Raw genomic sequence first — 461,373 nt, 5'->3', positions numbered from 1 at the left:
TGGGCCTGTTGCTGGTTTTTGTCGCCGCCAACGCGACGGTACCGCTTTATATCCTCTGGCAACGGCAAATGGGTTTTCCCACCTCCGGCATCAGTTACATTTTTATCTGCTATAACCTTGGCGTGCTGTTATCGCTGCTGATTGCCGGCCGGCTGTCGGATATCCATGGCCGGCGCGCGGTGCTGGTGCCGGCGCTCTTCGTGGCCATCGCCGCCTGCGTCTGCTTCGCCTTTGCGCAGAATATGCTGTGGCTGGCGGCCGGGCGGTTATTGATCGGATTTGCCAGCGGGGCTTTCGCCAGCGCCGGCACCGCGGCGGTGATTGAAGCGGGGGTTCGGCGCGGCTACCGGTTCGCCCCGCTGGTGGCCAGCTTTACCACGGTCATGGCTTTCGGCGTCGGTCCCTTGCTGTCCGGCGCTTTCGCCCAGTTCGCCCCGCTGCCCACCAGCCTGATTTTCCTGCTGCTTATCCCCTGTCTGGCGGCGGTGTCGTTTTCGGTATTGCGCATCCCGCCGCCGGCGCCGGTAGCCGGGACCAGGAAACAATCCTGGTTTCAACTACCGCGGCTGCCCGAGCACAACCGGGGAATTATCCTGCTGGCAATCATGATATTCTCCGGCCCCTTTGCCCTGTCGGCCCTGTTTATCTCCCTCGGACCGAGCCTGCTGGCGAGCCTGTTGCACAATGATAGCCGTCTGCTGGCGGGCGCCTGCGCCTTTGTGGTATTCGGCGCCGGCGCCATGGCTCAGCTCACCCTGCGCCGCTGGCGCCTGTTCACTACCCTGCTGGTGAGCCAGCTGCTCGGTCTGCTGGCGGTGGCACTGGTGGTGAGCGCCGAATATCAGGCCTCCATCGGCTTGCTGCTGGCCGCGGCCCTGAGCGCCGGTTTCGCCCAAAGCCTGTCGCAGTTCGCCGGTATTACGCTTATCAAGCAGTACGCGCCGCCGGACGAACTGGCGGGAGTTACCGGCACGTTTTTTTTCGGCGGCTATATCACCGCCGGCATAACCGTCGGCGTCATGGGCTTTGCGGCGAATACCTGGGGACTGCAAATCGGCAGTGAACTGTTCGTTGCGCTGTGCATGCTGGTGATGTTCTCCGCCCTGGCCGGGACCCTTAAAGTCATGGGCAAATCTCTGCCGGCATAAAGCCCTACAAAAAAAAGGTGATAATAGTCTGAAAATTGAGCCCGGGAACCCCCTGTTTTGGCAAGGCCGACAAGAAGCGGGCTGAACCGGGCAATATCTCATCTTCCCAATGCCGTCATTCCATGCAAAACTACTTTTAGTAACTGATCATGCTAACTAATTATGCCGGCTTTCCTTTTTTTTTCTCTCAAGCATAACCAAACAGACCGGCGCAAACCCTGTGATCAATCGCGCCGAGCCTTGAGCGGAGCTAATGGCAAGACTTAGCGAATGAGTTGCAAAATTCTTTTCTCAATGGCGCCACCATGAAAACATCCAGCATTCAGGTTTTACTGGTTGAAGACGATGAATCTATGCGTTTGGAATTCGAGTCGATGGTGACAACCCATCCCAAGCTCAGTTTGGTCGGCAGTGTAGCCACACTGGCCGAAGCCAAAGTGTTGTTACACCACACCGTTCCCGATGTCGCCATTATTGACCTCGGACTGCACGACGGGGACGGTATCGAATTGATCAAAACCCTGCAGCAGCAGACCTTCCCCACCGCGGTGCTGGTAGCCACCGTTTTCGGCGATGAGGCCCATGTGATACGGGCCATCGAGGCCGGCGCACGGGGCTATCTCCTCAAGGACACGTCCATCGTGGATTTCGCCCGTGCGGTGGAATTGGTGCACGCCGGCGGTGCTCCCCTGTCGCCGCAGATTGCCCGCCATCTGCTTAAACGCTTCGAGCCCGCCGAAAAATCCGCCGTCCAGGCGGGACCGGATAGCCTTACCCTGCGAGAAATGGATATTCTCAAACATATTTCCCAGGGATTTACCGTGGCGGAATCGGCGCGCATGCTGAGTCTGTCCAGCCATACCGTGGCGACCCATATCAAGAATATCTACAGCAAATTAGCCGTCCACAACCGGGTAGAAGCCATCATCCAGGCCAGGAACAAAGGCTTGATATAATGAGGGTCGCCGCACCGGAAAAACAGGCGCGCCTTTATATCACCGGCATTCTGCTTATGCTGTTCCTCCTATTGCCGCCGGCATTCGGCGCGGTGCAGCTGCGACCCCATGAAATCGTCCGGTTTGATCAGGCCGAATTTATCGTCGGCGATATGCCGCAGCCGCCCGCGCAGCCGGGAGCCCTGGTCTCGTTGCCGGATAACTGGCGCATGCGCGCCCCGCGCTTCAGCGGCATCGCCTGGTATCGTCTGCCTTTTAACCTGGCCGAGATGCCGAAATGGCCTTTGGGCCTCTATCTGCCGCATCTTTCCGTCGCCGGGGAAATCTGGCTCAACGGTTCGCTGCTTAATCCCGGCGTACGCTTTGGCGCCCCCGGCGGGAAACAGGTGGAGGCGATGAGCGACCGGCCCGTTTTTATCGTGCTGCCCGCCGGTTTATTCCGGCCCGGCGATAATGTTTTGGCCGTCAGGCTGCTGGGGGACAGCTCGGTGCGCAGCGGGCTTTCAGCCATCACCATAGGCCCCGCCATGCACCTGCATCGCATTTATTTCCAGCGCTACCTGCTCCAGGTGGTTACCCCCTATGTGCTGCTCATCCTGGTTGCCGGCTCCCTCTGTTTTTTGCTGGCTTATACCTGGCAGCAGCGACGCATCTTCATCATCCAGTTTGCCTTGATACTGTCAGTGGCCAGCCTGCTGAGCTATATACTGGACGTTAGGATCTCCCTGGGGGCGCAGCAAGCCCTGCGGACGATAATCACCACCTTCATGTATTGGGCTTTATGCGTGGCGGGCTACCGGCTGGCCGACATCCGGCTGCGCGGGTTTCTCCCTTTGCTGCATAGCCTGACGGTCGCCACCCTGGCGGTTATCCTGGTCATCCTGCTGCTCGGCAAAGCAACGGACCGGGTTTGGCTGGTGACCTGGCCTCATGTGCTGATTCGCCTGGTGCCCATCGGCCTGCTTATCTATCGCGGCTGGCAAACCCGCGAGCTTAAGCTCATCGCTCTGGGGCTGACGGCACTGTTCTGGAACGCCACCGTCGCGCAATCCTATTTTATCATCATGGATTGGTTGCCCTGGGACAGCTTCCGTTTAAGCATCGCCGGCGCGCTGCCGTTCTGTCTGGTCATGATCTTTTATTTCGCCGAACGCTTCATCGCCAGCCGCGAGGGGAGCCGCCGCGAGCAGCGAGCGGCGATTATCGCCGAGCGCATGCGCATCCTGCAGGACATGCACGACGGCATGGGCGCGCAATTAATCACCGCGCTGCGCCTGGCGCGGCGGGAAGACACCGACCGCGAGGAACTGGCCCGCCATATTGAAGAATCCCTGCAGGATCTGAGATTGATTATCGACTCGCTGGATATGACCGAACACGACCTGCTGCCGCTGCTGGGTAACTTGCGCTTTCGTCTGGAACCGCGCCTGCAGGCGCTGGGCATTCGCCTGGCGTGGGATGTCTCACCCATACCGCCCCTCGCCTACCTAACGCCGGAATCCGCATTGTCCGTACTGCGTATCGTACAGGAAGCGGTAAATAACGCCTTACAGCATGCCCAGCCGACCCTGATTACCATTTCCGTGCAGCCCCGCGAAGGCGCCGTCGTCATCCGCGTGTCGGACAACGGCCACGGCGTCATACCGGGCGAGCGGCGGCCGGGATCCCGTGGTCTTAACGGCATGCAGACTCGAGCCGACAAGCTCGGAGTCCGGCTGTTGATCCAGGGCGGTCCGCGGGGCACCGAGGTAATATTATCCCTGCCTTTTTCAGCACAGGGCCTGCAGCCGCAAAAATGAGAATACGAATACCTTGAACAGGGTATGCGTGACTTAAGTGAAATGCGTATGCTTCGCATCATTGAAGTACTTGTATCCCCCACCGGGATTTTGGCAATGCCGGTCCGGCAGGATAGGACTGAAGATACCACCCAAAAACGACATACAGCATAGTAACAACCGCTCTTTATTTAATTAGGTGATAAAATGCAAATCATTTTACCGGTTATTGGATTAGTTTTGCTGGTTGCATTAATGGTGTTTTCATTATTAATGCATAACAGAAATAAAAATAAAACAAGATTGCCTAATAGATATACCGATCTGAGAAATAAGAAAAGGATGCGGCTGTTTCATTAATTACCCAAATGCAGCCCAGGGTAATTACCGCCACAGCCGTTGGCCGCTCACATTTTTTTCGGACACAGGCCGGCCCTCGGGCGGCCTTTTTGTCGTGTTCCGAACAGCCGGATATCGGCGGCGCCCCTTTCTCCCCTCCATTACCGGTCTCAACGCCACATACCTACAGGAAATGCTTTACTCGGCAGGGTAGCGTTCTCGCGCCAGTTTACTTAAGATGAAGCTGGCGGCCGGATAACGGCAACATCCTTCTGCAAAAAAGTTTGGCTCGCGTGGCTTCAGTGGCTGGGCACTGCCGGACGATTGAACATTTTGCTGTAAAAATTTCTTATAGGGCTCACATTAATGGAAACGATTCTCAGGCACCTCCCCGTCAACCAACGCGTAGGCATTGCCTTCTCCGGCGGTCTTGATACCAGCGCCGCGCTGCTCTGGATGCGTAAAAAAGGGGCGGTGCCTTATGCCTATACCGCCAATCTAGGGCAACCGGATGAAGATGACTACGACGCCATACCGCGCAAGGCGCTGGCGTATGGCGCGGAAAAGGCCAGGCTTATCGATTGCCGCGCGCAGCTGGTGGCGGAAGGTATCGCCGCCCTGCAGTGCGGCGCTTTCCACAATTCCACCGCCGGGGTGACCTATTTCAATACCACGCCGCTGGGCCGCGCCGTGACCGGCACCATGCTGGTGGCCGCCATGAAGGAAGACGGCGTCAACATCTGGGGCGACGGCAGCACCTATAAAGGTAATGATATCGAGCGTTTTTACCGCTACGGCCTGCTCACCAACGCCGAGCTGAAAATCTACAAACCCTGGCTCGACACCGATTTTATCGATGAACTGGGCGGACGGCAGGAAATGTCGGAATTCATGGCCCAGGCCGGTTTTGATTATAAAATGTCGGCGGAAAAAGCCTACTCCACCGATTCCAATATCCTGGGCGCTACCCACGAAGCGAAGGAGCTCGAGTTCCTGAACTCCAGCGTTAAAATCGTCAACCCGATCATGGGCGTGAAATTTTGGGATGACGCGGTACGGGTGCCCGCCGAGGAAGTAACGCTGCGTTTCGAACGCGGCCTGCCGGTGTCCATCAACGGCGCCAGCTTCGCAAGCCAGGTGGAGTTGATGCTGGAAGCGAACCGGGTCGGCGGACGCCACGGGCTGGGCATGAGCGATCAGATTGAAAACCGCATTATCGAAGCCAAAAGCCGCGGCATCTATGAAGCCCCGGGCATGGCATTGTTGCATATCGCTTATGAACGCCTGGTCACCGGCATCCACAACGAAGATACCATTGCGCAGTACCACGCCAACGGCCGCCAGCTGGGCCGTCTGTTGTATCAAGGCCGCTGGTTCGACCCCCAGGCCCTGATGCTGCGCGACTCTTCGCAGCGCTGGATTGCCAGTGAAATCACCGGTGAAGTGACGCTGGAGCTGCGCCGCGGCAACGATTATTCCATTCTCAATACCGTATCGGACAATTTGACCTACATGCCGCAACGTCTGACCATGGAAAAAGGGGATTCGGTATTCTCGCCGGAAGACCGCATCGGCCAGCTGACCATGCGTAATCTGGATATCGCCGATACGCGGGAAAAACTCATCAACTACATGAGCACCGGCCTGCTTTCAGCCGCCGACGACTCCGGCCTGCCCCGGCTGGACGATAAAAACGGCAAATAAGCCATGATTTTTACTGATAACCGGCGCGGCATTATCAGCGGCGGTTATCAGCCGCCGGCTGGAATCCACTCTCTTTATCCCCTGTAAATTCGCCGTTATTTTCAAATTTCGCTTATATTTTTCTTTTACCAGGAAAACATTTGACGTAGGTGAATATTTTTTCAAGAATCCATTCCTGTGATGAAAAAAGGGACAAATCATGGGAAAAATTTTAATCCAGAAGAACTTTCATAATTATAAAGAATCTATAAATGGAGAAAAAAATTATTCACTGACAAGTAACAATCCTCTCAGTAAATCGGCTCGTTTTTATAATAGCTTTTATAATGTCGTGAATTTGCCTATCAATCCATCAGTGAAGAGATCCAGGCCCAGTGATCCATGGAAACCTTCCCAAGGGTCATTAGCACAGTGGAAGGCAAAATCAACAATGGGCCCGGTAGCGAAAAACCTGCAAAGAGTCGACAAAACTGACAATAACTATGTCCCGCAACAGAACTCACGCTATTCATACGGCGAGGGGGGCACCGTGCCAGGCATAGCCGATAAAAAATTCAGCATTAAAGGAATCAAATCCGATTTTGTTTTACCCGGCAAGTCAACAGAATATACCGAAACCAATCAGCTTATTAAAGATGAAAATTACCGGCCCTCGGGGATTAAAATAGACACGGAAGGGCTGCCGGTGCCGGACCATCGCGACAAAAATTATTCCAAGCGCTTGGAATTTTACATTCTCAACACGCTCATAATCAAGGTCAACCAGCATGGTGAAGCCCCCTTTTGGCTGCGACCTCTGGCCGCCGTTGCGGCATGGTTTGGTTATTACGGCGTCGGTCAAACCAATTGCCTGTCCTGCGCCGCGTCGGTAGCGGATACTCTTAAGGAAGGGGTCTTGCATCAAGCCTTTTCGACGTTAAGCGACATCAGTCCCTCTAAGTTCAGCACCTTACAAAACCCGCTAAAAACCCATGAAGAATTGATTGACTCCATTGAAGATTTGGCCTCTTACTTGAACAATAGCCCCGTCAATCTTAATATCGTGCTGACCATCAAACGGCCCTCATCTTTCTGGCGGCGCCTGTTCAGCGCGGTGGACAGTCACGCCTGTAATATTATTAGAACGGGCAGTGATCTGCATTTGGTGGATGCGCAGAAACGGCGTTATACGCTGGTAAACATGACATCCGCCAACCGTTTATCCGAGGACTTGATAACCGTATTGCAAGAATTTATCGGCGCGGTTTCCCCGGAGAAACGCAGCCTGGTGCCTTATAATGTCGGCTGGATGATAAAAAAAGGCAAATAGGCCGTCTAACCCGCAACCGCCGCGGGCCCAGCCGGTTGTGGACATTCGCCCACAGTCAACGCGCTGCAATCAGCAAAATTCGCTCATTTTGTCATAATAAGCGATTTCATCATTTACCAATATAGCAACTCTCTGCAAGACTTGATTCTTGTGCACAATGGGAATCGAGTTATGGGAAATAATATAACCACACTTTACGCTTTTGAAAAACCTTCAAACCGGGATAACGATAATTTTAGGCCGGTATATGACCCTGTTAAAAAGCTGCTGAAGGTGCATAATTCAACGAATAGTGGTGGCTTGCCGCAAAGTAATTCCTGCCCTCACATCCCGGCCAGTCATTCCACCTCTTCTGATGATGACCAGGCATTTAATAAGACCAAGGGCGCCGATGCCAACACCCGCTTTTCGGCTATAACCGGTAACGCCTGTCTTGTCCGAGAAAGTTCCCCGGCATACCCCTTCGGTATTAATGACCAAAGGTCCAATATTCCTGGTGATACAGCGCGTTTCCCTGTAGATGACGAAAATTTCACATTAATTGATTTTGATATTGTTTCAAACCAGGCAGATCGTTTTCCTGGAGATAACAATAACTCAGCCGGACCCTCCGGGCTCATAGCCTCGGCCGACACCCTTGCCCCGCCCCGCTATGGTGCTTGCGATTATGCTGACAAACTGGGCGAGTATATCTCCCGGACGCTGATAGCCAAAGTCAACCAGCAGGGCAAAGCGCCCCTGTTGCTACGGCCGCTGGCCGCCATCGCCTCCTGGTTTGGTTATCACGGCTTCGGACAATCCAATTGCCTGTCATGCGCCGCTTCTGTCGCGGACACCCTAAAGCAAGGAAAAATGTATCAAGCCTTCCCTACCCAGCGCGGCGGCCGCCCCAGTGAATTTGCCACATTGCAAAACGCCGTCAATATCACGCGGTTGGACTCGGTGGAGCAGTTGGCGTCCCACTTGACAGTCTCCGGCGATCTTAACATCGTGCTGACTATCAAACGTCCTCCATCTCTCTGGCGCAGGATATTCCATTGGGTTGACGGACATGCCTGCAACATCATCAAAACCGGCGATACTCTTTTTTTAGTGGATGCGCAGAAAAAAAAATACACTCTGTGCAATATAAGCAGAGATGATGAGCTGTCAAACGAACGGGCGGATGTGTTGAGAGCCAAGCTGGCGACGGATATTAGGCCTGAACTTACCCGCTTTGTCGGCGCCGTGGATTTGGCGGACGGTTCCCTGCAGCTTTACAATGTCGGCTGGGAAAAACCCGACCCGAACTCATGATCCGGTCATGGGCAACCGTGGTGAAAGTCAGGCGTTAAAGTCTGGGGAATAATAAATAACCTTGCAAGACTGGAAATGATAAGTATTATCATTTCCAGTCTATTTTATTAAGGACACCGCGGATGAACCCATCGGACGTTACCCCGCCGCTCACCACAGATTGCTGTATCGTCGGCGGCGGTCCGGCCGGGTTAATGCTGGGCTATTTACTGGCCAGGGCCGGCGTCAACGTTATGGTGTTGGAAAAACACGCCGATTTCCTGCGGGATTTCCGCGGTGACACCATCCATCCTTCAACCCTGGATATACTGGATAACCTCGGTCTGCTGGAAGAGTTTCTTCAACTGCCCCATCAGCAGGTGGTGAAGTTGAAGGGTGAATTCCAGGGCGAGTCCGTCACGCTGGCGGACTTTTCCCGCCTGCCCACCCGCTGCAAATTCATGGCGTTTATGCCGCAGTGGGATTTTTTGAACTTTCTGGCGCAGCGGGCGGAAAAACTGCCGGGATTTACCCTGCTGCGATCCACCTGCGCCGATGAATTGTGGCGGGAGGACGGGCTTATATGCGGCGTCATGGCCCAAGGTCCCGGTGGTGAAACGCTGCCTATCCGCGCCGCCCTCGTGGTGGGTACCGATGGCCGGCAGTCCATGGTCCGGCGGGCCGCCCTCCTGCCGCGTCGGGAATTCGGCTCCCCCCGTGACGTGGTCTGGATTCGGGTGCCAAAGGAATCCGGCGATGCAGAGTGGGACAGCGGTCACGGCGGGCCGAAAAAGAATTTTATCATGCTCGACCGGGGGGAATACTGGCAGTGCGGTTACAGCATCGTCAAGGGCAGCTTCGATAGCCTGCGACAGGAAGGACTGGCGCCTTTTCTGCAACGGGTCGCGGCGGTTTCCCCCTTCGATTTCAATCGCCTGTCGCAGGCGACAGGGCATTGGTCCCAATTGAAACTGCTGGAAATCCGTATCGACCGGCTGGAGCGCTGGGCGGCGCCGGGGGTATTATGCATCGGCGACGCCGCCCACGCCATGTCGCCGATCGGCGGAGTCGGCGTCAACCTGGCCATACAGGACGCGGTGGCGGCGGCAAATATTCTCACCGCGCCGCTCCTGAAAGGAAATGTCAGCCTGCTGCAGCTCAAGCGGGTGCAGCGGCGCCGGTCTCTGCCCACCCGGCTTACGCAGAGGCTGCAGCTGATGATGACCGCCGGCGCCGATAAACCTCGGCAGCCGCCCCGAACGCCCTCGATTATTGAGCAGTGGCTGCGCCGTCGGTCCTGGCTGCCGCATATCGCCGGCCGCATCATCGGCCTGGGATTTCGCCGCGAGCTGCCCAGACTAGCCGGGCGCTAACGGTACCGCAGATGTACGAACCTGCCATCCGCACGCAACGAGACCATTGCCCGGCATCGATGCACATCTTTGCCGCCATTCATCGACAGACACCCGTGGCTCAAGCGTTATCCATGCCCGGTACCGGAGTCAGCACCGGCTGCCCGGCAAAATAACGGGTCAGATTCTCCAATACCCGCTGGAACACGGCCGCCCTGGCTTCCGGCGAACGCCCCGCCACATGGGGCGTCAGAATAACGTTATCCAGCTGCAGCAGAGCCTGCGGCACCTTCGGCTCATCCTCCAGCACATCCAGCGCGGCGCCGGCGATGGCTCGCTGCTGGAGGCTCTCAATCAGCGCATCGGTATCCACCACGCTGCCGCGGGAAATGTTGACCAAAAAGCCCTCCGGCCCCAGCGATGCCAGCACCTGCTTGTTAATGAGATGCCGCGTCTGTCCACCGCCGGGGGTGGCGACCACCAGGAAATCCGCCCACTGCGCCAATTCCTCCAACGAGCCGCAATAACGCAGGTCGCTGCCGGCCCGTGGCCGCCGGTTATGGTAAGCCACCTGCATGCCGAATCCCGCGGAGCAGCGTTCGGCGATTTTCAAACCGATATTTCCCAAGCCCAATACGCCCAGGCGCTTGCCGGTAAGCTGCGGTCGGATCTGCCTTAGTTGCTGCCATTCCCCGCGGCGCACCGCCTTATCGAGACTCACGATATTCCTGGCCACGGCGGCAATGAGCGCCACCCCATGATCCGCCACCGAGGTATCGTTGGTGCCGGTGCCATTGGTCACCATAATGCCTCTGGCGCGGGCGGCATCAAGATCGATTTTCTCGAATCCCGCGCCCTGGCAGCAGATTATCCGCAAATTGGGAAACGCATCCATATCCTCGGCTTGCAGACCAATGGAACCGATGGTCAGCAGTCCCTGAATCTCATCGGCATCTCCGTCAGGTAAAATCGGGCTGCGATCGTTTTCCCGCAGGGCCGGACGCAGGAGAAAACCGGCTTGCTCAAAACCGGCGCGAAAAGACATGGGAATGTCCACATGCAGTAACAAGGCGATAGGCATTTTTACCAGCATTTTTCGTAAAAGGTGAAGCAAACATAACCCGAAAAGATGACTTTTTGAAATAAGGTGATGCTATTTGATTATACTTCCATACACTTTGCTACAGTTTAGCCCTGCCCGGTACACGGACGCATACCGGTGCGGCATTCCATAGCGGACAGGAGCTATAACGGGAGAAGCAGATACCGGACCTGTGGCCCCGGTCAAGCCAGTGGAATGGACACGGATGGCGTAAAGATTTTGCGGTACGCGATCCATAGCTGAATAATGGCATTACCGGTTTTTTATAATGAAATTAGATCACCAATACACTTAAAGGCCGCTGCCGCTTTTAAATATATCTAGCACTACTTTTTTAATATAATTTATTATACCACCCTCTTATTGACCAATCGCCGGCGTTTTTGCAGAGCGCCGGCGATTGCCAAGGAATTTCATCTTTAAATCTACAGACGTTAATGAAAAGTATTTACGGGTATTCTTATCGGTAATATTTACCGATAAATATCAGCATTGCCTAACCAGGCACTGGAATTACCGGGGTTCGCTACCTCAATCACCCGATAATAAGGCGCGTTCTGTTCATCGGCTTTACGGGCCAACGCCCTCACGGCGTCGTCGGTAGAGCCCCGCACGCCTGAGACGGAGACGCTGCCTATCTGCTGATGCGCGGCAGCTTCCGCCTGGTCTATTTGCTGGGACGCCAGCGCGGCAAAAGACATGCCGCCCAATATTGCTGTGAAAAGGAAGGGTAACAATTTCATGGTTATTCTCCAACTTATCTACTACATATAATAGCTATGCTCTTGCTCAACGGCCCCAATTTAATAAGCCAGTGTCGTCAGGGCGAAGAAAACGTAGCGGTTGGGTAAATAATTAGCTCAAAATACGTAGTATAATAGCCCGTCTTTGTAAGCGGCTTTATCAAGGGAAATAGATAAATAAAACTGATAGGTCTTCTTTTTCTCCCCAATCCATGCAACGGTCCTCAAACCGCACCAAACCAAGGAAATTTATATCGTCATTGTTAATTTTAAATAGAGTGATTTTTAGCAAAAAATTACCGTTTTTTTAACAATAAAATCCATATGCCTTTTTTTCCTGACATGGTGGATGACAGGATGAAAGAGAATATGCAAAAAGTGGTTTTTTATTTACATTCTTTAGCCTTTAATAATACCAAAAACTAAAATCACACATTATTTTTTCGGCCTGATGATCCGCCGATAAATCGTACAATGATTATCCAACGTACAGTTATTTTTCATATTTAAACTATTATTAAAACATTCGCTGTAACATTTTCTCATCAACATCCATGATTGAAGATAGAGTCAAAACAATCGATACTGACCCCTACCGGCCAGGATATGGCCCGGAGGTATGAACAAACGTGAGGGGATGGAGAGATGAACACTGAATTACTGCTGCGTATTGCCCTGGCCGGCGCATTGGGAGCGTTGATCGGCGTGGAGCGACAGCTTCGGGCCAAAGAGGCGGGGTTACGTACCCATATATTGGTCTGTATCGGCAGTACGATGTTTATGATCGTCTCCAAATACGGTTTCGGCGATATCCTGGGGCAACATAACATAGCTCTCGACCCCAGCCGGATTGCCGCCCAGGTAGTGAGCGGCATCGGTTTTCTCGGCGCCGGCACCATCATGCTGAACAAGCAATTTGTCCGGGGCCTGACCACGGCGGCGGGCCTGTGGGTCACCGCGGCCATCGGACTGATTGTGGGCAGCGGCCTTTATGTCATCGGCATATTCGGCACCATTATGACGCTGCTGGTGCTGGAAGGCATTCGCCAGCTAAGCACCCGCCTGATGGGGCAGCGCTATATGCTGATGCTGTCGTTAACCCCCGCCAGCATGGATATGGCCATGCAAACCCTGCGTAAGCTTCGCATTCGGGTCATGCGTTCAAGCGTGACCCGCAATGAAAACGAAAACAAGGACTGTAAATTATCCATGGAAATCATGCTGCGTGCCAAATACAAACCCGCGGATATCTACAGCCAGCTCATGTCCATAGACGGCGTTCACAAAATCGAGATCCGCTAAGCGGGCCAGGGCGCCGTAATCAGGGGCACAGTCCAGCCGCCAGTTGGCTGTGCGGCCCACGGCCACGTTTATTAACGCAGCGGATAAAGCTTAATCATCTGATTTTTGCGGTGATTTTTGGTTTTTAAGAAAATAGGAATGACAATGCGGGCATATCATGACCTTGTCTTTCGAAATTTTATTGAAATCTTGTTTGGAGGATTGATGGCAAATAGGACATTCAATATTTGTCGGCATCTTTTGAATTTTTTGAAGCACATCAGAGAAGAATGACATCGTATTCAGCCTATTCGGTGCATAGACCTTATTGTAGCACGGATGGTACCGCTTGCCGCGGCGTTAAAAAAATATAATATTGTCGCTGGCAAGCTCATCCCGCCGGGCAGGTAACAGGCTGGCTGACCATGTGTGCTTCCTTTGTCCATAAGCCGCGATGGCCCCCTCGGAGAAGTTGTATCTCCGATGTTAAATATCTCTTTCATTTTGATTTGATTAAAAAATGAAAGAGAAATAGATTTTCGTTAAAAAATCATTTTCTCTTAATACGAACCTTATTTCTAATATTGCTATCAACACCTTAAATTAGCTATACAAAAAAGGTCTCAGAATGATAATCGTATGAAAAATCCAGTACTTTATAACCCCTTTTATTGTCAGTTAGCAAAGTTTGGGCGCCTGATTTCCATTGAAAGCACGTTGCCGGACATACATCAATTGTACATTTATTATATTTTCTAGTGAACAGAGTATGCGCGTGGCCACAGATGACGCTCTTGATTTCACTCCTGCTAACAAGGAGGTCTAGGAGGCTCTCGCTATTCAATAACTTACTGCTATCTACCAAGGGGATGCCCACCGGGATAGGATGATGGTGCATAAATAATCCGACTTTCTGGCTTTTCACTGCCGCGATTCTGTCCGCGATTGCATTTTTCTGTTCAATGGAAAGAAAGCCGCTGTCTTTACCCTGCTGAACGGTATCTACCTTGATAAAAATCCAATCCTCATAAGAAAATTCATTGGTTGCAAAAACAAGTTTGGATTTATTGAAAACCGATGCCATACATTCTTTATTATCATGGTTACCCGCCAAAAAATAGATCGGCAGGTTTAACCTTTGCACCTGACTCAAGGCAAGCACATAAGACTCAATAGATCTGTCTTCCGATATGTCACCCGTGATAAAAACCGCATCTGCCTTTAGATTTACATTCTGCAGAATTGCGTCTATGACAATTTTTAAACATTCATAGGTACAATAACCATGCATTGTCTTTTCTTGGTTTGAAAAAAGATGAAAGTCTGTTAATTGGATAAATTTCATTTTTCCTTCCTTTGGATTTATTTTAACACGTCAGTCCATTTTTCCTGCTGGAATCGAAATTATTAAATTAATTTCATTAAAAATAAATGTATGTTAATATTATTTTTTGCTCAAGCATAATCTATCTATTTTTTAAAGTCCTAAAGCCAGTATAACTTGGATGATAACCCTTGAATATAAATATTTGCAGCATAGGGAGGCATCGTTATTTTACTACGTTGAGACGGAATATCTTTCGCTTGCTATCTGAATCGACGTTATCAGTGGCGGTAAATTCAAAAGCGATTGTTCACTGGTGCTGACGCTTTTATCTATCACTTCGCTTACGGGGCATTGGTCGTTACCATTATAGCGAGTAAAATCCCTCCCTCCCTCCCGGGCCGATTTGCAGTATAATGATAGACAGGACGGTGGTTGCACAGACTGATGACGCGATTCGTTTTTAACATTCATGCCTGATATAACACCATTACCTTGCCTGTTTCAGCCTTAGCGCCATAGACTCGTCCCCATGAACCGCGCTATCAGGTTAACCTGATATAAGGCAGTCCCCTGTTGTTAAGGAGTGCGAGTGTTTAAACCTCATGTCACCGTCGCTTGCGTGGTACAGGCGGAAAATCATTTTCTGATTGTGGAAGAAACCATACACGGCAATCCCCGCTGGAATCAGCCGGCAGGCCATCTTGAAGCGGATGAAACCGTAATACAGGCGGCGGCCAGGGAGTTATGGGAAGAGGCGGGTATCCATGCCCAACCGCAATCATTATTGCGTATTCATCAATGGATGGCTCCCGACAAAACCCCCTTCATACGCTTTCTGTTCGCCATAGAGTTGCCAAAACGGCTCACCGCCATTCCCCAGGACGATGATATTGACCGCTGTTTGTGGCTTGAAGCGGATGAAATCCTGAACTCGCACCTATTACGTTCCCCCCTGGTGGCGGAAAGTATCCTTTGCTATCAGCAGGGCGTGCGTTACCCCCTGGATGTTCTTAACGCGTTCCAATGGCCGCTACCGCTATAATCTCCGCTCCGCCACCGGCAACAACCGACACTAAGGTGGCGGGGCCATGCCCGGTCGTGATAAAATCCAGCGTTTATCAGCTATAATGCGCCCTTGGCGGCGCGATTCCCGGTCGTGAGAAATCCATGTCAGAAAACAGCCAGCTCAAAGTGATCGTCGGTATGTCCGGCGGCGTCGATTCATCTGTATCCGCATACCTGCTGCAACAGCAGGGCTATCAGGTGGAGGGGCTGTTTATGAAAAATTGGGAGGAGGACGACAATGAGGAGTATTGCACCGCCGCCAGCGACCTGGCGGATGCGCAGGCGGTTTGCGACAAATTGGGCATCCCGCTGCACACGGTGAATTTCGCTGCGGAATATTGGGATAATGTATTTGAGCTGTTTTTGGCGGAATACAAGGCGGGCCGTACGCCAAATCCCGATGTGCTGTGCAATAAGGAGATAAAATTCAAGGCGTTTCTTGAATTCGCCGCCGAAGATCTGGGAGCGGATTTCATCGCCACCGGCCATTACGTCCGCCGGCAGGACGTTGACGGCAAAAGCCGTCTGCTGCGCGGCCTGGATGACAATAAAGATCAAAGCTACTTCTTGTACACCCTGAGCCACGGTCAGCTGGCGCAATGCCTGTTCCCGGTGGGAGAGCTGGAAAAACCCGAAGTACGGCGGATTGCCGGCGAACTGGGGCTGGTCACCGCCGGGAAAAAGGACTCCACCGGCATCTGTTTTATCGGCGAACGAAAATTTCGCGAGTTTCTGTCCCGCTACTTGCCGGCGCAGCCGGGTAAAATCATCACCACCGACGGACAGCCGGTCGGCGAACACCAGGGTTTGATGTATCATACCCTCGGACAGCGCAAGGGACTGGGCATCGGCGGCACCAAAGACGGCAATGAAGAGCCCTGGTACGTGGTGGACAAGCTGATGGACGATAATATCCTGGTGGTGGCCCAGGGCCATGAGCATCCCCGCCTGATGTCGGTGGGTTTGCTGGCCGGCCAGCTGAACTGGGTCGACAGGGTCCCGTTCACCGGCACGCTGCGTTGCGTGGTGAAAACCCGTTACCGCCAGCAGGATATACCCTGCCAGGTGCAATCCCAAACCGACGGCCGGGTCAAGGTCACCTTCGATCGGCCGGTGGCGGCGGTGACGCCCGGGCAGTCCGCGGTTTTTTATCTCGGCGAGCATTGTCTTGGCGGCGGAGTCATTGAATCCAGGCTGCCGCTGCCTACTCAGGGACGTGTATAGGAGCAACTTTGGCTAAGAATTTTTTTGACATTACGCTGGCATTGGCGGGCATCTGCCAAAGCGCCATGCTGGTGCAGCAGTTGGCCCATAAAGGACAGTGCGACGATGGGATGCTCGAGGTATCGCTGCGCAGTACGCTGGATCTCAATCCGGCCTCGACCCTGGCCGTTTACGGCAGCCAGCCGGCGAATCTCAAGCTCGGGCTGGAATCGATGCTGGGTATGCTGAATGCGTCGCGCACCGGGCCCGGCGCGGAATTGACGCGCTATACCCTCAGTCTGATGGTCCTCGAACGCAAGCTGAACGGTAATAAAAAATCCCTTGATGAACTGGCGAAGCGCATCACCCAGTTAGATCGTCAGCTAACTCATTTTGAATTATTATCAGAGACGTTAATCAGCGCCATGGCGGCGATCTACGTGGATATCATCAGCCCGCTTGGCCCCAGAATCCAGGTGACCGGCACGCCGGCCATGCTGCAAAACACACAGATACAGGCTAAGATACGCGCCGCGTTATTGGCCGGTATACGTTCCGCCGTGCTCTGGCAACAGGTGGGAGGCGGCCGTTTACAATTGATGTTCGGCCGTAACCGGCTGTTTAAACAGGCCCGGCAAATTCTTGCACAATGTTAACCTTCTCCAGGAGTCGCAAACGATGGAATTATCCTCACTGACCGCCGTTTCCCCCATAGACGGACGCTACGGCGATAAAGTCAGCGCCTTGCGCGGGATTTTCAGTGAATATGGCCTGCTGAAATTCCGCGTGCGGGTGGAAGTGCGCTGGTTGCAAAAACTGGCCGCTTGCGCTGAAATCAAAGAGGTTCCCCCGTTTGACCCGGAAGCAAACGCTTTCCTTGACGCTCTGGCGGCCAATTTCAGCGAAGAGGACGCCGCGCGGATTAAAACCATCGAGCGCACCACCAATCATGACGTCAAGGCGGTGGAATATTTTCTGAAAGAGCGCGTGGCATCGGTGCCGGCCCTTCATGCCGTTACCGAGTTCATTCATTTCGCCTGCACGTCGGAAGACATCAATAACCTGTCCCATGCGCTGATGCTGCAAAGCGCGCGCCAGGATGTCATCCTGCCTTACTGGCGAAAGATTATCGACGGCATCAAGACGCTGGCGGCCCAGTATCGCGATATCCCGCTGTTGTCACGCACCCACGGCCAGCCGGCCACGCCTTCCACCGTCGGCAAAGAGATGGCCAACGTGGCCTACCGCATGGAGCGCCAGTACAGGCAGCTGTCGCAGGTGGAGATCCTGGGGAAAATCAACGGCGCCGTAGGCAACTATAACGCCCACATGGTGGCCTATCCCGAGGTGGATTGGCACCGTTTCAGCGAATCCTTCGTCAACTCGCTGGGCATAGATTGGAATCCCTACACCACACAAATCGAACCTCATGACTATATCGCCGAACTGTTCGACTGCATGGCGCGCTTCAATACCATCCTTATCGATTTCGATCGCGATATCTGGGGTTATATCGCCCTGAATCATTTCAAACAGCGCACCATCGCGGGTGAAATCGGCTCCTCCACCATGCCCCATAAGGTCAATCCCATCGATTTTGAAAATTCGGAGGGCAACCTGGGCATGGCCAACGCCATTATGGGGCATCTGGCCGGGAAGCTGCCGGTGTCCCGCTGGCAGCGGGATCTCACCGATTCCACCGTCCTGCGCAATTTAGGGGTCGGTATCGGCTATGCCCTTATCGCTTACCAATCCACGCTAAAGGGCGTCAGCAAACTGGAAGTGAACCGCGATCGCCTGCTGGCGGAGCTGGATCAAAACTGGGAAGTCCTGGCCGAGCCGATTCAAACGGTTATGCGCCGTTACGGTATAGAAAAACCCTATGAGAAACTCAAGGAGCTGACCCGTGGTAAACGTGTGGATGCCGCGGGTTTCCAGGTATTTATCGACAGCCTGCCTTTGCCCGAAGAGGAAAAAAACCGGCTCAAGGCCCTGACCCCGGCCAATTATATCGGCCGCGCCGTTGGCTTGGTGGACGAGTTGAAATAATCAGCCAAATGCGGCTGGGACTTCACCTTTTTTACCCGCTCCGGTTAAAGCTCCGTTTAAGGACAGTTTAGCCATGCTCTGGGATACTCTCGTTAAAGACGTCCGGATTGCTCAGGGGATTGTTTTTACAAGTTTACAGAGGCGGGTCTTCAGTGTCCCGTTACTGGCGCTTTAACTTAGGAGTTGCGATGCGAGTTCTGGTTATAGAAGACAATTCTCTTCTTCGTCATCACCTGACGGTACAAATGCGTGAAATGGGACATCAGGTCGATGCCGCCGCCGATGCCAGAGAGGCGGACTATTTTTTACATGAACATCCGCCCGATATCGCCATTGTCGATCTCGGCCTGCCCGATGAAGACGGTCTGAGCTTGATTCGCCGCTGGCGCTCGCATCAGGTCAAAATCCCCATACTGGTTCTTACCGCCCGGGAAGGCTGGCAGGATAAGGTAACGGTGCTGGAAGCCGGCGCGGATGACTACGTGACGAAGCCATTTCACCTGGAGGAAGTGGTCGCCAGAATGCAGGCCCTGATGCGCCGCAATAGCGGCCTGGCATCGCAGGTCATTACGTTGCCGCCGTTCCAGATTGATCTTTCCCGGCGCGAGCTGATGATCAACAGCGAGCATATCAAGCTGACGGCTTTCGAATACACCATTATAGAAACGTTGATCCGAAATGCCGGTAAAGTCGTCAGCAAGGATTCGCTGATGCTGCAGCTATATCCCGACGCCGAACTGCGCGAGAGCCATACCATCGATGTACTCATGGGGCGTTTGCGGAAAAAAATGCAGGCCGATTATCCTTATGAGGTTATTACGACGGTTCGCGGGCAAGGCTATCGTTTTGATGTTAACTAAGTTTTATGACCCATTTCCCGTATTATCATAAAAAGCCTTTTTCGCTTCGTGTCCGATTTCTATTAGCCACAGCGTGCGTGGTGCTGGCGCTTTCGCTCTGTTATGGCATGGTGGCGGTCATCGGCTATAGCGTGAGCTTTGATAAAACATCTTTTCGTTTATTGCGCGGGGAAAGCAATCTCTTTTTCAGCCTGGCCCAGTGGAAAGACAGTCGCCTCACCATTGCCGTGCCGCCGAATATCGATATTAATTTCGCCGCCCTGGTACTGATTTACGATGAGAAGGGGCATATCCTCTGGCGTCAACGCTACGTGCCGGCGCTGGAATCCAGGCTGAAACCCGATTGGCTGCAGAAAACCGGCTATTTCGAGCTGGATACCGATACCCGCACCAGCAGCGCCGTTCTGGGAGACAATCCGAGCGCGCAGAATCGCCTGAAAGACTTTGACAGCAGCGACAGCAATGCGCTGACCCACTCCGTTGCGGTCAACCGCTATCCGGCTACCGAACGGCTGCCGCCGCTGACCATCGTGGTTGTGGATACCATACCCCATGAACTGCAGCGTACCGACCTGGTGTGGGAATGGTTCAGCTATGTGCTGCTGGCCAACCTGCTGCTGGTGGTGCCGCTGCTGTGGCTGGCGGCGCACTGGAGTTTACGGCCCATCAAGGATCTGGTGCAGCAGGTGCGGGAGCTGGAGGCGGGAGAACGGGATCGGCTGGATGAAAACCCGCCCCGCGAGCTGGGCATCCTGGTGCGCAACCTGAACATTCTATTGAATAACGAGCGTCAGCGTTATCAGAAGTACCGCTCCACCCTTTCCGATCTCACCCACAGCCTGAAGACCCCGCTGGCAGTGCTGCAAACCACCCTGCGATCGCTGCGCACCGGACGGGAGACCAATATCGAGCTGGTTGAGCCGATTATGCTCGAACAAATCAGCCGGATTTCGCAACAGATAGGCTATTACCTGCATCGTGCCAGCGTGCATTCGGATCACAACGTGCTGAGCCGCGAGCTGCACTCGGTTCCCGCTCTGCTTGACAGCCTGTGTTCGGCGCTGAACAAGGTTTATCAGCGCAAAGGGGTCTCGATTTCCCTGGATATTACCCCCGAGTTGACCTTTATCGGCGAGAAAAACGATTTCATGGAAGTGATGGGCAATATCCTCGACAATGCCTGCAAATATTGTCTGGAATTCGTCGAAGTGACCGCCCGCGCCAATGAAAACCAGCTGCATCTGGTCATCGAAGACGATGGCCCCGGCATTCCCGCGTCCAAACGTACCCTGATTTTTCAGCGGGGCCAGCGCGCCGATACCCTGCGGCCCGGGCAAGGCCTTGGATTATCCGTGGCGGCGGAGATCCTGGAGCAGTATGAGGGGGATATTATCGTCGGTGAAAGCGCCTTGGGCGGAGCCCTGGTGGAAGTGATATTCAAACGCCAGCAGGGGTATCAGGATGATTAAGCCCTCCCCCGCCGATAAGGAGTCTTATTGTGAAAAGTCCCGTCCATTGAGCATTCGAAATAAAAATCTTTTAAGGCTTTTATTAGCTAACGGATTATTTTATAGCGGATTTATGCACTCCATCAGATAAATTACCCACCTTATCCCGCCTGCTTCCGTTATAATCCATTCAGGGTCCCTTATGGTGGAATAGGCTATGGATTATCAACTCGATATTGACTGGAAAGACTTTTTACAGCGCTACTGGCAAAAACGGCCCGTCATTATTAAGCGTGCCTTTAAAAATTTTCACGATCCCCTTTCACCGGATGAATTGGCCGGGCTGGCGATGGAAACCGAGATCGATAGCCGCCTGGTCAGCCATGATGAAGGCCGCTGGCAGGTGAGCCATGGTCCGTTTGAAAGCTTCGATCACCTTGGCGAGACCAACTGGTCCCTGCTGGTGCAGGCAGTTGACCACTGGCATGAGCCTTCCGCCGCATTGTTGCGCCCTTTCAGGCAGCTTCCCGACTGGCGTATCGACGATCTGATGATCTCGTTTGCCGTTCCCGGCGGCGGCGTGGGCCCCCATCTTGATCAATACGATGTTTTTATCATTCAGGGCACCGGCCGCCGTCATTGGCGCGTGGGTGATAAAGGGGTCTTCAAGCAGCACTGCCCGCACCCCGATCTGCTTCAGATTGAACCTTTTGACGCCATTATCGATGAAGAAATGGAGCCTGGAGACGTACTGTATATTCCGCCGGGATTTCCCCATGAGGGTTATTCGCTGGAAAATGCGCTGAATTATTCGGTGGGTTTCCGCGCGCCGAGCGGGCGCGAGCTGGTGAGCGGCTTTGCGGATTACGTCTTGGCCCAGGAATTAGGCAGTGAGCGTTATAGCGATCCCGGCATCTCTTTGCGCGAAGACCCGGCGGCGGTATTGCCGGAAGAGATCGACGCGCTGCGGGCCATGATGACGGATCTGGTACAGCAGCCTGAGCAATTCAACCACTGGTTCGGCGAGTTTATTTCCCAATCCCGCCATGAACTGGATCTGGCGCCGCCCGAGCCCCCTTATCAGGCAGGGGAAATTTACGATCTGCTGCAACAGGGGGACAGCCTGCAACGGCTGGGAGGCCTGCGGGTATTAAAAGTCGGCACGGAATTTTTTGTTAACGGCGAACAGATTGTCACCACGCATCAAGCGGCGGTGGCCGCCCTGGCCCGCGATTATCAGGTGGCGGCAAGTCAATTGGGCGACGCGCTGGAAGATCCTTCTTTCCTGGCGCTGCTTACAGCGCTTATCAATAGCGGCTACTGGTATTTCAAAAACTAACCTTCATCTTTCGAGCCGCAGCTGTGTTGGCTGCGCTTGCTGCAACTCGAAAACTATTGGTTATCAATGCCTTCATCTTTCGAGCCGCGGCAGTGTAGGCCGCGGCTTGCTGCAACTCGATCTTACTTTTTTTGCCCGGTGCTTTTGGAGCGCAGCGCGCTCAGTTCCGCGATGCGCATGATCACCTGTACCGCTTTTTCCATGCCGTCCTGGGAAGCGAATTCATGTTTGCCGTGGTAGTTGTAACCGCCGGTAAACACATTCGGGCAGGGCAATCCGCGAAACGACAGCTGCGCGCCGTCGGTACCGCCGCGAATCGGCTTCATTACCGGTTCGAGTCCGCTGTCGCGTATCGCCTGCTGGGCCAGCTCGATAATATGCGGATATTTCGCCACCTGCTCATGCATATTGTAGTAACTGTCTTCGATGGTAAGCTCAATGTAGCAGTCCGGATGCAGTCCCTTCCCCACTTCCTCGGCGGTATCTATCATAAACTGCTTGCGAGCGGCAAAACTCTGCCTGTCGAAATCACGCAGGATATAGTGCATTTCCGCCCGATCCACCGAGCCCTTCAGGCTGTGAAGATGATAAAAACCTTGGTAGCCCTCGGTGGTTTCAGGGGTTTCATTCACCGGCATTTTTTGATGGAAACGGGTTGCCAGGGATAAGGCGTTCACCATAACGCCTTTGGCGGTACCGGGGTGTACGTTATTACCGACGATTTTAACCACTACCGACGCGGCATTGAAATTCTCGTACTCCAGTTCGCCGATGCCCCCGCCATCCATGGTGTATGCCCATTCGGCGCCGAACCGCTCAACATCGAAAAACTGCGCGCCTTTGCCCACTTCCTCGTCGGGCGTAAAGGCAATACGGATATCGCCGTGGGGAATCTGTTTGGTTTTGAGGCGGACCATAGCGGTGATGATTTCAGCAATACCGGCTTTGTCATCGGCCCCCAGCAGTGTTTTTCCGTCGGTGGTGACCAGGCTGTGCCCCAATAAATGGTGCAGCACCGGGAACATCACCGGCGAAAGAATTTCGTCTCCGTTCCCCAGGGCAATATCCCCGCCGCGATAGTTTTCAACGATCTGCGGATTGACATGCTTGGCGGTAAAATCCGGTGAGGTATCCATGTGGGAAATAAAACCGATGACGGGCACCGTCCAGGCGACATTAGACGGCAGCGTAGCCATCACGCAGCCGTGCTCGCTTAGCGACACATGGGAAAAACCCAGGACATTCAGTTCCTCTTCAAGGGCATGCGCCAGCTTCCACTGTCCGTCGGTACTGGGTACCTGCTTAACCCCCGGCTTGGATTGGGTATCAAAGGAAACATAATTTAAAAAACGATCGAGTAATTTATCCATTTTATCCGCCTGTCGCATCTACGACACCCATTATGGGTAGCGATGATTCTTCAAATATTGTGTCAGGTCATTTTTCACTGTTTTGGTCGCAAAAAAGCGCATAGCTTTAGCATAGCGTATTTCCACTTAACCTAAAGCTGCGTTTTTCTTAGCAAGAGACCGACTATGTAATGACATTTTGGTGAAATAACCGCTGTTTGCGCGAAGGGGAATGCTGGAGAGCGAATGGGAAATGGCAGGCAAAGCAGACCGGTCCGTCCCGGGCGGACGGACGCAAGTTAGCCCCGCTGTTCAACGAAGCCGCTGATGAATTTACTGACAAAGGCCGGAACGCATTGGCTGGCCGGACCGTACACATGTTCTTCAAACTGGCTTTCCACCTGGCTCGGTTCCAGATTGAGCTCTACGGTTCGGGCACCGTTCAAGCGGGCCTCATGGACAAAACCCGCCGCCGGATAAACATGGCCGGACGTGCCGATGGCCAGGAAATAATCCGCCCGACCCAGCGCGTCGTAAATATCTTCCATACCCAGCGGCATCTCGCCGAACCAGACCACGTGGGGACGTAATACCGCGGGAAACTGGCAGCAGTGGCAGCGATCCTGTTCGGTGATGTCGTCGGTCCACTCCACAATCTGCCCGCTTTGCACACAGCGCACCTTAAGCAGTTCGCCATGCATATGGATAATACGCCGGCTGCCGGCCCGTTCATGTAAATTATCGATATTTTGCGTTACCAGCAGAAAATTATCCCCCAGGATCTGTTCCAGCTCCGCCAGCGCCCGGTGCGCGGCATTGGGGGCGATATCAGGCTGCTGCAGCTGACGGCGGCGGGCATTATAAAACGCCTGCACCAATTGGGGGTTGCGCTGGAACCCTTCGGGGGTAGCCACATCCTCGACGTGGTGCTCTTCCCATAACCCGTCGGCGGCGCGGAACGTCCGGATGCCGGACTCCGCGGAGATTCCCGCCCCGGTCAAAACCACCACAAAAGGTTTTTTCATTTTAGTCACCGCCATGGTATCCCGATGAAAAATACGCGAACGCAATCGCTGCTGCCTGAGGCGTTTACTTTTACGAAACCGGATTAACCGGCGATGTATACGCATGCTGGTGGTTCCTTAATGCATGACTACTGACCGCTAAGTACCCGCGCCGGATCGATGCGGCTGGCGCGACGGGCCGGATACCAGCTTGCCACCAGGCTGAGCAGCAATGCCGTGCCCAGCACGCTGGCCACATCCAGCCAATGCAGCTCGGTGGGCAAAAAATCGATATAATAAATATCGCCGGAAAGCAGATTATGGCCCAGCAGCGATTCAATGCCCTTGACCAGTCCCGTCAGATTCAACGCCACCAATACCCCTACCACCACGCCGCTCACGCTTCCCGTCAGTCCTGCCAACAGACCGTACCAGATAAAAATAGCACGGGTGAGCCGGTCTTTGGCCCCCAGCGTTCGCAATATGGCAATATCTTCGCTTTTATCCTTAACCGCCATCACCAGCGTGGAGACAATATTAAAACAGGCTACGCCGATAACCAGCACCATGGCCAGATACATAATGGCGCGAATCATCTGGATATCCCGGTACATATAGCCGTAAGTACCCATCCAGCTGCGGATGTAGACATAGGAGCGGGTCACTTCGCCGGCATCCCGTACCAGCTTATTGGCGATAAAGGGATTGTTGACCTTGATGGCGATGCCGCTGACATCCTGCGCCATGTCCAGATATTGCTGGGCATCCGCCAGCGGCACCATGGCGAAGCTGTGATCCAGCTGGCCGCTCAGGGCCAGGATACCTTCCACCTGCAGGCGGATGCGCTTGGGCTCCAGCAGCTTCATTTGCGGATCGCTGTTGGGGATCATGATGGTCAGCCAGTCGCCCTGCTTGACGTTAAGAGCCTGCGCCACCCCCTGTCCGATAATGATCTGCTGTTTACCGGCGCTGAAATTCCGCCAGGCATCGCCCTGTACATACTGCGGCAGCGCGCTTAACCGGGCCTCCTGCGCGGTATCGACGCCCCTGACCTGAACGGCTTTCAGCTTGTCCTCCCGTTCAATCAGGCCGGTAAAGTTCACATAGGGCGCCGCGGCGGCGATGCCAGGCACCTTTTCGATACGGGTCAATATCGCCGGCCAATCGGTGAAGGGCGGATTTACCGGCTCGATTTCACCATGGGGCACTACCGCCAGAATGCGGTTGTTCAGCTCCCGTTCGAAACCGTTCATGGCGCTCAGGCCGATAATCAGCACCGCCACGCCCAGCGCAATGCCCAGGGTGGAGATGATGGAAATCAGCGAGACCATGCCCCCGCGCCGCCTTCCCCGGCTGAAACGCAGCGCAATCGTCAATGAAAGCGGGATACCTATCATTCCCGCACTCCCAGCAATTCGCCGTCCTGCCACAGCTGCCCGTCGCGCATTTCAAGCTGTCGATTCAACCGCCGGGCCAGATGCAGGTCATGGGTAACCACCAGGAACGCCGTGCCCTGGCGCATATTCAGTTCGCCCAGCAGTTCAAAAATACTGTCGGCGGTGCGCTGATCCAGATTCCCGGTAGGCTCATCCGCCAGCACCAGCGCCGGATGGTTCACCAGCGCGCGGGCAATGGCCACCCGCTGGCGCTCGCCGCCGGACAGCTCGGACGGCCGGTGCCGGCCTCGCTTCTCCAGCCCCACCGACGCCAGCATTTCACGCGCCGTGGCTCGCGCCTCTTGGGCAGAGGTGCCGCCAATCAGCAGCGGCATGGCGATGTTCTCCATAGCGGTGAAATCCGGCAGCAGATGATGAAACTGATAGATAAATCCCAGCCGGCGGTTACGGATCTCCGCCCGCGCCTGGGACGACAGGCTGTTCAACTGCCGCCCTTCGAAAATCACCTCGCCGGAGGTGGGTTCGTCCAATCCCCCCAGCATATGCAGCAAGGTGCTTTTGCCGGAACCGGAACTGCCCACGATGGCCATCATTTCTCCCGGCTGCAGGGAAAAGGTCACGTCGCGCAGCACATCGGTAAACAGCTTGCCTTCCTGATAACGCTTACTCAACTTGTTACACTGCAACAAAGGAGCACTATTCATAACGTAAAGCCTCGGCGGGATGAGCGGCGGCGGCGCGCCAGGAGGGATAAAGCGTGGACAGCAACGCCACCGCCATCGCCAGCACGGCGATGACGGCTACCTGCAGGGAATCGATATCCACCGGCAACTGCGCGCCGTCGAGGAAGGTGCCGATCACCGGCATCAGATTGTTAAGCTGGCTGGCCAGCAACAGCCCGAGCCCGGTCCCCAGCAGCGCACCGATGATACCGGCGCCGGCGCCCTGGACCATAAACACCAGCATCACCTGGCGACGGGTTAGGCCTAGGGTTTGCAATATCGCCACTTCGCCCTGTTTCTCCATCACCAGCAAGCCCAGGGAGGTGATGATATTAAACGCCGCCACCGCCACAATCAGGCTGAGCAGCAAACCCATCATGTTTTTTTCCATGCGCACCGCCTGGAACAGTTCTCCCTTGCGTTCGCGCCAATCCTTCCAGACCGTGCCCGGCGGCATCGCCTGGCGGCTGACGGCGTCCACGTCCAGCGGCTTGTTCAGCCACAGGCGCCAGCCGGTGATATTGCCGGCCGGATAGCGCATCAGGCGCGAGGCGTCCTGCTGATTGGTCAAGAGCTGGTAACCGTCCACTTCGCTATTGGCGTTAAAGGTGCCGGCAACGGTGAATAGACGCTGGCTGGGAATGCGGCCCATCGGCGTGAACTGGCTGGCGCCCGGCACCATCAGCCGCAGCCGATCGCCGCGTTTCACCCCGAGCTGGCCGGCCAGCTGTTCTCCCAGGATCACCTGGTAACCGCCGGGAGCAAGCGCATCCATCCGCACGTTCACCAGAAAGCGGGCCAGAGGTTCCGGGTCCGCGGGATTGACTCCCAGCATCACCCCCACCGCCACGCTGCGCGCGCTTTGCAGCACGACGTCGCCGGTCACGAGGGGAGCGATATGGCTTATACCCGCAAGTCTTTCTAGCGCTGAAGGCGGAATACGTTTAGGATCCAACGAGCCTTCGGCCGTGGTAATAAGCGCATGGGGCATCACGCCGAGAATATTGCCTTCGAGCTCGCGCTCAAAGCCGTTCATCACCGATAATACGGTGACCAGCGCCATAACGCCGAGGGTGATGCCGATAGTGGATAGCCAGGAGACAAAGCGCCCGAATCGGTCCGATGCCCGCCCGCGCATGTAGCGCAGGCCGATATATAATGCGACAGGTTGATACATTGAATTCCGTTTGGATGCGGTTGCCAAAGCAAAGTGATCAAGGATAATAAAGGGTCGTACCGTTTTATGGAACCATTAACCGCCGCCATAACCGGCTTTTATTCTTGTTAGGCAACTCAACATACGCCATCATGCTTACTGCATAACCGATTCGCCACAGGCCGTGCTGAAAAGGCCCCGTAACGCACCCCAAACGTAAAAGAAGAGATTTAGCCACTGTTTATGTCCGAACAATATCGTTATACCTTACCTGTACGCCCCGGTGAACAGCGTTTATTGGGTCAGCTCACCGGTGCGGCCTGCGCAGTGGAATGCGCCGCCATTGTCGATCGCTATCCCGGCCCGGTCATGCTGATAGCGCCGGATGTGCAAAACGCCCTGCGGCTGCGTGATGAAATCAGCCAGTTTACCGCCCAGAGGGTGATTACCCTGCCCGATTGGGAAACGCTGCCTTACGACAATTTTTCACCGCATCAGGAAATTATTTCCGACCGGCTATCGACATTATACCAACTGCCGTCGATGGAGCGGGGAATTATTATCCTGCCGATCAATACCCTGATGCAACGGGTATGTCCCCACTCCTTCCTGCACGGGCATGCGCTGGTGATGAAAAAGGGCCAGCGGCTGTCCCGCGACAGGCTGCGCGCCCAGCTGGAGCAGGCCGGCTACCGGGGAGTGGACCAGGTGATGGAGCACGGAGAGTTCGCCACCCGGGGCGCCCTGCTCGACCTCTATCCCATGGGCAGCGAAGAGCCCTATCGTATTGACTTTTTCGATGATGAAATCGACAGCCTGCGCATTTTCGACGTGGATAGCCAGCGGACCCTGCATGAGGTGGAGAGTATCAATCTGCTGCCGGCCCATGAATTTCCCACCGACAAAACCGCCATTGAGCTGTTTCGCAGCCAGTGGCGTGAACAATTCGAGGTACGGCGGGACGCCGAACATATTTACCAGCAGGTGAGCAAAGGTATGCTGCCCACCGGTATCGAATACTGGCAGCCGCTGTTTTTCAGCGAGCCGCTGCCGCCGCTGTTCAGTTATTTGCCGGCCAATACGCTGCTTATCAACACCGGCGATTTGGATACCGGCGCGAACCGTTTCTGGCAGGATGTGCAGTTGCGCTACGAAAACCGCGGCGTGGATCCCATGCGTCCGCTGGTGGCGCCGGAGTTATTATGGCTGCGGGTGGACAGTTTGTTCAGCGAACTGAAAAACTGGCCGCGGATACAGCTTATCAGCGACAAGCTGCCGGAGAAATCCGCCAATATCAATCTGGATTATCACCCCCTGCCCGACCTGGCGGTTGAGGCGCAGAACAAAGCCCCGCTGGATAAACTGCGCCGGTTTTGCGAGCAGTTCGACGGCCGGGTGATTTTTTCGGTGGAAAGCGAAGGGCGGCGGGAAACTCTGCAGGAACTGCTGGCCCGCATCAAACTCAATCCCCGCTTAATCCAGCGGCTGGATAATGCCGAGACGCCGGGGAATTACCTGATCATCGGCGCCAGCGAGCGCGGTTTTATCGATAATTACCACCGCCGCGCCCTGATTTGCGAAGGGGATCTGCTGGGGGAACGGGTCAGCCGGCGGCGCCAGGATAATCGCCGCACCATCAATGCCGATACGCTGATACGCAATCTGGCGGAACTGCACCCCGGCCAGCCGGTGGTTCATCTTGAACACGGCGTCGGCCGCTACGCCGGTATGACTACCCTTGAAGCCGGCGGCATCAAGGCGGAATACCTGATTCTGACTTATGCCGGCCATGACAAGCTCTACGTGCCGGTTTCGTCGCTGCATTTGATCAGCCGCTACGCGGGCGGTTCGGAAGAAAACGCCCCATTGCACAAACTGGGAGGCGATGCCTGGTCGCGCGCCCGGCAAAAAGCGGCGGAGCGGGTACGGGACGTGGCGGCCGAACTGCTGGATATTTACGCTCAGCGCGCGGCGAAAACCGGCTTTGCCTTTCGCCACAACCGTGAAAATTACCAGCTGTTCTGCGAAGGTTTCCCCTTTGAACCCACCCCCGACCAGGCGCAGGCCATTAATGCGGTGCTTAGCGACATGTGCCGCCCGCTGGCCATGGATCGCCTGGTGTGCGGCGATGTCGGCTTCGGCAAAACCGAAGTGGCCATGCGCGCCGCCTTCCTGGCCATCGAGAATCACAAACAGGTAGCCGTCCTGGTGCCCACTACCCTGCTGGCGCAGCAACATTTCGATAATTTCCGCGATCGCTTCGCCAACTGGCCGGTACGCATCGAGATGATCTCCCGCTTTCGCAGCGCCAAGGATCAGGCCCAGGTGCTGGAGCTGACCGCCGACGGCAAGGTGGATATTCTTATCGGCACCCATAAGCTGCTGCAAAGCGATATCAAATGGCGGGATTTGGGCCTGCTGATTGTGGATGAGGAGCACCGCTTCGGGGTGCGGCATAAGGAGCGCATCAAAGCGATGCGGGCCGATGTGGACATTTTGACCCTGACCGCCACCCCTATTCCCCGCACGCTGAATATGGCCATGAGCGGCATGCGCGATTTGTCCATTATCGCCACGCCGCCGGCGCGCCGCCTGGCGGTAAAAACGTTTGTCCGGGAGTATGACAGCCTGGTGGTGCGTGAGGCCATCCTGCGGGAAGTGCTGCGCGGCGGCCAGGTGTACTATCTCTATAATGATGTGGAAAATATCGAGAAAGCCACCCGGCGCCTGCAGGAGCTGGTGCCGGAAGCACGGATAGCCATCGGCCACGGGCAGATGCGGGAGCGCGATCTGGAGCGGGTGATGAACGATTTTCATCATCAGCGCTTTAATGTGCTGGTGTGTACCACCATCATTGAGACCGGCATCGATATTGCCAATGCCAATACCATTATTATCGAGCGGGCGGACAATTTCGGCCTGGCGCAGCTTCACCAGCTGCGCGGCCGGGTCGGGCGTTCCCATCATCAGGCTTATGCCTACCTGCTTACGCCGCCGCCGAAAGCCATGAGCCAGGACGCGCTGAAACGGCTGGAAGCCATCGCTTCACTGGAAGATTTGGGCGCCGGATTCGCTTTGGCAACCCATGATCTGGAGATCCGCGGCGCCGGGGAACTGTTGGGGGAAGATCAGAGCGGCCAACTGGAAACCATCGGCTTTTCGCTGTATATGGAATTGCTGGAAAGCGCGGTGGAGGCTTTGAAAGCCGGGCGGGAGCCGTCGCTGGAGGATCTTACCAGCGAATTGACCGACGTGGAGTTGCGTATGCCGGCTCTGTTGCCGGAAGAGTATATTCCCGACGTGAATACGCGGCTGTCCTTTTATAAGCGCATCGCCAGCGCGCCGGACAAGCAGGAGATTGAAGAGCTCAAGGTTGAACTTATAGACAGGTTCGGGCTGCTGCCCGATCCGGCCCGTCATTTGCTGGATATCGCCGTGCTGCGCCAGCGCGCCCGCAAGCTCGGGATTAAGCGTATCGAGGGCAATGACAAGGGCGGCTTTATTGAGTTCAGCGGGAAGAATTGCGTCGATCCGGGATATTTGATTGGCTTGTTGCAGCGCGACCCGAAGACCTTTCGGCTGGACGGCCCGACCCGGCTGAAGTTTATTAAGGAGCTGCCGGGTCGTCCGGCCCGGCTGGAGTATGTGCATCAACTGCTGGAAGGCTTGGATCAGCATCGGCTTCCGGCCTGAGCCGTTTCGACCCCATCGGCCCGGTTTCCCTTTAACACGCCGCTGCACGTCCGGTGATGGCGGGGCCTGGCGTGCCATATGGATCCGGCGGCTTAGGCCTTGTTATCGCTGTTGCTGCCGCTAAGATCCAGGCGTCCTTGTCTGTCCAAGGGTATCTTGGTGCCGGGATCGCGATCCATGCGGATTTTGCCCTCTTGATCGCCAATTTTGTAAGTCACATCGTAACCGAGCAGTTTCTGCGATTTGTCATACACCGTCTGGCACCGCTCCTGGTTGGTGGTGTAGGTGTCGTTATTCTGCAGGCTGCCCTGTACCTGGTTTCCGGCATAGCCGCCCGCCAGCGCGCCGGCAACCGTGGTCACGCTTCTGCCGTGACCGCCGCCGAACTGATGCCCGAGCACCCCGCCCGCTACCGCGCCGATGAGCGACCCGGCGATTTTATTTTCATCCTGCACCGGGCGCCGGTGGGTAACGGCAACGGTACGGCACTGCTGACGAGGAGTCCTGACGGTTTCATTGATAGGCGTCGCCGTAACCACCTGCGCATATTTTGGGCCGGAGGAGAATACGTCCAACCCGGCCACCGCTGCAATGCCGGAAGCCGCTATTACGCCTATGCCGACGCCGGCTAACATCGATTTATTCATGGAAAATTCTCCTTAAATCAACATTCGCGCATCACTGCGAAAGAGCAGCTTCACACAGCGGGGCGCCTGCGCCAGAGGATAATGTTTTGACGGCAACCCCAACCCGACCGAGACGACATGCGCGATTATTACCCCGGTTAGTGCGAAGTCTGCCCAAGCGAGTCAAGAGTGGCAATAAGACAGATGGCCGAAAATGGTGCATTTCTCCGTCATAAATCCAATTTTGAGAGAATTCTTAACACTTCCGATCGATTTATTAACACTTTATACTGAAAAATAAGACAAAGGCGTCATAGATTGCTTGACGGACAGCGGGTAGCCATCGCCGTAGGTATCGGGACGTTGCGAGGTGGTGTTGGCCCTGCCTGCGGCAGGGCCGGGACATTAATGCAGTTTCAAATGCGGCCGGATGACCCGGTTGATACGCCCCACCAGCATCATCAGGCCGGTTTTAAGCAGGCCGTGCAGTGCAATCTGATGCATGCGGTACAGCGAGATATAGACCGCCCGGGCGATGCGCCCTTCGATCATCATGGAACCGCGCATTAAATTACCCATCAGGCTGCCGACGGTGCTGAACCGGGAAAGCGATACCAGCGAGCCGTGATCTTTGTAAACGTAGGCCGTCAGGGGTTTTTCGTTCAATAACGCCAGAATATTGCCATAGGCCCGCGTCGCCATCTGGTGGGCCGCCTGGGCTCGCGGCGGTACAAGCCGGCCGGAATCCTGCGGACAGGAGGCGCAATCGCCGATGGCGAAAATCATCGGATCTCGGGTAGTTTGCAGCGTCGGCTGTACCACCAGCTGGTTGGCGCGATTGGTTTCCAGTCCGGCGATATCCTTCATAAAATCCGGCGCCTTGATGCCGGCCGCCCATACCATCAGCTCCGCCGGGATAAATTCGCCCTCTTTGGTGGTCAGTCCGTCCGCTGCGGCACGGGTCACCAGCGTGCCGGTGAGCACCCGTACGCCCATTTTCGTCAGCTCCTGATGGGCGGATGAAGAGATACGTACCGGCAGAGCCGGCAATATACGTTCCCCGGCTTCGACAAGGGTGACATTCAGCGCCTGGTTATCGACGCCCTCAAAACCGTAGCTGTGCAATTCCTGTACGGCATTGTGCAACTCCGCCGACAGTTCCACGCCGGTGGCGCCGCCGCCGACAATGGCGATATTGACCCGTTCATCGTCGTTGGAACGGGTTGAGTGCCGTAAAAACAAATTCAGCATCCGGTGATGGAAACGCTGAGCCTCCACCGGATTATCCAGGAAAATGCAATGTTCCTTCACGCCTTCGGTGCCGAAATCATTGGATACGCTGCCCAGCGCCATGACCAGAATGTCATAGGAGAGATGCCGCGCCGGCACCAGCAGTTCGCCGGCGCTGTCGCGGATAGCATCCAGCTGAACCTTTTTTTCGCCGCGGTCGATGTCGCTCAGGCTGCCCATCTGAAAATGAAAATGATGGTTATGGGCATGGGCCAGATAGCTGATGGCGTCGACGCCTTCATCCAGCGAACCGGTGGCCACCTCATGCAACAGGGGTTTCCATAAATGGCTGTGATTGCGATCCACCAGGGTAATCTGTGCCCGACGCTTGCGGCCAAGGGTATTACCCAGGCGGGTGGCCAGCTCCAGCCCGCCGGCGCCGCCGCCGATGATGACAATTTTCTTTAGGGTTGATGACAAAATGACCTCCAATTGTAAACCAACCGTTAATAAAGGCTTATGAATATCCTTATATAACACGTGGTTACGCTGAAATAATTTCTTACTGAAGTAAGATTATCATGTCAGGTCATTTGGTCATACCAAAATTGATATAAATCAATTTTCAGGGGACGGCATTTTGAGACGGGCGCCCTAACCCAGCGCCTTGAAAGCTTGGATCCTCAACAAATGGGGCGAAATGTTTTTGAATTTGTGGCTTTGCTTTTCGTCCCAGATTATCTCGTAGTAGGGCTTAAGCAGATCGGCGCTACGCTGGTTGTCGAGGGCTTCGTCATGTCGGGACAGCAAAACCAGACAGCGGTCGCGATTTTTATCGCGGAAGTTTTCCACGCATTTAGTGGCGATATCCACATACTCTTCCGGCCTGTCTATTTTGCCGGGCATATTCTCCGCGGGGAAAAGGTTGGGATTGACGATAACCTGGCGCATGTCGCACAGGAAACCGATCCGTTCCGCCCAAAAGCCGCCCAGCCCCACGCCGCAAATCAGCGGACGCTCGTCATCGGTCAACTGCTGCATCTTGTCCACTTCTTTAAGGAGATGCTGCATATCGTGACGCGGGTGGAGCGTGCTGTAACTTATCAGCCGGACATCGGGATCAATAAACTGCAGTTGCAGCACCTTTTCGTGATTACCGGGACTATTGGAATCAAAACCGTGCAAATAGATGATCATCGTTATCCTCGTCTTGCATAAGGTCGGTTGCCGATGCCTCAGCGTTCGGGGAACTCCTCCCGCCGCTGTTTCTCATCCGCCCATTGCTTCGATAGCAGAGTCAGCTGCCGATGGGTTTGCCGCCATCTGGCGGAACTCATTAGGGTTTTTCGAGGGCAGCTTCCCCGATGGTATAACGCGGCCGGCGCCTCGACATTGATCGCCGACAGATTATCCAATACCGATACCGCGCCGGCGCGATTGTTGCAAACCAATATCATATCGCAGCCGGCCGCCATGGAAGCCTGCGCCCGCTCGGTATAGCCCCCCATCACCGCCGCGCCTTCCATGGATAAATCATCGGAGAAAATAATGCCGTTGAACGACAGTTCTTGCCGCAACACCTGTTTTAACCAGAAAGGAGAGCCGCTGGCGGGAAGGGGATCGGCGTCAGGATAGATAACATGGGCGGGCATGATGGCATCCAGCGCGCCGCGCTGGATCAGGGTGGAGAAAACGCGCATATCCCGCCTGCGGATTTCCGTAAGCGTCCGGGAGTCCACCGGCGTTTCCTTATGGGAATCCGCTATTACCGCCCCATGGCCGGGAAAATGCTTGCCGGTGGCCTTCATGCCGGCTTCATGCATGCCGTCGATAAAGCTGGCCGCCAATTCAACCGCCGTTTCCGGCTGGTCATGAAAAGCCCGCTCGCCGATTGCCGCGCTGCCGTGGCCGATGTCTAATACCGGCGCAAAGCTGATATCGATATCCATGCTGATCATTTCAGAGGCCATTAACCAGCCGGCTTCACGGGCCATACGCAAGGCTTCCGGCATATCCAGCAACGCGGCATAGGACTGAGCCGCCGGTATCAGGGTAAATCCCTCGCGAAAGCGCTGTACCCGCCCGCCCTCCTGATCCACCGCCACCACCAGGCGCTCGCGGGAGGCTTTACGTATTTGTCTAATCAATGCCGCCAGCTGTTCAGGATCGTGATAATTCCGGGTAAAGATAATCACACCGCCCACCAGCGGGTGCTGTAATATTTCGCGTTCTTCGTTATCCAGCTCGTAGCCGGCGACATCTAACATCAGTGGACCCACAGCAACCTCAACATTTTGATATTCCCAGCATGCTTCAAACTGCAGGTGCATTGGCCTTCCTGCGATTCGAATTATTTAGGGTATATATTCTTGTTTATAATCCCTAATCGGACGTCATCCCGCCCGTGGCCGCGGCGGCCTTCAGACCGGTAGCCCCAAACGGAGCCGCGGCGGCCGGGCAAACTGCAAAAATTGACGCTGCCGGGTTTGGTGCCAGCGCACTTCGTACCACATCAGCATCAGGTAATCCACCCAGGGTAGCCAGGCGGAAATCTGCCGTGTTACGGCGGCCGGGGTAAATCCGCCGGAACAGGCCAGGTAGGCGGCCAAAAACACGGTCTGCTGCCGGATGTTCAGGCCATTGCCGCGAAACAGCGCCGCCAGCTCCAGGGCAAAGTCACCGTCGGCGGCATATTCCCAATCAATAAGAGAGATAGCCCCCTGCCGGTCACGAATAAGATTGTCGGCATGCACATCCATATGCATCGGTACCACTTTCAAGGGCGTAGGGGGTTTTTGCGCCATAAACCGCTGATGCAGCCGCAGCCAGGCCGGACAGCGCCGGGCGGGATCGGTCAATTGCCAATAGGTTTCATAGCGGCCTTGGAGCGCCAGCGGATAACCGTAGCGCGGCAGCCGGTGTAATTGCCCGATCCGCCGGGCGAGCGAGCCATTGTTTAGGCACTCCTGCCACTGTACCGCGGACAGGCTCTCACCCGGGGTCCAGTCCACCACTAACCCGCGGGGGATCAGCGCGACGGGCCTGGGCGCCAATCCGCTGGCGGAAAGCTGCCGCAAAATGCGATATTCGCGCACATTGTCGGCCCCTAGCATGCGTTTATGCGGCGTGACCTGCCGCGCCAGCCAGTCCCGTTCCCCGGCGCGCACACGCCGGCTTTCGCCGCTCAGCCCGCTCACCTTCTCTACCTGGCAGCCGGCTGATGCCGATGGGGGCAATAGCCGTCTTAACCACAAGGCGAGATCAAAATCAGGGTTGCACACTTCCTTTTCCCGACCAGATAATCTCCCCGGTCTGCACCAGCATCAGCTGCATCTCCAGGTCCGGCGCCTTGGCGTCACCGCCGGCATCGGTGTACAGAACGTATTGCGCATTAACGTAACGCGCCAGTCCCACCGCTTTGCTCCGCGACTCCAGGCTGTCATCCGTCGATAGGCCGAGGGTTTGCTTGGCCGCAGTAATTTGCGGCTGGGCGACGACGGTAAACTTACCATTGGACGCCAGGGCATTGTAGATGGCGTCGGTGGCCTTGGCGGTCTGTATAGTGCCGTTGGTATTGTTTTTGACCGTATTGACCACCAGCATGCTTCCCGGAGCGATATCCTTAACGGTGAGCATCTGTTGCACCAGCGGTGCGACGCTGCCCTGCCAGTCAAGCGTCCTGATGGTCGGCGGCGCCGGTACCGTCGCCGGCGGCGGCACGGACACCGGGGGTTGACTAGGCACAGGCTGCGCCGGTTCTATGGGAGCCGGCTGTTGCTGCTCTGGCGGACGTGTCAGACATCCGGTCAGGACCATGGCGGCCAGCACGACGAAGGTAAACTTTTTCATCTTTGCTCACTCAGGCGAAAATCAGATATAAAGATAAAGGCGGACCTGTCGCGCCTCAAGATTACCGCTGGTGGCATCCACCGTCACCGTAGCGCCCGGCGGGATTACCAGGGTCTGCACGCTGGCATAAGGCAGGATATCCAGACCCTGCCGGTCATACCAATAGAAACGATAATGAACAGTGACCGGATGGGACTGGTCATTGTGTATCACGGCCGCAGCCCGCTTTTGTCCCTGAACGTCGCCGATGGAGGGCGGCTGGGCGTTTATGCCCGCCGTCATTACCGACGGATCCATCACTAGGGATTGCTGATTGTTAATCATCAGCGTCTTATGGCCGCCGCTACTGCAACCCGCGGCCAGCAGCAGGCCCACTAACAATGACGGAGCAAAACGCGCAAAACGCATATATTTCCCCGATCAGTATGACACCAGCGGTCCGAGGGCTTTACCGCCCAAAAGATGCATATGCAGATGATAAACCTCTTGGCCGCCGTGGCGATTACAGTTGATTATCAACCGGAAACCGTCCTCGGCGATCCCTTCCTGCTCGGCGATTTTCGCCGCGGCGGTAAACATGCGTCCCAGCGCCGCTTCATGTTCGGCGGTGACATCATTTACCGTGGGGATCAGCACGTTCGGCACTATAACGATGTGGCTTGGGGCTTTGGGGGAGATATCGCGAAAAGCGGTAACCAGCTCATCCTGATAAACGATTTCCGAAGGGATTTCCCGGCGGATAATCTTGCTGAAAATGGTTTCTTCTGCCATGGCATCGTTCCTTGTAGCAAAAAGGATAGTGCAAGGAGTATGAGCGACTTACCCCTCTTTTTTCAACCTTGAACGCAATTTATTACGCGTAACCTGAAGGGAAACTTGATTGGAGGCTCGATCCGCGCGATAACGGCTACCATCCCCGAGTTGCCGGCGCGTTGGCTTCCCTCGCTCACCCCGGTCACCTATCTGAGTAAGCGCCTGGGGATGGATGAGCATCATCCCTGAGGTCCACCCTTCGGGTCAGCGCAAGCGCTGTTCAAATCTGCTCCTGACAGATTTGTCGCTGCGCTGCCGCCTTCCTGCAATTCGAATGATTTTGGGTATAGCGGGTTTATACCGAATCAGGCAAATTGACGTATATATTCATCCATGTCGGTTTTCAGATTATCCGAACGGGTGCCGAAGATGGCCTGCACCCCTGAGCCCGCCACCACGACGCCGGCGGCGCCCAGGCGTTTGAGCCCGGCCTGGTCCACCTTGGTAATATCCGCCACGCTGATGCGCAAACGGGTAATACAGGCATCCAGGTTGGTAATATTTTCCCTGCCGCCGAAGGCTTTCACCAGCGCGCCGGCCATTTCCGTACCGGCCTGTGCCAGCTGCTGCGTGCCGGTGACCTCGCGGCCCGGGGTTTTCAGGTCCAATTTTACAATCAGCACCCGGAACAGGGTGTAATAGATTATCCCGTAAATAATGCCCACCACCGGGAATAGCCAGATACGGCTGCTGTTGCCGCTGAGCACGATGAAATCAATCAGGCCGTGGGAAAAGCTGGTGCCGTCGCGCATGCCCAGCAGGATGCAAATGGGGAACGCCAGGCCGGCCAGGATCGCATGGATCACGTACAGGATGGGTGCGACAAAGATAAAGGAAAACTCAATGGGTTCGGTGATGCCGGTCAGAAAGGCGGTTAATGCCCCCGACAGCATGATTCCCCCCACCTTGGCGCGGTTTTCCGGTTTGGCGGAGTGCCAGATGGCAATAGCGGCGGCCGGCAGGCCGTACATCTTGAACAGGAAACCGCCGGACAATTTACCCGCCTCCGGGTCGCCCGCCATATAGCGGGGAATATCGCCATGGAAGACCTGGCCGGCGGCGTTGGTATAATCACCCACCTGCATCTGGAAAGGCACATTCCAGATGTGGTGCAGGCCGAACGGCACCAGCGCGCGCTCCACGACACCGTAGATACCGAAAGCCACCACCGGATTCTGGTACGCCGCCCACTTGGAAAAGATCTGAATCGCCGCCCCGATGGGCGGCCAGATAAAGGACAGCACCACGCCCAGCAGAATGGCGAATAAACCGGAAATAATGGGTACAAATCGTTTCCCGGAAAAGAATCCCAGGTATTCGGGCAGCCTGATGCGGTAAAAACGATTGAACATATAGGCGGCAATGGCGCCGGAAATAATGCCTCCCAGCACCCCGGTGTCCGCCAGATGTTTGGCGGCGATCTCGTCCGCGGGCAGATGCAGTACCAAAGGAGCAACCACCGCCATGGTTTTGACCATGATACCGTAGGCCACCACCGCCGCCAGCGCCGAGACGCCGTCGTTGTTGGTGAAACCCAGGGCCACGCCGATGGCGAAAATCAGCGGCATATTGGCGAAGACCGAACCGCCCGCTTCCGCCATGACGTGGGAAATAACCGCGGGAATCCAGCTGAACTCGGCCGACCCGACGCCCAGCAAAATGCCGGCGATGGGCAATACCGATACCGGCAGCATTAGCGATTTACCTACTTTTTGCAGGTCTGCAAATGCGTTGTTAAACATAAATTGTATGCTCCTGAGTCAATGCTGCTGATCTTTTCCCGCACAAGCGGGCGCAAAAGCCTCATAGGACTTTTGATCGTATGGAAACCGGGTTCCTTTATTTATTACGAAGGGTAAAATAAATCCGCGAAAATGTGTTTGATAGTAATCACGTTTCCGGAATTTCAGCGATTTCGTCCCTGTCGCCGCCCCCTGTTTATGCACTTTTAAGCCGCCGCGGAGATTGCACATCCCCGGACATTTGCGCGGCGGAAGAGTAGCGCTAAAAGCGGCCGAATACGAGTCGAAAAATCACATTTATCGCCGCAATATAAATCATTTACCCAATCGGCGGGGATCCACATGGAACAGACGGCCGAAATTGTCGGTGGTGGCGTCCGCCAGCTGTTCCACCGTCACCCCTTTCAGCGCCGCCATATACTCCGCCACATCCCGGACGTAAGCCGGCTGGTTTTCCTTGCCGCGGTAAGGTACCGGCGCAAGATAGGGGGAATCGGTTTCCACCAGCAGCCGGTCCAGCGGCACATATCGCGCCGCCTCACGCAGGGCGTCGGCTTTTTTGAAGGTGATCATGCCGGAAAAGGAAATATAAAACCCCAAATCCAACAGCGTTTTTGCCGTCTCGGTGTCCTCGGTAAAGCAATGCAGTACGCCGCCGCACTCCCCGGCCCGCTCCTCCCGCAGAATGGCCAGCGTATCCTCGCGGGCGGAACGGGTATGAATAATCACCGGTTTATCAAGCTCACGGCCGATACGGATATGCTCCCGCAGCGACGTCTGCTGCTCCGGTTTATTATCCTGCTGGTAATAATAATCCAGGCCGGTTTCACCCAGCGCCACCACCGCTTCGCCGGCCGCAAGGCGCCTGAGTTCGGCAAAATCATAGGGTTCGTCCAGATTCAGCGGATGTATGCCGCAGGAGAGCAGCACCTCGTCGCGGCGACCGATAAGTTCGGTCATTTTATGGAAACCCGGCAGCGACGTGGCCACTGCCAGCATCAGGCGCACATCCCTTGCCCCGGCCTTCGCCACGACGTCATTCACGTCACGGTGCACGGTTTCATAATTCAATCCGTCGAGATGACAGTGAGAATCGACCAAAAACATCTTCTTTTCCTCTAAAGGCTCCAGGGGTGGGCGCCGACATCCGCCGCCTCATCCCAGTTAAGCAACTGATTAGTGAGCAACAGCTCGCGATTGATGCCGCTGATAGTCTGCCATTGCCGGCGGCATTCCAGCCATTGATGCAGCTGGTGATGCAGGATACCGGACGGATAGCGGGTGCCGAGCTGCTCCACCAGCAACCGCTGATCCTGATTAACGGCAAAGGCGACCGCCCCCGCCTGCCATTTCAACGCATCGGTAAGCAGCGTGAGCAGCCAGTATAGCGGTTCGTCATCCTTGTCTTTATTCAGAAAGGGCAGCAGCGAGAGCAGATCCCGCCGGGCGAGGGCCTGCCGAATACCGTCGCATAGCCCCTGCCGTTCCGCCCATCTGGCGGGCTGCAGTATGTCCAGCGCCGCCAGGGGCGCGCCGTTATACAGCCGTAGCGCCGTGCGGGCCTGTTCCGCGTCGCGGATGCCCTGCTGCAACAGCCAGCCGGAACCGGTGGGTTCATCAGGCGCCGGCAGATGCCGGTAAAGGCAGCGGCTGCGCAGGGTGGGCAACAGATGCGACGGCTCGCGGCAGGCCAGCAGAAAATAGGTCCGGTCCGGCGGTTCTTCCAGTGTTTTCAGCAGGGCATTCGCCGCCTGTTCGGTGAGTGCTTCGGCATCCGGCAGCCACACCACCTTCGCTCCCCCCTGCTGCGCATGGTTATACAGCGGATCTATCACCTGCCGTATGCTGTCCACGCCCAGGCTGCTTCGCCCCTTTTCCGGCTCCGGCCGGTAAAAGTCAGGATGATTGCCCGCCATCATCAGTTGGCAACTGTGGCAATGGCCGCAGCTCTTCATTCCTTCCGGCTGGCGGCACATCAGCCAGCGGCTGATGGCGTAGCACAGCGAGTCAACGCCGGAGCCCTTGAGGGCATGAATCAATAAGGCATGGTGCCCCCGGCCGTCCTGATAGCGGGCAATAATTTGCCGATAAGGCGCGTTCAGCCAGGGATACCAGTTCATGGGCGCCGCTCCCGGGCGGTAAACCAGTTTTCCAGCAAGGCGCGCACGTCCTCGGCCACCTGTTCCAGCGAACGGCCAGCATCCAAGGTAACGATGGAGGGATCCTTCGCCGCCAGTTCCAGGTAGCGCTGCCGGGTACGTTCAAAAAAGGCCAGCGACTCCTGTTCAATGCGATCGAGTTCGCCCCGCGCCCGGGCCCGCTGCAAACCCAAGACCGGCGGCAAATCCAGGTATAGGGTTAAATCCGGACGAAAGTCCCCCAGCACCAGGTCGCGCAGCGTCTCCAGCAGTTGCGGATCCACGCCGCGGCCCCCGCCCTGATAAGCCTGGGACGAGAGATCGTGACGATCCCCCACCACCCATGCGCCGCGCGCCAGCGCCGGTTTAATCACCGTCTCCACCAATTGGGCCCGGGCCGCGTACAGCATCAGCAGTTCGGCTTTATCAGTGACCGCCTCATTGTCGGCGCCGTCTTTGATCAACCGACGCAATGCTTCCGCCAGCGGCGTTCCCCCCGGCTCTCGGGTAAAGACCACATCTTCAATGCCGTGGCGGCGTAGCGTCTCGACGATAACCTGAATCGCGCTGGTTTTGCCGGCGCCTTCCAGTCCCTCGATAACGATGAATTTACTGTCCATGGATTTCCTTGAGGCTTTCACGATATTGCTGCACGGCTTTATTATGGCTCGCCAGGTTATTGCTGAACACATGCCGGCCTTTGCCATCGGCGACAAAATAGAGATACGAGGTCTTTTCCGGATGTGCGGCGGCCAGGAGCGATGCGTGGCCCGGCATAGCGATCGGCGCCGGCGGCAGCCCGGTAATCACATAGGTATTATACGGCGTTGCTTCGCCGAGATCCTGTCGGCTGAGGGTGCCTTTATACCCTTCCCCCATGCCGTAAATGACCGTGGGATCGGTTTGCAAACGCATGCCCAGCCGCAGGCGGTTAATAAATACCGACGCCACTTTGGCCCGTTCTTCCGGCAGGCCGGTTTCTTTTTCAACGATGGACGCCATGGTCAGCAGGTCCGCGGGCTTTTTGTAAGGCAATCCGTCCGCTCTGCCCTGCCAGACGGTACCGAGAGTTTTATCCATGCGCTGCCAGGCCCGTTTCAACAGCGCGATATCGGTGGTCTGGGCGGTATAGAGATAGGTATCCGGATAGAAATGCCCTTCCAGGGGCTGCGCCGGATCCACGCCCAGGCGTTCGGCCAATTGATCCAGCGGCAGATTGGCCGCAGTGTGTTTAACATAAGGCGCTTTATCCAGGATAACCAGCCATTCTTTCAGGGTCGAGCCTTCGATAAAGCGAATAGAAAATTGGGCTTCTTTGCCGCTGGCCAATAATTCAAGCATTTCCCGAACGGTCATGCCGGGGGTAAACCGATAGGTCCCGGCCTTGAATGCGGCCAAACTCGGTTCCCATTGCCACAGCCAGGGCAGCCAGCGGGCATGCTTGATAATATGCTCCTGGCGCAGCGCGGTCTTTAGCCCTTCACGCCCTGTACCGGCCGGCAAGGTGAAGATTTTCTCCTGCGTGATGGTAAGGGGCGATGCGGCAAAATGCCTGATTTGCAACAGGCAATAAGCCGCCCCGCCGGCCAATAGCGCCAGAATGACGGCGAAAATAAGTATGTTTTTCTTCATGCAAGAACTCTGTTAACAGCTCGGTCTAAGATATTCAAATAATGTTCTGTCCTGATAGATGCGTTCATCAAAACGATTCACCGGCAAAACGGGCATCAAGGCATTGCAAATGATCACTTCGTCGGCCGCAAGCAATGCCGCCGGCAGGGCATCCACCAGATGCAGGGTAAAGGGCGATTCCGTGGACAGCGTCATGATATGCCGCCGCATCACACCCGCCACCCCCGACTGTTCCAGCGTCGGCGTGTAAACCTCGCTGCCGCGCCGCCAAAAAATATTCGCGGCGCAGCATTCGGTGACGTAACCCCGGGTATCCAGCACCACGGCCTCCTGCGCGCCGGCGGTCTGCTCCAGCCGGGTGCGAATCAATACCTGCTCCAGGCGGTTGAGATGCTTTATCCCGGCCAACAGGGGATTGCATGCCAGGGCAACGGGACTAAGAGTCAAATTCACACCCTGGCGGCGCCACAACGGGTAATGGGGCGGGGCCTCGCCATGGCTGAGAATCCGCAGCGGCATCCCGCAGCCGGCGGCGCTGTAGCCCCTGCCGCCGCTGCCGCGGCTGATAATGACTTTGAGCACTCCGTCCCGCCATTGTTCAGCCGCCTGTCGCATTTCCCGTTCCAGCACCGCCAGGTCCAGGGGGTCAAACAGCAGGCGGGCGGCTGACTGCGCCAATCTTTCCAAATGGTAGGACAAGAGATCTATGCGTCCCGTTCGGATGCGGGCGGTGGTAAAAAAGCCGTCGCCGAACTGAATGGCACGATCGGTCAAAGGCAGTTGCTGCCGAGGTTCTCCGTTGATCCAATACATATCTCACCTGCGCCGGGGCTGTGATGGGACGGGATAAAAAAATGGCCCGATTAACGGGCCATAAAGTACAACGCTGAGTCAGATCCTGCGGAATACCAGCGAGCCGTTGGTACCGCCGAAACCGAAAGAGTTACACAGCGTATATTGCATGTCGGTCACCCGGCGGGCTTCATGGGGCACAAAATCCAGATCGCATTCTTCGCCGGGATTATCCAGGTTGATGGTGGGCGGTATCGCCTGATCGCGCAGCGCCAGCACGCTGAATATGGCCTCAATCGCCCCGGCGGCCCCCAGCAGATGGCCGGTCATGGATTTGGTGGAGCTTATCATGACCTTATGCGCATCTTCCCGGAAGACTGACTTCACGGCATAGGTTTCCGCTTTATCACCCACCGGCGTTGACGTGCCGTGAGCGTTGATATAAAGCACCTGAGATGGGGTAATGTCCGCGTCGCGCAAGGCGTTTTCCATGGCCAGCGCCGCTCCGGCGCCATTTTCCGGCGGCGACGTCATATGGTAGGCGTCGCTGCTCATGCCGAAACCCACCAGTTCGGCGTATATTTTCGCGCCGCGTTTTTTTGCGTGTTCGTACTCTTCCAGCACCATGACGCCGGCACCGTCCCCCAGTACGAATCCGTCCCGATCGCGGTCCCAGGGACGGCTCGCCGCCTGGGGATCATCATTGCGCGTGGACAATGCGCGCGCGGCGCCAAAACCACCGACGCCCAAAGGAGTGCTGCCTTTTTCGGCGCCGCCGGCCAGCATCACATCCGCATCGTTATAAGCGATGATACGCGCGGCCTGGCCGATATTATGCACTCCGGTAGTACAGGCGGTAGCAATGCAAATGCTGGGGCCACGCAGTCCGCACATGATGGTCAGATGGCCGGCTATCATATTAACGATGGTGGAGGGCACAAAAAACGGGCTGATTTTACGCGGCCCGCCGTTAATAAGCGCGGTATGGTTGTCTTCAATCAGACCCAGACCGCCGATACCCGAACCAATCGCCGCGCCGATGCGGGTGGCGTTTTCTTCGGTAACTATCAGTCCCGAGTCCTGCATTGCCTGTATGCCGGCGGCAATGCCGTATTGGATGAAAATATCCATCTTGCGTGCTTCTTTACGCGATAGATAATCTTCACAATTAAAGTTTTTCACCAGGCCCGCAAAACGCGTTGCATAGGCTGAGGTATCAAAATGGTCGATCAGGCCGATGCCACTCTGTCCGGCAAGGAGCGCGCTCCACGTAGATTCTACGGTATTGCCGACAGGAGACAACATGCCGAGTCCGGTCACAACAACTCGACGCTTAGACACGCTTGTCCTCCAGGGAGGGAAAATATGATACTATGGGACGAAAAAAAACTTAGGCGGTCGAATGACCGCCTAGGGATGTTCGCTTACTGCTGGCTTGCCTGAATGAAATCAATCGCTGCCTGAACAGTAGTGATTTTCTCAGCTTCCTCGTCCGGAATTTCGGTATCAAATTCTTCTTCCAGCGCCATTACCAGCTCAACAGTGTCAAGGGAATCTGCGCCGAGGTCATCAACGAAAGAAGCATTGTTCACGACTTCTTCTTTCTTAACACCCAGTTGCTCAGCGATGATTGCCTTAACTTTTTCTTCGGTAGTGCTCATACTCTTAAATTTCCTATCAAAACTCGCTTTCGCGATGGTTTTCGTAGTGTATAAAATGTTGAAAAAGATGCAACTAAATCCCGGCTGGTCAAACCACGATTTTATGCTATTTTGCGGTTTTTACCACAAATAACGCAAATGATTTTCGTGCTTTTCACAGCATATACATGCCGCCATTGACATGTATCGTTTCACCGGTAATGTATGCCGCCTCGTCAGAAGCGAAAAAAGCAACAACACTGGCAATTTCCTGTGGATCGCCGAGACGGTTGGCCGGAATTCTGGTCAAAATTTCCGCTCGGTGTTCATCTGTCAACGCTTCGGTCATATCTGTAGCTATAAATCCGGGCGCCACCACGTTTACCGTGATGCCCCGCGAAGCGACTTCCCGCGCCAGGGATTTGCTAAAACCCACCAGGCCGGCTTTCGCCGCGGCATAATTTGCTTGCCCGGCATTACCCATTGAGCCGACGACAGAACCGATGGTAATGATTCTGCCGTAGCGCTTTTTCATCATCGCGCGCATTACCGCCTTGGACATGCGGAACACGGAGGTCAGGTTAGTATCTAGGATAGACTGCCATTCCTCTTCTTTCATGCGCATCAGTAGATTATCACGCGTGATGCCGGCATTATTCACTAAAATGTCGACTTCGCCAAATTCCGCACGTATTTTCTCCAAAAGCGACTCGATGGAGGCGCTGTCGGAGACGTCCAGACGCAGCCCTTTGCCTTTGCCGGCGAGATAAGCGCTGATGGCGTCGGCGCCCGGTTCGCTGGTGGCGGTGCCGATAACCGTCGCACCGCATGCCGCCAGTTTCTCGGCGATAGCGCGGCCAATACCTCGGCTGGCGCCCGTGACCAGGGCGATTTTACCTTCAAAACCCATTAAATTCCCCATTATTTTTGCTCAATCGCCGCAGCCAGCGAAGCGGGATCGTTCACCGCCTGGCCGGACAAGGTGTCAACGATGCGTTTGGTCAAACCGGTAAGGACTTTGCCGGGACCCGCCTCAATCAATACCTCGGCGCCTTGGGCGGCAAGATACTGAACCGTTTCCGTCCACCGTACCGGGTTGTAAAGCTGGCGCACCAGCGCGCTGCGGATGGCGTCGGGGTCGGTTTCAGCTTTTACGTCGACGTTATTCACCACCGGCACCTCAGGAATGGAGAAACGAACGTCCCGCAGGGCCAGCGCGAGTTTTTCCGCCGCCGGCTCCATCAGCGCGCAGTGGGAAGGCACGCTCACCGGCAAAGGAAGCGCGCGTTTCGCGCCGGCCGCTTTACAGGCCGCGCCGGCACGCTCAACCGCTTCTTTATGGCCGGCGATCACCACCTGGCCCGGCGAATTGAAGTTCACCGGCGCGACCACCTGTCCCTGCGCCGATTCTTCGCAGGCTCTGGCGATGGCGGCATTATCCAGGCCGATAATGGCCGACATTCCACCGACGCCGGCGGGAACCGCTTCCTGCATCAGCTTGCCGCGCAGTTCCACCAGCTTAACCGCCGCGGTGAATTCCAGCACGCCGGCGCACACCAGCGCGGAATATTCGCCCAGGCTATGTCCCGCCAGCCAGGCGGGAATTTTCCCGCCCTGCTGCCGCCAAACCCGCCAAATGGACACCGAAGCCGCCAGCAATGCCGGCTGGGTCTGCCAGGTTTTATTCAGTTCTTCCACCGGGCCTTGCTGCGTTAATGCCCATAAATCATATCCCAGTGCGGCGGAGGCTTCGCCAAAAGTGGTCTCAACCAGCGGATAAAGCGCGGCCAGTTCAGCCAGCATACCTACGGATTGCGAACCCTGCCCCGGGAAAACCATTGCCAGTTCTGTCATATTTTTATTACCTATTAGATTAAAATCTAATCAGAGCCGAACCCCAGGTAAAGCCGCCGCCGAAAGCTTCAAGCAAAATCAGCTGTCCCCGTTGAATCCGGCCGTCACGCACCGCTTCGTCCAGCGCCAACGGCACGGAGGCGGCGGAGGTATTGCCCTGACGATCCAGTGTGACTATCACTTTATCCATGCTCATATTGAGCCTCTTCGCCGTGGCGGCGATGATGCGCAGGTTCGCCTGATGGGGCACCAGCCAGTCAAGCTCGGACCGATCCAGCCGGTTGGCGGTCAGGGTTTCATCCACGATGTGCGCCAGCTCGGTGACCGCCACTTTAAACACTTCGTTGCCCGACATGGTCAGGAACGCCGGCGCCGTGGGATCGAGACGGTTATGGTACGGCAAGGTCAGCAGCTCGCCATAACGTCCGTCCGCATGCAGATGGGTGGACAAAATGCCCGGCTGTTCACTGCGGCCCAGCACTACGGCGCCCGCCCCGTCGCCGAAAAGAATCAGCGTGCCGCGGTCAGTGGGATCCAGAGTGCGGCTCAGCATATCCGAACCCACCACCAGCGCATACTCCACCGCGCCGCTTTTGATATATTGATCCGCCACGCTCAGCGCATAGGCGAAACCCGCGCAAGCCGCCGCGATATCAAAAGAAACGGTATCGCGAATGCCCAATTTAAGCTGGATTTCGCATGCCGAACTGGGAAAGGCATGGCTCGATGACGTGGTGGCGACAAGAATGAGCCCCACCTGATCCGGCCGGATGCCGGCCATGTCGAGAGCCTGTTGCGCGGCGGTAAAACCCATGGTGGACACCGTTTCGTGCACTCCGGCGATGCGCCGTTCACGAATACCGGTACGCGTCACAATCCATTCGTCGGAGGTATCCACCATTTTTTCCAGGTCCGCATTCGACCTTATTTGCACCGGCAGATAACTCCCGGTACCGAGAATCTTTGTATACATGTACGCTTAATCACTCTTGGGTAATACCGCATCCAGGCGCGCGGCGATCTTTTCGGGAATCTGCCGCTCCACCGCTTGCATTGCCTGTTCGATCGCGACGGCGAACGCGCGCTGATTCGCCGCGCCGTGACTTTTGATAACCGTACCACGTAAACCTAACAGACATGCGCCATTGTATTGGTCGGGATTGAGATGACCGAATTGGCGGGCGAGACGTTTTTTCACCCAACGTTTCGCGAACTTCATAAACCAACTCTGCCTGCCGCCGTCCCCTGAGGATTTAAGCAAAGACAGAAAAAGTCTTATCACCCCTTCCATGGTCTTTAACGTGACATTGCCGACAAACCCGTCACAAATCAAAACGTCGGTCTTTCCGGTCAGCAATTCATTGGCTTCAAGATACCCGATATAATTGATTGACGGAATACTTCGCAGTATGACAGCCGCCTGGTGAATATTATCGAGACCCTTGGTTTCTTCCTCGCCGATATTCAGCAGCGCCACCCGCGGGTTTTCAATGCCGATGATATCTTCCGCCACCACGGCGCCCATAATGGCGAATTGGGCCAGCATCTCCCCGTCGCATTCCACGTTGGCGCCCAGATCCAGCACCACGGTTTTTCCCTTCTGCTGGTGGGGCAATATAGTCATCAGCGCCGGGCGCTGGATGCCCTCCAGTGGTTTGATCAGCAGTTTGGCCAGTCCCATCAGCGCACCGGTGTTCCCGGCGCTGACGCAGGCCTGCGCCCGTCCTTCCTTGATCAGTTCCAGCATGACGCGCATGGAGGTGCCGCGACTGGCCCTGATGGCAACGGAAGGTTTAGCGTCACCGGCAATAACGGATTCAGCGGTAACCACCGTCAGACGCTCGCGCAGAACGGAATCTGTTTTTGACAGTAAAGGATTTATCGCGGCGGGATCGCCGACCAGCAGCAGCTCTAATTGAGGATGATAAGCCAGTGCCTGCAATGCAGCAGGCACCGTAACGGCGGGACCGAAATCACCGCCCATTGCATCTAACGCAAGGGTTAGACGTATCAATGTATCGCCTTTGTATTACTTGGCGATAACTTTACGACCGCGGTAGAAACCGTCGGCAGTGATATGGTGACGCAGATGAGTTTCACCGGAGGCTTTATCCACCGAGACGGCGGATGTGGTCAGCGCGTCGTGTGAACGGCGCATACCACGGGTGGAACGGGACGGTTTGGTTTGTTGTACGGCCATGGACCTTACTCCTTGATTACTTACGCTTTAAACTGGCTAATACGGAAAACGGGTTGGGTTTTTCAACCTCGGACGGCAATTTGCCGAATACCTGTTCCGTGTCGGACACTTCACAGTGTTCAGGATCATGCACCGGTGCGATGGGCAATGAAAGAATAATTTCATCTTCAATCATCGCCAGCAGGTCTACCTCGCCATATTCAGTGACATAGGCCGCCTCGTACGCTTCCGGCAATGCCTCAGCCTGTTCGTCGGTAACGACCGGGCTAAAACAAAATGTCGTGTGTACCTGATGCGCAAACGGCTGGTTGCAGCGCTGGCATGTGAGCGTGACCGCCACCTCCGCGCTGCCCCTGATAACCGCCAGGCGTTGATCATCGATATCGAACGATAACGCCGCCTGAACATCGCTATCCACACTTACCACGGATTCGGCAACACGACTCACCTGCTCAGAGCCATAGACACCAACATAATCCAGGCGTTTCTGAGCGGCGCGTACCGCATCAATGGTCAGGGGTAATTTTACCTTTTGCATAGGGCGCGCATATTAACTTTGTAACGGCATAGAGTCAAAGAAAAAGGCTAATTATGAGCGCCTTTTACCAATATTCGCTTCCAGAGCGGCGAACAGTTTAAAATGAGTCAGGGAAATACGCTACGGTCGGATTAAAATTTATGTGCAAAATCGTTCTCGCTTCTTCTTCGCCCTTTCGCCGGGCGCTATTGGAAAAACTCCGGCTGCCGTTTCTCACCTGTGCGCCGGATATAGATGAAGCCCCGCTGTCCGGGGAATCGCCGCGGGATATGGTACTGCGCCTGTCCGCCGGCAAGGCCGCCGCGCTGCGGATAAAATATGAGCGCCACCTGATTATCGGCTCCGATCAATGCTGCGTCCTGGGGGGCGAAATCACCGGCAAGCCCCTTAGCAGGGAGAACGCCGTCAGACAGCTTCGACGCGCCAGCGGTAAGAGGGTGACGTTCTATACCGGCCTGGTTTTGCTCAACAGCGCCACCGGACGGCTGCAGCAAACGGTGGAGACGTTCCAGGTGACGTTTCGCAGCCTGTCGGATCGGGAAATCGAGGGTTACGTAGACGCCGAGCAGCCTTTAAACTGCGCGGGTGCGTTCAAATGCGAGGGACTGGGCATCACCCTGTTCCAGTCCCTTGACGGCCGGGACCCGAACAGCTTGATAGGCCTGCCGCTCATCGCCCTGGCGGCCATGCTGCGTAACGAGGGGATTAATCCCCTTGACGGAGCGCAATGCCCCCGCTATTTGTGATTAAGCCGCATATAGGCCAGGCATTGGCGCAGTTCATTGTCCAGCGGCGCTTCGATACGCATGGTTTCGCCGGTGGCGGGATGATCGAAGCGCAAGGCGGCGGCATGGAGAAATAACCGGTGCAGGCCGGTTCCCTTCAGAAACCGGTCGAATTCGGCGTTGCCATACCGATCGTCAAAGGCGATGGGATGGCCGGCAAACTGCGCATGCACACGGATTTGGTGGGTGCGGCCGGTAACCGGACTGGCCTTCACCAGGGTGGCGCGGGTAAAACGCTCTTCCACTTTAAAGCGCGTCTCGGAGGGTTTACCCTCGATGCCGACCCGTACGATACGCTCTCCGCTGGCCAGGATATTTTTAATCAGCGGCGCGGACACCGCTTTGTTGTGGGACGGCCATTCGCCGCGCACCAGCGCCAGATAATCTTTTTGCATGCCCTTGAGGCGCAATTGCTCATGGAGCAGCCTCAGGGCCGAGCGTTTTTTGGCAATCAGCAGCACCCCGGAGGTATCGCGATCGAGCCGGTGCACCAATTCAAGAAAATGGGCCGCCGGGCGCAGCGCCCTCAATCCCTCGATAACGCCGAAGCTTAATCCACTGCCGCCGTGCACCGCCGTACCCGAGGGCTTGTTGAGAATCAGCAGATGATCGTCTTCATAGAGCACCGCATCCGCCAGGGCCGCCACCTTGTCCAGATGAACGGAAACCGGCGCCTGTTCAGGTTCCGATTGGCGTACCGGCGGAATACGCAGCTCATCGCCGTCTGCCAGTTTGTATTCCGGTTTGACTCTCTTTTTATTGACCCGCACTTCCCCTTTACGCACGATGCGATAAATCATGCTTTTCGGTACGCCCTTTAATCGGGTACGCAAAAAATTGTCGATTCGCTGGCCGGCCTGGTCAGCGGAAATGGTGATAAATTGTACGCCGGTATTATTTTCATTCATGGGAGGCGATTCTAAATATACCGTCGGCATAGCGCCACTCCTTTTTCTGTGCTTAACTGTGCTTTAATCGGTAAGAAAGTTTTGCGGGTTGTTTTCGCGCTCTCGGCAGACCCATGCCGGCGGAATATTTATCCAATAGCTTTCACGTTGCAGCCAACTCGGCTTCGGCTTGAAAGATGACGGGTATAACCGTAAGTCTGAATATTGTTGCCGAGAGGTAAAGTCGCCTTGCTATATGTGTGTCAGCGGTGGAATAATGTCTTTACTTTCCACGCTGCTTACGTAAAGGCGAAGAAACGTGGAATTTTTTAAATTTGCCTGATTAACCATACACGCGGCAATGGCGTAAGACGTATTGATTATTCAGGCAGTTAGCGGGCTGCGGATTGCAGCTTGGCCGGCAAAAGGAATTCGTTCTGGCGACAGACTTCAGACGTTATTCCCTCAATAAAAGCGCTGTTTTTCTCTCGGAAAACAGGCTACCGAAATAATGCGCCCCTCTGCTGACGACAACCGTGAGGTTGACGGTATTGCGACAAGACACGGGGCCGTCGGTGATTACCCGGTCTTGCGTTTTTTTTGCCCGCAGCTCTGATGCCAATGCATAAAAAAGAGTAAGTTGAAGATGAAGAGAATGTTAATAAACGCGACTCAGCAGGAAGAGTTGCGCGTAGCCCTGGTAGACGGCCAGCGGCTCTACGATCTGGATATTGAAAGCCCCGGTCATGAGCAGAAAAAAGCCAATATTTACAAGGGTAAAATCACCCGTATCGAACCCAGTCTTGAAGCGGCGTTTGTGGATTACGGCGCCGAACGCCACGGATTTCTTCCCCTGAAGGAAATCGCCCGCGAGTATTTTCCCGCGCAATATTCCTCCCACGGCCGGCCCAATATCAAGGACGTGCTGCGGGAAGGACAGGAAGTGATCGTCCAGGTTGATAAAGAGGAACGCGGTAACAAAGGCGCGGCCTTGACCACCTTTATCAGCCTGGCCGGCAGCTATCTGGTCCTGATGCCGAACAACCCTCGCGCCGGCGGGATCTCCCGTCGCATCGAAGGCGATGACCGCACCGAGCTCAAAGAGGCGCTATCTTCCCTGGAACTGCCTGAAGGCATGGGGCTTATCGTCCGTACCGCCGGGGTGGGCAAATCCGCCGATGCGCTGCAATGGGATCTGGCTTTCCGCCTCAAGCATTGGGAAGCGATTAAAAAAGCCGCCGAAGGCAGGCCGGCGCCGTTTCTGATTCATCAGGAGAGCAACGTGATCGTCCGGGCTTTCCGCGATTACCTGCGCCCCGATATCGGTGAAATCCTGATTGATAATCCCAACGTGCTGGAAAAGGCGAAGGAACACATCGCCTCTCTGGGCCGTCCGGATTTCAGCAGCAAGATCAAATTGTACAGCGGCGAGATTCCGTTGTTCAGCCATTATCAAATCGAATCGCAAATCGAATCCGCGTTCCAGCGTGAAGTCCGCCTGCCTTCGGGCGGTTCGATTGTTATTGACTCCACCGAGGCGCTGACCGCCATCGATATCAACTCCGCGCGCTCCACTCGCGGCGGCGATATTGAGGAAACCGCATTCAATACCAATCTGGAGGCAGCGGATGAAATCGCCCGCCAGCTTCGCCTGCGGGATCTCGGCGGCCTGATCGTCATCGATTTTATCGATATGACGCCGGTACGCCATCAGCGTGAAGTCGAAAACTGCCTGCGGGAATCCGTGCGCCAGGATCGCGCCAGGATACAAATCGGCCGCATCTCCCGCTTCGGTTTACTTGAGCTGTCCCGTCAGCGACTGAGCCCCTCATTGGGAGAATCCAGTCACCACGTCTGCCCGCGCTGTGGCGGCACCGGTACCATCCGCGATAACGAATCGCTGTCGCTTTCCATTTTGCGCCTGATTGAAGAAGAGGCGCTAAAAGAGAATACCCACGAAGTCCACGCCATCGTGCCGGTGCAAATCGCCTCTTACCTGCTCAACGAGAAACGCGATTCGGTGAATGCCATCGAGAAGCGCCAGGGCGGCGTACGCGCCGTGATTGTTCCCCACGATCAGATGCAGACGCCGCATTACGCCGTTTTGCGCGTCCGCAAGGGCGAAGAAGCGCCGACGTTAAGCTATTTGCTGCCGCAGCTGCACGAAGCGGAAATGGCTCAGCCGTCCGAAGAGCCCGCGGCCGAGCGCAAGCTGCCCGAGCAGCCGGCACTGGCCGCATTCGTCATGCCGGATTCCCCGCCCATCGCCAGCGACACGGCCATTAAGGAACCGGCCCCGGCCGCGGCGGATATCGTTGCCGCGCCCGCCCGCGCCGCGACCGCCGCGCCGGCCTCCGCCGGTTTGCTGAGCCGCGCCGTCAGCCGGATTAAAGGCTGGTTCAGCGCCCCGGCGGAAGAAGAAGTAAAACCCGCGGAGCCGGTGGAACAGGCCGTCGCCGAAGAGCCCGAGACTCCGCGCCGTCAGGGAGGCCGGGGGCAGCGTCGTCAGAACGTGCGCCGCGACCGTAACGGCGAACGCGAAGCCCGCGCGCCGCAGGAAGGACGGCAGCCTCGCGAACCTCGCGAGTCGCGGGAACCGCGGGATCGCCGTGATGAAGCGCGCAAAGGCAAACGTCAGAATGCTCCCGTCGAGACGGAGATCATTGATGAAATCGGGGAGCAGATTCCAACCGAGGCCCAGCCTGCGCCGCGTCGCGAGCCCCGAAGCGATCGCCCCCGCCGCCGCCAGGATGATAAACGCCAGGCGCCGCAGCAGGAAGCGAAGCCGCTGCCCGTTGAAGAGCCCGCTGACATCGTCGAGACGGTGAATGAGGACGACCAGCCGACGCCGGTCATGCCGCGCCGGCCCCGTCGTAACCTTACGCAAAAAATCCGTGTTACCGATCCCGCCGCTGAAAGCAGCGCACCAGAGGTCACCGAGGCGTCCTACGCCGCTCCGGTGCAGGAAAGCCATGAGACGCCGCTGCCCGTTCTGGCGGATGTTCAGGACAATTCATCCGCGGAAAATTACAGCGATAACGGTCGCAACAATAACGAAACGGGCCTGCCCCGCCGCTCCCGCCGATCGCCCCGTCATTTGCGGGTCAGCGGCCAACGCCGTCGCCGCTATCGTGACGAGCGCTATCTGGCTCAATCACCGGTCCCCCTGAGCAGTGCGGTGATGTCGCCGGAAATGGCGTCCGGTAAAGTCTGGATCAGTTATCCGGTAACGCCCGTGGAACGTTTCGAGCTTTCGCCCGTTGCGCCGCTGGAAGAGCTGGAACCCCTGACCGGGGATGACCGGAATGGCGTAATGCTGTCCGAACCTCTGTCGGCCCGGGAACGTCCTGCGACAACGGTGGTGCCGCAGCATGCCACCCCGGCGCAGCAAGCCGCCGTCGATGAAGTCCCCTCGGTAATCAAAGACGAGGATCATCCCGGATCATGGGCGATGTTATCCGCCGCCAAGCCGGCTGAGATCATGACCGACGAACCTTACGGCAGCGTAAAATCCGGCTCGTCCGCGGCGAATCGTTCCGATGAGGTCTCCTTTGACGACGAAGAGCCAGAGCATACCGATATCACTGCCTCGGTCCGGTCCGCTCCGGCGGCTGAAACCGGCGAAGCCGATATCGATGCGCCCGCACAGTCTGCTCCGGCGGTGGAAACCGGCGAAGCGGATATCAATGCGCCCGTACGGTCTGCTCCGGCGGCTGAAACCGGCGAAGCGGATATCGATGCGCCCGTACAGTCTGCTTCGGCGGCCGAAACCGGCGAAGCTGATATCATTGCGCCCGCACAGTCCGCTCCGGCGGCTGAAACCGGCAATTCGGATGCTTCTGCCCAGCCCGCTCCGGCGGCTGAATCCGGTGAATCCGACGCGAACACGTCCGCCCAACCGGCTCCCGCCGTTACCCAGCCGATTGTCACCGGTTCGGTTATTCCCGAAGCGGACGCCGATACATCGGCTCAGCCCGCGCCAGTGCCGGTGGTCAACCAGCCGATCGTTACCGGTTCGGTTATCCCTGAAAGAAGCAACGCTATTCCGGCTGCTGCAACGCCCGCCGCTCAACCTGAAGAGAACGCTCCCGCAGCGGATGTTATCGCCGCGAAGCCGCCGGTGGCTGTGCAATACCTTTCGGACGATACTATTGTCGCCAGCCAGCTCTCCCGTAAAACGACGGAGCCGGACCTGAATCCGGCGACACCGGTCCCGGCGGCCGAAGCGGCGGAACCCGCGTTAAGCAAGGTGGCCGACCTGCCGGCCGAACCGGCCGCTGGGAACGCCTCTGCGGAAACCCAAGGTACGCCTGGTAGTGATTCGCCCGCTGCCATTGCCGACGCACAGCCGCGTTTTAAGCATCACGTGAGCGCGCCTATGACCAAGGCTCCCGCACCGGTTTATGTGCCGCCGGCGGAAAAGCCCGGCGAGTGGCACCGCCCGGATTACCACTTTGAAGGACCGGGCGCGGCCGGCGGCCATGCCGCGGTAACGCATGCCGCCGCACCCGCGGCAAAACCTGCGCTGCCCGATGATAAAGAGTAACGCCTTACCGTAACGTTGCAAGACCCGCTCCGGCGGGTCTTTTTTTATACCGTCATCGACGCCAACTAATTAATGCATCTGCCGTCTATTCCGCTTATTCTTGTACCCCTTAATCTGACATTGATTTTTTATGCACCTACTTCAATAGCCGGAGTCTCTTCCCATGACCGCACAGCCCTCAATACTCCATATCCGCCGCCCTGATGACTGGCATCTGCATTTGCGTGATGACGAGATGCTGAGCACGGTACTGCCCTATACCAGCCGTATCTTCGGCCGGGCCATCGTCATGCCGAATCTGACGCCCCCCGTCACCTCCGTTTCCCAGGCCATCGCTTACCGTGAGCGGATTCTGGCGGCAGTCCCCGACGGCCATCATTTCCAGCCGTTAATGACCTGCTATCTCACTGATACGCAGGCGCCGGAGGAATTGATAGCGGGGTTCCGCCAGGGGGTGTTTACCGCCGCCAAACTCTATCCGGCCAACGCCACCACCAACTCAAGCCATGGCGTGACAAAAATCACCGGCATCTATCCCCTGTTCGAGGCCATGGAAGAAAACGGCATGCCGCTGCTGATTCACGGCGAAGTCACCGCGGCGGAAATCGATATATTCGATAGGGAAGCACGGTTTATCGAGACGGTATTGGAGCCGATACGGCGCCGCTTTCCCAGGCTGAAAATAGTCTGCGAGCATATCACCACCCGCGAAGCGGCCCAGTATGTACTGGCCGGCGATCGTTTTTTGGCGGCAACCGTCACCCCGCAGCATCTGATGTTTAACCGCAACCATATGCTGGTGGGAGGAATCCGTCCGCACCTCTATTGCCTGCCGATCCTCAAACGCAATACGCACCAGGAGGCGCTTCGCCAGGCGGTGGCAAGCGGTTGCGATCGCATTTTCCTCGGTACCGACTCGGCGCCCCATCTGCGTCAGCGAAAAGAAAACGACTGCGGCTGTGCCGGCGTATTCAACGCCCCCGCCGCGCTGGCCGCATATGCCACGGTATTTGAAGAGATTGGCGCGCTGGAGCATTTTGAAGCGTTTTGTTCCCTGAACGGTCCGCGGTTCTACGGATTGCCCGTCAATAGTGATTTTATCGAACTGCACCGCAGGCCGGAAACCCAGCCGGAACAAATCTCCCTGGGGGATATCATGCTGGTGCCTTTTCTTGCGGGCCAAAGCCTGAACTGGTCGGTTAAGTATTGAAATCTTTTTTTCCACGGCCGGGCGGTGCCCGCGCCGTGGCGAGCGAAACGAAAAATCTTTTATGCCTCTTGCTTTATCGTTATGGGAACTGTATATATAAACAGGCGTTAATACGATGAGACAAAAATATGCGTATTGAAATCACTCTGGCTAAAGCAACGCCGCTTCCCGCGGGCGCGCTTGAGGCCCTGACCCAGGAATTTACCACCCGGATTGATAAACATTTTAGCGATTCCCATGTACAGGTACGTTATGCCGGGGCCAACGGCATCAGCGTCATGGGCGGCAGTAAAGAAGATAAGGCGTTAATCACCGACATCCTGCAAGAAACGTGGGAAAGCGCCGATGACTGGTTCGATCCGCAATAAAGGCCATGTATGCCGGTGCCTCGCCGGGAGATGTTCCCGGCTATACTTTCCCCCGGCACCGCAGTTGCCGCCAGTTGATCTCTTCTCTCCCCCATCCCGCCTATTACCCGTCTTCCCTTACTGAAAATAATCCGCGCCACTCTTGGCAAATAGCTATTTCTGGTCTGTAATCAGCCAGGATATATGCGTTTTGTGGAATTTTCGGGGAGTGTGACCATGAATGTCAATAAACCAGAAGAAGCCATGACCTTCGGCGAACTGCTCGAGTTAATCAGCGAGCAGCAACGCCGGCTGAATGTGCTGGAAATCGCCTTTTCTTATCTCTCTTTCAGCCTGGATGAAAAAGCCAATCAGCTGCTGATAAATAATCTGCTGCTGGAAGCGCAGAATCAGAACCGCGATGCCGTCATGCAGAAATATTTTTCTCAATTGGCCGACGAAATGGCAAGACGAATCCGCCCGGCAGTTCCTCCCGTCGCCTCCTGACCTGATAGAGTCAGCGCTTTCCATGACAAACCACAAGACCAGGGAATGCGAATGCGTCCCGGCAAAACGCCGCTATAAAAAAAAGTCGCTTATATGGCAAAAAAGTGACAAAGACGGGTATACTTAAATTGCTCGCTAAAATGGAGCCGCATTTAACCTCGACGTTACTCTTTTTTTTAAACGAGTCAGAAAAGGGGTATTTATGGACAGAAAAAACGAGATTATCCATACCCATCCGTTGGTCGGCTGGGATATCAGCACCGTAGATGCCTATAATGCCATGATGATCCGCTTGCATTATATCAATTCAACCAACCAGGCTACCGAAGACGCAGAAGTGGACAGAACCCTGTGGTTGACCACCGATGTCGCTAAACAACTCATATCCATACTTGAAGCCGGCATTGCAAAAATTGAATCGACAGACTACCAGGATCTTGACCACCGAAAACATTAATCTCGATGTTGCCCCTCGGGCATCCGCTGCTTAGCACCGGATGCTTTTTTATTATCCCCCCGTGATTGTTTCCGCCAAATGACGATATACCCATCCTTCGCCGAAAGTCTATACTACGCAAAGCCCGGATTGCCTGACTCAAGGAGTTAACCACATGATTTATGATCTTATTATTGTCGGTAGCGGCTCGGTGGGTTCAGCGGCGGGTTTCTACGGAACCGAAGCCGGTTTGAATGTCCTGATGATTGATGCGGCGTTTCCCCCTCATCACGCCGGCAGCCATCACGGTGATACCCGCATCATCCGGCACGCTTACGGGGAGGGTGAAAAATACGTACCAATGGTCCTGCGGGCCCAGGCCCTGTGGGAGGAACTGGCGGTGCGCAGCGGCAATACCCTGTTTCATCGCAGCGGCGTGCTTAATCTGGGGCCGCGCCAGGCAGAATTTATTCAAAACGCCGCCGCCAGCGTCCAAGCCTTTCATTTGCCGTGCGAAACGCTGGATGCCGCCCAGATATCCGCCCGCTGGCCGGAATTTATCGTGCCGGATGATTATCTCGGCGTTTACGAACCGCAGGCCGGCTACCTTAAATCGGAGCTGTCCATCGCCTCCTATATACGGCTGGCGGAAAATGCCGGCTGTGGGCAGCTATTTAACTGCGGCGTCACACAAATCATTGCATTGCCCCGTGGATTCGAGGTGGTGACCATAGAGGGAAGCCGATACCAGTGCCATAAGCTGCTGGTGAGTGCCGGAACCTGGGTGAAAAAACTCCTCCCCATGCTGCCCATAACCCCGGTGCGTAAAGTCTTCGCCTGGCATCAGGCGGACGGCCGCTTTAGTGAAGATAATCATTTCCCGGCATTTACCGTGGAAACGCCTGACGGCGGGCAATATTACGGTTTTCCCGCCATTAACAATGAGTTGAAAGTGGGCAAGCATAACGGCGGGCAGCCTATTGACGAGCCGGAACAGCGCACGCCTTTCGGCAGCCATGGCACTGACGGCAGCGAGGTTTTCCGTTTCCTGCGGCAGTTTCTGCCCGGCGTCGGCGTTTGCCTCAACGGCGAAGCCTGCAGTTATGATCTCTCGCCGGACGAGGACTTTATCATCGATACCCTGCCGGGCAATTCGGATATGCTGATAGTCAGCGGACTAAGCGGCCATGGTTTCAAATTCGCCAGCGTATTGGGGGAAATAGCCGCCGGTTTTGCCGCCGGACGCGAGGCGGCGTTTGATTTGACGCCTTTCTCGTTGGCCCGTTTCGGCTAAAGCGGGCGCAGGCGCGCCCTGGCCCGTTTACCTTATTCTTCCGGATTACCGGGCTGGCGCCGCGGTAAATCCATGGCTAGACGCTGGCGGGATTTATTGAATATTTTCAGGCCGTTTTCGCGTCCCGCCCGGCGGGCACGCTGCTCCTGTACCGGCAAATCCTTTTCGTCGCGACAGATTTCGCTGCAACAGCCCTGATATTTTTCTCCGCAGGCCGGACACTGGATAAACAGTAAATGACACCCCTGGTTCAGGCAATTGACATGGGTATCGCAGGCCGCGCCGCATTGATGACAATGGGCTATCACATCCGGGGTGATTCGCTCGCCAAGCCGCTCGTCAAAGACAAAGTTTTTGCCGGTGAATTTCAATGGTAATCCCAGTGCCTTGGCCTGATGGGCATATTCAATGATCCCCCCCTCCACATGATAGACGTGCTCAAAACCATGATGCCGCATATAAGCACTGGCTTTTTCACAGCGGATTCCGCCGGTGCAATACATGACGATATTCTTATTTTTTACCGGTGCCAGCATCTCCACCGCCATCGGCAATTGCTCCCGAAACGTGTCGGAGGGGATCTCTATGGCATGCTCAAAGTGGCCGACTTCATATTCATAATGATTGCGCATATCCACGAATACCGTATCGGGATCGTCGGCCATGGCGTTAACCTGCTCCGCCCGCAGGTAATGTCCGGTACGGGTGGGATCAAACGTGGGGTCGGTAATGCCGTCGGCCACGATTCGCTCGCGGACCTTCATCCGTAACACCCAGAATGATTTACCATCATCATCTAACGCCAGGTTCAGCCGCACGCCGTCCAGGGCCGGATGTGCCGCATATAGCAGCGTCCTGAATGCCTCGAACCGATGTTGCGGTACGCTGATTTGGGCGTTAATCCCCTCCCCTGCGATATACACCCGGCCGAAAACCGCCAGTTCGCTCATGGAGAGGTATAATTCGTCGCGAAACGCCTGCGGGTTATCAATGCGGAAATATTTATAAAATGACAAGGTGGTGCGCGGCGCGGATTCCGCCAGCATGCGCCTTTTCAGTTCGTCGTTGGCTACCTGGTTGTGTAACACTGGCATGGTGTACGTTCCTGTAGTAACTAATGAATGTAATGAATGCTCGCTATGAATATCGTGATGACAATTTTATATAATAGCGGTGCATGATAAGCCGGTTTTGACCGACGGGCAGGGCGGCATCATACAATAAATCTTCCGGACCGGCAGCCCTGAATTTCCATACCAACCGGGTAAAAAAGCATTTAACGCCGAGGCAAAATTTTATTAAATTGCTAACGTTGGCTGATACGGCGTAACGGCTTGATGAATGAATTTTAACATCGATGCCTTCAGCGCTACGCCAATCCCCCCTTATGAGGCACAACCTATGAGTCTATTGTTTTCAAACTATACATTGGGAAACCTGGCGCTCTCAAATCGTATTGTTATCGCGCCCATGTGCCAGTACTCCGCCGACGAAGGCAAGGCGACTTCCTGGCATGAGATACATCTGGGCCATCTGGCCTTGTCCGGTGCGGGCCTGCTCATCGTCGAGGCAACGGCGGTGACGCCGGAAGGCCGCATCTCGCCGCAGGATTTGGGGTTATGGGATGACGCTACCGAACAGGCGCTGGCGGCGGTGGTCGCTACCGTCAAGACGCATTCCCCCATAGCCCTGGGCATCCAGCTCGCCCATGCGGGCCGTAAAGCCTCTACCCATGCGCCCTGGTTCGGGGGCGGTAATATCTCTCCCGAACGGGGGGGATGGCAAACATTGGCCCCTTCCGCCATTCCCTTTGCACAAACGGATACAAGGCCCCAGGCCATGACCCTAGCGCAAATTGAAGCATTGAAGGCGGATTTCGCCGCCGCGGCCAAACGGGCTGAGCGTATCGGCTTTAATCTCATTGAAATCCACGCGGCCCATGGCTACTTGCTGCACCAGTTCCTCTCGCCGCTGGCGAACCAGCGGCAGGATCAATATGGCGGCAGTCTGGAAAACCGCATGCGGCTGACCCTTGAAGTGGTCCAGGCGGTTCGGCAGGCGGTTTCCCCCGGCTTTCCGGTGGGTGTGCGCATCTCCGGCTCCGACTGGGTCGAAGGCGGCTGGGATATCGAACAATCGGTAAAACTGGCCCAGGCATTGAAATCCCTTGATTGTGACTATATACATGTATCCAGCGGCGGGCTGTCCACCCAGCAAAAAATTCCGGTGGGCCCCGGTTACCAGGTGTCATTCGCCCGGCGTATCAAGGCCGAAACCGGATTAAATACCATCGCCGTCGGCCTGATTACCGACGCCGAACAGGCGGAGACCATTGTGGCCGCCGGTGACGCGGATATGATTGCGCTGGCGCGCGCCGTGCTTTACGACCCGCGCTGGCCCTGGCACGCCGCGGCAAAACTGGGTGCGAAAATCAACGGCCCCAGGCAGTATTGGCGCAGTGAGCCGCATAATGTAAAAAATCTTTTCAACAAAGATTAACCTTGCCGGGCAAAACGTGCGTGAAAGGGTAACGAATACTTTCACGCGCCGCCGGCTTTCCCTTTTGAAAAAAAATGCCACACTGAATTCAGTGGGCGGACTAAAAATTATGTAATGAGTATTACCTTGACGCTTATGGTGACAAGAATAAATGACAACTATTCCAACGTTTAACCGTTCCTTGCTGCACCCGCGCTATTGGCCCACCTGGATCGGCATCGGCCTGTTATACCTTATGGTATTATTGCCCTACCCGCTGCTGTATCGGCTCGGCACCTCGCTCGGTCGCCTGTCCATGCGTTTTATGCCCCGACGCGTCCATATCGCCCGCCGCAACCTTGAACTCTGTTTCCCCGACAAGTCCAGCGCTGAAAGAGAGGCGCTGCTTATCAAAAATTTCGAATCCGTGGGCATGGGCCTGTTTGAAACCGGTATGGGCTGGTTCTGGCCCGACTGGCGGGTAAAACGATTGTTCAAGGTCTCCGGTTTGGAGAACATCAGTCTGGCGCATGCAAATAAGCAAGGCGTGCTGCTGATAGGGCTGCATTTTTTATCCCTGGAGCTGGGTGCGCGCATTTTCGGTATCCACAACCCCGGTATCGGCGTCTATCGACCTAATGACAACAAGCTGCTGGATTGGCTGCAAACCTGGGGACGTCTGCGTTCCAATAAATCCATGCTCGACCGGTCGGATATCAAAGGCATGATTCGCGCCCTCAAAAACGGTGAAATCATCTGGTATGCGCCGGATCACGACTACGGCCCGAAGAGCAGCGTTTTCGCCCCGCTGTTCGCCATGGAGCAGGCGGCCACCACCGCCGGCACGCATATGCTGGTGCGGCTCGGCAAACCGGCGGTAATCCCCTTCGTCCCACGCCGTTTACCCGGCGGTAAAGGCTATGAACTGATTATCATGCCCAATGAGGAGCATTTGCCGCTGGAGAGCGATGTCGCCACCGCCACCTACATGAACAAAGTGCTGGAACAGGCCATTTTGCTGGCGCCGGATCAATATATGTGGCTGCACCGCCGGTTCAAAACCCGGCCGCCGGGACAGCCCTCCCTCTATTGACGCCACATCATCAACGATAAACCCGCCATTCGGCGGGCCGCTGTCCGCTGCCGCCGGATAATGGCGGTTTGGTGCAATTGATGCCCCGCAAATTGCCCGTTGCCCCGTTTAGGCGCATACTTATCCCCTTCTGCGAAACCTCGGCGATAACGCCCTAGAGCCTTGTCACATTGTTTGACCGCCGTTGCCTATTTTACTGAGATGTCATGACGCCGGTGTCGGAACCCATAAACTGGAAACGTAATCTCTACATTGCCTGGGTCGGTTGCTTTCTCACCGGCGCGGCATTCAGCCTGATTATGCCCTTCCTGCCGCTTTACGTTGAAATGCTCGGCGTCACGGACCCGCGCGAACTGAATATGTGGTCGGGCGCGGTTTTCAGCATCACATTCCTGTTTTCGGCCATAGCCTCGCCCTTTTGGGGCGGCCTGGCGGATCGCCGGGGCCGTAAAATCATGCTGCTCCGCTCCGCCCTGGGCATGGCGATTGTCATGGCGCTGATGGGCCTGGCGCAAAATATCGGTCAGTTCCTGGTTCTGCGCGCCTTGCTGGGGCTGCTGGGGGGATTCGTGCCCAACGCCAATGCCTTGATAGCCACCCAGGTTCCCCGCAACAAAAGCGGCTGGGCGCTGGGAACCCTGTCCACGGGCGCGGTGGGCGGCGCATTGATCGGGCCGCTTATCGGCGGGCTGCTGGCGGACCATTACGGCTTGCGCCTGGTATTTTTCATTACCGCCCTGGTCCTGTTGATCTGTTTTATCATGACCTATATTTTCGTCGAAGAACGTTTCAAGCCGGTGCAAAAAAAGGACATGCTTTCCGCGCGGCAGGTCTTCGCCTCGCTGACCAAACCCCGGTTGGTATTAAGCCTGTTTATCACCACCATGATTATCCAGGTCGCCACCGGCTCGATTGCGCCGATATTGACGCTTTATGTGCGCCAGCTGGCCGGGAACATCCAGAATCTGGCGTTTGTCAGCGGCATGATCGCCGCCGTTCCCGGTATGGCGGCGTTGTTAAGCGCTCCGCGGCTGGGCAGGCTGGGAGATAAGATCGGACCGGAACGGATATTGATCTGCATGCTGGCGGTTTCGGTGCTGCTGCTGATTCCCATGGCCTTTGTCCAGACCCCCTGGCAACTGGGCACCCTGCGCTTTCTGCTGGGTGCCGCCGACGGCGCCCTGCTGCCGGCGGTACAGACCTTGCTTATCTATAACTGCACCAATCAGGTGGCCGGCCGGATTTTCAGCTATAACCAATCTTTTCGCGACGTGGGCAATGTCAGCGGCCCGCTGATCGGCGCCTTTGTTTCCGCCAGCTATGGGTTTCGCGCGGTATTTGGCGTTACCGCGCTGGTGGTGCTGTTTAATGTGTTCTATTCCTGGTGGAGCTTGCAGCACGGCCCGTCCCGCATCAGGCTGCCGAATGAATAAATCAGCCGCCGTTGGCCGGATGAGGCGTCTCGCCGCCATCCGGCGCGTTATCCCCGAAATGATTGGGGACCTTTACCACTGAAAGCCGCACTTCATAGTGACTGCCGGCGGCGGGAGCCGGCAGGATAGTGTTCAGCTTTTGTATCGTCTCGCCGGGATTATCGCTTTGCACTGATGCGCAAAAAACTTCGCCGCCGTGGCAGAAGCCCGGACCATGGCGCATCATCATGGGCCCGCCTGGATGGTGAAAGAACATCGGTCCGGGCTCCGGCCGAGGTTGATTCTGCCAACCGGCCGGCGCGGCCGGCGAAGTATCGGCGGGCGCTGCCGATGGAGTACCGGCAGGGGCTGCCGCCATGCCGGTGAAACTCAATGCACCCAGCGTGCAGGTGATGACTATCAGTGATTTTTTAAACAGGGTCATGATACGTTCTCCAGGTTGTCCACTTAGCTTACTGTAGCGCTTCTCCACCCCGCCGAAGGTTCCTTTGCGAAATTTTTACCAGATAACCACATGCCCTTTGCATTGATGAATGCGGGTAAAAAAATATTTTTTTACCTGACCGGGAATTTTTATCCCCGCTGGAAATCATTTTATTAATGATACTTGAAAGTTTTCAGACTCCGACAACAATTACATTGATGCCCGCCAAGGGCGCGGCAACGTCAGATCGATGCAGTGATCACAGGAGAGCCAAAATGAGCATGTACGCAACTCTGGAAGAAGCCATAGATACCGCACGTGAGGAATTTCTTGAAGCCTCCCGTGACAGCGGCAATGACGATCAGGACCCGGTAGTGAGTCAGTTCAGTTTACAAAAATATATTATGCAGGACGGTGAAATCATGTGGGAAGCGGAGTTCCTGGCCGATGAGAACGAGGCGGCGGATGCATTGCCTTTTCGAACCGGAGAAGCCGCCCAGGCCATTTTTGACGGTGATTTTGATGAAACCGAACTGCGTCTGGAATGGCAGGAGGAGAACACCTTGCATGAATGGGACGAAGGTGACTATCAATATGAGCCGCCGCTGGACACCGAAGAGGGGCAGACCGCGGCCGATGAGTGGGAAGAACTGTAAAACCGGCAGACCACGCCCCTGTCCGGGTTAAAGCACGCGCCCCTCTTGTCCAGGCATCCGCCGGAGTATCAACCCGTGGAGCTACATAAACCCCAGCGGGTTGATACTCTAGCGATACGGCCCGTGCCGCATATCCACCGGCAATAGAATCGTATCCACCACCATCGACAGCGGCAGATCTATCACGGTGATATATCGCCAGGGAGAGTCGCGTAAATCCCATTTTACGCCCGGATAATATTGATTGCCGTGCCCCTGTCCGGGAAACGTGCGGCTGATAATGCTGCCGCAGCCGGTCAGGCCCAACACGCATAACGCCGCCACCAGTATTCGCACCCTGTTCACCTTGCTTCGCATCCCAGATTCAGCCGGCCCTCCGGCCGGGCATATCGGCTCAGTCCGGGCGGCTCATGTTACGTTTATCCAGCATATAGAGCAGCGTGCCCAGCAGGCACAGAACATAACCGAACAGCTCGCCGCCTTCTTCCACGGCATTTTTCACCGTGCGGACATAGGCATCCTGTAATAACGCCTGCCACAGGCCGCCCATTCCCATCAGACGGGAGAACACTAGCACAGTTAGCAAGCCCGCGCACACCAGGCCATAACCCGGATGCCTGAAATAATCCGCCAGTCCCGCCAACGTACGCCGGTAATCCAGGGCCGCCACCGCGACACATAGCACACACACCGCCATCGCCACCCATAACCAGGACCCGTATTGGATGACATCAAAGGCAAAATCCATCTCGCGCACCAGCAAACAGGTAAAAAATCCCCCCACCAGCACATTGACGGCCCGATGTGCAGGCACCCGAATCAACCAGAGATGTAATACAACAATAGCGAATAAAATGATTTCCTGGCTGATTTCCGTGAGTGAAATCTCGTTGACCGAGTCATGCAGGAAGCGAACATCGATAAACAGCAATAATTGAAACGCCGAAACGATGGCGGCGAAAATCAAAAAAGCGCCCACCTTTTTGAGCACAAACAGTAAATCGTCTTGCACGGCAAAATCCATGGTTCTCTAAAAGATTCAAAATATTAACGGCAGCGTTTCTGTAGGAAGTGACATTAAATGCTGACGGCGGCATTTTGCGACGCCAAAGCCGGTAAGGCGTATTGCTCGGGCCGTATTCAATGGGGATTCGGTAAAGCGGGCCGGTAGCCGTTGATTAAAATCCGCTCCTCTGAAAAATGTTATTGATTTGTGATATCTCTCATCCCCACCTTCGTCTGACTGCCAGCTTCTCACGGGAATTGGCAATATAATAAAGGCGGCTGGGACAACAAGGTTTTAAAGTCGTGATCATCCTTCCATGAAGGTTTTGACTATGATTATCCCCTTGTCCTTGCAACACATCATTTCCCATTACCCGGGCTCTTCCGGGCAATGTGTTTGGCGATACTCCCATTCCCGATACGCTTAGTTTTTTTTAAAACCCTACATCTTGTTGTCATTACATTAATTAAGTGGAGTACAAACAATGAAATTAAAACAACTACTGACTTGTACCCTCATGGCTTCATGCCTGGCGCTGGCCGCCTCGGCCTCGGCCGAAGTCAAAATTGCCCTGGTGGCAAAATCGTTGGGCAACGGTTTCTTCGAAGCGGCAAATACCGGCGCGCAGCAGGCGGCCAAAGAATTGGGGGATGTTAAGGTTATTTATACCGGCCCCACCACCACCACCGCCGAAGCGCAGATTGAAGTCCTTAACGGCCTGATTGCCCAGGGGGTGGATGCCATCGCGGTGTCGGCGAACGATCCCGATGCCTTGGTGCCGGTGCTGAAAAAAGCCATGCAGCGCGGCATCAAAGTGGTGTCATGGGATTCCGGCGTCGCCAAGGCGGGCCGCCAGATCCATCTTAATCCGTCCAGTAATGACCTGATCGGCCAGATGAATGTCCAGCTGGCCGCCGATGCCATCAAGGCCCTAGGACTGCAAAAGGGCGATACGGCCATTTTAAGCGCCACGCCGACGTCCACCAACCAGAACATCTGGATTGAGGAAATGAAAAAGGTGCTGCCGAAATATCCGTCGGTGAATCTGGTTGCGGTTGCCTACGGCGATGACCTTTCCGATAAAAGCTACCGCGAAACCATCGGCCTGCTGAAATCCTACCCGAACCTGAAGGTGATCATTTCTCCCTCCTCGGTGGGTATTGTCGCCGCGGCGCAGGCGGTCAAAGACCAAGGCAAAATCGGCAAGGTCTATGTGACCGGCCTGGGGTTGCCTTCTGAAATGGCCGGCGCGGTGAAGTCCGGCGCCAGCAAAAGCTTCGCCATCTGGAATCCCATCGATCTGGGCTATGCGGCAACCTACATCGCCTATGATCTGGTGAAAGGCACGGCCACCGCCAAAGAGGCCAGCATGGGCCGTTTGGGAAAGGTTCAGCTTGATGCGGACGGCAACGGCGCCATGGGCAAACCCTTCATTTATGACGCCACTAACATTGATAAATTCGCCAAAGTGTTCTGATTCTTTCATCAGGCTCACCGGCCCAGGGTGAGCCTTCATGATTTGCCATAGAACGCGGAGGGTTGTGATGACCGACGCCATACCTTTATTATCATTGAAAGGGATCACGAAAGTATTTCCCGGCGTGCGGGCGCTGGAAAATGTCCATATCGATCTCTATCCGGGCAAAGTCACGGCGCTGGTAGGCGAGAATGGCGCCGGGAAATCAACGCTGGTCAAGGTGATGACCGGTATCTATCAGCCGGAAGAAGGCACGATAGAATATAAAAAAATCCCCATCAAACTGGTGAATCCGGAGGCCGCCCACAAAATCGGCATCACCGCCATCCATCAGGAAACCGTGCTGTTCGACGAGCTGACGGTAACGGAGAATATCTTTGCCGGGCACTATCTTTACAGCGGTTGGCTTAAACGCCTGAACTGGCCCGCCATGCACAAACAATCACGGGAAATTCTGGCGCGGTTGGAGGTGCAGATCGATCCCTACGCCGTTTTGAAAGAGCTGAGCATCGCCCAGCGACATATGGTGGCAATCGCCCGGGCGCTATCGTTCAACGCACAGGTGGTGATTCTCGACGAGCCGACCGCGGCGTTATCCCAGCATGAAATTACCGAGTTCTATCAGATAGTCGAACGTTTGAAGCAGGAAAATAAAGCCATCCTGTTTATTTCCCATAAGTTCGACGAAATTTTTGCCATCGCGGATTATTACACGGTACTGCGCGACGGCAGCTACGTGGGTTCGGGCCAAATGGGCGATATCACCGAGGCCAGGATGGTCACCATGATGGTCGGCCGCGAAATCAGCCAGGTTTATCCCAAAAAGTCCGGCCTGCCCGGTGATACCGTGCTTGCGGTGAAAAATCTGAGCCATCCCACCGAGTTTTCCGGCATTGATTTCTCGTTGCGCAAAGGAGAAATCCTCGGTTTTTACGGTCTGGTGGGGGCGGGACGGACGGAGCTGATGAAAGCCCTGTTCGGCGTAACCCAACCCAGCGGCGGGCAGATTATCGTCGGCGGCAGGGCCCGGCATTTTGCCAACCCCGCGGCGGCTATCCGTGCCGGAATCGTTTACGTGCCGGAAGAGCGCCAAAGCCAGGGCACCATTATTGATTTGCCCATTTATCAGAATATCAGCCTGCCGCAGCTGAGCCATCTCAATCCGCACGGCATCCTTAATGAGGAAAAGGAGTGGGCCCTGGCGGATAATTACGCCAACCGCCTGCAGGTAAAAGCCTTTAGCTGGCGCCAGCAGGTGGCTACATTGTCCGGCGGCAACCAGTAAAAGGTGGTCATCGGCAAATGGCTGGCGACTCAACCCCAGATCATTATTCTGGATGAACCTACCAAGGGCATCGATATCGGCTCCAAAGCGGCTGTACACCAATTCATGTCCGAACTGGTGGGACAGGGACTGGCGGTGATTATGGTGTCATCCGAGCTGCCCGAAGTGATGGGCATGTCCCATCGCATTATCGTTATGCATGAAGGGTTGATGGCGGCGGAATTCAACGCCGGCGCGGCAACGGCGGAAATGATTGTCAGCGCGGCCAGCGGCGCCGGCGCGGAGGTGGCATAAAGATGAAAACCTTACTCAAACACCGCGAAATTCTGCTGGGGCTGGTTATCATACTGATGGTGCTGGGGGTCGGCAGCCGCTCGCCGGAATTTATAGGCGTTGAAAACCTGCTGGAAACCTTTAACGATACCTCGATTCTCATCATCCTGGCCCTGGGCCAAATGATGGTGTTGCTGACCAAGGGCATTGATTTATCCATGGCCGCCAATCTGGCGCTGACCGGCATGATAGTGGCGCTGTTGAATTTCCATCATCCCGATCTCTCCATCGGGCTTTTGGTGGTCATCGCCACCGTCATGGGGTTGCTGATGGGCGCCATTAACGGTTTGCTGGTCTGGAAGATGGGCATCCCTTCTATCGTGGTAACCCTCGGCACCATGAGCATTTATCGCGGCATCATCTTTTTGCTGTCCCGCGGCGGCTGGATTAACGCCCATCAGATGAGCGCGCCATTCCTCGGCTTGCCGCGCAGCGAGTTTCTGCATTTACCGCTGCTGGGCTGGAGCGCCATCGCGGCGCTACTGGCGGTGGGTTATTTCATGCGCTACAGCCGCACCGGCCGGGCGCTTTATACCGCCGGCGGCAATGCCACCGCGGCTTATTACACCGGGATCAATGCCGGCAAGATGCAGTTTATCAGTTTCTGCCTGTCCGGAACGCTGGCGGGATTTTGCGGGTATCTATGGATTTCGCGGTTTGCGGTAGCCTACGTCGACGTCGCCAATGGTTTTGAATTGCAGATTATTGCTGCCTGCGTGATAGGCGGCATCAGTACCATGGGCGGGATCGGATCGGTGTCCGGCTGCCTGCTGGGCGCGTTGTTTTTAGGGGTTATCAATAATGCCCTGCCGGTGATTGAAGTATCGCCATTCTGGCAGATGGCGATATCCGGCGGTGTCATTGTTATTGCCGTCATCCTGAACGAACGCTCGAACAAACGTAAGGGCCGCCTGATTCTGCGTAATGCCGTCCTTGCCAATCAGCCCCGACAAAAGTGAGAGATTCACTATGAACAAGACGCTGCTTTCTCACTCGCATCCGGAGCCGGTTCCGCTGCATAACATCCCCTGGTCTCGGCGCCTGCTGTGCTGGGAAGGTTTTTTACTGGCGGTGACCGTGGTGGTGTTTGCCGTTAACGCCACGGCTTCGCCCTATTTTTTAAATCTTTGGAACCTGTCGGACGCGACCTTTAATTTCACCGAGAAGGCCATGATAGTGTTACCGATGGCGATGCTGATTATCGCCCGGGAAATAGACCTGTCAGTGGCTTCCACCATGGCGCTGAGCTCAACCATCATGGGCTTTTGCGCCCAGGCCGGGATGGGAACCCCGGTATTGGTCTGCGTCGGACTGGGGGTCGGCCTGCTGTGCGGCCTGATCAACGGCTTGCTGGTGACCCGGTTGAATTTATCGTCCATCGTGATCACCATCGGTACCATGAGCCTGTTCCGCGGCATCACCTATGTGCTGCTGGGGGATCAATCCATCAACCATTACCCGGCCAGCTTCGCCTTCTTCGGCCAGGGGTATGTCTTCGGCGCCCTGTCGTTCGAATTCGCCCTATTCATCCTATTGGCCGTCCTGTTTTACTTTTTGCTGCATAAAACCAATTTTGGCCGGCGGACCTACGCCATCGGCAACAATCCCGTCGCCGCCTATTATTCCGGCATCAACGTGAAACGCCATAACCTGATCTTGTTCATTATGGTGGGCGTCATGTCGGGTCTGGCGGCGGTATTGCTGACCTCGCGCCTGGGCAGCACCCGTCCCACCCTGGCGCTGGGCTGGGAACTCAGCGTGATAACCATGGTGGTTTTGGGCGGGGTGAATGTCCTGGGGGGATCCGGCAGCATGACCGGCGTGATTATCGCGGCGTTCCTTATGGGGTTGGTCACCTTTGGACTGAGCCTGCTGAACGTGCCGGGCATTGTGATGTCGATTATTGTCGGCGCGATGCTTATCACGGTGATATCGCTGCCCATACTGACGCAGCGTTTTCTGGCGCGCAAAAAGAGAGCATCCTGAGGGATGCCTCGCAATACACACCAATAAACAAAACCACCCTTGCGGGTGGTTCAGACTGCTGACAAAGGCACTCGAAGTCAATAAGGCCGGGCAGGTTGCCAGAAGAGTAAACCGTCCGCGCCAGGGATGGCGCGGATCGAGCCTACAGGGAGGTATTCACGGCGTGTTTACGATCTGGCAGCCTGCCCCGACCGAACACTTTATCAACAAGCTCAAACCACCTTTGCGGGTGGTTCAGACAGCCATCGGCTATTTTTTATCCCAGGCCGGCCAAGCCTGCGGCTGAGACCATAACCGCAGGTGCAGACGGGAGAGGATAACCGGATCGCTTAAAATAGATAGCCGGTCAGGAGGAGTCAGGCCACGCGGGCCGCGTTGCAGCGCCGCCTGAATGTGCTCTTCGCGATTGACCTCGATAGCCTGGCTGACACCGTGGCGCGCGGTGGCCATGCCGGTGGCCAGGGCATTATAGGCCGGATCCATAACCGCATGGCGGAACCCGTCCAACAGCGCCCGCGCCCGATTGCGCTGCAAATAGTTCTCCGTATCCACCAGCTCTTTCGGCGGTGAGTACTCTTCGGGAATCAAGAACAGGCTGACGCGTTTGCAGGCCAACCCGAGATTGGCACGGCTGGAGAAAACCGACACCATCGGCGAAAGGATTAACGAAAAGACGATAGGCGACAGCCACCACAGGAAACGCAGATCCAGCCAGGCCATGCCGCCGGCCCAGACCAGCCCCAGCAGCATTTGCGAACCGTGGCGCGTGAAAGATTCGCCCCAGGGCGTCGCGTCGTCATCCCGCTGCGGCGAATTCCATTGCACCGACCAGCCGAGAAACGCGCTGACCACGAAGATAGTGTGAAACAGCATGCGAACCGGCGCCAGCAGCACGGAAAACAGCATCTCCAGCAGCATTGAGCAGAACAGGATAACGACTCCGCCGTACTGTTTCGCCCCTTTGGCACAAATCAGGATCACGCTGAGCAACTTCGGCAAGAACAGCAATACCATGGTGGTGGAGAACAGCGCCACCGCCAGCTCCGGCCGCCATTGCGGCCAAACGGGGAAGAGCTGGCGGGGCTGCAGGAAGTACTGCGGCTCCATCAGGGTATGCACTACCTGCAGTGCGGTAGACAGGGCCAGGAACATAAACCACAGCGGCGCGGACAAATACGACATGACCCCCGTCAGGAATACCGCCCGATGCACCGGATGCATGCCTTTGACCAGAAACAGCCGGAAGTTCATTAAATTGCCCTGGCACCAGCGCCGGTCGCGCTTGAGCTCATCCAGCAGATTGGGGGGCAGCTCTTCGTAACTGCCCGGCAAATCATAGGCTATCCACACGCCCCATCCCGCCCGGCGCATTAATGCCGCCTCCACGAAATCATGGGATAAAATCGAGCCGGCAAATGAACCATCGCCGGGCAACGGCGCCAGGGCGCAGTGTTTGATAAAGGGATCGACCCGGATAATGGCGTTATGACCCCAGTAATGGGATTCCCCCAATTGCCAGTAATGCAGACCGGCGGTAAACAAGGGTCCGTAGACGCGGGTGGCGAACTGTTGGCAGCGGGCATAAAGCGTATCCATGCCGGAGGCCTTCGGCGCGCTCTGGATAATTCCGGCGGTGGGGTTGGCTTCCATGAGCCGGACCAGGTTGGTGAGGCAAAAGCCGCTCATGACGCTGTCGGCATCCAGGATCACCATATAACTGTACTGTTTACCCCAGCGGCGGCAGAAATCATCGATATTGCCGCTTTTACGTTTTACCCGGCGGCGGCGGCGGCGATAAAAAATTCTGCCGCATCCGCCGGTTTCCTGGCAGATCTCCATCCAGGCCTTTTGCTCGGCCACGGCGATATCGGCGTTATAGCTGTCGCTCAGGATGTAAAAGTCGAAATGTTCAATTTGCCCCGTGGCTTCCACCGATTCATAGGTGGCGCGCAGTCCGGCGAAAACCCGCTCAACGTCCTCATTGCATATGGGCATGATGAGCGCGGTGCGGTGCTGCGGATTCAGGGGTTCATCACCGGTGGTGCTGGCGGAGATGCTGTATTTATCATGGCCGATAAGCAACTGGAGAAAACCCATCAGGGCCGTCCAGAACCCGGCCGAAACCCAGCAAAACAGTATGGCGAACAGAATCAGGATGCCGCTTTGCAAAACATAGGGCAAGAGTTGCAAAACCGATTGCAGCCAGTCCTGATGCAGCATATCCATCGGGTCAATCAGCGCCCAGCCCTGGTATGGCAGGATGGTTTTCATATACCAGGTGGCAACGGCGGTTTGAAACAGCGTCAGAATCAACAAAACGTACCGGCGCATGGTTCCCACCCGGCGCCAGTTGCCGTCCTCGCGCGCGGCCGCTTCCCCCTTATGGCGCGGAGGGGGGGTATGACCGCGCAACGCATTCCAGAAACGGGAAACGGGGTTGGTCAGCCAGGGCTCCGGAAACATCGGCGTACGGGTAATGGTGGGCATCGCCTTGATGGCTGTACGGCCGAGGCCATCCTCCACCAGCAGCTCCTTGCAGGTTTCGGTGACCGGCCAGGCCATGTTCAACCGCGACTTCACCGAATCCAAGGCGGCATTGTCTTCATTGGGCGTCGTGCCGGGCGTGATGCTGCCGATATCGGCATGCAACGATGCAAGGGACGAACTGCCCTCCCCCGGCAACTTGGCGCGCAGCGAACTCTTCTGCTCGGGAGAGAGAGGTAAAGCCTCGATATAATCGAGGCTGGGTTCGGTTGATTTATTCATTGGCAGGTAGCAAATAGCTCCAGGTTTCAGTCAATGTCTTGTCGCCGCTGGTCAGCGCGGCGCGCATTTCGGTAGGCTGCTTTTCATCTTTCACGCGCAAACGCAGCGTCAGACGCCAGCCATGCGTTACCGGATTATAGCGGACATTGTTTTCCACCACGTCGGCATTATTGCCAACGCTCAACTGGGAAGCCACCGGCGTATTCTCGTCAAGCGCCTTCAGGGACGGTCCGACGAAATCCACCACGAAGGCGGTAGTGCCGTCCGGCTGGCGAATAAGATTGGACTGCTTTACATCTCCGGCGGAGCGCAATGTCTGCTGAACGTAGGCAAATTCCGGTGAATGTATTTTGTCTTCATCGCGGGTAAAGTGCAGCCGGTAAGCGAGGTCGAAAGGTTTACCGGTATCCGGGAGTTTTTCCGGCGTCCAGAACGCCACGATATTGTCGTTGGTTTCATCGGCGGTGGGTATCTCCACCAGTTCAACATGGCCTTTACCCCAATCGCCCTTGGGTTCAATCCAGGCGCTGGGCCTCAAATCATAGCGGTCGTCCAGATCCTGGTATTGGGAGAACGACCGGCCGCGCTGCAGCAAACCGAAACCGCGGGGGTTTTCCACCTGGAAGGTACTGACGGAAAGATGCTTGGGATTATTCAGCGGACGCCAAATCCACTCGCCGTTGCCGGCATGGATCGAAAGTCCGTCGGAATCATGCAGCGCCGGGCGGAAGTTCATGGTGGTGGAAGGCTGGTTAGGGCCGAACAAATACATGCTGGTTAATGGCGCCAGACCCAGTTTGCCCACTTTATCGCGCAGGAATACCCTGGCCTGCACGTCCACGCTGGTATCACGCCCCGGATAGATGACAAAGCGATAAGCGCCGGTGGCCCGCGGCGAGTCGAGCAGCGCATACAGCACCAGATGCTTGTCGTTCTGCTGCGGCCGCTCAATCCAGAATTCGCGAAAACGCGGGAACTCTTCTCCGGACGGCAGGGCGGTATCAATGGCCAGACCGCGTGCGGAAAGGCCGTATACCTGTCCCTTGCCAATCACCCGAAAATAACTGGCTCCCAGCATACTGACGATTTCGTCGCTCTTGTCAGCTTTATTGATGGGATAAAGGATTTTAAAACCGGCGAACCCGAGATTCTTGACCAAATCGGGATCGTGGTTGACCGAACCAAAAGTGAACAGATCCGGCGAATATTTGATTTCAGTCACGGCGGAGCTGGTGACTTCATTGATTCTCACCGGCGTGTCGAAATACATCCCCTGATGATAGAACTCCAGTTTGAAGGGGGTAGGCTGATCGTGCCAGTATGCCTTATCATGATTGAATTGAATTTGCTGATAATCGGCAAATTTCATTTCGCGAAATTGCGAAGGCAAATTGCTTTTGGGCGCCTCGTAACCTTTACCGGCCAGTTCCTGCGCTTGTTTAGCCACATCGTCAATAGAAAATGCCCATGAAGGCAAAGCGTATAACGATAACAATAACGTCGCTCCCAGCAAACGGAGACTCGCTTTGGGTAACTTGACGAAAAATTTATTAGTTGGCACATCCCCCCCTATGCGTGTGCTCTTGATCATTTAAAGCAATTTTAATTGATAAATCACTTTTCCGACAGCGTGATACAACGATGGTTCCTCACAATATTCTTACCGGCACAGTGTTTAATCAACGATCAGAAAACAAGCGCATCTACCGGTAAAAGATAGTCTAAAACAGCACATTCCAACAATCAGAACCGCCCGCTGATTTTACCTGAGCCATCCACGGGGGGTTAATCATTTTTAACATTAAGCAGGAAGTTATTATAAAAGCCGGGTTAAAAGACCCCGCGACGGCCATTTTGCCGTGCCACAGCCCGGCGGACCCGCCAGGACGGCCGAAACAAAACGTGCGCCAAAATTAATTAACGGCGATTATAGGAAAAATCTTATTACATTATAATCGTTCCCATCCTCCAGTCGGCAGGCCGATTTATAATAATCTCAGGCGCAAAAGAGTATGCGCGCAAATAAGCGCAGATTCAAAAATAGCGCCGCCGACATCCGGAAAAACCATGGTTGTCAATTATCCCCGGCGGCGATTTACATCGGTGGGACCATCACAACCTGGCTTGGTAGAGCCGGGCATTTTCCCGGTCAAAGCAGACAAAAATAACCCTTTCCGGCCAGCTGTACCGCGCCAGGAATTCACCCACCGCGGCGATAGCGATATCGGCGGCCAGCTCTTTGGGGAAACCGTAGACGCCGGTACTGATATTCGGGAAAGCCACCAGGTGCATTTGTTTATCGCGGGCGATGGCCAGGCTGCTGTGATAGGCCTGCCGCAGCAGCTCGGCTTCATTACTGCCGCCGCCTTGCCAGACCGGTCCGACGGTATGGATCACGGCCCCGGCGGGTAAATTTCCCCCGACGGTCAGTACCGCGGTGCCAACCGGGCATCCTCCCTGCCGCCGGCGAATTTCGGCGCAGGCCTGCGCCAGCACGGGCCCCGCCGCCCGATGTATCGCCCCGTCCACCCCACCGCCGCCCATCAGCGCGCTGTTGGCGGCATTAACGATAGCGTCGGCGGACAATTCGGTAATATCCCCCACCATAACGTCCATTCTTGCTGGCATCGTTATCCCCCTGTTTGTCCGCACGGATTTGTACACTTCGCCGGCAGCGGACAAAAGTTGACTCATCGGGCGTTTTGCGGTTCTCTGGTGAGCTAAGTTTGCAATAAAGATCGCAAAGCGCGCCATATCCGGAAACGTTTTAGCTGTCACCTGTCTAATCTTACATGATAAGCAGATTGACCCGGTCAGGCAAAACTGTCTCGGGAAGGGGGAAGCCCAATGCAAGATCAAATCGAACATGGGATATCACCCATGTACCATCCGACACTATTTCAAAGCTTTTTCCAGGGCGGATTCGCCTGCTCCACCGAAGTGCGCGGCGACGGTCGCCGGCTTGATCTGATCCACTCCAGCGGCCATGAAATGCTGGCGGGCAAGGATTACGCCCAGTTGGCGGAACAACAAATGGTTACCGTGCGGGACGGACTGCGCTGGCATCTGATTGAGGAAACCCCCGGCCAATACGACTGGTCCAGTTTCCTGCCCACGCTGCATGCCGCCCAGGCCAATAATGTCCAGGTCATCTGGGATCTATGCCATTACGGCTGGCCGGATCACCTCGATATCTGGCAACCGTCCTTCGTGGAGCATTTTGCGCGTTTCGCCGGCGCCGTGGCCGCAAAGGTGCGTAACGAGGGCATCCGCCGCCCCTGTTATACGCCGATAAATTCCATTTCCTTCCTGGCATGGGCCGGCGGCGAAATGGCGCATATCCAGCCCATGGCTTCAAATAAAGGCAAAGTGCTCAAGCAGCAGTTGGTACGCGCCACCCTTGCCGCCATGGACGCTATCCGCGCGGTGGACGACACCGCCCGGTTCGTGCAACCCGAACCCGTGGTGCATATCAACGCACCGGAAGACAAACCGGAGCTGGAGCCCGCCGCGGAAGAACTCCGCATGGCGCAGTTTGAAGTCTGGGATATGCTGAGCGGCCGGCTTTGCCCCGAGCTTGGCGGCGGCCCTCATTATCTTGATATTGTCGGAATCAGCTACCGTCCGGCCAACCAGTGGTTCTTCAGAGGGGAGGTCATCGCCGTGGATGACATCCATTACCGGCCCTTTGCGGCTATCCTGGAGGAAGTCCATAAGCGTTACCTGCGGCCGATCCTTATCGCCGAGACCGGTGCGGAAAACGATATGCGGGTTCCCTGGATGCGCTATATATTTGAGCAAACCGTTCTGGCAATGCAAACAAACATTGCCGTTGAAGGCATTTGTATCTATCCGGTGGCGGATTATCGCAGCTGGAGCGGCGATAAACATTTGCCGTTCGGTCTGCTCGGCATGCAGGACGTCAATGGGTGCCGTTCATTATTCGAGCCTCTGGCGCTGGAAATACACAGTCAGCAAATACGGCTCAAAGGGCTGCTGGAGGATCCCCTCCCTGACCAGCGCGCCATGCCGGCGTGAAAAGACGGGAAAGGCTTTTGCGAGAATGCCCGATACAGCATCCGCCCCTCCGGCACCCGTTGCCGGAGGGGCGGAAAGTCCAGGCTTCACTGCTTTATTTATAAATTCTGGACCCCGCCGGTTTTGCTATAACAAGCACCGGTATCAACGCTGTTGCTGTGCCGAATATCATAAAAATAGGCGATACCGAACAGCACCGATACGGTTATCAAGACTGATATTAACAAACCGATTATTGCAAGCAGTTTTGTATCATCAAGTTTGCTGTTTTCCATGTCCAATCCTTCCTTATTATCGACGTGATCATCACACAAACCACAGTGTCGCTAATATGATAAAACTGATGAGCGTCCCTGAGGCAATGGCAAGCACCGCTATCGCAAACTGCGCATCATTCAGGGTCTCACGGTAATCTTTTTCGCGACGGGATTGACGGCTTTTTATCACTAATATGCTTAAGAATTAACAGATTATAAGATATACATCGAAAGAATTCCCTGCCGGGAGGCAAAGAATCCGCTTATAAAATATGCGAATCGAGGGGGCTTTGCAAGGGGGCCCCCTCAGGTGGGCTAACAGACGCCGAAATCCCCATCTTCCTGGTATAAGGAGAGTTCTTCGGCTTTGAACTGTTTCGCGTTTTCCTCACCGGAATCCATCATGCCGCAATAGACGATACCGTTTTCAACTTTTATCACACTCATTGCCGGTCCGCCCTTCAAAGGCTGAACCACATCACCGGTTTCAAATGTCATGAATCACTCCCCATTTCCGCGTCGGGATAGGCCCGCTGCCAGTTGCTATTTTAAGCCTATAATCGTCGGGTACGCGCGTCAATAAAGGCTAACGTTTGATTTGAAAGCGCTCCAGGGTTTCTGTATCCAACTGGTAATACTCCCCTTTGAGCTCAGCGCAAAGCTTGCTCATAAAAGTCACCAGATAATCGATATTATAGGCTGCCATCTGGCGACCCATTTCGGTTTGCATGGTATCGGCAAGGGTCAAAAGCTTGGTTTGAAAATGATCAAAGGTGTATTTGAGATCATCCAGCGGCCGATGAAGAGCCAAGGGATCCTCCACATTGAACAGACCGCGGCCCAGTTGTCCCGAAACGTGAAATACCCTGGCCAGCCCTATGGCGCCTAAAGATTCCAGCCGGTCGGCATCCTGGACTATTTTCGCTTCCAGCGTCCGGGGCGGAATGCCGGCGCTAAAGCTGTGCGCTTCAATGGCATGAGCCACCGCGGGATATTTCGCCACCGGAAAATCCGCAAAACTCTCGGCCAGGATACTCTGTGTCTTTTTTGCCGCCTTGGCGGAGGCCAAATGACGTTCGGGATGGTTTTTCGGCAGGTTGACCACGTCATGAAAATAACAGGCTGTCAGCACGGTTAATTCATCGGCCCGGGTCAAATGCATAATTTTTTGAGCGGTATGCCAGACACGGCTGAAATGGGCGAGATCGTGCGCTTTGTCATCCTGGGGGAAATGCTGTTCCAAATAAGCTTTGAAGCGTGCTTCCCATTCCTCTAATCCCATATTTACCTCCTGCCTGCGATATATTTCTTATAATAGTATTCTTGCCGATAATTGTTAATTATTTGTTACACCCAACGTTTCCTTCCCTCGACTTACTAAGACACAACCCGCGCCGGTCTTCAAGCTTATTAACCGTTTCATTTTGCAACTGCGGCAAGCGTCCGGGAAATAAATTGTCCCGCCAGCGCCACGCCTTCAGCGGAAATTTCATGGCCCACACGGGGCAAGATGAAGGTGGTCGCCGCCACGCCCGTTTCTTGCAGGGCTTTCCCGGCATGCTCGGTTTCCCAGGCAGGGATAACCTGATCATCCGCGCCATGAATCAACAGTACCGGCGTGGCGGCGGCCGGCATCAAAGGCAGCGGCGATGATAACCGCCCGGAAAAGGCCACCACGGCGGCAACCGGCCAACGTCCCGAAGCGATGGCATCCAAAGCCATGATCGAACCTTGGGAAAACCCCACCAATACCACCCGTTCGGGATGGCCGGCCATGCCCTGCTCCGCCATTATCCGGGCAATGAGCCCGTCGAAGGCCAGCCTGGCGGCCAAAACCCGCTGCGTCCGGTTTTCCGGGGTCACGCCGTAAACGCTGAACCATTGATAAGCGGGTCCCATATCAAACGGCATCGGCGCGTTGGGGGCGGCAAATAGCGTATCCGGCAGGCTGTGTCGCCAAATCTCACCCAGCGGCGCCAGACTGTCGCCGTTGCTGCCGACGCCGTGCAAGAAAATAATCAGGCTTCGTTTCATTTATCCTCATTCTCCATCATGAACAATCCGCTCCCTTAGGGGCGCTCCGAACCGGCCTGCACCCTACCCTTCAGGTTCAGCGCGCCGTCATTCTCTTTCACTTTGCCCTGCCATTATCCGCTTGCCGGCGGCGGATTTTCAATGTCGGCTGTTTCGCGCCCGCCATATGGACAAATTATCATCCGAAAAAACATATAACCATTGCGTCAAACCCTAAGTTACACATATTATTTCCCACTTTGGCCGCTGTGCACATATAATGCCCATCCGGTCATCATCGATCTGGAATCGAAAACCTAATTACTGCTTGTGTGGCGATAACATCTGACAACTATGAAAATGAATATGCGTGCTATCTGTACGGCAATATTGGCCGTGGCTGCGTTCAGTCACTCCGCCTTTGCCGTGGTATACCCATTGCCTGCCGACAACAACAGCCGGCTGATTGGGCAAAATCTGGAAGTGGAAATTCCCCAGGACAGTAAATTGCCGCTGGAGCATTTTGCCGCACAGTATCAAATGGGCCTGAGCAATATGCTGGAGGCCAACCCCGGGGTCGACCCGTACCTGCCGACCCCCGGCAGCAAGCTGATTATACCTCATCAGTTGATCCTGCCCGATACGCCCCATGAAGGCATTGTGGTAAACAGCGCCGAGATGCGCCTGTACTATTACCCGAAGGGAACCAAGACCGTGGTGGTATTGCCCATCGGCATCGGACAACTGGGCAAGGATACCCCGGTGAACTGGCTGACCACGGTACAACGTAAACAGGCCGGGCCGACCTGGACCCCCACCAAGGCGATGCATGCGGAATATGCGGCTGAAGGCAAAAGCCTGCCAAGCGTATTTCCGGCGGGCCCGGATAATCCGATGGGACTGTATGCGATGTATGTCGGCCGGTTATTCGCCATTCACGGCACCAATGCCAATTTCGGTATTGGTTTACGGGTGAGCCACGGTTGCGTCCGTTTGCGCGCCGACGATATCAAGTATCTGTTTGATCACGTTCCGGTGGGCACCCGGGTACAGTTTATCGACGAACCGGTTAAAGCCACCATTGAGCCGGATGGTTCCCGTTATCTGGAAGTGCATAACCCGTTGTCCTCCACCGAAGAACAATTCACATCCAACGAGCCGGTACCAATTACGCTTCCGGCTAGCGTAAGTAAAATATTGGTGGATCAGATGGTTAACCAGAATGTGGTTAACATGGCGCTGCAGAACCGCTCCGGTATACCGGTAAATGTCACCGCGCCGGACAGCAACGCTCCGGCAGTCTTGCCGGCAAGCGCTCCGGCCAATGCACCGGCCGCCGCGCCGGATTCAACGCAGACCGCACCCCAGCCCGCGGGCGACGTACCACAACCGGCTCCAGCCGCCGACGGCACCGCGCAGCCGACGGCACCACAGGCGCCGGCTACTGACGGCGGGGCGCAGCCGGTACAGGCGCCTTCCGGCAGCTCCAATTAAGCTATAATGCCCAAAGGCGGGAATCCCATAAGGGTTTCCGCCTTTATCGCGGCAACCCTTGCTTATCGGTCCAGCACCCGCAAAAGGGTTTGATTGAACCGCTCCGGCTCTTCCATCTGCGGTGCATGTCCCAATCCCGCGAACTCTATTAATTCCCCGCCGGGAATTCGTTTCACCGTCTCTTTGCCGAGCCGGTCATAATGCCCCAGCGCCGCTTTTACCGACGCAGGCGCAATATCGCTGCCTATGGCGGTAGTATCCGCCGTACCGATTATCAAGGTCGTCGGCACCTGCAAATCCTTGAATTCATAAACCACCGGCTGGGTAAAAATCATGTCGTAAATCAGCGCCGAATTCCAGGCCACAAGTTTATGCCCCGGCCCCTGATTCAAGCCGGCCAACATATCCACCCAACGGTCATAGGCCGGTTTCCAGCGCCCGACATAATATGTGGTAAGTTCATATTGACGAATACCCGCGGCAGAGGTCTTGAGTTCACGCTCATACCATTGATCGGGGGTACGGTAAGGAACGCCCAGGGCTTTCCAATCCTCCAGTCCGATTGGATTCACCAGCACCAATCTTTGCACCTCGGCGGGGTACATCAACGCATAGCGCGTCGCCAGCATGCCGCCGGTAGAATGCCCCACCACCATTGCCTTGGCAATACCCAGGCTACGCAGCAAGGCATTGGTATTGGCGGCCAACTGCTGAAAACTGTATTGATAATGATCGGGCTTGCTGGAGGTACAAAAGCCAATCTGATCCGGGGCAATCACCCGGTAGCCCTGCTGGGTCAATGCCTTGATGGTATCCTCCCAGGTGGCCGCGCAAAAATTCTTTCCGTGCAACAGCACCGCGGTCTTACCGTTGGCGCCCCCCTGGGGCGCAACGTCCATATACCCCATCGCCAAGGGGGTACCTTGGGAAGTGAAAGAATAATGGTGCAACGGATACGGATAGGTAAATCCCTGTAGCTGCGGACCGTATAGCGGCGTTGCCGCCATGGCCGTTTGGAACGAACCTAAAAAACAGGTGATGGCGATAAGCAGGTATTTGACAAAACGAGACATGATTCGACCTTTCGAATTAACTGACCAGCCGCTAAAGAAAGGGCAACCGCTAGGACGCCCCGCTATCTCTTCACCCGCCGGCGAGAAAAAGCGGCTATCGTAATGAATGCCTAATAAGATTAAGGGTAAACGGATACCGGATCAAACCTTCATTTTTACTTTTTTCTGACGCGGCACCCCGCCAAGTTAATCAATGCGCCATTTTCACCGGCCCAATTAGCCATAAATACGGTAATAACTGCTCAAATAACACTCATAATAATCAGCTTTATTCATAAGAATCACGCCTACAAAACCCCATATCCTGACAGGGGCCAAAAGATACAATACTTCACATAAGTCATATGTTCATTTATAACATCAACAAGACTTATATAAGCTACCCTGCGCGTCAATATTTAATATTTTTACATGATACACTTTTTAGCAAAGAATATATTTTTTAATGTTAAATAATCTTCATTATCAGAGGGATAAATATTACCAAACTATTGAATAACCCTTATTAATCAATATGCGTGATACTGATTCCAAATATCAAACTATCTCCCCAGCAATAGCCAAAAATATAAACGCCATGATGAAATAACTACATTTATCACATTATCGCGCCCCTTCTTCTCTTAGAATGCCGAAGCGTTATAAATTTTGCGCAGCGAAACAATAATCCACCATCAACTCTAATATCATCGAGCTGTTAGAATTTATTCTAACCACTGGAGTAAATGATGTATAAAGACACATTGCCATCATCAGAACCTACGCGGCGCACTTTAATAAAGCGGGCAGCCGGACTCTCCATTTTAGGCATCGCCGGTGTCATGAGTGTCGGTATACCTTCCCTTTCTTATGCGGCGGCGATGACCAGAGAAGCCAGGGATAAGTTGACGCCCGATGAAATCATCGAGGGACTGAAGCAGGGAAACATCCGTTTTCATAGCGGCAAGGCTCATCAGCATAACTACCTGGCGCAAAAACGCAGCAGCGCCGCAGGCCAATTCCCCTCTGCCGTTATCCTGAGCTGCATCGACTCCCGCGCGCCCGCGGAGATCATTCTCGATACCGGCATAGGCGAGGCCTTTAACAGCCGCATTGCCGGCAATATCGCCAACGATGATATTCTCGGCAGCCTTGAGTTCGCCTGTGCCGCCGCGGGGGCCAAAGTTATCCTGGTTATGGGGCATACGGCCTGCGGCGCTGTCAAGGGAGCGATTGATAACGTTCAACTGGGACATCTAACCGGCTTGCTGGATAAAATCAAGCCGGCCATTGATAAAACGGAATATACCAAAGAAAGGACCAGCAGTAACGACGAGTTTGTCGACGCCGTCGCCAGGACCAATGTCAAATTAACCATGGATGAGATCAGGAAAAGCGATATTCTCAATAAACTGGAATCCGACGGCAAACTAAAAATTGTCGGTTCCATGTATGATCTGGCCGCGGGGAAAGTAGAGTTTTTTACTGAGTAAGCAAGCCCAGACATCTTATTCCGGCCGATTTTCCAAGTCATCAGCCCTTACGGGCTGTTGACTTTTCATCATTTTCAAGCCCAGGCAAACGTTAACCCTCCTGTTTAAAATAATTAAGGGTATGCTCCCGCCACTGGATCAATGACATCAATTCCGCTGCGTCCTGCTGGAACAGGTGCAGTTTCCACAAAGGCACGCTGCTTTTTTTTGCGCAACACTTCAGTTCCATTTCATTATGCCGATCCGCATCGGTAAATAACCGGCATTCAAGCTCATCGGCATGGGCCCGCAGCTGGCAATGCAAACCGATCAATTCAATGTAAATAAAACCGGTAAAAAAAATGGTGACCTTGGCGGTAACATCATGATTGCCGGGAATAGAGTAGAATTTTTCTAATTTCACTGATGCCATCCTATGAGGATAATCAGAAGAAGTGTCGGCTTTTTTTTATCAAAAATATAGCCACTGAATGTCTGTTTTTTAACAGGAACGGTAAAGGTCCGTAAAAGTCGATTGCATTTGCATATATCAGCGGAATGACGGGTTTGAATTAATCAAGGCGTTATAACCGATCGTTATGCTGGGTTAGCTACGTTTTTATTTGCCCGTTTCATGGCAGCTATCCACCGGCAGAACTTGAACAAGACATCTTTGATGTATCGGTAATCTCAGATGAAATAAATAATTCGAGTGCAATAATGTGCCAGCAATCATTAAACCCCGTACTCTTTCCTAATGACTGCGTACTCGTTTTTATATCGCTTACAGGCGTACCTGAGTGTCTTTTGAACAGACAGGCGTTCATCTCATAATTTTGTATGACAAATCATTTAAATGTGATGTTAATCACACTTTATGGAGGCAATTTCCCCATAAAATAGTGACCAATATCACAATATAGTTGAGGGAATTATCATGGAAAATGTAGCGAAAACTGATTTGATGTTGTTGAAATTTTGCTGGGCGTTAGCGTTTGCCGGCATTGTGTTCGGTTGCGTATTAGTCAAAATGTTTTGGTAATGTATTATTATTTAAGGCTTAACGTTTGATTTTATAATGGACTTCACACCTCTGGATTTAACTCTTATTTAACATAGCCGTCCATCAGACGTTAGAAAGGACGATCATAACGTCTTGGTAATGCAGGCTTGGTTGTCGCCGTGGGGTATTTCCGCCATGTTCGTAAAATGGCAATTAATGCCCGCGCTCATCACCAAAAGTCCATTGCCTGTATCGCTACCGTGCTCGCTTTTTGTAGCGAATGATTATCTGTATTGCCTGTGCCATTCACCCGTTTTTTACCATTCCTTTGCTATTCCTTTACGTTTCCCCCCTGAAGCGAAACATCAGCCTGCCGATAACATGTAAATACCTTCAAACAGGAGAGCGGCCTTGTCCAATACAATTTCCACATCCGTGCTACCGGTGTCTTCAGGCGGCGGCAGTAATGCCTCTTCCCAAATCAGTAATATCGAGAAGCAGATCGCCAAACTAACAAAGCAGTTGTCCACGTTGGCCGAATCCAGTCTGCCCGCCGATCAAAAACAGGAACAGGCGCAGCTTATCGAGGGACAAATCAAAATGCTGGAAGCCCAAGTGAGCGCCCTGCAGCAGCAAGCAGAGCAGAGCAACACCGCTCAGCCTGCTGCCTCCGTACAAAACAGCAGCACAAGCACAAGCAGCAGCAGCAGCAGCAGCAGCAGCAGCAATGACGGCAACAGCAGCAGCAATCAAATTGATATTTACGTTTAAACGTTTTTTGCCTATCCACTACCGCGCCGGCAAAGGAGTGCCGACATGATAACCAAACCTCCCCTCTTGTTTACCTGCAATCTGTATGGTCTCCCCCAGCTAAGATAACCACGGCGCTTTTTACCTAGGGCTCCCCTCAAATATCATTTCATTGAATATATCAAATCGCTTATCTCTCTACTCCAGTCGCTGCTCTGCTTATAGGTGCAAAAAAAAACATAACAAAATCTATAATAATCCAATAAGTAATGTTATAACATATCAATTAAACCAATCCCATAACATTACCCCATAAATCATGCATAGGTTACTATAATGAAATTAATAGATTTTTTTTCACAGCGCTCCATGTCCCGCGTCCATAATGCTTCCTTAAGCAGTCAACGAGCCTGCTCGGTTAAGAAAGACACCGGGAAAACCGCGTTAAAGGGGCTATGGACCGTGTTGCTTTTGTCCATGATACCTAGCGGCGGCGCCTTTGCCGCGATAACCGGGACCGTCAAGGCCATTGGCGTTGAAAATGAATATGCCGATGTCATTTCCCAGATTGGCGGCAAATACGCTCAGGTCACGGCGATCGAAACAGATCCCAATACCGATCCCCATACCTTTGAAGCCAGCCCCCAGATAGCGGCAAATATCGCCCATACCGATTTGATCGTCAAAAACGGCATCGGCTATGATTCGTGGACTGACAAAATCATCGCCGCCGCGCCAAATCCCGATAGAAAGGTTATTGATGTCCAGCAGCTTCTTGGCCTACCAGACAATACCCCCAATCCCCATTTATGGTACAACCCGACGACGATGCCGGCGGTGGCTAAAGCAATCGCCGCCGACCTCTCATCCCTGATGCCGACGCAGGCTGCCTATTTCCAGGCCAATCTGAAAAAATTTGATGCTTCGCTTACGCCATGGACAAACGCCGTTGCCGCGTTCAAAAAAGACCATGGAGATACCTCTGTCGCCGTCACCGAGCCGGTGGCAGATTATTTGCTCAAAGCGGCCGGCGCCAATATTGCGACGCCGTTCAATCTTGAGGCGGCTGTCATGAATGGCACCGATCCGTCGCCTCAGGACATCACGGCGCAAAACGCACTTTTCAATGACCATAAGGTTAAGGTATTCGTTTATAACCAGCAGGTTACGGATCCGTTAACCCAATCGTTCCTCTCTTTAGCCAAACAAAATAGTATTCCCGTTGTCGGTGTTTACGAAACCATGCCGACGCCGGGATATCACTACCAATCCTGGATGTTGGCCGAAATTAACGCCTTGAACAAAGCAGTAACCGACAATGTCTCAACCGAGGCTCTGAAGGCGGGCCAATAAAATGGCGGGCAAAGAGGGCGAATTGCTCGTGGTGAATAACGCGAGCGTTTCATTTTCCGGGCGTACGGTGCTTCAGCAGGTGTGCTTCTCCCTTAAAGCAGGTGAATTTTGCGGACTCATCGGCGCCAATGGTTCCGGTAAAACCACGCTGCTGCGGACTATCCTGGGCTTTCAAGCGCTTAACCAGGGAAGCATCATTATCAATGACGCCTCCGGTCGCTCCGGTCATACCTCGGTGGGCTATGTACCGCAAAAAATTCTGTTTGACCCTGAAGTTCCGCTGCGTGCGAGAGATCTGATTGCTCTTGGTCTTGATGGCCATCGGCTCGGTTTCCCCTTTTCGTCCAAAGAACGCAGCAATAAAGTGGATGAGATGCTCAACGCGGTCGGTGCGGCGAGTTTTGCCGACAAACGTGTCGGCAGCCTGTCGGGCGGCCAACAGCAACGCGTACTGATTGCCCATGCGTTGATACGACAGCCTCGTCTTTTATTATTGGATGAACCGCTGGCCAATCTCGATATGGGCAGCGTTGCCGAAATTGTGTCGCTGTTACGCCGGTTATCCGTCGAGCATAACGTGACGCTTTTACTTTCCGCCCATGACATGAATCCTTTGCTTTCAGTCATGGATCGCATCGTATACCTGGCCAATGGACGGGCCGTAAGCGGGAATACCGAAGACGTCGTACGAACGGAGGTGTTAAGTAAACTCTATGGCTACCACATTGATGTCATCCGGGTGAGCGGAAGGATTTTGGTCATCGCGGCCACAGCCGTTACTGACGGCCAACGTACCGTTGAATCGAATCTAATACATAACCCCGGGATCATCTAATCAATCATGTCTTCTCTTTTACATGCAGTTGTTGAAGCCGGTATCTTTTCAAGTGACCCCGTCCGTACGGCGGCGATCATCGGCGGCGGCGCCGCCGTGGTGTCAGGCGTGATTGGCGTATTTACCGTTATCCGCGGCCAGTCGTTCGCAGGCCATGCGCTTGCCGACATCAGCAGCGCGGGTGGATCGCTGTCCTTTCTGCTGGGGATCAATCCGCTTGCCGGATTCCTTGGCTTGGCGCTGCTAGCGGCGGCAGGAATAGAATTTATCGGCATTCGTCGGGCCCGGGAACGGGACCTGATAACCGGAATCATATTAGGCGCGGGACTTGGCCTATCAGCGCTATTTCTCTATTTTGACGTCATCACCCACAGCACAACCGGAGCGGCGGTCAGCGTCATGTTCGGATCGATGTTTACCATTCCCCCATCCATTATCCCTCTTGCCCTGATCATCGGTTTTGGCGCGTTGTTTATGGTCGCGCTACTTTATCGCCCGTTGCTTCTTTGTTCTCTGGATAGCGAACTTGCGCTTGTAAGCGGCATTCGGGTGCGTTTGATTGGTTTGCTTCATCTTCTGATATTGGCGCTGGCAGTGGCGCTTTCCGCTATGACGGTTGGTGCGGTTTTATCCACCGCGCTATTGATCGGTCCGGCGGCGATCGCCCTACGTCTGGTGAAGAGACCTGGCCAGGCACTGATACTCGCTGCATCGATAGGCCTTATAACCACCTGGGGCGGCATTTTCCTGGCATATGACAGCTTTTATTGGACCCCCGGCCACGGTTGGCCGGTGAGCTTTTTTATCGTTTTGCTCATTTTTGTATTGTATATCGTAACAGGGTGGATTCAGTGGCTAAGGGAGGCCGGCTCATGTTCTCAAGTATTATGATCAATACCTGGATTGTCGCCACTCTTGTGGCGGCAGTGGCCGGTTTTGTCGGCTTTTTTGTCGTGATACGAAGCTCCTCTTTCGCTGCTCATACCTTGCCCTTGGGTACATTTCCCGGAGCCGCGCTGGCAAGTCTGCTCGGGGTGAATACGCTCTTTGGCCTGATTGCATTTGCCGGACTCGGTGTCATCGGGATAAGCCAGCTCAGTCGTCTGGGTCGCCATGAGGTCGCAACGGCGCTTTCCCTGGTGATGCTGCTCGCCCTTGGAACGCTTTTTTTGAGCATGTGCAAACAGTATTCACAGCAAGTCTATGCCTTGCTGTTCGGCGAAGTCCTCGGCGTCAGCACAACCGAGATACTCCCCGTTGCGGCCATTGGCTCCCTTTCGGTTGCGATTGCCGCGGTATTTTTTCGCCCGTTATTACTCTGCTCTATATCCCCCGAGCTGGCTGAAGTCCAAGGGGTGAGTTCACGGCGCATGGAGCTCTGGTTCCTGACGATCTTGGCGCTTGCCACGGCGCTCTCATTGCCGGTAGTGGGTGCACTATTGGTATTCAGCCTGATGGTCGGGCCGGCTGCCGTCGCGCGGACCCTGACGGACAGTCCGTTGCGGGCAACCCTACTCTCGGTCGTCCTTTCGCTGGTCACCGTGTGGACCGCCATCGCCCTCTCCTATTTGACAAACTGGCCGGTTGGTTTTTTTGTCGGCGGTTTAGGTGCAATATTTTATGGTCTAGGCCGCGTCTGGAGGCATACCAACACCCAGTCGAGGAGACGTGCGGTAACTTGCGCAGATCGAACAGGAGCTTGTTGAACAACTCCATAACAACAGCATGGGAGTGCATCCGGCGACTAAAGCACAAATCGATGCGAAGCATTCTGGTAAACTTCGCTTACGTCTGTCAGTTATGGACGGCAACGCCTATATCGTTAACTATAAGGATTATCACTGATGACGATGTTCAATCCGCCGCACCCCGGTGAAATCGTTGCAGAGACCCTGGACGATTTGAATATCGGCATTCGTGAGTTATCCCGAGCATTGCATGTCGCCCCTTTTACAGTACAACGTTTGGTGGGCGGTCAGAATATATTAATGATTATGCGCGGTGCGGAAAACATCTTAGGATGCTTTCTTAGGAATGGCGAAAAACTGGCATAAAAAAACCGTCTCTCGACGGCATCAATGTTACTCCTATCACTTTGTTTTTATTATGAATTATTGGTTGGCACCGGGACGGGACTTGAACCCGTACAGCCATAAAGCCGAGGGATTTTAAAAACCCTCAGCACAATAACAAAATAAAATAATTGTGTAAAATCAGCCGTTTACAAATCATGATGGCGGGTTAATTGGTGCCTATGCGGTTGCGGTAGTCATCACCTTAGACTCTATCAACGGCCTCCCCAACGCATTGCAATCTGACAAAATGCCGTCTAAAATAACCTAAACGTTTAGGTTTATGTTGCCCATGCCAACAATTTTCAGATTTAAAGGATGGCGGGTGATGATTTACACCATGGATCATTTACCACCGCATGTACATGTTATCGGTGCCAACGGGCAGGTTGTTTTCGTTTTGCTAAAAGACAACATTGAGCTCAGAGAAATGATTGGCGTAAAACCTAAGGAACTGGCGGAGATCGAAAAGGAGCTTCTTAACCAACTGCCACAACTACAGTCAGCATGGGAGCAAATCCATGGCAACTAAATTACAAATTGATGCCGCTGTACAGCGCGGCCAGGAAACGATGAATAGCCCTTTACGGGCCATTGCGGCCCGCTACGATGCCAAATCGCAACGCGTCATCGTGACGTTGGCATCCGGTATCGAGCTGGCCATACCACCAGCCATCGTGCAGGGATTAAGCACTGCTAGTGCTGCGGAACTGGAAGACATAGAGATTACGCCGCTGGGCAATGGGCTCTACTTCCCCGCCATCGACGCCGATGTCTTTATCCCGGCGATAATGGATGGCTATACCGGAACCAGCAAATGGATGGCGCGCGAACTGGGCCGCAAAGGCGGTTCAGCAACCTCCGAGAGAAAAAGCGCTGCTTCAAAGGCGAATGGAAAATTAGGCGGCAGGCCTAGAAAAGCAAAAGTGGAAAGGATCGACTGCGGGTATTGATGCGAAGCAGTCCGGTAAACTCCGCCTACGTCTGGCGGTCCTCGATGCAGCGGAAGAGATCAAGGATATTGACCGACCGGGATATTCCCTCCATACGCTTACCGGGGATAGAAAAGGCCAATGGTCAATAACCGTCACGGGCAACTGGCGCATTACGTTTGAATTTATGGATGGCAATGCCTATATCGTTAACTATGAGGATTATCACTGATGACTATGTTCAATCCGCCGCACCCCGGTGAAATCATTGCAGAGACCCTGGACGATCTGAATATCGGCATTCGTGAATTATCCCGAGCATTGCATGTCGCCCCTTCTACAGTACAACGTCTGGTTAGCGGTCATTCTGCGGTTTCGCCAGAAATGGCCCTAAAACTTTCGGCGGTGCTTGGTAGTTCGGCAAAGTTTTGGCTCAATCTTCAAGATAATTACAGCCTTTGGGCGGCGCAAAAAGAAGTTGATATCTCAAAGCTGCACCGGTTGGTTGCAGTTGCCTGACGATCGCGACTCCACCAACGCCCCCCGCGCTTATGGCCGCGCAGGTAATGATGAAGGTGCAGAGCGGCAATAACGGGCCATAATGATGCCTCAAAAACCGCGCGCTACGATCAAAATAGCGATTGTACCGGTAGTGGGCGGTCAGAATAAATCAATGGTTATGCGCGGCGCGGAAAACATCTTAGAGTGCTGTCTTAGGAATGGTGAAAAACATACATAAAAAAACCGTCTCTCGACGGCATCAATTTTTCCCAGTAAGCATAGGAAACAAGTAAATCTTCTTCAAACGGTATTGTTTTATTGAACTATAGCTTGATAGCACATTTTTTGCTGTATAGCTCAAGACGAAGGGTGTTCGTGTATACTGAGGCTTTTATGCGCATAAGACCCCCTTTCCTTTGCATGCTTCATGCAAAAATTTGCATTGTGTTGACAAAGTGCCATTACCCCTCAAGAGACAATCGTGGCGCGCCATGTATCACAACCTAATGATGCATGGAAATCGTTATCTCAAGCGGGCAGGCGTGGCGGGGGAAGCATTGCGCAAACGCAAAGGTTATTGCAATAGATGGATTTCTTTGCGTGGAACAATATTTATTTATAAACTATCAAGATAAACATGTCATGGAATAACTTCATACGCTCTTATAACAAAATATGAGAATCAATATTTGTTTCACCAGTGTTTATCTTTAATTATAACAATGAGAACAGTTTATAAACAAAAGTTCATGTAAATTAAAGTAATTTTATCGACGCTTTATTTTGACCAAGGAATATAAATGCACGGGTTATACGATGTTTTTGAGAAGCTATATTTTAAGAGTTTTGAGGATAGAGAAAGGATAATTAGCCGTGTCCAAATAAATTTTACAATTTATATGGGCATGCTTACAGTAATTTTCTACATGCTTCGCATGCTTGATCATGATGAAAAAAAATTTCCGTTGATAATTTTTTTTACTGTTTTGATAAGCTGTTTAATATCTCTGCTCACATCAATTTACTTTACATATAAAACCCTTTGCGATAAATATAATTATCATTATTTCACTTCATTTTATGAGATGTCAAAATATCTAGCAAGATTGCATGAGTATCGCAATAATATGCATAAATATAATATAACTAATAACAATGAATTTTCATTAGAAGATATCAATTTCATTATCAAAAGCAATATTTTTGCCATCATTGGAAAATGTAGTGATGAAAACAATAGAATAAATAAAAATAGAATGTTTTTTGTAAGAAAATCAATGCTATGGCTATGGTTTTCAGGCGCATTATTCGTCATGACGTCAGCGATTTTCGCTGTAACCGATCTTGACGTTTCCTCACCAAGAAAGGATACTTTAGTTAAAGATCGCTCTGTTGCCGATGAGATTAAAAATTTTGGTAAACATGTCATAGATGAGATGAGGTCGATTATGCGTAATGATGAAAAAAATAAGCTAGATATGAGTAAAAACGCTCACGAAAAGGCCATTTCACAGCAAAGATATTTTGATTCAAGACCAACCTTACCAGTCCCTCCCACCTATCAAATTATCACTGAAAGCTATGATTTTAAAAAATGGACTGAAGATTAGAAATATTTAAATTTGGGCCTTCAATGCAGCCATGGTCTTGAAGGCTAAATATCCCTCTGCTCAAGTTTATATTGCGTAAACGTAATGCATTTCCCTAATCCCCATAAATTGAACTCCTCAATTCTTAGTTGCAGAGAAGACAACTTATTCCTCACGAAAACTTCAAAAGCCTTGACCACATCCCCAAACCCTCCGACATTATCCGAGATGATCCCCATCATCTGTGGTGGCACCCGGTCGATCAGTGTGGCCGCCTTACGCTCCGGTGAAATGCGCTTCATATCGTGTCCCCATCGCCTCATTCCCCCCCTATGTCAGTGTTGGAAAAGGAACTCAGACGTAAGGACAAAGCGCTGGCTGAAACGGCGGCATTGTTGGTGCTGCAAAAAAAGTTAGATGCCCTCTGGGAGGACGAAGAGGAAAATCAACCTCTTTCCCAGAGCGGCAAAAAATAGTGACCTGGATAGACGAAGCCGTGAGCGCGGGGGCCAGAAAAACGAAGGCGTGTCAAATTACGGGCATCAATATCCGGACATTACAGCGTTGGCATAACGGTAAAAAGCTGCGCACTGATGGTCGAACGCAGGTCAAACGCCCTGAACCGGCCAATCAGCTTACTGCATTTGAGCGTCAGTAAATTATCCGGTTTTGTACTGACGCAGAACTCGCTGATCGCCCACCGTCACTAATCGTACCGATTCTTGCCGATCGAGGAATCTATGTCGCATCCGAGTCCAGTTTTTACCGTGTGCTGAAGGCTGAAGGGCTGATACATCAGCGAGGGCGGGCAAAGCCCCTTGGTACGTACGCAAGACAGCAAAGTTACACGGCGACAGCGCCAAATCGACTCTGGAGCTGGGACATTAACCATTTACCGTCACAAGTTGTGGGAACCCATTTTTATCTGTACTTGATAATGGACGTGTTCAGCCGAAAGAGTGTGGGTGCAAAGTGTATGAAAAAGAATCGGGGCAGTATGCCTCCAGTGTATTGCAACGTGCGGTTTGGACCGTAAAATGCCGAAATGTTCAACTCGTGCTTCATGCTGACAACGGCGGACCGATGAAAAGCTTCACGATGCAAGCGAAACTGTATGAGTTGGGCATCACGCCATCTCACAGCCGCCCGCGAGTCAGTAATGATAATCCCTACTCGATATCGCTGTTTCGGACACTGAAATATTGCCCGCAATGGCCTCGGGACGGTTTTGCCAGCCTAACAGACGCAAGGGATTGGGTACACCGGTTCGTGGAATGGTATAACACGAAGCACCGGCACAGTGGGAGCAAGTATGTTACGCCTGAAGAAAAACATCAGCTGCGGGATATTGAGATCCTCATGCGACATAAAAAATTGTATGAGAAGGCGAAGGAAAAACATCCGGAGCGCTGGGCACAAGAAACTCGCAACTGGGAACCCATCACGTCGGTTTCCCTACACCCAGAAAACGAACGCAAAATAGCATAAAAAACGACAACTACCTTGAAAATTACCGCATAAAAACGCCTCGCAGACGGCGCGCTACGATCGCAAAACCGAAGTGGTTCCCGTCGTCGGCGCTCAGAAAAAATGAATAGTTATGCGACTCACAAAAATCATGTTAGGAAGTGATGTTAGGAATGCAGGAAAATAGGCATAAAAAAACCGTCTCTCGACGGCATCAATGTTACTCATACTACTTTGTTTTTATTACAAATTCGGTGTGGTACCCGGGACGGGACTTGAACCCGTACAGCCATAAAGCCGAGGGATTTTAAATCCCTTGTGTCTACCGATTCCACCACCCGGGCGTCGGGAAATTCAATACTTGGAGGCGCGTCCCGGAGTCGAACCGAGGTAGGCGGATTTGCAATCCGCTGCATGGCCACTCTGCCAACGCGCCTTTACTGCCTTATATCAAGGCTTCGTTGTACATCTGGAGCGGGAAACGAGGCTCGAACTCGCGACCCCAACCTTGGCAAGGTTGTGCTCTACCACTGAGCTATTCCCGCATCGATGAAAACCACTTGACAAACCAGCTATCAAACTCGCTGTTTTTACTATTATCTTTAAGCAATCAGTCGTTGCTTTCGATGCGTTGCATTCTACTGACCTGACGTTACGAGTCAACAGAATTATCGCGCCGTGATGCTCGTTTGTTGATTTTTACGGCGCTTATATCAGTGTTCAAACAAATCATGGCGAGCCGCGTTCAAATACTGGAACATTGACCAAAATGTCAACACTGCGGCGACGTACAGTGCCGCAATACCGACACCCGCTACCCATTGATCGGGGCGCCACAAAAGGGCCACCAATGCCAGCATTTGAGCGGTGGTTTTGACTTTACCAATCCAGGAGACCGCCACGCTGCTGCGTTTGCCTATTTCAGCCATCCACTCGCGAAGCGCGGAAATGATGATTTCCCGAGCGATCATGGTGGCGGCAGGCAAGGTTATCCACCACGAATGAAAATGCTCGGCCACCAATACCAGCGCTATAGCCACCATGACTTTATCAGCCACCGGATCCAGAAACGCCCCAAAACGGGTGGTCTGCTTCCAGCGTCGGGCAAGAAAGCCGTCAAACCAATCGGTTACCGCCGCCAGAATAAAAATCAAAGCACATACCAGCGGCGCCCAATAAAAAGGCAAATAAAACGCCAGTACAAAAAACGGTATCATTACGACACGTAACAATGTAAGCCAAGTCGGTATATTCAATTGCATAGCACTATAGGTAACTATCTGGCTGGAGTGGATTAATGAGTATGTTGCTACATTGCGGTTAGTGTTTCAATGCATTAAAAATTTTTTCTGCTAATGCATTAGAGATACCGGGCACCTTAGCAATTTCCTCAAGACTGGCGTTCCTTAAAGGCTGTAAACCGCCCATGTATTTTAACAGGGTTTGGCGACGTTTGGGGCCGACGCCTTCAATTAATTCCAATGCGCTGGTATTTTTCACTTTCGCACGTTTGTTGCGATGGCCGGTGATGGCATGATTATGCGAATCATCGCGGATATGCTGGATCACATGCAGCGCGGGGGAATCGGACGACAAGGAGATCCCTTCGCCATGAGGTTTCAAAAATAACGTCTCCAGACCTGCTTTCCGATCCGCCCCTTTCGCCACGCCAAGTAATATGACGCGCGATTTATCCCAGGGAACGTCCAGTTCATTGAAGACATCCAAGGCCATGCCCAATTGGCCTTTGCCGCCGTCGATAATCACCACATCGGGGATTTTATTCTCTTCCAGCGCCTTGCCGTAACGCCGGCGCAGGACCTGGGACATGGCGGCGTAGTCGTCACCGGGCGTTATGCCTTCGATATTGAATCGCCGGTATTCGGCGCGCACCGGCCCGTTGGAGTCAAACACCACACATGAAGCTATGGTCTGTTCGCCCATGGTATGGCTGATGTCAAAACACTCCATCCGGTTAATGGACTCTACACCTAGCAGTTCCCCCAAGGCCTTCAGCCGCTGGTGAATGGTCGACTGCTGGGAGAGCTTGGTCACCAAAGCGGTGGCGGCGTTGGTCCGGGACAGTTTCAGATACCGGGCGCGGTCACCCCGCGGATGCGCCTGGATATGAATTTTTCGCCCTGCCAGGCTGCTTAGGGACTCGGCTAACAAGTCGCTTTCCGATAAGGAAAAATCCAACAGGATTTCACCGGGCAAGGTTCTCATCTGGCTCCCCTGCAAATAAAACTGGCCGACGAAGGTCTGAACCACCTCTGAGAGTTCGGTACCCAATGGCACCTTGGGAAAATAACTGCGGCTGCCTAACACTTTGCCCTGCCGGATAAATAGCACATGCACACAGGCCATTCCCGCCTCAAATGCCACGCCGATAACATCCAGATCCTCATGATCTCCGGTAACGAACTGCTTTTCGGTAACACGCCTAACCGCTTGGATCTGATCGCGGGCACGCGCGGCATCTTCAAAATTCAATGCCCGGCTCGCCAGCTCCATCCGTTCCACCAGCTGATTCATGACCTGCTGGTCCTTGCCGGAGAGAAACAGGCGCACGTACTCCACCTGCTGCTGATACTCCTCGTCACTCACCAGTCCCTTCACACAGGGCCCGAGGCAACGACCAATCTGATATTGCAGGCAAGGACGGGAACGGTTGCGATAAACGCTATCCTCGCACTGTCGAATGGGGAAAAGCTTTTGCAGCAAAGCCAATGTTTCCCTGACGGCATAACCATTGGGAAACGGACCGAAATATTCGCCTTTGGCATGTTTAGCGCCGCGGTGGAAACCCAGGCGGGGGTGGGCATCGCTACTGAGAAAAATCAGCGGATAAGACTTATCATCCCGCAGCAGGACATTATAGCGAGGCTGATACAACTTTATATAGTTGTGCTCGAGCAACAACGCTTCCGTCTCGGTATGGGTAATGGTGACATCGATTTGCGCAATGCTTTTAACCAGGGCTTCGGTTTTGCGACTGCCGACCTGAAGACGAAAGTAACTCGTCAGACGTTTTTTCAGGTCCTTGGCCTTGCCGACATAGATGACAGTCTCAGCGGCATCATACATACGGTAGACGCCGGGCTGACTGGTGACGGTTTTGAGGAATTCTTTTGCGTTGAAGCTATCAGTCACTACTTAACAATGTCTCCGCGTTGAACAGCCCGTGACGAATCGCCAGGTGCGTTAACTCAACATCGCCGCCGATGTTAAGTTTACTGAACATCCTGTAACGGTAGCTATTTACCGTTTTGGGACTCAGATTGAGCTGTTCGGAAATTTCATTTACTTTCTGGCCTTTGGTAATCATCAGCATGATTTGCAATTCACGCTCCGACAGACACTCGAAAGGCGTCACGGCCTGGGGCTCAAGCTGACTCAATGCCATCTGCTGTGCAATGTCCGAAGCAATGTAACGCTTTCCCGCATTAACGGAACGTATCGCACAGATCACTTCCTGAGGCGCCGCAGCCTTGCTCAGGTAACCCGCTGCACCAGCCTGCATGACTTTGGCTGGTAGCGGATTCTCGGTGTGAATGGTAAGCATAATGACTTTAATGTCCGGAGAAAAGCGTATAATTTTTCGGGTCGCTTCAAGCCCGCCGATGCCGGGCATGTTCATATCCATCAACACAACGTTCACGCAGTTGGCCCGGCACCATTTCACCGCGTCTTCGCCACACTGGGCCTCGCCAACGACTTTAAAGCCTTTGATATCTTCAAGAATGCGTCGTATCCCTGCACGCACCAATTCGTGGTCATCAACAAGAAAAACGCTTATCAAAGAGAAAATCTCCAAAATGAGGGAGTGATGTAAAGCGAATCAAATATTTATGACTTAATATTACTACTTTTTAAGTAAATAATGAATAAAGTTTATCCGCTTGTACTATAAAATTCAGCATCGACGTCTGTTATCGCCCATTTTAGACAGATAGGTTCTCGCACCGCAAGAGAATTTCGTTAAAATCAGATAACCGGTGTACTTTACTACACGACCATGGCGGCCATAGACACGTCCGCCTTAAATAAGCAGAATAATTTTTGTTGAAAGACAAAAATTATTAATAGAAAATATATAATTAATACAATAGGTTATTGGCATGATAAAAATTTGAGGTTTATTATAAATTTTGTTTTCTCCTATCCGTTAATTTAATAACTCATTTTAATTAGTTATTACTTTTAATCTGATCATGAAATAATCTTCCAAACAATTTATTTGTCCGATCCCGATACCCCCGTCTCAACCATGTGAATTAGGGTCCGCATTGCCTTTTCAAAAAAGCTGCCGTTTCGCTGGTAAGTGCATCCTGTTTTGTTAAATTTCCCAAACAAATTCTGCTATAATCGCCGCTGAAATCAGGGGAGGATGGCCGGGGATTTCGCGCCATATCCAATACCGACAACATAGCAACGAGGCAACTCTATGGGTAACGTTGAGTTTTTAACCGATAACAATGCAAACACCTTGGCTCAGGAAGTGAACTGCCTAAAGGCCATGCTGACATTGATATTGAAAGCGATGGGACAGGCCGATGCGGGCAAGGTCATCATTAAAATGGAAAAATACATTGCGGAGCTTGAAGATCCCGCACAGGCTGAAGTATTCAATAATACCATAAAGCAGATCAAATACGCCTACCGCCAGTAACGCTACCGGCATGGATGCCGTGGCCTTGATAGGGTGTCTCCAGGTCACGGTATGCCCGAAGCGGATGGTAAGCCTGACATAGGCTATGTTACATTGCCCGTCAGCATGTACCGATAGGCTAAAAATAATGAACTTGATACTTAAGGCGTTAACTGGCGCCATTGTTGTACTTTTAATTGCTTTATTATCGAAAACGCGAAATTACTACCTGGCCGGCCTTCTTCCCCTCTTCCCCACCTTCGCCCTGATAGCCCACTATATCGTCGGCACCGAGCGCGGTGTTGAAGCATTGAGGGCGACGATCTTATTCGGCATTTGGGCCGTGATTCCCTATTTGGCTTATCTTGTTACCCTGTATTTTCTTATCGGGTCACTCCGGTTGCCCTATGCCCTGATAAGCGCCGTGCTCTGCTGGTCCATCGCCGCCTGGATACTCATCCTTTTTTGGCGTCGCTGGTATGGCCTGAATTAAATAATTATCACTCTAAATATTTATTTTTCCTATCATTTAAATGATATCATTAATTATGCTTGTTGACAAAATCACCTATAATCAAAAAAAACATCAGGAGTAGACTATGAAGAGGATATTATTTGTCGTCTGTCTAGCCTTATCGAGTTCTTTTCTTACCGGCTGCGTCGAACCTCGGCATACTTCAGCGCCGGTCCCGCAGGGCAGTCCTCAAAATGTGGGGGGATGCACCTGCACAAGCTTAGTTAATTGCTCCTGCGGATCGACCGCAGCACCTTGATTCTTTATTAGCGATAGGTTTTTGGTATGACGCTTGCCGCTGCCAGGGGGCGAGTGTTCAGTTACAGGTATAAAAATGCCTTAACCTAACGCTCTTTACCGCGAACCATTTCCGCTCAAATAGTATTCAAACGACCTTCCCGTTGAGAGCCTGAAAAGCAATCGCTATATTATAATGAACGCAGCCAGATCACCTGCGATCCGTTCATATTTTCCAAGGCCCATAATTCGTGATGTTCTTTTCTGGCGTGGTTAGGCGTCATGCCATAGGTAGACAGAAAAAGTCGGTTGAACGTGGCTGGTTCAAACTGCCAATAATAGGCAATTTCGGCAATTTTCCACTGACGATAATGTGGACTGAGCAGCATTCGGGTCGCCGCAACGATTCGTTTTTTGCGAATATGCGCAATAATACCGCCAAAGGGTTCAAAGAGCCGATACAAAGAGGACCGGGAAAGGCCGAACTTCTGGCATATCAGCTCTGAAGAGAGTGCGGGAAGACGCAGGTTTTCCTGAATAAAGTCACAAACCCTCGTGATAACATGTAGTCTTGCGTCCATCATTATGGGTTGAATAGGTGCGTGGGATGTCCTGATGGCGCTGATAATAAAATCTATCACCGGCCTGGCGACTTTGTTCACTTCATTATTGTTTAAATTAGCGCTGTGATTTATAAGCGCAATAATATTCGAAGCGATCAGGCGACTGAGAAACTCTTTCTGACGTATAATTTTACCGTGCAGCTCACAGCTGTTATCAATTTCAGATAATAATACTCGCGGGAATGCCACATAAAGAACATCAACAAAACTTGACTTCCGTCCAGTTTTAAATCCGAGTTTAATCGGTTGAAGCAAATCTAATATGATAATGTCGCCCGGCTCAAGTTGAATGGCTAATCGACCTGCTAATCCTTCGATTCCTCCATCAATCATTATCATCATGATGAAATGATCGTTTAGATTGTCATATTTATGCGGCAAATTGACCAATTTTTGCTCGCTAGACCTAATATGCCCGCAAATAAAAACATCAAAATGATGCGCTTCAACGCTCCAGCTAAAAGTCTCCGCTTCAGTGCGCGTAAAATCAGATTCCAGCAAGGCGGCATTCACACCGGAGCGCCAGCGTTCTACTTTGGAGGTTACACCTTCAGCGGGCAAAGATTGGTCATAAATGATACGATCGCTTTTATTAGTCATATGTTTACAAAATTGTCCCAAAGAGGTTCTATCCTCCATAATAAAGGCGGCACAATTAAACTTGTATGACATATATCTAAATTAGGATATTCCTGATTCCATTTCATTAAAATAACAAATAACCAACTGATTTTATTATAATTATTATTTTATATTTTTTTCTTACAACACCAAAAGCCTCATCGGACCGCATTAATGTCAAATCAGTAGATAATCCAATTTTTCCTTTTTAATTTGGAGTTATAAACCATTTTTTGCCTATTTTCCTTTTTAACATGTGCTAAACCTGATGGGAGGCCAAATCTTCCCTATGACATAATGTAAAACGTCCTTGACCCCACGCTGTTCATCGCAGCGAAACAGCAACCTTAGGGTGAACGCTGAGGTATTGCAAGCATAGCGAAATTTTCTATGGCAGGGGAAGGCGCCTGGGAAAGCGGTCACGGAGGCCAGCACAAATGACAACATCCTTAAGGGTTTCGGCTGGTATCAATTTTTTTCCGGAACTGACTCGTCGATTAAATGAATTAACGCTGGCCCTCTCTTGAAAATAAACCTCAATGACCAGTAAATCTCTGAGCAATTATATCATTAAGGATAAAAACTGCTCATAATTTATGCAGTAGCATAACTGAATGAAATATACGCATTGTGGAAAATATGTGCCAATTCATATATTCAAAAAAGCTGTTGCAATCGAGTTTTGTTAGCAGTTGTTTTAGCAAGGGGGATAATACAAAAATAATGCAGCGGAGGAAGTTGTTGGTGGGTCGTGCAGGGTTCGAACCTGCGACCAATTGATTAAGAGTCAACTGCTCTACCAACTGAGCTAACGACCCAACGCCGTGAATTATTCTCTAATCGAACCCTTATGTCAATACTCCCTGACGTTTTTACTAAAAAAATAAGATCATGCCCCACAGATTTTATATTTGATTGAATATTAACCAGCTTTAACTTTTCATTAACATAATTGATTACGGCTTAGGCTAGAGCAAGTCAAAGGTGCATTTTAGCTACGTTTAGCCGCAGCGCGGAATAGCGACGGACAAATCTGGAAGCGGCGGCGAAATAAAGCGGTGAAATGCGCATGATTGCTAAAGCCGCACTCAAGGGCAATATCAGCGACACGCATCGTGCTGGTTAAAAGCAACTCACCCCCCTTTTTCAGGCGCTTTTCCATGAGCCACTGTTTGACCGGCATGCCGTATTTTTGATAGAAGATCACATTCAATTTGTGGGTGGATATCCCCAACTCCTTGGCATATCGAGACACCGGCCATTGGTTGATGTAATTTTGCTCAAAAAACTCTAGTAACGTGTTGTTTATATTGACTCCAACAAACTGGCACAACAGGCTGGCGAAGTAGTATTTGTCTATACCCAAGCAATAAAGGTAGAGAAAACAGATAGGTAGACTTTTCTCCATGGTCATCAATTTTTCAGTACTCTCTATAACTGAATTATCGACCGGGACCGTTTTGTAAATATTTTTTTTAAAAGGCTTGCAACATGACAATATTGCAGCCTGAGAAATGAGATCTTGGTGCAAAGGTAATAGATTAACGGGGTAACAGGTAATAAAAACAAAGTCATCATTATTTTTCTTGACCGGTATCGCGTTTTCATCAGCTACAACAATATGGTTTTGTGGTATAGCATGAATTTTACCATCCAGGCTTAATGTTCCGTTTTTTTTAAACAGAATGAATTGTAATATATTCATTATTATTACCATATCCCTAATTTTTTTCTACAATGATATTGTACTCATTCATACCTTAGATCAATTCAACCGCAGCATAATCGAATCAACATGCATTCAAAATTCCTAAACATAAGCTATAATTTAATCCGTCATGACTGTTTTTTATCCGGACCTGCGACTTTGCATACATGTTCTGGCATTTCATTCATATGTACAAAAAAAAAGCTCGTTAAATGATCGATGGATTTTCGCCACCATCCATAGGGCCATAGGGCCATAGGGCCAGAATCTGACAAGGCGGCACACGTCAACTCCACTAGACCCTAGGCCACTTGGGATTCCGTCATTGGTACGGTTGAAAGAGGTAAAGGGTAATCATTGGTTTTTTACGACTCGGCCCTACCGCTGTAACTATGGTATGCCTGTCTAGAAAATTGATTATAAATTAATATTATTTTCAATGAGTTATTTAAATCTACAACATTTAATGGCGAAAACGAGCTGTTTAAATCTTCAACTATTTTTTCTAAACTCAATAAAATTTGATTAAAGTCATAAATCCATATCCCTCCCAATGATTTTATAACAACAGACCTTCTTCTGGTCTGTCAGTGATGCACTTCACGTTCATTCTGTCGACCACGAGAAAATTCATCATCGAGATTGGGGGAGTCAGTTCCATGTCCGTTATTCGCACCCGACTGAAGTTGTTCGGCGGTGACACCGTTGTCGTCCATTGTTCGGAAAAATGCAATATTCATCTGCTGTGTGAAAATCAGCAACAGGATGCTCAAAAATCGTTAGGTTTTGGCGATGTCATGGGTGTCAGTGGACGGGCAACCGCTTATCTGGGGGTTCCGTACAGCGGATTATGGAGCGTTGTGATCGATGCCAAAAGTGAAAGCCCGGAACACTCCGTAAGCTACTTACCGGCATAATCGAAGCCATTGCCTAGAGCGTAGATAGTATTTACAGAATCGCGATAAAGGTAATTATGAGGCCGCCGGATGTTGATCCGACGGCCAGGTGGTAAGGATGTAACAACAATCATTATTCACTACGTCAATCGGATAGGCGTACTGCTTACTGCTTACTGCTTACTGCTTACTGCTTACTGCTTACTGCTTACTGCTTACTGCTTACTGCTTACTGCTTACTGCTTACTGCTTACTGCTTACCAGCTTTCCGATAACGAGCGTTGAAAGGCAACAGTGAAGTTGTCTTTCGAACGTAAATAATGATCCATCCGAATCCACAAGCGAACCACTTGCTTGCGAAGCTTTACCTCCACATCATCCGCTATATGAATATAAGGGTCGGAAGGTTACATCCTTTACAGCGCTAAGAAGAGCTTCTGCGACCGCTGTTACTGCTACGGCCCCCCTTCTCACCCGCTTTGGACGCACGCTGCGGGTCGTTTTTGAAATTACCCCCGCTATGCTGACCACCTTTTCTACCTGCTTCTGATGCTCTTTCACGATCTTCCGCAAAGTTACCTGTACCGCCACGATGTTCGGTCATTGTTAACCTCCGAGTAAGGTTTAAGAGATCATCATATTGTTGAAACCTGCTTTAACCAGCCAGATTTCATCATGACGTTAGCGTCAATTCATAAACGACTTCCAATGCCAACGTCATGTTCTTAATTATAACGCACTCACGACACAGTAGGAAAATATTAATATATTGATACAAATTCCAGAGAGGAAGATAATTTTTGATTTCTGCTGGCAGTGAAAGCCATTGTTTTACTGCAGAAAATATAAACTATGAATTTTCGGGAGTATTTTTATAATGAAATATTTTTAATCATTCATCCCACAACATTTGATCTGGTCTGCGACAAAGTGCCCTTCTTCACCAACGTCATTTTGATTACAATAAATTTGCAGAGCCGTTGTGACCTATTATGGTTAATACATCCCGACCTCGATTTACGATAAATCATCCCGCCCTTCTGATTATCAACAAAGAGGAACAGCATTATGGCAAAGGTTCTCGTTCTCTATTACTCAATGTATGGACATATCGCCACCATGGCCCAGGCAGTAGCCGAAGGCGCTCGCAAGGTCAGCGGTGCCGAAGTGACGGTCAAACGCGTGCCGGAAACAATGCCGCCGGCGCTATTTGCCCAGGCCGGTGGTAAAGCCGACTTGTCGGTTCCCGAAGCCAAACCTCCTGAATTGGCAGATTATGACGCCATCATTATAGGAACCCCGACCCGTTTCGGTAACATGAGCGGGCAGATGAGAACCTTTCTCGATCAAACCGGCGCCTTATGGGCTGCCGGAGCATTGTACGGTAAAATCGGCAGCGTATTTACCTCCACCGGAACCGGGGGCGGGCAGGAACAGACTATTCTCTCAACCTGGACGACTCTGGCGCATCACGGCTTGATCTTGGTACCCATCGGTTACGGTGCCAAGCAGCTTTTTGATATATCCCAGGTGCGGGGAGGAACGCCTTATGGCGCCTCCACGCTGGCTGGCGGCGATGGTTCACGCCAACCTTCGGATCAAGAATTGGAAATTGCACGCTATCAGGGAGAATACGTCGCCGGTATCACATTAAAAATGCATCATTAAACCTGTATCGCGTGATTCATAACGGCTGCGGATTATCGCGCGCCGTTATACACCAAGGGTTTTCGTTGGCCGCGCAGGTTCACAATATTTGGTCTAGAATGACAATCAGATATTTATGGAATCACTGACGCGTATAATTGAAAACCCATTACGAGGAGATATTCATGGCTAAAGATATACAATCCTGGGCTGAGATTCGTGAAACTTCCATTGAAATTGCTGAAGCCATTTTTGAAATCGCTGATAACGATGAAGTCATGGCACAAAAAATCTGGGAAGAAGGCAGCGATGAAGCATTGGAAATCGCATTTGCCAAGACAGATCAAAATAAGCTGTTTTGGGGTGAAGAGACCGTGGAACGTAAAAACGTCTAGCATCAATCGATGCCCTTAAAATATCCCCGGTTTATAAGCATCCCTCCGGGGTGAAACAGTATTTTTTTGCAGCTTCGCAGCCTCAGGCTGTCATGGCTATTTGATAGGACCATGCCTTTGTGTAACCCTCCCGAAGATCAACTTCCTTAAACTTGCCTGCCAGGAAAATTAATCAAATTTTGTAAGCTTTTCAGGCAATCCTGTAAGTTTATTCACGCCATGTAATTAAAGCAGGTTATGTAAGTGGACCAACCTAAGCGAATCAAACTATTAAATAACGATGAAAGCGGTCGCTAACCAAACGATACTTGCTTATGACTTTTAAAGGGTTGATAGGACTTATCACGTAAAGGAAGAGGAATAATACAATTTTCCGCCCAGCTTCGCAAAAATGAGATTTTGACATTAAGCATTTTCAAATGCGCCTTCTAAATGGTATGCTATACAGCCTGTGGTATCGGTGTGCCGAATCAACGAGCGTATGCATTACTTAATCCGTTGTGGTGTGTAATTGATTTTGAATGTATTTTACGCAGGAAACCCAACGTTTACCGATGCGTTAGAAAAAAACTGAAGAGATGCGCTAATACAATCAGTTCAGCTGAGGTACTCTGTTTTATTATTCCGCCTGGCATCGTAATAATTTTGAAAGATGAGTTTCCTCCGACATTGAGGCAATTATAATCTCTAGTTAATGGTTTTTTATTACTTTAAAGTGGATGAATGTAAGTATATGGGCAAAGTGGATTTTTTGATGCGATTAAGACGATGCAGCACAATCGATACGCTGGAAAAAGTGATTGAGCATATGAAAGAGAGATTGCCGGCAGCGGAATTGGCAGACTTCTATGGAGCTGCGGATCATCGCTTGGCTGAACTTACCATGGGAAAGCTTTATGACAAAGTCCCTCCCACCGTCTGGCAATTTGTCAAATAGAAATAGCACGCTTAGGCAAAATTTCACACATAAAACATGAACTAATAGCGAGCAAAAGATTGATCAGTTAACTTTTTGTGCCCCTGTTTGTGCAATTAATTACCCGTGAGATGGCAGCTATCAGGAAGGCAGACTTTGCCGTTCAACCTACTTTTTGGTGGCGGTCAGAAAATCGAAGTCGTAAAAATTCCTGGCCTTTTTCTGTCACGCCCCCGGTCACTAAAACGCGGGAAAAAATCAATCTATCGGTAAAATCCGCGATACCAAACTGGCATTGTTCCAGCAACCCTTCACTGTCCGCATAGCTGATAGCTTTTGCAATCTTTTGAAATTTATCCAATGCTTCCTGAGTGCCTGATTCAGGAGTGAATAATTTCTTACCAGTACCAATTTCTTCCAAGACGCTTTCAAGGATAAACCCTAGTGTTTTCATGATGATTCGCCTACTAATGAAAAGCTAGAACGGTCATTAAGACCTCAAAAAGTAATTATACTCAGAATGAGTATATTCATTAGGGCAAGGAATGCTCGCTTAACCAAGCAATTAATGACAACTCTCTAAAAAAAATCCAATCCATAGTCATAAATATTTAATACTGCACATAGTTCAATGTATTATAGTCTTAATACTTATAGTTATAAGCAACTAACACTATGAGATTTTTTTTGTTACTTAAAGGGAATTATTGTATGAAAATTTATCGAATAAGATTTCGGCAATCACAGACGGGTTGTTGAAAAATGATTGATCAGTATTCAAATCAATTAGCCATGCTTAACATTCAAGAAATCAGTAACTAGCGCGTCCGCATAAATTAAAAAAAATAATAAATAAAATCAATTAATTATATTTAAATGAAAGAAATTTCTTTCTGCCGGAAAGCGACATTTTAACGTCTTTTAGCGACCGCTGTAATACGCGAGATATTACTGCTAAGCAACTCAATATCGGATTTGAACTCTATATCGTTCCGCTGACGCATTTCATCCAAAGCCACTTCTATGCTTTTAACAAGTTCATCGGTTTTTTTATGGCTTAACGATGCGATCAGCGCCGCCACTAAAATTTCCAACGACTCAACCATTGCATGCAGTTCCTTTTCAGCAGCCTCTTTTTGCGCCAGATTGATTAATAACTGTGAGAGTAAGCTGTTCATAAAGGCCTCCTAAAAAAAAGGTCGATTCCTTAAGATCTGGCTATCCCAGGATCCTGTCTACACGATCTGCATCATAATTGATAAACATAATTAATATCAAGATATAAACATTAATTGAAGAAATGAAGAAAAAAATCCTTCAATACCATGATTTATATCATAAAAAGCGGCACCCAGGTTACTGGGGTGCCGCCTTGTAGATAATGATAGGACGGGAAAGGTTAACTTGCCAATAATAACGCCTGTTTTTCATGCGCCGGCCGCGCCGATGTCGCCAGCGCCGTTAGAACATTTTTGACTGCTGTCGCTGAGGGGGATAACGGCAGGCGGGAAGACATATTCAGCGTTAGAGGCAAGGGAAGACCGGGACTGATGATACGGGACATCCAGGCATTAGCGGAATTAACCACGGCAGAAGCGGTGGACTCCGGCAATACCGCGGCCCCCATACCGCTCGCCACCGCAGCGGTCAATGTGGCAAGGGAGTCGATTTCACCGATGATTTTTGCGCTAAGTCGACGCAGGGAAAATGCTTCATCCACTCTCTTACGGATAGCGGAAAAATCACAGGGCAAAAACAGTTGTCTTGAAGCGACATCGCTTAATTCAATATTTTTACCGGGATTATTTTCTGTCCCGACGAGGTAAAGATCCTCTTTCAGCAACGGCAGACAGTTAATACCCGCATAAAGGGTTGGATCATAATGTATCGCCATATCAAGATGGCCACAGCTCACTTTTTCATTTAATGCAACGGAACTGTTTTCATGCAAATAAACCGTTAATTGAGGATATTGATCCCTCACGGATTGCAATAACGGCATAATCAACGGACAGGAAGAGGTTCCGGGCGCCAGGCCTATGGAGACTTGTCCTTCCAGGGTTTGATCAACATTGCAGACGGCTTTTTGGGCAAGTTCGCACTGTTGTAGAATGGCACGGGCATGGGAATACAGAATTTTGCCTGCTTCAGTGGGTGTAACCCCCCGTTTGGTTCTAACCAATAACTTTTGGTCGAGTTCACTTTCCAGAGTGGCAACCTGCTGACTTAACGCCGGTTGCGCAATATGCAGAACTTCCGCCGCCTGTGTCAGGCTACCGATATCGACGATTTTTACAAAGTATTTGAGTCGTCTTAAATTCATTTCTGCCTCCGTCGCAGCTTCACCATTATCATTGATAATGAGAATGCAAGAAGCAGACCAAAAAGTTGAAGTCGTTGCCCAATAGTGACAAATCATGAATTTTATAGTTAAATAAGAATAAGTTATGACTTATTTCCCTCCCGGGCTCATAGGGTATAAACAAAATATGTGCAATACCTTGGGCAGTAACTGCACCATTAAGACGCACCTCGATTGCAATAAGACCTTAACAATCCGTCACAATCGCGCAAAAGCTGCGGCAACCGGCCTATGTGGTGATATTGGATGTCGCGCTGGCGACGCCACAGACATCTTTTTCAACACACCATGATAAGAAGATGTTATCACCTGCCATTTATTTTCATGCAAAGCGACGGTATTCCGCCTGCCGGCAGGAACCGAATGCACTATGAATGTGCCGGGACTATTGCCCCATCATGGAGCTGAACAAGACCCCGAAGCCGGACGACACGATCATCGCCATGCTGCTCCAGAACATGATCCTGATGATTCCAGCAAGTATCGGCTCGCACCCTGCCATGCGGCAATAGCCAATCGGGTTCTCGCTATACTGTTTGATAAACAGGCCATCGCCCGAAAACAATAACTGAGAAGCAAATTTTTATTTGCATGGACGATTTGTGAACGAACGTAAATCCTTTGACAGATATGAACTATGAAATATAGGCCTGTCCTGAGAAGACAAAAAAATATTGAATAATGGCCAACGGGAAGAAAAGGGACAAGGTGTGAACTCCAGCAGGATATGCCGTGTCAGAGCTCAGGATACTTATGCTTTAAGGCGGTACTACATGGGAGATATATGGGAGATTTGAAAATTACGTGAATTAGACCTTTAGAATCATTAACAAGTGGCGGAGGAGGTGAGATTCGAACTCACGAACGCTTTCGCGTCGCCGGTTTTCAAGACCGGTGCCTTCAACCGCTCGGCCACTCCTCCGCAACGAGGCGAACTATAAACAGAGTCGTTTCTGTTGTAAAGGGAGAAATGTTCTAATCGCTTGAAATTTCACCGCTAGTCCTGCTGATGGATGATCCCTATACATTATAAGCCGATAAACCAGCCTTTCTATGCGTAAAGAAGGGTAAAACGATTAGGTGGGGCGTCATACGGCCATTAATCTGACAGCCACATACCGATGATTATTTTCCACCAAGAGGTAAAACCTATGGATCGTTTGGTCGCGACATCCACCCGCGAGCGCTCATTGCTAAGCACCCATAAAGTGCTGCGCAATACCTATTTTCTGCTCTCGCTGACCCTGGGCTTTTCCGCAGTAACGGCCACCGCCAGCACCCTGCTGCACCTGCCCGCGCCGGGACTGATTCTCATGATGGCCGGCTTTTACGGCCTGATGTTCCTGACATACCGTTTGGCCGACAGGCCGGCGGGCATTCTGGCGGCCTTTGCGTTCACCGGTTTTCTGGGATACAGCCTGGGACCGCTGCTGAGCATGTTGCTGGCCTCCGGGGCCGGTGAAATCATTATGCTGGCTCTGGGAGGAACCGCTCTGGTGTTTTTCTGCTGTTCCGCCTATGTTCTCACCACCCGTAAAGATATGTCGTTCCTGTCGGGTATGATGTTGGCCGGGTTCGTCGTTTTGCTGGTGGCGGTCATCGCCAATCTGTTCCTGCATATACCGGCCCTGTCAATGGCGGTAAGCGTCTTGTTTATCCTGTTTTCGTCGGGCGCCATTTTATGGGAAACCAGTAATATCATCCATGGCGGGGAAACCAATTATATCCGCGCTACCGTGGGTCTTTACGTTTCACTGTATAATATATTCGTCAGCCTGCTGAGCATTCTGGGCTTTATGCGCAACAATTGATTGGCGAGCTTTCAGGCTGCGCACAACGCATCGAGGGCCGTCGGCTATGAAGGCCCTTTTTGCTGTATGCCGTTTATCGGTACATTTGCTAACATAACCCGCCAGGTTGACGAGTTATGGGGAACAGGATGGAATTTAACGGCAAAGACATTGAAACCGATGCGCAGGGTTATCTGAAAAATATCGATGATTGGCACGAAGCGCTGGCAGAAGCCATTGCCGAACAGGAACAGATTAAACTGACGGAGGCGCATTGGCAGGTGATTCATTTTGTCCGGGATTTCTACCTGCAGTTCAATACTTCTCCCGCCATCCGTATGCTGGTTAAGGCCATGGGGCAAAAATACGGCGAGGAGAAAGGCAACAGCCGTTACCTCTATCGGTTATTTCCCCAAGGGCCGGCAAAACAGGCCACCAAAATCGCCGGTTTGCCAAAACCCGTGAAATGTATTTGATCTCAATAGCGGACCTTAAAGCCGTTGAATTCGCTTTCAACAACCGGTTTTGGTTCGCTTAGGATTTTTTCAATACGGGCGCTGCGGGGGCCACCTTGTTTTAGCCAGTCTTGAAATTTGTCCAGCTGCGCGCCCTCGCCGCAGGCCACCACTTCAACGCCGCCATCGTCGAGATTACGTACGTAGCCCACCAACCCCAAATCTTGAGCCCGATGCTGGGCGTGATAACGGAACCCCACCCCTTGCACTACGCCGTAAATATAGATTGAGGTACATACCTTGCTCATCATTCCCCCTGGTTAACGGCTAATGTTTGCAATTGTCCGCGCTTATTCGCAAAATGGCGCTCTTTCCCTTAATCAGTATAATTCAAGATGACAAAACGTTTATTTCTTGCCAAAGGCCGGGAAAAATCCTTGCTTCGCCGGCATCCCTGGGTCTTTTCCGGCGCCGTGCAGCGGGTGGAAGGCAAAACGCAATCCGGTGAGACCATCGACATTTGCGACGATAAGGGAAATTGGCTGGCCCGCGGCGCCTATTCTCCCCAGTCGCAAATCCGTGCCCGCGTCTGGACTTTCCAAGCCGACGAATCCATTGATACAGACTTCTTTGTCCGGCGGCTGACCACCGCGCAACGCTTACGGGATTTGTTGGCAAAACGCGATAATCTGGACGCCTACCGGGTGATTGCCGGTGAATCGGACGGTTTGCCGGGCATTACCATTGATCGCTACGGTAATTTCCTGGTATTGCAACTGCTCTCCGCCGGTGCGGAATACCATCGGGCCGCGCTGATTCTGGCTTTGCAGCAATGCTACCCGGCCTGTTCTATTTATGACCGATCAGACGTCGCGGTGCGAAAAAAGGAAGGCTTGGAGCTGACCTGCGGATTAATAACCGGCGAAACCCCTCCGGATTTGCTGGCGATACGCGAGCATGATATGTCTTTGCTGGTGGATATCACCCAGGGCCACAAAACCGGATTTTATCTGGATCAACGGGACAGCCGCCTGGCCGCGCGTAAATATGCCGCCGGACGCCGTGTCCTGAACTGCTTTTCCTATACCGGCGCCTTTAGCGTGGCAGCCTTGATGGGGGACTGCCTGCAGGTGACGAATGTGGATACCTCCCAGCATGTGCTGGATATCGCCAGGCAAAACGTTGAACGCAATCATCTGGACGTGGGCAAAGCCGAATTTGTACGGGAAGACGTTTTTCAACTGCTGAGGCAATACCGCGAACAGGGCCGGCTGTTCGACATGATAGTCATGGATCCGCCGAAATTTGTGGAAAACAAAAACCAGCTGGCCAGCGCCTGCCGCGGTTATAAAGATATTAATATGCTGGCGCTCCAACTGCTGGCGCCGGAGGGTATTTTGCTTACTTTCTCATGCTCCGGGCTGATGACCACCGATCTGTTCCAAAAGATAGTTGCCGATGCCGCCCTTGATGCCCACAGAAACATACAATTTATCGAGCAATTCCGCCAGGCGGCCGATCATCCCGTGTCGGCCCCCTACCCGGAAGGCCTTTATCTAAAGGGTTTCGCTTGCCGGGTAATTTAAAAAGACCGCCCTCCCTTGATATTGTCCGCGTATCCCCCATATTTAGGATAAGGCACTATTACGTACGCGGGAGCTCTTTATGATTGCCAGCAAATTTGGAATCGGACAACAGGTCCGCCACAAGCTACTGGGCTATTTGGGTGTCATCATCGATGTCGACCCCGAATACTCCCTGGAAAAGCCGTCAATTGACGAGATTGCGGCTGACGACAAGCTTCGCGCCGCCCCTTGGTACCATGTGGTGATGGAAGACGACGAAGGCAAGCCGGTGCACACCTATCTTGCCGAAGTCCAGTTGAACTATGAAACGGCGCCGGTGCATCCGGAACAACCGACCCTGGACGATTTGGCGGAGTCTATACGCCAGCAACTGCAGGCACCACGGCTGAGAAACTGATTAACTAGACGCGGGCGGCCCCGCCCGCGTAACTCTATATTCATTTCGCCAGCCCCAGCCGCCTGATCTCGATTTTCGGGCAGCGATCCATCACAACCTTCATACCGACATTTTTCGCCAACACCGCCGCCTGTTCGTTCACTACGCCCAACTGCGTCCATAATACCTTGGCATCAATGGTAATGGCCTCCTGGGTCAGGTCATACACCGCCTCTGAACGCCGAAAGATATCCACCATATCCACCTTAACCGGTATACTCGCCAGATCGGCGTAGACCCGTTGCCCCAGGATCTCACGCCCCGCCAGTATGGGATTAACCGGGAAAACCTGATAGCCCTGTTCAAGTAAATAAGCCATGACATCGTGGCTGGCCCGCGCAGGCTTTTCACTGGCCCCCACCAGGGCAATCGTCTTCACGGACGTCAAAATGTCGGCAATGTCGGTATCGGTCATGACGTTTCTCCGGTTTCATACTTGTTGATTAAGTGTATACCAGCGGTGAAAAAAGCAAGATAATTAAGGTTAATCAAATAATTTCAAAATAAAAATATTTGTGAATAAATGCTACAAAAATATTATTATGTACATTCTAAATATATAAGTAGTCAATGATATCCGGCGAGGGAACATAATGAATTTTTTGCGCGTCATTGTTATCGGGATAAGCCTCTTTACGGGCCTGCCCGCGTTAGCGACGACTCTGCAATTGCCGCAGGCCATGGAATTATTGATAGTCGACGGTACGCCGGTGAATAGCATACTGTTACGCGGCGCCGGCAGCCTTGAGTTAGCTCAGGGCGGGCACCAACTGGTATTCACCCTGAATCGCAGGGCTTACCATGACTATGATAGGCTGGGAATTTATCGACCGTTCTACCTGATTGTGCTGTTCGATACCTGGAATGCACATCGCTTGCGGTTCCGGCTGCCGCCGCTCACCACCCGCGATGAGATTGATCATTTTATCAGCCTGCCGGTGCTAACACTTTTGGATGAACATGATGCGGCGGTGAATGCGGCTTACAGCCGCTTGCCGGTGGGCAATGAGGGGGTGATGGCGGCTCTGCGGCATCACGAGAGAGAGTATGGCGCCACGTTGCCAATGCCGCCTCGGCTTCCCGCTCCCAATGAGAGCCCGGCCGCGGATGCATGGATTGCGTCTCCCCTTCAGAACAGCACCGCCGCCCATATCGAGCAAATGTTGCGTTTCTGGTTTTTGCCCTCCGGGTCAAGTACCCGTCCCCAGTGGCTGGACTGAGCGCGTGTCATTACCAGAGTCAGCATTAAATGGTTTGCAGTGAAATCGACTTTCGATAGTCTATAGACAGCGTAAATTTCATTAAAGGAAAGTATATGGAGTCAATCACCCGTACCATCGCCATACGCAAACATATTGCCTTGGTCGCTCACGATCACTGCAAACAATCGTTGCTCAACTGGGTCGAGATCAATAAGCCCGTTCTGGCGGAGCATACCCTTTACGCCACCGGGACTACCGGGAATCTGGTGCAGAGGAGTACCGGACTGCCGGTGCACAGTATGTTGAGCGGACCGATGGGCGGCGATCAGCAGGTGGGAGCACTGATATCGGAAGGCAAAATCGATGTATTGATTTTCTTCTGGGACCCATTGAATGCCGTACCGCACGATCCCGATGTAAAAGCGTTGCTGCGGCTGGCGACCGTGTGGAATATTCCCGTGGCCACCAATCGTTCAACCGCAGATTTATTAATAAGCTCCGCATTATTCAGCGGCGAGATTCAAATCGAAATCCCCGATTACCAGCGTTATCTCACCGACCGTTTGCAATAACCGGCTCCGGACGGTGATTGCAACCGTCCGGCTCATCAAGGTTTATGTACTTTAGGCACGCCCAACTGCGCTAATGTCTCGATAAATACCGACGGCTGCCCGGGATCGTGCAGCAACCATACCTGCTGCTTTGCCCTGGTGAGGGCGACATACAGCAGACGCCGCTCCTCGGCATCGGGGAAATCCTCCGGCTGCGGCAGCAAGACCCGTTCGAACACGGTTTCACGCGCCGCCGCGGGGAAGCCGTCCTTGCCCTCATTCATACCGATAATGATGACGTAATCCGCCTGTTGCCCTTTGCTGCCGTGCATGGTCATAAAATCGATATTCAGGGTTGGCCAGCGGGTTACCGCTTTATCCAGCAGGGACGGCCGCAGATAATGGTAGCGGGCCAGTATCAGGATCCGTTCCGCGGGCAGGGCGAAGCCGCTGAGCTTATTCAGTAGCGTCTCAAGTTGAGAGTCGGGCAGGATCAAAACGGATTTTTTGGTGCCTTTAGTCAAACTATTCAGGTCTTTTTTGAGCTGATAGGGATTTTGCAGCACAAACGCCGTGGCGATTTCACCGATACGCTGGTTGAAACGATAGGTGGTATCCAGGGCACACTGCGCTCCGGCGTCGAAACGTTCGGTAAAGCCGGTGGTCAGGGAGAGCTCGGCGCCGCTGAAACGATAAATGGCCTGCCAATCGTCGCCGACGGCAAACAGCGACGTTCGGCGATTCTGCCGGCATAGCGCTTCCAATAACTTTATGCGCTGGGGGGATATGTCCTGGTATTCATCCACCAGAATATGTTTCCAAGGGCTGATAAACCGGCCTTTTTGCAAGATATCCACCGCCTGGTGCATCAGTCCGGCAAAATCCACTGCGCCTTCCTCTTTAAGGGCCTGTTTCCAGGCTTTCAGCAATGGCGACAGCAGGCGGATACGTTTTTGAAAGACATCGTGTAAATCATCGGGTGCCAGCTGGATCATTTCCGCCTGGGTGCCGCCGTGCATGCGCATCAAGCCGATCCATCGCTCGATACGGGGCGCCAGACGCTGTGCCAGCCGTTCGTCCTGCCAATACTCCCCTTCCGGGACGTCCCATCCCAGTTCCTCGACGATCAGTTGCCGCCAGCCTTTTGCCTGGGGTTTTTTCTCACTACACTGCTGGCGCCATTGCGTTATCAATAATGCTCGCCGCGCCGGGCCATCACTCTCCAAAGCGCTTATGGCCGGCGCCTTTTTACTGCCTTGCCGGATAATAAACAGGGCCAGGGCATGGAAAGTCCAGGATCGGATGCCCTCCACCCGCAGGCGCAACCGGATACGCTCATCCATTTCCGCCGCCGCCTGCCGCCCGAAGGCCAGCATCAGTATTTGCTCCGGATCGGCTTCCCTGCGTCTCAACAGCCAGCCGGCGCGGGCCACCAGCACCGAGGTTTTGCCGCTGCCGGCGCCCGCCAGCACCAGCAGGGCGTTTTCACCGTTAACCACCGCGCGGCTTTGAGAAAGATTAAGGGGAGAACTTTCGACGGTATCAAAATAGTCTTTATGCTGTTCCAGCATGTTATTCGTCCACTGCTGGTTGCAGCGCAGCGCCATCGCCGGGCCCTGCTCGAGCCATTTCAGGCACAGGCGGTAGTTGTCGCGGCAGTGTTCAAACTCCTCCAGGCGCGCCAGCGGCAACGGCAAAGACGCAAACGCCTCGCGGATGCTGTCTTGCAGCGCCGCCAGCCGGCTCGCCTGGAACCATTGATCCCGGGCCGCGGCCTGTTCAATGGCTATCACCTGCTGGCGGAGCACATCGGCGCACACATCGCTCATATCACGGCTCCAATCGAGCCAGCTTTTTTGCAGGTGGTGATAAAACCGCTGCGTTTCCTGCCACTCCGTGCCGTGAAGACGAACTACCTTCGCCCCGGGCAATTCGAACTCCAGCTCGCCCCAAACAATTCCCCGCTTGCAGCGAATGGCCAGAATTTCATTAAAGGGAATGATGTAATGGTGCTTATCGCCGCTGACCTCGACGCCGGCGTGTAACAATTGCACCCGATTATAGGGATGCTGTGCCAGATGCTTGCCGAGGGAAGTCGATTTCAGTTCCATAGGGTTGCCGCGATTCCTTTTCGTTAAGACGCAAGGGGGTCTGCTACCCATATTAACTTGTTCTGCCCCGGCCTGGAAATCAGGGTAGAATAGTCTTCATTCTACTGTGGTAGCCTACCGAAACAACCTCCACACCTGCAAAAACAGACAATGGGAATAATGCGTACTTTACTTAATTTGCTCAATTTTATCTTAGGTGGTTTTTTTACCACCCTGGGGTGGCTGCTGGCCACTGTCGTAAGCCTGATACTCATCATCACCTGGCCCTTCACCCGTTCATGCTGGGAGATAACCAAATACTCACTGGTACCCTTTGGCAATACCACCGTTCATGTGGACATACTCTATCCTGAGAACCGCAATGTGGTCTTGTCATCCGGCGGCACGCTATTGAATCTGTTGTGGCTGGTGCTCTTCGGCTGGTGGCTGTGTCTATCGCATATCGTCACGGGCATCGGCCAATGCCTGACCATTATCGGTATTCCGCCGGGCATCGCTCATTTCAAACTGGCGGCCATCGCCCTCTGGCCGGTGGGCCAGCGGGTGGTACCGGTGGAGCTGGCTGAAGAATTGCATATCAATCCCGACCGACGCCGCTATCGTTAACGCCAATATAAGGACATGCAGTGGGAAGTGTAGCACCCGGATTTCGCCGCCTGGCTTTTGATAGCCGCTGGCGCTATAACGTACGGATTTTTATCGCCTTGGCCGGCGCGGCGCTTTTGCCCTGGTGGTTCAATATGGCAACCCTCACCATACCGTTGACGCTGGGGGTGGTGGCCGCGGCGTTAACGGATTTGGACGATCGGCTGAGCGGCAGATTGCGCAATTTGCTGATCACCTTGGTGAGTTTTTTCATTGCCGCGGTATCCATCGAACTGCTGTTTCCTTACCCATGGCTGTTCGGCATCGGCCTGGCGGTATCCACCTGCGGTTTCATTTTGCTGGGAGCGCTGGGCCAGCGATACGCCACCATCGCTTTCGGCGCACTGCTGATAGCGGTATATACCATGCTGGGCGCCGCCATGTACCAAACCTGGTATCTGCAGCCGGCGCTGCTGCTGGCGGGGGCTATCTGGTACAACGTGCTTACCCTGCTGGGTCATATGCTTTTTCCCATCCGTCCGCTGCAGGATAACCTTGCCCATGGTTACCACGCTCTGGCCCGTTACCTCGACGCCAAGGCCAATCTGTTCGATCCGGATCTGGAGGATGCCGATGACCGCGCCCTGATTGAAGTCGCCATGGCAAACAGCGACGTCGTGGAGGCGATGAACCAGATCAAGTCGTCGTTATTGACCCGTTTGCGCGGCGATCGCGGGCAACGCGGCACCCGACGCGCGCTGCATTATTATTTTGTCGCGCAGGATATTCACGAACGGGCCAGCTCATCCCATGTGCAGTACCAGCAACTTAGGGAACAACTGCGCTACAGCGATGTGCTGTTTCGTTTCCAGCGGCTGCTGGCTATGCAGGCCCGCGCCTGCGACACCCTTTCACAATCTATTTTGTTGCATCAGAAATATGAGCATGACCAGCGTTTCGAGCGCGCCTTCAGCCATCTGGACGCGGCAATCGATCGCGGGGCCGGGCCGGGGCAGGTCAAGGGGCTTAAAAATCTGCTGAATAATCTGCGCGCCATCGACGCTCAATTGGCCACCATCGAATCTGAACAGGCGATAGCCCGCAATAACCCGGAAGAAAATAATCTCGCGGACGATAAGCTGACCGGGTTCAGCGATATCCGATCGCGTATCGGCAGCCATCTCAGTCCGGAATCGGCGCTGTTCCGCCATGCGGTGCGAATGTCCCTGGTACTGTGCGTCGGTTACGCGTTTATCCAGCTAAGCGGACTGCATTATGGCTACTGGATTATGCTCACCAGCCTGTTTGTCTGCCAGCCCAACTACCAGGCCACCAGAAGACGGTTGGCGCTGAGGATTATCGGCACCCTCGGCGGCATCCTGCTGAGCCTGCCCATCCTCTATTTTGTTCCTTCAACCGAAGGGCAACTGGTCCTCATCGTGCTCAGCGGCACGTTATTCTTTGCCTTTCGCAACAGGCAGTACGCCCAGGCCACCATGTTTATTACCCTGCTGGTGATGCTATGCTTCAATTTGCTGGGGGAAGGGTTCGACGTGGCGCTGCCCAGGGTATTCGATACCTTTGTCGGCTGCGCCATAGCCTGGGCGGCGGTGAGTTTTATCTGGCCGGACTGGCGTTTTCGCCGTCTGCCCGCGGTAATGAATAACAGTCTTTTCGCCAATTGCCGTTATCTGGATGCCATCCTGGTGCAGTACCATCAGGGCAAGGATAATCGCCTGGACTACCGGATTGCCCGGCGAGACGCCCATAACAAGGACGCCGAGCTGGCCTCGGTGGTGTCAAATATGGCGGCGGAATCCAGAACGCCCGGTGCGGTGATGGACCTGGCGTTCCGGCTGCTTTGTCTGAATCATACCTTCCTGAGCTATATTTCCACCCTGGGAGCCCATCGCGAAAAAATGTCCTCGGCGGCGCTGCTGAAGGTGCTGGACGATGCCGCTTGTTATGTGGACGACGCCTTGCAATATCAGGATAAATTGTCCCTGCGGGTGAATCAGGAACGGGATCAATTGATTGATCGCATCCAGCATATCGCGCCGGAGCCGGAAGCCAGGGAACAGCTGGTACTACAGCAAATCGGCCTGTTGCTTGAACTGTTGCCTGAACTGATAGCGCGCAAACAGGATGTTGAAACCCGATTCAAACCGGCTTAGCTGCCGTCGCCGGAACGGCGGCGGACGGCGGCGCTAGCGGCAGGATTGCCGCTCAAACCATTCAAGCAATTCACTGCGCTGCATCGGGGGCAATGCGGCTGAGTGGTGGCCGGACAATGCGCCCTCCAGGGCGAACAGCACCTTGACGCTCAGGTTTTGTTTAATTGCGCGCAGTTTCAGGTAGCTGCTCTTGGCGCCATAGCAGCGCAGGGATTCGATATCCTGTATGCCGGCTTTCCATAACAGCCGCTCGATACCCTGGCCGATATTGGGCAAATCCTTCAGCCTGGGGCTGGAGGTTTTTTCACGCCGATCGTGTTTTGACTCATCAAGGGACTGGGCGGCCAGGACCAGCAGTCGATCGCCCTTTAGCCACAGCTCTTCGTTCACATGATAATAATTCAACGATACCGGAACGCCCCGTTTGGTATAGATGAGTTTTTGCATGCCTTCGGCGAGATAAACGTGTTCGCTTTGCCGGGTGCCGCGAAGATAAAGCTCGCCATCCAGTATCAGCCCGAACATCACCTTATCGGCGCAGATACTGTAGCCGCCGAATTGCGATCGGGTGGTGATAACGCCCAGCGGCGAGAAGAAAGGTACTGCCTGTGAAATCCGCTGTTTATATGCCGTTTCCATCAAATGCTCCGTGTTATTGTGTTGAGAGTCCCTACTCTTTATTCGTGCAACTACTTAAAAATACAGTATTTTCCATGTGGTTTTCAACTTAATCTGCCGCAGGCGCCCTGTCAGGAGGATTTTTGCGAGGCTGCTTAAAATTCCGGTTGATTTTCATCCCGAACCCGGATACTGTATTTATATACAGTTAACCAGGGGCGTACATTCCATGCACACTCAACTTCAAGCCGCACGTCATTTCGGCCAAACGATCCAGGAGGAAAACGTATCGGAGGATTCCTCGCTCTCCATGGCCAAAGGTATTATCAGCGAAGTGGTTTATTTTGAAGATCAGCCCATGGTGGGACATATCCTCCTGCCGTTGCTGCGGCAATTGGGAACCCAGTCACGCTGGCTGCTGTGGCTGACCTCGTCACGCAAATTGAGCCGCCCCTGGCTGATGCAGTCGGGCCTGCCGCTGGAAAAAATGGTGCAATTGCGTCAACCTACGGCTTTCGATACCGTTGCGGCGATGGAGAAAGCATTATTGACGGGAAATTACAGCGTAATCCTGGGCTGGTTTCCTGAAGAATTGACGGACAATGAGAAGCGTCGACTGCGCGATGCCGCGCAACAAGGGGGGTCTTACGGGTTCATTATGTATCCTCAAAACGAGACTAACCGGTCCTCTGGACAGTTTTCAGGGCTAAAAATTCATTCTTCGCGCTATCATTGACTCATTTTAAGATTTATCTCAATAAGGGTGTCAGCACGGAAGACAAAATCCCTTTAAATTTGCCTCACTCCAGTATATATGCGGGTCGCCAGCCATTCCAGTGCCGTGAGCGGCTATCACTTTGTCACGATTTCGGTCAATGAAACATACACGAAACGCTGTTTTTTATTAGCGGCTTACTACATCTTACTTGTAAGTTTCCCACTTCGTTGTAGACTTTAATTCGCCAGGGTTGCTCTATAACGCCTGTTGAATGGCGATGTTTAAACGCGGAGCACTGACTCTGGCAATGGATTTTTTAAATTAGCTTTAAGAGCTCATTGCCTATTTGGATGATAACGAGGCGCAAAGAATGAAAAAGACAGCTATCGCACTTGCAGTGGCATTGGCGGGTTTCGCAACCGTAGCGCAAGCCGCTCCCCAAGATAACACCTGGTACACCGGTGGTAAATTGGGCTGGTCCTCTTACCATGATACCGGTTTTTACGGTAATGGTTATGATAACCGTATCGGCAATGGTCCTACCCGTAACGAACAGTTAGGTGCCGGTGCTTTTCTCGGTTATCAGGCAAATCCGTATTTAGGGTTTGAACTGGGCTATGACTGGCTAGGCCGCATGGCTTACAAAGGCAGCGTGGACAACGGTGCGTTTAAGGCCCAAGGTATTTCGCTGGCAGCTAAACTCAGCTATCCGCTTACCGACGATTTGGATATTTACACCCGTTTGGGTGGCATGGTTTGGCGTGCTGATTCGAAAGCCAACTACGACAACGGTTCTGCCGGTCGCCTGAGCGATCACGATACCGGTGTTTCCCCGTTGGCCGCTATTGGTCTTGAATACGCTATCACCCAGGACTGGGCAACCCGTCTTGATTACCAGTGGGTCAACAATATCGGCGATGCCAGCACTGTCGGCGCGCGTCCTGATAATGGCTTGCTGAGCGTGGGCGTTTCTTACCGCTTCGGTCAGGGTACTCCGGCTCCGGTCGTGACTCCTGCGGCCCCGGCTCCGGCCCCGGTTGTACAAACCAAGCATTTCACACTGCGTTCAGACGTACTGTTTAACTTCAACAAGTCCACTCTGAAGCCGGAAGGTCAACAGGCCCTGGATCAACTGTATTCCCAGTTGAGCTCCTTGGATCCGAAAGACGGTTCCGTTGTAGTCCTGGGCTATACCGACCGTATCGGTTCAGAACAGTATAACCTGAAACTTTCTCAGGCTCGTGCGCAAAGCGTCGTGACTTACCTGATTTCCAAGGGTATCCCGTCCGACAAGATTTCCGCTCGCGGCATGGGTAAATCGAATCCTGTCACCGGCAACACCTGTGATAACGTGAAGGGCCGTGCTGCTTTGATTACTTGCCTGGCACCGGATCGTCGCGTAGAGATCGAAGTGAAGGGCTACAAAGAAGTGGTTACACAGCCGCAATCTTAAGTTCTTATGAAATTGCAAAAACCCCGCCATGGCGGGGTTTTTTTTTATACTGTAATTGCCTGCCGATACCGTTTCGCCGCCCTGCTCAAAGGCATCGGGCTTGAACTGCGGCGGCTTAGCGATCCTCGCCGAGGATAGCTTTCAAATCCTGTTTCAAAGAGGACATCTGGGTTGCGTATTTTTCTTTACGCTCGGCGTCTTCAAGCAGGTTTACTATGGTCTCCGACAGGGTATTGCCCCGCCGCTGCGCCAAAGCAGCCAGACGCTGCCAAACCAGATATTCAAGGTCAATGGATTTCTTGCGGGTATGCTGGTGTTCAGCGTTGAAGTGCCGCTTGCGGCGTGCCCGGATGGTTTGTTTCATCCGGTTTTCAAGAGCCGGATTCATATTCTCACGAATCCAGAGAAGAATATTGTCGGCTTGATGCTCGAAAAGCATCAGCGCTTCCACCGCTTCCTCCGCGGCGCTGTTTTCTTCATGCCGCGTAATGCGCTCGCCTTCACGGTGTTTTTTAACAAGATACGTCCACTTCCACCCGCTTTCCAGATTTTCGAGTTGCTGATATTTCATGGTACATGCACCCGTGACCGTGTAACGTTAGCTAGATAATAACAGTTTCCCCGCCTAATTCCCCTACGAACGTCATATTTTGACTGATTTTCAGACAAGTTAAACCCGGATCGCCTCAGAATATTCGTTCATTGAAAGATGCATGAAGCTCGTAGAGTGAAATTCTTGTATAATCACCGTTTCCCTGAATAGCGACGTTACCGAATACTTTGACCATTAAACAATTAGAATGGAAATATTTAGTTCCAGATCTTACGCCTTTTACGGCGGTATTTGCCCAGCCCTACCAGCCCTTGTCTGCACCCCTGGAATCGTTGCAGATGCGTTTGATGGACGGCCTTATTCAGTTCTGCCACCCTATGACGCCCAGCCGTTTTATGTTGCTGACCGCGCAGGAGGGCGAGGAGTATTTGCGGCTCATTTCCCGCATGGTGGACAATGCCCTGCCCGAGGATAAGCCTCTGGCGGGCAGTCGTTATATCATCGCGGGCAATGAAATAAAAATTCAAGCCGCCGTTGAGCCGGGGGATAATTTTGCCGGACGCGGCAAATGTATTTACCAGCCCTGGATTGAGAACGAGCAGCTGTTCGGCTGTGTCAGGAATTACCGCGACGTCATCGATTTGCAACCGGGTAAAATACACGAAGCCAATGGCGGAGTGCTGATGCTGGGCGCAAGCGCCCTGGTGAGCCAGCCGCTGATGTGGCTGCGTCTTAAACAGATGATTTTGCAGCAGCGTTTTGACTGGCTGGCGCTGGATGAAACCCGCCCGCTGCCGGTTTCGATCCCGTCGATGCCGCTGGACCTGCGGTTGATAGTCATCGGCGATCGTGAATCGCTGGCGGATTTGAACGATCTGGAACCCGGTTTGACCAAGCTGGCGCTGTATGGCGAGTTCGAGTCGGAGCTGAAGGTCACCCAAACGGAAGACATGCAAAACTGGTGCGATTATGTAAACAGTTTATTGCAAGCACAATCGATGCCGCCCCTGGCCGCGGAAGCCTGGCCGGAGTTGATCCGGCAGGCGGTTCGCTATAGCGGCGATCAGTATCAGCTGCCTTTGTGCCCTCAATGGCTGACCCGGCGCATCAGGGAGGCGGCCCAGTACGCCGAGCAGGATGTCATTAATGCCCAGGCGCTGTCCGACAGCAATCGTACCCGTATCTGGCGTGAAAGCTACCTGACAGAGCGCATGCAGGATGAGATTGCCGAAGGGCAGATCATGGTGGAAACCGACGGCGCGATGATAGGCCAGGTGAATGCATTGTCGGTCATGGATTTCCCCGGTCACCCCTTGCCGTTCGGTGAGCCGTCGCGTATCAGCTGCGTGGTGCATTTGGGCGACGGGGAAGTTAACGATGTGGAACGTAAAGCTGAACTGGGCGGAAATCTTCATGCTAAGGGCATGATGATCATGCAGGCATTTCTCATGGCGTCGCTGGAGCTGGATCAACAGCTGCCCTTCTCCGCGTCGCTGGTGTTTGAGCAGTCCTATGGTGAAGTGGATGGCGACAGCGCTTCGCTGGCGGAACTCAGCGCGTTGATAAGCGCCCTGTCCGGCAAGCCTATCGTGCAGCGGATCGCGGTTACCGGGTCGGTGGATCAATTCGGCCGGGTGCAGCCCATCGGCGGCGTCAACGAAAAGGTCGAAGGCTTTTTCGCCCTGTGCCGGAACCGCGGGCTCGATGGAACCCAGGGCGTGATTATGCCCGCCGCCAATGTGCGCCATTTATGCCTGCATGAAGAGTTGGTCGACGCGGTACGGGATGAACAATTCCATATCTGGCCGGTGGAGACTATTGATGAGGCGTTGGAATTGCTGACCGGGATACCTTACGATCACGAGCAGAAACCCAATTTGATTGCTTCAATACGCGAGCGTATCGCTTATATCAATCAGCACGAACGCCTACGCTTACCTTGGGGATTCCGCTGGCTGAACTGGTTTAACCAGAGTTAGCCGGGGTTGTGCCGGGTAAAACGGTGAGTTAACGTGCGTGATTCATTAATAAAGGTTTGAATAAACATGGTAGATAAACGCGAATCCTATACTAGAGAAGACCTGCTTGCCTCGAGTCGCGGAGAACTGTTCGGTAAAGAGGGCCCGCAGCTGCCCGCGCCGAATATGCTAATGATGGATCGGGTGGTTAAAATGACCGAAGACGGCGGTAGCCATAATAAGGGCTATGTGGAAGCCGAATTGGACATTCATCCGGATATGTGGTTTTTCGGTTGCCATTTTATCGGCGATCCGGTGATGCCGGGCTGCCTGGGATTAGATGCCATGTGGCAACTGGTGGGCTTCTATCTCGGCTGGCTTGGCGCAGAGGGCAAGGGCCGGGCGCTGGGTGTGGGTGAAGTGAAATTTACCGGACAAATCCTGCCTACGGCAAAAAAAGTGACCTATCGCATCCATTTCCGCCGCGTGGTAAACCGCCGTTTGGTGATGGGCCTGGCGGATGGCGAAGTGCTGTGCGACGGACATGTCATCTATACCGCCAGCGATCTGAAAGTCGGACTGTTCAAAGACACCACGTCATTTTGATACCCCTGAAATGAAACCTCCGCTGAATGCGGAGGTCAATCCCTTTGCTGACAGATCGATCATACTGTTACCGATCTATCCTCCATGGCCTTTCGCCAACCTCCCAACCAGTGAGACCGTGCATCCAGAGATTGATATGGACATAACTCGCTGGATCGTCCGGATAATCCTGCCTGATAACCACGCGAATGTGCACGTTCGAGGCGATCTCGTTTTTGTCTCTTCATGCCATGTTTTCCTCATCTTGTCTGGTGGAAAGAAAATGGTAAGAAAACGGTAACCACTGGGTGGTGATTACACTTTATCTTTAGCGATAAATCGGCTCGAGATCAATGCAACATTTCACATAAACGTCATGACAATTAGGCATAATGACGATATTTTTTGTCCGCCAAGCGAGGCGGCCGTCAGGGTAAACCACTGATTACCCACTAAAGCACCGCCCTTTTCACCCCATTTCCACGGGGCGCGGCAACGGTGCCGGCGCTTTAGAACGATTCGTTATTACCGCAAAGCGGATATTTGCTTTGCGATATTTTGACACACCTGTTGCCACCCTTGCCCCAGGGTCCTGACCAGGGCGTCATAGCCGTCCTGATCCTGTTTCAAGACCACATTGATGGGGAACCGGCTCACCGTGCCGTTATGGGTAAGCCGCCATTCGCCGCGGATAACCACTTTGCCGTCGTAACGGCCATGAAAGCCGGTGATATCCACTTCCAATTGATCCTGCTCACCGGAAATCTGACTGGCGGAGACCAGCGTGCCGGGCAAGGCATTGCTCAAATTAGCCACCATGGCTTGCTGCAACTGTTGCTGCAAGGGGCTGGCCCAGAGATTATTGCCGGCGGTAACATACTGAACGTCGCTGGTTTGGTAGACCACGCCGTTGCCCGCCAGGAAATCCGACAGGTTGATCCGTGAAAGCCACAGATGGCCTGTAGCCGTGCGGGATGACGACTGGAGGGGCTGGGCATCCGCCGCTGCCGGCAACTGATAATAGCGTTTGTCGCTGGCGCCGCTACAGGCCACCAGCAGCATCAGCGCCGCCAATAGAATACCTTTTCTCATTTTTTAGCCCTCTTAGGCGTTGGGTCGTTACCTTTATCGGCCCCGAAGACCAAGGCGTTGCTTTTATTGTCCAGCGTACGCAGCACCGGCTGCAGCTCACGCAGCACCTGATCCAGGCGCTGCATATTATCCACCATCTTGTTATAGGCCGGGGAACCGGGCTGGAAGCCCTTCATGCTGGTATTCAGCTCACGCAGCGTCTGCTGCATATCCTGCGGCAGCTGCTGCATCGCCGGGCTTTGGGTCAGGGTATTGACCGATTTCAACGTTTGCTGCAGTTCACGCAGTGTGGACTGGCTTTGCGCCAGGGTTTTGGTTGCCTCGTTTATCATGGGATTGAGGGGGAGGCCGTTGATTTTATCCAGGGTGGTCATCAGTTTTTGCTGAATTTGCGCTAATCCGGCGCTCGTGGTGGGTAAAACCGGATAGCCTTCAACTTCCTTAGGCCCTACCCAGGATTTCGACTGTGGATAAAAATCCAGATCCACGTAGAGCGAGCCGGTGAGCAGATTGGCGCTTTTGAGCGCGGCGCGCAAACCGCGCCCTTCCGCCTGCATCAGCCGGGCGTTGATATCAAAGCTCGCCCCCAGCTTGCTGGCGAACCGTTCCGGCTCGATGCGGATCATCACCGGCACCAGATAGTTGTCATTGATGGTCTGATTAACCGCGGTGGTGAAAAACGGCACTTGGGCTACGGTGCCCAAACGCAGGCCGCGGAATTCAACCGGCGCCCCCGGCTGCAGCCCGCGAATGGAATCGCTGAAGAACAGCACGTAGTCTTTATGTATGGTGTATAACGAATCCGCAATGGAGTTTTTGTTATCAAATAACTGGTACGCCTGATATTCGTGGGCTTTTTCGCCCAGCTCCCAGCCGGTGGGCACATCAAAACTGACGCCGCCGCTGAACAGCGTCGTCAGGGAGCCCATTTCCACCCGCATGCCCTGCGCCGACATATCAAACGTCACGCCGCTGTCTTTCCAGAAACGGACATTATTCGTCACCAGGCTGTCGTAGGGCGCATCGATAAACAGCTGATAGCGCATCTTGCGGCTTTGGGGATCAAAATAACTGGTTTGCACCGTGCCGACGCGAAAACCGCGGAACAGTACCGGATCGCCGGCATTTAGCTGTCCGGATTGCTGGCTGTCCAATTCCACCCGAATGCCTTTGGCATCCGGCGAGGCCAGCGGCGGAGCATCCAGCAGGGTGAAGGTTGTGGCATTCTCCGTGCCGTTGCCGGGCTGCAACTGGATATAGGCTCCTGATAACAACGTCCCCAGCCCCGAAACCCCTTCCCGCCCGATTTGGGGTTTAACCACCCAGAAAGCGGAGTCGCGGCGCAGCAGCTTTTCCATGCCGTTGTTAATGCGCGCTTTGATTTCAACCTGCTGCAGATTATCGCTCAGCACCACGCTCTCCACGATGCCCACGTCCACGCTGCGGCTTTTGATGGCGGTTTTTCCGGCTTCAATGCCTTCGGCGCTGGTGGTGACAAGCGTGATGACCTTACCTTGATGACTGAAATGGTAATAAAGGATCCAGGCACCGATAAGGATGGTCACAATGGGGATAATCCACACCGGCGACCATCGTTTGATTTTTTCGATATCGGCGACGTTATAATTATTTTCAGTCAACGGTAGACTCCTTTTGCATGTTTTTCTCCACACGGTCCCAAAGCAGACGCGGATCGAAGGTATGGGCGGCCACCATGGTAATCATCACCACCATGGCAAACAGCACGACCCCGATACCCGGCCTGATACTCATCAACTGGCCCATTCTCACCAGGCCCGACAGTACCGCTATGACAAAGACGTCAATCATTGACCAGCGTCCGACAAACTCAACCATTTCGTAAATCGTATGCATCCGCTCGCTATCGGCCTTGCCTTTTCCCTGGGTTTCCCAGCATAGCCAGCAAAGCGCAATCATTTTCAGTACCGGCACCATGATGCTGGCGATGAAAATCACCAGCGCCACCGGATAGGAACCGTCGTCCCACAGCAATATGACCCCGGCGATAATCGTGGAATTCAGCCGACTGCCTAAGCCTTCGGTTATCATAATGGGCAGAATATTGGCGGGAATATAGAGCAGCAGCGAGGTTATCAGTAGCGCCATGGTCCACTGCAGGCTGTGGCGCCGGCGCGGACGGCCGCGGGTACGGCAGCGCGGGCACACAGGCAGTCCGGCCGGAAGAATGAGCGTGCAGCAAGGACAGGCGCGGATATTCTGCGAAAGGCCGCTGGTGCCGATTTTAAAGGCGGTGACCGGCGAATCCATCGGCATGATATTGTCCCATAACCATCGCCGGTCGATGCATTGAAATGCCCGCTGCTGCAGGATGCAGAATAAACAGAACGGCAAAAAGCTGAGCCCGACGCCGATATCGCCATAGGCCATCAGCTTGACGAAGCTCACCAGTACCCCCGCCAGGAAAATTTCCGCCATGCCCCAGGCGCGCAGCGCAAAAAGCGTTTTCGCCAAAAATGCCCGCGTCCTGAATGACATATGGACCTGCAGGCATAATAAAATAATGCTTGCCATGCACAGGGCGGGGATAACCTGGACAAAAAGCAGGAACAAAAAAGCCAGGAAGGAGAAGTGATCCACCACCATGACCTGGGGAATGACCGGCAGGGAGATCTGGTTGCCGAGGCCTGAGACTTTCATGTTCACAAACGGAAACAGGTTAGCCAGTAGCAGCATAATCAAGGCGCTGATGGCAAATACCACCGGTTGCAGCCGGGGATTGTCCCAGCGGCTCATCAGTGTATTTTTACAGCGCGGGCAGATGCCCTTCTGCCCATCCTTCAGGACGGGCAGCGTAGTCAATAAATCACAGTGCGGGCAAAGTACGTATCGCGTTTTATGAACGGCAGAACACATGCATACCCCTTGGATGGCTTGTTCGATTTCACTCCCGGCTCGCGGCGCTTACTCCTTGCTGTTTTTCAGCGCCTCGAGTTCTTCCCAGCGGGCAAATGCCTGCTCCTGCGCCTGTTCAGCGGCGGCCATGGCGGCCAGTACCGCCTGGGTCGTTTCATGGGATTGGCTGAAAAAATCCGGACTGGCTATTTGTGCCTGCAAATCGCTCACTTCCTGTTCCAAACGCTCGATGTGCTGCGGCAACGCCTCAAGTTCGCGCTGCAGGTTGTAACTTAACTTGCTTACGCGTTTCGGCCCCTGGTTTTTCGGGGCCGAGGCCTGGGTTTTCTCCACCGCCGGCGCCGGAGCCGTACGCAGCGCGCGCCGGTTGCGGCGCTGTTCCTGCGCGTCGAAATAGCCGCCGACATAGCTGCTTATCACGCCGTCGCCTTCGAAAATCCAGCACTCGGTGACCGAATTGTCCACGAACTGCCTGTCATGGCTCACCAGTAAAACGGTGCCCTGATAGCCGTCAATCATTTCTTCCAGCAGTTCAAGGGTTTCCACATCCAGGTCATTGGTAGGTTCATCAAGAATCAGCAGATTGCTGGGGTTCAAAAAGAGTTTAGCCAGTAATAAGCGGTTACGCTCCCCCCCGGACAAGGCTTTTACCGGGGTCATCGCGCGTTTCGGATGAAAGAGGAAGTCCTGCAGGTAGCCCAGCACGTGGCGGGAACGGCCGTTAACCATCACTTCCTGTTTGCCTTCCGCCAGATTGTCCATGACCGTGCGTTCGGGATCCAGCTCGGCGCGATGCTGGTCGAAATAGGCCACTTCAAGCTTGGTGCCGCGCTGGATACGACCGCTGTCGGCTTCCAGCTGACCGAGCATCAGCTTGAGCAAGGTGGTTTTGCCGCAGCCGTTCGGACCGATCAGGGCAATCTTGTCCCCCCGCAATACCTGGGTGCTGAAATGACTGATCAGGACTTTATCCTGCAGCCGGTAGCTGACATCTTCCAGCTCGAAGATGATCTTACCGGAGCGGTTGGCTTCTTCCACCTGCATCTTCGCGGTGCCCTGCACTTCCCGCCGCTCGTTCCTCTCCTGACGCAAGGCCTTGAGCGCCCTGACGCGGCCTTCGTTGCGGGTACGGCGTGCCTTGATGCCCTGACGGATCCAGACCTCTTCCTGCGCCAGTTTGCGGTCGAATTCAGCATTCTGCAGTTCCTGCACCCGCAGCTCTTCCTCTTTTCCCGCCAGATACTTATCGTAGTTGCCCGGCCATGACACCAGCTTGCCGCGGTCCAGATCGACAATGCGCGTCGCCATGCTGCGAATAAAGGAACGGTCATGGGAGATGAAGATAATGCTGCCGGTGAAACTTTTCAGAAAGGTTTCCAGCCAATCGATGGTTTCGATATCCAGATGGTTGGTGGGCTCATCCAGCAGCAGGATTTGCGGATCGCACACCAGGGCCCTGCCCAGCGCCGCTTTACGCAGCCAGCCCCCGGAGAGCGCCGATAATTCGGTATCGGCGACCAGGCCCAGCTGTTCGAGCACCTCGGTGATGCGTTTGTCCAGATGCCACAGATTCTGATGATCCAGCATCTCTTGCAGCCGGCCCATCTCCATTAGATTTTTGTCGCTGGGATCCTGCTCCACCAGATGGGAAATGGTGTGATAGGCTTTGAGAATTTCCGCCTGTGCCTGCACCCCTTCGGCCACGAAATCATACACGGTGCCGGTGACATTGCGCGGCGGATCCTGTTGCAAGCGGGCAACCACCGTATCCTGTTCGAAAATAAGCTGTCCGTCGTCCAGCGGCACTTCGCGGCTGAGGATTTTCAGCAGGGTGGACTTGCCGGCGCCGTTGCGCCCCACCAGGCAGACACGTTCGTTGCGTTCAATATGAAGCTCGGTATTATCCAGCAGCGGTGCGTCGCTAAAGGACAACCAGGCGCCGGAAAGACTGATTAATGACATGGCGTTTATTGATCCCGATCGGCATGGCTTATCAGCCAGCAATTATGTATATGGCGATTCCGGGCAAAGTCCGGCGAACGCGTACGCTCGGTAATGGACTCCGCGGCCAGACCCAAAGCCTGTAAGCCCTCGGTATCCAATTGGAAACCGCGTTTGTTGTTGGAAAACATTATCGTACCGCCCGGCCTGAGCAATCTTTTCAGATCCTGCATCAGCAGCAGGTGGTCACGTTGCACGTCGAAGCTCTCCGACATGCGTTTTGAGTTGGAAAATGTCGGCGGATCGATAAAGATCACATCGAAGCTTTCCTGGGAAAGTTGCAGCCAGGAAAGACAATCCGCCTGGATAAGACGATGCTGCTTGCCCGTGAGGCCGTTGCCGCGCAGATTTTTCTCCGCCCACTCCAGATAGGTGCGGGACATATCCACCGAGGTGGTGCTGCGGGCGCCGCCGATACCGGCATGGACGCTGGCGGTGCCGGTGTAGGCGAACAGGTTGAGGAAATCCTTGCCGCGGCACATTTCGCCGAGCATTTTACGGGCGATGCGGTGGTCAAGAAAGACGCCGGTATCCAAATAGTCGGTAAGGTTCACCCACAGCCTGGCGTCATATTCATCCACCAGCAAGAACTCGCCTTTTTGCGCCAGCTTCTCATACTGGTTTTTGCCTTTCTGCCGTTCTCGGGCTTTCACCACGAGCTGGCTCGCGGGAATCCCGGTTACCGCAAGGGTAGCGGAGATGGCGTCGTACAACCGCGCCCGCGCGCGCTCCGGGTCGATGGTTTTCGGCGCCACGTACTCCTGAATCACCACCCAGGAACTGTAGCGGTCGATAGCCACGTTGTATTCCGGCAGATCGGCGTCGTACAGCCGATAGCAATCCAGATGCTCGCGGGCGGCCCATTTTTCCAGGCTGCGGATATTTTTACGCAGCCGGTTGGCAAAATCCTCCGCGATACCGCGGGAAGCCATGACGCTTGGGACTTCAGCCAGCAGGTAGTTTTTCTGCTCGCACTCCAGCGGCCCGTTCCTGGCTTTAAACGTCCGCTCGGCGCGTAACTGCAGCGCGCTGAGCAAGGCCGGCGAGGCGCTGAACAGCGAGAGGCGCCAGCCGCCGAAGTGGCTTTTCGCCGCCCGGCCAAGCTGGTTGTACAGGGCGATAAGCGCCGGCTCACTCTCCAGCCGCTCGCCATAGGGCGGATTGCTCACCAGGGTACCCACCGGACCTTCCGGCAGCGGGTTCACCAAATTGGCGACGTCGTTGACCGAAAACGAAATCAGCCCGGCGATACCGGCATGGCGGGCATTGGCGCGGGCCTTCTCAAGCACCCGGCCATCATTGTCCGATCCGAAAAATAACGGGACCGCCTGTGCCAGGCCGAGACGCGCGCGTTCCCGAGCCTCCTCCAGTACCGTCCGCCAGAGGATTTCATCGTGGCCGAGCCAGGCATCGAACCCCCACTGCCGGCGCAGCAGCCCCGGCGCGTGATCGGCCGCCATCAGGGCCGCCTCAATCAGCAACGTACCGGAACCGCACATGGGATCCACCAGCGGCGTACCGATTTGCCAGCCCGAACGCAGGACGATGGCGGCGGCCAAATTCTCTTTCAGCGGCGCCTGCCCGGCGCTGTCGCGATAACCGCGCTGATGCAGTCCCCCGCCGCTGAGCTCCAGCGATACGACGGCGCGATCCCGATGCAGGTAAACCTGTACCCGGATATCAGGCTGCTGTTTGGCCACATCCGGCCGGCGCTGCACCGCGTCGGTGAATTGGTCGACGATGGCGTCTTTGACTTTCAACGTGCCATACTGGCTGTTGCGGATAGCGTCGTTGGTGCCGCTGAAATGCACCGCAAAGCTTTTCTCCACCGGAAAAATCGCCGGCCAGTCAATTTCTTGTACCCCCCTGTAGAGGTCGCTGTCGCTTTTCACTTCAAATTCATTAAGCGGCAATAGAATGCGCGAAGCCAGACGGCTCCAAAGAAGGCTCCGATAAAGCAGCCGGTGGTCTGCGCGAAAATGCACGCCCCCGAGGGCGATTTTGCATTCCAGGGCACCCAGTGCTTCCAGCTCGCTTTTTAACAGTTCTTCCAAACCTTGTGCCGTACTGGCAAAGAGTGCATTCATCATGTCGCTTATCATCTGAAAAGAAATTCGTTGCGCATTATAGCTAATCCCGACCCGTTGTCATAAAGTTGGCCCAACTGAGTCGTCCGGCAGGGAGGCAAAAATGGTAAGTTTATCGCGATTATATATTCATCCGGTTAAATCTATGCGTGGTTTACAACTCTCTTACGCATTGGCCCGCGCTGAAGGACTGGCGGGGGACCGGACGTTCATGCTGACCGAAACCGACGGCACCTTTATTACCGCCCGGCAATATCCGCAAATGGTCCTGTTCACACCGGTGATAGTACAAAACGGGTTGCATATTAGCGCACCGGACGGGCAAAGCGCCATGGCCTGCTATCAGGATTTTACCGCCGACGCGCATCCAACGGAGGTCTGGGGCAATCATTTTACCGCCTATATCGCCCCCGAGGCCATCAATAACTGGCTAAGCGGCTATATAGGCCACCCGGTACAGCTACGCTGGACCGGCGCCCAAAGCCATCGCCGGGTGAAAGCCCATCCCCGCGTTCCGCTGTCGTTTGCCGACGGTTATCCTTACCTCTTGATAAACGAAGCCTCTTTCGGTGATTTACAGCGGCGCTGTCCCGCCGGCATCAAACTTACGCAATTCCGGCCGAACCTGGTGGTGGCCGGAGCCGAGCCCTATGCCGAAGACCGGTGGCGCACCCTCAGGATCGGCGAAGTGCCGTTTGAGGTGGTAAAACCCTGCGGACGCTGTGTATTGACCACCGTCAGCGTCGAACAGGGCCGCAGGCATCCTGCCGCCGAACCGCTGCGCACGTTAAAAAGCTACCGGACCGCCGAGAACGGCGATGTGGACTTCGGCCAGAATCTGTTGGCCCGCGGCAGCGGTATTATCCGGGTGGGCGCCGAGGTGGAGATACTCACCGAACAGACGCCCCGCCGTTACGGGGGCAGCCCGGCGGCGGAAGAAACCGGCGCGGCGCCGGCGGGTGATGAATACAGCGTGACCATTGACTATCGGGGGCAAACCTTCACCGGCAACAATCGGCAAGTTTTACTGGAGCAATTGGAACAGCAGAACATACGCATACCCTATTCCTGCCGGGCCGGTTTGTGCGGCACATGCAAGGTCCGGCTGCTGGCGGGAGAGGTCACCCCTTTGACCGCCAGCGCGATCGGCGAACCGGGCAAGATACTGACCTGCAGCTGCATGCCCAAAACCGATCTCCGCTTGGGATAGGGCCCTTTGGCGCAGGCGGGTTAAACCGCCGCGGCATAGCGGATTTCATCCTGCTGGGGATAAGGCATCAGCCGGTCATGCATGATCTTGATGACATCGCCCAATACCATCTGCCGCGACGCAACGCTCAGCTGCTGCTGCGCCAATACGCACAAACTGGCGTTATCCCCGGCTTCCGCCACCAGCATACGGGCGTATTCGCCGTTTTCCTGCAAGCGCACCAGGACATCATCACCGGTGACCGGCTGCCAGTCCGACGACGTTGACTGCGGCAGGAAATGCCAGCTCTTGGGCATGACGGGCTTAAGGAAGCGTAGCGCCGTCAGCGCGTTGAGAATCAATTCGGCGCGCTGCTCTTCTTTTAACGGCAGCCCGCGGCACTTTTCGGCGAAGGTATAGTACAAGGCGGCGTCATCCACGCAAAAAACCGACTCGCTGAAAGCATCGGGAATCAGCATTTTAGCGCAGAAGCGAGAACGGAATAACATACCGTCGGCGAGATCCAGCATCATCCGATCGTGTTCGGCATCGAAGAACCAACGCCAATTATCGCCGGGTGTGAATTTCATATTTAATCCTTTCACGTCGCAATCGCTTAAGCAATATCTGGTCTTCCTTTGGGGCCTGGAAATAAAATCCACCAAACCATGAACAGCAACCAGATAAAAGATAAACGAGCCTAAGGGATAAATAAACCCCAAAGGCCATTAAATTGCAAAAAAGTGTCAAATATGAGTAAGAATATCTTTAATCAGCTGCGGACCGTGAAAAATGAACCCGGAATATATTTGAATCAGCGATGCGCCCGCGGCTATTTTTTCCCGCGCCGCCACCAAAGAGTCAATGCCGCCCACGCCAATGATGGGTAATTTGCCGTTTAATTCCAGGGACAGACGCCGTATCACCTCCGTGCTGCGTGATTGCAGCGGGCGACCGCTCAAGCCGCCGGCTTGATTGCAATGTTCCAAACCCTGGACCAACTCCCGTCCGGTGGTGGTATTGGTGGCGATCACGCCGTCGATATTATGGCGCACCAGGCTATCGGCCACTTGGCACAGCTCCTCATCCGTCAGGTCGGGGGCTATTTTCACCGCAACGGGGACATATTTGTGGTGATACTGGTTCAATTCGGCCTGTTTATTTTTTATGGCCAGCAATAGTGAGTCCAGCGCCTCGCCGAATTGTAACGTCCGCAACCCGGGAGTGTTGGGTGAAGAAATATTTATCGCGATATATCCCGCGTAGGGATATATTCTTTCCATGCAATAGAGATAATCATCCTTGCCCTGCGCTACCGGCGTGGCTTTATTTTTGCCGATATTAATGCCCAATACGCCGTCATAATGAGATTTTTTAACGTTTTCAACCAGATAGTCAACACCCTTATTGTTAAACCCCATCCGATTAATCAACCCCTCGGCCGCCACCAGACGAAACAGGCGCGGTTTATCATTACCGGGCTGCGGACGCGGCGTCACCGTACCGACTTCGATAAACCCAAATCCCATGGCGCCGAGGGCATCGATGCACTCACCGTCTTTGTCCAGTCCGGCGGCCAGCCCTAGCGGGTTCTTGAAAGTTATGCCCATGCAGCTGACCGTTTTGACGGGTACCGACTGGCGCACCAGCCCCATAAAGGGTGTGCCGGTAATTCGGCGCAGCTGCTGAAAGGTGAATTCATGGGCGCGTTCCGGATCGAGCTGAAATAACGCCTGTTTAACGAGGGGATAAAACATAGGGTCTCCTGATATCCCGGTTGCAACCGGGGCGGTATTATCGGGCATCCCCTGCGGAAAAGAAATTGAACGGAGTAAAAAAAAGCAATTTACCCATACTTGGCTGTGTTGCGGCGTCCTTCGCCTTCTTTTGGTGCGGACAGCCCCATTTTTGCACTGCAAAAGCGCTTTCAGGGCGCCATGCCGGTCCATTGACAAAATAGAAATATGACATTTTCTTGATTTATATCAATAATTTTTTTTGGCATAGTTCCTGCTTAACTCATTATCAACGGCAGCCGTTAAGCGGACGGCGTGCTTTTCATGCAAACAAACAGAACCGGCAAAGATGCCCCACTAGCTCTCTGAGTTAGCGGGGCTTTTTTTTATCCTGACGGAATTGAACGCATTGCCGGGGCCATTGGACGCTGACATCACACGCCGAGTATTTTTAGATAATCCTGGAGTTCTACTATGAGCACTGAACCAATCCCCGTCGCGGCCATTCAGTTTGAGCCAAGGTTATTCCATAAAGAAGAGAATATCCGCCGCCTGCTGGACCTGGCGGAACAGGCCGCACGACAGGGCGCGCGTCTGGTGGTAATGCCGGAAATGGGCACCACCGGCTATTGCTGGCAGGATCGCGAAGAAGTGGCGCCCTATGTTGAATCCGTTCCCGGCGCCACTACCGGCCTTTTTGCCGAACTGGCCCGGCGCTACGATTGTTATCTGGTGATCGGATTACCGGAAGAGGACGCCGTTAACGGGCTTTATTACAATACAGCGGTACTTATCGGTCCTGAAGGGGTCATCGGCAAACATCGAAAAACTCACCCTTATATTTCCGAACCTAAGTGGGCCGCCAACGGCGATCTGGGTCATTCGGTATTCAGTACGCCCATCGGAAATATTGCGCTGCTGATCTGCATGGATATTCATTTTATTGAAACCGCCCGTTTGGCGGGAATCCACGGCGCGGATGTCATCTGCCATATCAGCAATTGGCTGGCCGAGCGTACCCCCGCACCTTACTGGATTAACCGAGCCTATGAGAACGGCTGTTATCTCATCGAGAGCAACCGCTGGGGCCTGGAACGGGGCGTGCAATTCAGCGGCGGCAGCTGCATCATCGAGCCGGACGGCCATATACAGGCTTGGCGCGACTGCGGCGACGGCCTGGTCAGCGGCACCATCAGGCGCGCATCCCGTCCGGGCGCGTTGATCCGGCAGCGCCGGCCGGCGCTGTACAAAGAGCTGATGAACAACAGCTATGCCTGGAACCCGCTGGACTTTTTCCGACTGTATGGCATGCGCCCCCTGCCGGCCGGTAAATGCTCGCGTATTGCCGTCGGTCAATTCGCGCCTGGCGATGACGTGGCCGGCAATCTGGCCGTTATCACCCGTCTGGCCGACCGCGCCAGCCGGCAAGGAGCAGAACTGCTGGTACTGCCCGAGCTGGCGCTGAGCGGTGAATATCGAGGCCCGCAGTCTGCCCTGACGTTGGACGGCGCAGCGGTGCTCGCGCTAATGCGTCTGGCGGTTAGCCACCGTTTAACCCTGGTAGCCGGGCTGGTGGAGGCCTCGCAAGAAGGGGCGTTTTACAACACCGCGCTGGCCGTCGGTCCGCAGGGCGTCATCGGCAGCTATCGCAAGATCCATTTAACCGCCAAAGACGCCGCCTGGGCCGCCGCGGGCAACGAGTGGGTTGCGATAGACCTGCCCTGCGGCCGGGTCGGACTGCTGTTGGGGCACGATCTTAATTTCCCTGAGGCCGGCCGCATACTGGCCCTGCGCGGCTGCGATATCATCGCCTGCCCCGCAGCGCTGAACGCCCCGGCAGCCGGAGCGCATACCGGCACCCGTATCCCGCATAACTACCCCATCGCCACCGGCGCCAGTCCCTATCATTGGCTGCTGCCCAGGGTCCGGGCCGGGGAAAATAATGTGTATCTGGCGTTCGCCAACGCCCAGGATAGCAGCGAGTCGCTGCCGGCGCTGCCCAGCGGTATCTTCGGACCGGACACCTTCCTCTGGCCGCGGCGCGAATCCCTGGTGGTGGGAGCCGGCGACGTGGTCACTGAAGATGTGGACACCCGTAATCTCGACAGTACTTATCCCACCAATGTCGTAAGGCGCAAGGACCTGGTGGCCATGCGCCAAACGCATTTTTATCCGGATTTAATCCGTTGCCAGCCCGGTGAAACCGCATAATAAAAGGAGACGCGATGCTCACTACGGCCATACATCCGCGGCCATACCGCGGCCGGCGGGAGTCACCGATTCCGGTCGGTATTCTTTATTCCGTCTCGGGCCAGTACGGCGTTATTGGACGGGAAATGCTTAACGGCATCCTGTTGGCCATTGAAGAGGTTAACGCCAATCCCGCCTTGCCATTTACCCTGGCGCCGGTGATTTTCGACCCGGCCTGCAACCTGGAAAACTATTATCACTATTGCCATGAATTGCTTTACCGGCACGGCGTCAGGCATATCGTCGGATGTTATACGTCGGCGTCGCGCAAGCAGATCCTGCCGCTGGTTGAGGGGGCCAACGCCCTGCTATGGCATACCGCGCGCTATGAGGGGTTCGAAAGCAGCAATAATGTAATCTACCTCGGCGCGGCGCCCAACCAGCATGTCCTGCCGATGATTCGATACGTCGCTGAGCACTACCAGCCGGATATCTATCATATCGGTTCCGATTATGTCTGGTCCTGGGAAATCGACAGAATCACGGGCGAAACCGTGGAGCCCCTGGGTGGACGCATGATCGCCAGCCGCCTCTTGCCGCTGGGGGAAACCGAGGTTGCGGCGATTATAGAGGATATCATCGTTAAAAAACCGCCGGTGGTGTTGGTTACCCTGGTAGGTATTTCCGCTTACCGCTTTTACCGCGTCTGGCATGACATGGCGGCCGACCACCCTTTTTTGCGCTCACACCCCATCGCGCGGCTTAGCCTGACCCTTTGTGAAGCGGAAGTGAATATGGTCGGCGCCGAAACGGTGGAAGGCTACCTGGTTTCCGCGGTGTATTTCCAATCGATAGATACGCCGGAAAATGCACAGTTCCTGGCGCGCTATCGCCGGCGTTTCGGCGAGGACTGCTCGCCGTCGGTAGATGCCGAGGCGGCATGGATTGGCGGCCATATGCTGGCGAATGCCATTACGCGCTGCGGCAGCGATGATGTGGCGCTGGTTCGCCAGGCGGCCTACGAGGATGTTTTCATGGCTCCCAACGGCGCAACCCGGATCGATGCGGATAACAATCATGCCTGGCTGACGCCCAAACTGGCGCGCTGCGGCGCGGACGGCAAATTCCATATTTTTTGGCAGGCGCCCGAACCGGTAAAGCCCGACCCCTATCTTACCTGGGTCGGAGCGCCCGAACCCGGTGCGAAAAGCTGACGCGATGAGGGATAACGTGAAAAATAACCGATTGGTGGTGCGCGGCTTGCGAATTGCGCTGTTAGGCTGCAACGCGCGTGATGAACAGCATTTATTGCAGCAGTTCCGCCGTCTGGGCATCATGGGCATTCCTTTTACCGAACCCGAACCCGATACTCTGAACGGCGGGCATGACATGGTTATTTTCGACAGCGACAATAATATCTTATTGCGGCAGTTGGAAGCGCAGCCCTGGCCGGAATGCCCGAAAATCGCGTTGCTGGGATCGGAAGCGCCGTCCCGTCTGCTGTGGATTATCAACCAGGATATCGACGGCTATTTGCGTAAACCCATGAAGTCAGAAGGGATATTCTCCACCATCCTGCTGGCGATGAACCAATATCGGCGCAAGCAGGATGATAAAACCACCATCGCAAAGCTGGAGATCCGGGTCAAGTCGCGAAAGTTTTTACTGTCGGCACAAATTTTGTTAATGAACACATTGCAGTGCGACGAACAGCAGTCCTATATTTTATTGCGCCGGTTCGCCACTGAGCGGCAAACAACCGTGGAAGAACTCAGCATTGAATTATTGGCCAGACCCCATGAGTGGTTGCAGAAAATTAAATCCCGCAGCTGTTTTGATCCCTGATAAAAATAACTTAGCGTGTTAATGATTTTTGCCACAGCAGGATGCCATTACAACTAACAAGGATAATTATGCACAAAAGTGGTGATATTTCACAAATAAATTGCACCTGGATGAGTCATATTTTCCCCGGTGCCAAGCGTAAAATTAATTATTTTTAAAACAATCTCATGTTTTATATAGATTTCTGATTAAAAAGCCGTTTTGGCATCCTAATTGCTTAGTTAATAGCAAAGAATGCCGTATGAGCGGCTGATAAGGGTAATGCTTAACGGTATTAAAGATGTGGCCGGAATATAAAATCACCGGCCGCTGAACAGCGCAGAATCGGCAAAGATGCCCCAACGACTCGTTTGAGTCGCTGGGGCTTTTTTTATCGCTTTACGCATAACCGCGACACCATGTTCTTAAAGCACATGCGTAAAAAATAACGTCACAACACAGGAGATCGTAATGAAAGACGTTTTTGAACCTACGACGCCGCCGTCGATTCCCACATTGCGAATCAAGGCCATTCAATCGCTATTAATTGAGAAAGGCTATCTGAAACCGGAAGCCATCGATGAAATCATCGATATCTTCGAGCACCGTTTCGCACCAAAAAACGGCGCCAAGGTTGTGGCAAAAGCCTGGGCGGATCCCGCTTATAAACAGCGGCTGCTCGCCGATGCAACCGCGGCCATTGCCGAACTGGGGTTTACCGGCCTGGAAGGCGCGCACATGTACGTCGCGGAAAACACCGACGCCGTGCACAACATGGTGGTTTGTACCCTGTGCTCATGCTATCCCTGGCCGACACTCGGCCTGCCGCCCACCTGGTACAAAGCGCCGCAGTATCGCTCGCGTGCGGTGATCGAGCCGCGCGCCGTGCTGGCCGAATTCGGGGTAACCCTTGATGATAGCGTCGAGGTCCGGGTCTGGGACAGCAATGCCGAAATCCGCTATCTGGTGCTGCCGCAGCGTCCTGCGGGCAGCGAGGACATGAGCGAAGAACAATTGGCGTCACTGGTGAGCCGTGACTCGATGATCGGAACCGACCTGCTGGCGCCGGTCACCCACCCCTGAAACTGGAGAATCTGCCATGAATTCAATTCACGATGTCGGCGGCATGCACAACCTGGGACCGATCAATCCTGATCACAACGAACCGGTGTTTAAAGCCGCCTGGGAAAAACAGGTTTTCTCCACCATCGGCCTCTATTTTGCCGGCGGCCTGTGCCCCATTGACGAGTTCCGCCACGCCATAGAAGTGATGGATCCCGCCGAGTACCTGAGCACGCCTTACTATGTCCATTGGTTCCATGCCATGGAAACCCTGGGCCTGGATAACGGCCTATTCACCGCCGAAGAACTTGCAGACAAAATCAAACAGCTCCAGGAGGCACGGCCATGATGGTATTGGAAAAAGATCAGGTATTGGCGGCGGTAAAAACCAATCCGGTATATGTACGTCCTACCGACCGTGCGCAGCGTTTCAACGCAGGGGATCGGGTGCAGGCGAAAAATATTCATCCCAAGGGACACACGCGCCTGCCCCGCTATGTGCGCGGCAAAACCGGCACCGTGTTCCGCCACCAGGGCGCCTTTGTGTTCCCCGACACCACCGCCCACGGGCAGGGGGAACGGCCACAGCATGTCTACAGCGTGCGTTTCGAGGCGCAGGCGCTTTGGGGCGCACAGACCGAAGGAAAGTCAGCCGTCTATCTCGATCTGTGGGATGACTACATCGACCCCGCACCGGCGGAGGGCTAATACATGACCAGGTTAACCCAGGAACAGCGGCCGATTCCCATTATGGACGAACCCGAGATGTCGTTTGGCGAACCCTGGCAGGCGGAGGCCTTCGCCACCGCGTTGCAGCTCTCCCACGGCGGGCTGTATAGCTGGACGGAGTGGGTACAGGCTTTCTCGGCCATTATCCGCGAACAGCCGCAGCGGGCAGATGAAAGCATCGGCGACGCCTACTACCGGCAATGGCTGGCGGCGCTGGAACGGTTGCTGGCGCACAAGGCGGTGCTGCGCGAAGAAGATGTGACCACGCGGCAGGCCTTATGGCATTTGGCTTATCTTCATACGCCACACGGCCAGCCGGTCTCGCTCAACCAGGTGGAGCAAATCGCCGATCCCTGCGCCGCGCTGGAGCGGGCGTCTCTCACGCCGGCGCCCCATGCTCATCATCACCATCATCATGCCCAGGGTCCGGCGGCCCCCACGCCCATCGCGGTATCGCCGGGCCGCGCAGCGACACGGTAAAAATAACGCCGCCGATTTATCTACCCGCGGCATCCGCCGGCCGCGGCCGGCGGACCTAACGTTAAGCAGTCTATTGACAGGTGAATACGATGAAAGATGTTCTGCAACAGTTTATTAAAGGCGACGAGCACACCCGTTTTCTCCGTTGGGCCATTGTGATTCTTAACGTCGTTGCCTGGGCATGGGCGCTGTTATTATTCCACGATCAACCCACGCTCCTGGGTACGTCACTGCTGGCCTACACCTTCGGCCTGCGCCACGCTGTGGATGCCGATCATATCGCAGCCATTGATAACGCCACACGAAAGCTGATGCAGGAAGGCAAAACGGCCAGCAGCGCCGGTTTTTTCTTCTCTCTCGGCCACGCGTCCGTGGTTATATTGGTGTGCGCCGGCGTGGTGGCGGCCTCGGTTGCCATCCAAAATTACATGGGCAATATGAAGGCCATCGGCGGCATTATCAGTACCATCGCCTCCGCATCTTTCCTGCTGTTTCTCGCCGCGATCAATTTTCTGATTTTCCTGTCGGTGTTTAAATCGTTCCGCGCCGTGCGCCGGGGCGAGGAAATCATTGAAGAAGACCTGGATTTACTTCTCAGCCGCCGGGGATTTTTTGCCAGGATATTTCGCCCGTTGTTTGCGCTGGTGTCAAAAAGCTGGCATTTATTCCCCATTGGCTTTCTGTTCGGAATCGGCTTTGATACCGCCACCGAGGTGGCGCTGTTCGGACTGTCTTCCACCCAGGCCCACGGCGGACTCTCCTTTCTGAGCATCATGGTAATGCCCGCATTGTTCACCGCCGGCATGCTGCTGATTGATACCCTGGACGGCATGCTGATGGTGGGCGCTTACCGCTGGGCCTTTGTTCGTCCCATCCGAAAAATCTACTACAACATGACCATCACTTTGCTGTCGGTAATGGTGGCGTTTTTTATCGGCGGTATCGAAGTGCTGGCGCTGCTATCCGACAAACTGTCCCTGCAAGGAAGCGCGTGGGACGTTATCCAGAACCTGACCGCCCATTTCAATCTATTGGGTTATATCGTCATCGCCTTGTTTATCGGCTGCTGGGGTATCTCAATGATGATCTACCGCCTGCGCAATTTCGACGACATCGATGTCAAGTTTGAACAAAGTTGAAGGACATGGCCTGGTTCACTTAATGAATCCCTAATTTCACAGGACATTTTCTCATGAGTCATCTATCGCACGGTATAGATACGCATACCGCGGGCGGCTTACGCCCTAAAGCCGGTCGCAAACCGCTGTTTCGCGGCGCTCTGTTGGCGATTTTGGTCTATCTGGTGATGTACGTGCTGTATGGGCTGGCCGAACCGGACGCGTTCAGCGCGTATTCCATAGCCAATCTTTTCAATAACGCCGCGCCGCTGGCGCTGGCCGCCGCCGGCCAAACGTTGGTGATCCTGAGCCGCGGATTCGATTTATCCCTGGCGGGGGTTATTTCCATAGCCAATGTGCTGACAGCGATCGCTCCCTTCGACGGGCCGCTGGGCGCGCTGTTCAGCCTGGCGCTGTCCATGGCGGCCGGGGCGGTGGTCGGGGCGGTAAACGGTTATCTGGTGGCCTATCGGGGTATCCAGACCATTGCGGCCACGCTCGGCACGATGATTATCAGCCAGGGTATTGCGCTGCTGCTATTGCCGGTGCCCGGCGGTTCGGTGGCCCCGTTTGTCAGCGATACCCTGACCGATATGCTCTGGAACACCGTGCCCGTTTCAGCGTTGATCGTCGGCTTTTTTGCCCTGCTGTGGCTGGGGCTGAAAAATACCGATACCGGTATTGCCTTTTACGCCGTCGGCGCGGATGACAATGCCGCCGCCCTGTCGGGCATACCGGTGAAATGGACCCGTTGCAAAGCTTTCATCCTGGCGGGCTGCTTTTACGGCGCTGCGGGTTTTATGCTGAGCGCCCAGACCGCCACCGGCGACCCTAATGCAGGCCTGCCTTTTTTATTGCTGTCGTTCGCCGCGGTCGCCCTCGGGGGCACCAGCCTCAGCGGCGGGCACGGCGGCGCCTTTGGCTCAATGGTGGGCGCGGCGGTGCTGCTCTTGATGCAGAAAATGCTGTTTGCTCTGGGCGTCGCGTCGTTTTATATCGGTTTTTTCCAAGGGGTATTACTGATTTTAGCCATTGTGTGCGGCCGGGTGATTAATCGCCCCCGCACAGGAGGTACGGCCAGATGAATACGTCTACACCGGTTAACCCGAGCGCCTCCCCACGGCGCGATCAACGGACAGGATCGCGCATCAATGGGGAGTATATTGCGCCGCTGATGCTGCTCCTGCTGACAGTGCTGATGATTTTCGCTTCCCGGTTGATCAGCCCGGCCCTAGGCTCATGGTCTCAGATGCTGATGATAGTAACCCTGAGCACATTTTTACTGTTGGTGTCGTTCGGCCAGGGATTGGTGATCCTGAGCGGCGGCATGGACCTGTCGGTGGCCTCGCTGTTTATGTTCGGCGGCGTCATGTCCGCCGGGGCCATCGGCGCAGACGGCGGCAATGTCGCCTACATGCTGCCGCTGATTTTGCTGGGTGCGGCGGCGATTGGCGCCTTTAGCGGCATCGGCATCGCCCTGCTCGGCATCCCGCCTTTTATCATGACGATGGGCACCGGCATTATCGTCGCCTCGCTGGCGCTGGGCGCCAGCGGCGGCAGTACCCTGGGCGCGTCGCCGCCGCTGTTGTCGGCGCTGGTAAAAGGATCCATAGCCGGCATGCCTTGCATCCTGGCGTTCTTTATCCTGTTTTGCCTGCTGGGTATATTTATCCAGAAGAGCACGGTGTTCGGCCGCAATCTGTATGCGATGGGCGGTAGCCTTGGAGCGGCGCGCGTCAGCGGCCTGCCCGTCACCAGCGTCACCATCGCCGCCTATGCGCTCAGCGGCCTGAGCGCCGCCGCCGGCGGAGCGCTTCTGACCGGCTATTCCGACGGGGCGACGTTGCGCATGGGCGATCCTTATCTGCTGCCGTCGATTGCCGCCGTGGTGGTGGGCGGTTCATCTATCCTGGGCGGTAAAGGCACTTTTGTCGGCACCATTGTCGGATGTCTATTCTTGGTCACCCTCGATTCGGTTATCGCCGCGACCGGGCTGAGCCAGGGCTGGCGACAAATAGTATCAGGTGTCGTAATAACCCTGGCGCTATTATTTCAATCCGGTTCGGATAATGCGTTGGCCGTCTGGCTGGAAAATTGCGCCAAATTATTCAAGAAATAACGGGTGAGTAATAAAACCAACATACCTGCAAATTGAAAGAGGCAGGGTATAAACCGTCAATAACTATTCAGGAGTTAATATGTCTTTAAATGGATATCTCAAGAGATATGCGTCTCTTGCCGCCTCGGCGTTGTTATTATGCGGCGTAATGAATTACGCCCTTGCCGCCGATACGCCGCCGCCCGCTAAAAAATACAAAATATTTCTTAGCCTGAGTTATAGCGGAAATAACTGGATGAGCGAAACAGCCAATATTATCAAATCGCTTGCAAAAACACCGCCCTACGACAAAATGGTCGATTTGGAGGAGGTCATCTCCGGTACCGACCCGCAGGCGCAAATATCGGCTTATGAAAGCATGATTGCCGCCAAGGCCGACGGCATTATCAGCTTTCCCATTTCTCCCACGGCGTTAAATCGGGTAGTCCGGCGCGGATGCAGCCAAGGCGTAAAGTTTTTTATGTTTGATTCTACCGTAACGGAAAAATGCGCTTATAACATCAGTTATATTACCGCCGGCGCCGGTGAGAATATGGCCCAATTTCTGGTTAATACGCTTGGCGGTAAAGGAAAGATATTTATGAATCGCGGCGTGCCCGGCACCTCGGTGGATAAACGGCATTATGACGGCGCAATGCATATATTTTCCCAATATCCGCATATCAAAGTGGTCTCTGAATATTACGGCTATTGGGACGATCGTATCAGCCAGCGTGAAACTGCCAAGGCGCTGGCGGCGCACCCGGACGTAGACGGTATTTGGTCGGAATTGGGTGAAGCCGGGGTATTAAACGCCGTCGCCGACCGTAAAGGCAAAATGATGCCGATTACCGGGGAAAATATGAACGGATTCCGTCTCGGATTTATCAACGACGACTATCGCAAACGCGGGCTGACCGGGGTTTCCGCCGGTTCACCGCCGGCAACGGCGGGCTACGCCTTTAAATTGATGATGGAAGTGCTGACCGGCAAACGCAAACTGGAACCGACCAACGTGGAATATCCGCTGCCCTGGGCGACGGCAGACCAGATTAAGCTGTGCAAAGGCAGCGCCATTGCCGACGGCTGTAACGTTTTTGCCGGTAATCTGGTACCCGAAGGATTCTCCACCGAGATTTATAACCCGACATTGTTACCGGAAGTGACGCTGGACTCGGCGCTCAAAGGCACTCCAACGCCGGGGATGACCATCCAGCCGCTGCCGGCAGCGATTGTCAAAGCCCCCGACGAACCGGGTATCAATTGCGAACACTGCCAGCCGCCGGTTGACCAATACAGGCTCACCAAAGTCACGGCGACGGTTCAACCTTAATCCACCGGCGCGCCGTCGGGGCTCTGGCGCCGGCGGCTTTTCAAAAGGCAAACGAAATGATGGTACAAAACCTATCCCAGGGCATGACCCTGACATCGGTATCGAAAGCCTACGGTGCCACCGTGGCGCTGGAAAGCGTCTCAATGACGCTTAATCCCGGCCAGGTACAGGCACTGTTAGGGGAGAATGGCGCGGGTAAATCCACGCTGGTGAAAATTCTGTCGGGGGTCGTCGCGCCCAATAACGGAACGATGACGCTGGACGAAAACGATTATGCCCCCCGTTCACCTTTACATGCCCGCCAGGCGGGGGTCTGCACCGCTTTCCAGGAACTGAGCCTGCTGCCCAACCTGTCGGTGGCGCAAAATTTCTTTTTGCCGCGCTCAGCCAAAGGCGCCGGAGGCCTTATCGCCCCCCGGCAGATGGCCCGCCTGGCGGATGCCATCCTGGCCGAACATGATGTCCATGATATCTCCCCCCGGGCCATGGTGGATGACCTGTCCATCGCCGCCCGCCAACGGGTGGAAATCGTCCGCGCCCTGCACCGCCGGCCCCGGTTATTGATACTGGACGAACCCACCGGCGCCCTGGCGGACGTGGACTGGCTGTTTACGCTGGTCCGTCGCCTGACGGCGCAGGGTGCGTCGGTCCTGTTTATTTCCCATCGTCTGGCCGAAATCCGTGAAATCGCTTCTCATGCCACGGTACTTCGCAGCGGGCGCTCCATCGCCACCGTCCGTTTGGAGGACGTGGGCGACGGGGATATTTTTGAAATGATGGTGGGCCGGCGAGCGCGGGGAGAACACCGGCCGCCGGCCGGCACGGATCCAGGCGCAAACTCCCAGCCGTTGCTGATGGCTAACGATCTGTGCGGGCAAAATTTTGATTCGGTCTCCTTTGAGCTGCGAGCCGGGGAAATCGTCGGCGTCGCCGGCCTGGAGGGACAGGGCCAGCGCGAACTTTTCCGCACCCTGGCCGGACTGATGCCGCCCAGCGGCGGGCAAATCGTGATGCAGGGCCAGGAAGTCAGGCTGCGTAATCCCCGCGATGCGCTGTTTAAATCCGGCGGCATCGCTTTTGTGCCGGAGGATCGTAAAAGCGAAGGCATTTTCCCCACGCTGTCCACCGCCGCCAATATTACCCAGTCGATTTTGCGCCGGTTCAGCGTGGCGGGCGGCATAAACCGCCGCGGTGAAAGACGTGCCGTCGCTAATGTGTCGCCGCAGGTGGAGCTGAGCGACCGTTATCTTAACTTTAAAATCACCAGTCTCTCCGGCGGTAATCAACAGAAGGCGCTTATTGCGCGCGCACTGATAACCGGGGCCAGAACGCTGCTGCTGTTCGATCCGACCCGCGGCGTGGATGTCGGCACCAAGGAGATCATTTATCAGGCTATCCATACCTACGCCGCCGCCGGCGGATCGGTACTGGTGTACTCCACCGATTTGGCCGAACTCTTTGTGCTGGTAGACAGGTGCCTGGTTATGTACCAGGGCGGCCTGGTGGCGGATATCCCGCGCCGGTCGCTGGACGAAGGCCACATGGTCGGGCTGATGACCGGCAACCTGGCGGCGTCCTGGCACAGCCCCGGTACCGGCTGCCGATGACCGCTCCTTTTCCGCCACGCAGGGTATCAGCTTTCGCGGCGCCCAACGGCATAATATGCCCTACGACTTTATGGTCCGGCACACTGGCGCGGTGCGGGACCGGCGCGTCGCTTAGGCCGGCCTGACGGCGACAGCGGTTACCTGCGGCCCGAATCTCATTGATAGAAAACGTTCCCGGTATAAATAATAGGCGGCATCACACACCTGAGTGGTGAAATAAACGTTGTAACCGCCGCCTACTACCGCACCGACAATCGGCACGGTTTGCGCCAGTTTGGCCTTGGTTAAACGGATACCTAGCGTTTTAGCTATTTCCTGGATAATTTTCACCAGGGCATGTTTTTCCAATTGGCGCCAAGTTCTTTTTTTGGCCGTATCCCGGGTTATGGCCGCCAGCTGCGCCATGGCGATATTTTTTGCGGCGTCGGAGGGGGAAGAAACCAGGCCCATAATTTGTAGGGCAAAGAGTTTTTCTTCCTGTTTATTGATATCGAAGCCGTAATAGGTGGCATATTCGCCGACGGCCCGCAAATTGAGCGTAATCAGCGACGGAATATCCAGCGCCAGCCCGGCGATGCCCGTAAGCCCCGCCCCCATGCCTTCCGCCAGCGCCAGTCCTTTATATTTGGCCGACAGGGATCCTACCGTTTTGTCAATGCCGGCCAGAGACAAGGCGCCGATATCACCAAGGGACGCCACGCCGCTCCACCCGTCACGGCGGAACTCCTCGAAGATGGCCTGTGGCCTGACGCTTAATTGCGCCAAATCATTGCAAATACCGGTAAGGGCGATGATCACGCCCTGCAAAATCCCGCCGATGCCTGGCGCCTGTAAAATGGCGTTCCCAAGAGAGTCCAGCGGCTTATTAATCACTTTAAATGCCCTGAGTGAACCGCCGGCCCGCGGATTTTTCCAATGCTGTATTTCAAGCATGGCCTGTCGTTCATAATGATCCGGGATCATCATGCTTCCCCCCATTTACGCAATGAAACTTTCCCCCGCCCTTGCACGCAAACATGTGCAATAAGCGAAATGCATAACGGGCCGGCCCCGTTTTTGTATCATGGGGGAAAGTAGCGCCGCGAGGCAAAAAGGGTTGCGGAATATCAGAGAGGCCGCGCAAAAAACACGGCCGGCCTATGCCGGCCTGAGCTTATTGACAAAGTGCCCGGTCGGAACAGGCTGCCAGATCGTAAACACGCCGTGAATACATCCTTGTAGGCTCGATCCGCGCCATCCATGGCGCGGACGGTTTACTCTTCTGGCAGCCTGTCCCGCCTTATTGACTCCGAGTGCGTTTGTCAGCAGTCTGCGGCCGGCCTATGCCGGCCTGCGTCTTATTGTTCCGTAGCCAGCGCCTTGGTGATTTTCTCGTAGAGATCGCCGGACAAGTTCGGCAAGGCCTGCAGCGTTGTCAGCGCCTGGCGCATTAGCGCCTGGCGCGAATCGTCGTAACGCTGCAAACGGATCAGCGGTTCGATAAGCCGGGAAGCCACCTGGGGATTGCGGGTATTGAGCTCAACGAGGATTTCCGCAAGGAAGCGGTAACCGCTGCCGTCGGCGGCATGGAACGCCGAGGGATTGCCGGCGGTGAAGGCGCCGATTAACGCGCGGATGCGATTGGGATTGTTCAGGCTGAATGAACGATGCGTCAAAAGAATCTTGACCTGGCTCAGGGCATCGGTGGCCGGGCTGGTGGCCTGTAGGGTAAACCACTTGTCCATTACCAGTCCGTCGTGATGCCAATGCTGGTCGAAATCCGCCAGCAGTGTCGCCTGGCAAGGCAGTTGAGCCGCTACGGCGGCGCCGAGGGCAGCCAGCATGTCGGTCATATTATCCGCCTGGTGATACTGTTGCGTGGTCAGCGCCACCGCCTGATCGTGTTCGCCGAACGCCAGATAGAACAGGCAGATATTACGCAAGGCGCGCTTGCCGATGTCCTGTTGCTCCACCCGGTATAGCGGCGTTTTGTTGGCATGGTAAACCGCCAGCAGTTCATCCCCGAGCTCCGTCGCCAGACAGCGAATCAAGGCCTCGTGCACCGCGTGGATGGCGGCGGGGTCGATTTTCTCAAACAGCTCCGCCATTTCGTTTTCACCGGGCAGGGTCAGGATTTGCGCGGCCAAGGCCGGATCAAGGCCGGGATCGAGCAATATGCCCCGGAAGGCATCGGCCACATGCAGGGGCAGCGTCAGGGGCTGTCCTTGGCGAAAGCGCGCCACGCTCAGGCGGATATAAATGGAAAGCAGGCTTTGCGCCGCGTCCCAACGGGAAAACTCGTCGGTGGCAAAACGCATCAGCGATACCAGTTGCTGATCGCCGTAAGGGTAATCAAGCTTAACCGGCGCCGAAAAGCCGCGCAACAGCGAAGGAATCGGCAATGACGGCACGTCGTCGAAAATAAAGGTCTGCACCGCTTCGGTAACGTTCAGAACATTATTCACCGGCCTGCCCTCCCGCTGCAGCGGAATAACCTGGCCTTCCACATCATACAATTCAATATTCAGGGGGATATGTAACGGCAGCTTCTCTTTTTGCCCGGCGGTGGGCGGCGTCATCTGGCTCACGTGCAGTTGATATTGACGCAGCTCGGGATTGTAATCGTCCCGGATCGTAAGTACCGGCGTGCCGGATTGACCGTACCACCGGCGGAACAACGTCAGATCAACGCCGGATGCCTGCTCCATGGCATTGACGAAATCATCGCAGGTGGCGGCGCTGCCGTCATGGCGTTTGACATAAAGCCGCATCCCCGCCTGGAATTTCTCCTCACCCAGCAGCGTATGCATCATGCGAATCACTTCCGCACCCTTCTCATATACGGTGAGGGTATAGAAGTTATTCATCTCGATAACCATATCAGGACGAATCGGATGAGCCATCGGGCTGGCGTCCTCGGCAAACTGGGAGCCGCGCATGACCCGGACATTGCCGATGCGATTCACCGCGCGCGAACCCAGATCGGCGCTGAACTCCTGATCGCGAAAAACGGTCAGTCCCTCTTTCAGGCTGAGCTGGAACCAATCGCGACAGGTAATGCGATTGCCGGTCCAGTTATGAAAATACTCGTGGCCGATGACCCGTTCTATATTGAGATAATCGTTATCGGTAGCGGTCTGTGCCCTCGCCAGAACATATTTGGAGTTGAATACGTTCAGGCCTTTATTTTCCATCGCCCCCATATTGAAGAAATCCACGGCCACAACCATATAGATGTCAAGGTCGTATTCCAGGCCGAAGCGGGTTTCGTCCCAGCGCATGGCGTTTTTCAGCGAGGTCATGGCCCAGCCGGCGCGATCCAGGTTGCCGCGGTCCACAAACAGCTCCAGCGCCACTTCCCGCCCCGATTGAGTGGTAAAAGAGTCGCGCAAAACGTCAAAATCGCCGGCCACCAGGGCAAACAGATAGCAGGGTTTGGGGAAAGGATCTTGCCAGACCACCCAATGGCGGCCATCCTCGTTGTCGCCTTTATCAATCAGGTTGCCGTTGGACAACAAAAAGGGATAGCGGTCTTTGTCCGCGGTGATCCGCGTGGTAAAACGCGCCAGGACGTCGGGACGATCGAGATAATAGGTAATATGACGGAAACCTTCCGCTTCGCACTGTGTGCACAAGGCATCGCCGGAGAGATACAGCCCTTCCAGGGCGGAGTTTTCCGCCGGATGAATCACATTGACAATGGTCAATGTAAACGCCTCCGGCAACTGTTCAATGACCAGCCCAGGGGCTTCCTGGCGGTAGTGCGACCACTCCCGGCCATCGACACGGATCACGAGCAATTGGAGATCCTCTCCGTTCAACAACAAAGGCGCCCCTGGCTGACCGTGGCGGACTACCTTGCTGACCGCCGTCACCGTGGTGGTTTCGGCATTGAGATCAAATTCCAGGCTGATATCGGTGATGGTATAATCCGGCGCACGATAATCATGGCGGTATTTTGCTTGCGGCTGCTGAGTCATAATTAACCTTTTGGCATCGTCATAGATTTCTCGGAATAAGTCTATTCCTGTTAAGGCTATGTTGCCATTGTAAACGAATGCATTTCTTAAAATGCTTCGGATCGGATAAAAATGAAGCAATACCATGGGCTTTGGCGTTTTTCATACCGGCTTAATCCGGCAGAACGGCACGTTTAAGCCTCGACGTTATTACGCAATCTATGATTTGATGTGACTACACTTATAAGAAAGCCCGGAAAGACTTCAGTCGTTTCGCCATTTGCCGACTGTGATTTTGCGTCGTAAGAGGATGCTGTAACGCGCCATGAATTTAGCCACTAAGCCGATTTTATCGTCGATACTCGATACCGATGCCTATAAGCTGCATATGCAGCAGGCGGTATATCACCGATACCACGACGTCACCGTCGCCGCTGAATTCCGTTGCCGCGGCGACGATTTACTGGGTGAGTATGCCGGCGATATCAGCGCACAGATTGAAATGATGCGCGATCTTGCCCTGACCGACCAGGAGATGGGTTATCTGGCCGGACTGCCGTTCTTCCGGCAGGATTACCTGACTTGGCTGCGGTCGTTCCGTTTCGATCCCCGGCAGGTGAGTGTGCGCAATCATCACGGCAAACTGGATATCCGCATTACCGGCCCCTGGCGGGAAGTGATTTTATGGGAGGTGCCGCTGCTGGCGGTAATAAGCGAAGTGGTCCACCACCATCGTTCCCCCTGCAATCTTCGCGACATGGCGCTGGCGCAACTGCGGCAAAAACTCCAGCATTTCCGGGAAGCCAGCCGGGATGTGGATATTTCCCATTTCAAGCTGATGGATTTCGGCACCCGCCGGCGCTTTTCACGCCAGGTGCAGTATGATGTGGTCGCCGAACTGAAACAAGATTTTCCCTATCTGATCGGCACCAGCAATTACGATATGGCCAGGGAGCTTTCCCTGACGCCGGTGGGAACGCAGGCCCATGAATGGTTCCAGGCCCACCAGCAGATCAGTCCGGAGCTGGCCACCAGTCAACGCGCCGCATTGCAGGCCTGGCTGGATGAATATCCTGACCAATTGGGCATCGCGCTAACCGATTGCATTACCATGGACGCATTTTTGCGCGATTTCGGCGCGGACTTCGCCAAGCGCTACCAAGGGCTTCGCCATGACTCGGGCGATCCGGTGGAATGGGGAGAAAAAGCCATCGTTCACTACCAGAAGCTGGGCATCGATCCGCTGACCAAAACGCTGGTCTTCTCCGACAGCCTTGATTTTGATCAGGCGCTGAAGTTATACCGCCATTTCTGGCAGCGCGTGAATTTGGTGTTTGGTATCGGCACCCGTCTTACCTGCGACATCCCCGGCGTCAAGCCATTGAATATCGTGATCAAGCTGGTGGAGTGCAACGGCAAACCTGTCGCAAAACTCTCCGATAGCCCCGGCAAGACCATGTGCCACGATAAAGCCTTTGTCAGGGCGCTGCGCAAAGCGTTCGATTTACCCCAGGTCAAAAAAGCCAGCTGAATGATTGCGCCGGAATTATTTCCGGCGCGAGCCGAATGCCGAGATTCAAATTCTCTGGGCAAAACGGTGTTTTTTGCTTGTGTCCTTCCGTCCGCCAAGTAACATATTAACCCTTCGCATCGGCGATAAAGCCCTATTTCAAATCAACCTGAGTTAAGAGAGTATTTTATGAGCGTAGTGCCTGTAGTCGACGTACTGCATGGGCGCATGCCAGCTGACAGTGAAGTCACTGTACAGGGTTGGGTGCGTACCCGGAGAGATTCAAAAGCCGGTATCTCCTTTCTTGCCGTCTACGACGGTTCCTGCTTTGATCCATTACAGGCGGTCATAAATAATACTTTGCCGAATTATAAAGAGGATGTTTTGCGTCTGACCACCGGCTGCTCGGTGGCGGTAACCGGCCGGGTGGTTGAATCCCTGGGCGGCGGACAGCGTTTTGAAATCCAGGCGGAAAAAGTCGACGTGCTGGGCTGGGTGGATGATCCCGATACCTATCCGATGGCGGCGAAACGCCATAGCGTTGAATACCTGCGCGAAGTGGCGCATCTGCGTCCCCGCACCAATATGATCGGGGCCGTGGCCCGGGTACGCAATACCCTGGCGCAAGCCATTCACCGCTTTATGCACGAGCGGGGCTTCTTCTGGGTATCCACTCCCCTTATCACCGCCTCGGATGCTGAAGGCGCGGGGGAAATGTTCCGCGTTTCCACTCTGGATGTCGAAAACCTGCCGCGGGATGCCCAGGGAAAAGTCAATTTTGATGAGGATTTTTTTGGCAAGGAAGCTTTTCTGACGGTTTCCGGCCAATTGAATGCCGAAACCTATGCTTGCGCATTATCAAAGGTTTACACTTTTGGTCCGACTTTCCGGGCGGAAAACTCCAATACCACCCGGCACCTGGCGGAATTCTGGATGATGGAACCGGAAGTGGCCTTCGCCGACCTCAATGATATCGCGGCGTTGGCTGAAGACCTGCTGAAATATGTCTTCAACGCGGTGCTGACCGAAAGGGCCGACGATATGAAGTTTTTCGCCGAGCGCGTGGACAAAGAAGCCATCACCCGTCTTGAACAGTTTATCGCCTCTGATTTCGCCCAGGTAGATTATACCGAGGCGGTTAACATCCTGCAGGCTTCCGGGCAGAACTTTGAAAACCCGGTCTCCTGGGGCATCGATCTTTCCTCGGAACATGAACGCTATCTGGCGGAAAAACATTTCCATGCGCCGGTGGTGGTAAAAAACTATCCCAAAGATATCAAAGCCTTTTACATGCGCATGAACGACGATGGCAAGACGGTAGCCGCCATGGATGTCCTGGCGCCGGGTATCGGTGAAATCATCGGCGGTTCGCAGCGCGAAGAGCGCCTTGATCGTCTGGACCAGCGTTTGACTGAAATGGGATTGAATAAAGAAGATTATTGGTGGTATCGTGATCTGCGCCGTTACGGCACCGTTCCGCATTCTGGTTTTGGGTTAGGTTTTGAACGATTAGTGGTTTATGTCACAGGAATGCAAAATATTCGTGACGTGATCCCCTTCCCCCGCAGTCCGCGCAATGCGAACTTCTAAAATTCTTCATTAAATATAAGAAAAACATATATATAAACTCTTTAGGCCAGCATTGCTGGCCTTTATTATTTTAAAGTTTGAGTTCTCTCACAAAGTTCCCTCATATTTACATTTTGCAATACTCTGTTTCCCGCTGAAACATTATTGCGACCTTTGTAGCATTTTCTGTGTGGATTAACATGTCTGTGAATGGAACACTGCGTGCAGACACAGAAAGACACCAAACTCTCATTAATGTTTCATTAGAATTTATAGTTCATGTCGAAACTATGACTTCTGTAAGAAATTATTAGCGGCAGTGGCAGGTGTCCAAATAAAACCAATGAGGGTAATAATGATGAAGCGCACTATTCTTGCATTTGTAATTCCGGCCTTGTTGGCTGCGGGTGCTGTAAACGCGGCCGAAATCTATAACAAAGATGGCAACAAACTGGACCTTTACGGACGTTTGGACGGCCTGCACTACTTCTCCAGCGACAACGATGGCGGTTTCGCGGGCGACGGCGATGAGTCTTATGCTCGTCTCGGCTTCAAAGGCGAAACCCAAATTAACGACCAATTGACCGGTTACGGCCAATGGGAATACCAAATCGCTGCAAACGACACTGAAGGCGGCGCTGACCACAATGACGGTACCAAGACTCGTTTGGGCTTTGCCGGTTTGAAATTTGCCGACGCGGGTTCAATCGATTACGGCCGTAACTACGGTGTTGTTTACGACGCACTGGGCTGGACCGATATGTTGCCGGAATTCGGTGGGGATACCGCGTACAGCGATAACTTCATGGTCGGCCGTACCACCGGTGTGGCTACCTATCGTAACACCAACTTCTTCGGTCTGGCTGACGGCCTGGATTTTGCCCTGCAATACCAGGGTAAAAACGACCGTTCAACTGACCCGCATCGCTCTAATGGCGACGGCTACGGCGGTTCAGTCTCGTACGTTTCCCCCATCGGCGTGGGTATCGTAGGTGCTTATGCTTCCTCAGATCGTACCGATTCTCAGAACGCTACCTTCTACGGCGCCGGCGACCGTGCAGAACAGTGGGCGACCTCTTTGAAATATGACGCTAACAACGTATATCTGGCTGCCACCTACGGCGAAACCCGTAATGCAACCTGGCTGACCAACAACTTCAGCGGCAATACCGGTTTTGCCAATAAAACCCAGGACATCCTGATCGTGGCCCAGTACCAGTTTGATTTCGGTCTGCGCCCGTCCATCGCTTACGGCCAGTCCAAAGCGAAAGATGTTGAAGGTATCGGCGACGTTGATCTGATCAAATACTACGAAGTCGGCGCGACTTACTACTTCAACAAAAACATGTCCACTTATGTTGACTACATCATTAATGACCTTAATGACAACAACAAACTGGGCTACTCCACCGGCGACACCGTTGCCCTGGGCGTAGTGTACCAGTTCTAAGTTGACGTCAACTTCTCATGGGCACTTGATGTCCTGAGCTGAGATATTGAAGGCAGGGTTTTCCCCTGCCTTCTTTTTTTATCATATAATCGCTATACCGGGGATAAACGGGGGGATTTTTTATCCAAACTGTTGGCAAAGGGGTTTTCTGGCGGTAACCTGAAAGCACGTTGTGCTCACTGTTCATTTTCCCCTGGAACCCTTCAAAATGTTTGAAAATATTCCGTTAGCTCCTGCCGATCCCATTCTCGGCCTGCTTGATCTTTTCCGTGCCGACCCGCGTCCGAACAAAATCAACCTGGGCATCGGCGTCTATAAAGATGAAACCGGCCAAACGCCGGTGCTCACCAGCGTAAAAAAAGCCGAACAAATATTGCTGGAAAGCGAAATCACCAAAAACTATCTTGGCATCGACGGCCTGGCCGCCTTCGGGCAATGTACCCAGGTTCTGCTGTTCGGCGCCGACAGTCCGATAATTGCCGCTAAACGCGCCCGCACCGCGCAAACGCCGGGGGGCACGGGCGGGCTGCGGGTGGCCGCCGATTTCCTGGCGAAAAACACCGCCGTAAAGCGCGTCTGGATAAGTCAACCCTCCTGGCCGAACCATAAAGGCGTGTTCGCCTCCGCCGGCCTGGGCACTGCTGAATATGCCTATTATGACGCGACAAACCATACGCTGGATTTTGAGGGCATGCTGCAGGGCCTGCAAAATGCCCAGGCCGGCGATGTGGTGCTTTTCCACGGCTGTTGCCATAATCCCACCGGCATCGATCCTACCGAGGCCCAGTGGCGCATTCTGGCGGATTTATCCCGTGAAAAGGGCTGGCTGCCGCTATTTGATTTTGCCTACCAGGGTTTCGCCCGCGGTTTGGAAGAAGATGCCCAGGGCCTGCGGATTTTCACTGAAAACCACAGTGAAATGATTATCGCCAGCTCCTATTCCAAGAACTTCGGCCTGTATAACGAACGGGTGGGGGCATGCACCCTGGTGGCGGCGGATGCCGAAGCCGCAGACCGCGTTTTGAGCCAGCTGAAATCCTGTATCCGCGCCAACTATTCCAACCCGCCGTCCCATGGCGCCGCCGTTGTGGCGACCATTCTGGGCAATGATGCGCTACGTACCTTGTGGGAGCAGGAATTGACCGGTATGCGTGAACGGATTAAACGCATGCGTCAGCTGTTCGTCAGTACGCTGCGGGAAAAAGGCGCGCAACAGGATTTCGAGTTTATCAATCAGCAAAACGGCATGTTCTCGTTCAGCGGATTAACCAAGGAGCAAGTGCTGCGGCTGCGGGATGAGTTCGGCGTTTACGCGGTCAATTCCGGCCGGGTGAATGTGGCGGGCATGACCACGGACAATATGGCGCAGCTGTGCGAAGCCATTGTTGCCGTGCTGTAAGCCGGTCCCACGCCAAAATAAGAATACCGTCTTGCTAAAGACGGTTTGAGCTTTTGACAAAGTGCCCGGTCGGGACAGGCTGCCAGATCGTAAACACGCCGTGAATCCCTCCCTGGAGGCTCGATCCGCGCCATCCCTGGCGCGGACGGTTTACTCTTCTGGCAGCCTGTCCCTTCTTATTAGCTCCGAGTACGTTGTCAGCAGTCTGAAACCGTCTTGCTAAAGACGGTTTTTTTTGGGTCGGGCGCGGCTCTTTTAGGCCGGCATTATAAAAAAGGGTTGGTCAGGCGCTCATGGCCCAGCGTTGACATGGCGCCGTGGCCGGGAATAAACGCAATATCGTCCCCCAACGGCAACAGCTTGGTGCGGATTGAATTGATCAAGGCCTGATGGCTGCCGCGGGGAAAATCGCTGCGACCCACGCCGCCTTTGAACAGCACGTCGCCCATCAGAATGATATGCGCGTCGCGATTATAAAATACGATATGTCCGGGCGTGTGGCCGGGGCAGTGCAATATCTCGAACCGCTCTTCCCCAACGCGTACTTCCTCCCCTTCCTCAAGCCATTGATCGGGGGTGAGGGGCGGGCACTCATCCAAACCGAACATCTGGCTTTGCTCCGGCAGCGCATCCAGCAGAAAGCGATCTTCGCTCTGCGGGCCGACAATGGGTACGCCATAATGAGCCGCCAGCTCAGCCGCGGCGCCCACATGATCCAAGTGGCCGTGGGTCAGCAGAATCTGTTTTACCGCCACGGCCCTGGCGGAAACTTCCGCCATCAGCTTTGCCGCCTCGCCACCGGGATCCACCAGCGCCGCGTCCCCGGTTTTTTCACACCAGATCAGCGAACAATTTTGGCTAAACGCCGTCACCGGTACAATATGGTATTTCATAACTCTCCGAAAATGCGATTAAACGCCCGCCGTCAACGGGTTACGGCCCGGACAAGGGTATAGGCGAATAGCAGCGCTGTCATCCTACCAGGCTCTTACCGGACCGGTATCGATATGCACAAAGTTACTGCTTGGGTAATAACCTACTCCGCCCATACGCATTTTCATAGCCGCTTTTCGGATATTGCTGAGCTGAACGCCCTCAATATGAAAGTCCATGGCTTTACCCAAGGTATGATAGCTGTGTTTTGCCACACCCGAACTGTGTTCACGCAGCTCATTGTTCGTTTCGCGGGAACGATAGCCAGAAATCAATTGTACCGGCTTGCTGGTGTCCAGCATCATTTGCAGCCGATAGATATGATCGAACAAGCGCGGGTCAATGCTGGTTATCTTATTGGCCCGGTAATCCCGGAAAAAATGATTCAAGCGGGACAATTCCGCCTGATTATATCCTTTACCGTTAAAAAATTCGGTCTTTAAGGTTTCGCCGGTATTGAGATTATTGAGATGAAGGATACGGGGACGAGGTGTGGAAAGCATGGCGAACGAGGCATTGGGAAGGAGGGCGATGCCCATCGTTGCGCAGCTTAGCGCCAATAATTTTCGGCGATGTTGATTTATAGGATCCATGAGCAAAATAACCAGTTGGCATAAGGAAACGGACGAATAGCACATTAGCGCACCGTCCGGAACCATAACCGCTGAAAATGAAGCAGTCAACCCACGGTTTGTCAAGGTTTGCAAAGGCTCACAAAATGACCGGTCGGGGCTCAACGCTCCCCGACCAGAACAATTCTCATTTCTTCAGCTGGTTATTGCAGTAGCCGTTCCGCATTGGGCAGGCTTTTTACACCGATTTTAACGGCGCTATCATAATTGTAAATATCTGTGCGGAACTGCGGTTTACCATCTTCCGCCACCCACGCGGTGAGGTAAAACAGATTTACCGGTATCTGATGGCGAATGGAGACGTAGGTGGTATTGCCCTGTTTGAGCGTGGCGCTGACCCGCGCATCGCCCCAGCCTGCGTCCTGCAGCAGCATGTTGGCCAAATCCGAGGCCTTGTTCACCCTGACACAGCCTGAACTGAGCGCGCGCATATCGCTCAGGAACAGATTATGGTTCGGCGTATCATGCAGATAGATCGCGTCGGAACTGGGCATATTGAATTTGTAGCGCCCCAGGGCGTTATTGGCGCCCGGCACCTGGCGAAGGCGGTAAGGGAAATGGGCAGGCGATATCATATTCCAGTCGAGAGTGGCGGGATCCACCACTTCCGCATCGCTGCTCCAACCGGATAACAGGGTAAAACCATTGCGCTGCAGGTAGCCCGGATCGCGCATAGCCTTCGGCACGATATCTTTCTGAACCAGCGAGGTGGGAACATTCCACGGCGGATTCAGCACCACGCTGCTGAGCGCGCTGCGCATCAGCGGCGTTTTGCGGCTTGGGCGGCCGACGATGACCCTTGATGACAACACTTCGGTGCCCTGGTGATAGTACACCAGCGAATAGTTGGGAATATTCACCTGGATGAAGGTGTTAAATTGTTTATTCAGCAGCCGCAGGCGCTGGATATTCAGCGCCAGCAGGGTGACCCGGACCTGAGGCGAGACATTGAGCCATTCGCGGGTCTGGCGGCCGATAACCCCGTCAGGGTTCAGTCCCTGCCAGCTTTGAAAACGCTTGACGCCATCCACCAGCTCAGGTGTGAAAACCTTGTCCTGGGGATCGACGGTGGCGATGACCGAAGGATCCGATGTGGAAGCGGAGGGTTTGGGAGAATCGGCGGCCGGGCTGACCACCACCGACTGCTGCGCGTCGGTCACCGGCGCCGGCGCGCGGGCATCGGCGGGGGCGTTATCCGCGGTGGGCACCGGCGCCGGCTGCGCCGCGACCAGCATGCCGCTACGCCGCAATATTTCCCTCAGGGCCGGAATATCATCGCTGATTTGCCCCGGCCGCAGGCTTTCCTGGCCGTTCAGCCGCGGCCAGGGGTGGGTGTCGGACAACATGGTTTTCAACGCCTGGTGCATTTTCAGATATTGAGGGTTCTGCGGCGCGAGGCCGGCGACGAACCGGCCGATGCTGCCGTCATGCACCGCATGCAGCCAGTGTTGAACCGCCAGCTCCGGCGGTGGGGTAAGCACGTACGGGCCGTCGTTGAACAGCCATTTTTCGCCGTTTTGATCGACGCCGGAGACAAACTGCAAATATCCCAGCATCGCATCGGAGAGAATGACGTCCCGCGCCATCGCATTGACGCGCGGATCGGTTAACCACTGCGTCCAGACAATAAACTGAGGCTGGACGCCGGATAACGCCAACTCCGCCAGCTGCTGCTGGAACTGCTGCACCGCGTCGCGATCCTGCCACAGCGGCTGGTTATGGTGAGCGGAATAAATCAGCGCCAGCTGGCCGGCATAAAAGGGTTTGATGCCGGCGGGCATCACTGCCGCCAGCGCCGCAGCGCTGTGACCCAAGGTATGGGTCTCAGGCAATATAGGGGCGGTGGCCACCTGCGCCCTGGGAGCAAACAGCGGAAACAGGCACGAAGCCAGCAGGCAGCCGGTCACCGTACGTCGCCATACCACGGTACTTGTCAGTAACATCCTTTGTCCCCTGTATGCTGAATTGTTAATTATTATCGTCCTATTTTCGCATGGGACTTTTCCTTAGTATATAAGCAGAAAGCCAAATATGCGTTACGGAAATTGCGAAGAAATTAACAAACTTTTCAACGGAGCGAAACAGGAGGAAAAAAGCCGCCTCGCGGGGCTCACACAGCTGACAAGCATACTCGGAGCTAATGGGGAGGGGCAGGCTGCCAAAAGAGTAAACCGTCCGCGCCAGTAACCAAAACGCCCGGAGCGTTTTGGAACAATGCCGCCAGGCGTTGGCCCGCAGGGCGGCTGCCTGGGATGGTAGCCGTAATCACGCGGATCGAGCCCCCAGGGACGGGTTCACGGCGTGTTTACGATCAGGCAGCCTGTCCCGACCAGGCTAGGATGCTTCCTGCGCCGCGACGGGCGCCGGCGCGGGCAGTTCGTTGGCGAAGCCGCGCAGGCCCACGACATGTACGTGTTCCTGATTATTGAAGACCTTTCTCACCAGCTTATAGGTGGTGCCTTTTTCCGGGCTGATATTTTCCGGCGCGGCGATAATCAGCTGCATCTGCAGGCGGTCGCACAGCTCAAACAGCGTGGCGATGGATTTGGCGTCCAGGCGCGCCGCTTCATCAAGGAACAGCAGACGGCACGGCGAAATATCCTTGCCCCGCAGCCGGCTTGATTCCTCTTCCCAACTTTGCACCACCATCACCAATATCGACATGCCGGTACCGATGGCCTCACCGGTGGAAAGCGCCCCGCTCTCCGCCCGCAGCCAGCCGTCCGCACCACGATTGACCTCCACTTCCATTTCCAGGTAGTTGCGGTAATCCAGCAGCTCTTCACCGATGGTCTGCGGCGTCCGCTGCCCCATATCGATTTGCGGGTTGAGCCGCTGGTATAATTTCGCCAGGGCTTCGGAGAAGGTCAGCCGGTTACTGCTGAACAAATCCTGATGCTGCTCCTGCTGCTCGCTGAGCACGCTCAGCAAGGTGGCATGGGCCTCGCGTACGTTGACATTGAGCCGCACGCTTTTCACCTGGCCGAAGCTAACCGCCTGCAAACCCTGGTTCAGCATACGGATACGGTTTTGCTCGCGCTGAATGGTTTTACGGATGATATTGGCCACGCTGCGGGAGCTGATGGCAAGTTTTTGCTCGCGGGCGGTGAGCTCTTCGGTCAGCCGGCTCAGTTCGATCTCCATTTGCTCAATGGCGTCCACCGGATCGTCGGTGCGGATGATATCCTGCCGGATACGCTCGCGCAGATGCTGATAGACGGCGATGAAGAACTGGATTTTACGCTCCGGCCGCTTCGGGTCTTCCGATAAACGCAGCACATCCCGCAGATGCTCGTTGTCGGCCACCGCCAGGCGCAGAGCGCCCAAGGCCTTGTCGGACATGGAACGCAGATCGTCCGCCTCCATGTACGCCAGTTCGCGGCGATGCAGCCGCCGCTCGACGCCGTTGTCCTTCACCAGGCGCATCACGGCACACCAGCCGGCCTTGGCCGTCACCACCTGCTCGCGCATCTGGTGGTAATCCCGCTCCAGCTTGTTCAGCTTTTTCTGCAGGCCGTCCATTTCCGCCTCGCAGAACGTGATCTGTTTTTCCAGCTGATTGCGGCGGCTGCGGTTCTGGCCGAGGGAGGCATGCAGCTGATCACGCCGCTCCCGGGCGCGCACTTCCGCCTCGGCATCGGCCTGTACGCCGATATCCTGCAACTCCTGCGTCAGCTCCTGGTACATGTCCCGTTTGGCGTCGAAGGCGCTTTTCAGCGACGCCAGCACCTGATTCAGCTGGGTGAGCCGGGCCTGATGCTGGCGCAAGGCGTCCCGGGCCCGGCCGCGTTCGGCCTCTGCCTGCTCCAGCCGTTGGCGCAGCTTATCGTTGAGGTCCGAGTTTTCCGTCAGCATGCCGGCTGAATCGGAATAACCGAAATGGGCGCGGCGCTGCACCACTTCCGTCAAGGCGAAAGCCTGTTGCTTTGCCAGGCGCTGCGTTTGCTGCGCCTGCAGGTAATCCGCCTGCAGCTGCTCATGCTGCTCGGGGTCGTTTTGCAGCACCGCCGCCAGCGGTTCCAGTTGCTCCAGGGCGGCGCCGTGGGTTTGCAGATAGCGCACCGCATCCTGTGCCTCTTCCCACTCCCCCTGGATGGTCTCGAGTCGATCCGCCAGAGTGTCGTCCAGCAGGACACTTATGCGGGGGATGAGCCGATTGAGCAGGCTGAGTCCTTCCCGCGCCGATTCGTACTGCTGGCGCTGCTGCTGGTGCTGGTTTTCATGATCGCTCAGCAGCCGTTCAAGCTCGCCGCGGCGGCTGGTCAACGCACGGATCTCCGCTTCCGGATCGCTTTCGAACGCTACCCCCAGGTGGCTGCCGACAAAACGGCCGAAAGCCTGATGCAGCCGCTGCAGCTTTTGCACATCAAATGAGAGGGTGGCATAACGTTCAGCCAGGGCGTCGCGCTCGGCATTGAGGCTTTCCAAGCGGTTTTCACGGGCGGCGCGGCCGAACAGCGGCACCGCCGGGAAGCGGGAATAGCGCCATTGCCGATCGGCGACCTTCACCAGCACCGCTTTTTCCAGTTCTTCGATGCCGAAAACGCTGTCATCGAAGGACTGCGGATCCCCCTCAATCAGATAGAGATCGTCCGGGCAGTCGTCCAGGCCGTCCAACTGGTCGCGTATGCGGGATAAATCCGGCACGACGATGGCATGGCGCGAGGGTCCGTACAGGGCGGAGAAGTATGGCGCATCGTCAAACGTGACATCATCGTAGATTTCCGAGAGCAATACGCCGCCGAAACGTTCCGCCAGGGTAGCCAGACGCAGGTCCTCGCTGCCCCCCGGATGGCTCAGACGTTCAATTTGCTCCTCGATGCCCCGCTTGACGCCGGCCACTTCATCACGTTCCACCGTGGTCTCGCGTTCGCGTTCCAGCAGTTGCTGCATATACTCGGTAACCAGGGAGCCGCTTTCAAGGTGCTCACCGCTCTGATCTTCGAGCGCGGTCAACGCGTCCTGCGCCGCCAGCCATGCCGGGGCACGCTGGGTCAGCATTTGCAGCCGCTGCGCAAGCTGGTCAAATTCCTGCCGCAGCCCCATGCGGCGCTCGCCGGCCTCGGACACCGAAACCGACAGCGTTTCAACCTGTGCCTCCAGCTCTTGCTGCGCCGCGTCCAGCTCTTCCGGCTGGTAATCGGTCCCCAGACGTTTGCTGAAATCCGCCAGGAGACGCTGTGCGTCCTGCTGTTCACGCAGACGCTGTTCCAGTTCGTTCAACTGGCCGCGCAGCGGATGCAACCGTTCGGCCTGATGCCGCAGCGAGGCCGCGTCGCGCAACAGCTCACGGGCCGCCTGCCAGGCTTCGCCGCGGGGCGTAGCTCCGGCAATCCGCTCCACCAGCCCGTAGGCTTGCTCAAACTGGCTGTGCGCCGCCTGGGCGACGCTCAGCTTTTGTTCCAGTTGCAGCAGGGCTTCGGTGGCTTCCTGTTCCTTGTCCTGGAACAGCGCCAGTTCACGCTCGGCGCTGTCGGCGGTCAGATCCGGCGCCTGGCAGAGCTCGCGGGCGCGCTCCAGCGCTTGCAATGCCTGCTGGTATTGAATGGCGCGGGTTTGCTGCACATCCAAGGCCTGCTGGTAATCGGCGAGCTGGCTTTTAAGTTCGTCCACCTCAAGCTCGGCGGCCTCCAGGCGGGCCTCATTATCCTGCTGGATCCCGCTGGCCTCCGCCACCACTTCGGTCTGCTCTTCCAGGCGGAAGGTCAGCTCATCGATGTCGTCGCGATAGCGGTTAACCTTCTCCTGCTGGCGCATGGCCGTTTGCACCAGATTCAAATGATCGCTGGCCGCCTGGTAGTCGGTTTCCAGATCCGACTCGCTGCCCATCACCTCCGCCAGTTCACGCGCCATGTCCACATGACGGTACTGCTCGGCCGCCAGCTGTTTGCGGCTGCTGAAGAGATCGCGCCGGAGGGAAAGCGCCTGATCAAGGTGCAGGCGCCGCTCATTGGCATGGCGCATATAGTCCGCCGCCACATAAGAGGTGGCCTCGGAAATCAGATGCTTGAAAAGATCGCGGTCCGATTGGGTGACCCTGATGGCCTCCAGCGTCATGCGGTTTTCCCGCAGGGCGGCTTCCATATCCTGGAATGCCTTGCGTACGCCGCTGTTTTCCGGCAGCAGGTAATCCCGCAGGGATCGGGTAATGGCGCTGGAGATGCCGCCGTACAGCGACGCTTCAATCAGCCGGTAATACTTGCTGCGATCGGCGGCGGAGCGCAGACGGCGGGGAATCACCCCCAGGTCGAACATCAGGGAATGGTAATCGGTGATGGAATTGAAGATTTTAAACTGCACCTCTTCATGCTCTTCCACCCGTTCCTTGACCTCCTGCAGGCTCAGCACGCGCGCCTGGCGATCGCCGACGATTTGCGTCAGGATCTCCGTGGGCTGCACCGCGACGGGCAGGCCCTGGATCATGAAGGGCTTGATATCCACCTTGCGATCGCGTCCGGCGATTTGCTGCAGCCGCACGCCCACCAGCACCCGCTGATGGCGGGAGTTGATCACGTCAAGGGCGGCATAGCAGACCCCGGCGCGCAGTTTCCCGTGCAGGCCTTTGTCCCGCGATCCGCTGGTGGCCCCGGCTTCCGTGGTGTTACGAAAATGCAGTAAGGTCAAGTCCGGAATAAGCGCGGTGATAAAGGCGGCCATGGTGGTGGATTTTCCCGCGCCGTTACCGCCGGACAGGGTGGTGACCAACCCGTCCAGATCGAAAGTACGGGCGAAGAATCCGTTCCAGTTAACCAGTGTCAATGAGCGAAATTTACCACGTTCAATCATGCCTGTTCATCCTCGGCGCTATCTGACTCTCCGTCATTCATCATGCCGTTTGCGTCATTATCGTCCTGCTCGTCATTCAGGGATAATGCCTGCTCGATTGGCATCGCCTCGCCATCGCGTATCATACGCAACTGGGCCTCGCGCGGGTCGTCGCCGCTGCGCACATCGGCACCGAAACGAAACACCGCTTCTGTGATACGGAATTTGGCGGCATCGTTGCCCATAAACCACACCATGCCTAACCGCCGCAGACGATTGAGGGAGGTACGGACCTTTTCCTGCAGCTTTTGCCGGTCGAAATCCGAGCCGGTGGAACGCTGATTCACCAGTTTAAGCAGTTTGTTTTCATCCGCCAGGCTGAGCAGTTCGTCGTAAAGCTCCTGCTGGGTGAAAATCCCTTCATGGGCCAGGCGCTCGGGACTGAGATAGAGGTAGCAGAGTATCTTGCCCACCATCATATCCAGCTCGGACAATACCGAACGAGGAATAAGCGTCGTAGACCGCGGGCGAAGATAGAAAAAGCCCTCCGGCGCGCGGACCAGTTCCACGTTATAGCGGCGATAGAAGCCCTCAAGCTCCTCCTGGAAATCCATCAGGAAAGCGTGATTGTCCAGCTCTTCGACGCCGATATGCCGACCGGAACGCAGCTGGCTGTCCAGCGCCGGGAACAGCGCGTTACACAGCGCTTTAGCCAGCTTAACCGGCATGTTTTCTTCAGTACTTATCGATGACATGGGCCTGTACCTTAGCACCGTAATCGTTGATTGCCTGCCACTGCGGCGGTAATCCGGAAAAATCTGATTCGGCCACACCCAGACGTACGGCCTGATCAACCAAAATGCGCGCAACGTCGAACTGCCGCGCGCGCGGGAAGCGTATCAGGTAATCGCGCATCACCCGGCCGAGATCCAGGGGCAACCGCTGCTGCTTATACACCGCCAGGGCGTTTTCCACCATGGCGGCCAGCTGCTCGCGGATTTCATTGAATTCTTCGTACTCCATATCCGGCGGCAATTCGCCGGTGACTTCTTCGGTACGCAGCATCAATTCTTCATCGCGCATATCCAGCAACCGATCGGCATTGGCAAAAGTCAGCGTCCAGGGCTGCTCGAAATAGTGCTGTACCGATTGCCGCAGACGCTGGGCGAATACCCGGTTTTTATCCATATCGATGGCGGTGCGGATAAACCGGTGCACATGCCTGTCATAGCCAATCCAGAGATCGATGGCCTGCTGGCCCCAGCTGGTAATGCGATCCAGCTTGTTCTGCAGGTCAAGCACCAGCTTATCGATAAAGACGAGATGCTGGTGTCCCAGCGTCGCATCCTGAATGCGCAGCAGGTTGGCCTGCAGCTTGTCCCCCGCCGCTTCCAGGGTATCCTGCAGTTCCCGCAGGGTGCCTGAGGTTTCCGACAGCAGGGATTCGCAGCTGGCGATGGCGGCGCGCCAGTCCTGGTTCAACAGTTCGGCGATGTCGTCTTTCACCGATTGCTGTTGTTCATCCATGATGCGCTGCGTCATATCGATACTGTCGAATATTTCCGCCACCGAATATTTCAAGGGCGCGAACACATTGCGGTGCCAGTGAAATTCATCGCCGTCTTCTTCGGCCGCTTCGGCCGCCCGCTGAAGTTCCTGGGCGACGATGGACAATTGCACAGACAGGCGCAGGGTGGAAAATTCGCGCTGGCGGATATAGTAGTCGCTGATGCCGATGCCCAGCGGCGTCAGACGGTAGATGGCATTGCCTTCCACCTGCTCGCTGATGAAGCGGTTGAGCAATCGCTGGCGCACCAGGTCATTAATGGCATTATTGGCGCGCAGCGTCACCGTTTCATGGGTTTGTTCAAAGCCCTTGCTGACGTGGCGGAAAGCGTCCACCAGTTCCCCTTCGGTCATTTCGCCGTCCATCCGCTCGCTGTTGAGGGTGGCGATGGCCAACACAAAAGCCAGTCGCTCAATGGGCAGCGACAAAGAGAAATCATTCTTACGCGCCCAGGCCACCAGTTCGGGTACAGTCTGGGAAAATTCACTCATAATCCATCCTTCAGGGGAAGTTTATGCGCCATGACGTGGATGTAGCGTCCCATGCCGATAAAGGGTTCCTGCCGGCAATACCGCTGCTCCATCGCCAATAATGCCGGAAAATCATCCTGTTGCTGCTGCTTGTTTTGCAGGTAGTCATGAAACACCCGGACACCGCTTTTGCCGCTGACGGTCATCCCCATATCGGCCAGCCAGCCGTAGACCTGTTCGGGATCGCAGGGATGATCCGGCATTAACGAGCGTTTTTTCCGTTTCGGCATGCCTGATTTCACAAATTCGATATTGCCCAGGATCATATTACGCATAACCAGACCGTGCTTATTGTAAAACATTAATGACAGAGCGCCAGCCGGGGCCAGATATTCATAAAGTTTGTACAATAGCTCCCTGGGCTCGGCTACCCACTCCAGGACCGCATGCAACAATATCAGATCAACCGGCCTTTCCAAATGGGGGGCAACGGTCTGCGCGGCGCTTTGTACAAATTGCATGTTATCCATCACACCTTGGAGACTTGCCAGTTGCCGCGCCCGCGCTAACATGTCGGCGGATACATCGCACAGCAATACCCGATGACCGAGGGCCGCCAGTTGGCAGGCCATGCGCCCCTCTCCGCCGCCGGCGTCGAGAATGTAGAGCGGGCGCGAGGGCAACCTGGTCAACAGTTCCTGCAAATCCTGCCATACCACCGCCTGGCGGATCAGGCCCTTGGTGGTGCCGTAAATATTACCCACGAATTTTTCGGCGATATCATCAAAATTGCGGTCCTGCATGATAGATGCTCCGGGCATGGCGTTCGCTACAGGCGTTTTTACCATAAACCCGCCGTGAATAAACTATTTTGTCACAGGCTGACTTAGAATGGATCTTTATGGCGCCGGATCGTGCCTGGTTGCTTAGATTTCACCCAATAGGAGCGTTTTTTGATGCTTTTTGCGCTTAAAAAAATAGTCGGCGGCCTGCTGTCGCCTTTACCGCTGCTTATGCTGCTGATGGCGGCGGGCCTTATTCTGCTTTGGTTCAGCCGCCGGCAGATAACCGGCAGAATCCTGGTATCCCTAAGCTGGCTTACCCTGCTGCTGTTAAGCCTGCAACCCATTGCGGACAGGCTGCTCGCTCCCTTGGAAGCGGCCTATCCCACTTATGACGATACCGGGACCAGCATCGCTTATGTGGTGGTGCTGGGGGGCGGGTATACCTATAATCCCCATTGGGCGCCGAGCTCCAACCTGGTCAATAATAGCCTGCCGCGGGTGGTGGAAGGTATCAGACAGTACCGAAACCATCCCGGGTCCAAAATGGTCTTCACCGGCGGCGCGGCGGCGGACAATCCGGTCAGCAGCGCTGAAACCGCCGCGCGGGTAGCGGAAAGCCTCGGGGTCCCGGCCGGGGATATCATCAAGCTGGAAAAGCCCCGCGATACCGGGCAGGAAGCCGCCGGCGTCGCAGCCCTGGTGGGCCGGGCACCGTTTCTTCTGGTGACATCGGCCAATCATTTGCCGCGGGCAATGCGTTTCTTCCAGGCCTCGGGCCTATCGCCGATTCCGGTGCCGGCTAATCAGCTGGCAGTGACCAGTGCGTTGAATTTCTGGGAGCGGATTTATCCCTCGGCGCTCTGGCTGGGACATACGGAACGCGCCTGGTATGAGACTCTCGGCGGACTTTGGCAGAGGATGACCGGCGATTCCGCCACCTGAGTTCAGGGGGGTCAATCCAGCCAAGGCCGCAGCTCGGGACCGGCCTGTTGGAACACGCCGCGATCGAGAAAACCGGTATGGATATAGCGGGCCGCCGCCTCCCAGATAGCGTAAATCCAGCGGCGGTAAAGAAAGGCTTCCGATACCGGCGCCTTGCTGAGGTAATGGTACAATAGCTCTTTCGCCATGCCGTCCTCGCACAGCCGGAACAGATCATATTCCCTTGGCGCCCATAACATCGGGCCGGGGTTGAGCATCGCCAGCAACTGGTCGGTGCGGGAATCTTTCAGCATGCTGCGCAAGGTAAGATTGCCGTGCACCAGCACGCAGTTTTCAGGGTCCTCCGCGAACAGCTTTTCCCTGCTTTGGCGGGTGCGGAACAATAAGCTTCGATCTTCATAGGTCAACAGCGGGGCCGAAACTTTCAGCAGGGTTGACCAAATCACTTCCATACGCTGCGCGTACCATTTCGACCAGGTATTATCCTGGGTACTGTCCACCGTGCCCACTAAGCCATGGCTATCGATGCGATGCCAGGCCAGCACGCATTCGACGATATGATCTTTCAGCAGCGCCCAGCGCTGGGGCGTCCGGGTGGGCGCTTCCACCGAAACTCCGCGCAGGCGTTCCATCAGCAACAGCTCTTTATAAGGCGCTTGCTGGGTGACCACCAGTCCGTATACCGTCGGCAACCGCACGTCCCCCTCACGGGCCAGCATGGAGAGTTTGTAGGCTTCCTGCTGGGCGATACCCTGGCAGACGTAACTTTTCGCCAGCAAAGACAGCGGATTTCCTTCCTTATCGTACATGGCGTAAAGGTGTGCGTAGGGCTGTTCGCTAATCCGTTCGAGGCGGCTTAAAGGCTCGCCCAATACAGCGCTTAACTCCGCTTTCAACTGTTCCATGACAGATAGAACCTTAACCAGTAATAATAAAGAATGAATAATATACACTCGTCATGATGCTGGCATCGTCAGGAAAATTCCTCGTTTCAGATCAAGCTTTAGCGGAAAAGACCGGTAATCGAGGCAATGATACCGAATTAGCGCCGCTAATCCGGTATCAATCTTAATGTATTGGCATTACGGCTGTTGCAACAGCTGGCGGACCAGGTTCAATTCTTCCTGGGTATCCACGCCGAGACCCGGCACTTCCCTGGCCACCGCCACATGGATTTTTTCACCGTACCAGAGCACTCTGAGCTGTTCGAGCATTTCGATTTGCTCCAGGCGGCTGGGGGACCAATCGACGTAGCGGCGGATAAAACCGGCCCGATAGGCATATATGCCGATATGCCGCAGGAAGGTATCGCCAATCTGTTCCCGGGACTGTGTGAAACGCTCGCGATCCCAGGGAATCGGCGCCCGTGAAAAGTAGAGCGCGAACCCTTTGGCATCCATGACCACCTTAACCGCATTCGGGTTAAAGGCTTCCTCCGCCGTGCGGATCGGCACCGCCAGGGTAGCCATGCCCGCCTCGCAGTTCGCCAGGTTATCCGCGACCTGACGGATAATCGACGGCGGGATAAGGGGCTCGTCGCCCTGCACATTCACCACGATTTGGGAATCTTTGAATTGATAGCGTTCAATCACTTCCGCCAGGCGTTCGGTACCGGAGTGATGGTCGGCCCGCGTGAGGCAGACCTCACCGCCCGCCTGCCTGACCGCGTCCACCACGCCGGCATGATCGGTGGCCACAATGACACGATCCGCCCCGGACTCACGGGCCCGCTCCATCACATGCACCACCATCGGCTTACCATTGATATCCGCCAGCGGTTTGCCCGGCAAACGGCTGGATGCGAACCGTGCGGGAATAATAGCAACAAAACTCATTGATTTGTCTCGTCCAGGGTCATTGCGCGGGCCTCGCTTTCCAGCAGGACCGGGATACCGTCGCGAACCGGGTAAGCCAAGGCATCTGACTTGCAAATAAGCTCTTGTTTTTCTTTGTTAAAATAAAGTTTCCCATTACATACCGGGCACGCTACGATTTCCAGTAAACGATGATCCATGTTTCCTCCAGCCTACATATCCCGCCATGGGTTGATGGCCCTGAGGATAGCATATTGCGCTGCCGGGCGGGAATGGAAGAGTGCCGCAATAGTGTGTAAGGAGCCAGAAGAGTGCCTGAGAACATCGCCACCTCCCGCCTATCGCAACAGGAGGCCATAACTATCAAATTTTGTACAAAGGTGATTGATCTCGAGATGTTAAAAGCGTAGTATTTTTTGTGAGCCACATCACAGTTTCGGAATTTAAGAGACAACCTGCCATGAAAACAGTAAATAAAATCATTGCTATGTTCGCTAATTTTAGCCGCTAAGCAAGAAATACATCGCTCTCTCGGCCTGATGGTATCCCCATCGGGCCGATTGTTTTTTTGGGCTGGTCAATTCGAAGGCGCGGTTCCTTGGCGATAGCGCCGGATAAGTTGTTCAATGGGTGCTAGCAACGATTCTTCATCCCCCTCCGGCAATCGGGCATTCACCGGGATATACCACCAGTTCTCCTGCGCGAACTCCCTGCATTTAACCGCGTCTTTCTCCGTCATTACCAGGACCTGTCCCGGCGAGGTCAGGACAGACAGCTGTTGGCGCCGATAGGACTGATGATCGGCGAAGGAGACTTCCCGTACCGGCTCGACGCCCTGTGCGCGCAGCGTGGCAAAAAAGCGTGGCGGATGGCCGATGCCCGCCATTGCCACCACCTGGGAAAGGCTTTCCACTTTCCGGGTCTGTCCGCTGACAAGATTAACGGCCTCCCCCGCCAGCAGCCGCATCGGCACCTCCCCCGGCAGCGCACGGCCGCCGTTGGTGATGATCGCGCTGACGCTTTTTAGCCGAGAGGCACGCTCGCGCATCGGGCCGGCCGGCAGCCACCAGCCGTTGCCGAACCGCCGCTCGCCGTCTATCACCACCCATTCGATATCGCGGGCCAGCGCATAATGCTGCAATCCGTCGTCGGTGATCACCACATCCAGGGGCTGCTGTTTCAGCAAGGCCTTCACCGCGTCGACGCGGCTGGGGGAGACCGCCACCGGTGCGCCGGTGCGCCGAAAAATCAGCACCGGCTCATCCCCGGCCTGCCGGGGATGGGTTTTGTCGTCCAGCAGCAGCGGATACCGTTCGGCCCGGCCGCCATAGCCGCGGGAAACGACGCCGACCCGCCATCCCCTCTGCTGCAAATGCGTCACCAGCCACAATACCACCGGCGTTTTTCCATTGCCCCCCGCCGTCAGATTTCCCACCACCACCACCGGCAACGGGAAACGCGAGGTTTTGCGCCAGCCCCGCCGGTAGCTGGCTTTAATCAGGGCGCTCACCAGTCCGTACAGCCAGGAAAAGGGCAGTAAAAGCCAATACCACCGCGTTCCGCCGAACCAGATGCGATCAATCATTGCCGAACTGCAGCCGGTAGAGTTGGGCATAGGCGCCTTTTTTAGCCAATAGCTCTCCGTGCGAGCCGCGCTCAACGATTCTGCCGTCTTCCACCACCAGGATTTCATCCGCTTTTTCGATGGTTGACAGCCGATGGGCAATCACCAGCGAGGTGCGGTTTTTCTGCAGTTCGTCCAGCGCTTTCTGTATGGCGCGTTCCGATTCGGTATCCAGCGCCGAAGTGGCTTCATCAAGAATCAACACCGGACAGTCGCGCAGCAGCGCACGGGCAATCGCGATGCGCTGGCGCTGTCCCCCCGAGAGCAATACGCCGTTCTCGCCGATTACCGTATCCAGCCCGTGCTCCATTTTTTCAATAAAGTCCATGGCGTAAGCCATGCGGGCCGCATTCTCGATTTCCGCCGCGGTGAACCGGTCCTTGCGGGCATAGGCAATATTATTGGCAATGGTGTCATTGAAAAGATGCACATTTTGTGACACCAGCGCCACCTGATCCCGCAGCGACGGCAGGGTATATTCCCGCAGATCATAGCCGTCCAGCAGCACCTGCCCTTCCTGCACGTCATAAAAACGGGTCAGCAGATTGGCGATAGTGGATTTTCCGGAACCCGAACGTCCCACCAGCGCCACGGTTTTACCCGCCGGGATGGTCAGATTGATATCCCGCAGCGAGGGTACATCGGAGCCCGGGTAAGAGAAGGTCACGTGACGGAATTCAATATTTCCTTCGGCGCGCTCGACAACCCGCGTGCCTTCATCCTTTTCCTTTTCCATATCCAAAATGGCGAAGAGGGTCTGGCAGGCCGCCATGCCGCGCTGAAACTGCGCGTTGACGTTAGTGAGGGATTTCAGCGGCCGCATCAGGGCAATCATGGATGAAAACACTACCGTGATGGTCCCGGCGGTCAGGTTTTGCATAACGCTTGGGAAACTGGCGGCATACAGTACAAAGGCCAGTGCCAGGGAAGCGATAAACTGGATCACCGGGTCGGATACCGACGCGGCGGACACCATTTTCATGCCCTGCTGCCGCATCCGGTTACTGACATGGTCGAAGCGTTCGCTTTCCACCTTCTGGCCGCCGAAAATCAATACTTCTTTGTGTCCCTTGAGCATTTGTTCGGCGCTGGTGGTGACCTGGCCCATGGTATTCTGCATGGTTTTACTGATATTGCGAAAACGCTTGGACACCTGACGGATAGACACGGAGACGATGGGCGCGATAACCACCAGGATCAAGGAGAGCTGCCAGCTGTAATAGAACATCATGACAAACAGGCCGATAATCGAGGCGCTTTCACGGATGACGGTTATCAGCGCGCCGGACGACGACGAAGCCACCTGCTCCGAGTCATAGGTGATGCGCGACAGGAGCGTGCCGGTGGATTGCTGATCGAAAAAGGATACCGGCATGCCCATCATATGGCTGAACAGCCGACGGCGCATCTGCATCACCACCTTGCCGGATACCCATGCCACGCAGTAGCTTGAGACAAATCCGGTCACCCCGCGCACTATCATCAAACCGATGACCACCAGAGGCATCCAGACCAGGATTCGGCTGTTGGTTTTACCAAAGCCATCATCCAAAAGAGGCTTAAGCAGCGATAACATTAACGTATCGCTGGCAGCATTAAGAATCAGCGCAATAGACGCGGCGATCAAGCCGGTCTTAAAAGGGGAGATCATCGGCCAGAGGCGACGAAACGTCTGCCACGTGGAGAGATCTTTATCATTTAGCATTCAATTAACCAGCGCTTAGACTAAATAGCCGACCATTCTACCCATTATCCGCCTGGACGCCAAACCACTGGTGATACCATCGGGGCATTATTTGTTCCCGATAACCTTTTATCACCCATTTATCATCATAAAACCGCACGCTGATCTGTCCCGATCGTCCGGTATCGTGCCAGGGAATGCCCTCTTGACGGTATCGAAGACGGATCTTTTCCGCCGGCAGACGCCACTGGTTGAAACGCGCCGCCGATGCCAGAGCGGCCTTGGGCCGCACCGCTCTCAAAAACGGTCTGGTGGACGAAGTTTTGCTGCCATGGTGCGGCACTTGCAAAATATCCGCCCGCAATAAACCGCGACCGGCGCGGATAAGGGCCCGCTCCGCCGGCGCTTCGATATCGCCGGTCAGCAGCACCCGATACTTGCCGTCATCGATTCGAATCACGCACGAATCATTATTATTGGCTTTCGCCACCTGCTTGGGCGGCCACAGCACCTCAAACCGCAACCCCTGCCAGACCCAGCGCTGTCCCTTGAGACAGGGCCGGTGATCGTCGGCGCGATAGGAGCTGGCCACCGGGACGCGGGGATAGACCTTCTTAAGGGTATCCAAACCGCCGATATGATCCTGATGGCTGTGGCTCAGCCAGATGGCCTCCGGCGCCAGGCCGCGCCAGATGAAATAAGGCACGATTTCAGCTTTGCCGATGTCGCCGCCTTTCCAACTGACGCCGGTATCGTATAAAAACACCCGGCCGTTGCGTTCCACGGCCACCGCCAGGCCGTGACCCACATCCAGCATATCCAGCCGCCAGCGTGGACGCTGGTTTTCCTTGGGCTGCAACAGCAGAGCGCTTATCACCGCCATGTTCAACCCATAGGTTTTCCACCAGCCGAAGCGCCAGATAACCACCGCCAGCCAGCCGCCGATACTGAAAGCCATGCCGGTTTCCGCCAGCTCAAACCAGCCTCGCTGCAATCTGGGCAATGGCATGAACACCCAGTCTAGGGAGTAGTCTGCCAAACGCCATAATAACGCGCCCACCTGCGGCTGCAGGGTAAAACACAGGGCCGAAAGAATCAGCGGGGTGGTGATGAATGAAACCAGCGGCACCGCCCAGAGATTGGCGGGTAAGGACCAGGGATTGGCGCCGTGGAACAAACCCCATTGCAGCGGCAGCAGCAACAGGGTCATTCCGGTTTGCAGATGCAGCCAGCGCAGGACGAGCCATCGCTTGCCGGATTGGCAGCCAACCGGCAGCGGCGCCCATTGAAACCAGAAAATGAGTGCCGATACCGCCAGGCAGGATAACCACAGACTGGTGGACAGCACGCTAAGAGGGTCGGTAACCAGTATCAGGGCGACGCACCACAGCCAGACTTGCCAGGCGCTGCAATGGGCTCCGCGTATACGCAGCAGGATCCACAAGGACAGCGCAATCAGGGCCCGGACCGCCGGGAAATTGACGCCGGAGATCCAGACGTAGCCCGCGGCGGTCAGCCAGCTCACCGCCAAAGGCATGGCCGGGCTTATCCAGCGCATCGGCAGGAAAAACTGCCCGCCCCGCCCCACCAGCCAGCCGAACATGGCCGCAAGGGAGATGTGCAGGCCGGAGATGGCCATCAAATGGGCGGTGCCGGTTTGCTGCAGCGCCAATCGGATATTCTCCGGCATGGTTTTACCCTCGCCGAAAGCCAGCGCCAGCAGGATTGACGGCCAGTCAAGCCCCTTGATATGCCGGTATGAATTATCTATCAGCCGCTGGCGCAGGTTGCAGCGGGCATCTATAACCCTGGCCTTGATGACTCGTCCCACCAGCGGCTGATGATTGGCGATGCCCCAGCGCTGGCTGTCGAAACCGCCCTCATTCAGGCGGCTGTGCTGTGGCCGCAGTTTCAAGGTCATCCGCCATTGCTGGCCGGCGCACCACGGCGACGGCAACGACGCCCAGCCTACCGAGGCATAAACCGGCGGGAAGACCCGCCGGCCGCCGGCGTGGGTAATTTTTATTAGCGCCCTCGAGCGGGGATGCTCAGTATAAGAGATGCTGGCGATGGTAGCCTGTACGGTGATTATGGGCCTGGACAGCTGCGAGGTTTGCTGTAATAGATGCCCGGCGCACCAGCATCCCCAGACAAAGCTCGCCAAGGCAACGGCCGCCAGCAGCGGGAAATATGCCCGGCTCATGACCAGCAGCCAGGCTGCGGCCATAATGCCGTAAAGTGTCGCCGTGCCGGGCAATTGCGGCAGCAAGGTCAGCGGCAGCACGCCGAGAATGGCGGACAGGGCAAGGTGATTAAGAGATATCGGCATCCATGATCCGTCAGGAAATGAATCAGCGGGCCCCGGGGGGGAGTATCAACCGATTGTGGAATAGCCTGACGGGCGACGCCATCGCCTTATGATCAGTTATCGCGGCCCGTTCGGCAAAGAGTGCTTTGATTGCAGCGATACAGCTAATGATGCGTATTCACGCGCATTTTCTTGCCGCTTAGGACGTTATCCCTACCGCGAAAACAAAAAAAAGACACCCGAAGGTGTCTTATATGCGAGGTTTTCAAACGCGCTTATAGCATGATCTTTGCGTTATGAACCATAAATATTGGCGCGGTCGCGTAATTCCTTGCCGGGTTTGAAATGGGGGACGTATTTGCCTTCCAATTCCACTTTATCCCCGGTTTTCGGGTTACGTCCGACTCGCGGTGCACGGTAGTGAAGCGAAAAACTGCCGAAACCACGGATTTCGATGCGCTCACCGCTGGCGAGGGTGGTCGCCATATGTTCAAGCATCTCTTTCACCGCATCCTCAACAACTTTAGCCGGTATATGAGCGTGCTGGCCAGCAAGTCTTTCAATAAGTTCAGACTTGGTCATAGTTCCTCCAAGTTCGCGCACCCTCCATCATCAAAGCGGCGCGCGACTCACTTAGCTACCGTCCAGGAGCGGCGATAAAACCGCTCCCCCTTATTATTCGCCTTTAGCTGCTTTGAACGCTTCGGCCATAGCGCTGGAGAAGTTGCCGGTATCTTCCTGCTTGGTATTCACAGTAGCGATAGCTTCTTTCTCGTCAGCTTCGTCCTTGGCACGTACCGACAGGCTCACAACGCGGTTTTTACGATCAACGCCGGTGAATTTTGCTTCAACGTCGTCGCCCACGTTCAGAACCAGTGTAGCGTCTTCAATGCGGTCACGCGAGGCTTCAGAGGCGCGCAGATATCCTTCCACGCCGCCTGCTAATTCAACTGTAGCACCTTTCGCGTCAACTGCAGTGACTTTACCGGTAACAATGGTGCCTTTCTTGTTCAAAGACAAATAGTTATTGAACGGGTCTTCAGCCAGCTGCTTCACGCCGAGGGAAATACGTTCGCGTTCTGCGTCCACCTGCAGCACAACGGCGGCAATTTCGTCGCCTTTCTTGTATTCGCGCACGGCTTCTTCACCGGCCACGTTCCAGGAAATATCGGACAGATGGACCAGACCGTCGATACCGCCGTCCAGGCCGATAAAGATACCGAAATCGGTAATGGACTTGATCTTGCCCTCAACGCGGTCGCCCTTGTTGTGGGTTTCGGCGAACTGCTGCCACGGGTTGGCTTTGCACTGTTTCAGGCCCAGGGAGATGCGGCGGCGTTCTTCGTCGATATCCAGCACCATCACTTCAACCACGTCGCCCACGTTGACAACCTTGGACGGATGGATGTTCTTGTTGGTCCAATCCATTTCCGAAACGTGCACCAGACCTTCAACGCCTTCTTCGATTTCAACGAAGCAGCCGTAATCGGTAAGATTGGTGACGCGGCCGGTCAGGCGGGTACCTTCAGGATAACGTTTGGCAATAGCGACCCACGGATCTTCGCCAAGCTGTTTCAGGCCCAGGGAAACACGGGTGCGTTCGCGATCGAATTTCAGAACCTTGACGGTGATTTCATCGCCGACATTGACGATTTCGCTCGGATGCTTAACGCGTTTCCAGGCCATATCGGTAATGTGCAGCAGGCCGTCCACGCCGCCCAGATCAACGAAGGCGCCGTAGTCGGTAAGGTTCTTGACGATACCCTTGACTTCCATGCCTTCCTGCAGGTTTTCCAGCAGTTGGTCACGTTCAGCGCTGTTTTCGGATTCGATGACCGCACGACGGGAAACGACGACATTGTTGCGTTTCTGGTCCAGCTTGATCACTTTAAACTCAAGCTCTTTGCCTTCCAGATGCAGGGTATCGCGTACCGGACGCACGTCCACCAGCGAACCCGGCAAAAACGCACGGATGCCGTTCAGTTCGACGGTGAAGCCGCCCTTGACCTTGCCGTTGATGATGCCGGTAACGGTAGCGGCTTCTTCGTAGGCTTTTTCCAGCATCAGCCAAGCTTCATGGCGCTTGGCCTTTTCACGGGACAGCAGTGTCTCGCCGAAACCGTCTTCCACTGCGTCAAGCGCAACGTCAACCTGATCGCCGACCTTGATTTCCAGTTCGCCCTGGGCATTTTTGAACTGTTCAATGGGAATGGCGGATTCGGATTTCAGTCCGGCGTCAACCAGAACGACATCTTTATCGATGGATACAACGGTACCGCGTACAATCGAACCGGGGCGGGTTTCGATTTCTTTCAGGGATTCTTCAAAGAGTTGAGCAAAAGATTCTGTCATATTTGATAATCTTCAGGTGTTTTTGATTAACGTCCATCCGGCATCCTGCTTGATGGGGTTGTTTTACACGCCCCGTTGCCGGTCCTTGCAACAGGGTATTTGATTCATGCACAGCTATGCTAACGCCAGGATCCGTCGGGAATGGCTTAACGCCTGGGCTATCACTTCTTCGATAGTCATACTGGTGGAATCCAGTACCAGCGCGTCAGGCGCCGGTATCAGCGGCGCCACCGGACGATTCCTGTCGCGGCTGTCCCGTTCTTTTATCTCGGATAAAAGGCGTTCAAAGTTAACACTAAAGCCCTTTTCCTGCAACTGCCGCATGCGTCGGTGCGCTCTTTCTTCCGGCGACGCGTCAAGAAAAATCTTCACCGGCGCGTCGGCGAACACCACCGTGCCCATATCCCGGCCGTCGGCGATAAGCCCCGGCGCTTCGCGAAAAGCGCGCTGGCGGCGCAGCAATGCCTCGCGGACCCGCGGAAAAGCGGCGATTTTCGAGGCGGTATTGCCAACGGTTTCAGTACGGATTTCCTGGCCGACATCTTCCCCTTCCAGCACGATTTCCAACTGCCCGTCCAGTACCTTGAAATGCACATCAAGGTGCGCGGCCAGAGGAACAAGGGTGTCTTCGGCACTGATATCCACTTGATGGTGTAATGCCGCCAACGCCAAAACCCGGTAAATGGCACCGGAATCGAGCAAATGCCACTGCAATGCTTCCGCCAATGCTTTACACAACGTACCTTTCCCTGCACCGCTCGGTCCGTCGATGGTGATCACCGGGACGACTGCTGCCATTGTTGTTTTCTCCTCTCAGCGGGAAACTTCATTTCCATAATAACGAAACGTCTTGTGGGACATTATACGCATCATTATGGAATATAGGTTACCCTTGCACGCGGCTAATCCAATAAGGAAATATCTTCCGCCCGTTGGCTCGATTGTAGTCTGCCCGCGCCGTTTCCGCGCGGACCGGCGGCAAGGAATATCCTTAAGCGGCCAAGCCGGCCACAGGATTGGCTCCGCGGGCAATCCGACAATTTCCCTACCCGCTTCCATTATGTTCCACGACTAACGGCCCAATGCGTCAGGGAGAGCCACGGGACAAAAAAGACCGTCATCCCTCCGCCGGACCGGCGTCTACTTCAGCGTGCTTATGGCCGCCAGCTGCTGAAAATAATCCGGAAAAGTCTTATGGGTGCATTTGGGATCGAGTATGGTGACCGGCGTATCGGATAAGGCTACCAATGAAAAACACATTGCCATCCGGTGATCGTTGTAGGTGCCGATTTCGGCGAACTTCAGCGTCTTGGGCGGGGTTATCTCGATGAAATCCTCCCCTTCCACTACCTCTGCGCCCACTTTGCGCAGTTCGGCGGCCATTGCCGACAGCCGGTCGGTCTCTTTCACCCGCCAATTATAAATATTGCGCAGCCGGGTGGTGCCGCCGGCAAACAGCGCGGTGGTGGCGATGGTCATGGCGGCGTCGGGAATATGATTCATGTCCATATCCACCGCATGCAGCTCGCCGCGGGTACACTCGATAAAATCATAGCCCCAGCGGATAACCGCGCCCATGCGCTCCAGCACATCGGCAAAGCGGATATCGCCCTGCACGCTGTTTTTACCGATGCCGGTCACCCGGACGGTGCCGCCGCGAATAGCCGCCGCCGCCAGAAAATAGGACGCCGAAGAGGCATCCCCTTCCACCAGATAATGCCCCGGTGAGCGATAGCATTCATTGCCTTTGAGGTAAAAAACCCGGTAATTTTCATGGCGAACCCGGATGCCGAAAGTTTCCATGAGGGTCAGGGTGATGTCTATATAGGGCCGGGAGACCAGTTCCCCTTTAATGCGGATTACCGTATCTTCCGCCGCCAGCGGCGCCGCCATCAGCAGGGCGGTGAGAAACTGGCTGGAAACAGTGCCGTCCACCTCGATCTCGCCGCCGCGGAAACCGCCCCGCAGGCGCAGCGGCGGGTAATTTTCCTGTTCCAGGTATTCCACCTCGGCGCCGCCCTGGCGCAGAGCATCCACCAAATGCCCGATGGGGCGCTCTTTCATGCGCGGTTCGCCGGTGAGCAGGATGTCATGCCGGCCCAGGCATAACATGGCCGCCAGCGGCCGCATGGCGGTGCCGGCGTTACCCAGGAACAGCTCCAGGGGCGCGGCGGCGGTCAGGGCATGCCCCTGCCCGTCAACCTCGCACTGACGACGGTCGGCGCTCAGGCGGTAGGTGACGCCCAACGCCGCCAGGGCCGCCAGCATATGACGCACATCGTCGCTGTCTAACAGGTTGGTCAGCCGGGTGGTGCCGCGGGCCAGTGCCGCCAACAGCAAAGCACGGTTCGATACGCTTTTCGAACCGGGCAGGTTAACGATGCCGTTGATGTGCGCCACCGGTTGTAGGGTCAGGGATTCCTGCATGTGAAACACGTTCTCCAACAATTAAAAAATCAGCGACCCCGGCGGTAAGGTCGGGGTCGCAGGTTATTTCATTCTATTCGTACAGCGGAGGCCGCGAAAGATCAGCCGTGCCGCCGGGCGAATTCGGTCATAAACGCCACCAGGGCCTCAACGCCCGCCAGCGGCATGGCATTATAGAGCGACGCGCGCATTCCGCCCACCACGCGGTGACCTTTCAGGGCATGCAAACCGGCGGCAACGGATTCCTCCAGGAACAGCTTGTCCAACGCCGCATCCGCCAGCAGGAAGGGAACGTTCATGCGTGAACGGTTGGCCGGCGCCACATCGTTACGGTAAAATTCGCTGCGGTCGATAAACCGGTACAGCAGATCGGCTTTCGCCTGGTTGCGCTGATCCATTGCCGCCAGGCCGCCCTGCGCTTTGAGCCATTTAAATACCAGGCCGGAAAGATACCAGGCAAAGGTGGGCGGGGTATTGAACATGGAGTCGTTTTCCGCCAGCACCTGGTAATTCAGGACCGAAGGGGTTTCGCGCCGGGCCTTGCCCAGCAGATCTTCGCGCACGATAACCAGCGTCAGCCCGGCCGGACCGATGTTTTTCTGCGCTCCGGCATAAATCACGCCGAACCGGCTGACATCCAGCGGGCGGGAAAGAATGGTGGAAGAATAGTCCGCCACCACCACCTTGTCGCCGAAATCGGGTAATTCGTCGATGGCCAGCCCGTCGATGGTTTCATTGGGGCAGTAATGCACATACGCGCTGTCTGCGGAGAGCGCCCACTCGCCCATGGGCTTGACGGCACGCATGCCGTCAAGACGGGTCTTCACGTCAATGACCCGGGGATCGCAATACTTGCGGGCTTCGGCCACGGCGCTGTGGGCCCAATAGCCGCCGTCGATGTAATCGGCGCCGGCGCCTTCCCCCAGCAGATTCAACGGCACCGCGGCGAATTGCGCGCGGGCGCCGCCGTGGCTGAACAGCACTTTATAATTATCGGGGATACTCAACAGTTCGCGCAAATCCTGTTCGGATTCCTTCGCCACCTCGATAAATTCCTTGCTGCGGTGGCTGATTTCCATGACCGACGTACCCAGTCCATGCCAGTCGCATAATTCCTGCTGCGCGCGCTGCAATACTTCCGCCGGAATCATTGCCGGGCCGGCGCTAAAATTAAAGACCTGATTCATTTCCCCTCACCACATTGACCGAAAACCGTTTGAACATCCGATGCCATCGTTTTTATCACTCGCATTCGGACGTCGCAACGTTTATTGACTCTCTTGCGCATTTTAGCCATCGACGCATTCGCGGCCGGAATATCAACCATACCATTCATGAGGCTGTTACGTCCGGCGGCGGTCTTTACAGAGAATACGTGGAGCCTGAAGGCAAAACACCGTATTATGCCGGTTTAGCGACGATAATAAAGTGAGCCTTATGACCCAGACATTTATCCCCGGTAAAGACGCCGCCCTCGAAGACTCCATCCAGCGATTTTATCAACAATTGTCGGCGCTGGGTTTTAATATTGAAGAGGCCTCCTGGCTCAACCCGGTTCCCCATGTCTGGTCAGTGCATATCCGCGATCGCGACTGCCCCCTGTGTTTCACCAACGGCAAAGGCGCCAGCAAAAAGGCCGCGCTGGCCTCTGCTCTGGGGGAGTATTTCGAGCGGCTTTCCACCAATTATTTCTTTGCCGATTTTTATCTCGGCCACAGCATCGCCCAGGGCGATTTTGTGCACTATCCCAACGAAAAGTGGTTTCCCCTGACGGCGGATGATACGTTGCCGCACGGCATCCTGGACGATCGACTGCGGAATTTTTACGATCCCGACGGGACGCTGCGGGCCGGCGCGCTGGTGGATTTGCAATCCGGCAATAAAGAGCGCGGCATCTGCGCCCTGCCGTTTACCCGGCAATCGGACCACGCGGTTATCTATATCCCGATGAATATCATCGGCAATCTCTATGTCTCCAATGGCATGTCGGCGGGCAATACCGCCAATGAAGCGCGGGTACAGGCGCTGTCCGAAGTGTTTGAACGCCATATCAAAAACCGCATCATCGCCGAATCCATCAGTCTGCCGCTCATACCCCAAAGGGTACTGGACCGCTATCCCGGCGTTTTGGCGGCCATTAGCCGGCTGGAAGAGGAAGGCTTTCCCATTTTCGCCTATGACGCATCCCTTGGCGGCGAATACCCGGTTATCTGCGTCGTGCTGTTCAATCCCGCCAACGGCACCTGTTTTGCTTCTTTCGGCGCGCATCCGGATTTCGGCGTGGCGCTGGAGCGCACCGTGACCGAGCTGTTGCAGGGCCGCAGCCTGAAAGATCTGGATGTCTTTACCCCGCCTACCTTTGACGACGAGGAAGTGGCGGAGCAAACCAACCTGGAAACGCATTTTATTGACTCCAGCGGGCTTATCTCCTGGGATCTGTTTAAAGAGGATGCCGATTATCCCTTTGTGGATTGGAATTTCAGCGGCACCACCGGCGCGGAATTCGCCGCCATGCTGGAGATTTTCCGGCGAAAGGAGGCAGAGGTCTATATCGCGGACTACGAGCATTTGGGCGTTTATGCCTGCCGTATACTGGTGCCGGGCATGTCCGATATCTATCCGGCGGAGGATTTATTGTTCGCCAATAACACCATGGCCGCCCATCTGCGCGACGAGCTGTTAAGCCTGCCGGAAAGCCAGTGGCCCCCGGAGCGGTATCTGGCATTTATCGAGCGGCTTGATGATGAAGGGCTGGACGATTTCACCCGGGTGCGTGAGCTGCTGGGCCTGGCCACCGGCCGGGACAACGGTTGGTTCACCCTGCGGGTGGGAGAGTTGAAAGCCATGCTGGCGCTCGCGGGAGGCGACCTCGAACAGGCGTTGATCTGGACCGAATGGACCCTGGATTTCAATAGTTCGGTTTTTTCGCCGCAGCGGGAAAATTATTATCGCTGTTTGCAAACCCTCCTTCTGCTCGCCCAGGAGTCCGGCCGGGATCCGGCGCAGTACCGCACCGCGTTCGAACGCATGTACGGTGCCGCCACGCTTGCCAGCGCTAACGCCGCACTGCGGGGCAAGCAGTGCTTTGCCGGCCTGTTTACCATCGACGGCGATCTGCACGCACTGCCGGCCCATCGCGCCCTACTGGCCGCCTATGAAAAATTGCAGTTGGCAAAACGCCGCTACTGGCGGTAGGATCCCGGAGCCGGAAAGATAAGCGCTACGCTCTTTTCCCCCCGCCGTTACGGTCCGGCGGGGGGAAGATAAAATAAATTTATCCGTCGTCACGGCGAGCGGGTGCAATAACCCTACATAAATCATGTCTTTATTTAGCGCCGATGACATTGAGCATTATCGCCGGGCGTTTGGCGAAATATAATGCTCGCCAAGGTTCCAATAAATAGTTTATTGTTATCGTGAAGTGAAATTTGGTTGTTTTTATTGCTCTGATGAAACATTGCGGCTATATGCGATGCTATTTCATAACGTTCATAAAAGTGCAAAAAATGCCGTTTTCAAATCTTTGTGTAATTATTAAACTTTATTTTTAACTTAAAAATCAATAACTTATAATTAATTTACCCCATTTCCCCTACCCGAAAGGCCGTTAAGTTCGGCCCATTATGATCCAAGTCAATTTTTGCACTATACTGCTTTGTTAGAATTACAACGTTTAATTATTCACCGAGAGAGTTAGTGTGAAAGCTGACAACCCATTTGATTTACTCTTGCCTGCCGCCATGGCAAAAGTCGCTGAAGAAGCCGGCGTTTATAAAGCAACCAAACAACCGGCAAAAACGTTTTTCCTGGCGATAACCGCAGGCGTGTTCATCTCCATCGCTTTCGCTTTTTATATCACCGCCACCACGGGTACCACCGCAATGCCTTACGGCATCGCCAAACTGGTGGGCGGGGTATGTTTCTCCTTAGGCCTGATGCTGGTGGTGGTTTGCGGCGCGGACCTGTTCACTTCCACAGTGCTGATTATGGTCGCCAAGGCCAGCGGACGCATCACCTGGGGGCAGTTGGCGCGTAATTGGATCAACGTTTACATCGGGAACTTTATCGGCGCGTTGTTCTTCGTGGCGCTTATCTGGTTTTCCGGGGAGCATATGGTCGCCAACGGCGGCTGGGGCCTGAACGTTTTGCAGACTGCCGACCATAAAGTGCATCACACTTTTATCGAGGCGGTGTGTCTTGGGATTCTGGCGAATTTGCTGGTCTGTCTGGCGGTATGGATGAGTTATTCCGGCCGCAGCCTGATGGATAAAATGTTTGCCATGATATTCCCTGTCGCGATGTTTGTTTCCAGCGGTTTTGAACACAGCATCGCCAATATGTTTATGATCCCAATGGGTATTGTGATTAAGAATTTTGCTGGTCCGGAGTTCTGGCAAGCCATTAAAATGGCGCCCGACCAGTTTTCACATCTTACCGTAAGTAACTTTATTATCGACAACCTGATTCCGGTAACGATTGGCAACATCATCGGCGGGGGGTTACTGGTAGGGTTAACGTATTGGGTAATTTATCTGCGCGGTGGAAATAACCATTAATTTGGTCCGCCGTGAAGCCGGGTTTTAAGAAATCCACATTAGAAGGTAGGTATAAAATGACCGATCTGAACACAAAACTAGCCACTGCTTGGGAAGGTTTCAGCAAAGGCGACTGGCAGAATGAAGTCAATGTTCGTGACTTTATCCAAAAAAACTATACTCCTTATGAAGGCAACGAAGCCTTCCTGGCCGGTGCGACTCCCGCCACTACCGCCCTTTGGGCGAAGGTAATGGAAGGCATCAAAACCGAAAACCGCACCCATGCGCCGGTGGATTTCGATACCGATGTTGCGGCTACCATTACGTCCCATGACGCCGGCTATATCAATAAAAGCCAGGAAAAAATCGTCGGCCTGCAAACTGATGCACCGTTGAAACGCGCTATTATCCCGTTCGGCGGCATCAAGATGGTTGAAAGCTCCTGCAAAGCCTACGATCGCGAGCTGGACCCGCAGCTGAAAAAAATCTTCACCGAATACCGTAAAACCCATAACCAGGGCGTATTCGATGTCTATACTCCCGACATTCTGAAATGCCGTAAGACCGGTGCGTTGACCGGCCTGCCCGACGCCTACGGCCGTGGCCGCATCATTGGCGATTACCGTCGCATCGCGCTGTACGGTATCGACTACCTGATGAAAGACAAATTCGCCCAGTTCACCTCTTTGCAAAGCAAACTGGAAAACGGCGAAGACCTGGAAGCCACCATCCGTCTGCGTGAAGAAATCGCCGACCAGCATCGCGCTTTGGGTCAAATCAAAGAAATGGCCGCCAAATACGGCTGCGATATTTCCGGCCCGGCCACCACCGCTCAAGAAGCTGTTCAATGGACCTACTTCGGCTACCTGGCCGCGGTTAAATCCCAGAACGGCGCTGCAATGTCCTTCGGCCGTACTTCCACGTTCCTGGATATCTTCATCGAACGCGATTTGAAAGCCGGCAAAATCACTGAAGAACAGGCTCAGGAACTGATTGACCATCTGGTCATGAAACTGCGTATGGTCCGTTTCCTGCGTACTCCTGAATATGACGAACTGTTCTCCGGCGACCCGATTTGGGCCACTGAATCACTGGGCGGCATGGGCGTTGACGGCCGTACCCTGGTTACCAAAAACAGCTTCCGCTTCCTGAACACCCTGTACACCATGGGGCCGGCTCCGGAACCGAACATGACCATTCTGTGGTCGGAAAAATTGCCGATCAGCTGGAAGAAATTTACCGCCAAGGTTTCCATCGATACCTCTTCCGTACAGTATGAAAACGACGACCTGATGCGTCCCGATTTCAACAATGACGATTACGCCATTGCCTGTTGCGTAAGCCCGATGGTTGTCGGCAAACAAATGCAGTTCTTCGGCGCCCGCGCCAACCTGGCTAAAATGGTCCTGTACGCAATCAACGGCGGCATGGACGAAAAAGCCAAAATCCAGGTCGGTCCGAAAACCGCGCCGATTGCCGACGCAGTCCTGGATTACGATACCGTGCTAAACAGCATGGATCACTTCATGGATTGGCTGGCCAAGCAGTATGTCACCGCGCTGAACATCATTCACTATATGCATGATAAATACAGCTACGAAGCATCGCTGATGGCCCTGCATGACCGTGATGTCTATCGCACCATGGCTTGCGGCATCGCCGGTCTGTCCGTCGCCGCCGACTCCCTGTCCGCCATCAAGTACGCCAAGGTCAAACCGGTACGTGATGCTGAAGGCATGGCCGTTGACTTCGACATCGAAGGCGAATACCCGCAGTTCGGTAACAACGACTCCCGCGTCGATGACATCGCTTGCGACCTGGTTGAACGTTTCATGAAGAAAATTCAGAAGCTGCCGACCTACCGTGGCGCTGTACCGACTCAGTCCATTCTTACCATTACCTCTAACGTGGTTTACGGTAAGAAGACCGGTAACACTCCTGACGGACGTCGTTCAGGCGCGCCGTTCGGACCGGGTGCCAACCCGATGCACGGTCGTGACCAGAAAGGCGCTGTCGCTTCTCTGACCTCCGTTGCCAAACTGCCGTTTGCCTACGCGAAAGACGGTATTTCTTATACCTTCTCCATCGTGCCTAAAGCACTGGGCAAGGATGACGACGTACGTAAAGCCAACCTGGCAGGTTTGATGGACGGTTACTTCCATCATGAAGCCGGCGTGGAAGGCGGTCAGCATCTGAACGTCAACGTGATGAACCGTGAAATGCTGCTGGCGGCCATGGAACATCCGGAAGACTACCCGAACCTGACCATCCGTGTGTCCGGTTATGCGGTACGCTTCAATTCATTGACCAAAGAACAGCAGAAGGACGTTATCACCCGTACCTTCACGGCGTCGATGTAATTTCCCTCACCGTCTGAAAAGGCGTAAAATAAAGGCTCCACGAAAGTGGGGCCTTTTTATCACCTGCACCGGGTGATTGTCAGCACGTTCAGGTGAATATGCTTTGGCTGAAAGCGCTACTTTAAGCAGATAAGCAGCAGATAAACAGAGTCGTTCAGCCAAAACACACTTCCTGCAAAGATGGAGAAAACCCCGCAATGTCAGTACTTGGTCGCATCCATTCGTTTGAATCCTGCGGTACCGTCGATGGTCCGGGCATTCGTTTTATCATTTTCTTCCAGGGCTGCCTGCTCCGTTGCCTCTATTGCCACAATCGCGACACCTGGGATTTGCACGCCGGACGCGAAATATCCGTTGAGGAGATCATGAAAGAGGTGGTCACCTACCGGCACTTTATGAATGCTTCCGGCGGCGGCGTCACCGCGTCCGGCGGCGAGGCGATTTTGCAGGCTGAATTCGTGCGCGACTGGTTTCGCGCCTGCCATGCCGAAGGCATCAATACCTGCCTTGACACCAACGGCTACGTGCGGCGTTACGATGAGGTCATTGACGAACTGCTGGACGTGACCGACCTGGTGATGCTCGATATCAAGGAAATGAACGACGATATCCATCAAAACCTGGTGGGCGTTTCCAACCACCGCGTGCTGGATTTTGCCCGCTATCTGCAAAAGATCAACAAACGCACCTGGCTGCGGTATGTGGTGGTGCCCGGCTGGTCCGATGATGATAAATCGGTGCATATGCTGGGTGAATTCACCAAGGATATGGCCAATATCGAAAAAATCGAATTGTTGCCCTATCATGAACTGGGTAAACACAAATGGATAGCCATGGGTGAAGAATATAAGCTCGAAGGAGTGAATCCTCCCACCACGGAAACCATGGAGCATGTAAAAGCTATTTTGGCCGGGTACGGCCATAAAGTGATGTATTAACTGCTGCCCCGCCGCTGCTCGTGATATACCCTGAATAATTCGGGTTGCAGGAAAGCCAATCTACCTGCAACTTGAAGTATGACGGGTATAATAACGTATTTTCAGACCGTATCTTCCTCCGCCCTGCCGGGACAGTTTTCGGCAGGACGGGTGTTCTGCCTGGTTGTCCGTCCCTTCCCCGCTTGCCTATTGTCAATAAAGCGCCTGTACATTACATGTTTACTTACCAAACTGGCCTATTTTTTCCAGAGAAGTTTCCAGTGATGACGTATTATGATGGCTTTGGCAATTGAAATGATCGCTAACATATGAAAGCAGCAGAAATTAAAACCGCGCACTGGCGGGAAGTGTGGCAGTTGATAAAGCCCTTTTGGCGTTCCGAGGAAAAGTGGCGTGCCTGGGGAATGCTGGCGGTGATTGTTATCCTCTCTTTAACCACGGTGTATATCAGCGTTCTTTTTAACCAATGGAACCGGGTATTTTACGATGCGCTGCAGAATAAAAATTTCCCGGTGTTCAAAAGTCAGCTTATCTATTTTACCTGGCTGGCGCTGATATTTATCGTCATATCCATCTATAAAATCTACCTGACCCAGGGCCTGCAAATGTATTGGCGGCGCTGGATGACCCGGCAATATATGGATAAGTGGTTACAGCACCACGTCTATTACCATACCGAACAGCAACAGACCGTTGATAACCCCGACCAGCGTATTGCTGAAGATTTGAATGCCCTTACCAGCGGCACGCTGTCGCTGGCGCTGGGTTTGCTTTCAAGCGTCGTGACATTTGTCTCTTTTATTTCCATTCTCTGGTCGGTAAGCGGTCCCATCTCCGTTACCCTGAGCGGCCATCTTTTCACGGTGCCCGGTTATATGGTGTGGTTTGCCATTTTATATGCCGGACTGGGATCGCTGCTGATATGGAAGGTCGGCCGGCCGCTGGTACGTTTGGGTTTTGAGCAGGAAAGATTTGAGGCGAATTTTCGTTTCGGACTGATCCGTATCCGTGAAAACAATGACGCCATCGCCCTTTACCAGGGCGAGCCGCGGGAAGCTAAACAGTTGGACGGCAGGTTTGAAGCCATTCGCGCCAACTGGTGGTCCATTATGCGCGTCAGCCGGCGGCTGAACGTGGCCAGTAATTTTTACGGCCAGTTTGCCATTATCTTCCCGATTCTGGTGGCGGCGCCGCGTTATTTCTCCGGCGCCATCCAGCTCGGTACTCTGATGCAAATTTCCTCGGCGTTTGGCGAGATTCAAGGGGCGTTGTCCTGGTTTATCGACGCCTTTAACCAGTTGGCCAGCTGGAAGGCCTGCATTAACCGGCTGGCGGGGTTCAACGCTGCGGTGGAACGCCACAGCAGCCAGAACACCGACATAGTGCGTCAGCCAACCGCGGGGGCGGCGTTGGCATTGACGGATTTGACGCTCACCATTCCCACCGGGCGGGCGCTGTTCCACGGGGCGACGCAGTCCATTGCGCCGGGTGAGAAGGTGTTGATAGTGGGTCCGTCCGGCTGCGGTAAGTCTACGCTGCTGCGCGCCATTGCCGGTATATGGCCTTATGGTTCAGGGGGTATTGGTTTGCACAGCGGTATGAAAGTGCTGTTTTTGCCCCAGCGCAGCTATATTCCCATCGGCAGTTTGCTGGGGGCGCTGTGTTATCCGGAAGCGCCGGATCATTTCAGCCGGGAGCAGATGCTGTCGATGCTGGATGAATGCCAGCTGGCCCATTTGCGGCCTATGCTGGATAAAGAATTGAACTGGAGCCATTGGTTGTCTCCCGGCGAGCAGCAAAGGCTGGCATTTGCCAGGGCGCTGTTGATCAAGCCGGATATTCTGTTTCTGGATGAGGCCACCAGCGCGCTGGACGATGAGAATGAGCAGCTGATGTACCGGCTGCTGACGGAAACCTTGCCGGACGTGACGCTGGTTAGCGTGGCCCATCGTAACAGTGTCGCCCGCTATCATACGCGCTGCTTGCGTTTTGAACGTCAGAACGCGGAGGATTGCGCGGTCCTTAATCGCAGTGAATTGCCGGCGGCATAGCGCCAGCGCCTAATCGGGCGGGCGGTAAAACTACGCCCGCTTCGACCACAAGGCGCGCTTTAACACGCTTGGTTTAAGCTTCAGTGATTGCGGGCCTGCACGCCAAGGCCGTTTGTCACTTTATCAGGCGGTGGTGACCGGCGTATGGTGCCTATCCGCTTTGCGCAGCAGCATCACCAGATAAATCAGGGCTACCCCGGAGATGATAACAAACAGCCACTGATCCGAATAGCGCTGCATCAGTATGGCGGTCATGCTCGGGCCCGCCAGGCTGCCGATGGTGTAGCTGAGCAGCAGGGCTTGGTTCATTGCCACCAGTTCATGGGTGGGCACCTTTTCACAGGCCCATGACATGGCCACAGGATAAAGGGTGAATCCCGAGCAGCCCAGCAGGAACAGCGCGGGAACCATGGCGGCGTCGCTCAGCATAGACAGGCTGCCGATAATGACCATAAATACCTGTACCCGCAATACCATCAAGCGCCCGAAACGGTCCGCCAGGCGACCTACCGGCCATTGTCCGACGATACCGGCGCTCACCAGCAGCGCCATCCAGTATCCCACCTTGCCGTCGCTCAGTCCCTGGTGTGACAGATAGAGCGGCATCAGGCCGTAAAGCGACCCGAGCACCACGCCCGAGATGATGCAGCCGTTGATGCCCAGGCGGGCATTGCGGCGCAGCAGCATCGGCCAGACCGGGGCACGGGGGGACTCGGTGCCCTGTCCGTCTATGCGGTTGAACAGCAGCGGCAGCACCGCCACGATCATCAGGGCGGTTACCCAGGGCAATACCGACATCAAGGCGGTGGATACGCCGCTCAGAAGCAGTTGGCCGATGACCGTGCCCATGTAATAGACCATCATATAAGCGGCCAGCAGTTGTCCGCGGGTGCGTATCGTACCCCGGCGCATCAGGGCGCTTTCCACCACCACCCAAACCAGCGCACAGGCGACGCCGGCCACAAACCGGCAGAGCAGCCAGCTGCCGAAATCGATGGTTAAGCCCAGCCCGAGGGTGGCAACGGCAAAGAGTACGCAGGAGAAGTGATAGCTGCGGTTAAAGCCGACCCGTTTAATCAGCGTGCCGGCCAATAGGGTTCCCACCAGATTACCGGTGAAATAGGACGACCCCACCAGCCCGATTTGCCAGGTAGGCAGCGACTCATGGGACAGCCATAGGGGCACCAGCGTATTGAGCACGGCGATGGAAACGGTCAACGACAACAGCCCGGTAAGCAACATCACCACCGGGCGGGAATAGACGGACATAGGATGGAAACCGGACTCAAAATGCAGAAATTGTGCGCATCATGCCACTACGGTATTAAAAGTCAATGCGGCTAAATTCGCGTCAGCATTTTTTGCAATAGCCGTTTTATTCCGGCAACCGCGCGCCATGTCGCAAAGGGACAAATAGCGGCAAGGATGGCGCTTGCGGCACCGCGGGATATCGGGGGACAAAGAGAGCGACGGCGGTCGAAACAGGTAGGGGATAGGCTGTAAGAGCTTAATCACGGCCATCGTTCACGATGGCCGTTAGCCTGCATCAACCGATATGGGTCAATCCTTTCATATAGGGCACCAGCACCGCCGGTATTTCGATCCGGCCGTCCGCCAGCTGGTAGTTTTCCATGACCGCCACCAGCGTACGTCCTACCGCCAGGCCGGAGCCGTTGAGGGTGTGTACCAAACGCGGTTTTTTATCCTCTTTGCTGCGATAGCGGGCCTGCATGCGGCGGGCCTGGAAATCGCCGATATTGGAACAGGAGGAAATTTCCCGGTAGGTATTCTGCGCCGGCAGCCACACTTCCAGGTCGTAGGTTTTGCAGGATGCGAAGCCCATATCGCCGGTACAAAGCAATATTTTACGGTACGGCAGGTTCAGCAACTGCAGGACCTTCTCCGCATGGGCGGTGAGTTCTTCCAGCGCCTGCATGGAGTTTTCGGGTTTCACCACCTGCACCATTTCAACCTTGTCGAACTGGTGCATGCGGATGAGACCGCGGGTGTCGCGACCGTAGGAACCCGCCTCGGAGCGAAAACACGGGGTGTGGGCGGTCATCTTGAGCGGCAGAACGTCTTCGTCGAGAATTTCGTCCCGCACCAGATTGGTCAGGGGAACTTCCGCCGTGGGAATCAACGCATAGGCGCTGGTCTCGGCTTCTTCACTGAGGGGCTGAGTATGGAACAAATCTTCGGCGAACTTCGGCAGTTGGCTGGTACCGTACAGTGAAGCATGGTTCACCAGATAGGGCACGTAGGTTTCAAGATAGCCATGCTGCTCGGTGTGCAGGTCCAGCATGAACTGCGACAACGCCCGGTGCAGATGGGCAATCTGCCCTTTCATGACCACAAAACGCGTGCCGGTCAGTTTCACCGCGGCGGCAAAATCAAGCCCGTCGGACATTTCACCCAAAGCCACGTGATCGCGCACCGGAAAATCATACTGCCTGGGTTCGCCCCAGCGGCTGATTTCCTGATTATCGTTTTCGTCTTTGCCGAAGGGCACCACGTCATCGGGAATGTTGGGTATGGACAACGCCATGTCGCGGATACTATTTTGCAATATATCCAGTTCGGCCTTGGCGGCGTCCAGGCGCTCACCCAGAAGATTCACCTCCTGACGCAAAGGCTCGATATCTTCTCCACGGGCTTTCGCCGCGCCGATCGATTTGGATCGGGAATTGCGTTCGGCCTGCAGCGTTTCGGTTTCTACCTGCAACACCTTACGGCGTTCTTCATATTTACGCAGAGTATCGACATCCAGCTTGAAACTTCTGCGAGCCAGTTTCTCGGCAACCGCGTCCAGCTCATTACGCAGTAGATTAGGATCGAGCATGCTAGTCCTGTGCTTGTTGTTGTTAAATTGACAGCCGTCAAAGTGAGAGTTGTCAAATTTATATCAGATTGATGTTTAAGACTTCCCGCGGCCTTTTCGGGCTGTCGCGGCAACCCATTTATTCCCGCTCACCTTACCGCAACAGGCTGTTTATCGGTAGCGTTTTGTTGGGCTATTTTGATCCTGTGCGTCAAGCCAGGCAAGCTTTTCAGCAATCTTCGCCTCCAGTCCGCGGGTGCTGGGATGGTAGTAGCGCGTGGCGGCCATTTCCGGCGGGAAATAGTTCTCACCGGCGGCGTAGGCGTTAGGTTCGTCATGGGCGTAGCGATACTCCGCCCCCAGTCCCATCTCTTTCATCAGCTTGGTGGGGGCGTTGCGCAAATGCGCCGGCACGTCGAAATCGGTGTTTTCCCGAGCATCCTGCATGGCGGCCTTGAAGGCGGTGTATACCGCATTGCTCTTCGGCGCGCAGGCCAGGTAAACGATGGCCTGGGCAATGGCGCGCTCGCCCTCCGCCGGGCCGACCCTGGTGAAGCAATCCCAGGCGGCAAGAGCCACCTGCATGCCGCGGGGATCGGCGTTGCCCACATCTTCGGAAGCGATGGCCAGCAGGCGGCGCGCCACGTAAAGCGGATCGCCGCCGGCGGTGATAATGCGCGCGTACCAGTAAAGCGCCGCATCGGGAGCCGAACCGCGTACGGACTTGTGCAGCGCGGAGATCAGATCGTAATAGCGATCGCCTTTGTTATCAAAGCGGGCGCTTCGTTCGCCGGAAACCTCCTTGAGCAGCGCCGGAGTTAAAATCCGGTTGCCCAGGGCATCGGGTTCGGCCATATCGACCATCATTTCCAGGCTGTTCAATGCCCGCCGGGCATCGCCGTTCACCCACTCCGCCAGCATGTGCCTGGTTTCGTCCGGCAAAACGATATTCTGGCCGCCGTAGCCCCGCTCGGGATCCGTCATGGCCTGGGACAGTACCGTCTCGATATCTTCGGCGGTAAGTGCCTTGAGCAGATAGACCTTGGCCCGTGATAACAGCGCGGAGTTCAATTCAAACGAGGGGTTTTCGGTGGTGGCGCCGATAAAAGTGATGGTGCCTTCTTCCACATGGGGCAGGAAGGCATCCTGCTGGCTTTTATTGAAACGATGCACTTCGTCCACGAAGAGGATGGTGCGGCGTCCGGCGTCCCGGTTGAGGCGCGCGCGCTCGATGGCCTCGCGGATTTCCTTGATGCCGGAAGTGACCGCAGAGACACGCTCTACGTCCGCGTTACCGTAGCGGCCGATGAGTTCCGCCAGCGTGGTTTTACCGGTGCCCGGCGGTCCCCACAGGATCATGGAGTGCAATTGTCCGTTCTTGATAGCTCTCGGCAACGGCTTGCCGGGCGCCAGCAGGTGCTGCTGACCGACATACTCTTCCAGGGTGGCGGGACGCATGCGCGCGGCCAGCGGCTGGAACTCGTTGCGGGAAAAATCAAGGGACAGATTGCTCATGCTCACCTCATTGACGCTGATCGTCCACCGTCACGCCTTTGGGCGGTGTGAAGCGGAATTTAGCGGCGTCTATCTGGCCGTTTATCTGGCTTTTCAGTTGATAGGCGCTGCGCTGCCCGTCCTGCTCGACGGCGGTGAAACCGTTAATGGTGCCGCCGGTATTTACATTGATAGTAAACTGCTTCAAATTTCCGGCAGCGGATTTGGGCGTCAGCTCAAACACATCGCCCCGCTGTTTGACGTTGTATTGACGCCAGTCATCCGGGCTGTTGCGGGTTATCAGCATAAACGGGGTATTCCCGGTGCTGTTTTTCAGCCAGGTGGCGGTGACCTGTTCGACAAACGGATTATAGAACCATAAGGTTTTGCCGTCGGAAATCAGTACGCTTTCATCCGGCGAGGTCATATGCCAGTTGAACAAATTAGGCCGCTTGACCCACAGTTCGCCTTCCCCTTGCTGTACCGAACCGCCTTCGGCGCTGGTGACGGTTTGGGTAAAGCTGGCATGGAAGCTGTTGACCTGGTTCAGGCGGCTTTGCAATGTCTGGGCATCGTCGGCCAACGCCGGCAGCGAAACCATGGCGCTCAACAGACAGGCGGCAAACAACCGTATTTTCATTATAGATATCCCTTGAAAAAAGAAAGGCGTGGCAAGGGCTTTCTCGGCCCCTCCCGCCTGTTACGACTCACTCTATCGGAGAAACGATGATAAGGTATAGGATAATACTCTGAAATCGTCACCGTTTTACGCATCTTTGCACAGGGGCCGCAGACAGCAGTTACCGTTATTCCCCTGACTGCTGCGCCAGGACCTCGCGGTTGCCGTTATGCCCCGGCGAACTGACGATACCCTGCAGCTCCATTTGCTCGATAATCCGGGCGGCGCGGTTGTAGCCGATGCGGAACTGGCGCTGCACGCCGGAAATCGAAGCCCGGCGTTTATCCACGACAAATTGCACCGCCTGATCGAACAGCGGATCCAGCTCTTCATCGCCGTCCAGGCCGCCGGCGCCGGCCTCACCCTCTTCGCCTGCGCTGGTAATGCTGTCGATATACTGCGGACGGCCGCGCGCTTTCCAGTCGCTGACCACCGCGTGCACTTCCTGGTCGCGCACGAACGCGCCATGGACGCGGACCGGTATGGATGAATTGGGGGCCATATAAAGCATATCCCCCATGCCCAGCAGGGACTCCGCGCCGGACTGGTCGAGAATGGTGCGCGAATCTATCTTACTCGACACGGTGAATGCGATGCGGGTGGGGATATTGGCTTTTATCAAGCCGGTAATAACGTCCACCGAGGGGCGCTGGGTAGCCAATACCAAATGGATACCGGCGGCCCGGGCCTTTTGCGCCAGGCGGGCAATCAGCTCTTCCACTTTTTTGCCCACCGCCATCATCAGGTCGGCGAACTCATCCACCAGCACCACGATATAGGGCAGTTTTTCCAGCATGGGCGGCGACATCGCCATGCCGTCGCCGGGCTTCCAGAACGGATCCGGCACCGGCCGGCCCATAGCCGCCGCCTGCTCGATACGCTCGTTGTACCCGGCCAGGTTACGCACCCCCAGCGCCGACATCAGCTTGTAGCGGCGCTCCATTTCACCAACGCACCATCTCAGCGCGTTGGCGGCGTCCTTCATGTCGGTGACCACTTCCGTCAGCAGGTGCGGAATACCTTCATACACCGACAGTTCCAGCATTTTCGGGTCGATCATGATAAAGCGCACTTCTTCCGGCGTCGCTTTAAACAGCATGCTGAGGATCATGGCGTTGACCCCCACCGATTTACCCGAGCCGGTGGTGCCCGCCACCAGCAAATGCGGCATTTTCGCCAAATCGGCAATCACCGGCTGGCCGGCAATGTCCTTGCCCAGCACGATGGCCAGCGGGGACACCGTTTCGCGGAACTTGTCACAGTCCAGCACTTCACGCAGATACACCGTCTGGCGACGCTTATTCGGCAGTTCGAGACCGACGTAAGGCTTGCCGGGAATCACTTCCACCACGCGCACCGCCACCGCGGACAGCGAGCGCGCCAGATCCCGCGACAAATTGGATATCCGCGCCGCTTTTACCCCCGGCGCCAGATCCAGCTCAAAACGGGTAATCACCGGCCCGGGGGAAATGCCCACCACGTCGGCCTTCACCCGATAATCAGCCAGCCTGGCTTCCACCAGCCGCGCGGTCTGCTCCAGGGCGAACATATCCACCGGTTCATCCTCCAGCGGCGGCGAGGTCAGCAAATCCAGCGTCGGCAGCGGCGTGGTGGGTTTTTGCACCGGCTGTTCATTACGCATCAGGAACGGGTGGATCAGGCTATCCATTGCCGGAGGGGCAGTTGCGGCTAAGAGCGTGCCCGCTGCCGGCGGGGTAACCGCCGTGCCGGTATGCCCGTGTCCCGCCGGCGCTATCTCGTCGTCATCAGCCGCATAGGGGGCCGGGAGGTTATCGTCTTCGTCGGGGTTTGCCGCCGCGTGTTGATCCGCATAACGGGGCGGCAGGGTGAACAGCGGCGCTGCCTGAGCATCGTCCGTTGAATCCGCCACGGGTGAAAAATTGAAGTCCCCATGACGCTGTAGATCGATATCCGCCTTGGGCGATAACGGCGAGGCCGCCACCGGCCGGTCCGGCGATTGTGCGTCGTTTTCCTCGGCGTAGCGCTGATCCTGCTGGCGTTTGAATTCGGCGGCCAGACGCTGCTGTTCCCATTCCGCCTCTTCGTCCGCCTCGGAGCCGTCACTGCCGTAGCGCTGGGCCTGCTGCGCCATGAACGCCTGGTGCAGTTCCACCTGCTGGTGGGCCTGTTCATCGTCGGATAGCGCCGGATGGGATTTGGCCGCGTCGCTTTGCGCCAGGCCATGGGTGTGGTCCGCGGCCCGCTGCGACGGTAATTTGATGCCGTATGACGCCAGTTCGCGCCGCGTCGGGATCCGCACCGGGTTCGGGCGCGGCAGCTCGGGGCCGATGCCTTGCTTGACCTGCGGGTTGCCATCGCTGATGGCGCTGAAGGCGGGCATAAAGGTCAGCGAGGCGGCGCTGTGATCCACCGGCACGGCGCCCTCGCCAGGCAATTGTCCGCTGCTTTGCTGCCCCACGCTGAAATCATAGGGGGTATGGGCGCTATCCTGGCTGGCGGCCAGCCAGTTGCCCATCCGGGGACCGTCGTCGTCATCGGCGAAGTCACTTTGCGCTGCGGGAGGAACGGACTGGCCGCCCGGAAGCTCAAAGCGGTATTGCGGTACGGCCTCTTGCGCCGCCGTCACGGGGGCTGCGGTTGACGGCGCGGCGGGAGCAATAGCCTCCGGTGTCTGAAGCGCGGCGCTCGTCCGGTCGCCCGGCGCAATAGCGGCCTGCCCCGCCAGCGGTGCGGCGGCGAAAGAGACATCAGGGGCCGCAAGCGCGGCGTTCGCCGGCCCGGCTTGCGCACCGGCCGCCGGCGCAGCGATATCCGCACCGGCGGCCGGCATGACCGTCGCCGCCGCGCTGCCGGCATCCGTCACGGCGCGCGGGGAGAACAGCGGATCGCTGCCGTCCTCACCCTCCGCAGGCCGGTTGCTCGATGCCGTAGCGGGATTATCCCCCGCCTCATCCTCATCCTCGTCCTCATAGTCCTCATCGTAATACTCTTCCTCGCGGCGGGAACGATTAGACATAAAAGTCAGGCTGCCCAGCAGCACGCCGCCGATTTTTTCAGCGATCGTCAGCCAGGACCAGCCGGTGAACAAGGTCAACCCCGCGGCCCAGACGCATAGCAGCGTCAGCGTGGCGCCGATACCGTTGAACCAGGGTGACATGGCGTTGTCCAGCAGGCTGCCAATCACCCCGCCGGAAGCGAAATAATAGAGATCGTCCACATTGAGCGCGGCCAGGCCGCAGGAGGTCAGTATCAGCGCCAGGGTGCCGATAAGGCGCAGCGCCAAGGCAAAATAATCCACATAGTCCTGCACCTCCCGCTGACGGAAAGAGTTCCAGCAGAAGATCAGCATAATCGGCGGCAGCGCGTATGCCAGCACGCCGAAGGTGAAAAACAGCGTATCGGCAAACCACGCCCCAACGCCGCCCCCCAGATTATGGATAGGCCCATGCCAGGCCGTTTGCGACCAACTGGGATCGGACGGATCGAAGCTGACCAGGGAAATCATCAAATAGAGGGCAAAAATAGCCATGACTATGAGGACGGCCTCGAGTAACCTGCGGCCGCTGCTCATTTTTTTTAACGTAACGTCTTTATCTTCTGTATATTCCTGGCTCAAGAAAGGCTCTCCAGGTTTCTCAACCGGTATAACAACAGCGCCGACGTGCTGGCCGGCGCCGAGACTGTATGAATCCACAGGAGTGTAACCTTAAAAGCAGTCTTTTGCACCTGTGGTGTTTCTTAACGCGTTTTGATGACCAATCTGTTGCTTTGTTTCACTTCTTCCATCACCACATAGGTCCGGGTATCGTTAACCCCCGGCAACCGCAGCAATGTTTCACCCAGCAGCTTGCGATACGCCGACATATCCGGCACCCGCGTTTTCAGCAGGTAGTCAAAATCCCCTGACACCAGATGGCATTCCTGAATTTCTTCCAGCTTTTGTACAGCGGTATTGAATTGCTCAAACACATCGGGCGCGCCCCGATTAAGGGTTATCTCAACGAAAACCAGTAAAGACGCATCCAGATAATGCGGATTAAGCAAAGCGGTATAACCCTGAATGAAACCCTGACGCTCGAGACGACGCACCCGTTCCAGACAAGGGGTCGGTGATAGTCCTACCCGTTTCGAAAGTTCGACGTTCGAGATCCGTCCATCCTTTTGCAGTTCGTTAAGGATGTTGCGGTCGATACGATCGAGATCTTTTCCCGGGCGTTTTTTATTGTCTACCATTATTATTGTCTCTCTTCATTCCTTCCCTGCACTTGCCATACCCCTGCCGACTTCAATGTTTCAGGGTTTGCTTTAAAGACCTGCTGTTTGTTTTATTCTAAGGTCTGCCATTTCCACTGCCGCGCACGCTGTCTGTCCAAACCGCGACAGCGGCAGAAGAGAATTCTGCCTGGAAGAAATTTACCGGCTGAACATGCGGCCTATCGGCGGCTCCGCCGACCATCCGAATGGCGATTAACCGAATCGACACCAACCGAATAATTTCTTCTTACCTGATGTTTTCGCAAAAGCACAGCGGATTGTCAAAGTAAAACAACAAAAATCAGAACAACATGCCGATAAAATCGGGTGTAGGGCCCTTGGCAGGGGGTAAAAAAGCTTTATTTACCCGATCATGCCCTGATGGAGCATTAAAACGCCGTAGAGATAGGACATAACAATGATAATAATCGCTAATGGCTTTTTGCATTCTTTTCTTAATCTGGTAATTTTCTTACAATCGGATAGCTAAATCAGTGCGGCTAAAATGAGGAAACCATGTCAACGGTGAAACACAGTAAATTACTTATCCTGGGATCGGGCCCGGCGGGTTATACCGCTGCGGTTTATGCCGCGCGGGCCAACCTCAACCCAGTTCTTATCACCGGTATGGAGCAAGGCGGCCAATTGACCACCACCACCGAGGTGGAAAACTGGCCGGGGGATCCGGAAGGCCTGACCGGTCCCTTGCTGATGGAACGCATGTACGCCCACGCAGCCAAATTCAACACCGAAATCATCTTCGACCATATCAGCCAGGTGGAACTTAAAGAGCGGCCGTTTCGCCTGACGGGCGATAACGGCGTTTATACCTGCGACGCGTTGATTATCGCCACCGGCGCCTCCGCGCGCTATCTGGGCCTGCCCTCTGAAGAGGCGTTCAAGGGCAAAGGCGTGTCGGCCTGCGCCACCTGCGACGGCTTTTTCTATCGCAACCAGAAAGTGGCGGTGGTGGGCGGCGGGAATACCGCGGTGGAGGAGGCGCTGTATCTGTCGAATATTGCCGCCGAAGTGCACCTGATTCATCGCCGCGATACGTTCCGTTCTGAAAAAATCCTCATCGACCGGCTGATGGAGAAAGTTAAAAACGGCAATATCGTTCTGCATCCCGACCGGACGCTGGAGGAAGTGTTGGGAGACGAGAGCGGCGTGACCGGCGTGCGCCTCAAGCACGTTGTTCGCGGCGATAGCGACGCCCTTGAGGTGGCGGGGGTATTCATCGCCATCGGCCATAGCCCCAATACCGCGATTTTCGGTGACCAGCTGGCGCTGGAGAATGGCTATATCCGCGTGCAGTCGGGTATTCACGGCAACGCAACCCAGACCAGCATCCCGGGCGTGTTCGCCGCCGGCGATGTGATGGATCATATCTACCGCCAGGCCATCACCTCCGCCGGCACCGGCTGTATGGCGGCCCTGGACGCCGAGCGCTACCTGGACGGTCTGGCGGCGGTCAACGATCGTTAACGGCAACCTCCCGCCAACGCCAACGCCAACGCTGCGGCGGGAGAGCATGCGGGTCTATCCATCTCTAAATTGCCGCTTCTTATTTTCTCCTTACCGCCAACCGGGTAATATGTCGTCTCGCCGGGGCAGCCTAAAGCCGCCCCGGCCTTTCGCATCCCTACGCGGGATTTTTGCCTTAAATGCATACCACAGCGGCTGAAATCGTTTTCCAATGAATAAAACCCGACAATACGTGCTGGTCCGTTGGCTCAAATCGCAAAGTGCGCTGGTGAAGCGCTGGCTCCGCCTCTCGCTGCTGCTGGGCCTGTTCAGTGGGGTGGTTATCGTCGCCCAGGCCTGGGTGCTGGCCCGTCTGCTGCAGGCGCTGATCGTGGACCATCAGCCGCGCGCCGGGCTGCTCAACGAATTTTTCGCCCTGGCCGCCCTGTTTGTCCTGCGGGCGGTCATCGGTCTGCTGCGGGAGCGCGCCGGTTTTATCGCCGGCCGCATCCTGCGGCGGGAAATACGCCGCCAGGTGCTCGATCGCCTGGAGCTGCTGGGGCCGGCCTGGATACAGGGTAAACCCGCCGGAAGCTGGAGCAGCCTGCTGCTGGAGCAGATCGAGGATATGCAGGATTACTACGCCCGCTACCTGCCGCAGATGTACCTGGCCGGGCTGGTGCCGTTGCTGATTTTGGCGGTTTTATTCCCCATCAACTGGACGGCGGCGCTGATCCTGTTTTGCACCGCGCCGTTGATCCCGCTGTTTATGGCCCTGGTGGGTATGGGCGCCGCCGACGCCAACCGGCGCAACTTTTTGGCGCTGACCCGGCTGAGCGGCTATTTCCTTGATCGCCTGCGGGGGCTGGATACGCTGAGGCTGTTCAACCGGGCGCAGGCGGAAACGGCTCATATCAGCCGCGCCAGCGACGATTTTCGCCTGCGCACCATGGAAGTACTGCGCCTGGCGTTCCTCTCCTCCGGCGTGCTGGAGTTTTTCGCCTCCATCTCCATCGCGGTGGTGGCGGTTTATTTCGGTTTCTCCTACCTGGGGGAACTGCACTTCGGCAGCTACGGCGCCGGCGTTACGCTGTTTGCCGGTTTCCTGGTGCTGATCCTGGCGCCGGAATTTTTTCAGCCGCTGCGGGATCTGGGGACGTTTTATCATGCCAAGGCGCAGGCGGTGGGCGCGGCGGAATCCCTGGTCACTTTTTTGCAGTCCGACACCCGCGCACAGGGGGGCGGTGAACTGGAGCCGGACTTTGGTTCCCTGACCTTGTCCGCGCAGCAACTGGTTATCCTGGCGCCGGACGGCAGCCGGCTGGCCGGTCCGCTGGATTTCACCCTCGAGGCCGGCCGGCGGGTGGCCATTGTCGGGGAGAGCGGCGCCGGTAAAAGCTCGCTATTGAACGTCTTGTTGGGGTTCCTGCCCTATGAGGGCTCATTGCGCCTGAACGGCCATGAGCTACGGGACGTATCGCCCCAGCACTGGCGCAGGCAAATCGGCTGGGTAAGCCAAAGTCCTTTTTTGCCTGCCGACAGCGTGCGGGACAATATCCTGCTCGGCAAGCCCGACGCGAGCGGCGAGGAGCTGGAACGGGCGGTGGATGCTGCCTATGTGCGGGAATTCCTGCCGCTGCTGCCTCGGGGAATTCATAGCGCGGTGGGGGAAAACGCCGCGCAGCTGTCAGTGGGACAAGCGCAGCGGGTCGCCCTGGCGCGGGCCATGTTGCGCGCGCCGGCGCTGCTGTTGCTGGACGAGCCCACCGCCAGCCTGGATGCCCATAGCGAAGCATTGGTGATGCAGGCGTTGGACAGCGCAACCCGCCGGCAGACCACGGTTATGGTAACCCATCAGTTGGCGGATATCCGCGAGTTCGATGCCATCTGGGTGATGGGCAACGGCCAAATCCTTCAGCAGGGGCGCTACAGCGGGTTGGCGGCCCAACCCGGTCCGTTTGCCAGCCTGCTGGCCCATCGCCTCGGAGGATGCTGATTATGCGCGTATTACTGCCCTTTTTAGCGTTATATCGCCGTCACGGCGGCCGCATTGCCTTGGGCATGCTGCTGGCCATCGTCACCCTGCTGGCCAGCATCGGCTTATTGAGCCTGTCGGGCTGGTTCCTGGCCGGCTCGGCTCTGGCGGGAACGGCGGGGTTATACACATTCAATTACATGCTGCCGGCGGCGGGCGTCCGCGGCGCGGCAATCACCCGCACGGCGGGACGCTGGGCGGAGCGGGTGGTAAGCCATGACGCCACCTTCCGCGTGCTGCAGCAGCTGCGAATCGATATTTTTACCAAAATCCTGCCCCTCTCCCCCGGCGTGATTGCCGGTTTCCGCCAGGCCGAATTGCTCAATCGTCTGGTGGCGGACGTGGATACTCTCGATCACCTGTATTTGCGTGTGCTGTCGCCGCTGCTGAGCGCGCTGGTGGTTTCCCTGGTGGTCACCCTCGGTTTATGCGCCCTGGACGTCAGGCTGGCGTTGACGCTGGGCGCCATGATGCTGGCGGTGCTCGTTGTGTTCCCGCCGCTGTTCTATCACGCCGGTAAATCCATCGGCCGGGACTTAACCCGCCTGCGCGCGGCGTACCGGCTGCATCTGGTCACCTGGCTGCAAGGCAATGCCGAGCTCACCGTCTACGGCGCCGCCGGGGACTACCGTCGTCAGCTGGATGAAACAGAACGTCATTGGCAGCGGCGGCAACAGCGGCAGGCCGGGCTGGCCGCCCTGTCCCAGGCCCTGCTTATCCTGCTTACCGGACTGGCGGTTACCCTGCTGCTGTGGCTGGCGGCCGACGACGTCGGCGGGGCATGGATTGCGCTGGTGGTCTTTACCACCCTGGCGTCCTTTGAAGCCCTCGGCCCGGTTGCCGGCGCCTTCCAGCATCTCGGTCAGGTGATGGCTTCCGCCGTGCGCATCACCGATATCATCCGCCGCGAGCCGGCGGTGACTTTCCCCGCGGACGGACCGCAGGCTGCGGACAGCGCCGCCCTGTCGGCGGACAATATCCGCTTCACCTATCCCGGGCAAAAGCAACCGGCCCTCAACGGGCTGTCGCTGCACATCGCCCACGGGGAACACGTGGCCATACTGGGCCATACCGGCAGCGGCAAATCCACGCTGCTGCAATTGTTCACCCGTGCCTGGGATCCGGAGGCCGGTGAAATTCGGCTGAACGGACAGGGACTTTCGCAATGGAGCGAACCGGCCCTGCGATCCATGATGGCGGTGGTGCCGCAGCGAGTGCATGTCTTCAGCGCCACCCTGCGGGATAACCTGCTGCTGGGCGCCCCCGCGGCGGACGACACAAAGCTTAGGACCATGCTGGAACACATGGGGCTGGAAAAGCTGCTGGGGTCCGAGGGCCTGGATGCCTGGCTGGGCGAAGGCGGACGTCAGCTGTCCGGCGGTGAGCAACGCCGGCTCGGCATTGCCCGCGCGCTGCTCCACGATGCGCCGCTGCTGCTGCTGGATGAACCCACGGAAGGGCTTGACGCCGCCACCGAGCGGCATATTCTGGCATTATTGCAGCAACTGGGACGGCAAAAAACGCTGGTTATCATCACGCACCGGCTGCAGGGCCTGGAGCTGATGGACAGGATTTATGTGATGGACCAGGGTAATTTTACTGAACAAGGCACTCATGGTGAATTAATGGAAAGCAGGGGCCGCTATTACCATTATCATCGCCCGGAAGAGGTCTATACCGAATAGCTTTCGAGTTACAGCAAGGCGGCAACTTGAAAGATGAAGGGTATAATCGGATCAGCGGCACAGCAAACAATTACCCGGTAGCCCTGTTGACCGGCATAGGTGAATATGACGAGAAGTAATATGCGATTATACCGGCTGTCTCCCAATTCATTACAGTTTCCCGCCCCGACATCAGCGCTGCATGAACCCAACGGGCTGCTGGCGTTTGGCGGCGATTTATCCCCGGAACGTTTGCTCATCGCTTATCAACAGGGGATTTTCCCCTGGTATTCCCCTGGAGACGTCATATTATGGTGGTCGCCGGACCCCCGCGCGGTGCTGTTCCCCGAAGAGTTCCATGTCAGCCGTAGCCTCAGGCGCATCATGCAGCGCTGCCCCTACCGTATCACTCTTAATCATGCTTTTGGCGAAGTCATGGCGTCCTGCGCCGAACGAGGCCAGGAAGGCACCTGGATCGGTCCGGAAGTGGAAATCGCCTATCAGCGGCTGCACTTGCTCGGCCAGGCGCACTCCATCGAAGTCTGGGACGGCGATACTCTGGTGGGGGGCATGTATGGCGTGGCCCAGGGAGCGTTGTTTTGCGGCGAATCCATGTTCAGCCGCCGGGATAACGCCTCGAAGATTGCCCTGCTGACTTTTTGCCGTTTCTTTAGTCAACAGGGCGGAAAACTGATAGACTGTCAGGTATTGAACTCACATACGGCCTCGTTAGGCGCGAGGGATATTCCCCGACGCGACTATCTCGCCCTGCTGGGTCAGTTACAACCTTTAACGCTGGCACCTCATTGCTGGCAACCACAAACCCTCTCTGTCGTCACCTTAAACAGTGAACCGGATTCCGGTGAATGACGCGTTGTTCTTCATCACTTCTTTACATAATGAGGGTTTTTCGGCATTATCTTGCCGGTTAAAAACTATGGTATTCAAACCTAGAGGATTCGATGGCCAAAGAAGACAATATTGAAATGCAAGGCACGGTACTGGATACATTGCCTAACACCATGTTCCGCGTGGAATTGGAAAACGGGCACGTGGTAACCGCACATATCTCCGGTAAAATGCGTAAAAATTATATCCGCATCCTGACGGGCGACAAAGTCACAGTTGAGCTGACCCCGTACGACCTGAGCAAAGGCCGCATTGTCTTCCGTAGCCGCTGATAGGCTTCTTTATCGCTGATATCCGCCCGCAGTAGCGCGCCGGTATCCCGCCCAAGCAATTGCAATAAACCATAACATTCATACCGGCGTCCTTAAACGGCCCGGTATGATGACCCGTGCCCGCAAAGCAATAAGGGCGACCCAAGCCCTTATCACCGAAGCGTGAACCAAGCCTGTTAAAGGGAGAGCGCGCCGATGTGGCCGAAGCGGGCGTGGTTTTACCGCCCGCCGGAGCGCCGCATGGCACGCCAGGCCCGCTATCACCGGTAGCGTGAACCGGGACTGTTAAAGAGAGTGCCCCATGGAGGCTATACCAGCAGCATTCAATGCTGCAGCGGCCAGTTTTTATGCAAAAAAAAGCGATGCCAACCGGCATCGCTTTTTTTCTTTCCCGCCGAACGGCGGCGGCTTAATGAACCACGCCTTCCGTCTTGCGTTTTTGCGCGCTCAGGAAATCATATTTAAGCTGTTTTTTATCCGCATCCAGCTCAACCTTCACCGACCCGCCATCCACCAGAGTGCCGAACAGCAGCTCATTGGCCAACGGTTTCTTCAAGTTTTCCTGCATGACACGGGCCATCGGCCGCGCACCCATGGATTTGTCATAACCCTTGGCCGCAAGCCAGTCGCGCGCTTCATCGCTGACTTCCAGCGAAACGCCCTTGGCATCCAGCTGGGCCTGCAGTTCGACGATGAATTTATCCACCACCAGCTGAATGATTTCTGGGGACAGATGGTTGAACCATATAACGTTATCCAAGCGGTTACGGAACTCCGGCGTAAAGATTTTTTTGATCTCGCCCAGGGCATCGGTGCTGTTATCCTGTTGGATCATACCGATACTCTGACGCTGGGTTTCCTGCACGCCGGCATTGGTGGTCATCACCAGGATCACATTGCGGAAATCCGCTTTGCGCCCGTTGTTATCGGTCAGCGTACCGTTGTCCATCACCTGCAGCAGCAAATTGAACACATCCGGATGCGCCTTTTCGATTTCATCAAGCAACAACACCGCATGGGGATGCTTGAGCACCGCATCGGTTAACAGGCCGCCCTGATCGTAGCCCACATATCCCGGAGGCGCGCCGATAAGCCTGCTGACCGTATGCCGTTCCATGTATTCCGACATATCGAAGCGCAGCAATTCGATATCCAGCGCTTTGGCCAACTGCACCGTGACCTCGGTTTTACCCACCCCGGTAGGACCGGCGAACAGGAATGAGCCCACCGGTTTATGATCCTGGCCCAACCCGGCCCGGCTCATTTTGATGGCTTCGGTCAAGGCTTCAATGGCCTTATCCTGGCCGAACACCAGCATCTTCAGGCGATCCCCGAGGTTTCTCAGCACATCCCGATCGCTGGCGGAAACCGTCTTCTCGGGAATACGGGCAATGCGCGCCACCACCGACTCGATATCGGAAACATTAACGGTCTTTTTGCGTTTGCTCACCGGCATCAGCCGGCTGCGGGCACCCGCCTCGTCTATCACGTCAATGGCCTTATCGGGCAAATGACGATCGTTGATGTATTTCACCGCCAGCTCCACCGCCGCGCGCACGGCTTTAGCCGTATAACGCACGTCGTGGTGGGCCTCGTACTTGGTTTTCAGGCCGGTAAGGATCTGAACCGTTTCTTCCACCGACGGCTCGGTGATATCAATTTTCTGGAAACGACGCGCCAAGGCGCGATCTTTTTCAAAGATATTGCTGAATTCCTGATAGGTAGTGGATCCCATCACCCTGATTTTACCGCTGGAGAGCAAGGGCTTGATCAGATTCGCCGCATCCACCTGTCCGCCGGAAGCAGCGCCGGCGCCGATAATAGTATGGATCTCATCGATGAACAGGATGCTGTTCTGATCCGACTCCAGCTGTTTGAGCAGGCCTTTGAAACGCTTCTCAAAATCACCACGGTATTTGGTGCCGGCCAGCAATGAACCGATATCCAATGAATAGATGGTGCAATCGGCAATGACTTCGGGCACGTCCCCCTGCACGATACGCCATGCCAGCCCTTCGGCAATGGCGGTTTTGCCCACACCCGATTCACCCACCAGCAGCGGATTGTTTTTACGGCGGCGGCACAGTACCTGAATAGCGCGTTCCAGTTCGCGCTCCCGCCCTATCAGGGGATCGATCCCCCCTACACGGGCGAGCTGGTTGAGATTGGTAGTGAAGTTTTCCATACGATCCTCCCCGCCTGCCTGCTCTTCATTAACCGGATTTTCAGGACCGGGTGCCTGCGTCTCATCTTTGCGAGTACCGTGAGAAATGAAATTCACCACATCGAGGCGGCTGACGTCATGCTTACGCAGCAGGTAGGCCGCCTGGGATTCCTGTTCGCTGAAGATGGCCACCAGGACATTGGCCCCTGACACCTCGCTGCGTCCTGAGGACTGAACATGGAAAACCGCACGCTGCAGTACACGCTGAAAGCTGAGCGTAGGCTGCGTATCGCGCTCTTCGTCGCTGGTCGGTAAGGTCGGCGTGGTTTGTTCTATGAAAGCTTCGAGTTCCTGGCGCAGCGCCACCAGATCGACCGTGCAGGCCTCGAGCGCTTCTCGCGCTGAAGGGTTACTGAGCAACGCCAGCAATAAATGTTCAACGGTCATAAACTCATGCCGGTGCTCACGCGCTCTGGCGAAAGCCATATTTAAACTGAGTTCCAGTTCTTGATTGAGCATTGGCACCTCCCCAAATAGATTGCCTGTTCAGGCCTTTTCCAGCGTACAAAGCAACGGATGCTCATTTTCCCTGGCATAACGATTCACATGGGCGACTTTGGTTTCAGCGACTTCGGCGGTATAGACCCCGCAGATAGCCTTGCCCTGATAGTGAACCGTAAGCATCAGTTGCGTTGCACGTTCAACATCATAAGAAAAGAACTTTTGCAGTACGTCAATAACAAATTCCATCGGTGTGTAATCGTCATTGATAAGTATCACTTTATACATTGACGGGGGTACTACCAGCTCTTTCACCAGTTCTTCGGCAAGATGCTGTTCACCCGGTCTATCGCTTGTCTTACCCATCGTCTTTCCGTCAAAACGTCTTTAAAGCCTGGAGAGTTAGCTGTGGCAGGCGTAGAGCCTTATCGCCCCAACTCCGTCATTATTACAAGTTTAACATCGGATGCTGCTTAATGCCCCTTGCCGTTACCTATATCTGTAATAGGATTTCGATCGCAGCAATGGTATTACGATTTTGTCAAAAAAGTGTCAATAGCGTTACCTGCTTCAAAGTTTGGTAATGTCATCCGCCAACTGCCCCCGCATCCACTTGACCTATTGTTCCTATCCTCTAGAGTGTACTTGCGTAAGCCGTCGTGGTTTTGACGGATAAAGCTTACGACGTCAACAATCCTCATCACATATAAGATTCTGTTGCGAGGGATGTACAAACATGGAGACGGGTAAAGTTAAATGGTTCAATAACGCCAAAGGTTTTGGGTTTATCTGTCCTGAAAGCGGCGGCGAGGATATCTTTGCGCATTACTCAACAATCCAGATGGACGGTTATCGAACGCTCAAAGCAGGGCAAGTGGTCAGATTCGATGTTCATCAGGGCCCCAAGGGGAACCACGCGAGTCTGATTGTGCCTGTTGAAACCGAGACTGTCGCCTGATAACACGCCTCGCGATTAATGCATAATGATATTAATGAAATGCCAGTGCGTATCGCTGGCATTTTTTCTGCTATGCCGCTTATCCCGCCTACTCAAGGTATAACATTTTTATTTTAAGACGCAAGCATAATTATGTCTGTCACAAAGAGTATCTTGCTTATGATTTTTGCCATCATCATAAACCGCATTTAAACGCTTGTTTTTCCCATGCCGTCGGAAGGCCGCCATTATGTCGCGGTTTAGCCCGATTTTGCTGAAATAGGTATTTTCTTGCTTCCAGGGCAGAATACCCATGTCACAAGTTGTATCCAACCGGGAACGCTCCCGCAACGGATTATCCGGCTGGCAGCTCGCGCTGTCCTTGTTCCGCGGCACGCTCGTGCCGGGCATTGCCTGGCAGCGCCGTTTCTATCGCTACAAGTTTATGCTGCGGTATCTTTACACCCATAGCTACTCCGGTCCCTGGCTTGAACAGCTGGCGAAATGCCCCCTGCTGACACAAATGCTGGCTTCCCAGCCCGGGCTGCCCTGCAAGCTGCACCGCCCCTATCTGGCCGCCAATATGAGCGCTGAAAAGCAGCTGGCCGCCCTGGGGCATCATTACGACTATATCCAGGCGCGCCTGCCCCGTCCCCTGCTTGAAGGACACCTGAGCCGGGACGGTTTTACGCTGGCGACGCTTACGGCCAAAAACGACCGGATTTTCCATTTGCGCCTCTGCTCTCTTGACCGGCTGAACCGAGAGGGCGAGGCAACCCTGCTGTTTTGCGACGACGGCAATGTCATGCTGGCGGAAATGACGTTCGTCATTACGCCCGAACGGGGGGCTACGCTCTTTATCGGCGGTTTGCAGGGCGGCCGCCGCCAGCTGTCCCATGAAACGATCCATTCGGCCACCAAAGCCTGCCACGGGCTGTTTCCCAAACGACTGGTGCTGGAAACGGCGATCCTGCTGGGAAGAGAAATGGGCGTGAACCAGATTCTGGCCGTGGGCAACCGAACACATATGCATCAGGAATGGCGCTATTTTTATAAAAGTAAACGATTCCTACATGCGGATTATGACAATTTCTGGCTGTCGATGAACGCACAACCGCAGGCGCAGGGATATTTCAGCCTGCCGCTGGGTATTCCGCGTAAATGCCTTACCGCCGTGCCCAGTAAAAAACGCGCCGAATACCGTCGCCGCTATGGGCTGCTGGATCAATTGGCGGCCCAGGTCTCCGGTCATTTTGAGCGGAGGTGACGGCCGCCTTCGGCCAGCGCTTCCCCCCACGACATGGGGGGAAGCCAGGAAGAATTGAAAACCTGTCCTGCATCGGCTTTACAGCGCTCGCCATTTTGTTTAGCTTAGGGCGGAATTTTCCCCCCGCCGTTCAAAAGGATGTGGCGCCCAAATGTATTCCGGCCTGTTAATAATCCTCATCCCGCTGGTGGCGGGCTATCTGTTGCCGCGGGTATCCCGCGCCTGGGCGCACCGGGTGGATCGCATCCTCAGCGCCATGGTGTATATCATCCTGTTTTTCATGGGCATAAGTTTGGCCTTTCTGGACAATCTTGCCGTCAACCTGCGCCTGATAGCCTGGTATGCGGGGGTGAGCGCGCTGTGCATTATGGCGTTCAACGGCGCCGCCCTCTGGTGGCTGGAAAAACGCCGGCCCTGGCCGGGGGCGCACCGCCAGGGAGTGCCCGCGCCGTCGCGGCTGCATATGGCCTTGGACTCGTTGAAACTTTGTCTGGTGGTGGTGGGAGGATTCGCCATCGGCCTGACACAATGGACATGGCTGAATGCGGCCTCCAAAGCCAGTGAGTTTGCCTTGATAATATTGCTGCTGCTGGTGGGAATCCAGTTACGTAACGGCGGCATGACCCTGCGGCAGATTTTGCTCAACCGGCGCGGCGCCACGGTGGCGCTGGTGGTGGCGGTAAGCGCCTTGGCCGGCGGTGCGCTGGCGGCCATGATATTGGGGCTGCCCCTGCGTACCGGTCTGGCAATGGCCTCGGCTTACGGCTGGTATTCCCTCTCGGGGATCCTGATGACCGACGCCTTCGGCCCGGTAGTGGGCAGCGCCGCCTTCTTCAACGATCTGGCGCGTGAACTGCTGGCCATCATGTTAATCCCCGGCTTGATGGGCCGCAGCCGCAGCATGGCATTGGGTTTATGCGGCGCCACGTCGATGGATTTCACCCTGCCGGTGCTCACGCGCACCGGCGGACTGGATGTAGTGCCGGCCGCTATCGTCCACGGTTTTTTACTGAGCCTGCTGGCGCCGATACTCATCGCCCTGTTCAGCGCCTGAAGATTTCCTTATACCGATTCCCGGCGGCCATGCCGGGCCGTCGTCCTGTGCCCCGGCATCGATAGCCATTACCTGCCCACCGCTGCCATTCCGCCGCCAAAAGGACTAAGCTTTAGCGGCACGAAAATGTTGACTCCAAATGAGCTTTATCATTGACCAAGGGGAACGCTATGAAACAAACCGTGGCATCATTGGTTGCCAAAACCCTCGAGCAAGCCGGCGTCAAACGTATCTGGGGCGTGACCGGCGACTCGTTGAACGGCTTAAGCGACAGTCTGAACCGCATGGGCACCATCCAATGGATGGGCACCCGTCATGAAGAAGTGGCGGCGTTCGCCGCCGGCGCCGAAGCCCATGTCACCGGTGAACTGGCGGTATGCGCCGGCTCCTGCGGTCCGGGCAACCTGCATTTGATCAACGGATTGTACGACTGCCACCGCAACCGGGTACCGGTGCTGGCTATTGCCGCGCATATCCCTTCCAGCGAAATCGGCAGCGGCTATTTTCAGGAAACCCATCCGGAAGAGTTATTTCGTGAATGCAGCCATTATTGCGAATTAGTATCCAATCCCGAACAACTTACCCAGGTACTGGGTATCGCCATCCGTAAAGCGGTGCTTGACCGCGGGGTATCGGTTATCGTCCTGCCCGGCGATGTGGCCTTGAAAGCCGCCCCGGAAGAGGGCACGCCCCTTTGGTATACCCCCCGGCAGCCGCTGGCGGTTCCGCCGGTGGGCGAACTGGAAAAGCTGGCCGCCCTGCTGAACCAGTCGGAGAATATCACCCTGCTGTGCGGCAGCGGCTGCGCCCAGGCTCACGATGAAGTAGTGCAGTTGGCCGGGCTGTTGAAAGCGCCGGTAGTGCATGCCCTGCGCGGCAAAGAATACCTGGAGTATGACAATCCCTACGATGTAGGCATGACCGGCCTGATAGGTTTCTCTTCCGGTTACCATGCCATGATGAACGCCGATACCCTGGTCCTGCTGGGCACGCGTTTTCCTTATCGGGCGTTTTATCCCACCGATGCAAAAATCATCCAGATCGATATCGAATCCGGCAGCCTCGGCGCGCACTGCCCGCTGAACATGGCCCTGGTGGGCGATATCAAATCCACGCTGGCGGTTTTGCTGCCGCGGCTGAAGGAAAAAACCAACCGCAATCATCTCGATGCGGCGCTGCAGCATTATCACGAAACCCGGCGCGATCTCGACACGCTGGCCAAGCCCAGCGGCAACAAAGCGATTCATCCCCAGTACGTGGCGCAGGAAATCAGCCGTCTGGCGGCGCCGGACGCCATCTTTACCTGCGATGTGGGCACGCCGACGGTTTGGGCGGCTCGCTACCTGACCATGAACGGACGCCGCCGCCTGTTAGGCTCGTTTAATCACGGCTCCATGGCCAACGCCATGCCGCAGGCGCTGGGCGCGCAGTCCGCGTTTCCCGGCCGGCAGGTAGTGGCGTTGTGCGGAGACGGCGGGTTCGCCATGCTGATGGGCGACTTTTTATCACTGATTCAGCTGAAATTGCCGGTGAAAATCGTTATTTTTAATAATAGCGTGCTGGGATTCGTCGCTATGGAAATGAAAGCCGGCGGCTACCTCACCGACGGCACGGATTTGCAAAACCCGAATTTTGCCGCCATCGCGCAGGCGGCCGGCATCAAGGGCATCCGGGTGGAAAAATCCGCCGACCTTGACGCCGCGCTGCAAGAAGCCTTTGCCACCGACGGACCGGTGGTGGTGGATGTGATTACCGCGAAAGAAGAGCTGGCGATGCCGCCGCAAATCAAGTTTGAACAGGCAAAAGGATTCAGTCTTTATATGCTGCGGGCCATCATCAACGGACGCGGCGACGAAATAGTGGAATTGGCAAAAACCAACTGGCTGCGTTAAGGCTGACGGCTTCCGCCCGGGTTCAGGTTGTCCCGTTTCCGGGCGGTAATGCCATACGCGTGGTAGCTTTGAAAATCTAACGGAGTGAGCATGATCGATTTACGCAGTGATACCGTCACCTTGCCGAGCGATGCAATGCGCAGGCAGATGGCTGAAGCCGAGGTTGGCGACGATGTCTATGGGGATGACCCCACCGTGGCGGCGCTGGAAGCGGACGGCGCCCGCCTGAGCGGTAAAGCGGCGGCGCTGTTTTTTCCCAGCGGCACCCAGGCGAATCTGGTGGCGCTGCTGACCCATTGCCAGCGCGGCGAAGAGTATATCGTCGGGCAGCATGCGCATAACTACCGCTTTGAAGCCGGCGGCGCCGCGGTATTGGGCAGCATTCAGCCCCAGCCGCTGGAAGCGGACGCCGACGGCACGCTGCCGCTGGATAAAGTGGCCGCCGCCATTAAGCCGGACGATTTTCATTTTGCCCGCACCCGACTGTTATGTCTGGAAAATACCCATAACGGCAAAGTCCTTCCCCTGGCTTATCTGCAACAGGCCTGGCAATTCAGCCGTGACCACAAGCTGTCGCTGCATATTGACGGCGCGCGGGTTTTTAACGCGGCGGTAGCATTGAATGTTCCCCTGACCGATATCAGCCAATATTGCGATACCCTGACCATTTGTTTATCCAAAGGTTTGGGTGCGCCGGTGGGATCGCTGCTGTGCGGCGGCGAAGACTATATCCGGCAGGAGAAGCGCTGGCGAAAAATGGTGGGCGGCGGCATGCGCCAGTCCGGCATCCTGGCGGCGGCCGGCCGTTATGCGCTGGAGCATAACGTACAGCGTCTGCGGGAGGATCATGACAATGCCCAGTGGCTCGGGCAACAGCTCGGCGCGCTGGGCGTGGAAATCATGGCTCCGGGCGCCCAGACCAATATGCTGTTTATCCGTCAGTCGCCGGAACTGGCCGCTAAGCTTGGCCCATGGATGCTCGGGCATGATATCAACATCGCCTCGGGTACCGTGACCCGTTTGGTGACTCATCTGAATATCAGCCGTCAGGACCTTGAAAAGGTGGTCCGGATCTGGCGCGAATTCCTGCATCATCATGGCGAACTAACGGGCGCCGCCCTCACGGGCGTCTACTTCCAGTAACGCATCAAGTATCGCCTCGGTTTCCGCGTCCGGCAGGCCGCGGAAATCAGTGGGGCGAAAGTGCATCTGGAAAGCCGCCACCGCTTTTTGCTGCAACGCCACAGGCATCCCCGGCGTTACGTCATAACCGTAGCGGGCCATACGCTGCAAAATAGCCGGCATCGCCACCCGCTGGCGAGGATCCCGTTTTCCCAGGTAGAAATTTACCCGATTCTGATCGGGCCAAATGCCCACTCCCGCCGCCGCCAGCTGCCGCCAGGGAAATAACGGGCCGGGATCCTGCTTGCGCCGCCAGGCGATATCGCTGTGCCCCACCACATTAAACGGCGAAATATGATAACGTTTAATGATATCCCGGCTCAGGGCGATGACCAGCGCTATCTGATGAGGGGGATAAGGCGCCGCGTCATATCCCGTCAGCGTGCGGTAATAGCCGCCGTTTTCGATTTCGATGCCGATGGAAGTATCGTTAAGATTTTCACGCCCGCGCCAATAACTCTCCCCGGCATGCCAGGCCCGGCGCGATTCATCCACCAGCCGCAGGGCGGTAGGAATGCCGGCGGCATTATCAGGATGCAGCGGTATCAAGTAGTGGGCGCTGACCTGGCCGGTGGTGAGGGTTTTCATGGAACCGGTAAAATCTTCCGCGGTATAATGCAGCACCAGAAACTGAATACGCTCATCCGCTCCCGCCGCCTTTTGTGAGCTGTCTACATGGTAAAAAAGCGGCGCCGCCTTCTCTTTTTCCACCAGCAGATAGCCGATATAGCACAGGCATAATACGACAATGAGCCGAAACGCCCAGGTGATTCTTGCTGCCCGCGGTCTACCACGGCGTTTTCCGCTGTCCAAGCACCCTCTACCTCGTTTGAAAAAATCCCGAACAAATCGCGGGTATTCTCACCAGGTTACGCTCTGTCCGCAACCGGTTTAAAAGCCGCGGCGCGGATATTCTTGAGGTTCGACCGGTGGGCGGGATGAACAAAAGTGGCCGTTGCGCCACAACTGACTGTTTTTTCATTATACTCAATGGTAATTTCCCCTCTTTCCTTTGCTATTAACAAGGTTAACAATGAAAAAAAGATTGTTGGTACTGTTCCCCTTGGCGTTACTGTTGGGCGCCTGTACCCAGGTTGAACCGGCATACAAAGATATCGGTACCCGCATCGGCCCTTGCGCCGAAGGCGGACCGGATGATGTCGCGCAGCAATTTTATAACCTTCGCATACAGCAAGGCGCGCAGAGCCGGCCCGGCAGCGCCCAGTTGGCGCAATACCGGCCTTATCTGAGCGACGGGCTGTATCAGTTGCTCAGCGCTAGCCTGCAGGACAGCGGTAAAGCGGCTAAATTACCCGCCGGGGATATTTTCAGCAGCAACGCCGCCGGCCCTGCCTCGGCCAGCGTCCACAGCGCTTCGCGCATCTTGAATACCGATGCCAAGAACATCCCGTTACGGGTGGATATGTCGCGTCAGCAAGGCGCGAACAGCCAATCCGTCCAGTGGCAGGATGAGGTGCTGATGATCCGCGAAGGCCAATGCTGGGCTGTGGATGACGTGCGCTATCTCGGTATGCTGTCCCCTGCCCCGGCCGGGACGCTGCGGCAGACCCTGGAAAAGCGCTAAAATCCGGAGCCGGAACCTGCAAGCCTGTGGTTTCCCATTCTCAACCGTGCCGGCCACGGGTTCGATTTGGCAAATGCGCATGGAGTTCACATGGAGTTCATAGGGAGGAACAGGATGCTGGAAGAGTAAACCGTCCGCGCCAGGGATGACGGGTTTACGGCGTGTTTACGTTCCATCATCCTGTCCCGACCCTGCATATTTGAAGCGCAGCGCTGGAAAATCAAGACTGCCCGCGCCTCGTTGTGGTGCACAGGCAAGCGGTCCATAGCGGGACAACGAGTCAACAGAGCATATAACCGGGAAATTGCCCGGCACAAAGACCTTTTGTGCTGTCCATGATATTATTACCCACCTAAATGTAAATTTTGATCATGGCGGATTGCATCAATCGTCCGTCAACGTTAACATCTGCCGCCTCAATGGCTATTCAGTTTCAACGCATGAGTATTCAACTAAACCATATCGACTGTTTTTACGGCGCTTATCAAGCGCTGTTTGATATCACGCTTGAATGCCCGGCCGGGGAAACGCTGGTGCTTCTCGGTCCCAGCGGCGCAGGCAAAAGTTCGTTGCTGCGGGTGCTTAATCTGCTGGAGATGCCGCGCGCCGGCGAGTTGGCCATTGCCGGTAATCATTATGATTTCCGGCATGGGCCCGGCGAGAAGGACATCCGTGAACTGCGGCAAAATGTCGGTATGGTCTTCCAGCAATATAATCTCTGGCCGCATCTCACCGTGCGGCAGAATTTGATCGAAGCCCCCTGCCGGGTGCTCGGCCTGTCGCGGGCGCATGCCAATGAACGGGCCGATAAGCTGCTGGATCGCCTGCGCCTGACGGATTTCAGCGATCGTTTCCCGCTGCATTTATCCGGCGGCCAGCAGCAGCGGGTGGCTATCGCCCGCGCCCTGATGATGGAACCGCAGGTTTTACTGTTCGACGAACCCACCGCGGCGCTGGATCCGGAAATCACCGCGCAAATTGTCAGTATCATCCGCGAGTTGGCCCAGACCGGCATCACACAGGTGATCGTCACCCATGAAGTCGAGGTAGCACGTAAGACTGCCAGTCGCATCGTCTATATGGAAAACGGCCGCATTGTGGAACAGGGGGATGCGACGCATTTTGCCCGGCCGCAAACCGAGGCCTTTGCTCACTACTTATCGCATTAAATATTTGGACAAAAAATGAAAAAATTGATTATCGCCGCCGTATTGGCCGGAATGACCGCTTCAGCGGGCGCAGCCGAAACCATTCGTTTCGCCACCGAGGCCTCTTACTCTCCGTTCGAATTCGTCGATGCCAATAATACCATCCAAGGTTTTGACATCGATCTGGCCAATGCCCTGTGCAAGGAAATGCAGGCACAATGCACCTTTACCAATCAGGCGTTTGACAGTTTGATTCCCAGCCTGAAATTCCGCCGTTTCGATGCGGTGATTTCCGGAATGGACATCACCCCGGAACGCTTGCAGCAAGTCTCTTTTTCCCAGCCCTATTATGAAAACTCCGCGATTTTTATCGCGCAAAAAGACAAGTTTACCGATTTGGCTTCCCTTAAGGGCAAACGCGTAGGTATGCAAAACGGCTCCACCCATCAGAAATTCCTGCAGGATAAACACCCGGAAATAACCGCGGTTCCGTATGACAGCTACCAGAACGCCGTGCTTGACTTGAAGAACGGTCGTTTGGACGCGGTATTCGGCGACAGCGCGGTGGTGAACGAGTGGCTTAAGAAAGATAATTCCCTGGCGACGGTGGGGGATAAAATCACCGATAAAGCCTATTTCGGCACCGGTCTGGGTATCGCGGTACGCCAGAATAACGCCGCCCTGGTGGATCAATTCAACACCGCGCTGAACAAAGTCAGGCAGGATGGGACTTACCAGGCCATTTACCAGAAATGGTTCAAGAAGTAATCCGCTTTCATGAATGAACTTTATCCTATCGCCGGCGCCGCAGGGACTACCCTGGGGCTGGCGTTATGCGCGCTGGTTGTGGGCCTGGTGCTGGCGATGTGTTTTGCCGCTTGGGAATCCGCGCGCTGGAAATGGCTGGGGCTGCTGGGCACCGCCGTGGTCACGGTGCTGCGCGGCCTGCCGGAAATATTGGTAGTGCTGTTTATCTATTTCGGCGCGTCGCAGCTGCTGCTGACGCTGTCGGACGGTTTTACCCTTAATCTGGCCGGCTATCATCTGCCCCTGAGCCTGCCGGCGGATGTTAACGTCAGCCCCTTTATCTGCGGCGTGCTGGCGCTGGCACTGCTGTACGCCTCTTATGCATCTCAAACCCTGCGCGGCGCGATCAAAGCCATTCCGCAGGGACAATGGGAGTCCGGCCAGGCGCTGGGCATGAAAACCAGCGCCGTTTTTTTCCGGCTGATTTTGCCGCAAATGTGGCGTCATGCGCTGCCGGGCCTGGGAAATCAATGGCTGGTGCTGCTGAAGGATACTGCCCTGGTCTCGCTGATAAGCGTCAATGACTTGATGCTGCAAACCAAAAGTATCGTCAATTTTACCCAGCAGCCGTTTACCTGGTATCTGGTTGCTGCGGCGGTGTATCTGGCCATTACCCTGCTGAGCCAGGTCATTCTCCGCGCCATTGAACGCCGCTCAACGCGTTTTGAAACGAGGGCTTCGTGATGCTGGCCTATCTGCCGGATTTGATGAAAGGATTGCCCGTAAGCCTGTCGCTGACGCTGTGCGCCATCCTGATAGCCCTGTTTCTGGCGCTGCTGTTTACGGTGATCGTCAGCCTGAAGCTCCCGGTGCTGACGCCGCTGGTGAAAATCTATATCACCTTGTTTACCGGCACGCCGCTGCTGGTGCAGATATTCCTGATTTATTACGGCCCGGGGCAGTTTGCCGCATTACGCGCCATACCCTGGTTATGGTCGCTGGTATCCCAGCCTTGGCTGTGCGCCATGATAGCCCTGGCCTTGAACAGCGCGGCCTATAGTACTCAGCTGTTTACCGGCGCCATGCGCGCCATTCCGTCCGGCCAGTGGCAGTCATGCTCGGCGCTGGGGATGAGCCGAGCCCAGTCATTGCGGCTGCTGATGCCGTTCGCCATCAAACGCGCCCTCTCCTCCTATTCCAATGAAGTGGTGCTGGTCTTCAAAAGCACGTCGCTGGCCTATACCATTACGCTGATGGATGTGATGGGGCACGGGCAGCTGATGTACGGCAGGACGTATGATGTGATGGTGTTCGGCGCCGCCGGGATTATCTATCTGTGCGTCAACGGCATATTGACGCTGCTGATGCGCCTGGTGGAGTATCGCGCGCTGCGCTTCGAACGGCGCAGCTAATCCCGGCGTTTAAGCAATACCAGCGTCTCGTAATGGGCGGTGTGCGGGAACATATCGAATAGCTGCACGCTGACAAGCCGGTAAGACGGCAGCGCCAGCACATCTTTCGCCAGGCTCTGCGCCTGGCAGCTGGAATAGAGTATCCAGGGCGGCGCCATGCGGTCCAGATAGCCGCATAACTCGGCGCCGATGCCGCGCCGCGGCGGATTCACCAGCACCAGATCGGGGGTATCATGCCCCAGGGCGAAGCGGGTGGAATCCAGCGCCTGGAAATCCACCCGGCGCAGCCCCAGCGCCTTGGCCGACTGCCGGGCGCTGGCGATGGCCTCAGGGCTGATTTCGATGCCTGTCAAGCGCATTTCCGCCGTCGCGCAATGCAGCCCAAAGCCCCCCACTCCGCAAAACAGATCCCACAGGCTGGTGATATTCAGCGCAGCCACCCACTCACGGGCCGTGTCGTACAAGCGGGCAGCGATGGCCGGATTGGTTTGGAAAAAGCTGCGGGGACGGATAAACAGCGGGATGTCATTAAGGCGCTCTTCCAGGGCGGTTTGCCCGGTAAGCACGATTTCGGTGTCGCCTTCCAGAATGGCCATATGCACCGGCTGGATATTCGCTGAAATCACCTTGAGCCGCGGCAACTGCGCCCGCAGCCAGGGCAGCGCCGCCCGCAGCGCCGCGAGTTTCGTCTCGGAGCGCAACACAAAACGCAGCATCATGTCCCCGCTGTGGCTGCTGGCGGTGAGCAGCAGGAATTTCAATTCCCCCCGCTTGAGCGCCACGCTGTAGGGCGTCAGACCGGCGCGGCCGATAAAGGTTTTCAGCACGCTGAACGTCGGGGCGAAATCAGCGGGATACAGCGGGCAATCGCACAGATCAACAGGCTCCCCGCCCTGCGGCAGCATGCCCAGCAAGGGTCGCTCAACGCTGCCCCCCACCACCATTTTGGCCTTGTAACGGAAGGCCGACTCTGGCGAAGCCACCGGCGCCAGCCATTGCTCCACCGGCAATGGGGACAAAAGTTCGGCAAGACGCGCCTGTTTCTCCGCTAACTGTTGCGGATAAGGCATCTCCAGCCACTGGCAGGAGCGGCAACGGTCGGCGTTAAATAAATCGCAGTGCATGGGCAGACAGGAAAGCGGAACGGGCGCGCATTGTATCACCGCCGGGGCAACAAAATCATTGTTTGCCGGTAAAAAAACGCTGGCCGGTTTTCGGCACGAACAGCAGACTCAGCATCAGCATATCGGGTAGTTTATGCATTAAAAGCTGAGACAGGATTTCAGCTGCGCCGTCGCCGGGCAGCACGAACATTTCGGGATAATAACCGTGCCAGGTGGCGATAAACAGATAGCCGGCGCTAATGAGTTGACACCCAAGAAAACACCAGCGCGCACGAGTCCGCCCCCGCAACAGGGCGAATCCGCAATGCAATTCCAGAAAAAGTATTGCCAGGGCGGCCAGGAACAACAGCGTCAAATCCCAGGAACCGCTGCTGGTGCTGATAAAGCTTTGTATTCCCTCCAGGCCCAGATTGCCGGCCAGCATCACCACCCCAAGACAGCGGGTGGCGATAATGGCGACAGCGGCGGTAACCACCGCCACCGGGGCATGGCCGGTCCAGCGCGCCCGGTCTGAATAACGGTTTCTAAAGATCTCCGACATGGATTTTCTCCGCGCAGATGAGGCCACACAGGTGCGGCGCACCCAACAAGACTAGCAGCTTTGACAAAAATCAGCTACGGACCGTCCGCTGCCGGAGCAGTGATATCGGCATTCCGCTGCGAATGCCGCCGCATCTGTGCCGACAATCAGCCGCGAGCCGCCCGCTGCCGGTCCAGCCGGCGCTGTTTTTCCGAGCGCGACATCAGCCACCAGGCAATCATCCCGATGATGCCCACCACCCCCAAAATAATAGTGGCCAGGGCATTGATCTCCGGATTCACCCCCATCCGCACGCTGGAGAACACCAGCATCGGCAAGGTGGTGGACCCCGGACCCGCGACAAAACTGGCGATGACCAAATCATCCAGGGAAAGGGTAAATGCCAGTAGCCAGCCGGAAATAATCGCCGGGGCAATCATCGGCAGCGTAATAATGAAAAAGACCTTAATCGGCGTAGCGCCCAAATCCAGCGCGGCTTCCTCGATGGATTGGTCCAGTTCCCGCAGCCGGGAGTTAACCACCACCGCGACGTAGGCGGTGCAAAAGGTCACATGGGCCAGCCAGATGGTGAACATGCCCCGTTCAGCCGGCCAACCGATGGCGTGCCCCAGGGCCACGAACAGCAATAGCAGCGACAGACCGGTTATCACATCCGGCATCACCAGGGGCGCGGTGAGCATAAAGGCAAAGGTATCGGATCCGCGAAAACGACCGAAGCGGACAATCACCACCGCCGCCAGCGTGCCGAGAATCATCGCCATGGTGGCGGTGGCCGCCGCCAGGGTCAGGCTGAGGGTGACCGCGCTTATCATGGCGTCGTCATGCATCAGAACCCCGTACCATTGGGTTGACCAGCCGGCCCAGACAGTCACCAGTTTTGAGCTGTTAAACGAATAAATCACCAGCATCAGCATCGGGGCATACAAAAACGTAAAGACCAGGACCAAAATGACGATGCGCCAGGGCGAACGCACTACCGGAAGAGTATTCACGCGTGTTCCCCCAGGGCTTTGTTTTGATGCTTATGGAACCACATAATCGGCACGATAAGCAGCAACAGCATCACCACCGCCACTGCCGACGCCACCGGCCAATCGCGGTTATTAAAGAACTCCTGCCACAGGATTCGGCCGATCATGATGCTGTCCGGCCCGCCGAGCAGTTCGGGGATGACATACTCCCCCACCGCCGGGATGAATACCAGCATCGAACCGGCGATAATCCCGCCCTTGGTCAGCGGCACAATCACCTGGAAAAAGGTCTTGAGCGGTCGCGCGCCAAGATCCAGCGAGGCTTCCACCAGCGAATAATCCAGGCGGGTCAACGCGGTGTAAATCGGCAGTATCATAAACGGCAGGTAGGCGTAAACGATTCCGATGTAAACGGCCAGGTTGGTATGGAGGATCACCAAAGGCTCATGGATAACCCCAAGCCACATCAGGAAATTATTCAGCACGCCGTTGTTTTTCAAGATTCCCATCCAGGCATAGACCCGAATCAAAAACGAGGTCCAGGACGGCAGGATAACCAGCAGCAGCAGGATATTGCGGGTGGAAGGCTTACTGTGCGCCACCGCCCAGGCCATGGGGTAGCCAATCAGCAGGCAGAAAAAGGTGGAGATGGCCGCGACCTGCAGCGACTGCAAATACGCCTCGATATAAAGCGGATCCTCCAGCAGCTGCATAAAATTCGCCAGATTCAGCGAAATATCCAGCTTGCCGTCCACCCAGGTGACCAGATCGGTATAGGGTGGAATCGCACGGGCCATCTCCGCCAGGCTGATTTTGAAAACAATGAGGAACGGCAGCATAAACAGCAGCAGCAGCCAGAGGTAGGGCAAAAATATGACCCCCTTGCGGCCGTGTTTCATCTGCAGCCGCGTCAGGTAGCCTGGGGTATTCAACTGTCCCGGTTCAGATCCGGGCGGCGTTTTTTCAACCGAAACAGACATGTTTTCCCCTTGGCCTATACCGTCAGCACGACACAACTGTCCGCATCCCAACAGAGACGGACCTCATCGCCCCAGGTGGGCGTCCCTTTACGGAAACGATGGGCATTCTGCAGCTGAGCGCTGATTATCTGGCCGCCTTGCAGCCGCACATGGTAAATGGATAAATCGCCAAGATAGGCGATATTCACCACCTCCCCCACGGCAAAATTGGACCCATCCGCCGGCACTTCATCGCACAGCATGATTTTTTCCGGCCGCAAGGCCACATGCACCGGCACGCCGTCCACCACCGACACGTCCGTATTCACCTGCAGCGGATGCACCAGCGCCGGACTTTGCAAAATGAGCGAATCGTCGCGGCGTTCTTTAAGCAATCCGTCGAACATGTTCACCGAGCCGATAAATTCGGCGCTGAAGCAGCTGTTGGGATGCTCATAAATTTCTTCCGGCTCGCCAATCTGGACGAATTTACCGCGATTCATGATGGCGATTCGTCCCGCCATGGTCATGGCTTCCTCCTGATCGTGGGTCACCATGACACAGGTAACCCCAACGCGCTCAAGGATATCCACCACTTCCAGCTGCATACGATCCCGCAGTTTTTTATCCAGCGCCCCCATGGGTTCATCCAGCAACAGCAATTTCGGCCGCTTGGCCAGACTGCGGGCCAGCGCCACCCGCTGCCGCTGACCGCCGGAAAGCTGATGGGGTTTCCTGCCGATAAATTCCTGCATGTGCACCATGGTAAGCATCTCTTCCACCCGCTGTTTAATCTCCCCGCGAGGCAGCTTGTCCTGTTTCAACCCGAAAGCAATATTCTGCTCCACCGTCATATGGGGAAACAGCGCATAGGATTGAAACATCATATTTATCGGGCGCTGGTAGGGCGGCATATGGGAAAGATCCTGGCCGTCCAGGACGATTTGTCCCTGGGTCGGCTGCTCAAAACCCGCCAGCATCCGCAGCAGGGTGGATTTGCCGCAGCCTGACGCCCCAAGTAAAGCGAACATCTCCCCTTTGAAAATGGTCAAACTGACGTCATCCACCGCCAACTGGCCGTCAAAGGCCTTGGACAGATTGCGGATTTCCAGCAATGGCGTAACCATTTTCAGACTTTTAGGCTGTGGGCGGGGTAGTGCATCATTCACTGACATGGCTCTCCGGAACAAAAGGAACAGACAAGGCGTTTTTGTCCTGCCGTTTCTGAAAAGCATAACAGGCGGGAGATTAAGCCGCCTGTCGGTTAGGTTTAGCCTTTTGGTTGCTGCACGGAACTATTTGCCGCTTTTCACTTTAGTCCAGGCACGGGTTATCACGCGATCAATGGCCGGCGGCTGTACCTTGAGGGTAAAGAGCTTAGCCCGCACATCCGGCGGCGGATAAATGCCGGGATTGTTACGTACCGCTTCGTCCACCAAAGGTGTAGACGCCAGATTGCCGTTGGCATAAAAAATCTGGTTGCTCACCTGCGCGATAACCTTGGGATCCATCAGGTAATTCAGGAACTGATAGGCCTCGTCGACATTTTTGGCATCGGCGGGAATGGCGAGCACGTCAAAAAAGGCCAGCGCGCCCTCTTTAGGAATACTGTAACCGATATTCACGCCGTTTTTGGCTTCCTTGGCGCGGTTCGACGCCTGCATCACATCCCCTGCCCAGCCGATGGCCACACAGATATCACCGTTTGCCAGGTCATTGATATATTGCGATGAATGGAAATACCGGACGCTTGGGCGCAGCTTTAACAGCAGATCCGTCGCCGGACCGGTATAATCGGCGGCGTTGCCGCTGTTGGGATCCTTGCCCAGATAATTAAGCACGGTGGCGAAAATTTCCGACGGCGCATCCAGGAAGGAAACTCCACAGCTTTTCAGCTTCGCCAGATTTTCCGGCTTGAGCACCAAATCCCAACTGTTGAGCGGCGCGTCATTGCCCAATATGGCTTTCACCTTGTCGACGTTATAGGCAATGCCGGTGGTGGCCCACATGTAAGGAATGGCGTATTTATTGCCGGGATCGTTCCGGCTGATCAATTTCAGCAAATCCGGATCCAGGTTTTTATAGTTCGGTAATTTGCTTTTATCCAGCGGCTGGAATACGCCGGCGGTTAATTGACGCTCAAGGAAGCTGGCGGAAGGGACGACAATATCAAAACCGGTACTGCCGGCCATCAGTTTGCCTTCCAGCACCTCATTGGAATCGAACACATCATAGACGACCTTGATGCCGGTCTGCTTCTCGAAATCCGGTACGGTATTCGGCGCGATATAATCGGACCAGTTATACACATGCAATGTTTTTTGTTCCGCCGCAATTGCAGTGGCGGATGCTGCCATCAACAAGCCGACAGCGAAACCCGACAGCCATTTCTTACGTTGGGTGAACATCCGTTGCTTCCTCCAGATCCCAGTCAACAAAAATGTATATATGCATCTCAACCGAGACACAGCGCGTCAATAAGGTGCAGCGGCTGATGGAATCTCCGTGAATATTTTTTATTCATCGGATTCGCGGGGATAACGAAGAACACCATGCCGTTTCCCTGATTCCAGAGCAGTATCGCAAGCATAACCGCAGCGACAAAGCTACGCCAGAGCTCTGCAAAAAAAATGGCTTTAATCGATTAATTATTCATTTTTTGTCTATCAAATAGGGTGTTTATGGCTTAACCGGAGAGGCAAATCGGGCGAATTGAGTAAAAACGCAGCAGAAATCATGGAAAACAATGAGTTGAGTTTTACCGCAGCAGCAGGAGCTAGGTATCAATGGATAACCGGCGCCGTATGCTTCTCCTCGGCGGGCGTATCTTCCTCTTCGATGAATAATAAATCGTTGGCGCGGGCTTCAAGGATGAGCATGGAGACCTGTTCTTCCGCCTGCTGCATAAAATGGCGGAATTGACCGAAGGTGATGCCGACCTCGGTACTCAAGGACTGGCAGGCCACCAGCTTTGGCAGATTATCGTCCTGGATATCGATAAAGGCCTTAACGGTCAGGGAACTGGCGTTGATTTGGCTTAAATCACCCACCAGGGCGATCAGAGCCGTCGGCCGAACTTCCGCCAGCGCGGAGAAAAGGATGACATTGTCAATCAGATCGACCTTGGCATCGAATATTCCATCGAAATTTTGCATATGCGGCAGATGCAACGCCTGACAGGAGTCACACTCGAAAAATGAGAGACTCATTTTTTCCAACCAGCGTCTAAGGATATCAAGGTCCGGAATAACAAGTGAATCCATAACGCTAACCCCTAATTAATAAATCCGAAACGGGGCATAGCTTACGGAATATTAAGCAAAGGCGCTACGGTCAAACACAGCAATTTACATCAAATATCGCTCTCGCCGGCAAAAGGAGAACTACGGCGGTTAAGCGGGCGGCCGGTAATGCAATAACATCACGTTGATTTTGAATGATTAGCGTGCATTATTTGACCCCAATTCTCTTTTAACGGCAGTCAAACGGGGCAAAATCCTAAAATACCGGCAGTGCTAATCAACGTGACGGCGCAGACAGCAACCGCCGTTGTCCATGCTGTTCGATATGGCGGATCATCATGCCTGCGATATCGATGCCGGTGGCGGTTTCCACCCCCTCCAGCCCCGGCGACGCGTTCACTTCCATTACCAGCGGGCCGCGCTCGGCGCGCAGAATATCCACACCGGCGATTTCCAGGCCCAGGGTAGCAACCGCTTTTATCGCAATGGCCCGTTCTGCCGGGGTTATGACCACCCTATGGGCCGTACCGCCCCGATGCAAATTGGAGCGGAAGTCCCCCGGCTGAGCCTGGCGCTCTATAGCCGCCACCACCTGGTTGCCGATGACCAGGCAGCGGATATCGCGTCCTTGCGCTTCATGCACATACTCCTGTACCAGGAACTGTGCTTTCAGACCCCGAAACGCATCGATCACGCTTTTAGCGGCCTGAGGGGTTTCCGCCAGGACCACGCCTATCCCCTGGGTGCCTTCCACCAATTTCACCACCAGCGGGGCGCCGCCGACCATTTCAATCAAATCTCCGGTATCGTCGGGTGAATCGGCAAAGCCGGTCACCGGTAAATCTATGCCTTCTTTCGCCAGTAATTGCAGTGAATGCAGCTTATCCCTCGCCCTGGTAATGGCGGCGGAATTATTAAGGGCATAGCTGCCCAGCATTTCAAACTGGCGCAACACCGCCGTTCCGTAAAAGGTAATGGCGGTACCGATGCGGGGGATCACGGCATCATAGGGCGCCAGGCGCCTGCCCTGGTAGTGAACGGACGGCGCGTCACAATTGATATTCATGTAGCAGGAGAGCGGATCGATGATATCCACGCTATGGCGGCCGGCTTCGGCGGCTTCCCGTAACCGCCTGCATGAAAAAAGGGAACCGTCCCGGGATAAAATGGCTATTTTCACACAGTACCCTGCTTTCTGGTCATAATCCGGTTGATAATAATCCGCGGGTAGGTTTCGGTCGAGCAATGTTTTGCCTGGGAGCTAAAAACAGCGTCGCGGCATTTTAGATAGGAACGGGGCATTAAACTGAAAGGTAATTACTGCTTTTTTTTGACGCCGGTCACAGGCATAGTAAACGGCAACAAGAAGCGTAACAACTTTCATTGATTCGTTTCGATTGTCATTTTATACGTTAAGGAGTGAATATGTTTGCTGTCATTTTCGGACGTCCGGGCTGCCCTTATTGTGTGCGCGCTAAAGAGTTGGCTGAAAAACTGACTGTTGAACGGGATGACTTCTCTTACCGTTACGTCGATATCCACGCCGAAGGCATTTCCAAAGCGGACCTGTCGAAAACCGTAGGTAAACCGGTGGAAACCGTGCCGCAAATTTTCGTCGATCAGGTTCATATCGGCGGCTGTACGGATTTTGAAGCCTACGCTAAAGAAAACCTCAGTTTATATCAGCAATAAACGACACTTCCCCGGGCCGGCCTTACCGGCCCGTAGTGGTTGTCCTCGCGCCCCGCCGCTTTGGTTCCAAAGACGTTTATATCCCCTCATATTTCAAGCTGCGAATGTCCTGGCTTTACTGCGACACGGATTATTTGGGATATAACAGCAATCTGAAAGCCATGTATGCCGCTTACAGCAGGGTATGGCGTTTGAAGATTTCGCTGGCAAAAAAACACACCAGCGCGCCGCAGGCACACCAGAATATCGCGCTTAACAAATACGTCACCTGGTACCACAGGGAATAATGCAGCTGGTTGCTTACATTGAAAAGCAGCAGGCATAACGGCGATACCAGTAAGGCGCCCAGCAGCGGACAAGTGATTTTACTGCCGCGAGACAGCAGACCGCCGACGATTCCCGGCAGCAAGTACAGTAAAAACCCCAGCGCCGCGCCCTGGTGTCTTTCATTCAATACAATGAGCCCGCTCTCTTGACTGGCAAAAACCACAAGAAATAGTACAGCACTGCTTATGGTTCCAACCCTTAGCCGTTTCATCGCCATTTTCCTCCCCGTCGTTTATCCAGCTACCTATCCCCAGTGGGAGAATCCATGAATACCTTTGTTTAACGAAAAAAAGAAATCATGATCTTCGGCCTAGCCTAAACAATCATAATCAGAAAAAAGATCGGTTCTTCCCGGCGAAATGCAGCGGAGGAGATCTTTATGGATGGCGCTACGTCCTTAGTGGGGCCACGGCTAATAACCCGCTGTAAATATATGAAATGGACCCATGTTTTATAAAAATGAATATACCGGATAAATTCATTAATATCAAATAGTTGCTGGTAACAATATAGTTATCATTCGTGAATATTAACGTATCGGATATGTTAAAAGGCGAAGACACTTTGTTAGTGAATATGGGAAGTAAATCTCCCGGACTGAATAAATAAAACCCCGCTATTTTCTACAAATGCGTCATTCCAAAGATATTTTTCAATAAAAAGAATTAGTGCGCCGCCCTACTCATTTCGTGAACATGAAAGAGTTTTAAAAGGCGGATTATGCATTTCCGGTTTCTCCGGACGGGCCACAGAAAAGAAAGATTCAGTTTTTTCTTACTACCGGAGGATGTCGACGGTAAACCGTTACATTAACGATGGTCAACTATCACCACGCCTGCCGGCACGCCGAGACGAACGGCAAGGGATTGCGCACCCGCCATACCGGCGCTTTTCCGGCTTCGCTTATGCGGGCAGGACACCTCTTGCAGCCACGGGATAAATTATCCGTCGTAATGGCTGGTTGAGACAAAGAGTAAGAGATGTTTACTTTGTGAACAAAAAAATTTTCCGTGATCAAGAACTTTCTTTGCCTTATAGAGTCTGAATTAGTGCCACTGCTTTTCTTTGATGTCCCCAAATTGAGGAGCCCGATCGTCCCGCCTTCTTAGGTTCAAGACTTTCGGGTTTTTTATTGTCCGCAACATTTTCACCCATCCCCGGTTTACCGCAGATGACCGTCACGTTTGTTCAGGTTTGCCTTCTTTCAGAAGGCTTTTTGCATATACGCGGCGCGGGAAACGTCTGTGTCAAAATGTTTGGCGGCAAAATAAACCATATCATGCCATTAAGAGGATATTGTTCCGAGACAAAAATGGTTTTTTATTTGAACCAATGTCTATTCTAAAGTAATAAGTTAATAACCTAACTAATTATGAACCTATAGTGTAATAGTATACTGTATAAGATGCATTGACTCTTATGCATAGCGAGCTCTTATCAATGCTTATTGAAAATAATTATTAATTAAATAATATACCATTATCATTTTTTTATAGACTCGAATGGTAACCCAGCGAAATTACAGCATAAAGTGATAAGATAAAGCATGATGAATTTATAATAACAAGATCAAATCCCCATCACAAAACAACATTCTCTTATAGATACAGATAAATCCCTCTGATTAATAGTAAACAGCAGCCTTCATGATTGCCGTAAAATAACCGATCAGGCTCAAAAAAAACACTTTTATGCATGAATATCCGACTTAAAGGATATATTATACAGGCGGGATATCAAATTTAATCCGGTTTTGATGATTGCTTATTTGTAACTTTATCCTTTCGCCATAATAGGACGAAGGGTGATATATGCACTGGCTCAAGTGAGCCGTTAACCCCACTACCTGGTCTTTTTTTCGGAGAATTAATGGATACAACGCAAGCTACTTCTGTTACGGTGGTCCGTCACAGAACGGCCATGCAGTGGCGCAAATCAGATTCGGTCTGGATGCTGGGCCTTTACGGCACAGCAATCGGGGCCGGCGTACTGTTTCTACCAATCAATGCGGGCATCGGCGGTTTATTGCCTTTACTTATTATGTCGATACTCGCTTTTCCCATGACGTTTTATGCCCATCGGGGCTTGTGCCGCCTCATCCTGTCAGGTAAGCCGGAATGCAACAATATTACCGACGTCGTTGAGCAACACTTTGGTTCTCTTGCCGGTAATATCATCACGCTACTTTATTTCTTTGCCATCTATCCCATTTTACTGGTGTATAGCGTGGCGATCACCAATACCGTCGAAAATGTCATCACATACCAACTGCATCTTGCCGCTCCGCCACGCGCATTATTGGCTCTCATTCTACTCGTGGGTCTGATGAGCATTGTCCGGTTAGGCAAAGATATTATCGTCAGGGTAATGGGCATCCTGGTCTTTCCCTTCGTGGCGGTATTGATGTTTCTGGCGGTATTCCTGATTCCTCACTGGAACGCCGATATATTCCACCAGCCGTTATTAACCGCAGGCGCAGGCCAGGGCGGCTTAATCAACACCCTGTGGCTGGCCATACCCGTACTGGTATTTTCTTTTAATCATTCACCTATTATTTCTTCGTTTGCCATGGCAAAACGCGGCGAATACGGCGACCACGCCGAGCAGAAGTGCTCGAGGATATTGTTCTTCAGCAATATTCTTATGGTGTTGACCGTCATATTTTTTGTCTTTAGCTGTGTATTGAGCTTAACACCGGCGCACATGGCCGACGCCAAAGCGCAAAATATTTCAATACTCACTTTCCTGGCCAATCATTTCAATAATCCCTATATCGGGTTATTGGCACCACTGGTGGCATCCGTGGCGATAGCCAAGTCCTTTCTCGGCCACTATCTGGGAGCCAGCGAGGGATTTTCCGGACTGCTTGCCAAATCAATACATAAGTGCGGCAAAACAGTTCATCCAAACACGGTGAATAGGCTGACCGGCGGTTTTATGCTTATCACCGCCTGGCTGGCGGCAACCTACAATCCCAGTATTCTGGGAATTATCGAAACCCTGGGCGGTCCCGTCATAGCCATGCTGCTGTTCCTGCTGCCGATGTATGCTATTCAAAAAGTTCCGGCATTGGCCCGCTACCGCGGTGCGGCAAGCAATTATTTTGTCTGGGGAGTAGGATTTGTTGCCTTGACGGCGATTATTTATAAGCTGCTGTAAAACGTCTGTCAACCGGCTGAAACCTCCCCGTGGGGAGGTTTTATTGATCAGCGCATGGCAAACCCAAACCAGCTGTGCAGTTTTTGCAGGAACCAATCCCAGATGTTACGGAAAAATCCGCCGCGCTGCACCTCATCCATCACCACCAACGGTCGTTGCGCAATCACTTTGCCGTCTAACTGGAAATCGATGGTGCCCACTACCTGATGGCGCGACAGCGGCGCTTCCAGATAGGGCGAGTTTAACGTGAAGGATGCTTTCAAACCTTTCATCTGACCCTTGGGCAACGTTACGGAAGCATCCTTGGCGACACCGAGATCCACTTCGCTGCGATCGCCGAACCATACCCGCTGCCGGGTAAAGGCATGAGCCGCAGTAATCGGCGTCGCCGTCTCATAAAAGCGGAATCCCCAGGTCAGCAGCTTCTCGCTCTCGCGAAAGCGCACGCTGTCGGTGGGAGCGCCCAGCACGACTGAAATCAGCCGCATTCCGCTGTCGGTGGCCGAGGCCACCAGACTGTGACCCGCGCCGTCGGTATAGCCGGTTTTGATACCGTCCACATTCAGATTACCGTCCCAAAGAAGACGATTACGGTTCAATTGCTTGATTTTATTGTAGGTGAATTCTTTCTGCTTATGCAGCGCATACTCATCCGGTGCGTCCTGAATCAACGCCTGGCTCAGCAAGGCCATATCCCGCGCGGTGCTGTATTGTCCTTCGGCATCCAGACCATGGACGGTCATAAAGTGGGTATTTTTCAGGCCAAGGGCATCGACATATTTATTCATCAGGCTGACAAACGCATCCTGGCTGCCGGCGACATAGTCCGCCAAGGCGATGCTGGCGTCATTACCGGATTGAATAACCACCCCGTTGTTCAAATCGGCTACCGAAACCTGTTCGCCGGGCTTTAGAAACATTAAAGAGGAACCGCGCAATTCCGGATTGCCGGTGGCCCAGGCATCTTTGCCGATGGTGACTTTATCTTGCTGGGTAATCTTCCCGGCCTTGATGGCCTGGCCGATGACATAACTCGCCATGATCTTGGTCAGGCTGGCGGGATCAAGGCGCTGATCGGCATTGGATTCCGCCAAAACGGTGCCGCTTTGGTAATCCATCAGTATATAGGCCTTGGCATTGATTTGCGGCACACCGGGCGCCGTCTCCGCCTGGGCGGCCGGAACGGTGAACACCAACAGGGCGCCGAGGGTAAGCCCATGACATTTATGTGGGAGAGCGAAATTCTTCATGACGTGGCCAGAGTATCCATTCAAAATAAAATGGTTACCGCGTTACTCACGGTAGTGGATTGAGCGTAGCAACCTGATAAACAGCTTTCAGGATGTAGGAATCATGTTCCAGTTGGTTGAGTTTATTCAATACCCCTTAACTTTGCCGCATCAAGAACTCATTTTCAGCATTTTTGTGTCCTGATGTGACGCCGATCGACATCATCCCAGTGGCAATGAGGCCAATGGTATTCCCCAGCAAAAACTGCGTCAACGGTAATAACGCAACCGGCGGGTTAACCAACGGCACGGAACGGATGAAGTTCTCACCACGGTATCGATGCGGCGCAGCACGCTATTTTGCCATCATAAATGCCGTTGGATGATATCCGGCGGAATTCCCGACGGCGGCCCGCCTATGATTGAAAGCAGCTTGGCCGTCCTCCCTATCAGAGATCTCTCACTAGCAGCGGCAGTAAAAGAAAGGCATAGATCAGATATATAGCACTCCCGCTTGCGCGGAATTCTCCCTAATCAAATACACCGCCGCGCCCGGATGGGGGACGATGCCAAAGAATAACAATATCGTACTTACCATTCTCATCAAGCTCATGAAAACGATTTTTCTGGATAAAGAAAATGTGATCCCGGCCTTTCATCTGATGATTGAATCTTAAATATCATAAAGGCCTATCTTGTTCTTTGCTTAGCGGTCAGCTCTAATACAAAATACCAGTAAGAAGCTTTTATATAAAATATCATTATTATATTAATTAATTTTTCAGGTAAATATTCAAACATCAAGCATAAAAACAGCCAATAACACCATATGGAGGGATAACGCATACCGGTTATTCTAAAATTAACCCAAAAATCGATGGAACATATAAGATTAAGCGAGCAGTTACTGCCTTTATGGACGTCTTATGGCAAGGCATTAACCACAAAGAACTATCGTCAATAACGTTTGATACTGAGAGGGCGCGATGCTGACGATCTGGGGACATGAAAACTCGATAAATGTTAAAAAAGTGTTGTGGTGTGCCGCAGAACTTGCTCTTACCTACACTGCCATTCCCGCCGGAGGCGTACATGGCAAGGTTAATGATCCTATTTTTCTTTCCCTCAATCCTAACGGCCTGGTGCCTTGCCTGCAGGACGATGAAAATGACCTGGTATTATGGGAATCCCATACCATCGTACGTTACTTAGCGGCCCGATACGGCCAGAGCACCTGGTTGCTGACGGATGCATCGGTACGCGCCGCCGCCGAAAAATGGATGGATTGGGTTCTATCCAGTTTGGCGCCGGCACTGGAGCCATTATTGAGCAATGCCGGCCCGGGAAAGGGGAACCTTCGTGATCAGAAGCTCTCAATTGCCGGCATCAAACGCTGCGAGCTGTTATTTGATATTGCCGAGAACGCGCTGGAAAAACAGCCTTATTTTTCCGGCAGCGGTTTTGGTATCGGCGATATCCCCATCGGCTGCTATGCCTATCATTGGTTCAATATGAGTATCCATCGCAAGCCGCGCACGCATTTACAGCATTGGTACGACGCCGTTTCGGCCAGGCCCGCCTTTCAAGCCCGAGTCATGATACCGCATACCTGACATTATACCGGGCGCCCCGGCGTCCGGGACAAGATTATTCCAGTTCCAACCGAAGCAATTCCCCTTTGCGCTCATCCGTCAGCACATAGACATAACCGTCCGGACCGACCCGCACGTCACGAATACGTTTGCCCCGCGCCTCCAGCAAACGTTCCTCTGACGCCACCTTATCTCCATCCAGCGTTAACCGTATCAACGCCTGCTGCTTCAGCGCCCCGATAAACAAAGAATGCTGCCAGGAAGGGAAACGGTCCGCATCGTAAAATGCCATGCCGCTCACCGCCGGGGATTTTTGCCAATACCACACGGGCTGTACGGTTCCAGCCACTGCCCCGCCCTGCGCTTCGGGTATTTTCAAGCCGGAATAATTGATACCATAGGTAGCGATGGGCCAGCCGAAGTTGGCCCCTTTGGAGATGATATTCACTTCATCTCCTCCCTTTGGCCCGTGCTCATTTTCCCATACCACGCCAGTCCAAGGGTTAAGCGCCAGCCCTTGGGGATTACGATGCCCCAGCGACCATATTTCCGGCCGGGCGTTCTCATCATGTACGAAGGGATTGTCCGGCGGTATGTCGCCTTCACCGGTCAAACGCACGATTTTGCCCTGATGCTTGGTGAGATCCTGCGCGGTAGGACGACGGTTGTTTTCACCCAGGCTGATAAATAGAAATCCCTCCCGATCAAAAACCAGACGACCGCCGAAATGCTCGCCGCTGGAGAGCTTAGGCTGTTGGCGAAAGATGACTTTGAAATCCGTCAGCCTGTGATGGTCTTCCGATAAACGGCCATACCCCACCGCCGTTCCGGCATCATTTTTTCCCTGCTCGGCAAAGCTTAGATAAACACGCCGCGTTTGAGCGAAGTCGGGGGCCGGCAATACGTCAAACAGCCCTCCTTGTCCATGGGTATAGACAGAGGGAATCCCGTCGATAGGCGCCGATAAGGGCTGCCCGGGCTGCCAATAGCGGAGCCTGCCGGGCCGCTCCGTGATCAATAGTCCTTCATCCAGGGGCAAAAAAGCCAGCGACCAGGGGTGGTCCAGGCCCGTCAATATCGATGTAACCCGCGTTTCGGCCGCCCTTCCCTGCCCGCTCGTCAAAAGCAGTCCCACCGACAGCAGCCAGGCGAATATCCTTCGCATGTGATTATCTCCCTCATAGGATTCCTGATTAAGCGTAGAAATGACCCGGAGGTTACGCGATGAAGGTTTGCCAGTTTTACATTAACTGACAAAGCGGTTGGACATAGAGGGCTCTCTGCCGCTGTATCGGTATAAGGGGAATGGCAATTGAGCCAAGCCGTCACGGACAGTTATTTTTTTGCTTTAAAATTAATGAATTGCATATTGCTAATTAATTTATGATTATGATAAATATTATTAACATCATGACTACCCCAACGAGGGGGACACATTTGTCCTCCAATAAGGCTGGTTCAAAGCCCTCGTAACCGCCCGGATAAAGAGGGGCGTTGCAGCAGGAATGAAATAAGGAGTGGCAATGCATACTTTAAAATCCGGCCTCGCCATTATTATCCTTAGTCTTTCGGCCAGCGGATGCATTTCCCGGCAGCCGTCAACCGTTGCCGGCACGGCGCAACAGCGGCTGGCCGATCAAACGGTATCCGCCGTCAACTGGATGCAGCAATCCGGCGAATACAGCGCATTGTCATACCAAGCATTCAATGCTGCCGAAATGGCCTTTAATCAGGCGAGACCCAAACCAGGATTAAAAAAGGCCGTGGTGGTGGATCTGGATGAAACCATGATCGACAACAGCGCCTACGCCGGTTGGCAAATAAAAAACCACCAGCCCTTTACCAACGCCAGCTGGAGCCGCTGGACCCAGGCGCGTAAAGCCAAGGCGCTGCCCGGAGCGGTGGAGTTTTCCCACTACGTCAATGAGCACGGCGGGCGAATTTTTTATGTCTCCAATCGCGACCAGAAGGATTACGGCGCTACGGTGGATAACCTCAGGGCCTTGGGCTTTGCCGACGTCACGCCGCAAACGCTGTTGTTAAAACCTGCCGGCGGCAGCACCAATAAGACGGATCGTTTTAGCAATGTGGAAAAACAAGGCTATGATATCGCGGTGTTTGTCGGCGATAACCTCAATGACTTCAGCGGCGAGCCTTATCATCAGTTAAATACCCAGCGCCGGGATTTCGTCAATCGTCATCAAGACGATTTCGGCCATAGATATATCATGCTGCCCAATCCCAGCTATGGCGACTGGGAGAATGGCCTGTCTAAAGAGTATTCTGCGGCAAGCGATCAGGACAAGCTGAAGATTCGCGACAAGATGATTGATGCCTGGGATGGGAAATAATGAGCTGGGATCCGTACTTCCATGGGGGCTTTCACCTTATTGAATTCCGCTTTTATTTTTGACGCGGATCTCCTTTGTCAACTTTTCAGCTTCGGGTCCAGCGCATCCCGCAATCCGTCACCTAGCAGGTTAAAAGCCAGCACCGTCAGAAATATCGCCAGGCTCGGGAAGATGGCGATATGGGGCGCCGTGACCATATCCGCCCGCGCTTCGTTGAGCATGGCGCCCCACTCCGGCATCGGCGGCTGTGCGCCGAGGCCGAGAAACGACAGGCTGGCGGCGGTGATGATGGAGGTGCCGATGCGCATGGTGAAATAGACCACGATGGATGAGAGCGTGCCGGGCAGGATATGGCGCAGGATAATGGTGCGATCCGGGGCGCCGATGCTGCGGGCGGATTCAATAAAGGTCTGGTGCTTTAATACCAGCGTATTGCCGCGCACCAGGCGAGCGAAAGCCGGGATACTGAAAATCGCCACCGCAATAATCACATTGGTCATGCCGCTGCCCATGATAGCCACCACCGCAATGGCCAGCAGAATACCGGGAAACGCGAACAGCACGTCGCAGATGCGCATAATCAGCCGATCGTACCAGCCCTCGTAATAACCGGCCACCAGACCGAGGGCGGTGCCCACTACCATGCCCAGCAATACCGAAAAGAATCCCGCCGCCAGGGAGATACGTGCGCCCATCAGAATACGGCTGAAGATATCCCGTCCCAGGGAATCCACCCCCAGCCAGTGAATCAGCGTCGGGCCTTGATCCAGCCGGTCGTAATCAAAATAATTTTCCGCATCGTAGGGCGTGAGCCAGGGGGCAAGCAGGGCCACGACTACCAGCAGCACGACAAAAATCCCCGCCGCCAGCGCCAGCGGCTGTTGTTTAAACCGGCGCCAGAACTCGTGCCAGGGTGTGCGCACGGGATGGGAAGACATCACCGGCATAGCCGCGAGGGCGGCCTCGCGTCGCCAGAATTTCATTCCAAGCCCTTAATGGTACCGGATAGACGGATTGATTGCGGCATATAGCATGTCCACCAGTAAATTAATCAAAATAAATTCCAGGGAAAACAGCAACACTTCGGCCTGGATCACCGGATAGTCGCGCATTTCCACCGAATCCACCAATAAACGCCCCAAACCGGGCCAGTTGAAAACCGCTTCCACCACAATGGACCCCCCCAGCAGGAAACCAAACTGCAGACCCATCATGGTGATAACCGGAATCATGGCGTTGCGTAAACCGTGCTTGACGATTACCCAGAATTCCCCCACCCCTTTGGCGCGGGCGGTGCGCATATAATCTTCCTGCATAACTTCCACAAAGGAAGCGCGGGTAAATCGCGCCATAATGGAAGCCACCGCCGCGCCCAGGGTGATGGAAGGCAGAATATAATGCTTAAGACTGTCAGCCCCCACGGTGGGCAGCCAGCCGAGGTAGACCGAAAATACCTGCATCAGCAGGATGCCCAGCGCAAAGGCGGGAAATGAGATGCCCGATACCGCCAACGTCATGCCGATCCGATCCGGCCAGCGATTGCGCCACACCGCCGAAACGATGCCCAGCGCCATGCCGAAAATCACCGCCCACACCATGCTGGTGAGCGTCAGCCAGAAGGTGGGCATAAACCGGGAGGCGATCTCTTCGCTAACCGGGCGTTTCGACACCAGCGACCGGCCGAAATCGCCGCGTAATGCCCGGGTGAAAAACCGCAAAAACTGCTCCGGCAACGGTCTGTCCAGCCCCAAATCCTGCCGCACCAGCGCCACCACCGAAGCGTCGGCATTGGATCCCGCCACCAGCCTGGCCGGATCCCCCGGCAGCAGGTGGACGAACAGGAACACCAACACCGCCACGATCAGCAGCGTCGGCACCAGTCCCAGCAGACGCTTGATAAAATAGTTCAGCATGCGCGCGGGCTATTTCATGTCGGCGTGGGTGAAATCAAAGGAGCTGTCCGGCATCACATAAAATCCGGTGAGATTTTTACTGTGCGCGTAAAGCAGCTTTTCAGTGAGCAGGAAAACCCAAGGGGCATCGGCCCAAATTTTATCCTGAGCGTCTTTATACAAACGGGTTTTTTCCCCGCGATCGGTGGTTTTCAGCGCATCGATCAGATCTTTATCCACCTGGGGATTACTGTAAAAGGCAGTATTAAAAATGGCCGGGGGCGCCGACGGGGTGGCGAACAGCGGCGTCAATGCCCAGTCCGCCTCACCGGTTGAGGCCGACCAGCCAGTATAGAGCATGCGCACGCCGGTTTCATTAACCCCTTTGGATTCCACTTGGGCGGCGCGCTGGCCGGCATCCATGGCGGTTACCGTGGTTTTGATGCCCACCTGGGCCAACTGCTGTTGCGTGAACTGCAGGGCTTTCTGAAAGGTACTGGTATTATGGGACGACCAGAGGGTGGTGGTGAAGCCGTTGGGATAACCCGCCTCTTTCAGCAGTTCCCGTGCCTTGGCCGGATCATAGGGCCAGGGTTTGTATTTCACCGAATAATCTATCCCCGCCGGCAGCGGCCCTTGCGCCGGCACGCCGTAGCCGGCATAGGCGACCTTGATCAGGGCATCTTTGTTGATGGCATAGTTGATGGCCTGGCGCACCTTGAGGTTGTCAAACGGCTTTTGCGTCACGTTCAGGCTAATATAGCGCTGCAGGATAGAGGGGGCCGAGACCAGATCCAGCTTGCTGTTTTTCGCCAGCACGGCGGCCTGTTCGTAGGGTACCGGGTAGGCGAAGGTGGCTTCACCGGTTTGCAGCATGGCGGCGCGGGTGTTGTTATCCACCACCGGCCGCCAGGTGATGCTGTCCAGTTTCGCCTCCCCTTTCTGCCAGTAGCCGTCGAAACGTTTAACCTTCACGAAATCGGTGGGGTTCCAGACCACGAATTCGTAGGGACCGGTACCCACCGGATGGAAGCCGATCTCCTTGCCGTATTTTTGCAGCGCCGCCGGAGAGATCATGGCCGCGGCCGGATGGGACAGGTTATTGATAAATGGCGAGAACGGCGTTTTCAAAGTGATTTTTACCGTATCGGCATCAACCGCCTCGGTCTTATCAATCATCTTGAACAGGTTGTAACGCTTGAGATGATTATCCGGGTTACTGGCGCGATCCAGGTTGGCCTTCACCGCGGCGGCGTTAAAGTCGGTGCCGTCCTGGAATTTAACGCCCGTGCGCAGCTTGATGGTATAGGTCAGGCCGTCGGGAGAGACCTGATAACTGTCCGCCAGGACATTCACCTGCTTCATGTCTTTATCGAAGCCGAACAGTCCTTCATAGAAGGATTTGGCCACCGCCTGGGACAACGTATCGTTGGCGTCATAGGGGTCTAGGCTGGTGAAATTGGATCCCACCGCTATCACCGCGTCCTTGGCGGCCCATGCCGGCGCTGAAGAAAGGGCTGCCAATACTGCCGCCGCCACCAGCCAGTGACATTTGTTTTTATGCTGTGTCATAACGTTTCGTTCTCCATGAAGATCCTTGTCAGTAGGCGCCGCCAACGGGGTGACGGGCAACATAATGCCCGACGCCCACCTTGACCAGCGGCGCAACCAGGGGTTCATCGCCCAGGTCCCGGACGGGGCTGGGAATTTCATCTACCAATAAAGCACTTTCAGGCCGGCGGCGTGAAGGATCGGGCACCGGCACCGCGGACATCAATTTACGGGTGTAGGGATGCTGCGGATGGGCAAATACCTCACGTCGCGGACCAATTTCCACGATTTGTCCCAGGTACATCACCGCGACCCGGTGGCTGATGCGTTCCACCACCGCCATATCGTGGGAAATAAATAAAAACGCGATGCCGAATTCCCGTTGCAAATCCAGCATCAGATTGATTATTTGCGCCTGTATAGACACATCCAGGGCGGAAACCGATTCATCGGCAATCACCACCTTGGGATTAAGGGCCAACGCCCGGGCGATGCAGATGCGCTGGCGCTGTCCGCCGGAAAATTCATGGGGATAGCGCTGGGCATGTTCCGGCAGCAGGCCGACCCGCTCCAGCAGGGTTGCTACCCGCTGCTGCGCCGCTTTTCCCTGCGCTACGCCGTGCACCAGCAGCGGCTCCATGATGGAGTAGCCTACGGTCAGCCGCGGATCGAGGGAGGCATAGGGGTCCTGGAAGATAAACTGGATATCCCGGCGCAAATGCTGCAGGGCGTTACCCTGCATTGAAATAATGGATTGTCCGTTAAAGATGATATCGCCGCTCTGGCTCTCCACCAGGCGCAGCAACGCGCGGCCGGTGGTGGATTTTCCGCAGCCGGATTCCCCCACCAGAGCCAGGGTTTCACCGGGATAAAGGGAAAAGCTGACCTTTTCCACCGCGTGCACCCGCCGCCGGACCCGGTTGAAAATGCCGCCGCGCAGATCAAATCCCGCTACCAGATCCTTCACCTGCAGGATGGGGGAGGAGCCCGGCGGTACCGTATTCTGCGGCCTTTCATCCCCGATCGCGTGTTCAATGCCATCAGTATTCAGGCCTGTTTCACTCTGTGATGGGCTGCCTGGCGGCAAGGGCAGCGGCGCGAATTCTGCGGACCGGACCGGTTCGCCGGGTCCCACGACTTGAGCATCCGGCGCCGCCCCCGGCGAGCTTTTCAGCAGCGGAAATTTAGCCGGGAAATCGCGGCCGGCCATGGAGCCGAGCTTCGGCACCGCCGCCAGCAGCGCCCGGGTATAGGCGTGGCGCGGCGCGGAGAACAGCTGGTTTACCGACGCCGATTCCACATCGCTGCCCCGGTACATAACCAAAACCCGATCGGCCATTTCGGCAACCACCCCCATATCGTGGGTAATAAAGATTACGCCCATCTGCATTTCCCGCTGCAGACTGCGGATCAATTGCAGAATCTGCGCCTGTATGGTTACGTCCAGCGCGGTGGTGGGTTCATCGGCGATAAGCAGCGCCGGTTTGCATGATAGGGCGATGGCAATCATTACCCGCTGGCGCATACCGCCGGATAGCTGGTGCGGAAACCTGTCAAGCATGTTCCTGGCATTGGGAATGCGCACCAGATCCAGCATGCGCAGCGCTTCGGCTCGCGCGCCGCGATGATCCTTGCCCTGATGCAGGCGGATGGATTCGGCGATTTGCTCCCCCACCGGAAAAACCGGGTTCAGCGAGGTCATCGGTTCTTGAAAAATCATCGCCATGTCGGCGCCCCGCAGGGTCCGCAGCGTGGAGGCCTTGGCCTGCGCCAGATCCAGCACCTCGCCGTTGCGGCGGCGAAACAGCAGCGTTCCGCTGTCAATACGACCGCCCCCCAGTTCCACCAGCCGCATGACCGACAGCGCCGTTACCGACTTGCCGGAGCCCGATTCCCCCACAATCGCCAGCGTTTCGCCCCGGCCAACGTCAAAAGTGATGCCCCGCACCGCGCCGATGACCTGGTTTTCATGGCTGAAATGCACGCTGAGATCGCGCACCGACAGCACCTGATGGCCGGCCAGCGCCAAACCGCCATCGGCTGTGGCCTTGTCTTGGAGACTCGTCCCCAGGTCCTGCGCCATCAGCGATAAATCCCGATCTGGATGTCGCTGTCGACATAACCGATGGCCCGGTACATGCCTTCGGCGTTAAAAGGCAACGCTACGTTGCCGGCGCGATCCACGGCGATAAGACCGCCGGTCCCGCCCATAGGCTGGATTTTTTCGAAAATGACCCGCTGGGCCGCGTCAATCAGCGTACGGCCGCCATAAGCCATCTGCGCCGCCAAATCATAGGCGGCCACGCCGCGGATAAAGATTTCACCCGTCCCGGTGCAGGAGACCGCGGCGGTAGCGTCGTCAGCATAGCAGCCGGCGCCGATAATCGGCGAGTCGCCCACCCGTCCGGCGTGCTTGTTGGTCATACCGCCTGTAGAGGTGGCGGCGGCGACATGGCCGGATGCATCGCAGGCTACCGCGCCCACGGTGCCGAGCTTGCGATCCGGATCGATAGGATCCGGCGAATCATGATCCAGCACTGAACCGCTTTCATTTTGCACTGCCTGCTGCCACTGGGCATAACGCTCCGGCGTAGCAAAGAAGTCCGGCGCCACCTGCTCAAGGCCCCGATCAAAAGCAAAAGATTCCGCGCCGGCGCCAATCAGCATGACGTGAGGACTGTGTTCCATTACCTCGCGGGCGGCCAGGATGGGATTGCGGATGCAAGACACGCCGCTGACGGCGCCGGCGGCACGGTTGCTCCCGTCCATGATGGCGGCGTCCAGCTCATGCCCGCCCTGGTGGGTATATACCGCCCCTTTGCCCGCGTTGAACAACGGACATTCTTCCAGCAGGCGCACCGCTTCGGTCACGGCGTCAACGGCGCTGCCGCCTTGGGCCAGCATCTCCTGCCCGCGCCTGACGATAACGCCCAGGGCATCGCGATATTGCCGCTCCCGTTCCCCACTCATGGCTTGGCGCGCAAGAGCACCGGCACCGCCATGGATGACTATCACTGGTCTTGTCACTGGATAAATTACCTTGCCTGCGCTTTAAATGTGAAAACCATCGCTACGCCGGTCTATGCCGACATCCCTTGTTGCTGTCACTGAAAATTGTGCGGATAAATTATTTTAATAAGTGTGGCATATAACGATTAGGTTATCATTTTTGACTATATTGACCCTGCTCGTCGGTGTAAAGGAGAAATGCACCGTGTTGATTGTATAAGCGATAACGGCATTTCGTTAGTCATAACGCGGCAAAACGAACGGCAGGCTTTCATTCTCGCCGAACGCGTTTTCTGCCATAATGGCTGATTAATTCCCCTACCGGCCGCCCACTCTTCCGGCCGATGGCACAGGAGTCAAGATGGCCGAGTCACATTCTCCCTTGCTGACGCTGGAGCAAGCCCTGGTAAAAATGTTCTCCGTGGTGCAGCCGCTGGCGGACAGTGAAGTTCTGGCATTAACCGACGCCGCCGGTCGGGTGACCGCCGGGCCGATTATCTCGCCGGTCGACGTGCCGCCGTTTGATAACTCCGCCATGGATGGTTATGCGGTACGCCTGGCGGATTTGGCAAGCGGACTGCCGTTGCCGGTGGCCGGTAAAGCCTTTGCCGGCGCCCCGTTTACCGGCGAATGGCCGTCGGGTACGACGGTTCGCATCATGACCGGCGCGCCGACGCCGGCGGCGGCGCAAGCGGTCGTCATGCAAGAGCAGGCCGAGGTGGCCGACCATGGCGTGCGTTTTACCGCCCCGGTCAAGGCGGGACAGAATATCCGGCGTATCGGCGACGACATCCGCCGGGGAGAAGAAGTGCTGCCGGCCGGCCGGATGCTCGGGGCGGCGGAACTGCCGCTGCTGGCCTCCCTGGGTATCGCCGACGTGGCAGTAGTGCGCCGGCTCAAAGTGGCGCTGTTCTCCACTGGCGATGAATTACGCCCCATCGGCGCGCCGCTGGCCGCCGGACAAATTCATGATACCAATCGGTTTACCGTGCGCCTGATGCTGCGGCAAATGGGCTGCGAGGTAATCGATTTGGGTATCGTGGCCGATAACGCCGATGCCCTGCGCGACGCCTTCCGACAGGCGGATAACCAGGCGGATCTGCTGATTACCAGCGGCGGCGTGTCGGTGGGGGAAGCGGATTACACCAAAACCGTGCTGGAAGAGTTAGGCCATATCAATTTCTGGCGCCTGGCCATCAAACCCGGCAAGCCTTTTGCCTTCGGCCGGCTGGACCATGCCTGGTTCTGCGGACTGCCGGGCAACCCGGTTTCGGCCGCAGCCACATTTTATCAGCTGGTACAGCCCGTTATCGCCCGGCTTTCCGGCCGGGTCGGCTGGCGGTTACCGGCCCGCCTGCGTGCCCGGCTGCTGACGCCGTTGAAAAAGTCTCCCGGCAGGATGGATTTCCAGCGCGGCTATTTTAACAGCAACGATCGGGGCGAGATCGAGGTAAGCAGCACCGGCGACCAGGGCTCCCATGTGTTCAGTTCGTTCAGCGCCGCCAACTGTTTTATCGTGCTGCCCGCCGAACAGGGGGCGCAGCAGGCCGGGGAATGGGTGGAAATCGAGCCTTTCAATCAATTATTGCTGGCCTAGTGCCGGCAAGTAGTGCAGGCAAGTCATGCACGCAAGAACAGGAACGAACCATGGCAAACGAACTCAGTCATGAGGAAATGCTGCGCTATAACCGGCAAATCACCTTGCGCGGCTTTGATTTCGACGGCCAGGAAAAGCTCAAAGGGTCCGGGGCGCTGATCGTCGGCCTGGGAGGATTGGGCTGCGCCGCGTCGATGTACCTGGCCGCCGCCGGCATCGGCCGCCTCAAACTGCTGGATTTTGATCAGGTGGCGTTATCCAACCTGCAGCGGCAGATTCTGCATACCCACCGGCGCATCGGCATGGCGAAAGTGAATTCAGCCGCCGAGGCCCTGGCGCAAATCAATCCCCATGTCCACATTGCGGCCTATGACGCCATATTGGATGATGACGCCCTCGGCCCGTTAATCGACGGCAGCGATGCGGTGGTAGACTGCAGCGATAATGTCGCCACCCGGGAGCAGTTGAACAGGCTCTGTTTCAGCCGGCGCAAACCGCTGATTTCCGGCGCGGCCATTCGTATGGAGGGGCAGGTCAGCGTCTTTACCTATCAGGCCGATGAGCCCTGCTACCGTTGCCTGAGCCGCCTGTTCGGCGGCGAAACCCTAACCTGCGCCGAATCGGGCGTCATGTCGCCCCTGGTGGGTGTGATTGGTTCGCTGCAGGCCATGGAGACCATCAAGGTATTAACCGCCTTCGGCAAACCCTCCGGCGGCAAACTGCTGCTGTACGACGCCATGACCATGCAGTTCCGGGAAATGGCGCTGCATCGCGATCCCCACTGCGAGATCTGCGGTAACGCGGAAGCCTAAACCGAGCGTGTTAAAGGGAGAGCGCGCCAATGTGGTCGAAGCGGGCGTGGTTTTACCGCCCGCCCGAGCGCCACATGGCACGCTAGGCCCGACAACGCGGAAGCCTAAACCGAGCGCGTCAAAGGGAAGCCATCGCATAGCCGGGCCGCTAGCTAGTTCACTCCCTGGCTGCGCAGATAATCCTCGTAGTTGCCGGTAAAGTCCGCCAGGCCGTCCGGCGTCAGCTCCAGAATACGGGTGGCCAGCGAACTGACGAACTCACGGTCATGGGAAACGAAAATCAGCGTACCCTGGTACAGTTCCAAAGCCATATTCAGCGATTCAATGGATTCCATATCGAGATGATTGGTAGGCTCGTCCATCAGCAAGATATTCGGCTTTTGCATCATGAGCTTACCGAACATCATACGGCCCTTTTCCCCGCCGGATAACACCCCGACCGGTTTATTGATATCATCCTGGCTAAACAGCAGCCGGCCAAGAATGCTGCGCACCGCCTGCTCGTCATCGCTAGGCTGTTTCCACAGGCTCATCCAGTCGAACACCGTGATATTTTCCGTAAACTCGCTGGCATGGTCCTGGGCATAATAACCAAGCTTGGCGTTTTCCGACCATTTGATTTCGCCCACCGACGGCGCCAGCTCCCCCACCAGGGTCTTCAGCAAGGTGGTTTTACCGATGCCGTTGGCACCAAGCACCGCTACCTTTTCCCCCACTTCCAGCATCAGGTTCATATCCTTGATGAGCGGCGGCTGGCCTTCATAGCCCTGGGTAAGCTGCTGTATGGTCAGCGCGTTACGGAACAATTTTTTATCCTGCTCAAAACGAATGAACGGATTCTGGCGGCTGGAAACCTTTACTTCATCAAGCGTAATCTTTTCGATTTGCCGGGCGCGGGAGGTAGCCTGACGGGATTTAGACGCGTTGGCGCTAAAACGGCTGACGAAAGACTGCAATTCGGCAATCTGCGCCTTTTTCTTGGCATTGCCGGCCACCAACTGCTCCCTGGCCTGGGTGGAGGCGGTCATATAATCGTCGTAATTGCCTGGATAAATCCGCAGCTCGCCATAATCCAAATCCGCCATATGGGTACAGACCATATTCAGAAAATGCCGGTCATGGGAAATGATAACCATGGTGCTGTTGCGATCGTTCAGGACCTGCTCCAGCCAGCGGATGGTATTGATATCCAGGTTATTGGTGGGCTCATCCAGCAGCAGGATGTCCGGATTGGCAAACAAGGCCTGCGCCAGCAAGACCCGCAGTTTCCAGCCGGGCGCCACTTCACTCATGGGACCGTAGTGCTGTTCCAGCGGTATGCCCGCCCCCAGCAGCAGTTCACCGGCGCGGGCCTCAGCGGTGTAACCGTCCATCTCGCCGTACAGCACTTCCAGATCGGCGACCCTGTATCCCTGCTGCTCGGTCATCTCCGCCAGGGCGTAGATACCGTCGCGCTCTTCCTTCACCGCCCACAGTTCGGCATGCCCCATGATGACGGTATCGAGCACCGTAAAGTTCTCGAAGGCGAACTGGTCCTGGCGCAATTTGCCCAGCCGTTCATTAGGATCGAGAGCGATATGGCCTGAACTGGGGACTAAATCTCCGCCGAGGATTTTCATCAGGGTGGATTTCCCGCAGCCGTTGGCCCCAATCAAGCCATAGCGGTTGCCGCCGCCGAACTTGACAGAAATATTTTCAAACAGCGGCTTGCTGCCGAATTGCATGGTGATGTTATTACTGATTAGCAAAAGAGATACTCTTCATTAAAATGTGACACTGGGCACATTATGCCACAATCCGCTGCCAAATTGCGCCCCCTGTCTGCACACTCCTTCCCATGTCCGCATACCATAGCAGCACAAAAGATACCCGCGCTATCCGTTTCCGGGCCGCTTGCGGGACGACGAATCATTATCATCGTGCAGAAAAACGCATCATTTGGGCGGCCTGAAGTCGTCGCGTTCATGGCGGAATTGACGTTGATATTAAATATCCTTCCAGCCAACCGTGGAGTGAAAATAATTTTTTTATAAGGTTTATTTATTATAAGACGTCCATCTTTCACAGACCCATTTTCATTTTAGCGACAGATAATTTTTGACATCGTTTATTTCGGCCTGTTTATCAACATTAAATCCCCTATCCAGCACTGCCGGTGCTGCAGGAGTGGAAAAGGTCGAGCCTTTTAATGATTAAAGGAAGGCAATGTATCTTGGCGATGCGTCGGCGGGGAATTATAGCGCTGTGACGGCATGTCATGAAAAATTCATCGATAAAGTCATGTGGAGGTTTGTATATGTCGGTGTAACCCGCTAAGGTAGTGGTCTGCATATTGCAGATTGTTTCGGCAGGATGTATTTACAGTATGTAGCTGAAAATGCAGCTACAGGCAACAATGAGTAACCGCTGGCGGGTGATTGAATAGCATATCAAGGCTGAAGACCCTGAAGAATAAGGGCATGGCTGACTTATCAACCATGCCGATGAGCGATTCTCCAACATGTTAATTCATGTCGCAGAGTAATCGCTATTAGAAGCGATAACCAACACCGGCGATCCAGGTGCCGACATCGACACTGCGGATACGGCTTTGTTCGTAAGATACGTCTATGGCAACGTTATCCATCGGGTTGAACTGAAGACCCGCGCCGTAGGAAACACCCACGTCATCGTTGCTATGGGTATCACGGACTGCAGTGGCATTATTGGTAAACTTACCGGCGCCGATACCTACAACACCGTAGATGCTGGCCCAATCGTTGATACGGAATGCCGGACCGGCGGTAAAGCCATAGTATTGGCCTTTCTGGTAGTTGCCGTCATTGAGCTGGTTTTTTTCGAGATAAGTAAAGGAGCCGATGGCGCTCCAGGGATTGGTGTTATCCCATTCGTAGCGGTACTTCAAGTTGAAACCGCTGGCTTTGTTGATGATGCCCTGGGCATCACCCTGCGCGTAACCTGCTGTTACGGTACTGTCGCCTGCGACCGCTGAACCTGCTGTTACGGCCAAAACACAAGCTAACGCTGAAAGACATGCAATTTTTTTCATACCCACCTCAAATGTGAAATTTACGTCCTAACCACGAAAATATAACAAAAAATAGCACGAAACTCTGCTTAATAATTGTTGTCCAAGTGAACGTATCGTGTAACATAAGTTTTCTATTGCATCTATCCTATTCTTTTTTCTTATGTTTTCCTCTCCGGGGCCAAAACCCACCTTTACGTATACTTACAAGATATTGAGATAATTCCGAAGCGGATGAATAAAAAATAGCCCATCAAAACGATATTTCCTCAATTTTCTGTTCACATATCATGTCGCAAATTTCAGGATGATTCGTATTTTACCGCTTCGTTTATTATTTGATGAGGAAAATTCGAAAATATGGAACGCAAAATGCATTCCTCCATGGAGAAACATTGCCGGGGAAACATTGCCAAGAATAGAGGATACCGCACCCGGCGGAATTATTTTTAGTACCTTTTGGTACATTTTGCCAAGGGCTTTATGCCCGGGAATTAATTCGCACCGAGACCGCTGCCCGGTTTTTTTTGACCGTGACCGTTCCTTGGCCAATGCCGTTTATCAAATTTTGTTGTACTATAATATATGAAGAAGGCGTTAATTTTAAATGAAAACCATTTGTATTTGGATGCTCCGGCAGGCACGGGAGCGCGCAAAGATTATGTTAACGCCGGTGGAACTTGGCCGGTGCGCTCATGGCGGCCGGCAGGGGTAGGATGACAGGTATCAGCAATATGAGCGATAGGGAGCAAACCCTGCAAATGATGCTATACTTTTAAGCCTGAACGAATTAATAACGATCAATATTAGAGGATGATTGATGATGAGTACCGCTAAACTGGTTAAAACGAAATCTTCCGAATTAATTTATACTCGTAACAGCATTGAAGAAGATTTGAAAGTCTCGACTATTGCTTTGCTTAATCGCCTGGTAGTGGAATTTGTTGATTTGGCGCTGATTACCAAGCAAGCTCACTGGAACATGCGCGGTTCCAACTTCATAGCCGTACATGAAATGCTTGACGGTTTCCGTACCGCTATCCTTGATCATCAGGACACCATTGCCGAACGTGTCGTCCAGTTAGGCGGCGTGGCTCTGGGTACGGTTCAGGTTACCAACGACAAAACGCCGTTGATTAGCTATCCCACCAATATCCACAGCGTGCAGGACCATCTGAAGGCCCTGGCGGAACGTTATGCTGTCGTGGCCAACGATACACGTAAAGCAATAACCCAAGCCGATGATGATGACACGGCGGATATCTTTACCGCTGCGTCACGGGATCTTGATAAATTCCTGTGGTTTATCGAATCCAATATTGAATAAACCCGACCCGGCTGCATTCGCCGGCTGGTTTTGCAGATAAGCGCAAAGGCTGACAACGCAGGTTGCCGGCCTTTTTGTTATGCAGACATTTCTCAAAACGCTTTAAGGGGGGCAGATCCATGGCAAGCGGCTGGGCGCCGGACGGCGCGGTACAGGACCAAATCGACTCAACTATTGAAGATGCGGTAAAACGAGCGCGCCATTCACTCTCACGGGGAAATAGCGCCGCCGTCTGCCAAGAGTGCGGCGAACCCATACCTGAAGCCAGACGTCTCGCCCTTCCCGGCGTCCAGCTCTGCCTGTCGTGCCAGGCGGAACGGGATAAAAAGATGTCTTCCCACGCCGGCTATAACCGCCGGGGCAGTAAAGACAGTCAACTGCGTTAAATCCTGTCAGCAGACTTTCCCCATGCAAGCTGAATTTTTACATTTTGGTCGATGTATAAGCCGTTCAGCCACCAGGCATCGCTATAATAAACACTGAGTTCTTTTTTGCGGAACGCCGATTGGTGTTATTTGAAGTCGCTTGCCCAGGAGGGAAATCCATGCCGGTTTTTACCCGCGTGTCGGCATTATCATGCCGCAGAACGTATTGGCGGAAAGCGGGCGCGCTGCTGCTGTTAGGTTGTTTACTGGTTATGCCTTCGCTTCACGCGGCCTCTTTGCCCTACCTTTCAAAACTCACCGCCGCCGCTCCGGCGACACCAGCGGCACCGGCCGCCGCCGCGCCCTCCGCCACCAACGTCAACCCGCCGAGTCCGGCGGATGAAAAAGCCGCTTACGCCGCCCTGGCGGATATCCTTAATAACGACGCCGCCCGAACAGAGCTTATCAAACAGCTGCGTGCCGCCGCCCAAGGCCAGCCCAGCCAGGCCGCCCCCTTACTGGCCCCCGCTGATGAAGAAAAGGACACCCCGACGCTATTGGACAGCGTAACCGACATTACGCGCTTTTACAGCCACGCCCTGGCGGCGAAGCTGAACACCTTAAGCAAAAATATCACCTCGGCGCCACAGCATACGTTTAACCGGGCGGTGTTTATGCTGGCCTTGAGCCGGTTCGCTCTGTTGTCCGTCGCCACCTTCGCCTTTTATTTTTTCTGCCGGTGGCTCGTTACCCCGCTGCTGCACCGGCTGGGCCGGTGGGGTCATACTGCCAATGATAAATATAAAAGCGGCGTAAAACGCATATCGGCGGTATTCGGCGCGTTTGCCGTGGAAATGATCATTTTGTTGGCGGCGGTTATGCTCGGGCAGTTTCTGACGGAGTATCTGAACGCGGACAGCCGGACCATTGCCCGGCAGTTAAGTCTGTTCCTCAATGCCTTTGCGGTGATGGAGCTGTTCAAGACCTTGCTGCGAATGATTTTTTGTCCGCGCTATCCCGAATTGCGGCGCTTGCCGATGTCCGATAAAAGCGCCCGTTATTGGAATCATCGGCTGAGTCTGGTGAGCGGCTTTATCGGCTACAGCGCCATGGTCATCGTGCCGATCATTGCCAATCAAATCAATACCCAAACGGCGGCGCTGGTGAATTTTATCATTATGCTCGCCACCACCGCCTATGTGCTCTGGCTGATCGTGCGCAATAAACGCAATATTCAAAAGGAACTGGAGCAGTTTGCCAACCGCTCGCTGGCTTTCTTCAGCGTGTTTATCCGTGCCTTCAGCCTGATTTGGCATTGGCTGGCGGTGGCATATTTTGTCATGCTGTTTTTACTGACCCAGTTCGACCCTGGCAATAGTCTGAAATTCATGGTTACCGCCACGGTGAAAAGCCTGATGATCATCAGCGTGGGGGCGCTGATCTCCGGATTATTGACCCGCTGGATTTCGCGGCATATCACCCTCTCGCCGGATGCCCGGCGCAACTATCCGCAGCTGCAGCAGCGACTTAACGTTTATGTCTCCAGCGCGCTGAAAATTTGCCGGGTGCTGGTGGTATTTGCCGTGATGCTGCTATTGCTGGACGCCTGGCATTTGTTCAACCTGCGCAACTGGCTTACCGGCGATTTCGGCGCCCGCATCGTGGACGCGCTGCTGCGGATTTTCATAATCCTGATTTTTTCAGCCCTCGGCTGGACCTTGCTGGCCAGCATTATCGAAAACCGGCTGGCCACCGATGCCCACGGCCGGCCCCAGCCCAGCGCCCGGACCCGCACGTTGTTGACGCTGTTTCGCAATGCCCTGTCGGTTATCATCAGCACCATTACCATCATGATCATCCTTTCCGAAATCGGCGTGAATATCGCTCCGCTGCTGGCGGGCGCCGGCGCCCTGGGCCTGGCCATCAGCTTCGGCGCCCAGACGCTGGTGAAGGATGTTATCACCGGTGTGTTTATCCAATTTGAAAACGGCATGAATACCGGCGATCTGGTGACCATCGGCGATATTACCGGGGTGGTGGAAAGAATGACCATCCGTTCGGTGGGCGTACGCCAAGATACCGGCGCCTATTTCATCATTCCTTTTTCATCCATTACCACTTTCGCCAATTTTGTGCGCGGCATCGGCTCATTCGTGGCCAATTATGATGTCAATCGCGATGAGGATATCGATCGCGTCAACCAGGCGCTGCGGGACGCGGTGACTGAATTGATGAGCAAAGAGGATATTCGTTCCATGGTTATCGGCGAGCCCAATTTCGGCGGTGTGGTGGGTTTAACCAATCAGTCCTTTACCGTCCGGGTATCTTTTACCACCCAAGCATTGAAACAATGGACGGTGAGATTTACTCTGGACGGTCTGGTGAAAAACCATTTTGAAGCAGCGGGTATACGGCCGCCCTATCAGGCGGTGCAAATCATTTCCGCCGCCGCGACGCGGAATAATGTCCATGAAGCGGCCAATGATGGCCTGCCGCCCCCCGCCCCTAACGCTTAACAAGCAGCACACCTGGAGTAAAGATGAATCAACCAGAGTATCATTATTACGAACCCAGACAGGGACACGGTCTGGCGCACGATCCGCTGAATTCCATTATCGCCCCCCGCCCCATCGGCTGGATAGCCTCGGTTAATCCCCAGGGGCAGCGTAACCTGGCGCCGTACAGTTTTTTTAACTGTTTCAACTATCATCCGCCCATCATCGGCTTTTGCAGCGTGGGGTGGAAAGACAGCGTGGCCAATATCAACGCCACCGGCGAATTTGTCTGGAACCTGGCGACCCGCCCGCTGGCGCAGGCCATGAATGAAAGTTCGGCCTCGCTGGCCGCCGGCGAGGATGAATTCGGTTTTTCCGGGCTGACGCCGGTACGAGGCACTCGGGTCGCCGCCCATAGGGTGGCGGAAAGCCCGGTGAATTTTGAATGCCGGTTATCGCAAATCATCCGGCTGCTGGACGCTGAGGGTATGCAATTGGAAAGCTGGCTGGTATTGGGTGAAGTGGTGGCGGTGCATATCGATAAAGCTTTGATTGACGAGCACGGCGTCTACCAAACCACCGCCGCCCAGCCGATTTTGCGCGGCGGCGGGCCGAGCGCTTATTACGGCATATCCGAGCAGCAGCGCTTCGATCTTATCCGGCCCGACGACAGGAAATAGCCAGCCATGTTCGTTCAAATTTTCTGACATATTTCGTCAATAATCGCCACGGAAAAAAATACCTGATGGGCGTAGTATAAGCATTCGTTATGGTATAATTTACAACGTGATTATTATGAAACTTAGATTTATCGCCGCCCTGCTCGCGATTTCCAGCGCCGCCGCCTATGGCGCTCCGGCGTATCGGCTGCCGGATATGCCGCGCAACCCGCGCACCGACAGCGCCTGTATCAGCAAAACCACCGCCGACACGGCCGGCAGCTGTCCGCGCCAGGTATTTGTGCCTGGGAAAAGCCAGGCGATGGAGGGTTACAGCCCGGTTTATCATAAAGACTAAACGGCTATAATCCCATAGCGATGCGCCCGTTTGGGGTATCGCATCGCGCCATCTCCCCACCCTTACTCTACGGACTTCTTTATGCGGATGCGGTCTTGGGACCATATTCCCGCCGGATCGTCTCGGCAAACCGGTGGCACATGTCTTCATCGCTGCGGGCATTGGACGCCAGTACCCGCTCACCGTCGATAATGGTTATCCGCGCGTCGAGGTTAAAATCGGCCGCCGGCTGCGCCCGTTTTTCGCTCTGCGCAATGCTCATTTGCGCCTGCTGCCAGGCCTCCTCCACCGTTTGATTGCAGCTTTGCGCCAGATAGGCCGGATTAAAGCCCTCGCCGGTCAGGCTGCGCAGGGTGTCGTCGTGGGTCACGCTGTTGCCCGGCTGCCAATAATGGCGGGCCAGATCCGGACCGATGGCGGGATTGTCGGTGAGATAGCCGTCGCGCTGCAGGAAATAATGCCGGGTCTGTTCCACCGCCATCAGCGCCAGCAAATAGCCCTGGTAGGAACAGGCCGACTCCTGGGATAACAAATGGGGTATGGCCAGCAGCGGACGCGGGCTGCCGCTGATGCCGAGAATTCGCTGCTCGCACTCCCGCGCCAGCCGGGTAATCGCCTCCGGCGTCAGCTGTTCGTCGTCCCATTGATAAAGGGCCCATTCGAAATAGGGCACCAGCAGAATATGACGTTCATTGAAGGCCCGCATCGGCTGCCGGGCGGCGATGAGCGCCTGGATCAAGCTATCCGGCGGCGGCGCGCCGTTGCCGTTGCGGGCATAGCGTTTCAACCAGTCGGCGTCATCCAGCAGGCTGTCGCAAAACATGGATTGCGTTTCGGCATATGCCATGGAGGTGGGCGGGAACTCCTGGGAAAAACAGGGGGCATTCTGCCGGATATTGGCGAAATGCGCGGCGTGGCCGCCTTCATGAAACAGCGTATTGATGCCGCTGATGCCGCTGCCCACCTGGTCCGGCTTGGCCAGGCTGGTGAAGTTGATGCGGGCCGGGATCCACGTTTCATGCTGCCGGAACGGCGGCACAGGTCCGTGCATAAAACCGTTTTCATATTTGTTTTTACGCACCAGCAGATCAAGCTGCAGCTGCGCGCCGTTGAAACCGATGTGCAGCCGTTTGAAGCTGTCGACCCAACGCCGCAGGGACTCGGCAAACGGCAGGTAGGGATCGAGCTGGCGGGTCACATCGCCGGCGGTGGCATAACGGATATTCCAGGGCGCTAACGCATCCTGGCCTTTCTCCTCCGCCAATTGCCGCAGGCTGCGCAGGTTGGCTTCCCGGGTCTGCTGTTCAAAAGAGTCCAGAATGGCGAACAGCTGCTCCGGCGTCATCTGCTCGGTTTTATTCACTTTATAATCAAAGTAGTTCCGATAGCCCATCTGCCGGGCAAAGCGATTGCGCAGGCGCACCAGGGTGGGGAAGCCGTTATGCAGCAGCCACTGCTCCAGCTCCCGCAAGGCCTGCTGCGAACTTCGGCGATAGGTTTCATCGGCGTTGTTGGCCTGGTTGGTCAGCAGTTCGCCCAGGGTCGCCGGCACGCGTTCGCCCTGGTCATTCAGGTGGGTCAGCTGGAAGGTTTTGCGCCGGGCGTACAAATCGTTTTCCGCCGCGACAATATCGTCCATCAGGGATAACGCCTGGTCATCTTCAATGACATTGCAGTCAAAAAAACGCGCCCAGCCGCGCAGGCCGTGCAGCAATTCATCTCTCTGGCTGCTTTCGGGCGAGCGTTCCAACCATTCGATTTGCGCCCGGATTTGGGCGGGGCGCTTGGGGTCGGCGATAAAACGCTTGTAGGCCTGTTCCGCCCGTTCGAACCGCGCGGGCACATCATCGCCGCCGGTGGCCATATAATTTTGCCAGAACAGGTCCTCTTTGGTTTGATGGACCGCCAGATAGTCGCGATTCAGCGCGTCAAAATAATCAATCACTTGCTGCATGATATACTCTCTCAGATTAGCCTCGGGGGCGGCTGAATACGCCGTCCACATAGTCCAGACCCTGCGCCATGGATAACGATCGCCCGGTGGCCGCCAGACAGCAGGCCAGCTGCAGCCGGATCGATTGCGGCAGGGCAAACTCGCCGCGCAGGCAGGCTTGCGTCCAGCGGGCGGTAGCGGCCGCGTCCCGATCGGCGGGCAGCGCTTCCAGCGGCGGCAAAGGATATAACGACGGGTCAAGCAGTAATTGCTGTTCACCCTGGTACAGGCCGAAGATTTTACTCAGCCGCTGCGGGTTGGCGTAAGATTCGCCCTCGGTGCCGTTCATCAACAGGGCGCTGCTGTTGATGGCTTTGAAAAAGTCGCCCACCCGCGTGATATATTCGGGATGGGAGACGCTGGCCAGGCGCCAGTGCAGGTGATGATGGAAGGGGGTGGCCAGTTTCGCCAGGGTATGGGCGCTGTTCCTGACCCCCATGCGCCAGCGCAGCTTAAGCTGGCCGTCCAGCGCCGGGCAGAGCAGGCGGATCGGGATAAATACCGGCTGCCGCCCCATCACCAGCGCGCTTTGCGCCCCGGCCTGGGATTCCTGCCAGGGCACGTCCAGCGCCCGGAAAATTTCCGCGCTGGTGACCCGTCCCGGATCCTCGGTCACACCGTGCACCACCACCGGAAAATCGAGACGGGACAGCGCCAATGCCAGCAAAGGGGTCAGATTGGCCTGCTTGCGCGCGCCGTTATAGCTGGGAATCACGATGGGAGGCGGCATATCCGCCGGCGCCTGCAGGGCCATGACCCGTTCTTCCATCGCCTGGTAAAACCCCAGCATTTCCCCTTCGGCTTCGCCCTTGATGCGAAAGGCAATCAGCAATCCGCCCAGCTCCAGCTCCGGCACCTCTCCCGCCAGTATGGCGCGGTACAGTTCAAAAGCCGTTTGACGGTCCAGGTCGCGGGCATGGTTTTTTCCGCGCCCTACTTCTTTGATGACTTTGCTAAAATCCATAACCGATGGTGATCCGCCCTTGATATAGTTTCACTTCCGTCTCGCCGCAACGCCGCCGGGTTTACATCCGACTACCTGCCGGGGCGGGCGTTGAGATCCGTGTCAGGACGAGCATAGTCACAGACGGGGCCTTTTTTCAATCGGTTCTGCAGGAATGGGCTCTTCCGGCATCGAACGCTGCTCGATGGGAAATACCGGCAGCGCCGCCAGTAACCGCGCGCCGTAGGATTTGGTCAGCAGGCGCCGGTCATAAATCACGATTTCGCCGGTGCACGCATGGCTGCGGATCAGGCGACCCACCTGCTGGATCAGCTGGAATGAGGCGCTGGGCAGGCTTTGTACTTCAAACGGGTGCCGTTTCTGGCTTTTAAGCCACTCGCCCTCGGTGAGGATCACCGGGCTGTCGATAGGGGGAAAGGCGATTTTGTGGATATGGACCTGCGTCAGCAGTTCGCCTTTGAGATCCAGCCCTTCGGCAAAAGACTGCAGCCCCACCAGAACGCTGGTTTTGCCCTGATCCACCCGTTTGCGGTGTTCTTCTATCAGACGGTAGCGCGGCTGATCCCCCTGGACCAATAACAGCAGCCGCAGCTCCGTCACATGGGTCAGGAACGCCTGCATGGCGCGGTGGCTGGCAAACAGCACCAGAATGCCGTGATGCCGCCCCATGGCCAGCTCGCCGCGGAAAAAACGCGCCATTTCCGCCAGATGCTCTCCTTCCGTCGCCATTACCGGTTCGGTGAGCATCCGGGGGATCACCAGCTTGCCCTGGTGACGGTGATCAAAGGGCGAGGCCAGAGTGACAAACCGGTCGCCGGCCCGCTCCTGCAGGCCGCTAAGCTCCTGCAGCCGGTCGAAACTGTTCAGGGATCGCAGCGTGGCGGAGGTCACTATCGCGTGGGGGATCTTCGACCAGAGCAGCTTTTCCAACTGGTCGCTCACCCGAATGCCGACGCAGTGCAGATAAACATGGGCGCCGTTGTCGAACATTTCCCGGGTCAGCCATTTGGAAATGGGGGCGTTGGAGGCTTTCTCCTGAGCCGCCAGTTTCCATAACCGGCTGGTGGATTCCCAATAGCCGAGGATGCGGCTGGTGTGCAATAGCGCCTGATGCAGCCTGACGATATCTTGCTTGCCGGTCTTTTCGCTCAAATCGTTTAGGAAAAACTCCGCCAGCATGCGCAGCGCATCCGCCAGCTTATATAAACGGGCGGCGGCCTCCCTCATTTCTTCCGGCAGTTGGCCCATGGCGAAACGGTATTCGCCCGCCACGCTGTCGCGGGGCAGAAACGCTGTTCCCTGCCGTTCAAACTGCAGCGCCAGTTCGCGAATTTCATCGCAATGATTCTTCAGCCGTTCGCTCTCGCTCAACAGCGGCGGCTTGGCGGGTTTGAACTGCGCCAGCGTCTGTTCGGTCTGGCGCATAAACTGGTCCAATTGATGGGCAACGAAGCCTGGGGTAATTTCGCCGGACATTTCCAGCGCATCGCGGGCCACATCGGGCAAATGATGGCCCTCATCCAGCACCAGCAGCATATCCCTGGGGCCGGGCAGCACCGATTCGCTGTCCAGGGCCGCCATCACCAGCGCATGATTGGCCACCACCACGTCGGCGTGCTCAATTTCCTTGCGGGCAATGAAAAACGGACAGTCGCGGAAATAATGGCAATTACGTCCGAGACAGTTCGCTTTGTCGGTGCTCAATTTGTTCCATAAGGGATCGTCCACCGAGCGGGAGTAGTGATCCCGCAGGCCATCCCAGGCAAAGCCGGTGAGCGCCTGCTGCATTTTTACGCATATCGCCTGTTCCGCCCCGCTGGCCGGCGCCAGTTCGTCATCGAGAAACAGTTTTAAATCGCCTTGGAAAACCGCATCGGCGGCCATCGCCGCCAGATTGCGCGGGCAGACATAGCGCCGGCGGCCGAAGGCAGCGGTAAACTTCAGGTCGGGAATCAGCTTTTTCAGCAGCGGCAGGTCTTTATTGAAAATTTGATCCTGCAGCGCGACATTGGCGGTGCTCACCACCAGCGGTTTTTCTTCGGCACGGCCTATGGCGATGCCTGGTATCAGATAGGAGAGGGTTTTCCCTACCCCGGTGGGGGCTTCGATCACCAGGTGGCGTTCGATATCCCCCGCCAGCGCCCTGGCCACTTCGGCGATCATCTGGCGTTGGGGGGTACGGGATATAAAATCCGGTATATGTTTTTGCAGCGCTTTATACCAATCGTGGATTTGCGCTTTGGCGGCGACGGACAGCGGCATGGATTACTATTTTCCGAGTGCAGGTATGGCTATTGTCACACAGACCGCACGCGGCGTCAGCCCGATACTGGCTATATCTTCAGGGGGCATCGCAATTTGGATAGCATAAAGACGGCTAGGGTGACCATTAACACCCCCGGTCCATGCCAAGGTGTTAGCGGGCTTACCGTGCTGTGGGGCGCTTGTATCGGGGGCGGCAGGCTTTATAATGGTCGCTTGCCCCGCATTAAGGAAATGTATGAATTTCACCAGAGCCGTCGTTTTCAGCGTGATATCCCTTATGGCCCTCGGCGGTATCGGCGGCGTGATGCTGGCGGGTTATATCATCATCGTTCATAGCTGACGGGCGCGCCCTAGGGGTGGCGTAGGGCCGCCAGGGCGCGTTCGAACAGCATGTCGCTTATGATGGCCAACAGCGCCACCAATATCGCGCCCTGGAGCACATAGGCGGTGTTAAAGCCGCTCAGGCCGATGATGATCGGCGTGCCGAGGGTCTTGGCGCCCACGGTGGAGGCGATGGCGGCGGTGCCGATATTGATGATAACCGAGGTGCGGATACCGGTGATGATCACCGGCGCCGCCAGCGGTAACTCCACCCGGGTTAATATTTGGCGGCGGGTCATGCCGGCGCCGGTGGCGGTCTCAAGGATGGAATCCGGCACCGATTCAATGCCGGTGATGGTGCCCTGTACGATGGGCAGCAGACCGTACAGCACCAGGGCGATAATGGCCGGCTGTTCGCTGAACCCCATTACCGGCACCGCAACAGCCAACACGGCCACCGGCGGAAAGGTCTGGCCCACCGCCACTACCGTCTCCACCAGCGAGCGGAATTCAATACCCGCCGGGCGTGTTACGCCGATGCCGGCCCCCACGCCGATAAGCACGGCGATAACGCTGGATATCAGCACCAGCTGCAGATGCGCCCAGGCCAGGGAGGCAAAACTGTCCTGCAGATATACAGGACGATCGAGAGCCGGGAAAAGCCAGGCGAACAAGCCATCCAGTCGCGGCATGCCGAACATCAGGCCCAGCAGCAGCAACAGACACCATAACAGCGGATCAGTGAGTATCCGGCGCGGCATCGGACGCCTCCTCCCCGGTGGGGTTAACCAGGTCGCCCATATGCAGCACGCCCACCGCGTTGCCTGACGCATCCACCACCGGCAATCGTTCGGTCCGGCGGGCCACGAATTCCGACAGGGCTTCCCGCAGGGTCATATCGGCGGGAATGCCCTTCCCCTCCAGCCGTTCTCCTTTATGGGCCCGATCTCCCGCCGCTCCCAGCCCCAGCAATTTGATGCCGATATCGTTCTGGCCGAAGAAATGTCGCACAAAGGCATTGGCCGGCTGCGTCAACAGATGACGAGGGGATCCTTGCTGGACAATTTTGCCTTGATCCAGCAGCACGATGCGATCCGCCAGGGCCAGCGCTTCGTCGATATCGTGGGTGACCAGCACGATGGTACGGCCGGACAGTTGATGGATGCGGGCAATTTCCAGTTGCAGCGCGCCGCGGGTGACCGGGTCCAGTGCGCCGAACGGCTCATCCATCAGCAGGACTTCCGGATCGGCGGCCAGGGCGCGGGCTACCCCAACCCGCTGCTGCTGGCCGCCGGATAATTGATGGGGATAACGGCCGCGAAATTGCGCCGCGTCCAGATGCAGCAGCTCAAGCAGTTCAGTCACCCGATCGCGTATTTTTCCCCGGGGCCATTTCAGCAGTTGCGGCACGGTGGCAATGTTCTGTTCCACCGTCCAGTGTGGAAACAATCCGATGGACTGGATGGCGTAACCCATGCGGCGACGCAGCTCCTGCGGCTTGAAACTGTGGATTTCATCACCGGCGAACAGGATTTTCCCCCGGTCGTGTTCAATCAGGCGATTAATCATTTTCAGCGTGGTGGATTTGCCCGAACCGGAGGTGCCGATAAGCACGGTAAATTCACCGGCGGCAATATTCAGATTCAGATCTTCCACCGCCGGCTTGCCGTGGAAATATTTGCTCACCTGCTGAAATTGGATCATTGGCGCACCTGGTGAAGAAATGAAACGATCAGTTTAAACAGTTGATCCACCACCACCGCCAGGGCGATGGCCGGGATAACGCCCAGCAGCACCAGTTCCAGGGCGCTGCTGAGCAACCCCTGGAACATAAGGGCGCCGAAACCGCCGGCGCCGATTAACGCCGCCACCATGCCCATGCCCACCGTCTGCACCGCGATGATACGTATCCCGGACAGTATCATCGGCAGCGCCAGCGGCACCTCCACCCGCAGGAAAATCTGCGGGCGGGTCATGCCCATGCCGAGAGCGGTTTCAATCACCTCGGCGGGGACCTGCTGCAAACCGGCGTGCACGCTGCGCACCAGAGGCAATAACGCATAAAGCACCAGCGCAATCAGGGCCGGCGCCAGGCCGATTCCGCCGATGCCCGCGTCCCGCAGCCAGGGCCAGGCGGCGGATAATCCGCTTAAGGGAGCAATCAGCAGGCCGAACAGGGCGATGGCGGGAATGGTCTGGATAATATTCAGGGTGGAAAACAGCGCCGGCCGCCAGCGGGCCGAGTGATGGCAGGTAAAACCCAACGGAATGCCGATGAGTATGGCCGGCGCCAGGGTACCGAACAGCAGGGTCAAATGCTCGCCGAGGGCCGCCTGGAAAACCTGCTGGCGATTGGCGTACTCTTTGAGCAGCGACAGCTCGTCCAGACGACCGGCCATCAGCAGCAGCGCCAGCGGCAGCCAGAGCTGCGCGTTGGCCAATACCCGCAGCGCATGGCTGGCCGTGGCCCGGCCAATGGCATCCGCGGCCATCAGCAAGCACAGCGCCGCCATCAGCCAGAATCCGCTGCCGAAGGAGGTGCGCACCAGATAACCGCCCTGTCCCGCCAAGCGGGCCGCCGTGCTCCCCGCCAGCGCCACCAGGCAGAACAGCAGCAGCTCCGCCAGTATCGTCACCGCCACCGAGAGCGGCCGGGACGGCGTGATAAAGCACAGGGCGCCGGCCAACAGCGCCGGTACCGGCAGCCAGAGCCAGTAGCCGGTCAGCAGTTCTTCCAGGCCGATGCCGCGGCCGGACATCAGGCGGTTGGGGGCATAATTGACAAACGGCAGCAGCAGCCCCGCCGCCAGCAGCAGTATGAACAGCGTCAGCAGTACAGGATTTTTAACCAAAATACCCTTTTCTCCCCGGCGCCCGGAACCGGATTATTTTATCAGTCCTTTCTGCTTGAGGTAATCCGCCGCGACCTTGCTGGCGTTTTGCCCCTCAACCGCGATACTGGCATTCAGCTTTTGCAGCGTTTGCGTATCCAGCGAGGCAAAGACCGGTTTTAGCCACTGCGCTATATCGGGATGCTGTTTTAAAACCGACTCGCGAATGATGGGGGTCGGCGCGTATATCGGCTGTACGCCGTCAGGATCGGCCAGGGTATGCAACCCCAGGGCGGCCACCGGACCATCGGTGCCGTAGGCCATGGCGGCGTTGACGCCGGAGGTCTGTTCCGCCGCGGCTTTCAGGGTGACCGCGGTATCGCCGCCGGCCAGGGACAGCAGCTGATCCTGCTGGAGTTTGAAATCATAGGTCTTTTCAAACGCCGGCAAGGCATCGGGACGCTCGATGAATTCAGCGGAAGCCGCCAGCTTGAACTTGCCGCCGCTCTTGAGATAGCGGCTTAAATCGCTAAGGGAATCGATATGCTGTCCTTTCGCCAAATCCTCGCGGATAGCGATGGTCCAGGTGTTATTGGCCGGCGACGGATCAAGCCACACGATATGATTTTTATCGTAGTCGAGCTTTTTGACTTTTTGATAGCCGGCATTGGCGTCTTTCCAGGCCGGGTCTTTGTCATCATTGAAAAAGAACGCGCCGTTGCCGGTATATTCCGGATAGATATCAATTTCACCGGAAGTAATGGCGCCCCGTAACACCTGGGTGGTGCCCAACTGCGATTTATTGATGGTTTTGACACCGTGGGATTCCAATACCTGAACGATGATATTGCCCAGCAACGAGCCTTCGGTATCTATTTTGGAACCGACACGAACCGGTTGATCCGCCGCCTGCGCGCCCAGAGTCATGCCCAGCATGATAGCGGCGAGGCCGAGTAAACGTCCTTGATGAAAGATAAGGGCCATAAAGAGGGTTCCTATAAGTTTATTATTTGGGGTATATGTAACTGAAATAATAGTTCATATGTGAATTTATTCACCCAAAAAGAATGTATAAGAATAGAACCTTTTGCAGGATACAAAAATGGCGGAACTACCCGGCATGTCTTAAACGCAGGAACTCATTAAAATAAGGAGGAATGTCGGGCAGCGTGAGCAAAAACCACGGAGTGAACAGCGCCGGGTCACGCTGGGTTTCCGCCAATAGCGCCGTTAACGGCTGATAGCGGTAGGCCATGGCCTCGCCGGGATTAAGTTTCGGCGTCTGCCCGCTGATGCCGAAAAAGACGTGCCCCAACTCATGCTCCACCAGGCCGTTGGACAGGGGCAAACGGTACTGCAGCGTAAAGATCGGCGTCAGGGCGCAATTGAGCCCCATCTCCTCATAGAGCCGCCGTTGCGCCGCGGACGCGGTTTCCTCGCGCGGCATGGGATGACCGCAGCAGGTGTTGCTCCATAATCCGCCGCAGTGATATTTACTTTCGGCCCGCTGCTGAAGCAGCAGATCGCCTTCGGGATTGAATAAATAGACCGTCACGGCTCGGTGCAGCAACCCTTCCCGGTGCGCTTTAAGCTTTTCCATGCGGCCCACCGGCTGATCCCGCTCATCCACCAGGATGACTTCAGTAAATGCCATAACTTAATGCCTCGGTGAATTTTTCTGCCTTGAGTTTATCGGCGCAAAAATAAAAAATCTGCGGCCAAACGGCAGAATAGTTCAAAAAACACGCTTTCCTGGCAATGATACCGGTTTTATTTAACCTCTGTTTAACTAAAAGCAGCAGTTAGGATGTTAGGCCGACACGCGCCATGGCGCGATGCCGGGCTCCGTTGCGTACCGCCCAGCGTAAAACCCATGCCAGCAGGCGTACCGGGGGATCGATAAGCCAGGGGCCGCCGGGGGTGCCGGCCAGCTGCATCTGGCCCCTGGCCCAGTCCGGCAGGAGATCAATGCCGGCGCGCATCATCAGGCGTCCCATCGGTCCCGCCAGGCCGCCGGGCAAAGACGCGTTCAATAACAGGCGGGTCACCTCGCGGGTTCGCTCGTCGCAGCGCAGCGCCGGCCGCATTTTTTGCAGATACAGCGCCACATCCCGCCGGTTATCGGGGATATCCGCCCCCCCCAGCGCCTCGGCGACCCGCGCCGCTTCCCGGTAATACCGGTCCTGTTCACCGGCGCCGAGGGCCGGGTTACACCAGCGCAGGTGAGCGCAGAGAAAGCTATGGGCTTCGGCGACATGCACCCAGGTGAGCAGCGCCGGATCGCTGGCCCGATAGGGAACGCCGCGGCTGTCCACGCCGCTGACGCGCTCATGGATTCCTTTCACTTTTTCAATCAGCCCCCAGGCCGCCTCATGGGGCCCGAAGCTGGTACCGGAGATAAATTGCGCGGTGCGCCGCAGCCTGCCCAACATATCCTCGCGGAAATTAGAGTGATCCCAAACCCCCGCCAATGCCGACGGATGCAGCATTTGCAGCAGCAAGGCGCTGATGCCGCCGCACATCATCGAGGTGAAATCGCCGTGCACCTGCCAGACCACCGAATCCGGACCATAGAGCCCAGGATCTCCCGCCGGATGGGAAAAATCGATATTGCCCAGGGCCACGCCGCTGACCCCAAGCACCTGTTTTTCAATCAGCAGACGCAACCGCTCCATCTATCCTCTCATTCGCGGCATGGGATGAAACCTGACGGCACCCGTCTCGGGCATCCTGGTATCCCATTTGGCCGCATGGCCTGATTACAACAGCTGGAACCGGGCCGTTTTGACCCGGGCGGAGTCCAGCCCCACCATCACATCGAAGGCGCCCGGCTCGGCCACCCATTGCATCTGTTGATTATAGAATTTCAGGGCCTCGGCATCGAGCTTGAAGGTCACCTGCTTCGATTCGCCGGCCTTCAGGAACACCTGCCGGAACCCTCTTAACATCTGCACCGGCCGGCTGATGGAGGCCTTGACATCATGAATATAAAGCTGGGCCACGGTATCGCCGTCGCGATCGCCGGTATTGGTCAGGGTCACGCTGACATTGATGCTGCCGTCGCGAGGCATGGTGGGACTGGACAGCCTCACATCCGAGACGCTGAAACGGGTATAGCTCAAGCCATAACCGAACGGATAGAGCGGACCGTTGGCCTCGTCAAAATAATGCGAGGTGTATTTGTCCGGCGCCTGGGGATTATAGGGCCGCCCGGTAGGCAAGTGATTGTAATAAATGGGAATCTGCCCCACCGAGCGCGGAAACGACATGGGGAGCTTACCAGAAGGATTGTAATCGCCGAACAACACATCGGCGATGGCGTTGCCGCCTTCGGTGCCGCTGAACCAGGTCTCAAGGATAGCGTCCGCTTGCTGATTTTCATGCACCAGCGCCAGCGGACGTCCGTTCATCAGCACCAGCACCAGCGGTTTGCCGGTGGCCTTCAAGGCGTCAATCAGCCGGCGCTGGCCGTCGGGAATGGTGATATTGCTGCGGCTGGAAGCCTCATGGGCCATGCCCTGGGACTCGCCCACCGCCGCCACGATCACATCCGCCCGTTCAGCGGTCTTGACCGCTTCGTCCAGCATAGCCTGCGGCGTGCGCGGATCCTGCTTCACCGATACTTCATAGCTGTTGAGGAAAGCCACCATATCTTTATGATCGGTGATATTCGATCCCCTGGCGTAGACCACGGTGGCTTTTCCCGCCACCGCGTTGCGTATTCCCGCCAGCAGCGTAACGGCCTGATCGATGCGACCGGCCGCCGACCAGCTGCCGATGATATCGCGCTGGCTGTCCGCCAGCGGCCCGATAACCGCGATGGTGCCCTGTTTTTTCAACGGCAGGGTCTGCAGGCGGTTTTTCAGCAGGACCAGGCTTTGCCGGGCCACTTCACGCGCCTCGGCGCGATGGAGACGGCTTTCGGCATTGGTATCCTTGGGATCGCTGCCCACCGGCCCCAGATGGCTGTAGGGATCGCGGAACAGTCCCATATCGTATTTCACATTCAGCACGTGGCGCACGGCATCGTCGAGCTCCGACTCGCTGACCTCGCCGCTTTTAATCATTTCCGGCAGATAGCGGCTGAAATAGATATCGCCCATGCTCATATCGATACCGGCATCCAGCGCGATTTTCACCGCCTCTTTCGGCGAACCGGCGACGCCGTGGTTAATCAATTCTTTAACCGCGCCGTGGTCGCTGATGGCGATACCGGAAAAATGCCATTGCCTGCGCAGCAGATCTTTCAGCAGCCAGGTATTGGCGGTGGCGGGAGTGCCGTTAATGGAGTTCAGCGCCACCATGACGCCGCCGCTGCCGGCATCCAGCGCCGCTTTATAGGGCGGCAGGTAATCCTGGAACATCCGCTGCGGGCTCATGTCGACGGTGTTGTAATCCCGGCCGCCCTCCGCCGCGCCATACAGGGCGAAATGCTTGACGCTGGTCATCAGGGAGTGCCGGCCGGCGGGATTATCGCCCTGGAACGACGACACCATCACCCGGCCCATTTCACTCGCCAGGAAGGTATCTTCCCCCAAGCCTTCCGATACCCGGCCCCAGCGGGGATCGCGGGTAATGTCCACCATCGGCGCCCAGGTCATGTTCAGACCGTCCTCGCTGCCTTCAAAGGCCGCGATGCGCGCGCTGGTGGCAACCGCGTCAAGATTCCAGCTGGCGGCCAGCCCGAGGCTGATGGGGAACACGGTACGTTGACCGTGGACGATATCATAAGCAAAAAATAACGGAATTTTAAGGCGGCTCAGCTGCATGACCTGGTCTTGCATAGCCCGGATATCGGGACGGGTAACGGTGTTGAAAATGGCCCCCACCTGCCCTTTTTTTATCATTTCCCGGATGGCCTCTTTGGGATTGTCCGGTCCGACGCTGATAAGGCGCAATTGGCCGATTTTTTCCGACAGGGTCATTTTTTGCAGCAATGCGTTGACATAAGCATCACGGGGCAAATCGGGGGAAGGAAGCTGGGTATTGTCCGCCAAAGCGGAATTGAGCGTTAATGCTACAAACAGGCTTATTGAACACAGCCATTTCATATCGTTATTCTCACAATCGCAAAAGCAAACCGGGCATATAGCCCGGTCATGGATGTTTTTGTCACTATGCCACCGAGATTTATTAGCCTCAGTGTAGCCCATCACAAAGCCGAAAGGGTAAGGTTAAATTATTGAAAGCATTTGTTTCCAGATGAGTGCTGAAATAATCGTCCGCGCCGGCGGCAGAAAATCCCGCCGTCCTGTTAACCGAGATGTATGATAATAAAAGCAGCATAACAGGCCCGGTAAAAATCCTGCTGGTTAATCACTCTGAACCTGCACCCATCAAGGCGGCGCGGCGATATTGGATTAAACTGTCGGTCAGCTCCCGCGGCTGTGCGCCGCCTGCGCCGCGTCCGTATAAATTATAATCAAGGGACATTATCATGCCGCAACGTTCGCCTTATTCATCGCATATATTTATCGAACAGCTCAAGACCCTGGCCGGCAGGCATAATGTGCTCACCGGGGAGCGCCAAACCCAGCGCTACCGCAAGGGTTTCCGTTCCGGCAGCGGACCGGCGCTGGCGGTGGTGCTGCCCGATTCGCTGCTTGCCCTTTGGCGGGTTCTGGAAACCTGCGTCGCCGCCGATAAGGTCATTATCATGCAATCGGCCAACACCGGACTGACGGAAGGGTCCACCCCCAACGGCACGGATTATGACCGCGAGGTGGTGATAATCAGTACCCGGCGGCTGGGAGGCATCCAGGTCATCGACGAAGGACAGCAGGTCATCGCCCTGGCAGGCAGCACGCTGTACGAGCTGGAAAACCGGCTCAAACCCTACCGGCGCGAGCCGCACTCGGTCATCGGTTCCTCCTGCCTCGGCGCATCGGTTATCGGCGGCATTTGCAATAATTCCGGCGGTTCACTGGTTAAACGCGGGCCGGCCTACACCGAAATGGCGCTGTATGCGCAAATCAATGCCGACGGCGACCTGACTCTGGTCAACCATCTGGGTATCGAACTGGGGGGCACGCCGGAACAGATCCTGACCCGGCTGGAGAACGGACAATACGGGCCCACGGATATTCTGCCGCCGCAGCGGGCCTGTTCGGATCATGACTATGCGCAGCGGGTGCGGGAAGTGGATGCCGACACCCCGTCCCGGTTCAATGCCGACCGGCGCCGCCTGTTCGAGGCCGCCGGCAGCGCCGGTAAACTGGCGGTTTTCGCCGCGCGCCTGGATACTTTCCCCGCCGAAGATCAGCAGCAGGTGTTCTATATCGGCACCAACGACCCCCAAGTGCTCACCGCCCTGAGGCGGGATATCCTCTCCGGCTTCAGCCAACTGCCGGTGGCCGGGGAATATATGCACCGGGACTGTTTCGATATCGCCGAGACCTACGGTAAAGATACCTTTGTGATGATCAACCGCCTGGGCACCGATCGCATGCCCTGGCTGTTTCAACTGAAGGGACGCGTCGACGCCACCCTCAACGCCCAGTCCTGGCTGCCTTCGCAGCTCAGCGATCGTTTCCTGCAGGGACTAAGCCGGCTCTGGCCGAGCCACCTGCCGCAACGAATAAAAGAGTACCGGGATCGCTATGAACACCACCTGCTGCTGAAAATGTCCGGCGCCGGCATCGATGAGGCACGCCATTACCTGGCCGATTATTTCGCCCGGGCCGAGGGGGATTATTTTGCCTGCACGCCGGAGGAAGGAAACAAAGCCTTTTTACACCGTTTCGCCGCCGCCGGCGCCGCTGTCCGTTATCACGCCGTCCATAGCGACAAGGTGGAGGACATCCTGGCGCTGGATATCGCCCTGCCCCGCAATGAAACCCAATGGTTCGAAACCCTGCCGCCGGACATTGACCGGCAGTTGGTGGCGAAACTCTATTACGGCCATTTCATGTGCCATGTCTTCCACCAGGACTATATCGTCGCCAAGGGCGTCGACAGCCACGCCCTCAAACAGCGCATGCTGGAGGAGCTGGACAAGCGGCACGCCGAATATCCAGCCGAGCATAACGTCGGCCACCTCTACCAGGCAAAACCGTCGCTGGCGGCGTTTTACCGGCAAACCGATCCCACCAACAGCTTCAATCCCGGCATCGGTAAAACCAGCAAACTGAAGCATTGGGGCGAAGGACCCGCTGAGCATAAATAATCCTGATATAACGCCGGCGAACGCCGTCCCAAGACAGGTTACGCCGGACGGCCCTATGGAGAATTCCGGCGTCTCATCCATTAGTCGCGGCAGGGGGCTTGGCAAGCGCCATTACCTTTGCAATACTGCTTTGCAGTGTAACAAGCCATGATCGGTCTATACGGGAGCTGACGATTGTCTCACAGGAGACGCGCCTCGCTCCCGCCAGGAAGTATGCCGGGTCTTCTGCCGGTTATCATGGCCTTCAGGGATGATCGGTTCTTCTTTTTCTACAAGGCACCGAATCACTTATGAAATATGTCATTATCGGAACGGGCAATATCAGCAAAACCTATATCAGCGCCCTGCAATCATTACCGGCATGCGAACTGATCGGGTTTGTATCACGCAGCAAAACCTCCGGAGACAATGATTACCGCTTGCCCTGCTGGCCGACCCTGGCGGAGGTCGATCGTCCGTTCGACGCGGTTATTATCACCACGCCAAACGGCCTGCACCACCAAAGCGCCATCGAAGCCGCGCGCCTGGGCAAGCATGTGCTGGTGGAAAAACCGCTGGATATCACCCAAGGGGCGATGGACGGCATGATCGACGCGGCGGCCCGGGCAAACGTTACCCTGGCGGTCAGTTACCAGCGCCGGACCAACCCTGATAACATGGCGGTGAAAGCCCTGATGGAACAAGGGGCCTTCGGCCGGATCTACTCCGCCGATCTGAGCTGCCGTTTCTGGCGCGACCAGCGCTATTATGACAGCGCCGATTACCGCGGCGGCTATGCCCTCGACGGCGGCGGCGTCTTTATGCAGCAGGCCTGCCACAATATCGATAACTATATCTGGCTGTTCGGTATGCCCGCGCGGGTACAGGGCGAATTGGATACCTTCGCCCACCGGATTGAAGCCGAAGATCACGGCGCGGTAGTGCTGCGCTATGACAACGGCATGATCGGCACCATCGTGGCCTCCACCTGCGCCCCGCCGGGATATCCGCCGCGGCTGGAAGTGAGCTGTGCAAAAGGCACGTTTACGCTGCTTAACGATTGCATCAGCGACTGGCATGTAGAGGGCATTGATAACCCCGCCAGCACCGTTCCTCCGGCCGACGACCCCGGCGCCAGCAGCCCGACCGTAACCGATTTTTCACGCCATGCCGCGGTATTGGCGGACTTTGAACAGGCGGTGGCACGGGGAACCACGCCGCTGGCGGACGGTAAGGATGCCAGGCGGACCACCGACCTGGTGCTGCAGATTTACCGTTGCCAAGAGAGGAAAAGTTGATGCTTCAGCTCAGAGCGGCCCGTATTGATGAGTTGGAAAAACTCACAGAGCTCTGTTTGCAATCGAAAGCATTATCAGGTTATGACGACGCGTTTATGCGCGGGTGCCGGGAGATGCTCAGGTTTCGTCCCTCGGACATGGAAAAGACCTCAATTTGCGTGGCGGAGGCCGACAGCACCTTGCTGGGGGCCGCCCAGCTCTACTTCGAGGATGAAATCGCTTTTCTCCAGCGACTGTTCGTGTCGCCGGACAAGACCAAACACGGTATCGGCAAGGCGCTGTTCGGTTGGTCGCTGAAAGCGGCGCACCGGGCCGGAGCCAAGCGTTTACTGATTGACTGCGACCCGGCCGCCGCCGGGTTTTTCCAGCGCATGGGCGCCCGTGAAGAGGGTATTGTGGATTCCGGTACGGTCCCCGGCTATCGCACGCCCCGTTTTAAAGTGACCCTATCCCCCTGCCGTTCTCCGTCAGAGAAATGATCGTCGCTTGAACGGCATACGCCGCCATGCTGAATACGAGGGAGTGATGAATCGTGTATGAACTGCATATCGCCAATAAGAATTACTCGTCCTGGTCACTGCGCCCCTGGCTTTTAATGAAAGCCCTGAACATTCCTTTCGCTGAAACGACTCATCAGTTTCAGGGCAACAATAACGCCGATGTTTTTCAGCATTTTTCTCCCACCGGCCGGGTGCCGGTGCTGTATGACGGCGCGATGGCAATATGGGATTCCCTGGCCATCGCCGAATATCTGGCGGAGATCCATGCCGGGGTCTGGCCGGAGGAGTACCAGGCCCGGGCCTGGGCGCGGTGCGCCGCGGCGGAAATGCACGCCGGATTTACCCGGCTTCGCACCATGTGCCCGATGAATTGCGGAATACGGGTAAAGCTGACGGCGCTGCCGCCGGAATTAAACGCCGATCTCGCCCGGCTGGATGCGCTATGGCAGCAGGGCTTGACGCAGTTTGGCGGTCCGTTCCTGGCCGGCCCTGACTTCAGCGCCGCGGATGCCTTTTATGCCCCGGTGGTTTTTCGCATTCAAAGTTATGGACTGCCGCTGTCCGCCGCCGCCCAGCGCTGGTGCCAGACCATGCTGGCACTACCGGCCATGGAAGAGTGGTATCGGCAGGCGCTGGCGGAAGAGTGGCGGGATGAAAGCCATGAGGAAGAAGCCGCACAGTACGGCGACATCGTGGCGGATCTGCGCACCCCGCAATAAGGGAGAGCGTCCCATGGCCCGGTAGGCCCGCCATCACCGATCGTGCAACGGGCCGGTTGAAGGGAGACCGCGCCAAGGAAGGAATGACCTAATCCGCGATACCGTTCTGGTCGCGGCTGTTATTCTGCGCCGTCACGCCGGACTGGCGGGCCTTCTGCTTCTTGTAATCCAAAGCCGCCGCCGGCACCGGCGAAGACTTGCCGGTTTCCAGCCAGCTGCGGATACGGTTGGCATCGGCAAAATGCGTATATTTACCGAACGCGTCCAGCACCACCAACCCCACCGGCCGATGATTGATCACCGTACGCATCACCAGGCAATGCCCCGCCAGATTGGTAAACCCGGTTTTGGTCAATTGAATCGCCCAGTCGGGACGGTAAACCAGATGATTGGTGTTACGGAACGGCAGGGTATAGGGGGGATTCTGGAACTTCGCCATCGTCTCGTGGGTAGTGCTCAGCTCGCTCAGCATCGGATAATTTTCACTGGCAATAAGCAATTTGGACAAATCCCGCGCCGTCGACACGTTATTAACCGATAACCCGGTGGGTTCCACATAATGGGTATGCAGCATGCCTAATGATCGGGCTTTCGCATTCATGGCGGCAATAAACGCCGGATAACCACCGGGATAATGATGCGCCAGACTGGCGGCCGCCCGGTTTTCCGAAGACATCAGCGCCAGCAGCAACATATCGTGCCGGCTGATTTCACTCCCTACCCTGACCCGTGAAAATACGCCTTTCAATTCCGGCGTCTGATGAATATCCACAGAAATAATTTCATCCATCGGCTGATGCGCATCCAGCACCACAATGGCGGTCATTAACTTGGACAAGGAAGCGATGGGCACCACTTTATCCGCATTGGCGGCATAAAGCAGACGGTTATCCGCCATATCCACCACAATGGCGCTGCCGGAGGCTATTACCAAAGGTGATGTCAGCGGCGCCGGCTCCGTACTGACGGCGGCCTCTGCGTCGCCGATCAATCCATTACCGAGCGTACAAAGCGACAGACCCAAACAAACGACACGAAAAAAAGATAACATTATTCATTACCTGAAAATGACAGCGAGACCGCAGTGAATGACGCCATAGTATATCCGATTATCGGAAAACGAAAATCTCCTCAACCCTGTATTTTTTTGTCACCAAAAAAGTACGATTAAAATTGACATGTTTTTATTTTCGTAAAAAACCATCACCGGACTTTTCCTTGGGGTTAAAGAGTTTATTAACTCTGGAAGAGCTAAATAAGCTATAACATCGCTCTTTGAATAAACGATAATAAGCTCTTCTCCGGCATTCATTTAGGCGATATATAACTGATTATTGGATTTAAGTCAGCACCAAAACGCCTCGTTATCACCTTAATAGGGTATTAAGCCAGTACCTTTTTATTCACTACAAAAGTAAATATCAGGATGGCTATGATATAGCATCCCCAAATTGTCAGCCCCATCGTCACCACCGAGGTACCCCCGATACCGGTAACCGGCACGCTGAGGGCGCCAAGGGCAAACATGCCGACGCCGATAATCGCCGAAGCGCTGCCGGCGTTTTTACCCTGGCTTTGCATAGCAAGGGAAGAAGCCAGGGTACCGATTAATCCGTTTATCATCACGGAAAAAAACAGCGCCGTCAAAATCATGGGCAGCGGCGCCCGGAACACGCCGCAGGCCACCAGGGCCGACGACGCCACACCCGCCACGGCAAGGCCGACTTTCAGCGGGATGAGCTCGCCGAATCTGATGCTGCAGCGGGCGGCGATTTGCGCGGCGGCGATCAGGCCCAGGCCGTTGGCGGCAAAACAAAAGCTGAAGGACTGGGGGCTGAGACCGTAAATTTGCTGCAGGACGAAAGGCGAGGCGCCGATATACGCGAACATTCCCGCCATGCTGAACCCCTGGGTCAGGCATAATCCCATAAATTGCCGCTGGGTCGCCAGATGTCCCAGGCCGCCGTAAACCCCGAACAGGGACGCCGGGGTTCTCCTTGACGCCGGCAGGGTTTCCCGCAGCCGCCAGACGCTCAATACCAGCAGCAGCAATGCGATGGCCGCCAGCACCATAAACAAACCCCTCCAATCCGTCCAGGACAAGAGCGCGCCGCCCATTACCGGCGCGGCGATGGGCGCCAGGCCGTTAACCAGCATCAGCAGGGCGAAAAACCGGGTCAGGTCGTGGCCGTTGTACAAATCACGGGCCACCGCTCTGGATAATACCGCCCCGCCCGCTCCCGCCAGGCCCTGAATAAAACGCGCCGCCAGTAATTGCGAGATATCGCGGGCCAGGGAGCAGCCAATGGAAGCCAGCAGTAAGATGAACAGCGACGCCAGCAGCGGACGCATACGCCCGAGCTTATCGCTCAAGGGACCGAAAAACAGCTGGCCCAGGCCCAGCCCGAGCAACCCGGCGGTCAGACTGAGCTGCGCGGTGGCGGTAGTGGTGCCCAGGCCGGCCGCCAGCTCCGGCAGGGAGGGCAAATAGAAATCGGTACAAAGCGGGCCCAGCGCGGCCAGGGAGCCGAGCACCAGGGTGAAGCTCAGTCGTTGAGAAGAAGTGGTCATGAACATATCCCTATAACCGGCGAAAAGTCCTCGTTAGCCCAATTTAGATGGGGGATGAGCCACTATTGTCGGCAAAAAACAGTGATTTGTCAGTTTTTCTGCGGCGAAGGAATCACTTTAACCAGGGGTTCCATAACATCCAATGGTTCAGTAGATAAGCTGTACCGCGACATTATCCGTGTAATTGCCGGGGGAAGACGCGCGGTCGGCTTTCATTTTGGCATAAACGGTGTAGTTGCGCGAGACGGTGGCATTGGCCCCGAGACTGTAGCTGTCGCTGATAACGCCCGGGCCGGTATTGCTCCACACTTGCTGGTAACTTCCCGAGGTATAAAGCTGATAGCCGGTGTTATGCGTCCCGACGGACATTTGTCGCTGCTCATCCCCCGTGGGCCCCACCATCAGAATCTGGTAGCTGACGGTTTCCGGGGCGTTACCGGTGCGGCAAACCACGGTCAGGGTGGCGGTGCTTTGCTGTATATGTCCGGCAATACCTTCCACCGAACCGAAATTCAGCGGCGTGCCGGAAATCCCGCAGTCATAGGCCAATGCCGGCCCGCTGATAAACATCAATACCATGCCTACAACGTTCAGTAATTGCATAATCAAGCTCCGGTGATACATATCAATGGTCCGATTTCCGGTATGGCGCCGGTCTGTGGCCGATAATCGAAGGTCAGCCCGCAGTCCGGCCGGCCGGGTGTGGCGACCTTGAGGCGGTTATGTTCCGCCAGATTCTCAAAATAGGTCACGCCGTCATACCCCACCATGGCCTGTGCCCCGCCACTGACCAGTGTCGCCACGCTGCCCAGCGGCAGCGGCACATGCTGCGAGTCCACCAGCCGCAAAGTGGCGCCGTTGGTATGATGGATGGGGAATTTAGCCAATACGCCGGATCGATCGTTTGGCTTGACGGTGAGATTGTCGTTTTCAAGGGAGACGTCCATCGGTACATCATTGGGATTAATGGATAAACGGTTGCTCTCGTAGGCGCGGAGATCTTCGACAAACAGCAAACCGTTTTTATCGGTTTTACCCACCGGCCGATTTTCCTGCATGACCTCGACACCGGGCAACCCGTCTGTATCCACCACCGCAAAACCGTCCTGAATGGTATTGGCGGCGAAGACATGTCCATCCATGGCCACCAGGGCCCCCTGCAAGGTGCCGCGCTGCGCCTGGCCCGCCGTACCCTGCTCTGCCTGGGCCCCCATCAATCCCCAATCGGATTTATATTCCAGCCCGGCGGTCTGCCGGGATATCGATCCGTTCTGCTCGCCAAGGCTCCAGCCAATATCGCCCCGCTGGACCGCGGACTGCTGCGCCTGCAGGGTTTGATAGCTTTCCCCATTGCTGACGCTGCCGCCGGCGCTGGCCGTGGCCCGATGCCCGATGGGCAGGGAAATACCGACAAACACTGCGTTATCATGGTCATAATCAAAATCATGCAGTGCCGTAACATAGCCAAATGCCCGCAAAAACGGCAGCGAGCTTGAATAGGTGGCGGTCAGGGTCGAGGTTTCTATTCGGGTGGATTCATAATTGTAATCATTATAATAATTAACCAAGCGCTTGGCGTAGACCACGCCGAATGAACCGCCCCCCGGCAATGGAAAACCGACATTGGCCCGCAGGGTAGTGCCGGGAGTGCCGTCGCCATACGCCGAGGCCAGATCGTAAAAATGCGAGTCGGCCTTTAATAGGCTGGCGCCGTAACTGAAGGCATGAACGTTATGGACAAAACCCACGCCGTATTGCGTTCCCGGCGTCTGGCCGTAGCCGCCGACGGCCAGCGAGCCGGACAAGACACCAAGAGAACCCACCAGCATATCAGCCCCCACGCCCCCCATCGCCACCTTTTCGCTGCCTTCCAGATGGGTTTCCAAGGTCAGCCGGTCGGTGGCGCCGTGGCGATAGCTCATGGATGCCGCGCCGCCGGCATAATCATCGGAACGGCTGGCATATGCCCGGCGCACCGAGCCGGCTTCAACGGACAGGGAATCCAATCCCTTTTGCAATAGATTACTGCTGGCATAAAACGGCAGGGTCTCGTTGGTTTGCCGGCCATTGGCGTCTTTCACCACCATCGACACATCCCCGCCGCCGCTGGTCACCGGCAGCTGGTTGATTTCAAACGGACCGGGGTCCACCTGGGTGGTCATCTGATGCAGCCCGTTGACATAGATATCCACCGATGAGGGCACCGCCACCTCGCCGCTGATGCCGGGCCGCGCAAAGGTCACCAAATCGGGACGCAGCCCGAAATTAGTGGTCATTTGCATACCCGCCATGCGCACGGGACGAGTCCAGTCCAGACCGCCGTTGATATAGTCGCCGACGTTCCAGGTGCGCAGGGTCGCCACGTCGGAGACGCTATAGGTGCTGTCCAACCGTACCGTCTGGCTAAGATAGGGATTATGGGTTTCAAGGGCGTTGTTGCTGAGCACCCCCCGATTGCCGAACAGCCGCAGCTCTCCCAGCAGGCTATTGCCGGTCTGGCCCGCATAGTGGGTAAACTCGGTATCGTAATTCAGCAGCGCGCCGGTATCGCTGTGGGCGGGCGACAGGTCAGCCGACCCGGGATCGGCGTTGAGCTGCTGGGCAATCTGGTTTTGCACCGGAACCTTGAGATATAAGGTTTGTGCATTGGCGTCCAGCCGCCAGGTCCACTCCTTGATGCTGTCCAATGAAATCAGACCGTCGCCGGTTTCAGCCGGCTTACCGTGCAACACCAATCCGGAGGCGGTAAGCTGTTCTCGGGTAAACAGCAGCGCGCCCTGCCGCTGGGCGATTTCCTGAATGTTATTATGATCCTGGCCGTTCACCACCACATCGAGCAGCAGGCTTTGCCCGGCATCCGGCGGGGTGCCGGTTGCCGCCGCCGGCCACATCAGCGCCATGGCGAGCATACCGCTTGCCTGGCGCCAATAGGGTGATGAAATCAATTGCTAGGGCCGACATTCACCCATTGGTCCGATTTGTCCTGCGGACCCGGATTGATGACATGAACACGTGAACCGGTGTTTAACAAATGACGGGGATCTTTGATAACCCAGCGGCGTTCGTTGCCGGCCAGGATATAAGGCATACCGGGACCCGCCAGCTTCAGGGATTCGCCGCCGGCTGTGGCGGCGCTCAGGTTAGCCAGCATGCTATGTGATAATCCCAGGTTCGCCGCCACCAGCATCAGATCATTGCCCTGCCGCTCGATGCGCCACCGCACGTCGGGGTGCGCGGGGGTATTGCTCAAGGAGAATACCGGTACGGTAAAGCGCACGGTCAATTGAATGTGGTTAACGCCGCGATCGGGAATTTGGTCAAATACAATACGATAGGACTCTTCGTCTCTTGTTGCCGGATCCCGTAGCAACAAACGCACGGTTTGCGATTGGCCTGGCGGAATAGTGGCAAAAGGAGGACTTACCGTCAGCTTGGAGGTAGGGACAAAATTGTCGTCATTTCCCTTCTGGATCCAGCTGAAACCGCGAATCTGGATTAACGTCGGTTTATCCGAGGTGTTGGTCAAGGTAAAACTGGCGGAACGGTGTACCGATGATAAATCCTGACGGATGGGCACGATGGCCAATGCCTGGGCAGAAGCCTGGGGCACGATGGCCCACAGGACTGCCAGCATAAGCACCCGGATAAAAATGATATTACTGGGCATTAGGCTTTACTTTTCTTAGTAAGTCACAGTCACAGCGACGGTGTCGGCATAATCGGTAGCGACCTGGGCGGAAAGCTGGTTAGCGGCGATTTCACCATAAACGGTCACGTCTTGTGCCGCACCGTTACCGGTTCCGCCTACGGTATCGGTACCAACGGTATTGCCCCAGGTTACGGTATGGTTAGCATCGCTATACAGACCGTAGTTCAGCACAGAAGTGGTCGACGGGCTGGTCAAAACGCGCACCGTGGTGGTGGCGCCTGCGCCGTTACCCGCGCCGAGGGCCATAACATACGGCGCGGCGTTGGTGCAGGTGACCGTCAAGGTCGCAGTGGTATCCACTACCGCAGCACCGGTATAGGCGGGGAACGTCAGCGCGGTGGTGGCAAGGGTACAGGCTGATTCAACCGCGGCGGTAACCGCGATGTTGGCATTTTGCGTACCGGCGGCATAAGCCTGGCTGGCAATAGCGGTACCCAGGCAGAGTACAGACAGGGCACCGACTTTGAAAAGACGTTTGCAGGACATGATATTTCCTTGAAAGAAGCGACTGATAATTTGAATGGATTTGGCACTTTGGTTGTGTCATTTCTCACAAACATAATAACGGCCATTTGAGTTAAGTACGGTTTTATACCTTCGCAAATACGGACTAAATAATCGCAATATCGGCCAAAAGATGATATTTATTTTACGAACAGCCCGCCATAAGCGATAAAAACCGAGTGGATGTAATATATTTTTTTCGGCCGGATAATTATTTCATAGCAAGATTTATAGTAAATGAAACTCCATTTTATTCTTTTAATGACGGCGCACCCGTCGATATTCGCAGCGATTTAAAATGTGAAACCGCATCATCACAGCCCTGAGCCCCGATCTTCGGCTCGATCTCGCTTCGCCGCGAATTGCAGTTCCCGCAGCCAGGGGGGCGTGGTGCGGCCGTCAAACAAGGCGGCGTAGATCGGATGGGGCATCGGCAGCACCTCATTGCATTTTTCCGTTCGGTACCGATGGGGTGATGTTTCAATGAATTTGCGGAACATGCGCGCTAACTGCTGGCCGTCGTGCAACCCCCCTCGACGGGCAATTTTGTCGATGGGAAGATCGCTATCGATCATTGCCTGGCGCGCGAGTTCAAGCCGCAACAGCAACAAAAACAAATACGGCGAGTAACCCACTTCCGTTTTAAAATGACGCCGGAAACTTCGTTCGCTCATGGATAAAAATTCCGCCGAACGCTCCATACTGATATCTTCGTCGATATGCGCCAGCCACCACAGTATGATCCGGTGGGCGATGGAATCCGACCGGGTAAACGCATGGCTGAACGCCGCCACGCCGTCGCCCGTTCTTGATACCGCGAGCAGTTGCGGCGGACGATGGCCGGGAGACAGGCTATTTTTTGCCAACAACATCGCCAGTTCGTGCAAATTGATTTGTTCGCTGGTGGTATAAATATTGCCGTCTATTTGCAAAGGCGACAGATCATCGATCTGCACCAGCGGGTAATGTTCGGCCAGCAGCGGCACCCAAGCGGAGTGGGTAGCCACTTTTCGATGATTCAGCAGGCCGGCCGCCGCCAGTGGAATAACGCCGGAGCCAAGAGCGACTATCTGCTTCGTCCCGGGACATACCTCCCGCAGCCAATCTGACAACTCGCCGGCGTGATCCGCCGCCGCCCGTGCGCCGTGGGCAATAATCAACAGGTCGGGATCCACCGGCTTCGGACCCTGAATCATCAGGGTATCCATATATATCAAACATGACGCCGGCGAAAAGACCCGCCCTCCGGACAGGGAGTAGATTTGAATCAGATTGCGGGTGCTGCGTTGGTTTTGCTCCGCCAAAGGCTCTTCAAGGGATATGACCAGCTCCAGTAATCTGATCGCTTCGCCGAAATAACAGCCCGGGTAGGTCAAAATCGCCATCCTCCGGATATCCTTGCCAATCTCCATCAGGATCGGGAACGCGGCGAGGGCATATACCCCGGCCCGGCATTTACGCCAGACTGGTTGCCGATAAAATGAAAAGCTGCATTACTTTTAAGCATAGTTATCATAATCCGGCCGACAACGTCATTGAGAATGACACGGCATTATGGAAAATATATCACTCTCCAGTGGAGATAAATCAAGACCTACCAGCTGATATATTCATTGATAGGCATATTAAGAAAATCACAGCTCAAAAGCATTTTTTGTTAATGAACAATAATCGAAAAATAATCCTTCATACATACTCAAGCCGAGAATTTCCAATTTATAAAATAGAGTAAATATAAAAATAATCTCTTTAAATTCTTTATTAATAAACATACTGCTCTTTGGCAGCGGTAATAGGGGTCCCGGCAAGATCTGTTGCTAACCCATTGGATTTTGTATGGTAAACCCGAACTGTCGAGTGCCAATATAAACTGTTCGCTGCTATTGTTGAAAATTCATTTCACAGCAAATCCGGACAGAATGGCTGCAGTTCCGGCCAATCGCGGTTAATTCACTCTAGGAGTCCTTGGTTCTGCCGATAAGGCGCGCCTGGGTATTTTTACGCCAGGAAGAAAATGGAACCGCTCTCCCTACCCCAGCCGCCGCCGGCCCGGCATATTACAGGCCCAGGAATTCCCGCAGCCAGCATGGCATCCGACGGCCGTCAAAGACGGCGTGGTAGAGCGGATCCATAAGGGGCAGTTCCCCCAGGCCTTTTACCGCCCGGTATTGATTAGGCGTGATGCCGAGAAACTTGCGAAACATCCGCGCCAGCTGTTGGCCGTCGTGCAGTCCGCCGCGCCGGGCGATTTTATCGATCGGCAAATCACCGTCAAGCAGCGCCTGACGGGCTAATTCCAGCCGCAGCAGCAGAAGAAAAAGATTGGGGTTATATCCTACTTCACTTTTGAAATGACGCCGGAAGCTGCGTTCGCTCATAGCTAAAAATTCCGCCGAGCTCTGCATTGTTATGTCATAGTCCAAATGGATCAACCACCAAAGGAGAATCCGGTGCGCAACGGTTCCCTTACTCACGAACGCCGCTGAATGAAAGACAATCTCAACCCCGGCCTGCCCGACGGGCTTGGCCGGCCGCTGTACTCTTTTTAGCGATGGCGGCCCTCTCACCAGCAGCAACGCCAGCTTACGCAAATCGATATGTTCGTTGGTGGTGAAAAGATTGCCGTCGATAAGCAGCGCACCCGGCGCTTTAACCTCCACCAGGGGAAAATTGGCGGTGAGAAACGGCGCCAGCGCGGAATGGGTAGTCACTTGCCGGTGGTTCAGCAGGCCGGCGGCCGCCAGCCGCAAGACCCCAGAGCCCAGTGCGACGATTTGCCTTGACGCCGGGCAGACCGCCTGCAGCCAACGGGATATTTCCCCGGTTGGATCCCCCGCCGACCTGGCGCCGGAGGCGATGATCAGCAGATCGTTTTCAATGGGCAACGGGCCGTCCACCGCCAGGCAGTCCACATGGATAAGCTCGCTGGACGGTGAATCCACCGGTCCTCCCGACAGCGAATAAAACCGCGACACGTAATGAATAACATGATCGCTGTTCAGCGCAGTCATTAATTCCAGCAGCTCGATGGCCTCGCCAAGAAAACATCCCGGATAGGTCAGAATAATGGCTCTTCGCACTTCGGCGGCAGCCATCCCCGATATCGGGGATTGAGAGGAACGGCACGTGAGCATATCGCCGGCCGTGCTATCAATGACAATCGGCCTAGTATGTTTCAGCATAATCGATACAGATCCATTGCACATACAAGTACCCGGCGGCCATGGGGAGAGGAACATCTCACGGACTAAAGGGTAAGTAGAACAATCAATACTTCATGATAAATCATGTGTGATGATGTCATTCATCCGCGAACCGGGGAAAATTCGGCCTGATACCTGATCCTTTCTCATTATCCCTGCTTGCGGCTCTCCTCTCCGGCAGGTTAATTTTTCTAATCTATTCTATGCATGAGTTTAGCAGAGCACGATTTTTCCGCCGGTTTATCTCATCTCCTGGCGGCCCGCAGAACCCGCCGGCTCTCGAAAAAGCGGGCGCGCGCGATGTTAGACATAATTTCTAACGATTTTTTTTCGCCGCTCAACGCATCTCTAGCACGCGCCGGCCAATGTATTGTTATAACAGGATCCCGCGGTCTGGCGAGCGGCGAAGGCCGGATATCAAGCTGCGCGCCGCTTGTCCAACGGGGCCCGGCAAGAAATGGCCAGCGTCTCCACGTCTCATGCAGCGCAAAGCAGCAATAAACTGACGCAGTTCACAACTTTGCTATAATCCTTTTACTCAATGCAAAGATTCTCTGTTAATCAACGGCGCAGCGCCTTGCTGCCGATATCTTGATGGGGCCTATGGACAGCAATAATAACGACAAATCAGATGACGCATTGCCGGCGAACCAAGACCGCCGCGATAACGACCACCAAGACCAGCCACCGGCCCATGGCCGGCAAGATGAAGACAACCAGCCCGACGAGGAAGGCGATAAGCAAGACGACTCGTCGGAGCCGCCCCGTAAAGGTCCCGGTAAAAAGCCTCTGATCATTTTGGCCGTGGTGGTGCTGCTCCTCATCCTGGTGGCGCTTTACTTTTGGTTGTCCACCCGTAATCAGGAGACCACCGACGATGCTTATACCGAAAGCGACGCGGTGACCATCGCGCCGAAAATCTCCGGTTATGTGGCCAACCTGGCGGTCAGGGATAACCAGCGCGTGCATAAAGGGGATTTGCTGGTGCAAATAGACCCAAGGGATTATACCGCGCAGCGGGACCAGGCCCTGGCCCAGCTGGGTCTGGCCCAGGCGCAGCTGCACCAGGCCCAGGTGCAGTTGGACCTATCCCGCGTGCAGTATCCGGCGCAGCTGGCGCAGGCCCAGGCGCAACAGGCCCGGGCCGAGGCTAATCTACAAAATGCCGAAGCGGAATATCGCCGGCAGCGCGGCGTCGATCCCCGGGCCACTTCGCAGCAAAATATCGACAGCGCCAACGCGCAGCTGCGCGCGGCCAGCGCCGATGTCGCCAATGCCCGCGCCCAGGTGCAGGTAGCCGCTCAGGTGGCGCTGCAAATCCGCCAGGCGGAGACCACCGTCGAGGCGCGCCAGCAACAGGTGCAGCAGGCGAAAGCGCAGGTGGAAACCGCCGATTTGAATCTCTCCTATGCCGACGTCCGCGCGCCGTTCGACGGATTCGTCACCCGCCGCAATGTGCAGCCCGGCATGCTGGTACAGGCCGGCGGCGCCCTGATGTCGGTGGTCTCACCGGATGTCTGGGTGACGGCCAACTTCAAGGAGTCGCAGCTGGAGCGCATGCAGCCCGGCAACCGGGTGGATATTGAGGTGGATGCCTACCCCAACCTGAAACTGCACGGCCATGTGGACAGCGTGCAGCAAGGTTCCGGTTCGCGCTTTTCAGCGTTCCCGGCGGAAAACGCCACCGGTAACTTTGTGAAAATCGTGCAGCGGGTGCCGGTGAAAATCGTCATCGACAGCGGACTGGATCCGAATATGCCCCTGCCCCTCGGCCTCTCGGTGCAGCCCAAGGTATTCCTGAAATGAGTGACGATCGGCACTGGCGGCCGACGGGCAACCCCTGGGTCGTGGCGTGGGTAGTGACCCTGGCGGTATTCATGGAGATCCTGGATACCACCATTGTCAATGTCGCCCTGCCCCATATCGCCGGAACCGTATCGGCAAGCTACGATGAGTCCACCTGGGTGCTCACCTCGTATCTGGTGGCGAACGGTATCGTATTGCCTATCTCCGCCTTTCTGGGCCGGGTGTTCGGCCGCAAGCAATATTTCCTGCTGTGTATCGCCATGTTTACCGTCTGCTCGTTCCTGTGCGGCATCTCCACCGAACTGTGGCAAATCATCTTATTCCGGGTGCTGCAGGGGTTTTTCGGCGGCGGACTGCAGCCGGTACAACAATCGGTGCTGCTGGATTATTTCAAGCCCGAAGATCGCGGCAAAGCCTTCGGCCTCTCCTCTATCGCCATAATCGTGGCGCCGGTGCTGGGCCCCACCCTGGGCGGCTGGATCACCGACAATTACAGCTGGCGCTGGGTGTTTTTGATTAATATTCCCATCGGCGTCCTGACCCTGGTGGCTATTTACCAACTGCTGGAAGACCCTCCGTGGGAACGCCGGGTCAAAGGCCATAAATTATCCATTGATTTTACCGGCATCGGCCTGATAGCTCTTGGCCTGGGATGTTTGCAGGTCATGCTGGACCGCGGCGAGGACGATGACTGGTTCTCGTCCAATTTTATCCGTCTGTTTGCGGTACTGACGGCGGTAGGCATTGTGGGCGCCGTCTATTGGCTGCTTTACGCCAAAAAGCCGGTGGTGGATTTACGCTGTCTCAAAGACAGAAATTTCGCCGTCTCCAGCCTGCTGATGGCCGGCATGGCCATGATCCTCTACGGCAGTTCGGTGGCGATACCGCAGTTGGCCCAGCAGGAGCTGGGCTATACCGCCACCCTCTCCGGCCTGGTGATGTCGCCGGGGGCGATTTTAATCGTCCTGTCCATCCCGCTGGTGATAAAACTGATGCCCATCGTTCAAACCCGCTGGCTGGTGGCTTTCGGCTTCACGTTACTGGCGCTGGCCTTTATCTATTCCAGCCGGCTGGTGCCCAATGTAGACTATCTGACCCTGGTCATGATGCGCAGCGCCCAATCCATCGGACTGGGATTTTTATTCGTGCCCCTCACCACCGTGGCCTATATCACCTTGGCGCCGAAGCTCAATGCCGACGCCTCGGCGCTGTTTACCATGTTCCGCAATGTGGCGGGGTCCGTCGGGATTTCCCTTTCCACCGCCGCCATTACCGAACGCAGCCAGGTCCACAGCGCGTATATGGTGCATAACATGTCGCCGCTTAATGAGCAATTCCAGCAGGCGGTAAATACCAGCGCGGCGGCCATCCGGGACTTTTCCCTGCAAATAGGCGACCCGCTGCAAATAGCCACCGGCAAGATGTACCAGCAAATGATTATCCAATCGCGGATTATGTCCTATATCGACGTGTTTTCCATTTGCGCGGTGGTGGCGTTTATCCTGATTCCTTTCTGTCTGTTGCTTTCGCCGGTGAAGAGCGAAGGCAGCGTTGGAGCCCATTAGTATGCCGGCCCGTTTGTTAAAAGCTCAATTGCAGCACGCTCCCCGCCTGCGCCGTTTCGGCCTGGGTTTGCTGGCGGCCATGATAACCGCCTGTTCGGTGGGTCCGGATTACCGCCCCCCATCACCGGTGACCCCCGCCGCGTTCAACAATCTCGACAACGGCGGCAAAAACCGGTCCGCCTCCGCTACCCTGGCGGCGCTGCCCGATCCGTCCTGGTGGCACAGCTTTAACGATCCGCAGCTCGATAGCCTGATAGACCGGGCCATCGCCGGCAATATCAATCTGCAGCAGGCGGTACTGCGTATCGCCGGCGCCCGTGAACAAACCCTGCAGGCCGGCGCCGCTTACCTGCCGTCGGTGCAGGCCAAGGCCAGCGCCCAGCGCGAGCAGCTGGGTCTGGCGGGCCAGCTGGATTCGGCCCATGTCGACACCTCAAGCGTGGCGAGTCTTAGTCCGCAGGCAGCCTCCGCGCTGGATACCCTGACCCAGCCGATAAGCCTGTATCAGGGCAGTTTCGACGCCAGCTGGGAGCTGGATCTTTGGGGAAAAGTCCGCCGATCGGTGGAGATGGCGCAGGCGCAAAGCCAGGCTTCGGTTGAAGAACGCAACGATGCCCTGGTGTCCCTGGAGGCGGAGGTGGCGCGGACCTATTTGCAGCTGAGGGGCGCCCAGACCGTGGCGCAGACGCTTCGCACGCAAATCGATGTCGCGGAACAGTCCCTGGAATTGACCCGCAGCCGCCAGCAGCACGGTCTGGCGCCGCAGTATGATGTGGAAAACGCCGCTGCCCAGCTCGGTTCGCTGCGGGCGCAGTTGCCGCAGTACGAAGCGGAACAGCGTCAGGCGATGAACGGATTGGCGGTATTGCTGGGACAACCTCCCGGCACGCTGGATAACGAACTACGCCAAGACAAGCCGCAGCCCGCCGTCCCGGCCGCCGTGGCGGTGGGCGTGCCGTCAGCCCTGGCGCGACGCCGTCCCGATGTGCGCCAGGCGGAAGCCAATCTGCATGCGGCCACCGCCAATATCGGCGTCTCGGTGGCGCAATTGTTCCCTGATTTTTCCCTCACCGGCCAGTTCGGCATGCGCAATACCGAGGCGGATTATCTGACCCACTGGAGCAGCCATTTTTACAGCTACGGTCCCCAGGTGTCGCTGCCGATTTTCCAGGGCGGCCGGCTGGTGTCAAGCGTCCGGCTGGCCCGGGTGCAACAGGCCAATGCGGTCTTGTCCTACCGCCAAACCGTCCTGACCGCGTTGCAGGATGTGGAGAACGCGCTGGTGAGCTACCGCACGGATCAGCAGCAGGTGGATGGCCTGGAGCAAGCCGCCGCGTCATTTCAAAACGCCTTCAATTTATCCAGCGAAAGCTACCGCCAGGGACTGACGTCATTTATCACCATGCTTGATGCACAGCGGCAGCTGGCCCAGGCCCGCCAGCAGGTCGCCGCCGCCCGGGTCCAGACCGGCATTGATCTGGTGGCGCTTTATAAAGCCCTGGGCGGAGGCTGGGAACCCTACACGCAGGTGAATTTACCTAAGTATCCGGTGTTCGGGCCGGCGGAAACCGTAGCGTCCGGCACCCAAAAGTAAAAAAACCAAAAAAGTAAACAACTTATCCATTACCGTCAAAAAAATTTGACCTCCATCACATATTTTTGTAGCACAATACCTAAAAACAGGAGAAAATTACGGCAACTTAATCAACGGGAGGATGGTTCCACATGAGTACGCTGGCCGCAGGCTTTGTGATGATGCGCTGGGAATTGCTCAGTGCGGTGATGATGTTTTTCGCTAGCACGCTAAATGTTGTATGCCGTAGATCCAGTAAAAATGCCCTTGCCTTTATCTTCACCGGCGTAGGCATCAGCATGGCCTATTGGTTTGTCGCCGGGTTGCTGGGCATTACCCTCTCGATGGAGCTGGCGCACTGGCGCGATATCTGGGCCGGTCTGAAAGAGCTGGGGGAATATATTATCGTCCACACCCCGCCGGACTGGCAGATTACCTGATCCGGGCCTTTACCGGACGCCCATTCCGCTAATACATTTTAACGACCCACGCATTCAGACATGGCGCATTCAGCCAGGTCTTTTGCTGTTTAAAATCCCTTAACCGATTTTATCGGTTCGCCTCCGTCCCCCATCCGTTCCCTCATTTCATACCCGATTTCAACACGTGCGGCTTTTCGTTTCTCCTCGGACCCCGGTTCATTTCCGCCAAGTTCCGGGCGGGCTTGACGTTTTCGGCAATTCCCGCGAAACCTGACAGGATAAAATAAACCTTGCCAATGACTGTACCGATCGGTACAGTCTTCTCTTCACTCACCGAAAAGGCACTCATCATGGCTAACCTGGTTCCCCCCTTTACGCTGGAGACTGCAATCGCCAAAGTCCGTTTGGCGGAAGACGGCTGGAACAGCCGTGACCCCCGCCGAGTCTCCCTGGTCTACTCCGAAGACACCCAGTGGCGCAACCGTGCTGAAATTGTTACCGGACGCGAGGAAGTGGTTGCCTTCCTGACCCGCAAATGGGCCAGGGAGCTGGATTATCGGCTGATCAAAGAGCTATGGGCATTTACCGGCGCCCGAGTAGCGGTACGTTTCGCTTACGAATGGCACGATGACAGCGGAAACTGGTTCCGCTCCTACGGCAATGAAAACTGGGAGTTCAATGAGCAAGGATTGATGTTCCGCCGTTTTGCCTGCATCAATGATTTGCCCATTACCAGCGACGATCGCCGGTTTTTCTGGCCGCTGGGCCGGCGTCCGGACGACCACCCCGGCCTGTCCGATTTTGGTTTGTAGTGGTTCGCGGTAACTGCAAGGCATTCATTCATTGAACAGCAAAGAAAACGCAAAAACCGAGCTGGTGGCCCGCATTGCCGAAATATTCCGCGAGTGCGGCTTTGAGGGCGCCTCCCTCAGCCGCATTACCGAGGGTACCGGGCTGGGCAAAGGCAGTCTTTATCACTTTTTCCCCGCCGGTAAGGAGGAGATGGCCGCTGAGGTGCTGCTGCATATCCACCGCTGGTTCGCCGGGCATATTTTCCTGCCGCTGGAACAGGAGAACGCCTTCGGCGCTCTGGATGACATGTGGCGGGAAGTGGATGACTATTTTCAATCCGGTAAACGCGTTTGCCTGGTGGGGGCGTTTGCCCTGGACGGCACGCGGGATCGGTTCGCTACCGCCATCAGCGGCTATTTCAGGCGTTGGATAGCCGCGCTGGGGGGCGCCCTGCGGCGCGCTGGGGTTGACGACGCCACCTGCGCCATCCTGTCGCAGGAGGTGGTGGCTGGTATCCAGGGCGCCCTGATCCTGGCCCGCGCCCTTGACGACGCGGAGTTCTTCTCCAAGAGCCTCCTACGCTTGCAAAGGCGCGTCAACGAGCAGTTGGCAGCGCGCTAGGGATACTTATCATTGGCATACCGGCAAGGCATTTCAATGGCGCAAGCAGCCCTGGAGACTTTAAGCCGGCGTTTTCCTGTTCCCAGCCGCCGGGAAAAATGCCAGTATGGCTTGGCCACTGTCACCCTAACATTGATTGTAAAGGAAGCCTATGCTGAAAATACTCGGCAGATCTTCATCCATTAATGTGCGCAAGGTCCTATGGGCCTGCGCGGAGTTGGGCATCGAATATCAGCGCGAAGACTGGGGCAACGGATTCAAATCCACCCACAGCCCCGAATTTCTCGCGCTGAATCCTAATGCCATGGTTCCGGTTATCCAGGACGAGGATTTTGTCCTATGGGAATCGAATACCATTATCCGTTACCTGGCGCGCGCCTACCGCGGCGAATCGCTATACCCGGCGGCCCCCAAGATCCGGGCCGGCATCGACCGGTGGATTGATTGGCAGGCCGCCGATCTCAATCCCGCCTGGAGCTATGTTTTCAGCGCCCTGGTGCGGCACAATCCCGAGCATCCCGATCCCGAACGCATCAAGGCCGCCGCCGCAAGCTGGGCCGGCAAAATGTCGATCCTGGAGGGCCAGCTCAAGGTCACCGGAGCCTTTGTCGCGGGTCCGGCATTTACCCTGGCGGATATCCCCATCGGCCTGTCGGTGCACCGCTGGTTTTCCACCCCGCTCCAGCGCCCCGACCTCCCGGCGGTGAGCGCCTATTATGAACGATTAAGCCTGCGGCCGGCTTTTATCGCCCACGGCAGAAACGGACAGCCCTAATCGCCAGGGGAAAGACCGGGGTTTAACTCCGGTCTCAGACTGCTGACAAACATGCCCGAAGCCAATAAGGCGGGACAGGCTGCTAGAAGAGTAAACCGTCCGCGCCAGGGATGGCGCGGATCGAGCCCCCAGGGAAGGGTTTACGGCGTGTTTACGATCTGGCAGCCTGTCTCGACCGGGCACTTTGTCAACAAGCTCCGACCGGGGTTTAACCCCGGTCTCAGGGCTGTTTCAACGCCGTTTGCGCCACATACGGCTTCATGATCTCATCCGCCTGGCGCTGGGCATCCCTTGCCGCATCCGCCACCAGGCGCGATTTGTCTGTGACCACCGACGCCAGCTGATTCTCCATGGCCTGGCGTACCGCCACCGTCTCATAGGTGGCATACCAGGGATGGGCATACTGCAGCTGTTTCAGCGCCACCGCCGCTCGCGGATCCTTGGCAAGATAATCCTTCATGGCCGGGGTATCGTAAGCGGCCATGCGCGGCGCGAAATAACCAGTGAAACGGCTCCATTGACCGTTCACGTCGGGGCTGGTGAGATAGGTGAGGAATTGATAGGCGGCGGCCTTTTGCGCTTCGCTGATGCCTTTAAAACTCACCAGGCTGGCGCCGCCGATAATTACCGCCTGGCGCTGCTGGACCGGCATCATCGCCACCTCCATGGTAAAATCGCGGCTATTATCGCGCATAAAGCCTAATGCGCCGGTGCTCAGCAACGCCATGCCCAGTTTACCGGAGAAAAACGCTGCGCTGATTTGTTTGGTATTCAATACCCCCGCCGGCATCACCCCGTCGCGATACACCAGATTCTGCCAGAACTGCAAGGCGCCCCTGGCGCTGGGAGTGTCGTAATACACCTCCCCCGGATAGTTGTCGTTAGACCAGTTGCCGCCGTTGGCGTGGGTCAGCGCGGAAAGCATCCAGCCGCCGTAATCGTCATTGGTGGACGGAATCATAATGCCCCACTGGCCTTTATCTTTATTGGTGAGCTTTTTGGCGTCCTCCGCCAGTTCCGACCAGGTCCGCGGCGGCTGGCTGATGCCCGCCTGTTGGAACAGGTCGCGGTTGTAATAAAGAATGGGGGTGGAATTATGAAAAGGGATGGCATAGGTCCGGCCCAGCACCTGGGCATTCTGCTGTACCGCGGGCCAGAAGTTTTTTTGCAGGAAATCCGTCGCCGATTGCTTGTCCGCCGAGAATTTAAATAGTTCATCCATGGGCAAAATTTCATCCTTCAGCGCCAGATCGACGGTAAAATTGGCGGACATGATCACCAGCGCCGGCGGGGAGCCCGCCTTGGCCGCCGACTCCGCCTTAACCTTGGTGGTATCGTAGCCACCGGTAAAAATGCCCCGCACCTCGACCTGCTGCTGGGATTGATTAAATTCTTTGATGATGCGGGTCATTTCCATCGTCAGCTTACCGTCCACCGGGGCGGGAAACATAAAGTCAATGGCCTGTGCCCCCCAGGCGCCGCCGCTTGCCGCCACGCCGCCCATCAATAGCATCCACCCTGATATTTTCATTTATTGCTCCCCTAAAAGCGTATGTTGGTTAACCACCGAAAACAGATAACAATCCAGCGGTGAAAACGAGAGAGAAATCTCCTGGCCGGGGGCCGGGATAGCGCCGCGATTTTCCCGGCGGTACTGAATAACCCCCGCAGGGGTGTTTAATGCGATGAGATACTCAGCGCCGTGCAGCTCTCGCCGCACCACCCGGCCGTGCAGAAAACCGTTTTGCCGATCCTCCGCCAAGTGCTCGGGACGTATGCCGAAATAGACTTCCGTTTCCCCGTAATCCCGCGCTGCATAGCCCGCCGGCCCGTCGATGGGCCGCCCCGCCAGCCAGGCCTTCCCGTCGCCCCAAGGCAGCTTGAGGATATTCATGGCCGGTGTGCCGATAAACCCCGCCACGAACAGATTGGCCGGTCGCCGGTAAAGGGATTCCGGCGTACCGATTTGTTGCAGACGGCCCTGATGTAAAACCGCGATACGGTCCGCCATGGTCATGGCTTCGATTTGATCATGGGTAACGTAAACGGTACTGATCTTCAGCTTCTCATGCAGCGCCATGATGCCGTCGCGGACTTCGCCGCGCAGCCGGGCGTCAAGATTGGATAACGGCTCGTCCATTAAAAACAGCGCCGGTTCGCGGATAATGGCCCGCGCCATGGCCACGCGCTGCCGCTGGCCGCCGGAAAGCTGGGACGGTTTTCTATCCAGCAGCGGCTGCAATTGCAACAGGTCCGCCACCTTGGCCAGCCGTTGGGGGAATCCCGACGCCGGCTCGCCGCGTATTTTCATGCCGAACAGAATGTTATTTCTCACCGTCATATGAGGGAACAGGGCATAATTCTGGAAAATCAGCGAGAAATTGCGCTCCCGCGGCGTCCGGTTGACGATATCGCCGCCGTTGAACAGCATGCGGCCCGCGGTGGGCTGCTCCAGGCCGGCCACTATCCGCAACAGTGTGCTTTTGCCGCATCCGGAGGGTCCTACCAACACCAGGAATTCCCCTTCCCGGATGTCCAGCGTCACCTCCCGCAGGACATCCACCTCGCCGAAGCGCTTGGTCAAGCCATCGATTGCCAATAAAGACATCAGAACGTATCCAGCGGGCAGCTGATTCGCGGATCGTATAACCAGGGCCCGGCATAGTGCGCCAGGGAGTGGTAGCTGCTCACCAACCCCACCCCCTCCACCAGGTTGTGCATCATCATGGCGCCCGGTTCCAGACTGTAATAAGCCCGTTCGTCCGAATGGTAATAAGGCACCTGATGCACGGTGGCGGGCGCGGAGCAAATCAGCGCCTGCCGGTACTGGGTGGCAATCATGCGATGCACATGGCCGCAGAATACCCGCGTCAGGTGAGCGAAGCGCTCAATCAGCGCCAACAGCGCCTTGCCGTTGTCACAGGCAATGGGGTCCATCTGCGCCGAGCCGAACGCCAGCGGCGGATGATGCATGAAAACATAGCTCTCTTTATCGTCCCGGGATAACGCCCGCTCCAGCCAGCGCAGGGTATTTTCACTTAAATGTCCGTGGGCGGCGCCGGTCACCGAGCTATCGATAAACAGCAGCCGGACCGGGAAATCGTCCACTTGATAGGCGATATTTTCCGGATCCTGGCCCAGTTGCGGACAAAGCTCACTGAAGGCGTCAAGGAAAAAAGCCTTGTTATCATGGTTGCCGGGAATGACATAGAGCGGATAGTTCAGCATGCCCAGCATGCGGCGGGCCAGGCGATATTCCCCCGGCTCGCCGCAGTTGGCGATATCGCCGGTGACGATCACCGCATCGGGCCGTTCCGCCAGCGCGTTGATCCGGTTGATGATTTCACCATTGGCGGCATTGACATCGATAAAGTCATATAGCTTCGTTCCCTGCTGGCGAAAGTGAAGATCGGAAAGTTGGGCAATGAACATAGTCGTCCTCTTATTTGATACCGGAGAAACCAAAACCACTGAGAAAATGCTTTTGACACAGAATGAACGCCACCATCAGCGGCAGGCAGACCATCAGGGATCCGGCGCTGATAAGCCCCCACTGGCCGCCGGATTCCGCTCCCAGGGCAAAAGAGGCCAAACCCACGGTAAGCACCTGTTTATCCGGGTCGTTCAAGACCATCAGCGGCCAGAGAAATTCGTTCCAGTGATAGGTAATGGAGACAGTGGCGAACGCCAGCAGCGCGGGCCGGGTCATAGGCAGCAGGACATGCATCACCACCTGCCACCAGCGGCACCCTTCCATCAGCGCCGCATCCTCCAGTTCGCGCGGGATATTGAGAAACGCCTGCCGCATCAGGAAAACGCCGAAGGCCGAGGCGAAATAAGGCAGCATGGTCCCGGTCAGGGTATTGAGCAGGCCGAGCTGGTGCAACGTCATCATATTGGGCACCATGAGCATGACCGGCATGATCATCAGTTGAATCAGCAGCAGGTAAAACAGCGTGGTTTTGCCGTGAAACTCGTGATAGGCAAACACATAACCCGCCGTGGTAATGGTCACCAGTTGCACCGCAAACGTCCCCAGGGCGAAAATCAGCGTATTGGCATACAACCGCAGCCAATCGGCGCTCTCCCATGCCTCCTCCAGCGTGCCGAAGGTCAAGGGCCGGCGGGGCAGGATCGACGCCATGGCGGGGGAAAAACTGTCGGCGCTGAACGCCGATGAGATCATCCAGAATATCGGCGTTAGCCACAGCAGGGCGGCGCAGATCAGCAGCAGCGAGAGGGTGCGCAGCGGGAATCGCTGTTTAACGTTCATAGTGCACCCCTTTTTCCAGGGTGCGCAGATTGAGGATGGAAATCACAAACAGGGCGAGCATGGTGAAGAAGGTGGCGGCAGACGCTTTACCGAAATCGTGGCTGTTGTTGGCCAGGTTCTGGATATAAAACAGCACTACCGAAGTGGCGTTGTTGGGACCGCCCTGGGTCATGATGACCACATGATCAATTTGGGTAATGGCATAAACCAAGGCGATGATAATGACAAAATTCAGGGTCGGCCTGAGCAGCGGCAAGGTGATATAAAAAAACACCTGCCGCCGGCCGGCCCCTTCCATAATAGCCGCTTCCCGCGGCGAAGCCGGCAGGCCTTGCAGGGCGGCCAGGAAAAACAGCATGTAATAGCCGGCAAACTTCCAGATACCCACCGCCGCCAGGGCAACCATCGCGCTATTCCCCATGCCGAGGTAATTCACCGACAGCGGACCGACCGCTTTGCCCAGGTAATAATCCAGCAGGCCCAGGTTGGGAATGAAAATAAACGTCCACAAGGTGGCGGCGCTCACCAGGGGAATAATGGTAGGAAAAAAAAACGCCGTGCGCAGCCAGCGATTTACCCTGGTGTTCTCCGTCAGCCACACCGCCAGTACCAGGGCCAGCAGAATACCGGGTATCACGGTCAGCAGGATATAAACGCCGTTATTTCTCAGGGACAGCCAGAATACCGGGTCTTGAAACAGGCGGATAAAATTATCCATGCCGACGAAAGGCGGACTGTCGGTGGAAAGCCTGGAATCATGCAGGCTGTCAATCAGGGCGCGGATTAACGGCAGATAGGTGAAACCGACGAGGAAAATAAACGTGGGTGCCAGCAGCAAATAGGGAAAAAGGCGTTTGCGCATAAGAAGACTTCTGCATCACGGCTTCAAGTGCATCCTATCCTATAGGCCGTTTTTGACAGTTTTAAGTCAGTGATGCTTAACGCCCCGCTTACTTCCTTCTTTAACTCAATAACCCGGCGCAGACGTTGATGGAAAGGCCGAGGATAACCAGATTGAAAATAAAGGATAATACCGACTGCAGCAGCGCGATGCGCCTGACGTCCGAACTGCCGATGGCGACATCGGCGGTTTGCGACGCCACGCCGATGGTAAAGGAAAAATATAAAAAGTCCCAATAGCGGGGTTTGCGTAAATCATTGGGAAAGAGGAGCGCCAACTCCGGCTGCGCGCGGGTTCGGTAAAACAAATGGGCATAATGCATGGCGAATGCCGTCGGCAACAAGGCCCAGGACCCTATCAGCGTCGTGCCGGTCAAGACCAGGTGCATGACCTTAGATGTGCCCGACAAGTGTTTTACCGTGCTCAGTTCCAGCAGGATCACCAGGATGCTTACCAGACAGGTGACGCTCACCAGCGACAATACCGTACTGGCGCTCTCGTCCTGTATACGGGCAATATGCCGGATATCTTCCTCCTGGGCTCGCATCATCAGCCACCAGAGGAAGAATAGGTATAACCAGGCCAGCACATTCCAGGCAATGGTCAGGCGCATCAGCGTCGAAAAGCTCGCGGGCAAGAAAAAATAAGCCAGAATCCCGGCGCCGACGGCTATTAGCAGCCTTGGACGGGCGGTCAGATAATGTTTTACCGGATGTAGCAAAAGCAGACTCATGGATTGGACCGTGCCTTGAAGAAGATGATGATAGCGTAGCCTACCGGGAGCCGAACGCCAGTGGCCGCGACGGGGGCCGGCGGAAGCATACGCAAGAAAACCGGTCCGGACCGGTTTGAGTTTGCTAACAAAGTGCCCGGTCCGGGCCATTTTTTATCACAAGGCGCACTCGCGGCAAATCACCGCCGCGATGGCTTCAGCGGTATTCAGCGTCCGGATCTCATTAAACAGCGCCATCGCCTGGGGGTACTCCTTTCGCAGGAAACCCAGCCATTGCTTAATACGCGCGACGTGATACATACCGGTATCGCCGGATTTTTCCAAACAGGCATAACGATGCAACAGGGCCACCACCGACGGCCAGGGCATGACAGGCTCATTATATTTCAACACCCGGCTGAGATTCGGCACGCTTAGGGCGCCGCGTCCGATCATCAACGCATCGCAGCCGGTGACGTCCCGGCAATCTTGGCCGCTTTGCCAGTCGCGGATCTCGCCGTTGGCGATAACCGGAATGGTCAGGCGCCGGCGAATGGCGGCAATAGCCGGCCAGTCGATGCGCTCCGCCCGATAGCCGTCTTCCTTGGTGCGGCCATGAACCACCAGTTCGGTAGCCCCCGCCTGTTGTACCGCGTCGGCGATTTCCAGGCTCCGCTGGGAAGAGTCCCAGCCAAGCCTGATTTTCACCGTGACCGGCAAAGATGCCGGGACCGCCCCGCGCATCGCTTTGGTCCCCTGGTAAATCAATTCCGGATCCTTAAGCAGCGTCGCCCCGCCGCCGCTGCCGTTCACCGTTTTCGACGGGCATCCGCAGTTAAGATCGACACCGGGCGATCCCAGTTCCACCGCCCGCGATGCATTCTCCCCCAGCCACTGCGGATATTGACCCAGCAATTGTACCCGCACCGGCGTACCGTCAGGGGTCAAGCCGCCCCGCCGTAGTTCAGGGCACAGTCGATAGAAGCTTTTTACCGGCAGCAGGCTGTCCACCACCCGCAGGAATTCGGTGATGCACAAATCGTAATCGTTAATGCCGCAGAGCAATTCCCGCATCAGTGAATCGAGAACGCCCTCCATGGGGGCCAGTAATACGCGCATGAGATATCCGCAAAAAAGATCGCGCCATAGTAGGGGATTGGAACGGGGAAAATCAATGGCTATTAACGAAGCTCAAACGGGGCGTGTTAAAGGGAGAGCGCCCCACTGCGCGGTAAGCCCGCTATCACTCATCGTGCAACGAATCTGTTAAAGGGAAACCGTGTTTGCCGAGGCCGGGTCGAAGCAGGCGTGGTTTTCCCGCCTGCTCGAGCGCCCCACGGCGCGGTAAGCCCGCTATCACTCATCGTGCAACGAACCTGTTAAAGGGACACCGCTCCCTATTTCTTATTGCCGCTACGGCTGTCCCGCGCGCCGGATCCGGCATAGGAGGAAGACGAACCGGCTGAGCGGCGCGGGGCGCCGCTTCGGCCGGGCTGCGAAGCGCCGTCGGCGTCACGGCGGCGCTGGGGCGGCCTGGCATCACGGCTGCCGCTCTCGCGGGAACCGCCGTTGCCATCCCGCGCGCCGCCGGATGAGGCGCCGCCGCGCGCACCGCCCCGGGACGGAGCGCCGCGTGAAGGACCGCTGGAACGACTGCCGCGGCCGGTCTGCAACGGCTCGGCTTTGATGGTCGGATCGGGATCGTATCCCGGCAGCGCAATGCGCGGAATTGGTTTTTTCAGCATACGTTCGATATCGCGCAGCAAACCGTATTCATCGACACACACCAGCGACAAGGCTTCGCCGGTAGCGTCGGCACGGCCGGTACGGCCGATGCGGTGTACATAATCTTCCGCAATCTGCGGCAGTTCATAGTTGACCACATGGGGCAGCAGATCGATATCCAACCCGCGGGCGGCGATATCGGTGGCCACCAGCACACGGATTTCTCCCTGCTTGAAATCCGCCAGCGCCCGGGTACGCGCGCCCTGGCTTTTATTGCCATGGATCGCCGCCGACTTGATGCCGTCTTTATTCAGCAGCTCCGCCAGATGATTGGCGCCATGCTTGGTACGGGTGAAGACCAGCACCTGGCGCCAGTCGTGATGGCCTATCATATAGGACAGCAATTCACGCTTGCGCTTTTTATCCACCAGATGAACACACTGCTCAATCTGATCGGCAGCGGCGTTACGGCGCGCCACTTCCACCAGTGCAGGATTGTTCAGCAAGGTATTGGCCAACACCTTGATATCATCTGAGAACGTCGCCGAGAACATCAGGCTCTGCTTCTTCGCGGGCAACAGCTTCATCACCCGGCGGATATCATGGATAAAGCCCATATCCAACATGCGATCGGCTTCGTCCAGCACCAGGATTTCCACCGCCGACAAATCGACGGCGCGCTGCTGCGCCAGATCAAGCAGGCGGCCCGGTGTCGCCACCAGCACATCCACCCCGCCACGCAGCTTCATCATTTGCGGATTGATACTGACGCCGCCAAAAACCACCAGCGAACGAATGGACAGCTTGGTGCTGTATTCAACCACATTCTCGCCAATCTGCGCCGCCAGTTCCCGGGTCGGCGTCAAAATCAGCGCCCGTACCGGACGGCGATTTTTGGCCAATGGGTTTTGGCTCAGCAACTGTAGTATCGGCAGGGTAAACGCGGCGGTTTTGCCGGTGCCGGTTTGTGCACTGGCCATGATATCACGGCCCTGCAGAATATAGGGGATTGCCTGTTGCTGTACCGGCGTCGGCTGCTCGTAGCCCTTGTCGGATAACGCACGCAAAATCTCAGCACTCAGGCCAAGTGAATCGAATGACATAATATTGAAAAACTCCAGATCCGCCCCGACGTCGCCAGCCAGTCTGCGCTCAGGGGGATAATCAGATGGGAGGCTAAGCCTTTCCATGGTGAACGGACGAAAACTATTACAAGGATTGTAGCAAAAATAGTAACAAAATGGGATGGGTATCGGATAAATAACTGTAATTCGGTTGTCGTTACATGGTCCGTTGGCAATTGCGCCAGCGAACCCGCTTGGTCCAAAAATGCGATAACCCTCAGCCGGCGTTCAAAAATTTATTCAGGAACTGCCGCGTGCGGTCGTGTTGGGGATGGGTAAAAAGATCCTTGGCGGCGCCCTGTTCGGTAATCACACCGTTATCCATGAATATGGCCCGGTCAGCCACGTCACGGGCAAAACTCATTTCATGGGTAACGATAATCATGGTGCGTTTTTCCTCCGCCAGCGCGCGGATAGTATTCAATACCTCCCCCACCAGTTCGGGATCCAGCGCCGATGTCGGCTCATCAAACAGGATAACCTCAGGACGCATCGCCAGCGCGCGGGCAATGGCCACCCGCTGCTGCTGGCCGCCGGAAAGACGTTTGGGATAGGCGTCCTCCTTGCCGCTCAAGCCCACCTTTGCCAACAGGGCCCGCGCCCGTTCGATGGCCTCTTCCCGCGGTTCGCCCTTGACCACCACCGGCCCTTCGATAATGTTTTCCAATACCGAACGGTGCGGAAACAGATTGAAATTCTGAAAAACAAAGCCCACCTGCTGGCGCAAAGCCCGGATCTGCCGCTTTTGCGCGCTTAGGGGCCGGGCGCCGTCGATAAGGACCGAACCCACTTTAATGGTGCCGCTGTCCGGTTCTTCCAGCAGGTTGATACTGCGCAGCATGGTGGTTTTGCCCGACCCGCTGGGACCGACAATCGCCAGCACGTCGCCGGTTTCCACCGAAAGATCGATGCCGTTAAGCACCCGGTGGCCGTTAAAGGTTTTTACCAGCTGCCTGACTTCAATAGTGCTCATGACGACTCCCTTTATGCTTCCAAGAGCACAGGATTATACGGTGGGGTGATAAGCAAACAGCGCCGGCGAACCGCCGGTATGCACGAACAGGATGGGACCGTCGGGAAAACGGGATTGATTGACGCCGTCTATTAATCCCGCCATGGCCTTGCCGGTATAGACCGGATCGAGCAAAATTCCCTCCAGCCGCGCCACCAGCTTGATAGCCGCCAGCCCTTCCTCGTTGGGCATACCGTAGCGGGGAGCGAAATAATCATCCCACAGGGTAATTTTCGCCAGCGGCTCATGGCAATCCAGCATCAAGGCCAATTGCTCCTGCAGGGCCGCCACTTTCGGGCGTTGCTGTTCGGCGCTGCGGGATACCGTCACGCCGATAACCAGGGTTTCCGGCAGCAGGGTTTGCAGCCCCAGCGCCAGGCCGGCATGGGTGCCGGCGCTGCCCGACGCGGTCACCACGCTGCCCGGACGAATCAGACCGTCGCACTGGTGGGCAATCTCCACCCCGCAGCCGACATACCCCAACGCCCCCAGCGCGTTCGAACCGCCCACCGGCACCACATAAGGCCGAAATCCCTGCGCTTCCAGGCGTTCGGCGATATCCGCCAGCTGTTGATCCGGCTGGTCGAGGGTTTCGCAGGACATCACTTCCACATCGAACAGATCCAGCAGCAGCCGGTTGCCGTTGGTAAGATAATTGTCGGCGCGGGTGCCGATGGGATTTTCCAATAGCGCGACGCAGCGCAGTCCCAGTTTTGCCGCCACCGCCGCCGTCTGGCAGACATGATTGGATTGAATGGCGCCGGCGGTCACCAGGGTATCGGCACCCTGGCGCAAGGCATCGGCGGCAAGGTATTCCAATTTGCGCAGCTTGTTGCCGCCCATAGCCAGAGGCGTAACATCATCCCGTTTGATAAAAATTTCCCGGCCGAGATAGTCGGAAAGCCGTGTGAGGTATTCCAGCGGCGTCGGCGGGCCGATAAGATCCAGGCGCGGAAAGTTCGCCAGTTGCTGTGATAAATCCACTATCTGTCTCCGGCGCCGGCGGGGACGCTAACGGCCTCCCTGCCGGCGCGCGCCAAAGGTCAGCGGCGGTTGCCGAAAATGCGCAGCAGCATCAAAAACAGGTTGATGAAGTCAAGATAGAGGGTCAGCGCGCCGACGATGGAGTATTTGCGGTAGCTATCCTTATCATCCGCTGAAAGTTGCGAACCCATATATTTCAATTTCTGGGTATCGTAGGCGGTCAGGCCGACAAACACCAGTACGCCCAGATAGGTTACCACCCACATCAGCTGGGTGCTTTTCAGCCAGATATTCACCACCGATGCCAGTACGATACCGATCAGCGCCATGAACAGCAAATTGCCGAAGCTGCTCAGGTCGCGTTTGGTGGTATAGCCGTAGAGACTCATAGCGCCGAACATGCCGCCGGCCACCACAAAGGTCCCGGCAATGGACGAGGCGGTATAGATGATAAAAATGCTCGACAGCGTCAGCCCGGTGAGGGCGGAATAGAGCATGAACAGCCCGGTGGCCACCGTGCCGCTCAGGCGGTTTACCATGCCGGAAATCACGAACACCAGCGCCAGCTGCGCGATAATCAGGCCGAAGAAGGTGATCTGGCTAGAAAAAATCAGATTCAGCACCGCCGGAGTACGCGCGGCGTACCAGGAAACGAAAGCGGTTAAAAACAATCCGCAGGTCATCCAGCCGTACACCTGGGCCATAAATGGCTGGATACCGGCATCAGCACGTTCCACAATGGAACCCTGAGAACGGGGGAATCGATCCATGACTATCACCTTTAACGTATAGGGAAAACCAAGGCCGCAATAATGAAGCGGTTACGGCCCGCCTGAATATAGTCTACCATAAAGCTTACCACAAAAAACGGCGCGCCAATAAAGGACCCGCCGCAAAAAAAGCGGCAATGGCCGCTGGATAAAGCGGGCCGTTAACCGGGCCGCCGGCGGTTTAAAACCGTCGTTAATCAGGCCGCCAGCGATCCGCCGCCTGGTGATCGCCGGGGCGGGCATCCAGCCAGCGGCTGCCGTCCGGGGTGGTCTCCCGCTTCCAGAAGGGGGCGCGGGTTTTGAGATAATCCATGATGAATTGCGCGGCATCAAACGCCGCGCCGCGATGGGCGCCGCTGACGCCCACCAGGACTATCCGATCCCCCGCCCGCAGCTCGCCCACCCGATGAATCACCGTTACCCGCTGCAGCGGCCAGCGCCGCCGGGCTTCTTCCACGATATCCGCCAGGGACTTTTCGGTCATTGCCGGGTAATGCTCAAGGGTCAGGGTCGTCACCGCGTCCCCCAGGTTATGATTGCGTACCTTGCCGGTGAAGGTCACCACCGCGCCATCTTCGTCGCAGGCCGCCAGCCAATCGTACTCATCCGCCATATCGAATGGCTCTTCGCTGACACGGATACGGGTATTTACCATATCAACCCCCGGTGACCGGTGGAAAGAACGCCACCTCGTCGCCGGCCGCCACGGGATGATCCCGGCTGACCAGCGTCTGATTCACCGCCGACAGCACTTTGCCCGGTTCCAGCGCCACGGACCAGCGTTCGCCACGCTCGCACAACGCCAGGCGCAACGCCTCCACCGTGCCGTAGGCGCTGTCCAGCGTCAGGCGATCCACTCCCACCGACTCCCGGATCCGGGCGAAAAAAAGCACCGTGATCATCAGTTCGCCGCCTCGAATTCGCCGGATTTGCCGCCGCTTTTCGCCAGCAGCCGCACCGGGCCTATGACCATATCTTTTTGCACTGCTTTGCACATATCGTAAATGGTCAGCGCCGCCACCGACGCGGCGGTGAGCGCCTCCATCTCCACGCCGGTCTTGCCGGTAAGACGGCACCGGGTCTCGATACGCACCCGGTTATGGGCGGTTTGCGCTTCCAGATGCACTTCGACGTTGCTAAGCGCCAGCGGATGGCACAGCGGAATGAGTTCCCAGGTCCGTTTAGCGGCCTGTATACCGGCGATGCGCGCAACGGCGAAGACGTCGCCTTTATGGTGTTTGCCTTCGATAATCATGGCCAGGGTGGCGGCGGACATGGCGACAAAGGCCTCGGCCCGCGCTTCGCGCCGGGTCTCTTCTTTGGCGGAAACGTCCACCATAAACGCTTCGCCGTCGGCATTGATATGAGTGAGGGATGACATTATGTGCTCCTTGCCGGGTTTCAGCCGCCGATAAACGAAAGATTCCGGGTACTGCCGGAATTGCCCTGATGCAGAAAATGGGTTTGTTTTTTCATTTGCAACCCACCGGCAATGCGCAGTTTCAACGCCGCAAGGGACGCGTCGCCATCCAGCAAATCCCGCAAAGGGATGCCCTCTTCGCCGAACAGGCAGAGGTGCAGGTTGCCGGTCGCCGATACCCGCAGACGGTTGCAGCTGGCGCAAAAATCCTTGGAGTAAGGCATAATCAGGCCAATCTCTCCCTGATAGTCAGCATGGCGGAACACCAGGGCGGGACCGTCGGTACGCCCGCGCGGCTGCAATTCCCAGCCAAGGGCCAGCAAGCGCCGGCGAATGGCATCGCCGGAAACGTGACGTTGGCGAAACAGCTCCGCGCCGTCGCCGGTCTCCATCAATTCAATAAAACGCAGTTGGATCGGACGTGGTTTAATCCAGTCCAGGAACGCATCAAGATGAATATCGTTGACATCGCGCATCAGGACGGTATTCACCTTGACCTTGGAAAAACCCGCGTCAAACGCCGCATCGATGCCGGCCATGACCTGCAGGAACTTGTCCTGGCCGGTAATGGCCTTGAACTGGCGCGCGTCCAGACTGTCGACGCTGACGTTAAGCGCCGTCAGGCCGGCGTCGCGCCATGAAACGATATCCCGCGCCAGCCGATAGCCGTTGGTGGTCACCGCCAGAGTGGTGATGGATGAATGGGAGCGTACCGCGGCAATGATCTCGCAAAAATCGCGGCGCAGCGAGGGTTCGCCGCCGGTGAGGCGGACTTTTTCCGTTCCCAGTTCGGCAAAGGCCCGGGTCACGCGCCGGATTTCGTCCGGCGACAGGAAGCTTTTGTTGGTGTTTCCGTTGGGCCGGTAGCCGTCGGGCAAACAGTAGGTACAGCGGAAATTGCAGACATCCGTGACGGACAGGCGCAAATAATAAAATTTGCGCGCAAACGCATCAATGAGTTGTGGCACCGTTAACACCTTTCCAAATACGGGAGATGCGGACATTTCTATCCTGCACCCTGGCGGCCTTTAGGGGCCACGGCCAATACACCCTATCGTTCCCGGAGGAGCCACTTAGGCGTAAAGGCTAGGAGTTAGGGTTCACGCGCCGAAAGCATCGTTCCAGCGGTAAAACCTGGTTTAAAAATCATTCTAATCCTAATCATGCTCCTTAGCCATGACTGAGTCGGAGAAATTTCGCTATATAAACATATATATAGCGTAATATTGATGTATTTATAGCCTGATTTTTCAAAAGATTGCGAGCCAATGCGCGTTAATCGGTTCGCAGCCTCGCTTTTAGTGCCGAATCCGCTATTTTAAGCATAACGGGGCTAATGTTAGCTATTCTGAGGAGCGTTATGGGCAATCCCACCCTGGCGGAACTGAACCATGTCGTGGCCCTGGGAGGCGGTCATGGACTGGGGCGGGCCATGTCGGCGCTTTCTACACTCGGCTCCGGTTTGACCGGTATCGTCACCACCACCGACAACGGCGGTTCCACGGGTCGGATCAGGCGGACTCACGGCGGCATCGCTTGGGGCGATACGCGTAATTGCCTGAACCAGCTGGCGTCCGGACCCAGTATTGCGGCGGCAATGTTTGAATACCGCTTCAGCGGCCGGGGAGAATTGGCCGGTCATAACCTCGGCAACCTGATGCTCGCCGCCCTGGATGATTTAAGCGTCCGCCCTCTGGAAGCCATCAACCTGATACGCAGTCTACTGAAAGTGGAGGCGCTGTTAATCCCCATGTCGGAACAGCCGGTGGATTTACAGGCCAAAACCGCCGGCGGCGAAATCATATACGGCGAAACGGCGGTGGATAATCTGAAGGAGCTGCCGGTAAGCCTGCGGCTGTGCCCAACGGTGGCAGCCACTCCGGAAGCCCTGGAGGCGATATCGGCGGCGGACCTTATCCTGCTGGGACCCGGCAGCTTTTTCACCAGCCTGATGCCGCTGCTGCTGCTGCCGGATCTCACGGAGGCCCTGCGCCAAAGCCGGGCCCCGCTGATCTATATCGATAACCTCGGACGGGAGCTGAGCATCGCCGCCGCCAATCTGCGCCTGCGGCAAAAACTGGACATCATGGAACACGCCATAGGCGTGGGGCAAAGAATCGATGGGCTGATACTTGGTCCGGACAGCGATACCTCCGACGTGGAACACCGTCTGAGGATACAACAGCCACTGGCCGCCGGGGAGATCCCTCACCATCATGACCGGAGGCTGCTTCGGGACGCGCTGGAGAAGCTGTTATCCCTGGGCTCAAGCATGCCAGCCGCCGTTACGAGATGGCGATAAAGTGTTCCCGCATGGCGTGTATTTCGTCCCGTACCGCCGCCGCCTGTTCGAATTCGAGATTCTGCGCATGCGCCTGCATTTTAGCTTCCAGCTCGCGTATTTTCTGATCCACGGCTTTTGGCGTCATCGCGCCGTAATGAGCCGCATCTTCCATAGCCTTGCGTTTTTTCTGTTTGGCATGGGCCGGGGATTGGCCCAGTTCCATGATATCCGCCACTGACTTGTTGAGGGCCTGGGGGATGATGCCGTGTTCCAGGTTATAGGCATGCTGTTTAACCCGCCGGCGTTCGGTCTCGTCAATGGCACGGGCCATGGAAGGGGTGATCTTGTCGCCATAAAGGATGGCCATGCCGTTCAGGTTACGGGCGGCGCGGCCAATGGTCTGGATCAGGGAACGCTCCGAACGCAGGAAACCCTCTTTGTCGGCATCCAGAATGGCCACCAGGGAGACCTCCGGCATATCCAGCCCTTCCCGCAGCAGGTTAATCCCCACCAGCACATCAAACTCTCCGAGCCGCAGATCGCGGATGATTTCCACCCGCTCCACGGTCTCAATGTCCGAATGCAGGTATCTCACGCGCTCGCCATGCTCTTCCAGATATTCGGTCAGGTCTTCCGCCATGCGCTTGGTCAGGGTGGTCACCAGCACCCGCTCGTTAATCAATACCCGCTTGCGGATCTCGGATAACAAATCGTCCACCTGGGTGGTAACCGGCCGCACCTCGATTTGCGGATCCAGCAGCCCGGTGGGCCGCACCAGCTGATCGATAACTTCGCCGCCGGTCATTTCCAGTTCATATTTCCCCGGGGTGGCCGAGACGTAGATGGTCTGGGGCGCCAGGGCGGCGAACTCCTCGAATCTCAGCGGCCGGTTATCCAGGGCGGAAGGCAAACGGAAACCGTACTCCACCAGGGTTTCCTTGCGCGCACGGTCACCTTTGTACATCCCGCCGATTTGCGGAATGGTGACGTGGGATTCATCCACCACCAGCAGGCCGTCGGCGGGCAGGTAATCGAACAGGGTTGGGGGCGGTTCTCCCGGCCCCCGGCCGGAAAGAAAACGGGAATAGTTTTCGATGCCGGAACAGTAGCCCAGCTCATTCATCATCTCCAGATCGAACTGGGTCCGCTGCGACAGGCGCTGCTCTTCCAGCAGCTTGTTGTCCGCCAGCAGGTTCTTGCGGCGATCCGCCAGCTCCACCTTGATGTCTTCCATCGCCTGCAACAACCGTTCCCGCGGCGTGACGTAGTGCGTTTTCGGGTAAATGGTATAACGCGGCACCGTCTGCACCACCTGGCCGGTCAGCGGGTCGAACAGGGACAGTCGTTCCACTTCCTCATCGAATAATTCCACCCGCAGAGCGATTTCATCGGACTCCGCCGGAAAGATATCGATAACCTCGCCACGCACCCGGAAGGTCCCCCGCTGAAAAGCCTGATCGTTACGGCTGTACTGGAGTTCCGAAAGCCGGCGCAGTATGGAGCGCTGATCGATAATCATTCCCCGCGTCAGATGCAGCATCATTTTCAGATAGGCGTCCGGATCGCCCAGGCCGTAAATTGCCGACACCGAGGCCACCACAATGACGTCGCGCCGCTCCAGCAGCGCTTTGGTGGCGGACAATCGCATCTGTTCGATATGCTCGTTCACCGAGGCATCCTTTTCGATAAAGGTATCCGAGCTGGGAACATAGGCTTCCGGCTGGTAATAATCGTAATAGGAGACGAAGTACTCCACCGCGTTATCGGGGAAAAACGCCTTCATTTCGCCATAGAGCTGGGCCGCCAGGGTCTTGTTCGGTGCCAGGACCATGGTGGGCCGGTTGAGATCGGCAATCACGTTCGCCACGGTAAAGGTCTTGCCCGAACCGGTCACACCCAATAACGTCTGGTGGGCCAGGCCGTCCAGCAGACCCTCTTCCAAACGACGGATAGCCTCCGGTTGATCGCCGGAGGGCTTGAAGCTCGAGTGCAGTTTGAACTCTTTACTCATTTACTGGCTACCTGCTGGAGAAATGAAAGACGGGATAACTCTACGGGATAACTCTACAGGATAATTCTAGAGTATGGGAACAGAGCGGTTATTTTGCCAGCACATCGGCACTGGATACAAAACCAGTATTATAATACCCTATCTCGGCGCGGGTGCAAAGATCGACAACGATCCGGATTTGGAATTTTCGCCGCTTCCATTCAGACCTTTGGAAAGATTTTCTTACAAAGCGTTATGAAATTCATCCGACGGTAAAGAATGTCGAAAAATGACATTGGATTGACAAAGCTTGTACAAATTTGCTTGATTTTAATTAACCAATTGTATTTATAGCGATTAAAAAAAGCGTGGAGAATACAGGCAAAATGCGGCGAGGCCGCGTCTGGTCTCGCCTACGCATGCTTTTCTAAACCTAATGCACACGGTTATCCACAGGAATGGTGGATAAGTCCCACCGCGCCGCTGGCCGCTTGCATTCCGTAAAGCCGAGAATAATGACGCCCAGATGACAAAACAGAATTTTTTTAGCCATTTTTACCCCTTTTGGCAGCCGCCGTTATACTTAAAATAACTATCTCTTTTTGTCACTATCAAATACCGCCGCGAGTCGCCGTTGCACAAAAATCGCACTCTCATAGTGCCTTAAAAGTCGGCTGCACCACTTAAACCGTCGTCAGCACCGAAAAAGTGCAAAAACCCGCACTTTGTTTGGTAAATGCCCCTTGAGGGTATTTATTTATGCTAATACCCACCGGCGACCACAGTTCATCCTGTTATCTTTTTCCGTTAAAACCACATTGGCCTGATAGTTGCTTTATGTTATGAGCGGCGTATCGGTGGTGATGGCCATGGGTTTCACACCGCGCCACCCATAAACAAAGTGAAGAGGGTAAAAGGGGGGAAGGAATCTTATGCTACGTTTGCAGGCGGTAAATCAGTTTTACGGGCCAAAGCATATTCTGCGGGATATCAGTTTGGAATTACCCCGCGGCCAATGCACCTACCTGCTGGGGCGCAACGGCGTCGGTAAAACCACACTGGTAAACTGTATCATGGGCCATCTGCCGGTAAGCAGCGGTACCGTTAGCTGGCAGCTTTACGGCGAGCCGGAGCTGGATTTACTGCTGTATCCGGTGGAGGAGCGGGCAGCGCTGGGCATAGGCTATGTCCCACAGGGACGCCAGGTTTTCTCGCAGCTAAGCGTGGATGAAAATCTGCGCGTGGCGTTGATGGCCGGACGCAACAAGACCAACCGTATACCGCCGATGGTCTATGAGCTGTTTCCGGTACTCTACGATATGCGTCATCACCGGGCCGGTGATTTAACCGGCAGCGGCCAACAGCAATTGGCCATCGCGCGCGCGCTGGTGCTTGAACCGGAGTTGCTGATTCTCGACGAGCCCACCGGCGGTTTCCAGCCCACGGTGGTGGCGGAGATAGGCCGTAATATCCGCCAGTTGCAGCAGGAGTTCGGACTGACCCTGCTGGTGGTGGAACAACAGCTGCCTTTCACGCCCCAGGGCGACGATCGTTTCTGCCTGCTGGAAGGGGGTTGCAACGTGGCCCAGGGCAGGCTGGAGCAGCTGGATGAAAGCCTGATCCAGGCTTATCTAGCCGTGTAGCATAAAGCCATGATAATTCCACGCCTGACTATGTCGTTATATTACCGCCCGGCCTTCGCTTTTTCCTCGCTGCCTGGTTTTCCAGGGCGTTTATCGCCGTTTTGACGCCCTGCATCAAGCCACCGCCGCATCAGAAATACCGCTGTTCAATATCCATGCTTGAACAAGCGTCATATCGGCGCCATCGCCGTTCAATTTCATGGTTTGATACCGTTAAACCAGCAACGCCAGATCAAGATAGTGCCCGAGGCGGGCGCCCGCGGGCTCGTCCAGCCATGGAATCTCCCCCAGCAATGGCGCTCCCAGGCGTTGTGTAAGCGTGGCCAGATAGTCGGCGCGGCGATGCGGTTCGGGGGAAAGATCGTTGGCCACCCACCCTGCCAGGGTCAATCCCGCCTGCCGGACAGCCAATGCCGTCAGCAACGCATGATTGATACAGCCCAGTTTCAGTCCCACCACCAGGATCACCGGCAACCGCTCGGCGGCCACCCACTGCGCGAAGGTCAGGTTATCGCTCAAGGGCGTGAACCAGCCGCCGGCTCCTTCGACGAATACCCATTCAGCGCGGGCCTGTACCGCTGCCAACCCCCGGGAGAGGATGGAAGCGTCGATGGGCCGCCGTTCATCGCCGCTGGCGATATGCGGCGACGTCGCCTCCCGAAACGCCAGCGGGTTGATAAGCTCATAGGGCAGCCGGACGTTGCCGTTGGCGGATAACGCCAGGGCGTCGGTATTGCGCAGCCCTTGCGGGGTCTCAATGCAGCCGGAAGCCACCGGTTTATACCCCGCGGTACGGCGGCCGCGGCCATTGGCCGCCTGCAGCAGGGCGCAGGCGGCCAGCGTCTTGCCGATATCGGTATCGGTGCCGGTGATAAAATAGGTTTTAGTCACGATAAATCAGTCCGTGAATCAATTGATAGGTGAGCGGCAGACCCGCGGCGTGGCGCTCCCATACCGCCTCGAGGCGTCGGATGCGCTGGCTGCTGGCCAGCCCCAGCGGGCGGCCGTCGCGTAGATAACCCGCCCCCACCCCCTTAATATCCTGGAGCAGCGGCACCAGGCCGGGGTAATAGAGCCGGTGGGGTGCGGCATGCAATTGGTGCCGATAAGGCTGCAACGCCCGGGCGATGGCGGCGGCCGGCATAAAGCGGTTGGCATGCACGGCGCTGTCCACCTGCCGCCAGGCCCGGGTCAATTCCTCCAGCGAGCCTTCCGCCAGGGTAGAGAAGGCAATCATGCCGCCGGGACGGGTAACGCGGTGAAATTCCGCCAGCGCCCGGGGTAACTCATCGCACCACTGTACCGCCAGATTGGAAAAGCAGATGTCCAGGCTACCGTCCGCCAGGGGCAATCGTTCGATATCTCCCGCCAGGTAAACCGAGGCCGATTCCCGACGGCGCGCCTCCGCCAGCATGGCTGATGAGAGATCCAGCGCAATCACCCGGTTGCCGGACCGCTGCCAAACGCGGCTGAACCATCCGGTGCCGCAGCCGGCGTCCAGCAGCGTTTTCCCCTGCTGCGGTCCCAGCAGGGCCGCCAGTTCGTCGCCGCTGGCGCGCTGAAAGGCGGCATGGCGGTCATAATCGGCCGCCGCACGTCCGAAGGTGCGGGCAATACCCTGTTTATGCAGGTCGGCGTACATCGGCGAGGGCCTCCAGTAAACAATCTATATCGGCGCTTTGATGGGCGGCGGTGAGCGTGATGCGCAGGCGGGCGCCGCCCACGGGCACGGTGGGGGGGCGGATAGCCGTCAGCCAGCAGCCCCGTTCACGAAGGCTCTCGGTCAGCTCCAGCGCCCGGCCGTTCTCCCCAACCAGCAGCGGCTGTATCGCGCTGGCGGAAGGAGCGAGGCGATACCCCAAACCGGCGGCCCCGGCGCGAAAGCGGGTGATATTGCGCCCCAGCTGCGCCCGCAGTCCGTCGCCCCGGATGATGGCGTCCAGGGAGGCGCCGATGGCGCAGACCTGTGCCGGCGGCATGGCGGTGCTGTAGATAAGATGGCGGGCGTACTGGAGGAGATATTCCGCCACAGGCTCGGCGCAAAGTACCGCCGCCCCCGCCACTCCCGCCGCTTTGCCGAAGGTCACCACCAGCAGTTCCGGGTGGCAGCCCTGCTGCCAGGCGCTGCCCCTTCCCTGCTCCCCCACCACGCCGAAACCGTGGGCGTCATCCACCAGCAGCCATCCGCCGGCATCCGCGATGCCGCGCTGCAGGGCGGCCAGCGGCGCGCTGTCGCCGTCCATGCTGAAGATCCCCTCCGTGATGGCCAGCCGGTTGCCCGTACACTCCGCCCGCGTCAGCTGACGAAGCGAACCGGCGTCGTTGTGGTGAAAACGGCGCAGCTGGCCGGGGGACAGTACGGCCGCCTCCAGCAGCGAGGCATGGCTGAGCTTGTCCGCCAATACCATATCCCCTTTGGCCACCAGCGCGGCGATCAGGCCCTGATTGGCGGCATAGCCGGCGTTGAACAACAGAGCCCGCTCATATCCCAGCCAACCCGCCAACCGCTGCTCCAAGTCCCGGTGCGCCTCGCTATAGCCGGCCACATGCCCCGAACCGCCGCTACCGACGCCGTGCGCCGACGCACCCTCTGCCCAGGCGGCGATAATATCCGGATTGCGCGCAAGGCCCAGATAATCGTTGCTGGAGAAATTCAGGTATTGCCGGCCCCGGTATTGAAGGCGGGGGCCGTTGCCGCCGATAATGGCCAGGCGGCGGCGATAAGCGTCTGCCTGCCTGCGGCTTTGCAGGCCCTGGGCGATTCGTTCAGACCAGCTCATCCGCGCGCCGCGTTGTAAAATTGCTCGGTGTCGGCATCCAGTATCGCATCGGCCAGCTGACGCCGGCGCTCCTCATCGCCGCTATCGGTGTGGTGAGGCTGCGGATTAAGGCCCAGTTTACGGAATAAGGCCCGATCCCGATCTTCTTCCGGATTCGGCGTGGTCAAGAGCTTGCAACCATAGAAAATCGAATTGGCCCCTGCCAGGAAGCACAAGGCCTGGGTCTGCTCATTCATCTGCTCGCGGCCGGCGGAGAGCCGCACGTGCGAGCGGGGCATCATAATGCGCGCCACCGCGATGGTCCGGATAAAATCGAACGCATCGACATCCTCATTTTCCGAAAGCGGCGTGCCTTTTACTTTCACCAGCATATTAATCGGCACGCTCTCCGGCGGTTCCGGCAGGTTGGCCAGCTGTACCAGTAACCCGGCGCGATCGGTTACCGACTCGCCAAGTCCGACAATGCCCCCCGAGCAGACCTTGATACCGGCCTCGCGCACTTTATCCAGCGTAGACAAGCGGTCTTGATAGCTGCGGGTTGTTACGATGGAGCCGTAAAATTCCGGCGAAGTGTCCAGGTTATGATTATAAAAATCCAGGCCGGCCGCCGCCAGCCGTTGCGCCTGCGCGGTGCTTAGCATGCCCAGCGTCATGCAGGTTTCCATTCCCATCTCCTTCACCCCCTGCACCATCTGCTCCAGATAGGGCATATCCCGATCGCGGGGATTTTTCCAGGCGGCCCCCATGCAAAACCGGGTTGAGCCGGCGGCCTTGGCCTTGGCGGCCGACACCAGCACCTGTTCAACCTGCATCAACTGCTCCGCCGCAAGACCGGTGTTATAACGGGCGCTTTGCGGACAGTATTTGCAGTCTTCCGGGCAGGCGCCGGTCTTGATGGATAACAGGGTGCTGACCTGGATGTGATTGGGATTGAAATGCTGCCGGTGGATTTGCTGGGCCTCGAACAGCAGATCCATAAAGGGTTTGGCAAACAGCGCCTGGGCCTGCCGCACCGTCCAACGGGGGTTGTGTTCCATGAGAAAAGGTCCTCGATAACGGACTTAAAATAGTTTCGTCAGTGTAAGTCCAGTGGGTATACTGTCAACTAAATTTTTATAATATGGTTGACGATAAAACCTATGACGCCGGCAGATCTCGCTTTCGATCAACGCCATATCTGGCACCCTTATACCTCCATGACCCGCCCGCTGCCCTGTTATCCGGTAACGGACGCCGTGGGGTGTGAACTACAGCTTGCCGACGGACGACGCCTGGTGGACGGCATGTCCTCCTGGTGGGCGGCCATCCACGGCTACAATCATCCCGCCATCAACCGGGCGGTCACCGATCAGTTGCAGCATATGTCCCATGTCATGTTCGGCGGCATTACCCATCCCCAAGCCGTTGAGCTCTGCCGGCGGCTGGTGGGGATGACGCCGCCGTCCCTGGAGTGTGTCTTTCTGGCGGATTCCGGCTCGGTGGCGGTGGAGGTGGCGATAAAAATGGCTATGCAGTATTGGCAGGCGCGGGGAAAATCCCGTAAACGCCTGCTGGCTTTGCGCCACGGCTACCATGGCGATACACTCGGCGCCATGTCGGTATGCGATCCGCAGAACTCCATGCACGGCTTATACCGGGGTTATCTACCGGAGCATGATTTTATTTCGGCGCCGGCGTGCCGGTTTGACGAACCCTGGCGGGAAAGCGATGCCGACGAACTGGCCGCCGCGTTGGCGGCCGGCAGCCATACCCTGGCGGCGGTCATCCTCGAGCCTATCGTCCAGGGCGCGGGGGGTATGCGCTTTTACCATCCGGCTTATCTGCGGCGGGTGCGGGAATTGTGCGACCGCTACGGCATCCTGCTCATCGCCGATGAAATCGCCACCGGCTTCGGCCGTACCGGCAAGCTGTTCGCCTGCCAGCATGCGGACATCGCTCCGGATATCCTGTGCCTGGGCAAAGCCCTTACCGGCGGTTATATGACCCTATCCGCCACCCTTACCAGCCGCGTGGTGGCGGATACCATCAGCAATGGCGAAGCGGGATGTTTTATGCACGGTCCGACGTTTATGGCCAACCCCCTGGCCTGCGCCGCCGCCAATGCCAGCCTGGCCTTGCTGGAACAGGGACAATGGCAGGGAAAGGTAACGGCAATCGAGGCGCAGTTGCGCACGGCCTTGCTGCCGCTGCGCGCCCATGCCCGCGTGGCCGATACGCGGGTATTGGGGGCCATCGGCGTGGTGGAAACCCATACGCCGGTGAACATGCCTGCGCTGCAACGCTATTTTGTCAATGAAGGCGTCTGGATTCGCCCGTTTGGACGATTAATTTACCTGATGCCGCCGTATATTATTTCCAGCAGCCAGCTGGCGCTGCTGACCGGCGCACTGGCCGCGTCCCTGGACGAACCCGCGCATTTCGCCCCCTGAACGGCCCAAAGCCTACGGCCAGGCGCTATCATCCATAACGTCAATCATTGGATCGAGGAGTTCGGGTAATATGAACCAAAATAAAAACGTCAATCGCCGTATTGTGTTGGCTTCCCGCCCCGACGGCAAACCCGTATTGGATAATTTCCGTTTGGAGACCGGCGACATTCCTCAGCCCGATGATGGGCAACTGTTGCTGCGCACCATTTATCTTTCCCTGGATCCCTATATGCGCGGCAGAATGAACGATGCCCCTTCCTATTCTCCGCCGGTGGAATTGAACGCGGTCATGGTCGGCGGCACCGTCTCACGGGTGGAAGCCAGCCGTCATCCCGACTTTAGTCCCGGGGATTGGGTGCTTAATCAAGGCGGCTGGCAGGATTACGCCCTGGCAAATGCCGGGGAGGTGAGGAAGCTGCAAGGGGATACTCTTCAACACCCTTCCTGGGCGATGGGCGTCCTGGGCATGCCCGGTTTCACCGCCTATATGGGATTGATGGATATCGGCCAGCCCAGGGCCGGCGAGACGCTGGTGGTGGCGGCAGCCAGCGGCGCGGTTGGCGCGGTGGTGGGCCAGGTGGCCAAACTCAAGGGCTGCCGGGTGGTAGGCGTGGCCGGCGGGGAGGAAAAATGCCGGTATGTGACGCAAACGCTGGGTTTTGACGTCTGTATCGATCATCGGGCGCCGGATTTCGCCCATCGGCTGGCGCAAGCCTGCCCGGGCGGTATCGACATTTATTTTGAAAACGTCGGCGGCGCGGTCTTCGATGCGGTGCTTCCCCTGCTGAATACCTCGGCACGCATTCCCCTGTGCGGTCTGATTGCCAACTACAATATAAAGGACCTGTCCGCAGGCCTCGATCGGCTGCCGCTGCTCACCGGCATCATTTTGCGTAAACGCATACGCATGCAGGGTTTCATCATTACCCAGGATTACGGACACCGCCACCAGGAATTCATCGAGGCCATGGAACCCTGGGTAGCCGAAGGCAAGGTCCGGATGCGCGAAGATCTGGTGGAGGAATTGGAAAATGCGCCGCGGGCGTTTATCGGTCTGCTGGAGGGAAAAAATTTCGGCAAGCTGGTGATACGGGTCGGAGGCGATACTCTTTGAGCCTGCTTGCAGGCCCACATACCGGAGATAAACAATGAAAATTGCTATGGTTTTGACCTCCCATAACACCTTGGGCGACACCGGCAAGCCAACCGGCTTTTGGCTGGAGGAATTTGTTGCTCCTTATTATGTTTTTTTCGATGCCGGCATGGAGATTACCCTGGCGTCGCCCAAGGGCGGCCAGCCTCCCGTTGATCCGGCCAGCGACCAGCCGGACGCCCAGACCCAGGATACCGAGCGCTTTCGCACCGACCGCGCCGCGCAGCAGGCATTGGCCCATACCGTCCCGCTGGCTCAACTGCGGGCAGAAGATTTTGATGCGATATTTTACCCCGGCGGGCACGGCCCCCTCTGGGACCTGGCGGAAGACCCGCATTCCATTGCGCTGATTGAAGAGATTTTTGCCGACAACAAGCCGGTGGGAACGGTATGCCACGCTCCCGGCGTGCTGCGCCATGTGAAAAAGCCCGACGGGACGCCCCTGGTGGCCGGCAAGCGGGTGACCGGATTCAGCAATAGCGAAGAGCAGGCGGTTAAGCTCGACGCTATCGTGCCCTTTTTGGTGGAAGATGAGTTAAAACGCTTGGGAGGGGTTTACGAGAGAACCGATGACTGGCAGTCTTTATCCATTATCGACGGGCATCTGGTGACCGGTCAGAATCCCGCGTCCTCCGTCGCGGCGGCGCAAAATGTGCTGAAGCTGCTTAAATGCTAAGGATTGGCGCCAGCGTTAACGATAACTTACCGATGAGGCACAAATGGCTTTTACATTATTCAGTAACGATCTGAAAGACGGCGAAAAAATGCCTGAACGCCATGTTTTTAACGGCATGGGTTATAAAGGGGATAATATTTCGCCGCATTTGGTCTGGGACGATGTTCCGGCGGGCACCAAAAGCTTTGTGGTGTCGGTTTACGACCCCGATGCTCCCACCGGTTCAGGCTGGTGGCATTGGATAGTGGCGAATATCCCCGCCGATATCCGTCTACTGCCTCAGGGGGCCGGTTCCGGTCAGGATGGGCTGCCGGAGGGAGCGGTGCAGGCTCGGACCGACTTCGGCAAAGCCGGTTACGGCGGCGCGGCGCCGCCGGCGGGAGAGACGCACCGTTATATTTTTACCGTCCATGCGCTGGATGTGGAATCCATTGATGTGGATGAAAACGCCAGCGGCGCGATGGTGGGCTTTAATGTGCATTTCCATACGCTGGGCAGCGCGTCGTTGACCGTGACGTATATCTGAACTATCCGCGGCCGGGCACGGTGGCCCTTTAACGGTCTCATTGCACGGTCGATGAGAGCGGGGCTACCGAGCCATTGGGCGCCGCGCGGCCTTTTCAGCGACTCAGTATACTTACCCACATCGGGCCCTTGCCTACCGGATAACGCGCCAGCGGTTGTAATGCGCCGGTTTCATCATTGATGCGGTACACTTCGATATGGTCGGTCTTCTGACCCGCCGCCACCAGGAAATGCCCCTTGGCGTCAATATTGAATCCGCGCGGCTGCGTTTGGGTAGCTTGATGCCCCACCACGCTCAGGGTGCTGCCGTCTTCCGAAACGGCAAAACAGGTAATGAGGCTGGCGGTGCGATCGCAGCTGTACAGATAACGGCCGTCCGGGGTGATGTGGATATCCGCCGCCCAACGCGTATCGGCAAATCCCGCCGGCATACTGTCGAGGGTCTGAACGGTGCGCGGCGCGGCGCCGCCGTCATCCAGGGCAAACACGTCCACCGAGCTGTTCAGTTCATTCAGGCAATAGGCATAGGGCCGATGGGGGTGGAAATCCATATGGCGCGGGCCGGCGTCAGCAACGGAATACACGGCTTCCGGGCGATGAGGCTGCAATTGGCCGTCGGCGCCCAGGTCAAACAGACGGATACGGTCCTCTTTCAGACAGGGTATCCAGACAATCTGATTGGTGGGATCGACATTGACGGAATGGCAGTTGGTCATGTTTTCCAAGACCTGGATCGGCGCCCCGGCAATCCCCCGCTCATCAATGGGACTGACGCTGGCGCAGCTCATGCTGTAGGAGGCGCAAAATAAAAACCGGCCCTGGTGATCGGTGGAGATATGGGTGGGGCTGCCGGGAAGGGGCGCCATGCCGGCTTCCGTCAGCAGGCCCTTCTCATCAATGGAATAACTCACTACGCCGAAGGTCGGGCGCACACCGATATAAAGATGGGTTTTATCCGGATTGATAGTCATTGGCTGGCCCTGTCCGGGGGTATCCACCACCTGTAATAGGGTCAGCAGACCCTCTTTATCCATTTGCCAGACATGAATCTGCTGACTCTCGGGACTGGCAATATAGACGATCTGCTTCATGTATACTCCTTATTAGCACCTGCACCTGTGGCATTCATAATGAGAGGGGAAATGCGAACCTGCAGTTAGCATGTCACTGTTGTTGTTTGTAATCCACAGACATTTTCGCGGTTTTCGCCAACTCGCTTCCGGTGTACCATTAACGAAGAATATTATTAATATGATAATGAGAGAAACATGAACTATAGCGTAATTGCACTTGATTTGGACGGTACCCTACTGGATAAACAGAAGAAAATTCTGCCGGCGTCTCTCAAAGCATTAACGGACGCCCAGGCCGCCGGCGTCCAGGTGGTGGTGGTCACCGGCCGTCACCATGTGGCCATTCACCCTTTTTATCAGGCATTAAAAATCACTACCCCGGCTATCTGCTGCAATGGCACCTATCTATATGATTATCAGGCCGGAAAAGTCATGACCTCCAATCCGCTGAAAAAATCGCAGGCCAAGCGGGTCATCGGCCTGCTGAACCAGTACGATATTCACGGGCTTATCTATGTGGACGACGCCATGGTCTATGAGCAGCCCAGCGAGCACGTGATTCGTTCCCTGGCCTGGGCGAATACGCTGCCTTTGGCCCAGCGGCCTAATATCATCCAGGTCGACAGCCTGGCCGATACGGCGGAACGGGCGGACTCCATCTGGAAGTTCGCCACCTCGCATCCCGATAAGGGCGCACTGCAGGCCTTTGCCGAAACGGTGGAACTGGAGCTGGGCCTGGCGTGCGAATGGTCCTGGCACGATCAGGTGGACGTTGCCCAAACCGGCAACAGCAAAGGAAAATTGCTGCAGCAATGGGTGGAATCGGAAGGCATCGGCATGGATCGGGTTATCGCCTTCGGCGACAATTTTAATGATTTAAGTATGCTGGAAGCGGCGGGCCTGGGCGTAGCGATGGGCAACAGCGTTGACGAAATCAAAGGGCGGGCCGACCTGGTTATCGGCGATAACGAGTCACCGGCCATCGCCGAAACCATTTATCAGCGAGTGCTGGGACTGTAGTCCAGGGCTGTAGTCCAGGGCAGTAGTCCAAGGCTATAGTTCAGCAAGTGTAGTTCAGCAAGCAGGGATCAGGGAGTGATGGATACGCTTTTGATTTGCGCGTAAACCGGCATGCCGGCGTGCAATCCAAGTTCATCCCTGGCCCACGGGCTGATTCGCGCCCACAGGGTATGGCCTTCGATATCCAGCATGACCTCAACCTGATCCCCCACCGTCAGGCACTCGCTGACCGTGGCGGGCAGAATATTACGGATCGTGCTGCCCAGGGGCGGCGTCAACGCCAGCGAGATATCGGCTGCGGCAATGCGGATACGCAACGGCGTACCCACCGGCTGCGATACACGGCCGACCCAAAGCCGCTGTTTGCCAAGGGATAAGGCGGTCATGGGGTAATCAGGATGGGGCTCGGCGACAGCCACCTGCAGCACGCTGCTTTGCTCTTCCCGCGGCAGCCACGGCCGCAGCGCCCGGCTGGCCCACACCGCTTCCAGCGTGCCGAAGGCCTTCATTTTACCGTTGTCCAGTATCAATACCCGTTCGGCTAATTGCAGGATCTCTTCCAGACTGTGGGTGACATAAAGCACCGGAATCTCGACTTCTTTCGCCAGCCGCTCCAGATACGGCAATAGCTCGCGCTTGCGCAGCAAATCCAGCGAGGCCAGCGGCTCGTCCATCAGCAGGATTTCCGGCGCGCCGAGCAGGGCCCGCCCGATGGCCACCCGCTGCTTCTCTCCCCCGGACAGGGTGGCGGGATAGCGTTTTAATAAGTGGCCGATACCCAGCAGCGATATAATGCCGTCGAACTGAGGGCGCATGGACGGAGCCATGCCGTAAAACAGATTGCCCCGCACCCGATAATGGGGAAACAGGCGTCCGTCCTGAAAGACATATCCCACCCGGCGAGCCTCCGGCGGTAAAAAAATACGCCTTTCAGCATCGAACAGGGTCCGGTCATTGAGAATAATCCGTCCCTGCTGGGGACGGGTCAGGCCGGCGACGGCATTGATAAGCGACGTCTTGCCGGCGCCGGAAACGCCGAAAATGGCGGTGATACCCTTGACGGGCACATCGGCGGTCACTTCCATGCCCAGATCTCCGAGCCGTTGACGAATATCAATCTGTAGCATCATCCACCCAGCCGCTTGCGGCCCCAGCCGGCCAAGGCATCGGCAATCATCAGCGATGCCAGGGATAATAAGATTGCCAGAACGCATAAGCGGGCCGCCGCGCCCTCCGCCCCGGGAGTTTCGATCAGCGTATACATCGCCAGCGGGATGGTACGGGTCTCGCCGGGAATATTGGATACAAAGGTTATGGTGGCGCCGAATTCACCGAGGGAACGGGCAAAAGCCAGTACCGTGCCCACCACAATGCCGGGAAAGGACAACGGCAGGGTAATGGTGAAGAAAACCCGCCAGGGACCGGCGCCCAGGGTTCGCGCCGCCTGCTCCAAACGTAAATCGATGGCCTCCAGCGACATGCGTATTGCGCGAACCATCAGCGGGAACGCCACCACCGCCGAGGCCAGCGCCGCGCCCTGCCAGCTGAAACTGAAGCTGAAGCCTGTAAGCTGATACAGCCAGGAGCCGATAATACCCCGCCGCCCCATGCCAATCAGCAGCAGATAACCGATCACCACCGGCGGCAGCACCAGCGGTAGATGAATAATCCCGTCCACCAGGGATTTGCCGGGAAAACGGCAGCGAACCAAAACCCAGGCCGCCAGAATACCGAACGGCAAACTGCAAACCACCGCCCAAAGGGAAACCTTCAGGCTTAAGTCCACCGCCTGCCATTCATATTCGGTGAGGTGCATTATTTAGGGGTAAAACCATATTGTTTAAACACCGCGGCGGCGGTGGGGGTTTTCAGATAGGCATAAAAAGCCTTGGCCGCGGGCGTGTCGTTATCTTTAACCAGCGCCATAGGATATTCCACCGGTTTATGGCTCTCTTGGGGGAAAATGCCCACCACTTTCACCGCCTTGCTGGAGAGCACATCCGAACCGTAAACGATGCCCAGCGGCGCTTCCTGACGCTCTACCAGCGCCAATGCGCCGCGAACGTCATTGGCCCGAGCCATCACCGGCGACAGGGTATCCCAGGCGCCGAGATTCTGTAACGCCTCCTTGGCGTAAATACCCGCCGGCACATGATCCGGATCGCCCACCGCCAGCTTCTGGCCTTTCAACAAAGAGGTCCAGTTGGTTTGTTTGTCGATCGTGACGTTCTTCAGCGCGCTCTCTTTAGGGGCCACCAGGACCAGCTCATTGCCCAGCAAGGTATAGCGGGTATCGTTCACGATCTGCTGTTTATTTTGCACATAATCCATCCACTGCTGATCGGCGGAAATAAACAGATTGGCCGGGGCGCCCTGCTCGATTTGACGCGCCAGGGTAGAGGAAGAAGCAAAAGAGGAAACGATATCCACCTTGTGATCTTTTTGATAGTTTTTGGCGATTTCCTGCATGGCATTGGTCAATGAGGCGGCGGCGAATACCGTTACCTTGCCGTCAGCCGGTGCCGCCAGCGCCTGAAAAACCATGCCGGCGGTCAATACCGCTCCGGCAACCCATTTAAATGTATGCTGTTTCATATTATTCCCTTGAGGTAACGTTATAAAAAAAAGCATATAACGCGAGGTTTTTTTTGTCATTATTTATTGTAGGGTGTTAGGCATTGTTACCAAATATAAAGCTGGCGCCGGACCCGGTTCTCTCTTTACGGGCGTCGGCGCCGGCTAAAACATCATAGATCGGTTTTGATGGCGGCGGCGTCCCGCGCGCGTTCAAACGCAAGGGAAAGCAGCCGGTCGATTAGCTGCGGATAATCCAGGCCGCTGGCTTCCCAGAGCTTCGGATACATGCTGATGGAGGTAAAACCGGGAAGGGTATTGACTTCGTTGATGATAATGTCATCGTCTTCGGTGACGAAAAAATCCACCCGCGCCATAACGGCACAGCCCAGCACCCGATATGCCGCCTGGGCTATCAGGCGGATTTCATCGCTCAGACGATTTTCCAGCTGCGCCGGGATGACCAGCCCGGCCTGACCGTCTTTCAGATATTTGGTGTCGTAAGCATAAAATTCATCATTGGACAGAATCTCGCCGCATACGCTGACCGCCGGCTGGTCGTTGCCCAACACCGCCGTTTCAATCTCACGTCCGTCGATGGCGGTTTCCACCAGGACCTTATGATCGTAAACCAGCGCCAGGTCCAGCGCGTGCCGGAAACCGGCCTGATCGAGCACTTTGCTTACCCCCACCGAGGATCCCTGGCTGGCGGGTTTGATAAACAGGGGCAACCCCAGTTGGTGGACAATGGCGCTGAAATCCGCCGTGGCGGCATCGGTGCGATGGATGGTCACCGAGGGCGTCACCGGCAAGCCGGCGTCGCGCAGGATCCGCTTGGTCATGTCTTTATCCATGCAGACGGCGGAACCCAGTACGTCCGGCCCGGCGAAAGGAATCCCAAGCACCCGCAGCAGCCCCTGAACGGAACCGTCTTCGCCCGCCGCGCCATGCAGCACGGAAAACGCCACGTCAATCGCCGGCAACGTTTCGCCGCTGGCGATATCTTTCAATTGACCGCCGTGGCCCCCGGGAACGACCGCCAGATAATGCGCGGAGGGAGCGAGTTCAATGCGCGCCGGATCGTCCGGATTGACCAGATAATTGGCCTCATCGCACAGCATCCAGCGCCCAAGCTTATCGACGCCAATCAACGTCAGATCATACTTTTGCCGATCAACGGCTTTGATAACATTGATCGACGATCGCAACGAGACCTCGTGTTCGGTGGATTGACCGCCGAACAGTACCGCCAGCCGCTTTTTGCCGTTTACCGGTTGTTCCATCACATCCTCTTTGGTCGTTAAGACAAGATATTAACGCCAACAGAGTATTAGCCGGGGAAGTGCATGTAAAGCACCGGCTGGAGCGGTCGTTTAAAGTTTGATCCATCCTGTGCATCCGCGTCATCAAACCATTACGCCTTTACCGCCGGCATGAGGTTCCGCGAGCGCATCCTGCCCCGGGTGACCATCGTCAAGATGGGATAACAGGCTGATGCAGTCATCTTCCAGGGCGGTGAAAAAACTGGTCAGGGACAGAGTGGCGATTTTTGCCCGCGTCAGCGCTGTTTTTATCGCCGCCTTGTCCTGGTTTTGTACTGCTTGATAAAGGTCGCCATAACCGGCAAAAAACGTGTTCAGCCTTTTATTGTAAACCGCGTCAAAATCAGAATTATCTTCGATGTTCAACGGAATATCTTCACGACGCGGCGTGAGGCCGCCATTAAGTCCGGTGAGCAGAATTTTTATTGCGTTGAACGATTGCGGTTGCCCCATCGCCAGTTTCTCCGGTCACTGTTTACACTGTTTTTCATTATCCCTTCCATTATCCAGATAATGTTCGGGTTATTTTCACAGCGGCTCAGCGCCGCCATGGATATTTATTCTATAATCAATACCCGACGGAATAACAGGGCTGGACATTAAACGAATCGCAAATATTACCGAAAAGAACAGTGGCCCATTACGGAAGCGGCGGGAGGCCAAAGGGGAAAAAATCGTCCGGGAGCGAGTCATCGCCGCTGCCGGCGACTGCGGACGCCGGATGGGAAGCATTGGTTTTTCCCGCCAGATAGGCATTAAGAATTTGCCGGGCGCCTTCCATCTTCTGGAACACCCGGGCGGGCTGACCCGCGACGCCGGCAAAATCCTGCCGAAGGCAGGATGGGGGATGAACCATTGCCGATGCGGCAATGCTCCCGTTCTCATCCAGGCAAAAATTGAATATGGACCCTTGATGCTGAACCAGAAAACGCCGGCGGTCCGGGGTGCAGGCGATACGATCCGCCACCCCCCGCATGTTTTTCAGCAAGGCGGCAACCTGCCGCGCATCCTCCTGGTCTTTCACCAGGAACCGGCAGGCAGGCTGAACATTTTCCGGGCTTTGCTCCGCATGGGCAAAAGACCGCCGTAAGGACCGGTTTTGCCCGGGGATGTCGATGGGCATGGTGCGGGCGGAACCGTTACCGACGCCAAAACAAAAGCTGCTGAATGATTCCATGCGATTAATGCTTCCACCGGCAGGGCTTCCCGTTCCGGCGTTTGTGCCGCATGCCGGCGCAATGCCATTGGTATTGAAATCCATATTTCCTCCGGAAATGGCGCTTGCCATTAATCTATAGCCAGTGGAGTGGCATTATATCTGATAAATTTATTTTTTTAAGTCACCTAAAAGAAAACACCATTTAACTGTTACACTTATATCAATGTCAAATATACTGATATAACCGTCAAATAAATGCAGAAAGTTATTTAATAAATACAAGAGATAGTCATATCATACTTATTAAAGAATATATTCACTTTGCTCTTGTCCTGGCCGGATAGACATCCTCATGTTTTTTTGCAGTGGCGTGAAAGGACAAAGCGGCAGGTGAAACAAATAATGCCATCCGGTGGGATGGCATCGCGACAAGCCTTGACCGGGTACGCCGTTAGCGGCGTTCCGACGTCAAATCTGTTTTGGCGGAGGAGTTTTTGTCATGTTCCTTGGCATGGCCGATTTTGGAGATAACATTGAACAGTTCGCCCAATCCGTAAATCAAGCCTAAAATGACGGCCATGACGATTGGCACCATGAGCACTACGACTAACAAGCTTTCCAGTAATTCTAGCATTTGGCCTCATTTCATGCCGGCGGCAGGTGTTATCAGGATCATGATGTCTTTATACCAGTTTCTGGCGCGGCTGCTTAAGCTTTTTATGTTATAGCGCACGGGATGTGCCTTGGCGACGGCATATCATTTGCCCCCGGGCGCTGAATCGGCGAGAATTTATCGGCTTCCCCATCGCCGAGCCAACCATCAACCACCAGACAAGGCAGACAGGCATGCAGGCCGAAATCCTTTTAACCCTGAAACTTCAGCAGCGTCTTTTTGCCGACCCGCGAAGGATAGCCCTGCTTAAACAGATAAAGCTGACCGGCTCCATAAGCCAGGGCGCCAAACTGGCGGGTATTAGCTACAAAAGCGCCTGGGACGCCATTAGCGCCATGAACGAACTGGCGGAACAAACCCTGGTTGAAAGGGCCACCGGGGGCAAAGGCGGCGGCGGAGCGACCCTGACGCGCTATGCCGAACGGTTACTGCAACTCTATGATTTATTGGGCCAGATTCAGCAAAAGGCCTTTGACGTTTTACAAGACGATCGTATGCCGCTGGACAGCCTGCTGGCGGCCATTTCACGTTTTTCCCTGCAAACCAGCGCCCGCAACCAATTTTTTGGCACCGTCATTGACCGCACCCACCAGCATGTGCAGCAGCAGGTTCAAATCCTGCTGGCGGACGGCCGGACCCGCTTGATGGTGGCCCTGACCCAGCAGAGCGGCGATCGGTTGCAGCTGGCGCCGGGCAAAGAGGTGCTGGCGTTAATCAAGGCCCCCTGGGTTTCCGTGGTAGCCGGGGAGCAAACCATCGACGACGCCGACAACGTCCTCTACGGCACCCTGACCCATATTGAACAGGGAGAGCATAACGATGAGGTGTTGCTGACCCTGGCCGGAGGCGAAGTGTTATGCGCCACGCTGCCCAAAGCCGTGATGGCGGAGCAGCATTTCACTCTCGGCCAGAAAATCACAGCATATTTTAATGCCGATAAGGTGATCCTCGCCACGCTGTGCTGAAGGCGGCAAAAAAGTTGACATCGGCGGGTAAAATATTGATGCTGACGGCATCAGTTGCATAAAAAGGAACAATCGATGCCGTCATTGCATATTTCGCAAGGATTATTTCGTCTTAGCGATACACGTACGTTATCCATCCCACAGCTGGACATTCGTGCCGGTGAAGGCTGGGCGTTTGTCGGCGCCAACGGCAGCGGCAAATCCGCGTTGGCGCGGGCGCTGGCGGATGAACTCCCCCTTATGTCCGGCTCCCGACGCAGCGACTACCGGCGCATAGCCAGGCTCTCCTTTGAACAGCTGCAAAAGCTGGTGGCGGAGGAGTGGCAGCGCAATAACACCGATCTGTTAAGCGAAGGGGAGGAGGATACCGGCCGGACCGCCGGAGAAATTATCCAGCAGGATTATAAAGACCCGGCGCTGTGCCAAACGCTGGCGACACAATTCGGCATCACCCATCTGCTGTCCCGGCGTTTCAAATACCTTTCCACCGGCGAAACGCGTAAAACCTTATTGTGCCAGGCGCTGATGGCCAAACCCGATATCCTGATCCTGGATGAGCCCTTCGACGGCCTTGATGTGGCCTCCCGCGCCCAGCTGAGCGACATGCTGCATGGTCTGGGAGACGGCAGCATGGCCCTGGTGCTGATACTCAACCGGTTCGACGACATTCCGGCCTATATCGGCAATGTGGGGATCTTGGCGGATTGTGAATTAACCTGTACCGGCGATCGCGAAACGCTGCTGGCACAAGCGCTGGTGGCCCAGTTGGCCCATGCCGAATCAATGAACGGCATCCAATTGCCCGACACCGAGGCGCCGGGGCAAAAAAACACCCTGCCCGCCGGCGAACCCTTGATTACCTTGCGCAACGGCGTCGTCACCTATCAGGATCGTCCCATCCTGCACCACCTGGACTGGCAGGTGCTGCCGGGCCAGCACTGGCAAATCGTCGGGCCGAACGGAGCCGGTAAATCCACTCTGCTGAGCCTGGTCACCGGAGACCAGCCTCAAGGCTACAGTAACGATCTCACGCTGTTCGGCCGCCGTCGCGGCAGCGGTGAAACCATCTGGGATATCAAACGCCATATCGGCTATGTCAGCAGCAGCCTGCACCTGGATTACCGGGTCAGCGCCACTGCCCGCAGCGTCATTTTGTCGGGATTTTTCGACTCCATCGGCATCTACCAGGCGGTATCGGAACGCCAGCAGTTGTTAACCCGGCAGTGGCTGGACTTATTGGGACTGACCGGCGCGGCGGACGCGCCTTTCCACAGCTTATCCTGGGGGCAGCAGCGGTTGGTGCTGATTGCCCGCGCCATGGTCAAACATCCGGCCCTGCTGATCCTTGACGAACCCTTGCAGGGTCTCGATCCCCTGAACCGCGCGCTGGTGCGCCGCTGGGTAGATGTGCTTATCGGCGAAGGGGATACTCAGCTGCTATTCGTTTCACACCATGCGGAAGATGCGCCCGAATGCATCACCCACCGGCTGACCTTTGTGCCGCAAGGGGACATCTACCGCTATCGGTTCGAGACGTTATAATCGCCCCCTCTCTCGGGCCGGTCCTTTCCACCGGCCTGGGTTTTCAGTAATGTAAGCGTTACCATATTCCTCGCTCCCATGCCGTGCGGTATGGTGCCCTCTTCTCCCCTGATACTTCCTGTGAATGCTGTAGGCGAGGTCGCAAATTTCAGCTAAAATCATGTGTAATCGATTTCATTTATATCGACAAGATCACCTTTTGAGGCGATGTGACATGATAATTTAAACCCATGGAAGGATAGAGGACCAGCTAATGTCAATATTAGTAACGGGTGGTAGCGGTTACATTGGTAGCCATACCTGTGTGCAGCTCCACGGGGCGGGCTACGATCCGATCATTTTGGATAATTTGTATAACAGCAAAGCCAGCGTCGTGGATACCTTGGCCCGCCTGTGCGGCGCCAAACCAACCTTCTACCGGGGAGATATCCGCGATAAAACCCTGCTCTCGGCTATCTTTCGCGAACATCACATCGAAGCGGTTATTCATTTCGCCGGCCTGAAGGCGGTGGGGGAATCGGTAATCAAGCCGGTGGAATACTACGAAAATAATGTCTACGGCACCCTGGCGCTGGTGGACGCCATGGGCGAGGCCGGGGTGAAAAATCTGATTTTCAGCTCCTCCGCCACGGTTTACGGCGATCAGCCTGTCGTTCCCTATGACGAGAGTTTGCCCGCCGGTCAGCCATCAAGCCCCTATGGCCGCAGCAAACTCATGGCGGAACAGATACTGCAGGATCTGCAACGGGCTGAGCCCGATTGGAGCATCACCCTGCTGCGTTATTTCAATCCGGTAGGCGCCCATCCCTCCGGAGAGATGGGGGAAGACCCGCAAGGCATCCCCAATAATCTCATGCCGTTTATCGCCCAGGTGGCGGTGGGCCGTCGGCCGTCCTTGACGATTTTCGGCAATGACTTCCCCACCCCGGACGGCACCGGCGTTCGTGACTATATTCATGTTGTGGATTTGGCCGACGGCCATGTGGCGGCGCTGAACGCCCTGCGTAATAAGGCGGGCACCCATATCTATAACCTGGGTTCCGGCGTCGGACACAGCGTCATGGAGGTAGTCAACGCGTTCAGCAAGGCGTGCGGCCGGGAGATCCCCTATCAATTCGCCCCGCGGCGCGACGGCGATCTGGCCGCCTATTGGGCCTCACCGGATAAGGCGGCCCGTGAACTGAACTGGCGGGTAACCCGCTCGCTGGCCGATATGGCCGAAGATACCTGGCGCTGGCAGTCCCGGCACCCGAATGGTTATCCGGAATAAAGGAGATTCACATGCAGTTTAACCCCGTCGATCATCCCCATCGCCGTTACAATCCGCTGACCGGTCAATGGGTGCTGGTTTCTCCGCACCGGGCGAAACGGCCCTGGCAGGGCCAGCAGGAAACGCCGGCCTCCAATCAATTGCCCGCCCACGATCCGCAGTGTTTCCTGTGCCCGGGCAATACCCGTGTCTCGGGGGATAAAAACCCCGACTATCAGACCACCTATGTCTTTACCAATGATTTTGCCGCCCTGATGGAGGATACGCCCGATGCCGCGCCGGGCGACAATCCCTTGATGCGCAGTGAAAGCGCCCGCGGCACCAGCCGGGTCATCTGCTTTTCCCCCGATCACAGTAAAACCCTGCCGGAATTGCCGTTGCCCGCCCTGGAGGCCATTGTCAAAACCTGGCAAGAACAGAGCGCCGAACTGGGACAGCGTTATCCCTGGGTGCAGGTATTTGAGAACAAGGGCGCCGCCATGGGCTGCTCCAATCCCCACCCCCACGGCCAAATCTGGGCCAACAGCTTTTTGCCCAATGAAGCCGAGCGGGAAGACCGATACCAGCGGGATTACTTCCGTCAGCACGGTTCGCCGATGCTGGTGGACTACACGGCCAATGAGCTGGCCGACGGTGCGCGCACCGTGGTGGAAACCGAGCACTGGCTGGCGGTGGTGCCCTATTGGGCGGCTTGGCCGTTCGAAACCCTGCTGCTGCCAAAAGCCCATGTATTGCGCCTGGACGCCCTGAATGCATCACAAAGCGCCGATTTGGCGGTAGCGCTGAAGAAGCTTACCAGCAGATATGACAACCTGTTCAAATGCTCATTCCCCTATTCCATGGGATGGCACGGCGCGCCGTTTATCAACCAGGACAACAGCCATTGGCAACTGCATGCCCATTTCTATCCGCCGCTGCTGCGTTCGGCGACGGTGCGCAAGTTTATGGTCGGATATGAAATGCTGGCGGAAACCCAGCGCGATTTGACCGCCGAGCAAGCCAGCGACCGCCTGCGTGCGGTCGGCGACATTCATTTTCGGGACACCGGAGTATCCCTATGACGTTAAAAAACATCACCGAAACCACCTTCCGTCAATCCTTTGGTTACGATGCCGCGCTCACGGTGAAAGCACCCGGCCGCGTTAACCTGATCGGCGAACATACCGATTATAACGATGGTTTTGTTCTCCCCTGTGCCATCGACTATGAAACCGTGGTGAGCTGCGCCAAACGCGATGATCGCAAGATTCGGGTTATTGCCGTGGATTGTGACCATCAGCAAGATATTTTTTCGCTGGATGAGCCAATTTTATCCCATGACAGCCAGCAGTGGTCCAACTATGTCCGCGGCGTAGTGAAACACTTGCAGCAGCGTGACTCGAATTTCGGCGGCGCCGACTTGGTGCTCAGCGGCAACGTTCCCCAGGGGGCGGGCCTGAGTTCATCGGCATCGCTTGAAGTGGCGGTGGGCAAGGCCATCCAGACCCTGTATCACCTCCGGCTGGACGACGTGGCCCTGGCGCTTAACGGCCAGGAAGCGGAAAACCAGTTTGTCGGCTGTAACTGCGGCATTATGGATCAATTGATTTCAGCGCTGGGCAAAGATAACCATGCGCTGCTGATCGACTGCCGCACTCTGGGTACCCGGGCCGTGCCCATGCCGGCGAACGTCGCGGTGATCATCATCAACTCCAACGTGAAACGCGGCCTGGTGGATAGCGAATATAACGCCCGCCGCGAACAGTGTGAAACCGGCGCGCGTTTTTTCGCCGTCGACAAACTGCGCGATGTGGAATTGAGCCAGTTCGAAGCGGTGGAACACGAATTGGATCCGGTGGTCGCCAAACGCGTGCGGCATGTGCTGACTGAAAATGCGCGTACCCTGGCCGCCGCCGAGGCGCTGGCCGCGGGAGATTTAACCAAAATGGGAATTTTGATGGCGGAGTCTCACGCTTCCATGCGGGATGACTTTGAAATCACCGTTCCCCCCATCGATAGCCTGGTGGAAATCGTTAAACAGGAAATCGGTACCGAAGGCGGCGTTCGCATGACCGGCGGCGGGTTTGGCGGTTGCGTGGTGGCGCTGGTGCCCACAGAGCGCGTTGAGTCGGTACGCGCGGCGGTTGCGGAACAATACCGGCAAAAAACCGGCCTTAAAGAGACTTTTTATGTTTGCCATGCTTCCGAAGGAACAGGTCTATGTTAAAAGAGTTTGAATCCGGCACGGCCCCCGACGGTAAACCGTTCAACTGCCTGACCCTGGGCTCTGAAACGGGTCTGCAGATAACCCTGATGGATTGGGGGGCTACCTGGCTCTCATGCCAGCTGCCGCTGAAATCCGGCGCCAAACGGGAAGTGCTGCTGGGGTGTCCGACCCCGGCGGATTACCTCAAGCAGAGCGCCTACCTGGGAGCGACGGTGGGCCGCTATGCCAACCGTATCGCAAAAGCCAATCTTACCCTGGACGGCCATCATTGGCCGTTAAGCGCCAATCAGGGCGAACACCAGTTGCACGGCGGTCCGACAGGCTTCAACGCCCGTCGCTGGGAGTGCGTGGAACATAGCCTGACCTCGGTGCTATACCGCTTATCCTCCGCCGACGGCGACCAGGGTTTTCCCGGCAACCTGACGGCGATGGTGCGTTATACCGTCACCGAAGACAACGCCGTGGCCATCGCTTACCGCGCCACCGTGGATCACCCCTGTCCGGTCAACCTGACCAATCATGCCTATTTTCATCTGGACGGCGCCAATAGCGACATCCGACAGGAAACGCTGCAGATCTATGCCGGCCAGTACCTGCCGGTGGACAGCGACGGCATACCCTGCGCGCCGCTGGCGGATGTGGACAATACCGGCATGGATTTTCGTAAACCCAAGACCATTTCCCAGGATTTTCTGCGCGATCGCGATCAACAGCGGGTCAAAGGCTACGATCATGCCTATTTGCTGTATACCGCCTGCCGCGACGGCGACAGTCCCGCGGCGCAGCTCTGGTCGGCTGACGGCCAGGTGCTGTTGAAGGTCTTTACCACCGCGCCGGCTCTGCAGCTATACACCGGCAATTACCTGGCGGGGACGCCGGCGCGCCAGGGCGGGGAGTACCTCAACTACAGCGGCGTGGCTTTGGAGAGCGAGTTTTTGCCGGACAGTCCGCATCACCCGGAATGGCCGCAGCCTGACTGCTGGCTCCAGCCGGGCGAGACCTATCGTTCCCAAACCCGTTATCAGTTCGTGGCGTTATAGCAAGATAGCAATAGTGTAGCGGGTTATTTATTTCACGCTGTTTAACGCTATGCGGTTGCCGCATCCACCGGGCAGGCAATATAATAAAAGGAGTTTTCACAAAAATCTTTAGACTTTAAGGAGTCAACGATGGCGGTAACGAAACTGGTTCTGGTACGACACGGTGAAAGCCAGTGGAATAATGAAAATCGCTTTACCGGCTGGACGGACGTCGATTTGTCCGACAAAGGCCGCACTGAAGCTAAACAAGCGGGTAAACTGCTGAAAGATGAAGGTTTTATTTTCGATTTCGCCTATACCTCCGTCTTGAAGCGCGCCATTCATACCCTGTGGAATATACTGGACGAACTGGACCAGGCTTGGCTGCCGGTTGAAAAATCCTGGCGTCTGAACGAACGCCATTACGGCGCGTTGCAAGGACTGAACAAAGCCGAAACCGCCGAAAAATACGGTGACGAACAGGTGAAACAATGGCGTCGCGGTTTTGCCGTGACCCCTCCGGAACTCACCCGTGATGATGAACGTTTCCCGGGGCATGATGCCCGCTACGCCAAGCTGACAGAGGCTGAACTGCCCACCACGGAAAGCCTGGCGCTGACCATCGAACGGGTCACCCCTTACTGGAACGAAACGATTTTACCGCGCATGAAGAGCGGTGAACGCGTTATTATCGCCGCCCACGGCAACTCCATTCGCGCCCTGGTGAAATTCCTCGATCATATGAGCGAAGAAGAAATTCTTGAGCTGAATATCCCCACAGGGGTACCGCTGGTTTATGAATTCGACGATAACATGAAACCCATCAAGCATTATTATCTGGGCAACGCCGCTGAAATCGCCGCCAAAGCGGCCGCGGTGGCCAATCAGGGCAAAGCCAAGTAATTTGTCCCGTTGAACCGAAGCGATTGCCGGCGATAAACGCTTTACCGGCAATCGCGTTCACAAAATCAAATCAGGCCGGCTTTTCGCCTTGCAGGCGACGATCGCGCACCGCCTGCGCCAATTCTCCCAGCATGGTTTCGGTGTCGTTCCAGCCGATGCAGGCGTCGGTAATACTCCGGCCATAGACCAGCGCTTCACCGCTTTCCAGGTTTTGATTTCCCGCCAGCAAATGGCTCTCCACCATTACGCCGATAATACCCCGCTCGCCGCCGCTCAGCTGTCCGCAGACATCCCGCGCGACATCCAACTGTTTCTGGTACTGTTTGCTGCTGTTGGCATGGCTGAAATCAATCATCACCTGCGCCGGCAGTCCCGCTTTCGCCAGGCCGTCTTTAACCGCTTTCACATGGTGGGCGCTGTAATTCGGCTCTCTGCCGCCGCGCAAAATAATATGGCAGTCGGCGTTGCCGCTGGTATTGACGATGGCGGAGTGCCCCCACTTCGTTACGGAGAGGAAACAGTGCGCCGCGCCCGCGGCGTTAATGGCGTCGATAGCCACCTTAATAGTGCCGTCGGTGCCGTTCTTGAACCCAACCGGACAGGACAGGCCCGATGCCAGCTCGCGATGGACCTGGGACTCGGTGGTCCGGGCGCCGATAGCGCCCCAGCTCATCATATCAGCGACATATTGCGGCGTAATCATATCCAGAAACTCGCCCGCGGCCGGCAACCCGCTATCGTTGATGTCCAGTAATAACTTGCGGGCGATGCGCAAGCCGTCGTTAATCTGAAAACTATTGTCCATGTAAGGGTCATTGATCAGCCCCTTCCAGCCCACCGTGGTGCGTGGTTTTTCAAAATAAACCCGCATGACGATTTCCAGCTCGTCCTGTAATTGATTCCTCAGCGCCAATAAACGACCGGCATACTCTTTTGCCGCCTCGGTATCATGGATGGAACAGGGTCCGATCACCACCAGCAGACGATCGTCATTGCCTTTGAGGATGCGATGAATGGATGCCCGGGCGGCGGCAACGGTTTTGGCGGCCTGTTCGGTGGCCGGAAATTTTTCCAAAAGGGCCACCGGCGGCAGCAATTCTTTAATTTCTCTTATTCTTAAATCGTCATTGAGATAATTCATAAACTTTAGTTCTCTGCGCACCGCGGCGCCTAGGGATAACTTCATGATATATGCCGGATAATCTAGCCCGGCAGACTTCGTCTGTAAATGCGCATTTCGGGCATAAGCCAACTCAAAGTTGATCAATGCCGATTGTTGGCTATGCTTAAACAATGATAAGCCAAAAATAACCGGCACTTAACCTGCCGTAGTCATTGGCTTAACATTTTCTTGCGAGGCCCCCGGATGCGCCTTAAACAGCTTTTCCGATCGTGAAAAATGTAAAAATGCGGGCTTTCATTCACCCCCAGTCCGAAAGAGGGAAAATATTATGCAAACCACCACCCTAAAGAACATGGCAATGCTTTTTTTGACAGCGGTAATGACTTTGGGTAGCGGAGCAGCATTAGCCGCGACGGCAAGTTCATCCAACGATACCGGCTCAACCTCCAACAATGGTCAGGAAAATCAATCGAACAGTCCCGGCGCAAAACAGAACCTGCCGCCTAATAATGTCGATAACAGCAAGATTAACACCAGCAATACCGACAGTTCTAATATGAGCGCCAGTGACATTGATAAAAATACCAAATGCAAAGATGGAAAATGTCCTAACATCAACAGCAAAGTCCAAACTGGTCCCGGTTCAACGCCCAATGGGACAAAAACAGACGGAACGACACAGTAAGGCTATTTAAGTATCTGCTGTTCGAATACTCTGATTAATGCCGCACTTTTATATAGCGCCATCTTTTACTGAGTATTATACCGGGAATCAGGCCATGGCCTGATTCCTTTTTTTATTCGGATTTCACCACCGCATCCGGCCATTGACGCGAGCATACCCCGCAGCCGTCGATACGTTACCTTAGGGGCAGCCACACCGAACGCCCCGGTGCTTTTTGGTAAAAAATAGCTGCATAAAATTTTACGGTAACTTTCGCCATCACCGGTATACTCGGGGTAAATGCGTTTCATTTATGACTTTATTCATTTTAAGGTACCCTGATGGCGGCCACACACAATCATGCGCATGGCGCGGCGGAAAACAGCAATAACCGGCGGCTGCTGGCGGCGTTTGCCATAACCGCCCTGTTTATGGTGGTGGAAGTCGCGGGCGGCCTTTTTACCGGCTCGCTGGCGCTGCTGGCCGACGCCGGACATATGCTCACCGATGCCGCGGCGCTGTTGATGGCGTTGCTGGCGGTCAGGTTCGCCCAGCGCAAACCCAATAGCAGCCATACCTTCGGTTATCTGCGCCTGACCACCCTGGCGGCGTTTATCAATGCCCTGGCCCTGCTGGTCATCACACTGCTCATCGTATGGGAAGCAGTCCGGCGTTTTTACCAGCCCCATCCCATCGCCGGCTGGCCGATGTTGATCATCGGGGTTGGCGGCCTGGTGGCGAATCTGCTCTCTTTCTGGATGCTCCACGGCGGCGAAGGGGAAAAGAATATCAATCTGCGCGCCGCCGCCCTGCATGTCCTGGGCGATTTGCTGGGTTCGGTGGGGGCGATCGTGGCGGCGGGAGTGATTGTTTTCACCGGCTGGCTGTATATTGACCCCATATTGTCATGCCTGGTGTCATGCCTGGTGCTGCGCAGCGGCTGGCGGCTGTTGCAAGAGAGCCTGCATGAGCTGCTGGAAGGTACGCCGAGTCAAATCGATATTGAAAAACTCAAACGCGATATGTGTCTTAATATTCCCGAAGTGCGCAACATCCATCATGTGCATGTCTGGCAGGTGGGTGAAAGACCGGTGATGACGCTGCATGCCCAGGTCATTCCCCCTTATGACCACGACGCCCTGCTTCATCAGATCCAGCACTACCTGCTGGATCACTATCAGATAAGCCACGCCACCGTACAAATGGAGTACCAGCAGTGTCCGGAGGACGATTGCGGTATCACGGTAGACACGGCGGAACCAACACATGCCCATGCCCACGCACATGCCCATCACCCGCATTGAATGCCGGCGGCCTCAGTCCGCCCGGCAAGACGCGGGAGCGCTCCATCCCTGGCATCATCCTCATTGTCAGGTTCAGGCATTGCCGGTGACCTTGACATTCAGCCCGGCCGCGAACGACAACATGCGGTTCAGCGACACCAGCGCCTTGTCACGCAGCCCTGCAGCCACATGCACTTCATGCTGTTCCCCTCCCTCTTCAAGTCCCCGTGCTATGGCTTCAAGGCCGTTCATGGCCATCCAGGGACAATGGGCACAGCTGCGACAGGTTGCGCCATCGCCGGCGGTAGGGGCTTCCAACAGCATTTTATCGGGGCAGGCTTGCTGCATTTTGTAAAAAATGCCCCGGTCGGTGGCGACAATCATCTGCTGTTGCGGCAGCCTTTTCGCGGCCTGAATGAGCTGGCTGGTGGACCCCACCGCGTCGGCCATCTCCACAATCGCCTGGGGCGACTCGGGATGAACCAGTACCGCGGCCTCGGGATAAAGGGCCTTCATACGCAGTAGCGCCTGGGTTTTGAATTCGTCATGGACGATACAGGCGCTTTGCCAGCAGAGAATATCCGCCCCGGTCTGTTGCTGCACGTAGCGGCCGAGATGACGATCCGGCGCCCAAATGATTTTTTCACCCAGGCCGTCCAAATGCTCAATAAGTTCCACGGCGATACTGGAGGTGACAACCCAGTCGGCACGGGCTTTCACCGCGGCGGAGGTATTGGCATAAACCACCACGGTGCGATCGGGATGAGCATCGCAAAAAGCACTGAACTCTTCAATGGGACAGCCCAAATCCAGCGAACACTCCGCCTTGAGGGTCGGCATCAGCACGGTTTTTTCCGGACTGAGAATTTTTGCCGTTTCGCCCATAAAACGCACACCGGCCACCAGCAATGTGGTGGCGGGATGGGTACTGCCGAATCTGGCCATCTCCAGGGAGTCGGCCACACAGCCGCCGGTGGCTTCCGCCAGCGCCTGGATCTCGGGGTCGGTATAATAATGAGCGACCATTACCGCATTGCGACGCTTTAACAGTTCTTTGATTTTGCTATAATAAAACTGCTTTTCATCCACGCTGAGCGGCCGCGGTTTAGGCGGAAACGGGTAAATGGCAGCATTGGTATCCAGTAGCTCAATCATCTTTATCTCGCATATATTCCGGTGCAAGGGCAACATGCCGACCTGTGCCGGTGGGTCTGTTTACGACCTGAATGTTTTATATACTAAACAAAATAATCAAATTTGCGGCAAAAGTCCCCATAAATTTGTGTTATTTTGTATATTTGTTTAGTTGAAAGGATTCTAGCAAGATGTTGGTGGGTGGTGCAGGACGACTCGTGCGATATAAGCGTTAAGCGGAAATTTGCAGCCTAGGGGAAGTATTTTGAAAGTGGTGGGTCGTGCAGGATAACTCGGCCTTTGGCCTCGCCCTTCGGGTCGTTGCCATACGGCAACGCTGTCTCGCTTCGCTCGGCTCAAACCTGCGCAGGTTCTCATCCAGCACGACACGTGGAATATTTACGTTTTGAGGAAATTTGCTGCCAGGGGAGGTATTTTTGGAAGTGGTGGGTCGTGCAGGATAACTCGGCCTTTGGCCTCGCCCTTCGGGTCGTTGCCATACGGCAACGCTGTCTCGCTTCGCTCGGCTCAAACCTGCGCAGGTTCTCATCCAGCACGACACGTGGAATATTTACGTTTTGAGGAAATTTGCTGCCAGGGGAGGTATTTTTGAAAGTGGTGGGTCGTGCAGGATTCGAACCTGCGACCAATTGATTAAAAGTCAACTGCTCTACCAACTGAGCTAACGACCCACAGGGACGGTGTTATGCGAAAGGAGCAAAACACGGCAAAAAGAGTTACTCGCCGGGGCAAATGCTATCCCGCGAGCGTCACAAAAAATTGACCTGGTCGGATAATGGTGGGTCGTGCAGGATTCGAACCTGCGACCAATTGATTAAAAGTCAACTGCTCTACCAACTGAGCTAACGACCCTTTTACCCGATTTCTTACTGCTACCCTGGACAGAACGCTTTCCCATGGCAACGGCGGCATATATTACTAATTAATTAATTCTGCGCAACCTAAATTTCCAATAGGAGCGTTCAACTGCCTGATCTTCGAGCACTCAGGCCTAAACTAGGTGATTAAACCACGCTCCAGGCCAGAATATACCCATCATACTTCAAGTTGCAGGTGCGTTGGCATTACACGGCCCCGCCCTGCCACTCAAATTTTTTGGGTATAGCTTATAGACCAGCCAGACGTTTTTGCGCCTGCTTGGCTGAATCGGTATTGGGATAAAGTTTGATCACCTGCTGGTAAACGGCCTTCGCTTTATCAGTTTGGCCTTTTTCCTGCATGATTACCCCGACTTTAAACAGCGCTTCGGAGCTTTTCGGCGATTTGGGATAATTTTTGACCACCAACGCGAAATAATATGCCGCGTCGTCTTTTTTACCCTTGTTGTAATTCAACTGTCCCAGCCAGTAGTTGGCATTAGGCTGATAGGTTGAATCCGGGTAGCGTTTGACAAAATTCTGGAACGCAAGGATGCCTTGATCGTACTGTTTTTTCTCAAGCACCAAGGACACCGCCGCATTGTAGTCGGTATTGGCATCGCCCGTGGCTGCGCCTACCGCCGGAGCTGCCGCCGCGGGGGCCGCATCCTGGCCGCCGCCGGTGTCATTTGACGCCGTCGCCGTGCCGTTGTCCGTGGGGGCGGCCGCGTTTTGGCTGCCTTGCTGACCCTGCCCACCCTGGCCACTACTCAAGGTGTCCAGTTGCTGATAGATCTGTTTTTGGCGATCCACAACCTGCGAGAGCTGATACTGGTTTTCCTGGATTTGACCCCGGAGAGAATCGATATCGCGCTGGGTATCGGCAAGCTGTTGCTGAAGTTGAGTTAATAGCTGGGCGTGAGCGTTAGTGATACGCTCAAGCTGAGTGACCCGGTCTTCCACCGAGCCGGAGCCGACATTACTGATTGGCGCTTGGGCAGTAGCAGCCCATGGGGCTGCTACGCCAACCAGCAACGACAGACTGATGATAGATCGTCTGAAGTTACCGCTCATGCAATTCTCTTAGTATACCAGTACGGCACGACGGTTTTTAGCGTAAGCCGCTTCGTCATGTCCCAGCACAGCCGGTTTTTCTTTACCATAAGATACGATAGAGATTTGATCGGCAGAGACGCCTTTACCCTGAAGATACATTTTCACGGCATTGGCACGACGTTCGCCCAGGGCGATATTATATTCCGGCGTGCCGCGTTCATCCGCATGACCTTCAACTGTCACTTTGTAGGATGGATTGCTGCGCAGGAAGTTAGCATGCGCGTCCAGCATTTGAGCAAAATCAGAACGAATATCGTACTTGTCGAGATCAAAGTAAACGATATTGTTCTTCTGCAGTTCTTGCATCTGCAGGCGAGCCTGTTCTGTGGAGGACGAATTATTTGCACCGCTATTGTCCATACCAGTGCCAGCGCCCATGGAGGTATCAGCACCATTGTTAGCGCTTTTGTGGGAACTACACGCGGCGATAGCCAGTACTGGCACAGCCAACATCAGCCCTTTTAGCACTTTGTTCAGTTGCATCTCATTTTCCTTTTATAGTTTGCCATACATATTTACACATGCATCACAGATACGGAGACCAGGCAGGAAATTTTACCTGTCCATCAGTCGCCGGAAGACGCGCTTTGAAACGCCCATCAGTCGAGACCAGCTGTAACACGGAACCCATTCCCTGTGTGGAGCTATAGATTACCATTGTGCCATTGGGAGCGACGCTAGGCGTCTCATCCAGGAACGTGGCCGACAATACTTGAACGGCTCCCGTAACCAGATCTTGTTTAGCGATATGTTGAGCGCCACCATCGCTGCTGACCATGACCAGGAATTTCCCGTCCGCGCTCACATCCGCATCCTGATTCTGAGAACCTTCCCAGGTCAGGCGCTGCGGACTACCGCCGTTGATACTCACTTTATACAGTTGCGGACGACCGCCCTGGTCGGAAGTATACGCCAGGGTCTGATTGTCCGGGAACCAGGTCGGTTCCGTATTGTTGCTGCGGCCATCAGTGACTTGCCTGATCTGGCCGGAGCCCAAATCCATTACATACAAATTCAAACTGCCCGTCTTCGACAGGGCGAACGCCAATTTGCTGCCGTCAGGAGAAAACGACGGCGCGCCGTTGTGCTGCGGGAAGCTGGCAATCTGGCGGACGTTGCCGTTGGCCAGGGTTTGCACCACCAGGGCGGAACGGCCGCTTTCGAAGGTAACGTAAGCCAGTTTGCTGCCGTCCGGCGACCAGGCCGGTGACATCAGGGGCTGAGGCGAACGATGGACCACGAACTGGTTGAAACCGTCGTAATCGGAAACGCGCAGCTCATAAGGATACTGCCCGCCGTTGGTTTGTACCACATATGCGATGCGTGTGCGGAACGCGCCCTTGATCCCGGTCAACTTTTCAAAGGATTCGTCGCTGACGGTATGCGCGGCATAGCGCAGCCACTGCTTGGTCACCTTGAATTGATTCTGGGACAGCACGGAGGGAGCGCTGCCGGAAGTATCCACCAGCTGGTAGCTCACCACATAACCGCCGTCGGCGCCGGGCTGCACCTGGCCCACCACCACGGCGTCAATGCCGAGGGCGGTCCAGGCAGCCGGGGTCACTTCCGCGGCGGTGGCGGGCTGCTGCGGCATACGGGCGGGGTCGATAGGGTTGAATTTGCCGCTGTTGCGCAAATCCGCCCCGACGATGGTGCCCACTTCCTCAGGAGCGGCTCCCGGACCGGCCCATTTGAAAGGCACTACGGCGATAGGTTTTGCCGAGTCCACCCCCTGGGTGATCTCGATTCTCACTTCGGCATGAAGTATGGATGCCCATAAAAACAGTAAACTTAGCGCTACTCGAAATGCCTGCTTCATTTCATCTCCCATACCGACGCGTTACGCACCGATAAATTAGCAGAATTTTAGCCAAACTTCTTAAACATAACTACAAGGACCAGGCTGACAACATAGTCTAAATCTTAAAGATTTACCTTGCCATTTAGACTTCTTTACCGTTTATTGCGGTTTAAAATCGAGCGGAGCGTTTTTAAACACCTCATAAACCGCCTGACTCGGGGGTTTCGGTATTCTGGCCAGCTTGGCCGCTGAAACAGCCGCCTGGCACAACGCCGGATCGCCACCTTCTGAACTGACTGAAATCACCATACCGTCCGGGGCCAGCTTAAGCCGCAGCGTACAGGTTTTGCCGGTAAACGCAGGATCCGAGTAAAATTTTTGCTCAATCGCCGCTTTCACCTGGCTGGCATAGCCATTGATTTCCGCGCCGGTCGCCCCGCTCTGCTTGCTGTTGCCGGCGCCTGCGGGTTTGCCCCCCTTCGTGGGACCGCCGCCGGCTTTCGGCGCGTTCTTGGAATCCGTCAGGCCCCCCAGCAGATCATCGACCTCACTGGAGTTCTTGGCGGCGGCGGCCGCGGCGGCTTTCTTGGCATCCGCGGCGGCTTTTTTCGCCGCGGCGGCGCTGGCCTTCGCCTCGGCGGCGGCGGCGGCTTTCTCCTTGGCGGCTGTGGCGGCGGCGGCTTTCTCTTGCGCGGCCTCGGCGGCATCGGCTTTTTCTTGCGCCGCTTCGGCGGCGGCCTGCTTGGCTTCTTCCGCGGCCTTGGCCTTGGCGGCCTGTGCCGCCTTGGCCTGGGCCGCCTGTTCCGCCTTGGCTTGAGCCGCCTGCTGCGCTTTAGCCTGAGCGGCGGCTGCCGCGGCGGCATCAGCCTGCTTTTTCGCCGCAGCGGCAGCGGCGGCCGCTTCCTTATTGGCTTCAGCCTGGGCCTGCTTTTTCGCTTCGGCGGCCGCTTTGGCCTGCTCGGCAGCGGCTTTCGCCTGCTCGGCCGCTTCGGCCTTGGCCTGGGCCGCCGCCGCTTCAGCCTGTTTCTGCTGCTCTTGCGCCTGTTTAGTGGCGGCTTCCGCCTGCTGTTTTTGCAACGCGGCCTGCTTTTGCTGCTCGGCCTGCTGCTCTTTCTGCTGTTCGGCCGCTTCCTGCGCCGCCAGCCGGTCCTTCTCAAGTTCCTTCAGACGCTGCTGCTCGGCCGCCTGCTTCTGCTGCAGCTCTTCAGCCTGCTGCTGAGCCTGCTTTTCACGTAATTGCGAGGCACGCTGAGCATCCGTCTGCTGATTCTGTTCACGGTTATACTGCTGTACCACGGCACCGGGATCGACCATAACCGCATCGATAGACGAGCCGCCTCCCCCGCCGCCGCTTGTGTCGACATCCTGCGTGTAGGAACTCCAGATCAGAAAACCGAACAGGAGAATATGCAGGATAATCGAGACAATAATGGCACGTTTGAGCTTATCGTTCTGTTCGGTTGCCTTTACCACAATCGATTCCCAAAAACAGGTTTGCCAAAAAGAGCGCGCATTATCCGCATGCCATCAAATAGGCTGGGTCATCAGGCCTACCGACTTCACGCCGGCCTGATGCAGCAGATTCAGCGCCTTGATAATCTCATCATAGGGCACGTCTTTCGCGCCACCAATCAGAAATACCGTTTTGGGATTGGCCGTAATGCGGGATCGCGCCTCGGCAACCACCTGTTCCGGCGGTAATTGCTCCATACGGTTGTGGTCCACCACCAGACTGTACTGGCCGACGCCTGCCACTTCCACGATCACCGGCGGATTATCGTCACTGCTCACCGCTTTCGAATCCGTCGCGTCCGGCAGGTCGACTTCGACGCTCTGCGTAATTATCGGCGCCGTAGCCATAAAAATTAATACCAGGACCAATAACACATCGAGCAAGGGAACGATATTGATCTCTGACTTGAGTTCTCTGCGACCGCGTCTCCGGGCCATGTTCTCCCCTCCTTCTACTTAGCGCTATCGCTGGCGAAGGCCTGACGATGCAGGATGGCGATGAACTCTTCGGTGAAATTATCGTAATTCTGATCCAGCTTGTTCACCCGCTGGCTCAGCCGGTTAAAGGCCATAACCGCCGGAATGGCGGCAAACAGGCCGATGGCCGTGGCAATCAGCGCTTCGGCGATGCCTGGAGCAACCATTTGCAGGGTGGCCTGCTTTACCGCGCCCAGTCCGATAAAGGCGTGCATTATACCCCAAACGGTGCCGAACAATCCGATATACGGGCTGATTGACCCTACGGTGCCCAGGAAGGGAATATGGGTTTCAAGGGCTTCCAATTCCCGGTTCATGGAGATGCGCATGGCGCGGGAAGCGCCTTCCACCACCGCTTCCGGCGCATGGCTATTGGCCCGGTGCAGTCTGGCGAACTCTTTGAAGCCGGAGTAAAAAATCTGCTCGGTGCCGGTTAATGTGTCGCGGCGGGTTTGGCTTTCCTGATAAAGGCGGGACAGCTCGATTCCGGACCAGAACTTATCCTCGAACGCTTCAGCCTCACGGGTCGCCGAATTGAGAATGCGTGTGCGCTGGATAATGATCGCCCAGGATGCAATGGAAAAGCATATTAAAATCAACATGATCAGTTTAACCAGAAAGCTCGCTTTCAGGAACAGATCAACAATGTTCATGTCAGTCACTGCTTGAACTCCGCGACAATAGACTTAGGAAGCGCAATTGGCTTCATTTGGTGTGGATCGATACAGGCAATCAAAACATCCGCCCGGCTGAGAAGCTGCCCTTCAGCATTCAGGATGCGTTGCGCAAAAATCAGGGAGGCACCGCGCATTGAAACGATTTCACTTTCTACCAGGAGCAAATCGTCCAGACGCGCTGAGGCGAGATAGTCCACCGTCATTCGCCTTACCACAAAAGCAATATTAGCGCTTAGTAAGGCTTGTTGGTGAAAATTATGCTGGCGCAGCATTTCGGTACGGGCCCTTTCATAAAAAACCACGTAACGAGCGTGATAGACCACACCTCCGGCATCGGTATCTTCGTAATAGACCCGTACCGGCCATTGGAATAACGTATTACTCACTGTATATCCCAGCAACGCAAAACAACGGTGCTTACTATACGCAAGACCGATCACGTTTGGAATAAATTCCCTTTGCGGAATGAAAATAATTATGTAATGAAGGCTACGGCCGCCATAACGCAGCCGCAACAGCTAATAAAAGACGTAAACCAGCGCCGCCGCCAGGACAATCAGGGACGCCAAAGGCAAAAAGCATAACCGCCAGCCCCACCGGCGCGGCCGAAAGCCGGTGCCGTGAATGACGCCGGCGCATACCGCCCACACCACCAGCAGGTTGTGCCAGGCATTCAAATGACTGGTCTGCACGGCAAAACGCGCCGGCATCCAGAACACGCAACCGGCCAGCACCAGCGCCAGGATGAGCGAAAGAGCCCGCAATGGGCTCTTATCGGTAGCACTATAGAGTCGGTCGACCAGGGTTTTGATCACCGGACGTCGTTCTCCCCCTGGCTGTCTTCATGATGCTCAAGCGCCAGGGCGGTGATGATGCCGAAGGAGCAGGCCAGAAGCGTTCCGAGAATCCAAGCAAAATACCACATTTTTCAGCTCCTTACTCAGTACAGGGTATGCGTGTTTTGTTCCACGTGTTCTTTAGTGATGCGTCCGTACATCTTGTAGTAGCACCAGAAGGTATAGAGCAACACGATGGGGACAAAGATCACCGCGACGCCGGTCATGACCTTCAGCGTCAGCAGGCTTGACGTGGCATCCCACACAGTCAGGCTGGCGTTAGGCATCGTTATCGAGGGCATGATGAACGGGAACAGGGTTATACCCGCCGTGAGAATAATGCAGGCAATGGTCAGCGAGGAAAAGACGAAGGCCCAGGCCCCTTTGCCGGTACGGCTGAAAAGCAGGGTCAGCAACGGCAGCAGCACGCCCAGCGCCGGCACTATCCATAGCAGCGGATACTGATGATATTTCACCATCCAGGCACCTGCCTGGTGCGCTACTTCTTTATTCAGCGGGTTGGAAACGGCGTTGGTATCGATGGCCGACGTAATGGTGAAACCGTCGATACCGTACACCAGCCAGAAGCCGCCCAGCAGGAAGGTCACCAGCGTCAGCAGGCTGGTAGCCTGGCTCACGGCGCGGGCGCGCACCAGCAGTTCGCCTTCAGTGCGCATCTGCAGATAGGTGCCCCCCACGGTGAGGAACATGCACAGGCTGACGATACCGGCCAACAGGCCGAATGGGTTCAACAGCTGGAAGAAATTACCGGTATAGGACAGACGCAGGAATTCATCCACCTGGAACGGCACCCCCTGCAGCAGGTTGCCGAACGCCACGCCGATAACCACCGGCGGGATGAAACCGCCGGCGAACAGGCCCCAGTCCCAGGCATTGCGCCAGCGGGGATCGTCGATTTTGGCGCGATATTCAAAGCCTACCGGCCGGAAAAACAGCGATGCCAGAACCAGGATCATGGCGATATAAAAACCGGAAAACGCGGCGGCATACACCATGGGCCAGGCGGCGAACAGCGCGCCGCCGGCGGTGATAAGCCAAACCTGGTTGCCTTCCCAGTGGGGAGCGATGGTATTGATTAACACCCGGCGTTCGGTATCGGTGCGGCCAAGAAAGCGCATCAGCATGCCGACGCCCATGTCAAAACCGTCGGTGACGGCAAAGCCTATCAGCAGGACACCAATCAGCACCCACCAGATTAAGCGAAAAACTTCGTAGTCAAACATGGCAAAAGCTCCTGTTAATGTGCTTGCTGCACGGCGAGCGTCGGCTGCTCGAAGTGATAACGGCCGGTTTTCAGGCTGCTCGGCCCCAGGCGCGCATACTTGAACATCAAATACATTTCCGCTACCAGGAACAGGGTGTAAAGCCCGCAGATTAGCCCCATGGAGAACAGGATATCCCCGGCCGTCAGCGTGGAATTGGCGACGGCGGTGGGCAGGATTTCACCAATCGCCCAGGGCTGGCGGCCGTACTCGGCCACAAACCAGCCGGCTTCGATGGCAATCCATGGAATGGGGATGCCGTACAGCGCGGCGCGGTGCAGCCAGGTTTTTTGGCCGATACGGTTACGAATCACGCTCCAGAAGGACATAGTGATAATGATGAGCATCAGCACACCGCCCAGCACCATGATGCGGAACGAGAAGTACAGCGGCGCCACGCGCGGGATTGAATCCCGGGTAGCGCTCTGGATCTGTTCTTCCGTAGCGTTGGCCACGTTATCGGTGTAACGCTTGAGCAGCAGACCGTAGCCCAAATCCTGTTTAACCTGATTGAACTGGCCCAGCAACGCCGGATCGGCATTGCCATGACGCAATTCCTGCAGCAAAGCATAGGCTTTCATGCCGTTGCGAATACGGATTTGATGCTGCGCCATCAAATCCTTGATGCCGGTAACCTGCCGATCCGTAGAGCGGGTGGCAATCAGACCCAAAGCATAAGGAACGCGGATGGAGAAATTATTTTGCTGCGTCGCCTGGTTGGGAATGCCGAACAGGGTAAAGGAGGCCGGGGCGGGCTGCGTTTCCCATTCGGCTTCGATGGCCGCCAGCTTGGTTTTTTGCACGTCCCCCATTTCGTAGCCGGATTCATCCCCCAGGACGATAACGGACAGGACCGCCGCCATGCCGAACGCCGCCGCGATGGCGTATGAGCGTTTGGCAAACGCGGTGTCGCGGCCTTTAAGCAGGTAATATGAGCTGATGCCGAGGATAAACATCGCGCCGGTGCAGTACCCGGCGGCCACGGTATGAACGAATTTGACCTGCGCCACCGGGTTCAGCACCAGGTCGGCGAAGCTCACCATCTCCATGCGCATGGTCTGATAGTTGAAATCCGACGCGATGGGATTTTGCATCCAGCCGTTGGCCACCAATATCCACAGCGCGGACAGGTTGGAGCCCAAAGCCACCATCCAGGTCACCGTGAGGTGCTGGGTTTTGCTCAGGCGATCCCAGCCGAAGAAGAACAGGCCGACAAAAGTGGACTCGAGGAAGAAGGCCATCAACCCTTCAATGGCCAGAGGAGCGCCAAATATGTCGCCGACGTAATGAGAGAAATATGACCAGTTGGTTCCGAACTGGAACTCCATGGTCAGGCCGGTGGCTACACCCAGGGCAAAATTGATACCGAACAATTTACCCCAGAACTTGGTCATATCTTTATAAATCTGTTTGCCCGACAGGACGTATACCGTTTCCATTATGGCGAGTAAAAACGCCAATCCCAGGGTTAACGGGACAAATAGAAAGTGGTACATCGCAGTTAAGGCAAACTGTAACCGTGACAGTTCGACGACATCAAACATTTTGACTCCTTGCTCCTCACAGGATGGATCCCACGTGCGGTAATCTGGCGCTTCGATGTACCGAAGCCCTGCAACAACCCGCGGTGAATAACATACCCGCCATACCTCACGTTGCAGCTACGTTGGCTTTCCTGCAACGTGAATTATTTAAGGTATAAAAAACTTTATAATTTTTCCGGCCTGCGGTTTACCCGGCAAAAACACTAGCGCCGCGGCATCGGTGTCGGGAAATCGAGAACGGGTATTAAATAAGGCTGATCTATTCAGAATTTTACAATCCACATACTACCCCTCAACTTACTTATGATAAATATTTTTTTTCGTGACGGCGGTCGGGAAATGACGTCTCGATCAATCCATTCATCACGTCCCGTCATTGCAAAAATTGAGACAGCGCAATTTACGCCAATTTAATCCCAATCCACTATAAAAAATCATTGATTTGGCGCAATATTTTCTCATTCATGTTAAATATTATTTCAAATTTAACCAGCGATGATCGTTTTGTTAATTATATGTGATTAATCAGATCGGTAAATTACCTGGAAAGATAAAATTTTTGACGCGTTATTTAAAATTGGTTAACACACTATTATTTAATAATGATATGACGCCATTAATAATGACTATCACAAGCAGCGATATATGAATTAAATGTAGCTGAGATTTACCGGGGATGTTGCGAATAAAACGCGTGCAACGAATTTGTTAAAGGGAGACCGCGATCGCCGGGCGTGCAACAAACGTGTTAAAGGGAAACCGTGCTGAAAGGGTCGAATCGGGCGTGGTTTTCCCGCCCGACCGAGCGCCCCATGGGGTAGGCCCGCAAACACCGTTCGTGCAGCGAGCCTGTTAAAGGGAGACCGTGGCAATGGGGTCGAATCGGGCGTGATTTTCCCGCCCTACCGAGCGCCCCTCAGCGCGGCAGGCCCGCGATCGCCGGGCGTGCAGCGAACCTATCCGCGCGGCCCGGCCCGCCGCACACGGGCCTAAACCCCAATCTCACGACAGCAGGGTCTTCAGCGCGCCGCCGATATCCGCCAGGCTGCGCACGGTTTTCACCCCCGCGGCCTCCAGGGCGGCGAATTTTTCGTCCGCGGTGCCCTTGCCGCCGGCGATGATTGCCCCGGCATGGCCCATACGTTTACCTTTCGGCGCGGTAACCCCCGCAATATATCCCACCACCGGCTTGGTAACATGATCCTTGATGTAAGCGGCAGCTTCTTCTTCCGCGCTGCCGCCGATTTCACCGATCATCACAATGGCTTCGGTCTGCGGGTCCTGCTCAAACAATTTCAGGATATCGATAAAGCTGGAACCGGGGATCGGGTCGCCGCCGATACCAACACAGCTGGATTGACCCAGTCCGGTATCGGTGGTCTGCTTGACCGCTTCATAGGTCAGCGTACCGGAGCGTGAAACAATCCCCACCCGCCCCGGTTTATGGATATGCCCCGGCATAATGCCGATTTTGCATTCACCGGGAGTGATGACGCCCGGACAGTTCGGGCCGATCATGCGCGAACCGCTCTGCTCAAGCTTGGCCTTGACCACCAGCATATCCAGGGTCGGAATACCCTCGGTGATACAGATAATCAGCTCAATGCCGGCATCCACCGCTTCCAGAATGGAATCTTTGCAAAACGGCGCGGGAACATAGATAACCGAGGCGGTAGCGCCGGTCTTTTCCACGGCTTCACGCACGGTATTGAATACCGGCAGGCCGAGATGCTGGGTGCCGCCCTTGCCCGGCGTAACGCCGCCGACCATCTTGGTGCCGTAGGCCAGCGCCTGCTCGGAATGAAAGGTGCCCTGGCTGCCGGTAAAGCCCTGACAAATTACTTTAGTATTTTTATCGATTAAAATGGACATTATTTCCCCTCCACCGCAGCGACAGCCTGCTGCGCCGCGTCGGTCAAACTGGTGGCGGCAATGATATTCAGACCGCTGTCCGCCAGGATTTTGGCCCCCAGCTCGGCATTGTTGCCTTCAAGACGCACTACCACCGGCACGTTTACGCCCACATCCTCCACCGCGCCGATAATGCCTTCTGCGATTAAATCACAACGCACAATGCCGCCGAAAATATTCACCAGCACCGCCTTCACGTTTTCATCGGACAGGATAATCTTGAACGCCTCGGTCACCCGCTCCTTGGTGGCGCCGCCGCCGACATCAAGAAAGTTGGCCGGCGATCCGCCGTGCAGCTTGACGATATCCATGGTGCCCATGGCCAGACCGGCGCCGTTTACCATGCAGCCGATATTGCCGTCCAGGGCCACGTAGTTCAGTTCCCACTGCGCCGCCTGCGCCTCACGGGCGTCTTCCTGGCTCTTGTCCCGCATTTCGCGCAGTTCAGGCTGGCGGAACAAGGCGTTGCCGTCGGCGCTCAGCTTGCCGTCCAGACACACCAGGTTGCCTTCGGTGGTGATGACCAGGGGATTAATCTCCACCAGCGCCAGATCCCGCTCAAGAAACAGCGCGGCGAGGCCCATGAAGATTTTGGTGAACTGTCCCACCTGTTTACCGGTCAAGCCCAGCTTGAACGCCAGCTCGCGTCCCTGGAAGGGCTGCGGACCGGTAAGGGGATCCAGCGCCACCTTATGAATCAGGTGCGGCGTTTCGTCAGCGACTTTTTCAATTTCCACGCCGCCTTCAGTGGAGGCCATAAACACCACGCGACGTGAGCCGCGATCCACCACCGCCCCGAGATAAAGCTCTTTAGCGATATCGGTGGCGGCTTCCACCAGAATCTGGTGCACCGGCTGGCCCAAGGTGTCCGTTTGATAGGTCACCAGACGTTTGCCCAGCCAGTTTTCGGCAAAGGCGCGGATTTCTTCTTTGCTGTTGACCACTTTTACACCGCCGGACTTGCCTCGCCCGCCCGCATGCACCTGGCATTTCACCACCCAGGGGCCGGCACCGATTTTCGAAGCGGATTCTTCCGCTTCCCGTGGCGTGGTGCAAGCAAAACCCGTGGGGGCAGGCAGACCATACCGAGCAAAAAGCTGTTTTGCCTGATATTCATGTAAATTCATGATGTTTATCCATCTTCGTCTGGGAATGTCGGCGGCGGCGTTCAATCAGCCGCCATTTAAAGGTACTGCCCTTGGCGGAAACCGGATACGGCGGCGCCGTATCCGCTATCGGCTACACGTCAAGCAGTAAACGGGTCGGATCCTCCAGCATCTCCTTGATGGTCACCAAAAAGCTGACGGACTCTTTGCCGTCGATTAACCGGTGATCGTAGGACAAGGCGAGGTACATCATGGGCAGGATAACAACCTGTCCGTTCACCGCCATCGGGCGATCCTTGATGGCATGCATGCCCAGGATGGCGCTTTGCGGCGGATTGATAATCGGCGTGGACATTAAAGAGCCGAACACACCGCCGTTGGTAATGGTAAAATTACCGCCGGTGAGCTCTTCCACTTTCAGTTTACCGTCGCGGCCTTTTACCGCCAGTTCCTTGATGCTTTTTTCCACATCGCCCATCCCCAAGGCATCCACATCGCGCAGTACCGGCGTTACCAGGCCCCGTGGCGTGGAAACCGCAATACTGACATCGAAATAGTTATGGTAAACTACATCTTCGCCGTCAATAGAGGCGTTCACTTCCGGGAAACGCTTGAGCCCTTCCACCACTGCCTTAATGTAGAAAGACATAAATCCAAGGCGTATGCCGTGGCGTTTTTCAAACGCGTCGCCGTACTCTTTACGCAAATCCATAATGGGTTTCATATTGACTTCATTAAATGTCGTCAACATGGCGGTGCTGTTTTTGGCTTCCAGCAGGCGTTCGGCAACCCGCTTGCGCAGACGGGTCATGGGCACGCGTTTTTCACTGCGGCCGCCGAGGGCCGGAATGGCGCCGGGAGTCGCGGTGGTGGTCACCGATGGCGCCGGGGCTGTGGCCGGGGCGGTTTCCGGTTTGCGCGCCAGGTGTTTTTCCACATCTTCGCGGGTAATCCGGCCGCCGACGCCGCTGCCTTTGATGTCGTCGGCTTTCAGGTCGTGTTCGGCAATCAGACGCCGGATGGCCGGGCTGATGGCCTCATTGCTTTCTTCCTGCAATCCGGCGGTATAACGCTGCGCCGGAGTGGATTCCTTGCTCTGGGCCTTTTCCGAGGTTTCCTGGCCGGTGCTGTCGCCGGGACGCAAACGTCCCAGCACCTGACGGGAGGTGACGGTGGACCCTTCATCCTCCAGCAGGGCGTCCAATACTCCCGCCTCGGGGGCCGGCACTTCCAGCACCACTTTGTCGGTCTCTATTTCCACCAGCACCTCGTCACGCTGGACGCTGTCGCCGGGCTTTTTATGCCAAGTGGCAACGGTCGCATCGGCAACCGACTCAGGGAGATCAGGAACCAGAATATCTACGCTACTCATTATCAATCCTTATATTTAATTAACGTCCAGCGCGTCATTAACCAGGCTTTTTTGCTGCGCCTGGTGCACGGACAAATACCCAACCGCCGGCGAGGCGGAAGCCGGGCGTCCCGCGTAACGTAGCGATGCGCCAAAAGAAATAACTTCCCGGAAATGATGCTGGCTGCAATACCAGGCACCCTGATTCAGCGGCTCCTCCTGACACCAGACAAAATCCTGCACATGGGAAAAAGGTTTTAGGGCAGCCTGCACCGCCTGATGAGGGAACGGATAAAGCTGCTCTATGCGCACGATAGCCACGTCTTCCTGACCGTTTTTCCGGCGCTGATCCAACAAATCATAATAAACTTTACCAGAACACAGCACGACGCGTTTTACGCCACGCGGATCCAGCGGATCGATTTCGCCGATGGCCGGCTGGAAGCTCCCTTGCGCCAGTTCTTCCAGGGAAGAGATAGCCATTGGATGACGCAGCAGCGATTTCGGCGACATAACGATGAGCGGGCGGCGCATATTGCGCAGCGCCTGACGCCGCAACATATGGTAAACCTGAGCCGGGGTGGAGGGTATACATACCTGCATATTCTGCTCGGCGCAGAGTTGTAGATAGCGTTCCAACCGGGCGGAGGAGTGCTCCGGTCCCTGCCCTTCATAGCCGTGCGGCAGCAGCATCACCAGCCCGCACATCCGGCCCCACTTTTGTTCTCCGGAGCTGATGAACTGATCGATCACCACCTGGGCGCCGTTGGCGAAATCGCCAAACTGCGCTTCCCAGATAACCAGGGTACGGGGCTCGGCAGTGGCATAACCGTACTCAAACGCCAGCACTGCTTCTTCCGATAATACCGAATCCCAGACCCGGAACTTGCCCTGGCCATTATGGACATGGGCCAGGGGAGTATAGGTAGAGCCGTTTTTCTGGTTATGCACTACCGCGTGGCGGTGGAAAAACGTACCGCGGGCGGTATCTTCACCGGACAAACGGATGGGGATGCCTTCATCCACCAGCGTTGCGTAAGCCAGGGTTTCGGCGCCGCCCCAGTCAAAAGGTTTGGTGCCGGCCGCCATGGCGGCGCGATCGCTGTAAATCTTCGCCACGCGGGGCTGCATTTCCACCCCCTCCGGCACTTCGCTGATGCGGCGGGCCAACTCCTGCAGGCGTTTGATATCCACCTGGCTGTTATAGGCTTCATCCCACTCGTGGTTCAGGTAAGGCGACCAGGTGAATGAATGCATATTCATCGGCCGCCACTCCTGAACTACGCACTCGCCGCGATCCAGCGCGTCGCGATAGAGATTCACCATTTCGGTGGCGTCTTCCAGCGTGGCGATGTGGTCATGTTCCAGCCGGTCGGCATAGATTTTACGCGGAGTGGGGTGTTTTTTGATCTTGTTGTACATGATCGGCTGCGTGGCGCTGGGCTCGTCCGCTTCGTTATGACCGTGACGGCGATAGCAGACCAGGTCGATCATGACGTCGCGCTTGAAGGTATTGCGAAAATCCAGCGCAACCCGGGTGACGAACGCCACCGCCTCCGGATCGTCGGCGTTGACATGGAATATCGGCGCCTGCACCATTTTGGCGATGTCGGTACAATACTGAGTCGATCGGGCATCCTGGGGATTGGAGGTAGTGAAGCCTACCTGGTTGTTCACCACGACCCGCACCGTGCCGCCGACATCGTAGCCGCGGGCCTTGGACATGTTCAGGGTTTCCTGTACCACGCCCTGCCCGCTGATGGCCGCATCCCCGTGCAGGGTGATGGGCAGTACCATACGGGTGCTTTGCTCATTGAGGCGGTCGATGCGGGCGCGTACCGAACCTTCCACCACCGGGCTGACGATTTCCAGGTGGGATGGGTTAAACGCCAACGCCAGGTGAACGATGCCGCCGTCGGTTTCCACATCGGAGGAGAACCCCTGGTGGTATTTAACGTCGCCGGTGCCCAAATGTTCTTTGTGCTTACCGGCGAATTCATCGAACAGATCCTGGGGTTTTTTGCCCAGCACATTGATAAGGACGTTCAGGCGGCCGCGATGGGCCATGCCCAGTACCACTTCCCGGGTGCCGTTGATGCCGGCATAGCGGATCATTTCTTTCAGCATCGGTATCAGCGCGTCCCCGCCTTCGAGGGAGAAGCGCTTGGCGCCGGGGAATTTCGCCCCGAGATAGCGTTCGATGCCTTCCGCCGCCGTCAGTTCGGTGAGGAAGCGTTTTTTCTCTTCCACCGTGAAGCTCGGCTGGCCCACCACCGATTCGATATGCTGCTGAATCCAGCGTTTCTCTTCGGTGTTGGTGATATGCATATATTCGGCGCCGATTGATCCGCAGTAGGTCTGCTTTAGCGCGTCGTACAGATCCGCCAGCTTCATGGTCTCTTTGCCGATGGCAAAGGAGCCGACGTTGAAGCTTTGCTGGAAATCGGCTTCGGTGAGATTGTGGAATGCCGGGTTAAGGTCCGGTACGGTTTCCTGTTTCCACAGTCCCAGCGGGTCGAGATTGGCGTGCTGGTGACCGCGGAAACGGAACGCATTGATGAGCTGCAGGACTTTTACCTGCTTGGAATCGATGTCCGGGTCGTTTACCGGGGAGGTATAGCGCGAAGCATCTTTCGCCAGGCGACGGAAATAGTCCCGGGTTTTGGAATGGAGCTGGTCAGGACTGACTCCCGCGGTTGGTAGCTGTTTGAATATGGTGCCCCAGCTATCGTCAACAGAGTCAGGATCCGTTAAAAAATCTTCATAGAGCTGCTCTATGTAGGACTGGTTCGCCCCCGCCAGGTAGGAGGAATCCAGCCAGGCCTTCATTGCGCCGTTCTGCATTATGATCCCTTAAGCTGTTTAGCTTCAGTTTTCGCCGTGGTTATCATGTATGGGATAACGTTTAAGCGGTTCAAGCGGTGAATTACCTACCCACAGTCGGCGTAAATAACCAACCCGAAGGAACCTTTGAAAAACGGCAGTGGTAGTTAAGCGCCGGTTTTCAAAGGCTTCCTGCCCGGTATTGAGCCCGAGTCCATCGGGCCTAGCCCGCCAAGGGGCGCTTCGGCGGCCTTCGCCGCTACGGCCCCTAAGGCGTGCTCTCCCGATGTTCGGCTCCTTGGCCCGAGTCCATCAGGCGCTGTACTGCACCAGCATGCTTTTTATATGTCCGATGGCCTTGGTGGGGTTGAGTCCCTTGGGGCATACGTTGACACAATTCATGATGCTGTGGCACCGGAATACGCTGAAAGCATCGTTCAAATCATCCAGCCGCGCGGTCTGTTCAGTGTCGCGGCTGTCAATCAGGAAACGATAGGATGCCAGCAATCCGGCCGGTCCGATGAACTTGTCCGGATTCCACCAGTACGAGGGACAGGCGGTGGAACAACAGGCACATAAGATGCATTCATACAATCCGTCCAGCTTCGCCCGTTCGTCCGGGCTTTGCAAATGCTCCCGCGCCGGCGGATTCCTGCCGTTATTCAATAAGTAAGGCTTGATCTTTTCATACTGGGCATAGAATTGTCCCATGTCCACTACCAAATCGCGCACCACCGGCAGTCCCGGCAGCGGACGTATGACGATTTTGTTATTGCCTTTGCGCAAGGCGGACAGCGGCGTGATGCAGGCCAGACCGTTTTTGCCGTTCATATTCACGCCGTCGGAGCCGCAAACCCCCTCGCGGCAGGAACGTCTGAACGCCAGTGTCGGATCCTTTTCTTTCAATTGGATTAACGCATCCAGCAGCATCATGTCGTGGCCCTCTTCGAGCTCCAGCTGATACTCCTGCATCCGCGGCTTGTCGTCCATATCGGGATTATAGCGATAAACCGAAAATTCGACTTTCATCAGTAACTCCTCCGCCCTTAATAAGTACGCACTTTCGGCGGGAACGCCGGGCGCAGTGTCGGTTGCATGTTCACCTCGCGCCGGGTCATGGTGTCGCTTTCCGGCAAATAGAGGCTGTGGCACAACCAATTGGCGTCATCACGGTCCGGGAAATCAAACCGGCTGTGAGCGCCGCGGCTTTCCGTGCGGTAATTGGCCGCTACGGCGGTGGAGTAGGCGGTTTCCATCAGATTATCCAGCTCCAGGCATTCAACCCGCTGGGTGTTGAATTCCGTGGAAGTGTCATCCAGGCGGGCATGATGCAGCCGTTCGCGAATCTCTTTGAGCTCCGCCAGGCCCTTGGCCATCGCATCCCCTTCGCGGAACACCGAGAAGTTGTTTTGCATGCAGGCCTGCAGCGCTTTGCGGATGGTAACCGGGTCTTCGCCGGTGCGATTGTCGTTCCAGCGGTGATAGCGCGCCAGGGAAGCCTCGATGTCGTCATTGCCGGCATCGCGGAATGCTCCCTGTTCGGCCAGGGATTCCTGCAGATGCATGCCCGCCGAACGGCCGAACACCACCAGATCCAGCAATGAGTTGCCGCCGAGGCGGTTGGCGCCGTGCACCGAAACGCAGGCGATTTCACCCACCGCGAACAGCCCCGGGATCACGACGTCCTTGCCCTGGGCGTCCACGGTCACGGCCTGGCCGGTGACCTTGGTGGGAATCCCCCCCATCATGTAATGGCAGGTGGGAATTACCGGAATGGGTTCCTTGATGGGATCCACATGGGCAAAGGTGCGGGAGAGCTCAAGGATGCCCGGCAATCGGGATTCAAGGACCTCTTTGCCCAGGTGATCCAGCTTCAGCTTCACATGGGGTCCCAACGGCCCGTCGCAGCCGCGGCCTTCGCGAATTTCGATCATGATGGAGCGGGCGACCACGTCGCGCCCCGCCAGATCCTTGGCGTTGGGTGCATAGCGTTCCATAAAGCGTTCGCCGTCTTTGTTCAGCAGGTAGCCGCCCTCGCCGCGGCAGCCTTCGGTCACCAGCACCCCGGCGCCGGCGATGCCGGTGGGGTGGAATTGCCACATCTCCATATCCTGCACCGGCACGCCGGCGCGCAGCGCCATGCCGATGCCGTCGCCGGTATTGATATGGGCATTGGTGGTGGACTGGTAAATGCGGCCGGCGCCGCCGGTGGCCAGTATGGTGGCCCTGGCCTTGAAATAGACCACTTCGCCGGTTTCAATGCACAGCGCGGTACAGCCGACAAAAGCGCCGTCCTGGTTTTTCACCAGATCCAGCGCATACCATTCCGAGAAGATGGTGGTATGGTTTTTCAGGTTCTGCTGATACAGGGTGTGCAGCAATGCGTGCCCGGTTCGGTCGGCGGCGGCGGCGGTGCGCGCCGCCTGCTCGCCGCCGTAATTCAGCGATTGGCCGCCGAACGGGCGCTGATAGATGCGGCCGTCGTCCAGCCGTGAAAACGGCAATCCCATGTGTTCAAGTTCCAGCACCGCTTCCGGGCCGGTCTTGCACATGTATTCGATGGCATCCTGATCGCCGATATAGTCGGAACCTTTTACGGTGTCGTACATATGCCATTGCCAATCGTCCTCATGGGTATTTCCCAGCGCGACGGTAATGCCGCCCTGGGCGGAAACGGTATGGGAACGAGTGGGAAATACTTTGGATACCAGGGCGCAGGAAAGGCCCATTTGGGAAATTTGCAAAGCGGCGCGCATACCGGCGCCCCCTGCCCCGACGACTACGGCGTCAAATTCTCTCACCGGCAAATTCATTTACGCACCCCACACCACGACAGTTCCATAAAGTAAATACACCATTAATACGATGACGATGGCCAATTGCAGCAGCAGGCGCAGCGGCAGTAATTTGATGTAATCCGTTAATACCTGCCACATGCCTATCCAGGTATGCACCAGGATGGAAAACAGCGTAAGCAGGGTGAAGACTTTCGTCATGGGTAACGCGAAGAAACCGTGCCAGACATCATAAGTGAGGGTATCGGCGAACAGAATGAAACCCAGCATGTAAATGATGTAAAGGCAGATTATTATGGCGGAAGCGCGAACCAGCAACCATTCATGGACTCCGTTACGTCCCAGTGCCGAAGCATTACTTACCATAGGAGTACTCCAGCCAGAATTGAAAGCACGACAGTGATCACAAATGTAACATTTGCCGTCATTTTACCCATGGCAAATGTCTCATCCAGATAGCCGAAATCCATTAACATGTGCCGAATTCCACCCACAGCATGATAAGCCAGCGCGGTCAAAATTCCCCAAATTATGAATTTGACGATAAAGCTGTCCATCATGGCGGCCGCCTGGCTGAACCCGTCGGCGGAGGAAAGAGACAAGCCGAGTATCCATAGCAAGATGCCTACTGCCACGAACATTATGACACCGGTAATACGGTGAAGAATGGATGCAATTGCAGTAACGGGAAACCGGATCGTTTGCAGATCCAAGTTGATAGGTCTTTGTTTTTTCACGGTTTTGCCCACACAGCTATTATTATTTTTCCTTCCTCCGGTCCTGGCTGGATCAGACAGCGTTAAGGTTGACCAAGACACGTCATGTGCTCAAAACCAATTCCCTTTTGCGTAAATGACGCGTTAAATAACGCTGGGTGCTCCTACAACAGGGACTCCGGAGACCTTTGAGAAGTATAGGGCTTTCACATAATGATTACAATTCCCCTACAATTTGTTTGGTAACATTTGGGCCAATTAGTGACCTGGATCACGATTATCACATTTACCCCAAATTCATATAACCATATTGACAAAAAAGCAACAATTTGATTACAAATAGCCCCCGCGTTATGCTATAAGTATCGGATGCGATACATTGAGACTTCCGCCTCGTCTAAGTTTATGCAACAGTGTAAAGTGCATCCTAATCATGTGGGTTAAGATGACTTTATATAGCTAAAATTAATATCAATAAATCTTTTACATCGAGGACAACCGTTCTTTCATCCTGGACGGGAATAACTTGCACCATCCTTAAGCTCTGTACCCTGCATATCGTTAAGCCAGAGCTATGGGCTGACAACAAACGCAAGGCCCCGCAGGCATGCCGGTACCCTATGATGGAAGGTTTATCAAATAAGCGCTAAGGAGAATGTAATGGCTGACAATAAAGCAACGTTAACCCTACCCGGTGTTGCACCAATAGAGCTGGATGTGCTGCAAGGCACGCTGGGTGAAAAGGAAATCGATATTCGTAGCCTGGGCGGCAAAGGCTATTTTACCTACGATCCCGGGTTCACCTCTACCGCATCCTGCGAATCAAAAATAACCTATATCGACGGCGATGAAGGTATTTTGCTTCATCGCGGCTATCCCATCGATCAGTTGGCCCTGAATTCAACGTTTCTCGAAGTCTGCTATATCCTGCTGAACGGTGAAACCCCTACCCCGGAACAATACGAAGAGTTCCGCACCATCGTGACCCGCCATACCATGGTGCATGAGCAGATTACCCGTTTGTTCAATGGCTTCCGCCGCGACTCGCATCCCATGGCGGTGCTGTGCGGCGTTACCGGCGCGCTGGCGGCGTTTTATCATGATTCGCTGGATGTGAATGTCGAACGTCACCGTGAAATCGCGGCGTTCCGCCTGCTGTCCAAAATGCCCACCGTGGCCGCGATGTGTTACAAATATTCCATTGGCCAGCCGTTCATTTATCCCCGTAACGATCTTTCCTATGCCGGCAATTTCCTGCATATGATGTTCGCTACCCCCTGTGAAGACTATGAAATCAACCCGGTGCTGGAACGCGCCATGGACCGCATTCTGATTCTGCATGCGGACCATGAACAAAACGCTTCCACCTCTACCGTGCGTACCGCGGGTTCATCGGGCGCCAATCCCTTTGCCTGTATTGCCGCGGGTATTGCGTCCTTGTGGGGACCGGCCCATGGCGGCGCCAATGAAGCCTGTTTACGCATGCTCGAAGAGATCGACACCGTCGAGAATATTCCTTCCTTTATCAAACGCGCCAAGGATAAAAACGACTCCTTCCGGCTGATGGGCTTCGGGCATCGGGTGTATAAAAACTACGATCCCCGCGCCACCGTGATGCGCGAAACCTGCCATGAAGTGCTAAAAGAACTCAAGCTGTCGGATAACCTGCTGGAAGTGGCGATGGAGCTGGAACACTTCGCGTTGCATGACCCGTACTTCATTGAGAAGAAACTTTATCCCAATGTGGATTTCTATTCGGGTATCATTTTGAAAGCCATGGGGATCCCGGCATCCATGTTTACCGTGATTTTCGCCATGTCGCGCACCGTGGGCTGGATTGCCCATTGGAAGGAAATGCATGACGACGGCGTCAAAATCGCCCGTCCGCGCCAGCTGTATACCGGTTACGATCAACGGGAATTCAAGTCGCAGATTAAATGAGATGATTATATCAACGTCGCTCTATGTGGCGTGAGCTTATTGACAAAGTGCCCGGTCGGAACAGGCTGCCAGATCGTAAACACGCCGTGAATACATCCTTGTAGGCTCGATCCGCGCCTTCCATGGCGCGGACGGTTTACTCTTCTGGCAGCCTGTCCCGCCTTATTGACTCCGAGTGCGTTTGTCAACAGTCTGACGCCGCAATTTGCGGCGTTTGCTTTTTTATCCGCACCGCTTCGGAGCCTGCCTTCGACTTTAACTGACGGTCCCGCCGGCGATATGCAGATCCTCTTCCACTGCCAGCGCGGTTTGTATTGCGATTTCCAGTCCCGCTTCCATGGTCTCCCGCGCCATGCTGGGCGCATTGGCCAGAGCCGCCGCCTGCTGCGGCAGATAAGGCAGATGAATAAATCCCCCTCTGGCCGCGCCGGACATGTGGGCGAGCCGATGCAGCAACGCATACATCACATGGTTGCAGACAAAGGTACCGGCGCTTTGGGAAACTTCGGCGGGTATGCCGGCGCCGAGCATGGCATTTACCATCGCTTTTATGGGCACCGTGGCGAAATAGGCCGCCGGACCGCCTGAAATCACCGGGCGATCGATGGGCTGCCGCTGGCTATTATCGGCGATGCGCGCATCGTCCACGTTGATGGCCACCCGCTCGACGGAAATCCGCTGCCGCCCTCCGGCCAGGCCCAGCGCCAGCACCAGCGACGGACGGTAGCGATCGATGGCTTCATTCAAGACCTCGGCGGACCGGCCGAAAACGCAGGGCAATTGACAGACCACCACGTCGGCCGTGTCTATCCGCCGATACCGATACTGCCGCACCACTTCCCAGGACGGATTTATCGAGTCGCCGCCGAAAGGCTCGAAACCGGTGAGCAAGACTGTTTTCATGAAGGTTATCTCATAGCATAAAATACATCAGCGCCACATTTGCCAGCAGCAGCGCCAGGCCGGTGGGGATCTGCGCTTTGATCACCGCATACCGATCCGGCAGCTCCAGCAAGGCCGCCGGCACCAGATTGAAATTCGCCGCCATGGGGGTCATCAGGGAACCGCAATAGCCGGAAAACATACCCACGGCGGCCATGACCGCCGGATTGCCCCCGTGTTGCACCACCAGAACCGGTATGCCGATCCCGGCGGCCACGATGGGAAACGCGGCAAACGCATTGCCCATTATCATCGTCAGCACAGCCATGCCAACACAAAAAACCACCACGGCGATAAATCGATTATCCACCGCCAGATAGGTTTCGGTAAGATGCGAAACGGCGGCGCCTACGCCGGCGCTGGTGAATAACAGGCCGAGGGTGGCCAGTATCTGCGGCAAGATAAAGGCCCAGCCGATGGAATCCAGCAGCCGGCGCGATTCCTGGATTGATTGCAGCGGCCGGTCGCCGGTAAAGCGTACTGCCAGCAGCAGGCCGATAATACAACCCAGGGTAATGGAAAAAAGGGTAATCAAAGTGGAGTGGTTACCCGCGCCAAACAGCGCCTGCTGCCAGGCGGGCATATTATCGAGTATCAACACGCCCGCCACGGTGACCAACGGAATGGCCAGCGCCGGCGCAAACAACAAATTGCCCAGGCGTTTGGCGCTCTGTTCCCGCTGCCGGCGGCCGGGCTGGTGGTAGCTGCCCGTGCGCACGCCGCCGAAACCGGCAATCAGCGCCAGCAGGACCACCAAGGCGCCGATGGCTTTATGCAGCCACTGTTGCGGGTCCATGCCCGGCCCGACGATCCGCGCCATGAAAGCGACGCTCCAGTCGCCGATAAGAAACACCAGTCCGTACAGTCCCCAGAAGGCGCCGGTGAGCCACCGCCGCGGGTTGGCCTTGTCACGTAATGACATGGCGCCCACCAGCAGCAACAGTATTCCCGCCAGCCAGTACAGGTAATCTTGCTGAAACGTCATTTTTCCGCTCCCGCGTGGCTCAGCGCATCCCGTTTAACTGTACCCAGCAGTTCCGCCATATGCTTATCCAGGCGGTGCAGGCGGTAGGCGTGGATCAGGAAGGCGCAGATCGCGGTGGGAACGCCGTAGAGGGCGATATGCAGCGGTTCGGTCTGGATACCGGCGGACTCCAGCAGAAAATTATGCATAAACAGGATGGCGCCGAACGCCACGAAAATATCCTCACCGAAAAATAGGCCGACGTTATCGGTGGCCGCGGCCATGGCGCGCAGCCTATACCGCACCCGCTGCGGCAAATCGCCGTAGCGGTTTTCCACGGCGCCTTCGGCCATGGGCGCCAGCAGCGGGCGCACCATTTGCGGATGCCCGCCCAGGCTGGTAAGGCCCATGGCGGCGGTCAATTCTCGGGCCAGTAGATAAATTATCAGCAGCCGGCCGGCGGTGGCGTTTTTGATTTTCGCGATCCAGCTTTGCGCATGCTCCTTCAGGCCATGGCGCTCCAGCAAGCCGATGGTGGCCAAGGGTATCAACAGAATAAAGGCCAGATTACGGGTAGCCAAAAATCCCGAGCCGAGTTTTTCCAGGATATCCCCTACCGGCATATGCGCCGCCAGCCCGGTAATAATACCGGCGATGATGACCACCAATACGGCGTTTAAGCGTAGTAAAAAACCGCAAATGATGGCCAAAATGCCCATTAACGGCCATAAATTCACCGCTTGTTGCATGTGTTTACCCTCTTGAAAAGTGGACAGATAAGCTGACAGAAGCGCGTATTGGGCTAGGGTAACGCTAAATGATTTAGGCGGGAGATAGGGAATACCTATGGTAGCGGGTTTATGGCGGCCCTCAGCCGGCGGCGACGGTTATGCCCTCCTGCTGCAGGGCGGCGCGTATACGGCGGGCAAACGCCAGCGCATGGGCGCCGTCGCCGTGCAGGCAAACGGTATCGGCCTTCACGCTTATCCACTCACCTTCCAACGTCTGTACCCGGCCGTCCTTTATCATGGACAGGGTATGCGCCAGGGACTGTTCCTCGTCCTCAATCAACGCGTCCGCCTCGCTGCGCGGCACCAGCGTGCCGTCCCGACGGTAGTTCCGGTCGGCGAACACTTCGTGCCGCACCGTCAAGCCGTGGCGTTCTCCGGCTTTGGTCAGTTCGCTGTCCGCCAGCCCTATGAGCCGCAGCGCCGGATCCACCGCTTTTATCCCGCGGGCGACGGCATCGGCCAGCAGCGGGTCCCGCGCCGACTGGTTGTAGAGCATGCCGTGCGGCTTGACGTGCGCCATCCTGCCCCCTTCCGCCCGCACCAGCGCCGCCAGGGCGCCCAGTTGATAAATGATTTGCGCGTACACCGTTTCCGGCGGCAACGCCATGGCGCTGCGGCCGAAATTTTCCCGATCGGGAAAGCTGGGATGGGCGCCGATGGCGACGCCGTAGCGCAATGCCCATTGGATCGACCGGCGCATGCCGTCGGCGTCGCCGGCATGAAAGCCGCAGGCGATGTTTGCCGAGCTTACCCACTGCAGCAAGGCTTCATCATTGGGGCAGCCCTCGCCCAAATCGGCATTCAAATCGATCATATGGGCTCCAGTATTTTCAGTTGGAAGGCTATCTGTTCGAGGTAGTGGGTTTGTTCAATCCAGGCGTCATGGGCTTCTTCCAGCGTGCAAAGCACAAAATGAATCGGTTCCCCCAGGCGGATCTGCGCCAGATGATACAAATCGGCCTCGATAACGCAGGCGATGCGCGGATAGCCGCCGGTGGTCTGCGCGTCCGCCAGCAGCACTATCGGCTGGCCGCCGTGCGGCACCTGCACCACGCCCGGCAATAACCCATGGGAAAATAATTCACGCTCGGTATTGCGCTTCAGGGCCGGGCCCAGCAGGCGGTACCCCATGCGGTTGCTCTGCGGGCTGAGCTGCCAGCTTGAACGCCACAGCGCATCTTGGGAATCGGCGCTGAATTCACGGTATTCGGGACCGGGCAGCGCGCGGACCCGGTTGCCGAACAGCAGTTGGCGAATGCCGATCTGCCGTTCCGGCACCATTTCCGGCTCTCCCGCCGGCAGCAGGTCGCCGTCCTGGAGCAGGCGACCGGAGCAGCCGCCGAAGCCGGCGGTAAGATCCGTGCTGCGGGAGCCCAGAACCTCCGGAACGGCAAATCCGCCGCTGACCGCCAGATAGCTGCGCATACCGTGTTTCGGCGTCGACAGCTTCACCACCTGGCCCGGGCGTACCGGGAAACGCCAGCCGGTCCAGAGAGGATTACCGTCCAGGTGGGCATGGCAATCCGCGCCGGTAAGCGCCAGCCAGCCCGGGGCGGTAATCTGCGCGCTGAACTGTCCGAGGGTTATCTCCAGTACGGCGGCGCCCGGAAGGTTACCCACCAGCAGGTTGGCCAGTTTCATGGCCGGCTTGTCCAGCACGCCGCCAGGGCTGATACCCAGAGAACGGTAACCGGTCCTACCGGCGTCTTGTATCGAGGTCATGATGCCGGCATGCAATACTTTCAGCATATGCCCTCCTTCTGCGGGACAAAACGCACGCTGTCGCCGGGCAGCAGCAGGGTCGGACGGCCGGCGTCGGGATTGAACAGCTTAAGCGGCGTACGCCCGATGATTTGCCAGCCGCCGGGACTCGCCAGCGGATAGATGCCGGTTTGCCTGCCGCCGATGCCCACCGAACCGGCGGGCACCTTGAGACGGGGTTCGCCGCGACGCGGAACGGAAAGACGCTCCGGCAAACCGCCAAGATAGGGAAAGCCGGGCTGGAAACCGATAAAATAAACGTCATAGGCGCTGCCTGCATGGCATGCCACCACGTCACTGGGCGTCATACCGGCAAACTCGGCCACCAGACTCAAATCGGGACCGTCCTTGCCGCCGTAAATCACCGGAATGGAAACAGCCCGCGGCTCAGGAGTGATGGCATCGCTATCCTCCCACCAGCTTTGCAAGCGCTCAATGGCGTCCAGCGCCAGCTGCTGGGGGTCGGTGAGCAGCACGGTAAGATTATTCATGCCCGGGATCACCTCGCGCACGTCTTCATGATGCATCAGGCGTTCGGCAAGTCCCCAAATCCGCCGCTGGCTGACCAGGGTTATGGGAGGCTCCAGCTCCAGCACCACCGCGCTTTCACCCAATAAATAACATCGAGCACGTTGCAACCTCTCCTCCTGGGAACCGATGCCGGTTCCGTCTGGTGCGTACCGGCAGAATGGTCCGGTAAAAAATCCCGCAAACAGCCTGGGGCCGTTTGCAAGCAAGGGTTTATTTTCCCGGTCACGCCGGGTTCGGTATGTCGATAAAGGTCACGTCGAGATGGTGTTCCCGCGCCAGCCACTCCCCCAGCGCCTTGATACCGCCGCGTTCGGTGGCATGATGGCCGGCCGCATAGAAATGTATCCCCGTCTCGCGGGCAATGTGAATGGTCTGCTCGGAGACTTCGCCGGTGATAAAAGCATCCACCCCGGCGCGGGCGGCCTGTTCGATGAACCCTTGTCCGCCGCCGGTGCACCAGGCAAGGCGGCGGATTTGCGCCGGTGCGTTATCACCGCAGTGCAGCACCTCCCTCTCCAGCCGCATCTCCAGCCGGCGCTGCAGTTCCTGCCCGCTGACCGGCGTGGCAAAGGTCCCCCAGGGCAGCAGCGGTTCCAGCAGGCCCTGCGGTTCTATGTCCAACAGCGCCGCCAGTTGAGCGTTATTTCCCAGCACCGGATGGGCATCCAGGGGCAAATGCCAGGCGAGTAAATTGATATCGTGGTTCAGCAGGGTCTTCAGGCGGCGCTGTTTCATGCCCGTCACTACCGGCGATTCATTTTTCCAGAAATAACCGTGATGTACCAGCACCGCATCGGCGTTATGCGCCACCGCGGCGTCCAGCAGCGCCTGCGAAGCGGTAACGCCGGTGACGATACGGTTGATTTGCGGGCGGCCTTCCACCTGTAGCCCGTTGGGGCCGTAGTCCTCAAAAGCGCCGGCGTCCAGTTGCTGATTGATGAGTTGTTCAAGTTCCGTATTAAGCATGGCCCGATATCCCCGTTCGCCGGCTACCCGGGGGAGGGAGCCGAACTTTGTGCTTTGGCCGCTTGATAAGCCGCCAGGGCGGTTTGACGTGCCTGTCCATGATCAACGATCGGCCGCGGATAATCCAGTCCGGTTTGCTCGGCCAGAGGCCAAATATAGGGTTCATGGAGAAATTTATCCGGCACGGACGCCAGTTCCGGCAGCCAACGCCGTATAAACCGGCCCTGTTCATCAAACCGGCGCCCTTGGGTGGCGGGGTTGAAAATACGGAAATAGGGCGCGGCATCGGTGCCGGTGGAGGCGGCCCATTGCCAGCCGCCGTTATTTGCCGACAGGTCGCCGTCGATTAACCGGCGCATGAAATAGCGCTCTCCCTCCCGCCAATCAATCAATAAATCCTTCACCAAAAAACTGGCGCAGATCATGCGCAAACGATTATGCATCCAGCCGGTCTCGTTCAGCTGGCGCATGGCGGCATCCACGATAGGAAAACCGGTGCGGCCCTGTTGCCAGGCGGTCAGCAAGGACTCATCCCGCCGCCAGGCCACATGGCGGGTCCAGGCGACAAAGGGACGGTGCCGGCACACGTCGGGATAAAAAACCATGATATGACGGTAAAAATCCCGCCAGATCAATTCATTCAGCCAGCTGAATGCCCCGCTGTCGGCCTGATCCAGCACTATCGGGCAGGCGGTGCGCAGCCGGTTGTAGCACTGTACCGGCGACAATATCCCCAGAGTGAGATAGGCGGACAGCCGGCTGGTGGCGTCCAGGGCGGGCTGGTTCCTTCCAAGTGAATAGCCCTGCAGCCGTTCATGACAAAAGTCGCGCAAACGGGATAACGCGGCCTCTTCGCCGGCGGGGTAACCCTCGGTCTCCCGGCGCGGGTAATCGAAGGGCCCCAATTCGCCAATCGGATCCAGGGGAGTTGCGTCGCGACGCGCCGGCGCCGGCAGACAGTGAGGGTCTTCGGTTCTCAGCCGCCGGATAAAGGCGGCGCGAAAAGGGGTAAATACTTTGTACATATCCCCATCGCCGGTGGTGACGCTTCCCGGCGGCAGCAGCACGCCGTCGTCGAATCCCTGACATATCACATGGCCGTCGAGGGCCTGCTCTACCGCCCGGTCGCGCAGGCGCTCGTTATATTCATATTGATAATTATAAAACAATGCATCCGCTTGCCGCTGACGGCAAAAATCCGCCAGCCAGGCCGCCGCGGCATCATAATCGTCACATTGATGGTAATGCAGGGGAATACCGCGATCCGCCAGGGCACGCCGCAGTTCCATGAGATTGCGGTACAGAAAATCTGCCTGACGGGGCGACATGTCATGGTCTCGCCATTGTCCCGGCGTCGCGATAAACAATGCGGTCACCCGTGCGTCCGGCCGGGAACAGGCGGCTGATAAAGCCGGATTGGCATGGATGCGTAAATCGTTTCGCAGCCAGACGATATGGTTTTTCATGTTCTTCCTTGCCGTTAGTGTCCGTAACGCAGCCGCAGCGCCTCCGGATAGGGCTCGAAGTATCGCTGCTGCGACAGCCACGGGTCGGGATACTCGGCCATATAATGTCTTACCAGCGCAAGGGGCGCGAGCAGCGGTTGCACGCCCCGTCGGTAGCTGTCGATAAGCAGGGACAATTCCTCCCGCTGTTTGTGCGTCAGGTGACGATGAAAATAGCCCTGCACATGCATCAACACGTTGGTGTGGTTGGGACGCGTCGCTTTATGGGATAGCAGCGTCATCAAACGAAGGCGATACTCCATGGCGAACGCCTCCAGCGACTCCCAGCGATCCATGGCGGCGACAAAGGGCCCGATGCGACGGTACTCCGGTTGGGAATGGGCCAGCAGCAAGAGCTTGTAGCGCCGGTGAAACGCCATTAACGCGCCGCGCGTCAGCCCTTCCCGCAGCAGTTGATTAAATTCATACAGCGTATATACCCGTCCGACAAAATTCTCCCTGAGCAGCGCATCCTGGAGCCGTCCGTCCTCCTCCACCGGCAACCAGGGCAACTCAGCCATCAATACTTGGCAAAACAGGCCCACCCCGTTTTTCCGCGAGCCGGCGCCATCATAAACCCGCACCCGCTCCATACCGCAGCTGGGGGATTTGGCGCAGACAATAAAACCGCAAAGATCCGTCAGCTGCCGGCTTCGCTCGCGGGCGAACCGCTGCATGGATTCCGTCAAATCGGTATCGTTACCGCTTTTGCCGGTGCGCAGGCTGATGCGACCGCCGCTATCCTTCACCAGCCGCAAAGAGGGCCTCGGCGTCGGCAGGCCAATGGCCATTTCTGGACAAACAGGATTGAACCGAACATAAGGAGCCAGCTCATCCATGGCGAAAGAGAGGCGTTTGTGGCCTCCATCAAAACGTACCGCATCTCCCGTCAGGCAGGCACTGATGCCGACAGGAATTTTATTGCTCATTCAGGGCCCTCCTAGACTATTGTTTGTTCAGCAAAGCGTAGACGATTATGCCGCGCCCGGTGGCCGGCTTTTAACAAAAGTCCTGCCGGTTTATCCGCGATGATACGCTATCCCCACGCCGCCGGCGCCGGGGGGATTCACCGCAATGATATTTAAGTGGATAATGTCCCGGCGTGGTGACGTTGTTTTAGGTTGGGTTCCACCCGCCGCCGCTTCGCAAACCGGGCAATGCCATAAGGATGGGATGATGAGCGCCATGACAGTGAATATTCTTATTGTGGAAGATGAGGCTGCCATTCGGCGCTTTGTCCGCCAGGCCCTGGAGCGGGAGGGTTACCGGGTTTTCGATGCGGAAAATATGGTGCGCGGCCTGCTTGAGGCGGCTACCCGCAAGCCGGATCTGGTGATTCTCGACCTGGGCTTGCCGGACGGCAACGGCGTTGATTTTATTCGCGACCTGCGCCAATGGAGTTCGGTTGCGGTGATGGTGCTGTCCGCCCGCAGCGATGAGCAGGACAAGATTGACGCCCTGGACGCCGGGGCGGACGATTACCTGACCAAACCTTTCGGTATCGGTGAACTGCTGGCCCGGGTACGGGTCTCCCTGCGCCATCCGCTGCGGGGGGGAGACAAACCGTCGACGGTGACCTTTGCCGCCATCAACGTAGACCTGGTCAATCGCCAGGTGACTCGGGACGGCGAGCTACTCCATTTGACGCCCATTGAATTCCGCCTGCTGGCCACACTGCTGTCCCATCAGGGCAAAGTGGTCACCCAGCGCCAACTGCTGAGCGAGGTATGGGGCCCCAACGCGGTGGAACACAGCCATTATCTGCGGATATACATGGGGCACCTGCGGCAAAAACTCGAAGAAGATCCGGCCCGCCCCCGTCACTTGCTTACGGAAACCGGCATCGGCTATCGTTTTATGTCCTGACAGGATGTGAACCTGCTCACAAAATCTGGTCACGCTATCCAGAGGCTAGTATCATCAGAACTTTCAATTTTATGGACACGCCTATGAGTACCTGGCTGATTTACGCCCTGCTTTCCGCGCTTACCGCCTCGCTGGTGGCGATTTTTGGTAAAATCGGATTGCAGCATTTGGATGCCAACAGCGCAACTGCCGTCCGTTCGGTGGTCATGGCGCTGTTTCTGGTAGGCGTGGTGGTGGTGCAGGGTAAGATGAGCCTGGTGAGCGATATCCTGGCCGACAAAAAAGCCCTGGCATTCATCTTATTGAGCGGGGTGGCCGGCGCGTTATCCTGGCTGTTTTATTTTATGGCGATAAAATCCGGTAATGTCTCGCAGGTCGCCCCCATTGATAAACTTAGCGTGGTATTCGCGGTGGTCATGGCGGTGTTGCTGTTTGGGGAAAAGGTATCGCTGGTGGCGGGTGCCGGCGTAGCGCTGATTACCGCCGGCGCGCTGATGGTGGCGCTGGGTTAGCCGGTATGGGGAACGGCATAAAACCGGGCGGCCGGTAAGCCGCCCTGAAAAGCATCGTCCCTCGCTGCATCAGTCTTGCGCCGCGCCGGCATCGGGGGCCGCCATCAATTCCGCCTCGATATTTTTTACCGCGGTAAGCAGCGCGTTATTGATGCGCTCAACCTGCTCCGGCGCCAGATCGGCGCGCATCATATTACCCCGCAGCAACCCTCTTAGCCTATCCAGGCTCTCGCTGATGCCGGGAAGCAGACTGCCCTCACGCCGCCTGCCGATTTGTGAAAGCCGGGTAAAGACGGCATCTATAAGCGGCTGGTGCTTGGCCAGTTCCGCCTGTCCCTCGGCAGTGATTTGATAGATTTTGCGGCTTTGCCCGTCCGGGCTGGCGGCATTGATGAAATCCTGGTCCACCAGCAGGCTTAAGGTCGGATATATCACGCCGGGGCTGGGCACATACAAACCGGAAGACGCCTGCTCGATAGCCTTGATCAATTCATAACCGTGGCTGGGTTTGCGCGCCACCAGGGCCAGCAGCACCAAGCGCAGATCGCCGTGCTCCAGCGGACGCCGTCCCCGATGGTCGCCATCATGCCGCCCTCCGCTGTCGCGTCCATGTCCGAAATGGCCGCCGGCACGATCTTCACCTCTGCCGCGGCCATGAAAATCACCGCCGAAGCCCCGGCCACGAAAATCGCCGCAGCGGCGTTCGCCGCCAAAATCCCGGCCGCGAAAATCATCGCCGTGGCGTTCGCCGCCAAAGCCCCGGCCGCGAAAATCATCGCCGTGGCGTTCGCCGCCAAAGCCCCGGCCGCGAAAATCATCGCCGTGGCGTTCGCCGCCAAAGCCCCGGCCGCGAAAATCATCGCCGCCGCACCGGCTCTCAAATAAAGCTGCCCGGCGAGATTGGCCTTCGCCGCTATGGCGATGGCCCCTGCCGGTATCCCGCGCTCCTTCGCCGGTATCCCGGCAGGCATGATGATGGTGTAAATGGAAAAACATAGGTTATCTCCTGTTTCTTAGATACAACTAATTAGATATATCTAAGTTAGATCACCTACATCGGAAATGCAAGAAAAGATATATCTAAATGTCGAGGGCAGCATCCTGCCATGGCTGCCGGCGCTGCCGATGCCAACGTCACGTCGCTTGGTAATATCTGTTCTGCTTTTCCATAAGCGCCTTGTAATTCCCGTCTTTTTTAAGAAGGAGCGTTTCGTGGTCCCCTTCTTCGACAATCTGTCCATCGGCGAATACCAGAATGCGATCCAGATCTCTTACGGAAGAAAGACGATGGGCGATGACGATGAGGGTCCGGTTTGACCAGCTTGATTCAATTTCACTCTGGATTTCCGCCTCTGAGATACTGTCCAGATTAGAGGTGGCTTCATCAAGAACGATTATCGGCGTTTGGCGTAGCATGATACGTGCAATGGCCACACGCTGTTTTTCACCGCCGGATAATCTAAGGCCGCGTTCACCCACAACGGTGTCATAACCATCAGGCAAACTCATAATAAAATCGTGTATCCGGGCACGCTTCGCCGCGTCATGGATATCGGCTAAAAAAACATTCTCATTACCATAGCTAATATTTTCCAATAAGCTCCGGTGAAAAAGCAGAGGCTCTTGACTCACTATGGAAATATGATTTCTTAAACATTCAATATTAACATCTTTAATATTAATGCCATCAATGCTGATGTTGCCTCGCTCTATCTCGTAAAGCCGTTGCAGCAGCTTTACAAACGTTGTTTTCCCTCCACCCGAATGTCCTACTACCCCAATGCGTTCACCTGCCGCGATGGATAAATTGAAATTCTTATAAAGTAGCTTATCCTGGCCGGGATAGCGAAAATCAATATTTTTAAAAACAATTGAGCCCCCGTTAATGCTTTTTGTGGTGACAGTTTCATCCCTTCCGGCTTCTACAGGCACCTTATTGAAAGTCACCAAATCTTCCATCTCATTCACTGAACGCTGCAGGCTGCGAATATTGTTTTCCATACCGCGAAGATATCCATTGATAATGGCATAGGTTGTGATGATATAGATCACATCACCCGGGGAAGCATAACCACGCTGCCATAACCACAATCCGGTTCCAATCAGTACGCCGTTCAAGGCAACCAGCATCACGTACTGAATACTCCCCGCCGTGCAGCTGCGATGCCAAAAACGGACGAGATGCGAACGCCACGCCGCGGCCTCGCTCCTGACCCTAGCCTCTTCCTTTGACTCGGAAGCAAAGCTCTTTACCAGCATATTGCATGAGATGGCATCGGAAATGGTGCCGTTCAGCACGGCATCAGCGTCATTGGCAACTTTTGCGGCAGGATAGATATACTTTTGGATCAGCGAAAGCGTAATGCAGACGAAAACCAGGAGGCTTGTCCCCACAATGACGCCCGCCATCGGCCAGTGCCATCCGATCATTAGCGTCGCCCCAATCAATATAAAAGCGCTTGGAATAAGCTCTATAAATATCAAATAGTTGAAAAGATCCATGGCCTGTACCCCACGGCTCAGCTTACGTAGAGTGGCGCCGGCAAGGTTGTGAATATGCCATTCCGTGGATAATCGCTGTATGTGGCTAAAGATATTCACTGTCAACAATCGCATTATCCCTGAGGTAAAATATATTATCACTCGAAAGATAATATCCCGTAAAAAAACCGAGATTATACCCAATATGACGATCATCGCTAATAATGAATATGTGTCCTGAAAATGGCTTGCTCCCTTGGATAGGGTATCAACCAGACGCCCGACAAAAACCGGTATGAACAGCTCCGAGCAGGTTAATAAAAAAGATGTGCCTATTAGACATATAATCTGCAATCGCCGCCCGGCATATTGACCAAGAGAAAAGTTCACTATTTTCCAATAGGGATTAGCCCTTTCAACCGATCTTTTGGCCCGCATAATGATATCCTTTAGTCGACCCATTATTAATTCCTTTTTACGGAAATTGATATCAAACTGGATAGAAAAAACTAAGTCAACAAATGATATTAATGGCAGGCTTCCTAAATAGGAGGAGGTGAATTCATTTCATATTTATAATTGATACATGTCATCAAATTTATATGTTTATGTATATCCTTTCAAGGAGAAAAGGTGCTCATCAATCTTTCTTTTTAAAAGCAGTCTTTTAAAAACAGTGTATCTTATTTTTTTGTATCAACATTTTCATGATAATATTGATATGAATTAATACTGCCTGACGGAAGTAATGGATAGAGTTGATAAAGTACTCATCATTTTGCGCAAAGCCGGTATTACCGCACATGAATTTGATATTCGGCGCAATCGAATAAGGGTAGTGATGACACCCGCCGTTTTCCCACGAAAGGCGCTGAATTATCAGCGCCTGAACCCTCACAGACAACGTTCCCGGCCGGGACAACCCGCTCGCCAACACGCCGTGAGCCACCCATAAGGGCCTGCTCCACGGCAATGGCTACGGGTTGGGTTATTTCGCCCCCGCCAGCACCTCGCTGACGATATCCACCGCTTCTTTTTCAATTTGTTCGCGGTGCTTCGGCCCAAGAAAGCTTTCGCAATAAATTTTATAGGCTTCCTCGGTACCGGAAGGCCGGGCGGCAAACCAGCCGTTGGCGGTCATTACTTTCAGGCCGCCGATGGAGGCGCCGTTACCGGGGGCGGTGGTCAGCCGGGCGGTAATGGCATCCCCCGCCAGCATGCTTGCGCCAACCTGATCCGGCGACAGCTTGGACAGAACGGCTTTCTGGGCATGGGTGGCCGGGGCCTGGATACGGTTATAGCTGGGAGCGCCGAAGCGTTGCGCCAGCTCGTCATAGTGCTGCTGCGGATTCTTGCCGGTGACCGCGGTGATTTCCGCCGCCAGCAGGCACATAATGATGCCGTCCTTATCGGTGGACCAGGGACGGCCGTCAAACCGCAGGAACGAAGCGCCGGCGCTCTCTTCGCCGCCAAAACCCAGGCTGCCGTCAAACAGGCCGTCGACGAACCACTTAAAGCCCACCGGCACTTCCACCAGCTTGCGGCCCAGGGATTCAACCACCCGGTCGATCATGCCGCTGGACACCAGCGTTTTACCCACCGCCACGTCGGCGCCCCACTGCGGGCGATGCTGGAACAGGTAATCAATGGAGACCGCCAGGAAATGGTTCGGGTTCATCAGCCCGGCGGGCGTGACAATGCCGTGACGATCGTAATCGGGATCGTTGGCCAGCGCCAAATCGAACTTGTCCCGCAGCGACAGCAAGCCGGTCATGGCCCACTGCGACGAGCAGTCCATGCGGATGATGCCGTCATGATCCAGATACATAAACCGGAACGTCTGGTCGATTTCTTCATTGACCAGCGTCAAATCCAGCTGGTAATGCTCAGCGATGCGCTGCCAATAGGCAATGCCCGAGCCGCCAAGGGGGTCGACGCCCAGCTTGAGGCCGGCGCCCTGGATGGCCGCCATATCCACCACCTCCGCCAGACCTTCCACATAAGCCTGCACCAGATCCTGGGCGTGGACACGGCCGCTGTTCCAGGCCGCGTCGAGGGATTGGCGCCGCACGCCCCGCAGTTCATCCGCCAGCAGAGCATTGGCGCGCTCTTCGATGACTTTGGTCAGGTTGGTGTCGGCCGGTCCGCCATTGGGCGGATTATATTTGATGCCGCCGTCTTCCGGCGGATTGTGCGAAGGCGTAATCACGATACCGTCCGCCTGGGGACCGCCGCGGCGATTATGGACCAAAATGGCGTTAGACACCGCGGGCGTCGGGGTGAAGCCGTTATCCTGCTGGACGATGATATCCACGCCGTTGGCGCTCAGCACTTCCAGTACGGAAATAAAGGCCGGTTCGGACAGGGCGTGGGTATCTTTGCCCACATAACAAGGCCCGGTAATACCCTGTTTTTGACGTTCTTCCGCAATCGCCTGGCTGATGGCCAGGATGTGGGCTTCGTTGAAACTGTGGCGCCCCGCGCTGCCGCGATGGCCTGAAGTACCGAATTTCACCGCATGGGCGGCATTACCTGGCTCGGGCCGCAAAACATAATATTGCGAGGTCAACTGCGCCACGTTAATCAAATCACTTTGCCGGGCGGGTTGTCCGGCACGGGGGCTATTAGCCATCGGTGCTTCTCCATTGGCTGTCGTTTATCAAATGGTGCCGCAAACTTTATCTGTCAGTTCCACCGGGAACTGCATAGCCAGCATAATGTGTTCTACCATACCCCGTTTACGATCGGTGTTGGTATTGGTAATAACCCAGTAGGGCGTTCCCGGCACCTGCTTAGGTTTAGTATGGCTGCCGTTTTGCAATAATGTGTGCTCATCGCCGGCAAAATAGGTCCGGGTACGGCCGCGCAGCACGTCCGCCGCTTCGGAGAAATCGGCGGGCGACAAGGAATAAAGGGTGGACAGCACCAGTATGAAACGCTCTACCGCCTTGTTTTGTTCAGCATAGACGTCCGAGAGCAATAATTCACGCATCGCCCTGACGCGATCCCGGGCCGGGGTCGAGGCTTCCGTTTTTGCCGGCGCGGCGGATGCCGGACGGACGGGCTCATTGGCCTGGGGAGAAAATTTCAGCATCCGGCGCAGGATGTCCGAGGCGCTTTCGCCGATATGCTGGGTGTGGCTGGCAATAAAACGGTAGAGGTCTTCGTCGAGTTCGATTGTTTTCATCTTTATCCGGGGGCTTTCTTCTCTTAAATCAATCAACAGGATTATACAAGCTAAACCGGCCCCGCGAACAGCGCTAGTATCCGGCTTTGGCATAAAGTCGGAATTTCCCCGACGGCGATGCGGGGATTGATACCCTTTTTTGCGGCGCAGGCGTCAATACCTCATGATACGCTAGTCGCCTTTGCTGTCGACACGAGGATCGGGATGAAATTACATTATCGTTTGCAACCGGCCCGGCAACCGGGAAACGCTTTGCCGGTGGTATTACTGCACGGCCTGTTCGGCAGTTTGGACAATCTGGGCGTACTGGCGCGCGCGCTGGGGGAAAATCATGCCACCCTGCAAATCGATCTGCGCAATCACGGCCTTTCGCCCCACGACGACGAGGCCGGTTATGGCGCCATGAGCGGGGATGTGGCGGCCTTGCTTGACGAATTGCAATTGGGGAAATGCATCATTATCGGCCACTCCATGGGGGGCAAGGTGGCTATGGCGCTGTCGGCGCTGATGCCGGATCGCATCGCCGCGCTGGTGGTGATTGATATCGCGCCGGTGGCCTATCCCACCCGTCATCACGACCCGGTATTCGCCGCCCTCAGACGGGTGGAGAAGGCGGGAGCGGCGCAGCGTAGCGAGGCGGCGCTGCTGATGGAACAGGATATCGACGATAAGGACACTATTCAGTTCTTATTGAAATCCTTTTCCCAGGGCGCGTGGCGATTCAATATCGATGCATTATGGGAAAACTATCCGGCGCTTATCGGCTGGAAGGAAATACCGCCCTGGGACGGGCCGGTATTATTTATCCGCGGCGGCCTCTCCCCCTATGTGAAGGAGGAGTACAGCGAAGCCATCCGGCGGCAGTTTCCACGGGCGCGGGCCCACGTGGTGGCCGGCGCGGGCCATTGGGTGCATGCCCAAAAGCCTGAAGCGACGCTGCGCGCCGTTGTGCGGTTTCTGGCGGATTCCCTGGGGAGCTAGCCGCGACCGGCCGGTTTACCCATCCGGCAGTGTTAATCATTGTCGTTTATCACCGGGGTGGGGTAATATGGCTTGCTATGTTTACCGGCAAGGACTTACCCGCCCGCTTTTGGATGCACAATCCCTTCACGACTTATGGCAAAAGAACAAACGGACCGCACCACCCTGGATTTGTTTATCGATGAAAAACGCCCGGGGCGCCCGAAAACCAACCCGCTTTCCCGTGATGAACAATTGCGAATCAATAAACGCAATCAATTGCGCCGGGACAAGGTGCGGGGTCTGCGCCGGGTTGAGTTAAAAATCAATGCGCAGGCGGTGGCTGCATTAAACGAGCTGGCTTTTCAGCACGCTCTCTCCCGCAGCGAGCTGATTGAACAAATCCTGCTGGCCGAATTGGAACGGCATCAGGATGCCGCCGGCAAGGAAGATTAAGGCCGGGCTCGCCGTCCGGGACCGGAAAAGACCGGCTTTTGCGATAAAACTCCGGTTGAACGAGTTTCTCCCGCTGTGAGGGTCTGCTATTATTGCACGATTATTTCCCGAAAAGCCGGTTGATCGTCTGGTAAACCATATCCTTAATATTTAAGAGGTTTTCAAATTCATGGCAAGCGTAGGCATTTTTTTTGGCAGTGACACCGGCAATACCGAAAATATTGCCAAAATGATTCAAAAGCAGCTGGGCGCCGATGTTGCCGAAGTGCATGACATTGCCAAAAGCAGCAAAGAGGACCTGGAACAATTCTCCACCCTGCTGCTGGGCATTCCCACCTGGTATTACGGCGAAGCGCAATGTGACTGGGACGACTTTTTCCCCACATTGGAAGACATTGATTTCACGGGAAAACAGGTAGCGCTGTTCGGCTGCGGCGATCAGGAAGACTACGCCGAATATTTTTGTGATGCCATGGGCACCATTCGCGATATCATCGAACCCCATGGCGCCACCATCGTGGGTCATTGGCCTACCGCCGGCTACCATTTTGAAGCATCGAAGGGTCTGGCGGACGATAAGCATTTTATCGGTTTGGCCATAGACGAAGATCGCCAGCCAGAGCTGACCAATGACCGCGTGGACGCCTGGGTAAAACAAATCAGCGCCGAACTCAAGCTCGGCTGAGCCGCCGCCGGGTTTCCCGGCTAAACCCGTGCCGTCCATAGCGTTGACGGCCGGTTGAAGCTGTTGATATATAATTCCTTTCAAATCGATAGATACAAGTTTTTAACTTTCATCCACAAAGCAGTACAATAGCCTGGCGGTTAGACCGATTTTAATGAAATGTGATAAAACTTGCCTCACCTTAAACAGACTATCATTGTAAAAAGGCCGCGGTTTTCATTTTACACAGGCAGTCCTATAATGAGACGGCGTTACATTTTTCAGGCCGACCATTGTTATAGGCTACATTAGCCTACAATCAAATTATCAAAGCAACAGGACTAAACCCGCATGACTGACAATAATATTGCATTGAAGAAGGCCGGCCTGAAAGTCACACTTCCCAGACTTAAAATTCTGGAAGTGCTGCAAGATCCGGAATGCCATCACGTCAGTGCGGAGGATCTCTATAAAAAACTGATCGATATGGGTGAGGAGATTGGTTTAGCCACCGTTTATCGCGTACTGAATCAGTTTGATGACGCCGGGATCGTCACCCGCCATAATTTCGAAGGCGGTAAATCCGTTTTTGAACTGACGCAGCAACATCATCACGACCACCTGATCTGCCTTGATTGCGGCAAGGTCATTGAATTTCGTGACGAGTTTATCGAAGCGCGCCAACGGGATATCGCTAAAAAACACAATATCAAACTCACTAATCACAGTTTATATCTTTATGGCCATTGTGAAGTCGGCAATTGCCGTGAGGATGAGACCCTGCACGATCATGATGTTGACGAAGCGGTGCACAGCCTTAAAGAGTAACCATAGCGACACCGGGCATCGTTCAAAGCTTGAAAACCACTGCTGAAACGGGTGGTTTTGGTTATTCCGCAAATTGCCGATGGCACCTGGACTGATGCCGCCCCGTTTCTTATCCCGCTGCCGTTGATTCTTTCACTCCATTCGCTCCTCAGCCCCTTCATGCCGGCCAGGCGGCCACAGCCCGTTGAGCCTGCGCCGTGGAATCGCATCAGCAAAAGAAACTTCACGAATTAAAATTTATTATAAATATTTAAAACAATCACACACCCATCAATTCTCATTCCTGCTGTTCAAATCCACAAGCGAAAAAGAATCTTCGCTAAAAATACATGTTACCTATTGTATTACAATAATATTTTATTCGTAAGGCTTCGGTGTCGTTTCCACGGCGCCATGAGCAATGTCCGGCATTACTTTTACAAAAAGCACCAACTTTATAAATTATTTTAAAACGTGAAGTATGCTGCATATTTGTTATGCATCCTATGTTGATATAGTGCCGTCAGCAATGATAATCAGAGAGCTGAAAATGACTGAATCGGAACTGAACGGCGCCATGCCCCGAGGTATCGGCATCGCTCCCTATCTTCGCATCAAGCAAGAAGGGATGACCGAAAATGAAAGCCGGATCGTGGAGTGGTTTTTAACGCCAGGCAATCTTAGCCATATTTCCGGCATTAAAGAGGTGGCGCAAAGCCTCGGCATGTCGGAAGCCATGATTGTCAAGGTGTCGAAAATTCTGGGCTTCAGCGGTTTTCGGCAGCTTCGCAGCGCGATTGTCGAATATTTTGATCATGCGGATCATGATATTACCGCCGAACTGTCGCCGGATGACAGTCCGGAGGATCTGGTGAATAAGGTGTTTAACCTCACGGTACGCACCATCGTTGAAGGACAGGCCATTGTCGATGCGCAGGAGATCCAGCAGGCCGCCCGCTGTTTTTTCAATGCCCGCCAGCGTGAACTCTATGGCGTCGGCGGCTCGAATTCAATTTGTACCGACGTTCAGCACAAATTCCTGAAAATCGGCCTGCGCTGCACCGCATTCCGCGATGCCCACCTGATGATGATGTCGGCATCCCTGTTACAGCCCGGCGATGCGGCGCTGGTGGTGTCCCATTCGGGCCGCACCACCGATCTCAAGCGGGTGGTGGAAATTGCCAAGGACAACGGGGCGAAAATTATTTGCATTACCCACAGCAGCAATTCAGCCATAGCGCGGCTGGCGGATTTCAACATCTGTTCACCGGCCCCGGAAACGCCGCTGCTGGGCAGGAATGCCTCGGCCCGTATTCTGCAATTGACCCTGCTGGATGCGTTTTTTGTTTCGGTAGCCAGGCAGGATATTGATTTAGCTAATAAAAATTTGGAAAAAACCAGTGCCATTACCCAGTACCTGAAGCGTGATTATAAATAATTCTCTCTTGGAGATAAAAAATGAATAAATTCATTAAATTTGTCGGCAGTGCGGCCTGCGGGTTGATGTTGTCCACCGTGGCGGCCCGGGCGGCAGCCGATTACGCCGTCGTATTGAAAACCCTGTCCAATCCCTATTGGGTGGAAATGAAACAAGGCGTTGAGCAAAAGGCAAAGGAGCTGGGTGTAACCGTCGATATTTTCGCATCACCCTCCGAGGGGGATTTTCAATCGCAATTACAGCTGTTCGAGGATTTGACCAATAAAAATTATAAAGGCATCGCCTTTGCGCCTTTATCTTCGGTAAACCTGGTTATCCCGGTGGCCAAGGCCTATCAGCAAGGCATTCACCTGGTGAATCTCGATGAAAAAATCGATATGGACAGCCTCACCAAAGCCAAAGGCAACGTGGAAGCCTTCATTACCACTGATAACGTTACCGTCGGCGCCAGCGCGGCCAAATACATTATTGGCAAACTGGGTAAAGACGGCGGCGACGTGGCCATTATTGAAGGCAAGGCCGGCAATGCTTCCGGTGAATCGCGCCGTGTCGGCGCCACCCAAGCGTTCAAAGCCGACAGCAATATCAAACTGGTCGCCAGCCAGCCGGCGGATTGGGATCGCATCAAGGCGCTGGATGTCGCCACCAATGTCCTGCAGCGTAATCCCAAGCTCAAGGCGTTTTACTGCGCTAACGATACCATGGCAATGGGGGTAGCCCAGGCGGTGGCCAATGCCGGACAAACCGGACATATCCTGGTGGTGGGCACCGACGGGGTGCCGGAAGCCCGTAAGATGGTTTCCGAGGGAATGATGACCGCAACCGTAGCGCAAAACCCGGCGGAAATCGGCGCCAACGGCCTCGCTATTTTGGTGGACTCGGTTAAATCCGGAAAGCTGATAGCATTGAATGCCCAGCCTAAAATTGTCACCGTGGATTCAATATTAGTGACGAAATAATCCCGACAAATAGCGATTAAATCTGCATAACATGCATACGCCGGAGAGTGATATGACCGCGCCATATATTAAAATGGAAGGGATCGCTAAAAGTTTCGGTCCCGTGCAGGCATTAAAATCCGTTGATTTTGAAATCTTCACCCATGAAATACATGCGTTATTGGGAGAAAATGGCGCCGGCAAATCAACCCTGATGAAAATTCTCTCCGGCATTTATGAACCGACGGCGGGTAAAATCACCATTGATAATATTGAATACAATAGACTGGATCATAAAATAGCCGCAAAGCTGGGTATTGGTATTATATATCAGGAGCTGAGCGTTATTGATGAACTTACCGTGTTGGAAAATCTGTTTATCGGCCGATTGCCGGTTAAAAGGACCCTGGGATTTAATCGGGTAGACTGGCAGGAGATGCGGACCAAAGCGGCCATCATGTTATTGCGGGTAGGATTAAAAGTCAGGCTGGATGAAAAGGTGCGTAACCTTTCCATCAGCCAAAAGCAGATGCTGGAAATCGCTAAAACCTTAATGCTGGATGCGCGGGTTATTATTATGGATGAACCCACCTCTTCATTAACCTATAACGAGGTGGATTATCTTTTCCTGATAATGAATCAGCTGCGGCAAGATGGCACTGCCATCGTCTATATCTCCCATAAGCTGAACGAAATCCGGCGGATCTGTAACCGGTTCACGGTCATGAAAGACGGCAACAGCGTGGCCTCCGGACGGGTCACCGACGTTACCAATGACGATATCGTTCGGATGATGGTGGGGCGGGAACTGCAAAACCGGTTCCGCGCCATGAAGGAGAGCGTCGGCGTGGAGGATGCCGACACCATTTTTGAAGTCTGCGATATCACCAGCAAAGACAAACGCCGGGTGAAACATATCTCCTTTACGGTGAAAAGAGGCGAAATCATGGGGTTTGCCGGCCTGGTGGGCTCTGGCCGCACGGAATTCATGAACTGTATTTTCGGGGTGGAGCCCACCAGTACCGGCCGGGTTAAGCTGCATAACGTGGAAATCACGCCCTCGTCGCCCCTGGACGCCTTGAAAAAAGGCATGGGGTATATTACGGAAAGCCGACGCGAAAACGGATTTTTTGAGAATTTTTCCATCGCCCAGAATATAGCCATCAGTAAAAGCCTGAAAGATGGCGGTTTCAAGGGCGCCATGGGTTTATTCAACCAAGAGCGCGAGCGCGAATTAGCTGAGCAGCAAAAAGAATTATTGTCTTTGAAATGCAGTTCGGTGGATCAAAATATCACTGAGCTTTCCGGCGGAAATCAGCAGAAAGTATTGATATCAAAATGGCTATGCTGTGAACCGGAAGTTATTATTTTTGATGAACCCACCCGTGGTATAGATGTCGGCGCCAAAGCGGAAATTTATAAAGTGATGCGTAACCTGGCTGCTACCGGCAAGACTATTTTAATGGTCTCTTCCGAATTACAGGAAATATTATCTGTTTGCGATCGCATCGCCATATTCTGCGAAGGGCAACTGGCCAATATTCTTGATAATAACGAATCTATCAGCGAAGAGGATATCATGAAATGGGCGCTACCACAAAATTAGGGGAAATAAAAATGGATAAGTCCAAGTTCAACTTCCAGAAATTTTGGGATCAATACGGCACCTTTTTTATCCTGGCCATTATCGTTGCGATCTTTGGTTCTTTATCCAGTGAGTATTTTTTAAAAGCCAATAATATCACTCAGATTCTGGTGCAAAGTTCAGTTACCGTGCTTATCGGCATGGGGGAATTTTTTGCCATACTGGTGGCGGGTATCGACCTGTCGGTTGGGGCAGTATTGGCGTTGTCCGGCATGGTAACGGCAAAATTGATGCTGGCGGGCCTTGACCCTCTATCGGCGGCGCTGATCGGCGGAGTGTTGGTGGGCGGGCTGCTCGGGGCGATTAATGGCTGTCTGGTGAATTGGACCGGCCTGCATCCGTTTATCATTACCCTTGGCACCAACGCGATTTTCCGCGGCGTCACGCTGGTTATTTCCGATGCCAATTCGGTTTATGGCTTTTCATTCGGTTTCGTTAATTTTTTCGCCGCCAGTCCATTAGGGATCCCGGTCCCGGTGATCTTTGCCTTGTTGATTGCCGTCATCCTGTGGTTCATCACCGCCCATACCCGTCTTGGCCGCAACATTTACGCCCTGGGGGGGAATAAGAATTCCGCCTTCTTTTCCGGCATCGATGTCAAATTCCACATTCTTATCGTATTTATCATTTCCGGCATCTGCGCCGGGCTGGCCGGCGTGGTGTCGACCGCGCGCCTGGGGGCGGCGGAACCTCTGGCCGGTATCGGTTTTGAGACCTATGCCATCGCCAGCGCCATCATCGGCGGAACCAGTTTTTTTGGCGGCAAAGGGCGGATTTTCTCCGTGGTTATCGGCGGTTTGATTATAGGTACCATCAATAACGGACTGAATATTCTACAAGTACAAACGTATTACCAATTAGTGGTCATGGGGGGATTAATTATCGCCGCCGTGGCATTAGATCGGCTGATCAGTAAATAGGGGCCCGATATGAAAATTTCGCCTTCTTTGATGTGTATGGATTTAAGCAATTTTAAAGAACAGATCGAATTTATCGATGGTCACGCCGATTATCTGCATATCGATATCATGGACGGGCATTTTGTGCCCAACCTGACGCTGTCGCCGTTTTTCGTCGAGCAGGTAAAACGCCTGGCCACCAAGCCCATGGACTGCCATTTGATGGTCACCAATCCCGAGGATTATATCGAAACGCTGGCCGCCGCCGGCGCCGGTATGATTACCCTGCATCCCGAAACGCTTTCCGGCCAGGCGTTCCGGGTGGTGGATAAAATCACTTCCCTGGGGCTAAAGGTGGGTTTTATCCTGAGTCCGGAAAGCACGGTGGAGGTCATGAAATATTATATCCATCTCGCGGATAAAATTACCGTGCTGACCGTCGATCCCGGTTTTGCCGGCCAGCCTTTTATCAGTGAAATGCTGGATAAAATCAGGGAGCTGAAGCGCTATCGCGAACAGCATCGGCTGCGCTATGAAATCGAAATTGACGGTTCGTGCAATGAGCGGACGTTTAAATCCTTGATTGAGGCGGGCGCGGATGTATTTATCGTCGGCTCCTCCGGTTTATTCAACAATGCCGCCGATATTCGCCAGGCCTGGCAAATCATGCAGGCGAATATCCAGCATGCCCAGAACGAGGCTGACGGCCATGCGTAAACGCCAGAAAGTCGTGGTGGGGGTGGATATGGGCGCCACCCATATCAGGATCTGTTTATTAACCACCCACGGCCAGGTAATGATAACCGATAAGGAAAGAACCCAACCGGTGATAGCCGGCGGCCTGGCCAAGGGACTGGTAGCCTTTATCAGGGGGCATCTGTCGGGCCGCGAGGCGGATGTCGCCACCTTGATGATAGGTCTTCCCGCCTCCATCGGCCGGGATAAAAGGACCATTATTTCCGTGCCCAACCTGCCTTGCGATGCCGGGGAATTCACCGATCTGGCCGCCTGCCTGGAAGAGAATTTTTTATGCCCGGTGACCTTTGAACGTGATGTGAATATGCAATTGTATTATGACGTCACCGAGGGGCAGATAGCGGATAAGCTGGTTCTGGGCTTCTATCTGGGGACCGGCTTCGGTTTCGGGGTCTGGCTGAACGGTGCCCCTTATGTCGGCGCGCACGGGGTCGCCGGCGAACTCGGCCACATCCCCCTGGGGGATCCCGCCGCCCGCTGCGGCTGCGGCAATCCGGGCTGTCTGGAAACCCTGTGCTCCGGCGTGGCCCTGGCCCGCTGGTACGCCGGAGCGCCCCGGGACTACCCGCTGACTGAGATTTTCACTTATGCCCGAAATGAAAAGAGCCTGGCGGAGTTTATGGATTTGGCGGCAAAAGCCATTGCAACCGGAATCAACCTGTTCGATCCCGATTACGTTTTGCTGGGGGGCGGCGTGATGGATATGGCGGATTTCCCCTATGACCGGCTCGTGGAGCGTACCGGCCTGTTTACCCGCAAACCCCTGCCTTATACGGCGCTGACCTTTGCCAAGGCCTCTTCGTCCTCTTTCAACGGCGCCATAGGCGCCGCCCGCATGGGACTGAACATGCCGGTCAAAGGGCGATTTTAGTCCAGGTATCCCGCAGCCCCACGGTGCGGTTGAACACCGGATGCTGCTGGCTAAAGTAGCGGCTGTCGGCGCAAAAATACCCTTCCCGTTCGAACTGATAGGGCTGTTCCGGCTTGGCGTTCAGGACGCCGCACTCGGCGAAACCCTGCTTGATTACCAGGGATTGCGGATTGATGGTGGCGAGAAAGTCATCCGCCGCCGCCGGATTGGCGTCGCTGAACAAACGGTCGTATAACCGGAACTCCGCCGCGATATTGCGCGTGGCGGAAACCCAGTGGATCACGCCTTTTACCTTGCGCCCGTCCGCCGGATCCTTGCTCAGGGTCTCGGGATCGTAAGAACAATAGATAGCGGTGATCTCACCCTGCGGGTCTTTATCGATGCGCTCAGCCTTGATGACATAGGCGTTGCGCAAACGGACCTCTTTCCCCAGCACCAGGCGCTTGTACTGTTTATTGGCCTCTTCGCGGAAATCCGCGCGATCGATATAGATCTCGCGGCTGAAGGCTACCTGACGGCTTCCCATCGCCGGGTTGTTGGGATGATTGGGCATGGTGACGTCTTCTTCGTAACCCGCCGGCAGATTCTCGATAATGACTTTCACCGGATCGATAACCGCCATGGCGCGAGGCGCGGATTCGTTCAAATCCTCGCGGATACAGGCTTCCAGCGCGGCCATTTCCACGTTGTTTTCCTGCTTGGTCACCCCGATGCGGCGGCAAAACTCACGAATAGACGAGGCGGTATAACCGCGGCGGCGCAAGCCGGAGATGGTGGGCATGCGCGGGTCGTCCCAGCCCTCGACAATCTTATCCGCCACCAGCTGGTTAAGCTTACGCTTGGACATAATGGCGTATTCGAGGTTGAGCCGCGAAAATTCATACTGCCGCGGATGGCAGGGAATGGTGATGTTGTCCAGCACCCAGTCATACAGGCGGCGGTTATCCTGGAACTCGAGGGTGCATAATGAATGGGTGATGCCTTCCAGGGCGTCGGAGATGCAGTGAGTAAAGTCATACATCGGATAGATGCACCACTTGGACCCGGTCTGATGATGCTCGGCGAACTTGATACGGTAAAGCACCGGGTCGCGCATCACCATAAAAGGCGAGGCCATGTCGATTTTGGCCCGCAGGCAGGCGGAACCTTCCGGGAATCCGCCGCTGCGCATAATGGCGAACAGCGCCAGGTTCTGCTCCACCGGACGCTCGCGGAACGGGCTGTTTTTGCCGGGAGTGGTCAAATTGCCGCGGTATTCGCGGATGGCGTCGGGAGAGAGCTCGTCCACGTAGGCCAGCCCTTTGTTGATCAATTCGATGGCATAGGCGTGCAGTTGATCAAAGTAATCCGAGGAATAATGGATTTCACCGCTCCACTCAAATCCCAGCCATTTCACGTCCTGCTTGATGGAATCGACATATTCGATATCTTCTTTCGCCGGATTGGTATCGTCGAACCGCAGGTTGCATTTTCCCTGATAATCCTTGGCGATGCCGAAATTCAGGCAAATGGATTTGGCATGGCCGATATGCAGATAGCCGTTAGGCTCCGGCGGGAAACGGGTATGCACGGAGGTGTGCTTCCCGGTGGCCAGATCTTCATCAATAATTTGACGAATAAAATTAGTCGGGCGGGCTTCAGCCTCACTCATCTTGATGTTCCTCTAAACGAAAGCACGACATTCATTCCTCTAATACCCATAAGGCTATATGTTCCAACATGCCAGGTTCCGACACAACCGATAGTTGCGAAAAATCTCAAGCCGGACTTGGCCGGATGCCCGCTCGGCGTTCAATGACGGAGCGTTGCCGGTTAGCACTATTCTACCATAAGGAGGGAATGGACGGGGGATAACGGCAAACGGGCTTGGCTGGAAAAACGGAGGGACGGTTTACCGTTCCGTAGCTTATGACAACGTGCCCGGTCAGGACAGAATACTAGATCGTAAACCCGCCGTGAATACGTCCTTGTAGGCTCGATCCGCGCCATCCCTGGCGCGTACGGTTTACTTTTCTATCATCCCGTCCCGACTGATTGACTCCCAGTACGTTTATCGACAACCATCGGAACGGGCCAACCTTATTTCGCGGTGATATCGAGCAATTTACTTTCGCCGGCAATCACCAGGCCGGTGGCGGTAGCGGAAATCGCACCGAACTGGTCCATATTGGTGATAACCACCGGACTTATCATGGAACGGGCGTTGGCATTCAGGTATTCCAGATCCAGCTCAAGAATCGGCTGTCCCTGGGTGACCTTGCTGCCTTCGTCCACCAGACAGGTGAAACCCTGCCCCTGCAAATTGACGGTATCGATACCGATATGCACCACCACTTCGGCGCCGGTGTCGGTTTCCAGGCAAAATGCATGGTGGGTACCGAACATCTTCACCAGCGTCCCGTTGGCGGGCGACAAGACCAGCTTACCGGTGGGACGAACGGCTACTCCCTCCCCAACGGCTTTGCTGGCAAAACCTTCATCAGGCACCTGCTCCAGCGGCACGATTTCACCGGTCAGCGGTGAAATCAGGCTGACCACAACCGGACGCGCGGCCTGGGATGCATGAATCGGCGTAACCGGCGCCGCCGCGGGCGCGGGCGCTTGGGAAACCGACCTGGCCGCCGCCACCGGTCCGGTGGTGAGCACTTTGCGCATGGCATCGGCAATGATTTCGGCACGGGTGCCGACGATGATCTGCACGCTCTCTTTATTTAAACGAATCACCCCTTGGGCCCCCAGGTTTTTCGCCAGGGATTCATTTACTATCGCCGAGTCTTTGACGCTCAGGCGCAGACGGGTGATGCAGGCATCGATACCGGTCAGGTTATCCGATCCGCCTACCGAGCTGATAAAACGGCGCGCCAGCACTTCGGTTTCGCCGGCCTTGCCGCCTGCTACCGGGTTAGCGTCCACATCGACATCGTAACCGTCTGCTTCATCGCCGGCCATGGCCAGTTCACGTCCCGGGGTCAGCAGATTGAAGCGGTTGATGGTGAAACGGAATACCACATAATAGATGACGAAAAACACAATCCCTTGCGGAATCAGCATATACCAGTGCACGGCCAGCGGGTTGCGGGACGACAGCACCATATCCACCAGGCCGGCGCTGAAGCCGAAACCGGCCATCCAGTGCATGCTGGCGGCGATAAATACCGACAAACCGGTCAACAGCGCGTGCATGAAATACAGCACCGGCGCCACGAACATGAAGGAGAATTCCAGCGGTTCGGTGATACCGGTAAAAAACGCGGCGAAGGCGCCGGCCAGCATGATACCGGCCACTTTGCTTCTGTTTTCCGGACGGGCGCAATGATAGATGGCCAGAGCGGCGCCGGGTAAACCGAACATCATGATCGGGAAGAAGCCGGCCTGATAGCGGCCGGTGATGCCGGGGATACCGGTACCGTTGGCGATGGATTGCGCGCCGCCGAGGAATTTGGGAATGTCGTTGATGCCGGCCACGTCGAACCAGAATACCGAGTTCAGCGCATGGTGCAGGCCGACCGGGATAAGCAGGCGGTTAAAGAAGGCGTAGATGCCCGCGCCGAGCGCGCCCATATGTTGGATGTACACCCCGAAACCCACCAGGGCATTAAAAATCAACGGCCAGACATACATCAGGATGAACGATACGACGATCATCACAAAGGAAACCAGTATAGGCACCAGGCGACGTCCGCTGAAGAATGACAGGGCCTTGGGCAGCTCGACTTGGCTGAAGCGGTTATACAGCTCGGCGGAAATGATGCCCACCAAGATGCCGACGAACTGGTTATTGATCTTGCCGAAGGCCGCGGGAACGCTGGCCACCGGAATTTTCTGAATCATCGCCACTGCCGCCGGCGCGCACAGGGTGGTGACCACCATGAAACCCACCAGTCCGGACAACGCCGCCGCGCCATCCTTGTCCTTGGACATGCCGTACGCCACGCCCACGGCGAACAGCAAAGACATATTATTGATGATTGCCGAACCGGCTGTGATGAAAAAAGCGGCCAGCGAACTGTCGCTTCCCCAGCCCACCGGGTCAATCCAGTAGCCGACACCCATCAGGATGGCGGCGGCGGGCAATGTCGCCACCGGCACCATCAGCGCACGGCCGATCTTCTGTAGATAACTGAGTATATTCACCTTGATTCCCCTTTAGACCCTATTGTACAACCCAAATTTTGGGCTGTTACCCCTGCCTGCTTCCAATTTCGCGTTAAATGACCCCATCACCAGCAGTGTAGGAAGTTTAATTTTCAACGCAAATTAAATACCAGCAATATGTGATTATTGTCACCTTGTTGCTGTCGAATTTGTGACTTATTCTGATAAATATGTCAAACTTATTTTGCTTAGCGAAAAATCCGCATAAAACTGTACCGGCGGCGTGAAGAGTAGTCCCTGATTGTTTCAGGGGGAAGGCGTCAACGCTATACTCTTCATGCCAGGCCGGAGATATGCCCTAATCTGCAAGAGGTCAATGATGAGACTCATTCCGTTACAAACCGCCGCTGAAGTCGGCAAATGGGCCGCCGCCTATATCGTCAGCCGCATCAATGCGTTTAAACCCACCGCGGAACGACCCTTTATTCTGGGACTGCCCACCGGCAGCACCCCCCTTGAAGCGTACAAATATCTTATTGAAATGCATAAAGCGGGCCAGGTCAGCTTTAAAAATGTGGTCACTTTCAATATGGATGAATATGTCGGCCTGCCCGCGTCGCATCCTGAGAGCTATCATACTTTCATGCATAAGAATTTCTTCGATCATATCGATATCCCACGCGAAAATATCAACCTTCTTAACGGCAATGCGCCTGACATCGACGAAGAGTGCCGACGCTACGAAGAGAAAATCAAATCCTACGGCAAGATCCATCTGTTTATGGGCGGGGTCGGCAACGATGGTCATATCGCCTTTAATGAACCGGCCTCGTCGCTGGCGTCCCGCACCCGCATCAAAACCCTGACTCAGGAAACCCGCCGGGTAAATTCCCGCTTCTTCGATGATGATGTGGAAAAGGTTCCCCGTTTCGCCCTGACCGTGGGCGTCGGCACCCTGCTGGACGCGGAAGAAGTGATGATTCTGGTGATTGGCCACCAAAAAGCCCTGGCTTTGCAAGCCGCGGTGGAAGGTAATGTCAATCATATGTGGACTATCAGTTGCCTACAACTTCATGCTAAAGCGGTGATGGTTTGCGATGAACCTTCTACTTTGGAACTTAAGGTCAAAACAGTGAAATATTTCCGTGAACTGGAAGCGGATAGTCTGAAAGCTGTTTGACTGTCAACCGGGAGCGAACGATGTACGCATTAATCAATGGCCGGATTTTCACCGGCTATCAAGTACTTGACGACTATGCGCTAATCATAGACGACGCCTTGATCAGCGCAGTTTGTCCGACGGCTTCGTTGCCGGCCGATATAGAACGCCGTGATTTGTCCGGAGCCCTCCTGGCGCCGGGTTTTATCGATCTGCAGCTTAATGGCTGCGGCGGAGTGCAATTCAACGACTCCCTCGACGCTTTATCGGTTGGTACGCTGGAAATTATGCAGCGCGCCAATGAGAAATCGGGCTGTACCAGCTTCCTGCCGACGCTTATCACCAGCACTGACGAATTCATGCACCGCGCCATTGACGTGATGCGCGCTTTTTTAGCCCAACATAAAAACCAGGCGCTGGGTCTGCACCTGGAAGGGCCTTATTTGAATCCCATCAAAAAAGGCACGCACGATCCGGCGCTGATGCGGACCCCCGACGCGGCGATGATTGACTATCTGTGCGCCAATGCCGACGTTATCGCCCAGATCACCCTGGCGCCGGAACAGGTGGATGCCGGCGTTATCCGCCGCCTGCGGCAGGCGGGCATCGTGGTCTCCGCCGGACATTCAAACGCCACCTATGAACAGGCGAAAGCGGGTTTTGCCGCCGGCGTCGGCTCCGCCACCCACCTGTTTAATGCCATGCCCCAACTGGTGGGCCGTGAACCGGGCCTTATCGGGGCCATCTTCGATGCGCCGGAAATTTACTGCGGCATCATCGTCGACGGTCTGCACGTCAATTACGCCAACGTGCGCAACGCTAAACGCATCAAGGGTGAAAAGCTGGTGCTGATTACCGATGCCACCGCGCCGGCCGGAGCCGACGGCAAGATTGACCGGTTTATTTTCGCCGGCAAAACAATCTACTACCGCGACGGCCTGTGCCTGGATGAAAACGGCACGCTGAGCGGTTCGGCTCTCACGATGATTGACGCGGTACGCAATAGCGTCGAGTATGTCGGTATTCCGTTGGATGAAGCGTTGCGTATGGCAACCTTATACCCCGCGCAGGCTCTGGGTATAAGCGATCGTCTGGGTACGCTGCAGGTGGGTAAAGCGGCTAACCTTACCGCCTTTACCCGCGATTACCGGATAATCAAAACCATCGTGAATGGCGATGAAGTTTAACGATGAGCGAGTAGAGCACTGATGACCCCAGGCGGACAGGCCCCGATAGGTAATGTTGATCTTGTAAAACAACTTAATGGCGCGGCGGTCTACCGCCTGATAGACCAATCAGGTCCGATTTCGCGCATTCAGATAGCGGAACAGAGTCAGCTGGCGCCGGCCAGCATCACCAAGATTACCCGCCAGCTGCTGGAACGCGGCCTGATCCGCGAAGTGGATCAACAGGCCTCCACCGGCGGCCGCCGGGCAATCTCCATCGTTGCCGAAACCCGCGCCTTTCAGGCCATCGGCATTCGCCTGGGCCGTCACGACACGACCATCACCCTGTATGATCTCACCGGCAAATCCCTGTGCGAAGAGTATGTGCCGCTGCCTGAGCGGACCCAGCAGGCGCTGGAAGAGGCGCTGTTTACCGCCATCGGCCGTTTTCTGGAACAAAGCCAGCGCAAGATCCGCGAGCTCATCGCCATTTCGGTGATTCTGCCGGGCCTGGTGGATCCCTATTCCGGCGTGGTGCGCTATATGCCGCATATCACCGTCAATCAGTGGCCGCTGGTGGAAAATTTACAAAAGCGGTTCCATTTAACCGCTTTTGTCGGCCACGACATCCGCAGTTTGGCGCTGGCGGAGCACTATTTTGGTGCATCCCGCGACTGCGATGACTCCATTTTGGTTCGTTTGCACCGCGGCACCGGTGCGGGCATCCTGGTGAATGGCCAGATTTTTCTCGGCAGTAACGGCAACGTGGGGGAAATCGGTCATATCCAGGTAGACCCGCTTGGAGAGCGGTGCCACTGCGGCAACTTTGGCTGTCTGGAAACCATTGCCGCCAACGGCGCCATCGAACAACGGGTACGGCATTTGCTCAACCAGGGCTACCCGAGCAAGCTCACTCTAGACAATTGCCAGATTGACGCCATTTGCAAAGCCGCCAACCGTGGCGACCCTTTGGCATGCGAGGTCATCGAGCAGGTGGGACATCATCTTGGCAAGGTGATCGCCATCGCCATCAACCTGTTCAATCCGCAAAAAGTGGTGCTGGCCGGTGAAATTACCGAAGCGCATAAAGTCCTGCTGCCGGCGGTGCAGCGCTGCATTGATAACCAGACTCTCAGCGGTTTCCGGCAAAATCTGCCGGTGGTGATTTCCGCGCTGAACCACGGCTCGGCCATCGGCGCCTTTGCCCTGGTGAAACGGGCCATGCTCAACGGCGTACTGCTGCAACGCTTGCTGGAGGGCAACTAATATGTCGGAAAAGACGAATGAGCCGTTTTATTCATTAACGATTGGTTAAATCCCGGGGCCGCCGGGCCCTTTTTAATAGTGAATCCTCATTATTTAGCCATTAAAATTATTTAATCTTCAACAGCAAGGCTTTTTTCATTGCCAGATCTTGAATAGTTGGGGCATTTTGATGCTAAATCGATGTTATCGAGACGGCTTACACGACTCTAAAAGAAGCAAGGAAAAATTATGTGTTCAATCTTTGGTGCCCTGGATCTGAAATCCGATCCCACGGAACTGCGCAAAACAGCGCTGGAAATGTCGCGCCTGATGCGCCATCGCGGCCCGGACTGGTCCGGCGTCTTCGCCAGCGACAAAGCGATTCTCGCCCATGAACGGCTCTCCATCGTTGACGTCAATACCGGCGCACAACCGCTGTACAATGCCGCCCACACCCATGTGCTGGCGGTAAACGGCGAGATCTACAATCACCAGGCCCTCCGTCAGGAACTGGGGGACCGCTACGCATTCCAGACCGGCTCAGATTGTGAAGTGATACTGGCGCTGTATCAGGAAAAGGGACCGGCATTTCTTGATGATTTGCGCGGTATGTTCGCCTTTATCCTTTATGATACCGAAAAAGACGCTTACCTCATCGGCCGCGACCATATGGGCATAATCCCCCTTTATATGGGCTTCGATGAAAACGGCACCCTGTTCGTGGCCTCGGAAATGAAGGCGCTGGTGCCTATCTGCCGCAGCATCAAAGAGTTCCCCCCGGGAAGTTACCTGTGGAGCCAGGATGGCGAAATTCGCGAATACTACAGCCGCGATTGGTTCTCCTATGACAGCGTCAAAGACAACATCACTGATAAAGCCGCCCTGCGCGACGCCCTTGAGGAATCGGTCAAAAGCCATCTGATGTCCGATGTGCCTTACGGTGTGCTGCTGTCCGGCGGCCTGGATTCCTCCATTATTTCCGCCATTACCAAAAAATATGCCGCCCGCCGCGTGGAAGACCAGGCGCGCACCGAAGCCTGGTGGCCACAGCTGCACTCCTTTGCCGTCGGCCTGGAAGGCTCCCCGGATTTACGCGCCGCCAAAGAGGTGGCCACCCATCTGGGCACCGTGCATCATGAAATCCATTTTACGGTGCAGGAAGGACTGGATGCCATCCGCGATGTGATTTATCACATCGAGACCTATGATGTCACCACGATCCGCGCCTCCACCCCCATGTATCTGATGTCCCGTAAAATCAAGGCCATGGGTATCAAGATGGTATTGTCGGGGGAAGGCGCCGACGAGGTGTTCGGCGGGTATCTCTATTTCCATAAGGCGCCGAACGCCAAAGAGTTCCACGAGGAGCTGGTGCGCAAACTGCAGGCGCTGCATATGTACGACTGCGCCCGGGCCAACAAGGCCATGTCCGCGTGGGGCGTGGAAGCCCGCGTTCCTTTCCTGGACAAGAACTTCCTGGATGTGGCCATGCGGATCAATCCGCAGGATAAGATGTGCGGCCACGGCAAAATCGAGAAACACGTGCTGCGCGAATGCTTTGCGTCTTACCTGCCGGAGAGTATTGCCTGGCGCCAGAAGGAGCAATTTTCCGACGGCGTGGGGTATAGCTGGATTGATACCCTCAAGGAAGTGGCCGCCGCGCAAATCACCGATCAGCAATTGGCCAATGCGCATTTCCGTTTTCCCTATAACACTCCCACCTCCAAAGAGGCCTATTTCTACCGCGAAATCTTTGAAGAGCTGTTCCCGTTACCCAGCGCCGCCGAGTGTGTTCCCGGCGGTCCGTCAGTGGCTTGCTCGTCGGCTAAGGCCATCGAATGGGACGAGTCCTTCAAAAACATGGACGATCCGTCGGGACGCGCCGTAGGCGTGCATCAGTCGGCTTATTAGAGTAAAGACCGCACCCGCGATCGCCGGGGGTGCAACAAGCGTGTTAAAGGGAAACCGTGCTGAAGGGGTCGAATCGGGCATGGTTTTCCCGCCCGACCGAGCGCCCCTCAGCGCGGTAAGCCCGCGATCGCCGGGGGTGCGGCAAGCGTGTTAAAGGGAAACCGTGCTGAAGGGGTTAAGCAGGCGTGGCCTTCCCGCCTGCCCAGACTTGTTGCAGCGCCGTTAGTAGCATCTCCGGGCCGGTTCGGCCCGGTTTTTTTGCGTCTAAAAGTGCTAAAATCCCCCCTTATGCGGTTTTTATCATCAGGTTGGTCATAAGCCGGACAAACAGCATGCGCAAAGGCCGATTCCCAAAAAAAGGTGTTGACTGAATTTCTGCAACTACGCATAATGCGCCCCGCAACGCCGAATGATGGTCACGCGGAAGGAAGGCTACGTAGCTCAGCTGGTTAGAGCACAGCACTCATAATGCTGGGGTCACAGGTTCGATTCCCGTCGTAGCCACCATACTTTGCGGGAGTGGCGAAATTGGTAGACGCACCAGATTTAGGTTCTGGCGCCGCAAGGTGTGCGAGTTCAAGTCTCGCCTCCCGCACCATATTTCGGTTACGCGCCGGATGGGGTATAGCCAAGCGGTAAGGCAGCGGGTTTTGATCCCGCCACGCCCAGGTTCGAATCCTGGTACCCCAGCCAATAGCTTCGTTCAGTTATGCGAGGCAAGAATTTTTGTGGTTGCGGTTGCTTTGGGATATAGCCAAGCGGTAAGGCAGCGGGTTTTGATCCCGCCACCCCCAGGTTCGAATCCTGGTATCCCAGCCAAAATAAATTGGCAAAAAGTATTGTAAGCCACGAATATTTAAGTATAATTTGGCTACGTAGCTCAGCTGGTTAGAGCACAGCACTCATAATGCTGGGGTCACAGGTTCGATTCCCGTCGTAGCCACCACATTTTTGGGGTATCGCCAAGCGGTAAGGCAGCGGATTCTGATTCCGCCACCCCAGGTTCGAATCCTGGTACCCCAGCCATACAAGACTGCGTTTGCAGTCAAACGGTCAAGCTGACAACAGCGGGCTGTTTAGAACGGAGCGAATGTCGTTGACATCGCTCCGTTTTTTTTATCTCAAGCAAATACCGTCAGAGAAAACGGCGGTCCTGCCCGGCGGCCGGCTGGCGTGTCCCCCTGCTCTCCCCATAAATACGCGGCCGCGCCGCCGTCAATATATTGTTCCTTAAACCCTAATCCCCGCCATAATCCTCTGCCTATTTCCCCTAGGACGCGTTAATGGGGCAAAGATACCGATCCGTCGGTCCGTTCATCGTTGCGTAATGAACTCTTGGTTGGTTTTTATACTCTGAGAAAAAGGAGAGGCAGCATCGACGGCCTCGTTTGTTCATTTCCACCACTAAAGCAGCGCAAGTAAATCCAGATCAAGGTTTTAAACGCGGCTTCTCGTGCAAACTGCCCCGCATCCAGGATGGATAGAGATGAAATTGTAAATTATTGATTGAGAATCAACGATGATTAACTATAAAACCGCAACGCTTGAAGAATTAAAAATCGAATTCAAACGCCTATCCAAGCAGGCCGGCGATATGCCCCTTGGCACCCGCAAAGAATTTTACCATCTGCCCGCCATCCTGGAAGATGACGAAACCCCTTTGGCCGTTGCTGCCGGCCTGATGGGCGGCAACACCTGGCTCATCACCCTGACCGATCGGCGGGTGATTTTCCTGGATAAGGGCATGGTATTCGGCCTTAAACAGGTGAACGTCAGTTTGGCGGATATCGTATCGGTGAGCAGCAGGACCCGGATGATGACCGGCAGCATTATCCTGAACACCACCGGCCAAGTCTATACCATCGAGAATGTGATGAAAGGCGCGGTGATCCCCTTCACCAACCTGGTGAACAGCGCCTGTGAACGGCTGAACACATCCGTCGCCGGACCGGCGGCAACGCGGGAGTATCCCCTTGACCCGGCGCCGATGGAGATGATAATCCAGCTGGAAAAACTGGCTTCGTTGAAAGAACGGGGCATTTTGAGCGACGAAGAGTTCAGCACCCAAAAAGCCCGCATACTGGCAATGTGATCCGGCGGGGAGCGATCCCGACGCCACAAGCACACCCTATAATCCGAGGGCGTATTTCAGCGCCCGCGTTTTCAGCGCCCCTGCCCGCTGGGCCAGCATCAGGCCGATATTGCGCGCCAATTTCACTGGCGGCAGGTTATTGCTGAAGGCGGTATAGAACAGATCCATCCCGCTTTGCATCAACAGGTTATCGGCGTAGCGACGGTGCTGGTAGCGCTTGAGAATCCGCAGTTCGTCCCAGGGCTCGCCATGGTCGCGGGCGCCGGCTACCACGTCCGCCAATGCCGCCACATCCCTGAATCCCAGATTCACCCCCTGTCCCGCCAGGGGATTGATGGTATGGGCCGCATCGCCGATAAGGGCCAGGCCGGGATTGACATAGCGGCGGGCATGGCTGCGCACCAGAGGGAATGCGCCGGCGGCATGCACTTTGACCGCCCCCAGACGCCGGGGGAAAACCCGCAGCACTTCCCGCTCCAGCGCCGGCAGCGATAATGCCTGCAGCTGTTTGATGCGCGCCGCGCTGTCATACCACACCAAGGCGGCCCACTGGTTATAGAGCGGTAAAAAGGCCCGGGGGCCGTCGGGAGAGAACTCCTGCCAGGTGGTGTCCTGCTGGCCGTAGGGACAGGCCACGGTTATCAACAGGCAAGATTGACGATACTGCCAGCCGCTCACGCCGATGCCCGCCTGCCGGCGAACCCGCGATTGCGCGCCGTCGGCGCCAATCAGCAGCCGGGTGGTGACCGTCTCGCCGTTATCCAGCGCCAGACGCCAGTTGCCGCCGTCATAGCTCATGGCCGTCAGGCTGGCGGGACACAGCAGCCGCAAGCTATCACAGGCCTCGAACGCCTGCCACAATCCCCGCTGCACACGGTAATTCTCCACCATGAATCCCAGTTCGGGCAAGCGCAGCGCCGCCGCGTCAAAGGTCACCCGGGATGCGTCCCACTCCCAGGTTTCCAGGCGGCGATAAGGGACCCGATACTCTTCGCCGATACGTTCCCAGGCTCCCAGGCGGCGCAACAGTTCAACCGAGGCGCAACTGATGGCGGAAACCCGCAGATCCGGCGGGGCATCGGGCAGCGGCGCCACGGGAGGAGCGTGGTCCAGCACCAGCACGCTGAAACCGGCCTGCGCCAGCGCCAGCGCCGCCGCCGCGCCCACCATGCCGCCCCCCGCCACCACCACATCATAGGATGAATTGTCTGCCATGTCGGTTACACTTAAATCGCTGATAAGGATTTGCATAGTGTAACGCAATTTTTCATTATCCCGGACAACCTCATGCTCGGCAGGCTGGTCACAATCAGGCCAACGTATTACAATACGCGCCCAGCATAAGCCTTTATGCTTTTTACCTGCACTGAGTAAACGGCAAGCCGATGACGAAAAAACTGCATATCAAAACCTGGGGCTGTCAGATGAACGAATACGATTCATCCAAGATGGCCGACTTACTGGACAGCACCCATGGCTACCAGTTGACGGATAACCCCGAGGAAGCGGATGTATTGCTGCTCAATACCTGCTCCATTCGCGAAAAAGCCCAGGAAAAGGTATTCCATCAGCTGGGGCGCTGGCGGGAGCTGAAAAAAGCCAATCCGGATTTGATTATCGGCGTCGGCGGCTGCGTCGCGTCGCAGGAAGGCGCCCATATCCGCGAACGCGCCCATTATGTGGACATTATTTTCGGGCCGCAGACCCTGCACCGGCTGCCGGAAATGATCAATCACGTCCGCGGCACCCGCAGCCCGGTGGTGGACATCAGCTTCCCGGAAATCGAAAAATTCGACCGTCTGCCGGAACCGCGCGCCGACGGCCCCACCGCCTTTGTCTCCATTATGGAAGGCTGCAACAAATATTGCAGTTTCTGCGTGGTGCCCTATACCCGCGGCGAGGAAGTCAGCCGCCCCTGCGACGACATCCTGTTCGAAATAGCGCAGCTGGCGGCGCAGGGCGTGCGGGAAGTCAACCTGCTGGGCCAGAACGTCAACGCCTACCGCGGCGCCAGCTACGACGGCGATATTTGCACCTTCGCCGAGCTGCTGCGCCTGGTGGCGGCCATAGACGGCATCGATAGGGTTCGGTTCACCACCAGCCATCCCATCGAATTCACTGACGATATCATCGAAGTCTATCTGGATACCCCTGAACTGGTGAGCTTTGTGCATCTGCCGGTGCAAAGCGGTTCGGATCGTATTTTGACCATGATGAAACGCGCCCATACCGCCTTGGAATACAAATCGATTATCCGGAAATTGCGCAAGGCACGTCCCGGCATTCAGATAAGCTCCGATTTCATCATCGGCTTCCCCGGTGAAACTCAGGCCGATTTTGAACAGACCATGCAGCTTATCGCCGATGTGAATTTCGATATGAGCTACAGCTTCATCTACTCCGCCCGTCCCGGCACCCCGGCCGCCGATATGGTGGACGACGTCAGCGAGGACGAGAAGAAACAGCGGCTTTACCTGCTGCAGGAACGCATCAGCCAGCAGGCTATGCAGTACAGCCGCCGGATGAAGGGCACGGTGCAGCGCATCTTGGTGGAAGGCACCTCCCGCAAGAGCCTGATGGAACTTTCAGGCCGCACCGAAAATAACCGCGTGGTGAACTTCGAAGGCCGGCCGGATATGATAGGCAAGTTTGTGGATGTGGAAATCGTCGATATTTACCCGAACTCGCTGCGCGGCGTTGTGGTGCGCACCGAGGAGCAAATGGGCCTTCGGGTCAGTGAAAGCCCGGCGTCGGTCATTGCCCGCACCCGCAAAGAGAACGATATCGGCGTGGGTATCTACCAGCCGTGATTCCTCCCCGATCCACCGGGGGGCGGGCGGTTTACCGCCGCCCTTCCCCCCAGGCATACCCATCGGTTGCTTTTTACGATTCGTGCCCCCATATCATCTTGAAGGCTTGCGCCCGTGGCGCCGGCGGGTGTTTACTTCTCTTATTAAATATACATCCCGTGGCGTTATCGTTGCCGGCCGGCCTCGATACCCCTAAAACTCTATAACATGGTCTTTACGGCCAAGAGGAAAAGTTTGAACGTTGACACTAAAGAAATCGTGCTGGAGCCTGCGGATAACAACCGCTTGATGAGCCTCTGCGGGCCGTTTGATGACAATATAAAACATCTTGAACGCCGGTTGGGCATTGAAATCAATCGTCGTGACAACGTCTTTAAACTCGTGGGCACGCCGCTTAGCGTCGACGCGGCGGCCAGCATCCTGCGAACGCTCTATGTGGATACCGCGCCGGTACGCGGCCTTATCGCCGATATCGAGCCCGAAAAAATCCATCTGGCTATCAAGGAAAGCCGGGTTCTGGAACAAACCGCCGAAAGCGTGCCGGATTATGGCAAAGCGGTGAACATCCAGACCAAACGGGGGGTCATCAAGCCCCGGACGCCGAACCAGGCGCAATATATCGCCCATATTCTCGATCATGATATTACCTTCGGCGTCGGCCCGGCCGGTACCGGCAAAACCTATCTGGCGGTGGCGGCGGCGGTGGATGCCCTGGAGCGCCAGGAGGTACGCCGTATCATGCTGACCCGCCCGGCGGTGGAAGCGGGAGAAAAACTGGGGTTCCTCCCCGGCGATCTTGCCCAGAAGGTAGACCCTTACCTGCGTCCGCTGTATGACGCGCTGTTTGAAATGCTCGGTTTCGAACGGGTGGAAAAGCTCATCGAACGCAACGTTATTGAAGTCGCCCCGCTGGCCTATATGCGCGGACGGACCCTCAACGATGCTTTTATCATTCTGGATGAGAGCCAGAACACCACCATTGAACAAATGAAAATGTTCCTGACGCGGATCGGGTTCAATTCCAAAGCGGTGATTACCGGCGACATCACGCAAATCGACCTGCCGCGCAACGCCAAATCCGGGCTGCGCCACGCCATCGATGTGCTGGCGGGGGTCGAGGAAATCAGTTTCAACTTTTTCCATAGCGAAGACGTAGTGCGCCATCCGGTGGTGGCCCGCATCGTCGTGGCCTATGAGGAATGGGAAAACGCCGAACAAAAACGTAAAGACGCTCTGGCGGAGCTGCGCAAGCGCGAAGCCCAGAACCACTACAACGGCCATGGGACGTTCGGCGATAACGAGGGACAAGCCTGATGAGCGACGTTATTCTTGATTTACAGCCGGCCTGCGAAGACGTCGCGGGTTTGCCCGATGAAACGGCCTTTACCCGCTGGCTTACGGCGGTGCTGCCGCGTTTTCGCCAGCAGGCCGAAGTGACCGTCCGGCTGGTGGATGAAGCGGAAAGCCACGAACTCAACCTGACCTACCGCGGCATGGATAAGCCCACCAATGTCTTGTCGTTCCCCTTTGAAGCTCCGCCGCAAGTTGAACTGCCGCTGCTGGGGGATCTGGTGATATGCCGCCAGGTGGTGGAGCGTGAAGCGCTGGAACAAAATGTTCCCTTGGAGGCCCATTGGGCGCATATGGTTGTTCACGGCTGCCTTCATCTGCTAGGGTATGATCATATCCTCGACGAGGAAGCTGAGGAAATGGAAGCGCTGGAAGCCGAAATCCTGCAATCCATGGGTTATCCGGACCCTTATCGTGCGGAAAAAGACGTTAACCCCTAACCCACTACGAGTGAAATTAACTAAACGCCATGAGCGACGACCATTCGCAAAGCAATGACAGCCCCAGTCCCAAGAAAGGCTTTTTTACCCTTATCCTTAATCAACTGTTCCATGGTGAACCCAAAAATCGTAATGATTTGCTGGAGCTTATCCGCGACTCGGAACAAAACGAACTGATAGATCCCGATACCCGCGATATGCTGGAAGGCGTAATGGACATCGCCGAACAGCGCGTCAGGGATATCATGATTCCCCGATCCCAGATTGTCACCCTGAAAAACAACCAGTCGCTGGAAGAGTGCCTCGATGTCATTATCGAATCCGCCCACTCCCGCTTTCCGGTTATCAGCGAGGATAAGGATCATATCGAGGGGATTCTGATGGCCAAGGATCTGCTGCCTTTTATGCTCAGCGATTCCCAGCCTTTCAGCATGGATAAAGTATTGCGTCCCGCGGTGGTGGTACCGGAAAGCAAGCGGGTCGATCGCATGCTCAAGGAGTTTCGATCCCAGCGCTATCACATGGCCATCGTCATCGATGAGTTCGGCGGCGTATCAGGCTTGGTAACCATTGAGGATATCCTGGAGCTGATAGTCGGCGAGATCGAAGATGAATATGACGATGAGGAAGATCGGGATATCCGCCAGCTTAACCGCCATACCTTTACCATTCGCGCCCTGACCCCCATTGAAGATTTCAACGACGCGTTCGGCACCCATTTCAGCGACGAGGAAGTGGATACCATCGGCGGTCTGGTGATGCAGGCGTTCGGCCATTTGCCGGCCCGCGGCGAAACCATTGAAATTGACAAATACGTGTTCAAGGTCGCCATGGCCGACAGTAGACGAATCATCCAGGTTCATGTCAAAATCCCCGACGATTCACCGCAACCCATAATGGAAGAATAATTTTTACATGGTTATCGCCGAGCGATTTGAACGCCAGTGGCTGCGCATGCTGCTGGCGCTGTTAACAGGTGCCTGCGGCACGCTGGCTTTTTCACCCTATGATTTCTGGCCGGCTGCGCTCTTGTCATTGGCCGGCCTGTTGGCGGTCGGTTTAAACCGCACGCCCCGCCAGGCCGCCTGGCTGGGATTTATCTGGGGATTCGGCCTGTTCGGCAGCGGCATGAACTGGATTTATGTCAGCATCGCCCAGTTCGGCGGCCTGCCCGGGCCGGTCAATGTCGGTCTGGTGGTGATATTGGCGGCCTATCTGGCGCTTTACCCGATGCTGTTCAGCGGCCTGCTGGCGCGCATCTGGCCGGCCACGTCCCTGTGGCGGCTGGCGCTGGGCGCGCCGGTGCTTTGGCAGATTACTGAATTCCTGCGCGGCTGGGTGCTGACAGGCCTACCCTGGCTGCAGTTCGGCTATACGCAAATCGACGGCCCCCTCAAGGGCCTGGCGCCGCTGTTCGGCGTCGAGTCCCTGACGTTCGTGCTGATGGCCGTCAGCGGGCTGCTGGTGGCCGCCCTGGCGCTGCGCGGCCCATTGGCGGCGGTCTGCGGACTGGCGCTGCTGCTGCTGCCCTGGCCGCTGAGCACCCTGCGCTGGTACACCGCCGACGATGCGCGATCGATTAACGTGGCCATGGTTCAGGGGAATATCGCTCAATCCCTGAAATGGGACGCCGATCAGGTACGGCCGACGCTGGATATTTATCTGAACCATAGCCGCCCGGTTCTGGGAAAGGCGCAAATCATCATCTGGCCCGAATCGGCAATACCGGATGACGAAGTGGATCAGAACCGGTTCCTGCTGACGCTGGATGGGCTGCTGCGGGACGAGCACAGCAGCCTTATCACCGGCATTATCGATTCGCGTCCGTCGCCGGCGGGCTATCAGTATTACAACAGCATCGTGGTGCTGGGGGAAAATACCCCTTACCATTACCCGAGCCCGAATCGTTACTCTAAGCACCACCTGGTGCCGTTTGGCGAATTTGTGCCGTTTGAAAAGCTGCTGCGTCCGCTGGCGCCGCTCTTCAATCTGCCGATGTCGTCTTTCAGCCGCGGCAATTATATTCAGCCGCAGCTCAGCGTGGCCGGCATGAAGCTGACGGCGGCCATTTGCTACGAAATCGTCCTCGGCTCCCAGGTAAGGGATAACTTCCGCCCCGACACCGATTTCCTGCTCACCATCTCCAATGACGCCTGGTTCGGCCACTCCATCGGGCCGTGGCAGCATTTCCAGATGGCGCGGATGCGCTCTCTGGAGCTGGGCCGTCCGCTGCTGCGCAGCACCAATAACGGCATAACGGCGGTGATTGGCGCCGACGGCAAAATCGACGCGCAGTTGCCTCAGTTTACCCGCGACGTACTCAGCGCCAGGGTAACTCCCACCACCGGCATGACCCCTTACGCCCGTTTCGGCGATTGGCCGCTGTGGATAGCCACCCTGCTGCTGGGCTTTGCCGCGCTGGTATTCGGCCGCCGCCGGCAACCACGGTTCTGATAGAGCAAACAGCGGGCGACCCAGCCCGCTTTCATGCCATTGTTAATCATTCTCATTACTGCTATCTTTTCGACAGCAACACCTCCCTTTATTTTCAGCAAAGAGAATGCCATGACGCCCGATCCCCGTTATCTGATAACCGATGCCGCTCAGCTTCGCGAGCACTATGCGCAGCCCGCCAAAGGGGTAATCCTCAAGCAAATCAATCATATTGATGACTATGGCCGCCGCCTGATCGCCCTGTCGACCTTTATGGTTCTCGGTACCCTCGGCGCCCATGGCATCGATTGCTCGCCTAAAGGCGGCGAACCCGGTTTCGTTCATGTAGAGGATGACAAGACGCTGCTTTTGCCCGACCGCGCCGGCAATAATCGCCTTGACGGCCTGAACAACCTCCTGCAAAACCCCTACGTGGGCATGTTGTTCCTCATTCCCGGCTGGCAGGAGACGTTCCGGGTCAACGGCCGGGCACGCATTTCCGTCGATCCGGCGCTGTGCCGGCGCTTCCCGCTGAACGGGCATCCGGCAAAAAGCATCCTTTGCATCGACGTTGAGGAAGCCTTTATCCATTGCGGCCGCGCCGTCAGTTTTGCCGACCTCTGGAACCCGGAAAAGCATCCCGACCCGGCGCGGATTCCCAAGCCCATGGACATTTTCAAAGCTCACGTGGCGTTATCGTCCCTTGACGCCAACTAAACATAATAAGCATGTAATTAATGACCTTGGCATAGATATTGCTCCATAATCATGCGATGGTCGTTAAAATCTGTTTTTTGTTGTGGGAATTCCGCCCGAAATGCGCCGTCATGGTGCATTTTATGCACTTTTATTGTGCGAATCCGCCCCTTACGCCGTATTTTGGTGCGCTTAATCTCACAAAACTCAAACTTTTTGATTTCAAAGAATTTACAATCGACTATTTTTAATAAAGTTCCTTTTAATAAGGCTTCGTTTGATTTTACGCGCTAAGCATTAGGCGCTTAACGTGATACTCATGATTACGGGCTGCTTATTCCACCAGCACCGTAATGACAGCAAAGGAGTTGGAAGATGCAAATGCGCAAAGTGGCTTTATCATTATTGATATTAGGTATGGCGGGGAGCATGGCCCACGCTGAAGACCTGACCGGCACACTGAAAAAAATCAAAGACAGCGGCGTGGTGGTAGTGGGTCATCGCGAATCCTCGGTACCCTTTTCTTATTACGACAATCAGCAAAAGGTCGTGGGCTACTCCCAGAACTACTCCGATGCCATCGTGGATGCCATTAAGAAAAAAATCGATGCGCCCAATCTCCAGGTGAAATACCTGCCTATCAGCTCGCAAAACCGTATTCCGTTGCTGCAAAACGGCACCTATGATTTTGAATGCGGCTCGACCACCAATAACCTGGAACGCCAGAAACAGGTGGATTTTTCCGATACGCTGTTTGTCATCGGCACCCGAATTGCGGTTAAAAAAGGCAGCGGTATCAAGGACTTTTCTGATTTAGCCGGTAAAACCGTCGTGGTGACCGCCGGCACCACTTCCGAAGTGCTGATCAATAAACTGAACGACGAAAAGCATATGAACATGCGCATCATCGCCACCAAAGATCACGGCGACTCGTTCCGTACGCTGGAGACCGGTCGCGCGGTGGCCTTTATGCTGGATGATGCCCTGCTGGCCGGCGAACGCGCCAAATCCAAAAACCCGTCACAGTGGGATATCGTCGGCACCCCGCAATCAAAAGAAGCCTATGGCTGTATGCTGCGTAAAGACGATCCTCAGTTCAAGAAGCTGATGGACGACACCATTGTCTCCATCCAGACCTCCGGCCAGGCGGCAAAATGGTATGACACCTGGTTTAAACAGCCCATTCCGCCGAAGAATCTGAATATGAATTTCGAGATGTCCGATGACGTCAAGCAGCTCTTTAAAACCCCTAACGATAAAGCCGTAAACTAATAACGACTATAAGGACGGGCGACTCCCCGTCCTCTCGATTGCTTGAGGTCCCGGACAGACAGACATGCCGCGGACGTTCCCCGCGGTATGGACATGGTGGTCTTCATCAATCTTCAGGGTAGCGATGCTACCCTTTTTTCCCGGAGTTTTTATGTCTATAAATTGGGACTGGGGCATTTTTTTTGAGGCCGCTCCATTTGGCAACACCACGTATCTCGGCTGGTTATGGTCGGGATTTAAAATGACCGTCGCGGTCTCTTTTTGCGCCTGGATTATCGCGCTGCTGGTGGGATCGCTGTTCGGCATCCTGCGCACCGTGCCAAACCGTTTCCTTTCCGCCTTGGGCACCTGTTATGTGGAGCTTTTTCGCAATGTGCCCCTGATCGTGCAATTTTTTATTTGGTATCTGGTGGTGCCGGAATTATTGCCGGCGAATATCGGCATGTGGTTCAAATCAGAGCTCAATCCGAATATACAATTTTTCGTCTCGTCAATGGTTTGCCTGGGACTGTTTACCGCCGCCCGCATTTGCGAGCAGGTGCGCTCCGGCATCCAGTCCCTGCCGTCGGGCCAGCGGGCCGCCGGGCTGGCCATGGGACTGACCCTGAGCCAGACCTACCGCTATGTGTTGCTGCCCAGCGCCTATCGGGTCATCCTGCCGCCCATGACGTCGGAAATGCTGAATCTGGTAAAAAACTCCTCCGTGGCCTCCACCATCGGCCTGGTGGAAATGGCGGCGCAGGCCGGCAAACTGCTGGATTATTCCGCCCATGCCTATGAATCCTTCACCGCCATTACGGTGGGCTATCTGATCATTAACGCGGTTATTATGTTTGCCATGTATCTCCTTGAGAAAAAAGTGCGTTTGCCCGGCCATATAGGAGGTAAATGATGTATCAATTCGACTGGAGTTCCGTTGTTCCCAGTTTGCCCTATATGCTGCAGGGTATGGCGATAACGCTGAAGATCACCGTTACCGCGGTCGTGGTCGGCATTGTCTGGGGCACCATCCTGGCGGTCATGCGCCTGTCGCCGTTCAAGCCCATAAGCTGGCTGGCTAAGATTTACGTTAACCTGTTCCGTTCCGTGCCCTTGCTGATGGTGCTGCTGTGGTTTTACCTGGTGGTGCCCAGCTTCCTGCAAAGAGTCATGGGACTGTCGCCGAAAACCGATATCCGGCTGATTTCGGCCATGGTGGCGTTTTCCCTGTTTGAAGCCGCCTATTATTCCGAAATTATCCGCGCCGGCATCATCAGCGTCGCCCGCGGACAGGGCTCCGCCGCGCTGGCGCTGGGCATGACCCATTGGCAATCGATGCAGTTGGTGATACTGCCCCAGGCGTTCCGGGCCATGGTGCCGCTGCTGCTGACTCAGGGTATCGTACTGTTCCAGGATACCTCGCTGGTTTACGTGTTAAGCCTGGCGGACTTTTTTCGCACCGCGACGTCGGTGGGCGAGCGCGACGGCACCCAGGTGGAAATGATACTGTTTGCCGGGGCGGTTTATTTTGTCATCAGCCTGAGCGCTTCTCTGCTGGTGAATTATCTGAAGAAAAGGACGGTTTGATGATTTCCCTGAAAAATATTTCAAAATGGTATGGTCACTTTCAGGTTCTGACCGACTGTTCAACCGAAGTGCAAACCGGCGAGGTCGTGGTGGTTTGCGGTCCTTCGGGTTCGGGCAAATCCACCTTGATTAAAACCGTCAACGGCCTCGAGCCCGTCCAGCAGGGAAAAATCCAGGTCAATGATATCGTGGTGAATGACCGCCATACCAATCTGGCGCAATTACGCGCCAAAGTGGGCATGGTATTCCAGCATTTTGAGCTGTTTCCCCATCTCTCCATTATCGAAAACCTGACCTTGGCGCAAATAAAAGTGCTCAAGCGCAATAAAGACGCCGCGCGGGAAAAAGGGCTGAAATTGCTGGAGCGCGTCGGCCTGTCCGTACAGGCCGATAAATATCCCGGCCAGCTGTCCGGCGGCCAGCAACAGCGGGTGGCCATTGCCCGCGCGCTCTGCATGGACCCGGTGGCGATGCTGTTTGATGAACCGACCTCGGCGCTGGATCCGGAGATGATAAACGAAGTGCTGGATGTCATGGTGGAGCTGGCCCACGATGGCATGACCATGATGGTGGTCACCCATGAAATGGGCTTCGCGCGCAAAGTGGCCAACCGGGTGATTTTCATGGATGAAGGCCGGATAGTGGAAGACACGCATAAGGAGGCGTTCTTCCAGCATCCGCAAACCGATCGCGCCCGGGATTTCCTGGCGAAAATCCTTCACTGATCTCAGGCGGCCAGGGACGGCAGCCTTGAAAACCCAGACGTCGACGTTCCAAGGGAAATCGCTTCGCATGGACCTCTAGAACGGCCGCCGCTGAAACTGATCAAAACCGCACTCCGGACACAGCGGCAGCACTTCCGGCGTGTAAACCGGCAGGGTGTGATGGCACCGCTCGCACACCAGATTGCCCAGCCCCACTACCTCGCCGCTGGTATAGACGCCGTGATGTGATACATCCTTAAAGATTTCCTGCCACTCAAGCTGGGTCTTATCGGTGATATCCGCCAGCTCCTGCCACAGGCTCTCTTTTATTACCCGGGTAAAAACGCTATCGGTGTTTTCCGCGCGGCTTTCATCATAGCTGCGGGCAAACTCTTCCAGGTCGCGGCGAACCGCCCGGGTCAGACTATCCACTTCGGCGGGGGTCAGATCCCCCGCGGCGATAAGCCGCCGGTGACCATCCGCCACCAAGGCATCGATATCCCGTTCGCCCTGCTCCAGTTGGTGACTAAGGGAGGCCAGTAATTCCCGGTAATATAGCGCAACGTTATCCATCATTAGCTCCTCGTCTCAGCCAATCCGGTCTGTCATGCTCCGCTGGCCGAACCGGAATAGGTATTGTGCCGATAATTCTAGCTCATGGCGGCAAACTCATCCGGCATAAAGCCGGCGGCAGGGAAATATTTTGCTCCAATGACACCTATTGTGGCAGAAATACGCCTCTGGGCTGCGGCGGGTGTTGTTGCCACTGTTGCTTATCAGCTATGCTATGCGGATCTTTGGTTAAGAACGTCCGATAAAAAATACGGGCGTAGCTGTATTTCACTATAGGACCACTGGCTGCCATGCAAGAGCAATATCGCCCGGAAGAAATCGAACCCCACGTCCAGCGTCACTGGCATGATCACAACACCTTCAAAGTCACAGAGGATAGCAGCAAGCAAAAATACTATTGCCTGTCCATGCTGCCCTATCCTTCCGGCCGCCTGCATATGGGCCATGTGCGCAATTACACCATCGGGGACGTCATTTCTCGCTATCAGCGCATGCTGGGCAAAAACGTGCTTCAGCCCATCGGCTGGGATGCTTTCGGTCTGCCGGCGGAAGGCGCGGCGGTGAAAAACAATACCGCGCCGGCGCCCTGGACCTATGCCAATATCGATTACATGAAAACCCAGCTTAAACTGCTGGGATTCGGTTATGACTGGGACCGCGAGGTCACTACCTGCCGTCCGGAATATTATCGTTGGGAACAGTGGTTCTTCGCCCGGCTGTATGAAAAAGGGCTGGTCTATAAAAAGACCTCCGCGGTGAACTGGTGCCCCCACGACCAGACGGTACTGGCCAACGAACAGGTTATCGACGGCTGTTGCTGGCGCTGCGATACCAAGGTGGAACGCAAAGAGATTCCGCAATGGTTCGTAAAAATCACCGCTTACGCGGACCAGCTGCTTTATGACCTGGACAAGCTGGAGAGCTGGCCTGAGCAGGTGAAAACCATGCAGCGCAACTGGATCGGCCGCTCCGAGGGGGTTGAAATCTGTTTTGACGTCGAGGACGGCGGCGAAAAGCTGTCGGTGTATACCACCCGTCCCGATACGTTCATGGGTGTTACCTATGTCGCCATCGCCGCCGGCCACCCGCTGTCGCTGCAGGCCGCCGCCGCCAATCCGGCCCTGGCGGCTTTTATCGCCGAATGCCGTAATACCAAGGTGGCGGAAGCCGACATGGCCACCATGGAGAAAAAAGGCATGGAAACCGGCCTGTTCGCCATTCATCCGTTAAACGGCGAACGGGTACCTATTTGGGTCGCCAATTTCGTGCTGATGGACTACGGTACGGGGGCGGTGATGGCGGTGCCGGGCCATGACCAGCGCGACTGGGAATTCGCCACCAAATACGGGCTGTCCATCAAACCGGTGATCCTGGCGGCGGACGGCAGCGAACCGGATCTCGTGGCGCAGGCCATGACGGAAAAAGGCGTGCTGTTCAACTCCGGCGAATTCGACGGCCTTGATTACGCCGCCGCGTTCAATGCCATCGCCGATAAGCTGGTGTCGCTGGGCGTTGGCGAGCGCAAGGTGAATTATCGCCTGCGGGATTGGGGCGTCTCCCGGCAGCGCTATTGGGGCGCGCCGATTCCGATGGTCACATTGGAAGACGGCACGGTCATCCCGACGCCGGACGATCAATTGCCGGTACTGCTGCCGGAAGATGTGATCATGGACGGCATCACCAGCCCGATAAAGGCCGACCCGCAGTGGGCGAAAACCACCGTGAACGGCAGGCCGGCATTACGTGAAACCGATACCTTCGACACCTTTATGGAGTCATCCTGGTATTATGCCCGCTATACCTGCCCGCACTTTGACACCGGTATGCTGGACCCCGCCGCCGCCAATTACTGGCTGCCGGTGGATCAGTATATAGGAGGCATCGAACATGCCATCATGCATTTGATGTACTTCCGCTTCTACCATAAATTGCTGCGCGACGCCGGGCTGGTGAATTCCGATGAACCCGCCAAGCGCCTGTTGTGCCAGGGCATGGTGCTGGCGGATGCGTTTTATTATACCGGCGCCGGCGGCGAACGCGTCTGGGTCTCGCCGGTGGATGTGACGGTGGATCGGGATGAAAAAGGCCGTATCGTCAAAGCCGTCGACCCCGAGGGCCGCGAGCTGGTTTATGCCGGCATGAGCAAGATGTCCAAATCGAAAAACAACGGCATCGATCCGCAGGTCATGGTGGAAAAATACGGCGCCGATACCGTTCGCCTGTTTATGATGTTCGCCTCGCCGGCGGAAATGACGCTGGAGTGGCAGGAGTCCGGCGTTGAAGGCGCCAACCGTTTTCTCAAACGCGTATGGAAACTGGTTTATGATCATGCGGCGGCGGGGCCCGCGGAGCCGTTGGACGTGAGCGCCCTTACCGACCTGCAAAAAGAGCTGCGCCGCGATCTGCATAAGACCATTGCCAAGGTGACCGATGATATCGGCCGGCGTCAAACCTTCAACACCGCCATCGCCGCCATTATGGAACTGATGAACAAGCTGGCGCGGTTACCGCAGGACAGCGGACAGGATCGCGCGCTGCTGCGGGAAGCGCTGCGGACGGTGGTGCGCATGCTTTATCCCTTTACCCCCCACACCAGTTTCGTCCTGTGGCGGGAACTGGGGGGCGAAGGGGATATCGACAACGCGCCCTGGCCGGTTGCCGATGACAGCGCCATGGTGGAAGATGCCAAACTGGTGGTGATTCAGGTCAATGGTAAACTGCGCGGCAGAATTACCGTGCCCGCCGATGCCGACGAGGCATTGGTACGTGAACGCGCCGCCCAGGAACATCTGGTGGCAAAATATCTTGAAGGGGTCCAGGTACGTAAAGTCATTTATGTACCGGGCAAATTGCTTAACCTGGTTGTAGGTTAAGACAAGGAGGCTTTGTGCGACATCGGATGAAGGCATTATTGCTGGGGTTTGCGGTGCTGGTCACCGCGGGCTGCGGTTATCATTTGCGCGGGACGGGGGCTCATACCATGGTCCCCAATGATTTGAAGACATTAACCCTGAACAGTTACGATCCCTATGGTCCGCTGACGCGGGCGGTGCGATCGGAATTACGGCTTAATGACATGAAGATAGTCAACGACTCCGTGGCCAAAAGCCGGCTGTTGCCTTCATTACGCATAACCGGCGCCAGCGAAAGCCAGGAGACGGTGTCGGTATTCCAGGACGGTAAAACCGCCGAATACCAATTGGTGCTGGATGTGCAGGCAACGGTGCTGACGCCGGGCAAAGATCTCTTCCCCATCAGTATCAGGGTGTTCCGCTCGTTCTTCGACAACCCCCTGACCGCCCTGGCTAAGGATAATGAAAGCGATATTATCCGGCAGGAGATGCGTGAACAGGCGGCACAGCAGCTGGTGCGCAGGCTTTTGGCGGTTCATGCCGCCGAGGAGGCCAGCAAGGAGCAGGCCGATAAACAGGCGAGCATCACCCTGCAAAAAGCCTTGGCGGCGCAGGAAGCGCAATGATCAAGCTTTACCCCGAGCAGCTCGGCGCGCAGTTGCAGGAATCGCTGCGCGCCTGTTATTTGCTGTTCGGGAACGATCCGCTGCTGCTGCAGGAAAGCCACGATGCGATACGCCGCCAGGCGGAATCCCAAGGCTTTTGCGAACATCTTAGCTTTACCCTGGATGCGTCCGTGGACTGGGACGAGATTTTCAGCCTTTGCCAGGCAATGAGCCTGTTCGCCAGCCGGCAGACCTTATTGCTGATACTGCCGGACAACGGGGCCAACGCGGCCTTGGGCGAAAAACTGGCGCAATTGTCCACGCGGCTTCATCCGGATCTGTTATTGATGCTGCGGGGGACCAAATTAACCCGCGCCCAGGAAAACAGCGGCTGGTACAAGGCGCTCGCCCGCGATGGGGTCTATGTGGCCTGCATGACGCCTGAGCAGGGACAGCTGCCCCGCTGGACTGCCTTGCGGGCCAAGGCGATGCAGCTCAACCTGGACGACGCCGCGAATCAATTGCTCTGTTACTGCTATGAAGGCAACCTGATGGCATTGTCCCAGGCCCTGGAACGCCTTTCGCTGATTTATCCCGACGGCAGCCTGACGTTGCCGCGGGTGGAAACCGCGGTTAACGACGCGGCGCACTTCACGCCGTTCCACTGGGTGGACGCCATGCTGGCGGCGAAAAGCAAACGGGCCGGGCATATACTCAGGCAGCTGCGGCAGGAAGCCTGTGAACCGGTGATTTTATTACGCAGCCTGCAGCGAGAGGTGATGTTGTTACTGACAATTCAACGGCAAATGCACCAGTCGCCATTGCGCTCCTTGCTTGATCAGCACAAGGTCTGGCAGACCCGGCGGCCGCTGCTGACGGCGGCTTTGCAGCGGCTGTCGCCACGCCGGCTGCATCAGGCGGTGTCGCTTATGACCGCCATTGAGATAACACTCAAGCAGGATTATGGCTATCCGGTCTGGTCCGATCTGGAAACCCTCTCGCTGCTGCTATGCGGTAAAATCACCGCCGGAACGCCGATCAATGTCTGAAACCGTCACCCAGCCCTTGACCGCCCCGCCCTTGACGGCAATGTTCGGCGGCACGTTCGACCCGATACATTACGGCCATATCAAACCGGTTATCGCCCTGGCGAAACTGGTGGGGCTTAAACGCGTTACCCTATTGCCGAACAATGTCCCGCCCCACCGTCCGCAGCCGGAGGCCAGCGCCCAGCAGCGGCTGGCCATGGTGCAAATGGCACTGGCGGATATCGGCGGCTCATTGTTCGATATCGACGACCGTGAACTGCGGCGCGATAACCCCTCCTGGACCGTGGACACCTTCGAAACATTGCGCCGGGAGCGAGGCCGCACCGCGCCGCTGGGGTTTATCATCGGACAGGATTCCCTGCTGACCCTGCCTCAATGGCACCGGGGACTTGAATTATTGGACAAGTGTCACCTGTTGGTTTGCGCCCGCCCGGGTTATGGGGCTAAAATGTCCACACCGGCATTGCAGTCCTGGCTTGAGGCGCGCCTGACCACCGATGTCGGTCAATTGCAAACGAAACCCGCCGGGCTTATCTATTTGGCGCCCACCCCGCAATTGTCAATTTCAGCCTCGTTAATCCGGGAACGGCGCCACGAGGGCCTGCGTTGCGATGATATGCTGACGCCGTCGGTTCAGCGATATATTGACGAACAGGGCTTATATCTCTAGTGTGCCGCCCGTGTTATACTGCGCGGCTTATTTCGCGGTTAAGCACCAGCCGATCCCAGTCAGTAATCGGGCAGGAATCAACCCATTGAATTGCGATGTCCTACATGTGTTCCACAGGGCAGCGGATGCGAAGCACACCGAAGGGGGAACCTTTGCAAGGTAACACGCTCAAAGATTTCGTCATTGATAAAATTGATGATTTGAAAGGCCAGGATATTATTTCCCTGGACGTACGGGGTAAATCCAGCATCACGGACTGCATGGTGATCTGTACCGGCACCTCAAGCCGCCATGTGATGTCCATCGCCGATCACGTAGTACAGGAGTCCCGCACCGCGGGCCTGATGCCGTTAGGGGTAGAGGGCGAAAAAATCGCCGACTGGATCGTGGTGGATCTGGGGGATGTCATCGTGCATGTGATGCAGGCGGAAAGTCGTCAGCTTTATGAATTGGAAAAACTCTGGAGCTGATCGGTGAGACTTCAGCTGATCGCGGTGGGCAACAGGATGCCGGATTGGGTACAAGCCGGGTTTATGGATTATTTGCGCCGCTTTCCGAAAGACATGCCGTTCGAACTGACGGAAATCCCGGCCGGCAAACGGGGTAAGAACGCCGATATCGGCCGGATTTTGGAAAAAGAAGGCGAATTGATGTTGGCCGCGGTAGGTAAAGGCAATCGCATCGTGACGCTGGATATCCCCGGCACCCCGTGGGAGACGCCATTCCTGGCGCTTCAACTGGAACGCTGGAAGCAGGACGGCCGGGATGTCAGCCTGTTGATTGGCGGTCCCGAAGGGCTGGCCCCGGCCTGCAAAGCGGCGGCGGAACAGAGCTGGTCGTTATCGCCGTTAACCTTGCCTCACCCCTTAGTCCGGGTGTTAGTCGCGGAGAGCCTGTATCGTGCCTGGAGCATTACCACCAACCATCCTTATCATCGGGAATGATCCGGTGAAGATGCAACTTGAAAGCTATTGAGTATAATCTCGCGGAATGAAAATAGATCATAACCCCTTTCGCGACTATTCGGCTGAGTCGGCACTGTTCATTCGCCGCGCGCTGGTGGCATTTTTAGGTATCCTGCTATTAAGCGGGATTCTGGTGGTCAATCTTTACCATCTGCAGATTACCCGTTTTGAGGATTACCGCACCCGGTCCAACGAGAACCGGATCAAACTGGTGCCCATCGCCCCCAGCCGCGGTATCATTTACGATCGCAACGGCATTCCGCTGGCGCTGAACCGCACCATTTACCAGCTCGAGCTGATGCCTGAAAAAGTCGACGATCTGCAGGGCACCATCAAGGCCCTCAGGCCCATTGTCGATCTCACCGACGACGACATCGCCAATTTTCAAAAAGAACGTAAACGATCCCATCGTTTTACCTCGATACCGCTTAAGGTTGGACTGACCGACGTGGAGCAGGCCCGTTTCGCCGTGAATCAGTTCAATTTCCCAGGGGTGGAAGTCAAAGGCTACCAGCGCCGCTATTATCCTTATGGATCCGCCCTGACCCACGTCATCGGTTACGTTTCCAAAATCAATGACAAGGACGTGGAGCGACTGGACAAAGAAGGCATCCTGGCGAACTATGCCGCCACCAACGACATCGGTAAACTGGGTATCGAACGGTATTATGAAAGCGTCCTGCACGGCAAAACCGGTTACGAAGAGGTGGAAGTCAATAATCGCGGCCGGGTTATTCGCCAACTGCATGAACAGCCGCCGCAAGCTGGCAAGGACATTTACCTGACGCTGGATTTGCACCTGCAAATCTATATCGAGCAACTGCTGGCGGGCAGCCGGTCGGCGGTGGTGGTGGCGGACCCCCGCGACGGCGGCATCCGCGCGCTGGTGTCCAATCCCAGTTACGATCCTAACCTGTTCGTGGACGGCATCTCCGGCAAAGAGTACCGGAGTTTGCTGGAGGATGAAAACCGGCCGTTAATCAATCGCGCCACTCAGGGGGTCTATCCTCCGGCCTCGACGGTGAAGCCCTATATATCGGTGTCTGCCATGACCCTGGGCGTCATCAACAAAAACTTTACGCTGTTCGATCCCGGCTGGTGGCAGTTGCCCGGCTCGGATAAGCGCTATCGCGACTGGAAAAAATGGGGACACGGCAAGCTTAACGTCACCAAAGCCCTGGAGGAATCGGCGGATACCTTTTTCTATCAGGTGGCTTATGATTTGGGTATCGACCGGCTTTCGGAATGGATGTCGAAATTCGGCTACGGCTCGTTAACCGGCATCGACCTTTCGGAAGAGCGCGCCGGGGTCATGCCGACCCGTGAGTGGAAACTGCAGCGCTTTAAAAAACCCTGGTATCTTGGCGATACCATCCCGGTGGGCATCGGGCAGGGCTATTGGACCGCAACGCCGATTCAGATGTCCAAGGCGCTGATGTCCCTTATCAATGATGGCGCGGTGCGGGTCCCCCATCTGCTGTACAGTACCCGAGAGAACGGTAAGCTGGTTCCTTACCAGCAGCAGGAACATGTCCAAATCGGCGATCCTCATTCCGGTTATTGGGAAATTGCCAAAGACGGTATGTTCGGGGTGGCCAACCGGCCGAACGGCACCGCCCGCAAGAATTTTGCCGATGCGCCTTATAAGGTGGCGGCCAAATCAGGCACCGCCCAGGTTTACGGCCTGAAGGCCAATGAGGTCTATAATGCGCATAAAATTGCCGAGCGCCTGCGCGACCATAAATTGATGACGGCATTCGCGCCTTATGACAAGCCCGAGGTGGCGGTGGTGGTGGTGCTGGAAAACGGCGGGGTCGGTCCGGCGGTGGGGACTATCACCCGCCAGATCCTTGATCATATCATGTTGGGCGACAACACGATTAACTTACCGGCCGAGCAGCCCGCTCCGCCCGGTACCGAAGGTGATTGAACGACATGACGGATAATCAGCAAAACGGGACGTTCTGGGCCAAGCTCCATATCGATTTGCCGTTTCTTCTCCTTATCATGCTGCTGCTGGGCTACAGCGCCATCGTTATATGGAGCGCCAGCGGCCAGGATGTGGGCATGATGGAACGCAAGATCGGCCAGATCGTGATGGGCCTGCTGATCATGCTGGGGCTGGCGCAGGTGCCGCCCCGGGTTTATGAGGCATGGGCCCCCTATTTATATGTTATCAGCCTGGTGCTGCTGATGCTGGTGGACGCTTTCGGCCAGGTCAGTAAAGGGGCCCAGCGCTGGCTAGATTTAGGCTTCGTGCGGTTTCAGCCTTCGGAAATCGCTAAAATCGCCGTGCCGCTGATGGTGGCGCGTTTTATCAATCGCGACAGCTGCCCTCCCTCGCTGAAAAATACCGCCATCGCCCTGGTACTGATTTTTGTACCGACCCTGCTGGTGGCGGCACAGCCCGATCTGGGCACCGCCATATTGATTGCCGCCTCGGGGCTGTTTGTCCTGTTCCTGTCCGGGATGAGCTGGAAGCTTATTATCCTGGCGGCGCTGCTGGTGGCGGCCTTTATTCCCATACTGTGGTTCTTTTTGATGCATGATTACCAGCGGGAGCGGGTAATGATGCTGTTGGATCCGGAAACCGATCCACTAGGGGCGGGCTACCATATCATCCAATCCAAAATCGCCATCGGTTCAGGCGGCTTAAGCGGCAAAGGCTGGCTGCAGGGCACCCAATCCCAATTGGAGTTCCTGCCGGAACGCCATACCGATTTCATTTTCGCGGTACTGGGAGAAGAACTCGGACTGATTGGCGCTCTGGTGTTATTAGGTCTATATCTATGCGTAATCATGCGCGGACTGGTGATTGCCGCCAAAGCGCAAACCACCTTTGGCCGCGTAATGGCGGGGGGGCTGATGCTGATTCTGTTCGTTTATGTCTTCGTGAATATCGGCATGGTAAGTGGTATCTTACCGGTGGTCGGCGTGCCGCTGCCCCTGGTAAGCTACGGCGGCTCGGCCCTGATTGTGCTTATGGCGGGGTTTGGTATCGTCATGTCGATACATACTCATCGGAAGATGCTGTCTAAAAATTTATAGAGGTGAGCAATGCGGAAGGAATGGCACTGGATCGGCGTGATTGGGCTATTGCTCACGGCATGTACCACGACCACTGAAACACCGCAGCAATCCTCCGCACCGGCCTATAACGGCCCGGTAGTGGAAATCAGCGGCGTGGAGCCGCGCTATGAACCCTATAACCCCAATACCGGCCAAGACTACGAGATGGGCGGCAAGACCTACCGTATCGTCAAAAATCCGCAGAATTTCAGTGAAACCGGGCTGGCCTCCTCTTATGGCGCCGAGCACAACGGCACCACCACCGCCACCGGCGAACCCTTCGATGCGCAGGCCCTGGCCGCCGCGCACCCGACCCTGCCCCTGCCAAGTTATGTGAGGGTGACCAATCTGAGCAACGGCCGCCAACTGGTGGTGCGGGTCAACGATCGCGGGCCCTATACGCCCGGACGGATTATCGACCTGACGGAGGCCGCCGCCGAACGGCTCAATATCTCCAATCAAACCACGGTCAAGGTGGATTTCATCCAGGTCGCCCCGGACGGCACGTTGTCCGGGCCGGGCACCATCGGCACCGTGGTGGCCAAACAGAACTATGCGCTGCCGCCCCGCCCGAACCTGGATGCCCCGTCGCCGGGCGCGATGCAGTCGTCCGCCCCCGTGGATGATACGCGCGTCGCCTCGGGAACGGCGCCTGCGCCGGCTATCCGCCCGGTGGCGGACCCGGTGCCTGCCGAGCCCGATATGGCCCCCGCGCCGTCCGCTTCCGGCTCCGGCAGCGGTTTTCTGGGCAGGCCCACCCCGCTGCCGGCCGGCGTAGTGGAGTCTGATGAACCAGCCCCCGCCGCACCGCAGCCGGCCGCGACTTACCAGCCGTCCCATACGTCCGCCGCGCCGGCCGCAACCTATACGCCGTCCCATGCTCCCGCCGCCCCGGCCGCGACCTATACGCCGTCCCATGCTTCCGCCGCCCCGGCCGCGACCTATACGAAGACCCATGTCTCCGCCGCGGCGACTGCCCCGGCATCCGGCCGCTACGTGGTACAGGTGGGCGCGCTGGGGGATAAACAGCGCGCGCTGGCCTGGCAAAAGACCCTCGGCGAGCGTTTTGGCGTTCCGGGCAAAGTGACCGCCAACGGCAACCTGTATCGGGTCCAGCTCGGCCCGTTCAGCAGCCGCCAGCAGGCCGCCGCGCTGCAGCAGCGGTTAACCAGCGAAGCGCAGCAGCAGTCGTTTATAACCGCCGCGCCGGAGTAAATGCGGCGCCGTTTCCCGGCCGAAGCCCAACCCGGCGCTGGATCCGGCCGGGCCGCGGCGGCGGGGGTTTTAATGCCCGGAACCCTGAAACATTCTTAAAAGGTTCTCCTTTACCAGAGAATCGATTGTCTGGTGCCGCTCTTTTATACATCTGCTATAGTGTGGCACGATTTCAACTTACTCCCATGGATGCTGTTGTCCTGACATGAATAAAGAAATGACCCACCTTTTATTCAAGCGCTTAGCGTTAAGTACCGTCATTGCGTTGATCCCCCTGGCACACGGCCAGGCGGATGATGTGAATCTCAAAACCATGATTCCCGGCGTACCGCAAATTGATGCTGAATCCTATATCCTGATTGACTACAACTCCGGCAAGGTATTGGCTGAGCAGAATGCCGACAGCCGGCGCGATCCGGCCAGTCTGACCAAAATGATGACCAGTTATGTCATCGGCCAGGCGATCAAGGCGGGCAAAATCTCCCCCAACGACGTCGTCACCGTGAATAAGGATGCTTGGGCGACCGGTAACCCGGTATTTAAAGGTTCGTCATTGATGTTCCTCAAACCGGGGGATCGCGTCCCCGTGGCTCTGTTAAACCGGGGGATCATCCTTCAGTCGGGCAATGACGCCTGCGTTGCCATGGCGGATTTTGTCGCCGGCAGCCAGGATGCCTTTGTCAGCCTGATGAATAATTACGTCACCGCCCTGGGCCTGCCCAATACGCATTTTGAGACGGTGCACGGCCTCGACGCGCCGGGCCAGTTCAGCTCCGCCCGGGATATGGCGATGATCGGCAAAGCGCTTATCCGCGACGTGCCGGATGAGTATGCCACCTATAAAGAACGGGAATTTACCTTCAACAATATCCGTCAATTGAACCGTAACGGTTTATTGTGGGATACCAATTTGAACGTGGACGGTATCAAAACCGGCCATACGGATTCCGCCGGTTTTAACCTGGTGGCTTCAGCCACCGACGGCCCGACGCGGCTGATTTCCGCGGTGATGGGCGGCCATTCCCCGAAGGGACGCGAAAACGAAACCCGCAAATTGCTGACCTGGGGGTTCCGTTTCTTCGAAACCGTGGCGCCGTTGAAAGCCGGTAAAGAATTTGCCTCCGAGCCGGTCTGGTTCGGCGATACCGATATGGTCAAGCTGGGCGTGGATAAAGATGCCTATCTCACCATTCCCCGCGGCCGCATGAAAGATCTTAAAGCCAGCTATACCCTGGACAAGACCGAGCTGCACGCGCCGCTGGCCCTGAATCAGCAGGTGGGCACCATCAATTTCCAGCTCGACGGGAAGACTATCGATCAGCATCCCCTGGTGGTGCTGAATGAAGTAAAAGAAGGCAATATCTTCAGCCGGATGGTGGATTATATCAAACTGATGTTCCATCACTGGTTCGCGTAACGGAAGCATTCCTTGTCAGGCTTAAAGCCTCCGCCGTATAATAGATCCAATTGTTAACACACCCGCTATCGCGGGTGTGTCATTTTTGTATTCCTGCATACCGCCTCTGGGTTTTGCCGGGATATATACGCTATCCGGAGCGCTAATGAAAACCAAACTGAATGAACTGCTCGAATTCCCCTGCCCGTTCACCTATAAAGTCATGGGCGTCGCGCGTCCCGAGCTGGTTGACGATGTGGTGGAAGTGGTGCAGCGCCATGCGCCCGGCGATTATATCCCTGAGGTCAAACCGAGCAGCAAGGGCAATTATCACGCGGTTTCCATTACTATCACCGCTACGCATATCGAGCAGGTGGAGGCGTTGTATGAGGAATTGGGCAAGATCGAGATGGTCCGCATGGTTTTGTAAACGGGGAGCTGCCTGTGTCATCGGATAACATCATTATTCGCCAGTTGGATCTGCAGCCCTATGACGTGGTGTCGCAGGCGATGCATGGCTTCACCAATCGCCGCGGCTCTGACACGCCGGATGAAATCTGGCTGGTGCAGCATCCCCAGGTCTTCACCCAGGGACAGGCCGGCAAGGCCGAACATATTCTGCAGCCGGGAGCCATTCCTGTCATACAAAGCGATCGCGGCGGCCAGGTCACCTTTCACGGCCCCGGACAGCAGGTTATGTACGTATTGCTCGATCTGAAACGCCGTAAACTCGGGGTCAGGCAACTGGTCACTCTACTGGAAGACACGGTAGTGGCGACGCTGGCCCGCTTTGATATCAGCGCCCGCGCCCGTGCTGATGCGCCGGGGGTCTACGTGGGGGATGCCAAAATCTGTTCCCTGGGGCTGCGCATCCGCAAAGGCTGCTCTTTCCACGGCCTGGCGTTGAATATCGCCATGGATCTCTCGCCGTTCCTGCGCATCAACCCCTGCGGCTATGCCGGATTGCGCATGACCCAGGTAAGCGACTATGTCCCCGGAGTGCAAACGGCCGACGTCGCGCCGGTGCTGATTGAATCTTTTCTCGCCTTGTTAAAGGATCCCGCCGCCGAGATCCTGCCATGGCGTAGGGAAGATTACCCAACAGAGCCTGAAGTGCATGCACCGCCGGCGTCAAACATGTTATAATTTTTGACGTTTTATCAAATAAAGTTGAACAACCACGTAACAGTCCGGATGAAAAGGTTCATTTCGGTACTTTGGGGACGGGATCCGCTACATTATGACTAAACCGATACAGATGGAACGCGGCGTTAAATACCGTGACGCCGACAAAATGGCCTTGATTCCGGTTAAAACCGTGGCGGTTGAGCGGCAAGAGCTGTTGCGCAAACCGGAATGGATGAAGATCAAACTGCCGTCGGATTCCACGCGTATCCAGGGAATAAAGGCCGCGATGCGCAAAAACGGTCTTCACTCAGTCTGCGAAGAAGCTTCCTGTCCTAACCTGGCGGAGTGTTTTAATCACGGCACCGCCACCTTTATGATCCTCGGCGCCATCTGCACCCGCCGGTGCCCCTTCTGCGATGTGGCCCATGGCCGGCCCACGGCGCCGGACGCCGGCGAGCCGGAAAAACTGGCCCAAACCATCGCGGAGATGGGTCTGCGTTACGTGGTGGTGACCTCGGTGGATCGCGACGATTTACGCGATGGCGGCGCCAGGCATTTTGCCGATTGCATCAGCGCCATCCGGGCCAAAAACCCCACCATCAAAATCGAAACGCTGGTGCCGGATTTTCGCGGCCGCATGGATCGCGCGTTGGAAATCATCAACACCTCGCTGCCGGACGTCTTCAACCATAATCTGGAAAACGTGCCGCGGCTTTATCGCCAGGTGCGCCCCGGCGCCGACTACTCCTGGTCCCTGAAGCTGCTGGAGCGCTTTAAAGAAGCGAATCCGGAACTGCCGACCAAATCCGGACTAATGGTAGGACTCGGCGAAACCAACGAAGAAATCATTGAAGTCATGCGCGACCTGCGCCGTCATGGCGTGACCATGCTGACGCTCGGCCAATATCTGCAACCCAGCCGGCATCACCTGGCGGTGAAGCGTTATGTCAGCCCGCAGGAGTTCGACGACATGAAGGGGGAAGCATTGGCGATGGGCTTTACCCATGCGGCGTGCGGTCCTTTTGTTCGTTCGTCTTATCACGCGGATTTGCAGGCCAAGGGAATCGAGGTGAAGTAACCGTCGTCCTTTGCATAAAGGACAACAGCGGTTATTTCATTAGGCGGTGTAGCATACAGCAGGCACGCCGAAAAGGATGGGCGAAGCGACCATCCTTTTTACCAGCTCGCCTTAGTCTTTATGGTGTTCTGTTACCTGAGGAGCCACCGGTTCTTCAGTTTGCGTTTTCTGCGCGGTCGGCTCATCGCTGTTCATGGCCTTTTTGAACCCTTTGATAGCCGCCCCCAGATCGCCGCCGAGGCTGCGCAATTTATTGGTACCGAACAGCAGCACAATCAAGGCGCCGATAACTAATAATTTGGTAATGCTTAAACCTTCCATAATCACCTTCTTGATTAACGCTTGCTCATAAAACCAGCGAACTTACAGTCTAACGCTTTTTACCGTTATTATCGCCCTATTACAAGAGATATCTGTAACAGATTTACATACGTAACGGTAAATACGCCCGGATCGGTATGATACCGACCCACCACTGTTACCTACCGTACCAGCAATTGCGGGGCGGCGAAACAACGATTTTCCAATACCGGCGGCATTCGCCAGCCTAACTCCTTGGGCGCCCCTCAGTAAGCACCCCCTCCTATGCTATAGACAATTTTTATGTATAATGATTGCAGGAGATGGCATTCCTCCTTTAACCGCCGTTTCGGCTGATGATGTCTACGTTAACCTGCTGGCAAGGGGGGACGTAGCGTCATGTTCGCCTTTGTGAGCTTTCATTCCCCCAATCATGAAAGGTCTATATGTTTACCCTTCTTTCGGCCGTCTTTATTGGCGGAGGTCTCGGCAGCGTACTGCGCTGGTATGTGAGTTTGAAATTAAGCGGTTCGTCGATTCATATCCCGGCCGGTACCCTGGCGGTCAATCTGGTAGGTGCATTTGTTATCGGCCTGTGCCTGGCTCTCTTCGTGCGCATGACGCATATCGAGCCGGCCTGGAAGCTCTTTATCACCACCGGCCTGTGCGGCGGTTTAACTACCTTTTCCACGTTCTCGGCGGAAGTGGTGACGTTAATGCTTAACGGGCAATTGATGTGGGCGGGATTGAATATTCTGCTGAATCTGGCGGGCTCGTTGCTCATGACTTCCGTGGCGATAGGATTGGTGCATATCCTCGGGCCGTCTGTGCCCTTAGAGTGAAAACTTTTCCCTCTTTAGAAACAACAAAACCCGCACAAGGCGGGTTTTTCAGGAAACCGGCTATATTTAAATAGCTGTTACGTCAGCGGCCGAAGGGCCTTTGGCGCCGTTAGTGATTTCAAACTCAACGCGTTGGCCTTCTGCCAGCGTTTTGAAACCGTTACTCTGGATAGCGGAGAAATGCACGAATACATCTTTGCTGCCGTCTTCAGGAGTAATGAAACCGAATCCTTTAGATTCGTTGAACCACTTAACGTTACCTTTAATCTTAGACATCAAACTTACCTTTAATAAAATGATAGACACTAACTCTGTGTCGTGTGTAGTACAGCAATTGGTAAGTCCTTTGTCCAGCTTAAGATCATCAAAACGTGATAAAAATACTTAAAATAAGATTTTCACCTGCAAGACATCCCCCCGCTGACTTTATATTCTTTCAAGCCGTGGATTCAGCCGTTCATCACGACTGAATCGAAGGGAAAATTACAGCCCGTAGACCAAGGCAATGGCGGTCTTGGTATCGGTATGTTTTGGTGCGCCATCAGGCGGAGCGCTGTTATAGGTCACGTCGTAGGTCACTTTCAGCGAGAAGCTTTTATTGATGGCCACGCTAAGACCGGTTTCGGAGTTCGCGGTAAGATCCGCGTTACCTAAAAGAGATACGCCCTGGATAAACTGGGTGGTATCGGTTAACTGATAGGTAAAGGACATTGCGCCATAGGCCAGCGCCTTGGTTTGTCTGCCGCCGCCTTCAAATTCGTCGTGCCGTACGCCCGGGCCGGCTTCCACCCGCAAATGCGAGATAGGACCGTTGAGCAATTGACGGCCATAGCCGGCGGTAGCGGTGGAGCGCGAGCGATAGCCGTTATAACGATCGCTTAGCCAGTTAGCCTGTCCGAACAGGAAGTTATCGGTATCCAGATTATGGCGGGCACGGGCACCGGCCTGATATTTTTCATCCGAACGTACATTATTGGAGGAGTCGTTAGCCGCTTCGCCCCAAATACTATAGGCGTTGGTGGGTTGAAACCACGTCATGGTGCTGCTGGCCGCCAGATTCGAGCTCGTGGTGTTGCCGGATTGCTTGTTGTAGCTTCCCAGGACATTACCATCAAAACTTTTTTTCGCGGTTGAAGGATCATCCAGCGCGGTGAAAATATCGGTATCAGCAAAAGTCGAAAAACTAGCCAGGGACATTCCCAGGATAGCTAACAGCGATACTGCCCGAGAGCGGCCATTGCGTAACATAATTTACCTATTAATAATTGGGGGGTATGAAACCAGCACATGTAAAGAAAGGTTGATAGTGTAGCGAATCAGAACAAAAGGTGTACCAGTAATTTTTTGTAATATTAGTAACAAATTTTAAACTTTACAGCTTTTGTTTAAATCCTGATAATGAAAGCACCCATGGAAATTAAAAAAAAAGCTTATTATTCAGCAGCTTTTTATATAAAACAACCAGCACGGGCCTTTACTTACGTTTGCACTATGTTTACATTAGCCGGGCCTGAGAGTTTCGGATTAATCTGAAATATAGTTTGTGTTCAGAATTGCTGGTTACTATACGCCAGATTTGCGCGAGCGCTCGCAAAAAATCAATTAACCGCGTATTTAAGCCTATCATCGGGTTAAAGTTTCAGGAACGTTAATGAAGTAGTTCAAATGTGAATAACGGCAAGCCCCCCAGGTTTATCTAAAAATCAACCAGTAAAAAATGCCGCCGCCTACCGCCCAGAACAGTGCGCTGAAGAGGAACACCATGACCCAGGATTTGTTATGTGTTATGTCCATCTTGGGATATTCTCTGACAATTGGTTTTGTATTCATGCTGCCAGTATAGAAATTACCCTCCACAAGTGATTGTTGGAAAAAGCGCCAAAATACGGTCTATATCGGCGAATTGAGACAATAACGGGTCAATAGCCGGGCGGCGGCGGCAAAAAATGGCTAAAACCAAAAAAATTCGACTTTCTCCCCTTGAGAAAAAGCAAGCGTCCGTCCCCCTGGGTTCAGGGGAGCGGTATGCGCAAGTCAGTCAGAGAGGGTCACAGGTAAAGAGAAAGTTCACCCGTGGGGCGGGTTTTAAAACGCCGGTGCATCCATAAATATTGATCCGGCGCCCGCATGATTTCCTGCTCGACGATTTTATTCATGTAGCAGGTGGCGGCCATTTCGTCATCCAGCGGATAATCGTCCAGCTGAGGCTGAATCAATAGCCGGTATCCTTTGCCATTCCTTTTGCGCAGTAATACCACCGGCACCAGCTTTGGTTTAGCCAGCCGGGCCAACGTGAAGGTGCCGCGGGTAGTGGCCGCGTGGCTTACGGCGAAAAACGGGGCGAAAATACTGCCGCGGGGGCCGTAATCCTGATCGGGAGCGAACCACACGGTCTCGCCCTGTTTCATTGCCTGTACCATGCCGCGCAGGTCCTTGCGATCCAGCATTGCCTTGTTGGACCGCATCCGGCCCCAGGTTTGCACCAGCTCCATCACCTTATTATTGTGGGGCCGGTACATAGCCATCATCGGCTGACACAATCCCATCGCCCGCCCGCCAAGCTCCAGCGACATGAAATGAAAGCCAATCACCATCACTCCCTGATTGTGTTCATTGGCCCGCTGCAGATTGTGCAACCCATAGACATCAAACCAGCGCCGCACTCTGGCATCGGACCAGAACCAGGCCATTCCGGTCTCAATCAGCCCCATGCCCGCCGAACGGAAGTTATTGATCACCATCCGCTCCAGTTTGGCCCGATCCATGGCGGGAAAGCAGAGTTCAAGGTTCCTGCGGGTTATTGCCGCCCGGCGTTTCAAAAAATGCATAGACATCCGGCCCAGCCAGCCGCCCAACTTATATAATGTCGGGTAAGGCAGCTGAACTAATAAAAAAAGCACGCCCAAACCGAACCATATCAGCCAATAGCGCGGATGCAGTAAGGAAAACGTAAATTTCTGGGGGTGTATCATTTTAGTTAAGCTTCATAATTTTATTGCGTGCCTTTTAAAAACCACCCTGGATTATTTGCTTACATAAAAGGCATTTTTTATCCTTGAAGATAAAAACTGACAATAACAGAAGCGAGCAGGACATTTTCTAACGAAGAAAAATTTGTTCGGAGTGATGCTAGATTACCATAATCCGCCTCGGGATTATCTTGAAAAATATTTATTAAACATACGCCGGCGCAGGATTGCCGCACAGCCTAACCGTCCGTACCGGCGTATAAAAGCTGTTTGCCGCTATAGCGGGCCGCCCTCGATGGTATCGGCCAGGCCGTCTATAATATGCTCTCCCGTTTCCCTTGCCAGGCTGCGGTACCAGTCTTCGGTGGCCGCCGGATCCTTGCCGTGCGTCACATCGCAGCGTTTGCGCGCTTTAAGCACCAGCGACCCGACGCGCTGCCGCCGGCTCTCCTGATAGCGACACAACGTATCCTCAATGCCCAGGGAATGGGTACGCAAAAGGTTGGCCAGTACTATCGCATCCTCCATGGCGGCGCAGCCCCCCTGACCGATATCCGGGGTGCTGCTGTGACCCGCGTCCCCCAGCAGGGCGACGCGTCCGCGCACTAATTGCTCCAGGGGATCGATATCATGTATTTCCACCCGATTGACGCCGGCGGGTTCAAGCCTGTCGATAAGCCGCTGCACCGGAGCGCACCAGCCGGCAAAATAACCGCGCAAATCTTCTTTCGCGGTATCGGACCGCTGTCTTAACCCTTGTGGAAGAGGAACATCGAAGAAGAAGTAAAAGCGCCCGCCTGCCACCGGCATCAACGAAACCCGTTTACCCTGCCCTACAAAAGTGGTCCATTGATCCGCCGGCGCGAGGCCGTTCTCGGCGGCAATCAGGCCATTCCAATTAACATACCCGGCAAAACGGCGTTCAACGGTATGACCGAGCACATATCCCCTGACGACAGAGTGTGCACCGTCGGCGCCAATCAGCAGATCGCCGCTGGCCGAGCTGCCGTCCTCAAACCAGGCGGTAACCTGCCGGCCGTCATCTTCCAGCTCCACCAAACGTTTGCCAAGGTATATCCGCTCCCGGCCGAAGGCGTCCAATAACAGTGACTGGAGCTCCGCCCGGGCCACCGGATAAGGATATTCCCCTACCCGCTCCACCAGAGGCCGCAAGCTGAATTGGGTCAAAGTCTCTCCGGTGCGGTAATCCCGGTAGGCCATGGCGGCCATATTCCCGCCAAGCGTCTTAATCTGTTGCTGAAGTCCAATGAAATTCAGGCACTTAACACCATTAGGCCAGATGGAAATGGCGGCGCCCACCGGTTTTATTTCTCTCACCGACTCGTAGATTTCCACCCGGCAGCCCATATTTTGCAGCGCTATGCCGGCGGTGGCGCCCCCCATTCCCGCACCAATAATGATTGCTTTCATCGCTTAGACCTCCACGGGACGTTGTACCGGGAAGAAGCAATTACGGTGCCATGTTCATAGTACATTGAAAATAATCAATTTATTACATGATAAATTCAATATGCCGTACCCGGAACATAACGTTGCACCGTAGACGGGCAGTGAAATCTTTGTTTCGCACCGTCTTGCAAACGGTGCAGCCCGCCATCGTTAGATCATGCCCGCGCTATGTCAGCCTTTGGTATTTCTCATTTGGGCGCCGCCGGATTTCTTATGTGACGTCTGGACATGGCGCACCGGGGCGGTTGGTGCGATTATCTGATAATCGCCATTGACGCTGGTGAGAAAGGCAGCGCATTCCGCGGTAGGGGCCTTAACCCGGCGCAGGGTCATATGGTCATATTTCATTTCACCGTTTTCCAGGACAATCTTATAGTTTTCGCTCTTGAAGGTAACGTTGTAATACTGCTCACCGGTCCAGTCCAGCTTGCCTCTTTTGGCAATGGTGCGTTGCCAGTGACGGCAATCCAGCGTATCGCCGGATCGGGTGATGATTAAACTTGCTACGGCCTCCGGACTGACTAGCCAGCTTTGCGGCCCGGTAGTGGTCCATACGCCGGCCAGCTCCTGGGGCGCGGGCGCTTTAATCACCTCGGCATAATCGGCGGTTCCCGCGCATCCGGTCAAAGCAGCCGCCAGCAGACCGGTGACAAAAATTTTCTTCATACCAGTGTCCTTGTTCAGTCGAAGCGGGATTTTAGCATTAAATGAAGGGGTTTGTTAAAAACGACAAGGGTCTTATGGCGCAATTTTGCGTTTTCTCCCAGTAGACTTTAAGATTTGTCAGCAATACGGCGAGGGATTTCGATAAAAAAAGATAATAAAAAACCCCGGAATTACCAGGGTTTAGAATGTTTCGGCTTAAGTAAGGTACCTGACTGCTCCGGCTTGCGCCATCATCGCTATCGCAGGTAGCCTAAGTCACCGGGGCTGTATATTACAGCGCAACAACGTTAGTTGCTGACGGGCCTTTCTGGCCTTGTTCGATATTGAATTCGACCTGTTGGCCTTCATCAAGGGTTTTGAAATCATTGCTTTGGATTGCAGAGAAATGTACGAATACATCTTTGCTGCCGTCAGCAGGGGTGATAAAGCCAAAACCTTTGCCTGCGTCAAACCATTTTACTGAACCGGTCATTTTGTTAGCCATTTTTGTTTCCTTTTTAGAGCCGCCATAAGGCGATTGTGGTCTGCTTATCGAGATTTACTTATGGGAGCACTAAAGAAGGAAATTCCTCGGAGAAGCGATAATTTGCAATACCGTTTAAATCGGAACAACTTTACTAAAATGACATTCATAAATAGGTCTGCTCTACAAACCGATAACGCTATTTACACATAGGGAGATCGTGATAGCAAGTTTTTTTCATTTTTATTTTTCATCCTTTTAACTTTCCAAAACAATTCCGTTGGGCTATGCATTGAGCAGGATACCGCGCTATGCAAATCGAAACAAAGCCGCACAACTCCTTGATAAATAGAGCTGATTAACGATGAAAGACGACCTCTTTCGATTTGCAAATCATCATGTCTATGGGGTACGGGCCGAGAATGGCTATTGAGTATCCGGAGGTATGATGGCCTTCAAAACGTCATGCCGGATGCGCAAGCCGTCATGGAAAAAGTGACATTCTTAAACGGAGACAATCTGGTCGGCAACAATGGAATAACCTCCGTTCCACTCCATGCGCCCGGTGACGGTCAGCCGTTCGCCCCGAAGATGCGCCATCAATTCGAGCGCCATGATATCGAAGCCCACCACGGTCAACGGGTAAGAGCTGCGCTTATCGCTTTCTGCCAGGATAGTTGCTTTCACCATGGGCCGCCCGGTATTGCCTTTGATACGGCTGGGAGATTTGGTGATGACGCCTGATAAAGTGGTGGTTATGGGGCTATGGTGATTTTCGGCTTGTTGCTGATTACTTGAATTCATGACAGGACACCTCCGCATTTTCATAAATTTGTCAGAAAGATTGTGTATTTTACCTGATTGCATCCCGCTTGTGTGAGCAATTGTGCAAGTAATGCCCAAAATTTAACCGAAAATATGCCCGTCCCGGCAGATTCTCGGTTATAGGCGCTTTGAATAATAGCCAAGCGCTCCTGCTTATTATACCCCCGCAAGGGATAGAAGTCCGCTGGTTCCGGTAGGCGGCGCAAACAAACCCTGCCCGCATCCCCAGCCAAAGGGCTCGCTCAGCTGCGGTATTTTTCAACCAGCGCCATGGCAATCGCTTCGGTTTGCGCGTCCGGCGTACCGGAAATATCCTCTGGTCTGAAATGCATCTGGAAGGCACTGATGGCGCGCCGGGTCTTGTCATCCGCCAGCCCGTTCTCAGGGATAGAGTAGCCATAGCGGGCCAGCGCTTGCTGGATTTTAGCCACCGGGGCCTGCTCATCATGCGCCCTCCCCGCCAGATGCCTCTCCACGCTCTCGCGATCGGGCCAGGCGCCGATGCCCCGGAGTGCCAGTTGTCGCCAGGGAAAGCAGGGACCGGGATCGTTTTTTCTCAGGGGAGCGATATCGCTATGGGCCACCACATTTGCCGGGCTTATTCCATAGCGGTGTATGATATCCCGCGCCAAAAGCGCCACCAGCTCAATTTGCTCTTCATTGAACGGATACCAGGTTTTCCCCCCCGCTTCCTCGCGAAAGCCCAGATTGACAATTTCAATACCGACGGAGGTGTCGTTAATATTGTTGCGCCCTTGCCAATGGCTCTCCCCCGCATGCCAGGCGCGTTTCTCTTCGGCGACCAGTTGCCTTGCCACCGGTTTGCCCCGGTTGATTTCCGGCGAAGAGTGCACCAGATAATGTGCGCTCACCTGACCCTGGGTCAATAAACGCAACGATTCCTGGTCGTCCGCGGCAGTGTAATGCATGACCAGAAAACGGATCCTCTCGTCCTGGCTGTTGGAGGAAACGGCGCTATCCGCCAGGTAGGCGCCCCGGTCAATCTGCCCTGGTTTCCCACAGCATCCTGCTAAAATTATTATCCAGAAATAAACAAATAATCTGCGCATTCGCACCCCTCATGAAAAAATCAGGATAAATTTTTCAACTTAAACGGGCCGGAAACGAGGAGAGGCAAAAACGGCTATAGGAATATTTCGTTTTTAACGGTAACCATATGTTGTATATTTATTAATATTTTGTTTCAAATGAAACAATTAAATGACATCCCTAATAAGTAATGAGAGAACAAATTAAATCGGGTGTTTTATTGCCTGCCGCCGCTTATTCAACTCGAAATTTTACTTAACTCACCCGATGATTGCCAACGACCGGCCTGATGGGTCGACGAGAGCCCCCCGAGGGGCATGGAGACTGGATTGGCCGATAAAAAAATATTTTAGCCAGTACAATGGAAAAAGGATGAAGAATTCAAATTAAATATATTTCAACGAATCAAGATCATCCGAAAAATAATTTGAGTTAAGTAGACCATTTTTCCATTCCTGCTATTTCAATACGTCTGTATATACCCTTTCCCCTGGCTAAAGAAAATGCAAATCCGGCCGTTAACCCTAGTGGCGCGCAGCACTGGCCGGGCTTGATCACCAGGTGATCAATTTTATTAAAGCGGCAATAGCGAAACAGTAAAGATGAAAATTAATATTTTAGTAACTTTATTCCCTCTATTATTATCTGCCTGTACCGCGGTAGGCCACTACAAAGTTGATCAAACGGCGGCAAGCAGAGCGGATTTTCATTTTGTCGGGATCCCGGTGCTGGCCGGCGCCATTGGTTCCAGTTTTCCACTTACCGCCAAATACAGTCTTACCGCGGGTCATGTGGCTAAGGTCATGATGGTCAAGGTAAAGGCCTATAATGCCCTGTGTGACGTGGCGATAATTTATCATGACAATACCGGCCGCAAATTACCCAAGCTTGAAAAAGCGGATAAAGGAGACAAGATCAGCCTTTACGGTTATAACGCCTATACGGCCATGCCCACCTCCTCATCCGGTGTGTTGAAGGAGTTCGGCTGGTGGGATAAGCCGGGCACCAGCTGTCTTTACGGGCTGAGCGATGCCGGCGGCGTGCCCGGCATGAGCGGCGGTCCCGTCTACGCGCAGGATGGCGCCATAGTGGGGGTATTCACCGCCACCCATCCCAAAAGAAATCAAACCATGTTTGTTCCCTATCAGGAAATCGCCGGCTGGGTAGATACAGAAATCAAGAGTTGAGCTTGTTGACAAAGCGCCCGGCCGAGACAGGCTGCCTTATCGAATCCGAGTACGTTTGTCACAAGTGTTGATTTCTTTTTGGCGATCTATGCTTTCATCTCAGGGCGGTTAAGCCGATATCAACCGGTTTTATTTCGTATCAATCGCTACGAAATAGCTTGACGCTATCTCCCCCCATGGTTATTTTCGTAGCGTTTACTATGAAAAATCTAGCGAACAATAACCATTGACCAGGAGGATCGGATGAGTCAGACGCTTCAAGGTAAAATAGCGTTGGTTACCGGCGGCAGCACCGGTATCGGCTTGGGTATCGCACAGGAATTCGTTCATCAGGGCGCATTCGTTTTTATCACCGCCCGCAGGCAACAGCAGTTGGATGAAGCATTGGCGCAGCTCGGAGATCAGGCGGTGGGCATCCGGGCCGATGTAGCGGATTTGGCCTCGCTGGACCGGCTTTTTGAACGGATAAAATCTCAAAAAGGACATCTGGATATCGTGGTGGCCAACGCCGGCGGCGGTGAATTCGCTGCCCTGGGGGCTATCACCGAGGAGCATTTTGATCGCACCTTCGCTATCAATGTCAAAGGCGTGTTGTTTACCGTGCAAAAATCGCTGCCGTTATTGGCAAAAGGCGCGTCGGTAATTTTGACCGGCTCTACCACCTCTGCTATCGGCGGAAAGGATTTCAGCGTTTACAGCGCCACCAAAGCCGCGGTGCGCAATTTCGCCCGCAGCTGGATTCAGGATCTGGCCGGCCAGGATATCCGCATCAATGTGCTGAGCCCCGGCCCCGTCCAGACCCCCGGCCTGCTGGGCCTGGTGGAGCCGGATCAAGAGGAGGGCCTGCTGCAGACCATGGCCTCCCTGGTCCCCCTCGGACGGGTTGGACAGCCGGCGGAAATCGGCAAAGCGGCGGTATTCCTCGCCTCGGACGCGGCAAGTTTCATTAACGGCGCGGAGCTTTTCGCCGACGGCGGCCAGGCGCAGATCTGAACCCGGCCCGCCGTTTCAGTCCGTCGGCCATGCCCTAAGGGCCGCATCCGCCATAGCCCGGGCTTGTGCCCGGGTCACGCCTTCCAAAGCCTTGATGGACATCCCATACAAAAAGGTCGCGTAAAAACCGGCCAATGCCGCCGCATCAGTGCCCGCCGGCACATCGCCTTCCGCTATGCCCCGCTCGATACGCCGCCATAACGCCAGCTCCGTTTGCCGACGGGCCTCGGTCACCGCCTGCTGCACAGAGGCCGACGCCGCGGAACAGTTGATGGCGGAGAGCGTCAGCATGCAACCGGGGGGCGTCAGGGGGTCGACCATGCTCTCAACCGCCTGGCTGAGAATGCGCGTCACCGCCCCTTTGGCGGTTTTTTCCTCCAGGGCATCTGCCTGGTAGCGCCCCGGCCCGTCGATATAGCGCTTGATGGCTTCCAGGAACAAATGCTCCTTATCGCCAAAGGCGCTGTAAATGCTCGGCGTGGTAACGTCCATAGCCTTGAGCAATTCCGCCAGGGAGGTGGTTTCATAACCGCGCAGCCAGAACAACCGCATGGCGCGATCCAATACGGTATCGCGATCGAACGAGCGCGGCCGGCCACGGGCTCTGGTGAGAGGGGTTTTACTTGTTTTCATAACGATCGATTGTAAATTATCCGGCCCACAGCGGCAAGCAGGCCTTTTGCCTCGGCAGCCGTCCTGCCGCCGTCCGGATTGGAATAACTTAGTCGCTGGTTATGATCGCTCTCTCATATCGACAAAATAAATGCAGTTAATATTGGTTTTAAGGCGTCTTCTTTTAAGAGATGGATAATAAAATTTGAATAACCATACATTAATATATCTGAAAATATAAGAATCAGGATTCAATTGTTCTTCATTCATTACGTAAGAATTATTAATATCTACTCCATTGATGAAAATTAATTACCGATTATTAGCTTCACAGAAATCAATATTTAATTTATTTTCTCTTTATGCTTAGCTAAGAGAGCAAAACATTCAATACAAAGCCGATAGTAGCTTATTAAGAATCCATCCAGGGCATTAATAGTGCTCCCCATGTCATGCACGTTAAATAACAGGTAAAACTATGTCCAGAACATTTGTTGTCATTGCCATTAGCATGGCGTTATTAAGCGGCTGCGCCAATAACCGTACCTCTTCCGGCGATACCTTTACCGCGGCGCAGGCCAGGCAGCTTCACATCGTTACCTATGGCACATTGATCTCGGTCCGTCCCGTCACTATCCAGGGAGGAAGCGGCGAGAATGTCCTGGGGACCGTGGGCGGCGGCGTCATCGGCGGCATGCTCGGCAATCAGATCGGCGGAGGTAGCGGACGCAGGCTGGCAACCGCCGCGGGCGCGGTGGGCGGCGTCGCGGCGGGCTCGGCCATGCAAAGCGCGGCCAATCGCAGTAGCGGCGTGGAACTGGAAGTCCGCCGGGACGATGGATCCACCATTATCGTGGTCCAGGCACTGGGCACCAGTCAGTTCCATGTAGGCCAGCGCGTCGCCGTGGCTACCAACGGCAGTACGACGACAGTTTCACCGCGCTGATCAGGGGAACATATATGGTTGCCAGAGTAATTTATAAATGGACTATCCGTTTTTTTTGGGTACTGGTCATTTTTGCTGTTGCGGTGTTTAGTCTGCGCGTTTATGAAACGCAAAGCGGGCCGCAATTACAGCTTTGGCATACCTTTGTGCCGGATGATATGCAGGCTGAAGCCATTGATAAAGCCAGCTGGAATAGCTATATCGAAGCGGAGGATGAACTATTCCAGAGCGTTCGCAAAAATGTAACCGATAAACTGGCGCCGGATGTCAAAACTTCCCTTAACCGCTATTATTCCGGCAGTCCCATATACCCCGATCGTTTTGCTACCAACTGGAACCGGTCATATATTATGAAGCCCGACGGCGCGCCCAAGGGCGCGGTGGTATTGCTGCACGGTTTGACGGATACCCCCTACAGCCTGCGCCATATCGCCGAAAATTACCGCCAGCGGGGCTTTGTGGCCGTCGGCATCCGTCTGCCGGCCCATGGCACGGTACCGGGCGCCCTGACCAAGGTAAAATGGCAGGATTGGACGGCAGCGACCCGGCTGGCGGTACGTGAAGCAAAAAAGCTGAGCGGCAGGGATCTGCCTTTGCATATCGTCGGTTTTTCCAACGGCGGCGCGCTGGCGATGAAATACACCTTGGATGCCTTGGATGACCCGGCTTTGGCAAAACCCTCCAGGGTCGTTCTGATTTCGCCTATGATCGGCGTGACACGCTTTGCCCGCTTTGCCGGCATAGCCGGCTGGCCGGCTTTTTTCCCGGCATTTGCCAAAGCCGCCTGGCTGGGGATCGTGCCGGAATTCAATCCTTTCAAGTACAATTCATTTCCGGTGAACGCCGGCCGGCAATCATTTGAGCTGACCCAGGTCCTGCAACGGCAAATCGCCCGCGACGCCCGTGACAATAAGCTGGCGGCATTGCCGCCGGTATTGACTTTCCAATCGGTAATGGACTCTACCGTCAGCACCCGCGCGGTTATCACGGCCTTATATGAACAATTACCCGCCAACGGCAGCGAACTGGTATTGTTTGACCTGAATCAGACGGAAAACTTCGGTCCTTTGCTCAGAACTTCGTCCTACACCGCCCTAGGCCGTTTATTGCCGCCGGCGCCGCGCCGCTATACCACAACGGTGGTCACCAATATTTCCCGCAACAGCCTCTCCACCCTGGCGCGAACCACGCTTGCCGGACAGACGAATGAAACCGTGGAGCTCCTGGGCATAGAGTATCCGGCGGATATCTTTTCACTATCCCATGTCGCCTTGCCTTTCCCCCTGTCCGATTCCCTGTACGGCCGCTATCCGGACCCGCGCAATCAGTATGGTATCAGCCTGGGGGCTTTCGCTGCCCGCGGCGAACGTTCGGTATTGGTGGTGGGGCTGGATTCGCTGATGCGCCTTGCGTCCAATCCTTTTTTTCCCTATATGCTCAAACGCATCGATAACAAGATTGAGGAATAGGCAGGATCATGACATTCAAGAACCGTACCGGCCTGTTGCTCTGTTCCTTACTCTTAGCGACATTGGCAAATGTCTCCTCCCCGTTGTGGGCCGCGCCTTTGCCGGCGGTGACCGTTGCGGTGATCGAGCAGCGGACGCCGCTGCGCTCGCTTTATTATCTCGGGCGGATAGAGGCCATCCAGGCGGTGGATATCACCACACGTACGGAAGGCTTTATCGCCAGGCGTGATTTTAGCGAAGGACAGATGGTGAAAGCCGGCGACCCGCTGTTTGAAATCGATTCGGCGTTGCACCAGGCCGCCGTGGCTCAGGCGCAGGCGCAGCTCGACAGCGCCAAGGCCACCGCCCGCCTTGCCCAGCTCAACCTGAGCCGCCAGCAGCGCCTTGGGGAACAGCGATCCGTCAGTCGCGCGGACGTAGACGCATCCCAGGCGCAGCGGGATACTTCCGGCGCGGCGGTGGCCCAGGCAGAGGCCAATCTGCGCATACAGCGGCTCCAGCTGGGCTTTACGCTGATAGCCGCGCCGATCGCCGGACGCATAGGCCACAGTAATTTCAGCGTCGGCAGCCTGATCAATCCGGCGAGCGGTTCGCTGGCGCATTTGGTCCAGCTCGATCCGATCCGGGTCGCCATCGCCATCAATGAACGGGATTACATCGCCGCGGCAAACCGGAAAGACGCCGATGCCGATGATTTCTCCCACAGCGGCTACACCCCTCATCTGCAGCTGGCTAACGGCATGGATTATCCTGAACCGGGGGTCTTCGAATCGGTGGATAACCGCATCGACAGTCAGACCGGCACGGTTACCGTGCGGGCGCGCTTCGCTAATCCACGCCATCTGCTGCTGCCCGGCGGGGTAGTGAACGTGACGCTCACCGCCGGCCGCGCCGATCCGGTGGTGATGGCGCCCATCGCCGCATTACAGCAAAACCGCGAGGGCTTTTTTGTCCTGTTGGTGGACAAGGAAAACCGGGTGGAAGTCCGGCCGGTGGTCATCGGCGATCAGTTCGAACAGGAGTACCAAATCAAACAGGGACTTGCGGCCGGCGATAGGGTGATTGTCGAAGGCCTGCAGCGGGTCCGGCCCGGCATGGTGGTGGATGCGACGACGGCGGCGACGGCAAGCCTGGCGCCGGTTGATCCGGCGGATGGTGACTAGGAGACGTACCGATGCTGCTTTTTTTTATTACGCGTCCCAAATTCGCCATGGTCATCGCGGTGGTCATCACGCTGATTGGCGTGACGGCCCTGAAGGCCATTCCGGTGGAACAGTTTCCGGATATCGCGCCGCCGGTGGTTTCCGTCTCCGCCCTGTATCCCGGCGCCAGCGCCCGGGACGTCGCCGAGGCGGTGGCTTCCCCCATCGAAGCCCAGGTCAACGGCGTCAGTCACATGCTGTATATGGAATCCAACAGCGCCAGCAGCGGCGGGTACCAACTGAACGTGACGTTCGCCAGCGGCACCGATCCGGATATGGCGGCGGTGGAAGTGCAAAACCGGATTTCCCAAATCAGCTCGCAGCTGCCGGCGGAGGTGAATAACAGCGGCGTCTCGGTACGCAAACGTTCTTCCAATATCCTGCTGGGGGTCAACATCTTTTCCCCTAAACAGACGCTGGACACCCTGTTTCTCAGCAACTATTCCAGCCTGCGTTTACGGGATGCCCTGGCCCGTATCGACGGCGTGGGCGACGTGCAAATTTTCGGCGCGCGGGATTACAGCATGCGGGTCTGGCTGGACCCACGCCGGATGGAATCCCTGAACGTCAGCGTACAGGATATTATCCAGTCCTTGCAGCAGCAGAATATCCAGGCCGCGGCCGGCCAAATCGGCTCTCCCCCCAATCCTTCCGCCCAGCAGCAGACCTTGACCATCAGCGGACAGGGCCGTTTGCAGGATGTCCGGCAATTCAGCCAGGTGATTATCCGTACCAATGCCGAGGGGGGGACCGTACGCCTGGGAGACGTGGCCCGAGTGGATCTCGGGGCGCAGAATTACCAGGTGAATTCAACGTTGAATGATACTGATTCTACCTTTTTAGGCGTGTACCCTACGCCGGGTTCCAACGCTCTGGCGGTGGCCGGCGCGGTAAGAACGGAAATGGCCCGTCTGGCCCGCGACTTCCCGGACGACATGGCCTATTCCATTAATTACGACTCCACTGCCGCGGTTACCGCCACCCTTGACGAGATTGTCATCTCGCTGATACTGACCCTGGTGGTGGTCTTGGTCGTGGTCTACCTGTTTTTACAAAGCCTGCGGGCCACCTTTATTGTGGCCCTGACCATCCCGGTTTCCCTGCTGGGCACCTTCGCCGTATTATTCGCATTCGGCTATTCCGCCAATACCCTCAGCCTGTTCGCCATTATCCTGGCGCTGACCGTGGTGGTGGACGATGCCATCGTCGTGGTGGAAAACGTCGAGCGGCTGCTGTCCCAGGATGAAACCCTGACGCCGGCACAGGCCACCGGCAAGGCGCTGGTACAGATAGCCGGCCCGATAATCGCTACTACGCTGGTGCTGATGGCGGTGTTCGTGCCCATAGCCATACTGCCGGGAATTACCGGTTCCCTGTACCGGCAATTCGCCGTTACCCTCTCGTCGGCGGTTATTCTGTCCAGTATTAACGCCCTGACTCTGACTCCCGCGCTGTGCGTCTCGCTGATAAAACGGCGTGAATTGCCCACCAGGGGTTTTTTCGGCGGCTTTAATCGCGGCCTGGACCGGGTACGGGACAAGTATGTCGGCATTACCCTCTCTATCAGTAAACGGGCGGCCACTTCCGTGGTTATTTTGCTGCTGGCGGGTTTCGCCACCGTGTGGGTTTACAGCCGGCTGCCCGCCTCCTTTCTGCCTGAAGAAGATCAGGGTTATTTTTTTGTTAATGTACAATTACCGGACGGGGCGTCGCTGGATCGCACACAGCGGGTTATGGATCGGGTTTACCGGCAGGTGACGGGGAACCCGGCGGTGGCGAATGTCATCAGAATTACCGGCTTCAGCCTGCTCAGCGGCGGGGATGCCACTAATACCGGCTTAATGTTCGTGCTGCTTAAACCCTGGGGACAGCGTCAGCATGTCGATAAGGTACTGGCGGATATCCAGCCGCGCCTGGCCGCCATTCCGGCGGCAATGATCATGGCCTTTAATCCGCCGGCCATCAGCGGCCTGGGCAGCGCTTCCGGTTTTGATCTGCGGATACAGGCGCTGGAAGGACAGTCTCCCCAGGCCTTGGCACAGACGGCCGGCGGAGTCATCCTGGCGGCCAATAGCAATCCATTGCTAAACCGGGTCTTTACCACCTTCAGCGCCGCGGTGCCGGAAATCGGCCTGAGCATTGATCGCGATCGAGCCGCTCTGATGCAAGTGCCCGTCAGCCGCATTTTCGCTACGCTGCAAGCTTCCATGGGCGGGGTGAACGCCGGGGACTTTACCCGCAATAACCGCTTATTTAACGTGCAGCTGCAAAATGATATGAATGACCGGCAGCGGCAGGAGCAGATCGGACAAATCAACGTGCGCAGCGACAGCGGCGTCCTGGTCCGGCTGGCTAATCTGGTGCACCTTACCCCCACCCTTGGAGCGCCCTTTATCAGCAATTTTAATCAGTTTCCTTCGGTGTCGGTGAGCGGTTCCGCTGCCGAAGGCGTTACTTCCGGTCAGGCTATGGGCGCCATGGAGGAGCTGATGCGGCATCAGCTCCCGTCGGGTTACGGTTATGCCTGGAGCGGTATGTCATGGCAGGAGCAGCAAGCCGGCGGCCAAGCTGTAGTGATTTATGCAGCGGCGCTGGTTTTCGCCTATCTGTTTTTGGTGGCGCAATATGAGAGCTGGAGTATCCCGCTGGTGGTGATGCTGTCGGTCATCTTTGCCGTAGCCGGCGCCGTGGCCGGTCTTAAGGCCATGGGTTTCGCCAATGACGTTTATGCGCAGATAGGGCTGGTGCTGCTGATAGGGTTGGCGGCCAAAAACGCCATATTGATTGTCGAGTTTTCGAAAGCCCGGCGCGAAGAGGGGGAAACCATTGCGCAAGCGGCCCGGGACGGCGCTTTTCAGCGTTTTCGCGCCGTTATGATGACCGCTATCTCTTTTATATTCGGCGTTATGCCGCTGGTATTCGCCAGCGGCGCCGGCGCCATGAGCCGCAGAATTATCGGCATAACGGTGTTCGGCGGCATGTTGATGGCCACCGTCGTGGGAATATTAGTCATCCCCGCGCTTTATCTGCACATCCAGCGGCTCAGGGAATGGGTAAAAAAATAGCGCCCGCGCCTTTGGCGGTAATGCAAAGGCGCGGCGTTAACAAGTGATAAGCTATTTTGTATGACAAATACCCCCAACAACACCCTATTGTCAGCTACTCCCCAGCACAACCTACAGACGTTCTAGGGTAGAGCAAGAGCGGTATAAAAGGCAGATGAGATCCGGTCCTCAAAGAGAGTGATGCGATCAAAAAAACCGCTATTCTTTACGCGAGCTTACAAATATGAACAGTCAGTCACAACAAGCACACGTGAAATGGCCCATGCTCATCGCAGTTGAGAACGGTAGGAGGTGACTATGTATCTGGATAATCAGGATTTCAATGTCATATCCGCTTTGGCAATCGCCCTTGGCATTATCGGCATATTTTGTATCTTGATAGATTGATGATAAGGCCAAGCCCATAGTTCGGAAGATACCGGACATATAAAATAGCGGGATTGTAGGGCCTATTAAAATGGATATTGAAATGGTCACGGGGTGGGAATATATCAAATTGATCTATTCCCTCGGGGCTGCCGCCGCTGGTTTTTTAACATTCAGGGTCAGTTGCGACCCTTCGATAAAAATTCGTCTACTCTGCTCGGTATTGATAGCCCTCACCTGGCCGCTGAGTTTCCCCATTGTCCTGGCGCTCCTGCTGTTTTAACGCTCCTTTTTTACCTATAGCCTACAATAAATAGAGCTGGATATAAATCCAGCGTAGATCTACTCTGCTTACCCGTCTTGGACGGCGGGTTTTTTGCCGGAAAATGCGTGGGTCTTTTTTATTCCTTTATTCCAGCCAGCGTCGGAAAATCAATGAAGTGTTAATGCCGCCGAACGCAAAATTATTAGACTGGATAAAAGGCGTCTCAAGCAGGCGCGGCTCCCCCATGATGTAATCCAAATCGCCGCAGTCTTTCGCCGGACAGGTCAGATTCAGCGTCGGCGCAAACCATCCTTCACGCATCATCTCTATGCTCATCCAGGCTTCCAGCGCGCCGCAGGCGCCCAGCGTATGGCCGAAAAAACTTTTCAGGGAAGAGATGGGGGCGTGATTGCCGAATACCGCCGCCGTAGCCGTGCTTTCCGCCACATCGCCGCGATCGGTGGCGGTGCCGTGGGCGCTGATATAACCGATATCCGCCGCCCGCAGACCCGCGATACGCAGCGCCCCTTCGATACAGACCTGCATCGTTTCATGCTGCGGCTGGGTAATATGCGCCGCATCGCAGTTGGTGTAAAACCCCACCAGCTCGGCATATATGGTGGCGCCGCGCGCCCGTGCGTGTTCCAGCTCCTCCAGAATCAGCGTGCCCGCTCCTTCTCCTATCACCAGGCCGTCCCGGCGGGCATCGAAAGGCGCAGGGGTGCTTTTAGGCATGTCGTTACGCTGGCTGGTGGCAAACAGCGTGTCGAATACCGCCGCTTCAGACGGGCAAAGCTCCTCCGCCCCGCCCGCCACCATCACGGTTTGATAGCCGTGCCGGATGGCTTCCCATGCGTAGCCGATGGCCTGGCTGCCGGAAGTACACGCGCTGGAGGTGGGAATCAAGCGGCCGCGCAGGCCGAAGAACAGGCTGGTATTTACCGCGGCGGTATGGGACATCATCTGCACATAGGTAGTGCCGGTAATATTATTGGTGTGTTTCTCCGTCAGCATGGTGGCGAACTCGCTAACCGGCCCGGTGCTGCCCGTTGACGAACCATAGGCGATGCCGGTTTCGCCATTGGTAAGCACCGGTGAGTCCAGCAGGCCCGCCTGCGCCAGGGCCAATTCGGTGGCCCGGGTGGCCAGCAGCGAAACACGGCCCATGGAGCGGATACGCTTGCGGGTGTAGTGCTCCGGCAGGCGAAAATTGTCGATTGGCGCGCCAAGCAGGGTATGCAGCCCGTCGTAAATTTCCCATTCCGGCATCTTGCGCACAGCATTCAGACCTGAGCGCAGACCCTCGGACACGCTCTGCCAGGACTCGCCGAAGGCGGTCACTCCGCCCATTCCCGTTACCACGACGCGCCGAATCACAGCATACCTCCGTTGATGGATATCACCTGCCGGGTAACATAGCCGGCTATATCGGACATTAAATAGCTCGCCAATCCCGCGACTTCATCCGGATGCCCCATCCGCTTCATCGGAATCATGTGCATCGCTTCCTCAAGGGCCGCTGCCTCCATCTGGATCATACCGGTATCTATTAGGCCCGGAGCAATGCAATTGACGGTGATTTTACGCTTGGCCAGCTCCACCGCCAACGCCCTGGTGGCGCCGATGATGCCTGCCTTGGCCGCGCTGTAGTTCACCTGGCCGCGATTGCCCATCAGTCCGGATACCGATGACAAGGTGATGATGCGCCCGCCGCTGCGTAAACCAATCATCGGCATGACGCAAGGCTGGATCACATTATAGAAACTGTCGAGATTGGTATGGATGACCTGGTCCCAGTCTTCGTCGCCCAGGGCCGGGAAAGCGCCGTCGCGGGTGATGCCGGCATTGCTGACAACGCCGTAATAAGCGCCGTGGCGTTCAATGTCCGCCTCGATAGCCGCCCGGCACGCCAGGCGGTCGGCCACATCAAAACCCAGAATGCGCCCCGCGCCGCCGGCCGCTTCTATACGGGCCAGCGTATCCTCGGCCCCCGGCCGGTCGCGGTGGTAGTGCGCCACCACCAGAAATCCGTCGGCCGCGAGACGCAGCGCAATCGCCTGCCCAATGCCCTTACTGGCCCCGGTCACTAACACTGAACATGACATCAGCTTTTGCCCTGTTGTAGAAGTTGTTGTAATTCATGGTCGTCGGGCTGATAAATATTCAGCCTGCCGCCGGCATACCGTTCGCCGTCAACGGATATGGCTCCCTCGAAGCTGCCGATTTTTTCATCGCGCATCAATAATTGAACCTGTACGTCCAGCATGGCGCCGGCGGGAAAACCAGCGGTTTTGCACTGATATCCCCGCCCGCCCAGCAGCATGCCCGGCCGTGGCGCGGCGTTAAACAGACGGCGGCCATGCCAGCCGGACCAGACGCCGATGGTCTGGGCAAGGATCTCTATGCCGAACCAGGCGGGCAGTTGCCCACCGGCGTTCAGGAACGGTCCCAGCACCGTATCGCGGCCGACGCGTACGCGGCAATGGGCGCGATCCTCGTCAATCAACAGCACTTCGTCCAGCAGCACCATGGGCGCACGGTGCGGTAGATAATGCTCGACGGATAAATACTCAGCCATCGGTCCTTCCCAGAATCAGGCAGGCATTATTGCCGCCAAAGGCAAATGAATTGGACAACATCACGGGATGCGCGGGCCGCGCCGGCGCGGTAAGCAAGCCGAACGGCGGCAGGGTATCATCGATGTCGCTTTGTGAAAAATCCTGCGGCGGCAGGGCTGATTCCCGCGTCAGCAGCAGGCAGCAGATTGCCGCCTCGCTGATTCCCGCCGCGCCCAGGGTATGGCCGGTGAGATGTTTGGTGGAACTGCCGGGCACCGCGTCGCCGAAAATGTTATGGATGACCCCGGCCTCTATCCGATCGTTCATTCGCGTCGCCGTACCGTGCAGGTTGATGTAGCCCACATCGCCGGGCCGCAACCGCGCCTGCTTCAGCGCCATGGCGATCGCTTGAGACGCCCCGACGCCTTCCGGATGGGGAGCAGACATATGATAGGCATCGGATGATTCGCCGACCCCCAGCAGCGCAACGCAGCCGGAATGGCGGCCAATGAGCATCAACGCGGCGCCCTCGCCAATGGTGATGCCGTCGCGCTGGCGGCTGAACGGGCTGCAGCGCCCGGCGGAAAGGGACTCCAGGCTGTCAAAACCGTTCAGCGGCATGCGGCTCAAGGTATCGGCGCCGCCGACGATGGCCGCATCCGCCAGCCCGCACTCAATCACGCGCTGCCCGCTTATCAGCGCGCGCGCGCTGGAGGTGCAGGCGGTGGAAATGGTATAGGCCGGCCCGCTCAACTGCAAAAAACCGGACAGGAAGCGGGAGGGATCTCCCAGCTCTTGCTGGGCATAACGGTAGCTGGACAAATGATTGGCGACATACTTATCCGCCTCATCCAGACCGGAGGTACTGCTTCCCAGGATGACCGCCACGCGATGGGCGCCGAAGCGGGCGATAGCCTCATCCACCTCCGGCCGGATCTGGGCCAGGGCGGCCAGCAGCAGCTGATTGTTGCGGCTGCGGTGTTCGGCGAAAGCCGGAGGAATGTCCGGGAGGTCCCCCGCCACCCTGCCGGTCCAGCAGGGTTTATCATGCAATAGCCAGCCACGGTCCGGCCTCATGCCTGGGGCAATCCCAGCGGCCAGATTGGCGGCGATGTCGTCCAGATTGTTACCCAGGGCGTTCAGCATGCCCACAGCGGATATAGTGATCATACTAACTATCCAGGTGTTGGATGACGATATGGTAACCAAAAGCGAACTGCTGCACGCTGATGGGCTCGCGCTGATTATGACGGGTCATATAACGAATTTCAGTGACCAGCCTGCCGCCGTCGTCGCGGAGCTGGCGCGTGTCGCCGCTATCCCGCAGCGTCCAGCCGGCCGGCAATTGCCGCCGCCACGTCTCCACCGGCCAATGGCTGAGCATGATATCCAGCAGCACCTGGCTGGCGGGGGGCATCTCCGGCAGCACGATAGACTGCTGGGTATGAATGCCCTGCCCGTCATAGGTCACCAGGAACAGGCGGATCCCGATGGAAGAGAGCCCCGCCAGGGACAGTTGCCGCTCATCGGCGTTCAGCAGCACCAGCAGCGATTGCTGTTTGCCTTTGAAGGTGCCGGTCAGCAGCTGTTGCTCGCTGACGGCGGGGCTGATGCCCGGCGCCGGCAGGGTGACGCGCACGCCGGGTTTAAGCCACGCCTGCGGCCGGCCCTGATCGGGATGGCTTGCACAGCCGGCCAGCACCAGCGCGCACAGCAGAACTATCCGGCGTCTGAACGATGTCATTTCCTTTTTCCTTTTGAATCGGGCACAACCAGCGGCGCCAATAGAAATGCGGTAAAAATACCGCTGCACAGCACAATGCCGAAGCTGCTTATCGCCTGGGTGCTGCTGAAAACCAACATGCCCAACGTTAACAGCGTAGTACACATTGCCATGGTCACCGCCAGCAAAGAGGTCATCGCCGTGCCGCGGGGATTGCTGAAAAACAGGGTATAGTTGATGCCGATACCCAGCACCAGCAGCAGCGCCAGCAGGGAAAACAGATTCAGCGGGTGCCCGCTCAATGCCAGCGCCGCCAATCCGCTCCCCAGGGACAGCAGGGAGGGCACGATGCTGATTAACCCCCGGCGCGGGCCGAGGCGCGCGATATAACTCAGGGCAATCACCGCCACGGCAGCCGCCAGCAGCCAGCCAAGCATCACCCGGTAAAAGCCGAACAGCTCATCAAACGCGCTTTTACGATCGATCCAGGCGACTCCCGGCAGGCTCTCCGCCAGGCTGGACAGCGCTTTGCCCTGAACGGCGCCGCTCACCGGCACCAGCACGCCGCTTTCACCGGAGGGCAGCGACAGCCATAACAGGCGCCAGCCTTCGCTCAGGGGGCTGCCGAGCCAAACCGCCGGCGTCACCGGCATCGGCCGGACATCCGCGTCGGCGACATCCGCCCCGGTCTGCCGCAATCCTTGGATAACCGCAGGGGCCGCGGCGGCGATCAGCTGCGCATCGCGCTGCTGCTGCGCCAGGGATGACAACGGCAGCGAATGCCAGCTTTTCAGCCAGCCTTCCTGCCGGGCCTGCGCCAAGCGGGGAACAAGGCCCTCCAGCCGTTGCAAGGTTTGTTCAGGGCTGTCGCCGTACACCACAAACCAGGTTTGATCGGCGCTTTGTCCGGTCAGCGCGGTAATCTGGCGCTCCTGCTGCAACAATCCGGCGGGCATGGTCTGCAACTGGGAAATATCGTCGTTAATCTTAAGGCGCGCCCCCCCCGCCAGCGAGAAGACGGCAACCGCCAGCGGCAGGCCGAAACGCACCCAGGGATTGCGGCGCCAGGCCGCCAGCCAGCGTGCCATCAATACCATTGCAGGCAAAGGCCGAACCGGCAATCCCCGCACCAGATAGGGATACCAGCACACCACGGTCAGGCACGAGGCGGTCAACCCCGCCGCCGCGAATACCGCCAGCTGCTGCAGGCCCGGAAAAGGCGCCAGCGCCATGATCAGGTAAGCGGCCGCCGCGGTGGCCAGTGCCGGCAATAGGGCCGGCAGGACTTTTCTCAGGCTTTCCAGCGGCGGCGCCGAACCGCCGTGCACCATGCGTTCGGTCAGATAATACAAGGTGTAGTCCGCTGAGATCCCGACGATGCTCAGGCTCATGACCAGCGTCATCAGATGCAGTTCGCCGAACAGCCACAGCGTCACCACCGTGCCGGCGAGGGCGCCGATGCCGACCGACAGCCCGCAAAGCCACAGCGGCCGGGGGGATCGGAACAGGGCGAACACCAGCAACAATACGCCGCCAAGGGTGGCCGGACCGAGCCTGGACACGTCATGCCGCGCCTGCTGGCTGGCATAATCGCTAAACAGCACGGTGCCGCGCGTTAATACCTGCGCCCCGGGGAATCGCGTTTTGAGCTCGGTTTTTAATTGGTCCAGATCGGCCACCAGTTGCCTGCCCTGGGCCATATCAAACGAATCGCCGCCAAGTTCGCCATGGAGGAAATACCATACCCGGCCCTGGGCGTCCCTGACCGTCAGCCAGCCTTGGGACAAACCCAATCCGCCGGCATTACCCTGCATCGCCAGCTGCGCCCCGCGCACCAGCAGCAGGGGATCGCCGTGCAGTTCCCGGCCGCTGACGCCGGCAAAAGCGGAATAAAGCTGCGCCAGAACCCAATCAGCCTGGGCCGAGCCGCCCTGCGCCAGGCGCGCGCGCGTGGCGCCGTCCACCAGGCCGTTGCGGTGTTCAAAGGCGAATTTTCCCCATGACTGCTGCTGCGCCTCGTCGACGGGGCCCGCCAGGTTTTGCAGCAGCGGCAAAGCCCGCAGCCGGTGCAGCCACCAGGCGGCGACGGCGGAATCGTCACTGGCCCCCGGGCTGACCAGCCAGACCATTTGCCGGTCCAGCCGCCGCATGAAACCTTGCTGCAAAGCCGGCGGAATATCCCCCATGGACTGCTTGGGCAACAGGGCCAGCACGCTGCTGTTGATCTGCGCCCGCGGTAGCAGCAGTGCGGCGGCGATCAGCAGGGCGATACAGATGACTCCCCAGGCGACGGCCCCACGGCGGTGCCAGTCAGAATACGAAGCGCTGCTGTTCGTCATCGGTTAACGTCCGTGGTGTTAAGCGCTGATTGCTCAGGGTAATAGTGGTCAGGTCTCCCTGACGATCGTTGAGCTCGATACCTTCCAGGTAGTCGCGTCCGCTGAGGGTGATGGTATGGAAAAGCTTATCCAGCGGTGAGGTTTTCGGCGTCAGCACCAGACGCCACCCCTGTTTGCCCAAATCGGTGAAATCGGTGGTGAAATTCTGCTCCAGCACCTGGCGGTCCGCCTGGAACAGGGCGCGCAGCAGATGATTGAACTGAAACATCTGCGGATTGCTTTCGGCGGTGACAATCTGGGGCGGCTGATTGTTCATCACCTGCACCATACGCTTATCATCCAGCAGCAGGGTCAGGGCAAAGGGGCGCGCCTGGTGCCACCACAGCCCTTTATCCCGGGCGATCAGCAATTGACCGCTGGATACCAGTGGTTTTGCCATGCCCGCTATAGCTCGGGATTGGGTGAAATCGGCGCGCACCACCGGTTGAAGACTGAATCGCTGCTGCAACTGGTCCAGAGTCACGCCCTGCACGGCGCAGCTGAACAGCGCCAGGATGGTGATAATCATCTTCAGCACGGCGCGACCCCCAGCCGATCGAACAGGATCCGCGGCGAGACAAAGCTCAGCTCCCGGCTGCCTTCGGCCACCGCCACCTGGATGGTGTAGCCGGTGGTGGTCCGCTGCCCGCTGCGGGCGTCAAAAATCTGGTAGGCGATACGCAGCCGGTTCTCATACTCTTCAATGGCGGCGCGCACCCGGATATGCTGCTCATAGGTAATGGCGGCGCGATATTTGACTCTCAGGTCCACCACCGGCCAGCAGTAGCCGGACGCCTGCATCTCGCGGTAGCCGTAGTTGAATTTTTCCAGCAGCGCTTCACGGGCCACTTCAAAAAAACGCATATAGTTGCCGTGCCAGACCACGCCCATCGGATCGCAATCGTGGAAGGAGACAACCAGCTCCACTTCATGACTTAAACGAGGATCGCTTACCACCGTCACTCCTTTTGTTCCGTTGTGCGTTGCTCATCCGGCAGATGCCAGAAATCGAAAAAGTTAAACCAGTCCAGCGGCGCTTTCAGGGCAAAATGCCCCAGGCGAAGGGCATAACGATCCGCCGCTTCCTGCAGCGCCGCCTGCCGGCCGGCGCGGGGCAGCGCAATGGGGTCGGCGAAACGCTCGCAATAGACCCGCAGTTTGCCCTGTTCACGAATGGCGAACATCAGCAGCACCGGGCAGCGCAACGCCGCCGCCAGCACAAAGGGGCCCTGGGGAAACGGCGCCATCCGGCCCAGAAAACTGCTCCAGATAACCCGGCGTCCCCCGCCCCGCTGCGGATTTACCGCGGTGCGATCCCCAACGATCGCCACCCATTCGCCGGCGTCCAGTTTTTGTTTCAACAGCATGGCTGTTTCCGGACCGATATTGTTCACCGGCAGCAGATTCACCCCGGCCTGAGGAGCAATTTCCTCCAGCAGCTGTTTAAAACGCCGGGCATGGTCGGTAAACACCAGCGCATTGATCACCACCCCGCTCACCTGCTGGGCCATGGCCCGACACACCTCGAGATCCCCCAGATGCGAGGCCAGGATAAGCTGCCCCCGCTGCATCGAGGCCTCGATGGCATCGCGGGCGCCGGGAGCAAAATCAATATCCCGTCCCCACCGCAGGTCCCCGCGCCAGCTGGCGATTTTATCCAGCATGGCATCGCCAAAACGCAAAAAATGCCGATAGCTGCTTAACGGCGACGGCAATACCGTTCCCTGCGAACGCGCATAGCGGCCGACCTGCCGCAGCCACTCCCGTGATGCGCGGCGCTGTACGCCGCCGGTCAGCCAATAAAAAGCGATTACCGGCCTGAGCGCTGCGTTAAATACGCCCCGTCCCAGCAGCCGGTAAACCCCGAGCATAAACCGCATGCCCAGCAATCCTTTGCGCTCATGCATGCCCGACCAGTGACGCCTCCGCCGCAGCAGAGAGGGAATGCGGGGCAGCATGCCGAAAAACAGCCGGGTATGCATCCAGGAAATCCGCAGGTTGTCCCACAAGGCGTCGAAATGGGATACCCCATTGGCCGGATAGCTGACCCGGGTAGTGATAAAACGGCTTGGCGTACCCTGCCAGTACAGCCGTACCATGATCTCCGTATCGAAATCCATATGCTGCCCGACGGCGTGTTTTGCGCTAAGCGCCAGCGTCGGCACGATGGGATATACCCTGAAGCCGCACATGCTGTCCTTGATGGAGAGCGACAGGGTTTCTATCCACACCCAGACATGGGTGACATATCTGCCGTAAAGGCGCGATTTCGGCACCGAGGCATCGTAAAGCGGACGTCCGGAGATCAGGCATTCGGGGTGAAGGCGCGCTTGGGCCAGCAGACGGGGGATGTCTTCGATACGGTGCTGTCCGTCGGCATCTATCTGCAAGGCATGGCTGTAACCGGCCTCGGCCGCCGTTTTTAACCCGCGGACTACCGCAGCGCCTTTTCCGCTGTTATGGGCCAGGCGCACCAAAGTGATTTCCCGGCTCCCCTGGGCCAGTTGCCCGAGGATCTGCCGGGTCGGCTCACTGCTGCCGTCATCCACAATGATGACCTGCAGGTTGAACGGCGCCAGACGCGCCAGCACATCCGGCATGGTGGCGCCATGATTGTAGCAGGGGATTATCACGCAGAAGGAAAAGCCGCTGTTTATCGACATAAACTGATTTTCCCGCTGCTGGCCATCTGTTCCGTTTCCTCCAGCACAATCGCATAGCTGAAGGCGAGCAGATGTTTTTCCTCCTGCCAGGCCATCTTGAGCCGCAGAATGCTGCCGGGCAGGATCGGGCGCTGGAATTTGATGCTTTCGACGGCGGAAAATAGCCAGCCCGGCGCCAATAGCTCATCGCCATACAGCAAGACCCAGTCCAGCTGCGCCATACCGGGCAGCAGAGGATAGCCGGGGAAATGCCCCTGAAACCAGAACAGGTCCCCGTCCACCCGCAGGCAAAGTTCAGCCTGCCGGCCATCGATATGCCTGGAAAGTTCAACGGGCCGCATGAAACAGCTCCTGTATTTGCGCCCAGGCGCGTTTGCTTTGACTGTTGTGGGGAATGACATCGATGATGCGCCAGAAACGCGGCATGGCTACCGGCTCCAGCCACTGATGCAGCTCATGGCGCCACCGCCGCTTTAGCTGCGGCAAATCGGCGGCCTGGGCCGGGGGGCGCAACACCAACACCACGCCGACACCGCTGCGCCCCGGACGGACAACCTGCAAGGCAACCGCGTCCGCGACTTCCGGCAGCGTCAACAAGCGCCGCTCAACTTCACTGAGGGAGATGCGTTTATCCTCGATTTTGACGATGCGGTCATGACGGCCGCACAGCTGAAAACCGCCGGCGGGATCAAAAGACAGCTTGTCATCCAGCTTAAGTCCTTGCTCCGTAGGGATTAATGGCGAGCGCGCCCGCCAGCACTCCCCATCGTCGCAGGTCAGGCTGACGCCGGGGAAAGGCCGCCACGGCGTATGCTCTTCCTGACGGCTGCGCCACGCCAGCACGCCGGTTTCAGTACTGCCGTAAATTTCATCCACTGTCTGACTGAACCACCGCCGCGCCGCATCGGCATTCACCCAGGGTAAAGGCCCGCCGGCGGAAACGATCAGCCGGCATCCCGGCGACTGCAGGGACATATCCAGGCGACGCAGAAACGCCGGGCTGCTGATAAAGGCATATCGCCGGTCGGGAGTATGGCAGGCCAGCTGTTCGCTATAAAGCACCTGGCGGCTGTCGAAACTCAGCGCCAGGGCCATAGGCAGACAGACGCGGAAGGTGAGCCCGTATAAATGCTGATGGCTGACCGAGGCAACGAAGTGGCAACCCGACAGACGCGTCCCCCAGAGCTGCGCCAGCCAGCGCGACTCCTCATCGAGGCATTGCACCGGTTTATTCACCTGGCGGGGCTTGCCGGTGGAACCTGAGGTGAACAGCACGAGATAAGCCGTCGGATCGATGCCGGGCAGTCCGTTGGTTAAACCGGCCTCGCTAGGGCCGTCATAGCGTAACCCGGTATCGACGCCGTATCTTTCCACCCCCAGCACCGGACATGACAGAGTCAAATCGGCATCGGTGATGACACCATCAAAATCGTCCGATTGCTCCTGGAGCAGGGATTGACGAATGTGACCCGGGATAACGGGAATTTTGCCGGCATGCAGCGACGCCAGCAAAGCAACGGTAAACAGATAGCTGTCTTCGAAACACAGCGCCCAGCGCCGCTGGGACAGCGCCAGAAGCCGCCGGCAGAGAGCCTGCACCTGCCCGCGCATCCGGGCCAGGGTGAACTGCTCCTTGCCGTTATCCGCCACGATACGCCGGTCATTTTCACCGGCGAGCCACTCAGCCAAGGCCAGAGGTCGCTGCGTATTCATAAAGCAGCCCGCAAACGCCTGCGTACCCACCACTCGCCGGCCATCAGCGACCCCATCAACAGGTAGCTCAACATACCGTTCCATACCGTCCACCAATACAAACTCCCAGCCAGGCAGGTCGCCAGCGCAATGCCGCCGTTGATAATGAAAAACAGACACCAGATTTGCGTAACGCGGCGCACATAGACTACGGCCCTTTGGGGAAGATCCGGCTCCCGTAAACGCGCCAAGCGCTCCACCAGGGGCATGGCCGTTAACAGCGAGCCGCCGAACAATACCAGCATAACGGCATTGACCGCCACCGGATACCACAGCAGCAGATGCAGGTCGCGCAACGCCAGGCTGGCGGAGCAAAGCATCACTCCGGCCAGGGCCAAAACCATCGCCGTTTGTCCCATAACGCCTTTTTGACCCCACAGCGTCAGCATCCGCAGCACAAAAATCAGCGCCAAAAGCGGCAGCAGCCAGCGGATATGCGGATGGGTAAAGCTGACCCATACCAGCAGAGGCCATGCCGGCAACATTAACCAGCCCAGGCCGCGCAGTATTGTTTGTACCGTTTTGCCGGCAGAAGCAGTGGCCTGCGCCATTCAGTCAGCGCTCACCAACCGTTCTACCGCATCAACCACATCCTGCACGGTGCGCACGGATTTGAAGGTTTCCGGCGCAATTTTATGGCCGATTCGCTTTTGCAGGTGGACCACCATATCCACGGCATCAATACTGTCCAGTTCGAGATCTTCATAGAGACGCGATTCCGGCTTGATTTGCGCTGCATCAAGCTCAAATAGCGTGACCAGCAGTCCGGTTATTTCCTGATAAACTTGTTTTTTGTCCATAATCGACTCGTTATGTATTATCAGGCACTCTTGAGGCGCTGAGCATTGATGAAAACGGCCAGTGTCGCTACGGAGAAAAAGTGCTGGCGCATCTCTTCGCTTTCCGCCGACAGCATCACGCCGTAACGGTTTTTGACCGCAAGTCCCAGTTCCAGGGCATCGATGGAGTCTAACCCGAGACCATCCCCAAATAATGGCGCATCGGTTTCGATTTCATCCACACTCATCTCTTCTAAATTAAGCGTGTCGATAATCATTTGTTTTATCTCAAGGGATAATTCTTCCATACCTGTTTCCACATAAAAATTATAAAAGCTCCGGCGTTAACGCCTGCTGTAAAAAACGATTCAGATGCCGTACCGCTATGGGTTGCGTATCTTCTTCCTTTGTCATGAATGAACTGATACTGATGCGCTCACGAACGCTGACGGTAAAAAACGGTTTAGTCGGGGTGGTTTGGTACCACCGGCTCTCTTTGTTGAGGACCTGCTCGCTGCAATGGATATGCACAACCCGCAGATCGCAGCCGCATCGCACGGCGATATTGGCCGCGCCGCGCTTTAACACCGGCGCCGAACCATGGCGGGTTCGGGTGCCCTCGGGAAAAATCATGATGGTATCCCCGTTAAGCAGCCGCTGCCGGCAGGTCGCCACCAGCGTTTTTCCCTGGCTGTTAACCAAATAGTCCGCCGCGCGAATCACGCCGCGAAAGAAAAAGTGGTGGAGCAAATCGGCTTTAACCAGGCAGTCCACATCCGGCATGACGGAGGCCAGCAGCACATAATCGATAAGGGTAGGATGGTTTGCCACCACCAGACAACCGTGGTCATTTTGCAATGCCGCTATGCCGTCGATGCGGTAATCCAGCACGCCCAATAGACGGGCAGTCCCGAGAAAAAGCCTGAAACTGGCGGAAATGCACCGACGCGCCAGCCTGCGGCGCTTCGACGCATCCCGCTGTATGATCAGCAACAGATTGAACCACACCAGGGACATCAACAATGCCCCCAGGCTAAACAGCGCTATGCAGCACCCGCCCATAAGCAGGCGCCAAAGGCGACTGAAAATGGTGGTAGCGACCCACGGCCGCAGAACCTTAGCCGCCATACCGGGTCCAGCGCCAAGCCAGACGCTCGCCGTAAATGACAAATCGCGGCTGTTCCGCCAGGGCGGCATGCAAAAACTGCAGGCTCTGGGCCATAGAGGGTTCTTCCCCCGCACTTGCCATATCGGACTCACAACTCATCGTCTTTCCCTTAGTTAATAATAAAGCGACCGCATAGGGATAACGGGGCATCTGGACCGGGATCGCATCTTGGTAAAATTCCGGTATTACACCATCAAAATCCACCAGCAAAATCCGTTCGTAACCGGCAGACTGCAAGGCAGCCGCCTCCATCAGACCTTGCTGAAAAGTATCCATGCCCGCAGCCAGAGAGGTGGTAACCAGCGGCATGGCGGCCGCGATAGTCAGGCTGCCCGCAGCAGCATTATGCACCGACATGGCGAAATCCGTTGGAGAGGTTTCTTCTTCTTGCGCCAAAGCTCGCAGAATTCTCAGGTTTCGCTCCAGTTCGCCGTGCCTGCTGGTAAATACTATGGCATCAACCTTCTGCCGACGCAGCAACGCCAGCCCGCAATCCACCGCCGCCCTGCTGCCGCTGTTCAGGCGTCGCGCCGTCATCATCGGCAGCTGATTGCATTTAGCCAAAGGCCTTTTCGGGTCGATAAACGCCGGAAGGCCGGCCCAGCGCAGCCATTCATCAGCCTCGCCAAGCCCGGGCGCACTGGCTTGCCAGTCAAGAAGTGAAAAAGTTAATTTCATAGGATTGTTCTTCTTCAAACGACAATTAACGGCTATCAGAGCAATAATTGCGTTTTATTGCCTTGCCCGCGGCGGACCCTTCGTTTTATAAGGGGCAAGCATCCTATCAGTCAGATGCGTTCGGCACCGTTGACTTCTCCCGCTCCGGCGCTTTCAGGCAGCATAGCCACAGCGCACCCTTGCTTACGATCGGATTCGTCTGCATCGGTGCTATTCATGTAAGGCCGGGCAAGCGCTTTATCACGGGAGGAAAAAAATTCCCCGACATCCCGATCGTAATCATAGCAGCGCCTGGCCTATTTACCGGTCGTATCGCCAACGTTGTAACGGGTTTGGAATACTTGTCCCCACCCGCTGGAATAATTGATACAGGACAGAAAGGGTAATGGGCAAGATACTGATTACCTTTAGTAACAATTCATTGGCGGAACGGTCAGCGCCGCCATAACCACCCTGCTGTCCGGCGATAGACGCCCCCGGCACGCCGCGATGGGCCGAATGGGCGGCATCCGGCCCGCTGTCCTATTTATTGACCTGCTGGGAAGAGAGCTTTAACTGGATATCGTGGTCAAGGTTTTGGATCCAGCGATTGTAGTTGCGATGGATTTGCCCATTACCCGCCTTCAGATTCTGGCTGTTGACATAAGTGATGGCATAATCGGTAAGGGAATAGGTGATACGAATATCCGCCGTATGTTCACGCTGGCTGCGATGCCCGTTAATCACGCCGGGGGCAATGGGGGTCATCGCCCATTTACGTTCGGTGCCGGCCCGCAGGATAGCGTTTTTTATCTCATCAGCACTGAGATGGGCGGTGATGGACTCGGAAACATTCAATACCGGCACGGTACGCGCACAGCCGGTTAACGCAAAAACACAAACAACAGCATACAGCGAACTTTTTTCCATAATATTTACTTACACTTTTCAATCCCTGAGAGCTGGATAATATGTTATGTCCGCCGGGCGGGTCAATAATCTTTTTATATTACAACGTAGTGTAACACGATGGTGCATCGTCCACTCTGTGGGATCAAACCCAGGCTCAAATGGCGAGTCCATGCCCTGGTCCGGCCTCCTATCCCGTAGGGCCTATCACGGTTTGGCTCAATGATGGGGCCTCCCGCTTTCAAGACGTTTTCGCTTCCCACATCTCGATTTCCCATCCGCCCAACGCTGAGAGACGGGGTGCCGTTTATTCAATCCCATGGGTTACAGCGGTGTTTTACAGCGCAGCATTAACCACATTTTTCTTAGGGCCAATGCAGACGAATATTTCAGTACAATGGGAATCAGTGCGTAAAAAAATAGAATCGCTTCAGAAACTAAACATAAGATTTACTTAAGTATTCTAATATTATATAGTCACCTCCTACGGAATTCCCATTGATTACTTGAGTCTTTCGCCCGTTAACAAGCGGGCTTTTCTCTCTCATCGCATCTTACATCTTCTCAGAAAGACTTACTCAGCCATGACATAACCATACATTAGAACGGACATACTTATTACATCAACAACCCTCATCTCCTTGCCTTTTGTTGTGTGTATACTTGTTGCCCGCGTATGCGGGCTTTTTTTTGGCGTGCCTATTTTTAATGACCTCCACGCCGCTATTTGTTGCAACTCCGAACGATTTCACTACAAAAACCTGATCTTTATTTTGGTATCGTGCCATTGGCTTCACCCATGAAGCCAATTTCATTGTTTAAGACAGCCTTTTTGCCCGCTTAAAACGTAGCGGGCATTTTTTTATTTGCTATTCTGGGACATCGGATCGTTTTTGAGTGACAACCTTAAATGAACTCCACCGTTAAATCGGAACGACTGATTGCCCGCGCTCCAGACCAAGACGATTTATCAGCACTTTTTTCCATCTTTGGCGATGCGAGAACCCACCGTTTTAATCCCGCCGGTCCCCTACCCGATGAACGAGCGGCCAGGCTGCGCCTCGAAAACTGGCTTAGCCACTGGCAACAGCATTTATTCGGTACATGGGCGATTGCTTTAAAAGATAATCCTGACCGTATTATCGGTTTTGGCGGCCTGAGCCTTCGCGATTTGGGTGAAAATCGCCATATTAACCTGGGTTATCGCTTTGCCTATGACAGCTGGGGAAAGGGGCTGGCAACGGAATTTTGCTATTTGGCGATAGATTTTGGCTTCGATACGCTTAAACTCAAAGAAGTGTCGGCCATCGTGCGAGAAAATCACGCCGCATCACGCCGTGTGCTTGAAAAAGTCGGCATGCGGCCGTTAGCATTGGTAAAAGAAAATCCTCACGTACCTGCAAGTATCATCTACAGCATCGAAAAATGACATTCCGCTTTCTAACCCCTTGATACTCTCTTTTATTCAGCAGTACATCGTATGCGTAGAACCCTAAAACAACTATATTCCTTAATAGCCTTACCTGTGAAACCTGTATATAAACAACTTTTCTGGTTTGAAAACGAAATAAAATTATTCACATCATTCTTTTAAAGACTGACAACCGGTCGAAGATTTTCGATTTCTCAGTTGAGATAATTATTTCATTACAGCGATGAGTTAAAACGCATATGCCAGCTTGGCACTTAACCATTCAACATATATATCCTATAAACCGGATGCAATATAAGGCGGTAACAACGCGCCAACGGCGCAAGGCGATAAAGAAGCGAGACTAAAGTCAGCATAGTCCGTTGATTGGAAATGGTACGCCCTACTGGATTCGAACCAGTGACCTACGGCTTAGAAGGCCGTTGCTCTATCCAACTGAGCTAAGGGCGCCCGACTGCGAAGATGCGGGATAATGCGGTTTGGATTATACGTAGCGGGCAGG

At 55.5% G+C, this 461,373-nt stretch carries 411 protein-coding genes, 14 tRNA genes, 2 other RNA genes, 6 pseudogenes and 2 riboswitches (1 of these 435 cut by a window edge); of the genes and pseudogenes, 196 read left to right on the top strand and 237 right to left on the bottom strand.

From position 1 onward, the window contains the following. From ACL2XJ_RS16940 to ACL2XJ_RS16910, 7 genes are all read left to right on the top strand, one after another. Positions 1-1,148, top strand: partial view of an MFS transporter gene (locus ACL2XJ_RS16940; RefSeq protein WP_413723865.1) — the 3' portion only. The gene continues 61 nt to the left of window position 1, outside the view; only the last 1,148 of its 1,209 coding nucleotides appear in the window; its start codon lies beyond the left edge, outside the window; it ends in the stop codon at positions 1,146-1,148. 305 nt (positions 1,149-1,453) lie between these two features. Further along, complete coding sequence (locus tag ACL2XJ_RS16935) at positions 1,454-2,104, top strand: response regulator (RefSeq protein ID WP_413723864.1); 651 nt, start codon at positions 1,454-1,456, stop codon at positions 2,102-2,104. After that, entirely contained in the window at positions 2,104-3,903 is a 1,800-nt protein-coding gene (locus ACL2XJ_RS16930) for a sensor histidine kinase (RefSeq protein ID WP_413723863.1), read from the top strand. The genes ACL2XJ_RS16935 and ACL2XJ_RS16930 overlap by 1 nt, the downstream gene beginning before the upstream one ends. A gap of 684 nt (positions 3,904-4,587) precedes the next feature. Continuing rightward, the gene (gene argG / locus ACL2XJ_RS16925; protein ID WP_203522116.1) at positions 4,588-5,925 is read left to right on the top strand and encodes an argininosuccinate synthase; all 1,338 of its coding nucleotides are present in this window, start codon (positions 4,588-4,590) and stop codon (positions 5,923-5,925) included. Between the two features lie 199 nt (positions 5,926-6,124). Continuing rightward, on the top strand, positions 6,125-7,234 hold the full coding sequence (locus ACL2XJ_RS16920; protein WP_413723861.1) for a hypothetical protein: 1,110 nt from the start codon (positions 6,125-6,127) through the stop codon (positions 7,232-7,234). A gap of 171 nt (positions 7,235-7,405) precedes the next feature. After that, on the top strand, positions 7,406-8,530 hold the full coding sequence (locus ACL2XJ_RS16915) for a toxin glutamine deamidase domain-containing protein (RefSeq protein WP_413723860.1): 1,125 nt from the start codon (positions 7,406-7,408) through the stop codon (positions 8,528-8,530). 122 nt (positions 8,531-8,652) lie between these two features. Further along, positions 8,653-9,882: an FAD-dependent oxidoreductase gene (locus tag ACL2XJ_RS16910; RefSeq protein ID WP_413723859.1), complete on the top strand. Its 1,230-nt coding sequence runs from the start codon at positions 8,653-8,655 to the stop codon at positions 9,880-9,882. 100 nt (positions 9,883-9,982) lie between these two features. On the opposite strand, the gene ACL2XJ_RS16905 is transcribed toward ACL2XJ_RS16910, so the two are convergent. Beyond that, positions 9,983-10,942 carry a 2-hydroxyacid dehydrogenase gene (locus ACL2XJ_RS16905; protein WP_203522120.1) on the bottom strand — a complete coding sequence of 320 codons (960 nt, stop codon included), beginning with the start codon at positions 10,940-10,942 and terminating at the stop codon, positions 9,983-9,985. A gap of 494 nt (positions 10,943-11,436) precedes the next feature. Then, positions 11,437-11,706 carry a DUF1471 domain-containing protein gene (locus tag ACL2XJ_RS16900; RefSeq protein WP_132922457.1) on the bottom strand — a complete coding sequence of 90 codons (270 nt, stop codon included), beginning with the start codon at positions 11,704-11,706 and terminating at the stop codon, positions 11,437-11,439. Positions 11,707-12,351: 645 nt separating this feature from the next. On the opposite strand from ACL2XJ_RS16900, the gene ACL2XJ_RS16895 reads away from it, so the two are divergent. Further along, positions 12,352-13,008 carry an MgtC/SapB family protein gene (locus tag ACL2XJ_RS16895; protein ID WP_203522121.1) on the top strand — a complete coding sequence of 219 codons (657 nt, stop codon included), beginning with the start codon at positions 12,352-12,354 and terminating at the stop codon, positions 13,006-13,008. Positions 13,009-13,098: 90 nt separating this feature from the next. Here ACL2XJ_RS16895 and ACL2XJ_RS16890 read toward each other — a convergent pair whose 3' ends face one another. Continuing rightward, on the bottom strand, positions 13,099-13,284 hold the full coding sequence (locus ACL2XJ_RS16890) for a YnfU family zinc-binding protein (protein WP_213085628.1): 186 nt from the start codon (positions 13,282-13,284) through the stop codon (positions 13,099-13,101). 310 nt (positions 13,285-13,594) lie between these two features. Further along, on the bottom strand, positions 13,595-14,332 hold the full coding sequence (locus tag ACL2XJ_RS16885) for a metallophosphoesterase (RefSeq protein ID WP_413723857.1): 738 nt from the start codon (positions 14,330-14,332) through the stop codon (positions 13,595-13,597). Between the two features lie 571 nt (positions 14,333-14,903). Between ACL2XJ_RS16885 and ACL2XJ_RS16880 the strand changes: the two genes are divergently transcribed. The 7 genes from ACL2XJ_RS16880 to ACL2XJ_RS16850 all read left to right on the top strand — a co-directional run bounded on the left by ACL2XJ_RS16880 (position 14,904) and on the right by ACL2XJ_RS16850 (position 22,278). Next, entirely contained in the window at positions 14,904-15,356 is a 453-nt protein-coding gene (locus ACL2XJ_RS16880) for an NUDIX domain-containing protein (protein WP_413723855.1), read from the top strand. Positions 15,357-15,481: 125 nt separating this feature from the next. Then, a complete protein-coding gene (gene mnmA, locus ACL2XJ_RS16875) occupies positions 15,482-16,603 on the top strand; it encodes a tRNA 2-thiouridine(34) synthase MnmA (protein WP_413723854.1) in 1,122 nt (373 codons plus the stop codon). 8 nt (positions 16,604-16,611) lie between these two features. Continuing rightward, positions 16,612-17,238, top strand: a complete 627-nt coding sequence (gene hflD / locus ACL2XJ_RS16870; RefSeq protein WP_132922462.1) for a high frequency lysogenization protein HflD — start codon at positions 16,612-16,614, stop codon at positions 17,236-17,238. 22 nt (positions 17,239-17,260) lie between these two features. After that, positions 17,261-18,631 (top strand): adenylosuccinate lyase, encoded by a 1,371-nt coding sequence (gene purB, locus ACL2XJ_RS16865; protein ID WP_132922463.1) that lies wholly within the window; start codon positions 17,261-17,263, stop codon positions 18,629-18,631. Positions 18,632-18,819: 188 nt separating this feature from the next. After that, positions 18,820-19,491 carry a two-component system response regulator PhoP gene (gene phoP / locus ACL2XJ_RS16860; RefSeq protein ID WP_132922464.1) on the top strand — a complete coding sequence of 224 codons (672 nt, stop codon included), beginning with the start codon at positions 18,820-18,822 and terminating at the stop codon, positions 19,489-19,491. 5 nt (positions 19,492-19,496) lie between these two features. After that, positions 19,497-20,960: a two-component system sensor histidine kinase PhoQ gene (gene phoQ / locus ACL2XJ_RS16855; RefSeq protein WP_132922465.1), complete on the top strand. Its 1,464-nt coding sequence runs from the start codon at positions 19,497-19,499 to the stop codon at positions 20,958-20,960. Between the two features lie 196 nt (positions 20,961-21,156). Continuing rightward, a complete protein-coding gene (locus tag ACL2XJ_RS16850; protein ID WP_132922466.1) occupies positions 21,157-22,278 on the top strand; it encodes a cupin domain-containing protein in 1,122 nt (373 codons plus the stop codon). Positions 22,279-22,400: 122 nt separating this feature from the next. On the opposite strand, the gene pepT is transcribed toward ACL2XJ_RS16850, so the two are convergent. The 5 genes from pepT to lolC all read right to left on the bottom strand — a co-directional run bounded on the left by pepT (position 22,401) and on the right by lolC (position 27,927). Continuing rightward, positions 22,401-23,648: a peptidase T gene (gene pepT, locus ACL2XJ_RS16845; RefSeq protein ID WP_203522123.1), complete on the bottom strand. Its 1,248-nt coding sequence runs from the start codon at positions 23,646-23,648 to the stop codon at positions 22,401-22,403. A gap of 278 nt (positions 23,649-23,926) precedes the next feature. Continuing rightward, entirely contained in the window at positions 23,927-24,757 is an 831-nt protein-coding gene (cobB, locus tag ACL2XJ_RS16840) for a Sir2 family NAD+-dependent deacetylase (protein WP_132922468.1), read from the bottom strand. Between the two features lie 23 nt (positions 24,758-24,780). Beyond that, positions 24,781-26,025, bottom strand: a complete 1,245-nt coding sequence (gene lolE, locus ACL2XJ_RS16835) for a lipoprotein-releasing ABC transporter permease subunit LolE (protein ID WP_165934280.1) — start codon at positions 26,023-26,025, stop codon at positions 24,781-24,783. Next, the gene (lolD, locus tag ACL2XJ_RS16830; protein ID WP_132922470.1) at positions 26,025-26,732 is read right to left on the bottom strand and encodes a lipoprotein-releasing ABC transporter ATP-binding protein LolD; all 708 of its coding nucleotides are present in this window, start codon (positions 26,730-26,732) and stop codon (positions 26,025-26,027) included. The genes lolE and lolD overlap by 1 nt, the downstream gene beginning before the upstream one ends. After that, positions 26,725-27,927, bottom strand: coding sequence for a lipoprotein-releasing ABC transporter permease subunit LolC (gene lolC / locus ACL2XJ_RS16825; protein WP_132922471.1), 1,203 nt, complete (start codon positions 27,925-27,927; stop codon positions 26,725-26,727). Before lolC ends, lolD begins: the two co-directional genes overlap by 8 nt. A gap of 222 nt (positions 27,928-28,149) precedes the next feature. On the opposite strand from lolC, the gene mfd reads away from it, so the two are divergent. After that, on the top strand, positions 28,150-31,599 hold the full coding sequence (gene mfd / locus ACL2XJ_RS16820; RefSeq protein ID WP_413723853.1) for a transcription-repair coupling factor: 3,450 nt from the start codon (positions 28,150-28,152) through the stop codon (positions 31,597-31,599). A 92-nt stretch (positions 31,600-31,691) separates the two neighbouring features. Here mfd and ACL2XJ_RS16815 read toward each other — a convergent pair whose 3' ends face one another. From ACL2XJ_RS16815 to yceD, 22 genes are all read right to left on the bottom strand, one after another. After that, positions 31,692-32,246, bottom strand: coding sequence for a glycine zipper 2TM domain-containing protein (locus tag ACL2XJ_RS16815; RefSeq protein WP_132922473.1), 555 nt, complete (start codon positions 32,244-32,246; stop codon positions 31,692-31,694). A gap of 384 nt (positions 32,247-32,630) precedes the next feature. Next, on the bottom strand, positions 32,631-33,935 hold the full coding sequence (locus ACL2XJ_RS16810; RefSeq protein WP_132922474.1) for an NAD(P)/FAD-dependent oxidoreductase: 1,305 nt from the start codon (positions 33,933-33,935) through the stop codon (positions 32,631-32,633). Between the two features lie 174 nt (positions 33,936-34,109). Continuing rightward, entirely contained in the window at positions 34,110-34,652 is a 543-nt protein-coding gene (gene ycfP / locus ACL2XJ_RS16805; protein WP_132922475.1) for an alpha/beta hydrolase YcfP, read from the bottom strand. Between the two features lie 38 nt (positions 34,653-34,690). Then, complete coding sequence (gene nagZ, locus ACL2XJ_RS16800; protein ID WP_413723852.1) at positions 34,691-35,734, bottom strand: beta-N-acetylhexosaminidase; 1,044 nt, start codon at positions 35,732-35,734, stop codon at positions 34,691-34,693. 141 nt (positions 35,735-35,875) lie between these two features. Continuing rightward, positions 35,876-36,736 (bottom strand): phosphotransferase, encoded by an 861-nt coding sequence (locus tag ACL2XJ_RS16795; RefSeq protein WP_413723851.1) that lies wholly within the window; start codon positions 36,734-36,736, stop codon positions 35,876-35,878. Further along, positions 36,723-37,304, bottom strand: a complete 582-nt coding sequence (gene lpoB, locus ACL2XJ_RS16790) for a penicillin-binding protein activator LpoB (protein ID WP_132922478.1) — start codon at positions 37,302-37,304, stop codon at positions 36,723-36,725. The genes ACL2XJ_RS16795 and lpoB overlap by 14 nt, the downstream gene beginning before the upstream one ends. 21 nt (positions 37,305-37,325) lie before the next feature. Beyond that, positions 37,326-37,712, bottom strand: a complete 387-nt coding sequence (locus ACL2XJ_RS16785; protein ID WP_413723850.1) for a YcfL family protein — start codon at positions 37,710-37,712, stop codon at positions 37,326-37,328. Between the two features lie 12 nt (positions 37,713-37,724). Beyond that, positions 37,725-38,075 carry a purine nucleoside phosphoramidase gene (hinT, locus tag ACL2XJ_RS16780; protein WP_132922480.1) on the bottom strand — a complete coding sequence of 117 codons (351 nt, stop codon included), beginning with the start codon at positions 38,073-38,075 and terminating at the stop codon, positions 37,725-37,727. Positions 38,076-38,422: 347 nt separating this feature from the next. Beyond that, on the bottom strand, positions 38,423-39,859 hold the full coding sequence (ptsG, locus tag ACL2XJ_RS16775) for a PTS glucose transporter subunit IIBC (RefSeq protein WP_132922481.1): 1,437 nt from the start codon (positions 39,857-39,859) through the stop codon (positions 38,423-38,425). Positions 39,860-40,174: 315 nt separating this feature from the next. Continuing rightward, positions 40,175-40,966: a metal-dependent hydrolase gene (locus tag ACL2XJ_RS16770; RefSeq protein WP_132922482.1), complete on the bottom strand. Its 792-nt coding sequence runs from the start codon at positions 40,964-40,966 to the stop codon at positions 40,175-40,177. A gap of 11 nt (positions 40,967-40,977) precedes the next feature. Next, complete coding sequence (gene holB / locus ACL2XJ_RS16765) at positions 40,978-41,979, bottom strand: DNA polymerase III subunit delta' (protein WP_413723849.1); 1,002 nt, start codon at positions 41,977-41,979, stop codon at positions 40,978-40,980. Then, positions 41,976-42,617, bottom strand: a complete 642-nt coding sequence (gene tmk / locus ACL2XJ_RS16760) for a dTMP kinase (RefSeq protein ID WP_132922484.1) — start codon at positions 42,615-42,617, stop codon at positions 41,976-41,978. Before tmk ends, holB begins: the two co-directional genes overlap by 4 nt. Continuing rightward, positions 42,607-43,629 carry an endolytic transglycosylase MltG gene (gene mltG / locus ACL2XJ_RS16755; RefSeq protein WP_413723848.1) on the bottom strand — a complete coding sequence of 341 codons (1,023 nt, stop codon included), beginning with the start codon at positions 43,627-43,629 and terminating at the stop codon, positions 42,607-42,609. The genes tmk and mltG overlap by 11 nt, the downstream gene beginning before the upstream one ends. Before the next feature lie 12 nt (positions 43,630-43,641). Next, positions 43,642-44,442, bottom strand: coding sequence for an aminodeoxychorismate lyase (gene pabC / locus ACL2XJ_RS16750; RefSeq protein ID WP_203522133.1), 801 nt, complete (start codon positions 44,440-44,442; stop codon positions 43,642-43,644). Between the two features lie 78 nt (positions 44,443-44,520). Further along, complete coding sequence (gene fabF / locus ACL2XJ_RS16745; protein ID WP_132922486.1) at positions 44,521-45,762, bottom strand: beta-ketoacyl-ACP synthase II; 1,242 nt, start codon at positions 45,760-45,762, stop codon at positions 44,521-44,523. Positions 45,763-45,845: 83 nt separating this feature from the next. Continuing rightward, positions 45,846-46,082, bottom strand: coding sequence for an acyl carrier protein (gene acpP, locus ACL2XJ_RS16740; protein WP_132922487.1), 237 nt, complete (start codon positions 46,080-46,082; stop codon positions 45,846-45,848). A 154-nt stretch (positions 46,083-46,236) separates the two neighbouring features. Further along, complete coding sequence (gene fabG, locus ACL2XJ_RS16735) at positions 46,237-46,971, bottom strand: 3-oxoacyl-ACP reductase FabG (RefSeq protein WP_132922488.1); 735 nt, start codon at positions 46,969-46,971, stop codon at positions 46,237-46,239. 11 nt (positions 46,972-46,982) lie between these two features. Next, on the bottom strand, positions 46,983-47,915 hold the full coding sequence (gene fabD, locus ACL2XJ_RS16730) for an ACP S-malonyltransferase (protein ID WP_132922489.1): 933 nt from the start codon (positions 47,913-47,915) through the stop codon (positions 46,983-46,985). A gap of 19 nt (positions 47,916-47,934) precedes the next feature. Further along, positions 47,935-48,888: a beta-ketoacyl-ACP synthase III gene (locus ACL2XJ_RS16725; protein ID WP_132922490.1), complete on the bottom strand. Its 954-nt coding sequence runs from the start codon at positions 48,886-48,888 to the stop codon at positions 47,935-47,937. A gap of 6 nt (positions 48,889-48,894) precedes the next feature. Further along, positions 48,895-49,929: a phosphate acyltransferase PlsX gene (gene plsX / locus ACL2XJ_RS16720; protein WP_132922491.1), complete on the bottom strand. Its 1,035-nt coding sequence runs from the start codon at positions 49,927-49,929 to the stop codon at positions 48,895-48,897. A gap of 15 nt (positions 49,930-49,944) precedes the next feature. Continuing rightward, the gene (gene rpmF, locus ACL2XJ_RS16715; RefSeq protein WP_132922492.1) at positions 49,945-50,115 is read right to left on the bottom strand and encodes a 50S ribosomal protein L32; all 171 of its coding nucleotides are present in this window, start codon (positions 50,113-50,115) and stop codon (positions 49,945-49,947) included. A 16-nt stretch (positions 50,116-50,131) separates the two neighbouring features. Then, on the bottom strand, positions 50,132-50,653 hold the full coding sequence (gene yceD, locus ACL2XJ_RS16710) for a 23S rRNA accumulation protein YceD (protein WP_132922493.1): 522 nt from the start codon (positions 50,651-50,653) through the stop codon (positions 50,132-50,134). Positions 50,654-50,793: 140 nt separating this feature from the next. Between yceD and ACL2XJ_RS16705 the strand changes: the two genes are divergently transcribed. Continuing rightward, entirely contained in the window at positions 50,794-51,399 is a 606-nt protein-coding gene (locus tag ACL2XJ_RS16705; RefSeq protein WP_413723847.1) for a Maf family protein, read from the top strand. On the opposite strand, the gene rluC is transcribed toward ACL2XJ_RS16705, so the two are convergent. Then, positions 51,390-52,346 (bottom strand): 23S rRNA pseudouridine(955/2504/2580) synthase RluC, encoded by a 957-nt coding sequence (rluC, locus tag ACL2XJ_RS16700; protein ID WP_413723846.1) that lies wholly within the window; start codon positions 52,344-52,346, stop codon positions 51,390-51,392. The two genes, ACL2XJ_RS16705 and rluC, sit on opposite strands and share 10 nt — an antisense overlap. A 625-nt stretch (positions 52,347-52,971) precedes the next feature. Here rluC and rne point away from each other — a divergent pair. The 6 genes from rne to solA all read left to right on the top strand — a co-directional run bounded on the left by rne (position 52,972) and on the right by solA (position 60,665). Next, on the top strand, positions 52,972-56,871 hold the full coding sequence (gene rne, locus ACL2XJ_RS16695; RefSeq protein WP_413723845.1) for a ribonuclease E: 3,900 nt from the start codon (positions 52,972-52,974) through the stop codon (positions 56,869-56,871). 163 nt (positions 56,872-57,034) lie between these two features. Then, positions 57,035-58,081 (top strand): dihydroorotase, encoded by a 1,047-nt coding sequence (gene pyrC / locus ACL2XJ_RS16690; RefSeq protein WP_413723844.1) that lies wholly within the window; start codon positions 57,035-57,037, stop codon positions 58,079-58,081. 128 nt (positions 58,082-58,209) lie between these two features. After that, on the top strand, positions 58,210-58,449 hold the full coding sequence (gene dinI, locus ACL2XJ_RS16685) for a DNA damage-inducible protein I (protein WP_413723843.1): 240 nt from the start codon (positions 58,210-58,212) through the stop codon (positions 58,447-58,449). Positions 58,450-58,665: 216 nt separating this feature from the next. Beyond that, a complete protein-coding gene (locus tag ACL2XJ_RS16680; RefSeq protein ID WP_132922498.1) occupies positions 58,666-58,935 on the top strand; it encodes a hypothetical protein in 270 nt (89 codons plus the stop codon). Positions 58,936-59,137: 202 nt separating this feature from the next. Beyond that, entirely contained in the window at positions 59,138-59,392 is a 255-nt protein-coding gene (gene bssS, locus ACL2XJ_RS16675; RefSeq protein ID WP_132922499.1) for a biofilm formation regulator BssS, read from the top strand. A gap of 154 nt (positions 59,393-59,546) precedes the next feature. Beyond that, the gene (gene solA / locus ACL2XJ_RS16670) at positions 59,547-60,665 is read left to right on the top strand and encodes an N-methyl-L-tryptophan oxidase (RefSeq protein WP_203522137.1); all 1,119 of its coding nucleotides are present in this window, start codon (positions 59,547-59,549) and stop codon (positions 60,663-60,665) included. Positions 60,666-60,697: 32 nt separating this feature from the next. Here the strand turns inward: solA and ACL2XJ_RS16665 are convergent, their stop codons facing one another. Next, positions 60,698-61,759, bottom strand: a complete 1,062-nt coding sequence (locus ACL2XJ_RS16665; RefSeq protein WP_413723842.1) for a rhodanese-related sulfurtransferase — start codon at positions 61,757-61,759, stop codon at positions 60,698-60,700. Positions 61,760-62,066: 307 nt separating this feature from the next. Here ACL2XJ_RS16665 and ACL2XJ_RS16660 point away from each other — a divergent pair, with 307 nt between their 5' ends. The 3 genes from ACL2XJ_RS16660 (at position 62,067) to mdtG (ending at position 65,669) form a co-directional block, all read left to right on the top strand. Then, on the top strand, positions 62,067-63,164 hold the full coding sequence (locus ACL2XJ_RS16660) for an NADH:flavin oxidoreductase/NADH oxidase (protein WP_413723841.1): 1,098 nt from the start codon (positions 62,067-62,069) through the stop codon (positions 63,162-63,164). 151 nt (positions 63,165-63,315) lie between these two features. Further along, positions 63,316-64,236 carry a Kdo(2)-lipid IV(A) acyltransferase gene (locus tag ACL2XJ_RS16655; protein ID WP_132922503.1) on the top strand — a complete coding sequence of 307 codons (921 nt, stop codon included), beginning with the start codon at positions 63,316-63,318 and terminating at the stop codon, positions 64,234-64,236. Between the two features lie 206 nt (positions 64,237-64,442). Next, complete coding sequence (gene mdtG, locus ACL2XJ_RS16650; protein ID WP_413723840.1) at positions 64,443-65,669, top strand: multidrug efflux MFS transporter MdtG; 1,227 nt, start codon at positions 64,443-64,445, stop codon at positions 65,667-65,669. 1 nt (position 65,670) lies between these two features. Here mdtG and ACL2XJ_RS16645 read toward each other — a convergent pair whose 3' ends face one another. Next, entirely contained in the window at positions 65,671-66,093 is a 423-nt protein-coding gene (locus ACL2XJ_RS16645) for a hypothetical protein (protein WP_203522141.1), read from the bottom strand. 275 nt (positions 66,094-66,368) lie between these two features. Between ACL2XJ_RS16645 and ACL2XJ_RS16640 the strand changes: the two genes are divergently transcribed. Next, the gene (locus ACL2XJ_RS16640) at positions 66,369-66,749 is read left to right on the top strand and encodes a MysB family protein (RefSeq protein ID WP_132922505.1); all 381 of its coding nucleotides are present in this window, start codon (positions 66,369-66,371) and stop codon (positions 66,747-66,749) included. Positions 66,750-66,857: 108 nt separating this feature from the next. Here ACL2XJ_RS16640 and ACL2XJ_RS16635 read toward each other — a convergent pair whose 3' ends face one another. Both ACL2XJ_RS16635 and ACL2XJ_RS16630 read right to left on the bottom strand, forming a co-directional pair. Then, positions 66,858-67,106: a YceK/YidQ family lipoprotein gene (locus tag ACL2XJ_RS16635; RefSeq protein WP_132922506.1), complete on the bottom strand. Its 249-nt coding sequence runs from the start codon at positions 67,104-67,106 to the stop codon at positions 66,858-66,860. A 37-nt stretch (positions 67,107-67,143) separates the two neighbouring features. Then, the gene (locus ACL2XJ_RS16630; protein ID WP_413723839.1) at positions 67,144-67,761 is read right to left on the bottom strand and encodes a hypothetical protein; all 618 of its coding nucleotides are present in this window, start codon (positions 67,759-67,761) and stop codon (positions 67,144-67,146) included. A 511-nt stretch (positions 67,762-68,272) separates the two neighbouring features. On the opposite strand from ACL2XJ_RS16630, the gene rhaS reads away from it, so the two are divergent. From rhaS to ACL2XJ_RS16610, 4 genes and pseudogenes are all read left to right on the top strand, one after another. Beyond that, entirely contained in the window at positions 68,273-69,232 is a 960-nt protein-coding gene (rhaS, locus tag ACL2XJ_RS16625; RefSeq protein WP_413726908.1) for a rhamnose ABC transporter substrate-binding protein, read from the top strand. A 67-nt stretch (positions 69,233-69,299) separates the two neighbouring features. Further along, positions 69,300-70,811: pseudogene (locus ACL2XJ_RS16620) on the top strand (sugar ABC transporter ATP-binding protein). A gap of 2 nt (positions 70,812-70,813) precedes the next feature. Next, complete coding sequence (locus tag ACL2XJ_RS16615; protein ID WP_132922510.1) at positions 70,814-71,809, top strand: ABC transporter permease; 996 nt, start codon at positions 70,814-70,816, stop codon at positions 71,807-71,809. Positions 71,810-71,819: 10 nt separating this feature from the next. Then, positions 71,820-72,836 carry an ABC transporter permease gene (locus ACL2XJ_RS16610; RefSeq protein WP_413723838.1) on the top strand — a complete coding sequence of 339 codons (1,017 nt, stop codon included), beginning with the start codon at positions 71,820-71,822 and terminating at the stop codon, positions 72,834-72,836. A gap of 249 nt (positions 72,837-73,085) precedes the next feature. Here the strand turns inward: ACL2XJ_RS16610 and mdoH are convergent, their stop codons facing one another. The 3 genes from mdoH to ACL2XJ_RS16595 form a co-directional block, all read right to left on the bottom strand. Beyond that, positions 73,086-75,602 (bottom strand): glucans biosynthesis glucosyltransferase MdoH, encoded by a 2,517-nt coding sequence (mdoH, locus tag ACL2XJ_RS16605; protein WP_413723837.1) that lies wholly within the window; start codon positions 75,600-75,602, stop codon positions 73,086-73,088. Further along, a complete protein-coding gene (locus ACL2XJ_RS16600) occupies positions 75,595-77,163 on the bottom strand; it encodes a glucan biosynthesis protein G (protein WP_243701440.1) in 1,569 nt (522 codons plus the stop codon). Before ACL2XJ_RS16600 ends, mdoH begins: the two co-directional genes overlap by 8 nt. 551 nt (positions 77,164-77,714) lie before the next feature. After that, the gene (locus tag ACL2XJ_RS16595; protein ID WP_413723836.1) at positions 77,715-78,230 is read right to left on the bottom strand and encodes an O-acetyl-ADP-ribose deacetylase; all 516 of its coding nucleotides are present in this window, start codon (positions 78,228-78,230) and stop codon (positions 77,715-77,717) included. Positions 78,231-78,449: 219 nt separating this feature from the next. Between ACL2XJ_RS16595 and ACL2XJ_RS16590 the strand changes: the two genes are divergently transcribed. Further along, positions 78,450-79,640 (top strand): beta-glucosidase, encoded by a 1,191-nt coding sequence (locus ACL2XJ_RS16590; protein WP_203522146.1) that lies wholly within the window; start codon positions 78,450-78,452, stop codon positions 79,638-79,640. Positions 79,641-79,738: 98 nt separating this feature from the next. On the opposite strand, the gene ACL2XJ_RS16585 is transcribed toward ACL2XJ_RS16590, so the two are convergent. The 4 genes from ACL2XJ_RS16585 to ACL2XJ_RS16570 form a co-directional block, all read right to left on the bottom strand. Next, entirely contained in the window at positions 79,739-79,915 is a 177-nt protein-coding gene (locus ACL2XJ_RS16585; protein WP_165934143.1) for a hypothetical protein, read from the bottom strand. Positions 79,916-80,212: 297 nt separating this feature from the next. Then, positions 80,213-80,395 carry a DUF2158 domain-containing protein gene (locus ACL2XJ_RS16580; protein ID WP_413723835.1) on the bottom strand — a complete coding sequence of 61 codons (183 nt, stop codon included), beginning with the start codon at positions 80,393-80,395 and terminating at the stop codon, positions 80,213-80,215. A gap of 88 nt (positions 80,396-80,483) precedes the next feature. Then, positions 80,484-81,179 carry a phosphohydrolase gene (locus tag ACL2XJ_RS16575; protein WP_132922516.1) on the bottom strand — a complete coding sequence of 232 codons (696 nt, stop codon included), beginning with the start codon at positions 81,177-81,179 and terminating at the stop codon, positions 80,484-80,486. A 137-nt stretch (positions 81,180-81,316) separates the two neighbouring features. Then, positions 81,317-81,931, bottom strand: coding sequence for an alpha/beta hydrolase (locus ACL2XJ_RS16570; protein WP_413723834.1), 615 nt, complete (start codon positions 81,929-81,931; stop codon positions 81,317-81,319). Positions 81,932-82,264: 333 nt separating this feature from the next. On the opposite strand from ACL2XJ_RS16570, the gene ACL2XJ_RS16565 reads away from it, so the two are divergent. After that, positions 82,265-83,404, top strand: coding sequence for a L,D-transpeptidase family protein (locus tag ACL2XJ_RS16565; protein WP_413723833.1), 1,140 nt, complete (start codon positions 82,265-82,267; stop codon positions 83,402-83,404). Positions 83,405-83,466: 62 nt separating this feature from the next. Here ACL2XJ_RS16565 and ACL2XJ_RS16560 read toward each other — a convergent pair whose 3' ends face one another. Then, on the bottom strand, positions 83,467-84,411 hold the full coding sequence (locus tag ACL2XJ_RS16560; protein WP_413726907.1) for an alpha/beta fold hydrolase: 945 nt from the start codon (positions 84,409-84,411) through the stop codon (positions 83,467-83,469). Between the two features lie 791 nt (positions 84,412-85,202). Here ACL2XJ_RS16560 and ACL2XJ_RS16555 point away from each other — a divergent pair. After that, a complete protein-coding gene (locus tag ACL2XJ_RS16555) occupies positions 85,203-85,949 on the top strand; it encodes a carbonic anhydrase family protein (RefSeq protein ID WP_132922520.1) in 747 nt (248 codons plus the stop codon). Between the two features lie 91 nt (positions 85,950-86,040). On the opposite strand, the gene ACL2XJ_RS16550 is transcribed toward ACL2XJ_RS16555, so the two are convergent. Then, positions 86,041-86,352 carry a hypothetical protein gene (locus ACL2XJ_RS16550; RefSeq protein ID WP_132922521.1) on the bottom strand — a complete coding sequence of 104 codons (312 nt, stop codon included), beginning with the start codon at positions 86,350-86,352 and terminating at the stop codon, positions 86,041-86,043. A 990-nt stretch (positions 86,353-87,342) separates the two neighbouring features. On the opposite strand from ACL2XJ_RS16550, the gene ACL2XJ_RS16545 reads away from it, so the two are divergent. The 11 genes and pseudogenes from ACL2XJ_RS16545 to ACL2XJ_RS16495 all read left to right on the top strand — a co-directional run bounded on the left by ACL2XJ_RS16545 (position 87,343) and on the right by ACL2XJ_RS16495 (position 94,984). Further along, positions 87,343-87,702, top strand: coding sequence for a FlxA-like family protein (locus tag ACL2XJ_RS16545; RefSeq protein ID WP_413723832.1), 360 nt, complete (start codon positions 87,343-87,345; stop codon positions 87,700-87,702). Positions 87,703-88,017: 315 nt separating this feature from the next. Further along, complete coding sequence (locus tag ACL2XJ_RS16540; protein ID WP_413723831.1) at positions 88,018-89,034, top strand: metal ABC transporter solute-binding protein, Zn/Mn family; 1,017 nt, start codon at positions 88,018-88,020, stop codon at positions 89,032-89,034. A 1-nt stretch (position 89,035) separates the two neighbouring features. Then, the gene (locus ACL2XJ_RS16535) at positions 89,036-89,869 is read left to right on the top strand and encodes a metal ABC transporter ATP-binding protein (RefSeq protein ID WP_132922524.1); all 834 of its coding nucleotides are present in this window, start codon (positions 89,036-89,038) and stop codon (positions 89,867-89,869) included. 6 nt (positions 89,870-89,875) lie between these two features. Beyond that, complete coding sequence (locus tag ACL2XJ_RS16530; protein WP_413723830.1) at positions 89,876-90,760, top strand: metal ABC transporter permease; 885 nt, start codon at positions 89,876-89,878, stop codon at positions 90,758-90,760. Next, a complete protein-coding gene (locus ACL2XJ_RS16525) occupies positions 90,742-91,575 on the top strand; it encodes a metal ABC transporter permease (protein WP_413723829.1) in 834 nt (277 codons plus the stop codon). Before ACL2XJ_RS16530 ends, ACL2XJ_RS16525 begins: the two co-directional genes overlap by 19 nt. A 138-nt stretch (positions 91,576-91,713) precedes the next feature. Further along, positions 91,714-91,845 (top strand): annotated as a pseudogene (locus ACL2XJ_RS16520) (helix-turn-helix transcriptional regulator); the annotation flags it as partial. A 424-nt stretch (positions 91,846-92,269) separates the two neighbouring features. Further along, complete coding sequence (locus ACL2XJ_RS16515; RefSeq protein WP_207917827.1) at positions 92,270-92,473, top strand: DUF4160 domain-containing protein; 204 nt, start codon at positions 92,270-92,272, stop codon at positions 92,471-92,473. Beyond that, entirely contained in the window at positions 92,463-92,894 is a 432-nt protein-coding gene (locus tag ACL2XJ_RS16510; RefSeq protein ID WP_413723828.1) for a DUF2442 domain-containing protein, read from the top strand. The genes ACL2XJ_RS16515 and ACL2XJ_RS16510 overlap by 11 nt, the downstream gene beginning before the upstream one ends. After that, positions 92,890-93,105 (top strand): type II toxin-antitoxin system RelE/ParE family toxin, encoded by a 216-nt coding sequence (locus tag ACL2XJ_RS16505; RefSeq protein WP_413726906.1) that lies wholly within the window; start codon positions 92,890-92,892, stop codon positions 93,103-93,105. Before ACL2XJ_RS16510 ends, ACL2XJ_RS16505 begins: the two co-directional genes overlap by 5 nt. Further along, complete coding sequence (locus ACL2XJ_RS16500) at positions 93,105-93,392, top strand: HigA family addiction module antitoxin (protein ID WP_132922530.1); 288 nt, start codon at positions 93,105-93,107, stop codon at positions 93,390-93,392. The genes ACL2XJ_RS16505 and ACL2XJ_RS16500 overlap by 1 nt, the downstream gene beginning before the upstream one ends. Positions 93,393-94,174: 782 nt before the next feature. Then, the gene (locus ACL2XJ_RS16495; RefSeq protein WP_413723827.1) at positions 94,175-94,984 is read left to right on the top strand and encodes a hypothetical protein; all 810 of its coding nucleotides are present in this window, start codon (positions 94,175-94,177) and stop codon (positions 94,982-94,984) included. A gap of 44 nt (positions 94,985-95,028) precedes the next feature. Here the strand turns inward: ACL2XJ_RS16495 and ACL2XJ_RS16490 are convergent. Beyond that, positions 95,029-95,220: pseudogene (locus ACL2XJ_RS16490) on the bottom strand (Presumed portal vertex protein); the annotation flags it as partial. A gap of 84 nt (positions 95,221-95,304) precedes the next feature. Here ACL2XJ_RS16490 and ACL2XJ_RS16485 point away from each other — a divergent pair. After that, positions 95,305-96,451, top strand: a pseudogene (locus tag ACL2XJ_RS16485) (IS3 family transposase); the annotation flags it as partial. Between the two features lie 236 nt (positions 96,452-96,687). Here the strand turns inward: ACL2XJ_RS16485 and ACL2XJ_RS16480 are convergent. The 6 genes from ACL2XJ_RS16480 to uvrY form a co-directional block, all read right to left on the bottom strand. Next, positions 96,688-96,774: transfer RNA gene (locus ACL2XJ_RS16480), tRNA-Leu, on the bottom strand. An 18-nt stretch (positions 96,775-96,792) separates the two neighbouring features. Further along, positions 96,793-96,866, bottom strand: a tRNA-Cys gene (locus tag ACL2XJ_RS16475). A 34-nt stretch (positions 96,867-96,900) separates the two neighbouring features. Then, a tRNA-Gly gene (locus tag ACL2XJ_RS16470) sits at positions 96,901-96,975 on the bottom strand. Between the two features lie 168 nt (positions 96,976-97,143). Beyond that, positions 97,144-97,692, bottom strand: a complete 549-nt coding sequence (pgsA, locus tag ACL2XJ_RS16465) for a CDP-diacylglycerol--glycerol-3-phosphate 3-phosphatidyltransferase (RefSeq protein ID WP_132922572.1) — start codon at positions 97,690-97,692, stop codon at positions 97,144-97,146. A 58-nt stretch (positions 97,693-97,750) separates the two neighbouring features. After that, on the bottom strand, positions 97,751-99,583 hold the full coding sequence (gene uvrC, locus ACL2XJ_RS16460) for an excinuclease ABC subunit UvrC (protein WP_413723826.1): 1,833 nt from the start codon (positions 99,581-99,583) through the stop codon (positions 97,751-97,753). Then, on the bottom strand, positions 99,576-100,232 hold the full coding sequence (gene uvrY, locus ACL2XJ_RS16455) for a UvrY/SirA/GacA family response regulator transcription factor (RefSeq protein ID WP_413723825.1): 657 nt from the start codon (positions 100,230-100,232) through the stop codon (positions 99,576-99,578). Before uvrY ends, uvrC begins: the two co-directional genes overlap by 8 nt. Before the next feature lie 645 nt (positions 100,233-100,877). Between uvrY and ACL2XJ_RS16450 the strand changes: the two genes are divergently transcribed. Continuing rightward, complete coding sequence (locus ACL2XJ_RS16450; protein ID WP_214513854.1) at positions 100,878-101,102, top strand: DUF2594 family protein; 225 nt, start codon at positions 100,878-100,880, stop codon at positions 101,100-101,102. Positions 101,103-101,229: 127 nt separating this feature from the next. Next, the gene (locus ACL2XJ_RS16445; RefSeq protein WP_132922576.1) at positions 101,230-101,574 is read left to right on the top strand and encodes a GlpM family protein; all 345 of its coding nucleotides are present in this window, start codon (positions 101,230-101,232) and stop codon (positions 101,572-101,574) included. A gap of 449 nt (positions 101,575-102,023) precedes the next feature. On the opposite strand, the gene ACL2XJ_RS16440 is transcribed toward ACL2XJ_RS16445, so the two are convergent. The 3 genes from ACL2XJ_RS16440 to ACL2XJ_RS16430 form a co-directional block, all read right to left on the bottom strand. Beyond that, positions 102,024-103,055, bottom strand: a complete 1,032-nt coding sequence (locus ACL2XJ_RS16440; protein WP_413723824.1) for a helix-turn-helix domain-containing protein — start codon at positions 103,053-103,055, stop codon at positions 102,024-102,026. Positions 103,056-103,818: 763 nt separating this feature from the next. Next, positions 103,819-103,894 (bottom strand) — tRNA-Lys (locus ACL2XJ_RS16435). Positions 103,895-104,067: 173 nt separating this feature from the next. Beyond that, complete coding sequence (locus tag ACL2XJ_RS16430) at positions 104,068-104,781, bottom strand: helix-turn-helix domain-containing protein (protein ID WP_413723823.1); 714 nt, start codon at positions 104,779-104,781, stop codon at positions 104,068-104,070. Between the two features lie 662 nt (positions 104,782-105,443). Here ACL2XJ_RS16430 and ACL2XJ_RS16425 point away from each other — a divergent pair. Further along, complete coding sequence (locus tag ACL2XJ_RS16425) at positions 105,444-105,701, top strand: DUF1883 domain-containing protein (protein ID WP_132922579.1); 258 nt, start codon at positions 105,444-105,446, stop codon at positions 105,699-105,701. 403 nt (positions 105,702-106,104) lie between these two features. On the opposite strand, the gene ACL2XJ_RS16420 is transcribed toward ACL2XJ_RS16425, so the two are convergent. After that, the gene (locus ACL2XJ_RS16420) at positions 106,105-106,284 is read right to left on the bottom strand and encodes a general stress protein (protein ID WP_132922580.1); all 180 of its coding nucleotides are present in this window, start codon (positions 106,282-106,284) and stop codon (positions 106,105-106,107) included. Between the two features lie 464 nt (positions 106,285-106,748). Here ACL2XJ_RS16420 and wrbA point away from each other — a divergent pair, with 464 nt between their 5' ends. The 3 genes from wrbA to ACL2XJ_RS16405 all read left to right on the top strand — a co-directional run bounded on the left by wrbA (position 106,749) and on the right by ACL2XJ_RS16405 (position 108,659). Continuing rightward, complete coding sequence (wrbA, locus tag ACL2XJ_RS16415; protein ID WP_413723822.1) at positions 106,749-107,348, top strand: NAD(P)H:quinone oxidoreductase; 600 nt, start codon at positions 106,749-106,751, stop codon at positions 107,346-107,348. Positions 107,349-107,512: 164 nt separating this feature from the next. Next, a complete protein-coding gene (locus ACL2XJ_RS16410) occupies positions 107,513-107,722 on the top strand; it encodes a YccJ family protein (RefSeq protein ID WP_132922582.1) in 210 nt (69 codons plus the stop codon). A gap of 733 nt (positions 107,723-108,455) precedes the next feature. Then, positions 108,456-108,659: an HHA domain-containing protein gene (locus ACL2XJ_RS16405; protein ID WP_132922583.1), complete on the top strand. Its 204-nt coding sequence runs from the start codon at positions 108,456-108,458 to the stop codon at positions 108,657-108,659. Positions 108,660-108,801: 142 nt separating this feature from the next. Here the strand turns inward: ACL2XJ_RS16405 and ACL2XJ_RS16400 are convergent, their stop codons facing one another. The 4 genes from ACL2XJ_RS16400 to ACL2XJ_RS16385 all read right to left on the bottom strand — a co-directional run bounded on the left by ACL2XJ_RS16400 (position 108,802) and on the right by ACL2XJ_RS16385 (position 111,922). After that, positions 108,802-109,092, bottom strand: a complete 291-nt coding sequence (locus tag ACL2XJ_RS16400) for a hypothetical protein (RefSeq protein WP_132922584.1) — start codon at positions 109,090-109,092, stop codon at positions 108,802-108,804. Positions 109,093-109,549: 457 nt separating this feature from the next. Beyond that, a complete protein-coding gene (locus ACL2XJ_RS16395) occupies positions 109,550-109,816 on the bottom strand; it encodes a sigma-S stabilization anti-adapter protein IraP (RefSeq protein WP_132922585.1) in 267 nt (88 codons plus the stop codon). A 221-nt stretch (positions 109,817-110,037) separates the two neighbouring features. Continuing rightward, positions 110,038-110,961 (bottom strand): nitrogen assimilation transcriptional regulator NAC, encoded by a 924-nt coding sequence (gene nac / locus ACL2XJ_RS16390; RefSeq protein WP_203523118.1) that lies wholly within the window; start codon positions 110,959-110,961, stop codon positions 110,038-110,040. 873 nt (positions 110,962-111,834) lie between these two features. Next, a tRNA-Ser gene (locus ACL2XJ_RS16385) sits at positions 111,835-111,922 on the bottom strand. 229 nt (positions 111,923-112,151) lie between these two features. On the opposite strand from ACL2XJ_RS16385, the gene yccA reads away from it, so the two are divergent. Together yccA and tusE are read left to right on the top strand one after the other, a co-directional pair. Beyond that, on the top strand, positions 112,152-112,811 hold the full coding sequence (gene yccA / locus ACL2XJ_RS16380; protein ID WP_132922591.1) for an FtsH protease modulator YccA: 660 nt from the start codon (positions 112,152-112,154) through the stop codon (positions 112,809-112,811). Between the two features lie 128 nt (positions 112,812-112,939). Further along, positions 112,940-113,266, top strand: coding sequence for a sulfurtransferase TusE (tusE, locus tag ACL2XJ_RS16375; RefSeq protein WP_132922592.1), 327 nt, complete (start codon positions 112,940-112,942; stop codon positions 113,264-113,266). A 2-nt stretch (positions 113,267-113,268) separates the two neighbouring features. On the opposite strand, the gene yccX is transcribed toward tusE, so the two are convergent. Next, entirely contained in the window at positions 113,269-113,553 is a 285-nt protein-coding gene (gene yccX / locus ACL2XJ_RS16370; RefSeq protein ID WP_132922593.1) for an acylphosphatase, read from the bottom strand. Between the two features lie 87 nt (positions 113,554-113,640). Here yccX and rlmI point away from each other — a divergent pair, with 87 nt between their 5' ends. Both rlmI and hspQ read left to right on the top strand, forming a co-directional pair. Continuing rightward, a complete protein-coding gene (gene rlmI, locus ACL2XJ_RS16365; protein ID WP_413723821.1) occupies positions 113,641-114,831 on the top strand; it encodes a 23S rRNA (cytosine(1962)-C(5))-methyltransferase RlmI in 1,191 nt (396 codons plus the stop codon). A 79-nt stretch (positions 114,832-114,910) separates the two neighbouring features. After that, complete coding sequence (hspQ, locus tag ACL2XJ_RS16360) at positions 114,911-115,228, top strand: heat shock protein HspQ (protein ID WP_413723820.1); 318 nt, start codon at positions 114,911-114,913, stop codon at positions 115,226-115,228. Positions 115,229-115,268: 40 nt separating this feature from the next. On the opposite strand, the gene ACL2XJ_RS16355 is transcribed toward hspQ, so the two are convergent. After that, positions 115,269-115,682, bottom strand: coding sequence for a CoA-binding protein (locus ACL2XJ_RS16355; protein WP_132922596.1), 414 nt, complete (start codon positions 115,680-115,682; stop codon positions 115,269-115,271). 178 nt (positions 115,683-115,860) lie between these two features. Between ACL2XJ_RS16355 and ACL2XJ_RS16350 the strand changes: the two genes are divergently transcribed. Together ACL2XJ_RS16350 and ACL2XJ_RS16345 are read left to right on the top strand one after the other, a co-directional pair. Further along, positions 115,861-116,487 carry a DUF2057 family protein gene (locus tag ACL2XJ_RS16350; RefSeq protein WP_203522182.1) on the top strand — a complete coding sequence of 209 codons (627 nt, stop codon included), beginning with the start codon at positions 115,861-115,863 and terminating at the stop codon, positions 116,485-116,487. A 95-nt stretch (positions 116,488-116,582) separates the two neighbouring features. After that, on the top strand, positions 116,583-117,041 hold the full coding sequence (locus ACL2XJ_RS16345) for a methylglyoxal synthase (RefSeq protein WP_132922598.1): 459 nt from the start codon (positions 116,583-116,585) through the stop codon (positions 117,039-117,041). Positions 117,042-117,076: 35 nt separating this feature from the next. Here the strand turns inward: ACL2XJ_RS16345 and helD are convergent, their stop codons facing one another. Beyond that, a complete protein-coding gene (helD, locus tag ACL2XJ_RS16340; protein ID WP_413723819.1) occupies positions 117,077-119,131 on the bottom strand; it encodes a DNA helicase IV in 2,055 nt (684 codons plus the stop codon). Between the two features lie 159 nt (positions 119,132-119,290). Between helD and ACL2XJ_RS16335 the strand changes: the two genes are divergently transcribed. Together ACL2XJ_RS16335 and yccS are read left to right on the top strand one after the other, a co-directional pair. Further along, positions 119,291-119,737 (top strand): YccF domain-containing protein, encoded by a 447-nt coding sequence (locus tag ACL2XJ_RS16335; RefSeq protein WP_203522185.1) that lies wholly within the window; start codon positions 119,291-119,293, stop codon positions 119,735-119,737. A 20-nt stretch (positions 119,738-119,757) separates the two neighbouring features. Beyond that, complete coding sequence (gene yccS, locus ACL2XJ_RS16330; RefSeq protein WP_413723818.1) at positions 119,758-121,890, top strand: YccS family putative transporter; 2,133 nt, start codon at positions 119,758-119,760, stop codon at positions 121,888-121,890. Between the two features lie 33 nt (positions 121,891-121,923). On the opposite strand, the gene ACL2XJ_RS16325 is transcribed toward yccS, so the two are convergent. Continuing rightward, positions 121,924-122,529, bottom strand: a complete 606-nt coding sequence (locus ACL2XJ_RS16325; RefSeq protein ID WP_413723817.1) for a TfoX/Sxy family DNA transformation protein — start codon at positions 122,527-122,529, stop codon at positions 121,924-121,926. Positions 122,530-122,737: 208 nt separating this feature from the next. Here ACL2XJ_RS16325 and sulA point away from each other — a divergent pair, with 208 nt between their 5' ends. Both sulA and ompA read left to right on the top strand, forming a co-directional pair. Next, positions 122,738-123,244 (top strand): SOS-induced cell division inhibitor SulA, encoded by a 507-nt coding sequence (gene sulA, locus ACL2XJ_RS16320; protein WP_132922603.1) that lies wholly within the window; start codon positions 122,738-122,740, stop codon positions 123,242-123,244. Positions 123,245-123,596: 352 nt separating this feature from the next. Next, on the top strand, positions 123,597-124,679 hold the full coding sequence (ompA, locus tag ACL2XJ_RS16315) for a porin OmpA (protein ID WP_132922604.1): 1,083 nt from the start codon (positions 123,597-123,599) through the stop codon (positions 124,677-124,679). Positions 124,680-124,794: 115 nt separating this feature from the next. Here the strand turns inward: ompA and matP are convergent, their stop codons facing one another. After that, positions 124,795-125,250, bottom strand: coding sequence for a macrodomain Ter protein MatP (gene matP / locus ACL2XJ_RS16310; RefSeq protein WP_132922605.1), 456 nt, complete (start codon positions 125,248-125,250; stop codon positions 124,795-124,797). A gap of 209 nt (positions 125,251-125,459) precedes the next feature. On the opposite strand from matP, the gene ACL2XJ_RS16305 reads away from it, so the two are divergent. Further along, a complete protein-coding gene (locus ACL2XJ_RS16305; protein WP_413723816.1) occupies positions 125,460-127,211 on the top strand; it encodes an AAA family ATPase in 1,752 nt (583 codons plus the stop codon). A gap of 66 nt (positions 127,212-127,277) precedes the next feature. After that, positions 127,278-127,796 carry a bifunctional 3-hydroxydecanoyl-ACP dehydratase/trans-2-decenoyl-ACP isomerase gene (fabA, locus tag ACL2XJ_RS16300; protein WP_132922607.1) on the top strand — a complete coding sequence of 173 codons (519 nt, stop codon included), beginning with the start codon at positions 127,278-127,280 and terminating at the stop codon, positions 127,794-127,796. 59 nt (positions 127,797-127,855) lie between these two features. Here the strand turns inward: fabA and rmf are convergent, their stop codons facing one another. The 6 genes from rmf to rlmKL all read right to left on the bottom strand — a co-directional run bounded on the left by rmf (position 127,856) and on the right by rlmKL (position 135,850). Continuing rightward, positions 127,856-128,023, bottom strand: a complete 168-nt coding sequence (gene rmf, locus ACL2XJ_RS16295) for a ribosome modulation factor (protein ID WP_132922608.1) — start codon at positions 128,021-128,023, stop codon at positions 127,856-127,858. Between the two features lie 277 nt (positions 128,024-128,300). Then, entirely contained in the window at positions 128,301-128,867 is a 567-nt protein-coding gene (gene pqiC / locus ACL2XJ_RS16290; protein ID WP_413723815.1) for a membrane integrity-associated transporter subunit PqiC, read from the bottom strand. Then, positions 128,864-130,507 (bottom strand): intermembrane transport protein PqiB, encoded by a 1,644-nt coding sequence (pqiB, locus tag ACL2XJ_RS16285; protein WP_203522191.1) that lies wholly within the window; start codon positions 130,505-130,507, stop codon positions 128,864-128,866. The genes pqiC and pqiB overlap by 4 nt, the downstream gene beginning before the upstream one ends. Further along, on the bottom strand, positions 130,500-131,762 hold the full coding sequence (gene pqiA / locus ACL2XJ_RS16280) for a membrane integrity-associated transporter subunit PqiA (RefSeq protein ID WP_413723814.1): 1,263 nt from the start codon (positions 131,760-131,762) through the stop codon (positions 130,500-130,502). The genes pqiB and pqiA overlap by 8 nt, the downstream gene beginning before the upstream one ends. 48 nt (positions 131,763-131,810) lie before the next feature. Next, on the bottom strand, positions 131,811-133,724 hold the full coding sequence (locus tag ACL2XJ_RS16275) for an ABC transporter ATP-binding protein (protein WP_413723813.1): 1,914 nt from the start codon (positions 133,722-133,724) through the stop codon (positions 131,811-131,813). Positions 133,725-133,729: 5 nt separating this feature from the next. Continuing rightward, on the bottom strand, positions 133,730-135,850 hold the full coding sequence (gene rlmKL / locus ACL2XJ_RS16270) for a bifunctional 23S rRNA (guanine(2069)-N(7))-methyltransferase RlmK/23S rRNA (guanine(2445)-N(2))-methyltransferase RlmL (RefSeq protein ID WP_132927823.1): 2,121 nt from the start codon (positions 135,848-135,850) through the stop codon (positions 133,730-133,732). Positions 135,851-135,953: 103 nt separating this feature from the next. Between rlmKL and ACL2XJ_RS16265 the strand changes: the two genes are divergently transcribed. Continuing rightward, positions 135,954-137,060, top strand: coding sequence for a YcbX family protein (locus ACL2XJ_RS16265; RefSeq protein ID WP_413723812.1), 1,107 nt, complete (start codon positions 135,954-135,956; stop codon positions 137,058-137,060). A 20-nt stretch (positions 137,061-137,080) separates the two neighbouring features. Here the strand turns inward: ACL2XJ_RS16265 and ACL2XJ_RS16260 are convergent, their stop codons facing one another. Together ACL2XJ_RS16260 and pyrD are read right to left on the bottom strand one after the other, a co-directional pair. Then, positions 137,081-137,629 carry a cell division protein ZapC gene (locus ACL2XJ_RS16260; protein ID WP_413723811.1) on the bottom strand — a complete coding sequence of 183 codons (549 nt, stop codon included), beginning with the start codon at positions 137,627-137,629 and terminating at the stop codon, positions 137,081-137,083. Positions 137,630-137,785: 156 nt separating this feature from the next. Continuing rightward, positions 137,786-138,796 (bottom strand): quinone-dependent dihydroorotate dehydrogenase, encoded by a 1,011-nt coding sequence (pyrD, locus tag ACL2XJ_RS16255; RefSeq protein ID WP_413723810.1) that lies wholly within the window; start codon positions 138,794-138,796, stop codon positions 137,786-137,788. A 453-nt stretch (positions 138,797-139,249) separates the two neighbouring features. On the opposite strand from pyrD, the gene ACL2XJ_RS16250 reads away from it, so the two are divergent. The 12 genes from ACL2XJ_RS16250 (at position 139,250) to ACL2XJ_RS16195 (ending at position 151,216) form a co-directional block, all read left to right on the top strand. Beyond that, a complete protein-coding gene (locus tag ACL2XJ_RS16250) occupies positions 139,250-140,986 on the top strand; it encodes a nitrilase-related carbon-nitrogen hydrolase (RefSeq protein WP_413723809.1) in 1,737 nt (578 codons plus the stop codon). Between the two features lie 14 nt (positions 140,987-141,000). Next, complete coding sequence (locus ACL2XJ_RS16245; protein ID WP_413723808.1) at positions 141,001-142,179, top strand: transporter substrate-binding domain-containing protein; 1,179 nt, start codon at positions 141,001-141,003, stop codon at positions 142,177-142,179. A 16-nt stretch (positions 142,180-142,195) separates the two neighbouring features. Continuing rightward, positions 142,196-142,810: an ANTAR domain-containing response regulator gene (locus tag ACL2XJ_RS16240; RefSeq protein ID WP_132922618.1), complete on the top strand. Its 615-nt coding sequence runs from the start codon at positions 142,196-142,198 to the stop codon at positions 142,808-142,810. Between the two features lie 450 nt (positions 142,811-143,260). After that, complete coding sequence (gene nthA, locus ACL2XJ_RS16235) at positions 143,261-143,872, top strand: nitrile hydratase subunit alpha (RefSeq protein WP_203522199.1); 612 nt, start codon at positions 143,261-143,263, stop codon at positions 143,870-143,872. A 16-nt stretch (positions 143,873-143,888) separates the two neighbouring features. Continuing rightward, a complete protein-coding gene (locus ACL2XJ_RS16230; protein ID WP_338091465.1) occupies positions 143,889-144,200 on the top strand; it encodes a hypothetical protein in 312 nt (103 codons plus the stop codon). Then, a complete protein-coding gene (locus tag ACL2XJ_RS16225) occupies positions 144,197-144,559 on the top strand; it encodes an SH3-like domain-containing protein (protein WP_338091464.1) in 363 nt (120 codons plus the stop codon). The genes ACL2XJ_RS16230 and ACL2XJ_RS16225 overlap by 4 nt, the downstream gene beginning before the upstream one ends. A gap of 3 nt (positions 144,560-144,562) precedes the next feature. Next, positions 144,563-145,060, top strand: coding sequence for a nitrile hydratase accessory protein (locus ACL2XJ_RS16220; RefSeq protein WP_413723807.1), 498 nt, complete (start codon positions 144,563-144,565; stop codon positions 145,058-145,060). A gap of 89 nt (positions 145,061-145,149) precedes the next feature. Then, a complete protein-coding gene (locus ACL2XJ_RS16215; RefSeq protein WP_413723806.1) occupies positions 145,150-146,199 on the top strand; it encodes a HoxN/HupN/NixA family nickel/cobalt transporter in 1,050 nt (349 codons plus the stop codon). Positions 146,200-146,252: 53 nt separating this feature from the next. Next, positions 146,253-147,263: an ABC transporter permease gene (locus ACL2XJ_RS16210; protein ID WP_413723805.1), complete on the top strand. Its 1,011-nt coding sequence runs from the start codon at positions 146,253-146,255 to the stop codon at positions 147,261-147,263. Beyond that, the gene (locus ACL2XJ_RS16205; RefSeq protein ID WP_413723804.1) at positions 147,260-148,297 is read left to right on the top strand and encodes an ABC transporter permease; all 1,038 of its coding nucleotides are present in this window, start codon (positions 147,260-147,262) and stop codon (positions 148,295-148,297) included. Before ACL2XJ_RS16210 ends, ACL2XJ_RS16205 begins: the two co-directional genes overlap by 4 nt. A gap of 79 nt (positions 148,298-148,376) precedes the next feature. Further along, on the top strand, positions 148,377-149,609 hold the full coding sequence (locus ACL2XJ_RS16200; RefSeq protein WP_413723803.1) for a sugar ABC transporter substrate-binding protein: 1,233 nt from the start codon (positions 148,377-148,379) through the stop codon (positions 149,607-149,609). Between the two features lie 56 nt (positions 149,610-149,665). After that, positions 149,666-151,216: a sugar ABC transporter ATP-binding protein gene (locus ACL2XJ_RS16195; RefSeq protein ID WP_413723802.1), complete on the top strand. Its 1,551-nt coding sequence runs from the start codon at positions 149,666-149,668 to the stop codon at positions 151,214-151,216. A 111-nt stretch (positions 151,217-151,327) separates the two neighbouring features. Here the strand turns inward: ACL2XJ_RS16195 and ACL2XJ_RS16190 are convergent, their stop codons facing one another. Next, positions 151,328-152,182, bottom strand: coding sequence for an EcsC family protein (locus ACL2XJ_RS16190; protein WP_413723801.1), 855 nt, complete (start codon positions 152,180-152,182; stop codon positions 151,328-151,330). A 371-nt stretch (positions 152,183-152,553) separates the two neighbouring features. After that, positions 152,554-155,175 carry an aminopeptidase N gene (gene pepN, locus ACL2XJ_RS16185; RefSeq protein WP_413723800.1) on the bottom strand — a complete coding sequence of 874 codons (2,622 nt, stop codon included), beginning with the start codon at positions 155,173-155,175 and terminating at the stop codon, positions 152,554-152,556. A 304-nt stretch (positions 155,176-155,479) separates the two neighbouring features. On the opposite strand from pepN, the gene pncB reads away from it, so the two are divergent. The 4 genes from pncB to ACL2XJ_RS16165 all read left to right on the top strand — a co-directional run bounded on the left by pncB (position 155,480) and on the right by ACL2XJ_RS16165 (position 161,082). After that, entirely contained in the window at positions 155,480-156,685 is a 1,206-nt protein-coding gene (pncB, locus tag ACL2XJ_RS16180) for a nicotinate phosphoribosyltransferase (protein ID WP_132922627.1), read from the top strand. Between the two features lie 168 nt (positions 156,686-156,853). Next, positions 156,854-158,254 (top strand): asparagine--tRNA ligase, encoded by a 1,401-nt coding sequence (asnS, locus tag ACL2XJ_RS16175; RefSeq protein ID WP_413723799.1) that lies wholly within the window; start codon positions 156,854-156,856, stop codon positions 158,252-158,254. 334 nt (positions 158,255-158,588) lie between these two features. After that, entirely contained in the window at positions 158,589-159,683 is a 1,095-nt protein-coding gene (gene ompF / locus ACL2XJ_RS16170) for a porin OmpF (RefSeq protein WP_413723798.1), read from the top strand. A 208-nt stretch (positions 159,684-159,891) separates the two neighbouring features. Further along, positions 159,892-161,082: an amino acid aminotransferase gene (locus ACL2XJ_RS16165; RefSeq protein ID WP_413723797.1), complete on the top strand. Its 1,191-nt coding sequence runs from the start codon at positions 159,892-159,894 to the stop codon at positions 161,080-161,082. A gap of 266 nt (positions 161,083-161,348) precedes the next feature. On the opposite strand, the gene ACL2XJ_RS16160 is transcribed toward ACL2XJ_RS16165, so the two are convergent. The 7 genes from ACL2XJ_RS16160 to cmoM form a co-directional block, all read right to left on the bottom strand. Continuing rightward, positions 161,349-161,975, bottom strand: coding sequence for an MBL fold metallo-hydrolase (locus tag ACL2XJ_RS16160; RefSeq protein WP_413723796.1), 627 nt, complete (start codon positions 161,973-161,975; stop codon positions 161,349-161,351). A gap of 84 nt (positions 161,976-162,059) precedes the next feature. Continuing rightward, on the bottom strand, positions 162,060-162,608 hold the full coding sequence (locus ACL2XJ_RS16155; protein WP_132922631.1) for a YcbK family protein: 549 nt from the start codon (positions 162,606-162,608) through the stop codon (positions 162,060-162,062). Between the two features lie 182 nt (positions 162,609-162,790). Next, a complete protein-coding gene (gene ldtD / locus ACL2XJ_RS16150; protein ID WP_413723795.1) occupies positions 162,791-164,590 on the bottom strand; it encodes a L,D-transpeptidase in 1,800 nt (599 codons plus the stop codon). Positions 164,591-164,981: 391 nt separating this feature from the next. Continuing rightward, on the bottom strand, positions 164,982-169,433 hold the full coding sequence (mukB, locus tag ACL2XJ_RS16145; RefSeq protein WP_413723794.1) for a chromosome partition protein MukB: 4,452 nt from the start codon (positions 169,431-169,433) through the stop codon (positions 164,982-164,984). Next, positions 169,430-170,167 (bottom strand): chromosome partition protein MukE, encoded by a 738-nt coding sequence (gene mukE / locus ACL2XJ_RS16140; RefSeq protein ID WP_132922634.1) that lies wholly within the window; start codon positions 170,165-170,167, stop codon positions 169,430-169,432. Before mukE ends, mukB begins: the two co-directional genes overlap by 4 nt. Then, on the bottom strand, positions 170,148-171,470 hold the full coding sequence (gene mukF / locus ACL2XJ_RS16135; protein WP_132922635.1) for a chromosome partition protein MukF: 1,323 nt from the start codon (positions 171,468-171,470) through the stop codon (positions 170,148-170,150). The genes mukE and mukF overlap by 20 nt, the downstream gene beginning before the upstream one ends. Continuing rightward, positions 171,467-172,252, bottom strand: a complete 786-nt coding sequence (cmoM, locus tag ACL2XJ_RS16130) for a tRNA uridine 5-oxyacetic acid(34) methyltransferase CmoM (protein ID WP_132922636.1) — start codon at positions 172,250-172,252, stop codon at positions 171,467-171,469. The genes mukF and cmoM overlap by 4 nt, the downstream gene beginning before the upstream one ends. Positions 172,253-172,405: 153 nt before the next feature. Between cmoM and elyC the strand changes: the two genes are divergently transcribed. Beyond that, positions 172,406-173,176 (top strand): envelope biogenesis factor ElyC, encoded by a 771-nt coding sequence (gene elyC / locus ACL2XJ_RS16125; RefSeq protein WP_413723793.1) that lies wholly within the window; start codon positions 172,406-172,408, stop codon positions 173,174-173,176. Positions 173,177-173,187: 11 nt separating this feature from the next. On the opposite strand, the gene ACL2XJ_RS16120 is transcribed toward elyC, so the two are convergent. The 11 genes from ACL2XJ_RS16120 to serC form a co-directional block, all read right to left on the bottom strand. After that, a complete protein-coding gene (locus ACL2XJ_RS16120; protein ID WP_132922638.1) occupies positions 173,188-174,081 on the bottom strand; it encodes a YcbJ family phosphotransferase in 894 nt (297 codons plus the stop codon). A gap of 177 nt (positions 174,082-174,258) precedes the next feature. Further along, positions 174,259-175,011, bottom strand: coding sequence for a 3-deoxy-manno-octulosonate cytidylyltransferase (gene kdsB / locus ACL2XJ_RS16115; RefSeq protein WP_132922639.1), 753 nt, complete (start codon positions 175,009-175,011; stop codon positions 174,259-174,261). Further along, positions 175,008-175,190 (bottom strand): Trm112 family protein, encoded by a 183-nt coding sequence (locus tag ACL2XJ_RS16110; protein ID WP_132922640.1) that lies wholly within the window; start codon positions 175,188-175,190, stop codon positions 175,008-175,010. The genes kdsB and ACL2XJ_RS16110 overlap by 4 nt, the downstream gene beginning before the upstream one ends. A gap of 377 nt (positions 175,191-175,567) precedes the next feature. Further along, positions 175,568-176,575, bottom strand: coding sequence for a tetraacyldisaccharide 4'-kinase (gene lpxK, locus ACL2XJ_RS16105; RefSeq protein WP_413726905.1), 1,008 nt, complete (start codon positions 176,573-176,575; stop codon positions 175,568-175,570). Continuing rightward, entirely contained in the window at positions 176,568-178,319 is a 1,752-nt protein-coding gene (msbA, locus tag ACL2XJ_RS16100) for a lipid A ABC transporter ATP-binding protein/permease MsbA (protein ID WP_132922641.1), read from the bottom strand. The genes lpxK and msbA overlap by 8 nt, the downstream gene beginning before the upstream one ends. Positions 178,320-178,356: 37 nt before the next feature. Next, positions 178,357-180,627, bottom strand: coding sequence for a ComEC family protein (locus ACL2XJ_RS16095; protein ID WP_413723792.1), 2,271 nt, complete (start codon positions 180,625-180,627; stop codon positions 178,357-178,359). A 273-nt stretch (positions 180,628-180,900) separates the two neighbouring features. Further along, a complete protein-coding gene (ihfB, locus tag ACL2XJ_RS16090) occupies positions 180,901-181,188 on the bottom strand; it encodes an integration host factor subunit beta (protein ID WP_132922646.1) in 288 nt (95 codons plus the stop codon). Between the two features lie 93 nt (positions 181,189-181,281). Then, a complete protein-coding gene (gene rpsA, locus ACL2XJ_RS16085) occupies positions 181,282-182,958 on the bottom strand; it encodes a 30S ribosomal protein S1 (protein ID WP_132922647.1) in 1,677 nt (558 codons plus the stop codon). 114 nt (positions 182,959-183,072) lie between these two features. Further along, positions 183,073-183,756 carry a (d)CMP kinase gene (gene cmk / locus ACL2XJ_RS16080; RefSeq protein ID WP_132922648.1) on the bottom strand — a complete coding sequence of 228 codons (684 nt, stop codon included), beginning with the start codon at positions 183,754-183,756 and terminating at the stop codon, positions 183,073-183,075. A 342-nt stretch (positions 183,757-184,098) separates the two neighbouring features. After that, positions 184,099-185,385, bottom strand: a complete 1,287-nt coding sequence (gene aroA / locus ACL2XJ_RS16075; protein WP_413723791.1) for a 3-phosphoshikimate 1-carboxyvinyltransferase — start codon at positions 185,383-185,385, stop codon at positions 184,099-184,101. A gap of 101 nt (positions 185,386-185,486) precedes the next feature. Further along, positions 185,487-186,572, bottom strand: a complete 1,086-nt coding sequence (gene serC / locus ACL2XJ_RS16070) for a 3-phosphoserine/phosphohydroxythreonine transaminase (protein ID WP_413723790.1) — start codon at positions 186,570-186,572, stop codon at positions 185,487-185,489. Between the two features lie 250 nt (positions 186,573-186,822). Between serC and ycaO the strand changes: the two genes are divergently transcribed. From ycaO to ACL2XJ_RS16045, 5 genes are all read left to right on the top strand, one after another. Continuing rightward, positions 186,823-188,580 carry a 30S ribosomal protein S12 methylthiotransferase accessory factor YcaO gene (gene ycaO / locus ACL2XJ_RS16065; protein ID WP_413723789.1) on the top strand — a complete coding sequence of 586 codons (1,758 nt, stop codon included), beginning with the start codon at positions 186,823-186,825 and terminating at the stop codon, positions 188,578-188,580. Positions 188,581-189,083: 503 nt separating this feature from the next. After that, complete coding sequence (gene focA / locus ACL2XJ_RS16060; protein WP_413723788.1) at positions 189,084-189,941, top strand: formate transporter FocA; 858 nt, start codon at positions 189,084-189,086, stop codon at positions 189,939-189,941. Positions 189,942-189,997: 56 nt separating this feature from the next. After that, the gene (pflB, locus tag ACL2XJ_RS16055; RefSeq protein ID WP_413723787.1) at positions 189,998-192,280 is read left to right on the top strand and encodes a formate C-acetyltransferase; all 2,283 of its coding nucleotides are present in this window, start codon (positions 189,998-190,000) and stop codon (positions 192,278-192,280) included. A gap of 197 nt (positions 192,281-192,477) precedes the next feature. Further along, a complete protein-coding gene (pflA, locus tag ACL2XJ_RS16050) occupies positions 192,478-193,218 on the top strand; it encodes a pyruvate formate lyase 1-activating protein (protein WP_132922654.1) in 741 nt (246 codons plus the stop codon). A 308-nt stretch (positions 193,219-193,526) separates the two neighbouring features. Then, positions 193,527-195,269, top strand: a complete 1,743-nt coding sequence (locus tag ACL2XJ_RS16045; protein WP_413723786.1) for an ABC transporter ATP-binding protein/permease — start codon at positions 193,527-193,529, stop codon at positions 195,267-195,269. Positions 195,270-195,392: 123 nt separating this feature from the next. On the opposite strand, the gene ACL2XJ_RS16040 is transcribed toward ACL2XJ_RS16045, so the two are convergent. The 6 genes from ACL2XJ_RS16040 to lrp all read right to left on the bottom strand — a co-directional run bounded on the left by ACL2XJ_RS16040 (position 195,393) and on the right by lrp (position 204,475). Next, positions 195,393-196,538: an MFS transporter gene (locus ACL2XJ_RS16040; RefSeq protein WP_413723785.1), complete on the bottom strand. Its 1,146-nt coding sequence runs from the start codon at positions 196,536-196,538 to the stop codon at positions 195,393-195,395. Between the two features lie 277 nt (positions 196,539-196,815). Then, positions 196,816-198,108, bottom strand: a complete 1,293-nt coding sequence (serS, locus tag ACL2XJ_RS16035; protein WP_132922657.1) for a serine--tRNA ligase — start codon at positions 198,106-198,108, stop codon at positions 196,816-196,818. Between the two features lie 150 nt (positions 198,109-198,258). Beyond that, positions 198,259-199,602 carry a replication-associated recombination protein A gene (locus tag ACL2XJ_RS16030; protein WP_132922658.1) on the bottom strand — a complete coding sequence of 448 codons (1,344 nt, stop codon included), beginning with the start codon at positions 199,600-199,602 and terminating at the stop codon, positions 198,259-198,261. A gap of 7 nt (positions 199,603-199,609) precedes the next feature. After that, on the bottom strand, positions 199,610-200,221 hold the full coding sequence (gene lolA / locus ACL2XJ_RS16025) for an outer membrane lipoprotein chaperone LolA (RefSeq protein WP_413723784.1): 612 nt from the start codon (positions 200,219-200,221) through the stop codon (positions 199,610-199,612). A gap of 166 nt (positions 200,222-200,387) precedes the next feature. After that, complete coding sequence (locus ACL2XJ_RS16020) at positions 200,388-203,858, bottom strand: DNA translocase FtsK 4TM domain-containing protein (protein ID WP_413723783.1); 3,471 nt, start codon at positions 203,856-203,858, stop codon at positions 200,388-200,390. A 122-nt stretch (positions 203,859-203,980) separates the two neighbouring features. Beyond that, complete coding sequence (gene lrp, locus ACL2XJ_RS16015) at positions 203,981-204,475, bottom strand: leucine-responsive transcriptional regulator Lrp (RefSeq protein WP_005287608.1); 495 nt, start codon at positions 204,473-204,475, stop codon at positions 203,981-203,983. A 537-nt stretch (positions 204,476-205,012) separates the two neighbouring features. Here lrp and trxB point away from each other — a divergent pair. The 5 genes from trxB to infA all read left to right on the top strand — a co-directional run bounded on the left by trxB (position 205,013) and on the right by infA (position 210,840). After that, positions 205,013-205,981: a thioredoxin-disulfide reductase gene (gene trxB, locus ACL2XJ_RS16010; protein ID WP_203522219.1), complete on the top strand. Its 969-nt coding sequence runs from the start codon at positions 205,013-205,015 to the stop codon at positions 205,979-205,981. 211 nt (positions 205,982-206,192) lie between these two features. Continuing rightward, the gene (cydD, locus tag ACL2XJ_RS16005) at positions 206,193-207,956 is read left to right on the top strand and encodes a heme ABC transporter permease/ATP-binding protein CydD (protein WP_413723782.1); all 1,764 of its coding nucleotides are present in this window, start codon (positions 206,193-206,195) and stop codon (positions 207,954-207,956) included. Positions 207,957-207,958: 2 nt separating this feature from the next. Further along, complete coding sequence (gene cydC, locus ACL2XJ_RS16000) at positions 207,959-209,680, top strand: heme ABC transporter ATP-binding protein/permease CydC (RefSeq protein WP_413723781.1); 1,722 nt, start codon at positions 207,959-207,961, stop codon at positions 209,678-209,680. 120 nt (positions 209,681-209,800) lie between these two features. Beyond that, complete coding sequence (aat, locus tag ACL2XJ_RS15995) at positions 209,801-210,529, top strand: leucyl/phenylalanyl-tRNA--protein transferase (RefSeq protein ID WP_132927828.1); 729 nt, start codon at positions 209,801-209,803, stop codon at positions 210,527-210,529. A 92-nt stretch (positions 210,530-210,621) separates the two neighbouring features. Next, positions 210,622-210,840, top strand: coding sequence for a translation initiation factor IF-1 (infA, locus tag ACL2XJ_RS15990; RefSeq protein ID WP_002211347.1), 219 nt, complete (start codon positions 210,622-210,624; stop codon positions 210,838-210,840). A 409-nt stretch (positions 210,841-211,249) separates the two neighbouring features. Here infA and clpA read toward each other — a convergent pair whose 3' ends face one another. Continuing rightward, a complete protein-coding gene (clpA, locus tag ACL2XJ_RS15985) occupies positions 211,250-213,523 on the bottom strand; it encodes an ATP-dependent Clp protease ATP-binding subunit ClpA (RefSeq protein ID WP_132922664.1) in 2,274 nt (757 codons plus the stop codon). Positions 213,524-213,550: 27 nt separating this feature from the next. Further along, positions 213,551-213,871 (bottom strand): ATP-dependent Clp protease adapter ClpS, encoded by a 321-nt coding sequence (gene clpS / locus ACL2XJ_RS15980; RefSeq protein ID WP_132922665.1) that lies wholly within the window; start codon positions 213,869-213,871, stop codon positions 213,551-213,553. A 370-nt stretch (positions 213,872-214,241) separates the two neighbouring features. Between clpS and cspD the strand changes: the two genes are divergently transcribed. The 5 genes from cspD (at position 214,242) to ltaE (ending at position 219,798) form a co-directional block, all read left to right on the top strand. Next, a complete protein-coding gene (cspD, locus tag ACL2XJ_RS15975; RefSeq protein ID WP_132922666.1) occupies positions 214,242-214,463 on the top strand; it encodes a cold shock-like protein CspD in 222 nt (73 codons plus the stop codon). A gap of 292 nt (positions 214,464-214,755) precedes the next feature. Further along, a complete protein-coding gene (locus tag ACL2XJ_RS15970; RefSeq protein WP_413723780.1) occupies positions 214,756-215,709 on the top strand; it encodes a VirK/YbjX family protein in 954 nt (317 codons plus the stop codon). Positions 215,710-215,860: 151 nt separating this feature from the next. Next, complete coding sequence (locus ACL2XJ_RS15965) at positions 215,861-216,763, top strand: lysine exporter LysO family protein (RefSeq protein ID WP_413723779.1); 903 nt, start codon at positions 215,861-215,863, stop codon at positions 216,761-216,763. A gap of 170 nt (positions 216,764-216,933) precedes the next feature. Further along, positions 216,934-218,655, top strand: coding sequence for a ubiquinone-dependent pyruvate dehydrogenase (gene poxB / locus ACL2XJ_RS15960; protein WP_413723778.1), 1,722 nt, complete (start codon positions 216,934-216,936; stop codon positions 218,653-218,655). Between the two features lie 90 nt (positions 218,656-218,745). Continuing rightward, positions 218,746-219,798, top strand: a complete 1,053-nt coding sequence (ltaE, locus tag ACL2XJ_RS15955) for a low-specificity L-threonine aldolase (RefSeq protein WP_413723777.1) — start codon at positions 218,746-218,748, stop codon at positions 219,796-219,798. Here ltaE and ACL2XJ_RS15950 read toward each other — a convergent pair. Further along, positions 219,760-220,650 (bottom strand): N-acetylmuramoyl-L-alanine amidase, encoded by an 891-nt coding sequence (locus ACL2XJ_RS15950; RefSeq protein ID WP_243701446.1) that lies wholly within the window; start codon positions 220,648-220,650, stop codon positions 219,760-219,762. The two genes, ltaE and ACL2XJ_RS15950, sit on opposite strands and share 39 nt — an antisense overlap. A gap of 220 nt (positions 220,651-220,870) precedes the next feature. Between ACL2XJ_RS15950 and ACL2XJ_RS15945 the strand changes: the two genes are divergently transcribed. The 5 genes from ACL2XJ_RS15945 (at position 220,871) to artM (ending at position 224,729) form a co-directional block, all read left to right on the top strand. Beyond that, positions 220,871-221,422, top strand: a complete 552-nt coding sequence (locus ACL2XJ_RS15945; protein WP_132922671.1) for a lipoprotein — start codon at positions 220,871-220,873, stop codon at positions 221,420-221,422. Positions 221,423-221,862: 440 nt separating this feature from the next. Further along, positions 221,863-222,591, top strand: coding sequence for an arginine ABC transporter ATP-binding protein ArtP (artP, locus tag ACL2XJ_RS15940; RefSeq protein WP_132922672.1), 729 nt, complete (start codon positions 221,863-221,865; stop codon positions 222,589-222,591). A gap of 15 nt (positions 222,592-222,606) precedes the next feature. Then, on the top strand, positions 222,607-223,338 hold the full coding sequence (artJ, locus tag ACL2XJ_RS15935; protein ID WP_132922673.1) for an arginine ABC transporter substrate-binding protein: 732 nt from the start codon (positions 222,607-222,609) through the stop codon (positions 223,336-223,338). Positions 223,339-223,347: 9 nt separating this feature from the next. Next, on the top strand, positions 223,348-224,061 hold the full coding sequence (artQ, locus tag ACL2XJ_RS15930; RefSeq protein WP_132922674.1) for an arginine ABC transporter permease ArtQ: 714 nt from the start codon (positions 223,348-223,350) through the stop codon (positions 224,059-224,061). Continuing rightward, entirely contained in the window at positions 224,061-224,729 is a 669-nt protein-coding gene (gene artM / locus ACL2XJ_RS15925) for an arginine ABC transporter permease ArtM (protein ID WP_132927830.1), read from the top strand. The genes artQ and artM overlap by 1 nt, the downstream gene beginning before the upstream one ends. Here artM and rlmC read toward each other — a convergent pair. The 8 genes from rlmC to rimK all read right to left on the bottom strand — a co-directional run bounded on the left by rlmC (position 224,726) and on the right by rimK (position 232,746). Next, complete coding sequence (gene rlmC, locus ACL2XJ_RS15920; RefSeq protein WP_413723776.1) at positions 224,726-225,853, bottom strand: 23S rRNA (uracil(747)-C(5))-methyltransferase RlmC; 1,128 nt, start codon at positions 225,851-225,853, stop codon at positions 224,726-224,728. The two genes, artM and rlmC, sit on opposite strands and share 4 nt — an antisense overlap. 55 nt (positions 225,854-225,908) lie before the next feature. Continuing rightward, positions 225,909-226,394 (bottom strand): YbjO family protein, encoded by a 486-nt coding sequence (locus ACL2XJ_RS15915; protein ID WP_413723775.1) that lies wholly within the window; start codon positions 226,392-226,394, stop codon positions 225,909-225,911. A 146-nt stretch (positions 226,395-226,540) separates the two neighbouring features. Beyond that, positions 226,541-227,386, bottom strand: a complete 846-nt coding sequence (potI, locus tag ACL2XJ_RS15910; protein WP_132922677.1) for a putrescine ABC transporter permease PotI — start codon at positions 227,384-227,386, stop codon at positions 226,541-226,543. Then, on the bottom strand, positions 227,383-228,345 hold the full coding sequence (gene potH / locus ACL2XJ_RS15905; RefSeq protein WP_413723774.1) for a putrescine ABC transporter permease PotH: 963 nt from the start codon (positions 228,343-228,345) through the stop codon (positions 227,383-227,385). Before potH ends, potI begins: the two co-directional genes overlap by 4 nt. 14 nt (positions 228,346-228,359) lie before the next feature. Further along, positions 228,360-229,493, bottom strand: a complete 1,134-nt coding sequence (gene potG / locus ACL2XJ_RS15900) for a putrescine ABC transporter ATP-binding subunit PotG (RefSeq protein WP_132927831.1) — start codon at positions 229,491-229,493, stop codon at positions 228,360-228,362. Positions 229,494-229,619: 126 nt separating this feature from the next. Beyond that, the gene (gene potF / locus ACL2XJ_RS15895) at positions 229,620-230,732 is read right to left on the bottom strand and encodes a spermidine/putrescine ABC transporter substrate-binding protein PotF (protein WP_132922679.1); all 1,113 of its coding nucleotides are present in this window, start codon (positions 230,730-230,732) and stop codon (positions 229,620-229,622) included. Positions 230,733-231,107: 375 nt separating this feature from the next. Further along, the gene (locus tag ACL2XJ_RS15890; RefSeq protein WP_132922680.1) at positions 231,108-231,587 is read right to left on the bottom strand and encodes a YbjN domain-containing protein; all 480 of its coding nucleotides are present in this window, start codon (positions 231,585-231,587) and stop codon (positions 231,108-231,110) included. Between the two features lie 256 nt (positions 231,588-231,843). Then, positions 231,844-232,746, bottom strand: coding sequence for a 30S ribosomal protein S6--L-glutamate ligase (rimK, locus tag ACL2XJ_RS15885; RefSeq protein WP_413723773.1), 903 nt, complete (start codon positions 232,744-232,746; stop codon positions 231,844-231,846). A gap of 245 nt (positions 232,747-232,991) precedes the next feature. On the opposite strand from rimK, the gene ACL2XJ_RS15880 reads away from it, so the two are divergent. After that, positions 232,992-233,258: a GrxA family glutaredoxin gene (locus ACL2XJ_RS15880; protein ID WP_132922682.1), complete on the top strand. Its 267-nt coding sequence runs from the start codon at positions 232,992-232,994 to the stop codon at positions 233,256-233,258. Between the two features lie 172 nt (positions 233,259-233,430). Here ACL2XJ_RS15880 and ybjM read toward each other — a convergent pair whose 3' ends face one another. Beyond that, positions 233,431-233,796, bottom strand: a complete 366-nt coding sequence (gene ybjM / locus ACL2XJ_RS15875) for an inner membrane protein YbjM (RefSeq protein ID WP_413723772.1) — start codon at positions 233,794-233,796, stop codon at positions 233,431-233,433. Between the two features lie 1,658 nt (positions 233,797-235,454). On the opposite strand from ybjM, the gene ACL2XJ_RS15870 reads away from it, so the two are divergent. Further along, positions 235,455-236,744, top strand: a complete 1,290-nt coding sequence (locus ACL2XJ_RS15870; protein ID WP_413723771.1) for an aromatic amino acid transport family protein — start codon at positions 235,455-235,457, stop codon at positions 236,742-236,744. A gap of 47 nt (positions 236,745-236,791) precedes the next feature. Here the strand turns inward: ACL2XJ_RS15870 and ACL2XJ_RS15865 are convergent, their stop codons facing one another. Beyond that, a complete protein-coding gene (locus tag ACL2XJ_RS15865) occupies positions 236,792-237,994 on the bottom strand; it encodes a serine hydrolase (RefSeq protein WP_413723770.1) in 1,203 nt (400 codons plus the stop codon). Positions 237,995-238,959: 965 nt separating this feature from the next. Between ACL2XJ_RS15865 and ACL2XJ_RS15860 the strand changes: the two genes are divergently transcribed. Continuing rightward, positions 238,960-239,586 carry a glutathione S-transferase family protein gene (locus ACL2XJ_RS15860; RefSeq protein WP_413723769.1) on the top strand — a complete coding sequence of 209 codons (627 nt, stop codon included), beginning with the start codon at positions 238,960-238,962 and terminating at the stop codon, positions 239,584-239,586. A gap of 34 nt (positions 239,587-239,620) precedes the next feature. Here the strand turns inward: ACL2XJ_RS15860 and ACL2XJ_RS15855 are convergent, their stop codons facing one another. After that, positions 239,621-240,730, bottom strand: coding sequence for a PQQ-dependent sugar dehydrogenase (locus ACL2XJ_RS15855; RefSeq protein ID WP_413723768.1), 1,110 nt, complete (start codon positions 240,728-240,730; stop codon positions 239,621-239,623). A gap of 358 nt (positions 240,731-241,088) precedes the next feature. Here ACL2XJ_RS15855 and ACL2XJ_RS15850 point away from each other — a divergent pair, with 358 nt between their 5' ends. Beyond that, the gene (locus tag ACL2XJ_RS15850) at positions 241,089-241,916 is read left to right on the top strand and encodes a 5'-nucleotidase, lipoprotein e(P4) family (protein WP_413723767.1); all 828 of its coding nucleotides are present in this window, start codon (positions 241,089-241,091) and stop codon (positions 241,914-241,916) included. A gap of 77 nt (positions 241,917-241,993) precedes the next feature. Here ACL2XJ_RS15850 and gsiD read toward each other — a convergent pair whose 3' ends face one another. From gsiD to ACL2XJ_RS15825, 5 genes are read right to left on the bottom strand one after another with little or no spacing between them, the layout of a single operon-like run. Beyond that, entirely contained in the window at positions 241,994-242,899 is a 906-nt protein-coding gene (gene gsiD / locus ACL2XJ_RS15845; RefSeq protein WP_413723766.1) for a glutathione ABC transporter permease GsiD, read from the bottom strand. 9 nt (positions 242,900-242,908) lie between these two features. Next, complete coding sequence (gene gsiC, locus ACL2XJ_RS15840; protein ID WP_413723765.1) at positions 242,909-243,829, bottom strand: glutathione ABC transporter permease GsiC; 921 nt, start codon at positions 243,827-243,829, stop codon at positions 242,909-242,911. A gap of 9 nt (positions 243,830-243,838) precedes the next feature. Next, positions 243,839-245,380 carry a glutathione ABC transporter substrate-binding protein GsiB gene (gene gsiB, locus ACL2XJ_RS15835; protein WP_413723764.1) on the bottom strand — a complete coding sequence of 514 codons (1,542 nt, stop codon included), beginning with the start codon at positions 245,378-245,380 and terminating at the stop codon, positions 243,839-243,841. A gap of 28 nt (positions 245,381-245,408) precedes the next feature. Then, complete coding sequence (locus ACL2XJ_RS15830) at positions 245,409-247,442, bottom strand: dipeptide ABC transporter ATP-binding protein (protein WP_413723763.1); 2,034 nt, start codon at positions 247,440-247,442, stop codon at positions 245,409-245,411. Continuing rightward, complete coding sequence (locus tag ACL2XJ_RS15825) at positions 247,442-248,386, bottom strand: isoaspartyl peptidase/L-asparaginase family protein (protein ID WP_413723762.1); 945 nt, start codon at positions 248,384-248,386, stop codon at positions 247,442-247,444. Before ACL2XJ_RS15825 ends, ACL2XJ_RS15830 begins: the two co-directional genes overlap by 1 nt. Positions 248,387-248,729: 343 nt before the next feature. Between ACL2XJ_RS15825 and moeA the strand changes: the two genes are divergently transcribed. Next, positions 248,730-249,965 (top strand): molybdopterin molybdotransferase MoeA, encoded by a 1,236-nt coding sequence (gene moeA, locus ACL2XJ_RS15820; protein WP_413723761.1) that lies wholly within the window; start codon positions 248,730-248,732, stop codon positions 249,963-249,965. A 50-nt stretch (positions 249,966-250,015) separates the two neighbouring features. Next, the gene (moeB, locus tag ACL2XJ_RS15815; RefSeq protein ID WP_413723760.1) at positions 250,016-250,777 is read left to right on the top strand and encodes a molybdopterin-synthase adenylyltransferase MoeB; all 762 of its coding nucleotides are present in this window, start codon (positions 250,016-250,018) and stop codon (positions 250,775-250,777) included. Between the two features lie 152 nt (positions 250,778-250,929). On the opposite strand, the gene ACL2XJ_RS15810 is transcribed toward moeB, so the two are convergent. Both ACL2XJ_RS15810 and ompX read right to left on the bottom strand, forming a co-directional pair. After that, the gene (locus ACL2XJ_RS15810; protein ID WP_132922696.1) at positions 250,930-252,525 is read right to left on the bottom strand and encodes an ABC-F family ATPase; all 1,596 of its coding nucleotides are present in this window, start codon (positions 252,523-252,525) and stop codon (positions 250,930-250,932) included. 782 nt (positions 252,526-253,307) lie between these two features. Beyond that, the gene (ompX, locus tag ACL2XJ_RS15805) at positions 253,308-253,826 is read right to left on the bottom strand and encodes an outer membrane protein OmpX (RefSeq protein ID WP_413723759.1); all 519 of its coding nucleotides are present in this window, start codon (positions 253,824-253,826) and stop codon (positions 253,308-253,310) included. Between the two features lie 802 nt (positions 253,827-254,628). Between ompX and dps the strand changes: the two genes are divergently transcribed. The 5 genes from dps (at position 254,629) to ACL2XJ_RS15780 (ending at position 259,009) form a co-directional block, all read left to right on the top strand. Beyond that, a complete protein-coding gene (gene dps / locus ACL2XJ_RS15800; RefSeq protein WP_413726904.1) occupies positions 254,629-255,132 on the top strand; it encodes a DNA starvation/stationary phase protection protein Dps in 504 nt (167 codons plus the stop codon). Positions 255,133-255,251: 119 nt separating this feature from the next. Continuing rightward, positions 255,252-255,518, top strand: coding sequence for a DksA/TraR family C4-type zinc finger protein (locus ACL2XJ_RS15795; RefSeq protein WP_132922698.1), 267 nt, complete (start codon positions 255,252-255,254; stop codon positions 255,516-255,518). A 251-nt stretch (positions 255,519-255,769) separates the two neighbouring features. Next, entirely contained in the window at positions 255,770-258,013 is a 2,244-nt protein-coding gene (ybiO, locus tag ACL2XJ_RS15790) for a mechanosensitive channel protein (protein WP_413726903.1), read from the top strand. Between the two features lie 23 nt (positions 258,014-258,036). Then, positions 258,037-258,672: a flavin reductase family protein gene (locus ACL2XJ_RS15785; RefSeq protein ID WP_132922699.1), complete on the top strand. Its 636-nt coding sequence runs from the start codon at positions 258,037-258,039 to the stop codon at positions 258,670-258,672. A gap of 115 nt (positions 258,673-258,787) precedes the next feature. Further along, positions 258,788-259,009, top strand: a complete 222-nt coding sequence (locus ACL2XJ_RS15780; RefSeq protein ID WP_132922700.1) for a hypothetical protein — start codon at positions 258,788-258,790, stop codon at positions 259,007-259,009. 79 nt (positions 259,010-259,088) lie between these two features. On the opposite strand, the gene ACL2XJ_RS15775 is transcribed toward ACL2XJ_RS15780, so the two are convergent. The 10 genes from ACL2XJ_RS15775 to bglX form a co-directional block, all read right to left on the bottom strand. After that, a complete protein-coding gene (locus tag ACL2XJ_RS15775) occupies positions 259,089-260,963 on the bottom strand; it encodes a M3 family metallopeptidase (RefSeq protein ID WP_413723758.1) in 1,875 nt (624 codons plus the stop codon). 16 nt (positions 260,964-260,979) lie between these two features. Further along, complete coding sequence (gene ybiB, locus ACL2XJ_RS15770) at positions 260,980-261,966, bottom strand: DNA-binding protein YbiB (protein ID WP_413723757.1); 987 nt, start codon at positions 261,964-261,966, stop codon at positions 260,980-260,982. 117 nt (positions 261,967-262,083) lie between these two features. Beyond that, positions 262,084-264,228 carry an ATP-dependent DNA helicase DinG gene (gene dinG / locus ACL2XJ_RS15765; RefSeq protein ID WP_413723756.1) on the bottom strand — a complete coding sequence of 715 codons (2,145 nt, stop codon included), beginning with the start codon at positions 264,226-264,228 and terminating at the stop codon, positions 262,084-262,086. A 353-nt stretch (positions 264,229-264,581) separates the two neighbouring features. After that, the gene (locus tag ACL2XJ_RS15760) at positions 264,582-265,313 is read right to left on the bottom strand and encodes an ABC transporter permease (protein ID WP_413723755.1); all 732 of its coding nucleotides are present in this window, start codon (positions 265,311-265,313) and stop codon (positions 264,582-264,584) included. Next, positions 265,291-266,256, bottom strand: a complete 966-nt coding sequence (locus tag ACL2XJ_RS15755) for an ABC transporter ATP-binding protein (RefSeq protein ID WP_413723754.1) — start codon at positions 266,254-266,256, stop codon at positions 265,291-265,293. The genes ACL2XJ_RS15760 and ACL2XJ_RS15755 overlap by 23 nt, the downstream gene beginning before the upstream one ends. Continuing rightward, positions 266,253-267,407, bottom strand: coding sequence for an ABC transporter permease (locus ACL2XJ_RS15750; protein WP_413726902.1), 1,155 nt, complete (start codon positions 267,405-267,407; stop codon positions 266,253-266,255). Before ACL2XJ_RS15750 ends, ACL2XJ_RS15755 begins: the two co-directional genes overlap by 4 nt. A 30-nt stretch (positions 267,408-267,437) precedes the next feature. Continuing rightward, positions 267,438-268,319, bottom strand: coding sequence for an ABC transporter substrate-binding protein (locus ACL2XJ_RS15745; RefSeq protein ID WP_413726901.1), 882 nt, complete (start codon positions 268,317-268,319; stop codon positions 267,438-267,440). A 175-nt stretch (positions 268,320-268,494) separates the two neighbouring features. Then, positions 268,495-269,037: an isopentenyl-diphosphate Delta-isomerase gene (gene idi / locus ACL2XJ_RS15740; protein WP_132922707.1), complete on the bottom strand. Its 543-nt coding sequence runs from the start codon at positions 269,035-269,037 to the stop codon at positions 268,495-268,497. A 148-nt stretch (positions 269,038-269,185) separates the two neighbouring features. Further along, positions 269,186-270,058 carry an oxygenase MpaB family protein gene (locus ACL2XJ_RS15735; protein ID WP_413723753.1) on the bottom strand — a complete coding sequence of 291 codons (873 nt, stop codon included), beginning with the start codon at positions 270,056-270,058 and terminating at the stop codon, positions 269,186-269,188. Positions 270,059-270,142: 84 nt separating this feature from the next. Then, positions 270,143-272,434 carry a beta-glucosidase BglX gene (bglX, locus tag ACL2XJ_RS15730; protein WP_413723752.1) on the bottom strand — a complete coding sequence of 764 codons (2,292 nt, stop codon included), beginning with the start codon at positions 272,432-272,434 and terminating at the stop codon, positions 270,143-270,145. A 386-nt stretch (positions 272,435-272,820) separates the two neighbouring features. On the opposite strand from bglX, the gene dld reads away from it, so the two are divergent. The 4 genes from dld (at position 272,821) to ACL2XJ_RS15710 (ending at position 277,044) form a co-directional block, all read left to right on the top strand. Beyond that, positions 272,821-274,548, top strand: a complete 1,728-nt coding sequence (dld, locus tag ACL2XJ_RS15725; protein ID WP_413723751.1) for a D-lactate dehydrogenase — start codon at positions 272,821-272,823, stop codon at positions 274,546-274,548. A gap of 290 nt (positions 274,549-274,838) precedes the next feature. Next, entirely contained in the window at positions 274,839-275,825 is a 987-nt protein-coding gene (locus tag ACL2XJ_RS15720) for a Gfo/Idh/MocA family protein (protein ID WP_413723750.1), read from the top strand. Continuing rightward, complete coding sequence (locus tag ACL2XJ_RS15715) at positions 275,825-276,304, top strand: GNAT family N-acetyltransferase (protein ID WP_132922712.1); 480 nt, start codon at positions 275,825-275,827, stop codon at positions 276,302-276,304. Before ACL2XJ_RS15720 ends, ACL2XJ_RS15715 begins: the two co-directional genes overlap by 1 nt. A 53-nt stretch (positions 276,305-276,357) precedes the next feature. After that, complete coding sequence (locus ACL2XJ_RS15710; RefSeq protein ID WP_413723749.1) at positions 276,358-277,044, top strand: glutathione S-transferase family protein; 687 nt, start codon at positions 276,358-276,360, stop codon at positions 277,042-277,044. 88 nt (positions 277,045-277,132) lie between these two features. Here the strand turns inward: ACL2XJ_RS15710 and pbpG are convergent, their stop codons facing one another. The 8 genes from pbpG to ACL2XJ_RS15670 form a co-directional block, all read right to left on the bottom strand. After that, positions 277,133-278,095: a D-alanyl-D-alanine endopeptidase gene (pbpG, locus tag ACL2XJ_RS15705; RefSeq protein WP_413723748.1), complete on the bottom strand. Its 963-nt coding sequence runs from the start codon at positions 278,093-278,095 to the stop codon at positions 277,133-277,135. 332 nt (positions 278,096-278,427) lie between these two features. Beyond that, positions 278,428-279,615, bottom strand: a complete 1,188-nt coding sequence (locus tag ACL2XJ_RS15700; protein WP_132922715.1) for a multidrug effflux MFS transporter — start codon at positions 279,613-279,615, stop codon at positions 278,428-278,430. Positions 279,616-279,762: 147 nt separating this feature from the next. Then, the gene (locus tag ACL2XJ_RS15695; RefSeq protein WP_132922716.1) at positions 279,763-280,218 is read right to left on the bottom strand and encodes a spore coat protein U domain-containing protein; all 456 of its coding nucleotides are present in this window, start codon (positions 280,216-280,218) and stop codon (positions 279,763-279,765) included. A 2-nt stretch (positions 280,219-280,220) separates the two neighbouring features. Next, the gene (locus tag ACL2XJ_RS15690; protein ID WP_413723747.1) at positions 280,221-282,524 is read right to left on the bottom strand and encodes a fimbria/pilus outer membrane usher protein; all 2,304 of its coding nucleotides are present in this window, start codon (positions 282,522-282,524) and stop codon (positions 280,221-280,223) included. 32 nt (positions 282,525-282,556) lie between these two features. Beyond that, positions 282,557-283,282: a molecular chaperone gene (locus tag ACL2XJ_RS15685; protein WP_413723746.1), complete on the bottom strand. Its 726-nt coding sequence runs from the start codon at positions 283,280-283,282 to the stop codon at positions 282,557-282,559. Positions 283,283-283,297: 15 nt separating this feature from the next. Next, positions 283,298-283,810: a spore coat protein U domain-containing protein gene (locus ACL2XJ_RS15680; RefSeq protein WP_413723745.1), complete on the bottom strand. Its 513-nt coding sequence runs from the start codon at positions 283,808-283,810 to the stop codon at positions 283,298-283,300. Positions 283,811-284,142: 332 nt separating this feature from the next. Next, the gene (locus ACL2XJ_RS15675; protein ID WP_413723744.1) at positions 284,143-285,213 is read right to left on the bottom strand and encodes a helix-turn-helix domain-containing protein; all 1,071 of its coding nucleotides are present in this window, start codon (positions 285,211-285,213) and stop codon (positions 284,143-284,145) included. A gap of 672 nt (positions 285,214-285,885) precedes the next feature. After that, the gene (locus tag ACL2XJ_RS15670) at positions 285,886-287,010 is read right to left on the bottom strand and encodes a helix-turn-helix domain-containing protein (RefSeq protein ID WP_413723743.1); all 1,125 of its coding nucleotides are present in this window, start codon (positions 287,008-287,010) and stop codon (positions 285,886-285,888) included. A gap of 615 nt (positions 287,011-287,625) precedes the next feature. Between ACL2XJ_RS15670 and ACL2XJ_RS15665 the strand changes: the two genes are divergently transcribed. The 4 genes from ACL2XJ_RS15665 to ACL2XJ_RS15650 all read left to right on the top strand — a co-directional run bounded on the left by ACL2XJ_RS15665 (position 287,626) and on the right by ACL2XJ_RS15650 (position 292,415). Beyond that, positions 287,626-288,837: an HlyD family secretion protein gene (locus tag ACL2XJ_RS15665; protein WP_413723742.1), complete on the top strand. Its 1,212-nt coding sequence runs from the start codon at positions 287,626-287,628 to the stop codon at positions 288,835-288,837. Then, complete coding sequence (locus ACL2XJ_RS15660; protein WP_413723741.1) at positions 288,834-290,402, top strand: DHA2 family efflux MFS transporter permease subunit; 1,569 nt, start codon at positions 288,834-288,836, stop codon at positions 290,400-290,402. The genes ACL2XJ_RS15665 and ACL2XJ_RS15660 overlap by 4 nt, the downstream gene beginning before the upstream one ends. Before the next feature lies 1 nt (position 290,403). Next, on the top strand, positions 290,404-291,996 hold the full coding sequence (locus ACL2XJ_RS15655) for an efflux transporter outer membrane subunit (RefSeq protein ID WP_413723740.1): 1,593 nt from the start codon (positions 290,404-290,406) through the stop codon (positions 291,994-291,996). A gap of 131 nt (positions 291,997-292,127) precedes the next feature. Continuing rightward, on the top strand, positions 292,128-292,415 hold the full coding sequence (locus tag ACL2XJ_RS15650; protein WP_132922725.1) for a YjcB family protein: 288 nt from the start codon (positions 292,128-292,130) through the stop codon (positions 292,413-292,415). A 142-nt stretch (positions 292,416-292,557) separates the two neighbouring features. On the opposite strand, the gene ACL2XJ_RS15645 is transcribed toward ACL2XJ_RS15650, so the two are convergent. Further along, complete coding sequence (locus ACL2XJ_RS15645; RefSeq protein WP_413723739.1) at positions 292,558-292,749, bottom strand: hypothetical protein; 192 nt, start codon at positions 292,747-292,749, stop codon at positions 292,558-292,560. Here ACL2XJ_RS15645 and ACL2XJ_RS15640 point away from each other — a divergent pair. From ACL2XJ_RS15640 to ACL2XJ_RS15630, 3 genes are all read left to right on the top strand, one after another. Next, on the top strand, positions 292,748-293,209 hold the full coding sequence (locus ACL2XJ_RS15640; RefSeq protein WP_413723738.1) for a DUF1348 family protein: 462 nt from the start codon (positions 292,748-292,750) through the stop codon (positions 293,207-293,209). The two genes, ACL2XJ_RS15645 and ACL2XJ_RS15640, sit on opposite strands and share 2 nt — an antisense overlap. A 31-nt stretch (positions 293,210-293,240) precedes the next feature. Then, complete coding sequence (locus ACL2XJ_RS15635; RefSeq protein ID WP_413723737.1) at positions 293,241-293,810, top strand: TetR/AcrR family transcriptional regulator; 570 nt, start codon at positions 293,241-293,243, stop codon at positions 293,808-293,810. Between the two features lie 151 nt (positions 293,811-293,961). Next, entirely contained in the window at positions 293,962-294,585 is a 624-nt protein-coding gene (locus tag ACL2XJ_RS15630; RefSeq protein ID WP_413723736.1) for a glutathione S-transferase family protein, read from the top strand. Between the two features lie 220 nt (positions 294,586-294,805). Here the strand turns inward: ACL2XJ_RS15630 and ACL2XJ_RS15625 are convergent, their stop codons facing one another. From ACL2XJ_RS15625 to moaA, 15 genes are all read right to left on the bottom strand, one after another. Then, positions 294,806-296,116 carry an ABC transporter substrate-binding protein gene (locus ACL2XJ_RS15625; protein ID WP_132922730.1) on the bottom strand — a complete coding sequence of 437 codons (1,311 nt, stop codon included), beginning with the start codon at positions 296,114-296,116 and terminating at the stop codon, positions 294,806-294,808. Further along, a complete protein-coding gene (locus ACL2XJ_RS15620; protein WP_413723735.1) occupies positions 296,117-297,193 on the bottom strand; it encodes an ABC transporter ATP-binding protein in 1,077 nt (358 codons plus the stop codon). After that, complete coding sequence (locus ACL2XJ_RS15615) at positions 297,193-298,017, bottom strand: phosphodiesterase (RefSeq protein WP_132922732.1); 825 nt, start codon at positions 298,015-298,017, stop codon at positions 297,193-297,195. Before ACL2XJ_RS15615 ends, ACL2XJ_RS15620 begins: the two co-directional genes overlap by 1 nt. Before the next feature lie 10 nt (positions 298,018-298,027). Beyond that, the gene (locus ACL2XJ_RS15610) at positions 298,028-298,858 is read right to left on the bottom strand and encodes a carbohydrate ABC transporter permease (RefSeq protein WP_132922733.1); all 831 of its coding nucleotides are present in this window, start codon (positions 298,856-298,858) and stop codon (positions 298,028-298,030) included. Continuing rightward, positions 298,848-299,720: a carbohydrate ABC transporter permease gene (locus ACL2XJ_RS15605; protein ID WP_132922734.1), complete on the bottom strand. Its 873-nt coding sequence runs from the start codon at positions 299,718-299,720 to the stop codon at positions 298,848-298,850. The genes ACL2XJ_RS15610 and ACL2XJ_RS15605 overlap by 11 nt, the downstream gene beginning before the upstream one ends. Positions 299,721-299,820: 100 nt before the next feature. Then, positions 299,821-300,486, bottom strand: a complete 666-nt coding sequence (locus ACL2XJ_RS15600; RefSeq protein WP_132927835.1) for a DUF1345 domain-containing protein — start codon at positions 300,484-300,486, stop codon at positions 299,821-299,823. 162 nt (positions 300,487-300,648) lie between these two features. Continuing rightward, entirely contained in the window at positions 300,649-301,590 is a 942-nt protein-coding gene (dusC, locus tag ACL2XJ_RS15595) for a tRNA dihydrouridine(16) synthase DusC (RefSeq protein WP_413723734.1), read from the bottom strand. Between the two features lie 278 nt (positions 301,591-301,868). Next, positions 301,869-303,299, bottom strand: a complete 1,431-nt coding sequence (gene rhlE, locus ACL2XJ_RS15590) for an ATP-dependent RNA helicase RhlE (protein ID WP_413723733.1) — start codon at positions 303,297-303,299, stop codon at positions 301,869-301,871. 238 nt (positions 303,300-303,537) lie between these two features. Continuing rightward, the gene (gene tcyN / locus ACL2XJ_RS15585) at positions 303,538-304,293 is read right to left on the bottom strand and encodes an L-cystine ABC transporter ATP-binding protein TcyN (RefSeq protein ID WP_132922737.1); all 756 of its coding nucleotides are present in this window, start codon (positions 304,291-304,293) and stop codon (positions 303,538-303,540) included. Between the two features lie 33 nt (positions 304,294-304,326). After that, complete coding sequence (locus ACL2XJ_RS15580) at positions 304,327-305,316, bottom strand: D-cysteine desulfhydrase (protein ID WP_203522270.1); 990 nt, start codon at positions 305,314-305,316, stop codon at positions 304,327-304,329. Between the two features lie 59 nt (positions 305,317-305,375). Continuing rightward, positions 305,376-306,086 (bottom strand): Bax inhibitor-1 family protein, encoded by a 711-nt coding sequence (locus tag ACL2XJ_RS15575; RefSeq protein WP_132922739.1) that lies wholly within the window; start codon positions 306,084-306,086, stop codon positions 305,376-305,378. A gap of 193 nt (positions 306,087-306,279) precedes the next feature. Continuing rightward, a complete protein-coding gene (gene moaE, locus ACL2XJ_RS15570; RefSeq protein ID WP_132922740.1) occupies positions 306,280-306,741 on the bottom strand; it encodes a molybdopterin synthase catalytic subunit MoaE in 462 nt (153 codons plus the stop codon). 1 nt (position 306,742) lies between these two features. Continuing rightward, positions 306,743-306,988: a molybdopterin synthase sulfur carrier subunit gene (gene moaD, locus ACL2XJ_RS15565; RefSeq protein WP_132922741.1), complete on the bottom strand. Its 246-nt coding sequence runs from the start codon at positions 306,986-306,988 to the stop codon at positions 306,743-306,745. Continuing rightward, entirely contained in the window at positions 306,988-307,467 is a 480-nt protein-coding gene (gene moaC, locus ACL2XJ_RS15560) for a cyclic pyranopterin monophosphate synthase MoaC (protein ID WP_132922742.1), read from the bottom strand. Before moaC ends, moaD begins: the two co-directional genes overlap by 1 nt. A gap of 20 nt (positions 307,468-307,487) precedes the next feature. After that, positions 307,488-308,474, bottom strand: coding sequence for a GTP 3',8-cyclase MoaA (moaA, locus tag ACL2XJ_RS15555; RefSeq protein WP_413723732.1), 987 nt, complete (start codon positions 308,472-308,474; stop codon positions 307,488-307,490). Then, positions 308,465-308,610: riboswitch (molybdenum cofactor riboswitch) on the bottom strand. Its footprint overlaps the gene before it by 10 nt. Positions 308,611-308,866: 256 nt before the next feature. On the opposite strand from moaA, the gene yvcK reads away from it, so the two are divergent. Further along, a complete protein-coding gene (gene yvcK, locus ACL2XJ_RS15550) occupies positions 308,867-309,808 on the top strand; it encodes a uridine diphosphate-N-acetylglucosamine-binding protein YvcK (protein ID WP_132922744.1) in 942 nt (313 codons plus the stop codon). Here yvcK and uvrB read toward each other — a convergent pair. After that, positions 309,792-311,801: an excinuclease ABC subunit UvrB gene (gene uvrB, locus ACL2XJ_RS15545; protein ID WP_132922745.1), complete on the bottom strand. Its 2,010-nt coding sequence runs from the start codon at positions 311,799-311,801 to the stop codon at positions 309,792-309,794. The genes yvcK and uvrB overlap by 17 nt on opposite strands. Positions 311,802-312,712: 911 nt before the next feature. On the opposite strand from uvrB, the gene ACL2XJ_RS15540 reads away from it, so the two are divergent. Beyond that, positions 312,713-313,423, top strand: a complete 711-nt coding sequence (locus tag ACL2XJ_RS15540) for an ATP-binding cassette domain-containing protein (RefSeq protein WP_132922746.1) — start codon at positions 312,713-312,715, stop codon at positions 313,421-313,423. A 213-nt stretch (positions 313,424-313,636) separates the two neighbouring features. On the opposite strand, the gene bioD is transcribed toward ACL2XJ_RS15540, so the two are convergent. The 4 genes from bioD to bioB are packed head-to-tail and all read right to left on the bottom strand — an operon-like array spanning position 313,637 to position 317,240. Further along, positions 313,637-314,314 carry a dethiobiotin synthase gene (gene bioD / locus ACL2XJ_RS15535; RefSeq protein WP_413723731.1) on the bottom strand — a complete coding sequence of 226 codons (678 nt, stop codon included), beginning with the start codon at positions 314,312-314,314 and terminating at the stop codon, positions 313,637-313,639. Then, positions 314,307-315,065, bottom strand: a complete 759-nt coding sequence (gene bioC, locus ACL2XJ_RS15530; protein ID WP_413723730.1) for a malonyl-ACP O-methyltransferase BioC — start codon at positions 315,063-315,065, stop codon at positions 314,307-314,309. The genes bioD and bioC overlap by 8 nt, the downstream gene beginning before the upstream one ends. Continuing rightward, a complete protein-coding gene (bioF, locus tag ACL2XJ_RS15525; RefSeq protein ID WP_413723729.1) occupies positions 315,046-316,203 on the bottom strand; it encodes an 8-amino-7-oxononanoate synthase in 1,158 nt (385 codons plus the stop codon). The genes bioC and bioF overlap by 20 nt, the downstream gene beginning before the upstream one ends. After that, positions 316,200-317,240 (bottom strand): biotin synthase BioB, encoded by a 1,041-nt coding sequence (gene bioB, locus ACL2XJ_RS15520; RefSeq protein WP_132922750.1) that lies wholly within the window; start codon positions 317,238-317,240, stop codon positions 316,200-316,202. The genes bioF and bioB overlap by 4 nt, the downstream gene beginning before the upstream one ends. Before the next feature lie 102 nt (positions 317,241-317,342). Between bioB and bioA the strand changes: the two genes are divergently transcribed. From bioA to ACL2XJ_RS15500, 4 genes are all read left to right on the top strand, one after another. Further along, positions 317,343-318,632: an adenosylmethionine--8-amino-7-oxononanoate transaminase gene (bioA, locus tag ACL2XJ_RS15515; RefSeq protein WP_413723728.1), complete on the top strand. Its 1,290-nt coding sequence runs from the start codon at positions 317,343-317,345 to the stop codon at positions 318,630-318,632. 70 nt (positions 318,633-318,702) lie between these two features. Continuing rightward, positions 318,703-319,746 carry an NADP-dependent oxidoreductase gene (locus ACL2XJ_RS15510; RefSeq protein ID WP_413723727.1) on the top strand — a complete coding sequence of 348 codons (1,044 nt, stop codon included), beginning with the start codon at positions 318,703-318,705 and terminating at the stop codon, positions 319,744-319,746. Between the two features lie 34 nt (positions 319,747-319,780). After that, positions 319,781-320,461 (top strand): type 1 glutamine amidotransferase domain-containing protein, encoded by a 681-nt coding sequence (locus ACL2XJ_RS15505; protein WP_132922753.1) that lies wholly within the window; start codon positions 319,781-319,783, stop codon positions 320,459-320,461. A 43-nt stretch (positions 320,462-320,504) separates the two neighbouring features. Beyond that, positions 320,505-320,987 (top strand): kinase inhibitor, encoded by a 483-nt coding sequence (locus tag ACL2XJ_RS15500; RefSeq protein WP_132922754.1) that lies wholly within the window; start codon positions 320,505-320,507, stop codon positions 320,985-320,987. A gap of 94 nt (positions 320,988-321,081) precedes the next feature. On the opposite strand, the gene pgl is transcribed toward ACL2XJ_RS15500, so the two are convergent. Next, complete coding sequence (gene pgl, locus ACL2XJ_RS15495; RefSeq protein WP_203522281.1) at positions 321,082-322,077, bottom strand: 6-phosphogluconolactonase; 996 nt, start codon at positions 322,075-322,077, stop codon at positions 321,082-321,084. Between the two features lie 177 nt (positions 322,078-322,254). Here pgl and ACL2XJ_RS15490 point away from each other — a divergent pair, with 177 nt between their 5' ends. After that, positions 322,255-323,079 carry a pyridoxal phosphatase gene (locus ACL2XJ_RS15490; protein WP_132922756.1) on the top strand — a complete coding sequence of 275 codons (825 nt, stop codon included), beginning with the start codon at positions 322,255-322,257 and terminating at the stop codon, positions 323,077-323,079. 68 nt (positions 323,080-323,147) lie between these two features. Here the strand turns inward: ACL2XJ_RS15490 and modC are convergent, their stop codons facing one another. The 7 genes from modC to ACL2XJ_RS15455 all read right to left on the bottom strand — a co-directional run bounded on the left by modC (position 323,148) and on the right by ACL2XJ_RS15455 (position 328,768). Further along, entirely contained in the window at positions 323,148-324,206 is a 1,059-nt protein-coding gene (modC, locus tag ACL2XJ_RS15485) for a molybdenum ABC transporter ATP-binding protein ModC (RefSeq protein WP_413726900.1), read from the bottom strand. Continuing rightward, positions 324,206-324,895 (bottom strand): molybdate ABC transporter permease subunit, encoded by a 690-nt coding sequence (gene modB / locus ACL2XJ_RS15480; RefSeq protein ID WP_132922757.1) that lies wholly within the window; start codon positions 324,893-324,895, stop codon positions 324,206-324,208. The genes modC and modB overlap by 1 nt, the downstream gene beginning before the upstream one ends. After that, positions 324,895-325,674, bottom strand: coding sequence for a molybdate ABC transporter substrate-binding protein (modA, locus tag ACL2XJ_RS15475; RefSeq protein ID WP_413723726.1), 780 nt, complete (start codon positions 325,672-325,674; stop codon positions 324,895-324,897). The genes modB and modA overlap by 1 nt, the downstream gene beginning before the upstream one ends. A gap of 152 nt (positions 325,675-325,826) precedes the next feature. Continuing rightward, positions 325,827-326,936 carry a D-alanine--D-alanine ligase gene (ddlA, locus tag ACL2XJ_RS15470; protein ID WP_413723725.1) on the bottom strand — a complete coding sequence of 370 codons (1,110 nt, stop codon included), beginning with the start codon at positions 326,934-326,936 and terminating at the stop codon, positions 325,827-325,829. 123 nt (positions 326,937-327,059) lie between these two features. Next, the gene (locus ACL2XJ_RS15465; protein WP_413723724.1) at positions 327,060-327,428 is read right to left on the bottom strand and encodes a hypothetical protein; all 369 of its coding nucleotides are present in this window, start codon (positions 327,426-327,428) and stop codon (positions 327,060-327,062) included. A 187-nt stretch (positions 327,429-327,615) separates the two neighbouring features. Further along, on the bottom strand, positions 327,616-328,152 hold the full coding sequence (locus ACL2XJ_RS15460; protein WP_413723723.1) for a hypothetical protein: 537 nt from the start codon (positions 328,150-328,152) through the stop codon (positions 327,616-327,618). Between the two features lie 433 nt (positions 328,153-328,585). After that, positions 328,586-328,768 (bottom strand): AcrZ family multidrug efflux pump-associated protein, encoded by a 183-nt coding sequence (locus ACL2XJ_RS15455; RefSeq protein WP_132922762.1) that lies wholly within the window; start codon positions 328,766-328,768, stop codon positions 328,586-328,588. A 212-nt stretch (positions 328,769-328,980) separates the two neighbouring features. Here ACL2XJ_RS15455 and modE point away from each other — a divergent pair, with 212 nt between their 5' ends. From modE to gpmA, 7 genes are all read left to right on the top strand, one after another. Then, a complete protein-coding gene (gene modE, locus ACL2XJ_RS15450; protein ID WP_413723722.1) occupies positions 328,981-329,772 on the top strand; it encodes a molybdenum-dependent transcriptional regulator in 792 nt (263 codons plus the stop codon). Between the two features lie 75 nt (positions 329,773-329,847). Beyond that, on the top strand, positions 329,848-331,314 hold the full coding sequence (gene modF, locus ACL2XJ_RS15445; RefSeq protein WP_132922764.1) for a molybdate ABC transporter ATP-binding protein ModF: 1,467 nt from the start codon (positions 329,848-329,850) through the stop codon (positions 331,312-331,314). A gap of 253 nt (positions 331,315-331,567) precedes the next feature. Further along, entirely contained in the window at positions 331,568-332,584 is a 1,017-nt protein-coding gene (gene galE / locus ACL2XJ_RS15440; protein ID WP_413723721.1) for a UDP-glucose 4-epimerase GalE, read from the top strand. Between the two features lie 11 nt (positions 332,585-332,595). Then, positions 332,596-333,645, top strand: a complete 1,050-nt coding sequence (gene galT / locus ACL2XJ_RS15435; RefSeq protein ID WP_132922766.1) for a galactose-1-phosphate uridylyltransferase — start codon at positions 332,596-332,598, stop codon at positions 333,643-333,645. Beyond that, positions 333,642-334,790, top strand: a complete 1,149-nt coding sequence (gene galK, locus ACL2XJ_RS15430) for a galactokinase (RefSeq protein WP_203522288.1) — start codon at positions 333,642-333,644, stop codon at positions 334,788-334,790. The genes galT and galK overlap by 4 nt, the downstream gene beginning before the upstream one ends. Next, positions 334,784-335,830 carry a galactose-1-epimerase gene (galM, locus tag ACL2XJ_RS15425; protein ID WP_413723720.1) on the top strand — a complete coding sequence of 349 codons (1,047 nt, stop codon included), beginning with the start codon at positions 334,784-334,786 and terminating at the stop codon, positions 335,828-335,830. Before galK ends, galM begins: the two co-directional genes overlap by 7 nt. A gap of 129 nt (positions 335,831-335,959) precedes the next feature. Then, complete coding sequence (gpmA, locus tag ACL2XJ_RS15420) at positions 335,960-336,712, top strand: 2,3-diphosphoglycerate-dependent phosphoglycerate mutase (RefSeq protein WP_132922769.1); 753 nt, start codon at positions 335,960-335,962, stop codon at positions 336,710-336,712. A 70-nt stretch (positions 336,713-336,782) separates the two neighbouring features. Here the strand turns inward: gpmA and aroG are convergent, their stop codons facing one another. Next, entirely contained in the window at positions 336,783-337,853 is a 1,071-nt protein-coding gene (aroG, locus tag ACL2XJ_RS15415) for a 3-deoxy-7-phosphoheptulonate synthase AroG (protein ID WP_413726899.1), read from the bottom strand. Between the two features lie 310 nt (positions 337,854-338,163). Between aroG and ACL2XJ_RS15410 the strand changes: the two genes are divergently transcribed. Both ACL2XJ_RS15410 and zitB read left to right on the top strand, forming a co-directional pair. After that, on the top strand, positions 338,164-338,520 hold the full coding sequence (locus ACL2XJ_RS15410; protein WP_132922770.1) for a protein YbgS: 357 nt from the start codon (positions 338,164-338,166) through the stop codon (positions 338,518-338,520). 320 nt (positions 338,521-338,840) lie between these two features. Beyond that, the gene (gene zitB / locus ACL2XJ_RS15405) at positions 338,841-339,803 is read left to right on the top strand and encodes a CDF family zinc transporter ZitB (protein ID WP_413723719.1); all 963 of its coding nucleotides are present in this window, start codon (positions 338,841-338,843) and stop codon (positions 339,801-339,803) included. A 72-nt stretch (positions 339,804-339,875) separates the two neighbouring features. On the opposite strand, the gene nadA is transcribed toward zitB, so the two are convergent. The 24 genes from nadA to sdhC all read right to left on the bottom strand — a co-directional run bounded on the left by nadA (position 339,876) and on the right by sdhC (position 361,775). Next, positions 339,876-340,937: a quinolinate synthase NadA gene (gene nadA, locus ACL2XJ_RS15400; RefSeq protein WP_413723718.1), complete on the bottom strand. Its 1,062-nt coding sequence runs from the start codon at positions 340,935-340,937 to the stop codon at positions 339,876-339,878. A 251-nt stretch (positions 340,938-341,188) separates the two neighbouring features. Then, a non-coding RNA gene (locus ACL2XJ_RS15395) (RtT sRNA) lies at positions 341,189-341,315 on the bottom strand. Positions 341,316-341,360: 45 nt separating this feature from the next. Next, positions 341,361-341,487: non-coding RNA, RtT sRNA (locus ACL2XJ_RS15390), on the bottom strand. A 45-nt stretch (positions 341,488-341,532) separates the two neighbouring features. Continuing rightward, positions 341,533-341,608, bottom strand: a tRNA-Lys gene (locus ACL2XJ_RS15385). A gap of 105 nt (positions 341,609-341,713) precedes the next feature. Then, a tRNA-Lys gene (locus tag ACL2XJ_RS15380) sits at positions 341,714-341,789 on the bottom strand. Between the two features lie 254 nt (positions 341,790-342,043). Continuing rightward, positions 342,044-342,868, bottom strand: a complete 825-nt coding sequence (cpoB, locus tag ACL2XJ_RS15375) for a cell division protein CpoB (protein ID WP_413723717.1) — start codon at positions 342,866-342,868, stop codon at positions 342,044-342,046. A 9-nt stretch (positions 342,869-342,877) separates the two neighbouring features. Continuing rightward, complete coding sequence (gene pal, locus ACL2XJ_RS15370; protein ID WP_132922774.1) at positions 342,878-343,393, bottom strand: peptidoglycan-associated lipoprotein Pal; 516 nt, start codon at positions 343,391-343,393, stop codon at positions 342,878-342,880. 43 nt (positions 343,394-343,436) lie between these two features. Continuing rightward, a complete protein-coding gene (gene tolB / locus ACL2XJ_RS15365; RefSeq protein ID WP_132922775.1) occupies positions 343,437-344,729 on the bottom strand; it encodes a Tol-Pal system beta propeller repeat protein TolB in 1,293 nt (430 codons plus the stop codon). A 141-nt stretch (positions 344,730-344,870) separates the two neighbouring features. After that, positions 344,871-346,184: a cell envelope integrity protein TolA gene (gene tolA / locus ACL2XJ_RS15360; protein WP_413723716.1), complete on the bottom strand. Its 1,314-nt coding sequence runs from the start codon at positions 346,182-346,184 to the stop codon at positions 344,871-344,873. Positions 346,185-346,238: 54 nt separating this feature from the next. Beyond that, positions 346,239-346,661, bottom strand: coding sequence for a colicin uptake protein TolR (gene tolR, locus ACL2XJ_RS15355; RefSeq protein ID WP_132922777.1), 423 nt, complete (start codon positions 346,659-346,661; stop codon positions 346,239-346,241). A 14-nt stretch (positions 346,662-346,675) separates the two neighbouring features. After that, positions 346,676-347,362, bottom strand: coding sequence for a Tol-Pal system protein TolQ (tolQ, locus tag ACL2XJ_RS15350; protein ID WP_132922778.1), 687 nt, complete (start codon positions 347,360-347,362; stop codon positions 346,676-346,678). Beyond that, the gene (gene ybgC / locus ACL2XJ_RS15345) at positions 347,359-347,763 is read right to left on the bottom strand and encodes a tol-pal system-associated acyl-CoA thioesterase (RefSeq protein WP_132922779.1); all 405 of its coding nucleotides are present in this window, start codon (positions 347,761-347,763) and stop codon (positions 347,359-347,361) included. Before ybgC ends, tolQ begins: the two co-directional genes overlap by 4 nt. 132 nt (positions 347,764-347,895) lie before the next feature. Beyond that, entirely contained in the window at positions 347,896-348,189 is a 294-nt protein-coding gene (ybgE, locus tag ACL2XJ_RS15340; protein ID WP_413726898.1) for a cyd operon protein YbgE, read from the bottom strand. Continuing rightward, entirely contained in the window at positions 348,189-348,302 is a 114-nt protein-coding gene (gene cydX / locus ACL2XJ_RS15335; RefSeq protein ID WP_132922780.1) for a cytochrome bd-I oxidase subunit CydX, read from the bottom strand. Before cydX ends, ybgE begins: the two co-directional genes overlap by 1 nt. Before the next feature lie 15 nt (positions 348,303-348,317). Then, positions 348,318-349,457 (bottom strand): cytochrome d ubiquinol oxidase subunit II, encoded by a 1,140-nt coding sequence (cydB, locus tag ACL2XJ_RS15330; protein WP_132922781.1) that lies wholly within the window; start codon positions 349,455-349,457, stop codon positions 348,318-348,320. Between the two features lie 14 nt (positions 349,458-349,471). Continuing rightward, positions 349,472-351,040, bottom strand: coding sequence for a cytochrome ubiquinol oxidase subunit I (gene cydA, locus ACL2XJ_RS15325; RefSeq protein ID WP_132922782.1), 1,569 nt, complete (start codon positions 351,038-351,040; stop codon positions 349,472-349,474). Between the two features lie 1,002 nt (positions 351,041-352,042). Continuing rightward, on the bottom strand, positions 352,043-352,912 hold the full coding sequence (sucD, locus tag ACL2XJ_RS15320) for a succinate--CoA ligase subunit alpha (RefSeq protein WP_132922783.1): 870 nt from the start codon (positions 352,910-352,912) through the stop codon (positions 352,043-352,045). Continuing rightward, positions 352,912-354,078: an ADP-forming succinate--CoA ligase subunit beta gene (sucC, locus tag ACL2XJ_RS15315; protein ID WP_413723715.1), complete on the bottom strand. Its 1,167-nt coding sequence runs from the start codon at positions 354,076-354,078 to the stop codon at positions 352,912-352,914. The genes sucD and sucC overlap by 1 nt, the downstream gene beginning before the upstream one ends. Positions 354,079-354,190: 112 nt before the next feature. Further along, positions 354,191-355,429, bottom strand: a complete 1,239-nt coding sequence (gene odhB, locus ACL2XJ_RS15310; RefSeq protein WP_132922785.1) for a 2-oxoglutarate dehydrogenase complex dihydrolipoyllysine-residue succinyltransferase — start codon at positions 355,427-355,429, stop codon at positions 354,191-354,193. 15 nt (positions 355,430-355,444) lie between these two features. Continuing rightward, entirely contained in the window at positions 355,445-358,252 is a 2,808-nt protein-coding gene (gene sucA, locus ACL2XJ_RS15305) for a 2-oxoglutarate dehydrogenase E1 component (RefSeq protein WP_413723714.1), read from the bottom strand. A 291-nt stretch (positions 358,253-358,543) separates the two neighbouring features. Beyond that, positions 358,544-359,260, bottom strand: a complete 717-nt coding sequence (locus ACL2XJ_RS15300) for a succinate dehydrogenase iron-sulfur subunit (protein ID WP_132922787.1) — start codon at positions 359,258-359,260, stop codon at positions 358,544-358,546. Between the two features lie 17 nt (positions 359,261-359,277). Next, a complete protein-coding gene (sdhA, locus tag ACL2XJ_RS15295; protein ID WP_132922788.1) occupies positions 359,278-361,044 on the bottom strand; it encodes a succinate dehydrogenase flavoprotein subunit in 1,767 nt (588 codons plus the stop codon). Continuing rightward, entirely contained in the window at positions 361,045-361,392 is a 348-nt protein-coding gene (gene sdhD, locus ACL2XJ_RS15290) for a succinate dehydrogenase membrane anchor subunit (protein WP_132922789.1), read from the bottom strand. After that, a complete protein-coding gene (gene sdhC / locus ACL2XJ_RS15285; protein ID WP_132922790.1) occupies positions 361,386-361,775 on the bottom strand; it encodes a succinate dehydrogenase cytochrome b556 subunit in 390 nt (129 codons plus the stop codon). The genes sdhD and sdhC overlap by 7 nt, the downstream gene beginning before the upstream one ends. Before the next feature lie 627 nt (positions 361,776-362,402). Between sdhC and ACL2XJ_RS15280 the strand changes: the two genes are divergently transcribed. Beyond that, positions 362,403-363,683, top strand: a complete 1,281-nt coding sequence (locus tag ACL2XJ_RS15280) for a citrate synthase (protein WP_132922791.1) — start codon at positions 362,403-362,405, stop codon at positions 363,681-363,683. 255 nt (positions 363,684-363,938) lie between these two features. On the opposite strand, the gene pcp is transcribed toward ACL2XJ_RS15280, so the two are convergent. The 9 genes from pcp to ACL2XJ_RS15235 form a co-directional block, all read right to left on the bottom strand. Further along, positions 363,939-364,586: a pyroglutamyl-peptidase I gene (gene pcp / locus ACL2XJ_RS15275; protein WP_413723713.1), complete on the bottom strand. Its 648-nt coding sequence runs from the start codon at positions 364,584-364,586 to the stop codon at positions 363,939-363,941. A gap of 10 nt (positions 364,587-364,596) precedes the next feature. Next, positions 364,597-365,610, bottom strand: a complete 1,014-nt coding sequence (locus tag ACL2XJ_RS15270; RefSeq protein ID WP_413723712.1) for a DUF979 domain-containing protein — start codon at positions 365,608-365,610, stop codon at positions 364,597-364,599. Beyond that, positions 365,607-366,338, bottom strand: a complete 732-nt coding sequence (locus tag ACL2XJ_RS15265) for a DUF969 domain-containing protein (RefSeq protein ID WP_132922794.1) — start codon at positions 366,336-366,338, stop codon at positions 365,607-365,609. Before ACL2XJ_RS15265 ends, ACL2XJ_RS15270 begins: the two co-directional genes overlap by 4 nt. A gap of 121 nt (positions 366,339-366,459) precedes the next feature. Continuing rightward, complete coding sequence (gene pxpA / locus ACL2XJ_RS15260) at positions 366,460-367,194, bottom strand: 5-oxoprolinase subunit PxpA (RefSeq protein WP_203522298.1); 735 nt, start codon at positions 367,192-367,194, stop codon at positions 366,460-366,462. Next, positions 367,191-368,129 (bottom strand): 5-oxoprolinase subunit PxpC, encoded by a 939-nt coding sequence (gene pxpC, locus ACL2XJ_RS15255; protein WP_132922796.1) that lies wholly within the window; start codon positions 368,127-368,129, stop codon positions 367,191-367,193. The genes pxpA and pxpC overlap by 4 nt, the downstream gene beginning before the upstream one ends. Further along, positions 368,123-368,779 (bottom strand): 5-oxoprolinase subunit PxpB, encoded by a 657-nt coding sequence (gene pxpB / locus ACL2XJ_RS15250; RefSeq protein ID WP_413723711.1) that lies wholly within the window; start codon positions 368,777-368,779, stop codon positions 368,123-368,125. Before pxpB ends, pxpC begins: the two co-directional genes overlap by 7 nt. Before the next feature lie 115 nt (positions 368,780-368,894). After that, positions 368,895-369,638 (bottom strand): type 2 GTP cyclohydrolase I, encoded by a 744-nt coding sequence (locus ACL2XJ_RS15245; RefSeq protein ID WP_413723710.1) that lies wholly within the window; start codon positions 369,636-369,638, stop codon positions 368,895-368,897. 23 nt (positions 369,639-369,661) lie between these two features. Further along, on the bottom strand, positions 369,662-371,104 hold the full coding sequence (gene phrB, locus ACL2XJ_RS15240; protein WP_413723709.1) for a deoxyribodipyrimidine photo-lyase: 1,443 nt from the start codon (positions 371,102-371,104) through the stop codon (positions 369,662-369,664). Between the two features lie 14 nt (positions 371,105-371,118). Further along, on the bottom strand, positions 371,119-372,072 hold the full coding sequence (locus tag ACL2XJ_RS15235) for a YbgA family protein (RefSeq protein ID WP_132922800.1): 954 nt from the start codon (positions 372,070-372,072) through the stop codon (positions 371,119-371,121). 256 nt (positions 372,073-372,328) lie between these two features. On the opposite strand from ACL2XJ_RS15235, the gene kdpE reads away from it, so the two are divergent. Together kdpE and ACL2XJ_RS15225 are read left to right on the top strand one after the other, a co-directional pair. Next, on the top strand, positions 372,329-373,009 hold the full coding sequence (gene kdpE / locus ACL2XJ_RS15230; RefSeq protein ID WP_413723708.1) for a two-component system response regulator KdpE: 681 nt from the start codon (positions 372,329-372,331) through the stop codon (positions 373,007-373,009). Positions 373,010-373,092: 83 nt separating this feature from the next. Beyond that, positions 373,093-373,521, top strand: coding sequence for an EamA family transporter (locus ACL2XJ_RS15225; protein ID WP_132922802.1), 429 nt, complete (start codon positions 373,093-373,095; stop codon positions 373,519-373,521). Positions 373,522-373,590: 69 nt separating this feature from the next. On the opposite strand, the pseudogene ACL2XJ_RS15220 reads toward ACL2XJ_RS15225, so the two are convergent. From ACL2XJ_RS15220 to seqA, 4 genes and pseudogenes are all read right to left on the bottom strand, one after another. Continuing rightward, positions 373,591-374,277 (bottom strand): annotated as a pseudogene (locus ACL2XJ_RS15220) (PadR family transcriptional regulator); the annotation flags it as partial. Positions 374,278-374,655: 378 nt separating this feature from the next. Then, positions 374,656-376,464: an ABC transporter ATP-binding protein gene (locus ACL2XJ_RS15215; protein WP_413723707.1), complete on the bottom strand. Its 1,809-nt coding sequence runs from the start codon at positions 376,462-376,464 to the stop codon at positions 374,656-374,658. Positions 376,465-376,990: 526 nt separating this feature from the next. Then, positions 376,991-378,634, bottom strand: coding sequence for a phosphoglucomutase (alpha-D-glucose-1,6-bisphosphate-dependent) (pgm, locus tag ACL2XJ_RS15210; RefSeq protein WP_413723706.1), 1,644 nt, complete (start codon positions 378,632-378,634; stop codon positions 376,991-376,993). Between the two features lie 27 nt (positions 378,635-378,661). Beyond that, the gene (gene seqA, locus ACL2XJ_RS15205) at positions 378,662-379,189 is read right to left on the bottom strand and encodes a replication initiation negative regulator SeqA (RefSeq protein WP_132922806.1); all 528 of its coding nucleotides are present in this window, start codon (positions 379,187-379,189) and stop codon (positions 378,662-378,664) included. Positions 379,190-379,393: 204 nt separating this feature from the next. Between seqA and ACL2XJ_RS15200 the strand changes: the two genes are divergently transcribed. The 10 genes from ACL2XJ_RS15200 to alsK all read left to right on the top strand — a co-directional run bounded on the left by ACL2XJ_RS15200 (position 379,394) and on the right by alsK (position 388,623). After that, the gene (locus tag ACL2XJ_RS15200) at positions 379,394-380,170 is read left to right on the top strand and encodes an alpha/beta fold hydrolase (protein WP_413723705.1); all 777 of its coding nucleotides are present in this window, start codon (positions 379,394-379,396) and stop codon (positions 380,168-380,170) included. Between the two features lie 135 nt (positions 380,171-380,305). Further along, positions 380,306-380,605, top strand: coding sequence for a LexA regulated protein (ybfE, locus tag ACL2XJ_RS15195; RefSeq protein ID WP_413723704.1), 300 nt, complete (start codon positions 380,306-380,308; stop codon positions 380,603-380,605). A gap of 169 nt (positions 380,606-380,774) precedes the next feature. Beyond that, entirely contained in the window at positions 380,775-381,290 is a 516-nt protein-coding gene (gene fldA, locus ACL2XJ_RS15190; protein WP_203522311.1) for a flavodoxin FldA, read from the top strand. 330 nt (positions 381,291-381,620) lie between these two features. Then, positions 381,621-382,097 (top strand): ferric iron uptake transcriptional regulator, encoded by a 477-nt coding sequence (gene fur / locus ACL2XJ_RS15185; protein ID WP_132922810.1) that lies wholly within the window; start codon positions 381,621-381,623, stop codon positions 382,095-382,097. A 529-nt stretch (positions 382,098-382,626) separates the two neighbouring features. After that, complete coding sequence (alsR, locus tag ACL2XJ_RS15180) at positions 382,627-383,514, top strand: transcriptional repressor AlsR (protein WP_203522312.1); 888 nt, start codon at positions 382,627-382,629, stop codon at positions 383,512-383,514. Positions 383,515-383,534: 20 nt separating this feature from the next. Next, a complete protein-coding gene (alsB, locus tag ACL2XJ_RS15175; protein ID WP_132922812.1) occupies positions 383,535-384,473 on the top strand; it encodes a D-allose transporter substrate-binding protein in 939 nt (312 codons plus the stop codon). Positions 384,474-384,525: 52 nt separating this feature from the next. Next, positions 384,526-386,058, top strand: coding sequence for a D-allose ABC transporter ATP-binding protein AlsA (gene alsA / locus ACL2XJ_RS15170; RefSeq protein WP_413723703.1), 1,533 nt, complete (start codon positions 384,526-384,528; stop codon positions 386,056-386,058). Between the two features lie 11 nt (positions 386,059-386,069). Beyond that, positions 386,070-387,017 carry a D-allose ABC transporter permease gene (gene alsC / locus ACL2XJ_RS15165; RefSeq protein WP_413723702.1) on the top strand — a complete coding sequence of 316 codons (948 nt, stop codon included), beginning with the start codon at positions 386,070-386,072 and terminating at the stop codon, positions 387,015-387,017. A gap of 9 nt (positions 387,018-387,026) precedes the next feature. Further along, complete coding sequence (alsE, locus tag ACL2XJ_RS15160; RefSeq protein ID WP_132922815.1) at positions 387,027-387,713, top strand: D-allulose 6-phosphate 3-epimerase; 687 nt, start codon at positions 387,027-387,029, stop codon at positions 387,711-387,713. Further along, positions 387,682-388,623: an allose kinase gene (gene alsK, locus ACL2XJ_RS15155; protein ID WP_413723701.1), complete on the top strand. Its 942-nt coding sequence runs from the start codon at positions 387,682-387,684 to the stop codon at positions 388,621-388,623. The genes alsE and alsK overlap by 32 nt, the downstream gene beginning before the upstream one ends. Here the strand turns inward: alsK and glnS are convergent. Next, the gene (glnS, locus tag ACL2XJ_RS15150; RefSeq protein ID WP_132922816.1) at positions 388,607-390,274 is read right to left on the bottom strand and encodes a glutamine--tRNA ligase; all 1,668 of its coding nucleotides are present in this window, start codon (positions 390,272-390,274) and stop codon (positions 388,607-388,609) included. The genes alsK and glnS overlap by 17 nt on opposite strands. A gap of 428 nt (positions 390,275-390,702) precedes the next feature. Continuing rightward, a complete protein-coding gene (gene nagE, locus ACL2XJ_RS15145; protein WP_413723700.1) occupies positions 390,703-392,757 on the bottom strand; it encodes an N-acetylglucosamine-specific PTS transporter subunit IIBC in 2,055 nt (684 codons plus the stop codon). 340 nt (positions 392,758-393,097) lie between these two features. On the opposite strand from nagE, the gene nagB reads away from it, so the two are divergent. The 11 genes from nagB (at position 393,098) to ACL2XJ_RS15090 (ending at position 400,291) form a co-directional block, all read left to right on the top strand. Next, the gene (gene nagB / locus ACL2XJ_RS15140; RefSeq protein ID WP_132927840.1) at positions 393,098-393,898 is read left to right on the top strand and encodes a glucosamine-6-phosphate deaminase; all 801 of its coding nucleotides are present in this window, start codon (positions 393,098-393,100) and stop codon (positions 393,896-393,898) included. 20 nt (positions 393,899-393,918) lie between these two features. Then, complete coding sequence (gene nagA, locus ACL2XJ_RS15135) at positions 393,919-395,064, top strand: N-acetylglucosamine-6-phosphate deacetylase (RefSeq protein WP_132922818.1); 1,146 nt, start codon at positions 393,919-393,921, stop codon at positions 395,062-395,064. A gap of 21 nt (positions 395,065-395,085) precedes the next feature. Next, on the top strand, positions 395,086-396,309 hold the full coding sequence (gene nagC / locus ACL2XJ_RS15130) for a DNA-binding transcriptional regulator NagC (RefSeq protein ID WP_132922819.1): 1,224 nt from the start codon (positions 395,086-395,088) through the stop codon (positions 396,307-396,309). A 228-nt stretch (positions 396,310-396,537) separates the two neighbouring features. Then, on the top strand, positions 396,538-398,199 hold the full coding sequence (asnB, locus tag ACL2XJ_RS15125; RefSeq protein ID WP_413723699.1) for an asparagine synthase B: 1,662 nt from the start codon (positions 396,538-396,540) through the stop codon (positions 398,197-398,199). Positions 398,200-398,629: 430 nt separating this feature from the next. Then, positions 398,630-398,706, top strand: a tRNA-Met gene (locus ACL2XJ_RS15120). A gap of 6 nt (positions 398,707-398,712) precedes the next feature. Continuing rightward, a tRNA-Leu gene (locus tag ACL2XJ_RS15115) sits at positions 398,713-398,797 on the top strand. 20 nt (positions 398,798-398,817) lie between these two features. Further along, a tRNA-Gln gene (locus ACL2XJ_RS15110) sits at positions 398,818-398,892 on the top strand. 51 nt (positions 398,893-398,943) lie between these two features. Then, positions 398,944-399,018, top strand: a tRNA-Gln gene (locus ACL2XJ_RS15105). Positions 399,019-399,068: 50 nt separating this feature from the next. Beyond that, positions 399,069-399,145: transfer RNA gene (locus ACL2XJ_RS15100), tRNA-Met, on the top strand. A 6-nt stretch (positions 399,146-399,151) separates the two neighbouring features. Then, positions 399,152-399,225 (top strand) — tRNA-Gln (locus tag ACL2XJ_RS15095). A gap of 493 nt (positions 399,226-399,718) precedes the next feature. After that, complete coding sequence (locus ACL2XJ_RS15090) at positions 399,719-400,291, top strand: PH domain-containing protein (protein ID WP_413723698.1); 573 nt, start codon at positions 399,719-399,721, stop codon at positions 400,289-400,291. Between the two features lie 36 nt (positions 400,292-400,327). Here the strand turns inward: ACL2XJ_RS15090 and ubiF are convergent, their stop codons facing one another. Next, positions 400,328-401,506 (bottom strand): 3-demethoxyubiquinol 3-hydroxylase, encoded by a 1,179-nt coding sequence (gene ubiF, locus ACL2XJ_RS15085; protein ID WP_413723697.1) that lies wholly within the window; start codon positions 401,504-401,506, stop codon positions 400,328-400,330. Between the two features lie 170 nt (positions 401,507-401,676). On the opposite strand from ubiF, the gene miaB reads away from it, so the two are divergent. The 10 genes from miaB to ACL2XJ_RS15035 all read left to right on the top strand — a co-directional run bounded on the left by miaB (position 401,677) and on the right by ACL2XJ_RS15035 (position 411,583). Continuing rightward, entirely contained in the window at positions 401,677-403,101 is a 1,425-nt protein-coding gene (miaB, locus tag ACL2XJ_RS15080; protein ID WP_132922823.1) for a tRNA (N6-isopentenyl adenosine(37)-C2)-methylthiotransferase MiaB, read from the top strand. A gap of 234 nt (positions 403,102-403,335) precedes the next feature. Continuing rightward, positions 403,336-404,415, top strand: coding sequence for a PhoH family protein (locus ACL2XJ_RS15075; RefSeq protein WP_413723696.1), 1,080 nt, complete (start codon positions 403,336-403,338; stop codon positions 404,413-404,415). Beyond that, complete coding sequence (gene ybeY, locus ACL2XJ_RS15070; protein WP_132922825.1) at positions 404,415-404,891, top strand: rRNA maturation RNase YbeY; 477 nt, start codon at positions 404,415-404,417, stop codon at positions 404,889-404,891. The genes ACL2XJ_RS15075 and ybeY overlap by 1 nt, the downstream gene beginning before the upstream one ends. 29 nt (positions 404,892-404,920) lie before the next feature. Then, positions 404,921-405,799: a CNNM family magnesium/cobalt transport protein CorC gene (corC, locus tag ACL2XJ_RS15065; protein ID WP_413723695.1), complete on the top strand. Its 879-nt coding sequence runs from the start codon at positions 404,921-404,923 to the stop codon at positions 405,797-405,799. A gap of 7 nt (positions 405,800-405,806) precedes the next feature. Next, positions 405,807-407,345, top strand: a complete 1,539-nt coding sequence (gene lnt / locus ACL2XJ_RS15060; protein WP_413723694.1) for an apolipoprotein N-acyltransferase — start codon at positions 405,807-405,809, stop codon at positions 407,343-407,345. Positions 407,346-407,456: 111 nt separating this feature from the next. Beyond that, complete coding sequence (locus ACL2XJ_RS15055; RefSeq protein ID WP_413723693.1) at positions 407,457-408,041, top strand: MSMEG_1061 family FMN-dependent PPOX-type flavoprotein; 585 nt, start codon at positions 407,457-407,459, stop codon at positions 408,039-408,041. A 354-nt stretch (positions 408,042-408,395) separates the two neighbouring features. Further along, complete coding sequence (locus tag ACL2XJ_RS15050; RefSeq protein ID WP_413723692.1) at positions 408,396-409,292, top strand: amino acid ABC transporter substrate-binding protein; 897 nt, start codon at positions 408,396-408,398, stop codon at positions 409,290-409,292. 151 nt (positions 409,293-409,443) lie between these two features. After that, positions 409,444-410,184: an amino acid ABC transporter permease gene (locus tag ACL2XJ_RS15045; protein ID WP_132922830.1), complete on the top strand. Its 741-nt coding sequence runs from the start codon at positions 409,444-409,446 to the stop codon at positions 410,182-410,184. After that, positions 410,184-410,858, top strand: a complete 675-nt coding sequence (gene gltK / locus ACL2XJ_RS15040; RefSeq protein WP_132927841.1) for a glutamate/aspartate ABC transporter permease GltK — start codon at positions 410,184-410,186, stop codon at positions 410,856-410,858. The genes ACL2XJ_RS15045 and gltK overlap by 1 nt, the downstream gene beginning before the upstream one ends. After that, positions 410,858-411,583, top strand: a complete 726-nt coding sequence (locus ACL2XJ_RS15035; RefSeq protein WP_413723691.1) for an amino acid ABC transporter ATP-binding protein — start codon at positions 410,858-410,860, stop codon at positions 411,581-411,583. Before gltK ends, ACL2XJ_RS15035 begins: the two co-directional genes overlap by 1 nt. 75 nt (positions 411,584-411,658) lie before the next feature. Here ACL2XJ_RS15035 and ACL2XJ_RS15030 read toward each other — a convergent pair whose 3' ends face one another. Beyond that, a complete protein-coding gene (locus ACL2XJ_RS15030) occupies positions 411,659-412,135 on the bottom strand; it encodes a zinc ribbon-containing protein (protein ID WP_132927842.1) in 477 nt (158 codons plus the stop codon). A gap of 290 nt (positions 412,136-412,425) precedes the next feature. On the opposite strand from ACL2XJ_RS15030, the gene leuS reads away from it, so the two are divergent. The 13 genes from leuS (at position 412,426) to lipA (ending at position 426,162) form a co-directional block, all read left to right on the top strand. Next, positions 412,426-415,008: a leucine--tRNA ligase gene (leuS, locus tag ACL2XJ_RS15025; protein ID WP_413723690.1), complete on the top strand. Its 2,583-nt coding sequence runs from the start codon at positions 412,426-412,428 to the stop codon at positions 415,006-415,008. Positions 415,009-415,022: 14 nt separating this feature from the next. Then, a complete protein-coding gene (lptE, locus tag ACL2XJ_RS15020; protein ID WP_132922835.1) occupies positions 415,023-415,613 on the top strand; it encodes an LPS assembly lipoprotein LptE in 591 nt (196 codons plus the stop codon). Beyond that, complete coding sequence (gene holA / locus ACL2XJ_RS15015) at positions 415,610-416,641, top strand: DNA polymerase III subunit delta (RefSeq protein ID WP_413723689.1); 1,032 nt, start codon at positions 415,610-415,612, stop codon at positions 416,639-416,641. Before lptE ends, holA begins: the two co-directional genes overlap by 4 nt. Further along, entirely contained in the window at positions 416,634-417,311 is a 678-nt protein-coding gene (nadD, locus tag ACL2XJ_RS15010) for a nicotinate-nucleotide adenylyltransferase (RefSeq protein WP_243701447.1), read from the top strand. The genes holA and nadD overlap by 8 nt, the downstream gene beginning before the upstream one ends. A gap of 152 nt (positions 417,312-417,463) precedes the next feature. Continuing rightward, positions 417,464-417,781, top strand: coding sequence for a ribosome silencing factor (rsfS, locus tag ACL2XJ_RS15005; protein ID WP_132922837.1), 318 nt, complete (start codon positions 417,464-417,466; stop codon positions 417,779-417,781). 3 nt (positions 417,782-417,784) lie between these two features. After that, the gene (rlmH, locus tag ACL2XJ_RS15000) at positions 417,785-418,255 is read left to right on the top strand and encodes a 23S rRNA (pseudouridine(1915)-N(3))-methyltransferase RlmH (RefSeq protein WP_413723688.1); all 471 of its coding nucleotides are present in this window, start codon (positions 417,785-417,787) and stop codon (positions 418,253-418,255) included. A 46-nt stretch (positions 418,256-418,301) separates the two neighbouring features. Then, positions 418,302-420,206, top strand: coding sequence for a peptidoglycan DD-transpeptidase MrdA (gene mrdA, locus ACL2XJ_RS14995; protein ID WP_413723687.1), 1,905 nt, complete (start codon positions 418,302-418,304; stop codon positions 420,204-420,206). 5 nt (positions 420,207-420,211) lie between these two features. Further along, the gene (gene mrdB, locus ACL2XJ_RS14990) at positions 420,212-421,324 is read left to right on the top strand and encodes a peptidoglycan glycosyltransferase MrdB (protein WP_132922840.1); all 1,113 of its coding nucleotides are present in this window, start codon (positions 420,212-420,214) and stop codon (positions 421,322-421,324) included. Between the two features lie 9 nt (positions 421,325-421,333). After that, positions 421,334-422,560: an endolytic peptidoglycan transglycosylase RlpA gene (rlpA, locus tag ACL2XJ_RS14985; protein ID WP_413723686.1), complete on the top strand. Its 1,227-nt coding sequence runs from the start codon at positions 421,334-421,336 to the stop codon at positions 422,558-422,560. Positions 422,561-422,765: 205 nt separating this feature from the next. Beyond that, positions 422,766-423,977, top strand: coding sequence for a D-alanyl-D-alanine carboxypeptidase DacA (gene dacA / locus ACL2XJ_RS14980; protein ID WP_413723685.1), 1,212 nt, complete (start codon positions 422,766-422,768; stop codon positions 423,975-423,977). Positions 423,978-424,122: 145 nt separating this feature from the next. Then, entirely contained in the window at positions 424,123-424,386 is a 264-nt protein-coding gene (gene ybeD, locus ACL2XJ_RS14975) for a DUF493 family protein YbeD (RefSeq protein WP_132922843.1), read from the top strand. A 14-nt stretch (positions 424,387-424,400) separates the two neighbouring features. Beyond that, positions 424,401-425,102, top strand: a complete 702-nt coding sequence (lipB, locus tag ACL2XJ_RS14970; RefSeq protein ID WP_413723684.1) for a lipoyl(octanoyl) transferase LipB — start codon at positions 424,401-424,403, stop codon at positions 425,100-425,102. A 94-nt stretch (positions 425,103-425,196) separates the two neighbouring features. Next, positions 425,197-426,162, top strand: coding sequence for a lipoyl synthase (lipA, locus tag ACL2XJ_RS14965; protein WP_413723683.1), 966 nt, complete (start codon positions 425,197-425,199; stop codon positions 426,160-426,162). Positions 426,163-426,273: 111 nt separating this feature from the next. Here the strand turns inward: lipA and tatE are convergent, their stop codons facing one another. Continuing rightward, on the bottom strand, positions 426,274-426,483 hold the full coding sequence (gene tatE / locus ACL2XJ_RS14960) for a twin-arginine translocase subunit TatE (RefSeq protein WP_132922846.1): 210 nt from the start codon (positions 426,481-426,483) through the stop codon (positions 426,274-426,276). 289 nt (positions 426,484-426,772) lie between these two features. Then, positions 426,773-426,835, top strand: a riboswitch (Fluoride riboswitch). 73 nt (positions 426,836-426,908) lie between these two features. On the opposite strand from tatE, the gene crcB reads away from it, so the two are divergent. After that, positions 426,909-427,304 carry a fluoride efflux transporter CrcB gene (crcB, locus tag ACL2XJ_RS14955; protein WP_413723682.1) on the top strand — a complete coding sequence of 132 codons (396 nt, stop codon included), beginning with the start codon at positions 426,909-426,911 and terminating at the stop codon, positions 427,302-427,304. Positions 427,305-427,370: 66 nt separating this feature from the next. On the opposite strand, the gene cspE is transcribed toward crcB, so the two are convergent. From cspE to ACL2XJ_RS14915, 8 genes and pseudogenes are all read right to left on the bottom strand, one after another. Continuing rightward, complete coding sequence (gene cspE, locus ACL2XJ_RS14950; protein WP_025244663.1) at positions 427,371-427,580, bottom strand: transcription antiterminator/RNA stability regulator CspE; 210 nt, start codon at positions 427,578-427,580, stop codon at positions 427,371-427,373. 207 nt (positions 427,581-427,787) lie between these two features. Then, positions 427,788-428,552, bottom strand: a complete 765-nt coding sequence (locus tag ACL2XJ_RS14945; RefSeq protein WP_132922848.1) for a YdiY family protein — start codon at positions 428,550-428,552, stop codon at positions 427,788-427,790. Positions 428,553-429,352: 800 nt separating this feature from the next. Next, a complete protein-coding gene (lpxP, locus tag ACL2XJ_RS14940) occupies positions 429,353-430,276 on the bottom strand; it encodes a kdo(2)-lipid IV(A) palmitoleoyltransferase (protein WP_132922849.1) in 924 nt (307 codons plus the stop codon). A 273-nt stretch (positions 430,277-430,549) separates the two neighbouring features. After that, on the bottom strand, positions 430,550-431,704 hold the full coding sequence (gene hpxO / locus ACL2XJ_RS14935) for an FAD-dependent urate hydroxylase HpxO (RefSeq protein ID WP_413723681.1): 1,155 nt from the start codon (positions 431,702-431,704) through the stop codon (positions 430,550-430,552). Between the two features lie 321 nt (positions 431,705-432,025). Further along, a pseudogene (gene yedD, locus ACL2XJ_RS14930) lies at positions 432,026-432,409 on the bottom strand (lipoprotein YedD); the annotation flags it as partial. Positions 432,410-432,680: 271 nt separating this feature from the next. Further along, positions 432,681-432,893 (bottom strand): cold shock domain-containing protein, encoded by a 213-nt coding sequence (locus tag ACL2XJ_RS14925; protein WP_132922852.1) that lies wholly within the window; start codon positions 432,891-432,893, stop codon positions 432,681-432,683. A gap of 483 nt (positions 432,894-433,376) precedes the next feature. Beyond that, entirely contained in the window at positions 433,377-433,676 is a 300-nt protein-coding gene (locus ACL2XJ_RS14920; protein ID WP_132922853.1) for a hypothetical protein, read from the bottom strand. Positions 433,677-433,939: 263 nt separating this feature from the next. Further along, a complete protein-coding gene (locus tag ACL2XJ_RS14915; RefSeq protein ID WP_413723680.1) occupies positions 433,940-434,767 on the bottom strand; it encodes an N-acetylmuramoyl-L-alanine amidase in 828 nt (275 codons plus the stop codon). Between the two features lie 582 nt (positions 434,768-435,349). Between ACL2XJ_RS14915 and ACL2XJ_RS14910 the strand changes: the two genes are divergently transcribed. Both ACL2XJ_RS14910 and ACL2XJ_RS14905 read left to right on the top strand, forming a co-directional pair. After that, complete coding sequence (locus tag ACL2XJ_RS14910; protein WP_413723679.1) at positions 435,350-435,934, top strand: trypsin-like peptidase domain-containing protein; 585 nt, start codon at positions 435,350-435,352, stop codon at positions 435,932-435,934. A 243-nt stretch (positions 435,935-436,177) separates the two neighbouring features. Further along, positions 436,178-436,927, top strand: a complete 750-nt coding sequence (locus ACL2XJ_RS14905) for an SDR family oxidoreductase (protein ID WP_413723678.1) — start codon at positions 436,178-436,180, stop codon at positions 436,925-436,927. A 15-nt stretch (positions 436,928-436,942) separates the two neighbouring features. Here ACL2XJ_RS14905 and ACL2XJ_RS14900 read toward each other — a convergent pair whose 3' ends face one another. Then, a complete protein-coding gene (locus tag ACL2XJ_RS14900; protein WP_413723677.1) occupies positions 436,943-437,560 on the bottom strand; it encodes a TetR/AcrR family transcriptional regulator in 618 nt (205 codons plus the stop codon). 457 nt (positions 437,561-438,017) lie between these two features. Between ACL2XJ_RS14900 and ACL2XJ_RS14895 the strand changes: the two genes are divergently transcribed. The 5 genes from ACL2XJ_RS14895 to ACL2XJ_RS14875 all read left to right on the top strand — a co-directional run bounded on the left by ACL2XJ_RS14895 (position 438,018) and on the right by ACL2XJ_RS14875 (position 444,870). After that, positions 438,018-438,485 (top strand): glycine zipper 2TM domain-containing protein, encoded by a 468-nt coding sequence (locus ACL2XJ_RS14895; protein WP_132922859.1) that lies wholly within the window; start codon positions 438,018-438,020, stop codon positions 438,483-438,485. Between the two features lie 14 nt (positions 438,486-438,499). Continuing rightward, positions 438,500-439,954 (top strand): alpha/beta hydrolase, encoded by a 1,455-nt coding sequence (locus tag ACL2XJ_RS14890; protein ID WP_413723676.1) that lies wholly within the window; start codon positions 438,500-438,502, stop codon positions 439,952-439,954. An 8-nt stretch (positions 439,955-439,962) separates the two neighbouring features. Continuing rightward, complete coding sequence (locus ACL2XJ_RS14885; protein ID WP_413723675.1) at positions 439,963-441,117, top strand: efflux RND transporter periplasmic adaptor subunit; 1,155 nt, start codon at positions 439,963-439,965, stop codon at positions 441,115-441,117. 11 nt (positions 441,118-441,128) lie between these two features. Beyond that, on the top strand, positions 441,129-444,221 hold the full coding sequence (locus ACL2XJ_RS14880; protein WP_413723674.1) for an efflux RND transporter permease subunit: 3,093 nt from the start codon (positions 441,129-441,131) through the stop codon (positions 444,219-444,221). Positions 444,222-444,678: 457 nt separating this feature from the next. Continuing rightward, on the top strand, positions 444,679-444,870 hold the full coding sequence (locus tag ACL2XJ_RS14875) for a GhoT/OrtT family toxin (protein ID WP_243701448.1): 192 nt from the start codon (positions 444,679-444,681) through the stop codon (positions 444,868-444,870). A 126-nt stretch (positions 444,871-444,996) separates the two neighbouring features. Here ACL2XJ_RS14875 and ACL2XJ_RS14870 read toward each other — a convergent pair whose 3' ends face one another. The 17 genes from ACL2XJ_RS14870 to ACL2XJ_RS14790 form a co-directional block, all read right to left on the bottom strand. After that, positions 444,997-446,229 carry a beta-ketoacyl-ACP synthase gene (locus ACL2XJ_RS14870; protein ID WP_413723673.1) on the bottom strand — a complete coding sequence of 411 codons (1,233 nt, stop codon included), beginning with the start codon at positions 446,227-446,229 and terminating at the stop codon, positions 444,997-444,999. Continuing rightward, entirely contained in the window at positions 446,226-446,957 is a 732-nt protein-coding gene (locus tag ACL2XJ_RS14865) for a 3-ketoacyl-ACP reductase FabG2 (RefSeq protein WP_413723672.1), read from the bottom strand. The genes ACL2XJ_RS14870 and ACL2XJ_RS14865 overlap by 4 nt, the downstream gene beginning before the upstream one ends. After that, the gene (locus ACL2XJ_RS14860; RefSeq protein WP_413723671.1) at positions 446,957-447,430 is read right to left on the bottom strand and encodes a 3-hydroxy-fatty acyl-ACP dehydratase; all 474 of its coding nucleotides are present in this window, start codon (positions 447,428-447,430) and stop codon (positions 446,957-446,959) included. The genes ACL2XJ_RS14865 and ACL2XJ_RS14860 overlap by 1 nt, the downstream gene beginning before the upstream one ends. Continuing rightward, the gene (locus tag ACL2XJ_RS14855; protein ID WP_132922865.1) at positions 447,423-448,580 is read right to left on the bottom strand and encodes a beta-ketoacyl-[acyl-carrier-protein] synthase family protein; all 1,158 of its coding nucleotides are present in this window, start codon (positions 448,578-448,580) and stop codon (positions 447,423-447,425) included. The genes ACL2XJ_RS14860 and ACL2XJ_RS14855 overlap by 8 nt, the downstream gene beginning before the upstream one ends. A 1-nt stretch (position 448,581) precedes the next feature. Next, complete coding sequence (locus ACL2XJ_RS14850) at positions 448,582-449,154, bottom strand: DUF3261 domain-containing protein (protein WP_203522353.1); 573 nt, start codon at positions 449,152-449,154, stop codon at positions 448,582-448,584. Beyond that, a complete protein-coding gene (locus tag ACL2XJ_RS14845; RefSeq protein ID WP_413723670.1) occupies positions 449,151-451,472 on the bottom strand; it encodes an MMPL family transporter in 2,322 nt (773 codons plus the stop codon). The genes ACL2XJ_RS14850 and ACL2XJ_RS14845 overlap by 4 nt, the downstream gene beginning before the upstream one ends. Continuing rightward, positions 451,444-452,040 carry a LolA family protein gene (locus tag ACL2XJ_RS14840; protein ID WP_413726897.1) on the bottom strand — a complete coding sequence of 199 codons (597 nt, stop codon included), beginning with the start codon at positions 452,038-452,040 and terminating at the stop codon, positions 451,444-451,446. Before ACL2XJ_RS14840 ends, ACL2XJ_RS14845 begins: the two co-directional genes overlap by 29 nt. A 2-nt stretch (positions 452,041-452,042) precedes the next feature. Continuing rightward, positions 452,043-452,468 carry an acyl-CoA thioesterase gene (locus ACL2XJ_RS14835; protein WP_132922869.1) on the bottom strand — a complete coding sequence of 142 codons (426 nt, stop codon included), beginning with the start codon at positions 452,466-452,468 and terminating at the stop codon, positions 452,043-452,045. A gap of 2 nt (positions 452,469-452,470) precedes the next feature. Next, the gene (locus tag ACL2XJ_RS14830) at positions 452,471-454,174 is read right to left on the bottom strand and encodes a glycosyltransferase family 2 protein (RefSeq protein ID WP_413723669.1); all 1,704 of its coding nucleotides are present in this window, start codon (positions 454,172-454,174) and stop codon (positions 452,471-452,473) included. Continuing rightward, complete coding sequence (locus ACL2XJ_RS14825) at positions 454,165-454,515, bottom strand: 3-hydroxyacyl-ACP dehydratase FabZ family protein (RefSeq protein WP_132922871.1); 351 nt, start codon at positions 454,513-454,515, stop codon at positions 454,165-454,167. The genes ACL2XJ_RS14830 and ACL2XJ_RS14825 overlap by 10 nt, the downstream gene beginning before the upstream one ends. After that, on the bottom strand, positions 454,502-455,887 hold the full coding sequence (locus ACL2XJ_RS14820) for an AMP-binding protein (RefSeq protein ID WP_413723668.1): 1,386 nt from the start codon (positions 455,885-455,887) through the stop codon (positions 454,502-454,504). The genes ACL2XJ_RS14825 and ACL2XJ_RS14820 overlap by 14 nt, the downstream gene beginning before the upstream one ends. After that, entirely contained in the window at positions 455,884-456,477 is a 594-nt protein-coding gene (locus ACL2XJ_RS14815) for a hypothetical protein (protein WP_413723667.1), read from the bottom strand. Before ACL2XJ_RS14815 ends, ACL2XJ_RS14820 begins: the two co-directional genes overlap by 4 nt. Next, entirely contained in the window at positions 456,478-456,726 is a 249-nt protein-coding gene (locus ACL2XJ_RS14810; RefSeq protein ID WP_413723666.1) for an acyl carrier protein, read from the bottom strand. Positions 456,727-456,746: 20 nt separating this feature from the next. Continuing rightward, on the bottom strand, positions 456,747-457,013 hold the full coding sequence (locus tag ACL2XJ_RS14805) for a phosphopantetheine-binding protein (RefSeq protein ID WP_132922875.1): 267 nt from the start codon (positions 457,011-457,013) through the stop codon (positions 456,747-456,749). Between the two features lie 19 nt (positions 457,014-457,032). Beyond that, the gene (locus ACL2XJ_RS14800; RefSeq protein WP_413723665.1) at positions 457,033-457,833 is read right to left on the bottom strand and encodes a lysophospholipid acyltransferase family protein; all 801 of its coding nucleotides are present in this window, start codon (positions 457,831-457,833) and stop codon (positions 457,033-457,035) included. Beyond that, positions 457,823-458,551 (bottom strand): beta-ketoacyl synthase chain length factor, encoded by a 729-nt coding sequence (locus ACL2XJ_RS14795; RefSeq protein WP_413726896.1) that lies wholly within the window; start codon positions 458,549-458,551, stop codon positions 457,823-457,825. Before ACL2XJ_RS14795 ends, ACL2XJ_RS14800 begins: the two co-directional genes overlap by 11 nt. Positions 458,552-459,073: 522 nt before the next feature. Next, positions 459,074-459,460 (bottom strand): hypothetical protein, encoded by a 387-nt coding sequence (locus ACL2XJ_RS14790; RefSeq protein WP_132922877.1) that lies wholly within the window; start codon positions 459,458-459,460, stop codon positions 459,074-459,076. A gap of 889 nt (positions 459,461-460,349) precedes the next feature. On the opposite strand from ACL2XJ_RS14790, the gene ACL2XJ_RS14785 reads away from it, so the two are divergent. Further along, positions 460,350-460,868 (top strand): GNAT family N-acetyltransferase, encoded by a 519-nt coding sequence (locus ACL2XJ_RS14785; protein ID WP_413723664.1) that lies wholly within the window; start codon positions 460,350-460,352, stop codon positions 460,866-460,868. A 376-nt stretch (positions 460,869-461,244) separates the two neighbouring features. Here ACL2XJ_RS14785 and ACL2XJ_RS14780 read toward each other — a convergent pair. Beyond that, positions 461,245-461,321 (bottom strand) — tRNA-Arg (locus ACL2XJ_RS14780). Positions 461,322-461,373 lie beyond the last annotated feature (52 nt).

This window comes from Sodalis sp. RH16 (assembly GCF_047324245.1).
Lineage (GTDB): Bacteria > Pseudomonadota > Gammaproteobacteria > Enterobacterales > Enterobacteriaceae > Acerihabitans > Acerihabitans ligni.
This window is presented reverse-complemented; position numbering and strand designations above follow the sequence as displayed.

Excerpts from the sequence above, each read along its gene's own strand:
- ACL2XJ_RS16935 (WP_413723864.1), top strand. The coding sequence starts at position 1,454 with ATGAAAACATCCAGCATTCAGGTTTTACTGGTTGAAGACGATGAATCT.
- ACL2XJ_RS16930 (WP_413723863.1), top strand. The coding sequence starts at position 2,104 with ATGAGGGTCGCCGCACCGGAAAAACAGGCGCGCCTTTATATCACCGGC.
- argG (WP_203522116.1), top strand. The coding sequence starts at position 4,588 with ATGGAAACGATTCTCAGGCACCTCCCCGTCAACCAACGCGTAGGCATT.
- ACL2XJ_RS16920 (WP_413723861.1), top strand. The coding sequence starts at position 6,125 with ATGGGAAAAATTTTAATCCAGAAGAACTTTCATAATTATAAAGAATCT.
- ACL2XJ_RS16915 (WP_413723860.1), top strand. The coding sequence starts at position 7,406 with ATGGGAAATAATATAACCACACTTTACGCTTTTGAAAAACCTTCAAAC.
- ACL2XJ_RS16910 (WP_413723859.1), top strand. The coding sequence starts at position 8,653 with ATGAACCCATCGGACGTTACCCCGCCGCTCACCACAGATTGCTGTATC.
- ACL2XJ_RS16905 (WP_203522120.1), bottom strand. The coding sequence starts at position 10,942 with ATGCCTATCGCCTTGTTACTGCATGTGGACATTCCCATGTCTTTTCGC.
- ACL2XJ_RS16900 (WP_132922457.1), bottom strand. The coding sequence starts at position 11,706 with ATGAAATTGTTACCCTTCCTTTTCACAGCAATATTGGGCGGCATGTCT.
- ACL2XJ_RS16895 (WP_203522121.1), top strand. The coding sequence starts at position 12,352 with ATGAACACTGAATTACTGCTGCGTATTGCCCTGGCCGGCGCATTGGGA.
- ACL2XJ_RS16890 (WP_213085628.1), bottom strand. The coding sequence starts at position 13,284 with ATGTCATTCTTCTCTGATGTGCTTCAAAAAATTCAAAAGATGCCGACA.
- ACL2XJ_RS16885 (WP_413723857.1), bottom strand. The coding sequence starts at position 14,332 with ATGAAATTTATCCAATTAACAGACTTTCATCTTTTTTCAAACCAAGAA.
- mnmA (WP_413723854.1), top strand. The coding sequence starts at position 15,482 with ATGTCAGAAAACAGCCAGCTCAAAGTGATCGTCGGTATGTCCGGCGGC.
- purB (WP_132922463.1), top strand. The coding sequence starts at position 17,261 with ATGGAATTATCCTCACTGACCGCCGTTTCCCCCATAGACGGACGCTAC.
- phoP (WP_132922464.1), top strand. The coding sequence starts at position 18,820 with ATGCGAGTTCTGGTTATAGAAGACAATTCTCTTCTTCGTCATCACCTG.
- phoQ (WP_132922465.1), top strand. The coding sequence starts at position 19,497 with ATGACCCATTTCCCGTATTATCATAAAAAGCCTTTTTCGCTTCGTGTC.
- ACL2XJ_RS16850 (WP_132922466.1), top strand. The coding sequence starts at position 21,157 with ATGGATTATCAACTCGATATTGACTGGAAAGACTTTTTACAGCGCTAC.
- pepT (WP_203522123.1), bottom strand. The coding sequence starts at position 23,648 with ATGGATAAATTACTCGATCGTTTTTTAAATTATGTTTCCTTTGATACC.
- cobB (WP_132922468.1), bottom strand. The coding sequence starts at position 24,757 with ATGCGTATACATCGCCGGTTAATCCGGTTTCGTAAAAGTAAACGCCTC.
- lolD (WP_132922470.1), bottom strand. The coding sequence starts at position 26,732 with ATGAATAGTGCTCCTTTGTTGCAGTGTAACAAGTTGAGTAAGCGTTAT.
- lolC (WP_132922471.1), bottom strand. The coding sequence starts at position 27,927 with ATGTATCAACCTGTCGCATTATATATCGGCCTGCGCTACATGCGCGGG.
- mfd (WP_413723853.1), top strand. The coding sequence starts at position 28,150 with ATGTCCGAACAATATCGTTATACCTTACCTGTACGCCCCGGTGAACAG.
- ACL2XJ_RS16815 (WP_132922473.1), bottom strand. The coding sequence starts at position 32,246 with ATGAATAAATCGATGTTAGCCGGCGTCGGCATAGGCGTAATAGCGGCT.
- ycfP (WP_132922475.1), bottom strand. The coding sequence starts at position 34,652 with ATGATCATCTATTTGCACGGTTTTGATTCCAATAGTCCCGGTAATCAC.
- lpoB (WP_132922478.1), bottom strand. The coding sequence starts at position 37,304 with ATGAAAAAGTTTACCTTCGTCGTGCTGGCCGCCATGGTCCTGACCGGA.
- ACL2XJ_RS16785 (WP_413723850.1), bottom strand. The coding sequence starts at position 37,712 with ATGCGTTTTGCGCGTTTTGCTCCGTCATTGTTAGTGGGCCTGCTGCTG.
- hinT (WP_132922480.1), bottom strand. The coding sequence starts at position 38,075 with ATGGCAGAAGAAACCATTTTCAGCAAGATTATCCGCCGGGAAATCCCT.
- ptsG (WP_132922481.1), bottom strand. The coding sequence starts at position 39,859 with ATGTTTAACAACGCATTTGCAGACCTGCAAAAAGTAGGTAAATCGCTA.
- ACL2XJ_RS16770 (WP_132922482.1), bottom strand. The coding sequence starts at position 40,966 with ATGTTTTTGGTCGATTCTCACTGTCATCTCGACGGATTGAATTATGAA.
- holB (WP_413723849.1), bottom strand. The coding sequence starts at position 41,979 with ATGAACTGGTATCCCTGGCTGAACGCGCCTTATCGGCAAATTATTGCC.
- tmk (WP_132922484.1), bottom strand. The coding sequence starts at position 42,617 with ATGGACAGTAAATTCATCGTTATCGAGGGACTGGAAGGCGCCGGCAAA.
- mltG (WP_413723848.1), bottom strand. The coding sequence starts at position 43,629 with ATGAAGAAAAACATACTTATTTTCGCCGTCATTCTGGCGCTATTGGCC.
- pabC (WP_203522133.1), bottom strand. The coding sequence starts at position 44,442 with ATGTATTGGATCAACGGAGAACCTCGGCAGCAACTGCCTTTGACCGAT.
- acpP (WP_132922487.1), bottom strand. The coding sequence starts at position 46,082 with ATGAGCACTACCGAAGAAAAAGTTAAGGCAATCATCGCTGAGCAACTG.
- fabG (WP_132922488.1), bottom strand. The coding sequence starts at position 46,971 with ATGGGTTTTGAAGGTAAAATCGCCCTGGTCACGGGCGCCAGCCGAGGT.
- fabD (WP_132922489.1), bottom strand. The coding sequence starts at position 47,915 with ATGACAGAACTGGCAATGGTTTTCCCGGGGCAGGGTTCGCAATCCGTA.
- ACL2XJ_RS16725 (WP_132922490.1), bottom strand. The coding sequence starts at position 48,888 with ATGTATACAAAGATTCTCGGTACCGGGAGTTATCTGCCGGTGCAAATA.
- rpmF (WP_132922492.1), bottom strand. The coding sequence starts at position 50,115 with ATGGCCGTACAACAAACCAAACCGTCCCGTTCCACCCGTGGTATGCGC.
- yceD (WP_132922493.1), bottom strand. The coding sequence starts at position 50,653 with ATGCAAAAGGTAAAATTACCCCTGACCATTGATGCGGTACGCGCCGCT.
- ACL2XJ_RS16705 (WP_413723847.1), top strand. The coding sequence starts at position 50,794 with ATGTGCAAAATCGTTCTCGCTTCTTCTTCGCCCTTTCGCCGGGCGCTA.
- rluC (WP_413723846.1), bottom strand. The coding sequence starts at position 52,346 with ATGAATGAAAATAATACCGGCGTACAATTTATCACCATTTCCGCTGAC.
- rne (WP_413723845.1), top strand. The coding sequence starts at position 52,972 with ATGAAGAGAATGTTAATAAACGCGACTCAGCAGGAAGAGTTGCGCGTA.
- pyrC (WP_413723844.1), top strand. The coding sequence starts at position 57,035 with ATGACCGCACAGCCCTCAATACTCCATATCCGCCGCCCTGATGACTGG.
- dinI (WP_413723843.1), top strand. The coding sequence starts at position 58,210 with ATGCGTATTGAAATCACTCTGGCTAAAGCAACGCCGCTTCCCGCGGGC.
- ACL2XJ_RS16680 (WP_132922498.1), top strand. The coding sequence starts at position 58,666 with ATGAATGTCAATAAACCAGAAGAAGCCATGACCTTCGGCGAACTGCTC.
- bssS (WP_132922499.1), top strand. The coding sequence starts at position 59,138 with ATGGACAGAAAAAACGAGATTATCCATACCCATCCGTTGGTCGGCTGG.
- solA (WP_203522137.1), top strand. The coding sequence starts at position 59,547 with ATGATTTATGATCTTATTATTGTCGGTAGCGGCTCGGTGGGTTCAGCG.
- ACL2XJ_RS16665 (WP_413723842.1), bottom strand. The coding sequence starts at position 61,759 with ATGCCAGTGTTACACAACCAGGTAGCCAACGACGAACTGAAAAGGCGC.
- ACL2XJ_RS16660 (WP_413723841.1), top strand. The coding sequence starts at position 62,067 with ATGAGTCTATTGTTTTCAAACTATACATTGGGAAACCTGGCGCTCTCA.
- ACL2XJ_RS16655 (WP_132922503.1), top strand. The coding sequence starts at position 63,316 with ATGACAACTATTCCAACGTTTAACCGTTCCTTGCTGCACCCGCGCTAT.
- mdtG (WP_413723840.1), top strand. The coding sequence starts at position 64,443 with ATGACGCCGGTGTCGGAACCCATAAACTGGAAACGTAATCTCTACATT.
- ACL2XJ_RS16645 (WP_203522141.1), bottom strand. The coding sequence starts at position 66,093 with ATGACCCTGTTTAAAAAATCACTGATAGTCATCACCTGCACGCTGGGT.
- ACL2XJ_RS16640 (WP_132922505.1), top strand. The coding sequence starts at position 66,369 with ATGAGCATGTACGCAACTCTGGAAGAAGCCATAGATACCGCACGTGAG.
- ACL2XJ_RS16635 (WP_132922506.1), bottom strand. The coding sequence starts at position 67,106 with ATGCGAAGCAAGGTGAACAGGGTGCGAATACTGGTGGCGGCGTTATGC.
- rhaS (WP_413726908.1), top strand. The coding sequence starts at position 68,273 with ATGGCTTCATGCCTGGCGCTGGCCGCCTCGGCCTCGGCCGAAGTCAAA.
- ACL2XJ_RS16615 (WP_132922510.1), top strand. The coding sequence starts at position 70,814 with ATGAAAACCTTACTCAAACACCGCGAAATTCTGCTGGGGCTGGTTATC.
- ACL2XJ_RS16610 (WP_413723838.1), top strand. The coding sequence starts at position 71,820 with ATGAACAAGACGCTGCTTTCTCACTCGCATCCGGAGCCGGTTCCGCTG.
- mdoH (WP_413723837.1), bottom strand. The coding sequence starts at position 75,602 with ATGAATAAATCAACCGAACCCAGCCTCGATTATATCGAGGCTTTACCT.
- ACL2XJ_RS16595 (WP_413723836.1), bottom strand. The coding sequence starts at position 78,230 with ATGCCAGCAAGAATGGACGTTATGGTGGGGGATATTACCGAATTGTCC.
- ACL2XJ_RS16590 (WP_203522146.1), top strand. The coding sequence starts at position 78,450 with ATGCAAGATCAAATCGAACATGGGATATCACCCATGTACCATCCGACA.
- ACL2XJ_RS16585 (WP_165934143.1), bottom strand. The coding sequence starts at position 79,915 with ATGGAAAACAGCAAACTTGATGATACAAAACTGCTTGCAATAATCGGT.
- ACL2XJ_RS16580 (WP_413723835.1), bottom strand. The coding sequence starts at position 80,395 with ATGACATTTGAAACCGGTGATGTGGTTCAGCCTTTGAAGGGCGGACCG.
- ACL2XJ_RS16575 (WP_132922516.1), bottom strand. The coding sequence starts at position 81,179 with ATGGGATTAGAGGAATGGGAAGCACGCTTCAAAGCTTATTTGGAACAG.
- ACL2XJ_RS16570 (WP_413723834.1), bottom strand. The coding sequence starts at position 81,931 with ATGAAACGAAGCCTGATTATTTTCTTGCACGGCGTCGGCAGCAACGGC.
- ACL2XJ_RS16565 (WP_413723833.1), top strand. The coding sequence starts at position 82,265 with ATGAAAATGAATATGCGTGCTATCTGTACGGCAATATTGGCCGTGGCT.
- ACL2XJ_RS16560 (WP_413726907.1), bottom strand. The coding sequence starts at position 84,411 with ATGGCGGCAACGCCGCTATACGGTCCGCAGCTACAGGGATTTACCTAT.
- ACL2XJ_RS16555 (WP_132922520.1), top strand. The coding sequence starts at position 85,203 with ATGATGTATAAAGACACATTGCCATCATCAGAACCTACGCGGCGCACT.
- ACL2XJ_RS16540 (WP_413723831.1), top strand. The coding sequence starts at position 88,018 with ATGAAATTAATAGATTTTTTTTCACAGCGCTCCATGTCCCGCGTCCAT.
- ACL2XJ_RS16535 (WP_132922524.1), top strand. The coding sequence starts at position 89,036 with ATGGCGGGCAAAGAGGGCGAATTGCTCGTGGTGAATAACGCGAGCGTT.
- ACL2XJ_RS16530 (WP_413723830.1), top strand. The coding sequence starts at position 89,876 with ATGTCTTCTCTTTTACATGCAGTTGTTGAAGCCGGTATCTTTTCAAGT.
- ACL2XJ_RS16525 (WP_413723829.1), top strand. The coding sequence starts at position 90,742 with ATGTTCTCAAGTATTATGATCAATACCTGGATTGTCGCCACTCTTGTG.
- ACL2XJ_RS16515 (WP_207917827.1), top strand. The coding sequence starts at position 92,270 with ATGATTTACACCATGGATCATTTACCACCGCATGTACATGTTATCGGT.
- ACL2XJ_RS16510 (WP_413723828.1), top strand. The coding sequence starts at position 92,463 with ATGGCAACTAAATTACAAATTGATGCCGCTGTACAGCGCGGCCAGGAA.
- ACL2XJ_RS16500 (WP_132922530.1), top strand. The coding sequence starts at position 93,105 with ATGACTATGTTCAATCCGCCGCACCCCGGTGAAATCATTGCAGAGACC.
- ACL2XJ_RS16495 (WP_413723827.1), top strand. The coding sequence starts at position 94,175 with ATGCACGGGTTATACGATGTTTTTGAGAAGCTATATTTTAAGAGTTTT.
- pgsA (WP_132922572.1), bottom strand. The coding sequence starts at position 97,692 with ATGCAATTGAATATACCGACTTGGCTTACATTGTTACGTGTCGTAATG.
- ACL2XJ_RS16450 (WP_214513854.1), top strand. The coding sequence starts at position 100,878 with ATGGGTAACGTTGAGTTTTTAACCGATAACAATGCAAACACCTTGGCT.
- ACL2XJ_RS16445 (WP_132922576.1), top strand. The coding sequence starts at position 101,230 with ATGAACTTGATACTTAAGGCGTTAACTGGCGCCATTGTTGTACTTTTA.
- ACL2XJ_RS16440 (WP_413723824.1), bottom strand. The coding sequence starts at position 103,055 with ATGACTAATAAAAGCGATCGTATCATTTATGACCAATCTTTGCCCGCT.
- ACL2XJ_RS16430 (WP_413723823.1), bottom strand. The coding sequence starts at position 104,781 with ATGAATATATTACAATTCATTCTGTTTAAAAAAAACGGAACATTAAGC.
- ACL2XJ_RS16425 (WP_132922579.1), top strand. The coding sequence starts at position 105,444 with ATGTCCGTTATTCGCACCCGACTGAAGTTGTTCGGCGGTGACACCGTT.
- ACL2XJ_RS16420 (WP_132922580.1), bottom strand. The coding sequence starts at position 106,284 with ATGACCGAACATCGTGGCGGTACAGGTAACTTTGCGGAAGATCGTGAA.
- wrbA (WP_413723822.1), top strand. The coding sequence starts at position 106,749 with ATGGCAAAGGTTCTCGTTCTCTATTACTCAATGTATGGACATATCGCC.
- ACL2XJ_RS16410 (WP_132922582.1), top strand. The coding sequence starts at position 107,513 with ATGGCTAAAGATATACAATCCTGGGCTGAGATTCGTGAAACTTCCATT.
- ACL2XJ_RS16405 (WP_132922583.1), top strand. The coding sequence starts at position 108,456 with ATGGGCAAAGTGGATTTTTTGATGCGATTAAGACGATGCAGCACAATC.
- ACL2XJ_RS16400 (WP_132922584.1), bottom strand. The coding sequence starts at position 109,092 with ATGAAAACACTAGGGTTTATCCTTGAAAGCGTCTTGGAAGAAATTGGT.
- ACL2XJ_RS16395 (WP_132922585.1), bottom strand. The coding sequence starts at position 109,816 with ATGAACAGCTTACTCTCACAGTTATTAATCAATCTGGCGCAAAAAGAG.
- nac (WP_203523118.1), bottom strand. The coding sequence starts at position 110,961 with ATGAATTTAAGACGACTCAAATACTTTGTAAAAATCGTCGATATCGGT.
- yccA (WP_132922591.1), top strand. The coding sequence starts at position 112,152 with ATGGATCGTTTGGTCGCGACATCCACCCGCGAGCGCTCATTGCTAAGC.
- tusE (WP_132922592.1), top strand. The coding sequence starts at position 112,940 with ATGGAATTTAACGGCAAAGACATTGAAACCGATGCGCAGGGTTATCTG.
- yccX (WP_132922593.1), bottom strand. The coding sequence starts at position 113,553 with ATGAGCAAGGTATGTACCTCAATCTATATTTACGGCGTAGTGCAAGGG.
- rlmI (WP_413723821.1), top strand. The coding sequence starts at position 113,641 with ATGACAAAACGTTTATTTCTTGCCAAAGGCCGGGAAAAATCCTTGCTT.
- hspQ (WP_413723820.1), top strand. The coding sequence starts at position 114,911 with ATGATTGCCAGCAAATTTGGAATCGGACAACAGGTCCGCCACAAGCTA.
- ACL2XJ_RS16355 (WP_132922596.1), bottom strand. The coding sequence starts at position 115,682 with ATGACCGATACCGACATTGCCGACATTTTGACGTCCGTGAAGACGATT.
- ACL2XJ_RS16350 (WP_203522182.1), top strand. The coding sequence starts at position 115,861 with ATGAATTTTTTGCGCGTCATTGTTATCGGGATAAGCCTCTTTACGGGC.
- ACL2XJ_RS16345 (WP_132922598.1), top strand. The coding sequence starts at position 116,583 with ATGGAGTCAATCACCCGTACCATCGCCATACGCAAACATATTGCCTTG.
- helD (WP_413723819.1), bottom strand. The coding sequence starts at position 119,131 with ATGGAACTGAAATCGACTTCCCTCGGCAAGCATCTGGCACAGCATCCC.
- ACL2XJ_RS16335 (WP_203522185.1), top strand. The coding sequence starts at position 119,291 with ATGCGTACTTTACTTAATTTGCTCAATTTTATCTTAGGTGGTTTTTTT.
- ACL2XJ_RS16325 (WP_413723817.1), bottom strand. The coding sequence starts at position 122,529 with ATGGAAACGGCATATAAACAGCGGATTTCACAGGCAGTACCTTTCTTC.
- sulA (WP_132922603.1), top strand. The coding sequence starts at position 122,738 with ATGCACACTCAACTTCAAGCCGCACGTCATTTCGGCCAAACGATCCAG.
- ompA (WP_132922604.1), top strand. The coding sequence starts at position 123,597 with ATGAAAAAGACAGCTATCGCACTTGCAGTGGCATTGGCGGGTTTCGCA.
- matP (WP_132922605.1), bottom strand. The coding sequence starts at position 125,250 with ATGAAATATCAGCAACTCGAAAATCTGGAAAGCGGGTGGAAGTGGACG.
- fabA (WP_132922607.1), top strand. The coding sequence starts at position 127,278 with ATGGTAGATAAACGCGAATCCTATACTAGAGAAGACCTGCTTGCCTCG.
- rmf (WP_132922608.1), bottom strand. The coding sequence starts at position 128,023 with ATGAAGAGACAAAAACGAGATCGCCTCGAACGTGCACATTCGCGTGGT.
- pqiC (WP_413723815.1), bottom strand. The coding sequence starts at position 128,867 with ATGAGAAAAGGTATTCTATTGGCGGCGCTGATGCTGCTGGTGGCCTGT.
- pqiA (WP_413723814.1), bottom strand. The coding sequence starts at position 131,762 with ATGTGTTCTGCCGTTCATAAAACGCGATACGTACTTTGCCCGCACTGT.
- ACL2XJ_RS16275 (WP_413723813.1), bottom strand. The coding sequence starts at position 133,724 with ATGTCATTAATCAGTCTTTCCGGCGCCTGGTTGTCCTTTAGCGACGCA.
- rlmKL (WP_132927823.1), bottom strand. The coding sequence starts at position 135,850 with ATGAATGCACTCTTTGCCAGTACGGCACAAGGTTTGGAAGAACTGTTA.
- ACL2XJ_RS16265 (WP_413723812.1), top strand. The coding sequence starts at position 135,954 with ATGGTAAGTTTATCGCGATTATATATTCATCCGGTTAAATCTATGCGT.
- ACL2XJ_RS16260 (WP_413723811.1), bottom strand. The coding sequence starts at position 137,629 with ATGAAATTCACACCCGGCGATAATTGGCGTTGGTTCTTCGATGCCGAA.
- pyrD (WP_413723810.1), bottom strand. The coding sequence starts at position 138,796 with ATGTTTTATCCCCTCGTTAAACAGGCGTTATTTCAGCTCGATCCGGAA.
- ACL2XJ_RS16250 (WP_413723809.1), top strand. The coding sequence starts at position 139,250 with ATGAGCACTGAACCAATCCCCGTCGCGGCCATTCAGTTTGAGCCAAGG.
- ACL2XJ_RS16245 (WP_413723808.1), top strand. The coding sequence starts at position 141,001 with ATGCTCACTACGGCCATACATCCGCGGCCATACCGCGGCCGGCGGGAG.
- nthA (WP_203522199.1), top strand. The coding sequence starts at position 143,261 with ATGAAAGACGTTTTTGAACCTACGACGCCGCCGTCGATTCCCACATTG.
- ACL2XJ_RS16230 (WP_338091465.1), top strand. The coding sequence starts at position 143,889 with ATGAATTCAATTCACGATGTCGGCGGCATGCACAACCTGGGACCGATC.
- ACL2XJ_RS16225 (WP_338091464.1), top strand. The coding sequence starts at position 144,197 with ATGATGGTATTGGAAAAAGATCAGGTATTGGCGGCGGTAAAAACCAAT.
- ACL2XJ_RS16220 (WP_413723807.1), top strand. The coding sequence starts at position 144,563 with ATGACCAGGTTAACCCAGGAACAGCGGCCGATTCCCATTATGGACGAA.
- ACL2XJ_RS16215 (WP_413723806.1), top strand. The coding sequence starts at position 145,150 with ATGAAAGATGTTCTGCAACAGTTTATTAAAGGCGACGAGCACACCCGT.
- ACL2XJ_RS16210 (WP_413723805.1), top strand. The coding sequence starts at position 146,253 with ATGAGTCATCTATCGCACGGTATAGATACGCATACCGCGGGCGGCTTA.
- ACL2XJ_RS16205 (WP_413723804.1), top strand. The coding sequence starts at position 147,260 with ATGAATACGTCTACACCGGTTAACCCGAGCGCCTCCCCACGGCGCGAT.
- ACL2XJ_RS16200 (WP_413723803.1), top strand. The coding sequence starts at position 148,377 with ATGTCTTTAAATGGATATCTCAAGAGATATGCGTCTCTTGCCGCCTCG.
- ACL2XJ_RS16195 (WP_413723802.1), top strand. The coding sequence starts at position 149,666 with ATGATGGTACAAAACCTATCCCAGGGCATGACCCTGACATCGGTATCG.
- ACL2XJ_RS16190 (WP_413723801.1), bottom strand. The coding sequence starts at position 152,182 with ATGATGATCCCGGATCATTATGAACGACAGGCCATGCTTGAAATACAG.
- pepN (WP_413723800.1), bottom strand. The coding sequence starts at position 155,175 with ATGACTCAGCAGCCGCAAGCAAAATACCGCCATGATTATCGTGCGCCG.
- pncB (WP_132922627.1), top strand. The coding sequence starts at position 155,480 with ATGAATTTAGCCACTAAGCCGATTTTATCGTCGATACTCGATACCGAT.
- asnS (WP_413723799.1), top strand. The coding sequence starts at position 156,854 with ATGAGCGTAGTGCCTGTAGTCGACGTACTGCATGGGCGCATGCCAGCT.
- ompF (WP_413723798.1), top strand. The coding sequence starts at position 158,589 with ATGATGAAGCGCACTATTCTTGCATTTGTAATTCCGGCCTTGTTGGCT.
- ACL2XJ_RS16165 (WP_413723797.1), top strand. The coding sequence starts at position 159,892 with ATGTTTGAAAATATTCCGTTAGCTCCTGCCGATCCCATTCTCGGCCTG.
- ACL2XJ_RS16160 (WP_413723796.1), bottom strand. The coding sequence starts at position 161,975 with ATGAAATACCATATTGTACCGGTGACGGCGTTTAGCCAAAATTGTTCG.
- ACL2XJ_RS16155 (WP_132922631.1), bottom strand. The coding sequence starts at position 162,608 with ATGGATCCTATAAATCAACATCGCCGAAAATTATTGGCGCTAAGCTGC.
- ldtD (WP_413723795.1), bottom strand. The coding sequence starts at position 164,590 with ATGTTACTGACAAGTACCGTGGTATGGCGACGTACGGTGACCGGCTGC.
- mukB (WP_413723794.1), bottom strand. The coding sequence starts at position 169,433 with ATGATTGAACGTGGTAAATTTCGCTCATTGACACTGGTTAACTGGAAC.
- mukE (WP_132922634.1), bottom strand. The coding sequence starts at position 170,167 with ATGTCATCGATAAGTACTGAAGAAAACATGCCGGTTAAGCTGGCTAAA.
- mukF (WP_132922635.1), bottom strand. The coding sequence starts at position 171,470 with ATGAGTGAATTTTCCCAGACTGTACCCGAACTGGTGGCCTGGGCGCGT.
- cmoM (WP_132922636.1), bottom strand. The coding sequence starts at position 172,252 with ATGCAGGACCGCAATTTTGATGATATCGCCGAAAAATTCGTGGGTAAT.
- elyC (WP_413723793.1), top strand. The coding sequence starts at position 172,406 with ATGCTTTTTGCGCTTAAAAAAATAGTCGGCGGCCTGCTGTCGCCTTTA.
- ACL2XJ_RS16120 (WP_132922638.1), bottom strand. The coding sequence starts at position 174,081 with ATGGAACAGTTGAAAGCGGAGTTAAGCGCTGTATTGGGCGAGCCTTTA.
- kdsB (WP_132922639.1), bottom strand. The coding sequence starts at position 175,011 with ATGAGTTTTGTTGCTATTATTCCCGCACGGTTCGCATCCAGCCGTTTG.
- ACL2XJ_RS16110 (WP_132922640.1), bottom strand. The coding sequence starts at position 175,190 with ATGGATCATCGTTTACTGGAAATCGTAGCGTGCCCGGTATGTAATGGG.
- lpxK (WP_413726905.1), bottom strand. The coding sequence starts at position 176,575 with ATGATTGATCGCATCTGGTTCGGCGGAACGCGGTGGTATTGGCTTTTA.
- msbA (WP_132922641.1), bottom strand. The coding sequence starts at position 178,319 with ATGCTAAATGATAAAGATCTCTCCACGTGGCAGACGTTTCGTCGCCTC.
- ACL2XJ_RS16095 (WP_413723792.1), bottom strand. The coding sequence starts at position 180,627 with ATGCCGATATCTCTTAATCACCTTGCCCTGTCCGCCATTCTCGGCGTG.
- ihfB (WP_132922646.1), bottom strand. The coding sequence starts at position 181,188 with ATGACCAAGTCTGAACTTATTGAAAGACTTGCTGGCCAGCACGCTCAT.
- rpsA (WP_132922647.1), bottom strand. The coding sequence starts at position 182,958 with ATGACAGAATCTTTTGCTCAACTCTTTGAAGAATCCCTGAAAGAAATC.
- cmk (WP_132922648.1), bottom strand. The coding sequence starts at position 183,756 with ATGGCAGCAGTCGTCCCGGTGATCACCATCGACGGACCGAGCGGTGCA.
- aroA (WP_413723791.1), bottom strand. The coding sequence starts at position 185,385 with ATGCAGGAATCCCTGACCCTACAACCGGTGGCGCACATCAACGGCATC.
- serC (WP_413723790.1), bottom strand. The coding sequence starts at position 186,572 with ATGAATCAGGTCTTTAATTTTAGCGCCGGCCCGGCAATGATTCCGGCG.
- ycaO (WP_413723789.1), top strand. The coding sequence starts at position 186,823 with ATGACCCAGACATTTATCCCCGGTAAAGACGCCGCCCTCGAAGACTCC.
- pflB (WP_413723787.1), top strand. The coding sequence starts at position 189,998 with ATGACCGATCTGAACACAAAACTAGCCACTGCTTGGGAAGGTTTCAGC.
- pflA (WP_132922654.1), top strand. The coding sequence starts at position 192,478 with ATGTCAGTACTTGGTCGCATCCATTCGTTTGAATCCTGCGGTACCGTC.
- ACL2XJ_RS16045 (WP_413723786.1), top strand. The coding sequence starts at position 193,527 with ATGAAAGCAGCAGAAATTAAAACCGCGCACTGGCGGGAAGTGTGGCAG.
- ACL2XJ_RS16040 (WP_413723785.1), bottom strand. The coding sequence starts at position 196,538 with ATGTCCGTCTATTCCCGCCCGGTGGTGATGTTGCTTACCGGGCTGTTG.
- serS (WP_132922657.1), bottom strand. The coding sequence starts at position 198,108 with ATGCTCGATCCTAATCTACTGCGTAATGAGCTGGACGCGGTTGCCGAG.
- ACL2XJ_RS16030 (WP_132922658.1), bottom strand. The coding sequence starts at position 199,602 with ATGAGCAATCTGTCCCTTGATTTTTCCCGCAACGAGTTCCAGCCGCTG.
- lolA (WP_413723784.1), bottom strand. The coding sequence starts at position 200,221 with ATGAAAATACGGTTGTTTGCCGCCTGTCTGTTGAGCGCCATGGTTTCG.
- lrp (WP_005287608.1), bottom strand. The coding sequence starts at position 204,475 with ATGGTAGACAATAAAAAACGCCCGGGAAAAGATCTCGATCGTATCGAC.
- trxB (WP_203522219.1), top strand. The coding sequence starts at position 205,013 with ATGTCAACGGTGAAACACAGTAAATTACTTATCCTGGGATCGGGCCCG.
- cydD (WP_413723782.1), top strand. The coding sequence starts at position 206,193 with ATGAATAAAACCCGACAATACGTGCTGGTCCGTTGGCTCAAATCGCAA.
- cydC (WP_413723781.1), top strand. The coding sequence starts at position 207,959 with ATGCGCGTATTACTGCCCTTTTTAGCGTTATATCGCCGTCACGGCGGC.
- aat (WP_132927828.1), top strand. The coding sequence starts at position 209,801 with ATGCGATTATACCGGCTGTCTCCCAATTCATTACAGTTTCCCGCCCCG.
- infA (WP_002211347.1), top strand. The coding sequence starts at position 210,622 with ATGGCCAAAGAAGACAATATTGAAATGCAAGGCACGGTACTGGATACA.
- clpA (WP_132922664.1), bottom strand. The coding sequence starts at position 213,523 with ATGCTCAATCAAGAACTGGAACTCAGTTTAAATATGGCTTTCGCCAGA.
- clpS (WP_132922665.1), bottom strand. The coding sequence starts at position 213,871 with ATGGGTAAGACAAGCGATAGACCGGGTGAACAGCATCTTGCCGAAGAA.
- cspD (WP_132922666.1), top strand. The coding sequence starts at position 214,242 with ATGGAGACGGGTAAAGTTAAATGGTTCAATAACGCCAAAGGTTTTGGG.
- ACL2XJ_RS15970 (WP_413723780.1), top strand. The coding sequence starts at position 214,756 with ATGTCACAAGTTGTATCCAACCGGGAACGCTCCCGCAACGGATTATCC.
- ACL2XJ_RS15965 (WP_413723779.1), top strand. The coding sequence starts at position 215,861 with ATGTATTCCGGCCTGTTAATAATCCTCATCCCGCTGGTGGCGGGCTAT.
- poxB (WP_413723778.1), top strand. The coding sequence starts at position 216,934 with ATGAAACAAACCGTGGCATCATTGGTTGCCAAAACCCTCGAGCAAGCC.
- ltaE (WP_413723777.1), top strand. The coding sequence starts at position 218,746 with ATGATCGATTTACGCAGTGATACCGTCACCTTGCCGAGCGATGCAATG.
- ACL2XJ_RS15945 (WP_132922671.1), top strand. The coding sequence starts at position 220,871 with ATGAAAAAAAGATTGTTGGTACTGTTCCCCTTGGCGTTACTGTTGGGC.
- artP (WP_132922672.1), top strand. The coding sequence starts at position 221,863 with ATGAGTATTCAACTAAACCATATCGACTGTTTTTACGGCGCTTATCAA.
- artJ (WP_132922673.1), top strand. The coding sequence starts at position 222,607 with ATGAAAAAATTGATTATCGCCGCCGTATTGGCCGGAATGACCGCTTCA.
- artQ (WP_132922674.1), top strand. The coding sequence starts at position 223,348 with ATGAATGAACTTTATCCTATCGCCGGCGCCGCAGGGACTACCCTGGGG.
- artM (WP_132927830.1), top strand. The coding sequence starts at position 224,061 with ATGCTGGCCTATCTGCCGGATTTGATGAAAGGATTGCCCGTAAGCCTG.
- rlmC (WP_413723776.1), bottom strand. The coding sequence starts at position 225,853 with ATGCACTGCGATTTATTTAACGCCGACCGTTGCCGCTCCTGCCAGTGG.
- ACL2XJ_RS15915 (WP_413723775.1), bottom strand. The coding sequence starts at position 226,394 with ATGTCGGAGATCTTTAGAAACCGTTATTCAGACCGGGCGCGCTGGACC.
- potH (WP_413723774.1), bottom strand. The coding sequence starts at position 228,345 with ATGTCTGTTTCGGTTGAAAAAACGCCGCCCGGATCTGAACCGGGACAG.
- potF (WP_132922679.1), bottom strand. The coding sequence starts at position 230,732 with ATGTTCACCCAACGTAAGAAATGGCTGTCGGGTTTCGCTGTCGGCTTG.
- ACL2XJ_RS15890 (WP_132922680.1), bottom strand. The coding sequence starts at position 231,587 with ATGGATTCACTTGTTATTCCGGACCTTGATATCCTTAGACGCTGGTTG.
- ACL2XJ_RS15880 (WP_132922682.1), top strand. The coding sequence starts at position 232,992 with ATGTTTGCTGTCATTTTCGGACGTCCGGGCTGCCCTTATTGTGTGCGC.
- ybjM (WP_413723772.1), bottom strand. The coding sequence starts at position 233,796 with ATGAAACGGCTAAGGGTTGGAACCATAAGCAGTGCTGTACTATTTCTT.
- ACL2XJ_RS15870 (WP_413723771.1), top strand. The coding sequence starts at position 235,455 with ATGGATACAACGCAAGCTACTTCTGTTACGGTGGTCCGTCACAGAACG.
- ACL2XJ_RS15865 (WP_413723770.1), bottom strand. The coding sequence starts at position 237,994 with ATGAAGAATTTCGCTCTCCCACATAAATGTCATGGGCTTACCCTCGGC.
- ACL2XJ_RS15860 (WP_413723769.1), top strand. The coding sequence starts at position 238,960 with ATGCTGACGATCTGGGGACATGAAAACTCGATAAATGTTAAAAAAGTG.
- ACL2XJ_RS15855 (WP_413723768.1), bottom strand. The coding sequence starts at position 240,730 with ATGCGAAGGATATTCGCCTGGCTGCTGTCGGTGGGACTGCTTTTGACG.
- ACL2XJ_RS15850 (WP_413723767.1), top strand. The coding sequence starts at position 241,089 with ATGCATACTTTAAAATCCGGCCTCGCCATTATTATCCTTAGTCTTTCG.
- gsiD (WP_413723766.1), bottom strand. The coding sequence starts at position 242,899 with ATGAAATTCTGGCGACGCGAGGCCGCCCTCGCGGCTATGCCGGTGATG.
- gsiC (WP_413723765.1), bottom strand. The coding sequence starts at position 243,829 with ATGCTGAACTATTTTATCAAGCGTCTGCTGGGACTGGTGCCGACGCTG.
- gsiB (WP_413723764.1), bottom strand. The coding sequence starts at position 245,380 with ATGACACAGCATAAAAACAAATGTCACTGGCTGGTGGCGGCGGCAGTA.
- ACL2XJ_RS15830 (WP_413723763.1), bottom strand. The coding sequence starts at position 247,442 with ATGGCGCAGGACCTGGGGACGAGTCTCCAAGACAAGGCCACAGCCGAT.
- moeA (WP_413723761.1), top strand. The coding sequence starts at position 248,730 with ATGGCCGAGTCACATTCTCCCTTGCTGACGCTGGAGCAAGCCCTGGTA.
- moeB (WP_413723760.1), top strand. The coding sequence starts at position 250,016 with ATGGCAAACGAACTCAGTCATGAGGAAATGCTGCGCTATAACCGGCAA.
- ompX (WP_413723759.1), bottom strand. The coding sequence starts at position 253,826 with ATGAAAAAAATTGCATGTCTTTCAGCGTTAGCTTGTGTTTTGGCCGTA.
- dps (WP_413726904.1), top strand. The coding sequence starts at position 254,629 with ATGAGTACCGCTAAACTGGTTAAAACGAAATCTTCCGAATTAATTTAT.
- ACL2XJ_RS15795 (WP_132922698.1), top strand. The coding sequence starts at position 255,252 with ATGGCAAGCGGCTGGGCGCCGGACGGCGCGGTACAGGACCAAATCGAC.
- ybiO (WP_413726903.1), top strand. The coding sequence starts at position 255,770 with ATGCCTTCGCTTCACGCGGCCTCTTTGCCCTACCTTTCAAAACTCACC.
- ACL2XJ_RS15785 (WP_132922699.1), top strand. The coding sequence starts at position 258,037 with ATGAATCAACCAGAGTATCATTATTACGAACCCAGACAGGGACACGGT.
- ACL2XJ_RS15780 (WP_132922700.1), top strand. The coding sequence starts at position 258,788 with ATGAAACTTAGATTTATCGCCGCCCTGCTCGCGATTTCCAGCGCCGCC.
- ACL2XJ_RS15775 (WP_413723758.1), bottom strand. The coding sequence starts at position 260,963 with ATGCAGCAAGTGATTGATTATTTTGACGCGCTGAATCGCGACTATCTG.
- ybiB (WP_413723757.1), bottom strand. The coding sequence starts at position 261,966 with ATGGATTTTAGCAAAGTCATCAAAGAAGTAGGGCGCGGAAAAAACCAT.
- dinG (WP_413723756.1), bottom strand. The coding sequence starts at position 264,228 with ATGCCGCTGTCCGTCGCCGCCAAAGCGCAAATCCACGATTGGTATAAA.
- ACL2XJ_RS15760 (WP_413723755.1), bottom strand. The coding sequence starts at position 265,313 with ATGCCGCGCCGGATACTCACTGATCCGCTGTTATGGTGTCTGTTGCTG.
- ACL2XJ_RS15755 (WP_413723754.1), bottom strand. The coding sequence starts at position 266,256 with ATGATCCAATTTCAGCAGGTGAGCAAATATTTCCACGGCAAGCCGGCG.
- ACL2XJ_RS15745 (WP_413726901.1), bottom strand. The coding sequence starts at position 268,319 with ATGCTGGGCATGACTCTGGGCGCGCAGGCGGCGGATCAACCGGTTCGT.
- idi (WP_132922707.1), bottom strand. The coding sequence starts at position 269,037 with ATGGCATTTACTGAAGTCATCCTGGTGGATGAGCGGGATCAGCCGGTG.
- ACL2XJ_RS15735 (WP_413723753.1), bottom strand. The coding sequence starts at position 270,058 with ATGGAGCGGTTGCGTCTGCTGATTGAAAAACAGGTGCTTGGGGTCAGC.
- bglX (WP_413723752.1), bottom strand. The coding sequence starts at position 272,434 with ATGAAATGGCTGTGTTCAATAAGCCTGTTTGTAGCATTAACGCTCAAT.
- dld (WP_413723751.1), top strand. The coding sequence starts at position 272,821 with ATGCCGCAACGTTCGCCTTATTCATCGCATATATTTATCGAACAGCTC.
- ACL2XJ_RS15720 (WP_413723750.1), top strand. The coding sequence starts at position 274,839 with ATGAAATATGTCATTATCGGAACGGGCAATATCAGCAAAACCTATATC.
- ACL2XJ_RS15715 (WP_132922712.1), top strand. The coding sequence starts at position 275,825 with ATGCTTCAGCTCAGAGCGGCCCGTATTGATGAGTTGGAAAAACTCACA.
- pbpG (WP_413723748.1), bottom strand. The coding sequence starts at position 278,095 with ATGTTATCTTTTTTTCGTGTCGTTTGTTTGGGTCTGTCGCTTTGTACG.
- ACL2XJ_RS15700 (WP_132922715.1), bottom strand. The coding sequence starts at position 279,615 with ATGACCACTTCTTCTCAACGACTGAGCTTCACCCTGGTGCTCGGCTCC.
- ACL2XJ_RS15695 (WP_132922716.1), bottom strand. The coding sequence starts at position 280,218 with ATGCAATTACTGAACGTTGTAGGCATGGTATTGATGTTTATCAGCGGG.
- ACL2XJ_RS15690 (WP_413723747.1), bottom strand. The coding sequence starts at position 282,524 with ATGCTCGCCATGGCGCTGATGTGGCCGGCGGCGGCAACCGGCACCCCG.
- ACL2XJ_RS15685 (WP_413723746.1), bottom strand. The coding sequence starts at position 283,282 with ATGCCCAGTAATATCATTTTTATCCGGGTGCTTATGCTGGCAGTCCTG.
- ACL2XJ_RS15680 (WP_413723745.1), bottom strand. The coding sequence starts at position 283,810 with ATGTCCTGCAAACGTCTTTTCAAAGTCGGTGCCCTGTCTGTACTCTGC.
- ACL2XJ_RS15675 (WP_413723744.1), bottom strand. The coding sequence starts at position 285,213 with ATGGCGATTTTGACCTACCCGGGCTGTTATTTCGGCGAAGCGATCAGA.
- ACL2XJ_RS15670 (WP_413723743.1), bottom strand. The coding sequence starts at position 287,010 with ATGCTGAAACATACTAGGCCGATTGTCATTGATAGCACGGCCGGCGAT.
- ACL2XJ_RS15665 (WP_413723742.1), top strand. The coding sequence starts at position 287,626 with ATGGGGCCTATGGACAGCAATAATAACGACAAATCAGATGACGCATTG.
- ACL2XJ_RS15660 (WP_413723741.1), top strand. The coding sequence starts at position 288,834 with ATGAGTGACGATCGGCACTGGCGGCCGACGGGCAACCCCTGGGTCGTG.
- ACL2XJ_RS15655 (WP_413723740.1), top strand. The coding sequence starts at position 290,404 with ATGCCGGCCCGTTTGTTAAAAGCTCAATTGCAGCACGCTCCCCGCCTG.
- ACL2XJ_RS15650 (WP_132922725.1), top strand. The coding sequence starts at position 292,128 with ATGAGTACGCTGGCCGCAGGCTTTGTGATGATGCGCTGGGAATTGCTC.
- ACL2XJ_RS15640 (WP_413723738.1), top strand. The coding sequence starts at position 292,748 with ATGGCTAACCTGGTTCCCCCCTTTACGCTGGAGACTGCAATCGCCAAA.
- ACL2XJ_RS15645 (WP_413723739.1), bottom strand. The coding sequence starts at position 292,749 with ATGATGAGTGCCTTTTCGGTGAGTGAAGAGAAGACTGTACCGATCGGT.
- ACL2XJ_RS15630 (WP_413723736.1), top strand. The coding sequence starts at position 293,962 with ATGCTGAAAATACTCGGCAGATCTTCATCCATTAATGTGCGCAAGGTC.
- ACL2XJ_RS15625 (WP_132922730.1), bottom strand. The coding sequence starts at position 296,116 with ATGAAAATATCAGGGTGGATGCTATTGATGGGCGGCGTGGCGGCAAGC.
- ACL2XJ_RS15620 (WP_413723735.1), bottom strand. The coding sequence starts at position 297,193 with ATGTCTTTATTGGCAATCGATGGCTTGACCAAGCGCTTCGGCGAGGTG.
- ACL2XJ_RS15615 (WP_132922732.1), bottom strand. The coding sequence starts at position 298,017 with ATGTTCATTGCCCAACTTTCCGATCTTCACTTTCGCCAGCAGGGAACG.
- ACL2XJ_RS15610 (WP_132922733.1), bottom strand. The coding sequence starts at position 298,858 with ATGAACGTTAAACAGCGATTCCCGCTGCGCACCCTCTCGCTGCTGCTG.
- ACL2XJ_RS15605 (WP_132922734.1), bottom strand. The coding sequence starts at position 299,720 with ATGCGCAAACGCCTTTTTCCCTATTTGCTGCTGGCACCCACGTTTATT.
- dusC (WP_413723734.1), bottom strand. The coding sequence starts at position 301,590 with ATGCGCGTATTACTGGCCCCCATGGAGGGCGTTCTCGATTCACTGATG.
- rhlE (WP_413723733.1), bottom strand. The coding sequence starts at position 303,299 with ATGTCATTCGATTCACTTGGCCTGAGTGCTGAGATTTTGCGTGCGTTA.
- tcyN (WP_132922737.1), bottom strand. The coding sequence starts at position 304,293 with ATGAGCACTATTGAAGTCAGGCAGCTGGTAAAAACCTTTAACGGCCAC.
- ACL2XJ_RS15575 (WP_132922739.1), bottom strand. The coding sequence starts at position 306,086 with ATGGATCGATTCCCCCGTTCTCAGGGTTCCATTGTGGAACGTGCTGAT.
- moaE (WP_132922740.1), bottom strand. The coding sequence starts at position 306,741 with ATGGTAAATACCCGTATCCGTGTCAGCGAAGAGCCATTCGATATGGCG.
- moaD (WP_132922741.1), bottom strand. The coding sequence starts at position 306,988 with ATGATCACGGTGCTTTTTTTCGCCCGGATCCGGGAGTCGGTGGGAGTG.
- moaC (WP_132922742.1), bottom strand. The coding sequence starts at position 307,467 with ATGTCATCCCTCACTCATATCAATGCCGACGGCGAAGCGTTTATGGTG.
- yvcK (WP_132922744.1), top strand. The coding sequence starts at position 308,867 with ATGGGCAATCCCACCCTGGCGGAACTGAACCATGTCGTGGCCCTGGGA.
- uvrB (WP_132922745.1), bottom strand. The coding sequence starts at position 311,801 with ATGAGTAAAGAGTTCAAACTGCACTCGAGCTTCAAGCCCTCCGGCGAT.
- ACL2XJ_RS15540 (WP_132922746.1), top strand. The coding sequence starts at position 312,713 with ATGCTACGTTTGCAGGCGGTAAATCAGTTTTACGGGCCAAAGCATATT.
- bioC (WP_413723730.1), bottom strand. The coding sequence starts at position 315,065 with ATGTACGCCGACCTGCATAAACAGGGTATTGCCCGCACCTTCGGACGT.
- bioF (WP_413723729.1), bottom strand. The coding sequence starts at position 316,203 with ATGAGCTGGTCTGAACGAATCGCCCAGGGCCTGCAAAGCCGCAGGCAG.
- bioB (WP_132922750.1), bottom strand. The coding sequence starts at position 317,240 with ATGGAACACAACCCCCGTTGGACGGTGCGGCAGGCCCAGGCGCTGTTT.
- bioA (WP_413723728.1), top strand. The coding sequence starts at position 317,343 with ATGACGCCGGCAGATCTCGCTTTCGATCAACGCCATATCTGGCACCCT.
- ACL2XJ_RS15510 (WP_413723727.1), top strand. The coding sequence starts at position 318,703 with ATGAACCAAAATAAAAACGTCAATCGCCGTATTGTGTTGGCTTCCCGC.
- ACL2XJ_RS15505 (WP_132922753.1), top strand. The coding sequence starts at position 319,781 with ATGAAAATTGCTATGGTTTTGACCTCCCATAACACCTTGGGCGACACC.
- ACL2XJ_RS15500 (WP_132922754.1), top strand. The coding sequence starts at position 320,505 with ATGGCTTTTACATTATTCAGTAACGATCTGAAAGACGGCGAAAAAATG.
- pgl (WP_203522281.1), bottom strand. The coding sequence starts at position 322,077 with ATGAAGCAGATCGTCTATATTGCCAGTCCCGAGAGTCAGCAGATTCAT.
- ACL2XJ_RS15490 (WP_132922756.1), top strand. The coding sequence starts at position 322,255 with ATGAACTATAGCGTAATTGCACTTGATTTGGACGGTACCCTACTGGAT.
- modC (WP_413726900.1), bottom strand. The coding sequence starts at position 324,206 with ATGCTACAGATTGATATTCGTCAACGGCTCGGAGATCTGGGCATGGAA.
- modB (WP_132922757.1), bottom strand. The coding sequence starts at position 324,895 with ATGCACCTCACCGAATATGAATGGCAGGCGGTGGACTTAAGCCTGAAG.
- modA (WP_413723726.1), bottom strand. The coding sequence starts at position 325,674 with ATGAAACAGCATACATTTAAATGGGTTGCCGGAGCGGTATTGACCGCC.
- ddlA (WP_413723725.1), bottom strand. The coding sequence starts at position 326,936 with ATGGAACAACCGGTAAACGGCAAAAAGCGGCTGGCGGTACTGTTCGGC.
- ACL2XJ_RS15465 (WP_413723724.1), bottom strand. The coding sequence starts at position 327,428 with ATGGGGCAACCGCAATCGTTCAACGCAATAAAAATTCTGCTCACCGGA.
- ACL2XJ_RS15460 (WP_413723723.1), bottom strand. The coding sequence starts at position 328,152 with ATGGAATCATTCAGCAGCTTTTGTTTTGGCGTCGGTAACGGTTCCGCC.
- ACL2XJ_RS15455 (WP_132922762.1), bottom strand. The coding sequence starts at position 328,768 with ATGCTAGAATTACTGGAAAGCTTGTTAGTCGTAGTGCTCATGGTGCCA.
- modE (WP_413723722.1), top strand. The coding sequence starts at position 328,981 with ATGCAGGCCGAAATCCTTTTAACCCTGAAACTTCAGCAGCGTCTTTTT.
- modF (WP_132922764.1), top strand. The coding sequence starts at position 329,848 with ATGCCGTCATTGCATATTTCGCAAGGATTATTTCGTCTTAGCGATACA.
- galE (WP_413723721.1), top strand. The coding sequence starts at position 331,568 with ATGTCAATATTAGTAACGGGTGGTAGCGGTTACATTGGTAGCCATACC.
- galT (WP_132922766.1), top strand. The coding sequence starts at position 332,596 with ATGCAGTTTAACCCCGTCGATCATCCCCATCGCCGTTACAATCCGCTG.
- galK (WP_203522288.1), top strand. The coding sequence starts at position 333,642 with ATGACGTTAAAAAACATCACCGAAACCACCTTCCGTCAATCCTTTGGT.
- galM (WP_413723720.1), top strand. The coding sequence starts at position 334,784 with ATGTTAAAAGAGTTTGAATCCGGCACGGCCCCCGACGGTAAACCGTTC.
- gpmA (WP_132922769.1), top strand. The coding sequence starts at position 335,960 with ATGGCGGTAACGAAACTGGTTCTGGTACGACACGGTGAAAGCCAGTGG.
- aroG (WP_413726899.1), bottom strand. The coding sequence starts at position 337,853 with ATGAATTATCTCAATGACGATTTAAGAATAAGAGAAATTAAAGAATTG.
- ACL2XJ_RS15410 (WP_132922770.1), top strand. The coding sequence starts at position 338,164 with ATGCAAACCACCACCCTAAAGAACATGGCAATGCTTTTTTTGACAGCG.
- zitB (WP_413723719.1), top strand. The coding sequence starts at position 338,841 with ATGGCGGCCACACACAATCATGCGCATGGCGCGGCGGAAAACAGCAAT.
- nadA (WP_413723718.1), bottom strand. The coding sequence starts at position 340,937 with ATGATTGAGCTACTGGATACCAATGCTGCCATTTACCCGTTTCCGCCT.
- cpoB (WP_413723717.1), bottom strand. The coding sequence starts at position 342,868 with ATGAGCGGTAACTTCAGACGATCTATCATCAGTCTGTCGTTGCTGGTT.
- pal (WP_132922774.1), bottom strand. The coding sequence starts at position 343,393 with ATGCAACTGAACAAAGTGCTAAAAGGGCTGATGTTGGCTGTGCCAGTA.
- tolB (WP_132922775.1), bottom strand. The coding sequence starts at position 344,729 with ATGAAGCAGGCATTTCGAGTAGCGCTAAGTTTACTGTTTTTATGGGCA.
- tolR (WP_132922777.1), bottom strand. The coding sequence starts at position 346,661 with ATGGCCCGGAGACGCGGTCGCAGAGAACTCAAGTCAGAGATCAATATC.
- cydX (WP_132922780.1), bottom strand. The coding sequence starts at position 348,302 with ATGTGGTATTTTGCTTGGATTCTCGGAACGCTTCTGGCCTGCTCCTTC.
- cydB (WP_132922781.1), bottom strand. The coding sequence starts at position 349,457 with ATGTTTGACTACGAAGTTTTTCGCTTAATCTGGTGGGTGCTGATTGGT.
- cydA (WP_132922782.1), bottom strand. The coding sequence starts at position 351,040 with ATGTTTGATGTCGTCGAACTGTCACGGTTACAGTTTGCCTTAACTGCG.
- sucD (WP_132922783.1), bottom strand. The coding sequence starts at position 352,912 with ATGTCCATTTTAATCGATAAAAATACTAAAGTAATTTGTCAGGGCTTT.
- sucC (WP_413723715.1), bottom strand. The coding sequence starts at position 354,078 with ATGAATTTACATGAATATCAGGCAAAACAGCTTTTTGCTCGGTATGGT.
- odhB (WP_132922785.1), bottom strand. The coding sequence starts at position 355,429 with ATGAGTAGCGTAGATATTCTGGTTCCTGATCTCCCTGAGTCGGTTGCC.
- sucA (WP_413723714.1), bottom strand. The coding sequence starts at position 358,252 with ATGCAGAACGGCGCAATGAAGGCCTGGCTGGATTCCTCCTACCTGGCG.
- ACL2XJ_RS15300 (WP_132922787.1), bottom strand. The coding sequence starts at position 359,260 with ATGAAAGTCGAATTTTCGGTTTATCGCTATAATCCCGATATGGACGAC.
- sdhA (WP_132922788.1), bottom strand. The coding sequence starts at position 361,044 with ATGAATTTGCCGGTGAGAGAATTTGACGCCGTAGTCGTCGGGGCAGGG.
- sdhD (WP_132922789.1), bottom strand. The coding sequence starts at position 361,392 with ATGGTAAGTAATGCTTCGGCACTGGGACGTAACGGAGTCCATGAATGG.
- ACL2XJ_RS15280 (WP_132922791.1), top strand. The coding sequence starts at position 362,403 with ATGGCTGACAATAAAGCAACGTTAACCCTACCCGGTGTTGCACCAATA.
- pcp (WP_413723713.1), bottom strand. The coding sequence starts at position 364,586 with ATGAAAACAGTCTTGCTCACCGGTTTCGAGCCTTTCGGCGGCGACTCG.
- ACL2XJ_RS15270 (WP_413723712.1), bottom strand. The coding sequence starts at position 365,610 with ATGACGTTTCAGCAAGATTACCTGTACTGGCTGGCGGGAATACTGTTG.
- ACL2XJ_RS15265 (WP_132922794.1), bottom strand. The coding sequence starts at position 366,338 with ATGCAACAAGCGGTGAATTTATGGCCGTTAATGGGCATTTTGGCCATC.
- pxpA (WP_203522298.1), bottom strand. The coding sequence starts at position 367,194 with ATGATCGATTTGAATGCCGATTTGGGCGAGGGCTGCCCCAATGATGAA.
- pxpC (WP_132922796.1), bottom strand. The coding sequence starts at position 368,129 with ATGCTGAAAGTATTGCATGCCGGCATCATGACCTCGATACAAGACGCC.
- ACL2XJ_RS15245 (WP_413723710.1), bottom strand. The coding sequence starts at position 369,638 with ATGCTTAATACGGAACTTGAACAACTCATCAATCAGCAACTGGACGCC.
- phrB (WP_413723709.1), bottom strand. The coding sequence starts at position 371,104 with ATGAAAAACCATATCGTCTGGCTGCGAAACGATTTACGCATCCATGCC.
- ACL2XJ_RS15235 (WP_132922800.1), bottom strand. The coding sequence starts at position 372,072 with ATGAGCAATAAAATTCCTGTCGGCATCAGTGCCTGCCTGACGGGAGAT.
- kdpE (WP_413723708.1), top strand. The coding sequence starts at position 372,329 with ATGACAGTGAATATTCTTATTGTGGAAGATGAGGCTGCCATTCGGCGC.
- ACL2XJ_RS15225 (WP_132922802.1), top strand. The coding sequence starts at position 373,093 with ATGAGTACCTGGCTGATTTACGCCCTGCTTTCCGCGCTTACCGCCTCG.
- ACL2XJ_RS15215 (WP_413723707.1), bottom strand. The coding sequence starts at position 376,464 with ATGGGTCGACTAAAGGATATCATTATGCGGGCCAAAAGATCGGTTGAA.
- pgm (WP_413723706.1), bottom strand. The coding sequence starts at position 378,634 with ATGGCTAATAGCCCCCGTGCCGGACAACCCGCCCGGCAAAGTGATTTG.
- seqA (WP_132922806.1), bottom strand. The coding sequence starts at position 379,189 with ATGAAAACAATCGAACTCGACGAAGACCTCTACCGTTTTATTGCCAGC.
- ACL2XJ_RS15200 (WP_413723705.1), top strand. The coding sequence starts at position 379,394 with ATGAAATTACATTATCGTTTGCAACCGGCCCGGCAACCGGGAAACGCT.
- ybfE (WP_413723704.1), top strand. The coding sequence starts at position 380,306 with ATGGCAAAAGAACAAACGGACCGCACCACCCTGGATTTGTTTATCGAT.
- fldA (WP_203522311.1), top strand. The coding sequence starts at position 380,775 with ATGGCAAGCGTAGGCATTTTTTTTGGCAGTGACACCGGCAATACCGAA.
- fur (WP_132922810.1), top strand. The coding sequence starts at position 381,621 with ATGACTGACAATAATATTGCATTGAAGAAGGCCGGCCTGAAAGTCACA.
- alsR (WP_203522312.1), top strand. The coding sequence starts at position 382,627 with ATGACTGAATCGGAACTGAACGGCGCCATGCCCCGAGGTATCGGCATC.
- alsB (WP_132922812.1), top strand. The coding sequence starts at position 383,535 with ATGAATAAATTCATTAAATTTGTCGGCAGTGCGGCCTGCGGGTTGATG.
- alsA (WP_413723703.1), top strand. The coding sequence starts at position 384,526 with ATGACCGCGCCATATATTAAAATGGAAGGGATCGCTAAAAGTTTCGGT.
- alsC (WP_413723702.1), top strand. The coding sequence starts at position 386,070 with ATGGATAAGTCCAAGTTCAACTTCCAGAAATTTTGGGATCAATACGGC.
- alsE (WP_132922815.1), top strand. The coding sequence starts at position 387,027 with ATGAAAATTTCGCCTTCTTTGATGTGTATGGATTTAAGCAATTTTAAA.
- alsK (WP_413723701.1), top strand. The coding sequence starts at position 387,682 with ATGCCCAGAACGAGGCTGACGGCCATGCGTAAACGCCAGAAAGTCGTG.
- glnS (WP_132922816.1), bottom strand. The coding sequence starts at position 390,274 with ATGAGTGAGGCTGAAGCCCGCCCGACTAATTTTATTCGTCAAATTATT.
- nagB (WP_132927840.1), top strand. The coding sequence starts at position 393,098 with ATGAGACTCATTCCGTTACAAACCGCCGCTGAAGTCGGCAAATGGGCC.
- nagA (WP_132922818.1), top strand. The coding sequence starts at position 393,919 with ATGTACGCATTAATCAATGGCCGGATTTTCACCGGCTATCAAGTACTT.
- nagC (WP_132922819.1), top strand. The coding sequence starts at position 395,086 with ATGACCCCAGGCGGACAGGCCCCGATAGGTAATGTTGATCTTGTAAAA.
- asnB (WP_413723699.1), top strand. The coding sequence starts at position 396,538 with ATGTGTTCAATCTTTGGTGCCCTGGATCTGAAATCCGATCCCACGGAA.
- ACL2XJ_RS15090 (WP_413723698.1), top strand. The coding sequence starts at position 399,719 with ATGATTAACTATAAAACCGCAACGCTTGAAGAATTAAAAATCGAATTC.
- ubiF (WP_413723697.1), bottom strand. The coding sequence starts at position 401,506 with ATGGCAGACAATTCATCCTATGATGTGGTGGTGGCGGGGGGCGGCATG.
- miaB (WP_132922823.1), top strand. The coding sequence starts at position 401,677 with ATGACGAAAAAACTGCATATCAAAACCTGGGGCTGTCAGATGAACGAA.
- ybeY (WP_132922825.1), top strand. The coding sequence starts at position 404,415 with ATGAGCGACGTTATTCTTGATTTACAGCCGGCCTGCGAAGACGTCGCG.
- corC (WP_413723695.1), top strand. The coding sequence starts at position 404,921 with ATGAGCGACGACCATTCGCAAAGCAATGACAGCCCCAGTCCCAAGAAA.
- lnt (WP_413723694.1), top strand. The coding sequence starts at position 405,807 with ATGGTTATCGCCGAGCGATTTGAACGCCAGTGGCTGCGCATGCTGCTG.
- ACL2XJ_RS15055 (WP_413723693.1), top strand. The coding sequence starts at position 407,457 with ATGACGCCCGATCCCCGTTATCTGATAACCGATGCCGCTCAGCTTCGC.
- ACL2XJ_RS15050 (WP_413723692.1), top strand. The coding sequence starts at position 408,396 with ATGCAAATGCGCAAAGTGGCTTTATCATTATTGATATTAGGTATGGCG.
- ACL2XJ_RS15045 (WP_132922830.1), top strand. The coding sequence starts at position 409,444 with ATGTCTATAAATTGGGACTGGGGCATTTTTTTTGAGGCCGCTCCATTT.
- gltK (WP_132927841.1), top strand. The coding sequence starts at position 410,184 with ATGTATCAATTCGACTGGAGTTCCGTTGTTCCCAGTTTGCCCTATATG.
- ACL2XJ_RS15035 (WP_413723691.1), top strand. The coding sequence starts at position 410,858 with ATGATTTCCCTGAAAAATATTTCAAAATGGTATGGTCACTTTCAGGTT.
- ACL2XJ_RS15030 (WP_132927842.1), bottom strand. The coding sequence starts at position 412,135 with ATGGATAACGTTGCGCTATATTACCGGGAATTACTGGCCTCCCTTAGT.
- leuS (WP_413723690.1), top strand. The coding sequence starts at position 412,426 with ATGCAAGAGCAATATCGCCCGGAAGAAATCGAACCCCACGTCCAGCGT.
- holA (WP_413723689.1), top strand. The coding sequence starts at position 415,610 with ATGATCAAGCTTTACCCCGAGCAGCTCGGCGCGCAGTTGCAGGAATCG.
- nadD (WP_243701447.1), top strand. The coding sequence starts at position 416,634 with ATGTCTGAAACCGTCACCCAGCCCTTGACCGCCCCGCCCTTGACGGCA.
- mrdA (WP_413723687.1), top strand. The coding sequence starts at position 418,302 with ATGAAAATAGATCATAACCCCTTTCGCGACTATTCGGCTGAGTCGGCA.
- mrdB (WP_132922840.1), top strand. The coding sequence starts at position 420,212 with ATGACGGATAATCAGCAAAACGGGACGTTCTGGGCCAAGCTCCATATC.
- rlpA (WP_413723686.1), top strand. The coding sequence starts at position 421,334 with ATGCGGAAGGAATGGCACTGGATCGGCGTGATTGGGCTATTGCTCACG.
- dacA (WP_413723685.1), top strand. The coding sequence starts at position 422,766 with ATGAATAAAGAAATGACCCACCTTTTATTCAAGCGCTTAGCGTTAAGT.
- ybeD (WP_132922843.1), top strand. The coding sequence starts at position 424,123 with ATGAAAACCAAACTGAATGAACTGCTCGAATTCCCCTGCCCGTTCACC.
- lipA (WP_413723683.1), top strand. The coding sequence starts at position 425,197 with ATGACTAAACCGATACAGATGGAACGCGGCGTTAAATACCGTGACGCC.
- tatE (WP_132922846.1), bottom strand. The coding sequence starts at position 426,483 with ATGGAAGGTTTAAGCATTACCAAATTATTAGTTATCGGCGCCTTGATT.
- crcB (WP_413723682.1), top strand. The coding sequence starts at position 426,909 with ATGTTTACCCTTCTTTCGGCCGTCTTTATTGGCGGAGGTCTCGGCAGC.
- cspE (WP_025244663.1), bottom strand. The coding sequence starts at position 427,580 with ATGTCTAAGATTAAAGGTAACGTTAAGTGGTTCAACGAATCTAAAGGA.
- ACL2XJ_RS14945 (WP_132922848.1), bottom strand. The coding sequence starts at position 428,552 with ATGTTACGCAATGGCCGCTCTCGGGCAGTATCGCTGTTAGCTATCCTG.
- lpxP (WP_132922849.1), bottom strand. The coding sequence starts at position 430,276 with ATGATACACCCCCAGAAATTTACGTTTTCCTTACTGCATCCGCGCTAT.
- hpxO (WP_413723681.1), bottom strand. The coding sequence starts at position 431,704 with ATGAAAGCAATCATTATTGGTGCGGGAATGGGGGGCGCCACCGCCGGC.
- ACL2XJ_RS14925 (WP_132922852.1), bottom strand. The coding sequence starts at position 432,893 with ATGGCTAACAAAATGACCGGTTCAGTAAAATGGTTTGACGCAGGCAAA.
- ACL2XJ_RS14920 (WP_132922853.1), bottom strand. The coding sequence starts at position 433,676 with ATGAATTCAAGTAATCAGCAACAAGCCGAAAATCACCATAGCCCCATA.
- ACL2XJ_RS14915 (WP_413723680.1), bottom strand. The coding sequence starts at position 434,767 with ATGCGCAGATTATTTGTTTATTTCTGGATAATAATTTTAGCAGGATGC.
- ACL2XJ_RS14910 (WP_413723679.1), top strand. The coding sequence starts at position 435,350 with ATGAAAATTAATATTTTAGTAACTTTATTCCCTCTATTATTATCTGCC.
- ACL2XJ_RS14905 (WP_413723678.1), top strand. The coding sequence starts at position 436,178 with ATGAGTCAGACGCTTCAAGGTAAAATAGCGTTGGTTACCGGCGGCAGC.
- ACL2XJ_RS14900 (WP_413723677.1), bottom strand. The coding sequence starts at position 437,560 with ATGAAAACAAGTAAAACCCCTCTCACCAGAGCCCGTGGCCGGCCGCGC.
- ACL2XJ_RS14895 (WP_132922859.1), top strand. The coding sequence starts at position 438,018 with ATGTCCAGAACATTTGTTGTCATTGCCATTAGCATGGCGTTATTAAGC.
- ACL2XJ_RS14890 (WP_413723676.1), top strand. The coding sequence starts at position 438,500 with ATGGTTGCCAGAGTAATTTATAAATGGACTATCCGTTTTTTTTGGGTA.
- ACL2XJ_RS14885 (WP_413723675.1), top strand. The coding sequence starts at position 439,963 with ATGACATTCAAGAACCGTACCGGCCTGTTGCTCTGTTCCTTACTCTTA.
- ACL2XJ_RS14880 (WP_413723674.1), top strand. The coding sequence starts at position 441,129 with ATGCTGCTTTTTTTTATTACGCGTCCCAAATTCGCCATGGTCATCGCG.
- ACL2XJ_RS14875 (WP_243701448.1), top strand. The coding sequence starts at position 444,679 with ATGGATATTGAAATGGTCACGGGGTGGGAATATATCAAATTGATCTAT.
- ACL2XJ_RS14865 (WP_413723672.1), bottom strand. The coding sequence starts at position 446,957 with ATGTCATGTTCAGTGTTAGTGACCGGGGCCAGTAAGGGCATTGGGCAG.
- ACL2XJ_RS14860 (WP_413723671.1), bottom strand. The coding sequence starts at position 447,430 with ATGGCTGAGTATTTATCCGTCGAGCATTATCTACCGCACCGTGCGCCC.
- ACL2XJ_RS14855 (WP_132922865.1), bottom strand. The coding sequence starts at position 448,580 with ATGATCACTATATCCGCTGTGGGCATGCTGAACGCCCTGGGTAACAAT.
- ACL2XJ_RS14850 (WP_203522353.1), bottom strand. The coding sequence starts at position 449,154 with ATGACATCGTTCAGACGCCGGATAGTTCTGCTGTGCGCGCTGGTGCTG.
- ACL2XJ_RS14845 (WP_413723670.1), bottom strand. The coding sequence starts at position 451,472 with ATGACGAACAGCAGCGCTTCGTATTCTGACTGGCACCGCCGTGGGGCC.
- ACL2XJ_RS14840 (WP_413726897.1), bottom strand. The coding sequence starts at position 452,040 with ATGATTATCACCATCCTGGCGCTGTTCAGCTGCGCCGTGCAGGGCGTG.
- ACL2XJ_RS14830 (WP_413723669.1), bottom strand. The coding sequence starts at position 454,174 with ATGTCGATAAACAGCGGCTTTTCCTTCTGCGTGATAATCCCCTGCTAC.
- ACL2XJ_RS14825 (WP_132922871.1), bottom strand. The coding sequence starts at position 454,515 with ATGCGGCCCGTTGAACTTTCCAGGCATATCGATGGCCGGCAGGCTGAA.
- ACL2XJ_RS14820 (WP_413723668.1), bottom strand. The coding sequence starts at position 455,887 with ATGAATACGCAGCGACCTCTGGCCTTGGCTGAGTGGCTCGCCGGTGAA.
- ACL2XJ_RS14815 (WP_413723667.1), bottom strand. The coding sequence starts at position 456,477 with ATGGCGCAGGCCACTGCTTCTGCCGGCAAAACGGTACAAACAATACTG.
- ACL2XJ_RS14810 (WP_413723666.1), bottom strand. The coding sequence starts at position 456,726 with ATGGACAAAAAACAAGTTTATCAGGAAATAACCGGACTGCTGGTCACG.
- ACL2XJ_RS14805 (WP_132922875.1), bottom strand. The coding sequence starts at position 457,013 with ATGGAAGAATTATCCCTTGAGATAAAACAAATGATTATCGACACGCTT.
- ACL2XJ_RS14800 (WP_413723665.1), bottom strand. The coding sequence starts at position 457,833 with ATGGCGGCTAAGGTTCTGCGGCCGTGGGTCGCTACCACCATTTTCAGT.
- ACL2XJ_RS14795 (WP_413726896.1), bottom strand. The coding sequence starts at position 458,551 with ATGAAATTAACTTTTTCACTTCTTGACTGGCAAGCCAGTGCGCCCGGG.
- ACL2XJ_RS14790 (WP_132922877.1), bottom strand. The coding sequence starts at position 459,460 with ATGGAAAAAAGTTCGCTGTATGCTGTTGTTTGTGTTTTTGCGTTAACC.
- ACL2XJ_RS14785 (WP_413723664.1), top strand. The coding sequence starts at position 460,350 with ATGAACTCCACCGTTAAATCGGAACGACTGATTGCCCGCGCTCCAGAC.